This is a genomic window from Pedobacter sp. PACM 27299, assembly GCF_001412655.1.
GTDB lineage: Bacteria > Bacteroidota > Bacteroidia > Sphingobacteriales > Sphingobacteriaceae > Pedobacter.
In genome coordinates, this window is record NZ_CP012996.1 from 2,941,246 (window position 1) to 3,402,618 (window position 461,373).

408 protein-coding genes, 3 tRNA genes, 1 other RNA gene, 3 pseudogenes and 2 riboswitches (2 of these 417 cut by a window edge) are annotated in these 461,373 nt (G+C 39.7%); of the genes and pseudogenes, 229 read left to right on the plus strand and 186 right to left on the minus strand.

Annotation, left to right across the window (positions count from 1 at the left end):
* The 9 genes from AQ505_RS12310 to AQ505_RS12350 form a co-directional block, all read left to right on the plus strand.
* Positions 1-943, plus strand: partial view of a FecR family protein gene (locus AQ505_RS12310; protein WP_062548455.1) — the 3' portion only. Its footprint begins 182 nt before the window's first position; only the last 943 of its 1,125 coding nucleotides appear in the window; its start codon lies beyond the left edge, outside the window; it ends in the stop codon at positions 941-943.
* A 339-nt stretch (positions 944-1,282) separates the two neighbouring features.
* A complete protein-coding gene (locus tag AQ505_RS12315; RefSeq protein WP_082461810.1) occupies positions 1,283-4,552 on the plus strand; it encodes a SusC/RagA family TonB-linked outer membrane protein in 3,270 nt (1,089 codons plus the stop codon).
* 28 nt (positions 4,553-4,580) lie between these two features.
* Entirely contained in the window at positions 4,581-6,098 is a 1,518-nt protein-coding gene (locus AQ505_RS12320) for a RagB/SusD family nutrient uptake outer membrane protein (protein ID WP_062548456.1), read from the plus strand.
* Positions 6,099-6,130: 32 nt separating this feature from the next.
* Positions 6,131-7,000 carry a PKD domain-containing protein gene (locus AQ505_RS12325; protein WP_062548457.1) on the plus strand — a complete coding sequence of 290 codons (870 nt, stop codon included), beginning with the start codon at positions 6,131-6,133 and terminating at the stop codon, positions 6,998-7,000.
* Between the two features lie 19 nt (positions 7,001-7,019).
* A complete protein-coding gene (locus tag AQ505_RS12330) occupies positions 7,020-8,144 on the plus strand; it encodes an acyltransferase family protein (protein ID WP_062548458.1) in 1,125 nt (374 codons plus the stop codon).
* Positions 8,145-8,166: 22 nt separating this feature from the next.
* The gene (locus AQ505_RS12335; protein WP_062548459.1) at positions 8,167-9,717 is read left to right on the plus strand and encodes a DUF4832 domain-containing protein; all 1,551 of its coding nucleotides are present in this window, start codon (positions 8,167-8,169) and stop codon (positions 9,715-9,717) included.
* A gap of 36 nt (positions 9,718-9,753) precedes the next feature.
* The gene (locus tag AQ505_RS12340; RefSeq protein WP_062548460.1) at positions 9,754-11,364 is read left to right on the plus strand and encodes a glycoside hydrolase family 31 protein; all 1,611 of its coding nucleotides are present in this window, start codon (positions 9,754-9,756) and stop codon (positions 11,362-11,364) included.
* A 66-nt stretch (positions 11,365-11,430) separates the two neighbouring features.
* Positions 11,431-12,555: a phosphotransferase enzyme family protein gene (locus AQ505_RS12345; protein WP_062548461.1), complete on the plus strand. Its 1,125-nt coding sequence runs from the start codon at positions 11,431-11,433 to the stop codon at positions 12,553-12,555.
* A gap of 4 nt (positions 12,556-12,559) precedes the next feature.
* On the plus strand, positions 12,560-13,906 hold the full coding sequence (locus AQ505_RS12350) for a Gfo/Idh/MocA family protein (RefSeq protein ID WP_062548462.1): 1,347 nt from the start codon (positions 12,560-12,562) through the stop codon (positions 13,904-13,906).
* A gap of 119 nt (positions 13,907-14,025) precedes the next feature.
* Here the strand turns inward: AQ505_RS12350 and AQ505_RS12355 are convergent, their stop codons facing one another.
* Positions 14,026-14,985, minus strand: coding sequence for a hypothetical protein (locus AQ505_RS12355; protein WP_157262335.1), 960 nt, complete (start codon positions 14,983-14,985; stop codon positions 14,026-14,028).
* Positions 14,936-15,616 carry a hypothetical protein gene (locus AQ505_RS12360; protein ID WP_062548464.1) on the minus strand — a complete coding sequence of 227 codons (681 nt, stop codon included), beginning with the start codon at positions 15,614-15,616 and terminating at the stop codon, positions 14,936-14,938. Before AQ505_RS12360 ends, AQ505_RS12355 begins: the two co-directional genes overlap by 50 nt.
* Before the next feature lie 239 nt (positions 15,617-15,855).
* On the opposite strand from AQ505_RS12360, the gene AQ505_RS12365 reads away from it, so the two are divergent.
* Together AQ505_RS12365 and AQ505_RS26915 are read left to right on the plus strand one after the other, a co-directional pair.
* Positions 15,856-16,917 carry a helix-turn-helix domain-containing protein gene (locus tag AQ505_RS12365; RefSeq protein WP_062548465.1) on the plus strand — a complete coding sequence of 354 codons (1,062 nt, stop codon included), beginning with the start codon at positions 15,856-15,858 and terminating at the stop codon, positions 16,915-16,917.
* 932 nt (positions 16,918-17,849) lie between these two features.
* A pseudogene (locus tag AQ505_RS26915) lies at positions 17,850-19,432 on the plus strand (outer membrane beta-barrel family protein).
* A gap of 123 nt (positions 19,433-19,555) precedes the next feature.
* Here the strand turns inward: AQ505_RS26915 and AQ505_RS12375 are convergent.
* Both AQ505_RS12375 and AQ505_RS12380 read right to left on the minus strand, forming a co-directional pair.
* Positions 19,556-19,870: an HPF/RaiA family ribosome-associated protein gene (locus AQ505_RS12375; protein ID WP_062548466.1), complete on the minus strand. Its 315-nt coding sequence runs from the start codon at positions 19,868-19,870 to the stop codon at positions 19,556-19,558.
* 173 nt (positions 19,871-20,043) lie between these two features.
* Positions 20,044-20,517 carry a DinB family protein gene (locus tag AQ505_RS12380; protein ID WP_062548467.1) on the minus strand — a complete coding sequence of 158 codons (474 nt, stop codon included), beginning with the start codon at positions 20,515-20,517 and terminating at the stop codon, positions 20,044-20,046.
* A gap of 155 nt (positions 20,518-20,672) precedes the next feature.
* Here AQ505_RS12380 and AQ505_RS12385 point away from each other — a divergent pair, with 155 nt between their 5' ends.
* Positions 20,673-21,413: a CPBP family glutamic-type intramembrane protease gene (locus AQ505_RS12385; RefSeq protein WP_062548468.1), complete on the plus strand. Its 741-nt coding sequence runs from the start codon at positions 20,673-20,675 to the stop codon at positions 21,411-21,413.
* Positions 21,414-22,117: 704 nt separating this feature from the next.
* Here the strand turns inward: AQ505_RS12385 and AQ505_RS12390 are convergent.
* Positions 22,118-23,290 (minus strand): serine hydrolase domain-containing protein, encoded by a 1,173-nt coding sequence (locus AQ505_RS12390; protein ID WP_062548469.1) that lies wholly within the window; start codon positions 23,288-23,290, stop codon positions 22,118-22,120.
* Between the two features lie 61 nt (positions 23,291-23,351).
* Positions 23,352-23,726 carry an Arm DNA-binding domain-containing protein gene (locus AQ505_RS12395; RefSeq protein ID WP_062548470.1) on the minus strand — a complete coding sequence of 125 codons (375 nt, stop codon included), beginning with the start codon at positions 23,724-23,726 and terminating at the stop codon, positions 23,352-23,354.
* A 581-nt stretch (positions 23,727-24,307) separates the two neighbouring features.
* On the opposite strand from AQ505_RS12395, the gene AQ505_RS12400 reads away from it, so the two are divergent.
* The 8 genes from AQ505_RS12400 to AQ505_RS12445 all read left to right on the plus strand — a co-directional run bounded on the left by AQ505_RS12400 (position 24,308) and on the right by AQ505_RS12445 (position 34,441).
* Complete coding sequence (locus AQ505_RS12400) at positions 24,308-24,589, plus strand: helix-turn-helix domain-containing protein (protein WP_062548471.1); 282 nt, start codon at positions 24,308-24,310, stop codon at positions 24,587-24,589.
* A 1,583-nt stretch (positions 24,590-26,172) separates the two neighbouring features.
* A complete protein-coding gene (locus AQ505_RS12415; protein WP_062548474.1) occupies positions 26,173-26,886 on the plus strand; it encodes a hypothetical protein in 714 nt (237 codons plus the stop codon).
* A gap of 225 nt (positions 26,887-27,111) precedes the next feature.
* Entirely contained in the window at positions 27,112-28,749 is a 1,638-nt protein-coding gene (locus AQ505_RS12420) for an ATP-dependent nuclease (RefSeq protein ID WP_062548475.1), read from the plus strand.
* Positions 28,736-29,917 (plus strand): UvrD-helicase domain-containing protein, encoded by a 1,182-nt coding sequence (locus AQ505_RS12425; protein ID WP_062548476.1) that lies wholly within the window; start codon positions 28,736-28,738, stop codon positions 29,915-29,917. Before AQ505_RS12420 ends, AQ505_RS12425 begins: the two co-directional genes overlap by 14 nt.
* 364 nt (positions 29,918-30,281) lie before the next feature.
* Entirely contained in the window at positions 30,282-31,637 is a 1,356-nt protein-coding gene (gene darT / locus AQ505_RS12430) for a type II toxin-antitoxin system toxin DNA ADP-ribosyl transferase DarT (protein WP_062548477.1), read from the plus strand.
* Entirely contained in the window at positions 31,634-32,785 is a 1,152-nt protein-coding gene (locus AQ505_RS12435; RefSeq protein ID WP_062548478.1) for a macro domain-containing protein, read from the plus strand. Before darT ends, AQ505_RS12435 begins: the two co-directional genes overlap by 4 nt.
* A 326-nt stretch (positions 32,786-33,111) precedes the next feature.
* Complete coding sequence (locus AQ505_RS26920; RefSeq protein WP_062548479.1) at positions 33,112-33,477, plus strand: ISAon1 family transposase N-terminal region protein; 366 nt, start codon at positions 33,112-33,114, stop codon at positions 33,475-33,477.
* Positions 33,458-34,441, plus strand: a complete 984-nt coding sequence (locus AQ505_RS12445; protein ID WP_062548480.1) for an ISAon1 family transposase — start codon at positions 33,458-33,460, stop codon at positions 34,439-34,441. The genes AQ505_RS26920 and AQ505_RS12445 overlap by 20 nt, the downstream gene beginning before the upstream one ends.
* 34 nt (positions 34,442-34,475) lie before the next feature.
* On the opposite strand, the gene AQ505_RS12450 is transcribed toward AQ505_RS12445, so the two are convergent.
* Positions 34,476-34,784, minus strand: coding sequence for a hypothetical protein (locus AQ505_RS12450; protein WP_062548481.1), 309 nt, complete (start codon positions 34,782-34,784; stop codon positions 34,476-34,478).
* Between the two features lie 143 nt (positions 34,785-34,927).
* Between AQ505_RS12450 and AQ505_RS12455 the strand changes: the two genes are divergently transcribed.
* Both AQ505_RS12455 and AQ505_RS12460 read left to right on the plus strand, forming a co-directional pair.
* Positions 34,928-35,233: a hypothetical protein gene (locus AQ505_RS12455; protein ID WP_231635087.1), complete on the plus strand. Its 306-nt coding sequence runs from the start codon at positions 34,928-34,930 to the stop codon at positions 35,231-35,233.
* Between the two features lie 284 nt (positions 35,234-35,517).
* A complete protein-coding gene (locus tag AQ505_RS12460) occupies positions 35,518-37,029 on the plus strand; it encodes a sensor histidine kinase (RefSeq protein WP_062548482.1) in 1,512 nt (503 codons plus the stop codon).
* 232 nt (positions 37,030-37,261) lie between these two features.
* Here AQ505_RS12460 and AQ505_RS12465 read toward each other — a convergent pair whose 3' ends face one another.
* The 11 genes from AQ505_RS12465 to AQ505_RS12515 all read right to left on the minus strand — a co-directional run bounded on the left by AQ505_RS12465 (position 37,262) and on the right by AQ505_RS12515 (position 47,566).
* Positions 37,262-38,266 carry a chloride channel protein gene (locus AQ505_RS12465; RefSeq protein WP_197286371.1) on the minus strand — a complete coding sequence of 335 codons (1,005 nt, stop codon included), beginning with the start codon at positions 38,264-38,266 and terminating at the stop codon, positions 37,262-37,264.
* A gap of 30 nt (positions 38,267-38,296) precedes the next feature.
* Positions 38,297-38,362: riboswitch (Fluoride riboswitch) on the minus strand.
* Between the two features lie 72 nt (positions 38,363-38,434).
* Positions 38,435-40,951, minus strand: coding sequence for a cation-translocating P-type ATPase (locus tag AQ505_RS12470; protein ID WP_062548483.1), 2,517 nt, complete (start codon positions 40,949-40,951; stop codon positions 38,435-38,437).
* A gap of 114 nt (positions 40,952-41,065) precedes the next feature.
* Positions 41,066-41,755 (minus strand): VIT1/CCC1 transporter family protein, encoded by a 690-nt coding sequence (locus AQ505_RS12475; protein ID WP_062548484.1) that lies wholly within the window; start codon positions 41,753-41,755, stop codon positions 41,066-41,068.
* A gap of 25 nt (positions 41,756-41,780) precedes the next feature.
* Positions 41,781-42,230, minus strand: coding sequence for a heme-binding domain-containing protein (locus tag AQ505_RS12480; RefSeq protein WP_062548485.1), 450 nt, complete (start codon positions 42,228-42,230; stop codon positions 41,781-41,783).
* 30 nt (positions 42,231-42,260) lie between these two features.
* Positions 42,261-43,481 carry a DUF3570 domain-containing protein gene (locus AQ505_RS12485; protein WP_062548486.1) on the minus strand — a complete coding sequence of 407 codons (1,221 nt, stop codon included), beginning with the start codon at positions 43,479-43,481 and terminating at the stop codon, positions 42,261-42,263.
* An 8-nt stretch (positions 43,482-43,489) separates the two neighbouring features.
* A complete protein-coding gene (locus AQ505_RS12490) occupies positions 43,490-43,720 on the minus strand; it encodes a DUF4266 domain-containing protein (protein ID WP_062548487.1) in 231 nt (76 codons plus the stop codon).
* Position 43,721: 1 nt separating this feature from the next.
* Complete coding sequence (locus AQ505_RS12495) at positions 43,722-44,654, minus strand: FAD:protein FMN transferase (RefSeq protein WP_062548488.1); 933 nt, start codon at positions 44,652-44,654, stop codon at positions 43,722-43,724.
* Positions 44,655-44,658: 4 nt separating this feature from the next.
* A complete protein-coding gene (locus tag AQ505_RS12500; protein ID WP_062548489.1) occupies positions 44,659-45,096 on the minus strand; it encodes a thioredoxin family protein in 438 nt (145 codons plus the stop codon).
* A 4-nt stretch (positions 45,097-45,100) separates the two neighbouring features.
* Complete coding sequence (locus tag AQ505_RS12505; RefSeq protein WP_062548490.1) at positions 45,101-45,526, minus strand: QcrA and Rieske domain-containing protein; 426 nt, start codon at positions 45,524-45,526, stop codon at positions 45,101-45,103.
* An 88-nt stretch (positions 45,527-45,614) separates the two neighbouring features.
* Positions 45,615-46,892: a sensor histidine kinase gene (locus AQ505_RS12510; protein ID WP_231635088.1), complete on the minus strand. Its 1,278-nt coding sequence runs from the start codon at positions 46,890-46,892 to the stop codon at positions 45,615-45,617.
* Positions 46,889-47,566 (minus strand): response regulator transcription factor, encoded by a 678-nt coding sequence (locus AQ505_RS12515; protein ID WP_062548491.1) that lies wholly within the window; start codon positions 47,564-47,566, stop codon positions 46,889-46,891. Before AQ505_RS12515 ends, AQ505_RS12510 begins: the two co-directional genes overlap by 4 nt.
* Positions 47,567-47,670: 104 nt before the next feature.
* Here AQ505_RS12515 and AQ505_RS12520 point away from each other — a divergent pair, with 104 nt between their 5' ends.
* On the plus strand, positions 47,671-48,516 hold the full coding sequence (locus AQ505_RS12520; protein WP_062548492.1) for a DNA-formamidopyrimidine glycosylase family protein: 846 nt from the start codon (positions 47,671-47,673) through the stop codon (positions 48,514-48,516).
* A 60-nt stretch (positions 48,517-48,576) separates the two neighbouring features.
* Here the strand turns inward: AQ505_RS12520 and AQ505_RS12525 are convergent, their stop codons facing one another.
* Positions 48,577-49,137, minus strand: coding sequence for a helix-turn-helix domain-containing protein (locus AQ505_RS12525; RefSeq protein WP_062548493.1), 561 nt, complete (start codon positions 49,135-49,137; stop codon positions 48,577-48,579).
* A gap of 251 nt (positions 49,138-49,388) precedes the next feature.
* Between AQ505_RS12525 and AQ505_RS12530 the strand changes: the two genes are divergently transcribed.
* Complete coding sequence (locus AQ505_RS12530) at positions 49,389-50,060, plus strand: BON domain-containing protein (protein ID WP_062548494.1); 672 nt, start codon at positions 49,389-49,391, stop codon at positions 50,058-50,060.
* A gap of 39 nt (positions 50,061-50,099) precedes the next feature.
* On the plus strand, positions 50,100-50,846 hold the full coding sequence (locus tag AQ505_RS12535) for an SDR family NAD(P)-dependent oxidoreductase (RefSeq protein WP_062548495.1): 747 nt from the start codon (positions 50,100-50,102) through the stop codon (positions 50,844-50,846).
* On the opposite strand, the gene AQ505_RS12540 is transcribed toward AQ505_RS12535, so the two are convergent.
* Together AQ505_RS12540 and AQ505_RS12545 are read right to left on the minus strand one after the other, a co-directional pair.
* A complete protein-coding gene (locus tag AQ505_RS12540; RefSeq protein WP_062548496.1) occupies positions 50,847-51,899 on the minus strand; it encodes a response regulator in 1,053 nt (350 codons plus the stop codon).
* Positions 51,896-53,146 carry a PAS domain-containing sensor histidine kinase gene (locus AQ505_RS12545; protein ID WP_062548497.1) on the minus strand — a complete coding sequence of 417 codons (1,251 nt, stop codon included), beginning with the start codon at positions 53,144-53,146 and terminating at the stop codon, positions 51,896-51,898. Before AQ505_RS12545 ends, AQ505_RS12540 begins: the two co-directional genes overlap by 4 nt.
* Before the next feature lie 197 nt (positions 53,147-53,343).
* Here AQ505_RS12545 and AQ505_RS12550 point away from each other — a divergent pair, with 197 nt between their 5' ends.
* The 9 genes from AQ505_RS12550 (at position 53,344) to AQ505_RS12590 (ending at position 63,562) form a co-directional block, all read left to right on the plus strand.
* The gene (locus tag AQ505_RS12550; protein ID WP_062548498.1) at positions 53,344-54,537 is read left to right on the plus strand and encodes an acetate/propionate family kinase; all 1,194 of its coding nucleotides are present in this window, start codon (positions 53,344-53,346) and stop codon (positions 54,535-54,537) included.
* Positions 54,538-54,547: 10 nt separating this feature from the next.
* The gene (locus tag AQ505_RS12555; RefSeq protein WP_062548499.1) at positions 54,548-56,908 is read left to right on the plus strand and encodes a phosphoketolase family protein; all 2,361 of its coding nucleotides are present in this window, start codon (positions 54,548-54,550) and stop codon (positions 56,906-56,908) included.
* Entirely contained in the window at positions 56,893-59,592 is a 2,700-nt protein-coding gene (locus AQ505_RS12560; RefSeq protein ID WP_062548500.1) for a cation-translocating P-type ATPase, read from the plus strand. The genes AQ505_RS12555 and AQ505_RS12560 overlap by 16 nt, the downstream gene beginning before the upstream one ends.
* Before the next feature lie 110 nt (positions 59,593-59,702).
* Entirely contained in the window at positions 59,703-59,939 is a 237-nt protein-coding gene (locus AQ505_RS12565; protein ID WP_062548501.1) for a hypothetical protein, read from the plus strand.
* A 48-nt stretch (positions 59,940-59,987) separates the two neighbouring features.
* Positions 59,988-60,209, plus strand: coding sequence for an SHOCT domain-containing protein (locus tag AQ505_RS12570; RefSeq protein ID WP_197286372.1), 222 nt, complete (start codon positions 59,988-59,990; stop codon positions 60,207-60,209).
* A gap of 35 nt (positions 60,210-60,244) precedes the next feature.
* A complete protein-coding gene (locus AQ505_RS12575; protein ID WP_062548503.1) occupies positions 60,245-61,627 on the plus strand; it encodes an NAD-dependent succinate-semialdehyde dehydrogenase in 1,383 nt (460 codons plus the stop codon).
* A 12-nt stretch (positions 61,628-61,639) separates the two neighbouring features.
* Positions 61,640-62,374: a YoaK family protein gene (locus AQ505_RS12580; protein ID WP_062548504.1), complete on the plus strand. Its 735-nt coding sequence runs from the start codon at positions 61,640-61,642 to the stop codon at positions 62,372-62,374.
* Positions 62,375-62,492: 118 nt separating this feature from the next.
* Positions 62,493-62,915 carry an Hsp20/alpha crystallin family protein gene (locus AQ505_RS12585; protein ID WP_062548505.1) on the plus strand — a complete coding sequence of 141 codons (423 nt, stop codon included), beginning with the start codon at positions 62,493-62,495 and terminating at the stop codon, positions 62,913-62,915.
* A gap of 44 nt (positions 62,916-62,959) precedes the next feature.
* Positions 62,960-63,562, plus strand: a complete 603-nt coding sequence (locus tag AQ505_RS12590) for a 2,3-bisphosphoglycerate-dependent phosphoglycerate mutase (protein ID WP_062548506.1) — start codon at positions 62,960-62,962, stop codon at positions 63,560-63,562.
* 61 nt (positions 63,563-63,623) lie between these two features.
* On the opposite strand, the gene AQ505_RS12595 is transcribed toward AQ505_RS12590, so the two are convergent.
* A complete protein-coding gene (locus AQ505_RS12595) occupies positions 63,624-64,145 on the minus strand; it encodes a YciE/YciF ferroxidase family protein (RefSeq protein WP_157262337.1) in 522 nt (173 codons plus the stop codon).
* A gap of 36 nt (positions 64,146-64,181) precedes the next feature.
* Between AQ505_RS12595 and AQ505_RS12600 the strand changes: the two genes are divergently transcribed.
* The 4 genes from AQ505_RS12600 (at position 64,182) to AQ505_RS12615 (ending at position 71,526) form a co-directional block, all read left to right on the plus strand.
* A complete protein-coding gene (locus AQ505_RS12600) occupies positions 64,182-65,150 on the plus strand; it encodes a universal stress protein (RefSeq protein ID WP_157262339.1) in 969 nt (322 codons plus the stop codon).
* Between the two features lie 143 nt (positions 65,151-65,293).
* Positions 65,294-68,833, plus strand: coding sequence for a chemotaxis protein CheB (locus AQ505_RS12605; RefSeq protein ID WP_062548509.1), 3,540 nt, complete (start codon positions 65,294-65,296; stop codon positions 68,831-68,833).
* 25 nt (positions 68,834-68,858) lie between these two features.
* Positions 68,859-70,832 (plus strand): PAS domain-containing protein, encoded by a 1,974-nt coding sequence (locus tag AQ505_RS12610; RefSeq protein WP_062548510.1) that lies wholly within the window; start codon positions 68,859-68,861, stop codon positions 70,830-70,832.
* Positions 70,833-70,902: 70 nt separating this feature from the next.
* Positions 70,903-71,526, plus strand: coding sequence for an ATP-binding response regulator (locus tag AQ505_RS12615; protein WP_231635089.1), 624 nt, complete (start codon positions 70,903-70,905; stop codon positions 71,524-71,526).
* Between the two features lie 40 nt (positions 71,527-71,566).
* On the opposite strand, the gene AQ505_RS12620 is transcribed toward AQ505_RS12615, so the two are convergent.
* Genes AQ505_RS12620 through AQ505_RS12640 form a run of 5 tightly spaced genes read right to left on the minus strand, consistent with a single transcriptional unit; the run spans position 71,567 to position 75,636 of the window.
* Positions 71,567-72,598, minus strand: a complete 1,032-nt coding sequence (locus AQ505_RS12620) for a pesticidal protein Cry7Aa (protein ID WP_062548512.1) — start codon at positions 72,596-72,598, stop codon at positions 71,567-71,569.
* A 22-nt stretch (positions 72,599-72,620) separates the two neighbouring features.
* A complete protein-coding gene (locus AQ505_RS12625) occupies positions 72,621-73,052 on the minus strand; it encodes a universal stress protein (RefSeq protein WP_062548513.1) in 432 nt (143 codons plus the stop codon).
* 46 nt (positions 73,053-73,098) lie between these two features.
* Positions 73,099-74,109: an MlaD family protein gene (locus AQ505_RS12630; protein ID WP_062548514.1), complete on the minus strand. Its 1,011-nt coding sequence runs from the start codon at positions 74,107-74,109 to the stop codon at positions 73,099-73,101.
* Positions 74,110-74,115: 6 nt separating this feature from the next.
* A complete protein-coding gene (locus AQ505_RS12635) occupies positions 74,116-74,859 on the minus strand; it encodes an ABC transporter ATP-binding protein (protein ID WP_062548515.1) in 744 nt (247 codons plus the stop codon).
* A gap of 6 nt (positions 74,860-74,865) precedes the next feature.
* Entirely contained in the window at positions 74,866-75,636 is a 771-nt protein-coding gene (locus tag AQ505_RS12640; RefSeq protein ID WP_062548516.1) for an MlaE family ABC transporter permease, read from the minus strand.
* A gap of 169 nt (positions 75,637-75,805) precedes the next feature.
* Between AQ505_RS12640 and AQ505_RS12645 the strand changes: the two genes are divergently transcribed.
* The 5 genes from AQ505_RS12645 to AQ505_RS12665 all read left to right on the plus strand — a co-directional run bounded on the left by AQ505_RS12645 (position 75,806) and on the right by AQ505_RS12665 (position 79,852).
* Complete coding sequence (locus tag AQ505_RS12645; RefSeq protein WP_197286373.1) at positions 75,806-76,354, plus strand: DUF1003 domain-containing protein; 549 nt, start codon at positions 75,806-75,808, stop codon at positions 76,352-76,354.
* A gap of 43 nt (positions 76,355-76,397) precedes the next feature.
* Entirely contained in the window at positions 76,398-77,282 is an 885-nt protein-coding gene (locus tag AQ505_RS12650) for a hypothetical protein (RefSeq protein WP_062548518.1), read from the plus strand.
* Positions 77,279-78,136 carry a universal stress protein gene (locus tag AQ505_RS12655; protein WP_062548519.1) on the plus strand — a complete coding sequence of 286 codons (858 nt, stop codon included), beginning with the start codon at positions 77,279-77,281 and terminating at the stop codon, positions 78,134-78,136. Before AQ505_RS12650 ends, AQ505_RS12655 begins: the two co-directional genes overlap by 4 nt.
* 118 nt (positions 78,137-78,254) lie before the next feature.
* A complete protein-coding gene (locus AQ505_RS12660; RefSeq protein WP_231635090.1) occupies positions 78,255-78,899 on the plus strand; it encodes a TIGR00730 family Rossman fold protein in 645 nt (214 codons plus the stop codon).
* Positions 78,900-78,988: 89 nt separating this feature from the next.
* Positions 78,989-79,852, plus strand: coding sequence for a universal stress protein (locus AQ505_RS12665; RefSeq protein WP_062548521.1), 864 nt, complete (start codon positions 78,989-78,991; stop codon positions 79,850-79,852).
* A gap of 12 nt (positions 79,853-79,864) precedes the next feature.
* Here the strand turns inward: AQ505_RS12665 and AQ505_RS12670 are convergent, their stop codons facing one another.
* The 4 genes from AQ505_RS12670 to AQ505_RS12685 are packed head-to-tail and all read right to left on the minus strand — an operon-like array spanning position 79,865 to position 81,853.
* On the minus strand, positions 79,865-80,122 hold the full coding sequence (locus AQ505_RS12670; RefSeq protein WP_062548522.1) for a BON domain-containing protein: 258 nt from the start codon (positions 80,120-80,122) through the stop codon (positions 79,865-79,867).
* Positions 80,123-80,150: 28 nt separating this feature from the next.
* Positions 80,151-80,939, minus strand: a complete 789-nt coding sequence (locus AQ505_RS12675) for a DUF6920 family protein (RefSeq protein ID WP_062548523.1) — start codon at positions 80,937-80,939, stop codon at positions 80,151-80,153.
* Positions 80,940-80,962: 23 nt separating this feature from the next.
* The gene (locus AQ505_RS12680) at positions 80,963-81,439 is read right to left on the minus strand and encodes a universal stress protein (protein WP_062548524.1); all 477 of its coding nucleotides are present in this window, start codon (positions 81,437-81,439) and stop codon (positions 80,963-80,965) included.
* A 33-nt stretch (positions 81,440-81,472) separates the two neighbouring features.
* The gene (locus AQ505_RS12685; RefSeq protein ID WP_062548525.1) at positions 81,473-81,853 is read right to left on the minus strand and encodes a hypothetical protein; all 381 of its coding nucleotides are present in this window, start codon (positions 81,851-81,853) and stop codon (positions 81,473-81,475) included.
* Positions 81,854-82,206: 353 nt separating this feature from the next.
* On the opposite strand from AQ505_RS12685, the pseudogene AQ505_RS27365 reads away from it, so the two are divergent.
* The 6 genes and pseudogenes from AQ505_RS27365 to AQ505_RS12710 all read left to right on the plus strand — a co-directional run.
* Positions 82,207-82,251: pseudogene (locus AQ505_RS27365) on the plus strand (hypothetical protein); the annotation flags it as partial.
* 18 nt (positions 82,252-82,269) lie between these two features.
* Positions 82,270-83,490 carry a hypothetical protein gene (locus tag AQ505_RS12690; protein WP_062548526.1) on the plus strand — a complete coding sequence of 407 codons (1,221 nt, stop codon included), beginning with the start codon at positions 82,270-82,272 and terminating at the stop codon, positions 83,488-83,490.
* 174 nt (positions 83,491-83,664) lie between these two features.
* The gene (locus tag AQ505_RS12695) at positions 83,665-84,594 is read left to right on the plus strand and encodes a hypothetical protein (RefSeq protein ID WP_062548527.1); all 930 of its coding nucleotides are present in this window, start codon (positions 83,665-83,667) and stop codon (positions 84,592-84,594) included.
* A gap of 253 nt (positions 84,595-84,847) precedes the next feature.
* A complete protein-coding gene (gene istA / locus AQ505_RS12700) occupies positions 84,848-86,413 on the plus strand; it encodes an IS21 family transposase (RefSeq protein ID WP_062547713.1) in 1,566 nt (521 codons plus the stop codon).
* Positions 86,414-86,416: 3 nt separating this feature from the next.
* Positions 86,417-87,133 (plus strand): IS21-like element helper ATPase IstB, encoded by a 717-nt coding sequence (gene istB / locus AQ505_RS12705; RefSeq protein WP_062547714.1) that lies wholly within the window; start codon positions 86,417-86,419, stop codon positions 87,131-87,133.
* Between the two features lie 127 nt (positions 87,134-87,260).
* A complete protein-coding gene (locus tag AQ505_RS12710) occupies positions 87,261-87,542 on the plus strand; it encodes a hypothetical protein (protein WP_062548528.1) in 282 nt (93 codons plus the stop codon).
* Between the two features lie 19 nt (positions 87,543-87,561).
* On the opposite strand, the gene AQ505_RS12715 is transcribed toward AQ505_RS12710, so the two are convergent.
* Positions 87,562-87,906, minus strand: coding sequence for a hypothetical protein (locus tag AQ505_RS12715; protein ID WP_157262341.1), 345 nt, complete (start codon positions 87,904-87,906; stop codon positions 87,562-87,564).
* Between the two features lie 1,491 nt (positions 87,907-89,397).
* On the opposite strand from AQ505_RS12715, the gene AQ505_RS12725 reads away from it, so the two are divergent.
* The gene (locus AQ505_RS12725) at positions 89,398-90,834 is read left to right on the plus strand and encodes a hypothetical protein (protein ID WP_062548531.1); all 1,437 of its coding nucleotides are present in this window, start codon (positions 89,398-89,400) and stop codon (positions 90,832-90,834) included.
* 6 nt (positions 90,835-90,840) lie between these two features.
* On the opposite strand, the gene AQ505_RS12730 is transcribed toward AQ505_RS12725, so the two are convergent.
* Positions 90,841-91,698, minus strand: a complete 858-nt coding sequence (locus AQ505_RS12730) for a hypothetical protein (RefSeq protein ID WP_062548532.1) — start codon at positions 91,696-91,698, stop codon at positions 90,841-90,843.
* Complete coding sequence (locus AQ505_RS12735; protein WP_062548533.1) at positions 91,686-93,965, minus strand: Piwi domain-containing protein; 2,280 nt, start codon at positions 93,963-93,965, stop codon at positions 91,686-91,688. Before AQ505_RS12735 ends, AQ505_RS12730 begins: the two co-directional genes overlap by 13 nt.
* Positions 93,966-94,148: 183 nt before the next feature.
* On the opposite strand from AQ505_RS12735, the gene AQ505_RS12740 reads away from it, so the two are divergent.
* The 5 genes from AQ505_RS12740 (at position 94,149) to AQ505_RS12760 (ending at position 99,225) form a co-directional block, all read left to right on the plus strand.
* Positions 94,149-94,421 carry a helix-turn-helix domain-containing protein gene (locus AQ505_RS12740; RefSeq protein ID WP_062548534.1) on the plus strand — a complete coding sequence of 91 codons (273 nt, stop codon included), beginning with the start codon at positions 94,149-94,151 and terminating at the stop codon, positions 94,419-94,421.
* Positions 94,422-94,792: 371 nt separating this feature from the next.
* On the plus strand, positions 94,793-95,200 hold the full coding sequence (locus AQ505_RS12745) for a hypothetical protein (protein WP_062548535.1): 408 nt from the start codon (positions 94,793-94,795) through the stop codon (positions 95,198-95,200).
* A complete protein-coding gene (locus tag AQ505_RS12750; RefSeq protein ID WP_062548536.1) occupies positions 95,185-96,441 on the plus strand; it encodes a relaxase/mobilization nuclease domain-containing protein in 1,257 nt (418 codons plus the stop codon). Before AQ505_RS12745 ends, AQ505_RS12750 begins: the two co-directional genes overlap by 16 nt.
* A gap of 10 nt (positions 96,442-96,451) precedes the next feature.
* Positions 96,452-98,491, plus strand: a complete 2,040-nt coding sequence (gene mobC / locus AQ505_RS12755) for a conjugal transfer protein MobC (RefSeq protein WP_062548537.1) — start codon at positions 96,452-96,454, stop codon at positions 98,489-98,491.
* 77 nt (positions 98,492-98,568) lie between these two features.
* Positions 98,569-99,225 carry a TetR/AcrR family transcriptional regulator gene (locus AQ505_RS12760; RefSeq protein ID WP_062548538.1) on the plus strand — a complete coding sequence of 219 codons (657 nt, stop codon included), beginning with the start codon at positions 98,569-98,571 and terminating at the stop codon, positions 99,223-99,225.
* Between the two features lie 12 nt (positions 99,226-99,237).
* On the opposite strand, the gene AQ505_RS12765 is transcribed toward AQ505_RS12760, so the two are convergent.
* Positions 99,238-99,774: a hypothetical protein gene (locus tag AQ505_RS12765; RefSeq protein WP_062548539.1), complete on the minus strand. Its 537-nt coding sequence runs from the start codon at positions 99,772-99,774 to the stop codon at positions 99,238-99,240.
* A gap of 253 nt (positions 99,775-100,027) precedes the next feature.
* On the opposite strand from AQ505_RS12765, the gene AQ505_RS12770 reads away from it, so the two are divergent.
* Together AQ505_RS12770 and AQ505_RS12775 are read left to right on the plus strand one after the other, a co-directional pair.
* Entirely contained in the window at positions 100,028-100,810 is a 783-nt protein-coding gene (locus tag AQ505_RS12770) for a hypothetical protein (RefSeq protein ID WP_062548540.1), read from the plus strand.
* Positions 100,776-101,225 carry a hypothetical protein gene (locus AQ505_RS12775; protein ID WP_062548541.1) on the plus strand — a complete coding sequence of 150 codons (450 nt, stop codon included), beginning with the start codon at positions 100,776-100,778 and terminating at the stop codon, positions 101,223-101,225. The genes AQ505_RS12770 and AQ505_RS12775 overlap by 35 nt, the downstream gene beginning before the upstream one ends.
* A gap of 204 nt (positions 101,226-101,429) precedes the next feature.
* Here AQ505_RS12775 and AQ505_RS12780 read toward each other — a convergent pair whose 3' ends face one another.
* Positions 101,430-101,960 (minus strand): hypothetical protein, encoded by a 531-nt coding sequence (locus tag AQ505_RS12780; protein ID WP_062548542.1) that lies wholly within the window; start codon positions 101,958-101,960, stop codon positions 101,430-101,432.
* A 647-nt stretch (positions 101,961-102,607) separates the two neighbouring features.
* On the opposite strand from AQ505_RS12780, the gene AQ505_RS12785 reads away from it, so the two are divergent.
* The 6 genes from AQ505_RS12785 (at position 102,608) to AQ505_RS12810 (ending at position 110,376) form a co-directional block, all read left to right on the plus strand.
* Positions 102,608-102,907: a hypothetical protein gene (locus tag AQ505_RS12785; RefSeq protein ID WP_062548543.1), complete on the plus strand. Its 300-nt coding sequence runs from the start codon at positions 102,608-102,610 to the stop codon at positions 102,905-102,907.
* Between the two features lie 93 nt (positions 102,908-103,000).
* Complete coding sequence (locus AQ505_RS12790) at positions 103,001-103,363, plus strand: hypothetical protein (RefSeq protein WP_157262343.1); 363 nt, start codon at positions 103,001-103,003, stop codon at positions 103,361-103,363.
* On the plus strand, positions 103,360-103,854 hold the full coding sequence (locus AQ505_RS12795) for a hypothetical protein (RefSeq protein WP_062548545.1): 495 nt from the start codon (positions 103,360-103,362) through the stop codon (positions 103,852-103,854). The genes AQ505_RS12790 and AQ505_RS12795 overlap by 4 nt, the downstream gene beginning before the upstream one ends.
* 423 nt (positions 103,855-104,277) lie before the next feature.
* Positions 104,278-107,478 (plus strand): SusC/RagA family TonB-linked outer membrane protein, encoded by a 3,201-nt coding sequence (locus tag AQ505_RS12800; protein WP_062548546.1) that lies wholly within the window; start codon positions 104,278-104,280, stop codon positions 107,476-107,478.
* 24 nt (positions 107,479-107,502) lie between these two features.
* Positions 107,503-108,903 carry a RagB/SusD family nutrient uptake outer membrane protein gene (locus AQ505_RS12805; protein WP_062548547.1) on the plus strand — a complete coding sequence of 467 codons (1,401 nt, stop codon included), beginning with the start codon at positions 107,503-107,505 and terminating at the stop codon, positions 108,901-108,903.
* A gap of 18 nt (positions 108,904-108,921) precedes the next feature.
* Complete coding sequence (locus AQ505_RS12810; protein WP_062548548.1) at positions 108,922-110,376, plus strand: TlpA family protein disulfide reductase; 1,455 nt, start codon at positions 108,922-108,924, stop codon at positions 110,374-110,376.
* A 204-nt stretch (positions 110,377-110,580) separates the two neighbouring features.
* Here the strand turns inward: AQ505_RS12810 and AQ505_RS12815 are convergent, their stop codons facing one another.
* The 3 genes from AQ505_RS12815 to AQ505_RS12825 form a co-directional block, all read right to left on the minus strand.
* Positions 110,581-110,886 (minus strand): hypothetical protein, encoded by a 306-nt coding sequence (locus AQ505_RS12815; RefSeq protein WP_062548549.1) that lies wholly within the window; start codon positions 110,884-110,886, stop codon positions 110,581-110,583.
* Between the two features lie 12 nt (positions 110,887-110,898).
* The gene (locus AQ505_RS12820) at positions 110,899-111,357 is read right to left on the minus strand and encodes a MauE/DoxX family redox-associated membrane protein (protein ID WP_062548550.1); all 459 of its coding nucleotides are present in this window, start codon (positions 111,355-111,357) and stop codon (positions 110,899-110,901) included.
* A gap of 257 nt (positions 111,358-111,614) precedes the next feature.
* The gene (locus AQ505_RS12825; RefSeq protein ID WP_062548551.1) at positions 111,615-112,196 is read right to left on the minus strand and encodes a Crp/Fnr family transcriptional regulator; all 582 of its coding nucleotides are present in this window, start codon (positions 112,194-112,196) and stop codon (positions 111,615-111,617) included.
* 401 nt (positions 112,197-112,597) lie between these two features.
* Here AQ505_RS12825 and AQ505_RS12830 point away from each other — a divergent pair, with 401 nt between their 5' ends.
* From AQ505_RS12830 to AQ505_RS12960, 28 genes are all read left to right on the plus strand, one after another.
* The gene (locus tag AQ505_RS12830) at positions 112,598-113,851 is read left to right on the plus strand and encodes a hypothetical protein (RefSeq protein ID WP_157262345.1); all 1,254 of its coding nucleotides are present in this window, start codon (positions 112,598-112,600) and stop codon (positions 113,849-113,851) included.
* A gap of 267 nt (positions 113,852-114,118) precedes the next feature.
* Positions 114,119-114,976 (plus strand): RteC domain-containing protein, encoded by an 858-nt coding sequence (locus AQ505_RS12835; protein ID WP_062548553.1) that lies wholly within the window; start codon positions 114,119-114,121, stop codon positions 114,974-114,976.
* A gap of 132 nt (positions 114,977-115,108) precedes the next feature.
* Positions 115,109-115,627: a hypothetical protein gene (locus AQ505_RS12840; protein WP_062548554.1), complete on the plus strand. Its 519-nt coding sequence runs from the start codon at positions 115,109-115,111 to the stop codon at positions 115,625-115,627.
* 55 nt (positions 115,628-115,682) lie between these two features.
* The gene (locus tag AQ505_RS12845) at positions 115,683-116,015 is read left to right on the plus strand and encodes a DUF4134 domain-containing protein (protein ID WP_062548555.1); all 333 of its coding nucleotides are present in this window, start codon (positions 115,683-115,685) and stop codon (positions 116,013-116,015) included.
* Between the two features lie 2 nt (positions 116,016-116,017).
* Positions 116,018-116,338: a DUF4133 domain-containing protein gene (locus AQ505_RS12850; RefSeq protein WP_062548556.1), complete on the plus strand. Its 321-nt coding sequence runs from the start codon at positions 116,018-116,020 to the stop codon at positions 116,336-116,338.
* 1 nt (position 116,339) lies between these two features.
* Positions 116,340-118,808, plus strand: a complete 2,469-nt coding sequence (locus tag AQ505_RS12855) for a TraG family conjugative transposon ATPase (protein ID WP_062548557.1) — start codon at positions 116,340-116,342, stop codon at positions 118,806-118,808.
* Positions 118,809-118,892: 84 nt separating this feature from the next.
* The gene (locus tag AQ505_RS12860; RefSeq protein ID WP_062548558.1) at positions 118,893-119,594 is read left to right on the plus strand and encodes a hypothetical protein; all 702 of its coding nucleotides are present in this window, start codon (positions 118,893-118,895) and stop codon (positions 119,592-119,594) included.
* Entirely contained in the window at positions 119,578-120,231 is a 654-nt protein-coding gene (locus AQ505_RS12865; protein WP_082461524.1) for a hypothetical protein, read from the plus strand. Before AQ505_RS12860 ends, AQ505_RS12865 begins: the two co-directional genes overlap by 17 nt.
* On the plus strand, positions 120,218-120,853 hold the full coding sequence (locus tag AQ505_RS12870) for a hypothetical protein (RefSeq protein WP_062548559.1): 636 nt from the start codon (positions 120,218-120,220) through the stop codon (positions 120,851-120,853). Before AQ505_RS12865 ends, AQ505_RS12870 begins: the two co-directional genes overlap by 14 nt.
* Before the next feature lie 10 nt (positions 120,854-120,863).
* Complete coding sequence (traJ, locus tag AQ505_RS12875) at positions 120,864-122,054, plus strand: conjugative transposon protein TraJ (protein WP_062548560.1); 1,191 nt, start codon at positions 120,864-120,866, stop codon at positions 122,052-122,054.
* Positions 122,055-122,067: 13 nt separating this feature from the next.
* A complete protein-coding gene (gene traK, locus AQ505_RS12880; protein ID WP_062548561.1) occupies positions 122,068-122,685 on the plus strand; it encodes a conjugative transposon protein TraK in 618 nt (205 codons plus the stop codon).
* 245 nt (positions 122,686-122,930) lie between these two features.
* A complete protein-coding gene (gene traM / locus AQ505_RS12890; RefSeq protein ID WP_062548563.1) occupies positions 122,931-123,986 on the plus strand; it encodes a conjugative transposon protein TraM in 1,056 nt (351 codons plus the stop codon).
* On the plus strand, positions 123,987-125,042 hold the full coding sequence (locus AQ505_RS12895; protein WP_062548564.1) for a hypothetical protein: 1,056 nt from the start codon (positions 123,987-123,989) through the stop codon (positions 125,040-125,042).
* A 22-nt stretch (positions 125,043-125,064) separates the two neighbouring features.
* Complete coding sequence (locus AQ505_RS12900) at positions 125,065-126,054, plus strand: hypothetical protein (protein WP_062548565.1); 990 nt, start codon at positions 125,065-125,067, stop codon at positions 126,052-126,054.
* A 62-nt stretch (positions 126,055-126,116) separates the two neighbouring features.
* The gene (locus tag AQ505_RS12905; protein WP_062548566.1) at positions 126,117-126,293 is read left to right on the plus strand and encodes a hypothetical protein; all 177 of its coding nucleotides are present in this window, start codon (positions 126,117-126,119) and stop codon (positions 126,291-126,293) included.
* A gap of 553 nt (positions 126,294-126,846) precedes the next feature.
* A complete protein-coding gene (locus AQ505_RS12910) occupies positions 126,847-127,419 on the plus strand; it encodes a hypothetical protein (RefSeq protein WP_062548567.1) in 573 nt (190 codons plus the stop codon).
* Positions 127,420-127,478: 59 nt separating this feature from the next.
* Positions 127,479-127,652: a hypothetical protein gene (locus tag AQ505_RS26370; protein WP_157262347.1), complete on the plus strand. Its 174-nt coding sequence runs from the start codon at positions 127,479-127,481 to the stop codon at positions 127,650-127,652.
* A gap of 4 nt (positions 127,653-127,656) precedes the next feature.
* The gene (locus tag AQ505_RS12915; RefSeq protein WP_062548568.1) at positions 127,657-128,130 is read left to right on the plus strand and encodes a J domain-containing protein; all 474 of its coding nucleotides are present in this window, start codon (positions 127,657-127,659) and stop codon (positions 128,128-128,130) included.
* A gap of 40 nt (positions 128,131-128,170) precedes the next feature.
* Positions 128,171-128,650: a hypothetical protein gene (locus AQ505_RS12920; RefSeq protein WP_062548569.1), complete on the plus strand. Its 480-nt coding sequence runs from the start codon at positions 128,171-128,173 to the stop codon at positions 128,648-128,650.
* A 45-nt stretch (positions 128,651-128,695) separates the two neighbouring features.
* On the plus strand, positions 128,696-129,070 hold the full coding sequence (locus tag AQ505_RS12925; protein WP_062548570.1) for a hypothetical protein: 375 nt from the start codon (positions 128,696-128,698) through the stop codon (positions 129,068-129,070).
* 17 nt (positions 129,071-129,087) lie between these two features.
* Positions 129,088-129,282: a hypothetical protein gene (locus AQ505_RS12930; protein WP_062548571.1), complete on the plus strand. Its 195-nt coding sequence runs from the start codon at positions 129,088-129,090 to the stop codon at positions 129,280-129,282.
* A 239-nt stretch (positions 129,283-129,521) separates the two neighbouring features.
* Entirely contained in the window at positions 129,522-130,682 is a 1,161-nt protein-coding gene (gene dinB / locus AQ505_RS12935; protein WP_062548572.1) for a DNA polymerase IV, read from the plus strand.
* Positions 130,683-130,686: 4 nt separating this feature from the next.
* Complete coding sequence (locus tag AQ505_RS26925; RefSeq protein WP_231635091.1) at positions 130,687-131,268, plus strand: PHP domain-containing protein; 582 nt, start codon at positions 130,687-130,689, stop codon at positions 131,266-131,268.
* Positions 131,244-133,628 carry a DNA polymerase III subunit alpha gene (gene dnaE, locus AQ505_RS12940; protein ID WP_231635092.1) on the plus strand — a complete coding sequence of 795 codons (2,385 nt, stop codon included), beginning with the start codon at positions 131,244-131,246 and terminating at the stop codon, positions 133,626-133,628. Before AQ505_RS26925 ends, dnaE begins: the two co-directional genes overlap by 25 nt.
* A 114-nt stretch (positions 133,629-133,742) precedes the next feature.
* A complete protein-coding gene (locus AQ505_RS12945; protein WP_062548573.1) occupies positions 133,743-133,997 on the plus strand; it encodes a hypothetical protein in 255 nt (84 codons plus the stop codon).
* Between the two features lie 7 nt (positions 133,998-134,004).
* A complete protein-coding gene (locus AQ505_RS12950; RefSeq protein ID WP_062548574.1) occupies positions 134,005-134,679 on the plus strand; it encodes an SOS response-associated peptidase in 675 nt (224 codons plus the stop codon).
* Positions 134,680-134,783: 104 nt separating this feature from the next.
* Positions 134,784-135,068: a hypothetical protein gene (locus AQ505_RS12955; protein WP_062548575.1), complete on the plus strand. Its 285-nt coding sequence runs from the start codon at positions 134,784-134,786 to the stop codon at positions 135,066-135,068.
* Positions 135,069-135,159: 91 nt separating this feature from the next.
* Positions 135,160-135,342: a DUF3606 domain-containing protein gene (locus tag AQ505_RS12960; protein WP_062548576.1), complete on the plus strand. Its 183-nt coding sequence runs from the start codon at positions 135,160-135,162 to the stop codon at positions 135,340-135,342.
* A 107-nt stretch (positions 135,343-135,449) separates the two neighbouring features.
* Here AQ505_RS12960 and ligD read toward each other — a convergent pair whose 3' ends face one another.
* Positions 135,450-136,418 carry a non-homologous end-joining DNA ligase gene (gene ligD / locus AQ505_RS12965; protein ID WP_062548577.1) on the minus strand — a complete coding sequence of 323 codons (969 nt, stop codon included), beginning with the start codon at positions 136,416-136,418 and terminating at the stop codon, positions 135,450-135,452.
* 373 nt (positions 136,419-136,791) lie between these two features.
* The gene (locus tag AQ505_RS12970; protein WP_062548578.1) at positions 136,792-137,175 is read right to left on the minus strand and encodes a hypothetical protein; all 384 of its coding nucleotides are present in this window, start codon (positions 137,173-137,175) and stop codon (positions 136,792-136,794) included.
* Between the two features lie 508 nt (positions 137,176-137,683).
* Here AQ505_RS12970 and AQ505_RS12975 point away from each other — a divergent pair.
* The 4 genes from AQ505_RS12975 to AQ505_RS12990 all read left to right on the plus strand — a co-directional run bounded on the left by AQ505_RS12975 (position 137,684) and on the right by AQ505_RS12990 (position 140,704).
* Positions 137,684-138,097 (plus strand): hypothetical protein, encoded by a 414-nt coding sequence (locus AQ505_RS12975; protein WP_062548579.1) that lies wholly within the window; start codon positions 137,684-137,686, stop codon positions 138,095-138,097.
* 300 nt (positions 138,098-138,397) lie between these two features.
* A complete protein-coding gene (locus AQ505_RS12980) occupies positions 138,398-138,871 on the plus strand; it encodes a GNAT family N-acetyltransferase (protein WP_062548580.1) in 474 nt (157 codons plus the stop codon).
* 111 nt (positions 138,872-138,982) lie between these two features.
* Positions 138,983-140,152 carry a hypothetical protein gene (locus AQ505_RS12985; protein WP_062548581.1) on the plus strand — a complete coding sequence of 390 codons (1,170 nt, stop codon included), beginning with the start codon at positions 138,983-138,985 and terminating at the stop codon, positions 140,150-140,152.
* Positions 140,153-140,167: 15 nt separating this feature from the next.
* Positions 140,168-140,704, plus strand: a complete 537-nt coding sequence (locus tag AQ505_RS12990) for a hypothetical protein (RefSeq protein ID WP_062548582.1) — start codon at positions 140,168-140,170, stop codon at positions 140,702-140,704.
* Between the two features lie 379 nt (positions 140,705-141,083).
* Here the strand turns inward: AQ505_RS12990 and AQ505_RS12995 are convergent, their stop codons facing one another.
* Both AQ505_RS12995 and AQ505_RS13000 read right to left on the minus strand, forming a co-directional pair.
* Positions 141,084-142,400 carry a site-specific integrase gene (locus tag AQ505_RS12995; RefSeq protein ID WP_062548583.1) on the minus strand — a complete coding sequence of 439 codons (1,317 nt, stop codon included), beginning with the start codon at positions 142,398-142,400 and terminating at the stop codon, positions 141,084-141,086.
* Between the two features lie 245 nt (positions 142,401-142,645).
* Positions 142,646-142,718: transfer RNA gene (locus AQ505_RS13000), tRNA-Lys, on the minus strand.
* Positions 142,719-143,078: 360 nt separating this feature from the next.
* Between AQ505_RS13000 and map the strand changes: the two genes are divergently transcribed.
* The 8 genes from map (at position 143,079) to AQ505_RS13040 (ending at position 152,095) form a co-directional block, all read left to right on the plus strand.
* A complete protein-coding gene (gene map / locus AQ505_RS13005; protein ID WP_062548584.1) occupies positions 143,079-143,885 on the plus strand; it encodes a type I methionyl aminopeptidase in 807 nt (268 codons plus the stop codon).
* Positions 143,886-144,156: 271 nt separating this feature from the next.
* Entirely contained in the window at positions 144,157-144,624 is a 468-nt protein-coding gene (locus AQ505_RS13010) for a sigma-70 family RNA polymerase sigma factor (protein WP_157262349.1), read from the plus strand.
* 91 nt (positions 144,625-144,715) lie between these two features.
* Positions 144,716-145,384: a hypothetical protein gene (locus AQ505_RS13015; RefSeq protein WP_062548586.1), complete on the plus strand. Its 669-nt coding sequence runs from the start codon at positions 144,716-144,718 to the stop codon at positions 145,382-145,384.
* A complete protein-coding gene (locus tag AQ505_RS13020) occupies positions 145,368-146,585 on the plus strand; it encodes a hypothetical protein (RefSeq protein WP_062548587.1) in 1,218 nt (405 codons plus the stop codon). Before AQ505_RS13015 ends, AQ505_RS13020 begins: the two co-directional genes overlap by 17 nt.
* A gap of 81 nt (positions 146,586-146,666) precedes the next feature.
* Positions 146,667-149,054, plus strand: coding sequence for a TonB-dependent receptor (locus AQ505_RS13025; RefSeq protein WP_062548588.1), 2,388 nt, complete (start codon positions 146,667-146,669; stop codon positions 149,052-149,054).
* 44 nt (positions 149,055-149,098) lie between these two features.
* Positions 149,099-150,301, plus strand: coding sequence for a DUF4374 domain-containing protein (locus AQ505_RS13030; RefSeq protein WP_062548589.1), 1,203 nt, complete (start codon positions 149,099-149,101; stop codon positions 150,299-150,301).
* Between the two features lie 22 nt (positions 150,302-150,323).
* Positions 150,324-151,454 (plus strand): PepSY-associated TM helix domain-containing protein, encoded by a 1,131-nt coding sequence (locus AQ505_RS13035; RefSeq protein ID WP_062548590.1) that lies wholly within the window; start codon positions 150,324-150,326, stop codon positions 151,452-151,454.
* A gap of 419 nt (positions 151,455-151,873) precedes the next feature.
* Complete coding sequence (locus AQ505_RS13040; RefSeq protein WP_157262351.1) at positions 151,874-152,095, plus strand: hypothetical protein; 222 nt, start codon at positions 151,874-151,876, stop codon at positions 152,093-152,095.
* Positions 152,096-152,201: 106 nt separating this feature from the next.
* Here AQ505_RS13040 and AQ505_RS26655 read toward each other — a convergent pair whose 3' ends face one another.
* Entirely contained in the window at positions 152,202-153,527 is a 1,326-nt protein-coding gene (locus AQ505_RS26655; protein WP_197286173.1) for an alpha/beta fold hydrolase, read from the minus strand.
* A gap of 146 nt (positions 153,528-153,673) precedes the next feature.
* Here AQ505_RS26655 and AQ505_RS13050 point away from each other — a divergent pair, with 146 nt between their 5' ends.
* The gene (locus AQ505_RS13050) at positions 153,674-154,354 is read left to right on the plus strand and encodes an ArsR/SmtB family transcription factor (protein WP_062548592.1); all 681 of its coding nucleotides are present in this window, start codon (positions 153,674-153,676) and stop codon (positions 154,352-154,354) included.
* Between the two features lie 166 nt (positions 154,355-154,520).
* Here AQ505_RS13050 and AQ505_RS13055 read toward each other — a convergent pair whose 3' ends face one another.
* Positions 154,521-155,207, minus strand: coding sequence for an ABC transporter substrate-binding protein (locus AQ505_RS13055; protein WP_062548593.1), 687 nt, complete (start codon positions 155,205-155,207; stop codon positions 154,521-154,523).
* A gap of 44 nt (positions 155,208-155,251) precedes the next feature.
* Positions 155,252-155,404: a hypothetical protein gene (locus AQ505_RS26375; RefSeq protein WP_157262353.1), complete on the minus strand. Its 153-nt coding sequence runs from the start codon at positions 155,402-155,404 to the stop codon at positions 155,252-155,254.
* A 265-nt stretch (positions 155,405-155,669) separates the two neighbouring features.
* Here AQ505_RS26375 and AQ505_RS13060 point away from each other — a divergent pair, with 265 nt between their 5' ends.
* Positions 155,670-156,812 carry an acyltransferase gene (locus AQ505_RS13060; protein WP_062548594.1) on the plus strand — a complete coding sequence of 381 codons (1,143 nt, stop codon included), beginning with the start codon at positions 155,670-155,672 and terminating at the stop codon, positions 156,810-156,812.
* A 47-nt stretch (positions 156,813-156,859) separates the two neighbouring features.
* Here AQ505_RS13060 and AQ505_RS13065 read toward each other — a convergent pair whose 3' ends face one another.
* The 4 genes from AQ505_RS13065 to AQ505_RS13080 form a co-directional block, all read right to left on the minus strand.
* On the minus strand, positions 156,860-157,330 hold the full coding sequence (locus AQ505_RS13065) for a RidA family protein (protein ID WP_231634863.1): 471 nt from the start codon (positions 157,328-157,330) through the stop codon (positions 156,860-156,862).
* A gap of 89 nt (positions 157,331-157,419) precedes the next feature.
* Entirely contained in the window at positions 157,420-157,983 is a 564-nt protein-coding gene (locus AQ505_RS13070) for a Crp/Fnr family transcriptional regulator (protein WP_062548595.1), read from the minus strand.
* Between the two features lie 103 nt (positions 157,984-158,086).
* Complete coding sequence (bla, locus tag AQ505_RS13075) at positions 158,087-158,986, minus strand: class A beta-lactamase, subclass A2 (RefSeq protein ID WP_062548596.1); 900 nt, start codon at positions 158,984-158,986, stop codon at positions 158,087-158,089.
* A gap of 56 nt (positions 158,987-159,042) precedes the next feature.
* Complete coding sequence (locus AQ505_RS13080) at positions 159,043-159,408, minus strand: DoxX family protein (protein WP_062548597.1); 366 nt, start codon at positions 159,406-159,408, stop codon at positions 159,043-159,045.
* 249 nt (positions 159,409-159,657) lie between these two features.
* Between AQ505_RS13080 and AQ505_RS13085 the strand changes: the two genes are divergently transcribed.
* Entirely contained in the window at positions 159,658-160,209 is a 552-nt protein-coding gene (locus AQ505_RS13085; RefSeq protein ID WP_062548598.1) for a hypothetical protein, read from the plus strand.
* 34 nt (positions 160,210-160,243) lie between these two features.
* On the opposite strand, the gene AQ505_RS13090 is transcribed toward AQ505_RS13085, so the two are convergent.
* Positions 160,244-160,432, minus strand: coding sequence for a hypothetical protein (locus AQ505_RS13090; RefSeq protein WP_062548599.1), 189 nt, complete (start codon positions 160,430-160,432; stop codon positions 160,244-160,246).
* Between the two features lie 32 nt (positions 160,433-160,464).
* On the opposite strand from AQ505_RS13090, the gene AQ505_RS13095 reads away from it, so the two are divergent.
* Entirely contained in the window at positions 160,465-161,517 is a 1,053-nt protein-coding gene (locus AQ505_RS13095) for a saccharopine dehydrogenase NADP-binding domain-containing protein (protein WP_062548600.1), read from the plus strand.
* A 67-nt stretch (positions 161,518-161,584) separates the two neighbouring features.
* Here the strand turns inward: AQ505_RS13095 and AQ505_RS13100 are convergent, their stop codons facing one another.
* The 9 genes from AQ505_RS13100 to AQ505_RS13140 all read right to left on the minus strand — a co-directional run bounded on the left by AQ505_RS13100 (position 161,585) and on the right by AQ505_RS13140 (position 177,365).
* Positions 161,585-166,132, minus strand: a complete 4,548-nt coding sequence (locus AQ505_RS13100) for an efflux RND transporter permease subunit (RefSeq protein ID WP_062548601.1) — start codon at positions 166,130-166,132, stop codon at positions 161,585-161,587.
* A 26-nt stretch (positions 166,133-166,158) separates the two neighbouring features.
* Entirely contained in the window at positions 166,159-167,286 is a 1,128-nt protein-coding gene (locus AQ505_RS13105; protein ID WP_062551004.1) for an efflux RND transporter periplasmic adaptor subunit, read from the minus strand.
* Positions 167,287-167,527: 241 nt separating this feature from the next.
* On the minus strand, positions 167,528-167,890 hold the full coding sequence (locus AQ505_RS13110; protein ID WP_062548602.1) for a hypothetical protein: 363 nt from the start codon (positions 167,888-167,890) through the stop codon (positions 167,528-167,530).
* Positions 167,891-168,041: 151 nt separating this feature from the next.
* Positions 168,042-170,477, minus strand: coding sequence for an outer membrane beta-barrel family protein (locus tag AQ505_RS13115; protein WP_062548603.1), 2,436 nt, complete (start codon positions 170,475-170,477; stop codon positions 168,042-168,044).
* Positions 170,478-170,600: 123 nt separating this feature from the next.
* On the minus strand, positions 170,601-172,538 hold the full coding sequence (locus AQ505_RS26055; protein ID WP_082461527.1) for a DsbA family protein: 1,938 nt from the start codon (positions 172,536-172,538) through the stop codon (positions 170,601-170,603).
* The gene (locus AQ505_RS13125) at positions 172,535-173,704 is read right to left on the minus strand and encodes a pyridoxal phosphate-dependent aminotransferase (protein ID WP_062548604.1); all 1,170 of its coding nucleotides are present in this window, start codon (positions 173,702-173,704) and stop codon (positions 172,535-172,537) included. The genes AQ505_RS26055 and AQ505_RS13125 overlap by 4 nt, the downstream gene beginning before the upstream one ends.
* 60 nt (positions 173,705-173,764) lie before the next feature.
* The gene (locus AQ505_RS13130) at positions 173,765-174,166 is read right to left on the minus strand and encodes a response regulator (RefSeq protein WP_062548605.1); all 402 of its coding nucleotides are present in this window, start codon (positions 174,164-174,166) and stop codon (positions 173,765-173,767) included.
* Complete coding sequence (locus tag AQ505_RS13135; RefSeq protein ID WP_062548606.1) at positions 174,163-176,139, minus strand: PAS domain S-box protein; 1,977 nt, start codon at positions 176,137-176,139, stop codon at positions 174,163-174,165. The genes AQ505_RS13130 and AQ505_RS13135 overlap by 4 nt, the downstream gene beginning before the upstream one ends.
* Before the next feature lie 110 nt (positions 176,140-176,249).
* Positions 176,250-177,365, minus strand: coding sequence for a tetratricopeptide repeat protein (locus AQ505_RS13140; protein ID WP_062548607.1), 1,116 nt, complete (start codon positions 177,363-177,365; stop codon positions 176,250-176,252).
* Between the two features lie 223 nt (positions 177,366-177,588).
* Between AQ505_RS13140 and AQ505_RS13145 the strand changes: the two genes are divergently transcribed.
* Together AQ505_RS13145 and AQ505_RS13150 are read left to right on the plus strand one after the other, a co-directional pair.
* Complete coding sequence (locus AQ505_RS13145; RefSeq protein WP_062548608.1) at positions 177,589-178,110, plus strand: STM3941 family protein; 522 nt, start codon at positions 177,589-177,591, stop codon at positions 178,108-178,110.
* 20 nt (positions 178,111-178,130) lie between these two features.
* A complete protein-coding gene (locus AQ505_RS13150) occupies positions 178,131-178,403 on the plus strand; it encodes a hypothetical protein (RefSeq protein WP_062548609.1) in 273 nt (90 codons plus the stop codon).
* A gap of 101 nt (positions 178,404-178,504) precedes the next feature.
* On the opposite strand, the gene AQ505_RS13155 is transcribed toward AQ505_RS13150, so the two are convergent.
* Positions 178,505-179,581, minus strand: a complete 1,077-nt coding sequence (locus tag AQ505_RS13155; RefSeq protein ID WP_062548610.1) for an aminotransferase class V-fold PLP-dependent enzyme — start codon at positions 179,579-179,581, stop codon at positions 178,505-178,507.
* 148 nt (positions 179,582-179,729) lie between these two features.
* On the opposite strand from AQ505_RS13155, the gene AQ505_RS13160 reads away from it, so the two are divergent.
* Together AQ505_RS13160 and AQ505_RS13165 are read left to right on the plus strand one after the other, a co-directional pair.
* Entirely contained in the window at positions 179,730-182,057 is a 2,328-nt protein-coding gene (locus tag AQ505_RS13160) for a glycosyl hydrolase family 95 catalytic domain-containing protein (RefSeq protein ID WP_062548611.1), read from the plus strand.
* 99 nt (positions 182,058-182,156) lie between these two features.
* On the plus strand, positions 182,157-182,912 hold the full coding sequence (locus AQ505_RS13165) for a hypothetical protein (RefSeq protein ID WP_062548612.1): 756 nt from the start codon (positions 182,157-182,159) through the stop codon (positions 182,910-182,912).
* Positions 182,913-182,920: 8 nt separating this feature from the next.
* Here the strand turns inward: AQ505_RS13165 and AQ505_RS13170 are convergent, their stop codons facing one another.
* Positions 182,921-183,316 carry an iron chaperone gene (locus AQ505_RS13170; RefSeq protein ID WP_062548613.1) on the minus strand — a complete coding sequence of 132 codons (396 nt, stop codon included), beginning with the start codon at positions 183,314-183,316 and terminating at the stop codon, positions 182,921-182,923.
* Positions 183,317-183,934: 618 nt separating this feature from the next.
* Between AQ505_RS13170 and AQ505_RS13180 the strand changes: the two genes are divergently transcribed.
* Complete coding sequence (locus tag AQ505_RS13180; RefSeq protein ID WP_197286174.1) at positions 183,935-186,355, plus strand: family 20 glycosylhydrolase; 2,421 nt, start codon at positions 183,935-183,937, stop codon at positions 186,353-186,355.
* Positions 186,356-186,648: 293 nt separating this feature from the next.
* Here the strand turns inward: AQ505_RS13180 and AQ505_RS13185 are convergent, their stop codons facing one another.
* Together AQ505_RS13185 and AQ505_RS13190 are read right to left on the minus strand one after the other, a co-directional pair.
* The gene (locus tag AQ505_RS13185) at positions 186,649-189,084 is read right to left on the minus strand and encodes an outer membrane beta-barrel family protein (protein ID WP_062548616.1); all 2,436 of its coding nucleotides are present in this window, start codon (positions 189,082-189,084) and stop codon (positions 186,649-186,651) included.
* A 117-nt stretch (positions 189,085-189,201) separates the two neighbouring features.
* On the minus strand, positions 189,202-189,546 hold the full coding sequence (locus AQ505_RS13190) for a hypothetical protein (RefSeq protein ID WP_062548617.1): 345 nt from the start codon (positions 189,544-189,546) through the stop codon (positions 189,202-189,204).
* 146 nt (positions 189,547-189,692) lie between these two features.
* On the opposite strand from AQ505_RS13190, the gene AQ505_RS13195 reads away from it, so the two are divergent.
* The 4 genes from AQ505_RS13195 to AQ505_RS13210 all read left to right on the plus strand — a co-directional run bounded on the left by AQ505_RS13195 (position 189,693) and on the right by AQ505_RS13210 (position 195,065).
* The gene (locus AQ505_RS13195; protein WP_197286175.1) at positions 189,693-190,217 is read left to right on the plus strand and encodes an RNA polymerase sigma factor; all 525 of its coding nucleotides are present in this window, start codon (positions 189,693-189,695) and stop codon (positions 190,215-190,217) included.
* Entirely contained in the window at positions 190,214-190,630 is a 417-nt protein-coding gene (locus AQ505_RS13200; protein ID WP_062548619.1) for a hypothetical protein, read from the plus strand. Before AQ505_RS13195 ends, AQ505_RS13200 begins: the two co-directional genes overlap by 4 nt.
* A 62-nt stretch (positions 190,631-190,692) precedes the next feature.
* Positions 190,693-190,881, plus strand: a riboswitch (cobalamin riboswitch).
* Positions 190,882-190,974: 93 nt separating this feature from the next.
* Entirely contained in the window at positions 190,975-192,282 is a 1,308-nt protein-coding gene (locus AQ505_RS13205; protein WP_062548620.1) for a DUF5074 domain-containing protein, read from the plus strand.
* 254 nt (positions 192,283-192,536) lie between these two features.
* Positions 192,537-195,065, plus strand: a complete 2,529-nt coding sequence (locus tag AQ505_RS13210) for a heavy metal translocating P-type ATPase (RefSeq protein WP_062551006.1) — start codon at positions 192,537-192,539, stop codon at positions 195,063-195,065.
* Positions 195,066-195,069: 4 nt separating this feature from the next.
* Here AQ505_RS13210 and AQ505_RS13215 read toward each other — a convergent pair whose 3' ends face one another.
* Complete coding sequence (locus tag AQ505_RS13215; protein WP_062551007.1) at positions 195,070-196,476, minus strand: aminotransferase-like domain-containing protein; 1,407 nt, start codon at positions 196,474-196,476, stop codon at positions 195,070-195,072.
* A 101-nt stretch (positions 196,477-196,577) separates the two neighbouring features.
* Here AQ505_RS13215 and AQ505_RS13220 point away from each other — a divergent pair, with 101 nt between their 5' ends.
* From AQ505_RS13220 to AQ505_RS13245, 6 genes are all read left to right on the plus strand, one after another.
* Positions 196,578-197,141, plus strand: a complete 564-nt coding sequence (locus AQ505_RS13220; protein WP_062548621.1) for a GNAT family N-acetyltransferase — start codon at positions 196,578-196,580, stop codon at positions 197,139-197,141.
* A gap of 85 nt (positions 197,142-197,226) precedes the next feature.
* Positions 197,227-197,808 (plus strand): RNA polymerase sigma factor, encoded by a 582-nt coding sequence (locus tag AQ505_RS13225; RefSeq protein ID WP_062548622.1) that lies wholly within the window; start codon positions 197,227-197,229, stop codon positions 197,806-197,808.
* 89 nt (positions 197,809-197,897) lie between these two features.
* Positions 197,898-198,878, plus strand: coding sequence for a FecR family protein (locus AQ505_RS13230; RefSeq protein WP_062548623.1), 981 nt, complete (start codon positions 197,898-197,900; stop codon positions 198,876-198,878).
* Between the two features lie 175 nt (positions 198,879-199,053).
* A complete protein-coding gene (locus tag AQ505_RS13235; protein ID WP_062548624.1) occupies positions 199,054-201,816 on the plus strand; it encodes an outer membrane beta-barrel family protein in 2,763 nt (920 codons plus the stop codon).
* 202 nt (positions 201,817-202,018) lie between these two features.
* Positions 202,019-202,423: an acyltransferase family protein gene (locus AQ505_RS13240; protein WP_157262357.1), complete on the plus strand. Its 405-nt coding sequence runs from the start codon at positions 202,019-202,021 to the stop codon at positions 202,421-202,423.
* A gap of 51 nt (positions 202,424-202,474) precedes the next feature.
* Positions 202,475-202,759 (plus strand): hypothetical protein, encoded by a 285-nt coding sequence (locus AQ505_RS13245; protein WP_062548626.1) that lies wholly within the window; start codon positions 202,475-202,477, stop codon positions 202,757-202,759.
* Between the two features lie 209 nt (positions 202,760-202,968).
* On the opposite strand, the gene AQ505_RS13250 is transcribed toward AQ505_RS13245, so the two are convergent.
* Both AQ505_RS13250 and AQ505_RS13255 read right to left on the minus strand, forming a co-directional pair.
* On the minus strand, positions 202,969-203,358 hold the full coding sequence (locus AQ505_RS13250) for a cupin domain-containing protein (RefSeq protein ID WP_062548627.1): 390 nt from the start codon (positions 203,356-203,358) through the stop codon (positions 202,969-202,971).
* A 136-nt stretch (positions 203,359-203,494) separates the two neighbouring features.
* The gene (locus AQ505_RS13255; protein ID WP_062548628.1) at positions 203,495-204,478 is read right to left on the minus strand and encodes an aldo/keto reductase; all 984 of its coding nucleotides are present in this window, start codon (positions 204,476-204,478) and stop codon (positions 203,495-203,497) included.
* A 181-nt stretch (positions 204,479-204,659) separates the two neighbouring features.
* Between AQ505_RS13255 and AQ505_RS27235 the strand changes: the two genes are divergently transcribed.
* The 3 genes from AQ505_RS27235 to AQ505_RS13265 all read left to right on the plus strand — a co-directional run bounded on the left by AQ505_RS27235 (position 204,660) and on the right by AQ505_RS13265 (position 206,562).
* Positions 204,660-205,142 carry a hypothetical protein gene (locus tag AQ505_RS27235; protein ID WP_335337962.1) on the plus strand — a complete coding sequence of 161 codons (483 nt, stop codon included), beginning with the start codon at positions 204,660-204,662 and terminating at the stop codon, positions 205,140-205,142.
* Positions 205,143-205,252: 110 nt separating this feature from the next.
* Positions 205,253-205,558, plus strand: a complete 306-nt coding sequence (locus tag AQ505_RS27240) for a helix-turn-helix domain-containing protein (protein WP_335337963.1) — start codon at positions 205,253-205,255, stop codon at positions 205,556-205,558.
* Positions 205,559-205,560: 2 nt separating this feature from the next.
* Positions 205,561-206,562, plus strand: coding sequence for a helix-turn-helix transcriptional regulator (locus AQ505_RS13265; protein WP_062548629.1), 1,002 nt, complete (start codon positions 205,561-205,563; stop codon positions 206,560-206,562).
* A 103-nt stretch (positions 206,563-206,665) separates the two neighbouring features.
* Here AQ505_RS13265 and AQ505_RS13270 read toward each other — a convergent pair whose 3' ends face one another.
* Positions 206,666-207,145, minus strand: coding sequence for a DinB family protein (locus tag AQ505_RS13270; protein WP_062548630.1), 480 nt, complete (start codon positions 207,143-207,145; stop codon positions 206,666-206,668).
* 152 nt (positions 207,146-207,297) lie between these two features.
* Positions 207,298-208,689 carry a S41 family peptidase gene (locus AQ505_RS13275; protein ID WP_062548631.1) on the minus strand — a complete coding sequence of 464 codons (1,392 nt, stop codon included), beginning with the start codon at positions 208,687-208,689 and terminating at the stop codon, positions 207,298-207,300.
* Positions 208,690-208,878: 189 nt separating this feature from the next.
* On the opposite strand from AQ505_RS13275, the gene AQ505_RS13280 reads away from it, so the two are divergent.
* Both AQ505_RS13280 and AQ505_RS13285 read left to right on the plus strand, forming a co-directional pair.
* Positions 208,879-210,621 (plus strand): S41 family peptidase, encoded by a 1,743-nt coding sequence (locus tag AQ505_RS13280; RefSeq protein WP_062548632.1) that lies wholly within the window; start codon positions 208,879-208,881, stop codon positions 210,619-210,621.
* A gap of 43 nt (positions 210,622-210,664) precedes the next feature.
* Positions 210,665-211,198 carry a hypothetical protein gene (locus tag AQ505_RS13285; RefSeq protein ID WP_062548633.1) on the plus strand — a complete coding sequence of 178 codons (534 nt, stop codon included), beginning with the start codon at positions 210,665-210,667 and terminating at the stop codon, positions 211,196-211,198.
* 13 nt (positions 211,199-211,211) lie between these two features.
* Here the strand turns inward: AQ505_RS13285 and AQ505_RS13290 are convergent, their stop codons facing one another.
* Positions 211,212-212,081 (minus strand): helix-turn-helix domain-containing protein, encoded by an 870-nt coding sequence (locus AQ505_RS13290; RefSeq protein ID WP_062548634.1) that lies wholly within the window; start codon positions 212,079-212,081, stop codon positions 211,212-211,214.
* A 360-nt stretch (positions 212,082-212,441) separates the two neighbouring features.
* Between AQ505_RS13290 and AQ505_RS13295 the strand changes: the two genes are divergently transcribed.
* The 12 genes from AQ505_RS13295 to AQ505_RS13350 all read left to right on the plus strand — a co-directional run bounded on the left by AQ505_RS13295 (position 212,442) and on the right by AQ505_RS13350 (position 228,213).
* Positions 212,442-213,182: a DUF6266 family protein gene (locus tag AQ505_RS13295; protein ID WP_062548635.1), complete on the plus strand. Its 741-nt coding sequence runs from the start codon at positions 212,442-212,444 to the stop codon at positions 213,180-213,182.
* Between the two features lie 168 nt (positions 213,183-213,350).
* Complete coding sequence (locus AQ505_RS13300; protein WP_062548636.1) at positions 213,351-214,550, plus strand: acyltransferase family protein; 1,200 nt, start codon at positions 213,351-213,353, stop codon at positions 214,548-214,550.
* Between the two features lie 274 nt (positions 214,551-214,824).
* A complete protein-coding gene (locus tag AQ505_RS13305; RefSeq protein WP_062548637.1) occupies positions 214,825-215,391 on the plus strand; it encodes an RNA polymerase sigma-70 factor in 567 nt (188 codons plus the stop codon).
* A 157-nt stretch (positions 215,392-215,548) separates the two neighbouring features.
* Positions 215,549-216,688 (plus strand): FecR family protein, encoded by a 1,140-nt coding sequence (locus AQ505_RS13310; protein WP_062548638.1) that lies wholly within the window; start codon positions 215,549-215,551, stop codon positions 216,686-216,688.
* A 156-nt stretch (positions 216,689-216,844) separates the two neighbouring features.
* Positions 216,845-220,204, plus strand: a complete 3,360-nt coding sequence (locus AQ505_RS13315) for a SusC/RagA family TonB-linked outer membrane protein (RefSeq protein WP_062548639.1) — start codon at positions 216,845-216,847, stop codon at positions 220,202-220,204.
* 9 nt (positions 220,205-220,213) lie between these two features.
* Positions 220,214-221,635, plus strand: a complete 1,422-nt coding sequence (locus AQ505_RS13320) for a RagB/SusD family nutrient uptake outer membrane protein (protein WP_062548640.1) — start codon at positions 220,214-220,216, stop codon at positions 221,633-221,635.
* Between the two features lie 20 nt (positions 221,636-221,655).
* Positions 221,656-222,426: a DUF4843 domain-containing protein gene (locus AQ505_RS13325; RefSeq protein WP_197286177.1), complete on the plus strand. Its 771-nt coding sequence runs from the start codon at positions 221,656-221,658 to the stop codon at positions 222,424-222,426.
* Positions 222,427-222,454: 28 nt separating this feature from the next.
* Positions 222,455-223,978 (plus strand): PKD-like family lipoprotein, encoded by a 1,524-nt coding sequence (locus AQ505_RS13330; RefSeq protein ID WP_062548642.1) that lies wholly within the window; start codon positions 222,455-222,457, stop codon positions 223,976-223,978.
* 53 nt (positions 223,979-224,031) lie between these two features.
* On the plus strand, positions 224,032-225,414 hold the full coding sequence (locus tag AQ505_RS13335; RefSeq protein WP_157262359.1) for a TlpA family protein disulfide reductase: 1,383 nt from the start codon (positions 224,032-224,034) through the stop codon (positions 225,412-225,414).
* Between the two features lie 86 nt (positions 225,415-225,500).
* Positions 225,501-225,896 carry a hypothetical protein gene (locus AQ505_RS13340; RefSeq protein ID WP_157262361.1) on the plus strand — a complete coding sequence of 132 codons (396 nt, stop codon included), beginning with the start codon at positions 225,501-225,503 and terminating at the stop codon, positions 225,894-225,896.
* Positions 225,821-227,020: an aspartyl protease family protein gene (locus tag AQ505_RS13345; RefSeq protein WP_157262363.1), complete on the plus strand. Its 1,200-nt coding sequence runs from the start codon at positions 225,821-225,823 to the stop codon at positions 227,018-227,020. The genes AQ505_RS13340 and AQ505_RS13345 overlap by 76 nt, the downstream gene beginning before the upstream one ends.
* A gap of 26 nt (positions 227,021-227,046) precedes the next feature.
* Positions 227,047-228,213, plus strand: a complete 1,167-nt coding sequence (locus AQ505_RS13350) for a thioredoxin family protein (RefSeq protein WP_062548645.1) — start codon at positions 227,047-227,049, stop codon at positions 228,211-228,213.
* Positions 228,214-228,272: 59 nt separating this feature from the next.
* Here AQ505_RS13350 and AQ505_RS13355 read toward each other — a convergent pair whose 3' ends face one another.
* Positions 228,273-228,983, minus strand: a complete 711-nt coding sequence (locus AQ505_RS13355; RefSeq protein WP_062548646.1) for a cytidylyltransferase domain-containing protein — start codon at positions 228,981-228,983, stop codon at positions 228,273-228,275.
* Between the two features lie 153 nt (positions 228,984-229,136).
* Between AQ505_RS13355 and AQ505_RS13360 the strand changes: the two genes are divergently transcribed.
* Positions 229,137-229,784 (plus strand): hypothetical protein, encoded by a 648-nt coding sequence (locus AQ505_RS13360; protein ID WP_062551009.1) that lies wholly within the window; start codon positions 229,137-229,139, stop codon positions 229,782-229,784.
* Between the two features lie 17 nt (positions 229,785-229,801).
* On the plus strand, positions 229,802-230,440 hold the full coding sequence (locus tag AQ505_RS13365; RefSeq protein WP_062548647.1) for a DUF4142 domain-containing protein: 639 nt from the start codon (positions 229,802-229,804) through the stop codon (positions 230,438-230,440).
* Positions 230,441-230,490: 50 nt separating this feature from the next.
* Here AQ505_RS13365 and AQ505_RS13370 read toward each other — a convergent pair whose 3' ends face one another.
* Both AQ505_RS13370 and AQ505_RS13375 read right to left on the minus strand, forming a co-directional pair.
* Positions 230,491-231,096 (minus strand): alpha-ketoglutarate-dependent dioxygenase AlkB family protein, encoded by a 606-nt coding sequence (locus AQ505_RS13370; protein WP_062548648.1) that lies wholly within the window; start codon positions 231,094-231,096, stop codon positions 230,491-230,493.
* A 166-nt stretch (positions 231,097-231,262) separates the two neighbouring features.
* Entirely contained in the window at positions 231,263-232,291 is a 1,029-nt protein-coding gene (locus AQ505_RS13375) for a helix-turn-helix transcriptional regulator (protein ID WP_062548649.1), read from the minus strand.
* Between the two features lie 862 nt (positions 232,292-233,153).
* Between AQ505_RS13375 and AQ505_RS13380 the strand changes: the two genes are divergently transcribed.
* The 4 genes from AQ505_RS13380 to AQ505_RS13395 all read left to right on the plus strand — a co-directional run bounded on the left by AQ505_RS13380 (position 233,154) and on the right by AQ505_RS13395 (position 237,132).
* Positions 233,154-234,245, plus strand: coding sequence for a slipin family protein (locus AQ505_RS13380; RefSeq protein WP_062548650.1), 1,092 nt, complete (start codon positions 233,154-233,156; stop codon positions 234,243-234,245).
* A gap of 42 nt (positions 234,246-234,287) precedes the next feature.
* Positions 234,288-235,703, plus strand: coding sequence for an RtcB family protein (locus AQ505_RS13385; RefSeq protein WP_062548651.1), 1,416 nt, complete (start codon positions 234,288-234,290; stop codon positions 235,701-235,703).
* Positions 235,704-235,901: 198 nt separating this feature from the next.
* Positions 235,902-236,417: an endonuclease V gene (locus AQ505_RS13390; protein WP_062548652.1), complete on the plus strand. Its 516-nt coding sequence runs from the start codon at positions 235,902-235,904 to the stop codon at positions 236,415-236,417.
* A 10-nt stretch (positions 236,418-236,427) separates the two neighbouring features.
* Entirely contained in the window at positions 236,428-237,132 is a 705-nt protein-coding gene (locus tag AQ505_RS13395) for a hypothetical protein (RefSeq protein WP_062548653.1), read from the plus strand.
* Here AQ505_RS13395 and AQ505_RS13400 read toward each other — a convergent pair.
* The 3 genes from AQ505_RS13400 to AQ505_RS26930 all read right to left on the minus strand — a co-directional run bounded on the left by AQ505_RS13400 (position 237,129) and on the right by AQ505_RS26930 (position 238,620).
* Entirely contained in the window at positions 237,129-238,166 is a 1,038-nt protein-coding gene (locus tag AQ505_RS13400) for a hypothetical protein (RefSeq protein WP_062548654.1), read from the minus strand. The two genes, AQ505_RS13395 and AQ505_RS13400, sit on opposite strands and share 4 nt — an antisense overlap.
* 87 nt (positions 238,167-238,253) lie before the next feature.
* Positions 238,254-238,442, minus strand: a complete 189-nt coding sequence (locus tag AQ505_RS27245; protein ID WP_335338006.1) for a nuclear transport factor 2 family protein — start codon at positions 238,440-238,442, stop codon at positions 238,254-238,256.
* A gap of 13 nt (positions 238,443-238,455) precedes the next feature.
* Positions 238,456-238,620: a nuclear transport factor 2 family protein gene (locus AQ505_RS26930; RefSeq protein WP_231634864.1), complete on the minus strand. Its 165-nt coding sequence runs from the start codon at positions 238,618-238,620 to the stop codon at positions 238,456-238,458.
* 482 nt (positions 238,621-239,102) lie between these two features.
* Between AQ505_RS26930 and AQ505_RS26935 the strand changes: the two genes are divergently transcribed.
* Both AQ505_RS26935 and AQ505_RS26380 read left to right on the plus strand, forming a co-directional pair.
* Positions 239,103-239,321, plus strand: coding sequence for a hypothetical protein (locus tag AQ505_RS26935; RefSeq protein WP_231634865.1), 219 nt, complete (start codon positions 239,103-239,105; stop codon positions 239,319-239,321).
* On the plus strand, positions 239,252-239,752 hold the full coding sequence (locus AQ505_RS26380) for a DUF6596 domain-containing protein (RefSeq protein WP_062548655.1): 501 nt from the start codon (positions 239,252-239,254) through the stop codon (positions 239,750-239,752). Before AQ505_RS26935 ends, AQ505_RS26380 begins: the two co-directional genes overlap by 70 nt.
* Before the next feature lie 158 nt (positions 239,753-239,910).
* Here AQ505_RS26380 and istB (AQ505_RS13415) read toward each other — a convergent pair whose 3' ends face one another.
* The 4 genes from istB (AQ505_RS13415) to dndD form a co-directional block, all read right to left on the minus strand.
* The gene (gene istB, locus AQ505_RS13415; protein ID WP_062547708.1) at positions 239,911-240,648 is read right to left on the minus strand and encodes an IS21-like element helper ATPase IstB; all 738 of its coding nucleotides are present in this window, start codon (positions 240,646-240,648) and stop codon (positions 239,911-239,913) included.
* 21 nt (positions 240,649-240,669) lie between these two features.
* Positions 240,670-242,223 (minus strand): IS21 family transposase, encoded by a 1,554-nt coding sequence (gene istA, locus AQ505_RS13420; protein ID WP_062547707.1) that lies wholly within the window; start codon positions 242,221-242,223, stop codon positions 240,670-240,672.
* A 599-nt stretch (positions 242,224-242,822) separates the two neighbouring features.
* Positions 242,823-244,397 (minus strand): DndE family protein, encoded by a 1,575-nt coding sequence (locus AQ505_RS13425; RefSeq protein ID WP_062548656.1) that lies wholly within the window; start codon positions 244,395-244,397, stop codon positions 242,823-242,825.
* The gene (gene dndD, locus AQ505_RS13430) at positions 244,381-246,537 is read right to left on the minus strand and encodes a DNA sulfur modification protein DndD (protein WP_062548657.1); all 2,157 of its coding nucleotides are present in this window, start codon (positions 246,535-246,537) and stop codon (positions 244,381-244,383) included. Before dndD ends, AQ505_RS13425 begins: the two co-directional genes overlap by 17 nt.
* A gap of 164 nt (positions 246,538-246,701) precedes the next feature.
* Between dndD and istA (AQ505_RS13435) the strand changes: the two genes are divergently transcribed.
* Complete coding sequence (istA, locus tag AQ505_RS13435) at positions 246,702-248,267, plus strand: IS21 family transposase (protein WP_062547713.1); 1,566 nt, start codon at positions 246,702-246,704, stop codon at positions 248,265-248,267.
* A 3-nt stretch (positions 248,268-248,270) separates the two neighbouring features.
* Entirely contained in the window at positions 248,271-248,987 is a 717-nt protein-coding gene (gene istB, locus AQ505_RS13440; RefSeq protein ID WP_062547714.1) for an IS21-like element helper ATPase IstB, read from the plus strand.
* A gap of 101 nt (positions 248,988-249,088) precedes the next feature.
* On the opposite strand, the gene AQ505_RS13445 is transcribed toward istB (AQ505_RS13440), so the two are convergent.
* The 5 genes from AQ505_RS13445 to AQ505_RS13465 form a co-directional block, all read right to left on the minus strand.
* On the minus strand, positions 249,089-249,286 hold the full coding sequence (locus AQ505_RS13445; protein ID WP_062548658.1) for a DNA modification system-associated small protein: 198 nt from the start codon (positions 249,284-249,286) through the stop codon (positions 249,089-249,091).
* A gap of 116 nt (positions 249,287-249,402) precedes the next feature.
* The gene (locus tag AQ505_RS13450; protein WP_062548659.1) at positions 249,403-251,442 is read right to left on the minus strand and encodes a hypothetical protein; all 2,040 of its coding nucleotides are present in this window, start codon (positions 251,440-251,442) and stop codon (positions 249,403-249,405) included.
* A 268-nt stretch (positions 251,443-251,710) separates the two neighbouring features.
* Complete coding sequence (locus AQ505_RS13455) at positions 251,711-252,823, minus strand: PD-(D/E)XK nuclease family protein (RefSeq protein WP_062548660.1); 1,113 nt, start codon at positions 252,821-252,823, stop codon at positions 251,711-251,713.
* Between the two features lie 452 nt (positions 252,824-253,275).
* Entirely contained in the window at positions 253,276-253,548 is a 273-nt protein-coding gene (locus tag AQ505_RS13460; protein ID WP_062548661.1) for a hypothetical protein, read from the minus strand.
* Between the two features lie 36 nt (positions 253,549-253,584).
* Positions 253,585-254,187, minus strand: a complete 603-nt coding sequence (locus tag AQ505_RS13465) for a hypothetical protein (protein ID WP_062548662.1) — start codon at positions 254,185-254,187, stop codon at positions 253,585-253,587.
* 403 nt (positions 254,188-254,590) lie between these two features.
* On the opposite strand from AQ505_RS13465, the gene AQ505_RS13470 reads away from it, so the two are divergent.
* The gene (locus AQ505_RS13470; RefSeq protein WP_197286178.1) at positions 254,591-254,836 is read left to right on the plus strand and encodes a helix-turn-helix domain-containing protein; all 246 of its coding nucleotides are present in this window, start codon (positions 254,591-254,593) and stop codon (positions 254,834-254,836) included.
* Between the two features lie 401 nt (positions 254,837-255,237).
* Here the strand turns inward: AQ505_RS13470 and AQ505_RS27250 are convergent, their stop codons facing one another.
* The 10 genes from AQ505_RS27250 to AQ505_RS13515 all read right to left on the minus strand — a co-directional run bounded on the left by AQ505_RS27250 (position 255,238) and on the right by AQ505_RS13515 (position 263,877).
* Entirely contained in the window at positions 255,238-255,984 is a 747-nt protein-coding gene (locus AQ505_RS27250) for a site-specific integrase (protein WP_335337964.1), read from the minus strand.
* A gap of 5 nt (positions 255,985-255,989) precedes the next feature.
* Positions 255,990-256,451: an Arm DNA-binding domain-containing protein gene (locus AQ505_RS27255; protein WP_335337965.1), complete on the minus strand. Its 462-nt coding sequence runs from the start codon at positions 256,449-256,451 to the stop codon at positions 255,990-255,992.
* Positions 256,452-256,655: 204 nt separating this feature from the next.
* Positions 256,656-257,639, minus strand: coding sequence for an ISAon1 family transposase (locus tag AQ505_RS13480; RefSeq protein WP_062546817.1), 984 nt, complete (start codon positions 257,637-257,639; stop codon positions 256,656-256,658).
* Positions 257,620-257,985: an ISAon1 family transposase N-terminal region protein gene (locus AQ505_RS13485; RefSeq protein WP_062546818.1), complete on the minus strand. Its 366-nt coding sequence runs from the start codon at positions 257,983-257,985 to the stop codon at positions 257,620-257,622. Before AQ505_RS13485 ends, AQ505_RS13480 begins: the two co-directional genes overlap by 20 nt.
* A 51-nt stretch (positions 257,986-258,036) precedes the next feature.
* Positions 258,037-258,669 (minus strand): ISAon1 family transposase, encoded by a 633-nt coding sequence (locus AQ505_RS13490; RefSeq protein WP_231634866.1) that lies wholly within the window; start codon positions 258,667-258,669, stop codon positions 258,037-258,039.
* 331 nt (positions 258,670-259,000) lie between these two features.
* Complete coding sequence (locus AQ505_RS13495; RefSeq protein WP_062546819.1) at positions 259,001-259,366, minus strand: ISAon1 family transposase N-terminal region protein; 366 nt, start codon at positions 259,364-259,366, stop codon at positions 259,001-259,003.
* Positions 259,367-259,529: 163 nt separating this feature from the next.
* Positions 259,530-259,602 (minus strand) — tRNA-Lys (locus AQ505_RS13500).
* A 261-nt stretch (positions 259,603-259,863) separates the two neighbouring features.
* Complete coding sequence (locus AQ505_RS13505) at positions 259,864-261,447, minus strand: MFS transporter (RefSeq protein WP_062551011.1); 1,584 nt, start codon at positions 261,445-261,447, stop codon at positions 259,864-259,866.
* A gap of 1 nt (position 261,448) precedes the next feature.
* A complete protein-coding gene (locus tag AQ505_RS13510; RefSeq protein ID WP_062548663.1) occupies positions 261,449-262,501 on the minus strand; it encodes an HlyD family secretion protein in 1,053 nt (350 codons plus the stop codon).
* Between the two features lie 20 nt (positions 262,502-262,521).
* Positions 262,522-263,877, minus strand: coding sequence for a TolC family protein (locus tag AQ505_RS13515; protein ID WP_062548664.1), 1,356 nt, complete (start codon positions 263,875-263,877; stop codon positions 262,522-262,524).
* Positions 263,878-263,960: 83 nt separating this feature from the next.
* On the opposite strand from AQ505_RS13515, the gene AQ505_RS13520 reads away from it, so the two are divergent.
* Together AQ505_RS13520 and AQ505_RS13525 are read left to right on the plus strand one after the other, a co-directional pair.
* On the plus strand, positions 263,961-264,788 hold the full coding sequence (locus AQ505_RS13520) for an AraC family transcriptional regulator (protein WP_062548665.1): 828 nt from the start codon (positions 263,961-263,963) through the stop codon (positions 264,786-264,788).
* A 120-nt stretch (positions 264,789-264,908) separates the two neighbouring features.
* Positions 264,909-266,357 carry a succinate CoA transferase gene (locus AQ505_RS13525; protein WP_231634867.1) on the plus strand — a complete coding sequence of 483 codons (1,449 nt, stop codon included), beginning with the start codon at positions 264,909-264,911 and terminating at the stop codon, positions 266,355-266,357.
* Here the strand turns inward: AQ505_RS13525 and AQ505_RS13530 are convergent.
* Positions 266,354-268,258, minus strand: coding sequence for an AAA domain-containing protein (locus AQ505_RS13530; protein ID WP_062548667.1), 1,905 nt, complete (start codon positions 268,256-268,258; stop codon positions 266,354-266,356). The two genes, AQ505_RS13525 and AQ505_RS13530, sit on opposite strands and share 4 nt — an antisense overlap.
* 12 nt (positions 268,259-268,270) lie before the next feature.
* Positions 268,271-268,771: a GNAT family N-acetyltransferase gene (locus tag AQ505_RS13535; protein WP_062548668.1), complete on the minus strand. Its 501-nt coding sequence runs from the start codon at positions 268,769-268,771 to the stop codon at positions 268,271-268,273.
* Between the two features lie 205 nt (positions 268,772-268,976).
* On the opposite strand from AQ505_RS13535, the gene msrA reads away from it, so the two are divergent.
* On the plus strand, positions 268,977-269,468 hold the full coding sequence (msrA, locus tag AQ505_RS13540; protein WP_062548669.1) for a peptide-methionine (S)-S-oxide reductase MsrA: 492 nt from the start codon (positions 268,977-268,979) through the stop codon (positions 269,466-269,468).
* A 34-nt stretch (positions 269,469-269,502) separates the two neighbouring features.
* Here the strand turns inward: msrA and AQ505_RS13545 are convergent, their stop codons facing one another.
* Both AQ505_RS13545 and hmpA read right to left on the minus strand, forming a co-directional pair.
* A complete protein-coding gene (locus AQ505_RS13545) occupies positions 269,503-269,955 on the minus strand; it encodes an RrF2 family transcriptional regulator (protein ID WP_062548670.1) in 453 nt (150 codons plus the stop codon).
* Between the two features lie 11 nt (positions 269,956-269,966).
* Positions 269,967-271,193: an NO-inducible flavohemoprotein gene (gene hmpA, locus AQ505_RS13550; RefSeq protein ID WP_062548671.1), complete on the minus strand. Its 1,227-nt coding sequence runs from the start codon at positions 271,191-271,193 to the stop codon at positions 269,967-269,969.
* 244 nt (positions 271,194-271,437) lie between these two features.
* Between hmpA and AQ505_RS13555 the strand changes: the two genes are divergently transcribed.
* Together AQ505_RS13555 and AQ505_RS13560 are read left to right on the plus strand one after the other, a co-directional pair.
* The gene (locus AQ505_RS13555) at positions 271,438-271,866 is read left to right on the plus strand and encodes a VOC family protein (protein WP_062548672.1); all 429 of its coding nucleotides are present in this window, start codon (positions 271,438-271,440) and stop codon (positions 271,864-271,866) included.
* Between the two features lie 82 nt (positions 271,867-271,948).
* Positions 271,949-272,809, plus strand: a complete 861-nt coding sequence (locus tag AQ505_RS13560) for an NAD(P)-dependent oxidoreductase (RefSeq protein WP_062548673.1) — start codon at positions 271,949-271,951, stop codon at positions 272,807-272,809.
* Between the two features lie 111 nt (positions 272,810-272,920).
* On the opposite strand, the gene AQ505_RS13565 is transcribed toward AQ505_RS13560, so the two are convergent.
* The 3 genes from AQ505_RS13565 to AQ505_RS13575 form a co-directional block, all read right to left on the minus strand.
* Positions 272,921-273,415 carry a YMGG-like glycine zipper-containing protein gene (locus AQ505_RS13565; RefSeq protein WP_062548674.1) on the minus strand — a complete coding sequence of 165 codons (495 nt, stop codon included), beginning with the start codon at positions 273,413-273,415 and terminating at the stop codon, positions 272,921-272,923.
* Between the two features lie 249 nt (positions 273,416-273,664).
* Positions 273,665-275,263: a Na+/H+ antiporter gene (locus AQ505_RS13570; protein ID WP_062548675.1), complete on the minus strand. Its 1,599-nt coding sequence runs from the start codon at positions 275,261-275,263 to the stop codon at positions 273,665-273,667.
* A 19-nt stretch (positions 275,264-275,282) separates the two neighbouring features.
* A complete protein-coding gene (locus AQ505_RS13575; protein ID WP_062548676.1) occupies positions 275,283-277,025 on the minus strand; it encodes an ABC transporter ATP-binding protein in 1,743 nt (580 codons plus the stop codon).
* A 137-nt stretch (positions 277,026-277,162) separates the two neighbouring features.
* Here AQ505_RS13575 and AQ505_RS13580 point away from each other — a divergent pair, with 137 nt between their 5' ends.
* From AQ505_RS13580 to AQ505_RS13590, 3 genes are all read left to right on the plus strand, one after another.
* A complete protein-coding gene (locus AQ505_RS13580) occupies positions 277,163-278,017 on the plus strand; it encodes a DUF6515 family protein (protein WP_062548677.1) in 855 nt (284 codons plus the stop codon).
* Positions 278,018-278,284: 267 nt separating this feature from the next.
* A complete protein-coding gene (locus AQ505_RS13585; protein ID WP_062548678.1) occupies positions 278,285-279,517 on the plus strand; it encodes an MFS transporter in 1,233 nt (410 codons plus the stop codon).
* Positions 279,518-279,634: 117 nt separating this feature from the next.
* Entirely contained in the window at positions 279,635-281,524 is a 1,890-nt protein-coding gene (locus tag AQ505_RS13590; RefSeq protein WP_062548679.1) for a gamma-glutamyltransferase family protein, read from the plus strand.
* Positions 281,525-281,618: 94 nt separating this feature from the next.
* On the opposite strand, the gene AQ505_RS13595 is transcribed toward AQ505_RS13590, so the two are convergent.
* The 5 genes from AQ505_RS13595 to AQ505_RS13615 form a co-directional block, all read right to left on the minus strand.
* Positions 281,619-282,680, minus strand: a complete 1,062-nt coding sequence (locus tag AQ505_RS13595; RefSeq protein WP_062548680.1) for a PCMD domain-containing protein — start codon at positions 282,678-282,680, stop codon at positions 281,619-281,621.
* Between the two features lie 70 nt (positions 282,681-282,750).
* Positions 282,751-283,572 carry a hypothetical protein gene (locus AQ505_RS13600; protein ID WP_062548681.1) on the minus strand — a complete coding sequence of 274 codons (822 nt, stop codon included), beginning with the start codon at positions 283,570-283,572 and terminating at the stop codon, positions 282,751-282,753.
* 142 nt (positions 283,573-283,714) lie between these two features.
* The gene (locus AQ505_RS13605; protein WP_062548682.1) at positions 283,715-285,403 is read right to left on the minus strand and encodes a sodium/sugar symporter; all 1,689 of its coding nucleotides are present in this window, start codon (positions 285,401-285,403) and stop codon (positions 283,715-283,717) included.
* Between the two features lie 20 nt (positions 285,404-285,423).
* The gene (gene xylA / locus AQ505_RS13610) at positions 285,424-286,755 is read right to left on the minus strand and encodes a xylose isomerase (RefSeq protein WP_062548683.1); all 1,332 of its coding nucleotides are present in this window, start codon (positions 286,753-286,755) and stop codon (positions 285,424-285,426) included.
* 65 nt (positions 286,756-286,820) lie between these two features.
* Positions 286,821-288,299, minus strand: coding sequence for a xylulokinase (locus AQ505_RS13615; RefSeq protein ID WP_062548684.1), 1,479 nt, complete (start codon positions 288,297-288,299; stop codon positions 286,821-286,823).
* Positions 288,300-288,418: 119 nt separating this feature from the next.
* On the opposite strand from AQ505_RS13615, the gene AQ505_RS13620 reads away from it, so the two are divergent.
* From AQ505_RS13620 to AQ505_RS13650, 7 genes are all read left to right on the plus strand, one after another.
* Positions 288,419-289,444 (plus strand): LacI family DNA-binding transcriptional regulator, encoded by a 1,026-nt coding sequence (locus tag AQ505_RS13620; protein WP_062548685.1) that lies wholly within the window; start codon positions 288,419-288,421, stop codon positions 289,442-289,444.
* A 17-nt stretch (positions 289,445-289,461) separates the two neighbouring features.
* Entirely contained in the window at positions 289,462-293,730 is a 4,269-nt protein-coding gene (locus AQ505_RS13625) for a hybrid sensor histidine kinase/response regulator transcription factor (protein ID WP_062548686.1), read from the plus strand.
* 123 nt (positions 293,731-293,853) lie between these two features.
* Positions 293,854-296,757, plus strand: a complete 2,904-nt coding sequence (locus AQ505_RS13630; RefSeq protein WP_082461531.1) for a TIM-barrel domain-containing protein — start codon at positions 293,854-293,856, stop codon at positions 296,755-296,757.
* Positions 296,758-296,860: 103 nt separating this feature from the next.
* Entirely contained in the window at positions 296,861-299,971 is a 3,111-nt protein-coding gene (locus AQ505_RS13635; protein WP_231634868.1) for a SusC/RagA family TonB-linked outer membrane protein, read from the plus strand.
* 19 nt (positions 299,972-299,990) lie between these two features.
* On the plus strand, positions 299,991-301,589 hold the full coding sequence (locus AQ505_RS13640) for a RagB/SusD family nutrient uptake outer membrane protein (RefSeq protein WP_062548687.1): 1,599 nt from the start codon (positions 299,991-299,993) through the stop codon (positions 301,587-301,589).
* A 32-nt stretch (positions 301,590-301,621) separates the two neighbouring features.
* A complete protein-coding gene (locus AQ505_RS13645; RefSeq protein ID WP_082461820.1) occupies positions 301,622-303,031 on the plus strand; it encodes a hypothetical protein in 1,410 nt (469 codons plus the stop codon).
* Positions 303,032-303,110: 79 nt separating this feature from the next.
* The gene (locus AQ505_RS13650; RefSeq protein WP_231634869.1) at positions 303,111-305,621 is read left to right on the plus strand and encodes a sugar-binding domain-containing protein; all 2,511 of its coding nucleotides are present in this window, start codon (positions 303,111-303,113) and stop codon (positions 305,619-305,621) included.
* A 71-nt stretch (positions 305,622-305,692) separates the two neighbouring features.
* Here AQ505_RS13650 and AQ505_RS13655 read toward each other — a convergent pair whose 3' ends face one another.
* From AQ505_RS13655 to AQ505_RS13665, 3 genes are all read right to left on the minus strand, one after another.
* On the minus strand, positions 305,693-306,280 hold the full coding sequence (locus AQ505_RS13655) for a DUF4142 domain-containing protein (RefSeq protein WP_062548689.1): 588 nt from the start codon (positions 306,278-306,280) through the stop codon (positions 305,693-305,695).
* A gap of 159 nt (positions 306,281-306,439) precedes the next feature.
* A complete protein-coding gene (locus AQ505_RS13660; RefSeq protein WP_231634870.1) occupies positions 306,440-307,723 on the minus strand; it encodes a BamA/TamA family outer membrane protein in 1,284 nt (427 codons plus the stop codon).
* Between the two features lie 185 nt (positions 307,724-307,908).
* Positions 307,909-308,568 (minus strand): epimerase, encoded by a 660-nt coding sequence (locus AQ505_RS13665; protein WP_062548691.1) that lies wholly within the window; start codon positions 308,566-308,568, stop codon positions 307,909-307,911.
* A 104-nt stretch (positions 308,569-308,672) separates the two neighbouring features.
* Between AQ505_RS13665 and AQ505_RS13670 the strand changes: the two genes are divergently transcribed.
* Positions 308,673-309,065 (plus strand): DoxX family protein, encoded by a 393-nt coding sequence (locus tag AQ505_RS13670; protein WP_197286179.1) that lies wholly within the window; start codon positions 308,673-308,675, stop codon positions 309,063-309,065.
* 3 nt (positions 309,066-309,068) lie between these two features.
* Here AQ505_RS13670 and AQ505_RS13675 read toward each other — a convergent pair whose 3' ends face one another.
* Positions 309,069-310,007: a D-2-hydroxyacid dehydrogenase family protein gene (locus AQ505_RS13675; protein WP_062548692.1), complete on the minus strand. Its 939-nt coding sequence runs from the start codon at positions 310,005-310,007 to the stop codon at positions 309,069-309,071.
* Between the two features lie 192 nt (positions 310,008-310,199).
* Between AQ505_RS13675 and AQ505_RS13680 the strand changes: the two genes are divergently transcribed.
* From AQ505_RS13680 to AQ505_RS13690, 3 genes are all read left to right on the plus strand, one after another.
* A complete protein-coding gene (locus tag AQ505_RS13680; protein ID WP_062548693.1) occupies positions 310,200-310,538 on the plus strand; it encodes a PadR family transcriptional regulator in 339 nt (112 codons plus the stop codon).
* 121 nt (positions 310,539-310,659) lie between these two features.
* Entirely contained in the window at positions 310,660-311,346 is a 687-nt protein-coding gene (locus AQ505_RS13685; protein WP_062548694.1) for a hypothetical protein, read from the plus strand.
* A gap of 57 nt (positions 311,347-311,403) precedes the next feature.
* Positions 311,404-313,152, plus strand: a complete 1,749-nt coding sequence (locus tag AQ505_RS13690; RefSeq protein WP_082461534.1) for a serine hydrolase domain-containing protein — start codon at positions 311,404-311,406, stop codon at positions 313,150-313,152.
* 361 nt (positions 313,153-313,513) lie between these two features.
* Here AQ505_RS13690 and AQ505_RS13695 read toward each other — a convergent pair whose 3' ends face one another.
* The 4 genes from AQ505_RS13695 to AQ505_RS13710 all read right to left on the minus strand — a co-directional run bounded on the left by AQ505_RS13695 (position 313,514) and on the right by AQ505_RS13710 (position 319,154).
* Positions 313,514-316,213 (minus strand): outer membrane beta-barrel protein, encoded by a 2,700-nt coding sequence (locus AQ505_RS13695; RefSeq protein ID WP_197286180.1) that lies wholly within the window; start codon positions 316,211-316,213, stop codon positions 313,514-313,516.
* Positions 316,214-316,222: 9 nt separating this feature from the next.
* On the minus strand, positions 316,223-317,248 hold the full coding sequence (locus AQ505_RS13700) for a FecR family protein (protein ID WP_062548697.1): 1,026 nt from the start codon (positions 317,246-317,248) through the stop codon (positions 316,223-316,225).
* Positions 317,249-317,339: 91 nt separating this feature from the next.
* On the minus strand, positions 317,340-317,939 hold the full coding sequence (locus AQ505_RS13705; protein WP_062548698.1) for an RNA polymerase sigma factor: 600 nt from the start codon (positions 317,937-317,939) through the stop codon (positions 317,340-317,342).
* Positions 317,940-318,071: 132 nt separating this feature from the next.
* Positions 318,072-319,154 (minus strand): acyltransferase family protein, encoded by a 1,083-nt coding sequence (locus tag AQ505_RS13710; RefSeq protein ID WP_062548699.1) that lies wholly within the window; start codon positions 319,152-319,154, stop codon positions 318,072-318,074.
* A 280-nt stretch (positions 319,155-319,434) separates the two neighbouring features.
* Here AQ505_RS13710 and AQ505_RS13715 point away from each other — a divergent pair, with 280 nt between their 5' ends.
* Positions 319,435-320,034, plus strand: a complete 600-nt coding sequence (locus AQ505_RS13715; protein WP_062548700.1) for a hypothetical protein — start codon at positions 319,435-319,437, stop codon at positions 320,032-320,034.
* Here AQ505_RS13715 and AQ505_RS13720 read toward each other — a convergent pair.
* Positions 320,027-320,587 carry a DUF922 domain-containing protein gene (locus AQ505_RS13720; RefSeq protein ID WP_197286181.1) on the minus strand — a complete coding sequence of 187 codons (561 nt, stop codon included), beginning with the start codon at positions 320,585-320,587 and terminating at the stop codon, positions 320,027-320,029. The two genes, AQ505_RS13715 and AQ505_RS13720, sit on opposite strands and share 8 nt — an antisense overlap.
* Positions 320,588-320,661: 74 nt before the next feature.
* Between AQ505_RS13720 and AQ505_RS13725 the strand changes: the two genes are divergently transcribed.
* Positions 320,662-321,435, plus strand: a complete 774-nt coding sequence (locus AQ505_RS13725; RefSeq protein WP_062548702.1) for a 5'-nucleotidase C-terminal domain-containing protein — start codon at positions 320,662-320,664, stop codon at positions 321,433-321,435.
* Positions 321,413-322,357, plus strand: coding sequence for a bifunctional metallophosphatase/5'-nucleotidase (locus AQ505_RS13730; protein WP_062548703.1), 945 nt, complete (start codon positions 321,413-321,415; stop codon positions 322,355-322,357). Before AQ505_RS13725 ends, AQ505_RS13730 begins: the two co-directional genes overlap by 23 nt.
* Before the next feature lie 2 nt (positions 322,358-322,359).
* Here AQ505_RS13730 and mnmA read toward each other — a convergent pair whose 3' ends face one another.
* Positions 322,360-323,451, minus strand: a complete 1,092-nt coding sequence (gene mnmA, locus AQ505_RS13735) for a tRNA 2-thiouridine(34) synthase MnmA (protein ID WP_062548704.1) — start codon at positions 323,449-323,451, stop codon at positions 322,360-322,362.
* A 184-nt stretch (positions 323,452-323,635) separates the two neighbouring features.
* Between mnmA and AQ505_RS13740 the strand changes: the two genes are divergently transcribed.
* Entirely contained in the window at positions 323,636-325,930 is a 2,295-nt protein-coding gene (locus AQ505_RS13740) for a GH92 family glycosyl hydrolase (protein ID WP_062548705.1), read from the plus strand.
* Positions 325,931-326,164: 234 nt separating this feature from the next.
* Here the strand turns inward: AQ505_RS13740 and AQ505_RS13745 are convergent, their stop codons facing one another.
* Entirely contained in the window at positions 326,165-326,485 is a 321-nt protein-coding gene (locus AQ505_RS13745; protein WP_062548706.1) for a hypothetical protein, read from the minus strand.
* 99 nt (positions 326,486-326,584) lie between these two features.
* Positions 326,585-327,454, minus strand: a complete 870-nt coding sequence (locus AQ505_RS13750; RefSeq protein WP_062548707.1) for a nucleoside phosphorylase — start codon at positions 327,452-327,454, stop codon at positions 326,585-326,587.
* Positions 327,455-327,630: 176 nt separating this feature from the next.
* On the opposite strand from AQ505_RS13750, the gene AQ505_RS13755 reads away from it, so the two are divergent.
* From AQ505_RS13755 to AQ505_RS13785, 7 genes are all read left to right on the plus strand, one after another.
* A complete protein-coding gene (locus AQ505_RS13755) occupies positions 327,631-329,217 on the plus strand; it encodes an ABC-F family ATP-binding cassette domain-containing protein (RefSeq protein ID WP_062548708.1) in 1,587 nt (528 codons plus the stop codon).
* A gap of 165 nt (positions 329,218-329,382) precedes the next feature.
* The gene (locus AQ505_RS13760; RefSeq protein ID WP_062548709.1) at positions 329,383-329,766 is read left to right on the plus strand and encodes a hypothetical protein; all 384 of its coding nucleotides are present in this window, start codon (positions 329,383-329,385) and stop codon (positions 329,764-329,766) included.
* Positions 329,767-329,851: 85 nt separating this feature from the next.
* Positions 329,852-330,934 carry an efflux RND transporter periplasmic adaptor subunit gene (locus AQ505_RS13765; protein WP_062548710.1) on the plus strand — a complete coding sequence of 361 codons (1,083 nt, stop codon included), beginning with the start codon at positions 329,852-329,854 and terminating at the stop codon, positions 330,932-330,934.
* A gap of 44 nt (positions 330,935-330,978) precedes the next feature.
* Complete coding sequence (locus tag AQ505_RS13770; protein WP_062548711.1) at positions 330,979-334,146, plus strand: efflux RND transporter permease subunit; 3,168 nt, start codon at positions 330,979-330,981, stop codon at positions 334,144-334,146.
* On the plus strand, positions 334,139-335,572 hold the full coding sequence (locus AQ505_RS13775) for a TolC family protein (RefSeq protein WP_062548712.1): 1,434 nt from the start codon (positions 334,139-334,141) through the stop codon (positions 335,570-335,572). The genes AQ505_RS13770 and AQ505_RS13775 overlap by 8 nt, the downstream gene beginning before the upstream one ends.
* An 88-nt stretch (positions 335,573-335,660) precedes the next feature.
* Positions 335,661-336,467 (plus strand): helix-turn-helix domain-containing protein, encoded by an 807-nt coding sequence (locus AQ505_RS13780; RefSeq protein ID WP_062548713.1) that lies wholly within the window; start codon positions 335,661-335,663, stop codon positions 336,465-336,467.
* A gap of 82 nt (positions 336,468-336,549) precedes the next feature.
* Positions 336,550-337,497: a nitrilase family protein gene (locus tag AQ505_RS13785; protein ID WP_062548714.1), complete on the plus strand. Its 948-nt coding sequence runs from the start codon at positions 336,550-336,552 to the stop codon at positions 337,495-337,497.
* A gap of 68 nt (positions 337,498-337,565) precedes the next feature.
* Here AQ505_RS13785 and AQ505_RS13790 read toward each other — a convergent pair whose 3' ends face one another.
* The 4 genes from AQ505_RS13790 to AQ505_RS26385 all read right to left on the minus strand — a co-directional run bounded on the left by AQ505_RS13790 (position 337,566) and on the right by AQ505_RS26385 (position 341,071).
* Complete coding sequence (locus tag AQ505_RS13790) at positions 337,566-338,696, minus strand: DEAD/DEAH box helicase (protein WP_062548715.1); 1,131 nt, start codon at positions 338,694-338,696, stop codon at positions 337,566-337,568.
* A 236-nt stretch (positions 338,697-338,932) separates the two neighbouring features.
* Positions 338,933-339,589: a hypothetical protein gene (locus AQ505_RS13795; protein WP_231634871.1), complete on the minus strand. Its 657-nt coding sequence runs from the start codon at positions 339,587-339,589 to the stop codon at positions 338,933-338,935.
* Positions 339,590-339,731: 142 nt separating this feature from the next.
* Positions 339,732-340,856 carry a histidine-type phosphatase gene (locus AQ505_RS13800; protein ID WP_062548717.1) on the minus strand — a complete coding sequence of 375 codons (1,125 nt, stop codon included), beginning with the start codon at positions 340,854-340,856 and terminating at the stop codon, positions 339,732-339,734.
* Entirely contained in the window at positions 340,820-341,071 is a 252-nt protein-coding gene (locus AQ505_RS26385) for a hypothetical protein (RefSeq protein WP_157262367.1), read from the minus strand. The genes AQ505_RS13800 and AQ505_RS26385 overlap by 37 nt, the downstream gene beginning before the upstream one ends.
* A 263-nt stretch (positions 341,072-341,334) precedes the next feature.
* Between AQ505_RS26385 and AQ505_RS13810 the strand changes: the two genes are divergently transcribed.
* The 3 genes from AQ505_RS13810 to AQ505_RS13820 all read left to right on the plus strand — a co-directional run bounded on the left by AQ505_RS13810 (position 341,335) and on the right by AQ505_RS13820 (position 345,091).
* Positions 341,335-342,828 (plus strand): pectate lyase, encoded by a 1,494-nt coding sequence (locus AQ505_RS13810; protein WP_082461535.1) that lies wholly within the window; start codon positions 341,335-341,337, stop codon positions 342,826-342,828.
* Positions 342,825-343,838 carry a pectinesterase family protein gene (locus AQ505_RS13815; RefSeq protein WP_062548719.1) on the plus strand — a complete coding sequence of 338 codons (1,014 nt, stop codon included), beginning with the start codon at positions 342,825-342,827 and terminating at the stop codon, positions 343,836-343,838. Before AQ505_RS13810 ends, AQ505_RS13815 begins: the two co-directional genes overlap by 4 nt.
* A 71-nt stretch (positions 343,839-343,909) precedes the next feature.
* The gene (locus AQ505_RS13820) at positions 343,910-345,091 is read left to right on the plus strand and encodes an aldo/keto reductase (protein WP_231634872.1); all 1,182 of its coding nucleotides are present in this window, start codon (positions 343,910-343,912) and stop codon (positions 345,089-345,091) included.
* 156 nt (positions 345,092-345,247) lie between these two features.
* On the opposite strand, the gene AQ505_RS13825 is transcribed toward AQ505_RS13820, so the two are convergent.
* Positions 345,248-345,607 (minus strand): winged helix-turn-helix transcriptional regulator, encoded by a 360-nt coding sequence (locus tag AQ505_RS13825; protein ID WP_062548720.1) that lies wholly within the window; start codon positions 345,605-345,607, stop codon positions 345,248-345,250.
* Positions 345,608-345,706: 99 nt separating this feature from the next.
* Here AQ505_RS13825 and AQ505_RS13830 point away from each other — a divergent pair, with 99 nt between their 5' ends.
* Genes AQ505_RS13830 through AQ505_RS13835 form a run of 3 tightly spaced genes read left to right on the plus strand, consistent with a single transcriptional unit; the run spans position 345,707 to position 347,843 of the window.
* The gene (locus AQ505_RS13830) at positions 345,707-346,633 is read left to right on the plus strand and encodes an alpha/beta hydrolase (protein WP_062548721.1); all 927 of its coding nucleotides are present in this window, start codon (positions 345,707-345,709) and stop codon (positions 346,631-346,633) included.
* Positions 346,633-347,022 (plus strand): MFS transporter, encoded by a 390-nt coding sequence (locus AQ505_RS26660; protein ID WP_197286182.1) that lies wholly within the window; start codon positions 346,633-346,635, stop codon positions 347,020-347,022. The genes AQ505_RS13830 and AQ505_RS26660 overlap by 1 nt, the downstream gene beginning before the upstream one ends.
* Positions 346,920-347,843: an MFS transporter gene (locus AQ505_RS13835; RefSeq protein WP_197286183.1), complete on the plus strand. Its 924-nt coding sequence runs from the start codon at positions 346,920-346,922 to the stop codon at positions 347,841-347,843. The genes AQ505_RS26660 and AQ505_RS13835 overlap by 103 nt, the downstream gene beginning before the upstream one ends.
* A gap of 106 nt (positions 347,844-347,949) precedes the next feature.
* Here the strand turns inward: AQ505_RS13835 and AQ505_RS13840 are convergent, their stop codons facing one another.
* From AQ505_RS13840 to AQ505_RS27370, 4 genes are all read right to left on the minus strand, one after another.
* Complete coding sequence (locus AQ505_RS13840) at positions 347,950-348,204, minus strand: hypothetical protein (protein WP_062548722.1); 255 nt, start codon at positions 348,202-348,204, stop codon at positions 347,950-347,952.
* A gap of 44 nt (positions 348,205-348,248) precedes the next feature.
* Complete coding sequence (locus AQ505_RS13845) at positions 348,249-348,467, minus strand: hypothetical protein (RefSeq protein ID WP_062548723.1); 219 nt, start codon at positions 348,465-348,467, stop codon at positions 348,249-348,251.
* 176 nt (positions 348,468-348,643) lie between these two features.
* A complete protein-coding gene (locus tag AQ505_RS26940; RefSeq protein WP_062548724.1) occupies positions 348,644-348,880 on the minus strand; it encodes a DUF6766 family protein in 237 nt (78 codons plus the stop codon).
* 7 nt (positions 348,881-348,887) lie between these two features.
* On the minus strand, positions 348,888-349,052 hold the full coding sequence (locus AQ505_RS27370) for a DUF6766 family protein (RefSeq protein ID WP_442952120.1): 165 nt from the start codon (positions 349,050-349,052) through the stop codon (positions 348,888-348,890).
* 310 nt (positions 349,053-349,362) lie between these two features.
* Here AQ505_RS27370 and AQ505_RS13855 point away from each other — a divergent pair, with 310 nt between their 5' ends.
* The 5 genes from AQ505_RS13855 to AQ505_RS13875 all read left to right on the plus strand — a co-directional run bounded on the left by AQ505_RS13855 (position 349,363) and on the right by AQ505_RS13875 (position 353,072).
* A complete protein-coding gene (locus AQ505_RS13855; protein ID WP_062548725.1) occupies positions 349,363-350,085 on the plus strand; it encodes a DUF6266 family protein in 723 nt (240 codons plus the stop codon).
* Between the two features lie 398 nt (positions 350,086-350,483).
* Positions 350,484-350,717 (plus strand): hypothetical protein, encoded by a 234-nt coding sequence (locus AQ505_RS13860; RefSeq protein WP_062548726.1) that lies wholly within the window; start codon positions 350,484-350,486, stop codon positions 350,715-350,717.
* Between the two features lie 94 nt (positions 350,718-350,811).
* A complete protein-coding gene (locus tag AQ505_RS13865) occupies positions 350,812-351,720 on the plus strand; it encodes an NAD(P)/FAD-dependent oxidoreductase (RefSeq protein WP_062548727.1) in 909 nt (302 codons plus the stop codon).
* A 21-nt stretch (positions 351,721-351,741) separates the two neighbouring features.
* On the plus strand, positions 351,742-352,338 hold the full coding sequence (locus AQ505_RS13870) for a short chain dehydrogenase (RefSeq protein WP_062548728.1): 597 nt from the start codon (positions 351,742-351,744) through the stop codon (positions 352,336-352,338).
* A 131-nt stretch (positions 352,339-352,469) separates the two neighbouring features.
* Positions 352,470-353,072, plus strand: a complete 603-nt coding sequence (locus AQ505_RS13875) for a hypothetical protein (protein ID WP_062548729.1) — start codon at positions 352,470-352,472, stop codon at positions 353,070-353,072.
* 24 nt (positions 353,073-353,096) lie between these two features.
* Here AQ505_RS13875 and AQ505_RS13880 read toward each other — a convergent pair whose 3' ends face one another.
* The 3 genes from AQ505_RS13880 to AQ505_RS13890 form a co-directional block, all read right to left on the minus strand.
* Positions 353,097-353,453 carry a hypothetical protein gene (locus AQ505_RS13880; protein ID WP_157262369.1) on the minus strand — a complete coding sequence of 119 codons (357 nt, stop codon included), beginning with the start codon at positions 353,451-353,453 and terminating at the stop codon, positions 353,097-353,099.
* Between the two features lie 482 nt (positions 353,454-353,935).
* Positions 353,936-354,991, minus strand: coding sequence for a DUF262 domain-containing protein (locus AQ505_RS13885; RefSeq protein WP_062548731.1), 1,056 nt, complete (start codon positions 354,989-354,991; stop codon positions 353,936-353,938).
* A complete protein-coding gene (locus AQ505_RS13890; protein WP_062548732.1) occupies positions 354,988-355,722 on the minus strand; it encodes an FRG domain-containing protein in 735 nt (244 codons plus the stop codon). The genes AQ505_RS13885 and AQ505_RS13890 overlap by 4 nt, the downstream gene beginning before the upstream one ends.
* A 671-nt stretch (positions 355,723-356,393) precedes the next feature.
* Between AQ505_RS13890 and AQ505_RS13895 the strand changes: the two genes are divergently transcribed.
* Positions 356,394-357,083, plus strand: a complete 690-nt coding sequence (locus tag AQ505_RS13895; RefSeq protein ID WP_062548733.1) for a hypothetical protein — start codon at positions 356,394-356,396, stop codon at positions 357,081-357,083.
* Between the two features lie 267 nt (positions 357,084-357,350).
* On the opposite strand, the gene AQ505_RS13900 is transcribed toward AQ505_RS13895, so the two are convergent.
* Together AQ505_RS13900 and AQ505_RS13905 are read right to left on the minus strand one after the other, a co-directional pair.
* On the minus strand, positions 357,351-357,623 hold the full coding sequence (locus AQ505_RS13900; protein ID WP_062548734.1) for a hypothetical protein: 273 nt from the start codon (positions 357,621-357,623) through the stop codon (positions 357,351-357,353).
* A 37-nt stretch (positions 357,624-357,660) separates the two neighbouring features.
* Positions 357,661-358,263, minus strand: a complete 603-nt coding sequence (locus AQ505_RS13905; RefSeq protein WP_062548735.1) for a hypothetical protein — start codon at positions 358,261-358,263, stop codon at positions 357,661-357,663.
* A gap of 349 nt (positions 358,264-358,612) precedes the next feature.
* On the opposite strand from AQ505_RS13905, the gene AQ505_RS13910 reads away from it, so the two are divergent.
* The gene (locus AQ505_RS13910; RefSeq protein ID WP_197286184.1) at positions 358,613-358,912 is read left to right on the plus strand and encodes a helix-turn-helix domain-containing protein; all 300 of its coding nucleotides are present in this window, start codon (positions 358,613-358,615) and stop codon (positions 358,910-358,912) included.
* A 385-nt stretch (positions 358,913-359,297) separates the two neighbouring features.
* Here the strand turns inward: AQ505_RS13910 and AQ505_RS13915 are convergent, their stop codons facing one another.
* The 3 genes from AQ505_RS13915 to AQ505_RS13925 form a co-directional block, all read right to left on the minus strand.
* A complete protein-coding gene (locus tag AQ505_RS13915; protein WP_335337966.1) occupies positions 359,298-360,512 on the minus strand; it encodes a site-specific integrase in 1,215 nt (404 codons plus the stop codon).
* Between the two features lie 245 nt (positions 360,513-360,757).
* Positions 360,758-360,830, minus strand: a tRNA-Lys gene (locus tag AQ505_RS13920).
* A 267-nt stretch (positions 360,831-361,097) separates the two neighbouring features.
* Complete coding sequence (locus tag AQ505_RS13925; protein WP_062548737.1) at positions 361,098-361,931, minus strand: alpha/beta fold hydrolase; 834 nt, start codon at positions 361,929-361,931, stop codon at positions 361,098-361,100.
* A gap of 124 nt (positions 361,932-362,055) precedes the next feature.
* Here AQ505_RS13925 and AQ505_RS13930 point away from each other — a divergent pair, with 124 nt between their 5' ends.
* The gene (locus tag AQ505_RS13930) at positions 362,056-362,550 is read left to right on the plus strand and encodes a D-glycero-alpha-D-manno-heptose-1,7-bisphosphate 7-phosphatase (protein WP_062548738.1); all 495 of its coding nucleotides are present in this window, start codon (positions 362,056-362,058) and stop codon (positions 362,548-362,550) included.
* Between the two features lie 37 nt (positions 362,551-362,587).
* On the opposite strand, the gene fsa is transcribed toward AQ505_RS13930, so the two are convergent.
* The gene (gene fsa, locus AQ505_RS13935; RefSeq protein WP_062548739.1) at positions 362,588-363,253 is read right to left on the minus strand and encodes a fructose-6-phosphate aldolase; all 666 of its coding nucleotides are present in this window, start codon (positions 363,251-363,253) and stop codon (positions 362,588-362,590) included.
* A 99-nt stretch (positions 363,254-363,352) separates the two neighbouring features.
* An RNA gene (gene ffs / locus AQ505_RS13940) (signal recognition particle sRNA small type) lies at positions 363,353-363,452 on the minus strand.
* Between the two features lie 376 nt (positions 363,453-363,828).
* Between ffs and gltB the strand changes: the two genes are divergently transcribed.
* From gltB to AQ505_RS13960, 4 genes are all read left to right on the plus strand, one after another.
* Positions 363,829-368,334: a glutamate synthase large subunit gene (gene gltB / locus AQ505_RS13945; RefSeq protein ID WP_062548740.1), complete on the plus strand. Its 4,506-nt coding sequence runs from the start codon at positions 363,829-363,831 to the stop codon at positions 368,332-368,334.
* An 87-nt stretch (positions 368,335-368,421) separates the two neighbouring features.
* Positions 368,422-369,888: a glutamate synthase subunit beta gene (locus AQ505_RS13950; RefSeq protein ID WP_062548741.1), complete on the plus strand. Its 1,467-nt coding sequence runs from the start codon at positions 368,422-368,424 to the stop codon at positions 369,886-369,888.
* Positions 369,889-370,286: 398 nt separating this feature from the next.
* On the plus strand, positions 370,287-373,331 hold the full coding sequence (locus AQ505_RS13955) for a SusC/RagA family TonB-linked outer membrane protein (protein WP_062548742.1): 3,045 nt from the start codon (positions 370,287-370,289) through the stop codon (positions 373,329-373,331).
* A gap of 11 nt (positions 373,332-373,342) precedes the next feature.
* Positions 373,343-374,764 carry a SusD/RagB family nutrient-binding outer membrane lipoprotein gene (locus AQ505_RS13960; RefSeq protein ID WP_062548743.1) on the plus strand — a complete coding sequence of 474 codons (1,422 nt, stop codon included), beginning with the start codon at positions 373,343-373,345 and terminating at the stop codon, positions 374,762-374,764.
* Positions 374,765-374,826: 62 nt separating this feature from the next.
* On the opposite strand, the gene AQ505_RS13965 is transcribed toward AQ505_RS13960, so the two are convergent.
* Genes AQ505_RS13965 through AQ505_RS13975 form a run of 3 tightly spaced genes read right to left on the minus strand, consistent with a single transcriptional unit; the run spans position 374,827 to position 377,230 of the window.
* Positions 374,827-375,486 carry a YdeI/OmpD-associated family protein gene (locus AQ505_RS13965; RefSeq protein WP_062548744.1) on the minus strand — a complete coding sequence of 220 codons (660 nt, stop codon included), beginning with the start codon at positions 375,484-375,486 and terminating at the stop codon, positions 374,827-374,829.
* A gap of 22 nt (positions 375,487-375,508) precedes the next feature.
* Positions 375,509-376,039: an RNA methyltransferase gene (locus AQ505_RS13970; RefSeq protein WP_062548745.1), complete on the minus strand. Its 531-nt coding sequence runs from the start codon at positions 376,037-376,039 to the stop codon at positions 375,509-375,511.
* 39 nt (positions 376,040-376,078) lie between these two features.
* Positions 376,079-377,230 (minus strand): galactokinase, encoded by a 1,152-nt coding sequence (locus tag AQ505_RS13975; protein WP_062548746.1) that lies wholly within the window; start codon positions 377,228-377,230, stop codon positions 376,079-376,081.
* Positions 377,231-377,314: 84 nt separating this feature from the next.
* Here AQ505_RS13975 and AQ505_RS13980 point away from each other — a divergent pair, with 84 nt between their 5' ends.
* Together AQ505_RS13980 and AQ505_RS13985 are read left to right on the plus strand one after the other, a co-directional pair.
* On the plus strand, positions 377,315-378,352 hold the full coding sequence (locus AQ505_RS13980; protein ID WP_062548747.1) for an aldose epimerase family protein: 1,038 nt from the start codon (positions 377,315-377,317) through the stop codon (positions 378,350-378,352).
* A gap of 1 nt (position 378,353) precedes the next feature.
* On the plus strand, positions 378,354-378,989 hold the full coding sequence (locus AQ505_RS13985) for a DsbA family oxidoreductase (RefSeq protein WP_062548748.1): 636 nt from the start codon (positions 378,354-378,356) through the stop codon (positions 378,987-378,989).
* Between the two features lie 132 nt (positions 378,990-379,121).
* Here AQ505_RS13985 and AQ505_RS13990 read toward each other — a convergent pair whose 3' ends face one another.
* From AQ505_RS13990 to AQ505_RS14040, 11 genes and pseudogenes are all read right to left on the minus strand, one after another.
* Complete coding sequence (locus AQ505_RS13990) at positions 379,122-380,201, minus strand: histidine kinase (RefSeq protein ID WP_062548749.1); 1,080 nt, start codon at positions 380,199-380,201, stop codon at positions 379,122-379,124.
* Between the two features lie 2 nt (positions 380,202-380,203).
* Entirely contained in the window at positions 380,204-381,292 is a 1,089-nt protein-coding gene (locus tag AQ505_RS13995; RefSeq protein WP_062548750.1) for a sensor histidine kinase, read from the minus strand.
* A gap of 11 nt (positions 381,293-381,303) precedes the next feature.
* The gene (locus tag AQ505_RS14000; RefSeq protein ID WP_082461537.1) at positions 381,304-382,698 is read right to left on the minus strand and encodes a sensor histidine kinase; all 1,395 of its coding nucleotides are present in this window, start codon (positions 382,696-382,698) and stop codon (positions 381,304-381,306) included.
* Between the two features lie 173 nt (positions 382,699-382,871).
* A complete protein-coding gene (locus AQ505_RS14005) occupies positions 382,872-383,813 on the minus strand; it encodes a sulfite exporter TauE/SafE family protein (protein WP_062548752.1) in 942 nt (313 codons plus the stop codon).
* 367 nt (positions 383,814-384,180) lie between these two features.
* Entirely contained in the window at positions 384,181-384,591 is a 411-nt protein-coding gene (locus tag AQ505_RS14010) for an organic hydroperoxide resistance protein (protein WP_062548753.1), read from the minus strand.
* 51 nt (positions 384,592-384,642) lie between these two features.
* Positions 384,643-386,805, minus strand: coding sequence for an FUSC family protein (locus tag AQ505_RS14015; RefSeq protein WP_062548754.1), 2,163 nt, complete (start codon positions 386,803-386,805; stop codon positions 384,643-384,645).
* A gap of 684 nt (positions 386,806-387,489) precedes the next feature.
* The gene (locus AQ505_RS14020; protein WP_062548755.1) at positions 387,490-388,638 is read right to left on the minus strand and encodes a tetratricopeptide repeat protein; all 1,149 of its coding nucleotides are present in this window, start codon (positions 388,636-388,638) and stop codon (positions 387,490-387,492) included.
* An 87-nt stretch (positions 388,639-388,725) separates the two neighbouring features.
* On the minus strand, positions 388,726-389,811 hold the full coding sequence (locus tag AQ505_RS14025; RefSeq protein WP_062548756.1) for a tetratricopeptide repeat protein: 1,086 nt from the start codon (positions 389,809-389,811) through the stop codon (positions 388,726-388,728).
* Between the two features lie 24 nt (positions 389,812-389,835).
* Positions 389,836-392,460: a DNA gyrase subunit A gene (gene gyrA, locus AQ505_RS14030; protein ID WP_062548757.1), complete on the minus strand. Its 2,625-nt coding sequence runs from the start codon at positions 392,458-392,460 to the stop codon at positions 389,836-389,838.
* Between the two features lie 131 nt (positions 392,461-392,591).
* Positions 392,592-393,487: pseudogene (gene hemF / locus AQ505_RS14035) on the minus strand (oxygen-dependent coproporphyrinogen oxidase).
* A 103-nt stretch (positions 393,488-393,590) separates the two neighbouring features.
* Positions 393,591-393,902 carry a hypothetical protein gene (locus AQ505_RS14040; protein ID WP_062548758.1) on the minus strand — a complete coding sequence of 104 codons (312 nt, stop codon included), beginning with the start codon at positions 393,900-393,902 and terminating at the stop codon, positions 393,591-393,593.
* Between the two features lie 82 nt (positions 393,903-393,984).
* On the opposite strand from AQ505_RS14040, the gene AQ505_RS14045 reads away from it, so the two are divergent.
* Genes AQ505_RS14045 through AQ505_RS14055 form a run of 3 tightly spaced genes read left to right on the plus strand, consistent with a single transcriptional unit; the run spans position 393,985 to position 396,528 of the window.
* Entirely contained in the window at positions 393,985-394,470 is a 486-nt protein-coding gene (locus AQ505_RS14045; RefSeq protein WP_062548759.1) for a DUF4442 domain-containing protein, read from the plus strand.
* A gap of 3 nt (positions 394,471-394,473) precedes the next feature.
* Positions 394,474-395,118, plus strand: coding sequence for an AlbA family DNA-binding domain-containing protein (locus AQ505_RS14050; protein ID WP_062548760.1), 645 nt, complete (start codon positions 394,474-394,476; stop codon positions 395,116-395,118).
* 27 nt (positions 395,119-395,145) lie between these two features.
* Positions 395,146-396,528, plus strand: coding sequence for an MATE family efflux transporter (locus AQ505_RS14055; protein ID WP_231634873.1), 1,383 nt, complete (start codon positions 395,146-395,148; stop codon positions 396,526-396,528).
* 71 nt (positions 396,529-396,599) lie between these two features.
* On the opposite strand, the gene mgtE is transcribed toward AQ505_RS14055, so the two are convergent.
* The 3 genes from mgtE to AQ505_RS14070 are packed head-to-tail and all read right to left on the minus strand — an operon-like array spanning position 396,600 to position 399,703.
* A complete protein-coding gene (gene mgtE, locus AQ505_RS14060; RefSeq protein ID WP_062548762.1) occupies positions 396,600-397,949 on the minus strand; it encodes a magnesium transporter in 1,350 nt (449 codons plus the stop codon).
* Positions 397,950-397,976: 27 nt separating this feature from the next.
* The gene (gene corA, locus AQ505_RS14065; protein WP_062548763.1) at positions 397,977-399,095 is read right to left on the minus strand and encodes a magnesium/cobalt transporter CorA; all 1,119 of its coding nucleotides are present in this window, start codon (positions 399,093-399,095) and stop codon (positions 397,977-397,979) included.
* Positions 399,096-399,097: 2 nt separating this feature from the next.
* Complete coding sequence (locus AQ505_RS14070; protein WP_062548764.1) at positions 399,098-399,703, minus strand: WbqC family protein; 606 nt, start codon at positions 399,701-399,703, stop codon at positions 399,098-399,100.
* A 38-nt stretch (positions 399,704-399,741) separates the two neighbouring features.
* Here AQ505_RS14070 and AQ505_RS14075 point away from each other — a divergent pair, with 38 nt between their 5' ends.
* Entirely contained in the window at positions 399,742-400,623 is an 882-nt protein-coding gene (locus AQ505_RS14075) for a lysophospholipid acyltransferase family protein (RefSeq protein ID WP_062548765.1), read from the plus strand.
* A complete protein-coding gene (locus AQ505_RS14080; RefSeq protein ID WP_062551019.1) occupies positions 400,620-401,639 on the plus strand; it encodes a glycosyltransferase family 2 protein in 1,020 nt (339 codons plus the stop codon). The genes AQ505_RS14075 and AQ505_RS14080 overlap by 4 nt, the downstream gene beginning before the upstream one ends.
* A gap of 155 nt (positions 401,640-401,794) precedes the next feature.
* Here AQ505_RS14080 and AQ505_RS14085 read toward each other — a convergent pair whose 3' ends face one another.
* Together AQ505_RS14085 and aroQ are read right to left on the minus strand one after the other, a co-directional pair.
* Positions 401,795-402,754, minus strand: coding sequence for a M20/M25/M40 family metallo-hydrolase (locus AQ505_RS14085; RefSeq protein WP_062548766.1), 960 nt, complete (start codon positions 402,752-402,754; stop codon positions 401,795-401,797).
* 9 nt (positions 402,755-402,763) lie between these two features.
* Complete coding sequence (gene aroQ / locus AQ505_RS14090; RefSeq protein WP_062548767.1) at positions 402,764-403,183, minus strand: type II 3-dehydroquinate dehydratase; 420 nt, start codon at positions 403,181-403,183, stop codon at positions 402,764-402,766.
* Positions 403,184-403,227: 44 nt separating this feature from the next.
* Between aroQ and xerD the strand changes: the two genes are divergently transcribed.
* Positions 403,228-404,127: a site-specific tyrosine recombinase XerD gene (xerD, locus tag AQ505_RS14095; protein ID WP_062548768.1), complete on the plus strand. Its 900-nt coding sequence runs from the start codon at positions 403,228-403,230 to the stop codon at positions 404,125-404,127.
* A gap of 19 nt (positions 404,128-404,146) precedes the next feature.
* Here the strand turns inward: xerD and prmC are convergent, their stop codons facing one another.
* Positions 404,147-404,998, minus strand: coding sequence for a peptide chain release factor N(5)-glutamine methyltransferase (gene prmC, locus AQ505_RS14100; protein ID WP_062548769.1), 852 nt, complete (start codon positions 404,996-404,998; stop codon positions 404,147-404,149).
* A 48-nt stretch (positions 404,999-405,046) separates the two neighbouring features.
* Between prmC and ribD the strand changes: the two genes are divergently transcribed.
* The 3 genes from ribD to AQ505_RS14115 are packed head-to-tail and all read left to right on the plus strand — an operon-like array spanning position 405,047 to position 407,572.
* On the plus strand, positions 405,047-406,105 hold the full coding sequence (gene ribD / locus AQ505_RS14105) for a bifunctional diaminohydroxyphosphoribosylaminopyrimidine deaminase/5-amino-6-(5-phosphoribosylamino)uracil reductase RibD (RefSeq protein WP_062548770.1): 1,059 nt from the start codon (positions 405,047-405,049) through the stop codon (positions 406,103-406,105).
* Positions 406,102-406,968 carry a DMT family transporter gene (locus tag AQ505_RS14110; protein WP_062548771.1) on the plus strand — a complete coding sequence of 289 codons (867 nt, stop codon included), beginning with the start codon at positions 406,102-406,104 and terminating at the stop codon, positions 406,966-406,968. Before ribD ends, AQ505_RS14110 begins: the two co-directional genes overlap by 4 nt.
* A complete protein-coding gene (locus AQ505_RS14115; protein WP_062548772.1) occupies positions 406,958-407,572 on the plus strand; it encodes an IMPACT family protein in 615 nt (204 codons plus the stop codon). Before AQ505_RS14110 ends, AQ505_RS14115 begins: the two co-directional genes overlap by 11 nt.
* Positions 407,573-407,646: 74 nt before the next feature.
* Here AQ505_RS14115 and AQ505_RS14120 read toward each other — a convergent pair whose 3' ends face one another.
* From AQ505_RS14120 to corA (AQ505_RS14165), 10 genes are all read right to left on the minus strand, one after another.
* Positions 407,647-408,606 (minus strand): bifunctional helix-turn-helix transcriptional regulator/GNAT family N-acetyltransferase, encoded by a 960-nt coding sequence (locus AQ505_RS14120; protein ID WP_062548773.1) that lies wholly within the window; start codon positions 408,604-408,606, stop codon positions 407,647-407,649.
* Between the two features lie 82 nt (positions 408,607-408,688).
* Positions 408,689-409,933: a YdcF family protein gene (locus tag AQ505_RS14125; RefSeq protein ID WP_231634875.1), complete on the minus strand. Its 1,245-nt coding sequence runs from the start codon at positions 409,931-409,933 to the stop codon at positions 408,689-408,691.
* Between the two features lie 117 nt (positions 409,934-410,050).
* Complete coding sequence (locus AQ505_RS14130) at positions 410,051-411,415, minus strand: RagB/SusD family nutrient uptake outer membrane protein (protein WP_062548774.1); 1,365 nt, start codon at positions 411,413-411,415, stop codon at positions 410,051-410,053.
* Between the two features lie 10 nt (positions 411,416-411,425).
* Positions 411,426-414,719 carry a SusC/RagA family TonB-linked outer membrane protein gene (locus AQ505_RS14135; protein WP_062548775.1) on the minus strand — a complete coding sequence of 1,098 codons (3,294 nt, stop codon included), beginning with the start codon at positions 414,717-414,719 and terminating at the stop codon, positions 411,426-411,428.
* A 91-nt stretch (positions 414,720-414,810) separates the two neighbouring features.
* Positions 414,811-415,842, minus strand: coding sequence for a FecR family protein (locus AQ505_RS14140; RefSeq protein WP_062548776.1), 1,032 nt, complete (start codon positions 415,840-415,842; stop codon positions 414,811-414,813).
* 57 nt (positions 415,843-415,899) lie between these two features.
* On the minus strand, positions 415,900-416,448 hold the full coding sequence (locus AQ505_RS14145; protein WP_062548777.1) for an RNA polymerase sigma factor: 549 nt from the start codon (positions 416,446-416,448) through the stop codon (positions 415,900-415,902).
* 129 nt (positions 416,449-416,577) lie between these two features.
* On the minus strand, positions 416,578-417,144 hold the full coding sequence (locus tag AQ505_RS14150; protein WP_062548778.1) for a Crp/Fnr family transcriptional regulator: 567 nt from the start codon (positions 417,142-417,144) through the stop codon (positions 416,578-416,580).
* 113 nt (positions 417,145-417,257) lie between these two features.
* On the minus strand, positions 417,258-417,998 hold the full coding sequence (locus AQ505_RS14155) for an SDR family oxidoreductase (protein ID WP_062548779.1): 741 nt from the start codon (positions 417,996-417,998) through the stop codon (positions 417,258-417,260).
* A gap of 144 nt (positions 417,999-418,142) precedes the next feature.
* On the minus strand, positions 418,143-419,576 hold the full coding sequence (locus AQ505_RS26945) for a LuxR C-terminal-related transcriptional regulator (RefSeq protein ID WP_062548780.1): 1,434 nt from the start codon (positions 419,574-419,576) through the stop codon (positions 418,143-418,145).
* Positions 419,577-420,018: 442 nt separating this feature from the next.
* The gene (corA, locus tag AQ505_RS14165) at positions 420,019-420,909 is read right to left on the minus strand and encodes a magnesium/cobalt transporter CorA (RefSeq protein ID WP_062548781.1); all 891 of its coding nucleotides are present in this window, start codon (positions 420,907-420,909) and stop codon (positions 420,019-420,021) included.
* 131 nt (positions 420,910-421,040) lie between these two features.
* Here corA (AQ505_RS14165) and AQ505_RS26665 point away from each other — a divergent pair, with 131 nt between their 5' ends.
* The gene (locus tag AQ505_RS26665; protein ID WP_197286185.1) at positions 421,041-421,217 is read left to right on the plus strand and encodes a hypothetical protein; all 177 of its coding nucleotides are present in this window, start codon (positions 421,041-421,043) and stop codon (positions 421,215-421,217) included.
* A gap of 13 nt (positions 421,218-421,230) precedes the next feature.
* Here AQ505_RS26665 and AQ505_RS14170 read toward each other — a convergent pair whose 3' ends face one another.
* Complete coding sequence (locus tag AQ505_RS14170; RefSeq protein WP_062548782.1) at positions 421,231-421,512, minus strand: hypothetical protein; 282 nt, start codon at positions 421,510-421,512, stop codon at positions 421,231-421,233.
* 434 nt (positions 421,513-421,946) lie between these two features.
* Here AQ505_RS14170 and AQ505_RS27375 point away from each other — a divergent pair, with 434 nt between their 5' ends.
* Both AQ505_RS27375 and AQ505_RS14180 read left to right on the plus strand, forming a co-directional pair.
* Entirely contained in the window at positions 421,947-422,234 is a 288-nt protein-coding gene (locus AQ505_RS27375) for a DUF6266 family protein (protein WP_062548783.1), read from the plus strand.
* 244 nt (positions 422,235-422,478) lie between these two features.
* On the plus strand, positions 422,479-422,823 hold the full coding sequence (locus AQ505_RS14180; RefSeq protein WP_062548784.1) for a rhodanese-like domain-containing protein: 345 nt from the start codon (positions 422,479-422,481) through the stop codon (positions 422,821-422,823).
* Positions 422,824-422,828: 5 nt separating this feature from the next.
* Here AQ505_RS14180 and AQ505_RS14185 read toward each other — a convergent pair whose 3' ends face one another.
* From AQ505_RS14185 to AQ505_RS14195, 3 genes are all read right to left on the minus strand, one after another.
* Positions 422,829-423,293 (minus strand): MarR family winged helix-turn-helix transcriptional regulator, encoded by a 465-nt coding sequence (locus AQ505_RS14185; protein WP_062548785.1) that lies wholly within the window; start codon positions 423,291-423,293, stop codon positions 422,829-422,831.
* Positions 423,286-423,720 (minus strand): EVE domain-containing protein, encoded by a 435-nt coding sequence (locus AQ505_RS14190; RefSeq protein WP_062548786.1) that lies wholly within the window; start codon positions 423,718-423,720, stop codon positions 423,286-423,288. The genes AQ505_RS14185 and AQ505_RS14190 overlap by 8 nt, the downstream gene beginning before the upstream one ends.
* 122 nt (positions 423,721-423,842) lie before the next feature.
* Complete coding sequence (locus tag AQ505_RS14195) at positions 423,843-424,355, minus strand: glutathione peroxidase (protein WP_062548787.1); 513 nt, start codon at positions 424,353-424,355, stop codon at positions 423,843-423,845.
* 462 nt (positions 424,356-424,817) lie between these two features.
* Between AQ505_RS14195 and topA the strand changes: the two genes are divergently transcribed.
* The 4 genes from topA to pbpC all read left to right on the plus strand — a co-directional run bounded on the left by topA (position 424,818) and on the right by pbpC (position 435,857).
* Positions 424,818-427,400 (plus strand): type I DNA topoisomerase, encoded by a 2,583-nt coding sequence (topA, locus tag AQ505_RS14200; RefSeq protein WP_062548788.1) that lies wholly within the window; start codon positions 424,818-424,820, stop codon positions 427,398-427,400.
* Between the two features lie 28 nt (positions 427,401-427,428).
* Positions 427,429-427,833, plus strand: a complete 405-nt coding sequence (locus tag AQ505_RS14205) for a hypothetical protein (protein WP_062548789.1) — start codon at positions 427,429-427,431, stop codon at positions 427,831-427,833.
* A 70-nt stretch (positions 427,834-427,903) separates the two neighbouring features.
* Positions 427,904-433,462, plus strand: coding sequence for an alpha-2-macroglobulin family protein (locus tag AQ505_RS14210; RefSeq protein ID WP_062548790.1), 5,559 nt, complete (start codon positions 427,904-427,906; stop codon positions 433,460-433,462).
* Position 433,463: 1 nt separating this feature from the next.
* Entirely contained in the window at positions 433,464-435,857 is a 2,394-nt protein-coding gene (pbpC, locus tag AQ505_RS14215; protein WP_062548791.1) for a penicillin-binding protein 1C, read from the plus strand.
* On the opposite strand, the gene AQ505_RS14220 is transcribed toward pbpC, so the two are convergent.
* From AQ505_RS14220 to AQ505_RS14230, 3 genes are all read right to left on the minus strand, one after another.
* Positions 435,854-436,543, minus strand: coding sequence for a lysoplasmalogenase (locus tag AQ505_RS14220; protein ID WP_062548792.1), 690 nt, complete (start codon positions 436,541-436,543; stop codon positions 435,854-435,856). The genes pbpC and AQ505_RS14220 overlap by 4 nt on opposite strands.
* Positions 436,518-437,744, minus strand: a complete 1,227-nt coding sequence (locus tag AQ505_RS14225) for a sterol desaturase family protein (protein ID WP_062548793.1) — start codon at positions 437,742-437,744, stop codon at positions 436,518-436,520. The genes AQ505_RS14220 and AQ505_RS14225 overlap by 26 nt, the downstream gene beginning before the upstream one ends.
* A 211-nt stretch (positions 437,745-437,955) precedes the next feature.
* Complete coding sequence (locus tag AQ505_RS14230) at positions 437,956-438,264, minus strand: RNA recognition motif domain-containing protein (protein ID WP_062548794.1); 309 nt, start codon at positions 438,262-438,264, stop codon at positions 437,956-437,958.
* Between the two features lie 414 nt (positions 438,265-438,678).
* On the opposite strand from AQ505_RS14230, the gene AQ505_RS14235 reads away from it, so the two are divergent.
* A complete protein-coding gene (locus AQ505_RS14235) occupies positions 438,679-439,074 on the plus strand; it encodes a sensor histidine kinase (RefSeq protein ID WP_197286186.1) in 396 nt (131 codons plus the stop codon).
* Here the strand turns inward: AQ505_RS14235 and AQ505_RS14240 are convergent.
* Positions 439,066-439,917, minus strand: coding sequence for a dienelactone hydrolase family protein (locus tag AQ505_RS14240; protein WP_062548796.1), 852 nt, complete (start codon positions 439,915-439,917; stop codon positions 439,066-439,068). The two genes, AQ505_RS14235 and AQ505_RS14240, sit on opposite strands and share 9 nt — an antisense overlap.
* Positions 439,918-440,146: 229 nt before the next feature.
* Here AQ505_RS14240 and AQ505_RS14245 point away from each other — a divergent pair, with 229 nt between their 5' ends.
* Positions 440,147-440,797, plus strand: coding sequence for a hypothetical protein (locus AQ505_RS14245; protein WP_082461823.1), 651 nt, complete (start codon positions 440,147-440,149; stop codon positions 440,795-440,797).
* 59 nt (positions 440,798-440,856) lie between these two features.
* Here AQ505_RS14245 and AQ505_RS14250 read toward each other — a convergent pair whose 3' ends face one another.
* Positions 440,857-441,129 carry a hypothetical protein gene (locus AQ505_RS14250; RefSeq protein ID WP_062548798.1) on the minus strand — a complete coding sequence of 91 codons (273 nt, stop codon included), beginning with the start codon at positions 441,127-441,129 and terminating at the stop codon, positions 440,857-440,859.
* A 96-nt stretch (positions 441,130-441,225) separates the two neighbouring features.
* Positions 441,226-441,564, minus strand: coding sequence for a hypothetical protein (locus tag AQ505_RS14255; protein WP_157262371.1), 339 nt, complete (start codon positions 441,562-441,564; stop codon positions 441,226-441,228).
* 445 nt (positions 441,565-442,009) lie between these two features.
* Between AQ505_RS14255 and spt the strand changes: the two genes are divergently transcribed.
* Genes spt through AQ505_RS14275 form a run of 3 tightly spaced genes read left to right on the plus strand, consistent with a single transcriptional unit; the run spans position 442,010 to position 445,319 of the window.
* Positions 442,010-443,215: a serine palmitoyltransferase gene (gene spt / locus AQ505_RS14265; RefSeq protein ID WP_062548801.1), complete on the plus strand. Its 1,206-nt coding sequence runs from the start codon at positions 442,010-442,012 to the stop codon at positions 443,213-443,215.
* Positions 443,212-444,333, plus strand: a complete 1,122-nt coding sequence (locus AQ505_RS14270; RefSeq protein ID WP_062548802.1) for a hypothetical protein — start codon at positions 443,212-443,214, stop codon at positions 444,331-444,333. Before spt ends, AQ505_RS14270 begins: the two co-directional genes overlap by 4 nt.
* Positions 444,330-445,319, plus strand: coding sequence for an NAD-dependent epimerase/dehydratase family protein (locus AQ505_RS14275; RefSeq protein WP_062548803.1), 990 nt, complete (start codon positions 444,330-444,332; stop codon positions 445,317-445,319). The genes AQ505_RS14270 and AQ505_RS14275 overlap by 4 nt, the downstream gene beginning before the upstream one ends.
* Positions 445,320-445,341: 22 nt before the next feature.
* Here AQ505_RS14275 and AQ505_RS14280 read toward each other — a convergent pair whose 3' ends face one another.
* The 3 genes from AQ505_RS14280 to xseA are packed head-to-tail and all read right to left on the minus strand — an operon-like array spanning position 445,342 to position 447,857.
* Positions 445,342-446,262: a tetratricopeptide repeat protein gene (locus AQ505_RS14280; RefSeq protein ID WP_062548804.1), complete on the minus strand. Its 921-nt coding sequence runs from the start codon at positions 446,260-446,262 to the stop codon at positions 445,342-445,344.
* 40 nt (positions 446,263-446,302) lie between these two features.
* Positions 446,303-446,506 (minus strand): exodeoxyribonuclease VII small subunit, encoded by a 204-nt coding sequence (xseB, locus tag AQ505_RS14285; protein WP_062548805.1) that lies wholly within the window; start codon positions 446,504-446,506, stop codon positions 446,303-446,305.
* Positions 446,484-447,857, minus strand: a complete 1,374-nt coding sequence (gene xseA / locus AQ505_RS14290; protein WP_231634876.1) for an exodeoxyribonuclease VII large subunit — start codon at positions 447,855-447,857, stop codon at positions 446,484-446,486. The genes xseB and xseA overlap by 23 nt, the downstream gene beginning before the upstream one ends.
* Positions 447,858-447,959: 102 nt before the next feature.
* Between xseA and AQ505_RS14295 the strand changes: the two genes are divergently transcribed.
* Together AQ505_RS14295 and AQ505_RS14300 are read left to right on the plus strand one after the other, a co-directional pair.
* Positions 447,960-448,208, plus strand: a complete 249-nt coding sequence (locus AQ505_RS14295) for a hypothetical protein (protein WP_062548806.1) — start codon at positions 447,960-447,962, stop codon at positions 448,206-448,208.
* Positions 448,209-448,250: 42 nt separating this feature from the next.
* Positions 448,251-448,490, plus strand: a complete 240-nt coding sequence (locus AQ505_RS14300; RefSeq protein WP_062548807.1) for a hypothetical protein — start codon at positions 448,251-448,253, stop codon at positions 448,488-448,490.
* Here the strand turns inward: AQ505_RS14300 and AQ505_RS14305 are convergent.
* A complete protein-coding gene (locus AQ505_RS14305) occupies positions 448,487-449,512 on the minus strand; it encodes a S66 peptidase family protein (RefSeq protein ID WP_062548808.1) in 1,026 nt (341 codons plus the stop codon). The two genes, AQ505_RS14300 and AQ505_RS14305, sit on opposite strands and share 4 nt — an antisense overlap.
* 201 nt (positions 449,513-449,713) lie before the next feature.
* Between AQ505_RS14305 and AQ505_RS14310 the strand changes: the two genes are divergently transcribed.
* Genes AQ505_RS14310 through AQ505_RS14325 form a run of 4 tightly spaced genes read left to right on the plus strand, consistent with a single transcriptional unit; the run spans position 449,714 to position 454,750 of the window.
* The gene (locus tag AQ505_RS14310) at positions 449,714-450,754 is read left to right on the plus strand and encodes a PmoA family protein (protein ID WP_062548809.1); all 1,041 of its coding nucleotides are present in this window, start codon (positions 449,714-449,716) and stop codon (positions 450,752-450,754) included.
* Positions 450,755-450,799: 45 nt separating this feature from the next.
* A complete protein-coding gene (locus AQ505_RS14315) occupies positions 450,800-452,161 on the plus strand; it encodes a 3-keto-disaccharide hydrolase (RefSeq protein ID WP_062548810.1) in 1,362 nt (453 codons plus the stop codon).
* A 10-nt stretch (positions 452,162-452,171) separates the two neighbouring features.
* Positions 452,172-453,530: a Gfo/Idh/MocA family protein gene (locus AQ505_RS14320; RefSeq protein ID WP_062548811.1), complete on the plus strand. Its 1,359-nt coding sequence runs from the start codon at positions 452,172-452,174 to the stop codon at positions 453,528-453,530.
* A 2-nt stretch (positions 453,531-453,532) separates the two neighbouring features.
* Positions 453,533-454,750 (plus strand): Gfo/Idh/MocA family protein, encoded by a 1,218-nt coding sequence (locus AQ505_RS14325; protein ID WP_062548812.1) that lies wholly within the window; start codon positions 453,533-453,535, stop codon positions 454,748-454,750.
* 71 nt (positions 454,751-454,821) lie between these two features.
* Here AQ505_RS14325 and AQ505_RS14330 read toward each other — a convergent pair whose 3' ends face one another.
* The 3 genes from AQ505_RS14330 to AQ505_RS14340 all read right to left on the minus strand — a co-directional run bounded on the left by AQ505_RS14330 (position 454,822) and on the right by AQ505_RS14340 (position 459,113).
* Positions 454,822-455,835: a PorP/SprF family type IX secretion system membrane protein gene (locus AQ505_RS14330; protein ID WP_062548813.1), complete on the minus strand. Its 1,014-nt coding sequence runs from the start codon at positions 455,833-455,835 to the stop codon at positions 454,822-454,824.
* A gap of 293 nt (positions 455,836-456,128) precedes the next feature.
* Positions 456,129-457,814, minus strand: coding sequence for a sodium:solute symporter family transporter (locus AQ505_RS14335; protein WP_062548814.1), 1,686 nt, complete (start codon positions 457,812-457,814; stop codon positions 456,129-456,131).
* A gap of 108 nt (positions 457,815-457,922) precedes the next feature.
* Positions 457,923-459,113 carry an MFS transporter gene (locus AQ505_RS14340; RefSeq protein ID WP_062548815.1) on the minus strand — a complete coding sequence of 397 codons (1,191 nt, stop codon included), beginning with the start codon at positions 459,111-459,113 and terminating at the stop codon, positions 457,923-457,925.
* Positions 459,114-459,221: 108 nt separating this feature from the next.
* Between AQ505_RS14340 and AQ505_RS14345 the strand changes: the two genes are divergently transcribed.
* Positions 459,222-460,082 carry an SDR family oxidoreductase gene (locus AQ505_RS14345; RefSeq protein ID WP_062548816.1) on the plus strand — a complete coding sequence of 287 codons (861 nt, stop codon included), beginning with the start codon at positions 459,222-459,224 and terminating at the stop codon, positions 460,080-460,082.
* Positions 460,083-460,192: 110 nt separating this feature from the next.
* Positions 460,193-461,050 (plus strand): HD domain-containing protein, encoded by an 858-nt coding sequence (locus AQ505_RS14350; RefSeq protein ID WP_062548817.1) that lies wholly within the window; start codon positions 460,193-460,195, stop codon positions 461,048-461,050.
* 31 nt (positions 461,051-461,081) lie between these two features.
* Here AQ505_RS14350 and AQ505_RS14355 read toward each other — a convergent pair whose 3' ends face one another.
* Positions 461,082-461,373, minus strand: partial view of a hypothetical protein gene (locus tag AQ505_RS14355; RefSeq protein ID WP_231634877.1) — the end only. 368 nt of this gene lie beyond the right edge of the window; only the last 292 of its 660 coding nucleotides appear in the window; its start codon lies off the right edge, out of view; the stop codon is at positions 461,082-461,084.

Genomic DNA, 461,373 nt, shown 5'->3' on the forward strand with positions numbered 1-461,373 from the left:
ACAATCCTCGCCTAGAACCGGAAAGTTATGGCCTTATATTTCGGCTGCAGCGTCGCTGGTATTGGTGGCGGGTATGGCTTTATATTTTTATAAATACCAGTCATCTGCTCCTGTAAAGGCTCCTCAACAATATTCAAATGATGTACCCGCAGGGAGCAACAAAGCGTACCTCACCTTAACCAACGGAAAGAAAATTCTGCTGAGCACTGCGGCTAACGGAATGCTTGCAGAGGAGGGAGGGATAAAGATTACGAAAACTGCGGATGGGCAACTGGTGTATACCATTGCTGATGAGGGAAAGAAAACAACCGGAAAATACAACCGCATCGAAACACCCATTGGAGGTCAATATGAACTGCAATTGCCGGATGGCACCAGGGTCTGGCTAAATGCAGCCTCTTCCTTAAAATATCCGGCCTCCTTTTATGGACTAAGTCAGCGGAGCGTAGAATTGATTGGAGAAGCATACTTCGAAGTAGCAAAAGATAAAACGAAGCCATTCGTGGTGAAAAGTAAAGGTCAGGAAGTGGAAGTTTTGGGAACCCATTTCGATGTGAATGCCTATCCGGATGAGCAGAGCATCAAGACTACCCTGATAGAAGGCTCTGTGAAATTAAACGGTCAGCTTACTTTAAAACCTGGTGAGCAATCGGTGCTGAGGGATGGAAAATTCAATGTGAAAGAGGTGAATGCAGTTGATGCTGCCGACTGGAAAAATGGCGAATTTGTATTCACGAATGAATCTTTAACCAGTATTCTGAAGAAAGCTGCCCGCTGGTATGGTGTCGATATTGTCTATACAAACGACCTCATCATAGTACCTACATTTTCGGGTTCTGTTTCCCGTTCTGAAAATATTTCCAGTGTTTTAAATATGTTAGAAGAAACCAGTAATGTCCGCTTTTCCATAGCTGGAAAACAAATACGCGTAACTACCAAATAAGAATATATAACCAGGACCTAACCATTCCGATCGTTAAACAACCTAACCGTCAACAACTAACCAAATCACATGAAAAGAACCAAACACAAAGCAAGTTAATACTTCAGGAGGTTTTTAAGAAAAAAGCCATGAAAGTGTATCAGCACCTCCATGGCATTATCTGAGTTAACCCAAAAAACAAATTTGAGATCCGTTCACGTATTAACCCAATCCCACAAAAGTATGAAATTAAATGCTTTTAACCTAGGTATGCTATGCCGATGGCTACTGCCTACACTTTTATCAGCTATGAACTTTGTTGTTGCGAAAACGCTGACAACAAATAAAAGAAGACTACTAATGAGAGTTAATTTGATCATCGCCATCATTACAACCTGCTTATTACAAGTCAGTGCAGCAGGTTTTGCTCAAAAAGTCAATTATGTAAAACAGAATACCACACTTCATCAGGTTTTTCAGGAGATCAAAAAGCAAACCGGTTTCCGGGTTTTGTATTCAGATCAGAATTTAAATAGCCAGATGAAGATTAATGCCAATTTTAAAGATTCAGAATTGAGCCAGGTGATGGAAACGCTATTAAAAGACCAAAACCTGACTTACAAAATGGAACGCAGGAACATCCTGATTAAGATCCGGCCAATTGCCTTCCAGCAGCTCAATACTGCCCTCAAAGACATTAACATCAGTGGAAAGGTGCTCGACAAAGATAAAAAGCCCTTGCCCGGGGCATCTGTCAGTGTAAAAGGGACTAACAAAGTAGTCAGCACTGATGAAAATGGGAATTTTGCCTTGAAAAATATAGAGGAACAGGCCATATTGGTGGTTTCTTTTGTGGGCTATTTAAGAAAAGAGGTGCCGGTTAATGGTGCTAGTGTTGTAAACATTGTGCTCGATGAGGATGTCAGTCTGCTCGGCGATGTAGTGGTAGTCGGTTATGATACCAGAAAACAAAGCGAGTTGACCAGTGCGGTTTCCGTGGTTTCTTCCGAGAAGTTAAAGGATGTTACGGCCAATTCTATTGGTGCTATGCTTCAAGGTAAAGTGGCTGGTTTGCAGGTGGTGAACAGCTCTGGAGCGCCGGGTGCCAACGCGGAAATCAGGCTGCGCGGCGTTTCGTCGGTTAATGCAAATCAAAGCCCTCTTTTTGTGGTGGATGGAATTATTGGTGGTAATTACGATCCTAATGACGTAGAAAGTGTTACGATCTTAAAAGATGCGGGGGCGACTGCCATGTATGGCTCACAAGCAAACGCGGGGGTGATTATCGTAACTACAAAAAGGGCAAAACAGGCCGAAACCAGGTTTGAAGCTAAAGTTTCCACTGGTTTTCGAACTCCAGATTTTGGTAAAATGAAGCTGATGAACAGCAATGAGCTTTATGATTATCAAAAAGAATTTTACCGCGACTACGTGGTTGGTGCTCCCAATAACTCTTATAAGATTGACCTGGTGAAATTCTATTCTGAGCGCCCTTTGTCGCTGCGTGATCAGGATTATGACTGGTCTAAAGAGTCCTTTAAGACCGCTCCGATTTATAACTTCTACCTTTCTGCAAGTGGCAAAACGGAGAAGAACGATTATTATGTAGGCGCATCCTATTATAAAGAGAAGGGGACTTTTATCAATACTGATTTTCAAAGGGTTAATCTACGTGGAAATTCGACGTATCACTTCTCCAAAAAATTTGATTTGACCAATAATATCAACCTCAGTGCCTCACAGGGCAAGAGCTATGATTATATGGATGCCTATTATTCTTTCCTGAATATGCCTTGGGATAATCCTTATGATGCTAGCGGAAACCCAATTTATGTAGATGGTAATTCTACTTTTAAATGGTGGTCTAGGGATAAAATAAATCCGATTCATACGGTACAAAATTCAGAGCACCCTTATAAAGGTTTTAATGTAAATTATGATTTGGGCATCAACTACCGCCTGACCGACTGGCTTACATTTGCCAGTTCAAACCGGTTGTCGGCCTCCTTCGATAAAGGCACCAATTACGTATCCCCACTCGCTGCGGGTACCTATCGTGGGATGGGCTTTCTTGATGAGTTAAATACCCTGAACTACGGCCTCGTGAGTAACCAGTTGTTTAAATTCAATTTTAAATTGGGTGAGCACAGCATAAGTGGTTTTGCTGGCGGAGCTTTTGAAAGCAGTAAAATCGAAACTTCTGGTGCTTCGGGTAAAGGTTTGCCGGAAGGATTGAAAGTACCGGGAGTAATCTCCAGCAGTCAGGTGATCGTGGGCGCACACAATAAATACATCTTACAATCTTTGTTATCGCAGGTAAACTACAGCTATAAAAATAAATATTTCCTGTCAGGTTCATTCAGGTATGATGGTTCATCCAACTTCGCTCCAAGTAAGCAGTACGGTGGCTTCCCATCTATATCGGCAGCATGGGCGGTAAGCAATGAAGCTTTCCTGGCCGACAATCACATTTTAAGTAACCTGAAAGTACGCGCCAGTTACGGCATCACAGGTACACAGGATATTGGGGCATCCCGCTTCCTGGGCTTGTTTTCCCTCACTACTAAATATAATTCGTTGGTGGCTGCAGTGCCTTACCAATTGCCAAGTCCTAACTTAACCTGGGAGAGTAAACGCCAGCTCAATGCAGGTATGGATATTGGATTATTTAACAGGCTGAATTTGACCCTTGATGTTTACCGTAATGACACCAAAGACTTGTTGCTACAGGTATCGCAGCCCTTATCTGTTGGTTTTGAAACCAAATGGGAGAATGCGGGCTCAGTGATTAACAAAGGGATGGAGTTAGGCATTAATTCGACCAACATCAGAACCAAAGACTTCGAGTGGATCACTGATTTTACTTTTAACTATAACAACAACAAATTGGCAGGTTTTCCATCAGATATCGTGAAAACAGGGTCATGGAGCATCTCACAAATCTATCGCAATGGAGGAGATCTGTTCGAATTTTATATGCCAAAATGGTTAGGTGTTGATGCACAAACTGGTGCACCGCTTTGGGAGAAGCTCATCTACAATGAACAAGGTGAAGCTGTAGCGAAGGAAAGTACATCGGATTATTCACAGGCCACCAATCAGGAGGTAGGTTCGGCATTGCCTAAATACCAGGGCGGCTTTAACAACAGTTTCAGGTATAAAAACTTTAATTTAAGAGTGAGCACCTATTTTAATTATGGCAATAAGGTATTTAGTAATAACCTGAGGTTCATGATGAACGATGGTCATGAGCCTTATTACAATCAGATTAAATTACCGAAGGGGGCTAAAATATGGACGCAGCCAGGCGATACCGGAGCTACAGAGCCAAGTGCGCAAAACTCCGCTAATTCTACTGAAACCTCTACGCGTTACCTAAAAGATGGAAGTTATTTTACGATCAGGAACATTGCATTATCTTATACTTTGCCTTCATCCTGGGCGAAGAAGATGAGTATGAGCGATGTAACTGTTGGTATTACTGCGGATAATGTGGCCACCTTCTCGAACTTTTTAGGTCAGGATCCCCAAACTACCATCACACCAACCCGGTATGCAACGCCAGGGGTTTCGGATTTTAAATATCCTAACAATCGCCAGTATTTGTTAAACGTTAATTTCAGCTTTTAAGCAGGTTTCAACCTATTAAATTAAGTATATGAAAAATATAATATTCACCGTTTCCCTCTTTTTGATGGTTGCGGTAAGCAGCTGCAAAAAATTGAGTTCCCTCCCAAGCGATGCGATCAGTACGGAAACGCTGGTAAACACCAGTGAAGGCTTAACCAATGCGCTAAATGGAGCTTACGCTTTGTTTAAAGACCATATTGAATTTAACGGAAAGGTAGACATGAACAACATGTACCTGCGCCAGTTTTATCACTTAACAGACTTTGCCAGCGATGACATTGTTTGCGGACAGGTAACCACCGATCCATTTTACTATAGTTTTAGCCTGGACCATTCACCTGCCCAGGCCAACAGCCGTTACTACTGGTATATTTCCTATAAAATCATTACCGGCGTGAACACCGTTATCGATGCGGTGGAGAAATCAGGTAAAAATGATGCGGCTACCAACCAGTTATTGGGGGAGTGCTACTTTTTACGTGCTTTCTGTCACTTTAACTTAGTCCGGTTATTTGGTAAACCTTACCCGGTTGACCCTAATTCTCCGGGGATCATCCTGCGTACAAACTTGAGCGATCCTTCAAAAAAAGCAAGGTCAACCGTTAAAGAAGTTTACGATTCCGTACTTGCTGATGCCGAGAAAGCGGCGGGTTTAATGACCCGTTCGCGTGGCGTTCAATATGCCTCCCAGGAAGCCGCCTGGTCCTTACTGGCAAGGGTAAACCTTTACAAGGAAGACCAAGTAAAGGCAATCGAATATGCAGACAAAGTGATCAACTCAGGTAAGTTTAGCCTGGCCACTAAAGACACGTACCCAAAATTGTTTGCCAATGCAACCAGTGCCACTGAAACCATTTTTTGTATTGCCTTTACTGTCGTTGATGATTATGGCAAATTTGGCTCTATTGCTTCGATGATTTATTCGGATGGAAACTCTGGCTGGGGCGAGGAATATGCCTCGTCTTCCTTACGTGCGGCCATGTCTGCACATCCTGAGGATGTTCGCTGGTCTTATATTGTTCCCTCAAAAGACGGTGCCGGTGTAGTACAGAAAAAGAATGGGATCGAAATGTATTATATCAGCAAGTTCTCTTTTCAGGATAACCTGCCAAACTTAAGTTCACCCATTATGTTCAGGATTGCAGAAATGTACCTAATCCGTGCGGAAGCAAATGCCAAAGCAGGTGCCAATGCAGCGGCACTGGATGATGTGGATATGATCCGCAAAAACCGCGGCCTGGAAGCCTCGCTTTACAATAGAGTTGTACCTGCAGGTTCCACTGCTTTAGATGTAGTTTTGGCGGAGAAACGTATAGAGATGGCATTTGAAGGGCACCGCAGCTATGATGTGTTCCGTAATAAAAGAAGCCTGAATAAGGCGTATTGGGGATATCACCTGACCGGTTTAAAAGAGACTGATGTAGACCTTTCTAGGATACCAACAGGTTATCCTAACCTGACTGTGCCTTATACAAGTCCGCGTATCATTTACTATTTGCCGGTAGACGAGGTATTGAGCAATCCGCTGGCCACACAGAATCAATAATTTAACGATCACCTTGTAATATATAGAATGATATGAAAAATCTAAAAGCTTACGTGTTCCTGCTGTCGGCGCTGATCGCAGGTTCATTATTCAGCTCCTGTAAGAAGGATAAAACCGAGATAAAAACTGATTTATTATATGAAGTAACTGTGGATGGGGCGACAGCAACGTTCAGCATAAAAACCGAAGGCGTGACCGGTTACCAATGGGATTTTGGCGATGGCAAAACCTCAACCGAAGCCAATCCAAGCCATACTTATCCGGGTAAGGGTAAATATGTTCCAACACTAACGGCCTCGGTAAATGGCGAACCAGTGGAAGCATCAACAGTGCTGCAAATCGCCAAAGTATCCCCTGTAAAAATTAACGATAACTCTTTTGACGACTGGAGTACGGTCACCAAAAATGTGATCCCACTAGGTGCTAAAAAGGGTGTTTTTAATCTGGTAAAACTAGATTATGATGGGAACTATGTGTATTTGTATGGTGAGATGACCGGGAAAAAAGCAGACGCGGTTATTTTTGATTTCTTTATTGATTCGGATAACAATCCAGCTACGGGATGGCTTACCGGTACTTTTACCGATGGTGGTTACGACGTTTTAATGGAGGGTCAGCTGTTGACGGCTGGCGTAGATATTTTTTACCATACCGGTACTAACCAGAGTGACTTTTCCGGATTTAAACCACAGTCGATCGCTGAGGCTTATACCGTAGGCACGGTGAAAGACGAAGCTGGTCTTGTCAAATTTGAGCTGCGTATTGCACGTGGTAAACTGAAAGGTTTAACGGGTACTGGGATGCGGATCGGAATACAGGTCATTAAAAATGACTGGTCAGTAAACCTGGGTAATGCACCGGACGAAGGAACTTCAAGTTTCTTCCTGGATATGAACGAATAATTTTATACCAAAACGATTTATGGAAAAGATTTTAACTGCTGATCAGTCAGCTAAGGGGCGTTTAGTGTCTTTAGATGTGATGCGAGGGATGATTATGATCCTGCTTTGTGCAGAGAGTTGCAGAGTTTATGAAGCAATCATGCAAATTGATCCTGAACAGCCCATGGGTGGCTTGATCACCCAGTTTTTTCATCACCCATGGCATGGGCTGCGCTTTTGGGATTTGGTTCAACCGGCCTTTATGTTTATGGCAGGAGCCGCAATGTATATTTCTTACAGCCGTAAATTGGAAAAAGGACAAAGCTGGGGCGATAACCTGCCGCATATCCTGATTCGTAGCTTAAAGCTTTTTATCTGCGGGGTAGCCTTACATTGCATTTATGCAGATAAGCCCGTTTGGGAGCTTTGGAATGTGCTGACGCAATTGTCGTTCACGATGATCATTGCTTACCTGATCATCAACAGGTCTTCTACCTGGCAGTTGCTCTTTTCCATTTGCCTGCTGCTGCTTACTGAAGTTTTGTATCGCGGTTTGCTGATGCCTGGTTTCGACCAGCCTTTTGCGGAAGGGAAGAATTTTGGGTCTTATGCAGATACTTTGCTGATGGGTAAAATCAACAGTGATGGTTGGGTAGCGATCAATTGCATCCCAACTGCGGCGCATACCATTTGGGGGGTGCTGGCAGGTAAATTACTGATCTCCGGTAATACTGCCAGCTACAAAATAAAGACCCTGGTGATCATGGGAATCATTGCGCTGATTTTTGGCTTCAGTCTGGATCTGTCTGGGATTACACCGATCATCAAACGCATCAGCACCAGTTCGTTCGTGTTGGTTTCGGGAGGCTGGGTACTGTTGATTTTGGCTGCTGTATACTGGCTGGTGGATGTCAAAAACAATGTAAAATATGCCTGGATCTTTACGGTAGTCGGCATGAACGCCATATTTATCTACCTGTTCTTTGAAACGGTAGGTGTACAGTGGCTAAATGGCAAGGTGGCGATTTTTTCAGGCGATTTGTTACATCTGTTCTTAAATGTGCCCCTAAACGTAGCCGCAGTTGTATCGGCCCTAACAGTGCTGCTTGTCGAGTGGGTCCTGTGCTACTGGCTTTATCAGCGAAATATCTTTTTTAAACTATAGAAATCCTCATAAACAGAAGATCATGATCAAAAAAAATATATGGTATGCCCTCAGCATTTGTCTGGCGGTAATGGTGCTATTTGTTTCCTGTAAAAATCAGGAAGATAGCCTGGTTAATATTGAGAAGGTAAACTTAAGTTATGCGGAAAGTACGGAAGATTTCCCGAATCCGGAGCGTGGCTTCTACCGATATTCTGAAGTAAATTCCAGTAACTATGAAGTATTGTCGGCAGAAGAACTGAAAGGATACCGCTCCCCTCAATCTATCCAAAGTGCAAATTACAAGGTGTCCAGTACGCTGGTTTTCAGGTATTATATTCTGGATGATGTAGTCAGTACCGCCATATCAGCCTCCTTTATTTCCAATATTAAAAAGGATTTTGAGGCAGCAAGAACAGCGGGTGTTAAGCTGATCCCTCGTTTTGTCTATACTGCTACAGCTAAGCCTGGGAACTGTCCGGAAGGTTTCATCTGTCCATTATATGGTGATGCACCTAAAGCAATCATTCTGAATCATATCACACAGCTAAAACCAGTTCTGCGCGAAAATGCGGATGTAATTGCCTGTGTGCAGCTGGGTTTTATCGGAACCTGGGGGGAGCAATACTACAGCGATTTCTTCGGCGATGCCTCCAGCAATGGTGGACAGGGCAATAAACTGCTGGACAACAACTGGAGAGACCGGATTGAAGTGATCAAAGCCCTGCTTGACGCCGTACCTGCCGACAGGATGATCCAGCTACGTTACCCACAGATTAAGCAGCGTTATATTTATGGCATTAATTCTCTGATTACCTCAGCAGCGCTAACAGAGAGCAATGCTTTTAATCAAAGTGATATCGCGCGTTTGGGCTTCCATAACGATTGTTTTATGGCAAGTGTTAACGATTTTGGTACTTACGAAGATTACGGCAACAGTTCAACGCCACGCACATCCGATGGAACGGTCATCAACACTTTGAAGGATTACTTTAAAGCCGACAGCAAATTTGTAGTTGTGGGCGGGGAAACCTGTTCTGACGACTATAGCCCTGCTAACGATTGCGAGCCTGCTGGCAAAATACAGGCAGAATTGGCATCGCTGCATTACAGTTTTATTAATGCCCATTATAACAATGCCGTTAATAACGATTGGCAGGACGGGGGCTGTATGGATAATATTAAACGTAATCTGGGTTATCGCTTCGTATTGCAAACTGCTGCACTGCCCGATAATGCGGTAAAAGGAACGGTAATGAACATCACTCTGAACCTTAAGAATGTGGGTTATGCATCGCCATATAACAAACGTCCCTTGAAACTGGTACTGCGCAATACTGCAAGTGGCGAGGTTAAATCCTTCGGGCTCTCCGCAGATGTCAGGAAATGGTACTCTGGAGTGGTAACGGTTACTGAAGGTGTTCCGATTCCTGCTGATTTTCCGGCAGGTGATTATGAGATGCTGATTCAACTGCCAGATGCTTATGCCAGCATTGCGGCAAGGCCGGAGTTCAGTATCCGTCTGGCAAATGCGAATGTTTGGGAGGCCGCTACAGGTTACAATAAACTGAACCATACCGTAAAAATTAACTAAACCGTACCCGGAAAATCAACCCATAAATCCAAGTAAATGATCAAGGTCTTTAAAATATATTTGTTATTCAATTTTTTGTTTTGCGTATGGGCTTTGCCGCTTTATGCGCAAACCAGTCTGACGATTAAAGCCGGAGAGCAGTGGTTTGGCGGTGCGGTAAATGAAGCCCATCTGATGCCCTTTAAAGAGGGCTATAGTCTGGATATGTACGGCGATACCCGTGGAAATCAGGCGGTACCACTACTAGTGTCTACTAAAGGGAGGTTCATTTGGAGTGAAACACCATTTAAGTTCAGCTTCGAGAAAAACCAACTGCTGATCAGTCATACGAAAAGTATGGTCACTATTGATTCCGCAGGTAAAAATCTGAAAGAAGCATTTGGCAATGCCTCAAAGCGATTCTTTCCTGCGAAAAATAAACTGCCCGATACCTTGCTATTTAGCAAACCTCAATACAATACCTGGATAGAGCTGGTTTATAACCAAAACCAACAGGACATCTTAAATTATGCCAGGGCGATCATAGATAATGGTTTTCCGCCGGGTGTATTGATGATTGATGACAACTGGGCGGATTATTATGGCCGGTTCGATTTTAGGGCAGACCGGTTTACAGACGCAGCGGCGATGGTAGATACCCTGCACCAATTAGGTTTTAAAGTGATGCTTTGGATGAGCCCGTTTGTATCGCCGGATACGGAAGTTTTCAGGGAATTAATGGCCAAAAAACTACTGATTTTAGACAATGGGGGGGTGCCCGGTAACACCTGGGCTAAAGCAGAGAAAGCCGCGATCATTCCCTGGTGGAATGGCTATAGTTCGGTTCTTGATTTCAGCAATCCTGAAGCAAAGATATGGTTCCTCAGCCGACTGGAACATATGGTAAGTACCTATCACCTGGATGGCTTTAAGTTTGATGCCGGGGATGCTGAATTTTATCCGCCTAATGCTTTGGCCTTTAAAAGTGTAAGCCCAAATGAGCACAGCAGACTTTGGGGCGAAATCGGTTTGTCCTATCCGCTGAATGAGTACCGCGCGATGTGGAAGATGGGGGGCGAAGCCCTGGTACAACGCTTACGCGATAAAAAACACAATTGGGAAGACCTCCAAAAACTCATACCGCACCTTTTGACCGCTGGTTTATTAGGTTATCAGTTTACTTGTCCGGATATGATCGGGGGTGGAGAGTATGGTTCGTTCATAGGAAAAGATAAACTGGATGAACAACTCGTGGTGCGATCTGCACAGTGCTCGGCATTAATGCCAATGATGCAATTTTCTGCAGCGCCCTGGCGTGTGCTTTCAAAATCAAACCTGGCGGCAGTTAAAAAAGCGGTAGATATCAGGGCAAAGTACACACCATACCTGATGGAAGTGGCAAAGAATGCAGCTGCAACCGGCGAACCCATTACCCGCAGTATGGAGTATGAATTCCCTGATCAGGGTTTTGCTGAGGTAAAAGGACAATTCATGCTGGGCAGCAAGTACCTGGTGGCGCCGATGCTCGCTGCTGTTGGTAAAAAGGCTGTTTACCTGCCAAAAGGTAACTGGAAGGACGATCAGGGCAAAAAGCTAAAAGGCCCGTTAACCATGATCATGGAGGTAGCCCTGGATCGGCTGCCCATATTTGAACGTATTAACCACTGAAGAATTAGTTAAAGCTGATGAACCTACCTATTTATAATTAAACGATAAACCAAAAACCTTTTCATTTTGAACACTATACAAAATCTATTCGAAATTACTGCTAAGTTTAGATGTCATGTCGATATCTCTACGCTGAAATCTTATGGGACAGGACATATTAATGACACCTATCGTCTGAAAAATCTTGCGACAGAAGAGTATGATTACCTGCTTCAGAAGATCAACCATAATGTATTTAAAAATGTACCCAAACTCATAGAAAACATGTGCAGGGTGATTGCACATCTTAAAAAGGAAATGCTGATTTCAGGAGAGGGCGATCCTGAAAAAGAGGTGATGACGCTCGTTGCCACAAAAGAAGGCCCTTATTTTTATCAGGATAGCAATGGGGCATATTGGCGAATGTGCCATTTTCTAAAGGATACCAAGACCTACGATGTGGTAGAAACAGAGCAACAGGCTTATGAAGGTGGAAAAGCCTTCGGGAAATTCCAGTACATGCTTTGTGACCTCTCAGCTGACCTGATGTATGAGGTGATCCCTGATTTTCATCATATCGGGAAAAGGCTGGGACAGCTGGAGCAGGCAAGGGCTGAAGATCCGCTAGGCCGTGTTGCGCTCGTATCTGAGGAGCTGAAAACCATAGATGCCAGTTCTGGATCAATGTCGTATTTTCAACAGGAAGAGCAGCTGCTTACTTTGCCGAGACGTGTCATCCATTACGATACCAAATTCAATAATGTGCTGTTAAATTTAGAGGATAGGGCACAATGTGTGATCGATCTGGACACGGTAATGGCAGGCTATGTGGCTTACGACTTTGGCGACGCGATCCGCACGATCATCAATAGCACTACAGAGGATGAGGAGGAATTGTCCAACATCAAACTAAATATTCCATTGTTTAATGCCTATACCAAAGGGTATATGGAACAGGCCAGGCTATTCATTAACGAATGCGAACTGAGGTCTTTGATGAAAGGAGTGCTTCTGCTGCCTTACATGCAGGCCGTTCGGTTTCTGACGGATTATATCAATGGAGACCGTTATTACAAAATAGAATCCACACACCATAACCTTCAGCGGACCAGAGCACAGCTTAAATTACTGAAAGAGCTGTTTGAACATTCCGAATCTATGGAAGACAGCATTTACACAGAGGCCAGGAAACACCAGTTAATTAAAAATTAAAAAGATGAACAGAAGACATTTTTGTGCCAATGGATTAGTAGGATTGGCAGGGCTGACTTTGATGCCAGAGGCATTATTTGCAAATGCAAAAGACAAGATCCGCTTAGGTTATATTGGGGTGGGTTTAAGAGGTCGAAATCACATCAGTGAGGGGCTCCTTCGTTCTGATGTGGAGATCACCGCCATTTGCGACACTCAGGAAAGCTCCTTGAAATATTGTCGCGCGCAGTTTGTGAAAGCAGGGAAGAAATTGCCTGCTGAATATACCGGAGGGATTGATGCTTACAAGAAATTACTGGATCGTAAAGATATCGATGCAGTCATCATTGCGACACCATGGGAGTTCCATAAGGACCAGGCGATCAATGCCATGAGGGCTGGAAAATATGTGGGCTGTGAGGTAATTGCAGGCATTACCGTGGCAGACCATTGGGAAATCTTAAAGGCATATGAGGAAACAAATATCCCTTACATGACACTCGAAAACGTCTCTTATCGCAGGGATGTGCTTGCGGTATTAAATATGGTCAGGAACAATGTTTTCGGCGAACTGGTTCACCTGGAAGGCGGATATCAGCATGACCTGAGACCTGTTCTGTTTAATGATGGCGTAAATTTTAATGGCAAAGGCGGAGAATTTGGTCCTCATACTATTGGTGAGGCACAATGGCGGACACAATGGAATGCCGATCGGAACGGGGATATTTATCCTACCCATGGTGCTGGCCCAATTATGAATTACATCAATATCAACTGTGGCAATCAGTTTACAAACCTGGTTTCTTTTGCTTCAAAATCCAAGGGCTTGCACCGTTATATTGAGAAGGTATCTCCAGGAAATAAGAACCTCTCTGTGAACTTTAAAAATGGAGATTTGATTACGACCATGTTAAACTGTGCAAATGGAGAAACGGTGACCTTAACACATGACACGCATTTGCCAAGACCTTACTCCTTGGGATTCAGGGTGCAGGGAACTGAAGGTTTGTGGATGGATGTTGCGGATTCTATTTATGTAGAAGGGAAGTCCGGAACCTATGACGAATGGGATAAAGCGAAGACATGGCTGGATAAATACGACCATCCGCTATGGAAAAAGTACGAACATCTGGCCGAAGGTGCAGGTCATGGCGGAATGGACTGGTTTGTATTCAATGCTTTTGTGGAGTCGGTGAAACAGAAAAGACAAACCCCTATAGATATCTATGATTCCTTGACTATGAGTGTCATTACACCGCTATCCGAGCAATCTCTGAAAGAAGGGAATATGCCGCAGAAGTTTCCTGATTTTACCAAAGGAAAGTGGCAGGATGCCAAGCCAAAATTTGCACTAAATGACAGTGGTTTTTAGCCTGGACCTTTAATTATTTAACCCTTAAAACAGGAAAAGCCTCAGCGAATTGTGAGGCTTTTCCTGATCCTTATAATGGAGGATGGCGTCAGAATAAATATTGATCTTATTGACTGCGCTTATTGGATGGTATAACCAATGTAGACAAACACCGATGAATTCGACATCAGGCTTTTGTGAACTACATTGTTAAACTGCCAGCCAAAGCCACCTACTACATTTGTTGGTTCGTTATCCTTGGAGAAAAACACTCCTGTTCCCAGGTTGATCGGTGTTTTTGGCTCGTTGATGCCCGCGCGTGCGAAGGCATTTATTCCAAGAATATTTTTCCCGAACAGCCGAGGCAGTATTCCGTAATCGAGTCTCAAAGGAAAGCTGTGATAGGTCTGGTAGTCGCCCAATTTTCCAGCATCTTGTTTACCTACCGAATAGTTTGGTGCAGAGCCCAATAGTGTGGATCCGATTCCATCATCAAGATCTTCTGTATTATTGGTGACCCTATAGCCGAAGGAAATACCCGCAAGGCTATAAACCGGATTATCATTGGACGTTTTTGAGGTGTAGAACCAATTTTTGTTCAATGAGGCAAAGGGCTGAAGTTTCTTGAGTTCAGTCTTCGAATAGTTTAAAGTATCGAGCATAGCGTACTTGTCATAACTTAGTCCTGCTTTTAGATAGAAACTGCGTGGTCTGGTATAGATGGGTGTTTTGGTGTCATAGTTCTCTTTCTGTATACCCCAAATTAGTGCAGCGGAGATTCCTGTGTTGAGCTTTCCCTGTTTGTAAACATTGCCAATTCCATCCTTGACTTTAAGTTTGAGGTCAAAGCCCAACATTGATCTTCGGCTAATCATTTCAGTTGCCGAATTTTTTACTTGTCCATCTTTAAGGTTTCTCGTACCAATATAGGAGAGCGTAAAGGATTCCGAAGCGGTGTTGATCCTGATATTAAACCAGTCCTTAAGATCAGCATTCTTTATCAGAACAGATTCACCGCTAGCGTCTTCAAAGACTGTCTGAGCCTTGGTACTAAGGCTGAGGGCTGTTAGCAATAACAGGATCGTTATTTTTATCTTCACGGGTTTTAATGATTAATTGATCTGAAAATGGATCCGTTTTGAATGGTTCCTTGATTGTCTGTGTCTTTGTGAAACTGCCGATTTGCTCTTTTTTTCCGGTGGTCCTAAAAGCTTTGATGGCTAGTGTATACTCATAATCGCCCTGGCTGGAACGGACAACTGAATTAAGGTTGAGGATGGTTTGCGGCCGTTTGACTTTCGTATAGGCCGACATGGTCAACTTATCAGGAGAAATACAGGGCTTATATTCTTGGTCATTGATGTTCATCGTGAAAATCTTGAACTTGGTATTGTCAGGAGTGGTGTACTTGATCTCTAATTTGATGTAATCATCTTTTTCCTTTTCTGGAACTGCATCTATGTTTTCTAAGCATGCCGACGCTCCGCTCAGTGCCTCACTCAATCGCAAAAGATCATCGCTGCGCCCTTCTTGCAGTCCTGTAATTTCTACTTTTTGAAAGGTCTTTAAGTCGTTCTTATTTACTTTATAGGAGTTGAATTCTGGACCAGAAATATCTATGATTTTTGGACGGTTAAAAATACTTTTGACCTGTAGCCCGACAAGTACGATGATTACCGTCCACAGTGGCCAGGTTTGCCGCAGATAGCGGCCAATGTTTTGAGCGTTCATTTGAAGAGATTAATTTATAATTTAAAGATAATAACTAGTTATCAAAATTTCTATTGTTTTTTAAAATATTCAGGGGGAGATTCGTGTTTATTGCTTTGATTTACAGTTAGTAAAGAGATGCGGGAGTATGAGTGTCGGTGTCGGCTTTTGATTTACGGCGCCAAAAAACAATGGTCAGGTAATATGATCTCAGTCTAAAAAAACAGTACATTTGAGATACCACCACCTATAGCCCCTTTATGAACGTCGGTAAGGAACTCTTGTTTTTTTTTAGTGCGCTAGGAGCCTTCAACGGGCTTATTTTAAGCTTATACTTTTCTTTCTTCACCAGGAAAAAATACTTGAGCAGTTATTTTCTGGGCGCATTGTTGTTTGTGCTGAGTGTGCGGATTGGTAAGTCAGTGTTTGTATATTTTGATGGTAATCTGCCGAAGATCTATCTGCAGATTGGTCTTTCTGCCTGCTTTTTTATCGGCCCTTTCCTTTATTGCTTTCTGAAGTCCGCGGTTAAGGGATTGGAGGTAATTCCTGAATCCTGGAAATGGATGATGGCCTCATTATTCCTGGTGATACTGGTGACGGGTATATGCTATCCTTATGAAAATTATTCATGGCTCTGGAATCAATACTTTAGTAAGGTTATTTATTTGCAATGGTTTATCTATATCGTTATTTCAACCTTTGTGATCAAAGGAGTGCTGAAAAAAATGTTTAGCAAAGGGCAGCAATTGACTCCGGCTGAAACCTGGCTGCTGATGATATTTTTCGGGAATGTAGTGATTTTCATGACCTTCTTTCTAAGCTTGATCCGGGCGCCGTTTATGTCCTATATCAGTGGTTCAATTGGTTTTTCTCTGATCTTATACCTGATTATTTCAGTGCTTCTGTATAGAAAGAAGACCGACGACCTGTTTTTACTCAGTCCGACAAAATACCTGGGTAAAAAAGTGAATCAGGAAGAAGTAGTAATTTTGATGGAAAAACTGGAAAAAGCTATGTCAGAACAGGCGATATACAGAAATCCGGACCTGAAATTAGGTGATTTATCAAAGGGGGTAAATGTAAGCAGCCATCAATTGTCACAGTTCTTGAATGATCATCTGGGGAAAAACTTTACCACCTTTGTCAATGAATTCAGGATCAATGAAGCATGCAGGATCATCTCAACGGATCATCGCCTTACGTTGGAATCGATAGGTTATGAGGTCGGTTTTAACTCCAAGTCTACCTTCTTCGCTGCGTTTAAGAAACTAAAAGGGACTACACCCTTGAGCTATCAACAGCATACGTTAAAAAAGTAAACGTAGCCTGGTTCCCGTACTAATTTATAAATCCGTACTCCTGATTCCTATTTCCGGAACCTGCTGCAAGATTTTACTGTTGATTTTTGTGAAAAAGAAAAACCAAATCCAATTCGCAAATGAAAATCCTGCTGATCACATTTCTCAGTATCTCGACTTTATTCTTCCCGTCCCTAAAATTAAAAGCTCAAAATATCCAGAGCATTTCTGCCAGGGTAATTGATTCAAATCATGAACCCCTCATGGGTAATGTATTACTTTACATTGCTGCGGATCCTACTTTTAAAAAGGGGGTTAGTTTCCTAAACGGCAGCTTTGAGTTGTCAGCTATTCATCAGAAAGAAGTGACTTTGAAATTAAGTTCTCTGCTTTTTGCTGACACCTTGATCCAGGTGAAATATAGTGGTACAGCAGCTATTGATCTAGGAACTATCGTGATTAAAACTCGTAATGTGCAGTTGAATGAAGTTATGGTCAGTGCTCAGGTGCCATTGATGCGGTCTATGGCGAACGGTAACCTTGAGGTGAAGGTTGCCAATACCTTACTTGCGAATAGCAGTTCCTTAACTGAAATCCTCAGCAGGGCTCCAAATATCACCATCAATGATGGACAGATTACGGTGATAGGTAAAGGTGAAGCCACGATTTACCTTAATGGCAGAGTGATTACCGCTGAGCGGATGTCTTCTATTCCCACTTCGCAGATAGAGAAGATTGAGATCATTTCTAATCCCTCTTCAAAATATGATGCAGAAGGAAAAGCGGTCATTAACATCATTACTAAAACTAATACTGGAGAAGGTATACTCGCCTCTATCAGTCAGCAGGTTACGGCATCTGAATTTGCAGGACTGAGCACCAATACTATGTTTGACCTCAATTACAATAAAGAAAAACTTTCTGTAGTTGGTAATTATAGTCTTTTTAAAGGGATGTACCGGGAGCAGCTGTATACCACCAGAACGCGGCCTTCAGCAGCGGATTATTTGCGATCTGAGTTAACCACAAACTGGAATGGGAAACTTCATAACGTTTCCAATTATGGGCTCGGTGCTCAATATAATATCAATAAAGACAAAAGCCTTTCCTTGGGATATAGTGGGAATTTAGAAAAAGAAGGGGGGAGTCAAGATAGTAAGAACAACATTAGCACGAGTGAAGGAACGCGTTTTTATACCAGCGACATCAAGAAAAATGAACGCAGGCTAAATCATTCCTTTACCTTTAATTACAACCAGACTATAGATACGCTGGGCTCGGTATTTTTTATCGGTAGTCAGTATTCGAATTACGATTCAGACATCAATGACCTCATTGACGAGCAAAGTTTTATCAATGGAACAGGTGGCTTCAGGGTCCTGAAAAATGATGTTCAACATGAAATTATGATTTCCAGTACGCAATTAGATTATGCCAAAGTTTTCAATGCCAGAGAAAAGCTGGAGCTAGGGCTTAAATTCAGCTATGTGAATACCAATTCTGGTACCGGTTTCGACATTTCGGAGAATGGGGGAGATTTTAGACCGGATGAGCACTTATCAAGTGATTTTGGATATATAGAGAAAATACCGGCAGCTTATTTGAATTACAGCGGCCTGATAATGGGCAAGATTAACTTCGGACTGGGTCTTAGGGGAGAATGGACCAATTACCAATTAAATACGAGTGTTGGAGGGGGGCAAGCGCTCCGAGATCATTATTTTAATGTTTTTCCGAACTTAATGCTCAGCAGGATGATTTCTGATCGGCTTAAATTGAGTGCTTCTTACGTTTCGAGGATCACCAGACCCAGGTATCAGGCTTTAAATCCATTTGTGGTATATCAGGATCCTTTACAACGATAGAAGGAAACCCTAACCTTATTCCTGAGAAAGTTCATTCTTTCGAATTAGGCGCAAATTACCGAAAAATTGACTTGAGGGTTGGTTATAATTATGTGAAAGATCCTTATAGTGCTGCCGCTTTGAAGGGAAGTATACCAAATAGCTATGTCTTAAAAGGCCTCAATCTGGAAAAGAGTCATGCTTATTTCGCTGCACTTTCTGTCTCCACAGGTATCGAATTCTGGACGGCTATAAATACATTAAGCCTCACCTATACCAAAATGATAGATGATCAGTTTTCTTTTGTATCCCTGTCGCCAAGGCCACAATGGTATTTATATTCCAGCAATACATTTAAGGTGAAAGATCTGTTTAAGTTAGAGTTGTTAGCCTGGTATCTTGGCGAGCGGTCTACAGGAGTGTATCAATATCGAAGCAGATCTTTAGTGACAGTAGGGATTAATAAAGAATTTTTTAAGGATGCATTAAAGTTGAAGTTTTTGGCAAATGATATCTTTAATAAAACAAATAGTTCAGGAAATTATAGTGTTGGAGAAACCGACATTTTTTACGACAGGACATTTAATAACAACTATTTCCGGCTGATGGCCACTTATAGTTTCGGTAAACTGAAAAACAGCACTTATAAAAATAAGGCAACAGGGCAGTCAGAAAATGGCAGGGCAAATTAATTTTTATCAGCGGACCTTTTTTATAAACAAAATCCATTCAAGATTTGGTTAATACTTTAAACTGATAGAGAATTAATGGAAGGATAAAATTATTAGTCCCGATCTTTCGATCGGGACTAGACGTTAGTGTGCTTTAAGTTTGCCAGCTATGGTTTCAAGCTTGCTTTTTAACTTGGTAATCGCACCATGAAGGGCTAAATCATAATTATTTCCTAAGCTGGAAACAGCAAAAGGCTCTCTACCTGAAATTCTTGCCTCTAATAAACAACGTTTGTCATCTATGCCTTCTTTACTTCCATTTTCGTCTGATAAATGTACCTCCAGACGGCTAATTAAATCATCGAATATGCCAAGACCCTCATTGATCTGATTTTTAATTTTTTCTTCGTATTCCTGGTGTATTGTTAAGTTTTTGTCGGTGTTCAGTTGGATAGTCATAGTCTCTTAGTTAAAATGTTTCTATCTATTGAACAATAAAACCAGGTTTTGGTTTTATTGTTCAATAGAATTCTTTCCTGGATTTTCAAATTTATATTTGTCTGTTCGATAGACAGGCATGTCTTGTATACCCATGACGCGTTTGTTCAGTTTGGCTTACGATCAAGGGTAGTTCATTCTTTAACTAGCAGTTTCAAATACGTAAAAATCTTCCCGCTATGCTCTGCTTCGTGATAGTTAGCCGCTTGTAATGCCTGGACATGATTTTTTACTTGAATTCCGATGGGTAATTCAAAAGGGGTATAGTTGACAAATAAACTGGATTCAAGATCTGATTCGAGTTTATTAACTGTATCAATCAATAAATGTTTCAGCTCATTAACATCTGGAGTAACCTTCCAAGAACCGGGAGAGGATCCAATTTTGAAGGACTCCATGAATTCTTTAGATATATACATTGGTAATCCGCTGCGCATATACATATGCCTCTGTTGGGAAGTGATACAATGACCAATTTGCCAGATTATGTTATTGTTAAAGCCCTCTGGAATTTTTAATAATATTTCGTAACTGTTTGTTTCCATCAATTGCAATAGCCTAGTCCGGCTAGCTCTTAAAATTTCAAATTCGAAACGTTCATGACTCATTTAAGTTTGTTTAAGTCCTTAGTACTGAAAGGAGAACTGAGGTTTTCTAAAGTAACTTTTTCAAAGTAAAGTTCAAAATTGACAGCTCATTTTTCATAATAGGTGCCTAATTATGGGGCTGGCCATGTAATTAAGAAGTTTTAATAACTTGCAGCATGGAATTCACCCAGAAATATCATTGGAAAATTATACTCAGCTATTTCTTTTTAGCTACGGGTATATCTCTAATTTTCAGAGTTTATGAACCTGGGTATTTGGACTTTATTAAGTTGCCCTATGGATTCGGACTTAATCTAGTGGTGGGATTTGGCCCGCTTCTGGCTGCTTTCTTATGCCGAAAACTATTTAAAGATGTGGTTGTAGTTCGTAAATTACCTTTATTCGGCAGCTCAATGTGGCGAAGTATTGCTTTTGTTTTGGCTCCAGTTGTGGTGCTGTGCACGATAGGTATAAGAAATCAGGAAGGACTAGATATTCACCTACTGGGTTTAAAAACAGGTTTAATGTGGCTCATTTATATTTATGGAGAAGAGTATGGATGGAGGGGGTATTTGCAACAATTGTTACCGGAGAATACTTTCATGAAGGCGCTTACTATTGGTATATTATGGTATTTCTGGCATCTTTCTTTTTTATTTGATCATTATAATCTTTTAAAAGAGTTGATCTTTTTATTGGTGCTAACTGTGGGGAGTTATATTGCATTGCTAGTTACCAACCGAACCGATAGTCTGTTAACAGCATTAGGTTTTCATTTTTCTTTTAGTGTGATGACAAATATTCCGTTTACAGTAAATTATAAATACGGGGTTATCATCATGGTCGTTTTTTGGGCAATACTTCTGTGGAGTTGGAAGCAGAATTTCGGGTATAAAAAAGATAGAATTATCAATTGATTGAAGTAAACTTTTAGTGTCATCTTGTAAGAATTTATGGTAAGTAGCTCCCTATACTTTACTCACCAAATTGCTCAGCATTAATAGTGGAACTATGGTGAATTCTGATATTGCTGAAGAGATCATGAGATTCTATCGTTAAAATAGTATTAGGGGCGGTTTTGTAATTCGACTCTTTGAATTACTCACTATTTTTTTAATACGTTTTAGCTGCAATTGCTAATATGTAAAGATAGCTATTCTCTTCAAAAAGTAAAACGAATTTGCTATGTGGTTTGACCCCAGCGCGGGGTACTGACCGGAATCGAACACATCGATTCCGGTTTTTTTTATGCCCTTTATACCTTAAAATGTGCTTTAAACTGTGTTCAAAGTATTGCTACTGAATCTATTTTTTTTTAAACATCATGAGCGGGCATTTTTTTAACCAAATCATTGTATTTTTATTTGTCTCGATCGGCATAATACAAATTCCTCTGTATTATATATGTTTTGGGTATACCTTTTCAGACCCAATTTATTTATCATATACTCATTATCAAAAACTAAAGATGACGTTTAAATAATGAAATGAGTTCTTGATTAATTGTAGAGGATCAGGGTCTAAATTTTTTACTAGTAATCCTGTTTTATAAGTTGTATAGACAATATGAGTGTTTCTTTTTAGGAGATCAAATAAAACAGGGAATAATGAGAATCGGTTATCATTTCATTAGGGCAATTTTAATCTTGTTGCTTAAAACGGATACGTTATCTTGACTTAGGTTATCATTAACAAGTATCATGATTCCCACTTTGTCTTCGGGATAGGTCACACAAAGTGTGCTAAATCCAATACCTGTCCGGCCACTATGGTAAAGAAAGTGTTTCCCCTCATTATTGCCAATCATCCAACTTAAGCCAACACCAGTACTGTCTGTTTGTTGATAAGTTTCCTCGTGTGATAATCTTATCGCAGGGTCAGTTTCATCAACATTAGCTATTACATATTTAAGCATATCCGTCATGGTTGAATTCATACTCGGCCCCCCAGGGTAAAAAAGGTTAGTATTAATCTCATTTGTTTTTTTGTTTGTGAGATCATACCATTGTACGGGACGTAATGCATCTTTATATCCCTGAATAAAACGGTTTAACTGGTTAACAGGAATTTTCGTTCTTGTATCATAGAGACCAAGGTGGCTTTTAAGGTAATTTGTCACTAACAGCTCATACGGTTGATGATATATCCTTTCAAGTAAAAGAATAAGGATTGTCATGGCATTGCCGTTATATTCATACTTAGTACCGGGCAATGTATCAAGCTTGAATTTATGCATATCTTTCATTAAGGTATCCTGATTATACTTCGCAAAGAAATCAAGCTGTTTAGGCAGACTTATGTTCTTTATGCTATCGATGACTTTTGCCGGAAAATTTCTGGATGACTTCGGTAGACCAGACGTATGATTCGCTATGTCAATCAATCTTACGGGGCGAGCTTGATATTGCAAATTAGGATACTTTCCTGGGAGATATTTCCGGATGTCGTCTTGTAGGTTTGCTCTTTTATCTATAACAGCTTGTGCAAGCATAACTCCAATAAATGTTTTGGCTACGGAACCTAAATTAAATAACTGATTTGCTTTAATTAGTTGACCTGTTCCTTTTTTTGATTCACCATAGTTGTATATTGAACTGCGTCCATTTTGATAAATAGCGATTGAAAGACCAACCGTGCCTGGATTAGCCATGTAATCTGCTGCAGCTTCTTGTACAGCTATATCTAATTTGTCTATGAGGGGATTATCAGTAAGCAATTTTTCTGTTTGTGAACAGCACTGAATAGAAATTAAACTAAGTATTATAGTTGTAAATATAAAAAAGCATTTTTTCATAATAAAATTTACACTATGATGCATAGCATAGTACCTTGTTACATAGGAAAATCTTATATTGTTATGGCACTTTAATTTTTATCAAAAAAGGTGATATAATCTCCTGTAAGGTGTGCGAGCCATCCATTTTACCTAGATACCTGCATTTAATGGCTTCGGAAGTTATTCCGATACCGAAATTTACCAACTCCTGATGTGCTTGATAAACTGAACTTTGCAGTTGATCCAAATAGGAATTAAGCATCTTCACATCTTCTTTCGTTCCGATCAATCGGCTGGATCTCTTACTCCAACGGCTGGGGTTACAATCCCTGCTGGTCGCGATTTCTGCACGTTTACCATCAACCGTAATTCTCATGTAGATAGGGGTGTTGCCCCTGATGTAGTTCTTTTGCTTTTTCAGATAAAAAAGCAGGCTGAAGTTCGTTTTCATCATTTAATGATTAAGGGTGAAACAAAAATAGCTTTGCAGTTTAACGCTTACAAGATGTTCAGTTTGTAACTACCTGTTCATTAGTTGAATATGTGCAATTCGGTGAGTAGGGTAAATTTTCCAAATGACTCACCGAATCGCTCAATTTTTTATGAGAATTGGTGCGAGTTTTGCCACCCCGGTAAAAGTAAAAAGGCCGTTAGTCATGCGATTAACAGCCTTTTGTACGTTTTGATTTTGAATCTTGTGATCCCGCTGGGATAATAACCTAATATTCCAAGTGGTACTAAATGAGCAAGATATAAATAATATTTGATCATCATTTCAATGAGGGCACCGAAAAGGGCACCAGTTATTTTGATTCGATTTGACCAATTTTAAAGAACAAGTGTTTTCTCTAATGTAGTAAATACTCTTTTGAATTGCAATTTTTTATATTAATTACTGCCTTTTCAATCAACGTTTTATTAATCTAGTTTGTCTAAATTGTTTGAGTTTTTAATTTTCGCCACTACCCAAGGACTTGTCAAAACTAATAGTCTCTCATCTTCAATTTCGTTTTATTAATTTAAAAGGGAAAAATTATGGCAACATTGGAATTACTTACTAAAGAAGATCTTGAAATGTTCAAATTAGAACTATTTGCTGAACTTAGACGACCAGGACAAAAGTTACATAAACAAAGTGAGCAAAAAGAATGGCTGAAAAGCTATGAAGTTCGAAAACTGTTAAGTATATCACCTGGAACGTTACAGAGTCTTAGAAATACTGGTACATTAAAATTTAATAAAATTGGAGGACTCATGTATTACAAATATGAAGATGTCGCCACATTAGTTGAAGGTAAAAGTAGGGAAGGTAGGTGATATGAATGTTAAATAAATACTTCAAAATGTTTAATTTTTGGAATGGTTCTGCTAAAAATCAAATAGACCGTATTTAAATTTAGCAACAAAAACACATTTACAATAAATCCGTTCTGATTTTGAGCGGGGGAGAGGGAATTCTAATAGAACACCTTTAAGGAATTTTTACTGTTTTAAAGCAAATTTTTGGTAAATAGTGAGATTTCCCTCTTATCTTTTTTCGATGGTAGGGAGTTATAAATTTTCAACGTTTATGATAAATCATTTGTTCTTGAAAAGTATTTTCAATTCAGGCTCCAACTCTAGGGCAAGATAGAGGTAAGTAATTAGCTTAATGGCGTTGGTCTTAGTACCGAAGTTATGATTAGCTCCATGCAGAATGCCATGCCGATTTAATGTGTTAGCGGTGTGCTTTTCAGTGCGATAGTAGGCATAATAATGACTTGAAAAATGCAAAAAGTGGCTGAGTGCGATGCCAGCTAAACCTAGTTCATAGTCATGTTGGAGCTCATTTTGAAGTGCCTTTTTTAAAATCAAATGCCCAAATTAGACAACAAAGAGTAACATAAAATTATTCGTTTTCCTTAACTGCATTGTGGAACATATAAGGTGCTTCAAATAGGATGTGAGCCAAAAGAAAGTTATTTTTAAACAAAAGCAATGCACAGAAATTCATACCCTATGAACCAACAAAATCCTGGAAAATTAGCCCATCACAATTCTATAAACAATTAAGACCCGAAAATTTTTCGGATTTGGAAGAAATTACCGAATTCAAATTACCCAAGGAAGTATTAGCATTTGAGCTCGATAAGTTATCTGGTTATGAGTCAGGATTTGCGGTTTTGCAAAAGATCCATGTACCCCATACTTGGCTAGTAAAATTGGTTTGCATAGGTCTAAATGGCCACTTTGGCCCGAAAATAGATGGTCAGTTTGTAGGTTCTTAGTCACTTTTGGTGAAGAATTTAATCGTTCAGTATTAAATAGCTATTCTGATTCGTCAAAAGGCCGCTTAAAAACTAGCCTACTGACCCCAATGATATTTAAATTATAGTTTTCACCAAAAGTGACGAAGAACCAGTTTGTAGTGGAATAGAACGTCAGTTTAAAACCGGAATAGGTGATCACTTTTGTCGGATTACTCAGCTGAGGATAAAAATGACGAAACTGATGAGTTAGAAAGAGGTGTTTCTCGATGATTATTCAGGACACTTTTTTTATGTATTTTTATCCGAGAAAAAGTGATACTGCCAATATCCCATTTCGGGTGATCTAATAATTAAGGGAATGACTTTGTAAGAGTTGTCTCAACAGCTCCAATGTATGATTTTGGCATAGAGACTGGGCTAAACTCAGTTATTTATTGGGATTCCGTGAAATTCCTTTGGTTATCGATTTAAAAGATGTTCAGCCTATCAGCAAATTCATGAATTTGGAAAAGATCTCAATTTAATCATGGTAAGTTACATGAGGATATTTTCTTTTTGTAACTGTTTCCGATAGAAATCTGTTTAAATTTTTAAATGCTTAATTTTTATTTAGCCTTTAAAAAATCTCTTTGCTGATGTATTATTGCTTGTATGGAAAAAGAGATTGATAAAACTACTTATTTACACGGGATTTATCTTACAGATAAGCTTAAATGTGAAAACATTCGGGAAACAGAAACCCTTTGCTCGTTGATGTATGCCTCTTTGTTTGTGCGTGGAAGCAGATCGGATTATTACACTATACCATTTGACCAACTTAAAAACAAAGCTGATGAAATATTTACAGGGTTAATCAACTCACGGGCTGCCTTGCTAGTTCAAGCAGGATTAATCAGGAAAGGAATTGAACTAAAGAATAACCAAAATAGTATGCCAATGTCCGAAGAGGAGATGAACATGATTTTGAAAAAGGCTGACATCGAGCTAGAATTTGAAAGGTACAGGCGTGATTTGGCTCCAGAGATACCATCGAGGTTAACATGTTTGTATCTTGCTGAGGACGATGAAGATTATAATGGTAGGTTAAATATTCAAAATATGCTAACACAATTGGAGTGGAGACCATTTGTTTTTCAGGTTGAGATTAAAGACAATTTTGGTCTCCATAAAGCAGATAACAGGTGGTATGATTCTTATTTTTATGACCCTAAGCCTGAGTATATTGCTAATTATTGGAGCAGCATGCCTTTAGATGTCGTTTCAACCTGGGAGTTTTTGCTTGAAGGATCAATTAGGTTCGTTTCTCAGGACGAAATTGAAATGATAAAGACTCAAGGTTCTTTTAAGTTTCCTGCAAGTAGGTAGCAGATATTGAATAGGGTGATGAACTTATCTTTGCTGATTTTGAACCGGTTTTCGTTGGCGGATCGGGTTCATATTATTTTTTCTTTAATCAATAGATAAAGAAAAAATAAATGACTCCGTTTTTACTCAAACTCATTCCAGTAGGTTTTTGGAAAAAAAATGTGCAATTTGGTTATTCAAGAATTCGCGAAATGGGACAAGAATTCCGAGAAAAATTAATTTGTCATGCACATTGAAAAAGTTGTAATAACGAACTTCAAGTCTTTTCGTCAGAAATTTACACTTGAGCTTAAAAATGGATTGAATATACTGGTGGGGGATAACGAGGCTGGTAAGTCAACCATCCTCGAAGCTATACACCTCACTCTATCTGGTTTGTCCAACGGTAGATATTTCAAAAATGACCTGTCCGAACACTATTTCAATGCCTCAGCGGTAGCTGAGTATTTAGATAGTTTAAATTCTGGTCATCCCATCCAACCTCCAAAAATTACTGTAGAACTATTTTTCGGTGGCGAGTTTCCTTTATTTCAGGGCGATGGAAACAGCATACGGCGTAGTGCATCTGGGGTATGCATGTCTATAGCGCTTTCAGAAAGATATCAGGAGGAATATAACGATTATGTTTCCGAAGGTACAGTTAATGCGCTACCAATAGAATTTTATGAAATTAATTGGGATACTTTTGCCCGGGAACCGGTTACACCTAGGAAGATTCCCATAAAGTCTGCCCTTATTGATTCAAGTAGCAGCCGGTATAATAATGGATCAGATGTCTATATGGCCCATATCATTAAAAATCATCTGGATCAACGTCAAAAGAATGAACTCACTCATGCACACAGGAGATTGCAAGGTGAATTTCTACTAGACGACTCTGTGAGAAGGGTGAATCAAAGCATTGGGGAAATTACGAGGAAGACTCAATATGATAAGCATGTAGCATTGACCGTGGATCTATCTTCTACAAATGCCTGGGAATCTGGTTTCTTAGCATGTGTTAATGAAATACCTTTCCATCACATTGGCAAAGGCGAGCAGGCCGTTATTAAAACCAAGCTTGCTTTAGAGCATAAAAAATCAAAAGAAGCCAATATCATACTTTTGGAAGAGCCTGAAAATCACCTTTCTCATGCTAAGTTGAACCAGCTCATCAAAGATATTCATGATAAGTGCTCGGAAAAGCAAATTTTGATATCTACTCACAGTAGTTTCGTTGCCAATAAGCTAGGTCTGGATAGCCTGATTCTGATAGACAATAAGTTACAGGTTCGACTTGATGACTTATCCACAGATACTCAACGCTTTTTTGAAAAAATACCGGGTTATGATACCCTCCGCATGATTCTCTGTAAAAAGGCAATTCTTGTGGAAGGAGATTGTGACGAACTGCTGGTACAGCGGGCCTACATGGACCGCAACAGGGGGAGACTGCCAATTCAAGATGGAATTGATGTGATTTCTGTTGGGACTAGTTTTCTTCGTTTTCTACAAATAGCAGAAAAAATCAAAAAGCCGGTTCGTATTGTAACAGACAATGATGGAAGGATAGAGGAACTTAGAAAGAAATACGAACGATACCTTGGGGACAATAAAAGGCCGAATATTGAGATTTGTTTTGACGAAACTGTTGATCAGGGAGCATTGAAAATCAATGGTTCGTCTTTTAATTACAACACCTTGGAACCAAAGTTTGTCAAGGCGAATTCCGTTGAGTTGCTCAACAAAATTTTAGAACTAAACAAAACTGAGCATGATCTTCACATTTATATGAAGAGCAATAAGACGGAATGTGCTTTAAAGATTTTCGATACTAGGGAAAAAATTAATTTCCCGCTATACATCCTCAATGCCATCGCATAATAATAGGCTGATCATATCGGTGGCAGGATCAGGTAAGACAACTTACCTTGTCAATCAGGCGATGAAGGTCAGGAATGGACAGGTATTGATTACAACATATACAGAAGCCAATGAACAGGAAATTAAGAATAAGTTTATGCAGCTTCATAAATGTATTCCTGCTCATGTCACCATTCAAACTTGGTTTTCGCTGCTAATCCAGCATGGAGTTAAGCCCTTCCAAGGCCAGCTATTTCCAGAAAAAATCAATGGTATGATATTGGTCAGTGGACAATCTGGTGTCAAATACACTACCAAAGCCGGTATAAATGTCATATTTAGCGAGGAAACAGATTTTAAGAATCACTACATGACCTCTGGTAACAAATTGTATTCCGATAAGCTTTCAAAATTTGTAGTCAGAGCAAACCAAAAATCCGAAGGAAGCGTAATTAATAGATTTTCGAACATTTTCACGGATATTTTTATTGATGAGGTTCAGGACCTAGCAGGAAATGACTTGGAGTTTATCAAACTATTGCTTAAAAGCAAATCAAGAGTGCTTATGGTTGGGGATCCGCGTCAGGTCACTTACCTTACCCACAATGAGAAGAAGAATAGTCAGTTCAAAGATGGCAATATCAAGGATTTTATTTTGGAAAAATGCAAAAGTCGTTGTTGCGTTGATGAAGAAACATTGACATTTTCCCATAGAAATAACTTACCCATCTGTGAATTTTCTTCCAGGCTTTACCCGGCATTTCAAGTAAGCAAGCCTTGTTCATGCGAAGATTGCCGTATTGAAGCAAACGATCACTTGGGAGTTTTTTTGGTCAATTCTAAAGACTTGGAAAATTATACCCTGAAATTCCGTCCTACTGTATTGCGCTATCAATTATCAGGCGAGAACGAATGGAACTTTGGTGCTTGTAAAGGGCTGGGGTTTGACAGGGTGTTAATATATCCTACAGCAGGTATGCTAAAATATCTGCGGGATGGTTTGTTGGAACATACTTTTCAGCAGAAAAAAAAGAAGGCTTTTGACATTGCCAAGCTTTATGTAGCAGTTACCCGTGCAAGATATAGCGTCGCATTTTTATGTGAAGATACTTCGGGAAATTTTATAGATGGAATTTCAAAGTGGTCGTTTTTAACTAATAGAAACCCTACACTTTTTGAGAGCGATTAGTTTTTTTAATACTTATGGGGTTGACGGTTTTAATTAACGCCGTGAGGATATCAATTATTAAAAAAATGTCTGTTTGGGAGTATGTCTATGGTCGTTGAAATATGGTTATTGATTGAAATTATGACTCAGGTTGTATATTTCGGTAAAAGTGGGGAAGAACCAGTTTGTAGCGGAATGAGTGACCATTTTCCCTGAAATATCCACCTAAGACTTAATAGGCTCATTCGAAAGGCTACCGGTAAATAAATCACAAAATCAGTTCGTTAAACTTTGTTAAAAATTCTCTGGAAATTGTTTAACTTTTAGCGGGATTCGCTGCAATTCAGCGAGTAAACATTTAACGATTCTTAACCAAACCAAACTAATGAGTAAAATACCAGCTAAGTATGCGTACAGATACATGTACCACTTTACACACATCGACAATTTGCCAGCTATTCTTGAACACGGACTTTTATGTACAAACGAGAAAGTCGCGCGGGGTCTGCTTCACTTTAATGTCGCAGCGGAAGGTATCCAGGAGCGTCGCCACACCATGACAGTCACCTGCGGCCCCGGTGGGGTGGTACATGATTACGTTCCTTTTTATCTGGGAGCAATTAATCCAATGTTTGTTAGTATCATTAACAGCAAGAATGTAGACCAGCACGAAATGATTTTCTTTGCTGTTCCTATTAAAATACTAGAAGAGAAAGGTACAGTATTTACCGATGCATCTGCTAATACAGCCATGCCGCCTAATTTTTATGCAGATCCAGAATCTCTTGACAAACTAAACTGGGCTGCTATCGATGAGAAGAAATGGGGCCGTGGCACTGACGATCACCGCCATCAACGGATGGCCGAAGTTCTCGTTTGGAATAACTTGCCCATCGATAGAATTGAAACCATTATCGTCTGGAATGACCATATAAAAGATAAAATTATAAAGATGTATAAAGATGCAGGCCTCGAGCCTCCGGCTTTTAGTTATTCAGAATTTAGGGGAAAAAGATTTTTCCTCTTCAAATTTATGGTGAAGGGGCAGGAGAATTATTCCCTCATTACAGGACCTAGAATTTTAAAGTCAACGGTTAAAAAGGCAATCAAAGAAGTCTGCAAAGACATAAATAGCAGAACGGGGAAGACATTTAAATTTAAAGATATATACGAAGCGTTAAAGAAAATTCAGGAAGATTTTTGTGCGGTTAAAGAATTGGCTGGCATATACAATTTAAAAACTGACAATGTAATACATCGTGAAACGGTTAGTGACCATACTCAACGTGTTGTTAAAAATGTGTTGAAGAGCGACTTTTACAAAAATTCGAGCCCGGAAAATCAATGCATCTTGGAACTTTCTGCATATTTGCATGACATTGGGAAGGGGCCGGCAAGTAAATGGAAGGATGGTATTCAGACTGCTTACCCTGATCATCCGGCAGACGGAGTAGAAATGGTCGCCAGGTTCCTGTATGAAGATGTAGAGGAGCTGACAGAGTATCAAGTCAGAATGATTATATTACTGGTATCATACCATGACTTGATTGGGGAAATTTTAGCACCTGGGAGGGATGAGCAGCAATTGAAAGATATCATTCAAACCAGGCTTGAACTTGAAATGTTGTCGGTCTTAAACCGGGCAGACGTAGCTGCGCTTAACATTGAATGGCAATGGAATTTTGATGGTAAAATAAGAAGATTTATCGAAAGTATAGTAGAAGAAACAGGAATAGAATGATTGAATTTGTAACTGGAAATTTTTTTGATTACGATGCGGAAGTCCGCGTCAACACTGTAAACTGCGTTGGCGTGATGGGTGCTGGAGCTGCTTTGCAGTTTAAAAACAAGTTTCCCAAAATGTTCGATGAATATGTGCGGGAATGTAAGCTTGGAAGGGTGAAAATCGGTAGACCCCACGTTTGGAAAGACCAGGAATTTTTCAATCATTCTCCAATCATCATCAACTTTCCAACCAAAGATCATTGGAAAAAACCTTCGGAATACGAATATGTAGAAAAAGGGCTGGTCTGGTTGCGTGAATATCTTCAGGAAACCAAACCTGCATCGATCACTGTCCCAGCGTTGGGATGTGGTCATGGGGGACTTGACTGGGGACAAGTTCGGCCAATGATAGAAAACCAGCTGGCTAATTTAAGTATGCGAATCATCGTGTTTGAACCAGAGAGTTCTACTAAAGTTGAAAGTTCTCCCGAACTGGAAGCAGAATTAAAGGCTAAAAATATCAATACATTGATCCCCAGTGATCTCAGTTATCCAAGACAACTTACCGGGAAATCTGCTGCAGAGATTTACGTTAAGGGAAATACTAAACTCCTAGAAAATAAATCCATCTTGTCCATACTAGTTAACTCAAAGGCGGCAGAGCGGGACAGGGCTGCCGCCATGCAACTTATAGAAACCCTTCCCTCAGAAAGCAACGTAGTTTGCCTGATGAATTATAATTCAAGTTTTGAAATCGACCTCATTGGCAAATTGCTGGATAAAAAAATCAAAGTCATTCTGATGGCACCCTATGGAATACTTAACCTGAAACTTCGTAAAGACATTCTTGGGCAGTGGAACGAGGAAAGGATGCTGGTGATTTCTTTGAGCAAACCTAAGCAGTCTTGGTCTGCGATCGAGGGGATCAAAGGCCTGAAATTTAGGCTCGCGATGGCGAAATCTGTACTGATTTCCAGTGAAGACCTTTCCTTCTTTGAGAAATATGAGAAAGAATTTGTCGAACAGCAAAAGCCATATTTCTATCTCAACTTCTGGAACATCAAACCAACCTTCCTGGAGACACTCAATGCAGTTAAGCTCGGCAGGGACAAGGTGTCATCTATACTCAATCTTTCCGGAATGCTATCAAGCCTTTCCAATTGATCAAACTCTGCTTAAGACTAGGTAAGAAGCAAATCTTAAAGCGGAGCGAGAAACAACAAAGCCCTACCGACGCAGTCGGGATGAGGCTTAAGGTTTGATTCACCCCCTCCAACGGGATCACTGGAGCGCAGCGGAGGTAATCCTGCCACCCCGACAACATAGATGTCAAATTCTATCAAAAACCCTCTAAATGTCACAGTTTAGAGGGTTTTTTCGTTTTAGTCATATCAAAGAAAAGCAAAGAATATCAAGGTTTTTATGGATCATGTTCAAAAGTTGTGGACTCGATGAATAAATAGGATATTTGTTTCATAATATTTTATCCCGTGCACGAATCCTTTAAAGCCCTGCTTCCATTGATCATCCCCGTTGGTGTATCTGATTATTTCGAACTTTCCAGTCATAAAAAAGACGATAGCGGTATCCATTTCTATCTTGAAGAGCTGAACTCGATTCCCATGGAATACCAGTCCAATAAGCTCCTTTCAAAAGGTTTCTTTGATGAAGTGATATTGCAGGACTTCCCCATTCGTGGACAAGAGGTCTATCTTCATATTAAACGCCGTCGATGGTTGAACCAGGATACCGGTAAGGTGGTTTACCGGAACTGGGAACTGGTGGCAAAAGGGACGCGTATCACAAGTGATTTCGCGGCTTTTTTAAAAGCTATCAGTGGATACCCAAGCCCATAGCATCCATACGATCAGCTCTTTTTACGGGGTAAAAGCCAGTAGATTAAGAAGATATTATAGGGACAAGCTAAGTGGTTTTCAGCATTGGAAACATAGGAATGATGCCACCGCTGGACTGGTCTTCCCCGAAAATATCAGTGGCCATCTTTCCATAGACGAGACTTGCCTGTCCCATGGAGAACTTTATACCGTAGTCACCAACAAATGCGCCCGCGGTAAAAAGGGTACTATTGTAGCGATATTAAACGGTACAAAATCCGACAACATCATTCCCGTACTACAGAAGGTCCCTTCCAGGATACGCAATAAAGTACGTGAAATAACCTTGGACCTGGCCGGAAACATGGGGCTTATCGCCAAGAAATGCTTTCCCAATGCCGTTCAGGTAATCGACAGGTTCCATGTACAGCAACTGGCTACTGAAGCGCTCCAGGAGATCAGGATAAAATACCGCTGGCTGGCAATAGATGATGAAAACCTACAGATAGAACTCGCCAAAAAAGACAAAAAACCGTACAATCCAGAGATACTTGAAAATGGGGATACGGTTAAGCAACTGTTGGCAAGAAGCCGATATCTGTTGTATAAGAATGAAAATAGATGGTCTAACGATCAGCAACAAAGAGCGAAACTGCTATTTGAAAGATATCCTGATATTGAAAAAGCGTACAGGCTCAGCCAAGAACTCTCATGGATATTCAGTACAACAACAGATAAGATCTATGCTTTTGCCAGGCTAGCCAAGTGGAACGAAAAAGTAGAGCAATCTGGCTTTAAGGCTTTCAATACCGTATCCAGAACGGTAATACTCCATCACAAAAAGATACTGAACTACTTCGACAACAGAAGTACAAATGCATCCGCCGAATCTTTCAATGCTAAAATAAAGGGGTTCAGAAGCCAGTTCAGAGGAGTAGGAGATATAAACTTTTTCCTGTTTAGGCTAACAAAATTATTTGCCTAGTCCACAACTTTTGAACATGATCCGTTTTTATGCCCTATTCTACACCCTCTTTTTTTCTTGTAACATTGTCCTGATAGAAAATATAAAAATCACTGTTTGAATTTTTTATTTCACCACTTGTTTGGCCATCAAATTTTGCCTCTGATTTTAACAAAAAAACGAAGGAGGGCATAAAAGCACTTTGATGAAGGACGCCAAGTGTTTTGTTGTCACGAGTCACGCGGTAGTTCCGTTCATGTTTTGGGTCAGGGGCCGGATAGTAGGTAGTGATGGTGAATGTTAAGGGTTCAAGCCCGATGTTGATCGCTACCGATACGTTAAATATTTCTTCTTCTTGCTGCATTGCCTGTTGTGGTTTAGAGAGTAAACACCTGCCAGCCGAAATAGTTAGTCTAAATCGTACACTTTTTGAAAGCTGCCGTTCATTATCTGCCTTTGGCAGCTGGTTGATGGTTTATGATTTCGGGGCACCATTATTGGAAGCTTATGGAAAAACCTATGATAGCAATTGACAATGTACAACCTTTAAGCCCTGAAAGTTTATTTGAGCTTTTAAAAATGGAATTTCCTGCTTACGTGAATGAGCAGCTTGGTAGCAACCTGGCTGTGGAATTTGCTCGCGTTGCTGATATTGTGAATATTAGTTTCCCGGAAATTATTGACGGAAACGCTTACACGATTACAGTCGGGGACAATAGTCTCGAACTTACTGACCACACTACAGATGGTACCTACAATACCGAGTTGCTGGAACAACATCTCATGGAGTTTTTGACTTTAAAGGCAGGTTAATCTAACTGCTTTTTTCGGTTTATCCAGGTCGAGCTTTGCCGGTCGGGCCGCAGATTACTACAAACGACAGTAATGCAGATTTGTTTAGCGCCAGGAAAAATTAGTTTATTTTTCTGGCTGCTTTTTTAAAATAGGGGGGACAGTTGGGCTAGGGATTGCTCAAGCCTACTTAAAATAGCTGCCGGATCGCTTTATTTCATTTTTTTTGAAACTATATTTGCATATGTGTGTTGGCCCTATACCTAATTTCATTGTCAGTTTTTGCTTATTTAATTTGAAAGCTTATGCCGAATGTTGATGACCGCGTCTTGCTGTCATATGCCGAAAACGAACAGGTACTTAATCTGCTACCGATTCCGATTGCTGTATTGAAGGGCGATTTATCTATTATCAATTTTGCCAATGATGCGATGTTTGAGCTCTGGAAGCGTGACCGGTCTGTCGCAACGATTGGATTGCCATTAACCACGGCTTTTCCTGAGACCAATGATTCTTTTTTAGCGCAGATTCATCAGGTTTTTAAGACAGGGGATAGTTATAAGGATGAGGAGGTTTTACTGACCTTGAATGACAGCTCTGGCAAGTCTTATTCGATATTCATAGATTATACCTATAAGGCCATCTTTGCGGAAAATGGGGTGATCATCGGGATTCTGGTTACTGCACAGGACGTGACCCATAGGGTATCTGCCAAGCAATTGCTACAGGATACCACCCAGCGGTTGAAAGATTCAAATCACGCCCTGGCCTCCAGTAATGAGGAATGCCTGATGGCCATTGAAACTGCTAAACTGGGCACCTGGAAGTTATCAGCAGACCGCAGTGCGCTGAGTTTTTCAGAGAGAGGTGTAGAAATTTATGGTTTGGCTGAAGCGCAGGTTTCGCTGAGTTCGGCGCTTGACTTGGTTAGGGAAGATTACCGAGAGTCCGTAGACCAGAGTTTAAAGGAAGTCATGGATTCTGGGGAAATGTTTGAGCTGGAGTATCCCATAAGGTCTTTAAAATCCGATGAAGATCGTTGGATCCGTTTAACAGGAAGGGTGATGATGGATATACAAGGACATTCCACAATACTTAAAGGAACGCTGATGGACATCACGGGGCAGAAAATGGAGCTGATCCGTAAAAATGAGTTTATTGCTATGGCCAGTCATGAACTTAAAACACCGCTTACTTCACTCAATGGGCTGCTGCAACTGCTGAGCAGGAGACCTGAACTTAAAGCGGATACAAGTCTAGCAGAAATGATGGGGATGGCATTGTCTCAAATCAGGAAAATGACGAGTATGATCAATAGTTTTGTCAATATATCACGTTTGGAAGCTAGTAAGTTTGATTTGGATTTGACAGATTTTGATCTGGGGGAACTGGTGACTGAGCACTTGAATGAAGTTCGGGTTACCGCGCCGCGGCTCCAGTTTGTTCAGCAGGGGTGTAAGACGCTTAAGGTTAGGGCAGACCGGGTTAAAATTGGGGTTTTGCTGGCTAATCTGGTTGCGAATGCGGTCAAGTTTACTCCTCTTGGCAAATCCATTACAGTGAGCTGTTTTCAAAAGCCTGGTTATGTGGAAGTGAGTGTGATGGATCAGGGTTGTGGGATTGCTGAAAAAGACAGACATAAGGTATTTGAGCGCTTTAGCCAGATCGAGAATCCGCATGTCAAAAATTCGGCAGGTTTCGGTATTGGTCTGTTTTTATGTTCCGAGATCATTAGGCGTCATCATGGGGAAATCTGGCTAGAAGATAGTAAAGGTACTGGTTGTGATTTTCATTTTCGGCTGCCTGCTATCGATTAATCATGTATAGTTCATTAACAGAAAGCCTGTAACTCTCAACAAATGCTTATTTGTTGAAATTGAGTAGTCCGGGAAATCCGTATCCTCACGCATTAGGTTTAATAGAGGATGGCGCATGTGCTGACTTACCCATTGTAGGTGGGAACCCAATTTGATGATATTAAATTGATTGAAAAGCCAATTAGCTATTATAGGTCAAGTCAGTTTCTACTATTTGGTTTTGTTCATCATTTTATAGCTCGTTTATTTTTTTGCCCTGGTAATTTGTAAATCTGCTATGTTTGGGTTCGCCAACCAGTTGCTTTCCGTAAATGCTGTTGTGTCCGGAAAATAAATAGGCAACTACACAGGCTATGGCAATATATACACCACATTCACTACCAAATAATTCCATTGCCATAACCATGCAAGCCAATGGGGTATTGGTGGCGCCCGCAAAGACTGCAACAAACCCCATACCGGCCAAGAGTCCAGTGGGAAGCGGAATAAAGTAAGATAATGCATTACCTAATGCTGCGCCAATAAAAAACAAGGACGTTACTTCGCCTCCTTTAAAACCTGCTGCTAAAGTGATAACGGTGAATGCCATTTTTACGGCAAAGTCGTACGGAGGTAATTGCTGGTCAAAGGATGCAACGATTGTAGGGATCCCCACTCCAATGTACTTTGTAGTGCCAATGGCCCAAACAGCAAGTGCGATGATAATACCACCAACTAAAGGACGTAGAGGAGGAAATGTAATTTTTGATTTGAAGATGGAGTTGGTAAAATGGATTATTTTACTGAAAGAAGCGGCGCAGATACCGAATGATATTCCTGCTATAATTGCATAAATGATATGTAGCACAGAAATATCAGGAACAAGGTTGATGTGATAGTGTGTATGATGCGTATTCCAAAGTTTCGTTACCAGATCTGCAATGATTGCAGACGCAAACGCGGGAAAAATGGCGTTGTTGCCGGGCTCTATGTCCTTGCCCAGGTAATAATAGAGCAACCCTATAGCTAACCCACCAAAGGGTAGCATGGTAATGAGCCATAGATGGTTTTCACGGTAACTGGTAACCCAATCCAATGATTGTAGGAAACCTGCCGAGGCTGAACCAATACAAACACCAATTATTGAGCTAAGACACAGCCATCTCACTATATAGGGCATTGCTGGATAACTCCTGAAAAATGCACGAACTTGAATATTGATTTTAGTGCCGGATGATTTTTGTTGTTTTGTTGACATACTTTTCCTGATTAAATGTGTTGAACATTAAATTAACCAGGCGCCATCAGCTTTTTAGGGCGGTTCAATCAGGAAGACACCATTTCCTTTTCTGTGACAAATATAGTGATTACATCATATCAAATGATATCAAAGAAACGCATAATGTATACTTCTCAAAGCGAAAATTTAAGATACTGAATGTGCTGCCGTTTGATACCTTTTTTTCCATTTAACAAACTCATACCAGATTACGGAGAGAAATCCAATGCAGACGCTTATAGACAAGTGTATCAAGTCTGGTTGCTTGAATTCAAAGAATTTGGTTAATGGGCTGATGTAAAGTATAGCGCCTGAAATTAGTATAGTTGCAACAACAATCAGGTATACCAGGTTGTTGTTATACTTTATGGTTGTGAATAGTGAATAATAGAAAGATCTGTTGACCAGCGTGAGCAGTATATTTGCAGCTATTAAACAGGTAAATACCATGGCCCTTGTGAGTTGTTCACTATAACCATGTTGAACAGCAAGTTGATAAGTTATCAATGCTCCTGCGGTGATTATTAATCCCTGGATAATGCTTGTGGTTAATTCTTTCCTGTTGAAAAATGTTGTAGAAAAAGGACGCGGTTTTTGAAGCATGGTGTTTTTTTCTATCGGTTCATTTTCATAAATGATAGAACAGGTTGGGCCCATCACAAGTTCAAGAAAAATAATGTGAATAGGAGAGAAGATGTTCGGATAAATCCAACCCAATGCTAATGGAACGAAAACAGTTAATATGATAGGGATGTGAATAGAGATAATATATTGAATTGCTTTCTTCAGATTGGCATATATTCTTCTTCCCATTGCTATAGCATCTACCATTCTGGCGAGGTCGTCATCCAATAAAATCAATGAAGCTGCTTGTTTTGCTATTTCTGTTCCTCTTTTCCCCATAGCAATTCCTATGTGGGCTGCCTTTAATGCAGGACCATCGTTAACGCCATCACCGGTCATTGCAACGATTTCGTTCCTTGATTTTAATGCATTAATGATTTTCAACTTCGCGTCCGGGAACATCCTGGAAAATATATTGGTTTCCAATACAGCTTGCTGAAGTTCCTTATCAGACATTTTCATGAGCTGCTCACCAGTTATGCTTTTTTCAAATCCCCTGAATCCAATTTGCTTCGCAATGGCAATGGTAGTTGCTGCGTTATCACCTGTTACGATTTTAACGGTAATACCAGCCTGGTAGAAATCATTTAGTACTTTCTCAATATGTTGCTTAGGCGGATCGTAAAAAGCTACAATGCCAATAAATTTAAACTTGAATTTTTGCTGCTGATCTGGGAATTCTGATCCTTTAAAATCAGAGTTGCCCACAGCGAGGAGGCGATATCCTTCTGATGCAAGTAGGTTAACGGCTTCGGCGATCTTTTCTTTTTCTAAATTGTCAAGTTCCGATACTGCAATTAAGGCCTCCGGAGCACCCTTTGCTGCAATGATACGTAGGCCATCTTTATCTTCAAATAAATGGGTCATCATGGGAGGCTTTCCTCCCAAAGGATACTCATGAATCATTTTATACTGCTGCCGTTCATCATGAAAGGTGGTATTAGTATAACAATCGTGTAAGGCGACTTCCATTGGATCGAACGGAATAGGCTCACTGGCCCACATTCCAATTCGAACCAGGGCTTTTGCTGCATCTTCAAGATCGTGATCAGGAGCTATTATTTTATCGGAAGACAAGAGGTAAAGTTTAGCAAGACTCATCTTGTTTTCTGTAATTGTTCCGGTTTTGTCAGTACAAATCACAGTTGCGCTTCCGAGTGTTTCTACCGTTTTCATCTGTTTAACAACCACGCCCATTTGCATCATCCGCCATGCGCCCAAAGCCATAAAAGTGGTAAAAGCAACAGGTATTTCTTCAGGTAAAATACTCATTGCAAGGGTTAGTGCTTTTAAAAGACTATCTAGTAAATTGAAGGAATTGAAGTAATTAATGCCCCATACTATGCAGAAAATGACTGCACCAGCAATCACCATTTTTTTTATGAAATTGTTAATCTGTAACTCGAGTGGAGTTTTTTCTTCTTTGATATCTTCCAGGCTCTTACCAATTCTCCCTAATTTCGTGTCATTGCCAACAGCTGTAATCGTTGCAATAGCCAACCCACTTGCTACTGTTGTGCCTTGGAAAATCAGATGATCTTCAGTGTCCTTGTCTTTATATACAGTAAGGGATTCCCCCGTCAGTATAGACTCATCAACCGAAAAGTCATTGGAATGAATGATGCTGCCGTCAGCGGTGATGGAAGTGCCTTCTTCAACTATTAAACGATCACCAATGACTATTTCTTCGCTTTTAATTTCCTCAACCTTACCATCTCTGATGACTTTACAATTTGGTTGACTGTAAGTTTTTAACTTTTCAAGTGCATTCCGGCTTCTGGAGTCTTGATAAAGTGAGATAGCTGATACTAAAACGACAGCAGATGCCAGAAAAATGGCATCGCCAGATTTACCACTAATGATGTAGATAACTGCGGCGACCATTAGCAAGATGACCATAGGTTCTTTAGCCAGGTTTTTAATGGCATCTAAAAGACTATTTTCTTTTTTGTAGGTTAAACGGTTGTAGCCATTTTTTGATCTTGATGCAATGACCTCCTGTTTTGATAATCCCTGAATATTAAAGTTGCTTAAAGACATGTGTTTAGGATTGATACCTTAAAAATCGTGTATCTATCTGAACAAAAGCATGATGAACATCATCGTTTTAGATGATGAAGATTATAAGTAGAAAAAAAGGACAGAATAGAAATTCTACGCTGTTTTAACACCAAAAAAATAGCCCACAGCAGCAGTCATTAACATGGCTGCTGTTCCCCAGAAGCAGATTCTGACAACAGCTTTGCCTATATTTGATCCGCCGGCTTTTGCAGCTACAATCGCGGATATGGCTAAAAATATAATCGAAAAACCATATTGGTAAATGACCATTAAGTTTAGGGGGGCAAAGATGGAAACCAGCATTGGAAGCATACCTCCTGTGATAAATGAGGCCGCTGAGGCCAGAGCAGCTTGCATTGGTTTTGCCTGTGTGATTTCGTTGATACCCAATTCATCCTTGGCATGTGTACCCAGGGCATCATGGGCAGTGAGCTGTTCAGCAACCTGCATAGCCAGGTTTTTTTCGAGGCCTCTTTGCTGGTAAAGTTTAGCCAGCTCCCTCAGCTCAATTTCAGGCATATTTTCCAATTCCTGTTTTTCTCTTGTCAGATCGGCAATTTCAATGTCAGATTGTGAGCTTACGGAAACATATTCCCCAGCAGCCATAGACAGCGCACCTGCTACCAGTCCGGCCAGGGCAGCAAGAACTATTGGTTCACGCGTGGTACTGGCTGCTGCAATGCCAATGGCTAAACTGGTTGTAGACAGAATGCCATCATTTGCGCCTAAAACTGCAGCCCTCAGCCAACCGCTTCTGGTGGTGTAATGTTCCTCTAGCTTCATATGATATTTTGTTTCCCTAATGACATTAATTAATAGCGTTCTTCAGTGCTTTTGCCCAAGCAATGATTTTGTCTTTATCCTGAGTGGAAAGCACGGCTTTCCTGTGGACTAATGTGTAGGAACTTAAGGGCATTTCATCCTTTTCAATCACTTCAACTACTTCATCCAGCTTGTGCTTTTTCTTTTTAATATTATAAGTGTTGAACTGATCAAAGTTCAGTTCTTTTTTGCCATCATTGACATGGCTTTGCAGCCACCATGAAAACGGTTGGATCTGACTATACCAGGGATAGACCGTATTATTGGAATGGCAATCGTAACAGCTCGTTCGAAGCAGCAGCCCAATTTCTTTTGGAACCTGATAGTTTGCTTCAATTGCATTTGGCGATGCTGAGGCAGAGCTATTTCTTCCCCGTCTGAAGAGCTGGATCAAGAGCATCAGTACCGCAAAAATCAGTAATACTTTCCTGACCATGTCTTTATTGGTTAATGTTAACGATTTCCATTATTTTACTTTTAAATTTAAGGTAATGATGTTAGAAACCAAACCTGTTGACCTGCTATAATGTCCATATCTCAGTTCTAACATATTTAAGTGCTGCCAGCCAAATACACCATGTGGCGGTGCAAGCCGGATGCCGGCGCCATAAAAATCACTATTCAATGTAGATAGATCATAATCGCTGGTGAAATATTGAGATGATGGATCATGCTGTCCATAAGGTGCAAAATATTTGGTTCCCGTTTGTTTATTGTAGCGATAAAAAGGACTGAGAGAGATAAATGATGTCAGTTTAACCGGAACTTCTATTTCCGCTGTGTGTGCCCTGATGCCCCAGTTATCCATGAAATACCGGTAATATGTCCGGACAATCACCTGATCTGTAGCAAAATAGTTTAGTCTCGCAGCGATAGGCAATTTGTAACGTTGATCAGGCAGGTTTTCTGCTCTTAAAGAGCCATCTGTAAAATAATTACGTTGATATTTGGTGGCCAGCAAACCTTTTTGATAAGCAGGTTCAATGATAAGTTGCGCTTGTAGTTTTTGATTAATCACTTGTGAAAGGGCAAATGATGCACTGAACGAGTTTCTTGGACTGGATCCTTCACTTCTGGATTCGTGACCATTACCCAGACTTGCTGCGGATCTCAGTTCAATAGGTAAAATCACTTTCCAGGTATCTAAAAAAGCCTGTAGTTTAAAATCAAACTGGGTATTTTTATCTTTTGATAACCGGGTAAGGTTAAAGCCCGCACCTAATGACTGATAGTCATACTCAGTTGAAAAGGAGCCCGTAAATCCGAAAGCATTACCTGTTTTTTCATTACTATGTGTCCAGTTTAAAGATGGATAAATACGTGTATCAGCCATGGATGCAGAAGAAATCGTACTCGGATCTATCTTATCAGATGAAGCAGAGGTGTAATGATCTACGCCAAGTTCAAACAAGAAAGTATTCTTGTTACCTGCTTTGTTGTATTTAGACAATTGCAGATCAATGGTATTGGCAAAATCTGATAGTTTCTCTGTTCCAATACCACCGGTAACAGCCGAATTGTTGCCAGTTTGATGGTAATAGGCCGATACCAGGTTGATCTCGTCAATTTTAAGCTTTCTGCTTTGGTAATTACTGGTATCGGAAGGATTGGTTTTAATTTTAATTTGTCCATGGGCGCCTAAAACGCCGAGGAACAGCATGAGTACATGCAGATAAATCTTTCTCATGATTTCAGTTAGTTACAGCCACAACCACCACCGCTTTTGCCACCATTGGCCCCTGAACCTCCCTCCCTGTATAGTTGGAAACTCTGTTCAAATTTCTGGGCCGTTCGGGATGATAAAGCCATTTCAGCATCGTTAAGCTTGCTTTTTTGATAGGGTTTAACTGTTGCGCATGCGCTAAGCAGGCTAAGGATAAAAAATCCTGCGCCCAGTAGTACTGATATTGGAATGGAAGTTTTCATATCATTGTTTTACATTAATATTATTGGAGGTATACAAGCGGTCATGATCATCTATGATGATGCAGGCTACTTGTCGCAGTTGGTTGATCATGTCAAGGCCTACCTGTGTGCCCATAACGATTACGGGGGTAGCCAGGGCATCGGCCAGTTCGGCACTTGGGCAAATGATGCTTACACTTTTTATTCCACTAACCGGTAAACCAGTCTTTGGATCAATGGTGTGGGAATACCTGCGACCATTAATTGTAGCGTATTTTTCATAGTTGCCGGATGTCGCAATGGCCATATTGCTAATGTTGAGTGCTGAGAATGGACGGTCGCTTTGATCGGGGTCAGCAATACCAATAGTCCAGGGCTTGCCGGCCGATTGGTTTCCCCAGGTAACCAGATCTCCCGCAGCATTTACAATTCCATGTTCGATTCCCATACCTTGCAATACTTGTTTGGCCTTATCCGCAGCATAACCTTTTCCGATACCACCGAATCCGATGCGCATACCTTTATGTTTTAGCATTACATTAGATTTTTCAGGATCTGTCATTACATTCTGATAGTTGATGAGGCTTACGGATTGCAGCGCTGTTTCAAAATCGGGAAGGGAGGTCATATTCACATCAAAATTCCAGAGGCTTTTGTCGATAGAGCCATAGGTAATGTCAAATGCGCCCTGGGTAATGTCTGATATTTTTGATGCACGCTGGATCAGTGCAATCACCTCCTCATCGACCTCGACTGCCGCAATACCAGCATATTTATTGATCAGGCTGGTCTGACTGCTTTCTTTGAAGGTACTGAGTAAGTCTTCAATCCTTTTAACCTCTGTTACCGCTGCGTCAATTGCTTTTTCGCCTATAGATTCATTCTCCGCAATGACGGTGAACTCGAAACGGTTACCCATGAGTTTCAATACCCGGTTATAAGCTGAGTTTGGCATATCGTTAATTATTTGCCCGATTCATACTGGCGATTTGCTGAACAAATTTTTCAGGACTTTCATTCGGGTAGCCGTCCCATGACTTCAGAACTTTCCCGTTTTCATCTACCAGCAGGGTATAGGGAAATTTGCCATCCGGGTTATATTTTTCTGCCAGTGCCTCATTTAGTTTAACCTGGGCAGCGGAAAGCTGATTTTTCTTTTGACGCGGGAAATCTGCACGTAAAAGTATCAAATGATCTTTGGCGTATGTTTCAAATGTTTCTGATTCGAGGATTTCTTTTCTAAGACGAATGCAAGGGCCACACCAATCTGATCCTGAGAAATTAATTAAAATCAGTTGGTGACTGGTCTTGGCTTTTTGTTGTGCTTCGGTAAAGCTGCTTGTCCAGATCAATGAGCCTGGAAGCAAGGAAAATAATGTGATGAGCAGTAGTTTCATGGTATTAGCTATAAATTCTTAATGATGTTCCGGTTAACTGTGTGTGGTAAGTATTGAGAGGCTTTGATGCAGGTCCGTTGGTTACGGTACCACTTTCAGAAAAAGTAGCGCCATGATTGGCACAATAAAACCTGTTAGCGCTACCCTGATAAACCAAGCCATAGCTTTCATGCGTACAGGATCTTTGAACAGCAATATACGTCCCGGAAGAAGTCCGGGCTACAATAATGCCATTAGAGACCAGGTATCCCCCGTTTGTGTTTAAAACGGAATTAGCGGATAAGGATAGATCGAGTGTAAAGTCAATACCTGTTGGTCCAGAGGTATCAGTGGACGGTGAGTTGGAATTTTTAGAACAACCTGCGCAATTGATTAGAGCAAAGGTGGCTGCTGATAATCCGATACTGGCTAAAAAATCTTTTCTGTCCATGATCTTTGTTCATTAAATATTGAATCTAAGATCAAGGCGAATTCTGAAGACATTATGAAGTTACCTGTTAAAAAATGTTAAAGGATTGTCATCTGATTTCATTTTCAGGATTGTCAAAGCTGATCTTAAATTCGTGGTAGTCCTGCTCATAACCGTAACTCAGTTTATAGTTTTGTCTGAGGCATACCTGTTTTAAAATGGCCAGTCCCAGTCCGGTGCCTTCGGATGCATTGTCTTTATAAAAACGTTCGAATATCTTTGCGGGATGCAGCTCGCTTTGTGAGCTGGTATTGGAAAATAAAAGGCTATTTCGGGTTAAAGTAACCTGAATTGAGCCACCCTCATAATTGTGTCTGATCGCATTACTGAGCAGGTTATTAATCAATATTTCCATTAAGGAACGGTTTGCAAAGATGGAAAAGGGACTCATGTTGGTTTGGACTCGCAGATTTCTTTTTTGGATGAATTCCTGGAAATAAATTAGCTTCTCCTCAATTAATGCCTTTAGGTCGATATCTTCTTTGTCCTGAAGTTGGTTGTTATCAATCTTCACCAGAAGCAGGAGTGATTGATTTAATTTGGTCAGTTTTGAGGTGGCTTTATAAAGATCGGCCAGAATTTCGCTTTCTTCTTTACCAAGGGTATTGGATTGCAGCATGGTGTCGAGTTTTGAGTTGATGACCGCAAGTGGTGTCATCATCTCATGGGATGCATTTTCGGTAAATAGTTTGATCTCCCTGTAATCTGATTTGACCTTTAACGATACATCCAGAACAGCTTTGTTCAATTCCTTGAATTCTTCAATATTGGTTTGAATTGGCTCGAAGACTTTTTCCTGGTTAATGTTGAATGCTTTGATGTTGGTTAGCAATTGGCGAAACGGTAACCACATCCTTTTGATGAGTATTCTATTGACCAGCCACAAGATCAATAATAAAATAATTACCGGTAGTAAAATGATGAGGATAATGCTTTTAATTTGTTCCTGCCTTTCAAATTTCGAAGCAATGATCATGACCTGGTAGGGCTGTCCGTTTAAGTTGAGTTCTGTTTTCAGGTATCTTGCAGATTCCGTATGTTTCTTTTTAGGGTTATAGAAATTGGTGTCTGCAAATAACCTGCGTTTATTCGTTACCTGGTGTATTTTTTTATATTCAACAATGACATCATCAAAACCGTCTGGAGATGGAAGAATATTTTTAACGTGCGTAAAGTCCTCTACTTCGAGGAGTTCCTCGAAAAGATGGTCATCAATTTGTTTGTTGAGGTATTGTCCGAGCGTTTGATAAAAAAGAAATCCTATTACCAGTAATCCTGTGAGTGTAATGATAGACAAGATCCTGTTATAGCTGCTGAATAACTTCATACATCTGCAAATTTATAACCTACTCCGTAAACCGATTGGAAATAGTCTTTACAGCCGGAATCTGTTAGTTTTTTTCTTACATTTTTAATATGGGTATAAATGAAATCGAAACTGTCGGCCATATCTGCATCGTCGCCCCAAATGTGCTCTACTGCTGCTGCTTTTGAAATTACTTTGTTTTTGTTGGCGATGAAGTATAACAGGAGATCAAATTCTTTTCTGGTCAGGTATACCGTTTTTTCATTTACCTTAGTTTCCTTTGCGGTGGTGTCAATTTCTATTTCATTGAAATGGATGATGCTGTTTCCGTTGAAATGTCGGCGTCTTACGATAGATTGTATCCTTGCATAAAGCTCAGACAGGTGGAATGGTTTTATCAGGTAATCATCCGCACCGAGGCTCAGGCCTTCAATTTTCTGATCCAATGAATTGCGTGCGGAAATGATCAGCACACCATCTGTTTTATTAATTTTTTTAAGATACTTTAATAGCTGAAGCCCTTCTCCATCGGGTAGGGTCAAGTCCAGCAATATGCAGTCATAATCATAAATTGATAACTTTTGATAACCTTGCTCATAAGTAGCAGCATGATCACAAATGTTCCCTTCAGCCGTCAGATATTGATCAATACTTTTTCTTAAGCTTTCTTCGTCTTCAACAATTAGAAACTTCATGATATAAATATGGTGTTAAAATCTGAAGACTCTTTGAAGTTCTCTATAAGTTATAATAGGTACTGACTTAAAATTGATTTAGATCAATACTGAATTGTTTAAAGATGGAACAGAATCCTTCGGGTCACAGTACCTTTATGTTCAATGTCCATCAAGTACTTCATCATATTATGTTCGATTTACCCTATTTAGAAGTTTGTGCCGAAATGTTTGAGCGTAAGTTCAAAAATAGAGTGCTGCTAAGGCTGGATATTCCGCATAAGAAATATATAAACGTTTCGATTACGGAGCTGACTGATAGTTTGATTGGAAATGATTTAAAAAAAGTATGGCGTGAAGGTCTTTCTCTGTGCTTTCAATTTAGGAATCATGCTGTTCTGGAAATGTGTTTATCGGCTTCTGCAGAATTGTTTGTGGTTACGTTAGATCAGGAAGATAAAGCTGGTTTAATGGATTTGTATTTTAGCGGGGGGCAAATTCTATCTGTTAAAGATACTCAGCATTTGTGTAAGTTTCGTTTGAACCCTATACATACGGCTGTTCCGGATGTTTTGAGTAAGGAAATTACTGTGGAATACTTAGTCGATCTATTTGCTAATCGTGCGGAAGAAATTAAATGCGTATTGGTGGATCAAAAGTTGATTAGGGGAATCGGAGAGGCTTATGCTGATGAAATTCTTTGGTATGCAGAAATCTCTCCTTTTTCTATAGCAGGTAAAATCCCCTTAGATAGTATAAAAGTACTCCATAAAACAATTAAATATGTTTTATTGGATGCCATCAAAGAAGCAAGAAAGATAACCTCTTTGAAATTTAGTAAAGTAGGGGCTGATTTGTTGATAATTCACAATCCGGGTAAAAAAAATAGTCCAACCGGTTGGACTATTAAATTGAAAGTTATATCGGGTATAAAGACATATTATACGGATGAACAGCACCTATATATGTAGTGTTTTATGATTGTTTTTAGATGTACTTAAAATAAGGTTTTGAGATAGAATGGATTTTGTTTAGATATTCTCCAGTGCAATCCTTTGGCAGGTTGCTGTATTCTTAAAATAGGAAACAGTAAGCCCCGTTACTTTTTTAAACTGGCGGGAGAGGTGAGCAACACTACTGTAATTTAACAGATGGGAGATTTCGGTAAGATTAAGTTCTTTATAAAGGATAAGTTCTTTTACCCGTTCAATTTTATGTTTAATGATATAATGCTCGATTGTTAACCCTGTTTGCTGTGAAAATACATTGGCCAGGTAAGTATAATCATGATGAATTTTCTCGCTGATGTAATTAGAGTTTTTGATTTTTGGCATTTCAATATTATGATGAACCATATCAATAATTGTGTTTTTTATTTTCTCTATTAACATTTCTTTCTTATCAGATATCAATTCGAAACCTAATTCGAGCAAGGCACATCTTAACATTTCGAATTGTCGCTGAGTTGGATTTTCTTTGGTCTCCACTTCTCCAAGATCTATATGGCTGTAACCTAAACCAACCTTGTCCAGTTCTAGTTTCACCGCCATTACACAACGATTACTAACCATGTTTTTAATATGTAATACCATTCTGATTTTTTATGGAATCATTGTGAATCTCAATTTGCAACTAAAGCTATTTTAACAAAACTCAGGATTTAATCGGATATCCGAAATGATAGCCGTCTTGATTATCATGATGGTCATCATGATTACAGGTGATGCAGATAGTCCACTTTAGTGTGAATTGTGCAACTGTTCTCCATAAATGTATAATGATGTTGGTGTGAAATAGGGCAACCTTTGAGGTGTGAAATATTTCACACGAAAAGGCATTTATCATGAAAAACAACGAAACATTGCAAAAAGATGTTCAGGATGCAATAAAATGGGAACCATTATTACATGCGGCTGAAATTGGTGTTACCACTAATGATGGTGTAGTTACCTTAACCGGGATAGTGGACAGTTATGCTAAGAAATCTGAAGCAGAGGATGCGACAAAAAAGGTTGCAGGTGTAAAAGCGGTAGTAGAGAGAATAGAGGTGAAGTATCTTGGTTCAATCCATAAAGAAGATGAGGAGCTTGCTAAAGAAGTTTTGAATGCTTTAAAATGGAACTGGAAGGTTCCCGGAGAAAAAATTACAGTTAAGGTTGAAAATGGTTGGATAACACTCACTGGAACGATTAACTGGAACTATCAAAAAGAGGCCGCAAAAAACGCGATCAAAAACCTGTTAGGAGTGAAGGGGGTGACCAATAACATTACAATTGAGTCTGAAATTCATGATGCAGTGGAGAAAAAAGAAATTGAAAATGCAATTGACAGGAACTGGTCGATAAATAACAAAGATATACAAGTTAAAGTTTCTGGTAACCATGTAACATTGACAGGAACTGTGAATTCTATTTATCAAAAGGACGAGGCCCAGCGAATGGCTTGGAATGCACCTGGTGTCTGGTTTGTAGACAATGAAATTGAAATTGAATACGATTATTCATTAGTTGACTAAATATAGAGCGGGAGTTTAAGCTCCCGTTTTTTTGAAAATATGGGAAAATTAGAAAATAAGGTGGTCTTCATCACCGGAGGAAATTCAGGTATTGGAAAAGCCGCAGCGCTTGAAGCCGCAAGAGAGGGCGCGACTGTTGTTGTGGCTGATCTTGAAGGTAAGGATCATCTTGAAACGCTTACTGAAATAAAAGCACTGGGAGCCAAATGTATGTTTGTCCCAATTGATGTGTCAGACGTCGAAAGCGTTAAACTGGCTATTCTTACTACGGTCGCAGAATTTGATAGATTGGATGTCGCTTTTAATAATGCAGGCATTGGGGGTACTTATTCGGGGATACATGATATGCCGGAGGCCACTTGGGATAGGTTGATCGCTGTGAATTTAACCGGGCAGTTTTATTGCGTCAAGTATGAACTGCAACAGTTTTTGAAACAGGGTGGGGGCGTGATAGTAAATATGTCTTCTCTTGGCGGACTGAAAGCAGAACATGGTTTAGTCCCTTATACTGCGGCCAAACATGGTGTGTTGGGCATTACCAAAAATATAGCTGTTCAATATGCCGCGCAACACATCAGGGCCAATGCACTTTGTCCTTATTATGTGGAAACTCCTTTATTGGCTTCTGCTCCTGAAGCAACTCATCAGGCATGGATTGATGGAACCCCATCTAAGCGTCTTTGTACACCTGAAGAGGTGGCTAAAGCATTTATTTATTTGGCCAGTGATGATTCCAGTTATTGTAACGGAACACAAATTATCCTGGATGGGGGAGTGATGGCTTAATCAGTTCTTCATTTTTGCAAGCCGTTCCAGATCCAATACCGTAATGGTTGTCCCATCCCGTTCAATTAGTTTTTCATCACGGAAATCTGACAGGGTTCTGCTCACAGTCTCAGTAGCCATGCAAGCCATGGCTGCTAAATCTTCACGCGTAATGCTGAAAAAGTCGTTTTTTATAATCTGTTGATGATATAACCGGAGAATGGCTCCGGCCATTTTTTTTCTAACTGAATCATAAGCTAATTGGAGGAGCTGTTCTTCTTTTTCCCGGTTATCATCGGATAAAAGATGAATGAATTTTCTTGCTACTTCAGGGTAAAGGTCAATGACTTTATCCAGTTCTTCAAGAGGGATCAAACAAAGTGTACTGTCGTCCACCGCGGTAGCAGTGTCAGTATAAGTGCTTTTATTTAACATCGCATTGATGCCGAGGTATCCTCCGGTTGCATACATACCTGTCATTAATTCACGACCGTCTGTCGAAAGTTTGATGGTTTTGATCTTGCCATGAATGATCAGATAAAGACCTTTGCTGTGATCGGCCTCATAATAAACGATTTGATTTTTTTTGAATTCACGGCTTTTATGGCCTGCTATGATCTTGGCAAATTCTGCCAAACCATCTATTTTGGCTACCAGTACTTTGAATTCATCAGTCGTGTTTTGGTTCTGGAGTTGCAGATGGGCTTTTTTTCTTAGCCTGACTTCTATGGCATTGAGCAGTTCAATGTCATCAAATGGTTTGGTTAGATAATCATCAGCACCCATCTCCATTCCCTTACGCAGGTCATTGTGATCCGCTTTGGCCGTCAGAAAAATGAAAGGAATAGTGGAGGTCTCTGTATACTTATTGAGCATATACAATACCCCGTACCCATCTAGTTCAGGCATCATGATATCACAGAGAATGATGTCAGGAATATGTTTTAAAGCCATCTCCACGCCAATTTTGCCATTGTCAGCCTCAAAAACAGTGTATTTGGCCATTTCCAGGATCTCAACTATGTTTCCCCTTATGGCGTCGTGATCTTCAATGATCAGTATTTTTTTGTTCATGATTGTGGAAATGTGAGGGTGAAAAGCGTACCCCGGTTAATTCTGCTTTTGAAATCGAATTTACCGTTCATCAGATCGGTATATCTGGAAAGTATACTTAATCCAAGTCCGTTACCAGAGATCTTTCCGGTATTGTGTGCCCGGAAAAATGGCTCACAAAGATGTTTCTGGTCTTCGACTGGGATTCCAATGCCATTATCACAGATCCTGATCGTACAGTTATTCTCATTGATTTTGGTGTAGAATTGTATGGAACTTTCTTCTCCAGAATATTTTATAGCGTTGTCAATAAGTATAACGATGCAGTTTTTTAACAAGGTCTGGTCTAGGGTAATCATCAATTCCGAGCCCCTGTGTACGTGTACTATTTTTTGACTACCCTTTAAAACGATTTGCATCTCTTCAGTAATTTCTGTCGCAAATTCAGCCAGATTGAAATGATTGAATTTAGGCTGTACTTTCCCGGTATCTAATTTTTCAAGGGATAGGAAATCATTTAGGATTGCAGTAACATTCAGAACGGCATCTTTTATTTTGTCTACGTGTTTGATGATATGAGGGTTGTCAAAAGGAAGCGCATGCCTTTCAATAAGGGATGCGGAAAGCTGTACCATACTCAAAGGTGTCCGGAATTCATGTGATGCAATAGAAACAAACCTGCTTTTCAGCTTACCTAATTCCTGTTCTTTTGCCAGTGAGAGGCTCAGCTCACGTTGAGTTTGTTCCAGGGCAGAAACAGTATGGTGTAAGTTTTCAAGAGATAGATTCAATTCAGTCTTGGTTTGCTCTAAGGCTTCAACCGTTTCCCGAAGAGAAAGCGTTCTCTCCTGTACCTGATCTTCCAATAAAGCTGCATAATCCTGGAGTTGCGATTCGGCTTCTTTTTCCCGGCTCAAGTCATGAATAAAACCAGCATAAATGATCCTTCCTGAGTACTTAACTTCACTTACACCCAAACGAAAAGGAAACGTACTCCCATTTTTTTTCAAACCTGTCAATTCTCTACCAACACCAATAATGCTGGCTTCACCGGTTTTTTTATAGCGAAAGAGGTACCCATCATGGTGTCCCCGGTCTGGTTGCGGCATTAGTTCAGATACGTTCTTTTTAACTATTTCCTGTTCCGTGTAACCAAAAAGTTTGCAGGCTGAGGGATTAATGGACTCAATTATCCCCTGGTCATCTATGGTAATCAGACCGTCTATCGCATTGTCGATGATCGCTTTCAGCAGAACGGTGTTTTCCATAAAATTGTGGTTAAAATTAACATTAACCTCTTCTATATCTACAATCTGAAGGCCATTTTGTTTTGATTACTTCCTGGCTGATGATCTTCGTCACGAGTTGTCTGGTGTTTGATCATGTTGTAGAAATATCTCAATGACTAGATTTGAATCCAAACGATTTGTAGATCAACTCAGGTTCACAATAGTGTGATATAAAAATGGAAGAGTCAAATACTGCAGGTAGTTTTATTCTGGTGCTCAATTCGGGGTCTTCCAGTCTGAAATTTAGTCTGTATCATCAATACAGTCTTGAATTGGAGTGGTCAGGATCCATAAATGGAATTGGTGATAAACAAGCTAAATTGGAGATACATGATGCGGGAGCTGAACTTTTGCTAAGTGAAGAGACCTCATGTCTTAATCTGGAAATTGCCGCTGCCAAGTTGATCAACAGGTTGGATTCCTTATCCGGCAAATATTCAATCCAGAGCATCGGTTATCGCTTGGTACAGGGCGGCCCTGCACATAGAATGCCTGAGATCATCAATGACGATTTGATCAATGTCCTTGAAACTTACACTTATCTTGCACCTAATCATCTGCCTACTGAAATACAGCTGATTCGTATTTTTCGGCAAACTTTCAAAAATGCCATTCATATAGCCTGTTTTGATACATTTTTTCATCAGAATATGCCCTCTGCTGCTAAGTTCTATGCTTTGCCAAGAGTGTATCGGGATCAAGGCTTGATGCGTTACGGATTTCACGGACTTTCTTATGAATACATCTTACAGAAGCTCCAGAATGAAAATGATAGCATTGAGAAAAAGAAAATAATTATTGCGCATTTAGGGAGCGGAGCGAGTATGGCTGCAGTTTCTGGTGGTATCAGCCAGGAAACAACAATGGGGATGAGCCCGATAGGAGGACTGGTCATGAGCACACGATCAGGTGATCTGGATCCTGGGGTTATCTTGTTCCTGTTAAGGAAATACCAGATGACACCTGTGCAGCTGGACGAACTGTTTAGTCAGGAATCTGGGTTGAAAGCAATCGCAGGTACAGGAAATATGCAGCAGTTAATCGAGGATAGGTCTTTGAATCCTCGGGCTCAGGAAGCAATTGAGGTATTCTGTTATCAGGCGAAAAGGCAAATTGCTGCATTGGCAGCAGGTTTAGGCGGATTGGATATGTTGATCTTTTCTGGAGGTATCGGAGAAAATGCTCCCCTTATCCGTGAACAGATCTGCAAGGACATGGGGTTTATGGGTATCAGCTTACACCCGGCGCTTAATCAGAACGGAGAACATATCATTTCTACTTTGGATAGTAGCGTTAGCATTCAGGTAATCAAAACAAATGAGGCCTGGATGATTGCAAAACATACTGGCTATATCACGAACACTAACTAAAAATTATCTTATGAATACGCTATCAGAGCAGCATATTGAAAGAATACATTCCTATTGGCAGGCCGTTAATTACCTCTCCGCCGGACAGATCTATTTACAGTCTAACCCATTGTTGAAAAAAACACTGACCGCTGAAGATATCAAACCACGGCTATTGGGCCATTGGGGAACTTCTCCAGGTTTAAATCTGATATATGTTCATTTGAACAGGCTGATTAAACAGACCAATGCCGACGTGCTTTATGTTTGCGGACCTGGTCATGGTGCACCGGCAGTGGTAGCACATACTTATCTGGAAGGAACTTATTCCGAGGTTTTCCCCTCTGTTAGTCAGGATGAAGCGGGAATGCTGAAGTTATTCAGGCAATTTTCTACGCCCGGTGGGATACCAAGCCATGTAAGTGCCCATACTCCGGGCTCCATCCATGAAGGAGGGGAATTGGGATATTCTCTGATGCATGCTTTTGGGGCTGTGTATGATTATCCAAATTTACTGGCAGTATGCGTAGTTGGTGATGGTGAGGCAGAGACGGGGCCATTGGCTGCGAGCTGGAATTCAAAGGCTTTCCTTAATCCAGTTAGAGATGGTGCAGTTTTGCCCATTTTACACTTGAATGGTTATAAAATATCAGGGCCCACTGTACTTGCCCGTATGAATCATCAATCTTTAAAAGAATTGTTTAGTGGATATGGATATGAAGTGTACTTTGTAGAAGGAGATGATCCAATGAAGGTACATCGCCAGATGGCATCAACGCTTGATGTAGCCTACCAGAAAATTAAGATCATACAGACGAATGCCCGAGAACGTGGAATCATCCATGACTTTAAATGGCCAATGATCATCTTAAGGACGCCAAAAGGTTGGACAGGTCCCAAATCATGGAAAGGGGTTCCTATTGAAGGTACATTCAGGGCACATCAGGTTCCCTTGGCAGGAGTGAAAGAGGATCCGGAAAAATTAAAGATGCTGGAAGACTGGATGCTTAGTTATGAACCTGAAAAGTTATTTACGGCTGAGGGAAACCTGATTCCTGAACTGGCGGAACTGGCCCCTGTAGGCCATAAACGAATGAGCGCATCACGATACGCAAATGGTGGATTGTTGCTTCAGGAACTAATATTGCCGGATTTTAAAGATTATGCTGTTGTTTTAAAAGCACCCGCCGAATTTGAGGCAGAAAGTACGCGTAATTTGGGCAAGTACCTTCGTGATGTCATCAAGCTAAATGATAAGCATAACAACTTCCGTTTGTTCTGCCCGGACGAAACCAGCTCAAATCGTTTGGAAGCTGTATTTGAGGCCACCAGCCGATGTTTTATGGAGAAGACAATCCCGATTGATGATAAACTTGCTCCGGATGGGCGTGTAATGGAAGTTTTAAGTGAACACTTATGTGAAGGATGGCTTGAAGGATATATCCTGACCGGCAGACATGGACTCTTTCCGTGTTACGAGGCATTTGTCACAATAGTTGACTCCATGGTCAGCCAGCATGCCAAATGGCTGAAAACTGCTGCTGAACTTTCGTGGCGAAAACCTATAGCTTCCTTAAATTATTTACTGACTTCCCACGTTTGGAGACAAGACAATAATGGCTACAGTCATCAGGGGCCCGGTTTTATTGATACCGTTGCTAATAAAAAGAGCACGGTTATCAGAATCTATTTTCCACCTGATGCAAATACGTTGCTTTCTGTCATGGATCACTGCCTGCGTAGCAAGAACTACGTAAATGTAGTCATTGCCGGTAAACAGCCAGAACTTCAGTGGTTAAGTATGGATGAGGCAATTGAACACTGTGCTCAGGGTGCATCCAACTGGGAATGGGCCGGTAATGAAAAAGGTAATTTTCCTGATGTCATCTTGGGCTGCGCGGGTGACGTTCCAACCCTTGAGGCGATCGCGGCAGTTTCCATCTTAAATGAACATTTGCCAGAACTTAAAGTACGTTTGGTGAATGTGGTAGATTTAATGGCCTTGTCGCCAGTGGCCTATCATACACATGGGATGAGTAAGGAACAGTTTAAACTACTTTTTACAGATAGTGCACCGGTTATATTTGCTTTTCATGGTTATGTACGCATTATCCATGATCTTGTTCACGGCAGACCAGATCCTGCACGGTTTCATGTGCGGGGATTTATGGAAGAGGGCACAACAACAACTCCTTTTGACATGGTCGTATTGAACCAGATGAGTCGCTATCATTTGGCGATGGAAGCAGTGAGGAGAGTACCTGCAATGCAGGACAAAGTAAATGCTTTCGTTCGCTTCTGTGAAGCAAAGCTGGCCGAACATAGCGCATACATCTGTAAGTATTTAGATGACATGCCTGAAATCAAAAACTGGAAATGGAAAATGAAATAACCTATCCCCTGGAAAGAAGTTATTCGCTAAGTGTCGCTGAGGTGTGCAAAGCGCTAAACACCGATGAGACATCAGGGATTACACATGCAGAAGCCGAAAAACGAGCTTTGAAATTTGGGTTAAATATTTATCAAAGCCAAAAAAAGAAAAGCATCTGGATGATGCTTATCGGACAGTTTAGCAGCCCAATTGTGTATTTGTTATTTGTCGCTGCCTTCGCATCTATGTATTTTGGAAATGCGATAGAAGCTATTTCTATCCTGGTGGTTATTTTTCTGAATGCGCTCATTGGTTTTTTTATGGAGTTGCAGGCCCGGACGTCGATGCGTGCATTAAAAAAAATGGATCAGGTCTTTTCCAAAGTGATCCGGCATGGGAAGACCAAAGAGTTACCAGCAGAACAAATCCTTCCAGGAGATCTGATGGTGCTGGAAGCGGGGGATATGATCCCGGCCGATGGGCGGATCGTTCAGTTCAATCAATTACAATGTGATGAATCTCCGCTTACTGGTGAATCTTTTCCTGCACTGAAGCAACTTGAAGCGATAAATGGAGCAGTTGAACTGGCAGATAGGGTCAACATGGTATTTAAGGGGACCGCTGTAATGAATGGCAATGCTAAAGTGGTCGTTACCGGCACTGGAGAAAATACCGAGTTAGGAAAAATTACCTCGATGGTGGATCGCCCACAGGTGACCACTACACCACTGGATTTGAAAATTAATAAGTTAACTAAAAAGTTGATATGGATTACTTTGGTGATGACGGGGCTATTTTCTCTTTCGGCGGTGCTGGAAGGAAAGTCCTGGTTATTGATTCTTGAAACTTCAATTGCCCTGGCGGTAGCCGCTTTTCCTGAAGGACTACCTATCGTTGCCACCGTTGCTTTGGCCTATGGGATGTTGCTCATGGCCAGAAAAAATGCGATTGTTAAGAAATTGTCTGCAGTGGAGACGCTTGGTGGGGTAAATGTGATCTTCACGGATAAAACAGGCACTTTGACAGAAAATAAGATTTACGTGGAACTACTTGGCTTTCCGGATGAAGTTTTGCAGGTAGCTATTGAAAAAGGAGTGTTGAAATATTTGAGCGGTTCAAGGCAAAGCGGCGGGGAGAATTTTGAAAAGCTTATCCTGATCGGAACTTTATGCAACGATGCATCGTTGGAAGATAAAGACAGTGGGAAAAAGGCGGTCGGAGACCCGGTGGAGGTGGCCTTGCTTCATTTGACGCAAGCTTCAGGTGTCTCTCCAGCGCAACTGACCACTGCATATCCCAGACTTGCTGAAACGCCTTTTAGTGCCGAAACTAAAATGATGGCGACATTAAATCAGCATGAAGGTTTGGATTTTGTTGCTGCTAAAGGTGCGGTTGAAAGCATACTCGATAAATGCACGCAGATTCAAGTCGGTAAGGAGAATCTACCGTTAACCAAGGCTCAACGAACAAGCATCATTTCAGCCGCTGAAAAGATTTCGGCTGATGGGCTGCGTGTATTGGCTTTTGGATATAGAGAGGCTCCAAAAATCTCAAAGGAGGATTATTTGGAGGATTTGATATATGTAGGTATGGTCGGGTTTTTGGATCCACCAAGGTTAGCTGTTAAGGGTGCTATTGCGACCTGCCGGACAGCTGGAATTAAAACGGTGATGATTACGGGAGATCATCCCATGACTGCATTGAATATTGCGATGAAAACCGGTATCGCCTCTAAGGATGATCAGGAAGTCATTAAGGGAAGTGAATTGCCAGATATGAAATCACTTAGCAAACAATGGCACAAGAGAATTCTTTCCGCAGTGGTTTTTGCCAGAACTACGCCCAGGCAAAAACTGGAAATCGTAGAAGTGTATCAAAAAGCGGGGTATCTGGTTGCGATGACTGGAGATGGGGTAAATGATGCGCCCGCACTTAAACAAGCGGATATTGGAATTGCGATGGGATTAAGGGGCACTCAGGTTGCGAAGGAAACGGCGAGCATTGTGTTGAAAGATGATTCTTTTGTTTCCATAGCAAGGGCGGTTGCCCATGGCAGGGAGATATTTCAGAACATACAACGCTTTGTAATTTATCTCGTTTCCTGTAACCTGAGTGAGATTTTTATTGTTACACTTTTAGGTTTTCTGGCACCTCAAACCATATTACTTCCATTACAGATTCTTTTTTTGAATATGGTCACTGATGTCTTTCCTGCACTTGCGTTAGGTCTTGGAAAGGGAGATCCGACAGTGATGGAGAAATCACCAAGAGATCCAAAACTAGATATCATCTCGAATAAAAACTGGCTGATGATCGTGCTGTATGCAACGCTGATCACTGGATCGGTAGTCTTGGCGGTATTCTATTGCCGTGCATTTGTATCCAATGATCCTAAGGTGCTTAACAATATTGCTTTTATTACGCTGGCCTTTGCTCAGCTCTTTCACGTTTTTAATATGTCTTCTAATCACTCTGGAATATGGTCGAACGAGGTTACTAAAAACAGGTTTGTATGGCTGGCACTGTTGTTATGCTTCTTCCTGGTGTTTTTGGTTTACTTGTTTCCACAGACGCGTGTTGCACTCGATTTATCTATATTTCCTATTGATGCATGGATGGTAGCCATTCTGGCCAGTTTGCTCCCTTTGGTTGTAGTTCAGATTTATAAGATCATTTGGGGAAAGAGAAAAAGTACTTCCCGTTAAGGATGGACTGATCTGATGACGAGTGTCTTATGTGGAGATGATTCACATCATTTCCGATGCCCCCAATTACATAGACCTTTAGACTTTATCTATCTAAAATAGCTATCAATATGAATGACTTCAGTGAAAATCAAAACGCTTTGTTCGAGAATTTCGGAATAGCTCCTTATGAAGAACAGATGCTACGGTCTGATGAAAAGTTTAGTATATGGAAAAGTAAAACTTTCTCTGAAAGACAATCTATTTTTAAAAAGGTGAGTACGCTTAGCCGGTATTCTGAAGATCTATTGTCTAATTGGGTTAGTGAGCAGATGGATATTTTATTGGCCAAAAGTGTAATGGGCTGAATGAAGTCTTCGCTTTGGGCTGTGGTGAAATAACAATTAAATAAAATTATGTTTTATACGAATCATTTTTTTGGAATGGACATCATATGGTGGTTCATTTGGTTAGTCATGCTGGTCTGGATATTTCTTGTGCCATATGATATTCCGGGCCAACGGAATAAAAAAGAGCTGCCACTGGATATTTTGCAGAAAAGATTTGCAAGAGGCGCAATTGATCTTAAGGAGTATCAGCGAAATAAAGCTGTTCTGGAAAATGATGCTACTCACTAGCAATAGTTATACAATTAAAATAAATAATCCACATTATGGCTATACAAACCATTAATCCTTTTAATAATGAACTTATTAAAAGTTTTCAGGAAATGTCTCCGGAATTGGTGGCAGTGGAAATTTCTATCGCTGATGAAACATTCCAAAGCTGGCGTAAAACCAGTTATGCACAGCGGGCAGAACTTTTACATGGTGTCGCAAAATTGATGCGTGAACAAAAAGACCAGCTATCTAAATTGATCACATTGGAGATGGGTAAGTTACTTGCTCAAAGCTATGGGGAGATTGAACTCAGCGCTGATATTATAGATTATTACGCTACAAATGGGGAAGCTTTTCTAAGTGACCAAAAGTTGGAAACTGAATTTGGTGAAGCTTATATTAAGAGTACTCCAATTGGAGTACTGCTTGGCGTTGAACCCTGGAATTTTCCTTTTTATCAGGTCGCTCGTTTTGCTGCACCTAACATTATGGCAGGTAATGTCGTGTTAGTTAAGCATGCTTCGAATGTTCCTCAATGCGCATTGGCAATTCAGGAGTTGTTTGCACAGGCTGGGGCACCCAAGGGTTTATATACCAATTTATTTGTCAGTGGAAGCCGTATAGATGACGTGGTGGCAGATCCCCGGATCAAAGGTGTTGCCCTTACCGGAAGTGAAATTGCTGGCGCAAGTATAGCCGCTGCTGCTGGGAAATTTCTAAAGAAGTCGGTGCTTGAACTCGGTGGCAGCGACGCTTTTATTGTTTTGGAAGACGCTGATCTGGATAAGGCCGTTGACTGGGCTGTTGTTGGACGGATGAATAATACCGGCCAATGCTGTGTGGCATCTAAGCGGATTATTGTTCTGGAAGCAGTTGCTGATGAGTTTTTGGATAAATTCAAGGCCAAACTGGGTGGCCTGAAAGTTGGAGATCCAATGGATGAAGAAACAGAACTGGGACCGTTAAGCTCAGAAGGAGCCGTTATACAGTTAATAGAACAAGTACAGCGAAGTGTCAGGGCTGGTGCAAAGGTATTGCTGGGTGGTAAACTAATTAATCGAAAAGGTGCATTTATTGAGGCTACCATTTTAGGTGATGTTAAACCTGGAATGGCAGCATATCATGAGGAATTATTCGGTCCAGTTGCTTCGTTTTACAGGGTGAACAATGAGCAGGAGGCGATTGATCTGGCCAATGACTCGCCTTTTGGATTGGGTGGGAGTATCTTTACCAATGATATAGAACGGGGAAAGCGTTTGGCCGAACAGATTGACACCGGTATGGTATTTATCAACCATCCAACCTGGACTCAGCCTGACTTGCCTTTTGGTGGGACTAAAGGGTCAGGATATGGAAGGGAGTTGTCTAGTCTTGGTATACAGGAATTTGTTAATAAGAAGTTGATTCGGGTCAGCAAATTAACAGACCCTTTTTAGTCGTCCGCTGAGATGCTTAGACATTTTGGGACTAAAAGAACTTATAAGCATAACCTTTGGGTAGCTGTTTTATTAAGTTTTGTGGCCGGATTTGTGAATGCAGCTGGATTTTTAGGATTCTTTGCCTTAACTACAAACGTAACCGGTCATGCGGCATTATTTGCTGAACAGATCGCATCGCGAGATTGGAACAATGCAGGAACGATTGCTATCTGGATGTTATTGTTTCTTATCGGGGCATGGTGTTCAAGTTTGATTGTTACCAGGATTGGTCATCATGAACGGTTTTCTTTTGCAATTCCTATTTTTATAGAATTGGTCATTTTGATATTTTGTGCCATTTATGGGAGCAGTAATGATTTGTTTTTTCCTAAAAATTTTTTCGTTGGCTGCCTTCTTTTTGCTATGGGTTTGCAAAACGCTTTGGTTTCTGTGATCTCCGGATCAGTGGTACGTACAACTCATTTAACCGGAACTTTTACTGATCTTGGAATTGAGTTAGCCCAATTAAAATTGGGTAATCCAGAAGGACAACAGGAGCTGGTTTCTAAAATCAAATTACGTTTGTCAATCATACTTTTCTTTATGATTGGAGCACTGTCAGGTGCTTATTTGTTTCGTTACCTAAACTTCATGGCTTTTTTACTTCCATGCTTTGTTTTGTGTTTTACTTTGTTTTTTGATATTTTTCGTTTGCGTGTTAAGCGGTATTATACTAACCTAATACATCATATAAAGGAAAAATAATAACCCCTCTAAACTAAACGTCTCATTGAAATTGATGAGCATCATGCGAATCACGTATACAAATCATCTGTAATTGTTTAAGGGAATCCGACCTTTAAGGTACATAAACTCTAATGATATGACCAACTTAAAAAAAAGTGAAACGTTATCGAAAGTAGCTTTGATGACCGATAATTTCTGGTATACCGAGACTTTTGCCAGTTCTGATGAGCCTAAATATGCTGTAAACATACAGGATAATATTGGAAGGTATAAGCTTGAGGTTTCAGCTCCCGGCTTTAAAAAGAATGACTTCAAGATTACTACTGATAATGGGATGTTGACAGTTACTGCAGAGTCAAGCAGGGCAGAAAAGGAGAGTGACGAAAACTATATCCGCAAGGAGTTCTCCCATTCCTCATTTACAGGATCCTTTCGCCTCCCTGAAAATGTTCTTGAAGATCATATTTCTGCGAAATACCACAATGGGCTATTTACAATTAATTTAAAAAAATCAGATAAGGGTGTACTGCTTAAAAAAAGACAGATTAAAATACATTAGCTATTTAGTTAAAGTATTTAGGCCGTCAAGATTTTAACTAAGCTATGTCTAAACTTATTTTATTGCGTCATGGTCAGTCGCTATGGAACCTGGAGAACAGATTTACCGGCGAAATGGATATTGACTTAACAGATCAAGGGGAACAGGAGGCAGCAAGTGCAGGAATCCTATTGAAGGATTTCTGCATTAATGTTGCTTTCACTTCGGTACTTAAAAGGGCAATCCATACGCTTGAAATTGTTCTTAAAGAAATTGAAGGTGCGGTTCCAGTTGTAAGGTCATCGGCACTGAATGAAAGAAACTATGGGGACCTGCAAGGACTTAACAAGTCAGATGTCACAAAAATATACGGTATTGCAAAAGTGCTCTTGTGGAGAAGAAGCTTTAGGACAAGACCCCCTGGGGGTGAAAGTCTGAAGGATACTTTTGAGCGTGTTGTGCCCTTTTATCAGAAGGAGATTTTGCCATTGTTAAAGCAGGGTAAAACTATTCTGATCGTTGCGCATGGCAATAGTCTGAGAGCATTGACGATGTACCTGGAGAATCTGAGTGAACCGGAAGTTTCAATGCTGAACATCGCCACAGGAATTCCTCGTGTTTATGATTTCTCGGTTGATATGCATCTGACGGGGACAGTTTACCTCTAAACCTAAGAAAATAAAAAAACACCTTTGGATTTTTCTCAAAGGTGTTTTTTAAAATAAATGCTTATTGTGTCAGGTTCAAAGGAGTCATTGCATTAGTGTTGATTTCATAACTGGCAAGTTGCGTTAGCTCGTCATCTATGTGTTTTTCGTTGACTTCAGATTCATAAAAGACATTAGCGAATTCCGAAAGCCCTATTAGTTTAGCAAATGCTGCCGCTGTTCCATAACTGCTGATCTTAAAATGGCATATGGATTGGATCCCGGCAAGTATGCAGGCATCCTTGATTTCAGGATTTTTGCAGGCTTCCAGTTTCTCGTCGATAGACTTGATGAAAGCCAACATGATCGTGTTTGTCCTGGTGACCGAAAGAATCTTTTCCTGTTCAAGAAAAGTATCCATCCTTTGTAGGTGCTGACTGGTAAAACTGATGTATTTTTTTAAGATCATCTTAAGTTGCATGGAACTGGCAATGTTTGCCCATTCGAGGAGTTTTCTTTTCAATTCAATTTCTGCACTTGAAAAATGTGAGGTGTTCAGATCGAGTAGATCCTGAAGATTATTGATACTTAGTTTTGCTTCCATTTCTTGTTTTTTTAAGATAGCTAAAGCTAAGTCGATTTGTTCTTCTCGATGATGATGATGGTCATCAGAACTGATGTTCCTGCGCAAGGATATACCAATTCCTATTGCTCAACTTTACAAAACAATGAAGAGGATATGAAACACCTATTGGTACTTACTGATTTTTCCAAGCCCGCAAAACATGCGGCAGCTTATGCTTATAGCCTGGCTAAGCAAATACAAGCGAACATCATACTATGTAATGTGGTTATCGTTCCGGCAGAGGTTCCTCAGGCGGGGCTTATAGTTTGGCCTCTGGAAGAATCTGATGTGCTTTTAAAGGAAAGTGAAGTAGAATTAAAGAAGCTAAAGATGCAATTGGAAAAAATGGGCGATGACCAGATTCCCAATTCTGAGATCAGCTTGAGAAGTGATCCGGGAATTCTACTGGATGTGGTAAGGGACATATCTGCCCAAGCCAAGATCGATTTTGTAATTATGGCTACACATGGTGCAGGTTTTAGTGGACTGCTAATGGGAAATCATAGCAGAAGTTTGATTGATGATATTGGTGCGCCACTCTTTATTATTCCAGCAATGGCTAAAATTTCCCCAATCCGAAAGATTGCTTTTGCCACTGATTTTGAAGATCCCGATAACGAAATGAGATTTATCCAGGAGCTGATTGTATTCGCCTCTTTACTCAAAGCGGAGATATTTATTACGCATGTATATAAAGAGAATGAGGCTAGTCCAGAATTTTATAAGTCTGTTCAGCAAATTATGCTGAATATTTCCTGTGAAAATGATTATCCAAAAATTTATTATAAGGCTATTAAAAATGTGAATAAAAAACAAGGATTGGATTGGTTAATGGTTCATGGTGACATGGATCTGCTAGTTATGGTTCACCATGCTCAAGGTTTCTTAGATAGAATGATTCGGGGAAGTCTGACTCAACAACTGGCAGGGGTACTGACAATTCCGTTACTCGTGTTCAAGACTCCAGCGCCTGAGTTAATTTAAAAATTAACCCTACCTTTAAGTAGATATATCTTTCTGAAGCATTTTCTTCTTTTGACCGTCAGTTATTCCGCTGAGGTTTTTGAATAAACATCACAAATATCCTAATCCATGAAAAAAATAATGTTTTCTAACCTTGTGAGGTTATGAATGAACCTGAATATATTATTGCGATTGGCGCTTCTGCCGGTGGTCTGGAAGAGATCAATTCTTTCTTTGATCATACGCCATTAGATGGAGTGTCCTATATTGTTGTTCAACATCTTTCAGCTTCTTTTAAAAGCAGAATGGTTGAAGTCCTGGCCAAACACAGTAAACTGGTTGTAGAAGAAGCTACTGAAGGGAAGCTTGTGGAATGCAACCAGGTTTACCTTATTCCACACGATAAATACATGACCATTGAAAATAACAGGTTGTATTTGAGAGGTAAGGAGGAGATAAGAGGCTCACACCTGACCATAAATATATTTTTTAAGTCTTTAGCTGCTGATTGCGGTAAAAAGGCAATTGGCATTATTCTTTCCGGTTTAGGAAGCGATGGATCTGAGGGGCTTGTTGCAATAAAAAATGCGGGTGGAATGGTTATGGCCCGAAATCCGGAAACTTCTAGCTTTCCCAGTATGCCTTCTAAGGCCATCGCTACCGGGATGGTCGATTTTGTACTGGAACCTGCAGCAATGCCAGGTGCAATTGAAGATTATGTAAAACACGAGGGATTTTTACAAACCGAGAGTGATAATGACGAAGTAAGTCTTAAGGAGATCGTAGAACTGATCAGGCAGCAAACTCCACTTGATTTCTCCGACTATAAATCCTCTACCATATTAAGGCGTACCAAAAGGAGAGCAGCCTATCATGATTTTAATAGCCTGGTAAAATACCTGGCATTTTTAAAGTCCTCCCCGGAAGAAATTGAAGCATTATCAAAAGACTTTTTGATTAGTGTGACTTCTTTTTTTAGGGATAAGGAAGCTTTTGAGTACATACGGCACAATATCCTACCGGGTATACTGAAAAATCTAAAACCTAAAGAGGAACTGAAAATTTGGGTAGCAGGTTGTGCAACTGGAGAGGAGGTGTATTCACTGGCCATTATTATTGCCGAACAAATGACCGGGGAGTTAGCGCACATCGCAGTAAAGATATTTGCTACTGATATTGATGGTGCTGCATTGGTTCATGCTGGGAAGGGTGTTTATCCTCACGATATTGTTAAGGATGTATCAGCTGAACGATTAAAAAAATACTTTCTGAAGGAGGATAATCACTACAGGATCAAGCCAAACCTGCGTAAGATGGCGATTTTTGCGCAACATGATCTGGTTAAAAATCCACCATATTGTAACATGCACTTTATCAGTTGCCGTAATCTGTTGATTTATATGGCACCAGTACTGCAAAAGAAGATATTCAGCATGTTGCTGTTTGGCCTAAAGATGGACGGTTATTTGTTTCTGGGATCAAGTGAAAATCCGATGCCAATCATCCAGAATCTTGAAGTAGTAAATAAACAATATAAGCTGTACAGGAATATCAAGTCAAAAAGGATCGTGAGTTTTGATGCTTTTTCAATGCCAGATTCCATGGACCTGAGAAGCAAATCTACTTATGCCGTTAATGAGGAAGTTATTAATGATCCGCTACAGTCGATTACGGAAATGATGCACGCCAAACTTGCTGATCAGCAGGATTACCTGGTCGTATGTGTAGATGAAAATAAAGAAGTGATTAAGTGTTATGGAGATACAAGCAAATATTTGCTTCCAAAACTTTTTACGTCCAATCTGGAGGAACTATTGCCCAAGAAATTGGGAATGGTGTTCAATACGCTAAGTAGTATTGTGTTAAAAACAAATGAAATGGCCCATTTAAACAGTATAAAGATAAAAATCGCCAATTCACTTGTAAATGTGAATCTGGTGGTGAGTCCGCTGCTGGGCAAAAGAAAGGACCAGCGGCTTTTAATGGTCACTTTTACAGGTAAAGTGGTTAAAACTTCGAAAAAGGAAATTCTGGATTTTGATGAGGCAGTCTTCCATGATCAGTATACGCTTAATCTGGAACAGGAATTAAATGAAGTAAAGGAGAAACTAAGTGCTGCTTACGAGCAACTGGATGCTTCCAATGAAAATATGCAGTCCTTTAATGAAGAAATGATTTCTGCTAATGAAGAAATGCAAAGTACCAATGAAGAGATGCAGTCTGTAAACGAAGAATTGGATACGATCAATTCGGAGTACCAGCTGAAAAACAAGGAATTGCTGGAAATTAACGATGATCTGAATAATTATTTCAGAAGCAATATCAATGGGCAGTTATTTATAAATAACGATCTGCTTTTAATGAAATTTTCTCCAGGTACAGTGAAACAGATCAATTTGCTGGAAACTGATATCGGCAGGCCGCTGAGCAATATTACTACCAATATCAAGTTTGAAACGCTGATTGAAGACATTAAGCAGGTTTTGAGCAATGGAGTTGTCATCACTAAAGAAATTGAAACCAATAATGGGAAATGGTACCAGGTAATGACCATGCCTTATGTGCGTCAATCGGACCAAAAAAATAGTGGTGCGATCATCACTTTCAACGATATTACTGAATTGAAGAAGGCACAGTTGGAATTGGATATCAGCGGCAAAATGCTTGGAATGAGTATAGACGCTGCTGAATTGGGCACTTTTTCCATTGATGCCGGAACATGGGCATTTCAGACATCTGTGCATTTTAAAGAAATTTTTGGCGTCTATTCAGATCAGGAGCTAAGTTATGAGGCCGCTGTTGCAAGGATTGAGATGGAATACCGGGATAAATTCACCAATGCTATTGAAAATAGCATCAAAAGCGGTGACAAATGCTATTTGGAGTTTCCATTGCGGAATTTTCATGATAACAAGTTGCACTGGGTTAGAATAATAGGAAATCTTTCGCATAGCAATGAGAAGAATCCGACGTACTTTACCGGTGTATTGAAAGACATTACAGTACACAAGCAGGATGAACTTCGAAAAAATGATTTTATTGCAATGGTTAGTCACGACTTAAGGTCACCGCTTACTTCCATCCAGGCTTATATGCAATTGATCACCTTAAAAGTTAAGAACGTGGAAGATACATTTATTCATTCTTCGCTGGCAAGGGTAAATGCATCAATTAAAAAAATGAACAGGATGATCAACGGGTTTCTAACCGTCTCTGGTTCAGAAGAAGGGCAGATTCATTTAGAGCTTGAGACTTTTGAGATGAATAATTTGATAAACGAAATTGTAGAGGAATCACGTTTTATAAATTCAGGAGTTGAGATTGTCTTTACAGCCGGACCAGAACTGAATCTGAAAGCAGACCGCGATAAAATTGGTCAGGTGATTAGTAATCTACTTAACAATGCAATTAAATACTCAATTGATGAAAAGCTTATTGAAGTATCATCACTGGAAATTAATGATGAAGCTCAGGTTTGTGTGAAAGATAGGGGCATAGGCATCAAGTTACGGGACCAGGAGAAATTATTTGATCGTTATTATCGTGTAAAGCGTTTGGATGCTAAATCTATACCTGGATTTGGCTTGGGGCTTTATTTAACGGCTGAAATTATTAAAAGACATGGCGGTAGGGTATGGGTAGAGAGTGAAATTAATCGTGGTTCATCTTTTTTCTTTAATCTGCCTGTTTTGCCCCAAGCTTGAGTCTGAAAGTTTAAACTAAGAATGCATGGCAATTCCAATAGATAATTTTGATCTTTCTACTTTTTTCAAGGAAATACCTTGTGTTGTTTTTAGAATTCATGAATATGAAGGTCGTTTTTCTTTCTTATTTGCCAGCGCTGCAATTGAAAAGGAATTGGAATTGAATCCAATTTTATTGATTAATGATATTGAAATATTGCTGAACCTCTTATCAAAACAGCATAGGGAATCATTTCTAAGTTCATTGGAAAACTCAGTGCGTCAGTCAGTCGCCTGGAATTGGGAAGGTTATTTTAATTTACCTTCAGGTAAAAAGAAGTGGATACAGGGTTTGGGCGAAGTAAGCGGTTCAAGTAAAACTACCATTGATTGTCTTTTTAAGGATATCACGAAAGAAAAGCACACATTTGATATGTTTACTGAAACAGGTAAACTCACTAAAACGGGATCCTGGGAGCTGGATTTACTTACTAATCATCTTTTCTGGTCTGATGAGGTATATATAATTCACGAAATCGAACCGGAAACAGTGCCGGAATTAGATAATGCACTTGGTTTCTACTCTACTGAAGGCAGGGAGATGATCATCAATTTAATCGAAAAGGCGGTAAAAAGTGGAGCGTCCTGGGATGTAGAAGTTTCCTTTGTTACAGCCAGAGGCAATGACAGGTGGGTCAGGACATCAGGGAAAGCTGTGTTCGAAAATGGGATCGCAATTAAACTTTATGGGATCATTCAGGATGTCACAGAAAAGCGTTTGTCTGAAGAAATCCTCAGCGTGATCTTTAAATATTCAACTGATGCTCATTTTTTGTTTGGAACAAAAGGGGTAATTGACTGTAATGATATGGCTATTGGCATGTTGAACTGTAGCAGTAAAGCGGAAGTGCTTGCTAGTCATCCGGCAGACTTTTCTCCTAAGTATCAGCCAGATGGTCGGCTTTCAGCTGAAAAGTCTTTGGAAATGAACAACCTGGCCTACAAAAATGGCTATCATCAATTTGAATGGCTGCATAAGCGTACCAACGGAGAGACTTTTACAGTCTTGGTGACACTAAACCCTGTGAAGATAAATGGTGAAACTGTACTGTTAGCTGTATGGCACGATATTACAGAACAGAAACATCAGACAGAATTAATTAAACTCAACCAGACATTACTTTCCGATACCCAGGAATTGACACATAGTGGAAGTTGGGAGGCTGATCTGGTTACGGGCAAGAACTATTGGTCTGATGAAGCGTTCCGTATTTTCGGATTGATTCCGGAAAAGGAGGGTCCAAATACCTTAAGTTTTGGAAGAATGATCCATCCTGACGATAAGGAAACTTATAAGAGGATAGTTCAACATACAATTGACAATCGGGTTACCTCTGATTTTAATTTGCGTATCATTTTATCTGACGGGCAAGTTAGATATATCCATGCCATAGGTAAGCCTTTTATTAATGAATCTGGAAAAGTGACCAAACTTTACGGTGCCATAATGGACATCACAGCCCAAAAAAATGCGGAGAAGGAGTTGATTTTGGCCAAAGATTTTGCTGAACAAGCTGCTTCTGCGAAATCCCAATTTCTTTCTACCATGAGCCATGAAATCAGAACTCCTATGAATGCGGTAATTGGCTTTACAAATTTACTTTTGCTGAAAGACCCCAATCCTGAGCAATTGGAGTACCTGAAAGTATTAAAATTTTCAGGCGATAATTTATTGGTATTAATCAACGACATTCTTGATTTTAGCAAAATGGAAGAAGGGAGAATAACCTTCGAGCTTATTGATTTCAGTATACCTGAATTGCTGAAAAATATCCGCTTCTCATTATTGGAAAAAGCCAGGGAAAAAGGACTGGAATTAGAGCTGTCCTTAGACGAGCAGTTATCAGAGCCCGTTATGGGTGACCCTGTTCGTCTGGGGCAAATCTTAACCAATCTGATCAACAACGCTATTAAATTCACATCTAAAGGCAAGGTCAGCATCTCTGCTTTTTTTTGTTAGCAGAAACGAGGTTCAAACCATCATTGATTTTGAGGTGACTGATACTGGTATCGGTATACCGAAGGATAAAATGGAATTCATTTTTGAAAGATTTACCCAGGCAAATGCAGATACCAACAGGAAGTATGGTGGAACCGGCCTTGGACTGGCTATTACAAAGAGACTTATTGAACTAATGGGAGGGAGTATAGAGGTAGAAAGTACCCCTGAGATTGGTTCCAGTTTTAAATTCGGTTTGAGCTTTAGAAATGGCAGTAACGAGCCAATTTTAGAACGGAAGACAGTTCCGTTAAAAGCTTTGAAAAATTTAAAGGGAATTAAAGTACTCATGGCCGAGGATAATGAAATTAACGTAATTTTAGTAAAACAGTTCATGAAGCTCTGGCAGGTAGAATGTGATGTTGTAGGAAATGGCTTGCTTGCCTTACAACAGGTACAACTAAAGGACTATGATATGGTCTTTATGGATCTGCAGATGCCACTTATGGATGGATACCAATCTGCAACAGCAATCAGAGCCTTGCCCGGGGACAAATTTAAGAAATTACCAATAATAGCGCTGACTGCTTCCGCTATGTTGGATGTTCAATACAAAGCATTTGATTCTGGTATGAATGATTACATCAGCAAGCCATTCAAGCCAGATGAACTTTACCACAAAATTGAAATTTACGGCTACGTACCGAATGACTAACATCTTAATATTGCTCATTTAATTGACTATAGGGCGAAAACTACTTGAGTCTGAAAGTTAAAAGCGTTGCAATCAGTGCACTTAAACTAACAGAGGCACAGGCTATCTGTTCATCTGCTGCTCCATAATAGATATAGAGTGTATCTCCAAAGATGGCGGTGCCTGAGGGAAAACAGACACTATCCACTTCACCAGTTAATTCCCATTCTGTTTCAGGCTTAAACAGCGGATACGGTAAACGTGCAATCTCTTTACCTGGGTTTTCCAGATCCAGCATGGCAGCACATGCAGTATACACATATCCTTTTGCGGTGTCATGTACGCCGTGGTAAATCACCAGCCAGCCTTCTGTTGTTTCTATTGGTGGACAACCACCTCCGATGTAGCTGATTTCATGTTCATATTTTGGAGTCAAAACGATATGGTTGTTAAAGTTTAACAGGTAATTTTTCCAGAACAACTCATTCAGGTCTGAAAGCTCATTTATACAGACGATTTGTATATCGGGTTTGATGCGGTGAAGAAAATAAAACTGATTGTTTATTCTTCTGGGGAAAAAAACCACATCCTTATCCCAAACCAGAAGTTTTGTGTTCATGGTAATTATGGTCTTGTCATGAGCAAATCTGGAATACTTTTCATTAAGCTTACCCGTATTTTCTGCAAGTGCTTTCAATTCAGGAAACGAAATCACAGGTACAATAATACCCTGTCTTTCAAATGTTTTTAAATCCACTGAGGTTGCGAGTGCACCTAACGCATTGAATCCGTCGAAGGCAGTATACGTTAGATAGTAGCATTCATCGATTTTTACGATCCTTGGGTCTTCAATTCCTCTGGATTCACTGTCATCTATAGGGCTAATAACCGGAAAATCATATCTCTGACTCAGTTCTAATGGCCCATTCAGCTCGCAAAAGCCAATGGTTGAATAATTATTTTTAGCCACTGCCCTGTAAAACATATAAACCCGCTCACCTTCTTTTATGATTGCGGGATTAAGTACGCCCTGGCTTTCAAAGTCCAGGCCGGTTTTTCTTAAAATAACACCTTCTTTTTTTATTAATATCAAAATGCTTGGATTTAATGGGCTGTTAATTACGCACGGGAATTACAATCATAGTTTTTCTGGAGTGCCTGATCACATCTTCGGCTACACTACCTAGCAGTAAATGGGGTAATCCTTTCCTACCATGTGTACCCATAACGATGATATCGGCACCCCATTTATCGGCTGTTTCTAAAATAACTTTATAAGGAATTCCTTTTTCCACAAAGCTTTTGATTGGAAAGCCTTTGAATACTTTTTCAATTACATTGAGCTGGCTGCGGTTTAAATTGCGCTCCATCATGTCCTCCAGCTCCCTGGTTGTGGGAGGATCGTTATCCGATATGCCGTCTGGATCTATAATACTGATCAGGGCGATTTCTGATTTGAACTGTTTAGCCAGTTGTAGCCCACTGAGTGCAACGTGCTCAGCACTTGGATTGCTGTCAATAGCGATTAGGATTTTATGAAATTCCATTTGATCTGATTTTCTTAATATGATGTATGCTGTAAAATCGGGGATATTATTTTTGCTGAGCAGCTTTTAGCAATTCTGCCTGTTGTTCTTTCTTTTGGCGTTCAAGTTTTCTAAAATATCCCCTGAACAGAAAGTTATGTTTTAGCGCTTCCATGTTCTGATTGAATCCGTCTGTACCTTTCTGAAGATTTTCCATAGTAAGGCTTATATTTTTGGCCATTAACGAGTCCTTCAATAGGGTGTTAACGGGCCCTTTTCCATTGGTTAGGTCATGATTCAAGTCTTCTACCATCGTGTTCAGTTGCATGGTCATGCTGTTGGCATTGACACTGGCAGCCCTGATTTGTACAATGGCATCCTTAAGTGTACCGGCCATTAAAGTATCGGTCAATAAAAGACCGGCAGTTCCCCTGCCTTTTCTGATGTCGTTTACCAGATGGTTTAATCCTATTGTCATTTTATTGGCGTTTGAGGTCATTTTGTAGATGTTTTCCAGAGATGACTTCAAACTGATACCAATGGATTCATCGTTGATCAATTTTAAAATAGCACTGCTGTCTATTCGCAGAACCGTGCCTTTTAAAACTTCTGAAATACTGGCAACATTGTTATTGGTCTGCGCTAATTTTTCAATAATTTCATCCATGTTAGCCGTATTTTTTGCCTGTAGCAAATCACCTTCAGCTACCTTTTGACTCATTCCCTTCACTGGGCTGATATTCACGACTTTATTGCCCATCAAACCTTCCGTTCCCACAGCTGCTACCGCATTCTTATTAATAAATGATTTTACTTTGCTATTGATCTGCATAATGACCTCAATGGTACTGTCGTTAATTAGTTCAATTTCTTTAACAGTCCCGGCTTGCAAGCCGGAGAAGAGTACATTGTTGCCTTTTGTTAATCCATTTAAATTGGAGAACCGGACCTTCAGTTTGAAGTCATTCCCAAATATATTGTTGTTCTTTCCAATGATAAAAAACGCGAATATCATCAGTACTAATCCTGACAATACAAATGCACCGAGTTTGATATTATTTACTTTTTGATTTCCCATGCTGTTTTATTCGAAAAATTGTTTAATGTTTTCATCAGTCGATTGCTTCAATTCCTCAAATGTTCCTTTGATGTAACATTTACCTTCCAGTAAGAGTACAACTAGATCTGCTGTGTTTTTTACGCAGTTCATATCGTGCGAAATGATGATGGAAGAGGTATGGTTCTTCTTTTGGAGTTTAAGGATCAGATTTTCTATTTCCCTTGATGTGACTGGATCCAGGCCTGTTGTGGGCTCATCATAAAGAATGACTTCTGGTCTTAATATCATCGTTCTAGCCAGGGCAACACGCTTGAGCATTCCTCCTGATAACTCCGATGGCATCATATCCAGGGTATGCAACAAATCTACATTTTCCAGTGCCTCGTTCACCAGTCTTTCGACTTCTTCTTTAGTGATATCAACCCAGTGCCTAAGTAAGGGGAATTCCAAATTTTCGCGGATAGTCATCGAGTCATAAAGGGCATTGCTTTGAAACAGAAACCCGATTTTGGACCTGGCCTGATCCAGTTCATCTTCAGTCATCTGAGATATATTTTCCTTAAAGACATGGATACTCCCACTATCAGATTGTAATAAGCCAATGATGCATTTGATCAGTACAGATTTACCTGAGCCCGATTTTCCCAATATCACCACATTACTGCCTTTTTCTACCGTCAGATTAAATCCATCTAATATTTTTTTGTCTCCAAAAGCCTTAACGAGATCTTTAATGACGATTACCTGTTCTTTCGTTGCTGCTTCCATGATTGATTAATTAAGCCCTAATAATTCGGTGATTTGAACAGCTAGTAAGTCAATGATAAAAATCATTACAGAGGATAAAACTACCGCTGAATTAGCTGAGATTCCAACTCCTTGTGTACCCTTAGTTGAATTGAAACCTTTATAACAGCCGACAATACCTACTGCAAAACCAAAAAATAAAGTTTTAATAATAGCTGGTAACACATCACTGAAATCCAGGCTTTTAAAAACCTGTAGAAAGAACAGATCAAAACTGGTTACCGATCTAATATTTACACCCAGATATGCACCGAATAAAGAAATGGCATCCCCAAGAATGGTCAGCAGTGGCAGCATTAATGTGGTGGCTAAGACCCGTGTAGCAACCAGGTATTTAAAAGGTTTAATCCCACTAACCGTCATGGCGTCAATCTGCTCAGTCACTTTCATCGAACCAAGCTCAGCTCCAATACTACTACCGATTTTTCCAGCAAAAATCAAAGCCGTAATTACCGGCCCGATTTCCCTGACAATTGCTAACCCAACCATAACTGGCAACTGTGATTCAACTCCATAATCCACCAGGGATGGCCTTAATTGCATCGTAAGTACCAGCCCCATAATAAAGGCAGTAAGCCCAACTAAGGGTAATGAACGGTAGCCAATGGTATAACATTGATTAAAAAACTCCTTATTCTCATATCTGGGTTTTATTCCCACCGAAAAGAACCGTCCTGTGAAACGTGCTATATTCCCGGTTTCATCCAGAAAGTTTTTGAAGCGAATGACTAATGACATATTTATAAAGGTAAAGGATGTGGAAATGTCCAGCCATGACGGCAATCCGTAACCAAATGATCTTCATCATCCTGCCTGTTGACAGAGGTCATTTAGCAACCAGAATCTACTATACACTTTTGTATGATTAGCTTGTATGGCCTGTTCAATAAATAGTGGTTAAATGAAAATGAAATTAAATGATCAGGTGTCATCGGATGAAAATGAGTTTTTGAATAAGCTTCATAAAATTGTAGCTGAAACCATTAAAGAAGAAGATCTTATCCTGAATAATCTACTGCATCCGGCAAAAGATGTGCTTTCAGGAGGTCAAAAGCTTTCCGATCAGGTAGCTCGATTTGGCGGTAGCTGGAGGTTCATTATTTTTTTCGGAATTATCTTGACCCTTTGGATTATTTATAATGTTACCGCTATGGGTATTAAAGCTTTTGACCCTTATCCGTTTATCCTCATGAATCTGATTCTTTCTTGCATTGCTGCCTTACAGGCTCCAATCATTATGATGAGTCAAAACCGTAAGGAAGAGAAAGACCGGATGAGAAGTGAGAACGACTATCTGATTAATCTTAAAGCTGAAATGGGTATTCGCAGTTTACACCAAAAAATGGATTTATTACTTGGCGAGCAGATTAAACGATTGTATGATCTGCAGGCCATCCAAATCAAAAAGTTGGATGAAGTAGCGAAAAAGTTAGATGTAAATCAACGGCTTCAATGATAGTGGTCATTGTCGAACTGACAGATAATCAGAACATTTGGATATGAAAATTGTAGCTGCTATTTTATGCTGGATGACCATGTTAATTGGTGTGCCTTGTTTCGTTTACGGCCAGGGAAATTCCATTTCAGTGGAATTGTCTGCACAATTAAAGAATCAGACCAGACAGTCAAAACTTTACTATCCTAAATCTGTGGATCGTTATTATCATCAAAATGGTTTTCAGTTAATGTGGATTAAAAGTAAAGATAAAGCCAAACAAACCTGGGAAGCGATGATGCTATTGGATTGTGTACTCCAGTTCGGTTTGTCTCATGCTGATTACCATCCTAAAGAGTTGGTATATGACGACTTGCGCACCATGATCAATAGTCCAGAAAAAGTAACTGTTGGGGCGCAAGCACGTTTTGATGTGCTGTTAACTGACGCCATAATTACCTTAATAAATCATCTTCATTACGGCAAGTTAAATCCTGACTTCTCGGCAAAAAAAATAGATGGTATAACTAAAGCCACGGGGTTTAATTCAGTTCTTGAACTCACAAAAGCTCGTCTGGAACCTGATTTTATAACTGCAATATTAACTGCTCAACCAAGATCTAAAGCTTATGTGAGCCTGCAAAGTTACATGAGGCTCATTAAAGGTCAATATGTGGGGGATTGTTATGAAATACCTGAATCAGCGGTGAGGAAAGTGGCCATCAATATGGAACGTTTGCGCTGGGAGGAATCTTATACCAAGCAAAGCGAATATAAAAGAGTGCCTTACCTAACGTGTGAGATAAAAGACGGGTTACCGGTTTTTTACGAAGATGTCCGTCATCTCGATGAATCTCTGGAGGCTGCGATGTATCAGACAAAGAAACATCAGCCATTAAAAAGAAGCGTACCAGCGCTTCCGGATATACATTTTAAAAAGGAAAGATGAAAACAATATTAGTAACTACCGATTTTTCTGCACCATCGCAAACTGCAGCTAATTACGCTATGTATCTGGCAAATGCGATGAAAGCACATCTCATTTTGTGCCACGCAGTTCAAATTCCGTCTATGGCTACTGTTGCCTCACAAGTCTCAGACCCCTTGAATAATTATTCTGTTATTCATGATGAAGCGGTTGAACAAATTGAATTTCAAGCGCTGGGTTTAAGGGAGCAGAATGAAGACGATGGCCTAATCACCCCCGTTGACTGCCTTGTCACTCGTGGTTCGGTAACTGACGTGGTAAATGATGTAGTCAAAAAAAGAGAGATCAGCTTAGTGGTGATGGGGATGTTTGGTGCAGGAGCTATCAACAGATTTCTTCTGGGGAGTAATAGCCAGAATTTGATTGATAATAAGGCTGGGTTTCCAGTTTTGCTGGTTCCTTTTACAAAGTTTCCGGAAACAGTAAACAAGATTGCATTCGCAAGTGACTTAAGTGATGGCGATATTCCACTGATACAATCACTGGTCAGCTTTGCACGTCCATTTGATGCGGAAATCCTAATCGTTCATATTAGCGGAGCTAAAGTTGACCAATATCAAATTGGTAAATTTTTAAGTGAAGTGACAGGTAAGGTGAATTATCATAAAATATACTACCGTCATGTTGAGGATAAGGATATCAATAGGGGGCTAAGCTGGATTGCCAAAAATGGATTTATTGATGTATTCGCCATGGTCCATCGTAAGAAAAGCTTTCCTGATAACTTATTTAGCAGCAGTCAAACACAAAAGCTCTCCAGGAGCATCGACATTCCTCTACTTGTTTTTTCTGAAAATGAGCGTCCGGTATTTTAGTTAAACAGAGAGGTGTTCGATCAAGTTATAAACAAAATTATAAATGGATAAATCTGAAATAGTTTTCCTTAGTGGCCCACATTCGCGTTGGACTGAGCTTAAGTTTATATTTAGAATTATGATGGAAATGATTAAGGGATTCCGTGCACTTCATTTCATCGGCCCCTGCGTCACAGTATTTGGTTCTGCCCGCTTTAAAGAAGATCATCCCTACTATGAACTTACCAGAAAGGCCGGTGCAGCATTTGCGCATTTGGGGTTTACCATTCTTACCGGTGGTGGCCCAGGATTAATGGAAGCAGCTAATCGTGGGGCCAAAGAGGCTGGCGGCCGTTCTGTTGGCTGTAACATACAATTGCCTGTAGAACAAAACCCTAACCCATATCTTGATAAATGGATTTATCTGAAACACTTTTTTGTACGCAAAATTTTGTTGGTGAAATACTCTTTTGCATTTGTCGTGATGCCTGGAGGGTACGGAACACTAGATGAATTTTTTGAAGCCTTAACTTTGATACAAACCCATACCATAAAGAATTTTCCGATTATTATTTTCGGAAAACAATATCATCAGGAGCTGATTGCCCATATTGAGCGAATGAAAGCCAATGCTACTATTGGTGCAAATGATCCACATTTATTTCTGGTTACAGATAGTATAGAGGAGGCTGTTGCTTTGATTGTCGAAAAAAGCATTAAACAATATGGGCTTCGTCCGGAAAACAAAGTGAAACCTTTCAAATGGCTTTTAGAACGTAAGTGACGAGCGTCTCTTCCATTGATGATGTCTATCATCTCTTTCCGACACATTATTCAGGAGATTTGCTAATAATAAACCATATTCCAGGAACTATGAAGACACTACTTTTATTAACCGATTTTTCAACCGATGGAAACCATGCGGCTGAATACGGTTATCACCTTGCAAAGGTTTTAAATGCCGATGTGGTTATATGCAATGCCGTTACCATTCCCGCCCAGCTTGCTGAGGTCGGAGACATAGACTGGCCATTAAATGGATATGATGGCGTTATTGACGATAGTGATGAGGAACTAAAAAAGCTAAAGAAACATTTTGAACATACTGATCACAGCTCAGGTTTTCACCCGCAGATCAGCACTATGAATCAAGCGGGTAGACTCGCTGACGTGGTGGAGAATGTAATGAATAGTTGTAATGCAGACATGATGGTAATGGGTACCCACCGAAAAGGAATCTCTCATTTTTTGTTAGATAATAATTGTAGAAATATGATTAATTCAACAACCTGTCCGCTGCTCCTGATTCCTCCTCATACACCTTTCCGGGATTTCGGCAAAATAGCTTTTGCTACAAATTTTGAATATCCACAGCAAGATATATTAGATATTTGTAATCTAATATCGCTGGCAAGTGTATTTGGTTCAGATATTTTGATGACCCGTGTCCATCTTGCGCTTCCTCAAAGTGTAGATCATCAACTTATGGCAAACGAATTGCTCACTGGCGTAATCCACAAAGCCAATTATCCAAATATTTTCTATAGATCTGTTGAAAATGAAGATACCAGAACGGGCCTCGATTTGTTCTGTGAAGATGAGCAAATTGGTTTATTGGTTATGGTACATCGTCCGCACGATTTTATAGATGTTATTTTGAGAGGTAGTCATACGCAGAAAATGGCAGCAAGAATTACTATTCCATTACTTGTTCTACCAGATGGCAACAAGTCATAGCTGTAAAGTAAGTTAGAAAAATCTTTTTATATCATCTCCTTTGTTAACGTTTAGGGCCGGAAGAACAATGATCTCTAGTTCAACTGCCCGGACACTTTGAATACCAGCAGCTATTCGCCATGCGGAAAATTTTTTTGATGAAGAATTTACAGTGCCCATCATAGTTACAATGCCGTCCTTAACCACAACATTTAGCTCAGTTTGATTTAGAATAGGTTCGCCTTGTATGGCGAGTATTACCTCCTTTCTAATTTCTTCATCAGTTTTCATGGTTATGGTGATTTAGTTAGGATTATTTTTAAATGCAGGAAAGTTCAGTTTTATTAAACTCAATAGATTTGATACTACCTTTAAAGTATTCGTAGTCGCCATTGTCGGTATGCCAGGTTGCGTTAAATTGAGTAGGAAATCTGATACCATCTTTTAGTTTATAATCATTGGCAGTTGCCGTCCAGAAGGTTTTTTGGTATTTATTGTTTTTTTTGGTGAAGTATCTGTCTTGCGTGACAAACCGCGTACATTCACCGTTCTGATTGAAATGAAAAATCCCGCTTACTGAAATACCGTTGTAATTGATTGTTCCTTTTATACTTGATGCATCAATAACTTCCCATGTAATGTATTTTTGCAGAGCATAGTGTGGGATAAAAATGGTTTCAGCAAGGATTGTGACTAGTTCTGATGCATCAATTTCTTTTCCTGTAGCGTTACTGATGGGGATTATTTTCATTAGTTTTATTGACATACTTCCATGTGCGTCTTTGTAAAGATCAAGAGCTTCCAGTGGAAGTAATCCAAAAATGCTGATCTTCATATAAACTAATCTTACAGGTTGCGACAGAAATTTCACCTGGTAGCAACGCATAGGACTCCATTTTGCTTTAGGGCTAAGTTTAAGCATGGTGTCGTTCCATTTAATATGAGCACATTCGATCTTTTCAAATCCAGTATAGCCACATAGATGGATAAATTTTTGAAGCAATTCTGGTAAATTATTAAAATCGTTTAGAAGGGAAGGGGGCGCATATGCAGATTGCTGACCTACTAAATTGATTGCTTTTAAAAAGGTGCGTCTTAGGCTTTCCATTGCTAAACGATTGTTTTTAGTATTTACACCCTGAGAAATTCTACTTCCGGTACGATAACCACAGGACATCTGGCCTTGCTTACCACTGCGGTGATTTCTGTTCCAAAAAGGATATCATCGTTGTGTGCTTTAAATCCACTCATTATAAGCATTAGAATGTTTTTTCTTTCATCTATAATACTGCAAACATTGTCTGTAAGACCTCCACCTTCACTCAAGTAATCAATTTTAGGTTTGAAATTACTTCCAGATGCTTTTAAGGAGATGTTTAGACGATTCATCTCTTTTTCCAGATTTGATTTGCTGGTTTCGGCCAATAGTCCATAATTTGTGATTTGCAAACATTCGGATTCAGTGGCTGGAATGTAGTACGAGTGATATAATAATATGTTTGTCTTTAATTGGCTGGCTAGAAACAAGGCGTAATCTGCAGCATTTAAAGCACTATTTGTAAAATCGGTGAGTACAAGTATAGTTTTTGTTTGATCGGCGGTTTCCATGATACTTTGGTTAGTTTTAAGTTGAATCGGATATTAGTCGTGTGCGATGTGTTCCAGCAATTCATTTTTAGTTTCATGAAAAGTCAACAATATGTTTTCCATTTCGCGCTTCAGAAGCTGATGTTCTTCGATTAAACTTAATTTGATGTTCTTTATGGGGCCATAGGTTAATGGCTCTAGTCTTTTTTGCAAATGAATAACTTTGAGCTTTAACTTTGATAGTTGTTGTTCCTGTGCATTGAATTTGACAAGGTATTTCTTAATAACTTCAGATTGCAGAGCTTTATGACTTAGGTTTTTGATAATATCTGAATCATCATGGACGAATTGCAGATCCGCTGACCATTGTTTTGTGATCAGGTAAAGTTCTTGTAGTTCTGTATTTAATGCTTCTTCTTCTATTGTAGGAGTCACGATTTTAGGATTATATACAAAGGTTCAGCTAATAAGTTACAATAGCCATGATGGCTATCAGCCAATTCGATGATAGGTGTCATCAGGAACTGTGTTTAGATGCCGAACAGGAAACAAAATGTCCCAAGTTCATCCCTGTCTAAAACAATAAGAACTGTGCTTAGCTCTTTAGTTGCTACACAGTATATGATTTGTATCTGCAAAAAACATCCTCATCAGTTTCGAAATTCTACAGGATCCTTCGTCAGATAAATAAATTAGATTGAAAGATATGATGCGTTTGTACCTTCTTTAAGTTTGTATATTTAGATGTAATTAACGCATTATCTCCAACTGAAACCCAAAGTTGACCATTGAAAACGAAACGAAATGAATTATGCCAGTGCGGAAGCGGGCTTAAATATAAAAAATGCTGTATGAATAAGCCAGTAGATGATGGGCATACTACCTTTTCCATTGCTACAATATGTGGTTTTTTAAAAACGGGACTGGAACATTTAGATACTTTTCAGGATAACGTGAAAAATGTTAACGTGAAACAAATTACGTTAATGAACGAAGATACATTTTTATGTGAATTTTATCCGTTCGGTCTACATTCTCTTGAAATTAAGCAAGAAATGGCTGTCATTATGAGTTTCTTATCGACTTTTTTTAAAGACGACCCTTACGAAGGAATACATTTCAGGTATTTCGCAGCAAGGGCTTTTGATCAGCATGAGGACGAATTGATGTATGCAGTATCATCGAGAGCGTCTGCGGCTACGATCTCCAATGGAAACTCCATTGACTGGTTGCGTACGACTTTGTTCCAGGAAAACACCTATGATTACAGATTTTCCAGGGCTAAAACCATCATTTCTGATATGGAGAATGCGTTAAGGACAGTGATCAAGGAGATTTTATTTAAAAAGTTTGGTTCGGACTGGTGGAACCTGGGGATTGATAAAGCTTTCGGAGATCCTGTGAAACGAATTTATGCTAACCAGTTTGGTGATTCAATAGAAGATGGGGAGGTGCTGATCAATTATACTTTTACGCTGGATCTGAAAAAGATAATCAGTGCTGATTGGGGGCGTTTCAAACATTTGTTTGATAAAAAAACAGCATTTGAAGATGCAATGGTAGAACTGAATGTGATTAGGAGAGAGGAGGCGCATAATAGACCTATTAGCCGCCAACATCTGCATGATCTGGATCGGCTTTATAAAGAGTTACTTTTTGAAATTGAAGCTCATTATCCCGATACGGTTTTGTCTTATCTGGCGGAAAACTGGAAAACAAAGATCGCCGCGATTTTTACAGTGCAGCCGAAAATAACCTATACATTGGAAGAGTTTTCTGTTTTGGATGATGAGGGAAAACGACTGCTGATCATTAAAGACTGCAGGCAGCAAATAGAATACCTGGAGAATCAGCTTACAAAACTCAATTCTCTAATTGTACCCGTTTCAAAAAGTGTGAAGCATAAAGAAATGACCGATTTACTAGTGGGGTATAAAATATTACAAGAGCAAAAACTAAATTGTGCTTTAAACCGAATCTGGGAAGAGGTTTCGACTATATTGGCTAATATTGAGTTGCAAGGACAGAAGATGAACGTGTTTTCGAAGCAACTTCTTTTGGAAGAAAGTTAATCGGAATCAGCCGTTTTTATGCGCAAGGTGCGCATTGATTTTTTGCTGTACATGTGCTTCGTTTAGTGAGTCGGTATAGGCAATTTCAACAAGAGTAATATTTATCACAAGATTCAATAGCCACTTTAGGCGTGCTTAACTATTTAAACGTACAGTATTTATGTATATTAGGGTATGAATAACGCCTTTTCTCCTTATGATTTATGTCCGTGTGATAGTGGATTGAAGGCTAAATTTTGTTGCTTAGAAGGGAATCATTGGAATAAGAAACCTGTAAGATTAGTTGGAGACGAGCCAATTACTGGATATTCTCACAAAGGCTGTTACGCAAATAAAACAAATGATTGCAGTACTAAAATCTCTAAAGAACATTTAATCTCAAATTACATTTTAGCTAATTTAGGTAATGCCAAAGTCGTAAAAATACAAGGACCACCATATGGCAAGCCTGGAGAAGTAAAAATCATGCCTAAGGCAGGTTTAGTTGCTAATGTTCTATGTGTTCGTCACAATTCCTTATTATCACCTTTTGATACTGAAATTGGTAAATTCCACAAAACTTTTAATAAGTATGAGAAGGGATTAAATATTGAAAAACCAGTCAATGATATTTCTATTTTTTGTGGTGAAAACTTAGAAAAATGGATGCTGAAAACAGCATGTTCATATATTGCCTCTAAACAAATCTATAGCGGCGATAAAAAGATTGAATGTGAGATGAAAGATATCTATGTAGATATCCTTTATAATGACGAACCTTTTCCAGAGGGTTGGGGATTATATGTTGATGCAGCGGAGGGAACAATTCAAACTCACAACTATATTGCTCCCAGTTTCATAATTAGAGATAGCACCTTAATGGTGGTTAAGATGATAATCAATAGCTTAGTTTTTTACTTAACGTTGGATAATCCTCAAACTATAAGAAAAGGTTTGATTTATCGTCCAAGAGGCATAGAGATCAAAAAGGGCAATGTAAAGAAGGTAATAGAGATTTGTTGGCAGGATAAAAAATATAACCAAGGGGTATTTTTAACACATACTAGAAATATTAGTAGAACTCCTGAAGAATGGGATGAATGGGTCTTTAATAAAGATCATTAGGGTATGGATATTCCGGAGCATGTTGACCCCCCAGTATTGTTTTTATAACCGCATGATATCGTAACGCCATTTATTTGGTTTACTGACATTCCGGCACATGCTGACCCCACCTGGCTTGTTAAAGATTTTGTAACGGAGCATGTTGACCCCTGCTGATTACGTTTAAACCGTATTCTGCTTGAGCATGCTGACCCCCTTCTTTAATTTGATTTGGCTTACTTAGGTGAATACACCCCACCTAACCAGAACGCTGATGGCCGGAAAAGCAAAAGCAATGAGTCAGATCAAACAACTTCTTCGCCTGCACGAGCAAGGCAATTCCATCAAGAGCATTGCCCGAAACCTGGGCATCAGCAAGAATACCGTTAAAGCCTACCTAGCCAAACTGTCTGTAGGGAAACTCGCAGTATCAGAGCTCCTGGATATGGATGATCCTATTCTTAAAGGCAATTTCCATGCTGGTAATCCTGCCTATAAGGACCCCAGGTTCGAACACATGAGCAAGAACCTCGAATATTATTCCAATGAACTTAAAGAAGTCGGCGTAAGCCGAACCCTCCTTTATGAAGAATATATTTCCGGCTACAAAGAAGGATACAGCTATTCCCAGTTCTGTTTCCACCTGCGACAGCAACTTATTGCACGCAGGCCCGGAATGAGACTGGAACATCTCGCCGGCGATAAGTTATTTATAGATTTTGCGGGTAAGCCCATGCATTATATAGATCGTGGTACGGGTGAACTTATCCCATGCCAGATCTTTGTAGCGACACTTCCTTTCTCTGATTACTGTTTTGCCATGGCTGTTCGGAGCCAACGCGTGGATGATTTTTTATATGCACTTGAATGTTGCCTCCGTGAGATCGGTGGTGCTCCAGCGGTGTTAGTTCCCGATAATCTGAAATCAGCAGTGGTAAAAACTGATCGTTTTGAACCTGAGATCAACCGGGCGCTAGAAGACTTTGCAAACTATTACAGCATTACCGTAATCCCCGCCAGGCCGAGAAAGCCAAAGGATAAGGCTTTGGTTGAAAACCAGGTCAAACTCGTCTATAACCGGGTTTATGCCCGTTTGCGTAACCGTCAGTTCTTTGATATTGAATCGCTGAACATCGCCATAAGGGAAAAGGTAAAAGCCCATAACCAGACCCGGATGCAGCAAAAGCCTTATTGCAGAGAGGAACGTTTTCTGGCAGCCGAAAAGCATCTGCTGAAATCGCTGCCTTCTGAGGGCTTTGAGGTAAAGTACTATGCTGAGCCCAAGGTGGCTAATAATAACCACATTTACCTTGGAAAGGATAAGCATTATTATAGCGTTCCGTTTGCATTTGTTGGAACAAAAGTCCAGGTAATATATACCAGGAGTATGGTCAGGATCTATGCACGTGGCAAACAAATCGCCTTGCACATTAGAAATATGCACAGGGCTGGGTATTCAACACAGAAGGAGCATTTGAGTTCACACCACAGGCATTACTTGGAAAGAAGCCCGGAGTATTATATAGCAAGAGCAAAGGAAAAGTCACCAGAGCTCTATATGCTTACCCAGCTCATTTTTGGCCAACCGAGCCATCCTGAGCAGCTTTACAGAACCTGTGATGGTCTACTCAGACTACAGAAGACTGCTTTGCCCGATGCATTTGCAGCAGCATGTGAACTGGCAATCGAGTACCGGAACTTTTCCTACAGGTTTGTGGAACGGATACTTAAGAACAATATGACAAACCATCAGGATCTGGTAAAACCAGACCAATCTCTGCCCGAGCATCAGAACATTAGGGGAAGCGAATATTATTCACAATCAACACTTAAATTCTAAAGAATGAACATTGAAACACAGCTTAAACAGCTTCGTCTGCACGGAATGAACCGGAGCTGGCAGGCCTTAACAGAAACAAGAAAGCTCCATGAGCTTACCTTTAGCGAAGGAATGGAAGTTCTTCTGCAGGCCGAAAGCGATGACCGGGACGGCAAACGCTTTGAAAGACTACAGGCTAATGCCAACTTTCGCTACAGGGCATCAATAGAGGAACTGAATATGGAGACCGCAAGGGGGCTAGATAGGTCGCTTATTGCAAATTTTGCGACAGGCGAATACATTCCTAAAGGGGAAGCAATATTGGTATGCGGTTCTACTGGTACTGGAAAAAGTTTCCTGGCGTCAGCGCTGGGACATCAGGCATGTACTCAGGGATACAGAGTGGCTTATTTTAATGTCCAAAAATTATTGCTGAAAACTAAAATGAGCCGTATTGATGGTACTGTATATAAGTTCTTCGAGAAAATATCAAAGGCCGAGTTGCTTATCCTTGATGATTTCGGACTGACCCATCTCGAACAGCAGCAGCGGATGGACATGATGGAGATTATAGAGGATCGCCATGCATCAAGGGCTACCATAATTGCCAGCCAGTTACCAGTGGCGAAGTGGTATGATATCATCGGAGAAAATACAATTGCCGATGCACTTTTAGATCGTATGGTGCATACTTCATACAGAATTGAACTAAAAGGAGAAAGTCTAAGAAAAAAAAGGTAAAATTGTCATGCCATCAGATTCTGATGAGCCAAATCCCAGACGGGGTCAGTATGATGCATTACTGGGGTCAACATCACCATAATATCCACTTTTAAAACTTAATCCGCAATTTTCTATAAATGATGAAATGGATGCGTACCTAAAACAGCGAAACTTGTTAGTCCATGGCTTTTGGGCTAATTATTTAAATGGAAAATCAGAAACCCAAAGTAAAATGGCGGCAGGTTTTTGTAATACATTTGGAAAGCTATCAAATAAACTTGAAAGTTTTTTTAAGGGGTTTATATATTTTTTAGCACTTAGGCACGTAAAAGATCGTGATCATCTCGATGTGGGTTTCAAAGGTTGGGACAATGATTTTGAGTTCTTTATATCCCAAGTTAAACAAAACAAATCTGCCAACACTTAATTATGGATGATATAGTAGACTATCCAAGTGTAGATTTGAATAGATATTTAACATTTTCGAAGGGCGATACAGAGCCTATTATTCCAACCGAAATTGGAATCCAAGCTTTGTGTTTGTCTATAATTACACAAAATTCAATTGCGTTGTGTTTTAAAAAGCCTCTCTTTGCAATTTTCTTTCCAATAGGTTTCAGATTATAGGAACTGTAATCATTATAGCCGCCACCTATACAAAAATAATTCAGAATGCTCTTATTAATTAGAGAATCAAGAGTTTTCTTCAATTCGTCTTTACTAAAATCACTAAAGGATTTAGACAGGTTTTTGGGTTCTATAGAATCGACAGTATCGAATGCTTTTATCATTTTCCATTCTGAGAGATTAACAAACATTTTAATTGTGTATTATTAAGTAAGTAAAAATTATTGTAACAACGATGGTTGTTACAATTGTCAACAATGAATATGTGTTTGACTTTTGGACTAGGTTGCCGAGGCGGTTTCTCTCTATATCACTTATGGACTTTATGCTGCTTTCTAATCTGCTTTTTTCCATCATTTGCCAGTCCACAAAAAGCAATATGAAAAAGTTTACGATTGGAATTAATATTAACCAAGAAGAAGTATTAGGCCTAATTACTATTAAAGCAAAATATCCAGCTATAATCATGTTGTTCAACTGAAAAAGTTTGTCGTTAATTCTATCGAAATATTTAACTAAATCTGAGAGTCCAACTATTTGTATAGCATCAAGCCGTTGATCCAGTTGTTGCCGCTCTGTGTCAGTCATAATACCGAGTTCTCTGCATTGTTCATCCGTCATAACCAAATATAGGAAATAGCATCTATTACGGGTATTAAAAAGACTGTTTTCAATTTGAATTGGCAATCTTAGGAATTCTCTCTTTTACGAGCGGATATGCTATGCAATTTTTTGCCAATCAGATTTAATGTAAATCAGACAGGAAATGATTCGAGAGCGCCCAGTTGGGTCCAGGGAGACGAGCTTTTATTAAAAAATGAAATCGAACTGTTAGATATAAAAGCACTTAGCAAATCATAACATTTTTATTATAATTTTATTTTGCTGGATGACATCAAAAACCTATCTTTGAGCCATCAAATAAGCAGTTATTTATACTTTACTATCGGACGATAGTTGATAAAATGGTTTAAGCTGATTTGATTTGAAATGATTTATGCCCTAATCTACACCCGGATGTTTCAGGAGGATGTAAGTGGTTGAAAATAAGATATTTAAAACGTCGGTACGGCATCCTGCCACCCCGACAACATATATGTCAAATTCTATTAAAAACCCTCTAAATGTCACAGTTTAGAGGGTTTTTTCGTTTTAGTCATATCAAAGAAAAGTAAAGAATATCAAAGTTTTTATGCCCTATTCTACACCCTCTTTTTTTCTTGTATCATTGTCCTGATAGAAAATGTAAAAGTCACTGTTTGAATATTTATTTCACCAACTGTTTGGTCGTCAAATTTTGCCGCTGATTTTAACAAAAAAACTAAGGAGGGCATAAAAGGGCATAAATGGGTTTAAAACAGTTTAAAGCATCAAAAGTACACACACCTTCAGTGTTTCTTTTTTCTTAAAAAAGGACAAAGCTAAAAATGGGAAGGCTCCACTATTTGCAAGGATATATGACCAAATTGTTTGAGGTAAATTTGAGATACTCTATGTTGGTTTTGGTTTTCAGGATGCATTTTTAAGAATACTAATTGATCTTTTGTTTTCCTGCGTTCCAAGTTAGATGATGTCCAGCTTCCTAAATAGTCTATTATTACAGATTTAATATTATCTTTATTTCAAACCAAATCTAACTCAATAATGTCTTTTCAATGGTACCTTTTAATCAGTTAACGCTTGCCGAGCAGGCTACTTATTCAACCATTGTATCTTGGCAAGTTTATATAGATGCTGCTATAACCGATTTTAAAAGGGTACATCCAACTAAAGATATTGCGTCAGCAGAGATTAAAATTGAATATAAAATCTTCATCAATGGAGCCGATATTAAAGGTGACATCCCCTTTACTATCGTTTTTGAGCATTGTTATTTTAATGCGGATCTAAATTTTCTAGAACTAAATTGTGCTGGAAAGATTTCAGTAATGAGATGCTTTTGTAGTGGCGAAATTTACACATTCGAATCGGCTAATTTTGAAAATGAATTTAACCTAATTGAAGTTACAGCGAGGCAAGTTTACATGAAGGGTGGCAAATTTGATCTTTGCCAATGGAACATTAATGAATTAGGTACCATTAAGATTGCAGGTGGAGACTTTAAGGAGTTGAATATTGGCTATTGGGGTGGTTGTAATCTAAAGGAACTGACAATCGATCTAAATCCCAAGATGTCTGGATTAATTAGGGTTACAGGGGAAAAAAGTAAGATTATTAATTTTAGTATTTTTAAATCTACATCAGATGTCTCCATCTCGATTGAAGATATTTCCGTCAATCATTTAAGCATCTACCGCTATAGGAATGACAAAAATTTCAGGATCACTAACTTGAAGAGTATTGACGGTGAGCATGATTCAGAGGTTTCTATTGTTGAGTCCTACATGGGAAAGGCCGAGTTTTATAATATTGATTTTAGAAAATTCCAGTTAATTAATATACATAATTCTCATATATCTGATTCGTCATTTGTCAGTGTTAAATGGAAGGCAAAGATAACTTCATTTAAGGGACGGGGTATTGGACTGACTGAAGAGGAAAAGCAATTGCCAGAAAAAATAAAACAATTTGAATCTGAGCTGGATAAGGATGATTATAGGCAAGATCACAGCATTGTTGAATACTTAAACGTCAATAGGGAAGCTTACAGACAACTAAAATATGTATATAGCAAACAAGGTGATGTTATCAATGAACAATTTTTTCATTCTCTTGAAATGAGAGTATTCGAAAATACCCTAGGTTATGAAGATGACTTTTGGACAAAAGCAACTCTTAGGTTCAGCCACGTCTTCAGCAATTTTGGTCAAAGTATAGGAAGACCACTGCGGGCATTATTCATTGGTCATTTTATTCTTTTTGTTTTATTGATTTGGACAGGTGGAATTACTGATTTAAGTTTTAATATTCCCCGACCAACTTGGATAGGTTTTGAGATAGGGGTAGAGAAATTCTTTAAATATATCAACCCTCTGAGAAAATATGATGAAGATTTTCAAGGATATTTTATTGTTTTTGATATTTCAATGCGGATTTGGTCGTCTTTCATGTTGTACAATATCATTCGTGCATCAAGGCGTTTCATTAAATAAAGTTAGTTAATGAAGATTAGGATAGCCCAATAATTTTTGAATCATTTTTTCAAATGATGTCCTTATCCAAGTGATAAAATTGGTAACAGTAAGCCCAATTAACCCGATTATGGTTACGGTATCTGCAAATTCTTGTTTGATCTGCGGATAGTGATTGAGAGTTTTATAAATTCCATATATCACCATAATGAGGAGGAGGTTATAAAGAACTCCAGAAATCACCTTGGTTCTCTTAATGAATGTACTTTCAAAGTTTAAGAGGAAATTATGGTGTTTTGTGTCAATAATTTCTCTGGAGACTATGATTGAATCGTACGTATTTAAAAAGCACAATGCTATAAAGTCATTACTTTCATCAAAAATTGCGATACTTTGTGTGATTTCTGAATAAGCATCATCTTGTAGTTCTTTGGAAATCGCTTTTTTATTAATGATGTTGAGAAATGTGATTACAATTGCGGGGTTATTGCTTTTACTGTAATAGTTTTCACTAACTATATTCTCAAAAGTAATTGTAGTGCTATTTCTCGTCCTTATTTGGATAATTTGTCGTATCCAGTTCTTGTCATATTTGAATTTACTTATCCCCGTAATTATCGCAAAAATTAAATAATCATTATGTACAAATGGGGAAATTGAATCTTTAGTAGGAGTTCTTCTACTAATTGATCTATAGTGAATGTCAAAATTGACAACAGAGTCTGTTAAAATTGCCTCAATAATACCATAGTAAATTGTGTCTATCTCATTTAATTCACTTGGACGAATAATTTCCTTGTGCCATAGCAAGTTCTTAAAGGCCATTAATACACCATTGCTTTCAATTGTTTGCAGATATATAGATCTATTTTCTAAAGAAACCATTTTTTTCTTTTTAAGCTATAATTTAAATGATCTGCATCCCATCCACTTACGTTTCTCATTTTACTCAGTAATTTGGATATCAAATTAGAATAGAGCATCGTCGCAGGCTGTTCCCCTGGCAAGAAGCTTCTCCACGACAAGTAAGTAAAGGAGAAGATTTGTTGAACTATGTAAGCTAAGTCATAATACAATAGTTCGTCTAATTCATTATTATCATAATTACCTTGTGGTGTTCTAATTCTTATTTGAATAGGGGTGCTAATACCTTGTCTAGCCGTTTTAAGTTCTTTAGGCCCAAACATCTGTACAATACATGTTTCGGAATCTAAAAAGAAATTACTAGCTCTATTGGGAATATAAGCTCCTTTACCTGAAATGCCTGGTTGGTTAGGTTCGAACAACAGATGTGGATGTGATTTGCTGATGGTAATGAAAGCAAATTTAATTTTGTACTTGGTATTGTTTTTAATGAACTGACTGATAACATCGAACTCAGTATTTTTGATCGGCTTGAAGATGTGAAATATTAACCTAACAGTATCACCTTCAATCCATCCTTGATCTTTCTCAAGCCGATTGAAGGATTGAGTTAAACTCCCCAATAATTCTGAAAAATAATTCTCAAAAGGAACATCTTTTACCTTATCCCCTAAGAGATATTGACCATCACTAGATAGAAAGGTAGTTATGCCAACCACCTTTGATTGCTCTGCACCTTTGTACTGATTCTGTCTCATCCAACTATGACCAATGCCTATAATGATTTCACGATCAACAGATTTTTGGGACGGAAGTACCCATGGAGTACCACCCAACTTTGCATAAATCTGTAATGCTAATGAATTCATTATATATTCGTTGTATGATTTTACCTTTTCTGTTGATATATACTGAACTGGGATCTCTAAAGAAAGCAACTTGGCTTTTAGTTTATAATAAGGGTTATCATTGTCAGGAAGTCTTTTAAATTCAGACGGAATTTCAATTATAGCTAAATCCGGTTTGACATCATCCCATTCTCTTATAATTCTAAAGTATTCTGTAAGATCGAAAGAACTCAGTTGGTTAATATTATAGGTTAATTCTTGAAGTTCATATTTCTTTACAAGTCCTTTTTTAAAAAAGTTAGAATTACTGATTCCATCTTTAAGACTTCCCAAAAAATCTGAAAAATATCCTCTATTTTCTCGATGACAAATGCATAGTACAGAGGGTGATTTTGTGTCGAAATTAATGCTGTCATAAGGACCAAAATTTGTTAATCCCATATCTGGGCTGGTACTATTAGTCTTCGTGCCAGCTGGGTCAAAAATGAATGTTGGTGTTTTTAATTCAAAGGTATTTGTTATAACTAGTGGTGTATCTTGAACAGTAAAACAGAAACCATCACTATTCTCAAAAAGTACTTTTGAACCACCTAACCTACTTGTGAATAAATGTTTTGCTGTTCCATTTATTTCATTGTATAGGTTTTTTGTATTGTATATCTCGCTTCTTTTGCTCTCAATTCTATTGAGGATTTGAATGGCTTTATCTGGCGTAGTTGCAAAATCCAAATACCTTGCAATGTTAAACTTGGTCTTCTTTATGAATAATTCAGTTAGAGGAAAGTTTACGTTGCCATCATTAGTCTGAACCGTTGCCGTTTCTCCATTGATTTCTAATATAGCACCGATAAACTCTTCATTTGGGGCTAAAATATTATTTAATCCAGGCATCACCTCGCAGTGCAGAACTTCAACTCCTTTTAAATCATATCCTTCTAAATGTAGAGTAGCGCAACTTTTATCGAAAATCCAATTTCTTTTGATATTAATAACAAATCCAAATTGTTTATGTCCATTTATGTTGGTTAACCTCAATTGTACTTCAATCAGTTTCTTATAAGCAATTCTTCCCTGAAGATGACTAGGTAAAAGATCATAGATCAAATCATCTGTATCCTTACTAGAAAAGAAGCGAAATGGATAGAAATCAACAGGGGTGAAGTTGACAAATCTTTGTTTAAAAGTTCGAAAGAATATATGTTTAATCAGCGAAGATGTAATCACATGATCAACTAGGACATTTTTAGTTGTGTTAATCCCAATCTGTAAACTGCTGTCCGCATCAGAATTAGAAATGTAAATGTCGTCACCATTTCTAAAAAAAGAATGTGTTCTATTGTGGTCTTTTCTTAATTCTTGTAACGTCTCATCTGAATAAGTTGTTTTGGAGATTTGAAACTCTTCAAAGTCTATAGTAATCGGGAAAAAATTGAGTTGCATCGTTAATCTGATATTTGGTTAATCAAAAATACTTGATTTTAAGCCGTTTCCCAAAAATCTTTATGCACACATAATATATTAATGTAATTGCATAAAAAGAATATTTTTGGGTACTCCCCAAGTGGTCACCAATTTTAGAGTCGCCATTTTTCAAATTTTGCTTCATACCTTAAAATTACTGTTATGGCAGCATTCGATTTAATCACGAAAGACGATCTGGAAAAATTTAAAGTTGACCTTTTCGCAGAATTACGAAGACCCAGTTATAAGTTGAATAAAAAAGAAGAGCAAAAGGAATGGATCAAAAGCTATGAAGTTCGTGCGCTCCTAAATATTTCAGCGGGGACATTGGCTACTCTTCGGAGAAACGGGACGTTGCACTTTTCAAAAATTGGTGGACTCCTTTATTACAAGCATGATGATATAGTTAAACTGCTAGAGGGAGCATCATCATGAAACATTCCAGTAAAAAAGCCCCATTCAAAACCGCAGATTTCTTAGGATCATTTCAACCAAAGCTTAAGCGATCAAGAGCGCACAACCACGGACAAGGATTAAACGACTTTTTAGAGAAGCCCTATTCTTTCAAGACAAAGAAATTATGGATAACATTTCCAAGAATTCCCCCACCTGAGAAATTCCTGGTCGTTTAAAATCAATTCTATTGTTAACCGAAACTAATGGTCACAGTCCCCTTCGGGTGATCTGCTTTGAAGTCCGCGTGGACTTAGCAAAGATGTATTTTCGTATACGAAAATCTCTTTGCTGTCCTTAAGGACAGGGGATCACTCGGAACTCGTGATCCTGAAGTCAAAATATGTGTATCTATGTCAAGGAGAAAATCAAGAGATCAAGATAAGATTTTAAGCCATCCTATTATTATCCGATTAACAGAAAGTCAATATAAGAAGCTTGCAGATTTGTGGATAGAGAGTGACAGTAAGTCAATTGGTGATGTGGTTAGAAAGATCATTTCTAACCGTCCTATAAAAATTTTGCATAAGGACATTTCTATGAATGCCCCAATGGAAGAAATGGCACTAATCCGAAAAGAGATTAAAAGTATTGGTGTAAATATTAATCAACAAACCCATAGTTTTCATATTAGCCAAAACCCAATGGAGCGAAATTTTTATTCGATTAAAACGGCAGAGACCTACAAAACAATCGAGCCTAAGATTGAAAGACTCATTTTCCTAATTTCTAAACTATCTGAAAAATGGTTGCAAAAATAAAAATCGGAAAAAGCATTGGTGGGATTCTCCATTATAACGAGAATAAAGTGATAGAAGGCGTTGCTAAATTAATATTGGCAAGTGGTTTTGCCGGAGAAGTTGAAAACATGGATTTTGAGCATAAATTGAAAAGATTTGAGCATTTAACCACGCTTAAACCCAGTATTAAAACCAATGCACTGCATATCTCCCTTAATTTTCATTCAAGCGAAAATATCGATGATACCAAGATGCAGGACATTGCAATTGCTTATATGGAGTCAATTGGGTTTGGTGACCAGCCTTTTTTGGTTTATAGACATAATGATGCGGCGCATCCGCATATACATATAGCTACAACAAGTATTCAACGCAACGGTGAACCCATTAAAACCCATAATATAGGTAGGTTGGTTTCAGAGCCAGCTAGAAAGAAAATTGAAAAAGATTTCGACTTGGTTATTGCAGAGAATAAAATGTTCAGCCCTGAGCCGAGTATTAAACCGATAGACCAGAGTATCATTACCTATGGTCGTTTACCTACAAAGAAGTCCATTAATAATGTTCTCAGTACAGTAATTGGCTCATATAAATATACCTCACTTGCAGAATTGAATGCTGTATTAAAGCAGTTTAATGTTGTTGCAGATAGAGGAGGGGAAGAAACCGAAATGTATAAAAAGAAAGGTTTGATCTATTCAATCATTGATGAACACGGGAAAAAGATAGGTATACCAATTAAATCAAGTTCTTTTTATAGTAAACCTACATTACAAAATCTGGAGAAGAGGTACGAGAAAAATTCAGAATTGCGAAAGCCTTTAAAACATGATCTATTAAAACGGATTAACAAAGTTCTCGAATCTTATCAGAGCATAACTAAGAATACCCTTATCATAGAACTGAAGAAAGTTGGTGTCAACCTTATATTGAGAACAAACGAACAAGGCCGAATCTACGGGACAACTTTTGTTGATCACATTAATAAGACTGTTTTCAATGGAAGTGACTTAGGTAAGCTCTATAGCGCTAATATCCTTTCACAACTGATAAGTACTAATGATACCATTAAGACTTATCTAGTGCCTCTAAATAGGCAGAATGGTTATTTAAAAAGCAATACAGACCAGCAATTTAAAGCTCGTCTATTTCCAATTCAAACAACTACAATATCTATTGGTGACATTTTCGGTAAGCCGGAGATAGATTATAACCCAATGCCAAATAAAAGGAAAAAAAGAAAAAGGGGATTAACCAGATAATCATGAATTTATGAATACAGGAGAAGACATTCAAAGCTTAAGAAAAATTATAGATTTTACGAGGCTTATCAGTATTTTCATAATTAGCATACATTTTTATTTGTGCTGTTATTTAGCTTTTAAGCAATGGGGATGGTCGGCAGAAATTACGGATCGAATTATTCTTAATATATCTAAAACAGGACTATTTAATGGAATTTTAAGACCGAAACTTGCCGCTTTACTATTTCTGGTAATCTCCCTATTTGGAGTAAAAGGCAAGAAGGATGAGGATATCCGAATTAAATCAATTGCAATTTATTTAATCGTCGGATTCTTATTATACTTCCTCAGTGTCGCTTGGTTTTGCTTACGTTCAGAACTATCAATTATCGCCGTTGCATATATAGGAACAACATCTTTAGGTTATTTATTTATTCTCATGGGTGGCGGTCTTGTGTCCCGGCTTATTATAGATAAACTTAAAAAGGATATTTTTAATACAGAAAATGAAACATTTCCCCAGGAAGAGAGGCTATTAGAAAATGAATATTCGATTAATCTACCAGCAAAATACAAATTGAAGGATAAGATACGTGATAGCTGGATCAATATTATTAATCCGTTTAGGGGATTATTAATTGCAGGAACCCCAGGATCTGGAAAAACTTATTTTGTGATACGTCACATTATTAACCAACATCTTAAAAAGGGGTTTTCGATGTTTATATACGATTTTAAATTTGATGACCTTTCAAAAATAGCATATAATGGTCTTTTAAAATACCAGGGCAATTATGAAATCAAGCCAAAATTTTATGTGATTAACTTTGATGATCTGAATCGTACCCACAGATGTAATCCGCTTGATCCGCAGAGTATGGACGACATCACTGATGCAACAGAGGCGAGCCGTACAATTATGATGGGGTTAAATAGGGATTGGATCAAAAAGCAAGGTGATTTTTTTGTAGAAAGCCCAATTAATTTTCTGACTGCCATCATCTGGTATTTGAGAAAATATCAAAATGGTAAATACTGTACATTACCTCATGTTATAGAGTTGATGCAGGCGGAGTATGATCCCTTATTTGCTGTGTTGCAGGAAGAAGAAGAAATAAAGGTACTTATCAATCCCTTTATTTCTGCATTACAGAATAAAGCAAAGGAACAATTGGAGGGGCAAATTGCATCTGCAAAAATTGGCCTTGCCAGACTTTCTTCTCCGCAATTATATTATGTTTTAAGTGGAAATGACTTTACGCTTGATGTCAATAACCCAAAAGAACCAAAAATTATCTGTATGGGTAATAATCCTCAAAAATTGCAGATATATGGTGCAGTTCTTTCACTTTATATTTCAAGGATGCTGAAGCTGGTTAACCGTAAAGGACAGAAAAAAGTAAGCTTAGTATTCGATGAGTTTGCGACTATCTATGTCGGTGGCTCGCCCGGAATTGAGGGTACGATTGCGACAGCAAGAAGTAATGAAGTGGCTACAACATTAGCTGTACAAGATTTTAGTCAACTTAAGAAAGATTATGGAGTAGATCAGGCAGATGTAATAGTTGGCTTAATTGGTAATGTCATAAGTAGCCAGGTCATAGGTGACACTGCTAAAAAAATGTCAGAGACATTCGGCAAAATCGTACAGGATAAAGAGAGTAAGAGTATTAGCAGTTCTGATATATCTATTACTAAATCCACTCAAATGGATTATGCAATTCCTGCCTCTAAGATTGCACGTCTGTCTTCTGGAGAATTTGTTGGTATTGTTTCTGACAATCCTGATTGTAAAATAAAATTAAAAGTATTTCATAGTGAAATTCAAAATGATCATGTAGCTATGAAAAAAGATGAAGATAATTTTAAGCCAATTCCAATCATTGAGAAGGTAAGCTATGGAGATATTATTGAGAATTATACCCGGATTAAAAGGGATATTGATCAATTATTTGAATGTGAGCTTCAAAAAATTTTAGCTCGGAATCCTTTACCTGCTGAGGCTCCCATACCTACAACAGATAGTATCGAATCAAAAGGACAAGCCCCGACTAGTGTGTCACGATAATCAAAAAGAATAATTGAATGTCATAGATTTGTTATGTCCACCTAGAATAGCTATTTTCATTAATAAGAAATAACGTTATGGCCAGAAAATATGGTGGCGCACTCAGGAATAAAGAAAGAACCAAACTTAAATTATTAGATGCAGTAGGACAAATCATAAGGAGTGAAGGTTATTCAGGACTTAAGCTTGTGAAAATCGAAGGTGTAGCCGGGGTTAATAGAAAATTAATCTATGATTACTTTGGGACGGTTAATAACCTAATTGAGACTTATGTTAGAACAAAAGACTATTGGGTGATGTTTGCCGCTGAAGCAGATAGACTAGTTCGTGAAAGAAGCGGTGATTTCGGAAAAAAAGATTCTCAAAACCAATTATTAGACTATCTCGATTACTTTAATGCGAATGTTGATATGCAACAGTTTGTACTGTGGCAGGTTAGTGAAAACAGTGCTGTAATTTCTGAGGTGTGTGAGGAGCGTGAAAAAATTGGTAGCAAACTATTTAATTTAGCGGACTACAATTTCAAAGATACAGACGTGGATTTACGGGCTACAGTAGCTTTATTAATCGGAGGGATTTATTTCCTAATATTACATGCGAAGAAAGCGAACAGCCTTTTTTGCGAAATAGATGTTAATTCCCCGGAGGGAATGGCACGTATTAAGAATGTCATTTCAAGAGTCATTGATGATACGTATAACCACGCTGAAAAGCAGAAAAAACCAAAAGAATGAATATAGAATACCTTACATAAATTCCGAACTTGGTTTATTTTCAATTCTCCATCCATCATCAAATAATGAAAAATATGCCTTAATAGTATCTGTTTGACTAAACTTTCCTGGAATTAATTCAACGAATGGTGTTATGTTTTTATACTTTATAGTATATTCAGCAACGGCACTTTTGTTTTCATTTAACATTTTAACACCTGTTACCTCTCCTAAAACTATATCTGAAATTTTAACTTTTTGAACCTGGTGTTCCACGTCACTTTTTTGGGTTTCGAGAAAAAAAGGCTTAGCTTTTGCAGTAAATTCGATATAAGGTCTATCATCAAGAAAAGTTCGTTTACGGTTAAAGGTTATGTAACCTAGCTTTTCTAAGTTAGTCTTGCTTGCCTTTTCCGCATGTTCGGGGTCACCTGCAAAAATATCTTTATCATATACCTGAGGGTATTTCTTACTTTGAACTATTAATTCAAAAGCCTTATCTCTACTTAACTCTTTTGAAGAGCAACCTACAAATACAATACAGACTACGATTAGCAAAAGATTTTTCATAAATGGAAAATTAGAAATTATTAATATCTACACGAATTGCAGATCCATATAGTTATATCATTGTGGGATCTAGATGTTGTTCGATTAACAGCAAAGGTACCTTACGTTAAATTTAGTAAAATTCATTCAAACCTTGTATATAAATTCCATCTGATTGAAAATGAATTTTTTACAAGGGTAATATTAGTGTACCTTCAAGATATTAATTTTTGAAAATAGGCATCGGGGAATAATTATTGTTACTAAACTTCTTATGAAATTAACAGAACTCTCATCTATCATTTCTTTTGCCCAACAAAAAAAACTATCTGGTGGGATTACTTGTAATCACCTTAAAATCCAAGATAATGGGAGCCGGATGCTAACTGTGTCAGGTGATGTAACTATAACCCTGAAAGTCTTTGATTTAACCACCAAAGGTGCCAATCAGTTGCACCGTTTAATGAATTCGACTAGATCAATCATTTCTGAAAAATTAAACGGTGGTAGTGGACTGACCGGGAGCGTATTTCTGCATAAATTTGATCCTAATAAGAAGAAGTTTACTAACGATAGTGATATATATACAGTAGCATACAATCTTAACTACATAGTAAAGTTGGAACAGATAACTATGCTAAGTCAATTATCTGGAAATGATTTTGTATTAGCTGTTGTAGATGCTATATCATATAAAACGGATGGTGCCGTGAGTGGTGGACTAACAGTTTTTGGAGGCGGCCCATCATCCATTTCTTACGATACCTGGAGAAGGTATCCTTATCTTGGAGCACATGAATTTTTTCATGCGTTGAAGTTAAGTGACCTTAAAGGTAAAACAGCAACCAAAAACCTAATGTATGAGTATGCTGGAACAGGCCATATGGAGGTGACAAATGACCAAAGGCTTATAATGAATAGATACATAATCAGAAATTTAGATGAAATGTATTCATCACCATATTCAAACCCTAATTTAAATACAGTAGCGAATCTCCGCATTTTCTTAAACAAGATTAAAAATGGTATTAAATATAATAAAAGTAAGTTTAGGTAGTTTCCTTGCGTTAATATTCTTTTCATGTACAAATGGAGGACATGAGCAAACAGTTGCAAACAACATATCTAAAGTAGCTCAGGATACCTGTCAATTGGATCTTGGAAAAGCACAAAGTATTGAATTGCATGTTGGATGTATTAATTGCCACACTTATGACGAGAAGAGGCAATTTGCCCAAGTGCCCACTTTTAAGGAAATTTCTAATATTGACAGTTTAAAACTGAGTAACTTCATTTTTAAAACTAGACATAATGGTTATTTTTTGAAAGACACAATTTTACTAAACCACAATAATAAGGCGCTAGATACATTAGACGAATGTGAGAAGAGGAATTTAATATACTTTATAAAGAGTAATAACAGACATATACCACAGGTTTTGAAAGTGCCGGAAAGCGGAGAAGATAGGTAAATGCTAAGAAATTAAACTCTTTTAAACTACAAAATTAAGAATCTGGACAATTTAAATTGATACTCAAAAGTGACCTAATCTTTGTTGTTAAGTGTGTTATTGGGCACATTATTCAGATTTTGAAATTTCCAGGAATGATTCAATAAATTAGTGATCCAATGCAAAGCATTTTTAACCATGCAGGGTTAATTATGTTATTTTATATTATCTATTTCTTTCTTCAATTTTCAGCTTCTCTTGCATTTTGCTGCTATTGAGTTGAAGTCCAGAGAAGAGCCTTTCAAAATAAGATCCAACCTTGGCTTCAGTCGCCAGCTCAATCAAGTATAGTTCATGTGCTAAGATAACTGCTGATTCTTTTTTAATAAGGTCTTTTAATCTCGGTAATTTGATTCCAGTTTTAAAGGAGATAGAATTTAAACTGTTTACCTCATTATGTACTGATATTAACAACGATCCTAACTTAGTGAATTTTTCTTTTGATTTTTGTTGACTGGTGCGGTTACTAACTAGATTTAAATTAGGGTAAATGATTTCAACTATCTTACCAATTGGCTCTTCAGAAACCAAAGAAATTAAATATAACTTGTTGGCGGGAATCGAACTTATTTTACCGCTTCTTAAGCGACTAAGGTCTGAAGTTGGAATACTCGTTTTAGCATAAATTTCGATATTACCGATCTTTCTATTAGTTAAATAGATGCCTAACGAATTTTCTGGTGCTTTCTCTTTCAATTTCCTTCCAACTTTCTTTAAAAGTAGGCATGCATGGTTGAAACAGCAATTATTCGTGTGTTACTTGCGTTTATTCAAAAATATTTTGAATATGTCAATACTTTTTATATCTTTGGTTATGAGTAATTTAAACTAAACCATTATATATATAAAGCTTCTTTCTATAAAAGGAAGGCATTTTTTTTAAGAGTCTCGTCGCAAAAAGTTTGACAGCCAAGAACGCGAGGTAGTAAGATAAAATGCCCATATCACCTTAAAGTGCATATATTTGCCTTTAAGATAGGTATGGGCCTTGCTATAAATCCACGTTCTTGGCTGTCAACTAAGATGCGGTGGTATGTAAGGCCCTGCCTATTTTATCACCATCGAGGCTCGTAGACTTACGAGCTATGAGAAAACATAAATTATTACAATCTAAGTGTTCTGATATTCATCCGATAATGGTGGATGGTAATGATATGATTTTGACAACAGTCATTGGTATCACTCCATCCAGTAAAATGTTTCCTCTTAAACCTAAGAATCCCATTTAATTTTCCAGTATAACAAAGCAGGCGGTTTCGTTTTTCATAGTAACGAGAGCCCGCCTTGCTTTGTCTTTTCTTTTTTAAATCACTTTTTGGAAACTATCGAATAAAAGAATTAAGATGGAAGATTATAATAAAATTTTGAACTATCAACCTCATAACATACCGGAACAATTTGTTATTGATCCAGATTCTGGGATTAATATATTTTTTAGTTTTCATCCTATACCGGAGACTAGAGAGAAAATCAAATTGTTATTTCGAGCATGGTTACGATTATTAAATGTCTATGCAGAGCCCTCTGATATTTCTGCCATGTTACTATTCCAAGAGCAACTAATTGAGTTCGTAGAAGTTTCCTATATAAAAGGTGTGAAAGAGGGCTATTTGCCCAAACCAGTAAACCAACCAATAGATTAATATATGTTATACAAAGCGGGCGACCTACTGAACAGACGGTTCTGGTAGCGTCGTCCAGCTTTGTTTCTGTTAACCGAATTTAATTGCCTGAAAATGACTATGTATAATTCCCTGTCAGATGATGAACTTTTGACCTTAATTAAAGAAAGTGATAACATGGCTTTTGACGAATCGATAAATAGGTACCATAGGATTTTGTACAAAACTTCTAAAAGGATGCTTATCCATGATAAAGAGCAAGTAGATGAACCTATTTGTTATGCCTACAATGAATTATGGTTAACAAGGTATACTATAAGTTCTGAAACTGATTTATTTCAATATCTCAAATCGATGTTTACAAAAAAAGCAATTAAGATACTGATGGGAAGTAAACATGTAGATCGCTACTTGGAAATCTTGAGTGATTTTTTAGATACGATGACTGATAATTCTACTTCACATGCTTCATTATGAAAAAGCCAAATACATCTTTAACTGAAAAAGTTTTGCTCGAAGCTCTATTATCTAAAAATGACATTGCTTTCGAAATATTGTACAATAACTATGCGCATTATTTATTTGGAATAATATCCATGATTTTAATTGACGAGGAAACAAAAATTAATGTGCTCCAAAAAGTAATAATTAAAATATGGTTTTCAATAGATCAATACAACCCTGATAGAAGTAAGTTATTTATTTGGATGATTAATCTTGCACATAAATGTGCGATCGAGGAATTAAAATTTAGAAATCGAATTTCTAACTATTTAGAACCCACTAGAGCAGGATTTTTGAAAGCTCTTAAACCAGATGAATTTAGCGTTTTTAAAAGTATCTATTTAGAAGGTAATAAAGTAGAAGAGACTGCGGTAAAAATGTTCCTTCATTCCGATGAAGTTAAAAAAGTTCTTAGAAGGGCAATTGCTATTTTATGTCTCAATCCTAAGATTTCACAGAATTAACAAACCACCACAAACTAAACGAAATGATGAAGATTAAAAATCAACCACCTTGAACAATTACAAACAATAACCATCCTTAAATTTAAGGTCACACTTTAACCATGCACCGTCCCTGCCAAGAATGTGAATGCACGGAAAGAGTGAAGACCATGCCCTGACATGGGTGTGGTGCTTCCTCGCTAATTCAACCCGGCAGGGACGGTGGCGAGATTGGAGCCCATGCCCAATTCAGGGTATTCCCAATTCCGTTACATAATAATTTTGAAAATTAATTATTAACGGCAATGCTAAAGATCAGATTCCTCTACAGGAAAAAATACCGGTTTCAACATATACTATTTGAAACCATCGTTAAACCACCAGTTTAGTGGTAAAATAGCTTAAATGCTTTTTAAAACTTTCTTAATCAACTAAACTATAAACATGAAAAAATTAACGATATACATCGTAGTGGCCACGCTTTGCCTAAATTTTAGCTCAATTGCGCAGGTCAAAACCCTAAATCTAAAAGGGAAAATAATAGATGAAAATGGAGTGCCAGTTGCCGGGATTAACCTTTCTATCAATGATACCAAAATCCACACGGTTACTAATAAGGATGGGATATTTGATCTTTTAAATGTTCAGTCAGGTTCAACTCTGAAAATTTCTGGAACAGGTTATAAAACTAAGCAATTACCAAATATCCAAAATTGGGATTTACACCTTATGGTTGTACAAACAGACAATACTTATTTAAAAGAAGTTGAAATTGTTAGTACAGGTTATCAAAGTGTTCCGAAGGATCGGGCAACAGGCTCCTTCTCACAAGTTGATAATACATTAATTAATAGGTCAGTATCAACTAATATTTTGGATCGTTTGGATGGTGTTGCCAGTGGCGTAATATTTAATAAAAATAGACCTACAGATCTTCCTAATAACTCACTTATTACAATAAGAGGAAGAAGTACAATATTTGGAAATGCAAGCCCGCTAATCGTTATTGATAATTTTCCATACGATGGGGATATTAATAATATAAACCCTAGTGATATAGAAACAATGACAATCTTAAAAGATGCGTCGGCGGCATCTGCATGGGGGGCAAGAAGTGGCAATGGAGTGATCGTTATTACCACCAAACAAGGAAGATTGAATACTGCTCCAATTATTAGTTTTAACGTAAGTAGCACAATTGGCGAAAAACCAAATCTTTATTACTCACCTCAGATTAGCTCAGTACAGTTCATAGATGCAGAGCAATTTCTTTTTAATAAAGGTGCTTTTGATTCTTATTTTGTTGACGGTTTTTCTGCGGTTTCACCCGCAGTATCGATATTTAGGTCAAAGAAAAATTTCGAGATAAATCAGGTAGATTCATTAAGTGCAATTAGCGCCTTAAAAGGTAATGATTATAGAAAGCAACTTTCTAAATATTTTTATAGAAATAGCATAAATCAGCAGTACCAAGCAAGTATAACTGGTGGCAGCGATAGCCAGAAATATTTTGTATCCGCAGGATTTGACCAAAACAAGTCAAGCCTAGTTGACAATGATTATAATAGAATCACCTTAAATGCGAGCAATACTTATTATTTCCTTCAAAAGAGATTAGAGTTTTTTTCCAATATAATTTATACTGGAAGTCAAACTAAAACAACCAATACATATGTTTCACCAACGCCATACAATTTGCTTGCTGACAATAATGGAACTTCGCTTCCTGTAGCTAATATTATCAGCATCCCCTATGCAAATACTGCTGGAAATGGTAAACTATTGGATTGGTTATACAAACCTCTGGACGAGCTTAATAATCACTATAGTACACCCAAAACCAATTCAACCGATTATAGAATTAATCTTTCCCTTTCATATAATATAAAAAAAGGACTGAAAACATCAGTATTGTATGGTTATGAAAAGGCCATAACTGACAGCAGAACATTAAATGAAGCCAATTCATATTATGCCAGGAATTTAATAAACACTTATTCGCGTATTGATCCAGCAACTGACGAATTAACTTACCCTGTCCCATTAGGGTCAATACTAGATCAGGCATCATCACATCTTGAGTCTCACAATGGCAGAGTTCAGATTGGATATGACAATAATTGGGATAATCACACTTTAAGTGTGATAGCTGGAGCTGAAATCAGAAGTTTGAAGACAGACAATATTTTTACTCGGTTTTATGGCTATAATCCTCAAACTTTAACGAATCAAAATTCCGCAATCGACTTTACTGCTTTAAACCCCTTTTTTTATGGCTCAAACAGTGATCGTATTGGTATCGGAAGCGGAGCAAGTAACAGCATAAACAATAATTTGTCTTATTATTTTAACGGCTCATATACTTTATTAAAAAAGTACATTATATCATTGAGCGCCAGAAAAGATGAATCCAATATATTTGGTGTTTCAACAAACCAGAAAGGTGTTCCACTCTGGAGTGCAGGCTTGGCTTGGGCTATAGATAAAGAGCATTTTTATCGTGTAAGCTGGTTGCAGGGTTTGAAGTTAAGATCAACATTTGGATATACTGGAAATGTAAGTAATAATCTCTCAGCATATTTAACCGCTCAATCTATTGGTTCTGTCAATTCTTACAATTCGCCTTATTCATCAATTATAAATCCCCCAAACCCATCCCTAAGATGGGAAAAAATAAGGAATATCAATTTTGGCTTAGATTTCAGAGCTTTAGATAATAGACTAACAGGAAGCTTCGATTATTGGCAGAAAAAAGGAATTGATCTTATTGGCAATAGTCCAATTGCTCCTCAAACTGGAATTGTATTATATACAGGTAATTCGGCCAATACTTTTACAAAGGGTGTCGATGTTCAAATTAATAGCATAAACATTAACAAAGCTGTTAAATGGTATACTACCCTTATATATAATTATACAAGTAGTAAAGTAACTGATTATAAAGTCTCAAATGGGACTAATTTAGATATTGTATCTGCTAATTACAATAATCCGCTAAAAGGATATCCTTATTATTCGATTTTCAGTTTTAGGTATGGAGGATTGGATAGCCAGGGCAATCCAATAGGTTATCTAAACGGCAATCCGAGTAATAATTATAGTAAAATTTCTAATTCTTCCAACCGGGAGGAGCTTGTTTATAATGGCTCAGCTACCCCGACAAGTTTTGGAAGTTTACGGAATACCTTCCTTTTTAGAAATTTTGACTTTTCTTTCGTTTTATCTTATAGGCTCGGATATTACTTTCGACGTTATTCGCTAGATAATGGAGCCTTGTATTCTACTGTATATGGAGGAGGATATGAATCAAATACTGATTATGACCTAAGATGGCAGAAGAGTGGTGATGAATTAAAAACTAATGTTCCATCATTAATTTTTCCGGCAGATAATTCAAGAGACAACTTATATAAATACTCAGAGGTTTTAGTGGAAAAGGCTGATAATATTCGCTTGCAGGATGTTAGATTAGGATATACTTTTTCTAAACGCAATAATCTGCCTTTAAAAAACCTGAACATATTCCTTTATCTAAATAACGCTGGTATTATATGGCGTGCTAATAGATTTCATTTAGACCCTGATTATCCAGCAGGTATACCAGCTGTCAAAACAATCGCCATCGGCTTGAAAACAGACCTATAGTTTTTACATTAAATATTTAGACGGATGAAAAATCTTAAAAATTGGATTCTACTTGTTTCCATAATTATTTTATCAAGTGGTTGTAAGAAAACAGATTTTCTTGATAAAAAACCAAGCTCAGATATATTACAACCTACAACCTTAAAAGAGTTTGAGCAACTTTTAGATAATAACGCCTTTGTAATGAACTTTACCGGGGCTTTATCTCAAATGGGTGCCGACGACTATTATATAAGTAATGCTGATTGGCAAACTGCTTCATCAACTGAACGCAATTCATACATATGGGCAAAAGATATATATAATGGGGACGTAGCAATACCAGATTGGAATAAATTGTACAGCCAGGTATTTTATTGTAATGTTGTTTTAGAAGGGCTAGCAAAAAACAACTTATTAAATACAGCAGATGGACAATTTTTAAAAGGATGGGCACTTTTTGCACGTGCTTTTGCATTTTATGATCTAGCTCGAACCTTTTGTAAATCATATGACCGGAATACAGCGTCTTCTGATTTAGGCTTGCCATTACGTTTAAATTCAGGGATTGACTATCTGGAAAAGCGATCTACATTACAAAAAACAATAGACCAGATTTTTACTGATCTAAATACATGCTTGAACATACTCCCGTCCGGCAGACCTAGTACAAACCTGAACCGACCATCTAAAATAGCTGTTTATGCGCTTTTTGCTAGAATTAACCTTGATCTACGGGACTATGTTCAAGCTGAAGGTAATGCAACTAAGGCTTTGAATTTATACGGTACATTAATGGATTATAATAATTTAAACATTAATGCTTCCATACCATTCTCAAAGTATAATGAAGAGCTGATTTATTACTCAACTCAGGTTAACAACTACAGCTCATTAACTATAACATCTGCATCAACCAAGGCTAAGGTTTTACCAGAATTAATTAATCTCTACTCGCCAAATGATCTACGTAAGGCATTATACTTTCGGTTGCTATCTGATGGTAGTTATGGAAAAAAAATAGGATATAACGGTTATGGAAATTATCACTTTACAGGACTTGCTACGGACGAACTTTTTTTGATAAAGGCAGAATGTATGGCGAGGCGTGGAGATATACAAAGTTCAATGGATTTTTTAAATCAGTTAATTGTTAAAAGATGGAAGCCAAACGCGACTGTTCCAGCAGTTCCGTATCTCCCTATCACAGCTGCAAATGGTAAAGATGCTTTAGACAAAATTCTTTTAGAAAGGAGAAAGGAGCTGGTTTGGCGTGGGCTAAGATGGCAAGATTTGAAACGTCTCAATAAAGAAGGTGCAAATATAACCCTAAAACGCTCTATGAACGGCGTGGATTATATACTACCCCCCAATGATCCCCGCTATGTTTTCCCAATTCCAGACGATGAAATTGCGTTAAGTGGCTTAGAACAAAATATCCGTTAATCCCTCATTAAAAATATTATGAAAAATATAATTATAGTAATCGGCTTCCTTTTCATTTCCAATTCTATTGCATTTGCCAATAAATGCAACAAAAATTACACATTAATAACTATCTCAGGGTACATTTCAGACCAAAATATCAAATCCTTCGATAAACTACCTGAAATTTGGTATTATGATCATTTCAATATTAATCAAGCCAATAGCGGACAGATCTTACCTGTGATTATAAAGAATAATAAATTTACAATTCGTATAAAGCCAAATGGAGAAGTTGGCTATTTTAAATTTAGAGGGAAGTATATTAATTCAATTTGTCTTGATTTATTCTTAGTTCAACCTGGTGATAGTATTTACATAAGCATGAATAGTAATGGGAATATCCACTTTACTGGAAAGGGGATAGAAAAAATTCAATTCCAGCAATATGTAGGTACATTAAAAAATAATGCTCGTTCAAAAAACTTTATGGATAACGACGCTGAAAGTATCCCATATTATGTTGCAACAGCGCGAGAAAACCTAAAATTAGCTATGGATTCTCTCAAAGCACTTTCTCATTTATTGCCCAATAATGTATATAATGTTTTGAAGTACAATACAGCAAGCGAAATCAATTCAAATCTTTTAGTTAACCTTTCTGGAATTTATGGAGGTATGGATTCCAATAAAAAGGTGTTAATTTTAGATGAACTAGCCTTAATAAATAGAGTTCAGACAGCTTTTGCAACTACAGATTACTTTGTAATCGACAATTCCTTTGTATATACTCAGTATCTTTTCGATTTTCAAAAACGATATTATAAATTATTAAGTGGAGATATTTTCAATTCTATACCTTGTGAAACTGTTTATAATGTTATAAAAAAGAATTTTGATGACCTTCTACGAGACAAATTAATTGAATTGACTTTCCTAAATTATGCCCAACAGCCAGGAGTTAATGAATTAATATCTAATGCACTCTCAGTTGTAAAAGATTCTGCTTGTTTAAACACAATTAAACAATTCAAGAACGCAAGAATGGAAGGTGAAAAGGCTTTCAATTTTTCATTTGAAGATTCAAAGGGTAAAAAAATCACTTTAAATGATTTAAAAGGGAAAGTTGTGATCTTAGATACTTGGTTCAATGGTTGTTTAGGATGCGTTGGACTCGCAAGGAGGATGGAGCCAATTATTGATAAATACAAAAACAATCCTGATATTATTTTTTTAGGTGTTAATGTGGATCAAGATAGAAAAAGGTTCATTGATGGAATGAACAGTGGATTATATGGAGCAAAACAAACAGTTTATGCCTTTACTTCGGGTAAAGGTCAACATGATCCATTTTTATTATATTATCAATACTCAAGTTTTCCTAATTTGTTACTTATAGATAAACAAGGATATGTAATATCCTCAAATCCTGTCCGCCCAATTGATAACAAAACTACACAAGAATTTATGAACCTAATTGATAAAAACCTTTAACTCGTTTGATTTTTAGCTTAAAGTTATTACTAATAAACTATAAGATTCGTTACCCCTATGAAAATACGAACAATTAGCTATTTATGATTTATCAAGTATTGACAGCCTGCATCTGCAGGCCGTCAAAAATTAGGCATCTGTATACTTGCATTATTAAACACATATAGAAAAGGCTCTTGCAGTTAAATGCAAGAGCCTTTTCTATTAAGGTTGTACCCATAATCCCAAACCATCAGATTGATAGCTTGGTGTTGCTGGTAAGGAATTAGGATTCAACGTTGGTCCCCTGTCTGAAGTAAAGCCAATAACGCATTTATGGTTTGCTATATCTTGACAACCTGCTTCCGCAGGCTGTCCTGAACCTGTATATTTGGTGTAAGTACTAGCGTTACTTAACACATAATAAATAGTGGCAAATTTTGTGTTTGCCGAAGTACTTTTAAATGCACTAAACCCAATATCTGAAACACCTACCATAAGTGCAACAGCGATTTTTTGATAATTTTTCATTGCTTTTGGTTGTTAAGATTTAACATTTTTTTTGCTAATCCTGAGTGCAAATGCGGCTATCCCCATAAAGGCGAGATTAAACCAGATATGTTGTCCCCAGGTGAACGAATTGATAATTAAATTGCAATGACAGGGAAGTTTTTCAGCCCACAATAGCATGCTAGAAATATATATAGTAAATACAGACATAACTCCTATAAAACCTAAAAGCCCAATTTTAATTGTTTTTGGAACAATTAATAATATAGAAACTGTGATTTCTACCAAAGGAACGAGCAAGCCAATAAGCCCCGCATATGATCCAATGAGAGATACCCTCATTAAGCCTTTAACAAAAGTATTATAATCAGCTAATTTGCTATAAGCAGAAGATAAAAACAAAAAAATGCACGCCAGACAAATACAAAATATTACTATCTCTTTGGTGTTTTCTTGAAATTTGGATGCTTCTTTTACTAATTTAGTTCCCATAACTCAGTAGCAATTGATCTATCAATGTGTAATTTGGGTTAACCCCTCAGCAGGTGCGTAACCTGCTTTTTCTAAGAATACTCTTTGTCACGGCTTTCCTTTCTTTTTTAAATGAAAATTTGAACGAACTGTAAATTAAAGTTCGGTTGTAAATGAAAAAAAACACCAGACATTTGGGGTAAAAAAATCGGGCTTTTGTGTTAGAAAAAGGGGATAAATGTCCGATTAAGAATATTATTGGCAGATTTTAATAACTCTCATTTCTTACGTAGCCTGCTCAAAGTTTTTACGTTTATTTTAAGATATTGGGCTATATGTTGGATTTCTAACCTTTTATATATGTCGGGATACAATTTCTCCAGTTTTTTTACCCTTTCATATGCTGGATATCTAAAGTCTGCCAAATATTGCAACCGAAGCTTATCATAATGGCTCCTAATATTCTCAGTTAGTAATTCAACATCAGGAAATTCATTTTTCAGCATCGTAAAATCTGCAAAAGGTATCCCAACGAAGTGAGTATCTTCTAAAAGCATGATATAACTTTGCGATGGTTCCCTGCTGAATAAGCCAGGAGTGGTGTATGGAAAATCTCTTTCAAACCAAAAATTTGTGGTAGTCTCTTCAAGTGTAAGTGGATCAACAAACAGTTCAATAGCAGACCCATGATATATAAACAATCCAGATTCCTGGATCTGCTTGTAACTTAATACTCTTGTACCCTTTTTATAGGTGACTTCATATAATTTCTCCTGGACTTTTATTTTAAATCCAGAGGAGATTTGAGGGTAGTACCTTTCAAATTCCTCGAATAACATTTTATATGCTGGATTAGTCATCTGCTCTTATGCCGTTTACCGAAAGTAAAAAGTCAATTGTTAATCATACCGGTTTATAAATTCATAGTAGTCACTTTTTTCTTGAAAAAACTTGCATCCTGTTAACTGCTTAATAAAGTTCATTTTGTTCAAGAAATTTCATTAACAACGGCAATAAACAAATTTTTAATCATCAATTTGCATGACACTTTACTTTGCAAAATCTGTAACATTGCCCTAAAATGAGGCTCAAATGGGCTTTAAACGTTGATTTTAGGTGACAAAAATAAATTACTTATTTTATCACTTTATTGTGATATTTACTATAGTTGTTGCACGCTGCTGAAAATCAGATACTTGATGGCCTTTTGTGAGACTATCAGCAATATGCAATTGGTTAGGAACGAGAAAGGAAAACACAAGTGATTGCTGGATTTATTCAAGTAGATGCCTTTATGGAGGCTGTCTCTGTGCTGAAAGAAAATTGTTGCCTGAATGATTCTTCAGGGCGCAATGGGAAAACTGTGTTATTTAGCATTTGGTCTGAACTCACCTGTGATTTAGAAACTAGAATAAATGAACAGGATGATAAACTAGCCATGTTCATTAAAATGGCACAAAATACATTAACTGAATTTTCAAATAATTTATATCACCTTCATCAGCAATTTGAGCCTTGTAATGATAATTGTCGGTCAGACATTCAAGCTTGTCTCAAAGAAATAGGATTGCAGTCGGTGAAGAAATTAGAGGAATTATTTGATAACTATCCTGATCACTTTGACGTAAATGGCAATATTCCGTTTTGGCTAGTCTATAATAATAAGCAGGCTATACCGCTACATAAAACAATAATCCATAAAATGCAGGTTAAACATATTGAACCTGACCTCATATTAATCTTGGATAGCTATCTAATCGGTCTTCATCACCCCGAAAATAATGCGATCAAATCCTGGAGGCAGTACCTTTACATGCAAAATTTGGTTGATGTACTAGTTGTTTATCTTGACCAGGCAGAGGTTGGAGAGACAATGAAATTGATCAAGCTCCTAATTGGTCAGAACTTTAATCCATTGCCTTTTTATGAATTTTTCCTTGAATACGCTGTTACAATAGTAAGTCCAGATATGCCATATGAGGATCAAGAGATGGAATGGCTGGTATTATTGAAAATCATTGATAATATTAGACCAGAAATTAAAGATGGTTACAATACCGAGGTACCGACAATTTTGGAGTCAATTTCCAGTTATGTTCACCGGGAACTGGATATTATTTCAAAAATGAAAGCGGTTATTGCTCCATTTCCAACTGATGGTAAAGGGAAACGAGGCTCCAACTATTATTTTTCTGTTAGTACTACTATTGAAGAGCTATTTTTTCTTTTACGGGTAATGCTCGAAGTCCACTTTATTAAAACCAGGTATAAAGCTAACCTTTATAGTTTCGTTGCCAATCACATTAAAACAGATCGGTCTAACAATCCCTCTGCACAATATATGAGGAATGTTTTTAGTATGAATAAGGTTGTTCCAATAAGGATTGTGAAAAAAATACGGTTTTGGCTTGTTGCGATGATCACCTATATTGATACTCATTACACAGATTGTTTGAAATTATGGTTTCTTGGAATATTAACCATGCCTTACCTATTGGAATTTTTCGATCTATAACTTATAATGTTTCTAGTCCGGTTATTTGGTTACATACCCTCTTAAGTTTAAGTGTGATTTTTTCTTTTACAGAGAAGGTCACGCTTTTTTTTGGGGTACGTAAATAAAAATGAAAGACTAAAAGTGTAATGTAAAAATGCAGTTATCAATAGTTTTACAACGGATTAAGTTCCAATGTGACACTTTTGGGGTGTCATCTGTGTCACTTTCCAACTAGGTTAATTCTTTCCACTTTGGTTTTCTTTTTTAAATGTAAACTTATTAATTATGATCAAAGAAATTGCAGAAGACCTCTACAAAATGCAACGCATTGCACTGGATGAAATTGATAATTCGTCAGATCATTCGATCACAAGTCAACGAAAATTGCGTGTGCAAACAGCATCTACCTTTCTATCCCTATTGAAAGAAAAGGTGCTTGATTATTCATTTACTTCCCAGGAAGAAGAAATTAACTTTTTTAAAGTGATTAAGCCCAAATTCAGCAGCCTATTAATTTTCTATAGCAACGTTGAACGTTTAGAATTTGATAAACCAGAGGGTGGTTTGCTTCATTTAAAGGGTTATTATGAAAGTGAACTCAAAACCATTAAACGCTTTTTTGAAGGTAACAGGCAAATTTACGCCTATTACCGTTCTGAAGATTATTACCTAGACAGCCAATTATTTCTTCGTGGAGTTTCTGATACGCCACGGTGGTTATGTAAAGTTAGGGTAGATCAGGACGAAAGGTTCTCTACCGCTGGTGACTATATTTATGCCCGGATTATAGCAACCGAACAGATTGCCCGGTATCTTGAAGCAGCAATTGCAGGTGTTGATTTTCATCCTTTTTCAGGTGATGATATTGAAACAAAATGGACTGGTGAAAGTATTAATCTATTAGAAATGGCCTATGGAATTTATCAAACTGCCCAGGTTAATAATGGGAAAATAGGTCTTGCTGAGTTAGTGCGCAAGTTTGAAAAGGTTTTTAATGTAAATATAGGAAGGCCATATCGTAGGTTTTCGGAAATAAAACAGCGAAAACGGCTCAGTAGAACAAAGTATCTGGATGAAATGGTCAAATCAATTAATAAAAAGATAGACGACGACGATGCCTTTCGCCCGAATTTGAAAGGTTAAGTCCTGCTTGATTCATCCATATAACAGATTTATTTATGGTGACTACCTAAGTGGTTGTCAAGGAAGAATCTGTCACATGACAAAATTTGCTTTAAATCCTGGTAATGGTACTTCGGATTTAAAGCGAAAATTATGTTACAACAATTTACATGGCAACAATTTCTTGTTGCAACCCTGGTACTGACAATCGTCTGGTATATCGGTGTTATCCTGATCTATTATCCTAAACAATTAAAAGCTCTCCTGAATAGGAAGTCTACACCCGATGAAGAAGATCATCCACTTGATCACAAATGGGACAAAAACGTAGATGTACTTAGTGACGATGATGAACCTGAGCTTATGGGTAAATCCAAACTACCTGAAGGAATGTCCAAAGTGAGTATTGATGAGGTTTCTTTCCTCAGTGATGATGAGAAAGAGGAAAGGCTCGGTGTTGTTAGTGATGTTTTGGAAGAGATCAAAATCATATTCGGCATCCTTGCTAAGGAAGATGGTAATAAACACGATTTTTTAAACCTCATTTCTGCTATTCGGGAAAATTACCCAGGAATAGCTTCCAATCCCAATCTGCACCGCATTAACGAATTTATCATTGATCACGCGTCCTTTCATATCACTACAAAGGAGCTTGAAGATATCTGGTATTAATGCCTTCCGGATTTATTCCTTTAATCAATTCCAACATTAGCAAATGTAAAATCATATGGTCAATTCAAAAAAACAATATTTCGCAAAAACTCTGTTATTGGGCTTTACTCTCTGTATTTATAACTTATTGTATGCTTTTACCGTATCAGCCCAGAGCGGGAAAGCAGGTATACAAAAGGCCGCTGAAGAAGTAAAAGGATATTTTGATACTGGAGGTACATTAATGTACGCAATCGGAGCTGTGATGGGCATCATTGGTGCTGTCAAGGTTTTTAACAAATGGAACGCTGGAGAACCGGATACCAGCAAGGTGGCAGCCGCATGGTTTGGTTCATGTATTTTTCTTGTCATTGTCATCACGGTATTGAAATCCTTTTTCGGAGTCTGATCATGGCAAGCGTGTATCAAATTAACAAAGGCGTTTCCAAGCCGATCATGTTCAAAGGACTAAAGGCACAGTACATTGCATATTTAGCCATTGGCCTGGTATTATTACTGCTTGGCTTTGCTATCGGTTATATTCTAAAGGTTGGGTTGTTTATCCTTATGCCAGTAGTTGGCATATTAGGATCAGCACTTTTTTTCGCTGTTTTCCGTCTCAGCCACCGTTTCGGAGAACATGGCTTAATGAAGTTTCTTGCTAAAAGAAATTTACCTACCCACATCCAATTCCGATCCCGCAGACTTTTCACCCAACTTAAACAGCATTAATATGGTAGAAGCATCAAACATATTTCCGATCTGGAAAGTGGAAAATAACTGTATTCTTTCCATGCACGGCGACATCACTATTGTGTATAAAGCATCTTTGCCAGAGATTTTTACCCTTTCTGAACGGGATTATGAAACCTATCATCAGGCATTAACTAGGGCTATTAAACTCCTTCCGCAGCATAGCATTTTTCATAAACAAGATTGGTTTATAGCATCAAATTATAAGGCGGATTTTCAGAAGGACGATCAAAGTTTTCTAACCAAATCCAGCGAGAAATTCTTTAATGAAAGACCATTTCTGGAGCATGAGTGCTTTATCTATTTAACGAAGAAACCAGCAGGAAGAAAACTTTCCAGCTCTGTTTACAATAATATCTTGCGCAAGACCATAGTGCCTGTTCAAACCATTGATCCTGTTTTGATTGGGGATTTTTTGGATGCAGCAGGCCAGTTCGAAAGTGTTTTAAAAGATAGCGGGTTTGTGTCCCTACAAAGGCTTAATGACGATGAGCTTGCGGGTACAGCTAATAAAGCGGGCATCATCGAACGTTACTGTTTTTTATTGGCCAAGGAACAAATGCCAGTAATTCGTGATGTGCATATCAAAGATGGCATTCATGTGGGTGACAAAAAAGTAGAAGTCTATTCTCTTTCAGACACCGAAGACCTGCCTGCCTTATGTGGAAGTCGTATAAATTATGATAAGTATTCTACTGATCGTACCAAATTTAGTATCGGTTTTGCCAGTCCATTGGGGGCGCTATTAAACTGTAATCACATCCTTAATCAATATGTGTTTATCGAAGATGCGCAGAAAACTATTAAACGATTGGAGTCAAAAAAACTAAGACTTCAATCCTTATCAGCCTATTCGCGGGAAAATTCGATCAACCGTAACGCTACCAATGACTTTTTAAATGAAGCTATTGCTTCGGGCAGATTGCCTGTAAAAGCTCATTTTAATGTGATGGCTTGGTCTGACAATCAGGCAAAGGCAAAGGATTTAAAAAATCTTGTCTCTTCAGCAATGGCTCAAATGGATGCAGTTGCAAAACAGGAAACCGACGGACAACCACAAATATGGTTTGCAGGATTGCCAGGAAATGAAGCAGATTTTCCCATGAACGACACATTCGACACGTTTTTAGAACAATCTACCTGCTTCTTTAATCTGGAAACCAACTACAGATCATCAGTTAGTCAATATGGTATTCGGTTTGGTGATCGCCTTACCGGAAATCCTATAAACGTTGATATCAGTAATGAGCCGTTCGATCTTGGTTGGATTAATAACCGATCAAAATTTTGCTTGGGTGCAAGCGGTTCGGGAAAGAGTTTTCTACTCAATCATATGCTTAGAAGCTATTATGAACAAGGTTCTCACGTGGTAGTGATGGACATTGGACACAGCTACAGGGGGCTATGTGAATTAGTAGGAGGATATTATTTTACGTATACAGAGGAAGATCCGATAAAATTTAACCCTTTCTATTTAGCAGACGGGGAGGTGATGGATACCGAGAAACGGGAGAGCATTAAAACACTTCTCTTGGCACTTTGGAAAAAAGATGATGAACCTTATCGCCGTTCTGAATATGTCGCCATATCCAATGCCTTAACTCTTTATCTAGCTCATTTAGAAAAGAACCCAGATATATTCCCCTGCTTCAATAGCTTCTATGAGTACTTAATGTTCGAGTATATGCAGGTGCTAGAGAACGGAAAAGTTAAAGAGAAAGATTTTGACATTGGTAATTTCCTGTATGTTCTCAATCCCTACTATAAAGGTGGTGAATTTGATTACCTGCTCAATGCAACCGAGAACCTGGATATGCTTCACGAAAGATTCATTGTCTTTGAACTGGACAATTTGAAGGAGCATCCCATTTTATTTGGCGTGACCGTTATGGTCATCATGGAGCTTGTGATCTCCAAGATGCGTAAGCTTAAAGGTATCCGCAAAATAATGCTCATTGAGGAATGTTGGAAAGCGATCATAAAACCCGGAACTGCTGAATATATCCGCTATTTATTCAAAACCATGCGGAAGTTCTATGGGGAGCCAATTGTGGTGACTCAGGAGATTGAAGATATCATCAGCTCGCCAATTGTGAAAAACGCAATCATTAATAATAGTGATTGTAAAATCTTATTGGATCAAAGTAAATACGAGAACAAATTTGAGATTATCCAAGAGTTACTTGGCTTAACCGACAAGGAAAAGGCACAGGTATTATCACTCAATAAAGCAAATGATCCTGCCAGGAAGTATAAGGAGGTTTTTATCTCGTTGGGTAATGGCCATTCAAAAGTCTACCGCACTGAAGTCTCTATTGAAGAATATCTAGCCTACAGTACCGAAGAAAGAGAAAAACTATTGGTACATGAATATGCTGCAAAGTATGGGGGCATTCTTAAAGGAATAGGGATTCTAGCACAGGAGATTAGGGATGGAAAACGTATTTGATTTCTAAAATCAGATTTATCAGATCTTAATGAACAGGTGTTGGCTTGTCTGTCAGCATACATATAAAAAACAAAATTGATAACCATGAAAATTATAAAACTTATGAAGAAGTATATGGTCATCCTACCTATCAGTACAATGACATTATTTGTTGCTTTGCCGCAAAATGCAGATGCTCAAATAGCGGTTGTTGAAGTGATTAAGGCTGGAGTAAAAAAAGTAATTAAAGCAGTTGATCTTAAAATTCAGCGCTTGCAGAATCAAACTATTTGGCTTCAAAATGCCCAAAAGGTGTTAGAAAATCAACTTTCCAAATTAAAACTAACTGAGATCGCTGACTGGACGACAAAACAGAAAAACCTTTACAGTGAGTATTACGATGAGCTTTGGAAAATTAAATCTTCTATTGCTTATTACAAAAGAATCAAAGACCTCACTCAAAAACAGGTTGCGATTGTGGACGAGTATAAGTGGGCGTGGAACCTATTCCGACAGGATAAGCATTTTAATGCTGAGGAATTAAATCATATGGAAAAGGTGTATTCCGGCATACTGGATGAAAGTATCAAAAACCTAGATCAAATATTGATGGTAATCAGCTCATTCAAAACACAAATGTCTGATGCTGAAAGACTCGAAGTCATCAATAGGGCAGCCGATCAGATGGACGATAATTACAACGACCTCAAACAGTTTAATACTGGAAATATAACCTTAAGTATTCAGCGTGCTACCTCGTTGGACGAAACCGCTCAATTAAAAGAAATATATGGAATTGAAAAATAACCTCTGGAAAATCTCAGTTTCAGTTGCCCTGATCATGCTGATTACTGTTCAATTAAGCCAAGGCCAGACCTTTGGTGAGTTTTTTAACCAGAAAAAGACACAAAAGAGATATCTACTGGAACAGATAGCCGCATTACAAGTTTATATAGGATACGCTAAAAAAGGATATGATATTGCGAGTTCGGGACTCCAGACGGTCAGGGACATTACCAGCGGTGAGTTTAATCTGCATTCGGGTTTCATTAACTCTCTTAAATTGGTCAGCCCTGCGGTTCGTAAAAATTACAAAGTCATTGAAATTATTGACTATCAAATCCGTATCAGCAAAGCCTTTGCGTCGGTAAAATATAATGATCTGCTCTCTCTGCCTAATCAATCTTATGTTGGGGATGTTCAATCTCAGGTTATTTTGGATTGTGGAAATGATCTGGAAGAATTGCTTTTAATTATTACTTCCGGTAAGATAAAAATGAGGGATGAAGAAAGATTAAAGCGGCTGGATAAATTATATGATTCTATGATTGACAAATATGCCTTTACAATGGATTTTATTGGACAGGTAAACACCCTTATAAGGCAATCAGAGCAACAACAATTATGGATCAATCAGCTTAGGAGGAATTATGAAATTAATTAAATCCAATCTCAAAATATTGCTTTTGCTGATCTTTTGCCTGATAGGATCACAAAGCCGTGCACAATCTACTGAAGTACAACAGCTCCTTTTGAACGTAGAGAAATTAAGCCAGCTAAAAAATATCCTCAGTGATATGAAAAAGGGATATTCTATTGTTTCAGGTGGTTATAATGCCATTAGAAATATTTCTCAGGGCAACTTCTCTTTACACGAGGTTTTTCTTGACGGACTGATGCTGGTAAGCCCCGAAGTAAAAAAATACCGTAGAGTAGTCGATATTATAACCTATCAAAAGCGTATCCTTTCAGAATATAAGAGTGCTTTCACGCAGTTCAAAAGCACCAATAATTTCAACCCCTTGGAAATTGAGTATTTAGGTAGGGTTTACAAGCAACTATTTGATCAGAGTATGGAAAACCTTGATCAACTGACAATGATCATCACCTCTTCAAAATTAAGAATGAGTGATGATGAACGTCTGCGAGCAATCGATAAAATATTTTTAGAAACAGAAGATAAGCTCATTTTCTTGCGAAATTTCAATAGCCAGGCACTTTCACTTTCGCTTCAGCGCGAATCTCAAAGAAAAGACATTGCCGGGACTCTGGATTTATACCCTTAAACCTAACATTATGAAAAACACAATAGTATTTACCGTTGTGATCGTATCACTTTTATTGCCTTTTAGCTCAATGGCTCAGGGAGTAGGTGAGTATGTAGGCGGTTTACAAAAAGTCTTAGATGGGGTTTATTATGAAATGATCCCACTATGTTCTGATCTTACCTCTATGGCCAGGGGGATAGCTGGATTTGGTGCCATCTTTTATATTGGTAATCGTGTGTGGCGCAACATTGCGAACGCCGAGGCAATAGACTTTTATCCTTTAATGCGTCCTTTCGCTCTTGGTCTTGCTATTCTTCTTTATCCGTCTGTTCTCGGTGTAATGAATGGGATACTTAATCCTACAATCTCAGCCACAGCTTCTATGGTAGAAAAGAGCGATGTTACTATAAAAGCTCTCTTAAAGCGAAAAGAACTCGAATTGAAAAAAACCGATAAATGGAAGTTTCTTGTAGGGGAAGATGGATTTGGAGATCGGAAAGAATGGTACAAGTATACCCATCCCGATGACAAGAAGGGCGACAAAGAGGGGTGGTTAGCTTCTATTGGGAATAATATGCGGTTTTGGCTTGATAAGCAAGATTACAAAATGCGACAAGGATTTAAGACTTTTTTAAGTGAGGTTTTACAAGTGGTTTATTATGCTGCCTCGCTTTGCCTCAACACAATCAGGACTTTTATGCTCATTGTTCTTGCCATTCTTGGCCCGTTTGTATTGGGGTTTTCAGTTTTTGACGGCCTCAACCATACGTTATCTGTTTGGATCGCCAGATACATTAATATTTTCTTATGGCTTCCTATAGCTAACATCTTTGGGGCAATCTTAGGTAAAATACAGCAAAATATGATCAAGCTGGATATTGCTGAAGTACAAAAATCTGGAGATACTTCATTTAGTAGTGCGGATACAGCATACCTGGTATTTTTGATCATTGGGATAGCCGGATATCTATGTGTTCCAACTGTAGCCAACTTTATTATACATGCAGGAGGTGGAAATTCAATTTTAACAAAAGTTAATTCCATTGCTGGTACATCTATAAATATGGGGCAGAGTGTCGGTGCAAGAAGTTTAGCTGGAGCCAGTGCAGGAGCAGGAATGATCGTTGACCGTTTTGACGATGCAAGGAGAAATCTTGCTAATGGAATGGCCGAAGCATCAGGGCAGGATTACTTTAAAGACAAACTTTCAGGCAAATAACTAAATCCAAATTATGTTCAGCCAATTCAGGAATATCGACACTGCTTTCAAACACATTAAAAGATTCAGTATCTTTTTAATAATTGCAAATGCAATTACTATCTGCTTTACCATCTATAACAATAACCGAATTATTGATAAAGCATATCAAAAGATATTTGTATTGTATAATGGTAAAGTACTCGAAGCAGTAGCTTCAGATAGAAAGAGCAATCTACCAGTAGAGCTGCGGGATCACGTCAAGACATTTCATCATTATTTTTTTGATCTAAGTCCCGACGATAAAGCAATTCGGGCATCAATCAATAAATCCCTTTACCTAGCCGATGAATCAGCTAAAAAGCAGTATGACAATTTGCGGGAATCTGGTTATTATAATAATCTCATTTCTGCTAACATTAGCCAGGAAATTACACCGGATAGCATCAAACTGGATGTAAACGTATATCCCTATCAATTTACTTGTTATGCTACCCAAAAGTTAAGGAGGTCTAGCGGTACGACGCTTCGTAAGCTATTAACCCAAGGTTTTATTGACGATATCAAAAATCAGACAGATGATAATCCACACGGCTTTCTAATCCGAAATTGGGAGATTCTGGAAAACAGGGACTTACCCCCTAAACTTTAAATTATGAAATTTTTTAAAAGAACTAAACGGCCTGTACAACAGAAGCTACTCAGTGAACAAATTTCTAGCAAGGTAATTGGTAAACAGCGACAATGGGCTAATTTTTTAAACAGCAAAACCAGTATGTTAAATAGTAAGACCCTGTTATTTGCTTTAATCATATTCATAGCAACCTTCGGTTCATACTGCCTTTACCTCATTGTTAGTGCTTTTCATAAATAAATTCTTAACCATAAATAGACTATATGGAAACTAAAAAACGAATGACCACAGGAAAAATATTACTATTTCTCCCGGTTTTGATTATCCTTTTACTTGCTTTTACATTTTCCTACTTAGGCGGTGGTAAAAGTGCTGCCGGCCTTAACCAGCAAAAAGTTAAAGCTGGAATGAATACCAATTTACCTGATGCAAATATTAACAAGGACGAACCCAAGGACAAATTAGGCTTCTACGACTTGGCTGATAACGATTCTTCTGGTCATAATAAATCTGGTAGTATTCAGGACGTTGGAGGACGCTTGGGATTTACCGCTGAATCAACCCAGCCGCAGACTAAAGAAATTAATGCAAAACTCGAAGCATTGAACAAAGAAATTAATAAGCCTGTAGAAACTGGTTACAAATCGAGTTCATTTCAGCAAGGTGTACAGGGATCATCGATTAAAAATGATGTTGATCGGTTGGAAAACCTAATGAAGACCATGCAGAACAATAAAACCGAAGATCCTGAAATGACCCAGCTTAATGGACTAATGCAAAATATACTGGATATTCAGCATCCTGAGCGTGTTCAGCAGAAATACAAAAATCAGCCTGTTTTTACTGACAGTATTTTTAAAGCTATTCCAGCGACAATTGCTGACAATAAAAAAGCTGTACAAGGAGCTACCGTTAGAGTCATCCTGCAAGATACGATGAGTATAAACGGTATGGTAATCCCAAAAGGTCATGCACTTTTTGGAGCTTGTCAGATTGTTAATCAGCGTTTATTACTGGATATCAAGCTAATTCGGTTGGGTACTTCTATTATCCCAGTAAACCTTTCGGTATATAGCTTGGATGGGATGATTGGTATTGATGCCCCTGAAGCTATGTTTGGCGATGCACTTAACGGTGGGGCTGATAATGCGATTCGGGGAATAGGATTTGGTTTTGACCAAACGCTGGTAACGCAAGTTGCAGGAGCTGGAATAGAAGCTGCAAAAGGTTTGATGAACAAGAAATTGCGAAATGTCAAGGTAAAGCTCCATGCAGGCAAAGCTATCCTCTTACGTAATAACGATTTAAAAGTACGTTAAATGGCCAGCCAGATTAACCGGGCTGAGCAGCTCTGGAAAAATTGGGAAGAACACCAACAAGCAATTTCCGAACTCACTGGAATAACTGACAATAAAGATACCCTAAGATTTAAGTATGATTTTCTCACAAAAGGTGCATACCGGATAAGCGTTAATCCTTCCGATAAAGAAAAGTTGTTTTTGAAGGTCATTAAAACCGTGACCCATAATCTTCAAAAAAAGCTATACCCAAATTTAATCGTTAGACTCTTTATTCGTGCCAAGTCTTTATTAATTGATAAGCCAGGCCACTTAAGAATGTTCGAAAAAACTAGTACTGAAAATCTGGAGTCATTACAAGCGGAATTGAAAAAGGCCGAACTCAGTTCATTCACGGGTAAACTAGATAACAAACTAGATTTTGAAAGCCCTAAAATTGATGTCGAATCCTTAAACAAATTAAATGACAACAGTAAGTTAAAGGTTAACATCCATTTAGAAAAAGACAGATTTGGTAGTTATCACTACAATGGCTTTACAGCAACTTTGATACCTGAAAATGGGGAATCCATCACCTGCAAGTTTCCAATTGAAAATAACATTAGTGTAATTGAAGCAGTTAATCTATTGCAGGGCAGACCTGTTTACAAGGATTATGAAAACTCGGATGGTACTATAAGTCAGCGTTGGGTTCAAGTTGATACTAAAGAGAAAACATTTAATGGTGAAAGTCAATTGATTAGCTATTCTCCTTTATATGATTTTGATCTGAAAAAAGAAATCATCGCGCATGCGGATAAGCTCAATTGTTTTGGGTTAACCAAGGAAAGCATCCGCAAGGGTTTAGAACAGGGGAGTACAATAGCATTTGAAATTCCAGATAAAGGTAAATTTTATCTGAATGCTGATCCTGCTCATAAAACTTTGAATTTCTTTGACCAGGATAAAAAACCAATCAGCTTTACTTCAATAGTCGAGAAAATTAAAGAGCCAGAAAAACAAGCTCAAAACAAATTTAAGCTACTCATCAAATTACAGGACATCTCATCAAGGCAAAGCCTTGCGATGATCCGTTAAATCAATTTTAACATAAAAAGATATGAATTTAAACAATTTGGAAAACCTCAAAGAGGAGTTAAGAAAGTTAGGTTTCAGTGAAATGCTAGTGTCTGACATGGAAGAAAAAATGAAAACTGGTGTACCGGAATTTAAGTTGAAGGAAGGTATCCATATTACCGAAAAAGGGTATGTGACCTTTGACCTTCCCTTTAAACAATCTAGCCAGTCCGATTATTACTTTTTGAATAAATATGATATTTCCTTTCACAAAGGTCAACCGCTGGAGGAGGGTAAGAGTTTCTTTGTGACATTGCCGGAAAAGGATGGAAAGCAACAATTCAAAAAGGTAGGCGATCGGGCAGATGCTATAGCCCTTTTTAAAGAACAAGAAGGGAATAGTAAATTATCAGTGGGCGAAACTTTTCAAAAAAGCGGGTTACTTGCCAGTATGGAAAAAGGTAAAATTAATTTTATTGATAGGACATTCGCTACCGCTTTTCGTACCCCGCCTATTACCGAGACTATCCGTTTAGACAGGGGCAAAGGTTTCACAAAAGAACAATCTGCTAATTTAATTCAGGGAAGAACCATTTATCGGGATGATATGCTTGATGCCAGTCGAGGTGAAACGTATAAAGCATGGATCAAATTTGATATGGAATCCGGGAAAAAAAATGGGCACTATCAATTTTCTGCATGGCGAGATCCTAATTATGGTTTTGATCTCAGTAAAAAACTCGATGAGTTTAATATTAAAGAACTTGAAAAACCAGAAAACAGGAAAGAGCTGGAAGATTCTTTGAAACAAGGAAACCGGGTTTTGGTGACCGTAGAAAAAGAAGGTAAAGCCATCAAAGTCTTTATTGAGCCTGTACCCAGGTTTTATAATCTAAACTTCTTCTCAGAATCAGGTATGTATGAAAAACGGGAACAGTTCCTGAAAGAGCCCGTAAATCTTAAAGCAGATTTAACAGCTAAAAATCTATCTAAGAATAAGGAGCAGGATAAGGCGATGAGCATCGGCCGTTAAAGTTGGAGTCGATCTGATTAAACGAAATTGTTATAATTATTGATCCATTTAAATTTACAAGCATGGAAAATTTCAAAGCATTAAAAGAATTGATATTATCCTTAGAAAAGGATGCTAACGCTTTCTTTACAAAAGGTAATAAGACCGCAGGAACCAGGTTACGTATTGCTTTACAAAAGAGTAAATCTTTGGCACAGGACATTAGAAATGAAGTTTCTGCAAAAAAGAACTCCAAATAAGCAACACTTACCATTTATGGCCTGACTGGAAGCAGTCAGGCTTTTTTATTTACCGCTCATTCTCCTTCCCCTTTTTTCATTTCACAAATTTCAATCATGCTTATTCCTCCACAGTTTGCAATGAAGTTGATCTTGCAACATAGCGTGTTTCCATTGCGCTGTTTTCTTTTCCCGGTTAATTAAGCTCGTCTTAAGCGCCTTAAGTCAGGGAAAAATTTCCCCCAACCTTTTGAGATACAAAGGTCTGAACAATACCCCATTTCTAAAAGACTGAACCCTTCGGGTTTGCAAAAAAAAATCTTCCTCTCCTTCGGAGAGCGTATTTTTTTCTGACAAAGTCTTGTAGAAATGGGGTATTGATTAAGGCGCGGGTGATAACAAAAGGCCAGGAGGCTACCGCCGACTGATTTTTCTAACCCGTAGTACCATGAATACAAAAAAAGGCAGAAGCCCCCCACAGAAAAACACCGAGCTGATACAGCTCTCGCAAATTTTACCGCCTTAACCGGGCAAAGCAATCATTTTTTTATCAATCATTTTTAAAAATATTATCATGAAAACTACAGCAAAAAACACCGCAACAACAGGAAAAGTAAACAATGATGCCGTTACCGAAAAAACAGCCATTCGCCCTTCCTTGTCATCGAAAGAAAGTGCAATTGTACCTAACAAAGATTTTGACAATGTGGAGACCCCTCAAAATCCACTGATGGTTATAGTTGAAGAACAGCCAAAAAAACAAGATGACCAGGTAGCGTATAATACCGAAGTTCCTAAAGAAACATCTAAAGTAGAGATCAAAGAGGATATGCAGGAAAATAAACCCGCACGTAATTTAGATTCTACTGTAGAACTTGTTTTAATTCTAAACCGCCGGATCGGTCAACGGGGCAAACTGATAGAAACCATTGATAACCTAAAAGCCTTTGAAATTATACAACAGGATGATGCCGAGGAAACAGGAACTAATCATTTTCAAGGTTGCGAACTAACAATTAGAGACGATGAAGGCCGGAAATTTACAACAAAAAACTCCTTTATAATTCGTGCTGTAGCAACAACTGTTTACGATTTGTGCACTGAAAAATTGGGTGAAATTGAAAGCGAAATCTTTATTCCCGCTTAGTTATTTACCGCCCTTGCAGGGTGCAGGGGCGTTACTTCATTCATTTAAATTTCCTGATTATGAAAAAGTACACTTTGTTTTTAGTTGTTCGCGTTGAAGTCGAAACCACGGCAGATAACCTGTTTAAAGCTATTACAGAACTGGAAAGCCAAACGAGCTATAAAATTGGAAGTACTGAAAATGTAAAGGTTTTGGAAACTCAGATTCTTGAAACGGTAATCCCTAATTCTTAAAGTTATGAAATGGTTTAACGAATGTAAGACACTGGACGAGGTCAAAGCAACTTATAAAAAGTTAGCTAAACAGCACCACCCTGATTTAGGAGGTGATACAGTAACCATGCAGGAGATCAACAAAGAATATGCTTTTGCGTGTGCGAAGGTAATTAAGGGCGCTAATTTTTCGGATGAAAAAACGGAACAGGAAATCAAATTTTCTGAGGAATACCGTGTGGCCCTTGAAAAGGTCATTCATTTGGAGGATGTCAATATTGAATTGGTAGGCTTTTGGATTTGGGTTACTGGAAATACGTATCCTGTGAAAGCTATACTAAAAGATGCGGGTTTTTTCTTTGCTTCCAAAAAATTAGCGTGGTACTTCCGTACTGGAGAATATCAGGTTTCTAGCCGTGGCGAGAAATCTCTTGATGAAATCCGATCAAAATATGGCTCTGAGGTCTTAAAAGCTGATAAACGTCGAAAAATAGCTTAATGTTTAACCGGGGGAGCAATCCCCCATAAAATCTATTATTATGAGATTTATATCCGAAAGCCCTGAATCTAGATATAGCATTATAAGCTATAACGGGTTAAATATATTCTTAGATACGAATGATTTTTCTAGTGAATCAATTCAAAAAGCTCAGAGCTTTTGCGCTCTCCATAGTTATGCTAAGACAAGGACAAACGCTGTTTATTTTTTGCGAGGCACAACAAAACAGGTTGATTATGATAAAATTCTAGTTGGAATCTTAGAAGCTGAAACCTTACCAATTCAATTAAATGAGATTGTTCATTGCCTAACATTTTGGAATCAAGAAGGGGAGGACTGTTTTCAAATAAATGGTAAGGATGGTCAAACTTACTCTGAATTTATACTAAAATGTATACTGTCAGATTGCCAGGTATTTGTTGAGCCTTATTCCGAGCTATTTATAACAGGTAGAGGTGGGGATCATGTTTGGGTGAGTCATAAAGATTGTGACCAGCTAATTATGATCATTCACTTTTAATCCATTAATACGCAACCGGGGAGCATCCCCATAAACCCTATTATTATGAAAGCACTAAATGAATATACCAATACAGATAAAGCAAAATTGTTGCATGGATTTTTTCCGCAAGAAATCCCGAAACTACTAAACGCCATCGAAGCGTTTTGTGTTGATTTCAGAGAGAACAAAGAAGCCCATAGAGAAGCTTGGAAGAACGGTTTTTTAGCGTTCGATTTTTGGTTTAGCCTTTCTGAAGAAACTGCAAATTTGATCAAACAGTATCGTGTTGACATGCTCAAAAGCAGTAGCGTATTCGCTAATCAGCTTTGCTATAGCTACACTTGCCTTTTTTTGAATGACCGTATTATAAAGTATGCGGACAAGATTAGCCATAACGAAAAGTTCAAAATTGCCGTAGAATTATTGTATAAGCTTTAACCTTAAAAATTAAGATTATGACACTCATTATAAATGATATGTATGATAACTTAATCCAAATAACCGATTTGGATCAAGCCATAGAACAAGTAAAAGGATATAGGATCTTTCTGGAAAATGATGTAAATGACCCTCAAAAAGAGGTCGATTTGGACTGTATAGCCTATTGGGATGATATTTATAAAAAATTAACTCAAATAGCTACTTTGTAAAATTTAACATCAAGAATTGCTCCTTATATCTAAATGATAGATATAAGGGGCTTTTGCGCATTCGCCTTAAGAGCTTATAATTGAATCATCGATAGGAGGTAACAAATACCTTAGATATTTCTTTAGAAAATATTATTCCTACTACTGGTAATAAAATCCTTTTAGTTACTAAAAATCTGAGAAAATATTTGATAATGCTAAAAATATTAGCATAACTTTGTTGTTCTAAATCTTACATTATGGACAACAATAGACACAATATCATCCATATGGATCAGGATGCTTTTTTTGTTTCTGTAGAAGTCCGTAAAGACCCAACGTTAGCTGGAAAGCCCGTTATAATTGGTGGGACTTCTGATAGAGGAGTTGTCGCCTCATGCAGTTATGAAGCAAGAAAATATGGGGTACATTCGGCTATGCCATCAAAAATGGCCAAACAATTATGCCCACACGCCATTTTTGTAAAAGGCAACATGGATGCGTATTCTAAGGCTTCTCTTGAAATCACAGATATCATACGTGAAATGGTGCCGCTGTTTGAAAAGGCTAGTATAGATGAGCATTATATAGATATGACAGGAATGGATCGGTTTTATGGATGCATGCAATATGCCCATGAAATACGTGAGAAGATCATCAAGGAGCTTCATTTGCCGATTTCTTTTGGTCTTTCTGTCAATAAAACTGTAGCTAAAATGGCTACAAATGAGTGTAAGCCAGCAGGTGAAAAAAATGTTATTCAGGCTGATGTGCAACCCTTTCTTAACCCGTTGTCTATTCGCAAAATTCCAGGATTAGGTGAAAAGACCTTTATCAAGTTGAGTGACATGGGCATAAAGAAAATATATACACTTTCGCAAGTCCATCCGGAACAAATGCAAAAGCTACTTGGTAAAAATGGTTTATCTCTGCTTGAAAAGTCAAAAGGAATTGACAATTCCCCAGTTATTCCCTATGTAGAACAAAAATCTATCGGCACACAATGTACATTCAAAGCTGATACCATCGACGTTAACCTACTCAATAATCTGCTTACTTCTATGGTTATTGACATAGCATATCAACTGCGTGAGAAAAAAAAATTAACCGCCTGCATAACCGTTACAATAAGGTATTCCAATTTTGAGGATGTAACCAAGCAGGCAACTATCCCTTATACTTCGCTAGATAGCGTCTTAATAGAAAAAGCTAAAGACCTGTTTCGGCAGGTTTATCAAAAAAGAATGTTATTACGTCTGATTGGTGTACGTTTTTCTAACCTGGTTACAGGGTTTGAGCAAATTGATTTATATAGCGAGTCAAATGAGCAATATGATTTAGTCCAGGCATTGGATAAAATCAAACGCAGATTTGGTCAAAAAGCAGTAACCAGAGCTTCAATAATGGACTTAGATATTTAAAATTATGTACCTGAACATCCATTCTCAGTATAGTCTTCGATATGGCACAATGTCAATCGGAAAATTGGTGGACGAGGCCATAGCGCGTGGAATCAATCAAATGGTACTCACTGATATCAATAACTCCACGGGAATAATGCAGTTTATTCGTAAATGCCGTGAAAAGGGAGTTAAACCAATAGGAGGGATAGAATTTCGCAAGGATAACAGATTACTTTATATCGGGATAGCCAGGAGTAAGGAAGGAATGCGGCAGCTCAACGAATTTCTTTCTTATCATAATCTGGAACAAAAGGAATTACCCGATGAAGCTCCTTATCTATCTGAAGCCTATTTTGTTTATCCTTTTGGGTATAAAGTTGAATTAAAAAAGAATCATTTTTGGGGCATTCGGTATGATCAATTGCATACGCTTTATGGCCAGGATTTAAAAGAACTTAGACCAAAATTATTGGCTTTACAACCCGTTGTGTTTGCCGAGCGCATAGAATACAGGTTACATGAGTATCTCAGGGGGATTGACCTAAATTCCTTATTAACAATGGTTGCTCCCGAAGACAAGTGCCGGAAACCGATCATTTCTTAAAACCGGGCGAACTGGAAGAGAAGTTTTCTAAGTATAGTTTTATACTGGATAATACCCGCAACCTGATGAATCAGTGTGAAATGGACTATCCAGCGGGTAAGATGAAATTAAACCGCAAGACTTTTACTGGTAATAAAAAAGATGATCAGGAGCTGCTGACTAAGTTGGCATTAGAGGGAATGGTGTACCGTTATGGAAACAACAATAAAAAGGCACTGAAGAAAGTAAAGGATGAACTCAAAGTAATCTTTGATTTAGATTTTTGCGCTTATTTTCTGATTACTTGGGATATTATCCGGTATTCAATGGCGCAAGGCTATTACCATGTTGGCAGGGGATCGGGTGCTAATAGTACAGTAGCTTATTGTCTACGGATTACTGATGTTGATCCCATTGAGCTTAGTTTGTATTTTGAACGGTTCCTAAATGCGCAACGTACGAGTCCCCCGGATTTTGATATTGATTATTCGTGGGATCAGCGGGAAGACGTACAGGACTATATATTTAAGAGATATGGCAGAGAAAACACTGCCTTATTAGGTACAATGTCTACTTTTAAGGATAGATCAATTATCCGTGAAATTGGAAAAGTAATGGGACTGCCTAAATCAGAAATTGATGGCTTCACTGATCCAACTAAAGCTTTAGAGAATAGAGATAATCCCACCTTTAAAAAGATCATGGCTATTTATAGCCTTATGGCTGATATGCCCAACCAAAGAAGTATTCATGCGGGCGGGGTTCTGGTATCGGAAGAACCGATTACTTATTATACTGCTCTTGATTTACCACCTAAAGGAATGGCTACAGTACAGTGGGATATGTACGAAGCTGAACTAATTGGTTATGATAAATACGATATTTTAAGCCAGCGTGGTATCGGTCATATCAAAGAAGCCGTCAAACTGGTAGAAGAAAATCAAAAGGTAAGGCTGGATATACACCAGGTCAAAGACTTTATGAAAGACGATAGGTTAAATGATCAGCTTAAATCAGGTGATACGATTGGATGCTTTTACATTGAATCTCCTGCGATGCGTCAATTGCTTACAAAACTAAAGTGTGATAATTATTTAACGTTGGTCGCCGCCAGTTCTATTATCCGCCCCGGTGTAGCGCAATCGGGTATGATGAAGACCTACATTCAGAATTATCATAGTCCTGACACAGTAAAGTACCTTCATCCGGTCATGGAAGAACAACTTAAAGAAACCTATGGGGTTATGGTTTACCAAGAAGACGTGATTAAAGTTTGTATTCATTATGGGGGAATGGACGGTACAGATGCAGATGTTTTAAGGCGTGGAATGAGTGGTAAATATCGATCCCGCGCAGAATTTGATAAACTGGTGCAAAAGTTTCATGAGGGTGCTGCATCATTGGGCAGACCGGTAGAGGTTACAAATGAAGTGTGGCGGCAGGTTTCTTCATTTGCAGGTTATAGTTTCTCAAAAGCACATTCGGCAAGTTTTGCGGTAGAGAGTTATCAGAGCCTTTATTTGAAGACTTATTACCCCATAGAGTTTATGGTTGGCGTATTGAATAATTATGGCGGTTTTTATACAAGATGGTTGTATATCCATGAACTCCGTAAAGCTGGTGCCCATGTTAATTTGCCCTGTGTAAATAAAAGTTCGGCTGTAGTGTCAATTTCTGGAACTGATGCCTATCTAGGTTTAATAGGGGTACAGGGCTTAGAAAACAAATTTATTGAGTTTATACCTATTGAACGTATACAGAATGGTGATTTTCTAGATTTAGAAGATTTTGTAAAAAGAACGGCTATTGGACTAGAGCAAGCGATAATTTTAATCCGGGTGGGTGCTCTTAGATTCACAGGGAAAAGCAAAAAGGCATTATTGTGGGATATACATATGTTGCTCGGTGGCAAAGTAAAACCCCGGAATGATTCAGAACTCTTTATTTTAGAGCCCAAAAATTACACTTTGCCTGAATTGGTGAATACAAGTTTTGAAGATGCTTACCATGAATTGGAGCTTTTAGGTTTCCCTATCACTTTATCTATGTTTGACTTGCTGAAAACACAATACAGAGGGGATTTGAGGACGAATGATTTGATACAATATCTTGGCCAGACTGTTAAAATGGTAGGTTTATATGTATGTGAAAAAACTGTACATACAAAGAATAATAAAAAGATGTGGTTTGGAACATTCTTAGACGCTGATGGGAACTTTTTTGATACCACGCATTTTCCAAATTCGACTCCAACATATCCATTTAGGGGGACGGGCTGTTATTTAATTCTTGGTAAAGTAGTCCAGGAATTTGGATTTCCTAGCGTTGAGGTCATCAAGTTTGCAAAACTTCCTATCATTGGAAACCCGGTAATGGACTAGTTTTTTTACATGGTGGTACTCAAACCATTGATTTTTAGGGTTTGAGTTCTGTTTTTTTGTAAAAAGGCTTAATTCTTGTTATATTAAGATAGTTGAAAATTGATTCAAACGGCTATGAAAGAGAAAGAAGATTCATTTACCATAGAGGTAGACTTATTGGAAGGAGCAGAAAGCTTGAAATTACTTGTCATTCCAACATTAAGTGAAGAAGATACATACCCCACGACTAGTTATTTAACAGTTTTAGATGGTGTAACCTTTGCAATAGTCGAGCACGTAGAGGATACAAAATGGCGAATGGTTGAAGGAGCCATTGATCAGCAGGCTATCGATAAAATTGGACGGGCAATAGACGAACATACTTTATAATAAAATTATGTGTGGAAGAACAGTATTTGCTGGAAGTGAGGAAATTGTAAAAGAACTAGGGGTTGTTTATAAGGGTGATCCCGTTCCAGACAATTTAAATGCCCCGCCAGGTGCTTTAGTGCCGATAATTTCAAGTCAAAACCCTAATGAACTACAATATTTTTTATGGAGCTTATTAGCGAAATATAACACTACAGGTAAGCCCGATTATAAGTACCACACATTCAACGCTAGATTTGATAAATTATATACATCCAAGATGTGGAGTAAACTAATTGAAACACAGACATGTGTATTTATTACAACTGGTTTTTACGAATGGCAAAAGCTTGACAAAGATGATCCAAAAACAAAAAAGCAGATTCATTTCATCAAAGAGAAAGGCCAAAATTTAACCTTTATGGCAGGGTTGTATGATGTTTGGAAAAACCGCTTAACAGGAGAGCTTGTCCCAAATTGTGCTATGATCACCCATGATGCTAATGAATATATGCTAGACATACATGATCGGATGCCAGCTTTTATTGAGCGAGAGAAGGTTAATCATTGGTTGGACATTTCAATATCGCCAACAGAAAGATTAAAGCTTATAGATCCAGTTAATAACGATTTTTTAGAATCATTTAAAATGGAAAAAGTTGGTAATGTGGAAGAGTTTCAGAAGATTAGTCTTTTCTGTTAATGATTAAAAGAGATAGGAGTTTTTTGTGTGTCAATCATTTGATTATTAGTGAGGTAGGATGTGTATGCATACCTAAAAGGCATAAAATTTGTTGTGGATAAAATATGACTATAGATGTAAATTTACTTGATGACGAAGCAAAAAATGACATTGCTTGCGACTGGTACTTTTTGAACCTTCAGCTCAATAGTTATTGGGGATCATATGCAGGAGACTTAAGTAATGAGGTGATTGAGTCAGGCTTAAAATTAAAAGCTATTCTGGAGGCGGGAAATTACTCCAAAAGGGAACCAATGAACGTGTATGTCGATAGTGATAAATTTTTTGATGTGTGGCTGGACGATGAAAATCAAATACAAACCAAAGATCTATATACCGAGGATATGTAATTTTTCCAGGATGTCTCTTTCATGAAAAGTCACAAAATGAAAACCTAGTCTAATTTCCATTGTTTAATAGATTTACCTTAAACTTAGACACATGGCAACAAAAGGATCAAAAGTTGAACGGACATCCGTTAATTCTTCACAACCGTATGAATTGAAATACTTAGCAGATAAGCTAGGAGTAAGTATTCAGGCAATCACAGGAGCTAAAAGAGCAACAGGTTCAAATGATAGAAGTGATATAGAAAAGTATATTAAAGGGAAAAAAGCAAAATAGTATAATGAATCTCCTGATAATAATCGCATTACTACAGCGTTTAATATTCGAGAGCGTTAATTTAGATAGGCGGTGAAGAGTCGGAGGACTGTTCACCGCTTTCTTTTTTATTTACCATTTGTATCTTTAGGTATCTCTCTGACAACATCTTTTGGTTTCTTGTCGTATCTAAAACCTAAAAAGGTTGCTGGTTTCCGTATTCGTCCTGATTTTGTCCAGGTGGCAAATTCGAAATTTGCTACAAGCTGCGGTTTAACCCAATGGGTAAGGGCACCTTTTGTATCGAGTACCTCATTTACAAAAGGAGATTTGTCTGTTTCTATAGCCTTTAATTTTTCCAAAATGCCAGGCATATCTTTTAGTTTGTAACCCCCACCTGACCTGCCGATCCATGTGAATTTTCCATCTTCATAAGCTCCAAAAAGTAACGATTTGAAGGATCGGGTCTTATCTGAATCTGCCCAACCACCTATCACAAATTCTTGTCTTTTGCGGGTTGGAATTTTTAACCATGCTGATCCTCTACCGCCAGGCATATAAGAGCTATCCTTTTCTTTGGCTATAATCCCTTCTAAATCCAAATTGAGCGTCTTTTGATACAGTTCTTTACCGTCATCATAGCTTTCACTAAATTTTAGCACAGGATTTTTAGCTATAAGGGATTTCAATAAATCTTTTCTCTTTATCAAAGGCATATCTAATAAATCATGCCCATCTAACCATAATAAGTCAAAGACACAATATTGGATAGGGGATTTGTGCCCATTGTATAATTGTATTGCATCAAAATCGGGTTTACCTTCACTAGTAAATATAACTACTTCACCGTCGATAATAATGTCATGTTCTAATAATTTTAGAGCCTTTTCAATAGGTGGGTATCTTTTTGTGTAATCTAACCCACTTCGCGAGTTCATTCTCACTTTGCCATTATCAACTTTAGAAATAACTCGGTAACCATCCCATTTTAACTCAAATAGGTAATTAGAATCAATTGGAGGGGCTTGAACTAGCGTACACAGCATTGGAGAAATATGCTCCGGCATTTCAACCTTATTGTTTTTTCTTTTTAGCATGATAGTTGTCGATAAAAGTCGTAGATTATGGTATTAACAATCTCCTTTAAAGGTTGTTTTATACTCCTTTATATTATCTAGATTGAAATAACAGGTTTATTACTGAAGGCTATATAACTAATATAAAATACGAGTTTAAAAGACTATTTATAAAACATGACTTCAGCTATGATTTGAACAAAAATTGTATATTTGAACAAAACAGAAAAGGCGACCTTTTGGAAGGGTCGCCCTAATACCTTTTGGAAGGGTGTTAATTGGAAGCTAAAACTCTACTATACATTCAGTTTTGGAGGCTGAATTTTCCTCAGTAGGATAGTTCATTCAACGTTCTGTGGTAACTAAACCATAAAGCCTGTTCGCCCAGGCTTTTTCATTTTAAAAGGGAATATAAATTATCCTTTCCAATTTTATGTTCATTCAAGACCTTATTGTCTACTAGTTTTTTAATTGTTTCATTAATTGATATTTTAAGTTGCTTTTGTGGAAGATGTTCACCTAATATTATTAGATATTTTATAATATTATCAACAGTTGCACTTCCAAGATGTCCTAACGCAAAACTCACTTTCTCGGACATTATTGCATTAATAGGGTAATCATAAACTCCCAATGTCATATTGTTTACAAGCTTGTTTAGAAGCGTTATGTCCTTTGGCATAGCTAATTCTATAGCCAAATCAAGCTTCTCGATCTCTTTCAGAAGTGATGCTTTTATCTGTAGGAGGTGTAAAAAGAGTTTTGCTTCCGTTTCCATCGATACAAATGTAACATAATCATTACATATAATAAAATTATTTGTTTCATTTTGCTGAATATTTTCGAAAAATAGCGTCTAATTGTGTTTAAAGACGGTTTTAATGTAATATTGTTGTTATTTTTTTTGTTTATTGTATTTTTATAAGACAAAAGTTAAATGATTCAAAGAAAAAAAATGTTACATTAAGTAAAATGAGAAGGCAAATCCTTAGGAATCAATAATTAATCTAATGGAAAAACAGAAATACCAAATTGGTTAAGAAAATGTGATGCTGAGGGAAGTTGGTGGAAAACGATTACCTCTCTTTGAAATCGAAATAATTGGGTTTGAATTAAATAATGATAAGCCTATAGAATTAGGTATCAAAAAGAAGGAAATGCCACGTTCTGGATTGATGACGTAGAAGAAATTCGTTTGATTTCTATGCTAGAGATTGCTAATCAGGTTAATTCGATATAATTTAAATGAGTTTACTTATCGTATCATTGTTTAACAAGAAAAAAATATGGAAAGATTAGAAAAATTGAAGGAACTAAAATCTGAGTTTAAGAAATTGAAGGAAGATTCAATGGTGACCAGGTTCAAAGGATTCAACCAAACATTAACAGTTGACGAAGACTTCAGTTTAAATGAAGCCATTAAGCAATTATCAAATTTGTCAATCAAAATCGAGAATTTGTCGGGTAAATATGCAGTTGAATATATAGGCGAACTATATGATTGGAAAACAAACACATTTTATGCCAGCCAACCGGCCACTGATTGCCTAATTCTGGATACCATATGTATTATTGATACACAGAATGAAGTGGGTACAGATATCAGCGGAGATAAACTTATTTTACGTAAAGAAATAGAAGACTATCTGTGCCTTACCAAGTATTCAAATTTCAAAATCCTTAGTATTAAGAATATCTAGTAGGTTAAATTTCTAATTAGAAATACGGTAAAAAGCTATATTCTTGAACTATGATATCAACTACAATATCTTTGGACTAATGGAAAAAAGCAATAGCCATCATTTTGACTTAAAACTCACTATTTTTGCATTATGACTTAACTTAACGTAGTTATAGATTCTAATCAACTTAAAAAGGATTTAGCCTTAAATTAAACTAGACTTGATTTTTCTTAAATTGATTAGACCAATTTATTATTAAAAGAGACTGTAAATTGAACTGCCAGCTCTTGACTGAGTATATTAAAAAAATATCAATTCATGATTAATCCCTTAAAAGCATTGCAGTCTTTTCAACTCGAACTTTCGCGTGGAAATTTAAAATTACAACCTGGAATAATTTTTCCGGATCTTTTCCTGCATAGTGATATGTTAGGTAATAACAATTTTCGATTAACATACGTCCAACTTGAAAATTCAATTGTGACATCATTTGTAAATTTTGTGACTTGTCCACCAATTGAAAATACTGCATGTTTACAAATGGGATACGCTGTTCCTGTTGAATACCGTAATCAAGGTAGGGCTAAGAAAGCCATTGAAATGGCTTTAACAGAAATGAAGTTTGGTTATCAAAAAGCTGGTGTTGTAGCATTTTATGTTGAGGCTATTGTTGAACAAGGGAACAAGCCATCGATACGTGTTGCAGAACAAACTATTTCTAAAACTCCACTCTTGATCATCGATCAGTTCTCAAATAAACGTTCCTTACAATATCTACGAAAAATGAAATAAAAAGTCCTTTTTGCTCTAATGGTGTGTCCCTATATTGATTTTTAACACAGATATGCTGTTCATTTAAATTTAACGATTAGAAATTCAACAACCTCATAGTCGCTCACATTTATGATTAATACAGTTTTTTACTCTTGGCAGTCCGATTTGCCAAATAATACAAATAGAGGTTTTTTGGAATCTTGTTTAAAAAAGGCAATATCTAATCTCAAAGAAGTAGGAGATTTCTCTATTGAACTTGCTATAGATCGGGATACTAAGGATGAACCTGGAATGCCAGATATTATTGATACAGTTTTTAAGAAAATTAATAGAGCAAAAATATTTATTGCAGATATTTCTATCATAAATTCTGGTTCTTCCGATAGGAAAACCCCCAATCCAAATGTTTTGATTGAATTAGGATATGCTGCAAAAAGTATCGGATGGGATAAAGTAATTTGTATTTATAATAAAGACTATGGATCGATAGAGGATTTGCCATTTGATATTAGACAAAGGCGTCCAATAATATATAGCCTCAAAGAAGGGAATAAAGATGACGCTAAAGAATATATTTCTAAATCTATTGCTTCAACTATAAAATCTCTTAATGCAAATGGTTCTTTATTTGATATAATAAATGATTTTCACAAGGTGCAAGTAGATACGGAGATCCTCACTATTATAAACCACCTCAGAAAAATTATTTTTGGATATAATCAAGAGCTTTCATTTGAGCTTATTTCAGAATTTTTAAATATTGAGGATATTGCAATTGTGGAAGTCCTTACTGCAAATAGATTTATAGGATTCCAGGTTTTTAAGCGATGGGAAGTAAATGAAAAAAAATTACAAGACATAGTAAATAAGGTTATTTCCTATCATTCTCATGGGAAGGAAACTGCAACTATTATCATTCAATTAATGCAATGGACGGTTGCGTTTGACAGTTTCAATCAATTAAGGAAAAACCCGGATTTGTTCTTACAGATCGAAAATTCTCCGTCTCATTTTTATGCAGTTGAAGGCAAAGCATTTAACGAACGAAATAGTGAGTTTCCAGATCGCTTTATATTGTTGAAAAGACTCAACAATGAAAAAAGCCAAGTTAGTGATTTTGGCGATTTCATAGAAACTCAAAAAATTGAAGGGCTAATATTTTCTTATAAACTAAATCCAAAATATATTGAAAATTATTGTAAGCATATTAGAGCATTCATTTCTATCACCGAAAAGTGGTTGGATCACACAAATGGAGAGTTTATTATAGATAATGCTAAAATGTTTGAAATAAAATAAATAAAGTAATTGCTCATGGAACCAGAAGAATTAATTGAACGCCTTAATATTGCTCTAGGTGAATTTTGCCGAGAAGAACCAGATTTGTTTTTACAGGATGCGCACGAAGAAGCGATTTCTACAGCATTTATTAAGTATCTCACTAACATTTTTGAACATTTAAATTTAAATATTGATGGGCAGTGGGATAAACGAATGATTGATAATGTAGTACAAAAAAAACAAACTGATTTTCTGATTACACAACTTCCAATATCAAAACGTAACTCAGGCGAAATTATTGATGATGAGACAATCAGAAAGGAAGTCCTCCCAGATATTATATTACATCGTAGGCAGGACTGCAATCACAATTTTTTGGCTATTGAAATCAAAAAGAGTACAAATTTAAAGACCGCGTCTAAATCGTATGATCATTTAAAACTTTCAGTTTATACTAATAGTGACTTAAATTATAACTACGGAGCATATATTGAATTTTGTACAGGAAAAGATTATAAAAATGAAGATCCTTTTAGCTTAATTATTTTTCAAAATGGTGTTGAATTGTAAGGGTTACATTAGTCGGTAAATGCAATGAAAAATTAGTAAAAAACAAAATTATTTTGATCCTTTATTATAATTTTTAAGAAAACACAATCTTATAATACATTTAGAACTTGTTTTATTAAGTACTTCATTAGCAGTAAACTTAGTTATTCTTCGCAAAAATTATCTTTATAATATCATCTGGGTCAATATTCTCTTCACCTATAGAAGCTTGCTTTACATATAGGCGAATTCTAACGGTATTGATGCCATTCTGATTAAAACTTGCTCAAAGTGGTTCGACCTTAGCACGGCTGGGGGTACCAAAAAAAATTATAAAGGGGAGATAATTTTGTCCATTATATCCCCTATACAAATGTCAATACATCTGTTGTTTTAGAGATTATATTTTAATAAATGATCCTACTTTCATTTTTCCTCTCAGTAGGCCGTTAGAATCAAACAGAATTTCTTTAGCTGCATGCATTTTCTTCGCTATTCTACTTTTTTTGACTCTTGCGTACCTTTGGGTTGTTCTGACATTCTTATGTCCTAACATTTTACTTACATCCTCTAATGGGAAATCTAGAATGTTTAGCATGATGTCGGCGAAAGTATGCCTTGCCAAATGACTATTTAATTCTCTTGATAAGCCGCAAATATCAGATAGCTCTTTAAGATAGCAATTGTAGCGATAGTTGCTATTTACAGGGATCAAACGGTTGTTGATTTTACAGTAGGGGTCGGTACTGTATTTTTTAATGATCTGTTCAACGATGGGCAGAATAGGCACCATTTCTGTAACTTTCGTTTTCCCACGCTCTTTAATGAGCCATTTATCATGTGCGGTGCCAACGGTCACAATATGCAGCGGAGATAAATTATATATGTCCTGATAAGCAAATCCGGTAAAACATTGAAATATAAATGCATCTCTCACTTTATCAAGCCTTTCAATCGTAAGTTTATGATGCCAAATATTTTCAACTTCTGATATTTCCAATGGTCGAATTTCAGGTTCATCAGCACCACACCTGAATTTTTCAATTGGGTTCTTAGATATCCAGCCATTTGTTTCAGCAAGTTTAAGTAGCTGTTTGGTACTCTTGATTTGCTTAATCGCAGCAGCCTCCCCAAGTACTGGACTTCTCTTAACAGTCAGGAAGGTTAAAAAATCCTGTGCAAAGCAATAGTTAATATCAATAAGTTCCATATCATTAATTTTATACTGGTATAAAAGAAATTCTGCAATCTTGTTTTTTGTTGCTTTCCATTGTTTTAATGTTTCGGATGATCTCAGCTTTTTCTTTACCAAATCAGAAAACTCTTTAATCTGAAGATCAGCAAGTTCCAATAGACTTATCTTTTTCTTAGTGGTATTTGCGGTTTGCCCTTTTCTATGGTCATGTGGCAGGTTCCTATAGACATTTTTTAGTTTTAATGGAGAGACAACATCAAAGTTAGATTGTAGTACAGTAAAATACCTTTCTAAATCAACTTGCATACGATTGATTAAGGAATTAGTCATTTTAGCGTGCTGCCCTGATATTACTCTTTTGGTTGCGTTATCCCAGTTGTCAACATGTGCTTTCCTACCAGTGGATAATTCTTCTTCCATTCCATCAATTGATATCCTGCAAATAATAGGGGCAAGGCCGTTAGCATCTTTCTTTGATTTACGGTGCCAGAATAAAATGGTTAATGTTTGGTTGCTTTTCATTTTTCAATCTGTTAAGTAAAACATTTAGTTAAGCCTGGATAAATCCAGTAAACAAATTGTTGCTTTAAGGATGGCACAAATTGAGGCTAGGATAACTGGTGCCCAAATTTACCAAATACAATTGGGCACCAGATAGGGCACCAATCAGATTGATTTTGTTTGCTATGAAATGACTTATTATTTTTCTTAAAACGCCTTTTAAAATACATTTTAAACAGAAAAGGCGCAATTTCTTGCGCCTTTCGTGATCCCGCTGGGATTCGAACCCAGGACCACTACATTAAAAGTGTAATGCTCTACCAGCTGAGCTACGGAATCAATTATTATTTTGTTGTTTGGTATTGCAAAGATATTAATTTTTATGTAAAATCGGCCTTAATGATACTAAAAAAACGTTTTTCTGTTGTAAACTGCTGTATTTTAGTTGAATAATTTTACGGTTATTTTTCTTAGATCATAATTTCCTCAACTTTCGGGTAAAGTGCTTTACAACGCTCTATAAGCATCATTTTAAATAAATCAATTGATGTTTAGTACTTTATCTCAATTTTCTTGAAATTACACCGATATGAATAATATTTCCATAGAAATATCATACTTCCCATATATTTGTAGTTCTAAACATAAAGAAACAAATCTTCTGAACAGACAGCATGTTGTTCAGAGTTAAATAACGAAATGAGTATGTATAAGACGGATGAGGAAGTTGAGATTCAACGTGAAAGTTGTTTATTGGTAAGTGCTACAATTACAGAGGTGGCTAAGATTCTTAAACCCGGGATCACTACGTTGTCGCTTGATGTAATGGCAGAGCAGTTTATCAGAGACAATGGTGGAAATCCAACCTGTAAAGGTTATCACGGTTTCCCTTACAGCCTTTGTATTTCTATAAATGAGCAGGTTGTTCATGGTTTTCCGAGTGAATATATTATAAAAGAAGGTGACGTAGTTTCTATTGATACTGTGGTGGATAAGAATGGTTTTCATGGTGACCATGCCTATACTTTTATTATGGGTGAAGTAGCGCAAGAAGTGCTTGACTTGGTGAGAATTACCAAAGAATCACTGTATGTTGGGATAAAACAAGCAGTAGCGGGCAACCGTACTGGTGATATCGGTTATGCTATTGAGCAGTATACAAATGGAAAACATGGTTATGGCGTAGTACGCGAGATGGTAGGCCATGGGGTAGGCAGAGAAATGCATGAAGATCCTCAGGTGCCAAATTACGGCAGAAAAGGAAGCGGTAAAAAGCTAATTGAAAACATGGTATTGGCAATTGAGCCGATGATTACTATGGGAAGTCGTCAAATCTTTACAGAAGAGGACGGCTGGACGATTTCTACGGAGGATGGTTTACCAGCAGTTCATTTCGAACACAATGTGTGTGTGAAAAAGGGTACTCCAATTATCCTTTCCAACTATGCCCCAATTGAAGCTGCAGAAAAAGCAAATACAAATCTAAATAGCAGCTATTACAACTAGCGCTCATTTTTTATATACCTATTGAACACACAGGCTAATCCAATTACAGGGTTGGCCTGTGTTGTTTATAATGTGATTCGTGTTTTTAGCCATTTGTGATGATCAGTTAAACTCCATTTAAATATTTCACAAAGCCTTTGTTTGTAATTAATCTAAATAGTATATATTTGCGGCACAGTCTTTAGAACCAATTTTGGCAGAAACCACAAACATACACGCAACTGATACCCTTACGCGTATCAACCGACAAACTTTTGAAACTATATACAATATGTATTGGGACAAGGTTTACGCCGTATGTTACAATAACATCAGAGAGATTGAACCGGCAAAAGAAATGGTTCAGGATATATTTAAATCACTGTGGGAGAGAAGAGCGGAGCTCGAACTCGAAAATGTCAGCAATTATCTGATTCGCTCTGCAAAATTCAAAACCTTTGAATACATCCGAAACAAAGTGAGCCGTGAAAAGCACATCTGTATCAAATACCAGGATTGTACGCATTCCACGAATTGCACAGAAGAGCACATCAACTACAACAACCTTAAGGAAAGCGTCAATCTTCTCGTCGATACCCTCCCTTGTCAATGTAAAAAAGTATACCGGATGAGCAGGGAGCAAGGGATGAGTAACAAGGAAATTGCCATTGCCTTATTCATCAGCGAACGGGCTGTAGAATACCACATTACCAAAAGTTTGACTGTCCTCAGACAACGTCTTTCCAATTATTCTGAATAAAAATAGCTGGGGCATTACGGAAAACGAGTTATTATGCTACTTATATTTTATATAAGTTTGTATTCCGATAAAAGCAGGCTTTAACACGAAAATGAACATTAGCAAAGACCTCATAGAAAAATACCATCGCAATCAATGCAGCACCGAAGAGCGTGATGCAGTGGAAGAATGGTTATTTTCCAGTCATACTGATGAAGGTCTTCAATTGCCATTGGGCGAGTCTAAAGCAGTTCATAAAGCAGACATCTGGAAGGGAATCGCTGATATTCTTCCAGAAGAAGCACCTGCTGAAACAAAAACAAAACCTTTAGCCGAAAAACCAATCCGTAAGTATTCATTTTGGATCGCTACAGTAGCGGCCACTATAGTGGTAGGCATGTCGGGCTTAGGTGTGGTTCAACTGCAGCGAAACAAGCAGCAAACAGATCCTGAACTCGTATCAATTAATAATACCTCTACTGTTAAGGTACATCATCTGGAAGTAAAAGGCTATGCCTTGTCGGTTGGGACCAGTACCTCTGCTAAAATCGACAACCTAACCGGAGTAGTAGACCTATCCGGAAGCATACTTATTTCCCCTAAAAAAGACATTACACTCCAATTTGAAGGTAGTCCTGAAAAGATCACTTTTAAAAAAGGTCAAACTTATATCATACTTAAAAGCAAAGAAGGAACAAATCAGATCATTGTCAGTGAGAAAAACCTAATGGATCTGCCTCCGATTCTTCAAAAGCAAATTATCAATGAATTCAACATCTAATCGTTCTCTATCTTTTCTTTTACTGCTGATCAGCCTTTTTGGGTGTACAGACAGCGCTTTAACTACTAAAAATGAAGGTGCTCACAAATACAGTATTTACATCCTGGCTAAGGATGGAAACGAGTATATGGTAGAAACTGATCAGCTGGATGAAGGTGTGATCCTGCCTGAAAAAGAGGGTGCTGAGCTGAACACCAGGGAAATGGACCGTAGCGTGATCGTCAAAAATGGCTACTATTATCACCTCAACAGGAAAAAAGCGGCACTGGTAAAGTACGAGTTAAAAGACAAACAGCTAAGAGAAGTTCAATCTATGCCTTTAGCAAAGTTCTCCATTGAAAATTTCCATTGGCTGGGCAGAGATACTTTGTTGCTCACAGGTTTAAATACGCCAGACTTTACGCAAGTGAAGTATAGCATGCTCAATGTGGCAGCAATGAAGTCTATTAGCGAGGGAAATATGGAAATCCCGGTTCCTTCTGGAAAGTTCGATAATATGTCGGTGGGTTTTGTGAAAAAACAAGGCTTAAAGCTGCTGGTTGGCTATACTTACCATCAGGAACTTGGACTGCTCAATTATACCACCAGCGATACCACCTATGTGACCGAACTGAATTACCCGCAAATGACCGCAGTAAAAACAGCAAAAGATACGCGTTCTACCTATCCAGGTGGTGTAAATACCGTTCAAACCTCTTCTTTTGAGGATGCACAAGGTAATTTTTACTTCATGGACTGTCCAGGGATTGCTTTAGGTAATCGTCCGGAACTCGCTACAGGAATCCTGCGCATCAATAAAAATGAAACCGCCCCAGACCCTCGTTACTTTTTCAATATCTCCACTCGAATCGGCAATCATGCCTATGGAATGTGGCCTATCGGAGGCGATAAAGCCATCATCAGAGCAGAGCGAAAAGATCTGTTTAAAGGACTTTGGGATCATTACAGTACGCCACATTTTGAATTCTACCTGGTAGATGTGAAAAATAATAAAGTGATCAATAAGCTGGCGCTTCCTTTGGATAAAGGAACAAGAAGGGAATGTGTGCTGTTAAAGGATAACATCGCCTACATTTCCATAAGCTCCTCAGCAGAAGGTAATTTTATATGGAGGTATGACCTTAAAACCTGTGCGCTAAGTAAAGGACTGGAGCTTGCTGGAAATACAGATTTCATCCTTAGAATTGATCAGCTGAGGTAATTCTTCATTTTTTTTCTGGTTGCACCTTCGGGAATATTGTGCTTATGCTACTAACAGGTATAAATGCACAATATTAAAATAATGACCTACGGAAAAATTCTACTACTCATTCTCCTCAGCACCTTTTCATTTGCTGCACATTCACAAACTACTTCTACCATTTCAGGATATGTCAAAGACGGCAGCGAACTGATTACAGGGGCATCCATCTTTTTAAAAGGCACTAAACAAGGGGTAGTGTCAAATGCTCAGGGTTATTATGAACTGAAAAATCTTGTGCCTGGAACTTACACCGTCACCATTTCCTTTCTTGGTTACGAAAAGGACAGTAAGCAGGTAATGTTAAAACCAGGTCAGACTATAAACCTAACCTTCTCCTTAAAAAAGGACCAGCAGCAGCTTCATGATGTAAACATCAATGGGAAAACGAAAACCCAGCAGGTAAAAGAATCTGGTTTCTCCGTAAATGCTATTGAAACGAAGAAATACGCCAATACAACTGCTGATCTAAACCAGATCTTAAATAGAAGTACTGGGGTCAGGATTCGAGAACAAGGCGGATTAGGTTCTGATTTTAAGTTCTCTATCAACGGTTTATCTGGAAAGCAGGTCAAGTTTTTCATTGATGGCATTCCAATGGATGTGATGGGCAGCGCGATGTCTTTAAACAACATCCCGGTAAACATGGCCGAGCGATTGGAAGTTTACAAAGGAGTGGTACCTGTACAATTGGGTGCCGATGCGATGGGCGGCGCGGTAAACGTGGTGACCAATCAAAAAGTAAGCAATTACCTGGATCTAAGCCATAGCTATGGCTCCTTTCAAACTAACAGGTCCTCCTTAACAGGGCAATATGTTGACCAAAAAACCGGTCTGATTATTAAAGGGAGCGGATTTTTCAACTCCTCGGAAAACAGCTACAAGATGAAAAACGTAGATCTTGTAAGCGGTGGACTGAGAGATGGCAACTTCATATACGATGTAAACGGTGCAGAATATTATAAAGGCGATGCCAGACGTTTCCACGACAATTACCTGTCTGCCCTCGGACAAGTAGAAGTGGGGATCACCAATAAAAGCTGGGCAGATGTCTTGTTTATTGGCGGAGGTTATAATGAAGGTCATCAGGACCTGCAAACTGGTTTTGATCAGCAGACTGTTTATGGTAAAGTAAGACGTACCAATTTCGCTAAAAGCGCCACTTTACGCTATAAAAAGAACAATTTGTTTACAGAAGGACTAAACTTAAGCGTATTCGCAGCCCGATCAAAAGATACTTATAAGACTACTGATACCGCTTTCCGCAATTACAACTGGGATGGCACTTATTTTACCAAAGGATATACCGAAATGGGAAATAGTGTCAAATCGATTAGTAACATCGTCAGACCCCGCACTTATGCGATGGCCAACCTGAGTTATGTGATCAACAATGAGCACTCTTTGAACTTGAATTATACGATCGATCATTTGAAAAATAAGAACTTCAATCAACTGCAAACAGATCACGATAGTGTACCAGGACTAATTAATAAACAGATTCTAGGCTTTGCCTATCAGCAAAACCTGTTAGACAATAGGTTATCCAATACCATCTTTGGTAAGTATTACCACCTGGATTTAGAAAGGTCAAAATCTATAGCTGGCCGCTATGTTACTCAGGATACCACTTTCTCTAACTTTGGTTATGGGATCGCTTCCAGGTATAAAGTGACAGAAGGGATAGGTGTAAAGGCTTCATATGAGCACTCTTACAGGCTGCAGGAAACAGAAGAAGTGTTTGGAGATGGATTAAATGTACTGGGGAATCCTAATTTAAAGCCAGAAAGCAGTCACAATTTAAACCTTGGCGCCTATTATGGTTTCCAGGTCAATAAAAATAGCTTCTTCTTCGAAGCTTCTGGATTTTATCGCAATGCCAAAGATTTTATCTTTCCGGTACCTGATGTTCGCTCCAAATTGATCAAAAATGAAAACCAAAGTAGTGTCCGCATTACAGGTTTTGAATCCGAAGCCAGGTATAGTTATGCTCAATTGCTGTCCCTGACGCTGAATCTGACCTATCAAAATGCGATCAATACCACAAAGGAGGGACAGACGGAATCTTATAATGTTCCCGATACTTACCTGAATAAAATTCCTAATCAGCCTTGGTTGTTTGGAAATGCAGACTTTACCATTGGACAGGATAACCTGTTAGGAAAGGATACCCGACTGCAGTTCAACTGGTTCACACAGTATGTAAACTGGTTCTACCTGACCTGGGAAAGTAAAGGAAACCCAATTGATAAGTCGGATATTCCAACTCAATTCGTCCACAGTGCATCACTAAGTTACTCCCTGCAAAAAGGCAAATACAACATCTCTGCAGAATGTAGAAACTTAACTGATCAGCTGACTTACGATAATTTTAAACTGCAGAAGCCAGGAAGATCATTCTCCCTGAAATTCAGATATTTCATTCAGTAATTATAAAATAAAAAATAGACTATCAACATATTATCATTATATATATGAACACATTATTTAAATATACGGCTAAGCTGTTAATGCTCGTCATGTTAGTGCTCAGCATCAGTGGCTGTGAAAAAAGAAAAGAAGGACATATCGAAGAAGGTACAAACTACGCAGCAATTCTTTGTGTAGGGAGCTGGCCAAATACTGCTTATTATATCTCCAGTATTCCTTCATTAACCACTGGAACCATCAGTCTGAAAGGTAATGGTGCGGAGATGACCGGTAAGGTTTATGCACAGGATGTGATTCAAAGAGAGGGTTTCTACTACCACATGAATTCTACCAGCGGACGTTTCGGGAAGTATCATGTGGAAAACGGATCATTGCTCATCGATAAAGAGATTCCTTTCGCCTACCTGAGCTGGAGTTCTTATGCATGGGCAGATAACAATACACTGGTAATTTTTGGTGATGGTAATGGCGAAGCTCGTTATGCGGTGGTTAAAGTAGACAAAATGACCATTAAAACTGGTAAACTTGATCTTGGTAAAATCCCTGCAGGTTTCCAGCAATACAGTTTCGGATTTGCTCAGTATAGAGATAGTAAGCTGTTTCTTGGTTATGGTTTTGCTTCCAATGATTGGAGCGTATTTCCAAATATGCCGGTTTATCCAAAATCGTATGTTGCAGTAATTGATTATCATACAATGGCTGTTGAAAAGTCACTGGAAGAAACCCGTACCACTGGATTAGGCAGTTTGAACATTTATGCGCCTTCTTCTTTTGTAGACGAAAACAATGATTTATACTTTATCAGTGATCCAGTAACGGGTTATGATTACAAATCTCCATCCATCATGTACCGCATTAAAAGTGGATCAACAGTGATCGATCCGGACTATTTCTTTAATTACTCCGCTGCATCGAATAATGAAAAAGGAGCGGCAATGTGGTACATTGGAAATGGGAAAGCAATTGTCCGATCCAGAATTAGTGGGGATAATATAGATTTGGAGCATTATTACAGATTGATTGACGTAAAATCTGGTACGATGATCAAGAAATTGGACCTTCCTGCAGATAAAGGTGAGCGCATGGTGAATGCAGTGATTGTGGAAGACGGCAAGGCCTTTATCGCTGTAAATGCAGTCGACAGAGATTACATCTGGCAATACAATCCTGCAACTGATCAATTGACAAAAGGAGTGGAATTTATAGGCGGTATCGACTATATTCTTCGCATAGAGAAACTGAAATAATTGAAAATTCTATATTGCTTAAATGAGCTTTAAAAAAATAAATGCCTGGGTTCATCTCTGGTTCGGAATTGCTTCCGGAGTCGTAGTGGTGATTCTGGGCATCACGGGTTGCATCCTTGTTTTTGAACAGGAAATCAGAAATGTTTCTTCTCCATGGCTCCATGCAGCGTCAAAAGGAAAAGCGTTGTTGCCTCCATCTAAAATTCAGGAGGGCGTGCTTAAAGTGTTGCCTAATAAAGAAGTAAATTCCATCTGGTATTATGGTGAAAACCGTACAGCACAGGTTACAGTAAATTCAGATTCTACAGTATTCGTAGATCCCTATACTGCCAAAGTAGTAGCCATGGTAGATCACGAAGATTTCTTTCATATCGTAGAAGAAGGCCATTTTTACCTTTGGCTGCCGAAAGAAATAGGTAGTGTAATCGTAGGATGGGGAACCTTCATCTTTTTCATTTTACTGCTTAGCGGCCTGGTTTTATGGTGGCCAAAAAGATGGAATAAGAAAGGCCGGGATCAAAGCTTTAAAATCAAATGGAAAGCCAGGTTTAAGCGCCTGAACTATGATTTACACAATGTTTTGGGTTTCTACTCCATCATTGTTGCGCTTTTATTTGCGATCACTGGATTAATGATGAGCTTTCAATGGTTCAATAAAGGGATATTCTGGATAGCAGGAGGAAGGGATAAACCCAGAATTGAAGCAGTTTCCGATACTTTAAGCAATCCTCAGACAAAAATGCTGGCACAGGTAGATAAGGCCTGGTATAAAGGAATGAACGAACTCGCAGCGCACAATCCAAAAGAAATCATTGTAAGCTTCCCTGAGAAGGCCTCTGAGGCTATTTATGTCTGCACAGATATGTTTAATGGTACCTGGCGGGATGTTTACCTGGATCAGCATACCTTAGAGATCCTGCCAGCCTCTAGTAAGAAATTGATGGATGAAAACTTTGCCGATTTGATTCGCAGGGTAAATTATGGCGTCCATATTGGTGCAATTGGTGAGTTGCCGACAAAAATTCTCTTTTTCATCGTCAGTCTGATTTGTGCTTCATTACCAATTACAGGTTTTGTGATTTGGTGGGGCAAAAAGAAAAAATCAGGCAAAAAGAAGAGAAGAATTTTTATGAATCTCTCTCCAAGCGTATAATCGCATATTAGTTTTCTTTTGAAAAGCCGTTTGATCAAGTCGAACGGCTTTTTTTACTTTAAAAGCATGGAAAGGCAGAGCTGCCGAAGCGTTTGGTTTAGCGCTTCAGACACCTTTCAGTTAGTGGGATGTGCTCGGGAAGAGACCTGATGACCTTTAGCCGCAGGAAGGGCTTCGGTTAGGGTTTGGATAGCAGAGACTAAGGCAACCCTAGGCGAACCCTACACGAACCCTACGCAGTACCTATTATAAGGCCGATCTCTTCCCGAACACTTCCCGATCAGTAACAGGTAAAAATTCCAATATTGAATATTTCTATTGTTTTTCTTTGAAACAAGCTGCTAGTCTGAATGTTATTTGAGTAGTAAGTGTTTAGTTAACGCTCCTTGTGATTCTTATTTTATTAAATTAAAATGACCATGGAAACTAAAAACCTAAATGATCAGGCTTGGGAACAAAGGCTGATCGATGAAAATATAGAAAGCGACCCAAAAAGACCTCCAATACCGGAAGATGCTGAGGATGACGACGATGATTTTTCTGAAGATGACGATGATCTGGGTACAGGTAATTCAGGAAATGATGAAGAATATGGTGAAGACGAATTTGACGACGGTGATGAGGATTTAGAGTGGAAATAGGGTTGAACTTTATAAACACTATTACTTTATTTTGTTGGTATCGCAAAACGAGATACCAACAAAATAAGTAGAAGTCAGGTAATTATTCCTGACACACCTAAAAAAATCAACTTTTTCCATCATCATCATGCTGATGAAAATACCGGCTATCCCCAGGCGCTTCTTTCCTGTCAAACATCCCATAGTCCCTGATCACCCGGGCGATTCGTAAATGGTAATCCTTAAATACAAACTGTCTGCCTTTTGACTGTGCTTCGCGATGCAGCTCCAGGTTCCGCCATTCCCTTATGGCCTTTTCATCACTCCAAAATGACAAGGACAATATCTTCTCAGGGTGTGTCAGACTCTGGAAACGCTCAATGGAAATGAAGCCTGATATTTTTTCAAGTTCTGGTTTGAGCTGCTGTGCAATAGTTAAATAATCTTCTTTTCGGCCATCATCCGGAATAACCTCAAATATGACTGCTATAGCTGTTGTATCACTGACAGATACAGTTGTATTTCCTCGTTTGAGGAAATGAAACACTTCTTCATAAAGCTGAAAGCGGCTATTCTCCAAATGCATCACATGTGTACCCTTGCCAATAACAGCATACTTTTTCAAAGGCACATTGTCCAGCGACTTAAAAAGACGCTCATAATCATTATTGTCGGGGTATTCATCCCATTCACCACGTATCAATAAAGTAGGGGCTGCAATTGAAGCAGGATTATAATAAGGGGCATTGTGCATCATATCTTCAACATCCCGATCAGGGCCGGATGGAAAACGGATATATTGACTATTGAATTTTCCCGCAAGTGGGTCCGAATCCAACCAGGCCTTGCCCCAGTCCTGGAATAATTCAGGTGCCAGCTGACATTGCTGTTCATCAGGAGTAGGGGTTTTCATGGCTGTGACTCTTTGTTCCGGCGTCATTGTCTGATAACTATGCTCAATCTCCACTCGAGTACCTGTATCATCTCGTTTCGTTAATGCTGCAAATAAAACAAGCTTTTCAATTTTATCGGGAAACTTTGTCGCGTATAAAGCGGCAACCGTACCACCCCAGGAATGGGCAATCAGATAAACCTTTGATTTTCCGGTTCTTTTGATGATCAACTCTACTGCTTTATCGATGTCCTGATAGCAATCCATAGCTCTTCCTGTGGGCATAGCTAAAGTTGGACTGACCTCCATTTCAGGATACCTGTCGGAATGGCCATAACCTAAAAAGTCAAGCGCATACACATGATATCCCTGTTCAGCTAAATGGTCCATCCAGGAATAATTATTCATTTTGAAGCCAAATGAAAGTTCAGAGGAGAAGGAGGAGCCATGGATAAAAAGTACGGCATAATCATTAGCAAATACCAAAGGAGCCTTGTAGTGAAGAGCGATCTGGAGGCCTTTAAGACGGCTTGCTGTTTTTATGATTTCATAATTGTTCATCGTGTTGAATATTAAAATGCTTGAGAAGGATAATGGCTATAAAATGGGGAAAAGTATCTTTTTCATATTATGTACCTTTGACAAAGGCAAACCTAAAGAAACAAGGATTGTAACACTTCAGTATTTAATTAACTATCAATGTTTGCATGGAAAAAGAACTTGGAAATATAACTTCGATCATTGGTGATCCTGTTCGCACCAATGTTTTATGGACATTACTTGATGGCAGAGCTTATACAGCCTCCGAATTGGCCATTTGCGCAAATACTTCTCCGCAGAATATGAGCATGCACCTCAGTAAATTACTGAAAGCCGATTTGTTAACCGTAGAAAGACAGGGCAGACATAAATATTATAAATTCTCCAGACATGAAGTAGCAGATGCCATAGAAGCTTTAAGTAGCCTGATTCCTCCCGTAAAGCTGAAAGTGATCAGTGAAAATACCGATAATGTTAAAATTAAATATTGTAGGACATGCTATGATCACTTAGCAGGAAAAGTAGGTGTAATGATCATGGATGCATTGGTTGAGCAGGAAATTTTTGAAATCGATGGACTCATTTATCAAATCACCGCGGAAGGGAAAAGATTCTTTTCAGAGATGGACATTGATGTCGATCATCTGCAAACGCAAAGAAGAGCCTTCATCAGACCTTGCCTTGATTGGACTGAAAGACGGCATCACCTTGCCGGCTCATTAGGAGCAGCGCTGCTCGATAAAATGCTTTCCATCGATTGGCTCCGTAAAACAAAGGATTCAAGGGCAATCTCGCTTACAGCGAAAGGACAAAAGGGACTTTATGAGAAATTGAAGCTCATGGTATGATATGAACCCAACCCAAATTAACCATTGAAGATTTAAATTAAGGGGGCTAGTGCCTTGCCTTTTTCTCCATATAGCTTTAACATGATCAGTTCCACTTGATGTTTTACATCCACATCCGGACTTGGGTAAACCCAATTATGGATACTCATAGCAGTGCTGAGCGACTTTAAGGTATGCGGGTTATAGAAAACATAGGCAGCAGGTTGTAAATTTGTTTATTCTTGATTGCGGAAACTTCTCCCAGTTCTTTTCTCTTGTAAAACTCATTCGGACTATCGTTCCACATGATGATCAAATCTGGATTCCAGCCCAGCAAAGTTTCGGGATTGATATTGGGTTGATCCAGCTCAAAAGGACAGGCATTTTCTACACCAGCAATCTCCAGACAGAAGTTCATCATGCTATTTCTGCCGGCAGTGGAGAATATTCGACCATGTGCCCAGGAGAAATAAGCTTTTTTCCTGGTCTGTATAGTGCTCGATCTGGTCTTCATGGCCGCATATTTTTGTTCTACGTAAACCATCAATTCATGAGCTCTTTCGGAAGTTCCAGTCAGCACCGCCAGGTCACGCATGGTTTGAAACACTTCATTATACTTTTCAACAATGGCGGTATAAACCTTTACACCAACTGATCGTAAAGCAGCTGCAAGCTCTTCCTGAGCCGCCTGCAGGATTACAATATCAGGGTTTAACATCATGATGCTTTCTATGTTCCCATCACCATTGTTTCCTGGAACTGCGAGTTGCTTTTGCTGGATTCTATCGTCTAATTTCGCGTAATACGGGTGTAAATCGTCACTCGTATAAATGCCGTTAAAAATACCAACGATTTTCGCCTCTGCTTTTAACATATATAAAGCATCCAAGGCCGGTTCATATAAGCACACGATTCTTTCTACAGGTCTATCGAGATGGATTTCTTCTTTCCATCATCAGCGCTGCTGCGATGAGTACAGCCGGAAAGTATCAAAGTGCCTGAAATGGAAAGTATAGCGATCAATAAAACCATTGTATTTTTTTTACTGATCATATTCTTGCTGTGTTTCATAAAGTATTCATTTACCTGTTATTATATATTACAAATAAAGAAGAAAGAGATTAAGACAGGATAAGAAGGGGATGAACCCTTGATGAGAATACTGAACTATTTGGTTAAATATTTTCGTTATTGTTCATTTGTGTTGGAACTTTTGGCTACTTTGCATTAACATTCAAACTAACCGACACCATTTTACCATTTTATACGATTTCGTAGAGGAAGGATAGCGTCTTTTTGGGATGGATCTCTTTTAGAAATTTAATAAATATATCATATGGAAAAAAAAGTGCAGGGAGAGATGGGATGGGTGAATCTATTGCGAATTATTGCTTGTTTTTTAGTGGTGTTATCCCACAGTTGTGACCCTTTTGTATCGCAGTTTGATACCAATCGGCAGTCCTTTCTCACCGGCGTATTTACCGGAAGTTTTGTCCGGGCCTGTGTCCCTTTATTTGTGATGATGTCTGGCGTTTTACTCCTGCCCATCAATATGAGTTTAGCCGATTTCTATAAAAAACGAATTGTCAGAATTCTGATTCCCCTTGTTTTCTGGTCGATTGTCTTACCTATATTATTCTATGTTTACCTGAATTTTGTGAATCCAGGTACTCAAAATAAAGCGCTAAACCTGGCTAATCATACTTTTGATGCCACTTTCGGTAAGTTATACACGTTCATTTTCAACTTTAGCTTCGCCACCATTCCATTGTGGTATATGTATATGCTGGTTGGTCTTTACCTGATTATGCCAGTTTTTAGTGGCTGGTTAAAACAAGCAACTAAAAAAGATATCGAGGTTTTCCTGGGAGTATGGGGAATCGCTTTGCTATTGCCATATATCAAAATGGCGGCACCATTATTAGGATACAATGGAAATTACGGCAATATGGGCCTTTTTGGGGTGTGCGACTGGAATGATTACGGTACTTTTTATTATATCTCGGGATTTACTGGTTATCTGGTTCTTGCTTATTATTTAGTGAAGTATCCTCTGGATTGGAGCTGGAATAAAATGCTGAGCATTACCATTCCTATGTTTTTGGTAGGTTACCTAATTACCTCATTTGGATTCATTGAGACTCAAAAACACTTCCCTGGTAATTATGCCAACCTGGAAATTGTATGGTATTTTGCCGGTATCAACGTCTTTATGATGACTTTCCCTGTATTTGTCATCGTTCAGAAAATGAATATTGCCTCTTCTGCGGCACTATCGAAACTGGCTTCCCTGACTTTTGGAATTTACCTTTGTCACTTTGTCTTCGTAGAACTGAGCTATGATGTGGTGGAGGCCATTGCTGCACCGCTGCATCCATTGGTTAAAATTATCAGTATTGCCTGTTTCACTTTTGCCATCAGCGCTGTGTTGGTATTGGTGATGAGGTCCTTTAAATTGACCCGTCGTTTCGTGATGTAAATTACAACTCTTCATGAGCTTAAGGGCTCATGAAGAGTGAATAGGGGCTATTTCACTACGGTAGCTTCTAATTCAACGGTTAAAGTTTCAAAAAGACTTTTCACTTCTAGTAAGGTCAGGGATTGCTTAATGCCATTTTTAGTGATCCAATCTTGTAGGATACCGAAATGCGGCCAAAGATCTGCGGTTGAAGTGGTATAAATGTTCAAACGGACAATGCCTTTGCATTCATATCCAGCCTTACCGATCACCTGCTCCAGATTCTGTATAGCCAGCTTAAGCTGAGATTCCATGTCTCCAGTACTCGAAATTCCTTCTGCAGTAATGGCTGCCTGCCCGGACACATAAAGTGTGCTTTCTACGTTTTTTACTTCAACAGCTTGCACATAACTGCGCTGATTCTGCCATTCCCAAGGGTTAATGATTCTTTTTTCCATTTTATTAAAGTGTTTTTGCTGCGCCCATGCTGGCACTGTACCAATGATTAGGAAGCTGAACAGTGTGGCTATTCTTTTCATGATTGCTTTTAATTTCAATTACAAAGTTGAGCATAGCACCAGGAATCGAGGTTGATCTACCTCACAATTATAAAGTGAGGTAGATCACACTAATGAGATAAACGGCTTAAAGTTTCGCGGGAAACACCTAGGTAGGCGGCAAGAAGGCTTTTGGGTACACGCTGAATAAGAGCGGGGTACTGTTTGAGCAGCTGCTCATAACGTTCTTTAGAATTAGACGTCATCATGGATATAATGCGGCGCTGTGAACTGAGAAAGCCAAAATTCGCTTTTTGAAGGAAGAAGCGTTCCATCTTTTGCAGTCCATTACATAGATTTTTATAGCCCTCCAATGTCAGACACAAAACTTCCGTATTTTCGATGCATTCGAGCGACATCGTAGCTGGACTTTGCGTATAATAAGCGTAGAAATCGCCTTCCCACCAATCTTCCATCGCAAAAGAAACAATGTGCTGCTTTCCGGTATCATCGGTATGAACAAGCTTTAGTAATCCGGACAAGACGAAATAATTATACTTTACGGCTTCACCTTCCTGAATCAGAAACTGGTGTTTTTTGAACTTTTTTAGGGTAAAATGACTGCATACAAAAGCAAACTCTTCCTCCCCAAGGGGTACTACTTTTTCGATATGTTCCCTTAGTTTCTGATACATGCTTCGTGTTTTAAGGAGGGATACAAAGCTAAGGTATTCCCGGATGACATCAAAAAACCTGGTTAAAGCTTTAAAATTACCCAGGTCTTTTTAGCCGCTGCAACTATTTGGATTTATGGGTATAGTAATCCCAAACCAGTTTCGAAATGTCCGAAATGATCTTGTCATTGGTTGCCTCATTTTCCTTTGTATTGCAAACAAAAACAGCGATGGCATAATGTTTTCCATTAGGCAAACGAACAATTCCCATGTCGTTAATTGCCGCGGTGATACCTGCTTTATTAGTGTCAGAAGTTCCTGTTTTATGGCCAACAATGGTTCCTTTTGGAAGCTTCCCCTTGATTCTATTCACACCTGTAGACGTTTCTACCATAGTAGTCCATAGGAAGTTGAAACTCTCTTTTGACAACAGGTTTTCCGTGTAGAATTTAACCAGCAGTTGGGTAATGGCTTTTGGTGTGCTCCAATTGGAGAACTGAACGTTCCATTCCTTATGCATTTCTTCTTCATTTGCCTGTATAGCTACATCTTTAACGCCAAGGCTGTGGATATAGTCGTTAATCGGCTTAGGGCCGCCAAGAAGCCTCATCAGGATATCGCAGCCGTTATTGTCGCTTTTTGCAACGGTATATTTGATGATCTCAGAGAGCGGCAAATCTACTTCGCCATTAGGATGCGCCTCGCGGATAGGGCTCCAGGTATCAGGTAAAAGATCGCTTTTCTTGATGTGGATTTTCTGCGATAAACTAAACTTGCCTTTATCCACCTGATTTAAAACCGCCATCGCAATGTGAAATTTGAAAACACTCTGCATCGGGTAATGTCGGTCGCCATTCACACTAAGCGTATCCTTGCTTTCAATGCCATAAACGGAAACACCTACATCTGCTTTTTTATGGGCGATTACTTGCTTGATCTGGTTCCTTAACTGGTTCTTCTGCGCCACACTATGGAAGCAAACAGATAATAAGATCAGGCAGGACAGGTATATTCTTTTATTCATATGATGATTTTTTATTTAACGTCACAAAGATCAGAAAAGTTATACTCATCAGCAGGTTATTTTACCTTTGGAATGATGAACCAGGCCCAATAAATGAAAACAAATTGAATTGGTAGTCGGATGTAAGCTAATAAATGGGAACCTATTGCCGGATTTGCCTTAAAAACATCAGCGAGGTGGAAAGGAAGGAAGAAGATCATCAGCAGCAAATTGGCAATGGCCGCAATTCTTCTGAACTTTGGCAGGAGTAAACCCAGGCCAATAGCAGCCTCAAAACATCCAACAAGGTAATTCACAGCCAGAGCAGGCATCCATTCTGGAATAAATGGGTTGTAAAATGCCGGTTTGATGAGATGATTGATGCCGGCACCCAGCATAAAAAGGCCAAACAACCAGGTCAATAATAGCTTCAGTTTACTCATGATTTATACTCTTTTTACGATCAGCCTGCTTTCAAAAAGAAAACAGGAATTGCCTATTCTTTACAAGATACAAGTAATGAGGGAGATTCATTGACCAGTATTTCTGAATTTCCAGGACAAAGGAAATTATATCGGTAATTTAAGTCCACAGGTTATGAGTAGGATAGCTTTTTATCCCATTTTTTAAGTAGATATGGCCTGGTCTTTGATCAGGATCAACAGATAATCTTTCTATTCCAATTGAACTTCATGAATATTTTTTCCCTAAAAGCACTTTCTAAGTTAGTAATGGTGACTGCAGCCACCGCTTTCTTTTTTGTTTCCTGTAACTTGAACACTTCACCTGATAAGTTTTTTGGCGTAGCAGTACTGAACACCAATACCATTAATGATTTTGGAACCGATAGACTCGCAAATCATATCCAATTGCAGACTAAGGAGTATCCAGACAGGCCTTCGACAAAGAAAAAAGGGGATGAGGCGGTAACTTATGTAAATAACAATGTATTGTACATGGAAAAGGTATTGAAAGACATCAAAGAACTTCCAGAAAATGAGGATACCAAAGAAATTAAAGATTTGTCTTTGAGTATTTATGAATATGTAATTCCCGTTTATAAAAATGAATACACTGCTTATGCGAAACTTTGTGATACTAAAGGTCCAGAAGATCAAAAACAGCAAATTATTCAGAATATAGAAAAGAAATATGTTCCTGCCTTCGAAGAGAAATTTGCCTTATTACTGGAAAAAGGAAAAGCTTATGCTCAAAAACATGATTTAAATGTGAAATGGGACTAAAGAAATAACAGTTGCTTTCTTGAAGGATGCTGTCTTATGCTGCAAATGAACCTGCTTTTCCAGGCCATTCATTTGCAGTTTTTTTATGCCCTGGATTTTCATTTACAAGTAATAGTTGTTGATCAGTTTTAGTGCTGCTGACGATTATTGAAAAACTACGCTTCGTATATCTTGCGCTGGAAGCTTTTAGGACATTTGTCTGCTGGAAGCCTGGTCTTTTCAAACAACTTTGCGATATAAATTTATCATTTAAATATGCAAAGCGTAAAGAATAATATCCTCGTAGTAGGTGGAAAAGGGCTGGTTGGAAGCAAAATTGTGGAACTGATCAAAGAAAGAAATCCAGCAGCACAGCTCTTCATAGGAAGCCGTAACCTCAGCGCTTCCTTGCCAAATGCCCTGCAATTAGATGTCAATAATCCTCAAACCTTTTCCTCCATTAAAGAAAAGAACATCCATTTTGTCGTATTGTGTGCTAACGACCAATCTAACCATATCTTACAATACTGCATGGACAATGGGATAGATTATATCGACATCACAAAGCCTACTCCCGACCTGGAAAAGGCCTTGTTGTCGACAAAAAACAAAGCAATGAATAGTCAGATTGTTTTCAGCTCCGGTTGGATGGGCGGCTTGGTGAGCAGCCTGGCTTTTCTCGCTGTGCCGGATAAAAAAAGTATCAAATCTATCAAACTGTTTGTTTATTATTCTGTGAATGACCTGGCTGGTGTCAGTTCAGCGCATTTCATGGCAGAGCATGTAGCAACCCCCTTTAAAGGATATGTGCAAAATAAGCTGGTCTGGCTCAAGCACTTTCTGAATGCTGAAAAGTATCATTATTCATTTGGAATAGGAAAGAGACAGGCATATAATTTTGATACACCCGACTTATACATCCTTCATAAAGTAGAAGGAGTGCCTACAGTGCAGGTAAAAATGACGTACAATTCTAAATTTATTACCTGGTTGCTGGGTGCTTTTCAAAGAGTCAAATTGTTCGATGTACTTTCGTTATCCATGAGGAGGCTGATTTTTAGTGCCAATGGAAAAGGAGATCAAACGTTATTTGAGGTAGTGGTAGACGATGGAAAGGTAATCCGGAAAATCGCCCTGCAGGATACACAGGGACAAGCACACCTCACCGCCTTCAGCACGGTGTTACACCTGGAAACGATGATGAAATCAACTCCAAAGAAAGGGGTTTTCTTTAGTCACCAGTTGCATGAACCCCTAAAATTTCTGGAACTGATCAGGTCGTCTGATACCATAAAACTGAAAATAGATGAGCTGAATCAGCTCAATTGAACAAGTTGAGCAATCAGCAAAAAAGAAACAAGCCCTGATTTATAAGATCAGGGCTTGTTGATCAGATTTATTTCCAACCGCCACCCAGGGCTCTGTAAATAGAAATCCGGTTCAATACTTCTTGTTTCTTCGCAAGAACTTCATTGATTTCTGCCTCCAAAACATTTCTTTGTGTGGTAATGATGTCCAGATAGGTCACCCTTCCTGCTAAAAACAACGCATTCGCTGCTTTTACGGAAGCATATAACGCTTTCACTTCTTCAGAGAGGTATTCTCTTTTTGCTTTAATGAAAGCCTGTGATTTCACTGCATCCTGCACTTCATTATAAGCCTTCAGGACGATTTTCTCATAATTCTGGAATGCTATCCCATAAGTTGCTTTATAGCTCTCATATTCTGCTCTTATCCGGTGCTGATTGAAAATAGGTGCAGTTATTCCACCCATTAATCCATAGGCCAGTGCAGTTTGTGGTTGAAACAACTTACCCAGGTCAAAAGACTGCAATCCGATCTGAGGAGCGAGTACAATTGCAGGTAAGAATGCTGCGCTTGCGGCCTTGATTTCTTTCTGCGATGCAATCAATTCCAGTCCCGCTTGTCTGATGTCGGGCCTCAAAGCAATCATTTGTAAGGGTGTGCCTTCTGCTAAAGTGCTGCTGGAATTGAATTCTTCTAAACCATTCTTTTTTAGTATAATATTTGATTCAAATTTGCCCGTTAGGAAGTTTAAATGATTTTGCATCAGACGCTGCTGCTGCAAAACTTCCTGTTCCTTGGCTTTGGAATTGGCAAGCACCGCTTTGAATTGCTGTACGCCTAATTCGGTAGCTACACCCGCTTCTTTTTGAACCTGGATCAGTTTCAATCCGTTCTGCTGCAGCTGGATATTTCTGCTTAAAATCTCCAGCTCTTCTTCCAGGGCCAGCAATTCAAAATAGGCCGCGGATACATTGCTGATGAGTTCTGTCTGTACCAGTTTTTGCCCTTCGTAAGAAGCTAGGAACTTGTGAACAGCTGCCTGCTTTTTGTTTTTCAGTTTACCCCATAAATCCAACTCCCAGGAGGTTTTGAACCCTATGAAATAGTCGGGAAGCGGGTTGGGTACCTGCTCTCCAGGTTTCAGATTAGGGGAGAAATTGGTGTCGTAATTGCCAATCCCATCAGCAGTGTGGAAACCATATTTCCTTAATCCTCCTTCAATTGCAAGGTCTATATTAGGCAATGATGCACCTTTTCGCATTCTTAAGTTTGCTTTCGCCAGTTCAATATGGTGCAAGGTCTGCTTCATATCTGTATTGTTGGCCAATGCAATTTCCAGGATTGCAATGAGCTGCTCATCTTTAAAGAATTCCTTCCAGCCGGTATTGGCCACGGTAGTCGTGTCTTTACTGGTTTGAAAGCTTTCCGGCAATGTACGGTGTTCGTATACTGGGATGTCTTTTTTCATCGAGCAGCTGCTGATCAACATCACTGTCGCAATGGCGACTACCACTTTAGCACTCTTTCCAGCTTTCTTTTTCATCAAAGAGGAGAAGAGCACATACAGTCCCGGGATCACGATCACACCAACCACAGTACCGATGATCATCCCGCCCACAGCGGCTGTTCCGATAGAGCGGTTGCCTAATGCACCGGCACCAGTAGCAATCATTAAAGGAACCAACCCTGCTGCAAAAGCAAAAGAGGTCATCAAAATAGGGCGCAAACGGGCTACAGAGCCTTCTATTGCCGCATCTAAGAAAGTCATACCTTGTTCTTGTTTAATAATGGCGTACTCGACGATTAGGATCGCATTTTTTCCGAGTAAACCGATGAGCATCACCAGCGCAACCTGCGCATAAATATTGTTTTCCAATCCGAACATCCATAAGAACAGGAAGGCACCAAAAATACCTGCCGGCAAAGAAAGCAATACTGGCAATGGCAGCAGGAAGCTTTCATATTGTGCAGCAAGGATCAGGTAAACAAACAATAAACACAGTGCGAAGATGTATAAAGCCTGATTTCCGGAAAGAATCTGTTCCCTTGTCATCCCTGACCATTCAATCTCATAACCAGCAGGAAGCTTGTCTGCCACTGCCTCTACAGCATCAATCGCCTGCCCGCTGCTGAAACCAGCAGCTGCATCGCCATTCAGCATTGCCGAAGAGAACATATTGTAACGCGTAATTTGCTCTGGGCCATAAACGCGTTCCATTGTAATAAAAGTAGAGAAAGGCATGGTTTCTCCCTGGTCATTCTTGATGAAAAGGTTTAAGACATCTTCTGGTTTTTCCCGGTAATTAGGCCCGGCTTGCACCATCACCTTGTACATTTGTCCGTAGCGGATAAAGTTGGTGGCATAATAACTCCCCATTAAGGTTTGAAGGGTGTTCATGGCATTCTCCACACTAATGCCTTTTTTAGCGGCTAAATCATGGTCTACTTTAATCAGGTACTGAGGGAAACTGACGTCGAAAGTGGTAAATACATTTCCGATTTCAGGGGTCGCCTTCAAGTCCTCAATGAACTTTTTCATCACTTCGGAAGTCCTGTTCAGGTCGTCCGCACCGGTTTTATCCAGCAGTCGCAGTTCAAAGCCTGAAGAGTTTCCAAAGCCAGGTACTGTAGGCGGAGGGAAGAACTCAATATCCGCATCCATGATGTGTGAAGTCGCCTTTTTAAGGTTTTCAATCATGTCAGTTACGGATTCTTTACGGTCTTTCCAGGCCACAAGGTTGATCATACCCATGCCATAAGAAGCACCGGAAACCTCATTCACCAGGCTATATCCTGCAAGGGTGGACACGGTTTCTACGGCCTGCATCTTTCTGCTGATGGCATCAATTTCATTCAGCACCCTTTCCGTTCTGTCTACCGTTGCTCCCGGAGGGGTGGTTACATTCACGTAGATCATGCCCTGATCCTCTGTTGGGATAAATCCGGAAGGCAAAATGCTGCTCATGCCCCAAGTGGTGACAAAGAACGCAATCAGCAAGCCAAAAGTCAGGATTCTCCGACCTGCAATTTTGGTCAGTAAACCTTTGTAACACCCCGCCATTCTGTTGTAAGCCCTGTTAAAGCCCGCAAAGAACCTCGCCATCCAGCCTTTAGCAGCTGGTTTATCATGGGGAGAACGCAAAATGATCGCACATAGTGCAGGGGTTAAGGTCAAGGCATTGATTCCGGAAATGATAATGGCAGAAGCCAGTGTTAAGGAGAATTGTCGGTAAAAAATACCTACCGGACCGGAAAGAAAAGCGACCGGGATAAATACCGCCGACATCACCAGAGTGATCGCGACTACCGGTTTACCCACTTCTTTCATCGCCGCAATAGTGGCTTCCATCGGCTGCAGGTGTTCTTCTTCCATTTTGGAATACACGGCTTCCACCACTACAATGGCGTTATCTACCACAATACCAATCGCCAGGACGAGTGCAAACAGGGTCAGTAAGTTGATGGAGAAGCCCAGCATTTGCATGAAAAACAAGGCTCCAATCAGACAAACAGGAACCGCCAGTGCCGGAATTAAAGTGGAACGGAAATCCTGTAAGAAGATAAATACCACAATGAATACCAGGATGAATGCTTCAAGTAAGGTGATCAATACGCTTGATATTGAGGCATCAAGGAATCTGGAGACGTCGTAACCCATGGTGTATTTCATCCCTGGAGGGAAAGAGTTTTCCTGTAAAGCAGCCATTCGCTCTTTTACATTTTTGATGACTTCCTGTGCGTTTGATCCCGGCAATTGTTTGAGCATGATAGAAGCAGAAGGCCTGCCATCCGTCTTAGAGACCATCTCATAGTCGAGTGAACCAAACTCAACATCTGCGACGTCTTTAATCCGGATGATAGAACCATCTGCGTTTGCCCTGATTGGAATGTTTTTGTATTCTTCAGCTTCCGAAAACTTACCCGGATAACGCAATACATATTGCTGCATATTGATGGATTTATCTGAACCAATTCCCGTTTGACCCGGAGCTGCTTCCACATTTTGCTTTCTTAAAGCGGCAATGACATCATCAGAAGAGATGTTGTAAGCCGCAAGACGATCTGGTTTTAGCCATACACGCATGGCATAATCCCTTAAGCCCATGATCTGCGCAAAACCAACACCTTCTATTCGTTTCAATTCTTTTAAGATATTGATATCAGTAAAGTTGTAGATAAAGCGCTCATCTGCAGTTTTATCGTCGCTGTATATGTTTAAATACATCAGCATGCTGTTCACTTCCTTTTCAGTCGTTACTCCGGCTTTGATTACCTCTTCAGGCAATTCATCGAGCACAGTAGTCACCCTGTTCTGCACGTTAACCGCGGCAATGTCAGGGTCGGTGCCCACTTTAAAGAAAACCTGGATCAGGGTAGTTCCGTTATTGGTAGACACAGAACTCATGTAGGTCATTCCGGCTACACCATTGATGGCGCGCTCCAAAGGAATCGCAACAGCATTGGTACTTACTTCGGCATTTGCACCGGTATAATTGGCCGTCACCACTACGGAGGGCGGAACGATGTCCGGGAATTGGGTAACCGGCAGGGTAAATAGCGCCAGTAAACCCAACAGGGTGATAAATAGAGAAATAACCAGCGATAATACCGGTCGTTTTATAAATTGTTCAAACATGATCTGTTATGATTTATGCGCAGGATTTAGTTTTTAGCGATAGGGTTTGTTTTGATGTCCATTGGTTTAACCGTCAGACCATCGCGCAGGCTTTGAGTACCTTCATAGACTATCTTGTCTGATTTTTTTAGCCCGGAGTTCACCATATAATAATGTCCAATACGCTGTCCAGCTTCAAATGGTGTCATTTTTATGGTGTTATTCGCATTCAGCACATAAACATAAGTCCGGTCCTGAATCTCAAACACAGACTTTTGGTGAACCGCCAATATTTCTCCTGTTTCTACCGGGACACTGATTTTACCGGAAGCACCATGTTTTAACAGTCCCTCTGCATTTGGAAAGCTCGCTTTCAGCGATAAAGAGCCAGTCTGACTCGCAAATTCACTTTCGGCAAATCTTGCCATCCCTTCAAAAGGATAAACGACGCCATTCGCTAAGGTCAGCTTAACCTGCTTTTTGAAGTTGTTTTTTGAGTAAGCAATGTCGCTGGCAATATTCAGGTATTCCTTCTCTGTGATCGAAAAATACACGTTTACCGTGCTTAAATCAGATACAGAGGTCAGGAGGGAACCTTCCTCCAATAAACTTCCTGCTTTTAAAGGCATTCTGTCAATCCTTCCTGTGAAAGGAGATTTGATCAGGGTATGAGAAAGTCTTGATTTTGCGTAACGCAATACGGATCTGGCTTCGGCCACACGTGATTCTGCAGCTTTCAGCTTAGCAGCGCCTAAATCAAGTTCTGTTTTGGAAACAATATTACTCTGCACCAAAACCTTAGTTCTTTCTTGTTCTAAATCTACAGTTTTTGCATCTGCGATGGCATTGTTCAATACCGCTTCGGCTTTACTCAAATCCGCTTTGTATTCCTCATCATTGATTTTGAAGAGGATTTGTCCGGCTTTAACCGCTGAACCTTCTTCTACATAGATCTTTTCCAGGAATCCAGATAATCTGGACCTTACCTCTACGTTCTTTGCAGCCTGGATATCGGCAATGTATTCTTTAAAAATCAGGGTGTCTAATACGCTGACAGCAGCGACAGGGACGGTTTTGGCCTGGTCTGCAGCAAGAGGCTCCTGGCTCTTTGAAGTACAGCCGGAAATGGTAACGGCAGCTAAAATTGGGAAATAAGCTAAATACTTAACTTTCATGGTCATAATGATTTTTAAGGACGCGTCAATGTGCCCCGTGATATGAGTGGTTAAAAAAAATAGAAATGCAGGTAAATAATTGATTTTAAGGCTGCATGGCGCTTAAAACCCTTGCCAGAAAGGCATTAGTATTTTTTAATGGATTGGACGCAGACAAAAAGAGGACAAGGCCCAGACTTTAGGTCGGACAATGGCATCAACGGTCTGATTTTCAATTAGAAATACTAAATGTGGATTTTGCTTAGAATGGCTTTAATCTAAAAAGATGGGTGTAATAACTTGGTAAACAGGTACTTTTCGTTTTGTAGAAAGGGTGGGTAATCTTGATGATTTTTCCAGTCTGCTTAAAGAGAAAGAAAGAAAAAAGGATCAGGATGGCTGGAAGGATGTAAATCCCGGTTTGGAAAAGACGGTAGTTCTCATTTGGAATTTCAATGCCATCTTCATAATTGTGCATTGGAATGTCCAGGAGATCGTCAAGTACAATTTCAAGTAAAGAGTCGCCAGCAAAGGAATATTGCTTAACAGAAGCATCTCCTGCTTCATAAGCAATAATGTTCAGGTAGGCGAACAGCGATAAGAAATGAAACAGTTTGATGAACATACGGTGCCAAATATAGAATTTTAGCGTCCTGATTTCCTTACAGAATACCGTCTTTACAATTTTATGATAAACTTCTTTGCCTATATCATAAATTCAGTTCCCTTTATGATAAGCCCATTTCCAGCTTTTTCAGTAGAAATGGGCGCTGTATTTAGATTCTTCTTTTCACTTCATCAGATCCGGTATCTCTGTCTCTTTTATCTTTTACCGTCATTTTGCCGAAGTTGTAACTCAGTGATACCGCCAGGCTCTGTGTATCATAATAGTTTTCATCTATGATCTTCAATTCATTGACCTGTACTTTGTAACGGTCTTTGTTGCTCCTGAAAAAGTCCTGGCCGGATAAGGTAATATTCCATGCACCCATAGATTTTCTTAACCTCAGCTCCGTTTCCAATCTGTTGCCTATTTCTGTGTTTACAATGGTGACAGGAAAAGTGTTATTTGCAATTACCGTACAAGAAAGGCCATTTTTCTTGGAAATATTAAAGGTCTGATTGGTGGAAAGACTAAGCAGGAATGTTTTGTTATCGATCAATATTTGATCTGCATAATTGCCTTTAGAAAGCACATAGCCGGTTAATCCGGTACCTGAAAATCTCCACCAGGGTAAAATCTGCTGATAATAGGTGACCGTACTGCTATAGCTGTATTTGTTGCCATAATTGACTTTCTTATTGGCGATGATATTTGCACTAGGATTACTAGGAAGAGCATAGATCTCATCCAGCGACTGACTAGCAGCGAGTTGGAAAGTAAAGGTGCCCGATTTGCCAGTTACGGTATGGTTCAATTCCTCTCTATAGTACTTAGAAGGCATTAAGAATGGGTTTCCTTCATAATAAGTCTGGTCTGTGGTGTAGGTTCTGAATGGGTTTACATCCCAGAAACCTGGTCTGTTGATTCTACTGGAAACCGCCAGTACATAAGATTTTTCCTTACTACTCGTATATTTTAGAAAGGCAGTCGGGAATAGATTGGTATAATTTCTATTTACTACGCTAAGGCCCTCCAGCCATCCTTTTGCGATGGTGTTTTCTACACGTAGGCCCAATTGATAAGACCAGCTGGCATTAACTTTCCCATTCACAATGCCATAAAGGGAATTGATATGTTCTTTATATTGGAAGAAGTTACTTCTTTTTTCGTCTTTTATCCAGCTTTCGGCATCGCGTGTGTCCTCAAAAACCAGGTTGTTGTCGATCTTGGAAAGCGCAGTTTTAATGCCAAAATCTATGGACAGGTTTTTATCCACCGGCCATTCGAAATCAGCTTTGACAGATTGGTTACTGATCTTTTGCGGTGCTGAACTTCTAAACCAGTCATTTACAAATAACGTTTGCTGATTGCCTAGGTCTAAGACCTCTGTTTTGCTGATAGATTTGTTTTTTGAATGGTACTCCAGGGCATCCATATCTATGCTTAAAGTCTTGCCTTTACGGTCTAGTTTCCCCTGATAATTCAGGTTCAGAGCGTAGGTATTGGTACTTAAATCATCTCTGTTGCTGGTTAAACGCAGGGAGTCATTGATGGCAGTATAACGGTCTCTTGTAAAGGCATTGCGGTTTTCCCTATGTTTTTCTCCCGAATAATCAAACAGTAGGCCTACGATATGGTTGGCGTTGATTTCGCGGTCTATTCCGAAATTGCCTCCTGGTGATAAGATCTGAAAATCATTGGCAGATTGTACGCTTCTATGCAGCAAATCATCAGGGCTGCCGGCGGGAAAGTAGATGTCCTTTTTGAACACTGGTTTCCGATTTCTGTTGCTCATGTTAAGATTCGCATAGGTATTCCATTTACCGGAACGATTATTTCCATAAATGCTTCCAGCCTGAGAGTTCACAGCGGTTTGTCTACCGCTTAATCCTGCATTCCCTACAAATCCTTCTTCTTTGTTCTTTCTGGTAATGATATTGATGATACCTGCGCCACCTTCTGCATCGTACTTGCTGGAAGGGGTAGTCATCACTTCAATGGCCTCCAGGTTTTCAGCAGGAATACTGCTCAGGTAGTTCTTCAAAGCATTTCCACTGAGTACTTTTCTTTTATTATTCAGGTAAACCACGGCACCAGTAGTCCCGCTAATCTGAATTCCGCCATCCGCCGAAACACTAACCAATGGGGTTTTCTCCACCACTTCCCAGATATTGCTCCCAAAAACCAAGTCCGTTTCCCCAACATTAAAGCGAAGGCGATCTATTTGTCGCTGAAAAATGGGTTTTTTAGCGCTGATGGCCACTTCATTTAAAGCATGGGTATGCTGGTACTGCAGATGGACAAAATGATCACCATTAATCGCCCTTGTTAAAGTCGTGTCTTTATAGGCCACATATTTAAACAAGAGCTGGTAATCTCCTCTACTGATATTTTTAAATTGGTAATTTCCTTTAGGGTCGGTAATGGCATTGCCGATAAGTTTTGTACCCTGCTTCAGGCTCACGACCACAAGACTTAATGGGAGCTGTTTTTCATCGGTTACTTTACCCGAAAGCTGCTGTTTCTGAGCTGGATCTAAGGATTGTGAAAAGCTGTCGGTTGAGTTCAAGAGGTTGATCAGCAGTAGGTATAGCGCTATTTTTTTCATAACCTAAGATGGTTATTATTCCTTAAAAAAAAGCGGCTACCTTTAAAAAGATAGCCGCACAAAGTTTATGGAATCAAAAATGAGGTATTGAGCCTTGATTCCTCTTCAAACGGAGGTGTTTTTTTAGATCAGTTCGTAGTAATTACTTTTCCAGAGCGTTCCATTCTTACTTTCCATCTTTTTGATGAAACCCTGGTCATATAGATCTTCCAATTGTGTTGCCGCTGCCTCCATGGAGATATTGCTCAAATAAGCAAATTCTTTATCCGCCATAGTGGGGAAGTGGCTGAACAAAGTTTTCGGATCGGTATCTATTTCCGCTTTTTTAGCATGTGGAATACGTTTTAAAATGATGTCCACGAAATGGTCATAGGTTTGATGGCCTTTGATAGTCACATGCTCATTGTGCTGATCTGAAAAGATAAGAGTAGGAAAACTCGTTACCCCATGGTTTTTTCCAGTGTTCAGGTCTTCTGTAAACAGTTCCTTCGCACGACCTTCGAAATCTCTTAATAATCTCGCGGAATCCAATCCTACTTCTAAAGCGGCTTTCTCCAGAAACTCCCATTTAATAATGTTCTTCTTCTCTACAAAAACCATCTCATTGATACGCCTTAAGAAAAGCGGTGCCAGGTCATTATCTTGCATCTGTGCGGCTTTAAATGCAATAGAAGGTGGATAGGAAGAATTCATTGGATCTTCAATCCATAAATCACCATCTATAGGCATCTCATGAATGGCGCAAACTTCATCCCAGTGTTTAGCTACCTCTCCAGGGTTGTTTACTTTTCCTTTAGGATATTCTCCCCAGGAAGGAAGCATGCCACCCATACAATATTTAATGTTCAGGTAACTACCGTATTCCAGTTTAAGTTTTCTGAGTAATGGCTGTATGGTCCAGCAGGTAGAGCAAATTGGGTCTGTAAAATAAAGCACATCAATCTGCATACTCGCAGCGACTTCATCCTGTTCTTCCTTGCTCACGATTAGTGGCAGAGGCATATCATCATCATGTTGGTCTGTAGGATTTAGGAAGATGTGTTTAAGTTCTCTGCCCAGCAGAATGTGTTTTTCTATTTGCGGTGCTCGGGTGGCGTAATAGTGCTCAAAAGCTTTTTCCAGGTTTTCATGAAGCATCAGTTCATCAGCCAGTGTTCTCGCATCCACAATAGCATTGGTGGTCCCTGCACTGGTAAAAGGTAGGGAGAGGTGCGCTGCATCGCCGATTAGCACGACATTTTCGTGATGAAATTTAGGCAATAGGTCAAAATCACGTGTATTCCAGATGTAACTGCTGGTAAAATCATTGGTCGACAATAATTCGTTGACTTCTGTAGGGAAATCCTTTAAAAGATGGCTGCAAAATGCTTTGATACCCTCCGGACTCTGATGCTTAACATCATTTGCATTGGCATCATACTGTATAAACCAAACAAATTCGTTCTGATCCGTAGGAATCATTCCGAAAGCTAAACCTTTGGTATTGTCCTGAAACTTGGTAAAGTTCTGTCCATGTGTTTTTCCTAGCTTTTCATTATAAGAAACGCCTACGACTTCCTTCACGGCCACAGGGCTAAAGGTCACTTCGCCCATGATTTGCTGTCTTACTTTTGAATTTCCACCATCAGCGCCCACAAAAACATCCCCGTATTCCAGTTCTCCATTGCTAAAAGCAGCGGCAGTAATCTTGCCGTTTTCATAGATGAAATGTGAAAATTCCCTTCCTTCCTTCACCAGATTGCAAGGATAGGAGTGTTTCAGAAAACGAATCAGGTCGCCGCGTTTGATACATTTCCAGGAATCGAGGTGCAAATGCTTGATTTCCTTTCCTGATGGTCTCTTTAAGATAAAATCATGGACCATTTTGCCGGGAACAGTCGTTTGGTCGTCCGGACTAAGCTCTTTTAATTTGCTGAGGCCATCGCTATGCATTAAAAAAGCATGTCCACGTTCTGGCATATTGACCAGTCTTTCGTTGATGACAACCGCTATATTATTTTTTCGTAAAAATATACCAAGGGTGAGTCCGGCAATGCCCCCTCCAATTATGACAACTTTCATAGTAGTTTTATAGTGTGCTTGATACGAGAGAGCGCATCGGTAAGTATTTCTTCAGAAGTGGCAAAACTAAGGCGGATATAACCTTCTGCACCTTCGCCAAACCATTGTTTTAATCCAGGTACGACCGAAACTTTTGCCTCATTAAAAAGCAAATCCCGAATTTCTAAACTGCTTTTCTTCGTCCCTGTAATGTCTGTAAAGGCCACATAACAACCTTCCGGTGCGATGCAATGGAAGCCCTCGATGCTATTCAGTTCCGTTACAATTAATTCCCGCATCTGATGCAGGTGGTTCTTGAAAGCATCCAGATAATATCCACACTCATCCAATGCAGCTGTTGCCGCAATTTGCGATAACACATTGGCCCCATGAATGGTAGATCCATGTAGCGAAGCTTCAAAGAGCTGACTATAATGGGTCGGATTTGAAGCCATTACTGTACCGATTCTTAGGCCGGCCAATCCATAAGATTTACTGAAACCTGTGATGGTGATGGTTCTGTTCCGAATTTCTTCATCCAGGGAAGCCATACTGGTAAATACATGCGGCGCATAAATAATATCGCTCCAGATCTCGTCGGATAAAATGATCAGGTCGTATTTACAGGCAATTTCCCCAAAACGAATCAGTTCTTCTTTAGTAAAAACTTTTCCTGTTGGATTTAATGGATTGCAAAGGCAAAGCATTTTTGTTCGCTTGCTGATGAGCCTTTCCAATCTGTCAAAATCTACAGGGATCTCTCCCGCAGGAATAGAAAAAGGAATGGCTGTAGCGCCTACTGCTTCTATAGAATACCTGAAAAGGAAGTCTACCGGGTCAAAAATAATTGCCTCATCGGCGGTCGTTAGGAATGCTTTACAGGTTAGCCAAATACCAAAAGCAGCACTATCTACCGGAAAAAGCAGCGCTGGATCTGCAGGAATATTTCGTTTTTCCTGAAAGAATCCGGCCATACTTTCTTTGAACTCTGATAAGCCTTCCGGCGGACCATAAGATAGGTACCTGTCTTTAGTAAATCTGATAATTGCGTCGGCGATTTCCGGGGCACATGGGAAATCTGGATCTGCTGCCGTTAAAGGAATGACACCGTTAGGAACGGTCGCCCACCTTAAATTAAAAGCCCTTTTTTTTAGAACGTCAAGGTCAACTGTTGGAGAGGAAAACATGTTTTGGGATTATTAGATCGCGTATATTGTTTTTAAATGCAATAAATAGACATAAATGCACTAAGATAATTCGCCCATAATCTGGATAAATCTTTCTTTGTTTAATGGTTTAATAATGAAATCGGATACCACACTGAAATTTCTAGACCTTTCAATGTCATGAGGGGAAATGGAAGAGGATACGATGTACAAAATGATTCTCTTTCTTATCCTTGGTTCCACAACCGTATACTCCTCTAAAAACTCCCAGCCATCCATAATGGGCATACTGAGGTCCAGAAATATCACATCAGGCAATATTTCATGATTGTTTTGATTGGCTTTGAAGAATGTAAGGGCTTGAAGGCCATCATTAAATTCATCAATGTGAGTGGCGATATTTGCAGCTTTAATCATGCGTTTTGTTAAAAAAACAAAGGTGCTATCGTCATCTATAAGGGCTATTTTTTTTAACGAATTCATGCTCTTTGATTTATAAATTCAATAAAAAAGGTAGAACCAACATCAATTTGGCTTTCTACCCATATTTTACCTTTCATCGCTTCAACTTGAGTTTTGGTCATGTATAAGCCAAATCCTTTTGAATTAGGATGATGATGGAATACTTTTCCAATTTTAAAGCAGTTGTCTTTATGTTTCTCCATATCAATTCCTAATCCATTGTCTGTAAATGACAGCAATACTTTTCCATCCAATTTTTGACTTTTAAGCTGGATGACTAGTTTTCTTTTTGGACTCTGGTATTTTAGGCAGTTACTAAAGAGGTTATGAAAAATACTATATAGATATTTTGCTGGAAAATAAACGGAAGGGGCCTCTTCAAAATCAGTTTCTATAATGGCTTCTGATTTGTTAATCTCCGACTGTAATCCTTCAAAAGTCCGGCGGATACAGTCTGTCAATAAGATGTCCTCTGATTTAATTTCCAGATCCTGTTTAATTTGGATAGATTCTACCAGTTCATTAAAAGTGGTGTGCAGGTTATCAATAACCGGCTTTAGTTTGGAAATTAGTGTTTTTTGTTCTTCAGGATTGTTCGTATCTTCTATAAATTCGACCAACATAGACATATTGACCAGTGGTGCCCTCAGGTTATGGGAAACGATATTACAGAAATCAATCAACTGCGTGTTTTGGGAGGACAATTGCTGCACCAATGCGGCTTGTTTTTCTTCCATTATCTTCCGGTCTGTAATGTCTATGCCGAAGCCAATTACCATGGATAGTGCACCATTTTCATCATAAACGGGATACATACGCCGTAAATGGGTAATGGTATTGCCCTCAGGGTCTTTCAGGCTATCTTCCCAGCGGATTTCCTTACCACGGTTCTTTACTTCCAGAAATTGAGCCCTTCTTAAATCTGCGGTAGCTGCATCTCTGTTGCGATAGGCCGCGTATTGATAGTCGTCTTTTCCCACAATAAAGTCACGGTATTCTTTAATACTAATCGCTCCCGGGTTTACAAACAGGTATTTATGATCAGGATCAAAAACTGCAATATCTGTAGGGAGTTTATTTAAGATGTTCTCATAAAACTTTTGCTGTTTATCCAGTTCCTGAGCAATTTGATTGCGATTAGTAATGTCCCTCACAAAACAGATGTAAAAATGCCTTCCCTGAATCGTTGCCGGAGAAATGCTCAGCGCAATATCAAAAACACTCTGGTCCTTTCTAATGGCCGAAATTTCTACGGTAGAATTGGCATAGTTTTCTGCTGTATCATATTTAAAATGTGCCATGAGTTGGATATACTGCTCATGATAGGAGCTAGGAAGGATGACTTCCTGAAAAGATTGCCCAATAACTTCAGCTTTTGGCCATCCAAAGATAACCTCAGCCTTTGGATTCCATTGAGATATGGCACCATTATCATCCACAACAATCACTGCATCTATCGCATTGTGAAAAATAGTGTCTATTTCCTGAGTTGCAGTAATACTGTCATCTGCCAGTTTTTTAAGGTCCTGGTGATCCAGCTTAAGTCGGATACTTTCAGCAGCTTGATTTGCGAGGTGTCCAAGCCCTTTAATCTGCTTGCTATTCAGTTCACGAGGGCATTTGTCCATCACACACAGATAAGCCAAAAGAACGTTTTTAGCGTCTAATATTGGGAAACTGGCATAAAAACAAATGCCTGATTTTAATAAATGGTGGTTAGAAAAACGATCATCAAGTCTGATATCTGGGATAACTAAAAGGGAAGGAGCACTGAATGGAAGTGTCCATGACTGCGCTGTATCAAGGGATATGGTACTGGTTTTTAGTAAGGTCTGGTCTTCATTCTCAATTGCAATAAAGGCAATCGGTACTTCGCACAGCAGTTCAGCTAATGAAATAATACTGTTAAAACTACCTTTGTTTTCTTCATCGAATAGATGCTGCAACTGGATGAAGCCTACTTTTTCAATCCCCGGATAGGAGTCTAATCTCATACTTTGTTTTAAAATTAGAATGGTATTAAGATTAAAGTTATAAATTATTACTTGAAATCTTTCGCTAGACTTCTAACACTGTAATATTAATTAAAATTATTGATTGGTTACTAATGTGTACGAATATTTTTGGAGGCTAATTTTTTTGAGATCTGTTCCCGCATGTCCAGATAACTGCCTTTAGGAAAATCGGCTGAATCTGGTGCCAATGCTATTGCAATATTGATCTCGCTGAGTGCGTCTTCATCAGCACCGGTATACATTTTACATTCGGCAATATGGTAATGAAGTTCTGCAAGAAAGGTCTTTGCAATTTCGGTTTCAGTTTTTGAAACGGATGGCTTGGCGCCTGTAGAAAACCTTGGATTAGTTTTGATGGCTTGTACCAGACTTTGCTTGTTTTTTAAAGCAAGCTGATAGGATGATAATGCTTTATGGTATTGTTTCAGTGCCAGATAGGTGTTCCCTCTGAAGTTTAGGGTCATGCCATCAGCAGGGAATTTTTTCAGCCCCTGCTCATAAATTCCTAGTGCAGACTGGTATTGCTTTAAGTTATAATAGGCGATGCCCCTTTGATAAAAATAACTAGGCTTTGCAGGATTACAAATATCCTGTATTGCACTTTCAATCTGGCTAGCCAGCAAAGTATCTATAACCTTTTGCTGGTCGTTTAATTTTTTAACAGTTTGGTAATCCTGACAGGCGCCGTCCAGGTTTTCCATTTTATATTGAAGTGAGCCTCGCTGTAAATACGGGATTAAATCCTTAGGTAATAGGGCAATGGCCTTACTAAAGTCGGCCAAAGCACCAGCTTGATCGCCCTGATGCTCTTTTAACCTGGCGCTCCATAAAACCAAATCGCCGTCTTTGGGATCACTGATTACCGCTAGGTTAAAGTATTCCAATGCTTTTTTGAAATCATCACGCATCGCATAAGTCCTCCCGATGTGCATATAGCATTTCGCACATCGCGGGTTAACCAGCAAGGCTTCGCGATAATATTGTTCTCCAACATCAAGGTTTTTATCCTCAATATGATAGGCGCCCAGCATCCTCAGTAAAATTTCTTCTTTCGGTTTTGCTTTTAACTCCTGCTCCAGATAAGGAATGATCTTTTCTCGTTGTCCGATGTTGTTCAGCGAATCAGCAGTCATTTCATACTTGCTGGATTGCCCAAATGAGATACCAGATAGAAAGAGGAGTGCAAAACCAAGGAATATCTTCATGAATAACCAATGCTCATTTTTCAGGCCAACATTAAAAAATGATGGGAAATAGATATAAAAAGATGTTTCAGGTATTCAGTAGGATAGGTTCTAATTTGGTAATTTCCTTTTGTGTGGCTTGATTTTTGAAACTTTGGCCGAAAATTAAGATACATAAAAGCCTTTCTAAATACTAATCCTTAATCTTCTCAGTGTAAATATGGAAGGTTAATTAACAATTATCATGGAATTCTACAGAAATCAAAAAAAATCAAACCAACTCGTTTTTATTTATGTCGGTATCATCGCTGTACTTTTAGTAATCTTATTCTATAGTACAGGCCTTATTTCAGATAGATATTTGCCTAAACCAGCAGTCATTTCCGGAATTGGGGTGTTAATTTTCACCTTCTGTCTGATTAAATCATTAATCGCTGCCAAAGACCCTTCGCCAATGATCTCTTTAAAACCAGAAGGCATTACCTCCAGGGTTACTCCTGCAAGTAAGGCTGCCGGGCTGATCAGCTGGAAAGATATTGAAGAACTTAGCCTGACAAAAATGGGTGCCGACGTATTAGTAACGCTTCATTTGAGTAATGTAGATCATTACAAAACAATGATCAGTAAGAAATTGTCAAAAATGGCCGTTAGCGATAACACGGACGAAAATGGACACTTTTTGGTCTACCTGACTGCCTCACATATTGATTTTAATGCAGAAGAGTTACTGGAAAAGATCAATGTTTACGGACCAAAAAATAAATAGAACCATTTATTCAAATCATTATGCTTTTATACAGAGGATGGGGCTTCCTTGCCTTATTTATTCCAGCGATCACGATGCTGATCGGAATTTACTTTTTTGGTGTATCGGGAAATATATCTTATGATATCATGCTTTACAGTATTCTAGCTGCAGCACCCATCACATTTGCTCTAGGGCTTTGGCTCAACAAGAAAAAAGTACATAACCTTTATTTCATCAAATTACAATATTGGGGATTAATCTGGGGAGTGGTGGCGATAGGGATGATCGTTTTTAAATATTTAAAGCCTTAATCATTTTTAAATGAGCATTGCTCTTGGTATAAATGCAGATAAAGCCGAATTCTCTTTAGGGAATTCGGCCTTTTTACTGAAATATCATGAGCCTACAACTGTTAATTCTTATCCAGGACGCTTAATAGTTTTTCAAGATCCTCTTCAGTATTGTAGAAATGAAAGCAGAGTCTTAATCCTTCGCCACGCGGAGTAACAATAATATTGGCCTCTTGTAGTCGCTGCGTCAACTCAGGATGAGTAGAAATATTAAAGATGGTACTATGCAATTCCCTTGCTGCAACTGTGTTAGACAGCAGCCCGCGATCCGTTAATGCCTTTTTTGCCAGTCTGCCTATAGATTGTAGTCTTTGCTGAATGACATCCATACCAATAGATTCAAAGTTTAAAATCGCCTGTTTCAGCGTGCCAAAATTAAAGGTATCCAGATGGCCTGGTTCAAAACAAAGCGATAACATGCTTCTGTCTTTTAAAAAGATCTCTGTTGGGAGTGAATAATTAATTCTTTTCTGATACAACAGGCGGCAAGCCTGATCTTTGAGGAGCACAAAGCCATTCCCATATCCGGAAAGCATCCATTTATAGCCACTGCTGATGAGTACATCTAATCCCGAGGTTTCGAAATTAAAACTACCTATACCACAAAATTGGGTCCCATCACCTACAATCAGCAAATCTGGGTAGTCCTCCTTCAATGTTTTGATAAAATTGAGGTCAACCTGAATACCATTGGCATATTGAACCAAACTGATGGCTAATATTGTGGGCTTAAATGTTTTGACTTTATCCAGAATGTGCTGTTCAAGAGATTCATCTGCAAGGGCATACTCACAATTAAACCCTCTGCTTTCTACCGGATAGTTTACTGAAGGATAATCACTGGTAACCAGCAAAAATTTATGATCAGTAGCCAATCCATCCAGAAAGGTGTTAAAACCGAGAGACATGTTCTGTACAAGAAATGTATTTTCTACCTTGCTATGGAAGAATCCGGCAACATGTTCCCTCACATCCTGCAAAAAACTACGTTGCTCCAGACGGAAGTCACTACCGTGATGGAAAAAATCTTCATCATGTGACTTTCTCCATTCCAGAATAGAGGTAGATAGTATACCCGAACTGGCAGTGTTTAGATAGGTACAATTTGAGAGTAGAGGAAATTGTGCGTTGAAACTCATGGCACAAATATACAGATTACCTAAAAAACTGGCATGGCTTCATCAGATAATCCATTAAAATAGTTACTTAATCTATTCGCCAGCTAAGTTGTGGCATTTATCTTTGCTAGTAACCACAAATGTAAAACAACCAAAAATCTAAACCCTCATGTTTAAACCTAAACTCTTTAAAACCAGTTTCCTGATCTTAAATGTCTGCATAGGCCTGTCGGCGAATGCCCAGCAGGCGGCCTTGCCTGAGCCGGCTTACAATCTCGTGCTAAAAGCACCTGTCAGAACCTGGGATGAAGCATTGCCACTTGGCAATGGGTTGATGGGCGGTTTGTTATGGGGAGAAAAGAACAACATCAAACTGTCTTTGGATAGAGGTGATTTATGGGATGAGCGTACCCATGGAGAAAAGGAATGGTGGAAAAAGTATACGTATCATAAAGGAGCAGCCCTCATCGCTCAGCAGGAATATGATACTGTAAATTCCTGGTGGGACGAAGCTTACAATGGGGTGAGTCCAACTAAATTACCTGCTGGAAGGATTGAATTTAAATTCCCTGAAGGAGAAGTCCTGAAGAATTTTGAACTACTGGAAGCGACAGCAGAAGGCCTGGTAAGGTTCAATTCCAGAGTAGAAATGCATGCTTTTTACAGTGCCAAAGATCCGGTAGCGATGCTGTCTATTAAAGGAGTCGTACCGGATGCGATCCAGTTGTTTAGTCCGATGGAGGTCTATCGCAAAACCGTAAAGGGCGACGGCGGGCCAAGCAGCGGCGGATCTGTGAGTAAACTGGGCTATCCTGAGGCCATAAAAGGGAAGTCAGCCAATGCCGAATGGTACATCCAGGAAGCTGCCGAGGGCCTGAAATATTGCGTATACATTGAGAGAAAGAAAAGTAATAAAGAAACGCTGATCGCTTTGAGCATCACTTCTACAGCCGATAGCAAGGATCCTTTGGCATTGGCCCGTCAGCGATGTGCCCTTGCTTTAAATAAAGGATATCAGGCGATGCGGAAGCCTCATGTAAAGTGGTGGACAGACTTTTGGAAGAAATCAAGTGTGCAGGTTCCGGATACAGCGGTTCAAAAACAATACAACCTGGTGCAATATTTTTACGGCGCAGCATCCCGTTTAAATGCACCGCCTATGCCGCTTCAAGGAGTCTGGACCGCAGATAACGGTACTTTACCACCATGGAAAGGCGATTACCATAATGACCTCAATACGCAGATGACTTATATGGCTTACCAGCAATCCGGAAGGTATGACGAGGGCGCATCGTACCTGAATTTTCTTTGGGATCGCCGTGATTTCTTCAGGGATTTTGCGAGAGATTTTTATGGGACAAAAGGGCTGGCTTGTCCAGGTGTCATGTCGTATTCCGGTCAGCCATTGGGCGGATGGGGACAATATAGTATGTCGCCAACCATGAGCGCATGGAGCGCACACCTGTTTTATTTGCATTGGCTCTATACTGCTGACGATAATTTCCTGAAGGAAAAAGCTTATCCATGGAGTTCCGAAGTTGGAGAATGTATGCTGGGTTTATTGCAAAAAGACAGCAATTGCCTGTTGAAACTTCCGCTTTCTTCTTCTCCGGAAATTTTCGATAACAGTCCGAAAGCATGGTTGGAACCCAATAGTAATTATGACCTGATGAGCTTAAAAATGCTCTTCCTCTCTTTAAAAGAAATGGCTGCACAAATGGGAAAAACAGCAGAAGCGAAGAAATGGGGAGCCGCAGCAATCGCTTTAGGTGATTTTCATACGAAAGGTGATGGTACATTGCTTTTAGATGCAAAACATGAATTGACTCAAAGTCATAGACATTTATCTAATATTATCGGAATCTATCCTTTTAATCTGATCAACAATGAAAGGGGCAAAGCAGATGAAAAAGTAATTGAAGCTAGCTTGAAAAACTGGGATAAATTAGGCAGCCGATCTTGGGTAGGTTATACTTTCTCTTGGATGAGCTGTCTGAAAGCAAGAGTTGGTGATGGAGAAGGAGCCGTTAAAAACCTGGATATTTTTGTTAAAGCTTTTATCCTGCGCAATGGTTTTCATGTAAATGGCGATCAAACTAAGAGCGGTTATTCCGGTTTTACATATCGCCCCTTTACGCTGGAAGGTAATTTCCTGGCTGCCCAGGCACTGCATGAAATGTTAATGCAAAGCTGGAGCGCTACGCCTGGAGATCCTCATACAGGCCTGATCCGTATTTTTGCTGCGATGCCTAAAAAATGGGCAGATGCTTCTTTTACAGATCTCAGGGCAGAAGGTGGTCACCTGGTTTCAGCGATTCGTAAAAATAACAAAACAATAAGTTTCCGCATTACTGCAGGCAGGACAGGTCAGCTTCGGATTAAGGATAATTTTAATGGGATTGAACCGGTATGGAATGTTAAATCGGTAGCTAAAGTAGGGGAAGCTTATGAGGTGACTTTGAATAAGGGCCAGACCTTGAAAGCGACGCTCAACTAATCCATAGGTATTTTAGCTGATATTCCAAGATGGTTACGTTATTTTAGGGCCAGCGTTCTCCCGGATTTTTAGTTTGAAGCGCTTAATAATAGTTGATTTATGAAAAAACACCTGATAATATTATTGCTCTGTACTGTTTCTTGCATCGAGGTTAGGGCTGCTGCTCATGAGCTAGATAGCCTGTTGATTAGTCAGGTGCTTAAGGGTTTGAGAATTCCGCTTGCCAAAACTAAAGAAGAGTTTATCCGCACGAAACCAATGCCAAATGACCCTGGTAAAACGATCGTCAGTATTCCTGTATTGGTCAGCGAAGAAGATGGGGGAAGTTCCTATACAATGGATGCTTATTTTCTAGTAGTGGAGTCGGGAACAGGTAAGATCTTACAGCAGTATTATGAGGAAGGATATTGGGAATCCGATGCGATTCGTATGGAGGATACAGGAATAGATACAGCGCCTTATCGGTTAAATCCACAGACCAGGGCTTTTGGGATCACCACACAATTTGTAGGAAGCTCCAGCCCCAATCCTTATAGCCAGACGACGATCTCTTTGTTTGTTCCACAGGGAAACACCTTAGTTAAAGTAGTCGATAAACTGGTTTTAGAGCAGTACAATGGAGAATGGGATATGCATTGTGCTGGAGTTTTCGAAAACAAAATGACTAAGATTGAAGTATCCAGCAGCAAAACCAATGGTTACGCCGATCTGCTCATCAATAGTAAAATTACCAATACCGAATCGTTTAAGAAAGGGGAAGAATGCGAAGCAAAAGTTGTGAAAAACAAGCTGAATAAAAGCGTATTGAAATTTAATAAAGGTAGTTATCATATCAGCCCGGCTAAAAATAAATAAGCAATAAGCTATCGTTTAACTGGTTTTCGTTTTTTTTCTTTGCTCAAATTTTCCTGTCTTCTGAAAGCAACAATCCTGCTAATCAGCTCAAGGGGAAGGGGCTGGTCAATTGGGAATTGCACAGAACCTTTTGCCATTTGATAGCCCGATAATTCTAACTGAAAAGCCTGAATTCCAGAAGGCGCCGGATAAAAGCCGATGTGTTTTTTATAGGCTGCAAAATGAATCAGATTGCCGTTTAAAGTAAAAGTAGGGATGCCATAATTAATGGTTTCCTCCGCTTCAAGTGCGGTTTCCCTAATGGTTTTCCTAAAATTCTCCAGCATCACCTGTATCTGAGCTGGAAAATTAGAGATATAATCTGAAATGTTTTCTGGATTAGGGGTACTTGACGTGTTTTTCATTTGAATGAGTTTTAATGGAGGTACAAACCCGCTTTTCCTCAGTATTATTCGGGATTGAAGGATCTGTATTGAGGAACCCAGCAATGATTAGCCCGATGGAACTGATGAATAATAAAGTTAAACTGATATTGCGTTTAACTTTTCTTATCTGGATACGCAGACCGGCTAATAAATAGATATAACTTAATGCCCATATTATAAATACGACGATCCTCACCCATTCATTCCATCCGATTGAATCGCCGTTCAGCCCAAACCAGGAAGGGTCAAATACAGATTTTGTAAATTGTAATAAGGTCATCCTGATACAAATATATTCTATAAGAGATAGGAAGGTACTGTGATAACATGACATATTAAGGGGGGAAATGCGACAATTTGAATGATCATAATCTTAATTAAGCAAGGCAATTCTTCATTTAAAAATAGGGATAATACCACAGCGCAAACGTTTGTGCGATTTCAGTGGCTTCATTTGTCGTTCTATTGCTCGATCTTTTATTAGCATTGTGTAAGCGACACGATACTGAACCCTTAAGAAGCTCGATACTTCTATAAAGTATAATCGCTGGAAAGGCCTAGAGATACGCTGTTTTCAATAAAACCTAAAATATGAATATGAAAAAACTATACGCGATGATATCCTGCGCTTTTTTATTTGGCGGACAGGTATTTGCCCAGCAGACAGATAGTGTCTTGTTTGGAGAAATTGGAAAACAGGTGGCTTTTTCCACCGCTCTGAAATCTGGAGATACTGCAATCCCTAAACTTAATGTGCCTAAGGGATTTTCTGCCATTTTAAAAGGAACCGATCGCTTAACAGTCATTAATGCTGATGGAAAGATTTTTATACCACTCGAAAATGTGGACGTTTCTTTGTTCTATCAGCTGAAAAGAGAAAGTGATCAGCTGATTATGGATATGCAAACGATCACTTTAAAAGTGCCAGGTCAGTTCAATGACCAAGGAAAAGCAATCAATGCTAAACCTTTTGTGATTCCAGCCTTAAGAGAATGGCATGGGGCAACAGGTAGTTTTCAATTGAAAAAGAAAAGCCGCATTGTCCTGGCAAAACATGATCCTGTTTTACAAGGAATTGCTGATTTATTGCAAAAGGACCTGAAGGCCATGAATCTTCCTTTGGAAATCATAATTGGAAAACCTGCCGGCGGCGATATCGTACTGTCGCTGAATACTCCCGATAAAGGATTAGGTGAGGAGGGTTATGAATTGATCATTGGAGATTACCTTCAGATCAATGCTTTGCATAAAAAAGGGGCAATCTGGGGTACAAGAACATTGCTGCAATTGCTGGAACAGGATCCTTTAAATCACTATATCGTAAAAGGACAAAGTAGAGATTATCCTAAATATGCGGTCAGAGGATTAGTACTGGATGTAGGCAGAAAGTTCTTTACCATAGATTTCCTGAGAGACTATGTGAAAATGATGTCGTACTATAAAATGAGCGAATTCCATATTCACTTAAATGATAACGGTTTTCCCATCTATTTTAAGAATAAATGGGAAGATGTGTATGCCGCATTCCGTCTGGAAAGTACAACTTATCCAGTGCTAACGGCTAAAGATGGACATTATACAAAGAAAGAATTTATTGCACTTCAGGAAATGGCCGATGATTATGGCGTAGTGATTATTCCTGAAATTGATGTGCCCGCGCACTCCTTAGCCATCACCCGAATTCTCCCTGAAATTGGCAGTAAGAAATATGGTATGGATCACCTGGATTTGTATCATCCTAAAACTTACGAGATTGTAAGCAATATATTTAAGGAATACCTGGAGGGCCCAAATCCGGTTTTTAAAGGAAAGGTAGTGCACATTGGTACTGATGAATACGCAAAAGAAGAAGCGGAAAAATTCAGGTATTTCACGGATTATTTTATCAAATATGCACAGGGATTTGGAAAAGATGTGCGTGTTTGGGGGGCCTTAACTCATGCCAAAGGGAAAACTCCTGTGACCGTTAAAGGAGTGGCCATGAATGCCTGGTACAATGGTTACGGTGAGCCCAGAGCGATGAAAAAACTAGGTTATCCGCAAATCAGTACTCCTGACGGCTGGTTATATATCGTTCCGGCAGCAGGCTATTACTATGATTACCTGAACTTAAAGAATTTGTACAGAAAATGGGAGCCCGTAAATATTGGCGATGTGACTTTCCAGGCCGGGGATCCTGCCGTTATCGGAGGGATGTTTGCCGTGTGGAATGATAAATCACCTGGAGGAAACGGAATTACAGAGAAAGATGTTCATGATCGCGTTTTCCCGGCATTACAAGTTTTATCTCAAAAGATGTGGGCCGGAACAGACAGCATTCCTTTTAAAGATTTCCTGGTTAAAGGAAAAGGAGTTAAAGAAGGACCTGGCGTTAATGTAGCTGGTTATGTTTTAGGGAAGGACTCATTGGTGCTGAATTATACTTTTGAGGATTCAAAACTTAAAGATCAATCCAGCTATAAACGTGGAGCGGCGGCAAAAAATAAGGTAAACTTTGCCAAAGGGATCAACGGTAATGCCCTGGTTTTATCAGGCGAGAATAGCTTCCTGCAATTGCCGCTTAAAGAAATTGGCTATGGTTATACCGTTTCTATGTGGTTAAAACCGGATCAAAAGTCGGTAGGAGAGCGGATCTTATTTAGCTCAGCGAATGGGGTAGTTAAATCCTCTACTAAATCTCAAAAACTGGGTTTCTCCAGAGAAGGAATGGATTATGAATTTAATTACCAATTGCCATCAAATGAATGGACACAGGTAGTGATCACTGGTGACCATAAAGGAACTTCATTGTTCATCAATGGAAAACTTCAGGAGAAGATGATGGGTAAGGAAATCTTATTCCCGGATACCAAAGCAAAAATGTTAAAAGTAGAAACTTTGGTGTTTCCATTGCAGACTTTGGGCAGTGCGAAAAATGGTTTCTTGGGTGCGGTAGATGATTTGAAAGTGTTTAATAAAATGCTTTCTGATGAAGAGATTAGTAAAGCTTATTTAAATAAAGGGCTGGTTTCAAAATAAAGAAACGTACCAGGATTATAATATTGGGGGAGCGTCCGGGTCATTATGACTTGGGCGCTTTATTATTTAAGGAAATTTGGATTTGAGTTTGATCTCTGATTAAAGGATAAGCAACATCCGCCTGTATTTTCAGATCAGGCGATTGACTGCCTTAAAGTATGCAGCTAAGTATTGGAAAGCAGGCAGCTAAGCTTCAGATGGCGTTTATGGACACCAGAATTTGGAAAATGAAACTCCTAAGTAGCGCTGCGACAATCCAATAGGATCACTGCGGAGGCATCCCAGCAGTGATATTAGTTCGACAAATCATCATTTCTGATTTCGTTTTTACTCTTTTTCAATCCGTTCTTTAGACCACCAAAATTATAATTCAGACTGATCCGGAAGCTGCGGAAATACTCCTGACTACTGCTGAATTGCTGGAAATTATAGCCAAACCATTCATTACTGGAATTACGGTATTTTGTAAATGGATTCTTGAGACCTATCGCAAAACCCAGTTTGTCTTTAAGGATTTCCTTGTTTAGTCCGATCTCAGTACTGATTAGCCCATTTGAACTGCCTTGTAAACCATTGGGATTGCGGCTGATGATATTTAAGTTTGCATTTACGCGCCATCCACTGATCATATTCAACGCATTAGATAAGGATAGGAAATAGGTGTAGCGATCGTTATTCACGATAACCCCATCACTTGGTCCTGATAACCACAGGTACATCACCTGACCGTTTATACCCAAATGATACCACTTGGTAATAGGGTATGCAAAGTTGAAATTCATACCCAAACTTTTAGCTTTACCCACATTGGCGAAAGTCGTACTGGTGACCTGATTTTCGGGATCATAACTGCTGATTTTAAGGTCCAGGTTGTTCATGAACGAATAGTCCAGCGCAAGATTTACTGATAATTTTTTGTTGCTGCTAAAACCAGTCTGTAAACTATTCATCAATACCGGTCGAAGATTCGGATTGCCTGTGGATTCTATATTTGGATTTGATCTGTCGGTGTAAGGATTAAGCCTGTTTATTCCTGGTCGCCTGATCCTTTGAGACCATCCGAAATTGAGGCTGCTGCCATTCTTAAAGTTTTTACCAATGGCTATAGCAGGGAGTAGCTGGTTGTAGCTCTGATTTGCAATGGCTCCTGAAGATAGGAAGCTGGCCCGCATTATGGTATGCTCCAATCGAAGGCCCAGGCTAAAATTCCATTGGTCTAAGGCCAGTTGATAGGCATTGTATACACTAAAAACGTTTTGTGTATGCTGATACTGATCCGAAAGGGAGGGAACTGGTTCAAACTGCCCTGATCGTTCGGCTAATGAATCGTATTCAAAATCACTTCCGCTTTTTCTAAAAATGGCTTTTAAACCCGTTTCAATATTGATTCTTTTCATCCGGCTTGTAAAATCTAGTTGAGCGGTCTGCTCTTTAAATTGCTGCTGTCCATTTTGCTGGTAGTCGGCCGTGTTGTGGTTCAGCTGATTCGAAAAGTCAACTTTCGTATACTGATCTCCTGGATTGTCGATATATCTGTAAGAAAGGGTAAGGAATTGGTTTTTGGTGGATTTGAAACCTAACTGATAATTAATTGCGGCATCCGTCCCATAGGAATGATCAATATGCTGATTTGCAAAATTATAGCGCTGTACGGCCATGTTTTCCCTTGCTAAAAAAGCAGTGGTGTATTGATTTCCTTTTGTACGGTTGCCATTGCTGTTAAATTGACCTGAAATTAATTGCAGAGAATCAATTTCATAGCTGAGCTCCGTTCCAAAATAGCCGTTACGCTGATCTGAGGTACTGAATCCATGTTGCTGAAGACTGGATAAACTTTGATCTGAACTTGTTCTGTTGTTTTGGAAACTGGTTGCTGGACTGTGAGAAATACCTGCTCCTGCAAAGGCGGAGATTCCAAATCGCCCCAATTTAGCCGTAAATGAGCCACCGGCGCCTGGCCCGCCAACTGGTCCGCTGCCATTCAAATTCAAACTGCCTTTGTAGCCATCACTTAGTTTTTTATTGGTGATGATGTTGATGATGCCTGCAAGACCTTCTGCATCATATTTTGAAGGAGGAGTAGTGATCACTTCGATTTTTTGAATGGTAGCGGCAGGCATACTACTGAGTATGGCGCTGAGGTTGCCATTTACGATACTGGAAGGTTTGCCATTGATCAGTACCTGATAGCTCGAGTTTCCCTTCAATAAGACCCGGTCGCTGCCATCTAAGGAGAGGAAAGGGATTTTATGGATCATGCCAAGGACGCTGCTGCCTTTGCTTTCCGGATCAGCCTGCAAATCATAAATAATGCGGTCTGGCTGATGCTGTATGATCGGCCTCTCCGAAATAATAGCCACATCTTTTAAAGAATTGACCTGCGGTTGCAACAAGATGGTACCCAGTTGACTTCCCTTGTTTAAAACGGCGATATGAAGGATTTTTTGCTGATAACCAATTGCGGTAATGCTGATCCAGTAAGACTTTTCTTGTAATGCTGGAAAGGTAAATGTCCCGCTATCTTTTGTAACCAATGCCTTTAGTTGTTCATTTTTATCATTCTTCAACCTGATGGTGATCAACGACAGTGGCTGCCGACTAATCGAATCTACTATTTTGCCAGAAAGCGGGTAAGTATTGGGGCTGTTTTGAGCAACTGCAGTTTTATGCACCATTAAAAGTATGCCGATGAGGAGAATTGTAAAGACTGGCTGGAGTTTGGTTTTCATGGTGGTAGGTAGATTTGTATGGTTTCTAAAGGTGAAAATTAGGGCATGCCAATCCCTTATCGTGCTGATACACAATTCAGGAGGTAGTTGAAAAAATTTGAATGGTTGGGCTAGGCCTTAAGGCTGCTTTCTGTTTTTTGCCTGTATGATTAAATAATAGGTCAAAAAGCCAATCGCAATAAAGATGCTGAGCACCCCATAAGGCAATGGAGAATCTACCGCACTAAAAGGTAAATATTCCAGAACAATAAGGCCAAACCCAGTAAAAAACAGAATCAATCCCCATTTTAAAGCTGCTGTACTATAATTGCCCAGTGCTGATAAGATTTTGACAGTAGATTCATTGATCGGCCCTGCTTCAAGGATTCTCTTTTTTAGCCTGTAATTCAGCACGGCAATGATTAGAACTGCAATAATGATAAAAAACAGAATGACGATTATAAATGGAAGTAGCTGTTTCATGATAATGTTTTGATAGTGATTTGATACAGTAGTCAATAAAAGAGATGATGTGGTTGCAAGTATTTTTTATTAATTTTTGCAACCGTATACTACAAACGGCTGACTACTGTCATATGCTCGACGATAAGGAAATTGTATCCAGGATAATGAAGGAAGATTTCCATGCTTTTGAGCAACTGGTCAAAGCGCATAAAAAACTGGTATTCTTTGTGATTAATCGCCTTGTATATGGCCTACAGGACAAAGAAGATATTTGTCAGGAAGTTTTTATTAAGGTATATAAAAGTCTGCCGCATTTTAAATTTGAATCTAAACTATCTACCTGGATTGCTCGTATCGCCTATTTAACCGCCGTCAACTATATTAAGAAGTATAAAAAAGGGTTCGAATCGGAATATCCTGATCATATTGACCAGTACCATTTTACAGAAGAAACTCCGGAACTGGTCTTCAGTAAAAAGAATATCTCGGAGTACATCAACCAGCTGATTGCTCAAATGCCTTTACCATACCGAACTGCTATCACTTTATATCATCTGAATGAATTCAGCTGTAAGGAGATTGAACAGATTACCGGTACGCCTGAAGGAACCGTAAAAAGCAATTTGTTCCGGGCAAGAAAACTGCTGAAAGAAAAAATAGAGAAAGATTTTAAAAACGAACCATTATGAAAGAACTGAATGAGGAGGAGATACAACGCTTACTAGAAGAAAATCTCCATTTTCCTGTGGAATTATCCGGCGATGAAGAAAATAAAAATCTGGAAAAATATCGTTTTCTGTTTGAGCAATTGAAAGAGGAACCGAAAGAGGGCTTACCTTTTGGTTTCGCTGTAAGCGTCAAAAAACGCTTACAGGCACAACTGAATCGTAAAAAAGACGCTAAGTTTTACCTGGCTACTTTTGTGGCGCTCAGCCTCAGCTTTGCTTTGTTTTACACTTTACTGCAAATTATTAATGGAAATGCTGCCGATCAATTCATTGCAGTGCTACTGAAATTTAAGTGGGCAATTGTAATGGGCACGCTGGTGTTTTTAAGCATTCTATATTTAGACCAGAAATTAGTCAAAGAACGCATGGAGTAGTTGTTTTGGACGCTGTTTTGGCCGCATAAAGATTCAGCTGCTAGATTATTCAGTTAGATTTATATCTTTGCGGCGCTTTTGGTTTCCGGAATACACCCGGAATTAAAAGGGAATCTGGTGTAAATCCAGAACTGTCCCGCAGCTGTAAGCTCCTTAACCGAGGTACGATTTAAAGTCACTGTTATTCACGTAATGGGAAGACCATACTTAGGGGAGCAAGTCAGAAGACCTGCCTTTAGCATTTATGATTCATAGCTTTCGGGGATTGAAGCTGGAATGAGGATACTCTATTTTTAGGGTACCCATGTTCTTTTTATTCCGTTTGCTGTGGTTTAAAGCAGAAGATGAATATAAAACAAACCATAGTAGCAATGTTTTGCCTGGGAATACTTGCCGTATCCTGCAAAAAAGAAGAAACAGAAATCGCCAGATTAACCTATCAGGCGGAGAGCGACAGTCTGATGACCGTTAAGGCAGGGAAGGAGTTGATCCTTGCACCTCAAATCATAGGTAAAACCAGCCGATATCAATGGGTAGAGAATGGAAAGGATGTCGCGAGTACCGCAACTTATACCTTTAAAAAAGCTGAACCAGGAATTTACAATATCGAGTTTACGGTAGAGAATGATAAAGGTAAAACTTCCCTTAATTATCGTGTAAAAGTGCTTGGTCCTTACGGCGATGGAGTTTTACTGTTAAGTTATACCGATGAAACTGGCTTTGGGAATTCTAGTTTATCACACATCGATGAAGATGGAACCATTCAGCTGAACATTTTTTCAAAGGCTAACCCTGGTGCTGCTTTATCCCCGGAAGCAAACAGCTTATATTACTTCAATAATCAATACTACATCACCTCTTCTTCAGGACCAAATTTCCTGAGCGTTGTAGATGCACAAACTATGAAGTTAAACTATGTAGTTAATAAATCTGCTGCGAGCGAAGTGACTTATTTTGCCACAACAGACGGAAAAACAGGTTATGTAAATGTAACCAATCGTAGGAAATCAGGTCTGTACACAGTTGATCTCACCAATAAAAGTATTAGCTCAACGATTCTGGAAGGAAGCAAGGAAGTATCGCTGGTACCCATCAATACAGTGAATCAGACCATTGTTACTGGAGCCGGTAAACAGCTGATAAAAGTAGAAGGCGGCAAAGTTGTGGTATTGAATAGCTATAAAGAAAATGTGGCTGGAGTAGTCAGAAGTGGCGATAACAGCTATTGGGTAGGCGTTCAGGGAAGTACGGCTAACAAAGCCAAATTCGTCAAGCTAGACAAAAGCAATAAAGGAGTAGACTCCGTGGAACTGTCCGCTAATTTCAAAGTTCCTGCAAATGGCATCCTGACCTCAGGTGGAAAAGACGAATATTTGTACTGGCAGGAAACCTCCAGAGGTGTAATCTGCAGATTTAATACGCGTACTAAAACAGCAGAGGAATTTGTAGATCATGCAAATGCTGGGATCATATTTGCCACGAGCTGGAAAGTCAACCCTAAAAATGGAGAACTTTATGTCGCTGATAGCCCGGAGATATTCTCTGGAGGTGAACCATTCAGTAATCTTTTCATTTTTGATAAAACCGGAAAGCTTAGGAAAGAAGTGAAGAAAGCAGGGTATCAGATTACCGATATTGTTTTCCCACAATAGCTATAGATAATAATTAAATAGAATAGCCCTAGCTTATACGCTGGGGCTTTTTTTTTATAAATAATTACAGGAAGAGATCAGCATTAGGAAATACTGATTATATAAAAAAAGAGCCGAATTATATAAATTTAAATGACGTGTTTGGGCTAGGTTTGTCTCTTCATGAAATCTAAACTGCTTCTGTTTTAGTGCTGAAAAACATATTAACAAGCATTTTGTTGATCTTCTAATATTAATCTTATGATCCTATAATGATGAAGCATACTTACCAAATCACTGGAATGACCTGCGATGGTTGTCGAACGAAAGTTGAAAACGCCTTAAATGGAATTGATGGGGTATCAGCAACAGTAACTCTGGAGCCCGCAGCAGCAGTCATAACGATGGATACGCATATTCCAACTGAAAAGTTGCAGGATGCATTATCGGCTACAGGAAATTATAAGATTGAAATGGCAGTGCATCATTGGCCTGCTCGTAAGGAACATGTACATCAGGAGCATGAACATCAGGCAGCTCATGTATCCTTGGCGCATAAAGTTAATCAGGCAGGTGGCGTATATTATTGCCCGATGCATTGTGAAGGAGAGAAGACTTATGACCAACCTGGCAGTTGTCCGGTCTGTGGAATGGATCTTTTAAAACAGCCAATCGTACAAAAGGCCTCGCAATTTACCTGTCCAATGCATCCGGAAATCATTCGGGATCAACCTGGGGCATGCCCAATATGCGGGATGGACCTGGTGCCAACTGGATTGGATGTTGAAGCAGAAGACCATACTTACGAAGACTTATTACGTAAATTTAAGATAGCTGCGATATTCACCGTTCCCATTTTCATCATCGCCATGACTGAAATGGTGCCTAATAACCCATTATTTAAACTAATGGACCTTAAATATTGGAACTGGGTTCAATTCGCGTTTTCTTTACCAGTGGTATTCTATACCGCCTGGATGTTCTTTGAACGCGCCTGGAGATCAATTGTGAGCTGGAAGCTAAATATGTTTACCCTGATTGGAATTGGGGCAGGAGTGGCATGGGGCTTTAGTATCGTCGCCATGCTTTTCCCGGATATCTTTCCAGACCAGTTTAAAACCCATCATGGAACAGTTTACGTCTATTTTGAAGCGGCCACAGTAATCCTGACTTTAGTATTGCTAGGGCAGCTTCTGGAAGCTAGAGCACACGGAAAAACGAATACAGCCATCAAAGAACTTTTAAAATTGGCGCCCAACACGGCGACAAAAATTGTGGATGGAAAAGAGCTGATGGTATCCATTGATGACATTCAAAAAGGAGATCTGCTGCGTGTGAAACCTGGAGAAAAGATTCCTGTTGATGGCAGTATCAAAACCGGCGAAGTGACTATTGATGAATCCATGATCACCGGTGAACCTGTACCGGTAGAGAAAAGTCCTGGCGACAAAGTGAGTTCAGGAACGATCAATGGCAATAAGACCTTTGTGATGCTGGCCGAAAAAGTAGGCTCTGAAACATTGCTTTCTCAAATCATAGAAATGGTCAATTCTGCGAGTCGCTCGAAAGCACCCATCCAAAAGTTAGCCGATGAAATCTCTGGTTATTTTGTGCCGGTTGTAGTATTGATTGCGATCGCAACATTCGTGGTCTGGGCTATTTATGGGCCTGATCCCGCCTATGTATACGCTTTCGTAAATGCGATTGCCGTGCTGATTATCGCTTGTCCATGTGCCCTCGGCTTGGCTACGCCGATGTCTGTAATGGTGGGAGTAGGAAAGGGTGCCCAGTCTGGTATCCTCATTAAGAATGCAGAGTCTTTGGAGAAAATGAATAAGATTGATGTAGTCATCATTGATAAAACAGGAACAGTAACGGAAGGAAAACCATCTGTTGAAAAAGTAAGCAGCGTCCAGCCCGATTTCAGCGAAAAAGATATTTTAGAAAGAATAGTTGCATTGAATAGCAGCAGTGAGCATCCACTGGCGGCAGCAACACTTCGTTATGGCGAAGAAAAGAAAGTCGCCGTACAGTCTATATCAGATTTTGAAGCCGTAACAGGTAAAGGAGTTATTGGGAAACTCGGAACTGAGGATCTTGCCTTAGGCAATCAGAAGTTAATGGAGCATGTAGGTGCTGAAATCTCTGCAGAGATTAATGAACACGTGAAGTCTGCCCAAAAACTGGGCAAAACAGTTTCCTACTTATCGGTAGGGAAGTTTGCGGTAGGTTTCGTTGTCATTTCTGATAAGATCAAAGAAACCAGTGCAGCCGCAATCCGTAAATTACAGGAGGAGGGATTGCAGGTTTTAATGTTTACCGGAGATAACGAAGATACTGCAAAAGCAGTAAGTCAGACCTTAAATCTGGATGGTTTTAAAGCGCAGATGCTGCCAGAAGACAAGTTAAATGAAATCAAGAAACTACAAGCTGCGGGTAAAATGGTAGCCATGGCTGGCGACGGGATTAATGATGCGCCTGCATTATCGCAGGCTGATATCGGGATTGCAATGGGTACAGGAACAGATGTAGCGATTCAGAGCGCCGCAATTACCTTAGTAAAGGGCGATTTGAATGGAATTGCCAAAGCCAGATTACTGAGTCATAAAGTAATGGGAAATATTAAAGGAAATCTATTCTTTGCCTTGGGCTACAATGTACTGGGAATTCCGGTAGCAGCAGGCCTTCTATACCCGTTTTTTGGAATCTTACTTTCTCCAATGATCGCAGCATTGGCCATGAGCTTTAGCTCTGTTTCCGTGATTCTAAACTCATTAAGGCTCAGGAATGCTAAAATTGATTAGTTAATTATAGTAAAGCGCCTATCGTCTTAATGGCCTGATGGGCGCTTTCATTCCAGGGTAATCCATAGCTTAATCTCATGCAATTGTTGAACTGATTTTGTAAGGTAAACATCCTTCCTGGTGCAATGCTGATGTTCAGTTTAATCGCTTTATCATATAAATCAGCGGTATTGATCTGCTTTGCAAGTTCGATCCATAGCATAAATCCACCGTCTGGTCTGCTGACTTTTACATCATCTGGAAAGTACTTTTCAATAGCCTCTACATAACGCAGACTATTAAAATGCAAAGTTCTTCTCAATGTTTTTAAATGCTGTTCATAACGCCCTTTCTCTAAGAATGAAGCTACAACTTCCTGCGTCAGTCTGCTGGAAGATATGGTATTTGAAAACTTAACCCTACTGATTTTTTCTGCAAACTTCCCTGGTGTCAGCCAGCCCACGCGATAACCTGGCGCCAGGGTTTTAGAGACAGAACTGCAGAGCAGCACCAAGCCACTCTCATCAAAAACTTTGCAGTTAACCGGTCTCTCCTGACCGAAATACAGGTCGCTATACATGTCATTTTCTACCAGAGGAATATCATAATGTTCCATCAACCGGACCACCTCCTTTTTATGTTCAACAGGCATAGTTCCTCCCATTGGATTGCTGAAATTAGGAACCAATAAACACAGTTTTACTTTATTGGTCTGCAGGGATTTTGTTAAAGCTTCCAGGTCTATTCCTGTTTGCGGATGACTGGGCAATTCCAATATGTTTAAACCCAGTGATTTTGCCAATTGAAGAATGCCAAAATAGATGGGGCTTTCTACCACTATGGTGTCACCTTTTTCCGTTAAAGCCATAAAACAATGAGCCATAGCAGCGGTGCAGCCGGCTGTTGGTAAGATTTCATCTTCCCTGAGCTGTCCTCCCCATTGATAAGATATCCTGGCGATCTGTCTGCGTAGATTTGTACTGCCATTCAGATTTTCATAACCTGAGGCATGATCTTCCAATTGCCAGACGGTCTTACAGACTAGCTTGTTTAGTTTAGCAAGTGGTAGATAGGCTTTGGAGGGGACACCTAAAGAAAACATCACCTTACCTGAATTGACTGCCTTGTATACCTTACTCACCAGCGCAGATGGATCTTCGTTTCCCATATTGGGAGATGGAACACTTACATTTGGTAATGCCGGCAGTTTCCGGACAGGGTTTACAAAATATCCAGACTGAGGTTTGCTATGTATCAAACCCTGACTTTCCAAGATATGATATGCTTTCAAAGCAGTGCTCATACTCACCTGATAACTGCTGCAAATACTTCTGATAGAAGGCAGCTGATCATTAGCCAAAAGCAATCCATTGATCATCTGCCGACTAAAGTCTGCCGCAATTTTCTCATACAAAAAGGTCACTGTCTTCATTTGAGCCATTATTTTACCAAACTGTTATGGTCGTTTTTATTAAAATTGTATCTGTTATGCTATTCGTAAAGCTAATAAATTTGATCAGACAATGAGTAATTATGGAATTTACATTTAAGACCGCTTCAACGAAGCAGGATTTCGAACAGATATTAGCACTTCAACGAGAAAATTTATATACGCTGATCAGTAAAGAAGATCAGGAAAAGCAAGGATTTGTATTCGCAGAGCATACCTTGGAACTATTGGAAACGCTGGCAGTGGAGTTACCACAGATTGTTGCAGTTCACCAAGGCAAAGTGGTCGGCTATAATTTAGCGATGACCGCTTCGATGAAAACTGTGCTGCCATCAATCACACCCATGTTTAATGCTTTCGAAACCTGCATTTTTAATCAAAAACCATTGACAGATTATCAGTATTTAGTAGGCGGACAGGTTTGTGTAGCTAAAGATTTTAGAGGTCATGGTTTATTAAAAAGGCTTTACTGTGAAACAAAAAATCAGGTCTCCAATGATTATGAGGCCTGCGTTACTGAAATTTCTATTAGAAATCCAAGGTCACTAAAGGTGCATCAAAAGATGGGCTTTGAGGTCATCGGCACTTACCATGATGGCGTAGAACACTGGAATATTGTAGCCTGGGATTTTAAGCGTAGTTCTTGATTTTAAGCGGGATGAAGGTAGGTTCTTTACAGGGGGAAACGGCTATTTACTGTAACTTAGCCCTAAGTATCTACTCTAAACTCAAATGGCCTTAAATCAAACCATAAGCGATCTTCAATTGATCCATCTTTTAAAAGAAGATGATCAAGGCGCTTTTACAGAGATTTATAGTCGTTATGCAGAAAAATTAACCGGTTTTGCCAGCGCTAAACTTTATAGCTTAGAAGATTCCCGTGATGTGATCCATGATGTTTTTGTGAAATTATGGGAGGAGCGGAAGCAATTACAAATAGATCGAAACCTTGAAGCTTATTTGTTTACCCTAATTCGTTACCGGATTGTTGATAAAATCAGGAAGAACATCACACGTGAAGATTATGCTGGAATCGTACAGGCTTTACGCGTTAATTATGAATCAGAAACAGAAAAATTAATCGCTGCAAAGGAGATTAAAAAAGGAATTGAGCAGGCACTTCATAAATTATCTCCCAGAGTGAAGGAAATTTATCTGTTAAGTCGCGAGGAACAGCTCAGTATCCCAGAAATAGCAGTAAAATTGCAGCTTTCTGAACAGACCGTAAAAAATCAGCTGACTTTTGCGCTGAAGCATTTACGGGAATCTCTTGCTTATTTATCTGTCACTGCATTGATCCTTTGGTGTCATTAATTCAAGAAATACGCCAGCTTTAAAAATATATTTCATTTTCTTATAGTACCAAACTCTGATTCAAACGGCTATTGTCAAATTCCGCGAAAATGAATCAAGATCATATTGAAGATTTACTGGACCGTTACCTAAAAAAGGAAACTTCCACCGAAGAAAATCAACTCGTTGAAAAATGGCTGACAGAGCAGGGAAATCCAGGTGCTGAATGGCAGGCATTGGATGGTTCTGGTAAAGATCAGTGGCTTACCAGTGTGTTTAAAGATATTAAAGATAGCATTCATGTGAATGAACCTATCGTAGTTAAGATGAAGCCACAAAAGAAGCTAGGTTATAAAATTGCTGCTGCTGCGGCTATACTGTTTATTTCTCTTGGTATTTACTTTGCCTGGCCGCTTCTGGAAAAAGGAAGGTTGTTCTCCGACTTAAATGCCGTTACGGTTCCTGATCATCAAAAGAAACAGATCACATTGCCTGATGGGAGCAAAGTCTGGTTAAATGAAGGCTCCAAACTATCGTATCCCAAAGCCTTTAATGGCAAATCAAGGGCCGTTTATCTCTCCGGCGAAGCTTATTTTGATATTCAGCATGACAGTAGTAAACCATTTCTGATCCATACCGGCAAGTTGCTGACGACCGTTCTTGGGACTGCTTTTAATATCAAAGCTGATGCGCAAACGCTTGTCGTAACAGTCACACGTGGGAAGGTGAAAGTAGAGGACGATGGGAAACTGTTAAGTATTCTTACACCAAATAAGCAGGTCAGCGTCAATTTATCAAATAGCACTTTTACTGAAAAAACGGTGGATGCTAAAGCGGTCATCACCTGGCAAGATGCTGACCTGCTGTTTGATGACATCACTTTTGCCGATGCAGCCTTACAACTTCAACAACATTTCCAGGTCAGGATTGCCTTTAATAATGACCAGCTAAAGAATTGTCGATTTAGTGGCAGCGCGCTGAATGGAGATCACCTGGAAAAGATCTTGAAAGTGATTTGTGCTTTTAATCATGCAACATGGGAGACTAAGCCAGATGGAAGCATCATCATTGATGGTCCAGGCTGCAATTAACTTTAATCAAAATAATATAAACAATGGATATCAGCTAAGCTTCTTCAAGCTGCTACAATATGCTCCAGGAAGCATTTGCAGCTATAATAACCTGTAAGCCGACGGCTATCGGCCTACAGGGATCCCGGAATTCCGGGGTTTTAAACAATTGGACTCATTTAAAACATTTAAAACTATGAAAAATTCTGCACTTGTGTGGAGGAAAGGGAGGCTTTATGTACCTTTTACTATAGCAATATCATTAAATAAACAATTTATCATCTGGCTGATGCGTGTAAGCTTTATCATTTCCTTATTTCTTTTATGTTCTTTTCAATTGCTGCTCGCTACACCAGCAAATGGACAGGGGATGAGTGATGCTAAAGTCACGCTGAAACTTGATAATGAAGGGCTATTATCGGGCATCAAAAAGATAGAGGCCCAAACTACCTTCCGTTTTTACTATCGCAAAGCAGATGTGAAAGAAGTCAAAGGACTCCAGCTCAGCTTGAATACCAGAACCCTGGAAAAAACCTTAATAGAACTGCTAAAAAACACTGACTTCTCATTTCGTCAGATGGACAACAATATCTTATTGGAAAAGCGACAGCAGCAAATTTCTTATACGATAAAGGGCAGGGTAATTGGTAGCAACCAAAAAGCCATTGAATTTGCAACGATCCGAATCTTCAAATCATCCAATCAAAAGATCGTCGCTACAGCACTCGCAGATATGATCGGCAAGTTTAATCTGACCGTTTATGAGAAAGGAGATTATCTGATAAAAATATCTTCGATAGGCGCAGATAGCCTGACTCAAAAGGTGACAGTAGATGATATGACATCAATTCAATTACCGGATATCATACTCAATTCTTCGAGTAAACAACTAAGTAATGTCACGATTACCAGTCTTAGGCCACTCATCAGTCAGGAAGCAGATCGCATCATCTATAACCTGCAGGAAGATCCACAAAGCAAGGTCAGCAGTTTACTGGACATGATGCGAAAAGTCCCTTTTTTGTCGGTAGATGGACAAGAAAATGTGTTGCTGAAAGGTAGTTCCGGATATCGTATTTTTATCAATGGAAAGCCATCGGCGATGATCGAAAGAAACCCAAAAGATGTACTGCGTAGTATTCCTGCCTCCACCATTAAGAGTATTGAGGTGATTACCACACCACCTTCTAAATATGATGCAGAAGGCTTAGCTGGGATTATCAATATCATTACCCGCAAAGAGCTGGCTAATGGTTATCAGGGAACGGTTAATGTGAGCGAAAAGGGGCCCGTAGGTGGGCCTGGAGGTGCTGGATCCTTCGCCTTTAAAGAAGGAAAGTTTGGTTTGTCTTCATTTGCAGGAATCAGCAGAAATAATGCTCCTGAGACCATAGGAGAAATGATTCGGACAACCAGAGGCAGCGCGCCCACGCATTTAGTGCAGCAGAATACGAATCAGACCAATAGTCAGACCAGTTATGCTGGTCTGGAAGCCAGTTGCGAGCTGGATTCCCTGCAGCTGCTTTCCAGCCAATTCAATTGGAGTAAGACCAATACTACAGGCTGGGCTACACAAAATTCTGTATTGACCGGAGCAAATCAGCAGCAATACCGTTTGTCAAATGATCAGCGTAATAAGGGAGATGGACTGGATGCGGCCATTAATTATCAGTTAGGTTTTAAAGCAAATAAAGACCAGCTACTGACGATTTCTTACCGCTATATGAAAAATAACAGTTCGCTGTTTAATGTGATAGATCTATTCGATCAGGTCAATTATGATCAGTCTGATTATCGTCAATCTAATGCTGCAAGCATGGATGAACATACCGTACAGGCAGATTATGTCCAGCCAATCGGAAAAGTAAGGATGGAGACTGGCATAAAAGGGATTTTCAGAACAAATAAGAGTGATTTTCAATATCAGAACCTGAATCTGCTGACTGGACAATATGAGATAGATGGTACCCGTTCCAATGTTTTCAATAACAATCAGGATGTGCTCGCCCTTTACAACAGCTATGCTTACCAGACATTAAACTGGCAGTTCAAGGGAGGATTGAGAGCGGAAGAGACCATCATTAATGGTGATTATATAGTGGGCAGTACTAAACTGCAGCAGAAATACTTGAATGTGGTGCCAGCTATTGTTGCCAATAGAGAGTTTAAAGACCAGAGTAGTGTGAGTGCCTCTTTTTCCAAGAGGATACAGCGACCGGCTATTGCGCAGTTAAATCCATTTGTAGACCGCTCCAATCCAAATTTTGAGACCAGCGGAAACCCGGATCTGAAGCCGATTACCTCTAATGCTTTTCAACTCAGTTACCTGAAGGCCACAAAAGGTGTGGTCAGTATTTCTTTGGGCTATCTTTACTTTAATAGTGTCATTAATGCATTTTCTTCCTATAACCCTTCAACCAATGTAACCCTTACACGCTATGAAAATTATGGTAAAGGCCGCGTTTTTAAAACCAATATCTACCTTAGTTATCCCTTCACGAACCGTTGGGATGCCAGCTTTAATAGTGACTTAAGACATGTTGCGTTCTATGGCAAGGTAGATCAGGTGGAAGTTAAGAATTCAAGTTTTGAAGCATACGTGTATATTTCTACTGGATACCGTTTTGAAAAAGGATGGCGAGCCAATGCAGATTTCACTTTAAAGTCTGGCGGAGTATTATTGCCACTAGGGAAAACCAATGGATTTAAATCTTCCACTTTTAGTGTAAACAAAGATTTTATTCAAAATAAACTAACGCTTTCAGGAGCAGTGAGTAATCCATTTACGAAATACAGACTTGTGAATGAAGAGACCATGGGTCCTGATTTTCTGCAAACCAGTAATTACCAGGCTTATTTCCGACGGTTTACAGTCAGTCTGAACTACCGCTTTGGTAAGCTGAAAGACGAGATTAAAAAGAATAAGCGTGGCATCAAGAACGACGATTTGTCGAATTAAATTCATCATTACCTATTGACCATCAAAATGCTGGAATATTGGAACTGCCTACTTATTCCAGCATTTAAAAAACAAGGGCTGAAACCCCTGATGACACTTGCGCTTTAGCCTGAATTTTCATCTTGTCAATAATATCCTGCATCTTGTCAATCTGATTTCTTTTGAATCAAAAACAGGAATAGTTTTAGGGAAAATTAAGACAATGAAAGACTTTAATTCCCGTGTAATTTACCTCGATTGGCTCCGGATATTTGCCATTATAGGCGTGCTCTTATTCCATTCCGCAAGGCCATTTCAACCAGAAGATCCCTGGCAGGTCAAGAATGCCGTTAAATCTGAAATACTAGGGGAATTCAGCTATTGGCTGAGTCGTTTCAGAATGCCTTTATTGCTTTTCATTTCAGGAGCAGTCTCCTGGTTTATGATCAAAGGAAAAACAATTGGCGGATTTATCATTTTAAGGCTTTGCAGATTGTTTATTCCATTGCTCTTTGGTATGCTCATCATTGTTTCTTCTAAGGTTTATCTGGAGCGTGTAAATCAGGGCTACAGCGGAACGACCTTTACAAATGAAACATACGAGTATGGTTTGGGAGCCGGAGTTTGAAAAGAACTTTTCCTACGCCTATTACAAAGATGGTAAGAAATATGGCTCTGAATGAAAGGAAGTTCGCGTGCAGCAGGGTCAATGACGACTACAGCAGCTGATTATGCGAAGTTTGTAGCCAACCTGATGAATCAGAAAGGTTTATCGAAAAAGGGATATGAACAGCTGTTGTCGCCTCAGATTCTTGTAAAAAGTAAACGTGGTTTTGGCCCTTTAAAAGATATATTGACGACAGATAATGACCACATTCAATTGGCCTGGGGATTGGGAATTGGCCTGTTCAAAAGCACCGATAGCCCGGCATTCTTTCATAATTGCAGTGGTGTTACTCAGTAACAGTGAAAATTATGAAAAGATATATGGCGCTGTCCTGGAGGCCTGTATTGGCGATAAAAACTCTCCTTTAGCCTGGTTGGGCCATCCAAAACCATGATTTATGATCCATATTATCTAGCCAAAAATGCCACACAATCACCTGAATTATGTGGCATTTTTCTAAAGCAGAAGTTTAGTACTTCGGTGTGTTTCCGCTATAATGACTCTTTTTATTGGTCGTATTCTTCTTCGGTTACGGCCTCCATCCAGTTCACGATGCCTTTGTCTGTATTGATATTAATGGCAATGTGAAACATCGGCTCAGATGGGGATGCGCCATGCCAATGTTTTACGCCAGGAAGAATATTGATCACAGCACCTGGATTTACTTTTTGCAGGTCTTTACCTTCTTCCTGATAGTAACAGATGCCTTCCTTGACCATCAATATTTGGTTTGACGGATGTGTATGCCAATTATTGCGGCTACCTGCATCAAAGGCAACCTCACTAATGTTACAGTTGGTCACTGCATCTGCGGCAACTAAAATTTTCACAAATGCCTTGCCAGTAAAGTACTCCGAAGGTGCAGGTTTGAAGCTTCCATTTTCTAGACGATTCATGTTTTGTACTGTTTTGAATTTAATTGTTTTAATTCTTAGGGTTTAAATATGGACGGAGAGGAGGATGTAGCAGGCCATTACTATATTTTTTAGGTGTGGATTTGTTTGATCTTCCACTGGAAATACTGAACTTTTGTTATAGACATGTTCTTTTCTCTAATTCTTCAGGATAGCGCTCACCAGCCACCTTTATTTCTGCCAAAGCAGATTCGATATTAGCCAAATCTCCAGCGTCCAGGAAAACATCTTCAGCACCCATGTTTTCTGTCAGCCTGCTCGGTTTAGTGGTGCCGGGAATGGGAACAATCCAGGGTTTTTGTGCGAGCAGCCAGGCAAGAGCGAGCTGTGCTGTACTCGCTTCTTTCTGAACTGCGATCTTGTTCAGCAAATCTATCAGCACCTGATTTGCAGCTATATTTTCAGCAGTAAATCTAGGTACAATGTTCCTGAAATCATTTTTCTCAAACTGAGTGTCTTTAGAAATGGTTCCAGTCAAGAAACCTTTGCCTAAAGGGCTAAAAGGTACCAATCCAATCCCTAGCTCTTCCAAAACAGGAATTAACTCATCTTCTGGTTTTCTCCACCAAAGTGAATATTCGCTCTGAACTGCAGTTACAGGTTGAACCGCATGGGCCCGCTGAATGGTTTGCACACCTGCTTCCGAAAGTCCCCAATGTTTAATTTTACCCTCTTTGATCAAAACCTGAATGGTTTTCGCCACGGCTTCAATAGGCGTATTTGGATCCACCCTGTGCTGATAGTACAGGTCTATATAGTCAGTTTGCAGCCTTTTTAACGAGCCTTCCACGGATTTACGAATATGAGCAGGGCTGCTGTCCTGTACCTGTTTACCAGCCTCGGACTTGATCCCAAATTTAGTCGCAATCACCACATCCCTTCTGAATGGCTTTAAAGCCTCTGCCACCAATTCTTCATTGTTAAAAGGACCATAAAACTCTGCTGTATCAAAAAATGTAATTCCTTTCTCAAATGCAGCGCGTAATAGTGAGACTGCCTGATTTTTATCTATGGTTTGTGCATAGCCATAATTTAAACCCATACAACCAAAACCGAGGGCAGAAACTTCCAGTCCGCTATTTCCTAATGTTCTCTTTTTCATATCTCGTAACTTTAATAATCTATGTTGAACCTGTTTTAAGTTGACAACAAATTTGAGGATATAAATTGTTTGCTTTGTTATACAGATTACTGCTTCTCTTACCAATGTTACTGATTAGCCTCAGCGCTATTCCTCCCTATTTTTGGAATGTGTAAATTCGTATCAGCAAAACGATTGGGTTATGGAAGAAATAGTAAAACTGGAAAGCGTAAATACGTATAATAAAATGCTTGGTGTAGAAACGCTGCATCCTTTGGTAACGGTGATCGACTTATCAAAAGCGAAGCCGATGACTGCACAAACTTTGAATTTTGGACTGTACGCGATTTATCTTAAGGAATTAAAATGTGGTGAATTGAGGTATGGGCGTAATAATTACGATTATCAGGAAGGAACCCTTGTATTTATTGCTCCAGGTCAGGTCGTTGGTGTTCAACCTAGTGTAGAAACAATCGAACCCAAAGGCTGGGGACTGGTTTTTGATCCGGAGCTGATTAAAGGGACGCATTTAGGAAAACACATTGCCGATTATTCCTTCTTTTCTTATGATGTGAATGAAGCCCTGCACCTTTCTGAAAAAGAGAGACAACTAGTGATGGATTGCCTGGGGAAAATTGAATACGAATTACAGCAATCTATTGATACAAACATAGTAAAACCCTGATCACTTCTAATATAGAGCTGTTTTTAAATTACTGCATCCGCTTTTACGACCGCCAGTTCATTACCAGAGACAATACCCACAAAGGGGTTTTACAACGATTTGAGGAATTGTTGAACAATTACTTCTCTGCTGAGCGATCAAAAACACTCGGATTGCCTTCCGTTGCTTATTGTGCTTCGGAATTGAACCTTTCTCCTAATTATTTCGGAGATTTGATGAAGAAAGAAACCGGGAAGTCAGCACAGGAATACATCCAGGCGAAAGTGATCGATGTGGCCAAAGACAAGATTTTTGATAGAGAGAAATCCATTAGCGAAGTTGCTTATGAACTCGGCTTCAAATACCCGCAGCACTTTACCCGGGTATTTAAACAAAGAACAGGTATGTCGCCAAATGACTACCGCAATTTAAATTAAAGATGATTGACGAAAGTCCAAAACGTTTTGATAGAATCGTAGCCATCCTGATCCAGCTGCAGTCCAGCCGTGTAGTAAAAGCACAGGAATTGGCGGATCGTTTTCAGGTCAGCCTGCGCACCATATACAGGGATATTCGCAGCCTGGAAAGCTCTGGAGTGCCCATCCTGTCGGAAACTGGAACGGGTTATTCGATCATGGAAGGTTACCGTCTGCCTCCAGTGATGTTTACAAGGGAAGAAGCAGGGAGTTTTGTAGCAGCCGAAAAACTCATGCAGCAAATGACCGACAAAACCCTGGGTGCCTATTTCTGCTCGGCCATGTTCAAAGTGAAATCTGTGCTGCGAAACAAGGATAAAGATTGGATTACTGCTTTAGAATCGCAAATTCTTGTTAAACCTTATCAGGAACTTTTCAATAAGAACATACCGGATGCGCTGGAAATCATTATGGAAGGGATTGCCTCGCAAAAACAGGTATCTTTGTTGTACCAGGCATTCACAGCTGATGAGCCGGGGCAAAGGACGATCGAACCTGTAGGGTTGTTCCATGAGCATAACTACTGGTACGTCTTAGGATTTTGTCACCTACGACAAGATTATAGGCAATTCCGTACCGACCGTATTGTTCAGATTCGACGTACAGAACTACCTTACCTTAAAGAACACGATTCCCTGGAGCAGCTGCGGAGCAAAGAATATGTTCCGGAGGGGAAAATTCTGGTTAGAATACTAGTAGATAAAAAGATAGGAAAATATATAAAAAGCAGCAAAAGCTATTATGGTTTCCTGGGAGAAGAGGATAGGGGCAGTCAGATGGAGATGTCTTTTATGACTTCATGTACTGATGAAGGTTTTGCTCGCTGGTATATGATGTTTGGTGATTATGCTGAAATCCTGGAACCAGAATCACTGAAAGTACAGGTACAGCAGCTGGCGATGAAAGTAATTGCGAGCTTAGGGATTCTTGAGCCGGTATTGGAATCGGAAACGTTGACTGGCTAAGAAAAGCGATCAGTTGAGGAGTATTGCCGAATAAAGCAATCCAGTCATTTATAGAAATGGGTTTGTCTTGCCGGCTTAACCGAAACAAGACAAACCCAAATGGCTATCTTTCATAAAAGAAAGGCGGTTGAATGCCCAAACTGCGCAGATAAACATAACCTTCTCCACGGTGGTGGATTTCATTGTCAATAAAGTAAAAAATAGAAGACCATACCGTTCCCTGGTATCTGCCGAAGATGGTAATCTGTTCTCCGAATCTTTCTTCAGGAATCTGTGCCCAATAGGTATTGATTTTTTCCGTTGCCTCATCCCATAATTTTAGCAATTGTTCTTTTTGGTTGATGCCTTCGAAATGCTCATTCAGTTCGCCGATCTGCTCCGTGGCAATTTCCTCTATTCCTGATGCCCCAATGCCTAAAAGTTCCATGATCATTCCGGAGAAAGTACGCATACCTCCAATAGAATGTTCGAAAAGATCCTTTTCCGGAAAGGCCTCAATAGTTCTTCGGGTTAAATTTCGGTGTCCTTGCCAATGTGCTAATAATTCTGTTGGGCTGATGACTTGTGTGGTGCTTGTATTCATGGTTTATTTTTTTAGATGGTGATCAATTAATAAGTCAAATCTAAAATGGTGGGATGACAACAGTATGTCAGGAGCTTTTACACGCCATAAAATAAAAGCAAAAACCCCGCTTATTTCTAGGATAAGTGGGGTTTTGTAAGTTTTGAGGCGAACTATTTCGTTTTGGAGATGCGGTCTATTGCGGCATCGCTAAACTGGTCGCCATTGTAAAAAGTATGGTAGAAATCAAACCGGTTTCTAGGGTAATTAAGTTCTATATGGACTGGAACACCTGTTCCTTCATAAGTTTTTCCACTCCTATCCATATAAATCTCATTTGATAAGCTAAACTCCCATCCAATAGGTAATTCTTTCCATAAGATCTCAGAGAAAATACCGTTTGTTCTCGTGCCTATACTCGTAATATTCGGATAACTGCGTGCTGATAAGGCGAAAATTTCTGCCGCACTTGCTGTATTTGGACCTGTCAGCAGGAATACTTTACCCTTATAATTGGCTTTCGAGGATTGCTGAACATAAGTTTGCTTTTTGGTGTTCCCTTGAGCGGTTTTAGCAGTGACTGTAATTACAGGCTTACTTTCTCCAACAAAATAACTCAGCAGTCTTAATGCTACTGTTTCCAGTCCACCACCATTGAAACGAAGGTCGATCGCCATGGAATCCGTCTTTGCAAGGTCAGCAAAAACCTTTTTCATAATGGTGTCAACTCCTTTAATTTCGTCATCAAACTGCTCCATTGCCGGCTTCAAATCTTTGATCTCCTCGTATTTTTTCAAGAATGTCGGCAAAGCTTGTTCTTCCGGAGACAAATAATTCGCAAAGTTATTCATGTCATTGATGATGATATATCCGGTATTCGAACCTTTTATTTTCCCCCAACTGATCACCCCGTGGTTATAAACATGCACGTTTTCCAAGTATTTATTCTTGATACCCTGAATGACATCATTTGTTTTTCGCTTGACTCCAGTACTTGTTGCCGGAGTTTTTGTCTGTAGAGAATCTGGAATTTCCAACCTGATATGACCGTCGCCTAACTGCTTCACTAATGCTGTTAGGATCTCCGATAGTTCTTTTGGAGAATGGGCTTGCTTTGCCTTTGGCAGGTATTCTTTATAAACTTGTTGCCAATCTACATTTCGCTCCTTAAAAAACGCGTAATTGTCGTTGAAGGTTTCCCAAAAAATCTTGAAATTATCCTCATAAGAGGCAGTAGAGGGAGGAGTACTGCCGCAATTGCCTGGCAAAGCAGGTACCTTTTTGAAAACATAGTTCACTATTCCACCTGGGTTAAGTACCAGTTCATTCTTACTTAAAGAAATAATTTTGAACCTACCATTCAATTTGCCTTCTGCCAGCGACTTACAATTTAGACGGTCTAGGTTATAATAGGTAAATGTGGAATCTACAATTTTTAAACCTCTTCCGTAACCTTCCTGAATCCAGTTGGTATTTTTTAATAGTTTTTCTTGTTTTTGCTGAGCTTGAGCAGCAAAGCTGATCAAAAGAATAAAAATGAATAGAGCGGGTTTAAGGTTCTTCATGTTTGTTTGGGCTGCTTAAAAATTTTAGCGTTTAAGTATAGGACACCATATAAAATGTTTTGTTGCAGTTAGCGGGGTAATAATTGAAACTATTGCTAAAACAATAAGTGCCAATAGGTTTTTTAACATAAGTTAACATTATTTTAGTGCTGAGCTTGCTATATTTATCAAAAACTAAATCTCTCCTCTATGTTGAAAGGAAAATATCTGTTCATCTTTCTATTTGCTCTATCCTTAAATGTACAAGCTCAATTGACGGATTCCACGGATCGGTATAAAAAAGCGAATCTGGACAAAGAATTTCTAACAGGCTCCAAAATCGTTTTCGATCAACCAAGCAATTTTCAAATCAGCAGTCTGGAATTACTGGCTAAAGTATGGGGCTTTTTAAAGTACCACCATCCGGCAATTGCAAAAGGGGATTACAACTGGGATTTTGAACTTTTTAGAATGACACCTAAACTGTTAGTCGTTAAAACCCTTAAAGAGAGAAATGAATTACTTTCTAAGTGGATTTATGCTTTAGGTCCATTTGAAAATGGGAAAACCATCAGACCAGCTAAAGCGCAGATAAAATACGAATTGAATTTCGACTGGTTTAAGTCCAGCAAGTTCAGCCCCGAACTGATCAGCCAGCTAAATGCAGTTAAAAATGCAGATCGTACAGCAGGAAGTTATTATGTGAAAATGTATGATGCAGAAACACCGGTCGCTATTTTTAAAAACGAAGGTGATTACAGCAGTTTTAAATATCCGGATGCCGGTTACCGTTTACTGGGCCTATTCAAATTCTGGAACAGTTACGAATACTTTTCTCCTTATCGAAACCTACTGGATAAACCATGGTCGGGGATACTCAAGGAGTATATTCCTAAGTTGATTGCCGCCAAGAACGAGCTGGATTATAAACTCACCATGGCTGCGCTGATCGCTGAAACACAAGATTCACATTCCGACATTTCTCCTTACGATATAGCTTTCAGAGGTTTTTACGGTACATTTACACCGAAAATGACCATTGCTTTTGTAGACGACCAAGCTGTCGTGACAAACAGTACGGAGGATGGGAGTTTGAATGCCTTAAAAAAAGGAGATGTGATTCAAAGCATCAACAATGTTCCAATCTCGAAACTAATGAAAGAAAAGCTGCCGTATGTCAGCGCTTCTAACTACGCTACCCAATTGAGAAAGCTAACGACCATTTTGTTGAGGACCAATGATACATTGATGCAGGTCAGCTTTATCCGTGACGACAAATCTGAACAGCTCAGCTTGAAATGTTATCCATTCAACCGTCGGGAAAAGCGTGCAGCACCTGTAGATTCCGGCTTTAAAATGATCAATAAAGACATCGCTTATATTCATGCCAGCAGGATAGAAACAAGACTGAAATCGGTGATGCCAATGGCGATGCAGGCAAAAGCCATGATTCTAGACCTGAGAACCTATCCTAAGCCCACCAGTTTTGCCTGGGATCTGGCGAAATACATTTTCGATGCACCGAAAGAAGTAGCCAGATATACTGCTGGAAGTACAGAAATACCTGGACTGTTCAGCTATATGCCTGATGATTATATGGCCCAGGTGAGGATCGGAGTAGCGAATGTAAATCCTTATCTGGGGAAAATCATTGTTTTGGTCAATGAAGAAACGCAGAGTCTGGGGGAGTTGTCTGCCATGGCTTTGCGCGCCGGTCCAAATACGATCATTGTTGGCAGTCAAACTGCCGGAGCAGATGGTTCAGTAGGGATGCCGGTGACTTTCCCTGGGGGAATTGTTACAGGATTTACCCAGATCGGCGTTTATTATCCAGATGGAAAAGAGACACAAAGGATAGGTATTATACCCGATGTGAAGGTTAAACCTAGCGTCAAAGGCATTAAAGAAGGTCGTGATGAAATGTTGGAGAAAGCCATTTCTTTACTGAATTAGCTGAGCACTGAGATTGATATGGAAACAATAAAATACTGTTGTGATGAGGAAATACATTTTGATTCTTTTGGCGTTCATTCTGATGAGCAGTTGCTTTTCAAGCAGAAATCAATATAAAGCGCTCAGAATACCACTCTGGCGCTTTTCTGTAAAGCCAAGTGTATCTTCCGAGATCTATTCATTAATTGATACCACTGCGCTGTATTTTAATGTAAGGGTAAATGGAGAAGATAGTCTAGATCATGGCAGAGGGAAGCTTGTAGCAGTAACTGAAAGCCAGAACTCCTTAAAATTTTACGCCAATGGTAGGGTAGCGCAGTTTTGGGCGGTAGATTTTCAAAAACCACAATCTTTAAATCCTGCACGCGGGAAAATGGGAATGTATGGAACCTCGGGGAAAAAAGAAGGTTTTTATGTCGAGGATGTTTCTCAATCCCCACAAGCCGGAGTCTTCCTGCTGAAAGATAAGATCACTTCAAAAGGGGATACCTTGTATCTAGACAATGGTCAATATAATTATATGTACATCAAACGTAAAATACCAGTAGAGTTACTGATTTTTAAACCAGACTGGTAGATCACACGACAGGTTATTCTTGAAGCTGACTGGTGACGTATCCTGAGGTATCATACCGCCAAACCAGCTGCTGCTGTTCCAGTGATATTTTGTGGATCAACCGTCCTGGTGTTTCACCAGACAAGCTATTAAATTCTTTGATGAAATGTGCTTGGTCGTAAAACTGATGCTGATAGGCTATGGCCGTTAAATCTACCTTTTTTGAGTATTTCATCGCATCTAAGGCTTTGCGGAACCGAAGCGTTTGCAAATATTTTTTCGGGCTTTGCCCGACCTCAGCCATGAATATCCGGTACAGGGTGGAAACATTGATGTTCATCTCTTTAGCGAGTTGTTCCACATGTAGTTCTTGGGCTAATGGACTGTGGATATGCTGCAGTAATTTACCCAATCTCATCTCATTTCTTTGCCAGATGATGCTTTTAACCAGGAGTTCTTCCAGGATAACCACTCTTTTGGCCTGATCGTCGGCTGCAAATAATTCTGCTAAAACCGATGAATCTTCTTTGAAAATCCTTTCAAAAGGATGATCATCATCCAGTAATGCGGCATAACGTTCTTTTGTAAATGCAGTTAAGGCCCCAGGATGAAAAATGATACATATTTGATCTACCTCCGCATGAATGTCTACCTGGAAAGGTTGCTGATGGAAGGCGTAAATGCGGCTGCTAAATTTTCCAACTCCTTTATTCAGGATACACCTGTTTTCTGTGGCGTTTTTGAGGTAACTGATTTGGTTATTCTGATATAGCGCAAGGCATAAGTTGGTATTGGGGAAAGTAGTATAATGGATGGGGTAACCATGAGTATGGTTAAAAAAGATGTAGCACTGAATTAATTCTTTTAAGATAGGATTATAACTATTGCGGATGACAGTTTGCATCTTATTTAATTTAGAAAGGGCTAATTTATGTTTTTTTGGAAATTAAACAACATTAACTGTAAATGAGATAGAGATGCCCTCAATTACTATTTTAGTATCCATGAGGAATCTTATGGTGACTATCAGAACCCATGGGTACGTTTCGTATGCGGCTGTAGGTTTGTGAGTTTTTCAGTGTATTAACGGTAGGTTGCTAGGGCCTCTTCAGGTTAAATTACCCTTCCAACTTCTTTTGATCTTTCTTTTAACGCATTGAAAGTATATTATTTATTCTAGTTTTAATACTGGTGATGTGTTGATTATCTATTTGTTTAATAGTATATTGGTATGAATTAATTACAGCCTATTAACCGCTCCACTATGGCAATATGTTATGCAGGCCCGCATGGGCACCCTTCCGGCAAAATAGGAAAGCTGTTTTTTTACACTTTAAATGGGCAGCCAGTTTGCCGTTTGATCGGCAGACCTGGAAAACCGAGTATAAATCAACTGGGTAACCGCCAAGCCATGTCGGTGACGATGAGCCTATTTAAGCCGATGGCCGATTTTATCAATGTCAGCTTTAAGCTGGAAGCGGAAGGGACGGTTAAAAACCCACACAATCTGGCGACTTCCTATAATAAGAAATATGCTTTAACAGGCCAGTATCCCAATATTAAAGTGGATTACAGCAAAGTAATCCTCAGTAAAGGAAGCCTGGAAATGGCCGAAGATTTAAAGCTCAGTAAGGGAGAGGAAGGCATTAATTTAAGCTGGAATACTGCTGGCTTTGAAAATGGTCGTTACGACGATATCCTGATGGTGATGGTGAGTCACCCGGATCGGGAACATGCAAGCAGTTTTCTAAATGCAGCAAAAAGAGAGGATGGAAGCTGTTTTATCCCAGTTCATTCGGAATGGATGAGGAATGGACAAATGGAAGTTTATGTCTGTTTTAAATCTGCGAGTGGGCAGTTGATTTCCGACAGTGCTTATGCGGGCAACTTGAATGGCTTGGCAGAAAGTCAGAAAGAACAGGAAGAAAAAAACATTATAGTCTATTTAAAGTCCGTTTTCATTAGTTTGAAGCCAGTTAGTAGGATTAAAATCATTGGCTGTTGAAGTATTGTTTTCCTTTTTAAGATTTTGATTTTGGGAAACCGGTATAAAATGTAACAATAATGTTCAAAACTTTTACGACCATACTGTGCGATGAAACATACTGAGCGATGAAAAAGCAGCACCTAACCAATTGCAGCTTATTAATATTTGTAAATCATTAATCACAAAATGAATCAATCCCTAAACTATGCGACTTCCGCCGAAGAACCAACGGCAGTAAGTGCTAAAACTTTTAAAATCACAGCACATAAAGTGGAGTACCTTTCTTCATTAACTGCTTTACGTGGTATTGCAGCATTACTTGTGGCCGTATTCCATTTTGAAATGGCAGTTGCCCGCTTTGTTCCTGCTGCTCAATCTATGTTTTTTGAAAAGTGCTACCTGATGGTGGATCTGTTTTTTATCATGAGTGGTTTTATTATGATGCATGTATACAGCAATGACTTTAAGCAAAAAATACAGGCAGATACCCTAAAAAAGTTCCTTGTTGCGCGTTTCGCGAGGGTTTATCCACTGCATATATTTTCACTCCTGCTGCTGGTCGTAATTGTACGCTGGCTTACAAATTGGGGCAATCCACCAATCATCCTTGAACAGCCAGCAGATATTTTACCGAATATCTTTCTACTGCATTCCTTTGGCCTTACCCATATCTATTCCTGGAATATTCCATCCTGGAGCATCAGTGCTGAATTTGCAGCTTACCTTTTGTTTCCAGTAATTGCACTATTCATCAATAAAAAAAAAGCAGTTGCGGTACTGATATTTACAGTGTTGATCGTAACAGCCTATTATGCGATTATGTACCTACTTCCGCGGGTAAATCCAATTAATCCGGCGATACCCGTTCCTCATAACCTAAATACGACATTCGACTATGGTTACATCCGGGGAATAGCTGGTTTCACCACGGGTGTGCTCGTATACCTGCTCTACGAATCACGAGCAATTAGAAAAGCATTTTCCTCTGATACTGCATCCTTGCTGATCATTGCTGGGATAATCCTGTCATTGCATTTTGCACTGAATGATGGCATTACAGTTTTTCTATTCGCTATCCTTGTGCTTAGTTTTACGGCAAACACGGGTAAGATCGCAGATTTCTGCAACCGGAAATTCATGCAGTTTCTAGGGAATATTTCTTATTCCGTTTACCTCATGCAAATCTTTCTGCAAGAGCCATTTTCACATGGTGCATATTTGCCGGGGACTACAGGAATAGGGAGAGGCAAACAGAATATTGATTTTTTTCTTGGCCTGGGCTATTGTGTGGTTTACCTGATCTTACTCATTCTGATCTCTTATGTCACTTATCGGTGGGTAGAAGGGCCTAGTCGGAGGTTTATAAATCGGATTTTGGGGAAATAATTATTTAATAATTTTTATATGAATGAAAAAGCGGTGGATTATAAATTTTCTGTAGATGCTAATGGATTTGTAACTGGATTTACCGATGTGAATGGTAGAAATTTGAAAAGGTCATTTAGGATTTGATTTTTATCTATTTAATATTACTTTTGGTCTCCACAGAACTTTATTTGGAATAACACCAGAAGCGATTGTCTTACAGGGCAATGAATAGTTTGTTTCTGTGCTATGGTGATATTTGTTTTATAGTTCTAATTATAGCTGGGGGGCGATAGTGTTGACTCAAACTTTACTTTCTGATTTAGAATTAATCGCTCTCTTAAAAGAAGGAAATGCTGCCGCGTATACGATGATTTACAACCGCTATTTTGATGAGTTGTACATTCATGCTTATCAACGATTGAAGGATAGGGAAGAAGCTCAGGATGTAGTCCATGAGCTATTTGCGGGCATTTGGAACAAAAGAGATGAACTGCTGGTTAAAAGCAGTCTCGCTGCTTACCTGTATACCGCCGTTCGAAACCGCATTCTCGATGTCATTGCACATCAGCAGGTGGAAAATAGGTATGTAAACTCCTTACAAAATTTCATGGAACAAGGCTATTGTGTGACCGACCATCAGGTTCGGGAACGACAAATGGCTGAATTGATTGAAAGGGGCATTTCTGAGTTGCCTCCCAAGATGCGTGAGGTATTTGAGCTCAGCAGAAAACAGGGAATGACACATAAGGAGATTGCTGCACAATTGAATCTTTCAGATCAGACGGTCAGAAAGCAAATCAATAATGCGCTGAGAATCTTGCGTATGAAGCTTGGAATGATGCTTTTCCTAAGTTTGTAAAATTATTATAAAATAAATATTAATTCTTTCTACCCCATCACCCCATGTCTTCCCGTCTATTCTTAAAAGGACCATAATTCTTTTTGCAGGACTGTTTTTTAACAGCAGTCATAAATGAGGAGAAATACCTGAATAAAGAAGATTTTAAGCTGATTAAATGTCAATAGAGAACAAGGACGCCATCGCGCTGCTAAAAAAATATAAAGAAGGGAATTGTAGCCCGGAGGAACTCGCCATGCTGGAAACCTGGTACCTTAATTATGAAGAAGAAACTTCTGATTTAGATCTAGCAGGACTGAAGGCGGCAAAATCTGCGGTATGGGCGAGATTGCCAATTCATACCCCACAACCAAAAAAACTGAAGGTATGGCCAGCGATAGCCGCAGCAGCTTCTATTGTACTGGTGCTCGGCTTAGGCGTACTGTTTATTAAAAATCAGCGCGCATCGAATGCTATTGCCAGATTAAAGCAGGAAGAAGCGAGTATTCGGCCAGGTGGCCCAAAAGCAATGTTAACGCTGGCTGACGGCTCAAAAATCAGCCTGGATGAAGCGGCAAATGGAAAACTAGCCAGTCAGGCTGGCATCACCATCACCAAAACCAAAGACGGACAACTGGTTTATACGATGAGTCCTTCAAATGCAGCGACATCTACCGTTCGGACTTACAACACGATCAGCACCCCAAAAGGCGGACAGTACCAGATCAACCTTCCTGATGGAACTAAGGTATGGCTGAACGCCGCCTCCAGTTTAAAATATCCTATTGCTTTTGGGGATCAGGAACGTAAAGTGGAGCTGACAGGAGAAGGTTATTTTGAAGTCAGCCCGGATAAGGAACGACCTTTTAAAGTGAACACTGCCCGACAAATGGTGTCGGTATTGGGAACACATTTTAACATCAGCTCTTATGAGGAGGATGGCTTTGTGAAAACAACCCTGCTGGAAGGTAAGGTGAAAGTGCAGCTGAATGATCTGGACGTTTCAGCGGTGCTGAGTCCCGGAGAGCAATCGGTATTAAAAGAAAGAACTTTTAACGTTCAAAAAGTAGATGTGGAGGAAGCCATTGCCTGGAAGAACAACACTTTTGTATTCCACAATGAAGAACTCGGGGACATTATGAGGGAAATTTCCCGCTGGTATGATGTCGAAGTAATTTGTCCGGACGAGATGGCAAAGGTCACTTTCTCTGGAACCATATCCAGAAGTAAAAATATTAAGCAGACGCTCCGCACCATGGTATTAACAGGAACAGTTCACTTTAAGTTTGAGGGAAGGAGGATCACCGTTATGCCTTAAACTTCTACTTTCCATGCTACATCCCGATCAATAATTAGAGCCAGAGGCGGTTGCAACGCCCCTGGTCTATGTACTCTTTATGGAGTAATTGTTCGGGCCGGCTGTCAATAAATCGAATTACAAACATTGGAACCTAAACCCAAACTAAACAAATGTATGAAATTTCACAGGAGATTTAAACATGGTGAATTCTGCCATGTTTATGCCAGGATATTATTAAAATTGAAACTGACATTAGTATTTTTAACTGCTGTAGTTCTGCAGGTTAGCGCAACCGGCTATGCCCAGATTACACTAAAGGAAAATGCTGCTCCGCTAGAGCAGATCATTCAGAAAATCAGAAAACAAAGTGGCTATGACTTCTTTTACAATGCCGGGATGATGGCTAAGGCCAAACCCGTTACGGTAAATGTAAAGAATGCTTCTGTAGAAGAAGTATTAGGATTATGTTTTGAAGATCAACCCTTAACCTTTAAAATAGAAGAGAAGACTATCGTATTGCAATATGTGAGCCCTCAGGTGCTGGCAAAAAGAGCCATCTGGGTGATTGGAAAGGTGCTGGATGAAACTGGAAAACCTATTCCAAGTGCTTCGATTCGCATCAAAGGCATCTCTGATCAGCGTGCAGGAGCCATGACCAACACAAATGGAGAATTCCGGATTTCTGTGCCTTCTGAGAATGCCATCTTATTGGTCTCTTACGTGGGCTATGAAAGTCAGGAACTGAAAGTGAAAGGCAGTCAGAATCCGCTGATCGTCAATATGCAGGTTGCCGAAAACAACATGAAAGATGTGGTGATCACTGGTATGGGGATTACCAGGAATAAAAATAGCTTTACCGGTGCTACAGCCACCTTTAGCGGGGAGCAACTGAAAGCCATTGGAAATCAGAATGTGATCCAGAGCTTACGTGCCCTCGATCCGTCCTTTATTCAATTGGAAAACAATAAATTTGGATCCAATCCCAATGTACTGCCCAATATTGAGATCCGTGGTAAAACCAGTATCTCTTCCACTTTACAGGATCAGTTCGCCTCAGATCCCAACCAGCCTTTGTTTATTTTGGATGGTTTTGAAACCTCTCTTCGTACCATTGTTGATTTGAACATGAACAGGATTGCATCGGTGACCATCCTAAAGGATGCAGCTTCCACAGCGATGTATGGTTCTAAAGCCTCAAACGGGGTCGTGGTTATTGAAACCCTTAAGCCAAGACCAGGAGAGATGCGCCTGAATTTCAGCAGCGACTTTTCTGTGGAGATTCCTGATTTGTCTGGCTATAACATGATGAATTCAGAAGAAAAGCTGCGCTTCGAAAAGTTGTCTGGTGCTTATACAGTAGACCAGAACAGATTAGGGCCAAATCCGACCCAGCAAATATTCCTGGACTCTCTTTATGCAATCAGATTGGGAAATGCCAAACGCGGTGTAGATACGTACTGGTTAAATGAACCGGTACAAACCGGCTTCTCACAAAGGTATTCTATTTATGCGGATGGAGGAGATCAATCGCTTCGTTATGGTGTTGGATTAACTTATAAAAAGAATGCTGGTGCCATGAAAGGATCTGGAAGAGAAGATTGGGCCGGAAATGTGGACTTAAACTATCGCAAAGGTAAATTTAACCTTTCCAATCAGATTTACATCAATGGTTATACCGGTAAAGAATCCCCTTATGGTTCCTTTGCCAATTTTGTAAATGCCAATCCTTATTATAGGAAAGATTTAACCAGTCGTTACCTGGAAAATTCCAAGGACAATGTCGGTTCATTTTACAAGGTGACAAACCCTATGTACAATGCCAGGCTAAACAGCTTGAGCAGCACGAAGAACTTCGCCATTCAGAACAACCTTCAAATGAATGTAGACCTGACTGATGGACTGCGTTTACAAAGTGCAATTCAGGTTCAAAAAGGAATCACCACAGGGATTGATTTTCTTTCTCCGCTGCATACTTCATTTGATGATACCAGTATTTTTGAGAAGGGCTCTTATAAAAATAGCCGCACCGATAACTTTAGCTATAATGGCTACCTGATGATGACTTACGGTAAGGTGATTGCTGAAAAACATTCCTTAAATGCAAATATCCGCGCAGACATCAGAGAAAATAATAATGAAAATGTGCTGTTTCGAGCAGTGGGTTTTCCGGCTTCCAGCAATGGAAACCCAAGTTTTGCCTATAGCTATAAACCGGATTCCAGACCTGAAGCACAAATTGGAAAAACACGTACGAATTCAATACTGTTTTCGGCCAACTATGCTTACGAAGGTCGCTACCTGGCCGATGTGTCCTTTAGATACGATGGCTCTACTGCTTTCGGTGCAAACAAGAAATATGCGCCATATTACAGTGGAGGTTTAGGCTGGAATATCCATCAGGAAGAATTTATGAAATCAGTGAGCTGGATCAATACGTTCAGATTGATTGCCAATGTCGGGATCACTGGAAATCAGAACTTTGCTTCCGTTTCTTCCATCTCCACCTATGGATACGATTCATATATTAATTTGTACGGGCAAGGGGTTTCGCTGAACTCGCTGGGTAATCCTAACCTGAAATGGCAAAATTCAGTGCAAACGAATCTGGGAACAGACATCGTTATGTTTCGCAATAAACTGAGTCTGAATGTAAATGCTTATAGAAAGAAAACGGATCCATTGGTCGTAGCCATAGACCTTCCTTCTTCTACAGGGATCAAATCTTTTCCGATTAATGCCGGCTTGCTGGACACTAAAGGCTTTGAAGCCAACCTGAAATTTTCTCCGATTTACAGACCTGAAGACCGCGTGTTGTGGACCATAGGTCTTACCGGTTCCATTTACAAAAGTAAATATGCAGGGTTCAATAACCAGCTGGCTTCTTTAAACACCAAGGCACAGAGCTCAAATTCATTGACCCGTTACAAAGATGGCTTCAGCCCTGACGACATCTGGGCAGTTCCATCGATGGGCATTGATCCAGCCACAGGAAGGGAGATCTTCCTGAAGAAAAATGGTCAGTATACTTTTATTTATGATCCAGGAGATATTGTGAGCGTAGGAAATGGCCAGCCGACTGTAGAAGGTGTATTCAGCCATGTAGTAACCTATAAAGGTTTTAGTTTTGGCGCCAGCATCCGCTACATCCTGGGTCGGGAAATTTTCAATACGGCACTTTACAATAAGGTGGAAAACATCTCATCTCAGGAGTTAATGAACAACCAGGACAAAAGAGCTTTATACGATCGCTGGCAAAATCCAGGCGACCTGGCCACCTTCAAGTCTATCAGCTTAACCGATAAGACAGAGATGAGTTCCCGCTTTGTACAGAAAGAAGATATGATCAGTGGAGAGTCGATCAGTTTTGGTTATAATTTCCTGCAAAATAAATGGTTGAAACAAATGGGGCTTTCTTCTCTGCGTCTGAATGGATATATGAACGACATCTTTCGTATTTCTACCATTCAAAGAGAAAGAGGAATCGATTATCCATTTGCCAAATCATTGTCCTTTAGTTTAAACGCAAGCTTTTAGCCTATACTCATGAACAGAATAACTAAAAACCTATATTCAATACTGGCCATCTGCCTGCTGATGGCCATGATGTCCTGTAAAAAATGGCTGGACATTCAGCCCGAAGATAAATTTACAGAGAAACAGATTTTTTCAAGTGTGGAAGGGATTTCCGATGCCATCAATAGCGTATACATTGACATGGGAAAAACGAAACTCTATGGGGCAAATTTAACCAGTACAACCCTGGAAATACTGGCGCAGCGATACAATGTGAGTGGTGTGCACAGCCTTACAAAATACCAGTCCTATGATTATGAGAATAAAGACGTGAAGGCAGAGCTGGATGTGATCTGGACTAAAAGTTACATCAATGTAGTGAACCTGAACAAATTCATTGCCAACCTAGATGTGTATTCAGGGGTGCTGGATGGTAAAACCGATTCTCTTTTCAGAGGTGAGGCTTATGGCTTAAGGGCCTTCCTCCAGTTTGATTTGCTCAGGATGTATGGACCAAATTATAACACTGCGGATTCTACCAAAACTTCAATTCCTTACTATACCAAGGCTGGTACTGAGATCGGCGACCTGCTTCCTGCCAATGTGGTAATACAGAAAATTATTGCAGATCTGCAGACCGCTGAGGCAATGCTGGGTAATGATCCGGTAAGGAGATCAGGAATTACCAATGTTTCAGAGCAGGGTTTTCTGAACCTGCGCAATTATAGAATGAATTATTTCGCTATAAAAGGCCTGCAGGCAAGGGTGAATATGTACCGTGGTGATCGCGTAACCGCATCCGCCGCCGCTAAGGTGGTGATCAATAATGCCTCAAAATTCCCATGGATTACGCCTGAGAAAATATTGACCGATAAGCTGGATCCTGACCGTGTGTTTTCTACGGAGATCCTGTTTGGTTTACAAAGTCTGGATCTTTATGACAATTACAGGGCTTATTTTGCCCCTGATGTGGAAGATAGAAATGTGCTGGCTCCTTTAGATGCGCGATTGAAAACCGTTTTTGAAAACAATGAAAACGATTATCGTTACAACCCGAACTGGATTCTGACAGGCATCGCCGGAAAGTCATATAAGACCTTTTTTAAATATGCGGATATCTCCAACAAAAAGCTGATCTATCGCTTTACAGTGCCATTGCTCAGGTTGAGTGAAATGTACCTGATTGCGGCAGAGGCTGACCAGAATGTCAGTTATCTGAATACAGTCAGAAACAAAAGAGGGCTACTGGATTTACCAGGAACTGCGGTATTGCTGACCGAATTACAGAAGGAATACCAGAAAGAGTTTTTTGGAGAAGGGCAATTGTGGTTTTACTATAAAAGACGCAACATCACTTCAGTACCAAATCCATTGGTGGCGAGTGGAAATCTGACCGTCAATCTTTCCAGGTATGTTTTTCCATTGCCTTTGTCTGAATTAAATCCACGATGATCAATATAAAAGATTACAAAATGAAAAAAAATCATATCATCATCGCTGTTTTGCTGCTTTCTGTCGCATTTACAGCCTGTAAAAAAGGATTGAATACCTATGCCGGCACAGCGGGGATTTACTTCCGCCTGGCCACACTTCAATTTTCCAATAACCCGGGAAGGGACAGTACCGCGATTTCTTTTTCCTATGTAAAAGCTTCGGTAAAAGATTCGCTGATTGCCATTCCAGTCCAGATTTCAGGTGCACCGAGCCCTGTAGAAAGGGAGTTTAAATTGACCCTCGATCCAAAAACCACGGCCATTTCAGGAACTCATTATCAGATCTTAAATCAAAAGTTTGTGATCCCCGCCAATGGCACAGAGCAATATATTTTTATCAACCTGCATAGAACTGCCGATATGCTCAGCAATAATTTTCTACTGGTGCTCAACCTGGAGGAGAACGAGCATTTTGGAATACCAATGAAGGATCGCCTGGTCAATGCTACGACGGGGAAAAGACTCAGCTTTATCAAACATACCATCTGGATGAATGATATTCTGAAAAAACCTGCGGCCTGGTTAGATGCCTATCTGGGAGCTTTCAGCAGGAAGAAGCTGTTCCTGCTGGCAGAAGTAGCAGAGATCCCAAATATAGGGGATCTGGATAATACTAGCTTGACGTCTATCGGTAAAGTGCAGTACTACGGTACGTTTTTGCAGCGCTACCTGAACGATATGAAGGCTTCAGGTAAAACAGTGTATGAGGATGATGGTAGAGAAATGGTGATGGGTCCAAGCGTTCAATAGTCTCTTTAGAAAATTAATAAGATATTTTATGACTTATAAATATATTAAAACAGCATTATCAATAGGTTTGCTGTTCCTAGTCTGCTCTTGTGGCAAAGACATCGGGAACTACGACTACCAGGAAATCAATAAAGTCAAGTTTGCAGGAATTGATTCTGCCTACTTTGGTTTATTGGGAGAGCGTTTTCAAATTAACCCAAAACTGGATTTCACCCTGGATCCAGCTGGAAATGAAGCGGATTACAGCTATGAATGGATTGCCCTGAATATGGGCTCAAGTGTATTGCCGAAGGATCAGAAAAATGATCTTGCCAAAACAAGAAACCTGGATATCGTCCTTAAAGTACCGCCAGGGCCTTATAAGGTCTATTATACCGTGACGGATAATAAGACCGGCGTTGCCTATACCCGCATGTTCCGCTTGAATGTGGAGACCAGTATTTACGAAGGCTGGATGGTGTTAAATGATGTGAATGGTGCAGCGAGATTGGATATGATCTCTAAAATCAAAGATGTTTATTTGCCTGTAGCAGATATATTGGGGACTACCGGATCTGAGCTGGTTTTACAGGGCAAACCTGTGGATGTCTATTGCTATCCTTATAGTCGTACCGTTTATGGCATCTATGTGTCTACCGATCAGCGAACCGATCGCGTAGATCCTGAAACCTTCAAATGGAAAAATACCTTTAATATCAAATATGAGATGGTGGCGAATGTTTCTGATAACTTCCACGCAGATTTTATTTCAGGAATCATTGAGGAAAATGCCAATTCTTATATGTTAGCCAATGGGAATGTGTATTACAATTACGCCACCTACCAGATTAGTTATGGCACGCCCATCAATTTGCTGAAAGGAGAGACCGCGCCTTTCAAAGCCGCGCCTTTTGTACCCGCAGCAAGAGATCCAAAAACCCTGAATGCAACGGCAGTGCTATTTGATACAGTAAAGAAAAGGTTCGTAAAGCATTCTAATAATGAATCTAACTGTAATCCGATGCTGAAACAAGACAATGCCTTTTTCGATTATAACAACGTGGGCATGGATCTGGTGTATATGGATTATTCTGTTTTTGGGGGCGGTGATGTCTTTGCCGTATTAAAAGACCCTTCCGGAAAAATTTACCTGACTAAGTTCAATATGTTCAGTGGTATTCAGAATTATTTCTCGGAAATGACGGGTCCAGATATCGCGAGTGCAGATAAGTTTGCCATCAGCCCGGTGTATGGTTACCTATTTTACAGTGCCGGAGGAAAAGTTTACGAGTTTGATACTTCTTTGAAAACCACCAAACTGATGCTGGATAAAGGTGCGGAGCAGATCAGCCTGATGAAATTCCAGCCATTCCGCAATACAGGAAACTCAAGACCATACTACCAGAGCAGAAGAAACCAATTGCTGATCGGTAGTTATAACCCGGCTTTACCTGCAGGTAAAAATGGTAAAATGGAACTTTATGTAGTACCGGGCTTGAATGCCGCGCTGACTTTAGGAGAAAGCTATGAAGGATTTGGAAAAATTGTCAGTGTCAGTTACCGCGAACGCTAAATAAAATAGACCGGGCTTAAGCCCGGTCAAATCATCTTAAATAAACTAAACAAATGAACCTGAAAAAACTATGTACGCTGGCAGCCCTTTCATTGGCCGCATCCAGCGGATTTGCACAATTGCCTGTAGAAATCACCGGGCTATTAAAAAAGGAAAAGATTGCTCCGGTAAGGCTTTTTAAAGTATCCGAAGGGAAAGTAGTAGAGATGGCCAGTGCCATGCCTTCTGAAAAAGGAAACTTTGGCCTGCTGTTTTATCCTGAATATGAAGGCTTATATGTAGTAGGAATCGGCAATGCTACAAGTCCGAGCGACAATTATAAATTCTATTTTAAAGGAGGCGAAAAATTGTCTTTGTCTATCCTTGACTCCAGCTATGTATTGAATGGGAAGCTGAATTCCAAAGAAAATGTGATCCTTACCCAATGGCATGACCTGGTGAATCCTTTGGAACAGAAGTCCATCAACTTCATGAAAAACAACAGTACTTTCGTGGATTTCTTTCCTAAGCTGGAAGAGATCTCTGTAAAGACGAAAACCTTTTTAAATGGAAAGGTAAGCGGCAATCCTAAGTTTGATAAAAAGATGAAGGAGTACATGAACTGGGATATGGCTTCTTTTGCCAGTAATTTCCTGAATACGCCGCGTTCTGCGCATCCTTCAATTGAGGAATGGAGTCCTTTTTACAGTACCTTGAAGCCGGAGGATTTCGCAAAAAACACCGCTATGGTTTACACGAACCCTTGGGGAGCAAGAACTTTAAACGGCTTAGTGAGCGTGGCAATGAGACAGCGCAATGTAAAATACAGAAAAGGCGTAGAAGGGGTAAATGATCTGTTTGTCTTTTTACCAAATGATACATTAAAGGGGGATATGGTATTGGATCGCGCTGCAGGAATGAGCAATTATGCAGACTATAAAGAGCTGATGGATGCCCATGGCAAATATGTGCTGACTAAAAGTCAAAAGAAAAGAAATATGGATATTCTTGCGCCTTTAGCCTTATTGAAAGCCGGTGATGTAGCCTTCAATTTCTCTTATCCTGATAAAACCGGGAAAATAGTGAAGATGTCGGATTTGAAAGGTAAAGTAGTTTTGGTGGATGTATGGGCAACCTGGTGTGGTCCTTGTAAAGCAGAAATCCCATTCCTGAAAAAACTGGAAGAAGAAATGAAGGGGACGGATGTGCAGGTAGTGAGTATTTCTGTAGATGAGGCTCCTGATAAAGATAAATGGTTGAAAATGATAAAAGATGAAAATCTTGGCGGTTTGCAATTGTTTGCTTCCGGTTGGGGAGATTTAGCACAGTATTATAAAATTAAAGGTATTCCTCGTTTTATGGTATTTGATAAAGAAGGAAAAATTGTAACGGTAGATTCACCTAGACCATCCAGTCCGGCATTGAAAGCTTTATTGGAAAAAACACTGGCAAAATAATCATATAGGCCATTCTGGCAAAATATTCTTCAGGATGCAGCGATACCGCTGCATCCTGATCTATCCAAAAACATCTTGCTATTCCAATGAAGAGAATTTATAAAATAAGTACCCTGGTGCTAGGACTTGCTATGGCCTTTACCCAGCCGGTTTGTGCGCAGGAAGATCCGCAGAAAACCTTAATTCAGGGCCTGGATTCGATGTTTGCTGGCGCATCCGAAGGCCCATTGCTGAAAAGTCTTGCAGCTGATTTTTCCGTTGGCGCCTATAGCCACCAAACGGCTGTCAACTGCCTAAAAACAATAGCTTCCCGATATTCATGTGACTCCATCCGTCTGAAAGGGGTACAGGAAATCGGGGGAAGCAGCAGCTTCGCTTACAGCTCTATCCAAAAGGAAAAGCGCCGGTGGAGACCGCCGCGTATGCCGATAAGGAGTTTAAATTATTGTATCTGGATCTTTTTGATCAGCTGTATGGGATGAACAGGTATCAGGCCTCGAAGTTAGTCGCCAAAATCCCATTTGAAACAGAACATGGTTCCATCATTCTGAAGGTAAAAATTAATGGCAGTCGGCAGCCTTTAAGGTTGTTATTTGATACGGGAGCGGATGGTATTGCGCTTAAATCTTCACTTGCAGACAGCATAGGTATAAAGCACAGTGCTGAGCAGAATGCATCGGTAGTAGGTGGTCAGATGAAAATCAAGATCTCAGAAGGAAATGTGCTGCATTTCGGTGATTTTGAATGGAAAGACCAGCGGATCGCCCTATTTGAAGAGATGAGTAAAGGTACGGATGGCATCATCGGAAATGGACTGGCCAAAAGATACATCACTAAGGTAGATTTCGACTTGAAGGAAATTTCTTTATATGATTTTGGTGATTACAAATATCCACAAGCGGGTGTTGCCGTGCCGGTGAGCGTACCATCAGGATTGTTTATCATCCCTGGTGTATTGGGAATCGTCCCTGGACAAAGTTTTCCAGGCAGCTTTGTTTTTGATAGTGGTGCAGCTTACCAGCTGATTTGCTTTCGCCCTTTTGTGAAGCAAAACCGGTTATTGGTAGGCGGATTTAAACCGGAATACCATAGCAGTACGACGAGCATGGGCATCAGTACGCCTACCTTTAGTGGTAAAGCCGCGACTTTTGCCTTTTCTAAAATGCCGGAAATTAAGAACATGCCCATTTCCTTAATGGCTGGCGGCGGACAAAGTGAAGACTGGAAGCCTGGCTTTGATGGATCGATAGGTATCAGGCTGATCAGCAGGTATAATTTTACGATTAACCTGCAGCGTAAAGAAATCTATTTCAGCCCTAATAAGAGTTACGCCTTTCCCTATGATTTCTCCATTGGCGGCTACCTGTTTGGCTTTGATCTGGACGGGAGTTTATGGGTACAAGGACTGGTGGCTCCGGAAAATCCACAGATCAGTTTAAAAGCTGGAATGAAGGTGAGCAGCATTAACGGTTTATCAGCCGATAAGCTATTGAAAGATCCTAAGCTGCTCCCTAAAATGCTGGAACAGGCAGAAGGAACAAAATACACAGTTGAAAGTCAGCAGGAAGGGAAGCTTATCAAAGATACCCTGATTAAAACCTATTAAGAAACCGATAAAACCAACATACATTCATGAAAACAATTAAATATTATGGCTTATTGCTGCTGCTATTCTGCAGCAGTGCCGTTGCTCAGGCCCAGCAGAAGGCTGATGGTCAGTTTGTAAAAGTAAACAGCTGGCAGGCCTTACTGGATCTGGCTAAAAAAGAACATAAAATGATCTTTATTGACAGCTATTTTGTGGGCTGTCATCCTTGTAAGCAAATGGATGATGAGGTATTCCCATTGTCTGATGTGACACGTCTGATGAAAGATAATTTTGTCAGCGTAAAGATCGACTTTATGGTAGAAGAGCTGGGTAAAGCACTCCAGGTAAAATATGCAGTCACTGGTTTCCCAACTTTTCTGATTCTAAATGAAGATGGACAGCTGGTCTCCAGATTTTCTGGTTACCAGGAAGCAGATGTATTTCAAAAAAGATTAGCAGAAGCAAAGGTAAAAGCCAAAAATGGAGTTGTAATGGCTGGTTTTAGTGCGAATCTGGGAGTTGCTCATCCGGACTTTTATACCCAGATGTTCAGCGCTAGAAAACCAATGGTTGCTCAGGATATGATCAACTATTTAGCTAAAAACAAAGATGTTTTAAAGGAGGAGCAGGCGGTGCCTTTTCTAATGATGAAAAATATCGATCCGGACTGGAATACTTACTTCCTGGAGCATTATGCGGAGTTTGAAAGCAAATACGGCCAGGATCTGGCTTCTGGGAAACGTGCAGCCATCATCAATTCGAAATTAAAAGGGATTGGAGAAGGAGTCAATACAGAGGCTTTTGAAAAGTTTTTGAAAACAGTCAGACCGTATTATTCAGATGACAGCTGGACTTATGCTAAACTGGATATCGCGGAAGGCTATTATTACAACCTGCATAGAGACCACAAAGCATTCTTCAAATATGCAGCGGCCAACTTTAATGATGATACCAATAAAATCAGGTATATGGCGATGTACTTGAATCAGCCAAAGATAGATGAAGAAGAAAAGCAGTTGTTTGCAGACTGGATGAAATTGGTGATCACAGCAGATGCGCCTTATGAGGTATTGAGTACTGCCAGCAGAATAATGATGACGCAAAAGGATGTGCAGCAGGCCAAAATCTATGCAGGATGGGGAGTAAAAAAAGCAGGGGTACTTAAAAAAAGCGACAGTTACTTTAAGGAGATCCTGGCGCAATCAAAATAAAATGAGCGCAAAGCCCTTGTTGTCAGTAGGTAGCAAGGGTTTTTTGCTTTTTTTGAGGGTTAGAAAAATTCATTGAATCTGCTGAAAACACCAGGGAAGCGATAGCGGTGCTCATCAATAAGCACGGCGAGTCTGTAGTTGTCTTCTGAATCGATAGCCAAATTCTCTATATCATCGATACCATAAGAAAACGGGCTTTTGCCCACTTTTCTATTTCCGTTAGCGAGGAAAGTACGGCGGTTGAAAATATGGAGGATTCCATCTTCAACAAAGGTATTGGGGCGATCTTCGCGCATTATATTCTTGTCGCTGTCATAAAGTCTACGATTCAGTGTTTTGATGGTAAAAAGAGAATCATAACGGCTATCCTCTGGGTCAAGGACATATTTGTCATAAGTTTCGATCGCAGCCTGGATCGTTTGCTGTCTTAGGAAAGGGAAGATCGGCCCAAGCTGAAGGATATGTTCCGTTTCCACATGTTCAAGTATGGCAGCAGTGGCTTTGTCGGAGGTCAGCTCCAATTCAATTTCCTGAAGTTCTGGCCGATAAACATCTATCACTTTGATTTTACTATAGCGGGAGTAATGGTCTTTAATTCTTCCGGCATCCGTGTTGATGACAATCTTTCCAATCTGTGGAATTGCTTCGAGCTTATCAACCATCAGGCTATAGAGCATATTCCTTGAAATATGTTCGAAATGTCTGTTAGGAAAAAAATATCCGGCCACTTCGGGGATAAAGATGATTGCTGTTAATGAATAGTTACTCATCGTTTGACTGGTTTGTAGGTTTATAAACTCAATGTTACATATAAATAGGGAATTTGTTTCTGTAGTTTTTAATTATTTTTTGTTTGAAACATTCTGTTATGCAGTGTGTTAAAGTTGGAAGTGATCGAAGAGATGCTTAAATCAAGAGATGTCATGGAAAAAAAACAAAAGGTTAATGATCCTGGAGCTTCACATGTACCCGCTCAGGACATAGGGTCGAAAATGGATGCTGTGGAAAAGATAGAGTTGAGTTCGGAAGCAGAAGCTATTTATTTTTTTAAAATTGTCAGGGAGCGTCTGTTGGATGTGAATCGCTGGGCTAAATTTGCTGGTGGTGCTTCTTCTGATTTTTATCTTACTGACGCTAATGGTATTCCTGTTCATCGTAAGGCTACAGAAGGAGACCGAATTAAAATTGATATTCCAGGGCCGGGAACGAAAGCTGGAAATGGATACGATTGGGTGACTATTGAGGAAATTAAATCGGCGGTTATAGGGGAGACTGAAGTCTTAAGTATGACTGCCAGGCCCTCCGATAATCCACTAAATCAGGATCAGAATACGGCACATTTTCTGACTGATCAAGCTACTTCTACATTTCAGGTGAGGCGTATTGGCCGAACCATTTATGCGGAAGAACATGGTAGAAATGAAGTTCCTAATACTGACACGGATCACCCTTTGGATAATGTCCGTAATACTTTTGTTGGCTGGGGCGCCAAAATTGGATTTTCTTATCCACAATGGAAAGCCTTAGTTAAAGGGCTGCTGAATCAGGATAGCCCTGATCAGTCCAGTTAATTTAAAATTATTCACTTATGGAAAAGTATTGGAGAAATGTGTTGCCTGTTTGTCTGCTGATCGGAATGCAGGCCTGTACTCAAGCGGATAGAAATGGCCGAGATGCAGCTGCGACAGGAGTAGTAGATTCCTTGAGCGATTCGACTCAAAGGGCAAAGGCCATAACTGCAGATGTGGACGTAAATGGTAATGGTAAAATGTTCGTCTTAAACGCCTCAGCAGGGGAGCTTTTTGAGATCGAAGCTGCAAATCTGGCGATGAATAAAAGTAAAGATAAACAAGTAAAGGTTTTTGCGGCGAAGATGTTAAAAGACCATCAGAAGGCTAATACTGAACTTCATCGGATTGCTGGCGCAAAAGGAATTCAATTGGCACAAGCCCTATCTGGGAAAGCAGAAGGAGACCTGAAAGTGCTGAATACACTGGCTAATCGGGAATTTGAGGTACAATATATACGTATGATGATCGATCAGCATCAGAAAACGATGCAGCTTTTTACAGATGGTACAGGTTTAACTGATCCGGAACTAAAAGCATTTGCCGTTAAAAAACGGCCATTAATTGAACAGCATTATAAAAAGGCATTGGAGATTGGTAAACACTTAAATATAAGTAATGCAAACAATGGAGATGATTTATTGGGAATAAGCCCCTGAAAAAGTTGAGGTCTTTGCTAATGAATGAAATTACCCTCTGGAAAACCTGGTTATTTGCAAGATTCAGAAATTCGAAAAGTTAGGTTGATTCTCGGGCCAATATCTCTGGAAGTTTTTGGGATATGGTGCTCATAGTGCTGTTGCATAGTTTCTCCCATGAGCAGCAAACTTCCGTGGCTGAGTGGGATATCAAGTGGCTGAATGTTTAGCGTTGATTTAGGACGTACCTTAAAAATCCTGGTGTCACCAAAGGTAACTGAAGCAATGTGATGATGTTTGCCATCTGCAGGAAGGTGGTCACTATGCCAGGAGACGGAATCTTTACCGTTTCTATACAGGTTTAAAAGCACACGGTCAAAACTGATCTCTGTGACTTTTTCTACTGAGGCTTTAATTTCCAGCAATGCTGGCGTCCATTGATGTCCATTTTCTCCTCCATAATAGGCAGTTAGCCGAGGATCTAAGACCATTTTATCGTACATTTTTCGCATGCGCTGCTGCCAGGGCACTTCGCTAAAAAGCATTTTAAAATAGCGGTCAGCTTCAGTTTTACAGAAAAAATGCTGCCAAAGCTGTAATTCTGTATCAGGCAAGTCGAAGTCAATATACTTTTTAATACCTCCGTCAAATAGTGCGGTCTCTCCAAAAAGGTTCATGATACAAATTTATGAAAACTTAGAAGAAAACTAAAAATATTAGCAAATAACATGGAGTAAACAACTGCTTCTATTGGATTATGCCAAAATAAAGGATATGATTCCTTTGTTTTTATATTTGCTATTAATTTTAATGACCTCTGCTGTGTATCTGTCTATAGCAATTTTAAATAGCTGATTCCTCTGTGTCGTATTGTCCAGCGGATTGAATAAGCCTTTTTTTAATTCTGGAAACCAGGTTTCGGGGCGCCAATACTTTCATGCATTCTCCAAAGCCAAGAATTTCCCTTTCCAATTCAAAGTTTAGTACCACATCAATTCTAAAGGTCAAACCATCATGATCTTCTTTCAACACCTGCTGACTATGATGCAATGGCTTAGTTAATATATATGGTGCATTTTGTTTATTTATTTTTAAGATGACTTTATGCGGCCGATCCCTTTCGGATTTGGTGACGCCAAGCAGGTCTTCAAAATAACGGTCAAAATCTACCCCTTTATACTCAACGTATGGTTCATTAGGAAGTTCCTGAAATTCAATGATCCGATCAAGCGCGAGCGTTAGCAATTGCGTGCCTTTTTTTGCCTTGACCATAACAAACCATCTGTTTTTGTATTCTTTTAGAAGATAAGGGAAATAAATCTCCTGGCTGGCTTGCAATGCCTTAAAAGACCGGTAAACGATCAATAATGACTTTTGCTGAAGGATAGCCTGGTAAAGTGGGTTGATGTATTCCAATCCTCTTAGTCGCTGATTATTTTCAAATTGAATGAAGTTTTTACTGGGGTTGGTCGATTTATAAAGGTTATTTTCCAGCTTGGCAATCATATCGCTCATCTCATCAAAATAATTAAAACCATTAAACTGCTTGAGCACACCAACGATTTCTTTCATTTTCTCTACATCACCAGAATTGATGGGAACCTTGGTAATGCTGTAAGCTAAATCACTATAACTATAGAATTTTCTGTCAGTAACCACAATTGGTGCATTGTATCCCAGTTTATCACTGCGCATCAATTGAATGTCGGCCTGAATCGTACGCTTACTTACGCCGGAAGTGATCCCTTCATATTCATATAGTTTGGAAGCCACCTTTTCTATGATGTCATCCAGTGTCCATTTCCTAAATCTGTTTTTCAGGCATTCATCAATGGTTTTATATCGAATTAGGGCAAGTTTATTTACTGACATAATACAGCTTAGGGGTTAAAAAATCAAAATTAGCCACAGGTAAAGATAGGAAATGGAATCTACTGCGCAGTATATCTGCGCAATTGAAATGATAATTTGTTAAAAATAGATTTTTGTTAAATTAATGTGTCTGAATTACAGTATTATACTTAAAATATTGATTTATATTTTTATTGCGCAAATGCACTGCGCAGTACCGCCTGCATCTTTGTATGGTCAACAATAAGACAGGTTCTTTGAAAAAACAAAACGTACGAAAGTACAATAAGATATTCCCGAAAGGGGGTGGCAATCGAAAGGATAAACATCCACAGTTGTGAGTTTCTAATGGCTCCATAGTATTGCGCTGATCAGCGGCAATATTCTGATGTTTAAAATGGCTGATTGTCAAATTTGTGTGTCGCAGGTTCGAATCCTGCTCCTGGTCAACCAGGATAACTCAGCGGTAGAGTAACAAACCAATTGCAGGTTCGAATCCTGCCTCCAGAGTATGGAGTAGCAAAATGGTAATGCAGCGGATTTAGGTCCACAAAAAGAAGGAATACTTTTCAAATGTTCCATTGGAAAAGCACCGGGAAAGGCATTCCGCTTTATGGAAAATAACGCTCCATACCATAAAGCAATTTGATTTATGCTTTGCAGGTACTACATAGAAAGGCAGATTTTGCTGTAGCTATCTGTTCTTTAGAGGTATCAAACAGCGCATTAAGTGCTCAAAAAGATGTTTTAAAGAATAAGATAAATACTTTAAAAAGAAACCGAGTATCATTTATACCTCCGCATGAAACAGACGAATGTCTTTCGAACGTGCTTTATTAAAAAGAATAAGAAATAATTATAGCAACCCACAAAAAACTAAAATATGAAAAGAGTAATGATCAATACCAACACTGTAGGGTTGGTTTACAGAAAAAATGAATTTAAACGTGTATTGACTGCCGGAAACCATTGGTTGGGATTTGGAGAATCAGTCAGCACTTACGATATGGCAAAAACATTCTTTGCCTCAGAACTGGACGTTTTGTTATTAAACAAAGATTTTGAAGAATTGGTGACTACCATAGAGGTGGCAGACCATGAATTGGTATTGGTTTATCAAAATAAGAATTTCAAACAAGTATTGACTGCAGGGAAATATGCGTTCTGGAAAGGTTTAAACAAATATTCATTTGTGACAGCCAATTTGGATAACTATGAAATTGCAGCGGAGATCGATAAAAACACCATAGAAAAGCCACAGCTATCAGCTTTCATCAGGGTTTTCAAAGTTGAAAATTATGAAACTGGATTGTTAATGGTGGAGGGGAATTTTGAAAAAGTAATGAAACCAGGCAATTACATTTTCTGGAAGAACAGCACTGTGATCCAGGTTTTAAAAACAGACATGCGTCAATTGAATATGGAAATCATCGGACAGGAGATCCTGACTAAGGACAAGGCGCAGCTGCGCATCAACTTCAATGCGCAATATAAGGTTGCGGATCTGATGAAAGCTTTATTGGAAAATAAAGAGTTTGACAAGCAATTGTACGTCAGCATTCAATTGGGTTTAAGGGAAACCGTCGGAAAGCTGACTTTTGATGAACTGATGGAAAGCAAGGATAAGATCTCTGAAAGCATCTTGAAAATTTGTGCAGCTAAAGCGGAAGGTTTAGGGGTGAAATTGATAGACTGCGGGGTCAAAGACATCGTTTTACCAGGGGATATCAAGGAAATTATGAACCAGGTTTTAATTGCCGAGAAAAGAGCACAAGCCAATTTAATCACACGTAGAGAGGAAACGGCCTCTACCAGAAGTTTGTTAAATACGGCAAAGTTGATGGAAGACAATGCGATGCTCTACAAATTGAAAGAAATGGAATATGTAGAAAAGATCGCAGAAAAGATCAACACCATCAGCTTGTCCGGCAGCGGGCAGATCGTTGATCAGTTGAAACAAATATTTGTAAAATAGGTAAGGTCCTATCATTAAAATAAAGATTTTTATTAAGAAACAATGACAACAAAAATAAACGGAAATGACTTGTTAGAAGCAGGTTATACACCAGGGAAAATACTTGGTATTGCGCTGGCTATTGCGACACATTTACCAGACCTATCAATTCAGGAGGTCAAAACACTACTTAGGACAGTAAAAGATCAGCCAGCTGATTTCCTAAATGATCCAATTATGAAAACGCTGGCTGCTGAAATTATTGAAGAAAACAAGATCGAGCCTGAGATCTCCTTAATGGAAAACGCCCTGCCTTATACTTTATATGGAGCTGAGCATATTGAAGAGGGTGCAAGAAAACAAATGAACATTGCCATGCGCCTGCCAGTAACTGCTGCAGGGGCCTTAATGCCTGATGCCCACCAAGGTTATGGCTTGCCGATTGGCGGCGTTTTGGCCACACGAAATGCGATTATTCCTTATGGCGTGGGTGTTGATATCGGTTGTCGAATGGCACTTTCCATATTTGAGATCTCCGCTGCTCACTTTCATGAAAATGAAGCGAAATTTAAAAGAGAACTGATTGCTCATACCAAATTTGGTGCTGGACATGGATTTCAAGGGCAATATAAATCAGATCATGAGGTATTAAGCAGGGAGGAGTTTAATTTAACACCTTTTATCAAGAACCTTCATGATAAAGCCTACTCACAATTGGGAAGCTCCGGAGGTGGAAACCATTTTGTGGAATGGGGTATTATTGAGTTTGAAAAGAGAGACGAGGTTTTGAATATTGAAAAAGGTAGCTATCTGGCGCTGTTAACTCATTCCGGATCTCGCGGTTTTGGGGCAACTGTAGCCGGTTATTATACGAAGCTTGCTAAAGAAAACTGCAAGTTACCTGCTGAAGCGGCTAACCTGGCCTATCTGGACATCAACTCGGAAGCTGGTCTGGAATATTGGTTGGCAATGAATTTAGCCGGTGATTATGCCTCCGCCTGTCATGAAGTGATTCATCACAAACTGACTAAGGCGATAGGGGCAGAAGTCCTCGCAAAGGTCGAAAACCACCATAACTTTGCCTGGAAGGAAAACTGGAATGGTGAGGAAGTGATTGTCCATAGAAAAGGTGCTACACCAGCAGGAAAAGGAGTCATGGGAATTATTCCGGGATCAATGACCGCACCAGGATTCCTGGTCAGAGGTAAAGGTATAGCTGATGCGATTAACTCAGCCTCTCATGGTGCCGGCAGACAAATGAGTCGCTCAAAGGCCTTCAAAAGCATCAGTAAAGAGGAAATGCGGACGGTATTGAAAAACAACAACGTCACACTAATCGGTGCAGGATTAGATGAAGCGCCAATGGCTTATAAAGACATCAACCTGGTGATGGAAGCTCAAAAAGAGCTGATAGATGTGGTTGCCAAATTCACACCTAAAATGGTACGAATGGCAGATGATGGGAGCCGGGAAGATTAAATCAATAGGAGTAAAGCGCCGTATCAGCATAAAAAGCCCTACATTTTCCGTGGGGCTTTTTGTGATTCCCTGGATTCGAGAGGAGGCTAATATCGACCACATTTGCGGAAGGCGGGTTAAATTTGCTAGATTTAAGCAGAAGTGTTGGTGCAATCGTATTGATGGAAGATTTTTATCAATAGAAATTAAATAAAGTCAATGAAATTAATTATAGATGTAGCTTATCAAAATAATGAAGCGAAGGTAGTTGGAGGTTTTTTTGAAGATTGGTCCGATGATGTTGTGTTCAAACAATCCTCAAAGATTGTTGAAAATGTACAGGATTATGTCTCTGGAGAATTTTACAAAAGAGAGCTACCCTGTATTTTAGAATTCCTGAAGGATGTTCCACTGGACGAAATAGAACTCCTGATTATCGACGGTTTTATTTATTTAGATGACGAAAGAAAATATGGTTTAGGGGCATACTTATATGATAGTTTAGATAAAAAAATCCCTATAATTGGCGCAGCCAAATCGCGATTCTACAGCAATACCAAGTATGTAGAAGAAGTTTTTAGAGGAGAGAGCAAAAAACCTTTATATGTATCTGCAATAGGAATTGAGCTGCCGGAAGCAGCATTGTTGATAGCGAATATGTATGGGAAGTACCGTTTGCCTAACCTCATTAAAGAAGTGGATACAGAGACAAAAAACACGTGGATTATTCAATAATTGAGATTTAATGAAGAGAATATTTGAAAAAAATCCTGTTTTGATCTTTGTTATTCCGCTTGTCATTTTCTTTTTAATAGGATGTGTGTTGCTTTATTTCGCAGTTCTTAAAGTTGAACTGATTCCATTTTATGGCTGGATTCTTATTGGAGCTTTTATTATGATCCCAATTCTCTTGATATATGGGTTCGTATTTGGGTTTGGCCCTGGTAAAGCTGTATCGTCCAATAGAAACCAATTGGCTTTCAGTCCGGATGGTATTCATTTCGAAATGGTATTATTTGATTGTTCTTGTTTCATTAAATGGAATAGCATTGATACCGTTATTTACTCCGACTCCAGAAATGAAGATTACGCTGAGTACATCATTTTTGTCAACGAATTACCAATATGTATTCAAAAGGAAAACCCATGGTGGCCAAATAGGTTATTCCCTTACCAGCAAAAACACCATAAAATAAGGATAAAAAGTGATGCTGTAAGCTTTAACTCGCTGCCTGATCAGCTGGAAAAATACTTACGATCTAAAGTTAGTTTTGAATTTAAAGACAGCAGAAAAGGGACTTTAATAGATTCTAAAACATTTACTGAAGGAAATACACAGACCACCACAGAACACTGGAAGCCAGCACGTAATTATGAGCCTTTTGAAATGATATACGACAAGTATAACCGAACAGTTCATGATATTGAAAAACGGGACGGTGCGATTTAGTTAGGAATTTTCCCGTCTTCTTCCTCATATTTTTCGAAGCCATTATAATGATAAGACTGCTCAGCACCCTCATCACAGCTGCTGAAGAAGATGCTTTTATTGGCTAAGTTGCCCTCGATAAATTTGTCTTTGGAGGAGGGTTGGAGCTTTAAATATTTACGCAGATGTCTGGCGTCATTATATTGGTTTTGCTTATAATATGCATCGTTTCCCTGATCGGAATGATCCGAATATAGATTGGATTTTGCGTCATACCTGTACTTGGCCGTATCTATTTCTGGATAGGTATGGTAATGTTTATTGGCATACAGAGCGTTTTTCTTCAGGTCTTTTGATTGGTCATATTGGTTTTTCCATTCCAGGATCTCCTGCCACTGTTTCTTCTCCTCTGGACCGTGTTTCTGATAACCTTCATTTCCTCCGTAATTGGAAAGTTTGATGACCTCAGCATTTTTACTGGAACTGATCATGGCAGAGAAATGTTCATATTCGCGCTTGGGCGTGTTGTGGACTAAAATAAAATCATTGGAGCCGGATTCATTGGAATAATGCCAGGAACTTTTATCCTCCCCATTTGGTTTTGAAGAAGCTTCAGATAAAATGGATAAGATGAGATTTTTGATTCGACCTTGTTTCTGGTATACAAAGGGCGCATCAAAACAATTGGAGTCCTCATTGAATACCTGTTGTGTGCTGTCCTGATCAAATTTAACGAAGGTCTTACTGCCTCTTTCAAAGCCTACGAAGTTTATTCTTGTGCTGTCCCCTAAAGCAGGGTTTTTATGAGCAAAGACTTCAAATAGTTCCTGCTTGTCCGGGTAGAACAGGAGGTAGTCTTTTTCAAAAAAATATCTGCCAAATACTCCTGTAGCATAACCGTACAGTAGAAAGGTGCCATCCTCAAAAAGGCTGATTCCTGTATTACTGCCATACAGACCGGCATGTTTTTTATAGCGTGAATTCATGGCTTGATGTTGTGCGGAACTGTTGTTGATGAGGGCCATACAGAAAAGGAGCGTGATTAAAGACTTCATACGATAAAGATACTCATTATTGCGATTTCATTACTTTGCCTTTTTTCCGAAAGTTTTACATCATTAATTCACAGTACACCTTAATGGTTAAATCGAAATACCGCTTCCTCCCACAATTTTTATCCCATCGGAGAAATTTTTCCAAAAGCGGATATATCTATATTGGGCTTCAAAGGGTTGATTGTTGTAGCTTCCTTTTAAGTTCATTTTCAGGGTAATAACAGCTAGATCATCTATAATATTTAGCTGTTCAATATTTGGACTAAGCTCAGCTATTTTTAGATTTCCATTACGATAGGATTTCTAAATCCATTTCTTTCGTAATCGTTTCACCACTCGGGACGATGAAAAGCAAATCATTGTGCAGCAGTTTGTCGAGCATTTCTACGTTACTACTTTTCATAGCGTCGTAAAGCTGGTTTTCAAGATTTAGAATGTCGTTTTTTGTTATCATTTTTTTAATTTATTGAGACGTTTTTTTTTAATCAGGTAATATCAATTCTCAAATGATCAGAACGACATTTTGTAGGTCTGTAAAGGTTGTTTTCTTAATTTCTAAAATACATAAAAATCAATCTTAATCACATTGACCCTTATTGATTGCTTTATTACAAAGGAATCTATACTCAAAAACAGGTAGTACTGATTATTACTATCAATTTAAACTTATCAATCTCATAATCAGTAGTATAAGATGGTATTGGAATTTGTTTTACTTGTGGTTGTCCAATTTTGATAAGCTCATGCATTATTATGGTGTAAATAAAACAATAATCACATAGAACAGAAAATTAATGCCTTTGAAAAAGGCCAAAATGCGATGAGAGCAATTTATGGCGTAGGTGCTTAACTGGCAAAATGTACAATTGAACAAGAGCTTTACACTTAATCTATTACCGGGTATCACAAATCAATGGCTGTGCCTATTGTCTGGATATGCACTCGAAAGACTTGATCGCCATAGGGAAGAATCCACAACGAATTTTTCTGCTGGATGCCTGGAGCGAAGCACCGCTTTATAGCGACCGGGAATTGATGAAATCGCCGAAGCATTCCTCTCGAACAAGGAAACGATTAACAAGAGGTTGTTCAGGGCGAAAGAAAAGCTCCGCACAGAGAAGATTCAACTCGGTTTTCCTACCGAAAATGACCTAGTTAAACGGCTGGATAATGTACTCCATATTATTTATCTGCTCTTTAGTGAAGGATACTATTCCCGGACACAGAACCAGATCTTAAGAAAAGATTTCTGTATTGAGGCCTTGCGACTGGGTGTATTGCTTACCGAATATGAAAAGACAAATAGACCCAAAACAAATGCCTTAATTGCCTTAATGTTTTTTCATTCGTCCCGGTTTAATGCCCGGCAAAATGAAGAAGGAGAGTTGATTTTATATGAACAGCAAGATGAAGATGCCTGGGATAGTGAATTGATTCATAAAGGTGTTTATTTCTTAAGCCTTTCTGTTACTGGAGAAGAGCTCATTACTTATCATCTGGAAGCCAGAATCGCTTATTGCCATTGTACAAAGAAAGATTCTGTAGAGAATGGGAAGAGATTTTACAACTTTATAACCAGTTGTTAATGGTTTAGCTACTCGCCTGGAGCTGCACTCAATAGGACGTTTGCGCTGTATAAGGCGAAAGGAGCTGAGGTAGCTGGGTATTTCGGAGTGATGGTGCCAGTGATTTCGGTCAAACCGTGCCACTTAAAAGATCATACAATTATATAAAAAAGCTGGGATTATTCCTTTTTCAATATTCCTTTTCTCATGGATTCACCTTTCAGGTCAATGCGGTGAGAGGAGTTTACAATCCGATCCAAGATGGCGTCTGCAATAGTTCCTTCACCACCAATGATTTCGTACCAGGCCGATACCGGTATTTGGGAGGAGATTATAGTTGATCTTTTACCGTGCCGATCGTCTATAATATCCATCAGCGTTTCCCTGTCCTGATTATCGAAAGCTTGCAAGCCAAAGTCATCCAGTATTAGCAGATCCATTCTAGTTAGTTTTTCCAGCTCCTTGAGGTAGGTTCCGTCAACTTTGCTCAATTTCAGCTTTTTGATCAGTCTGGCAGTTACTGTATAGAGTGTTTTTACTCCAGTAAGACATCCCTGATGCCCAAGAGCCTGTGATAGATAGCTTTTGCCTGTGCCGGAAGCACCACATATAATGATGTTTTCCTTTCTCATTGTAAAGTCCAGTGTACCAAGTCGTGCGAACATGTTCTTGTCCAGATTTCTTTCACTGGAATAGTTTATATCGGCAAGACTGGCGTTCTGCCTAAAGTTTGCCAGTTTCAGTAACCGATCAATTTTGTTGTTCTCGCGGTCTTCCCACTGATGGTCGGTCAGTAGTGCCAGGTATTCGTCGCATGTGATGCCTTCGAACCTGTTTTCCTTTACATACTGTTGGTGTAATTGAGCCATCGCCCCAAGGCGCATGTTACGTAGTTTTTCAACTGTCTGATTATTCATTGTTGTGATTTTTGATTGTCTTTATTGGTAAGCGGAAGCACCGCGTATGTTGCTGTGAAGAGGGATATGTGGTTTTATGGATTCGGGCTGTTCATCAATAGCGGGCAGTCTGTCCATATTATTTTTCAGGATGTTCTTTACACGCAGATAAGAGCAACTATCTGTAGCCAGAGCCCTTTTACAGGCATTATTGAGCCGCTCAGAGCCATAGGAACGGTTCAGATGAATAATGCCCAAAGAGCGCTTATAGCTTATTTCCGGGTAATCCTGCGAGGCCAGTACCTTTTCTATGCATGCCAAAACATATTCACCATGCGGCAATGCTTTTTTCCTGAAGAACTCAGGGCTCCAATCCGAGTAGAACTTATGTGTGCTGCTCAGATGATCTGTGATGGTGATATAGCTGCCCTTGTTCAGGTTGCGCTGATGCAGCGCAATCCTTTCATGGTTATAATAGATCTCAACACGGCTCCTGGTATAATGGATCATGGTCTCCTTGCCGATATACCGGTATGGAACACTATAGTAACACTTATCGGGAGAAAAATATGCGTAGCCCATCTTCTGCACCTTGGCCCTTTTATAGTCTTTCATTTCATAGGTACTGGACGGTAGCTCTTTGAGATACTGACGTTCAATACTCTGGAAGAGTTCAATACGGCTAGATTCTTTTCGTTTGAACAAAAGCTTGTTGTAACACTCCAATAAGACAGCAATTTCCCTGTTAAGATCTTCCAGAGAAAAGAAGGTCATTTCCCGTAAAGGATAATAAATACGCTGGTAGACCAAATGCACCGCATTCTCAACCAGCGCCTTGTCCTGGGGAGCGTAACTGCGGGTGGGGTTGATGACACAATTATAATGGCGGGCAAAGTCTTTAAAGCTACGGTTGATATCGGCTTCGTATTTACTCGATCTGTTAACTGCGGACTTTAGGTTATCCGATACAATCGCTTTAGGCGATCCGCCATAGAAACGTAAGGCATCAGCACAACACGACAGCATGTCCTCGCGTTTCTGACTCATACATGCCTGAACGTAAGTGTACTGGCTGCAGGGAAGTATGGCTACAAATACTTCCACGGGAACAATCTCTCCGGTCTGCTTATCGATGATCTGCAGCTTTTTACCGGCAAAGTCTATGAACATTTCTTCGCCAGCAAAGTGCTGAAGTTTCATTGACCCTTTTTCTTTAGGGTACTTGCGGCGGAAATGCTCAAGGAACTGTGTGTAACTATAAGGTTCTGCCGCCAGCTCAACATATTGCTGATAATGATACAAAAAGGTAAAACCCGGATGGTTCCGGGCCTTGTTTACACCCTCAAAATAAAGCATGAGCTCATTATGGCGAATGGTGTCCAGGGTCGTATGTGATGAGAACAGTTCGGATAAAGCAACTGTATCAAACCCCAGAAGCTCCTGACATGAATAGTCGCTACCAGCAAACAGTTGCATATAGGTATTGACAGTGTTACGGGAAATACCGAGAACAGAACCTATTTTACGGTTACTGTAACCCTCCAGATGTAATGTGAGTATTTGTTTTAAGTCCATCGGATCAAGTTTGTTGGCCATATCGCTGTATTTAAAAGCGATAAGGTAATTCTTTCTTGATCTTTTTAAAGTGGCACAATTCGAACCGTAAAACGGATAGATGGATAAAAACTAAACCACTAAAGTGGCATCATTTAAACCGTAATCGCTGGCACTAACAGACCGAAATAGCTGGCACTATTCGAACCGTAATATCCAGTAGCGCTGCCTGAAGCGGAGAAGTTAATGCTGGAGACCAACCATTTTTATTATATCCTGCTCGGAGAGCTCAGCAAAAATATAGATAAGATTAAGGCGAAGCACTATTTTGAACGGGCAAAAGCATAGGCAAAAATACCGGTAGAGCAGGAGCTTATTCAGGGCAAAATAAAACTTTTATAGGAAAAAAAATTAAACAGAAAAGCCTCACATTTATGTGAGGCTTTCGTGATCCCGCTGGGATTCACACCTAGTGTGAAAATCAACATTTATTCATTATCTGGGAGGTTTTGAAATTGGTACTAACCGAATCGCTCACCTTTTATTTGTACGTTTTTACTGCAAATGCTATAACAAAAGTAATAAAATAATTTATTTTTAGATCACTGTTATTTCGATGATTCTCATTTATTTAGACGGGGTTATTCGTTTTCAATAGTTTTCCAAAATTGCCTTATTTTTATTGTTTTTGGCTCATCTAAATGAATTAATCCAAATCCAGATTCTAATTTATGAATTTCGCTAGCCAATTTATGTTCACTTCTAGGAGTACCGATAAATGTTTTAATTATCTTGGGATCTTTATTTTGTACATTTAAACAAATAGGAAGCTTAACTTGTGATGCAAAATCAAAGTCTTTTGTTTTATAATCTTCGACACCTTGTGAGAGCATTACTACTATTACCCCTTTAGATCGTAAAAGTCTTAGTAAATCTTCAAGAGCTTTTCTTGCATTTTTATTTTTGAGATATATATGTGCTTCATCAATAACAATTACATAACGTAATGGCATTATATCATCAATTGGAAGAGCGTCATTAGCAGAACTGAAATAAAAGTTAAAATATCTAAGTAAAAGAAATACACATAACTGCCTTAACGTATCTGAGAGGGTCGGGGGTAGATTAAGATAAATACTTTTGTCAACTATACTTTCCGAAATTTCATTTGAAAATATACCACTTGATAAATCTTTAATGGCTGAAAATAATGTATCGGGCTTTGTTTTTGTAAATGTGTAATAAGAGTCTATGGCGTCAAATAATTCCGCCATATTAGGGTATGCGTTAGATTTACTTTCTAACAAGTCACTTACTACCGTTTGAAGGATGTTTTTTTGAGAAACCCCCATGTTTGGAACAAAGGTTGCAATTGTATCTACAAAAGCCTTTACACTAAATGTTTTTTGTCTATCCCCATCATGTAGATTTATTGAGGTCATAGGATTAAAATTGAAACCATCATTTAGTATATCTACAAATTCACAATCAGTTTTTTCTAGGAATTGTTTCAATTGCGATGCATCTCCTTCACCTTTATAGTCAAAAAATATGTATTTAAGTTGGTTACCAGAATTCTTAGAAATTTGGTAGATTATATCTTTAATTAGTTGTGTTTTTCCTGAGCCTGCCATCCCAGCAATAGCAATATTTCTATTGTCAAACTTTCTTAGATCATTTATGTTTATTTCAACGTCTTCACCGTCTTCTGTTTTTCCAATAAAAAATGAAATAGGATCTTTATATTCCTTAATCTGAATAGTTTTCTTGAAAATATTTGATACTGAAACTGTCCCAGATTGCAAATCGAATCCGTTTTTTACAAGTCTCATTAAAAAACTTGTATGATCTCCAGAAGTGAGATCTAAATTTTTTAATTTTTCATCTATAAGGTTAAGCCCATCATTAATATGTAATTTGAATAATTTACTAAATTCTTCCTCAAATAAGGACGCATTGTAATGCTTTTCCAGAATTGCTTTAAAAATTGGATAGTTTGATCTACCTTCGACTATTGTTCCAAATAAACCTTTGTCATCTCTAAAGTCTCTGCCGTCTGAACTAGGGATTGTATCCGTTGATAGATCAAATTTCTTGTTTAATTGTAAGCTGTATGCAAAAGCCATACGAGGAACAACTCCTTCAGAAGAGAATTTATAAATTGATTTTATCCTATTTATTGATTCGTCATTTTGCTTGCTAATTCTGATTCTCATAACTTTGGAAATAACCTTGTTTAAAATTTGATTTTTTATTCTCGTTTACTATTAAATATGATTTAGCAACTTTTGAGTGTATTGTATTATACCTTCGAGGTGTAATTTCATTATTTGTTGCTAGCAGAATTACTTGAGTAGATAGATCAGGATAATAATTTTTTAATATATTTTCTATATGCTCATGATCTAATCTCCCAAGTGGAGTATCTATAAAAATTGGGAAACTTTGAATTGACTCTTTTAATATGGCCTTAATAAGACAGGATATATATATTTGTTTCTCACCTGTAGAGAAGCTTTCTTTTGGAATCTCTCTACCTTGGGAATCTAGAATTGAAATTCTTAGGCCTTTTCCATCGGGAAGAATATCAATTCGTGATTCTTGAATAAATTCATTATTGTCATTTTGCATTTTATGCATTAGTTTTTTCAGTTCAGCTAGTAGGTTTTTTGCCAAAGCCTCCTTTTTACTAATTTTTTGATTGTCAATGAAAATCTGTAACGCCTCAATGTATTTATTTGCTTCTGATATTTTGTTTTTTATTAATTGATTTCCACTGCTTTTTTGAAGTAAATGATTATAGTGTTGGTTTAATCTAATGTTATCCGTTAGCAATTTATGTTTTTGATTCTCCAGAGCTCCATTTTCTGCGATTATCTTTTCTACTTTTCTTTCAGTATCGTCCTTTTGAGTGATGATTTCTAATATAGTCTCATCCTCTAGATCCGAATCAATTACCTTTATTTGTTTTTCCTTTTCAAAAACGGCTAATTGTACTGAGTTGAATTCCGAAATGGTTATTTCAAATAGATCTTTTGATTGCTGTTTAAGTATTTGTGATGTAGATAATACTAATTCTCTATCTGCATTGCTTAGATCTATCTCAAATTGTAAATCTGTTTTTTCATCAGGAACATCAAAAAGCTCATTCAACAAGACTTGGGCTTTATCAGAGTAAAATACTTTATTTTTAAAGGTCATTAATCCATCTTCTGGCTCTGGTGGTTTGTTGAATAACTTTTCAATAAAGTTGTCTAATCTTCTCTTTAGTAGTTCATTATTTTCGTTGGCTGCTTGTGCTTGGCCTTGGCAGGCTAGTTGTTCCACTACCTCTTCAACTTTGCCTGCAAGCATTGCTAATGGAGCCAGTTCACTTAATTCATTGAAACTTTTCTCTAATTCTTCTTTACGAAGTTTAAGCTGTATAAGTTCATTAAAAATGTCATCCCGATTAAATAAGGTTGTCTCTTTCCTGCTATTTTGATTTAAATAAGATTGATATTCTTTGATTCTATCTTTCATATTCTTCACCTCATTTTCATTTTGAGCTGATTTCATATCTATCTCTTCAATCTTACTTTTGTTAAGCTCTATGGACCTTTCAGAGTTTATAATTTGCTCTTTGAGATTAGTAACAGCACCTTCTTTTCTTAAATTGTTAGAATAGGAGGTTAGATCTTCTTTTAAACTTTCAAAATGATCTAAACCTAAAAGCTTTCCAAGGGCATCATTTAGTACATTACCTTCTTCCTTTGTTGATAATTCAGCCCATGATGCGATTTTTTCGGCATCAAAAAAAACAAACTTGGCAGCTTCAAGAGGAATAATAAAGTCGTTTATGAAACTAATTTTATCTTCATTTCCTTGAAAAATTTCCAGACCTTCAATGTTTAGTAAACTTAAAGATTCTTCAGTTTTTTGGGAATTAAATATTCTTTTTATTGAGACTTTATTCTCGGGTATGTTTAAATTGTTTGGTACATCAATGTCTTCTAAGAAAACCTCCACTGAGAATTCTAAATTACCTTCGTCTTTTGATAACCAATTGAGCGACTGCTTTAAGAATCTTTGATAATTCTGATCTTTTTGGACTTCACGATTAAAATTATCATCAATTTGTGTTATTTTCTCACCGTACAAACACCAAACAATTGACAGTAAAAAATTCGTCTTTCCATAGCCATTTTTCCCTCCTATGACTATTATGTTTTTTGTGTCAAATGTTTGTAAATCTAATGTTACCTGTCCGTAATACTGGCGGAAATTACTTATGGATATTCCGGAGCATGTTGACCCCCCAGTATTGTTTTTATAACCGCATGATATCGTAACGCCATTTATTTGGTTTACTGACATTCCGGCACATGCTGACCCCACCTGGCTTGTTAAAGATTTTGTAACGGAGCATGTTGACCCCTGCTGATTACGTTTAAACCGTATTCTGCTTGAGCATGCTGACCCCCTTCTTTAATTTGATTTGGCTTACTTAGGTGAATACACCCCACCTAACCAGAACGCTGATGGCCGGAAAAGCAAAAGCAATGAGTCAGATCAAACAACTTCTTCGCCTGCACGAGCAAGGCAATTCCATCAAGAGCATTGCCCGAAACCTGGGCATCAGCAAGAATACCGTTAAAGCCTACCTAGCCAAACTGTCTGTAGGGAAACTCGCAGTATCAGAGCTCCTGGATATGGATGATCCTATTCTTAAAGGCAATTTCCATGCTGGTAATCCTGCCTATAAGGACCCCAGGTTCGAACACATGAGCAAGAACCTCGAATATTATTCCAATGAACTTAAAGAAGTCGGCGTAAGCCGAACCCTCCTTTATGAAGAATATATTTCCGGCTACAAAGAAGGATACAGCTATTCCCAGTTCTGTTTCCACCTGCGACAGCAACTTATTGCACGCAGGCCCGGAATGAGACTGGAACATCTCGCCGGCGATAAGTTATTTATAGATTTTGCGGGTAAGCCCATGCATTATATAGATCGTGGTACGGGTGAACTTATCCCATGCCAGATCTTTGTAGCGACACTTCCTTTCTCTGATTACTGTTTTGCCATGGCTGTTCGGAGCCAACGCGTGGATGATTTTTTATATGCACTTGAATGTTGCCTCCGTGAGATCGGTGGTGCTCCAGCGGTGTTAGTTCCCGATAATCTGAAATCAGCAGTGGTAAAAACTGATCGTTTTGAACCTGAGATCAACCGGGCGCTAGAAGACTTTGCAAACTATTACAGCATTACCGTAATCCCCGCCAGGCCGAGAAAGCCAAAGGATAAGGCTTTGGTTGAAAACCAGGTCAAACTCGTCTATAACCGGGTTTATGCCCGTTTGCGTAACCGTCAGTTCTTTGATATTGAATCGCTGAACATCGCCATAAGGGAAAAGGTAAAAGCCCATAACCAGACCCGGATGCAGCAAAAGCCTTATTGCAGAGAGGAACGTTTTCTGGCAGCCGAAAAGCATCTGCTGAAATCGCTGCCTTCTGAGGGCTTTGAGGTAAAGTACTATGCTGAGCCCAAGGTGGCTAATAATAACCACATTTACCTTGGAAAGGATAAGCATTATTATAGCGTTCCGTTTGCATTTGTTGGAACAAAAGTCCAGGTAATATATACCAGGAGTATGGTCAGGATCTATGCACGTGGCAAACAAATCGCCTTGCACATTAGAAATATGCACAGGGCTGGGTATTCAACACAGAAGGAGCATTTGAGTTCACACCACAGGCATTACTTGGAAAGAAGCCCGGAGTATTATATAGCAAGAGCAAAGGAAAAGTCACCAGAGCTCTATATGCTTACCCAGCTCATTTTTGGCCAACCGAGCCATCCTGAGCAGCTTTACAGAACCTGTGATGGTCTACTCAGACTACAGAAGACTGCTTTGCCCGATGCATTTGCAGCAGCATGTGAACTGGCAATCGAGTACCGGAACTTTTCCTACAGGTTTGTGGAACGGATACTTAAGAACAATATGACAAACCATCAGGATCTGGTAAAACCAGACCAATCTCTGCCCGAGCATCAGAACATTAGGGGAAGCGAATATTATTCACAATCAACACTTAAATTCTAAAGAATGAACATTGAAACACAGCTTAAACAGCTTCGTCTGCACGGAATGAACCGGAGCTGGCAGGCCTTAACAGAAACAAGAAAGCTCCATGAGCTTACCTTTAGCGAAGGAATGGAAGTTCTTCTGCAGGCCGAAAGCGATGACCGGGACGGCAAACGCTTTGAAAGACTACAGGCTAATGCCAACTTTCGCTACAGGGCATCAATAGAGGAACTGAATATGGAGACCGCAAGGGGGCTAGATAGGTCGCTTATTGCAAATTTTGCGACAGGCGAATACATTCCTAAAGGGGAAGCAATATTGGTATGCGGTTCTACTGGTACTGGAAAAAGTTTCCTGGCGTCAGCGCTGGGACATCAGGCATGTACTCAGGGATACAGAGTGGCTTATTTTAATGTCCAAAAATTATTGCTGAAAACTAAAATGAGCCGTATTGATGGTACTGTATATAAGTTCTTCGAGAAAATATCAAAGGCCGAGTTGCTTATCCTTGATGATTTCGGACTGACCCATCTCGAACAGCAGCAGCGGATGGACATGATGGAGATTATAGAGGATCGCCATGCATCAAGGGCTACCATAATTGCCAGCCAGTTACCAGTGGCGAAGTGGTATGATATCATCGGAGAAAATACAATTGCCGATGCACTTTTAGATCGTATGGTGCATACTTCATACAGAATTGAACTAAAAGGAGAAAGTCTAAGAAAAAAAAGGTAAAATTGTCATGCCATCAGATTCTGATGAGCCAAATCCCAGACGGGGTCAGTATGATGCATTACTGGGGTCAACATCACCATAATATCCAACTTATAGCTATTTTACTTATTTTCATTGTCTAAGGATTTTTCTATTTCAGCACCTATGTTTTGTTGAATATAATGATTGCGTTTTTGAAGTTTTTTTATCCTTGTGGCCTTCAATAAGGCGTCAATTGAGCTATATTCTATTCCTATTGATTTACAGATGACTTTTAGATCATCAATCTGTTTTTCTTTTATTGAGGTCATGTTGTTCATAAGAATGATAATTTTAAAAATTTATTGGTCTATTTAAGGTTTAATTTATGTTAAATAACAAAAACATTTTTTTCTTTCAGTCATTATTTTTAATTGAAATATTTTCAGTGAGGAGTTTATGACATTATTGTTTTTTTATACCTAGCGCTAAGACCTTTATATAAATCCATTAGATTATTAAATTCTTCTTTTTTACTTTCTTCCATTTTGTTATCTCGGATCTTAATTGATTGTATATTCATAAAACGATACAATCGCTCTTCACTGTTATTTTTAGATGAAAAAGGAAATCTATTATTTTTCTCTAAAAATTGCTTTAGTTCTGAAAACCTTTCATCCCAAGCCTGTCTTAACATTGGAGCCTGGTCTAATCTCACAAAGTTGTTCGTGTCATACTGCTTGTTTCTTAGGCCAATTGTTAAACCAGTGAAAAATGTAAACCTATTATTTCCCTCCATTTGCAGATTTGAATATATACTTTTGGCGTTTGTATCTCTGAATTGATTAACATACTCGGTTATTTCATTGATGTGTTGAGGTGAGGACTGAGATGATAAAAATTCTTCTGTAATATCTCGTATAGTTCCACCACGAATATTTTTTTCAGATTCCCAGATCTTTAATCCGTATATGCTTGATCTGCCAATAGGTACAAATCCTGTTTTCCTTGTCATTGATGCTCTTAGACTGTTTTCATCAGTTTTGTAATCAGGATATAAGCTGATAACCTTTTCATAGATTTCAAAAACTTTAGACGGGCACCCTAATTTGTCAAGGGCTTCATAGGCGTATTCATAAACCTGTTTCATTGAGTTTCTCTTAAAGAGAATGCGTTCGTTTGTATCTAATATTATCTCAAATTCGTTGAATAAAATATATTCTGCACACCTAATGATTTCTTCTGAATGTTCAGACAAACCGTCTTTTGCAAACTCTAATAGGTACGCCTCAAATTCAAAATAATAATCATTGTCATTTTTTCCTTGAGAACGGTTTGCAATATCATCGATACAAGCTGCAAAATCAAAAATGTTAGTTAAATCGGTACGGATTAAATATGTTGTCTTCCAATTATGCCCTATTCTTGTGGTTTTATTAAGTACTATATTTTCTTCATTCCCAATTAGTGAAAAACTATGACTCAGTAGAATTGAAAAGATTTTATTTATAAAAAGCGAATTGAAGTCGTTCGATTCCTTTTCATTTATATCATTAACAATAGCATTGTCAATAATAATTATTCCTGATGAGAGATCAAGGCCATAAAGATTTAAGGCATGAAATTCTAGGTTTTTAATAAATGAAAACCGATCAAATAAAGTATCGTAAATTTCTTTTCTAATTTGTCGCGCGCGTTCTTTGGTTATATCTAACTTATATGCTATTTCAACTAAATTCTCAATGGGAGAATCAGAGATGTAGTTAAGACCATTTTTGAAAACATTTTTATCTCTAGCATCAAATATTATCTCATTATCAATTAGTACTTGAAGCGTTTTAAAGAGAGGTAAACCTTTTGAAAACTTATTCATATTATGTATCTCTGAGATGACGTCAGTTGGAATGTCAAATCTCTGAGTTAAGTATGAATTAAACAATTCCTTGGTTAACAGGTCCTCATCTTCAAAATTAGCAATAATGGTTATTTGGGACTTAATTTTTGAGATAAATGTTTTTAACTCTAATTCAGACTTCTCTCCAATGTTTGGCAATGAAATTATGTCAAAATTTGTATCTGATAACAACTCCATTAAGCCTGTTATGCTTACATTCGAGCCCAAATAGTGATTTAAAGCGTTTGAACTTCTTACTGTTAGCTGTCTGTATTGAGAATCAATTATGTTGTTAAGAATATTTCTTTGTCTTATTGTAAGGCTTTGGATTTTTTCTGGTATTGAGTTTTCAATATAGGTTTCGCATATTGTTATATCTAAATTAATGATGGGCTTGTATTTTTTGCTCAGCTCAATCAGTTCTTTATTTGACTTTTGTCCACAGTTTCTAATGCTACAAAAGTTGCCATGTTCTAAGAAAAAAAATACAATGGCAGAAGCATCCCTCAAGTCTGCTTGGATACAGGCATTATATGATCTGACACTCATGTCTTCGTAAAGACATAGTTCTTTTAAGCTCAGGTTGTGAATAACTTCGTTCATAAGATAATTAGCTTTAGAGTAATAATTTTATAGATCATTAAACTGAAAACTATAGTGTTTTGCTGATTTTAATTAAAATTACTGGTTCTTGTTAACTTTTTTTTGCTGCTTTCAGTAATTAAGGAAAATTATTTTCGAAGTCTAATATAAGAGTTTTATTTCAGGAAGTGTTTAGTATGTTTTTTGTAAATATTTAATGTTGTTTGTTCGAGTTGTATGTTCCTGTGTTTCTTTATTAGGCTGTAATTAGTTATAAATGCCTCTTTTGTTAACTTTCTGTCTCATTAACTATTTTACTTAACAAGCAGTAGTAGTAGTCAAGCTTTTCAATGATCAGTGTCTGATCGTCATCCTCTATCACCTCCATGTGCAGGTACACACGGCCATCCGTGGTCTTATCGAGATAATTGTTGGGGAAGAGTTCTGTCAGACGGTCCTCATAGGGTGCAAAATCCTTAATTTTCCAAGTCGTGATATATATCTTAAAGCGGCTTAGTGGATTGTTGTTTAATATCTCATAAGAGGCTTCTATGCCAATTCGTTTCTTTTCTGAACCATTGTTGAAGGCATCATATCCCAGATCCCAACCTTCCCATATCCACCATCTGTCATCGTTGGTCTGGAATTTTATGAGCTTTATCAGTTCAGAAATTCTGTTTTGTTGGACCTTAAGTACGCGCTCATTATACTTTGTATAAAGTGCGATAAGATTGTCAATCTTTTCAGCATTACTTGAGAAAAAATGTGAAAGCTTATTGTTTTCATAGGTTTCTCCGGTCATATTTTCGATGGTTTTAATAAAGTCATACATAAATAACAAATACTTTTGGTTGCCTTGAAAGATGTAATCTCCGATGTTTTGTTTAATCTGATTGAATAAATCGGTATAGGTTACGATCAGAAAATTGTTTTTATAGATGAAATCCCTCTCGTATTTATTGGTAATGCTCCTTACTGTCAATATAAGCTTAAAGACATTCTTTTTTCCGTAAAGCGCAATCTGGTTAGAATAGATTTCCAGAGGATTGTATACAGAGGCATTGATTTTATTTTCAATACCAATCACCATATCGGGGCTTTTGATCAGTATATCCAGTCTTTTTCCTTCAGAGTTCAGCTCATTGATCACCTGTATTTGATCATTTTTATATAATATTTTATTATTAGGCGCAATGATCTGTAATAAGGAGTCTATGAACAGGTTCTGAAAATTGTGCTCATTGGTCGGGTCAAAATAAAAACACAATAATCGGGAGCAGATTTCTTCAAACCGACTAGATGGATACCTGCATAGTTCAAGGTAAGTAGATTCAAGTACAATCTTGGGTTGCTTGTCAAATTCGTTTAATAGTTCTTCATAGAATTCGATGTTTTCAGTCATTGTGGGTTGTTGTAAAAATCAGATCACTTAGGACCGTCTAATTTGGTTGTGCGGTGTGTACTCAGTATTGACTATCATGGTCGTTTAAGAAAATAATTTATAACTCCTAAAGTGTATTGTAAAAGTAAAAAATATAGGACATTATTAAATACGGTTTCCCGTATTTAATAATGTCTGTTTAGATGTTTTTAGATTAATTTTTATTTTTGAAATCTTTTCAAGAGCCTGCCTAAGAAGAGTTGAGTGATATGGTTTTTTATTTAAATAATTGTCCAATTATAGCTTTCTTGACTTCTAAGAAGGATAAAAAAGGGGATATGGTAGACTGTTTTTGCAGGAGGGTTTCCTTGCGCATCTGTGGCTTGCAAAAACATCTTAGACCATGGCCCCACCGCACGGTTTTTGCGAGGGTGTTTATGGATTAGGCCATGGTTTTGAATAAAGGCAATAGTTCAATCATCGATCAGCATACTTTTTAGACTATCAATTTCCGGAAGCTGATAGGCTAGTGTGCCCTGCTGAAAGTCAAACAGTTTTTCCATCAGAATGACTTTTTCATACGGGATATCTTGTGTGCTTTCCGGAAGTATTCTCCGGTAATTGTGGAAAGTGTTTAATGAAATGCTTAAAAGGTCTGGCAGAATTTGCATCGCTTTACGGTATTGCCATACATTGAGATTGAATAAATATTCATCGATCTTGTATTTTCTAATTTGCTTTTCCATGACGTCATGTATTAAGTTCGGTTATCATTTATGGGTTTAGTTTACTGTTGTGGTAGTATTATTGATGCAGAAAACGGTCTGGCTACTGTCAATCAGATAGATTACTTCAATTAGTTTTTCTATGTACTCCTTGACAACCACCATTGCACTTCCATCTTCCAAAACCTCATCTATAGTGGGCTCCCTGTAGGCATATTCCACTATCCGACTAAATATTAACCTCCATTCGTTTAAGCTCATGAAGCTGAAAAAGTCTTTAAAAAAGCACTGGGTGTTTTTGATTTCCTTATCCGAAAGGGTTTTAAAGTGGGTGGTAATAAGTGTGCTGTAATACCTGTTAAGGTCTATTTCGCATGGCGTAAGTGTGCATGGATCACAATGCAAAGAGAACTTTGTATCCCTGCAAAAGAAGATGTGACCTGCTTCCAGTAATTTCAGCAAGCACCTGTAATTGTAGAAGTATTCTTCACTTTTTCCATACTGTTGGTTGGTACATGCTGATTTGATCAGCAGTAGAATTTCAGTGCGGAAGGCTTCAATGTCTATTTCATATCTGCAAAAATCTGAAATGAATACGTGTGGGTTTAAGATCTGCTTATCTGTAAGCTGATTGTACCGGAGTTTGTTTCTATTACTCATAATTTTGAATTTAATGAGCCTTGTAGAAGCTAGATCCCCCTAGAGGGGGCTGGACACCTGCATTCTACATTTGCAACCGAGGCACTGGTAAGCCCGCCTTAACTTCAAAATAAATTGAAACATCAGCTTTACCATTTCTTTCAAAATGGTTATCGTACAAAAATATAAGCAAGCGCCAGCCCCACCTAAGCGGCACAGGACTACGAATGTAGGGATTTGGCGCCATACTTACACTCGCACGATAAATTACCAGTTTTTCGGTCGCGAGGCTCGTTGGGTTAAATAATTGAACTATTGTAGTTTATATCATATTTTGATAAATTGGTTGGATAGTAAATATAGAATAAAAATGTCATACATGTATGTCTTTTGTTTTGTTATTTTTCTATCCCTTTACAATACGATGAATGAGCCTATAAACATATCCCCGATAGAACAATATGTGATTGATTACGTAATCAAGCTAAGGAAAGAAAAGCAGCTTAAACAGGAAGATATCGCGACTATTTTAAATGTGAAGCGCACATTTGTGACCAACGTAGAAAGCGCAAAAAACAGAGCAAAGTATAACCTTGTGCATATTGCAAAATTGGCCGATCATTTTGGGCTTTCTCCAAAAGACTTTTTACCTAAAGAGGTTAGTTTGTAATTTATTTAGTGTCAACCTAGCGTTATGTCGCCTAGTGCATAAGTAATAAGCTGGATAAATAGCCAATTAACTCAGTGTTTAGTTACCTAAGTGTAATGTCGATTAGGTAACAAAGTGATAGGCTGACTAAGTAGACTCGTTGCGTAGTTTTGTCCAGACGACATACAAAAATTCGCTTCCAAAGTTCATCTTCCAATTACAAAATTTGTTTGTTTTGTAATCGGCAAGTTGTGTTTTTGGGTACCCAAAAACTCCCTTGACTTTATTTATTCTAGCCCGAAAAGTCTAGAATAAATAAAGGAGAGAAAACCCCTGCGCAACTTGGGGTTTCTAAAAGCCCCTCAAAAAAACTAAAAAATACAGGAAGGCGGTTTGGGCGGATCAGCCAGTTCAACGAATTGTTATTGGTATTTCTCTCTTAATAAAGCCATATCTGCACCGACCTTAATGTCTAATATCTTAGCATAGTGCTGTGTCGTTCTGATATTGGTATGCCCAAGCATCTTCGATACGCTTTCAATTGGCACCCCATTTAAAAGTGTTACAGTGGTAGCAAAAGTATGGCGGGCAATATGGGAGGTTAGTTTCTTGTCAATTCCGCAGAGATCCGCGATCTCTTTCAAGTACTCGTTTAACTTTTGGTTGCTGGGAACAGGAAGTAGATTCCCTTTATTTACGCAAACCTTGTTTGTTGCATAACGATCCATAATTTTAACTGCTGTAGGCAGTAGGGGAATTGCAGATCTGGTTTTTGTCTTTTGCCTGTTGGTGAAAATCCATCGCTCTCCGTCATTTCCTTTTTGGATGTGCTCTTGTTTCAGTTTAAATACATCCACGTAAGCTAATCCGGTAAAACAGCAAAAGACAAAGACGTCACGCACCTGCCTTAATCTTTCAGATAGAAACTCTTTTCCAGCGATCTGTTCCAGTTCCTCCTGATTGAGATAATAGCGGTCAACATTCTTAGTTTTGCCTTTGTACCCTAGAAAATGATCCTTTTCCACCCAGCCGTTTTCCAAACCAATGCGCAGTATCTTTCCTAAATTCTTGACGTTCTTAACCACATAGTTATTCTCGCAGTCTTTATCCGACCTTAAATAGTAGTCGAAATCATTCAGGAAGGCTTGATCTACTCTTTTAATGTCCATATCAGTCAGTCCGTATTTGTAAAGGATGAAAGCTGATAAATGTTTTCTAAGACCTTATAACGGTTCAATGTGCCCTGTACGTAACCTTTACCCACTAAAGACTGCATCTTTTCATTATGATCTTTAACAGCCTCCAGTAAGGTATGTGAGCCATCCATTTTACCCAGATACCTGCATTTAATGGCTTCCGAAGTTATTCCGATACCAAAACTGACCAACTCCTGATGTGCCTGATAAATGGAACTTTGCAGTTGATCCAAATAGGAATTAAGCATTTTAACATCTTCTTTAGTTCCGATTAGTCGGTTTGAACGCTTACTCCAACGGCTTGGGTTACAATCCCTGCTGGTCGCAATTTCTGCGCGTTTACCATCAACCGTAATTCTCATGTAGATAGGGGTGTTGCCGCTGATGTAGTTCTTTTGCTTTTTCAGATAAAAAAGCAGGCTGAAGTTCGTTTTCATCATTTAATGATTAAGGGTGAAACAAAAATAGCTTTGCAGTTTAACGCTTACAAGATGTTCAGTGTGTAACTACCTGTTCAGTAGTTAAATATGTGGCATTCGGTGAGTAGGGTGAATTTTCCAAATGACTCACCGAATCGCTCACTTTTTATATGAGAATTGGGGATCAATGCCAAAAGTTGTGGAGCAGTGGTTTGAATTTCGCTGTTAAGCATACAATTGTGTAAGTCTGAAAAGGAAGAATTCAATATTTTTGACGCCTCTAAACTGAGCTCTAAAAGCTTTGATTTTGGCGTTGAAAGATTCGGCAGAAGCGTTTGTAGATCTGCGATCAAAGTAGTTTAATATGGTCTGATAATGATTCTGTATCGATCTTGCAATGGTGTTGAAAGCCTTGAAGCCAGTTTGCCTGACTCTTTCGTGCCATTTAGCCAGCTTGGCCAGTGCAAAGACCTTATTCTTTGTGTTTTCAAATAGCTGACTAAGCCCCATACTCAGCCCATATGCTGTTTTAAGATCAGGAAATCTTTCAAATAGAAGCTCAGCACGATCCTTTTGGCTTTGGGTCCAATCGGCAGGCTTTTTATACAATACGTATCTTCCCCTGGCGAGTAATTGCTTGACCGTATCCCCGTTATGGAGTACTTCCGGATGAAAAGGGTGGCCTGTTTTCTTTGATTGCTCAATGGCTTCATTTTCGATATCCATCGCTTCCCATCTATGTTTAATCCGCATTTCCTGTAGCGCTTCGGTAGCCAGTTTCTGCACATGGAAACGGTCAGTGACTCTGATAGCTCCTGGAAAACAACGTTTGCAGATTAGTTCCATATTACCTGCCATATCCAGGGTAATCTCGGTCACCTTTTTTCTCAGCCGTTCAGGAATTTGTTGCAATACAGAAATCACCGTTTCGGCTTTAGTTCCCGCTACAATAGCCACGATAGCCCCTTTTTTACCTTTAGCAGCTTTATTGGTGATAATAGTATAAAGTTCACCATGGGACAGACTGGTTTCATCAATGGAGAGCTGTTCACCAAGATTCTCCGGGTATAATAGCCATTGTTTTGCATGTGCTTTTTGATCCCAGCTTTTAAAGTCGCTGAGGTAATCACGGTACTGACGAAGCAGGTTTTTGACCTTTACACCATAAAATGAACTGATCGTATCAACGCTACTCGGGGCTGTATCGATTGATTTCTTTTAAAAAAGCCGCGAAATCTCCTGTCATTCGCGTTCCTTTCTCAACTAAAGTCCAATCCCGGTAGATCACTTTGCCGCTTTCCAAATTGATCCAGCGCCGGCGTTTGATATGATAGAAGACCTTATGTCCACGAATGGGGAAATCCTGAACCACGATCTGCGGGAAAAAACCTTTTGACTGCACCTTGAGCGAGCCCCATTCTGTAGGCAGTTGATTGAGTTCTTCCAACTGAATATGAAAAGTGTCAGGGTCTTCAATGGCATTGGTAAATTCAAAATTCTCTATGATAAATTCCGGTAAAAACAGACGAAGTAAAGTGGTGCTCGCAGAAGGCATAAATAAAAGGATCAATCCCAAATGTTGTGGAGCAAAACTGATTTTCTGTTGTTAAGCATACAATTGAGTTAGTCTGTACAGGAAGAATTCTATGTTTTTCACGCCTCTAAACAGATTTCTGAAAGCCTTTATTTTTGCATTAAAAGATTCTGCGGAAGCATTAGTAGATCTGTTGTCAAAGTAATTTAATATAGTCTGATAATGGTTCTGTATAGATCTTGCAACTGTATTGAAGGCTTTAAATCCTGTTTGCCTTACTTTTTTATGCCATTTGGCCAGTCTGGCCAATGCAAAGATTTTGTCCGTTGTATTTTCAAAGATTTGACTAAGCCCAAAACTGAGGCCATAGGCTGTTTTAAGATCGGGAAACCTCTCGAATAAGAGCTCTGCACGGTCCTTTTGACTTTCTATCCAGGCAGAAGGCTTTTTATACAATACATATCTGCTACGGGCAAGCAACTGCTTGATGGTATCTCCATTATAGAGTACTTCCGCTTGAAATGGCCTACCTGTCTTTTTTGATCTTTCTATAGCTTCATTTTCCTGATCCATAGCTTCCCATCTGTATTTGATCCGCATTTCCTGTAGTGCCTCGATAGCCAGTTTCTGTACATGAAACCGATCGGTCACTCTGGTTGCTTGCGGAAAACAACGTTTGCAGATCAATTCCATGTTACCAGCCATATCCAAGGTGACTTCAGTGACCTTTTTTCTTCCCCTTTACGGCATTCTTTTCAACACGGAAATAACGGTTTCCGCTTTCGTGCCTGCTACAATGGCAACGATAGCCCCTTTCTTACCTTTTGCGGCTTTGTTGGTAAGGATGGTATAAAGTTCACCATGGGATAGACTGGTCTCGTCTATAGAAAGCTGTTCACCAAGATTTTCCGGATATAACAGCCACTTTTTTGCATGCGATTTTTGATCCCAGCTTTTAAAGTCACTGAGGTAATCACGATATTGACGAAGTAGATTCTTAGCTTTTACACCATAGAATGAACTGATGGCATCAACGCTACTCGGCGCTGTATCGATTGATTTCTTTTAAAAAAGCCGCGAAATCTCCAGTCATTCGCGTTCCCTTTTCTACTAAAGTCCAATTCCGATAAATCACCTTGGACGTTTCTGTATTGAGCCATCGGCGTCTGCGGATATGAAAAAACACTTTATGCCCACGGATAGGAAAGTCTTGAATTACAATCTGAGGGAAAAAGCCTTTGGACAAAACTTTGATCCCATCCCACTCTGAGGGAGGATTATTCAATTCTTCAAGTTCGATGTGGAAGGTTTCACTATCCTCAATAAGCCCTTTGAATTCAAAATTCTCTAGTATAAAATCTGGCAGAAATAATCTGAGAAAGGATGCAGTACCTGATGGCATAAATATAAAACTGTATGGAAATGCAAATCTATATTTTTATCGCATGCTCCACAACATTTGGGATTGATCCAGAATTGGTGCAAGTTTTGGTACCCCCGTAAAAGTAAAAAGGCCGTTAATCATGCGATTAACAGCCTTTTGTACGTTTTGATTTTGAATCTTGTGATCCCGCTGGGATTCGAACCCAGGACCACTACATTAAAAGTGTAATGCTCTACCAGCTGAGCTACGGAATCATTTATGTTCCCTTGTTTCGGGAGTGCAAAGGTAGATAAATAATATTAAGTTGCTAATTAATTTGAAAAATAATTGTGTTAATTCTGAGCTGACTCCTGTTTAATGAAGCTTTATATTGCTTATTTGTTTAATAATCAATTGTTTCTGATCTCTGATAAATCAGTAATTTTTTTTACTTTTTTTTAGGGGTACATCATCAAAAGCAGCGATTTATTATCCTGCCAGGTAGTTTATCGTAATAAATTCTTTAAAAACACATTTTAACTTCCCCAAATCCTGTTTTTAAAGATATCGAAGGTTTGTCTGAGGTGGCGATTGAAAATCAATAAGACTACTAAAACAATCAATCCAAAGCCAATAGCGGTAAAGATCTCCATATTGGAGAGTAAAACACCTTGTTTTTTCAAGCCAGCAGTAATCTGCTGCATTGCTAATGTACTGGCTTCATCCAGGCTAAAACCTTTCCCTTGGAACTTTTGGGTGTACCTGCTGATTTGTTCCTGAATTTCCGGACGTTCAGGAATAATAGTCTCCCTGAACTTGCTGTAATGTTTTTGCTCCAAAAAAACCTGTGCATTTTGCATCACACAAAAGCCAATAGTGCTGCCCCAGAACCTTCCAGTCACACCTACAGTGCCAGAAAAAGGGGCAAGGTATGCTGGAACAGAAGAAACGGTAAACAGTACCAGGGGAACAAACAAAATCCCTACAGCAACGCCTTGCAGAATATACGGTAAGACAATATCTGCTAAGGATACATCGGGGACAAATAGGAAGGTAAACCATAAATGATAAACTGCCATCAGGCTAAATCCAAGAATGAAAATATACCTCGTTGCCACTGCTTTGGAAAGCAATATCGCGGCAATAAAGATCCCTATCAGGTCTCCCAGGGCATTTAAGTATTGAATATTGGCTACGCGTACCGGCTCCCAATTCCAGACTTTGCTCATCGTTGTGTGACAAATGTTCAAGCTCGCTCTTGAAATGTAAAAGAGAACAAATAAAACCAGTCCGGTTCGCAGATTTGCGTAGTGGAAAACCTTTAAATCAAAACATGGGCGCTTCACTAACAGCTGTCTTACAAGGAACAAACCAGAACTAACTGCCGTAATCGCTGTTGCGAGGGTGATCTGTGAAGATTGGAACCAGTATTTCTTTTCTCCATAAATCAATACAAAAGCGCCGCAAATAATTGCCGTATGGACCAAGACATAACTTGCCCAATCTACCTGATAAAGTGGTGTTTTTTTATGAAAACGATGTCCGTTGAAAGTGATCAGCACCAAGGCCACGCATATCAACTGAAAAAATGCCGACCCATACGCCATGTATTTCCAGTCGTAATTTTCCAGCAGCCACACTACGATGTTCATGATAAAAGGAGAGGCGATCAGCAAAGTTCCATACGTCAGGGAGAATACGATGATGATGGCATTTTTAGATTTGAATCTGCTGAGCAACAGCAATCTCAAGGGGATCCATGGCAGGGCCATTAATACACCTTCTACCATCCTCAAGATAATAAACAATACATAATCATGCGTATATGCCGAAATGATAAAGCTAACTGCCGCCAAGAAATAGATGGCCATGAAATAATTGCGTGTTGGAAAGTACTTAAATAAGCGGCTTTCAATCAATATAGTTGCTAAAAAAGTACCATAAGTGAGGCTCATTGCATACTGTAAATCCTCGACTTCTACATCCAGAAAACTTGCAGAATAGGTCGTATTAGAGGTATACAATCCTAATAATACCATGGAATGCAGCATACAAAAGATCAATACTCCTTTTACTGCCCAATCGGGCATCCAAGGCTTAAATACAGTCTGATTGGCCATGTTATTTCTGATGGTTAGCAACAACTATCACATTCATCCCTGCTCTTAAAAACTCAGTTTCCTTTACAGGGTCGGTCAGTTTTATGCGTATTGGAATTCGCTGTTCGATTTTCACAAAATTTCCAGTGGCATTGTCGGGAGGAAGCATTGAAAACCTTGCACCACTTGCCGGAGAGAACGATTCTACAATCCCATTAAATACCTGATTGCCGCTGGCATCTGCTTTAAAAGTGACCTTTTGGCCAATCGTAATCCTTCCTACCTGTGTTTCTTTATAATTTGCTGTAATCCACTTCTCCTGGCTCACTACCGAAACCAGCGTTTGTCCTTCTTTGACCAGCTGTCCGGGTTGAATGGTTTTTTTGCCCACCCATCCATCGTAAGGAGCCGTTAATATGGTGTAGGAGAGGTATAGCGCGGCGTTATCTACTGCTGCTTTCTTCCCGCCGATGACAGTTTTTGCTACTGGTACTTTCGACGAAGCTTCGGAAGTACTCAATGCGGTAGACTGCAGTGCGTGCAAAATTTCTTCGTAATGAGCCTTTGCTGAATCGTAATTTGATTTCATGGTTTCCACCTGTTGCTGGGTCGCTGCATCTTCTTTCAACAGCGCATTGTAGCGTTTATATTCTTCTTCCGCCTTCCATACCTGAGATTTTGCCGCATCCAGCTGAGATTGCTGAACCGCAGTATTACTTCTTGTAGTGGCTACGTTTCTTTGCAGTACGCCAATACTCTCTTTCGCGTTTTCAATTTCCGACAAAGCCAGGTCTAAATGTGATTGATATTCTCTGTTGTCGATGACGATTAAAGTATCACCCTTGTGTACAAATTGATTTTCTACGTATTTTACTTCCTGCACATAACCGGTAATACGCGTCACTACTGGAGTCACATATTGATCAATCTGCGCATCATTTGTCTCCTCATTGTTATTGTAAAAGATGAAAAACCAGATGCCCATGATCAGGCCTCCTGCAGCGATTATGCTCGCAATAATGGTAAAAAAAGTGTGGAATGGGCCATGCGGTGCAGGCGCTTTTGCTGTGTTCATTGTAGACTAAGAGGGTTGATTTATAATTGTCCTGCTGCATAACGCAGCTCGTAATGTTTCATTAAAGCGTCGATTCTGGTAGATACGACATTGTATTTTGCCTGAAGCAAGGCATTATCGGCATCCAGAATATCGGTTACCAATGCCAGTTGATTCAAATACTTCAACTTGATGATTCTATAGTTTTCAGTAGCTTGTCTTTTTGCTTTCTCCGTAACTGGAAGCTGATCCATGATTTCCTGATACCTGGTGTATTGTTTAAAAACCTCATCACGGATTTGGTTGCCAAGAAGGTCCGTGTTAACTTTTTCTTCCTCCATTCTTTGCGCTGCCAGCTTCATTTTAGTCTTATTTTTATACAAATTAGAAAGGCTGAAATTGAGCTCTATTCCAATCTTTCCCAAAGTATAGCCGTTGTCTCTTGGCGGAAAGAACATATAATTGGGGTAGTTATAGCCATAAGAACCAAACAAATTGAGTTTAGGATAATAATTGCTTTTCGCAAGGCGCTGTTCCGTCTGACGGATGGCTTCCTGCTGTTTAGCAATCCCCATTTCTTCCTTTTGAAAAACAGAAGCCAGATAATCCTGGTAATTATAAAGCGTTAACTTATTACCGAGTAGTCCATTAGTATCTAATGATAACTTTCCTTCTTCAGGTAATTCCAGCAGGGTTTGTAAATCATGGAGACCAATAGCAATGTTTCTTTGGTTGGATAAAAGACGCAATTGCATATCTGAAAGCTGTAATTCTGCCCTCAATACTTCATTGCCCGTTACTGTTCCGTGTGCTTTAAAGGCTCTGACTTCTTTTAAACGATCTTCTTCCTCCTTGATGTTTTCCAAAATCAGTTTCTGCAGTTCCATCAGCTTAAATACCCCTAGATAGGTCGCTACCACCTCAATTTGTATATCATTTACCGTTTTCTGAACGTTTAGCCTACTGATTTCCTGTTGTTGCTTAGCTTTCCTGATGCTGTATTTGATTTGTCCGCCAGCATAAATAGGCATTCTCGCGGAAGAGGTTACGTCAGCCATTTCTGGGATGGTGGCAGTCACCATTTTGCCGCTTAATCCGCTTTTGTACTCCGTTAAATCTGTGATTCTGGCATAAGATGCATGGAAATCCACTTCTGGAATCCTCATTTCTTCTTTTTCTTTCTTTTCTTCCTCCGTAATGTGCTGCTGGATCCTGGATTTCTGTACGGTTTTGTTGTGTTCGGCGGCCAGACTGAGGGCTTGTGACAGTGTTAAAACTTGTTGTGCTTGAACAGGGAAGGTCATGATCCCGGTTAATAATAGTGTACCGAACAGTCTTCTAGGCGGACTGCTCAAGGCATTTAATGATTCCCTTGCGATAAGGGGGAGCTTTTTCATTGTGTAGATTTTTCATTACAAAGTTGCAACCATTCCAGTTGGCTTGATTATCTTTGTTGGTCAAATGTTTATTCATTTCAGCCATGGCTAATATTCATAAAGATTACTATTTAACAGAGGTAGATAAACTCCCTCATACGATCTATTGTATGCATGATCTGATGGGCGAGCAGGACATTTCTGCGCACCAGCATGAGAAAGGACAGTTTCTATACACTGAGGGCGGCGTGGTTCATGTGAGTACGGAGCAAAAGACCTATTTCTTGCCTGCCAGACATTATATGTGGATTCCACCCGGCGTGATCCATAGCATCCATCCCAGTTCGGCAGATGTGACGATGAGAAATCTTTATTTCCCTGAAGAAGCAGATGAACACCCTTTTTATAAACAAAAAGGGATTTATCCAGTCAACGATTTACTGCTGCAAATGATCATTTTCAGCAACAGATGGAGCGGAGACATTGACGAGACAGCACTGAGTTCTTATCGCTTTGCATTGGCATTAAAGGCGATATTGCCAGAGGTGAGCCTGTACAAATTGCCATTGGCCTTGCCTTATGCAAAGGATAAACGCCTGACTGCTGTCATTCATTATATGGGAGAAAACTTATCCGAGGCCATAGTATTCCCTGCATTAGCCAGTAAATTCGGACTGAGTGAAAGAAGCCTCTCGCGTCTTTTTCAAGGGGATGTGGGGATGTCATTCATTCAATACCTGAGCATTCAGAGAATGATGCTGGCGGTTCAGCTGCTGCTCGAAGATAAAATGTCGGTAAAAGAAGTCGCATCCATGGTCGGCTATAACAGTATTCCTACTTTCAGTACTACTTTTTATAAAACACTGGGCGTTAGACCCTCGGAATATGTGAAGATGAAAGGGGTTTTAGGCTTGGATACTATGCTGGCATAATAAGATATGTAATTGACCGGAAAGGATACCTTTTGCCTGATTAATGCGGATAGATTTGTGTTTTAAACCAAATGTATGTACGCAGATAGAATACTGAGGGAGGAATTAATTTCCAAAATAATGACCTCAGAAGAAGCCGCACAACTCTTTAAAGACAAGATGGTGGTGGCTTCCAGTGGATTTACCAAGGCCGGCGACAGTAAAGCTGTATTGGCCGCAGTTGCGGAACGCGCAAAGTGCGAGCCGCTTAAAATCACACTCATGACAGGTGCTTCTCTTGGCCATGGCACAGATGGTGCTTTAGCCGATGCCGACGCACTGTCTTTACGTCTTCCTTTCCAGGTAGACCCCGTTTTGCGAAAGGCAATTAACAACGGTGAAGTCCTGTTTATCGACCAGCATTTGGGAGAAACCGTTACACTTTTGAAATCAAACCATTTCCCTAAAATAGATATTGCAGTACTGGAAGCGTGTAGAATTGAAGCGGATGGTAGTATCATACCGACCACATCTGTAGGTAATTCGGCATCTTTTGCTGCATTGGCAAATCAGGTGATTATTGAGGTTAATACCGCTGTTCCTTTTTCTGTTTGCGGCTTGCACGATATCTTTTCTGCAGGAGACTACCCGAACCGATGTGAGATCCCAATCGTAACTGCTGCTGATCGTGTGGGGCGTTCTTCGATTTACATCGATCCTAAAAAGATCATAGGAGTGGTGATCACTAATAAAACGGATAGTCCGGCAGAAATTGCGCCGCCGGATGAGGCCACTAAAGCAATAGCAAAACACCTGGTCAGTTTCTTTTCAGCAGAAGTAAAGAAAGGTCATCTGACTAAATCATTACTTCCATTGCAAGCTGGTATTGGTAAGGTAGCCAATGCAGTACTGCTTGGTTTTATGGAAGGCGACTTTGAAAACCTGACCATGTATTCCGAGGTTTTACAAGACAGTACATTCGATTTACTGGACGCTGGAAAAATGACTTTTGCTTCCGGATCATCGATCACCGTTTCCGAAGCATACTATCAAAAGATATTCAACAATTTCGAACAATATAAAGATAAGATCGTCCTGCGCCCACAAGAAATCAGCAATGCTGCAGAAGTGATTCGCAGGCTGGGAATCATCACGATAAACACGGCGCTGGAATGTGATATATATGGCAATGTAAACTCTACGCATGTGGCCGGAACAAACATGATGAACGGCATCGGAGGCTCCGGGGATTTCGCCCGTAATGCATATTTGAGTGTGTTTGTCACACAATCAGCAGCAAAATCAAACACGATTTCACGGATTGTTCCTATGGTTTCCCATGTTGACCATACGGAGCATGACGTGGATGTCATTGTCACAGAGCAAGGACTGGCAGATTTACGCGGTTTGGCGCCCAGACAGCGTGCTAAAGTAGTGATTGAGCACTGTGCACATCCTGATTATAAGGCTGAACTGCTGGACTATTTTGAAAGAGCTTGTCTGCGCGGTGGACAAACGCCTCATCTTTTAGAGGAAGCGTTTGCCTGCTATGGCCGACTGCGCGAAAACGGTACTATGAAAAAAGATTAAAGATCTGCAAATTCCCAAGCGCTTTGATAAGCGTTTACGGATTCCGCATAGCTGATGAAATCTGAGTAAAATGGAAGGCGGGATAGGGTAGCACTGTCGCCAATAACCACGAGTTTTTTCCTGGCTCTGGTCATGGCTACATTCATCCTTCGGATGTCCGAAAGGAAACCTATACTGCCTTCATTATTACTCCTGGTCATGCTGATATAAACCAGATCACGTTCCTGACCCTGGAAACTATCAATGGTATTTACCGTGATTTTATCGGCATAAACCATTAATTCCGGCGAATGCAGCATCAATTCCTTCATCAGTAGGATCTGCTGTTTATAAGGCGAGATCACTGCGATGGTAGGAAAATTTTCCTGGCTATAATGGCTGCCAAGCATTGCCACCAGCTGTGTCAGGTGTTTAAACAAGAACGCAGCTTCCTCTGGATTGGTCGTACTTGTGCCTTCAGATTTCTCTTCAAAGCCACAGCCTGCCGTATCGACGAAAGCCAATGGTGCTTCTTCCGAAAACAGTACGTGTTTCGCTACTGTATCATGAGCCTTCAATTTGTTCTCATAAAATACCTGAGAGGAATAACTCATAATGGTTTCATTCATACGGTATTGCTCTTCCAAGAGCGTAACTGCTTCCGGGTGCAGCGCAGTCGTCTTCTCTAATAAAGTAGTACTTAAGCCTGCTTTTGCCGCTTCATTCGACTTTATCGTTGGAGAAAGCTGGCAATGGTCACCAGCAAAGATCACTTTCTGTGCTTTCAGGATCGGAATCCAGCAGGCAGGCTCTAAAGCTTGCCCGGCTTCGTCAATCACTACCGTATGAAATTTTAGTCCGCGGACCGTATAATGGTTGGCGCCAACGAGCGTAGCGGTCACTACCTGCGCTTTACTGAGCAAATCATCGATCATGTACTGCTCGGTATTGCCCACTTCTTTCATGATCTTATGTGCCTCATCAAAGAGTGCCTGGCGCTGTTCCTTTTCCGCACGGCCGAAATTCCGCTTGTACTTATGGGCCATGTTTTTATACTCATTGGCCTGTTTCTTTAATGCTCTGATTTGTTTCATGCTGTCGTGTTCCGACAACCTGCCATCGAGTGTTAAAGACTGCAGTCTTTCTGATACCCTGGCTGGATTTCCAATGCGCAGTACGTTTAAATCTTCCTCATCCAATTTCTCAGTGAGGAGGTCCACCGCAGTATTACTCGGCGCAACAACGAGAATTTGCTGGTGATCCTGTTTGATCAATGCCTTTATTGCCTGTACCAAAGTAGTCGTTTTTCCTGTTCCCGGAGGCCCATGAACAATGGCCAGTTCCTGAGCAGAAAGGATTTTATCAACTGCCTGCTGCTGTACCGGGTTTAATTTTGGAATGGTATAATGCGGAGTCTGATTAGAAAAAGTCGGACTGGCCTGACCGGTCAGTATCTTGATCAGGCGACTGTCGTCAGATTTATCTAATGCCGAAGAAGCTTGTTTCAAGGCATTTCGCATCTCATCATAGCTGTTGTTGTCGAACAATACATCGATGCCGAGTTTGCCATCACGCGTCCAGTCTGGCAATTCATCCGTCTTTAAAGTAATCTTTAAGCGGTTGCCGCTTTGGTGGGTAATGGTGCCCTCCACACGATCTTTAGGATCATGATTAGAGAACAATACCGCCGAAGCGCCAAAACGAAGCTGATGCGCAAGCTCTTGATGTGTGGTCCGTTCAACTTCTACCGTTAAATAGTCGCCACGACTCATTTCTGAGCCCCTGATGGCGATAGGATACCAGGACAATCCGTTTGCTCTACGGGTAGCTACGGAAGAAGATGCAGTCAATTGGAGGTAAGACCTTAAGTCTTCCTCGCGTTCAATCTTTAATAACTCAAGGAGTTTTTTGAAATATTCCAACAGGGATAGGGGTTATGCTAATTGTTTTTCCATGATATAATCTTCCATTAAGAAGCCATCGCCAATGTCGATATTCTCTTCTCCGACTTGTTCAAAGCCCACGTTTTTGTAAAACTGGAAGGCAGAATTGTCGCGGTTTACATTCAGCGATAAGGCAGTATTCTGGTTGTCTTTTGCAATTGCTGTGATGGTTTTCATCAGTAATTTCCCAACACCTTTACCCTGAGCTTCTGGAAGTAAATAGATTTTGTGGATCTTTGTTTTTGATAAGCCTTTATAATTCAGTTCATAAGAGGCATATCCTAAGTCATTCGTCTCGTCTTTGACCAATAAAAAATGATGTCCTTTTTTTGTCACCTGCTCCGTTAAAGCTGCTGTGCTGTACATCATTTCCAGCATATAGCTGATTTGTTCTGGAGATAAGATGGCCCCAAATGTTGCTGGCCAGGTCTTGTTGGCGATCTTTTGAATCACCGGAAAATCATTCGTTGTGGCGGTGTAAATGTTTAGCATAGGTCTGAATAAGCGGCTCTTTAAACGAAGCCTGGGCGTTAAAAATTTGGAAAGCTTATAAATGTATTTAGAAAGAATTATCTTAACAACTAATCGTTCAAAAATGATAGTAGATTAACAATAAATAGCCGAAGATTTCAGTCCTTTACAACTGAATCAGGTATTTGAAAATTTGATACCTTTAGCTTATTAAAAGAAAAACGATATGAATACTGAAAAAGCCATTCTAGCAGGCGGTTGCTTTTGGGGAGTAGAAGAACTATTTCGCCACCATCCAGGTGTGATTTCGACAGTTGTAGGCTATACCGGAGGAGATGTTCCGAATGCTACCTACCGCAATCATGGAACACATGCCGAAGGAATAGAGATTGTATTTGATCCTGTAGTGCTCAGTTATCGCGGTCTTCTGGAGTATTTCTTTCAGATTCACGACCCGACCACAAAAAATAGACAAGGAAATGATATTGGCACCTCTTATCGCTCTGCGATCTTTTATGTGGATGAGCAGCAGCAGGAAACTGCCAAATCTTTAATCGCAGAACTGGAAGCCTCTGGTAAATGGCCAGGTAAATTTGTGACGGAAATTGTACCTGAAACTGATTTCTGGAATGCTGAAGAGGACCATCAGAACTATTTACAAAAGGTTCCGTATGGCTATACCTGCCATTTTGAACGTCCAGACTGGAAGTTAAGTTAAATAATAGTCGCATTATCTATTCCTGGCCAATGAATTAGACTTCCTGGCCGGGAGGATGACTAAATAAGCGTTGAAGCGCTGTGCTAACGGCAGGCTTGCTGATATCATCAAGTGTATATTGGTCAAGGTATTGATAAAGTGCATCTTGTGCGCCGTTTAATATGTTTTTTAAACCGCAGTCTCCGGCAAGGATACAGCGCGGACTCTCACAGTTGATCAATTCTTCATCTTGTTCCAGCAGGCGCACCAGCTTTCCAATCCGATAGGTTTCCGAAGAATCGAACAGGCGTAAACCACCGCCTCTGCCTCGCTGTGCAGCTATAATGTTTTGATTAGAAAGAAACTGAACCACTTTAACCAAGTGGTTTCTGGAGATTCCGAACTGATCAGCCAGTTCAGTAATGGTCGTTGCCGGCAATTCCGCTGGCTTGCGACTCATATACATCAGGATTCTCAATCCATAATCTGTAAATTGGTTCAGTTTCATTGATTTATCAATTAATTCATTTGAATGGTTTGCGGGCCAAATTCTTCAAAGAAGAACTTTTTAGCATCCACGCCTAAGGCAGACAGATCTTTCATTGTTTTTTCAATAAATGGCTTGGGTCCGCAAAGATAGTATTCTGCATCAGGTATCAGGAGCATTTCACTGATTTCAGCAACATCCAATCTTCCTGTGCGGCTGTCGTTTGATGAGTGCTGATCTTTAGAAACTTTTTCTGAATTCTCATAAAAGACAATATGTTCAAACCAATCGTGTTTCGCCTGCCATGCATTCACTTGTTCGCGGAAGGCATGAACGCTTTCCGAACGACAGGCGTGTGCCCATTTTACCTGGCGCTGCTGCGCTGATTGCGTCAGGAAGTCCATCATAGAAATAAATGGCGTTTGGCCTACACCACCGCTTAAAAGCACTAATGGAGTACGCTGCGCTGTGTTGACCACAAAATCGCCTGCAGGTGTAGTGGCTTCGATCAATTGACCTTCCTGTAATTGATCGTGCAGGAAGTTGGATACCGTTCCGTTTTCTTTGTTTTCATCTCCAGGCGCTCTTTTTACTGAAATTCTATAGTAATCAGCGTTTGGAGCGGAAGAGATGCTGTACTGACGTGGCTGGTAGATCCCTAAAGCCGGGATGAAAACTTTGATGCTTAAATATTGACCTGGCTGGTGTTTAGCAACCTCTAGTCCATCTTCCGGACGCAAATAAAAAGAGGTGATTTCCGATGATTCCTGTACCTTTTTATCAAGGATGAACTTTCTCCAGCCAGTCCAGGCGCCATCTGCAGCTGCCTTTTGTAAGTAGATCGACTTTTCAAGATTGATCATTAAGTCGGCCAGCTGTGCGTAAGCTTTCGCCCAGGCTGTAATCAACTCCGCTGTAGCTGCCTCGCCAAGAACTTCTCCGATAGAAGCCAGCAAGTGATTGCCCACAATGTCATATTGCTCTGCAGTAATCTGTAAACTGGTGTGCTTATCGCCAATTCTTTGCAATACGGGTAGGAGTACACCAGGGGTTTCAATGTTTTCCGCATAAGCAAGAACGGCAAGTGCCAATGCGGTTTGCTGTGTGCCATTTTGTTGATTTCCCATGTTAAAGGTGTTCCTCAATTCCGGGTTGTGCTGGAACATTCTTTTATAAAAATGTTGGGTCAGCAATAAACCGTGTTCTCTTAAAATTGGGACTGTGGCTTTGATTAAGCCTATTTCTGTAGTACTAAGCATATGAATTATTAAAGTTGCATCAAAAATACAACTTTAAAATTGAAGCCCTAACTTTTAACAGATTTTCTCCCAAAATTACATTTTACAGATAATGGGAGGGACCAGGGCTTTGTCGTGATTACCCCCTGTTATTGTCTTGTCCAGCCATCTTTAGCCGGCCTTAAAACCGCTAGATTTGAATTGTACAATTAACTGAATATATTTATGTGCTGAACAAAATCAGTGCAACCCTAAAAACATAACCATGGCAACTATTAATCCTTATTTGAATTTCCTGGGCACTACTGAAGAGGCCTTTAACTTTTATAAATCTGTATTTGGCGGAGAATTTTCTGTCTTGCAGCGTTTTAAAGACGTACCACATGGTGATAACATGTCTGCGGAAGACAAAGAGAAAATTATGCATGTTTCTTTGTCGATCGGAAAAGGCAATACGATAATGGGGACTGATGTCCTTGAATCAATGGGGCAGAAGCTGAATGTTGGTGATAACTTTTCAATTAGTATCAATGCGGACAGTGAAGCAGAAGCTGAACAACTTTTTAATGCACTTTCTCCAGGTGCCAATATCGTGATGCCGCTGGAAAAAGCATTCTGGGGTGCATATTTCGGAATGCTGACTGATCAATTTGGCATTCAGTGGATGGTGAATTTCGATTACAACCAAGAGTAATTTAAGCTATCTTACCTTCCAAGGTTAAACCAAACCATTGAATTTCTTAATTTAGGCCATTTAATGATAACGAGCATACCTCATGAGTAGATTAAAATTAGGCTGGATAGGTCTTGGAAATATGGGAACCCCAATGGTAAAGAACTTACTAAAGGCTGGGTTTGAAGTGGTTGTTTTCAACCGTACGAAACAAAAAGAAGCAGAATTGATCGCTAATGGTGCCAGTACTGCTACAGATCCGCAAACATTATTGGAGAATTGTGATGTTGTATTTACGATGCTGTCCAATGACGAAGCAGTTAAAACGGTATTTGAAGGAGAAAAAGGCTTGCTGACAAATCCTGGAACTGGTAAAATGATCATTGATATGAGTACTGTTTCACCTGATACCTCCAGATATTTATCGGAACTTTGCAAAAAGAACCATATTGATTTTCTGGAGGCACCAGTATCTGGCAGTGTTAAACCTGCACAGGATGGTACGCTGATTATCTTAGTAGGCGGAGAAACGTCAGCCTATGAAAAAGCGAAGCCTGCTTTTGAAGCTTTGGGCAAACTTTCTGTACATGTTGGGGGAGCAGGAGTGGGCAGCTCTGCAAAACTGGCGGTCAATTACCTGTTGGGTTTGAACTTGCAGGGATTAGCAGAAACCGTACTTTTTGCGGAAAAGAATGGCGTTAGTAAAACCGATATGCTGACGATAATCAATGAAGGAGCCTGCGGAAACGGCATCACAAAGCTTAAAACATCTTCGATTTTAAATGAAGATTATCCAGCTGCTTTCGCATTGAAACATTTAGTGAAGGATCTGGGCCTGGCTAAAGATGCTGGATTAGATGCCCCTTTAATTGATCCTTTGTACCACACTTTCCAGCAGGCACAGCAGGAGGGCCTGGGAGAAGAAGATGTAATGGCTGTGATTAAATCACTGGCAAAAAGATAAAGTTAGTGATAGATGGAATACAAAAAAGGAAGGACGCTATTAAACGTCCTTCCTTTTTGCAACTTACTAATGGATCACACGAATAAGTCTTATACCTGTATAGCTGAAATATTAGTTTTTAGGTTGTACTCTACCAGATTTTCTATCCTGACCTCTACCGATCACATAACCCGTTCCGGCACCAACAACACCACCGATAATAGCACCTCTGGCATTGTTCTTATCTACCAAAATACCACCAATTGCTCCGGCACCTGCACCAATTGCAGCACCTTTAGCCGCCTGACTCCAACCTTTTTTCTTAGCAGGGGTAGCTACTGTGTTTGATGATGACGAAGAAGAAGATCTTCTTTCTGCCGCATCATTACGCTCTGCTAATAGCAGCGTTCTTTTTTCTTCTCTTATGCGGTCTTTTTGAATCTCTTCATCTTTTAATTTAGCAAGTTTCTCTTTTTCAAGAGCGTCTGCTTTTTTGAAACTATCCAATCTCAGACTATCTTTTACAGCAACAATCGCTTGTTGTTTGATTATCGCTTCCTCTTTGGCATTATTTGAACATGCTGATAATAAAATCGCCAATGCCGCTACTGAAAATATCTTTTTCATAATTTTGAATATTGTTTACACCTGGTAACCTGTAAAAATGATGCCAAACTCTTTAATCACTTCATGAAAACAAACATAAAGTAGCTTAAATGTTACCAAAAAACATTGGTTTTATTCTGCTTTTTATTATAAAATATTGATTGTCAAACTTGAAACCTAGTATTTAAAAAGCGCAGAATTTTCTGAACAATTTGTGCATCATCGATGTTTCTGTTAGCATAAATAGACCTAAATATAGGGCTATCGCTCTCATTGCTTATATAAACGCGCTTCTTCCAAATCCAGACTACTTTCCAGATCGCGGATCACCTCATCATCATATTGCTTAGTTGCGCGCAATTTATTGAGTTCCATTCTTCTCATGGCAATCAAATCAAGCATGATTTTCCCATATAATTTTCTAACAGAGGCCACTTGTTCTTTTTGCTCGCTTAAAGTCTGTTCCGTTGCCTGGATACTACGTTCCAGCTGCTCTTTGATTCTCGCAATAGTTTCATATTCCTTCATCTCCTGGTGGTACTTGCTGTTTAGGAAAGTCACGGATTCTTTAGCCAGCTGTAACCTGATGGCTTCTTTTTGCTGATCAAAAGGGACATGGTCATCGGTTTCTTCTATTTTAAGCAAACGTAGGAAAATGGGAAGGGTTAGCCCTTGAAATACCAGGGTCACCAGGATCACAATAAAAGTGATGAATAAGATCAGGTTTCTATGAGGAAAAGCATCTCCATTGGCTAAAGTTAAAGGTATGGCTAATGCAGAAGCCAATGAAACCACCCCACGCATTCCTGCCCAGCCAATAATAAATGGAAGCTTTAAGCCAGGGCTTGATTCCGATGCACGGATTTTCGGGCTCAAGAACCTGGGTAGGAAGGCAACCACATAAACCAGAATAATTCTTGCAATGATCACGATTGCGCTAATGATCAATCCGTAATGAATCGCTTCTTTAATTGAATAACCGTCTAAGGCGGCTACAATTACAGGTAATTCCAATCCGATCAGGATAAAAACAAAACCATTCAAAAGGAAACCTACGGTTGCCCATACTTCTTTTGTCTGTATTCTAGTGTGGTAATTTAAGAAATCGTTGGAGCGGAAAGAGAGAAACAGACCGCCGCTAACCACAGCTAAAACACCTGACCAATGGAATTCCTCTGCTACAATATACATCAGATAAGGAGCGATTAAGGTAATTGGTGTAGTAATGCTGGATGATTTGGCCCAATATCTCAATACAAGATATAGTATATGTGCGATTACCAGACCAACAAATACACCCATTACGGCCAATACTATAAAGTCTGTTGCTGCTTTCTGGAAAACAAATTGACCAGTTAGGATAGAGGCCAATGCGAATCTGAATACGGTTAAAGAGGCCGCGTCGTTCACCAGACTTTCGCCTTCTAACATTGTTAAACCACGTCTTGGCATGTTTACACCCTTTAATACAGAGGTCGCCGCTACCGCATCCGGTGGGGAGATGATACCTCCCAGTAAAAAGCCTAAGGCCAATGTAAAGCCAGGAATGATGCTTACTGAAAAGTACGCAATCGCCAGCGAAGTGATCAATACCAATCCAAAACCCAATAGCATGATGGACCTTTTCCATTTCCAGAAGTCGTTCCAGGAGGTATACCAGGCTGCTTCAAAAAGTAATGGCGGTAAAAAGATAAGGAAAACAATATCTGGATTGATGCTAATTGCAGGTATACCGGGTATAAAACTGATGCCTAATCCTCCGATTACAAGAAAAATAGGATAGGAGATTTTCCAGCGTTGGCTCAACAAATAAAGAAGTGCCATTGCAAAAAACAAGGCGAGGATCAGCAGTAAATTAGCGTGTATCATGGACAAAAATATAAAAATATCACTTTCTTTCGCCAACTTGTTGTCGCCACATGGCATAATATAGTCCTTTTTGTTCCAGCAGTTCTGCATGAGAACCAGCTTCGGAGATCTTACCTTTTTCTAAAACGTAGATCACATCGGCATGCATAATGGTCGACAATCGGTGGGCAATCACTACCGTGATCCGTTCTCTGCTCATAGAAAGATCGCGGATGGTAGAGGTAATTTCTTCTTCAGTTAAGGAATCCAATGCGGATGTCGCTTCATCGAAAATAAGTAATCTCGGGTTTCTCAATAAGGCACGTGCAATGGAGATCCTCTGTTTTTCACCTCCTGACAGTTTGAGTCCGCCTTCCCCCAATAAGGTATCCATTCCTTTTTCAGATTTTGCCAGAAGATTGGTGCAGGAAGCCTTATCCAATGCCAGCAGCAGCTCTTCCTCTGTAGCGTCTCCTTTAACAAATAACAGATTTTCTTTTATGGTGCCTGCGAAAAGCTGCGTGTCCTGAGTCACAAAGCCGATTTGTCGCCGAAGTTCATTGTATCGGATCTCCGTGGAAGGAATGCCGTTGAATAAAATCGCTCCGGAAACCGGCCGGTACAAACCAACCAGCAGTTTCACCAGCGTTGATTTCCCAGAGCCAGATGGCCCAACAAAAGCGATCGTTTCTCCGGTATTGACATGAAAAGAAATGTCATCGATGGCATTCGTCTGAGCCGTTTTATGACGAAAGACGACCTGATCAAAAGAAAGGTTTTGCAAAGGGCCTGTTTGTTTTGGAGATTCCGGCTTGCGCTCTACCGGCTTATGCATCAATTGATCAAAACTATGTACCGAAGCTTCTACCTCCCGATAACTGAGGATGATGTTTCCAAGATCCTGTAATGGCCCGAAGATAGAGGTAGAGATAAATTGCATGGTGATCAGCTCCCCTGTACTCAGCTTATTGCGGAAAATCAGCCAGAGCAAAATGAATAGAATAGACTGTTTGAGCACATTTAGCGTGGTTCCTTGTAGAAAAGAAAGCGTTCTTACCCGCCTGGTCTTGGTCATCTCCAGGTCGTAGATTTTCTGCGTCTGGATTTTTAACCTGCGAATTTCAGGGAAGGTGAGTCCAAGGCTTTTGACCAGCTCTATATTTCTGAGGGACTCCGTAATTACACCCGCCATCTTATTGGTTTCCCTATTGATAGAACGCTGTACTATTTTTATCTTTTTACTCAATAAGCCGGTAAGAGAACCTAGTACTAATATTCCGATGAGGAAGACGGGTACCAGCATCCAGTTCTTGGTAATGGAATACCATACTAGAAAACCCATTCCCACAACAGAAGAAAAGAGAATGTTGATAAAGGAATTGACAAAACGCTCCGTATCGGTTTTTACCTTTTGAAGGATGGAAAGGGTTTCGCCACTATGACTCTCTTCAAATTCCTGAAAAGAGAGTCGCAGAGTTTGCCGGATGCCATCATTGAAAATCTGCATGCCAAATTGCTGTACCGCCAATCGCGTATAGTATTCCTGAAAAGCCTTTGCGATTCTTGCTGCTATAGCCACTGCTATCGCGATACTTAGCCAGTATAATACACCATTGACTAGCTCAGACTGAGTTTTGTTGCCCGGATTAGTCGCATATTCATCTATTATTTTTCCAAAAATAATCGGGTCAGTCAGGCTCAGCAATTGCGCAATTGCTGCCAGGAAAAGCGCCAGCAGCACCCACCATTTTTGTTCTTTAAAATATTTCCAAAGGATCGGCATAGGGAAAAGATTCAAGTTTCATCAAAATACTAAAAATAAAGCAGTTTTATCATCTGTAGGTCAGCTTTTTAATATCTTTGTACATGGAATAATCCTTTTCATGATGATGAAGTCATACTACTAAAAATTGAAAAGATATGAAAAGTGTATGGTTTAAATCGTTCGTCATTGCAGGAGTCGTTTTATTAACAAGCGGAATCACTACAACTGATGTTCTTGCCCAAAGAGGCGAGAGGCCATCAGGTGGTGGAGGCGGTGCATCCAGACCATCAGTTGGCCGTCCTTCATCAGGAGGCAGCAGGCCTTCTATAAGCAGACCTTCAGCTGGTAATAGGCCTTCAGGAGGGAACAGGCCGTCAATTGGCGACAGGCCATACAGACCTGGTTACCGCCCTGGAAGCGTATATAGGCCAAATTACCGCCCGAATTACAGGCCTCATTATAGACCATATTACAGACCTCACTATAGTTATTACAACTATTACAGGCCATATCTTGGTTTAAGTATTAATATCCTGCCTTTCGGTTATTACCCATTTTACTATGGTTCTGACCGCTTTTATTTCTCTGATGGCTTGTTTTATAAACAATACGACAATGAGTATAAAGTGGTAGTTCCTCCGGTAGGTGCAGAAGTTCCTACACTTCCAACTGATGCAAAAGAAGTGGTGATTAATGGACAAACTTATTACGAGAGTAAAGGCGTTTACTATTCATCTACCCAGAATGCAGATGGAAAACAGGTATTTGTGGTTGCGGGTAAAGATGGCGTATTGAATACAGATGGGAAAGAGGTTTCTGTAAACCCTATGCCTCAAATTGGAGATATAGTAGTTCAACTGCCTCAGGATTCCAGAGAAGTACTGATCAAAGGAGCAACTTACTATGTAAGTCCGGATGGTGTTTATTATGAAAAACTAGTAGATGGCAGCAATGTCAGCTATAAAGTGATCGGATTAGACAATGAGCCTGTTGACATTGACAAGCAATAGAAACGGCACAGTGTAAATAAAAGCACTGTAAAGTATTCCCGATATAATTTGAAAACCTCCTGATTGCTTCAGGAGGTTTTCTTTTTTGTAATCAGAGCTCTGCAGTCAAGGCGGTGCCCTCAATTGAAACAGCGCTGTTCCTTAAACCAAATGGTTGTTGTTTTTTGAATAACAAATGGATGACTAACTGTTTTTTGGCTCAATTTCTGTACGGAATTTAGCCTTGTCCGATTAGACCATTTCCGATCCGCCGGCTGCTCCGAAATTATGAACATTAGCACCTTTAACGCTTTTAAAAGCCGTAATTATAGATTGTATTTTACTGGGCAGTCCGTCTCCCTTATTGGAACATGGATGCAGAAGACAGCTGTAAGCTGGGTGATTTACGAGAAAACGCATTCTAATTTTATGTTAGGACTAACGCTTTTCGCCAGTCTGTTTCCTTCTTTTATCTTTTCTTTTATTGGCGGCGTCGCTGCCGATCGTTACAACAGGTATAAGCTGTTACTTGTCACGCAGGTTGCCTCTATGATCCAGGCGGTACTCATGACTTTGCTGATTTTTTTTAAAGATTATTCTGTTTGGGAAATCATCGCTTTGAGCGCATTACTAGGCTTAATCAACGCATTCGATGTGCCAGCAAGGCAATCATTAGTCTATGAAATGGTAGACGATAAAGCAGATTTGCCCAATGCCCTGGCTTTAAACTCCTCTATGGTGAACCTTTCCAGATTGATTGGTCCCGGTATCGCCGGACTGGCACTAGAGAAGTTCGGGGAAGACATTTGTTTTGGAATGAATGCCATCAGTTTCATTGCCGTGATCGGTTCTCTACTGATGATGAAACTGCCTAAATTCGTCGTTACACCTTCCACAAAAAACGTATTTGGAGAACTAAAGGAAGGTTTTCAATATATCAAAAGAACACCTTCCATTTCATTAGTGCTGGTCATGCTCGCACTCATGAGTCTATTGGTGCTGCCCTTTAGCACATTGATTCCCGTTTATGCAAAGGACATTTTTAAAGGAACGGCATCCACATTTGGGGTAATTGATAGTGTGATAGGACTAGGCGCATTTACTGGGGCGATCTTTCTGGCTTCCTTAAAACCCGGAAGAAACTTAAGGAAAATCCTGGCCGCAAATACGCTTGTGTTTGGTGCCGGGCTGATCTTATTCTCTCATACTACCTATTATCCAATTGCCTTAGTCTTTGCCACCATCTCCGGTTTTGGGATGATGTCGCAGATTACCATCAGCAATACGCTCATCCAAACCACTGTAGATCCAGCCATGAGGGGTAGAGTTATCAGTTTTTACGCCATGGCTTTCTTTGGAATGCAGCCCTTAGGCGGTTTGCTTATCGGTTATCTTTCTCAAATGATTGGTACTCCCGATACGGTAATGATACAAGGATTTATCGCTTTCGGGATTGGCTTGCTGCTTTTTCGCTTTTTGAGGAAAGCAAAGAAAGAAAACTACAAGCGCCTCAAGAAATAATTCCTGATGCAAACGCATCGGCTGTATAGGCTGGTAGCCACATTGTGACACCTATATCGATATTCTCCTTTGAGTAGCTTTTGAAAATAGGTAATTTTAAAACCTGATCCCATTGATATGAAACACTTATTTTCTATACTCTGCATTTCTGCAGCGGCTGTTATGCCAGCAGCTGCTCAGCAAACTCAAAAACCAGTATTGCATGGCCGCAACTGGCTGGCAATTACAGGTAAACCTTTAGCAGCAACAGCAGGTGCAATGACTTTTCAAAAAGGAGGAAATGCAGTGGATGCAGCTTGTGCGATGCTGGCCGCCACCTGTACCATGTGGGATACACTGAGCTGGGGAGGCGAAACGCAAGTCCTCATCTATAATCCCAATACGAAAAAAGTAATGGCAATTAATGCGATGGGTGTGGCTCCAACAGGCGCTACCGTGGAGTTTTTCAAAGGTAAAGGCTATAATTTTCCACCCGAATACGGCCCTTTAGCGGCAACGACACCTGGAACTCCTGGTGGTTTAATTTATATGTTAGTCAATTATGGCAAACTCAGCTTAAAGGAAGTGTTAGCGCCAGCTATGGAAATGGCCGCCGGTTACCCAATCGAAGCGCAGGCAGCAAATAGCATCGAAAGAGGAAAAGAGCACATCAATAAATGGCCATATAGTAAAAAGGTATTCCTAACGCATCCCGGGGAGAAAAGAGAAGCTCCGGAAGCAGGGGAGATCTTCGTGCAAAAAGACTTGCTGGCTACATTAACGAAAATGGTAGCTGCCGAAAGTGAAGCTTTGAAGCAAGGAAAAACCAGAAAGCAAGCATTGATGGCTGCCTACGACCGTTTTTATAAAGGCGATATCGCAAAAGAATTTGTGCGTGGCGCTCAGGAACAAGGCGGATTGATCACCATGGAGGATCTTGCGAATTGGAAACCATTAGAAGAAGAGCCATTGCAAGTGAATTATAAGGGCATAGACGTCTACAAATTACAGCAATGGACGCAAGGTCCAGTGCTGTTGCAGGCCCTAAATATTCTAGAAAATTTTGACCTGAAAGGTATGGGCTATAATAGCCCTAAATACATTCACACCCTATATCAGGCGATGAACCTCTCTTTTGCTGACCGTGATTTTTATTATGGAGATCCTGCCACCTTGCCTAAAGGGCCTATTAAAGGCCTGTTGAATAAGGATTATGCAAAATCACGTGCTAAACTGATTCAATACGATAAAAACAACCCGAACATTGGGCCTGGTAATCCATATCCTTTTGAAGGTAAAACCAATCCTTACTTAGACCTTTTAGAAAAAAGAGGTTATGAAATGGACACAACACGAAGGAATTTTGCGCCGAAACATGACCTTGGGAAGCTCAATACTTCTCCGGATGAGCTGTATCAGGAAAGACTGCATTTAGGCACGACTTCTATTGAAGCCGCAGATAAAGAGGGTTGGGTAGTGTCGGTTACGCCAAGCGGCGGATGGCTGCCAGCCTGTATTGCGGGAGAAACAGGGATCGGTATGAGTCAGCGGATGCAAAGCTTTGTCTTAGACAGCGCGCTGAATCCATTTAATGTGGTAGCACCTGGTAAAAGACCAAGAGTAACGTTATCGCCATCATTGGCACTAAAAGATGGAAAGCCATTTCTTGCTTCTGCGGTACAGGGTGGCGATACTCAGGATCAGAACTTGCTGCAATTTTTCTTAAATGTGGCAGAGTTTGGAATGAATGTGCAGCAAGCTTCAGAAGCAGCAAATTTCAATACCAATCAATTGTGGCTTTCCTTAGGAGGGACTAAAACAGAAGACCGTATGCCTAAACCTGGTCAGATCCTGCTCAATAGCAATACTGCACCTGCGACAAGAGAAGCCCTTCAAAAAATGGGTTATATCATGAGCTTCGGAGACCGAACCAGTGGACCGATCAATGCCATTTATTTTGATTGGAAACATGGTAGTCTATGGGGAGGATCCAGTAATCATGGCGAAGATTACGGAATTGGCTGGTAAGGAACTAATAAATCACTGATCATTAGGTTAAATACTGAGCTTTATTGTTAAAAAGGCGCCAATCACTTAACTTGATTAGCGCCTTTTTTATGAATTAATAATTCAACACCAGATCATTTACCACTAGCGTACTATTTACACCTCCTTCATAACTCGCGCCCGCCGCACTGGAAGAAAAAACAATACTGATGTGTGTGATTGCTTCATTATCGGCTGCAAACATCCCATTTGCAGGAAGTTGATAGGTAGGGCTGCCTGCCGGCAACCTGCCATACACCAATGGAATGGTGATCTTTTTAAAGTCATTTACCATTTCCCCTGACCTGAACCAGGCAGTAGCGGCTCTCTTAACCAATGTTCCGCTTCTGTTTTCCAGTAACAGGTAAATATCACAGCTGTCTAATTTATTCAATGTCTGACCAGATCCGTTTTTATAAGGCGTTCCCGCCTGATATTTATAGCTTAGGGTAAAGCTTTTCGGTCTGGAAGTATAGGCGATTCCAAATTTTGCAGAGTTTAGCGGATTGCCGATGTCCAGCTTAAATGTACCGGTGAATAAGGTTCCTGCACCCATTCGCTGACCGGTGAGCTGTGCAAGCAGCCCAAGATCCTTGGTCACCATTTTAGCGGCAAGGTCAGCCGAGGCAATTTCAACGGGCGTGGTATTGGCAGTAGAAAGGCTGACTACACCGTCGTTTCCAGTGGCCCATTCTGTGCTGGCATCGAAACCAGGTTGTTTATAGTTTTTCCCAGCTGGTGTATACCAATCGTTGAAATTAGAATTACTGATCTGCGGATTTGCAGCTTGCTTGCTCACTATCACCGTATACACTGCCTGACTGCCGTCTTCTGCAGTGACAATATAAGGGACTGGCTTGCTAAAATCTTGAGAAACACGAACACCAGGGCTCAGCTGTGCATAGGTGGAAAGCTGTACTGAATCCGGAAATAATTTTGTCAAATCAGCATTAGCATCTACATTTAACCGGATGATTAAACTGTCCTGGTGAATAGAAGTGCTCCCTGATTCATTGGAAAGGGTGAAATAAAGGATTTTCTTAAACGTTGATTTTCCAAAATACGTTTCTTTAACGCAGCCTGAACACAAGAGCAAAGCTCCAGCAAATACAAAAAGGAAGGACTTATAATTTAGCATGTTTGAATAAGTAAAAGTTGATAAAATGACCTTAATGCTGAGAGATCATTTAGAAAACATGAATTAACAATTAGAAATAAGTTGAAAAGCCAAAACCAATTTTCAGAATATTGATTTTAAAGTTCATATCAGTCGTCGTTACCCTTGTATCCGGCTGTCCAGTAGTACGTCCTGTTTCTACTGAAGTATTGATCCCGAAAATATCAACCGTTGTCTCAAATGCAAAGTTTTTCACAATAAAGATCATCAATCCCGGTCTTAGTCCAACACCGTAAGTATCTTTTGAGGTATATGTTCTTGTTAAAATTTCATTTACTGTACTTTCCTTAATAGAGCGGTCAAATAGCAACTGTATCTCCGTCTGGTTCACAATATAAAACCTGTTTTTACGGTCCAGCGGGATGAAGTTTTTAATAAATGGTCTGACTCCGTAATTGTTAGAAAAGCTTCGGTTGCTGGTTAAAGCGCCATCTGCAGCTTTAATCAGGTTGTTCTCTTTTGATTGCCCGTAGGATAGTCCTAAACCAGCACCCAGGTTCTTCCTTAGGATATAACCTCCATCTGCACGTACAGCCCAGCTGCTTTTCTTTTGATCCAGGTAGTTGACGAAAAAATTGTTGTCATTCACCGCATTTCTGCTGCTCAATGAAAAGGTAAGTATAGAAAACTTCATTCCTTTTTCAATGACCAGTCCTTCGGGCTGCTCTTCTTTTGAAACAAATGATTTTTCATTGCCTTTAATCGATTGTTGATCCTGAGCAAAGAGAACTGAATTGCTGCAGCATAAAAAGAAAAATAAAACTACGGCAGCCGGTCTTAATTTTAAGGGGGAGGCAGTAGATTTTAAGCAGTATAAGCTTGAAAATGGTTTCAAGGTAGGTAGATAGTTCATTCAGTAGATTTATTTCAAAATAAGGATATTTTTTGAAAAGAAACGAATGATGGAGGCTAAGCAGTGTTTTCAAGGGAGCAATAAAAAAGGGATATCCTATAAGCAAACCTATAGCAATATCCCTTTTAAGGAGTTCAGAGGACTACCAGAAGATACTATAAAGCGCGATAATGATCCCAACAATGATTAAGGCACCTGCGGCAAAACCGGCATTGGTCTTAAACATTCCACGATCCACATCTAATCCTTTAGGATTGACACCTTTTCTGTTTTCAAATAAACTGATGATGACCATCGCTGCTACGCAGATGATGAAAACAAAGCCCATTCTGTCGAGGAAGGGAACTTCATAGAGCATACTGCCATCTTTTTGTACAGCCAGTTTAGAGAATCCAAATTTGCTCAATGCTTCCAGATTGCAAAAGTTTGGCAGGGCTTTAAAACCAACAGAAAGTAAGAAACCGCCAATTGTAGCGAATAAAGCTGCATTGGAAGTCGTTCTTTTCCAGAAGAAACCAAGCAGGAACATGGCAAAAATACCTGGAGAAACAAATCCGGTGTATTCCTGAATGAATTGGAAACCTCCTTTTTTGTCGATGCCAAGCTGCGGAGCGATCACAATGGCCAATAACATGGCCACAATTACCGTGATTCTTCCAACCACCACCTGTTTATGCTCATCTGCATCTTTGCTGATCACTTTCTTGTAAATGTCCAGGGTAAAAATAGTGGCAATGCTATTCGCTTTTCCAGCCAGGGAAGCTACAATTGCTGCGGTTAAAGCGGCAAAAGAAAGTCCTTTTAGTCCGGCGGGAAGCAGGTTTAGCAAGACAGGATAAGCAGAATCCGCATTCAGTTCACCGTTTTTCATCATGGCAGTCTTAAAATCGCCATAGCCTTCCTTGTATAAGACGTACGCGGCTATCCCTGGCAATACCACAATAATTGGCATCAGCAGTTTCAGGAAAGCGGCAAATAGCAAACCAGATCGCGCAGTTTTCAAATCAGCACCCAGCGCCCTTTGCGTGATGTACTGGTTGCATCCCCAATAGTTTAAGTTTACAATCCACATTCCGCCAATCAGCACTGTTAAACCTGGAAGGTCCATGTAATGCGGATTTTCCTGCTTAAAAATCATGTGAAAATGATCAGTTGCCTTTTCTTTCACCATCGCCAGTCCATTTAATACACCGGAACTGCCAAAATGAGTGGCTACCAATTCCAGTGCGAGGTAGGTAGTCGCTAATCCACCGAGAATTAAAAAGAACACCTGGATCACATCCGTGTAGCCGATTACCTTCATTCCACCGAGGGTGATGATGATGGCAAATACGGCAAGCACATACATACAAGCGGTGGTATTGATGCCAGAAATGCTATTGATGGCCAATGCACCCAGGTAAAGGATAGAGGTCAGGTTCACTACCACGTACAATAGCAGCCAGAATACCGCCATAATCATGGCTACTGTACTGTTGTACCGTTGCCCAAGAAATTGTGGCATGGTGTAAATCTTGTTTTTCAGATACACCGGAATGAAAAAGATAGCAACAATGATGAGGGTTGCAGCAGCCATCCATTCGTAGGTAGCGATTGCAAGCCCCATAGTGAAACCTGAACCGCTCATGCCTATAAATTGCTCGGCCGAGATGTTTGAAGCGATTAGAGAGGCTCCAATTGCCCACCAGGTGAGTGAGTCTTTCGCAAGAAAGAAGTCTTTGGAGTTCTCTTTATGAGCTTGTTTTTTCTTATAAACTGACCATCCGTATACAGAAACAATCAGAAAATAAACGAGGAAAACGACGTAGTCGTATGTACTCAATGAGTTCATATAAATGTGTTTATTTACTTTTAAATGAATCTGTTAATGATATTCTCTAATAGTTCCTGCTGACCGCTGATCGACTTCGGTTCTCCTTTTTCAACCGCGTAATTGCGCAGTGCTTCGAGGTTCAGTTTACCTTCCTCAAAATCTTTTCCGGCACCCTGATCAAATGAAGCATAGCGTTCGGTTCTGATTTTTTTATAATCGGAATGCTGAAGCACTTCATCTGCAGTTACTAATGCCCTGGCGAAAGTATCCATGCCACCTATATGAGCATAGAATAAGTCTGCAGGATCGGTTGAATTTCTTCTGATCTTCGCATCAAAGTTGATTCCTCCGCCTTGCAATCCATTGGCTTCCAATACGATCAGCATGGCCTCCGTCAGTTCATTGATGTTGTTTGGGAATTGGTCGGTATCCCAGCCGTTTTGATAATCACCTCTGTTGGCATCCATAGAGCCTAGTAATCCGGCATCTGCAGCCACTTGTAATTCATGCTGGAAAGTATGCCCCGCAAGCGTGGCATGGTTCACTTCAATATTCAATTTAAAGTCTTCCAGTAAGCCATACTCACGAAGGAAGTTGCTGACCGTTGCTGAATCATAATCATACTGATGTTTAGAGGGTTCACAAGGTTTAGGTTCAATGAAAAACGTGCCTTTAAAGCCTTGTTTCCTGGCGTAATCTTTAGCCGAATGCAGGAATTTAGCTAGGTGTTCCTGTTCCCGTTTCATGTTGGTGTTCAGCAAACTCATATAGCCTTCACGACCTCCCCAGAATACATAATTCTCTCCATCAAGTGCTATCGTCGCATCTAAAGCGGATTTCACCTGTGCTGCGCCATGTGCCAGTACATGGAAATCAGGATTGGTGGCAGCGCCATTCATATACCTGCGGTGGGAGAAAAGGTTGGCCGTTCCCCAAAGCAGTTTAACGCCGCTTGCAGCTTGTTTTTGCTTTGCATAATCTACAACGGCTTGTAAACGTCTTTCATTTTCAACGATATCGTTGGTATAGTCTACCAGGTCTACATCATGGAAGCAATAATAAGGGAGATTCATTTTGGTGATGAATTCAAAAGCAGCGTCCATTTTATCTTTTGCACGTGCTACGGCATCAGACTTTTCATTCCATGGGTGGATGATCGTAGGCTCTCCAAAAGGATCTCCGCCTGTCGCTACAAAGGAATGCCAGTAGGCGCAGGCAAAGCGCAGATGATCTTTCATCGTCTTGCCTGCAATGATTCTATTTTCGTCATACCAGCGAAATGCCAGTGGGTTATCTGAGTCTAATCCCTCGAATTTTACCTGTCCGATTCCTTTAAAAAATTCCTTTTCTCCTGTCGTTACTGTTGTCATTGTGGTTCTATATTTTGGTTTAAATAATATTGATATATGGTTGATATGTAGTGTATTAATAGTTTTTACTTAATCTTATCTGATAGGTTTTGAAGCCAGTCCTGATACACAGGTTCATAGCGTAAGTTTGAATCTGGTTCTACGAGCTGCAAAGGTTTGATATTGCTGAAAGCGGCGGCAGCATCGGGGTAGGTTCCAGCCCCAATACCTGCGCCTAAAGCGGCACCTACACTGCCATCATTTTCATAAAGTTCAACAGGAACTCCGGTGCTGTTTACGAAAGCTTCGAGGAATAATTCGCTCAAAAACAGGTTGGCTTTTCCGGCCCTGATCACCTTTGGTTGAAGCCCATTGCTCCGCATTATGTCAAGTCCGTAGCGGAAAGCAAAAGCAATTCCTTCCTGTACCGCCCTGAAAATATGAGGGGTACTGTGGAGGTTAAAATCGATATTCTGGAGATGAGCACCTACCATGTTGTTGTTGAGCATCCTTTCTGCACCATTACCAAAGGGCAATATCCGCAGTCCATCGGCGCCAATGGCAATTTTCCGGGCTGCCGTATTGAGGTCCTGGTAAGCGATTCCTGGTGCCAGCAGGCTTTTTGCCCAGCGGTTCATACTTCCAGTTCCGTTGATACAAAGCAGGATGCCCAATCTTTTCTTTTCTTCGGTATAATTGACATGGGCAAAGGTGTTTACCCTGGATTGCGGATCGTACGCCAATTGGTCGCTGACGCCATAGATTACCCCTGAAGTACCTGCGGTGGCGGCTACTTCTCCGGGTTCCAACACATTTAAGGAAAGGGCATTATTGGGTTGATCTCCTGATTTATAACTGACTGGAATTCCTGCTTTTATACCTAGCAGGTTTGCAGATGCGGAACTTACCTGTCCATGTTCTGAGAATACCGGCTTGATTTCAGGAATCAGGCTGCGGTCAAAGCCATAGTGCTCCATTAAGGCTTCAGATAGGGTATCTGATTGGAAATCCCAGAAAACGCCTTCTGAAAGCGCAGAAATACTGGTGGTAATGCTGGAGCAGAGCTTCATGGCAATAAAATCACCAGGCAGCATCACTTTGTCAATTTTAGCATAACATTCCGGTTCGTTTTGTTTCACCCAGGCCAGTTTGGAAGCGGTGAAATTGCCAGGGGAGTTGAGCAGGTGACTCAGGCAGTAATCATGCCCCAACTCGTCGTAAGCCTCGTTTCCAAGGGCTACGGCTCTGCTGTCGCACCAGATAATACTATTTCTAAGCAGCTGCTGATCTTTGTCTACCAACACCAAACCATGCATCTGATAGGCGATTCCTATGGCAGAAATGTCCATCGACTGGAAGTTGGCTTTCTTTTTACAAATCTCGAAAGCCTGTTGGGTATGTGCCCACCAAAGCTCCGGATCTTGTTCTGCCCATCCGGGATGGGGGGCATGAATGGTCGCTTCTTCCTCCGGATATTGCGCTGCTGCAATGGTTTTTTGTGTTTGCGCGTCTACGATGGCCACCTTTATGGAAGAAGTGCCAATGTCTATTCCCAGTAATAACATATCGTGTTGTTCTAATGGATTTTATAGTATGAATATTTGGTTATCAGGAAACGAATTTAGGAGAAAGTTTTATAATTGCAATCGATTGCCTAAAATATTTTTGTATTTTTACTTTAATTATGAAGCGCCAAAAAAGAACAACTATATACGATATTGCTGAAAAGCTCAATTTAGCGGCCTCTTCCGTGTCCAGAGCACTGAGCAATAGTGATAAAATTAATGCGGAGACGAAAGCATTGGTACTTAAAACCGCTGCTGAAATGAACTATCAGCAAAATGCGATGGCCTCTAACCTGCGAAAAGGCAGTAATCCGACGATAGGCGTAGTCGTTCCTCGAATCAACCAGTATTTCTTTTCCAACATTATTGCTGGTTTGGAAGAAGTGACTTTTAACAAGGGCTACAACCTCGTGATTTGCCAGTCTAATGAGTCCCATGAGCGCGAAGTAGAGGTGGTGAACACCCTGATCAATCAGAATGTGAGTGGAATTGTGATCTCAATTGCCGCAGAAACAGGCAGTTCAGATCATCTGCAGCAGGTTGTAGACCGTAACATTCAGCTGATTCAGTTTGACCGTGTGGTGGAAGACCTGGAAACATTTAAAGTGCTGAACGACAATCATAAGGCTTCTTACGATGCCGTAATCCACCTGATTGAGCAAGGCTACCGCAGGATTGCCTTATTGGAAGGTCCCCAGGAGCTCCATATTTTCAGGGAAAGAAAGGAAGGGTATATCGCAGCCTTGAAAGCAAGTGGCTTCCCGATACTGGAAGAACTGATGTATGCCAATGCCTGGACGAAAGAGCTTGGTGCTCAGGCTACTGCTGAATTGCTGGAAATGGCCAGTCCACCAGATGCGATATTCGCCTCTACATCCGATTTTGCGGCTTTAGGGGTGTTAGAAGCCGCTACAGGAAAGGGAATCCGTATTCCTGAAGAGCTGGGCATCTGTGGATATTCCAATGAGCCTTTTACAGAGATTACCAGTCCATCCATCACCACTATTGATCAGTTTAGCATAGAAATGGGAAAAACTATAGGAAATCTTCATTTTCAGGAGCTGGTAAATTCAGGAATGGTGATCAAAAAGACGGTCAATATCATGCCAAAGCTGATTGTTAGAAAGTCTAGTCAGCGGGTTTAACTGTAAATGTAAAATCCATGTTTCCAGGAAGAACACTAGTTTTATTACTCTTTTTATTGATTTTTTCGGAGGTGTCTGCGCAGCCAGGACAGATTCAGTTCTCCAGGATGGATTTATCAGAGGGACTGTCTCACAACCAGGTGAATGCTGTTTTAAAGGATTCAAAAGGCTTTATCTGGTTTGCAACACTTTCCGGCCTCAACCGTTACGACGGACAGGTGATTAAGGTTTTTAAACACAATCCGCGGGATACCAGCTCTATTGTCGATGATTTTATCACCAATATCTATGAACTTCCGGGGCATAAGCTCTATCTGGAAACGCGCAGCGGTCCTAATATTTACGATCCTGAAACAGAAAGCTTTATCCGCAATACGCCAGCCTGGTTCAAAAGTATTGGAATCGATTCCAAAGGCATTCGAGAAGTGCTGAAAGATAAGGCCGGTGATTTCTGGTTTAATGCTCAGGGAAATGGTATTTATAAATACGAAGTTTCCAGTGCTTCAACAAAACATTTAAAACTTCAAAAGAATAACGATAAGTTTTTGTCTGAAAGTCCGGTCTCTGCGATTCAAAGCGATCCTGCCGGAGCAATCTGGATCATTCACCGCGACAAGACCATAGCGCGGCTCGATCGGAAAACTGCAAAGCTGAAACAGCGAATTCTAACTTTCAAAACTGCTAATCCTTCAGAAATGCAGGATTTTAAGCTGTTTGCGGATGATGATGGCGACCTCTGGATTTATACCTTGAACAACCAGCGGGGGATCACTTATTTTAATCCAAAAACCGGACAGCATCGCCAGATAGATAAGGCTCCAGGCGCTTTAAACAGTAATTTGATCAGCGGAATGCTGCAGGATCCACATGGTCAGATTTGGATCGGTACGGATCATGGTGGGGTCAATGTGCTGAATAAAAAGACTTTTAAAGTGAGTTATCTGCTTCATAAAGAGGATGATCCTAAAAGTATAGGTCAAAATAGCATTACGTATTTATATAAAGATATCTCAGGGATTATATGGGTGGGTACTTTTAAGAAAGGCCTGAGCTTTTACCATGAGAAAATTCTCAAATTCCCCTTGTTCAGGCACCAGGGCACAAATCCGGATGGATTGGGTTATGATGATGTGAACCGATTTGCAGAAGACGATCAGGGGAACCTTTGGATTGGTACAAATGGTGGTGGATTGTTCTATTTCAACCGGAAAACCAAACAATTTAAACGATACCAGCATCAGCATAACCATCCGAATAGTTTAAGTAACGACATCATTGTGAGTTTGTTTGTAGATAAGCGCAAGCTCCTATGGATTGGTACTTATTTCGGCGGACTGGATTCTTTTGATGGAAAGACCTTTAAGCATTATCGCCATGAACCCGGAAATCCAAATAGTTTATCTGACGACCGGGTATGGGACATTCTGGAAGATCATAAGGGAAACCTATGGGTTGCCACCTTAAGTGGTGGCCTGAACCTCCTTGATCGAAATACCGGAAAATTCAGTCAGTTTCGTGCAGGGGCTAAGAATAGTATTCATTCTGACTTTCTTTCTTGCTTGATTGAAGACAAAAAAGGCAACCTTTGGATCGGAAGTTCTGATGGGATTGATCAGCTAACATCGGATGGAAAGTTTATTCATTATAAACATGAAGATAATCATGCAAACAGTCTGATTAATAATATTGTATATGACCTGATGGAGGACGGTTACGGCTTCATTTGGGCAGCTACCAGGGATGGTTTGAGCCGATTCGATCCAGCCAAAAAAGAGTTTAGAAACTTCGATACGAAGGACGGACTCGTGGAAAAGGCCACCTTGAAGATCGTAGAAGATAACCAGCGGAATCTATGGGTAAGCACTGCAAACGGCTTATTCAATGTGATCGTAAAGCCTATTGCCAATGGTGATTTCTCTTATGCTTTTCATAAGTATGATGAACATGACGGTTTACAAGGGAGTGCATTTAATGCGAATGCCGGTTATAAAACCAGTACTGGCGACCTGGCTTTTGGGGGTGCAAATGGCTTCAATTTATTCCAGCCGGAAAGGATTAAAAACGACCTGAATAAGCCTGTAATTGTCTTTACAGACTTACAGCTGGAGAACAAAAGTGTAGGCATCGGAGAACCTGTAGATGGGCGTGTTTTACTGAATAAATCACTTGCTTTTACCGAAGGTATCACTCTGAAGCACAATCAGAACGGCTTCGCAATTGAATTTGCAGCACTCAACTATTTTAACCCGCATAAAATCAGGTATCGTTATAAGCTGGAGGGCTTTGATGAACATTGGCAAGAGCCTCAGGGAAACAGTCGCCGCGCAACCTATACGAATATAGATCCTGGGACTTATACCTTCAAAGTGATGTCTACGGATGCCTCCGGAAATTGGGTGAGTAATGAAGCCGATTTAAAGATTGTGATACGTCCTCCGTTCTGGAGTACCTGGATCGCATACCTGTTATATGCACTGGCGATTGGGGGCGGACTTTTATGGATCAGACACCGTGGAATAACGCGTTTGAACAGGGAATTCTTATTGAAACAGGAGCGTCAGCAGGCGAGCAGGATGCATGAACTGGACTTAATGAAGATCAAGTTTCTTACTAATGTAAGTCATGAGTTCAGAACTCCATTATCTCTGATTATCACTCCTTTAGAAAAACTAATCGGACAGAATGTCATACCTAAAAAACAAGAGCTTCAACTCATGCACCGCAATGGAAAGCGTCTGTTGAACCTGGTGAACCAGCTTTTGGATTTCCGTAAAATGGAGGTTCAGGAATTGAGGCTGCACCCTAAATCAGGAGAAGTCATTTCCTTTATCAAGGACCTTTGTCTTTCCTTTAATGACCTGGCGGAACAGCAACACATTAATTTCAGTTTTCATACGGAAGCACAGACTTTAATGGTTGCTTTTGATCATGACAAAGTGGAAAGGATCATATTTAACCTGTTGTCAAACGCATTTAAGTTTACGCCGGAGGGCGGAAAGGTCTGGGTGACGCTGGAAATTGGCGAGCAGAAAGGAAGCCATACCACGATTTTGCTGAAGGTTTCGGACACAGGAATCGGTATGGAAGGAGATAAAACAGCGCGCATATTTGAACGGTTCTTTCAGAACGATATGCCGGATTCTATCGTTAATCAAGGCACAGGTATTGGCCTTTCTATTACTAAAGAGTTTGTGAAATTACATAATGGTAATGTTCATGTTAACAGTGTTTTAAATAAAGGTTCTGAATTTTGTGTTTCACTAAATTTGGCTCATGAATTGAGGAATTCAGCTGAAGAAAAAGGCGCGGGTTTTTATGAAACAAACTCAACTGCTGATGCTGCTGAAAGTCCAAAAAGTAATCCCCAGGATTCTCATGCTATGCCTGAATATCAATATGGTGGTCTTGGGAATTCAAACGATGAACCTGAAGGTAAGTGGACGGTTTCGATAGACACTAAAGTTGTGTTGAACACATCTGATGTTCCTACTGAAAGTTTTAGCTGGAAAAGTAAAAAACAGGTCTTAATGCTCGTGGAAGACAATGAGGATTTCCGCTTTTATCTGAAAGACAACCTCAGTGAATTTTACCAGATTGTGGAGGCTTCAAATGGGAAAGAAGGCTGGCAAAAGATTTTGTCCAGTCACCCGGACCTGATTGTGAGCGATGTGACCATGCCTGAAATGAATGGTACTGAGCTTTGTAAGAAGATCAAATCTGATAAACGTACTGCGCATCTACCGGTCATTCTACTCACGGCGGTCAGCAATGAAGATCAACAGCTATTGGGATTAGAAACCGGTGCCAATGATTACATGACCAAGCCTTTTAACTTTGAAATCCTCTTGTCTAAAATCAGAAACATCCTGAAACAGCAGGCCCTGGCTAAGAAAACCTATCAGAAACAGGTAGAGTTTAAGCCTGCGGAATCAGAAGTAGAATCTTTAGATGATAAGTTTATGAGACAACTGGGATTACATTTGGAAAAGAACTTGTCAAATTCTGCTTATTCTGTGGATCAGTTGAGTTCTGACCTGAACATGAGCAGGGTAGGTCTGTACAAGAAAATTCTGCCGCTGACCGGGAAATCCCCAATCGAATATATCCGCTCGTATCGATTGCATAAATCGAAAGCGCTACTGTTAAAATCACAGCTCAGTATTGCCGAAATTGCTTACGAAGTAGGCTTCAGTAACCCCAAGCATTTTAGCCGTTATTTTAAACAGGAATTTGATATTCTTCCATCGGCATACGCCAATCAAAAAAAGGAGGAAACCTCTTTTTAAGCCTCATGAGGGTGTTCTGTTAACATTTGGATACCCATTTGTTATCATTTGAATGCCCTCTGCTGAATTCTTTCCTGATACATTTAATCCTAATCAACCAAGTATAAATTGTAAATCTTACCAATGCGTAAAATTAGGGTCATCGCCGTAATTTTTATCGGCAGTGTATTGCTGCAGGTAAAAGTGAAGGGCCAGGAAAAATCAACTGTACATCAACAAGAAAAGGCAAGGGTAAACCGGCAAGAAAAAGCAAGCTACATCCAAACGGCTTCAGGAATTGAAGTCAGCATTCCAAATTCATTAACAGGCATCAGGAAAATCAGGTTAACACCGGTAACGGATCAGGTGATCCACGTGACTGGTACTTTAACTGAAGATTTCGCGCCGCAGAACAGCCTGATGGTGGTTGGTACGGCAAATAACGCTGCAGTCCCTTTTACTATTGATACAGAAAACGGGGCTATTGTGTTAAAAACAAAAGCTTTGCGCGTCGAAATTGCAGCGCAAAGTGGATTGCTTACTTACCGTGATGCGGCTGGAAAACGTTTATTGCAGCAAACAGAGCTGGCTACGCAAGCTTTAGTACCTCAAGTATTTAATGGTTCAGCTTCCTATCAGGTGGTTCAGGTGTTTGATGCCCAGGATCAGGAAGCTTATTATGGTTTAGGGCAGCATCAGCAGGGATTGATGAATTACAGGGGCCGCAGGGTAGACCTGGTTCAGTACAATACTGAAATTGGAGTACCGTTTTTCATCTCGAACAAAGGATATGGGATTCTTTGGGACAATTACTCTATCACCCGAGCCGGAGATATCCGCGATTATCAGCCTCTATCCGCATTGAAACTGATTTCTAAACAAGGAACTGAAGGTTGGATTACGGCTAGTTTTGCGAAAAGACCTTCACCTGAAAATATATTATTTACCAAACCTGTGTCAGAGCTTTCCATAAATTGGCTTACAGACCAACATAAGTTCCCTGACAGTATAAAAATGCAAGATGCGGTAGTCAGTTATGAAGGAAGCCTGGAAAGTGGCTTAGCGGGCTTATATCAGCTTCAGTTAAAGTATGCAGGTTACGTAAAAGTATGGCTTGACGGTAAGCTGGTGGCTGATTATTGGCGCCAGGCCTGGAATCCAGGTGCTGCGATCCTGGATTTGGACTTAGAGAAAAACAAAAAAGTAAAGTTTAAAATGGAGTGGATTCCAGATGGTGGGGAGTCTTATCTAGGTTTAACCTGTTTGCCACCAGTTCCGGAAGCACTTAAAAATACCTTCGCCCTGCAATCTGAATCAGGTGCCGGGCTGGATTATTACTTTATTGGCGGTGAAAACGCGGATCAGGTAATCTCTGGTTATCGACAAGTAAGCGGTAAAGCGGTGCTGATGCCGAAATGGGCAATGGGTTTTTGGCAAAGCAGGGAGCGTTACAAAACACAGGACGACATCCTTTCCACTGTAAAAGCTTTCCGCGGCCGTAAAATTCCATTGGATAACATCGTGCTGGACTGGTCGTACTGGAAAGAACCAGAATGGGGTAGTCAGCAGTTTGATCCTGCACGTTTCGCTAGTCCAGAGGAAATGATCAAATCTTTGCACGATCAACATGTAAACCTGATGATTTCGGTATGGCCGAAGTTTAATAAAGGCTTCGATATCTACCATGATTTTGATAAAAACGGCTTCCTATATAAACGTAACATCGAAGATGGCCGCAGAGATTGGATCGGAAAAGGCTATTCTAATACTTTTTACGATGCTTTTAATCCTGAAGCGAGAACCGCATTCTGGAATCTGGTGAACAAAAGGCTGTACAGCAAAGGAATTGATGCCTGGTGGATGGACGCGACAGAGCCGGATATGCACTCCAATCTGCCTGTAGAGATCCGGAAAGAACTGATGAATCCTACTTTCGCAGGCTCTTCTACCACTTATTTCAATGCATTTCCATTGGTGAACGCTAAAGGAATCTACGAAGGACAGCGTAAAGAAAACAATACCGACAGGGTGTTTATCCTGACTCGCTCCGCTTTTGCAGGTTTACAGCGTTATGCAGCGGCTGCCTGGAGTGGTGATATCGCTTCCCGATGGGAAGATATGAAGAGTCAGATCAGTGCAGGTGTCAACTTCTCTTTGTCGGGAATGCCATACTGGACTATGGATATCGGTGGTTTTTCTGTGGAAAAACGTTATGAAGCGGCTAAAGGGGCAGATCTGGAAGAATGGAGGGAACTGAATACGCGTTGGTTCCAATTCGGTGCATTTGTGCCTTTATTCCGCGTACACGGACAATATCCCTTCCGTGAAATCTATAACATCGCGCCGGAAAGCCATCCCGCTTATAAAAGCATGCTGTATTATAACCAGCTCAGGTACCGCCTGATGCCTTATATCTATGCGCTTGCCGGACAAAGTTTTCAGCAGGACTACACGATCATGCGTGGCCTAATGATGGACTTTCCAAAGGATTTAAAAGCTTCCAACCTGAACGATGCTTACCTGTTTGGACCAGCGTTACTGATCAATCCGATCTATGAATACCAAGCGAAAACTAAAGAAGTGTACCTGCCGGAAGGACAGGGATGGTATGATCTCTATACTGGGAAATATTTTAAAGGTGGACAAAACCTAAAAGTGGAAACCAGCTATGAAAGGATGCCTGTTTACGTAAAAGAAGGTTCAATACTGCCTACAGGGCCTGCCTTACAGTATACGGATGAAAAACCAGCAGATACGATTACGCTATTTGTGTACACAGGAAAAGATGGTTCTTTTTCGCTGTATGAAGATGAAGGCCGCAATTATAATTATGAAAAAGGTGCTTTTTCCAACATCGACATCCAATATAAAGAAAGCACAAAAGAACTGCTGCTATCCGAAAGAAAAGGAAGTTTCGCAGGTATGCTGCCGAACAGGAATTTTAGAATCATTGTGATCAGTCCGAAGAAAGGAAAAGGATTGGACTTTAATCAAAAAGCAGATTACAGTCTGAACTATAGTGGAAAACAAATGAAAATTCAATTGTAAATAAATACAGGCTGTACCTGGTAAAACAGTGTACAGCCTAAAAAAAACGAGCAAAACCTAATATAACCAAATATAATATGAATCAATTATTTACTAAATCGTAATGAACGGCATGGAAAAGAAATTCAATTCGAAAAGAACGAACATCTTTTTGCTGATGTTGTTCTCGCTGCTGATTTTTGGCCAGCAAGTGCTGGCACAGGAGCGTAAGCTCAGCGGGAAAGTTACCGGGGCCAATGGGCTGCCGATTCCTGGCGCTGTTGTTAAAATAAAAGGAAAGGCCGGAGGCTTAAGCAGCAATCAAGACGGGGCTTTTGTCATCAATGCGCAGACTGGCGATGTTTTACAAGTCAGCTCTATCGGTTTTATCAGCAAAGAAATTACCGTACCAGCCACAAATGTGGTCAATGTGACCCTGGCTGAAGACCAGCAAAATCTCTCCGAGGTAGTCGTAGTTGGTTACGGCGTGCAGCAGAAAAAGCTGATTACCGGGGCAACAGTGCAGGTAAAAGGCGATGCTATCCAGAAACAAAGTACGACTAATGCTTTGCAGGGACTCCAAGGTCAGGCGCCTGGGGTGCAGATTGCTTCCACTTCAGGGCAACCTGGAGAAGGCATGCGTGTCACCATTCGTGGACTCGGCACCATTGGTAATTCCGGACCGCTTTACGTAGTAGACGGCGTATTGACCGGTGATATTTCTTACCTGAATCCTGCAGATATTGAATCTATAGATGTGTTAAAAGATGCGGCATCCGCAGCGATTTATGGTTCACAGGCTGCCAATGGGGTGATTCTTGTCACCACAAAACAGGGAAAACGCGGACAAGCGGCTCAGATCACCTTTGATGCATATGCAGGCGTACAAAATGTAGCGAAAAAGGCAGAAATGCTCAATTCCTCTCAATATGCTTCCATGATGAATGAGGCCGCTATTAATGGAGGCAAACAACCGCTTTTCAGCAATGCACAGTTAGATGCTTTAGGAAAAGGAACCGATTGGATCGACGAAATGTTCGTTTCCAATGCATTGACACAGAATTATTCCGTTGGCGCTTCCGGTGCTTCTGAAAATTCTGTCTATTCCCTTGGCTTGTCTTATACTGGTCAGGAAGGTGTAGTAGGTGGTAAAAGCCTATCCAACTATGAACGCTACGGTTTTAGAATCAATACCGAGCACAATTTCTTTAATGAGCTCCTTAAAATCGGTCAGCACCTTACTTATTCAGACATTAAAAACAATGGAATTGGCGTAGGTAATCAGTACAATAATACCTTGCGCGCCGCTTTTAACACCAGTCCATTTGTTCCGGTATACGATGATCAGGGTAACTTCTTTGACAATAGTAAATCTACCTGGAACAACGGGGAGGCAAATCCTTACGCATTAATGGTATTGAATAACCAAAACAAGAGAAATAACCAACGTGTGCTGGGAGATATCTATTTAATAGTAGAGCCGATCAAGAATCTGAAATTCAGAACAAGTCTTGGAATGGATTACAATGCTTCTGAAAGTCGTTCATTCAGTCCACTGTACAACCTTTCTATCTATGCTTATAATACGGAAACGAAGGTAAGTCAGTCGATGAATAAAGGGAAATCCCTGATCTGGGACAACTTATTGAGCTATAAGTTTGACCTTCAAAAAGACCATGTTTTTGAAGTGATGGCAGGAAGTTCTGCTTACCAGGCGGATGGTTCCGGAATTTATGGTACCAATAGCAACCTGATCTTTGATGACCTGGATCATGCCTGGCTCAGCAATGCACTCAATAAAAAGAGCAACGGCATCACTATTGGCGGAAGACCTGATGATGCGGATCGCCGCATGTCTTACTTTGGTCGCGTAAACTACAATTACAAAGAGAAATACCTGATCAATGCCACATTCAGAGCAGATGGGTCTTCTAGATTTGCAGCACAAAACCGCTGGGGATATTTCCCTTCTGTTTCTGCAGGGTGGATTGTGACCAACGAAAGTTTCCTTAAAGGACAGGAAAATTGGCTGGATTTCTTGAAAATCAGAGCCAGCTGGGGACAGGTGGGCAATCAGAATATTGCCTCATTTCAATACCTGACTCCTATAAAATTAGACAACACCAATTATACATTTGGTGATAAAGAAGGTGTACTTACTCCTGGAGCCTACCCAAGCAGACTCAGCAATCCAAATGTGAAATGGGAAACCTCTGAGCAAACGGACATCGGTTTTGATGCAACTTTGTTAAAAGGAAAGCTCTCTGTGAATTTCGATTGGTACAATAAATTGACCAAAGATTGGTTGATTTCAGCACCTATTCTGGCTACTGCAGGTGCAGATGCCCCTTTTATCAATGGTGGTAATGTAACCAACAGTGGGATAGAACTGGCCTTTACCTACAAAAATAATGTTGGCGATTTCAACTATTCGATCGGCCTGAACGGTGCTTACAACAAGAATAAAGTAGGTAAAATCCCTACAGCAGATGGAATTGTACATGGTTTGACCAATCAGTTATACGACAATTCCCTGGAGTTTTACCGCGCAGAGAACGGCTTTCCAATTGGTTATTTCTGGGGTTTAAAAACAGCAGGGATTTTCCAGACGGAAGCTGAGGTCCTGGCTTACCAATCTGCCGCAGGAAAGGTGATTCAGCCTACTGCAGCGCCTGGGGATGTCAGGTATGTAGATGCGAATGGTGATGGCGTAATTGACAACCTGGATCGCGGGATGATCGGTAAACCTAATCCTGACTATACTTTTGGAATCAGTCTTTCTGCCGATTATAAAGGTTTCGACTTCTCTATTCTGGCTTCCGGAGTAGCAGGGAATGAAATTGTACAATCTTACCGCAATCAGGCCAATCCTTTTGGCAATTATACTACCCGCATTTTAGACCGCTGGCATGGTGAAGGAAGCTCTAATACAATGCCAAGAGTAACCGAAGACAACAGGAACTGGACCAATTTCTCTGACCTATACCTTCAAAAAGGAGATTACCTGAGAATCAGCAATGTGACCATCGGTTATGATTTCGGTAAAGTGCTTAAAAAGAGTTACCTGAAACAGCTGAGGTTATACGCCGCTGCTTTAAACCTCTACACTTTTACCAAATATGATGGCATGGACCCGGAGATTGGCTATGGTACGGAAGGTTTTGCCTCGGGTATCGACCTTGGCTATTACCCAAGACCAAGAACGTTTATGTTCGGTGCTAACTTTAGATTTTAACCTCCCTGAACTTAAAAATATGAAAGCTATAAATATAAAAATAGGCCTAACTGCAATGCTCTTTTTGACTTTAGGAGCCTGCAAGAAAAGTTTTCTGGATACAGAAGCGATTACTACGGTGACGGAGGAAAACTTCTACAGAACCCCAAAAGATGCTTTTTCGGCATTGGTAGGCTGTTATGATGGACTGCAAGTGGTTTGGGCTGATGGTGTTGCCTTGCCTGTGGCAGCTGAAGTCTTGTCTGACAATACCTTTGGTGGTACTGGAAATGCAGATGGGTTCAGTTATCAGATGTTAGATGAATTTGATAAAACCCGCTCTCCTTCAGATCAGAATCTATTCGGTCCGAACTGGACTTCGTACTACAAAGCATTGTACCGCTGTAATATGCTCATCAACAAAATGGATCAGATTCAATGGGGAAATGATACACAATTGAGAAAGACTTATGAGTCGGAAGCACGTTACCTGCGCGCTTATCTGCTTTTTGACATGGTGCGTTTATGGGGTAATATTCCATTGTTAACGAAACCTTCGGCAGAGAATATTCCTCAGTCAAATCCGGATGAGGTGTATAAAGTGATTGCAGAGGACTTGCTTTTTGCTTCGGCCAATATGCTGCCCGTAGCTTATCCCGCTCAGGCAGTTGCCGATCACGGAAGAGTGACCAAATATGCCGCAGAAGCACTGTTAGGTAGGGTTTTCCTTTTCTATACCGGGTATTATACCAAAACGGACCTGGTTGGACTCGTTACAAAAGCGAAAGCATTGGAAAACCTGGAAGATGTGATTAGCAATGGCGGTTATGGTTTAGTAGCTGATTTTGCCAACTTATGGCCAGCTGCATCTTTAGCTGCTTATGCCGGAGAAGACAATAAAGAAACTGTTTTCGCCATCAAATATACCTATACCAGTGATTACAATGGCAATACCGACGGAAACCACTGGATGGTATTTGGAGGGATTCGTGATCAATCCTTCTTCCCTTATGGCAGTGGCTGGGGTGCAGAAACTGTAAATCCTAAATTGTGGAACGCTTATGCTGCTGGCGATACACGAAAAACAGGCTCTATCATTTCCATCGTAGATGAAAAGCTGGCCTTTGTAAGTCAGAGTAAACAACGGGAATACACAGGGTATTACATTAAAAAATACAGTCCGATGATCGGAGAGGATGGAAAACCATTGCCTAATGCGAATGGGAATCCAAACTTTAGCATTGGTCAGTTTCAGGATTATGTGTCGATCCGCTACGCAGATGTATTGTTGATGGCTGCAGAATTGGGAAGCCCAAATGCGCAGACTTATTTCAATCAGGTGAGACAGCGTGCGCTGCAAGGCACTTTTACGCCACTAGTGATCAGTCAGGAAAACATCATGAAAGAACGCCGACTGGAGTTTGCATTTGAAGGAATTCGTTATTACGATTTACTTCGTCAGGGAATCACTAAAGCAGCACAGGAGATTGCAGAAACGACAACGGTATTGAACGGCGGACAAACCGCACAGAAGGTCATTTCGGCCAACAATATCATTGCTACAAAAGGTTTGCAGCAGATTCCTTACACTCAAATCAACCTTTCTAATGGTACTTTAAAACAGAATCCAGGATGGTAGGGGCTTCATTTAACGATTATAAAAGAGACAAAATGAAACGATATAAACAATTATTGGTGATGTGCATGCTGCCTGTGCTGCTGCTGCTCGCCTGCAAAAAAAACGAACACAGTATAGGAGAGGTGCTGGACAGATCGGAGATTAAATTCGAGGTGGTTCAGGACTTGAAAGCCGATGCAGGCGGGAATACGGTAATCCTTAAAAACATGACGCCAGGGACACTGCCGATGTGGGATTTCGGAATCGGTACCTCTACTAAAATGATCGATACGGTGAAGTTTGCCTTCGCCGGGGATTATGTGGTACGCTTTTCGGTAGCGACCGGTGGAAGGGTCGTAAAGATGGATTCTGTCCTGGTTAAAGTGACGCAAGACAACCTGAATTATGTAAATGACCCGCTATGGACCGCCATTTCGGGTGGTGTAGGCCAGGAAAAACAATGGGTTTTAGATACGGAAGGTAAATTCTTCAATAGCCCTTTATATTTCTACGGGGTAAATAATGGCTGGCTTAAAGAAGGAAGCCCGTTTGGCAACTTTAATACCGGTTGCTATGGTGGTGACTGCTGGATTTGGGAAGCAGGTGTAGGCGACGTCTATCCTAATATCATGACCAAAGGCGACTATGGCTCGATGACTTTCAGTCTAAAAGGCTTGGCTACATTTAAAGCAGTAAAACCTATGGAGGAAGGAAAAACTCAGACCGGAACTTACATCTTAAATATAGGTTCTAAAACGCTGACCATTAATAATGCAAGCATTCTTAGAGGCTATAAACCTGCAAAAAATGGGATCACTGGAATCAGCAACTGGACCAATTATAAGATTCTTTCCCTGGATGCCAATACCATGCAGCTAGGGGTGATTCGTGATAAAGATGTGGATGGCGAAGGCCCTGCGATGATCGTTTACAACTTCCTTTCCAAGACTTTTTCTGATAATTATGTACCGCCTGTAACAGGGCCTGATGCAGGTTTCGACCCTACCTTTAAGACAGGTGAGCTGTTAACGATGCTCACAGGAACGGCTTCCGGCAGGTTATGGAAAATTGATGCTGCAGGAAATCCGATCGACTGGATTGGTAAAGGGAAAGGCTGGACGAAATCCCATGCAGACAGCAGAGATTGGGGCTGGAATGACTCCTGGGATGCTGTAGCTAAAGATTCCTGGATTTTATTTAACCGCGTTGGTGGTCTGAAATATACCAGAAGTCAGAATGGTGTCGTTAGCTCAGGTACTTTTACCATCAATGAAGCGACCAATGAAGTGACTTTGAATGGTGATTTATTGATCCAAAATCCGGGCAGCTTTATGAGTCCATTGAAAAACACTTTTAAGGTAGTGAAGGCCTTCCCAGGAAAAGTCGAAAGTCTGGGTATCTGGTTTGGCACAGATTATAATGTCGAAAAGGACGAATGGTTCGCCTTCCACTATATTTTATAACGTTCTTAATGTCCCCTTGGAGCCTTTTCAATCTTGAAAAGGCTCCTTTTTTTATCCAATAATCAGCTATAATTTCAATATGATGTTCCGAATTCCTTTCCTTTTGATCATTTTATTCTTTGCTCCCGCAGAAACTTTGCTAGCCAAAGAACTAGTCAGATTGCCAGTTAAAACACTTAAAAAGCGATCCACCCCAGCATCCTCCAGACAGATTCTTGATTTTAATGAGGGATGGAGATTTTTTCTTGGTGATGATCCTAAAGCAGCTCAAGAAGCTTATCCAGATCAATCCTGGCGGCAATTAGACCTGCCCCATGATTTTAGTATTGAAGGGAGTTTTAGTAAATCTCATCCGGCAGGGTTTGGTGCAGGGGCTTTACCCGGGGGTATTGGATGGTATCGCAAAACCTTTGTGATCCCGGCAAGTTCAAAAGGGAAATACCTGGCAATCAATTTTGATGGGGTTTACCGTGATGCAGAAGTATGGATCAATGGACATTTTCTTGGGAAAAGACCGAATGGCTACATCGCTTTTCAATATGAGTTGTCTCCTTATTTGAATTATGGGGCTAAAAATACCATCGCTGTGCGTGCCGACAATAGTAAACAGCCTAATTCCCGCTGGTACAGCGGTTCAGGTATTTACCGGGAGGTGAAATTGATCAGTTCAGGGGCTTTAAGAATTGCCCAATGGGGACGGTTTATCACTACGCCATCTGTAAAAGCAACGCAAGCGGTGGTAAAAGTAGAAAGCAGGATCGTTAATAACTTGAAAGCGGTTCCTGAAGGTGAATTGAGGACTTTTATCTATGATCAGCAAGACAGATTAGTAGCCAGTCAGCGGCAGAAATTCAATCCTAAAATGATATCGATAGGTCATCATAAGGGACTTACTGATCAGCATGAGCTAAAAATGACCACTGAATTAAGGGTATCACAACCCAGGCTTTGGTCAGATACAGATCCTTACTTATACCGCATTCAAACCCAGATTTGGGTGGCAGGAAAAGAAACAGATCGGGAGGAAAGTGCTTTAGGAATTCGCAGTTTCAGCTTTGACGCAGATCGTGGATTTATACTGAATGGAAAAGAATTGAAAATTAGAGGGGTGTGTAACCACCATGATCTAGGCGCATTGGGGGCCGCTTTTAATGAGCGCGCGGCCATGCGACAATTGGAGATGTTGAAAAAAATGGGTTGTAATGGCATCAGAACCTCACACAATGCCCCGGCTTCGGCATTATTGGATTTATGTGACCGCATGGGTTTTATCGTGATGGATGAGGCTTTCGATATGTGGGCAAAGAAAAAGACAGATTTTGACGGACACCTGAATTGGACAGAATGGCATAAAAGAGACCTGGAAGATTTAGTGTTAAGAGATAGAAACCATCCTTCCGTTTTCATCTGGAGCACCGGAAATGAGATTCAGGAACAATGGGGAACTGGTACTGACACTACTGGCCGCGTGATCGCCAGATCTTTAACTGCGATTGTCAAAAATCTGGACCCCACAAGACCGGTAACTACGGCCAATAACGACGTAAATACTTATAACAACCTGATCCAGTCTGGCGCTATGGACTTAATTGGCTATAATTACAACCATGATAAATGGAAAGATTTTCATAAAACCTATCCGGGGAAAAAACTCATCGCTACAGAAACCACTTCCGCTTTGCAGACACGGGGTCATTATGACTTACCGTCAGATAGCATCAGAATCTGGCCAACAGCCTGGGATAAACCATTGCTGACCGGCAACGCTGATTTAAGCTGTTCAGCTTACGACAATTGCCGGACACCATGGGGATCTACGCATGAGGAAACTTTGCAGGCATTTGAAAACAATCCGATGGTTTCCGGGATGTTTGTCTGGACAGGTTTTGATTATCTAGGGGAACCAACGCCTTATGAATGGCCGGCAAGGAGCTCTTATTTCGGAATCATTGATCTGGCGGGTTTTCCAAAAGATGTTTATTATTTGTACCAAAGTGCCTGGACAAACACTCCAGTGCTTCATGTTTTTCCGCATTGGAATTGGAGCGCCGGACAGCCGGTCGATGTATGGGCGTATTATAGTCAGGCATATGAAGTGGAGCTTTTTCTGAATGGCAAATCTCTGGGTATTAAGAGAAAAGAAGGGCAGGAGATGAAGGTTTTCTGGAAGGTAAAGTATGAAAAGGGCACCTTGAAAGCGGTTTCCAGAAAAGATGGAAAGGTGGTTTTGGAGCGAAACATCTCCACTGCCGGTCGACCGGCAAAACTAGTGCTTACCGCCGATCGTGCGGAGATCAATGCAGATGGAAAAGATTTGTCTTACATCACTGTCAAGGTATTGGATCAGGAAGGGAACTTAATTCCTGATGCCGCACATCAGATTACGTTTAGTCTTGAAGGGCCGGCAAGCATTGCCGGGATCGATAATGGGAGTCCAACGAGTCATGAATCATTCCAGGCAAATCCTCATCAAGCTTTTAATGGGCAGGTCATGGTGATCCTGAAAGCTAAAAAAGAACCTTCAAAGCTTCGGTTGATGGCAAGTTCCCCAGGATTGCAGAGCGGATCTGTAGCGGTTCTTGTTAAATAAGTACAAGATATTTTTAACATTAAAGCCCCAAAGTTGGAAAAAACTTTGGGGCTTTAATGTTGATGTGCAGGTTATTTCATCCTGTCGTGGATGGCATTGATCATGTCCAGGTGAGCTTTCACCACCAGTTCAGTTTTAGTTGCAAAAGACTTAAGGTCATTGTCTGTACCGTCTTTAGCTTCTTTTTTCATCAGGTCAAGGGTAGATTTATGACCTTCTACCATCGCATCTGTATAGGCTTTGTCAAAGTCTTTGCCTGTTTTCTGGGTCAGCTCGGTCAGTTTTTTCTGATGTGCTTCGTCAAGTCCATTAGGCAGGGTAATGTTTTTCATTTTAGCAATGGCAATTAATTCTTCGTTGGCTTTACCATGGTCGGTCACCATCATCGTTGCAAACTCTTTAAGCTGGGGGTCAGTAGTTTTTGTGAGTGCAAGTTTAGCAAATTCTACTTCGGCCATGCCGCCAACAGCAGCTTTAGTTGCAAACTCTGAATCAGAAGGTTCTACAGCGATTCCACCAGTCATTTTTTCATTTGAGGTGGTATCTTTCACCATGTTTAAACTATCCGCAGTTTGTCGGGCATCTTTTGTACTACTATTACATCCTTGAAATGCAAATGCAGTAGCAGAAATTGCACATAAATAGATCATTTTTTTCATAACGTAAGATTTTGTTTCCCCTATAACAACCGCTATTAATTTATTGTTTTCCAGCGCATTTGTAGAGGGTGTTCAAGAGGATTCAGAAATCACTATTGGAAAGATTCAGAAGTTACTTTCCAAGGATTCAGCGTTGCTTTAAAGGGCATTGCCTGAGGCTTAAAATACCTCATTTAATCCCAGAAATAAGCCTTTTGCACCATAGTTACCAAAAGCATAATCCACGCACAGATTGGTTCTTGTGGCTTTATTGAACAATATCCTTAAGCCGGCGCCACCTGCAGGCTGCCATTTCTGGAATATTTTAGTTCCTAAGTTGTCATTGGCAGTTTGTACGTTAACGAAGGTAACTCCGCTTAAAAACTTGTTTGCAGTAATAGGGAAACGGTATTCCAGTTCCGAATAGAAATAATCGGTTCCTTTAAAATACCCAACTGTATATCCTCTTCCGCTTCTGTAATTTGCATCTTTACCCGTACCCGGAAGTTCGAGGTAAGGCAGTGTCCCGCTGACTAAATAAGAACCCCAATTCCAGAAAGCAAGTACATGCTCTGGGTTTTTACTGGAAAGACTCCAGTATTTTCTAAAATCCGTGGTGACCTGAACTGCGTTTTTGGTGCTGCCGATCCAGCTTTGGTTGACCCTCAAACCTGCATCTGCATAGATTCCTTTGTGCGCACGATTCTGATTGTCGCGGGTGGTATACTGGAGGTTAAACAGGAAGCCATTGGCGAGATAATGGTCTGTTTTAAACCCTTTTTCTTTACTGTAAATGTGATAAGGGGTAAGGCCGTCTGGATTACTTTTATCTTCCAGGGCCCTTCTGATATCAATGGAAACTCCTGCGCCAACAAAAAGGTGATCCATCACTTGTTTGTATACCTTTTCCCGGAAATTGTAATATTGGCCATGAATCACATAACCTTTCCGATCCGGATTGGCCAGTATGACTTCTTCGGGACTGCCTCCTGTTACTTTTGCACCAATTCCAAATCCGAAATCAGGAACCACAGTTTTTGCAGCTACCAGACTTCCCTGAAAATTCCAGCGGTTTCCCGGAGTATATACATTGTGGGCCAGGTAAAAATAAATAATCCCTTTCGTTGTAATGGAAGCCGATGTGGCGGCAATAGACATCAGGGTGTTGGGTTCATGACCAAGTACTCTTCCTGCCACCGCTTTTAATCCAATTTGCGCACCAATACTTGGATTGTAGGCAATACTAGGCATCGGAGTAATGCCTGATTTTTTCTGTGCAGGCTTTTGTGGTTTACCAGGACGGAAGATCTGATGGATTAAATCAGCGATATCGTAAGTGCTTTTCACACTATCCTTATGTAAAGAATCTTGTTGTTTTATGGCTTGGCCATAGCTATATCCTTCTCCAAATGCCATCAGAGCCAATAGAACTACACTTATTTTGGAGAATTGCTTAATCTTCAATTTATTTAAAATATATAATGTTGAGTATTTCTGGTTTATTTCAGCCGGTAGAGTAAAACTGAGCTGCCATGTTCAGCAAAGCTAGTGTTTGATTTGATAAACTAGGCGCAATTACTGTTCCAATAAAATAATCATTTAATTACTGTGATAAATGTGGCCATTCTACGCTTTTTATGAGGTTTATCCTATTCTTTTGATAAGGCCACTATATCCTTTACTTCCAGGATACGTTTTGGGTATCCCTTTTTTACGGAATTGATCATCGCCAGTCCTACTTCTTCCAGCGTGCAAAATCCAGCAGGGAATAACTTTCTGCCGATAGGATAGATCCAGGAGAAAAATTTGTATAAGCTTTTTAGGTTTTTCTGACCTGGCAATGCTTTCATGAAACCAGGTCGGAACATATAGGCGTTTTTAAAAATACGCATCAGCGCATTTTCTGTTTTACCTTTTACACGTGCCCAGGCAACATTTCCCTGTTCTGTGCTGTCGGTACTGGCACCTGAAACATAGCAAAAGGTAAGTTCAGGTCTAATTTTCGCGAGATGCTGGCCAACAGTAAGGGTAAGATCGTAGGTGGTATGCTCGTATGCTTCCTTGCTAATTCCGACCGAGGAAATGCCCAGACAAAAGAAGCAAGCGTTGTAATCTGCAAGCTGAGGGTCCAATTCCTCCAGATGGAAAAAGTCTTTATGGATAATTTCCTGGAGCTTAGGGTGGCTGATGCCTCCAGGTTTTCTATTGATGACCAATACCTTTTCTACGTCTGGATGCTTTAAGCAGGTTAGTAATACACCTTCTCCAACCATGCCTGTTGCTCCTGTGATGATTGCTTTTATTTTCATGATTCAATAGAATTGTAATGTTAAATTGATAAATGACCGCTTATTCTTAATCGCGTCAGGTTAGGTAAATTTGTTACTGCGCGGGTAAACATATATATTTATTTATGAAAACAATTAACCGCATTAATCCACTATTCCTGATTCGTTTAGCTATTGCCACTATTTTTTTATCTCATAGTTTACATGGAGTGCTAAACCACACGGTAAACGATTTTGGCGAAGGGTATTTGAATAAGGTTGGCTTTGCACCTTTCGGGGTTTATGTGGCCTGGGCTTTAATGGTTTTTGAAATCATCGGTTCTATATTAATTCTGTTTGGAAAATTATTGAAATATGTGGTGCCCGGCTTTATATTGATCTTGATTACTGGAATTATACTGGTTCACTATCCTGATGGCTGGTTTGTAGTAGGCCCAGGAAGAAACGGAATGGAGTTTAGTTTTGTCCTGATTCTTTCCTTAATCGCCATCTGTATCCCGGTGAAGAGACGCAGGTAAAGCTCATTCTTTCAGCCATTCGGCAATCCTATTCCTGATATCCTCATAAAATGTCTGGTAGGTGTTTTCAGTCACATAGCCGATATGTGGCGTGGCCAATACATTCGCCAAGATACGAAAAGGGTGCTGAAGCGGTAAAGGCTCAGTTTCATATACATCCAAGGCCGCAGCGGCGATCTTTTTCTGCGTTAATATGCTAATTAAAGCAGATTCGTTTACTAATGGTCCTCTGGAAGTATTGATCAGGAAGGCAGTTGGCTTCATGAGGTTCAATTCTTTTTCGCCGATGATGCCTCTGCTTCTTGAACTTAGCACTAGATGTACAGATACAAAATCAGCATCTTTGAATAACTCTTCTTTGCTGACAAGTTTTGCCCCTTGAGCAGCAGCTTTTTCTTCAGTAAGGTTTTCGCTCCAGGCGATGACCTCCATTTCAAATGCTTTTGCATAGCGGGCGATGGTGCTGCCAATACGACCAAGGCCAACAATCCCGATGGTTTTTCCTTTCAAATCTATGCCGATCTCTGTTTGCCAGCCATTTTTACGTACCTGATTAGTTTCCGGAACGATATGTTTTGCTAAAGCAAGGACCAATGCCCAAGTCAGTTCTGGTGCGCCATTGGATTGATATCTGGTGGGAGAAATGGCAATTCCAAATTCTTCCGCAGCCTTTATGTCTATGGAAGCATTCCGCTCGCCAGTAGAAATAATGAGCTTTAGATTGGGCAATTGCGACAGAATTTCACGTGTTAAGGGGGTGCGTTCCCGCATCACCGCGATGACCTGGAAAGGTTGTAAGCGCTTAATGACTTCTTCTTTTGCAGACAAATGGTCATTAAAGACGGTGATTTCGGCGAGTTTATTTATAGCTGACCAATCTCCGTAGGTTAAAGCTACATTTTGATAATCATCTAATATCGCAATCTGTGGTCGTGTAATCATTATTTATTCATTTTATATGAAACGGTAATTGCCAATAATAGTTTTTATTGAGCTTAAATTTAACGTATAGCATTGACTAAGGTTGAATAAGACGTTCTGCTGACCTTAAATCTGAAGCGAATTAGCTAGAACGCCTTAAAAATTATATACATAAGATTCTTATGTATATGTTTAATCTGTTATATTTGAAATATGGCAGTCAATAATGAATTATTCAAAGGAACCTTACAAACCATTATTCTCAACCTTTTGGCGGAGAATGAACGAATGTATGGATATGAAATCACGCAGAAAGTAAAGTCAATTACGCAAGGAGAACTATTATTAAAAGAAGGCGCTTTGTATCCTGCATTACACAAGTTAGAGGCGGAAGGTTTGCTGGAAACCACTACAGAAGTAGTAGAAAATAGGGTCAGAAAGTACTATTCTTTATCACAGGATGGCGAAAAAGCGGTAGTCAATAAATTGCAGGAAGCGAAGGATTTCATTCTTAATTTACAACTGCTGCTCAATCTTAGGCCTTCATCCTGATCTATGCCAACAAAAAAATATTAAGATTCCTTTTGTGCCATTATTCCTTCATCAATATTGGTATTCATGAATCCCTGTACCTCATCAAGAACAGTTCCTCATCATTTTTAACGTTTAAACTATGCAGCTCAGTCAGCAACAATTAGAAGAAATCCAGCAATTTGTGTTAAGTAAAGGCTTTGTCTATCTGGATGTTCAAATGGAAATTATCGACCATGTGGCATCCGCATTGGAAGAACGGATGGAGGCTGATTCGAAGCTTGATTTCAACAAAGCGCTGCAGGAAACGTATAACAGCTTTGGCGCATTGGGCTTTTCGACGATAGCAGATGCGGTAGCAAGCGGGCTCCACAAAAAGTACAATAGATTTTTCTGGAAAACCTTTCGATCTTTTTTCGGCTATAAGTATGCCTTTTTACTGGTTCTGGGTGGATTGCTTGCTTATCAAGCCCAATTGCTTTTGATAGACAAAGGATGGTGGTTAGCAGTATTCACTGCGACAATGCTGCTGGAGGTTGTAGTCACTTTCTTAAGAAAGTTTTCCAGGGAAAAGCTGGGACAATATCTGTCTTTTAGACTGTCAGGAGGATATTTTGCCTTACAAGGGACGTTCTTATTTGCTGTGTTATTATCTAAACCGTATATAGAAGTCGTTGATCCGTTCTTTGGATTGTACCCGGCTATGGCCATTCTTTCTATATTTCTAGTATTGTATGTCGTCTATTTGCTTGCTGCTTACAAGACAATGAATTTCGGGATAGCAGAAAGCAGGGAGCTCATGAAAAAACACCAGTACTTGAACTCGTAATATTTACTATATTCATGTCTAAATAAGAGAGTTATCAGTTTAACTTTCGCCAAAGATATGGTACTTCAAAAAGCTCGCTACTCAGTCTCACTTCTTCTTCTCATTTCAATAGGTTCGTTTTCTTTAACACTAAAGGCGCAGGATCACCCTTCTATTCCCGTCTTGAAAGAGGCTGATGGATATTATCAGCATCCGCAGGTGAAGGAATTGTACCTGAAAATAGGGGTATCCGGCAGCAAGCTGCACCAGGTTAGGGATTGGGATGGCAGGGAACTTTGGTTAGAACAGCAATCTGCTACTCATTTTACCAATGCTGAGGACAGTTATGGACTCAACTTTTTAATTGATGGTAGCCAGCATATTGATGGTATCAAAATAGGGCAGGAGGTATGGAAAAAGGTGCCTACCTATGTGCCGGAGAAAATAACGGACCTCAATCAGCAACAAGCCAGAGCAATTCTGGATGGGCAAGCCGAGAAATTTGTGAGGGCCATGAACGCCAATTCAGCTGCAGTTATGGCGGATTACATTGAAGACAACTTTTCTCCGGCGCTCAAATCCAGTTCAAAAAATGAGCTGCTTTCTCGTTTTCAGGGCATATACCGTTCCACAGGAGGTGTTAAACTGCTTAAAAACCTTTACTTTAATACTAATGCATTTTTCGGAGAATACCAATACCTGAGTAAGGATTTGAATAATGTGTATGAGTTTAGTATCAAGCTAGATAACAGCCATAAAGTGAAGCTTTACAATGGCAGGGTATTTTTCAATCCGGAGCTGATCCGAAAACCCAGGACTGAACAAGCCTTCCTCACAGATCTCGACCAGACTTTAAAGCGATTGGCTCAAAAAGATGTTTTTTCCGGCGCGCTGCTTTTGGCTAAGGGAGATGAGCTTCTATATCAATATACCTGTGGATCAGCGATAAAGCATCCTGATCTGAAAAACACGACTACTACAAGATTCAATATTGGCTCTATGAACAAGATGTTTACGGCAATAGGGGTGATGCAATTGATGGAGAAAGGCAAGCTTAATTTAAATGATCCGGTATCCAAATTTTTAGACAGCACCTGGCTGCCATTGGAACTGTCCGGTAAAATACAAATCCGACACTTATTAAACCACAGTTCGGGTCTTGGCGACTTCTTCAGCAAGGCCATGCAGGAAGATACTACTGTGGCAAATTTCCAGACTTTGGAAGGCTATAAGAAATACCTGAAGCAGTCGAAGCTTAATTTTGAACCTGGAACTTCCTGGTCCTACAGTAACTCAGGAATGCTGCTATTGGGGGGCATCATTGAAAAAGTATCTGGTCAGAATTACTTCGATTACATAGATAAAAACATCCATGCGCTGGCAGACATGACCAATTCCAATCCTAAGTTGGAAAAAGGAATGTCAGGAAATCAGGCACTGGGATATATCCCAAAGCAAGATGGCAGTTATGAATCTAATTTAAATTCTGCATTTACCAGACCATCACCTGCAGGAGGCGGTTATTCTACTACTACCGATCTACATAAGTTTGGAAGGGCATTGTTATCAGGTAAGCTATTGACCGATTCCTCCAGGCAAAAAATGTTTAAGGACGAGCTTGGCATGCATTACGGATATGGTTTTCAAATATGGGATACTCCAGGGAAACAAGTGGTAGGACATTCTGGTGGAGCGCCTGGAGTCAGTGCGGTCGCTTATTTCTTTCCAGAAACAGGTTACATGGTTATTATCCTTTCAAATTATGATAGAGGTTCCGCTGATCTGGGCGAATATCTCTTAAATCAGGTGAGATTTTTAGGGAAATAATTTTCTGCGCAAACGTTTGTGTAAATTTCTTTTAATGAGTAAATCTATTTAAATTATTAAAGCTGTTTTTATAGCCGTAAATCTATGCTGTGGTTCTCTTATTGAGAAAATTTTAGCTTTACTGTAGATTTTCTGTTTTTTTTTAAGGATGAAGCTGGAATATTTAACTAAACAATATAAAACTTCATCTCACACTGCAAATTTTAGATAAACAGAACAAACATTTGTAGATGGGCGTTGCAAACACCCGTGAAACGAGGCTTCAGGATCAACGATCTCTCTAGCGGCAATCATATTCTTGCTGAAAACAAAAAAGCCATCAGGACTGATCTGATGGCTTTAAATACAGGTAGGTTTATTTTTATATTCGTTTCATCGCATCTTCATTGCCAAGTTTCGAATCTGGTTTGGCAATACGGGATTTTCCGAACTTACAAGTAAAGCCAACAAATACACGTCTGCTATCGGTATGTATTCGTTCTGCGGAACGGAAAGTTCCGTAATCACGCTTCAGCAAATAATCATTTCTTCTGAAAACCAATTCATTTCCCGCCAGTCTAAGCTGCCCATTGCCATTCCATAGGTTTATTAAAAAAGAGGCATCAATGTTTTTATTCCCTTGATAACTGCCAAGATCCTGTGTGTACTTTGTCCAGAAATAAGCGTCAATCTGTAGCTTTAAATCCTTAGTGATCTTGAAAATCTGTGCAGTTCTAAAATCAGAATAGAAAGCGTCAAGCTTATGGTTTGTACCTAGAACTACTCCTTCGGCACTGTTACGGCCAATTGGTGTGCCACTGTTCATCGTTTCCCACCAATCGTTAATTTGATATGGGTAGAATAGATACAAGGCAACGGTGGATGCTTTTTTCAGATTCTGGCGTTTGTAATAGGTCACTTTTGTGAGGTAATCCTGTTGCGATGGAAACAAGCCTATCATTCCATCAATAGCGGTATAGCTGAGCGAGACATTTAATTTCTGAATGTTTGCAGTTAAGGTATAGGTATGGTCAAATTGTGGTACCATTTCAGGATTTCCCTGCTCAATGCTATATTGATTTAAGAACACGCTGTAAGGAACCAGATCCGTATAGACTGGCCTTCTGATGGTTTTTTTATAAGACGCAGATAAGTTGAAGTCCTTATTTATCGTGTGCTGATACAGTAATGTTGGGAAAAAGTTGTACTTACGCTGTTTAAAATTTCCTTCAAAATCTACGTTTGATACCTCTGCTCTAAACCCCAGCTGTAGTTTGTCATTTTTCCAGTCCTTAGTTAAGGTTCCATAGACTCCTGTTATGGATTCCTTTAAACTGTTGTCATTAGAAAAGTTGGGATCCAGCTGCAGCTGACCAGTTTTATAGTCCTCATAGTTTACGATGGTTCTGGAATTGGTATGCTGGAATTTCAGACCGGTTTCAAATGCCCATTGTTTTTTAAACTGATGCGCATAATCTGCCTGCACAATAAAAACACCAATATCTCCTTTGTTTTGCATCTGATAAAGTGGCGGATATTTGATCACTTGGGCATTGCCATCATAAAGGGTAGATGGAAAGGACTGCCTTAAGTCTCTCTGCCATGGCGTGAAGGTACCCAGAACAGTCAGCTCATTTTTACCTGAGTCGGATAAGAAGTGGTAATTGATATTATAGGTTTGAGAATTGCCCTTTTGGTTAAAGGAAGCATCTGTATACAACACTGAATCGAGTTTTCCATTTTTGCGGCCAAAGCCATTGGTGGTTGTCCATGGGCCTTTAAACTCCACATCACTCAGGTCAATAAATAGTCCGACCGTTTGGTTTTTTCCTAATTGTAATTCCATATTGGTCTGGAAAGTATAGATCTTATTGTGGGATAACCGCGTCCAATTGTTTGTTAGGTAATAAGATGGATCTGTAGGATCCTGAAACCTTTCGGATTCAATGCTGAAATAATTATCACCTTTATTTAAACCGCCATTGGCATAGATGGTGAAGTTTTTGTGTTTATAGGTTGCGCCTGCATTGACACTGCCATTCGCATAATTACCAGCAGAGCCATCTGCTCTTAAATTACCGGTAAGGCCTTCAACCTGGCTTTTTTTCGTAATGATATTGATCACTGCCCCATAGGAAGCATCATATTTGGCAGAAGGCTGTGTAATCAGTTCAATCTTTTCGATGTTTCCAGCGGGCATGGTCAGCAGGATATTTTCTAATGCGACCTCTGGTACGGGTTTATTATCGATGAGCACCAATGTTTTTTTACCTTGAAGACTCAGTGAGTTTTCAGCAGAAACCCTTACAAATGGTGCAGACCTCAGGAGCTGCAGGGAATTACCTACTGCCATTGCACTGTTCTCCACATTGAAAATAAACCGATCGCTTTTAGTTTCTACGATTGCCTTGCGGGCTACGACCTGTACTTCTTTTAAGGTTTTATTGGCGACTTTCATGGCAATTGGAGGGATGTCCATTTTTGTCGTTCCAGCAGCCACTTTAAACGCCTTACTCAGATAAGCCTGATGACCCAGTGAGGAAATTTTGAGCATATAAGTACCAGTTCTGACAGATGGGAAAGAGAAAATACCCTCTAAATCTGTTAATGAATGGACTACAAATGATGAATCTACCGCCTGTAAAAGGGTCACAGTGGTATACTCCAAGGGTTTTTCATTTTCATCCAAAACTGATCCGCTTACTTTTTCGACTTTTGAAGAATCGCGGATTCCGGCTTTCATTTCTATACCTGTAACAGGGCTGTTCTGCTTTTTAGGCGTAATAAATAAGGAGTAGTTTTTTGCATCCACTTTGAACCAGGATAGGTTCAAAGGCAAAAGCAGCTTATTTAGTACCTCATCAATGGGCTTTCCTTTGTCGGCCGCCGCATGATAAGTAACCACCTTTTGTTTAATACTGGTCTCCTCGTATAGGAAATTGATGTGGTGCTGAATAGCTAATTCAGTCAATACTTTATTTAATGCTTGCTTTTCTACCGGTTTGATTTGTCTTGCGAATGTGAACTGGTGCAGCATTAGGGTATAGGTAAAACCTATCAGGCATGTTTTTAAATTTCTCATCTTCATGCCTTATTTAGTGGTAATCATTAATTCCCTTGTCTGTTTATTCGGCGTGATATTGAGGTTTAACGTCATTCCAAACGCTTTAAACAAGACCTGCTCATTTTGCGTATTTAAGGAGCCCGACACTCTTTTCTTCAGGATTTCCGGATCATCGACCACTACCTTATACCCATAAATATCTTCGAAGTAATTGAAGATTTTAGCTACAGGTACATCTTTGAAATATAACCTCCCATCTTTCCAGGATGCATACTCTGCTACATTGATCGGTTTTTTAATCAGCTTGCCTTTTTCAAATTCTGCAATATCTCCGGGGGCCAGGACCAGCGGTTTACCCGGAGTTCCATTTAAGCCTAAACTGATTTTTCCTTCTAATAGCGCCACTTCAGTGCGCCCTCGTCTGTCATTTACATTAAAAGAGGTGCCTAGTACTTCTACATTAACCTCGCCGGTATGGACTACAAAACGTTCATGCTTTGCTATCTTTCCCGAAGTATTTAAATGCTTCACCTTTAAAAAAGCTTCTCCTTCAATCCATACCTCCCTGATTTCATTTTTACTCCAGTTTCTATCATATTTTATAGTAGAATTGGCGTTTAGCGTCACTAAAGAGCCGTCTGGTAAGGTGATGGTTTTTAACTGACCGTAAGGTGTATTGATGGACACCGGTTGAGTCATCTGGTAGAAAACTCCCACAGTCAATAAGATTCCTGCGATCATAGCGGCTGCCGCATAACGGTACCATAAAGGCATTCTTTTTCCGGATTTCTTCAGCAGGGTAGTTTTAGCCTGAATGGCTTCCCACAATTCCGATTGTTCATGTTCCTTTAAATTGTCTCTTTCGAAACGCATAGATTGAACGATTGCTTTGGCCTGGGTGATGGTCTCTCTCAGTTGAGGAAAAGTATCCTGGATATTTTGCCAATGGAGATTAGATATTTCATCAGGATGGAGCACCCATAATAAAAAGTCTTCGTCATTGATCAGCTCTTCCAGGTTATAGGAGGCATACCCGCTCATTTGTTTCTTCATATTGCTGCTTTTGATCCTATTAGCTGGTCTTGCCGCAGATTACCCCATGAAAAGGAATAAAAAATAGAAATAATTGATATTAAGCTGATTGTCAGTTTAATAGTTTTAAGTGTAACAATAGAGAAAGCAGCATTAAATCGTCTTTAGACAAGTTCTCTTTCAGGAAACCCAATGCTCTGGCCATTATTTTGTAGCTGGCTTTTACAGAAATGTCCATCACTTCAGCAATTTCCTCATAACTCAATTGTTCATAAAACCTTAGAAAGACCGCTTCCCTTTGTCTGGGGGTCAGTTTAGCCATCGCCAGATTTAATTGCGCAGATACGTTGATTCGATGTTCTCCATCAATCATCGCTTCTTCCACATTTAAGCTGACCTGGAAAGCGTAGTTATCATGAGCCTCATCATAACTCTCAAAGTTTTGCAGCTGGAAAGCCTTTTTGAAAATTAGGTGCCGGAAGGATTTGTAAAGATAGTTTTTAAGGTGCACAGGATTTCCAAGGGTATCCCTTCTCGTCCAGATTCCTACAAAAAGATCCTGAATACACTCTTTGATCAGCTCTTTATCATGACTGAATTTTGATCCATAATTGTATAGCCCTGATGAATAATTTCGGTATAAGTACTCAAAAGCGTCTGCATTGCCGGCTTTAAAAGATTGCCAGTAAATTGATTCAGTGGGTTCAGGCATAGGAAGAATTTCATGCTAAGATATAGATCTGATTGATTAAAAAAAACGTCCTTTTGCCTAATCAGGGCTAAAGGACGTTTCTTTTGCAGTGTTTATGAAAGATATACGGGGTGTGGTGATGGATAACGGAGGTTATCCTTTCTTAAGTTTATTCATCAGGTATCTTCTAACAGGGATGTCATAAATGACCATTACCAGATAGGCGAAACCAACCAGTAGCATAGTTCCAGCTGAGATGATAAAAAACAATTGGGTGGCATCTGGTTTATAAGTAGTGTAATAGTCAGCAAAAAGCCAAAGCACCATATAATGTGTCATGTATAGCGGATAGGAGATGTTTCCAGAGAAAATGCATAGTTTTTTTACGCCTTCCTGAAGTTTAGCTCCAGCGCCCAAACAGATCAATAATGGGAAATAAATCAATACTACTAATGGTTCTGTGATCCAGTTCCATTGACTATCCGGCATAAGGAAAGCGAGTAAAAGTAATATGCTTAATCCTACAAAGCCCAGGTTTGATTTGATGATCCATTTAGAACGGAAGATCAGTAATCCTGCTAAAAACGAATAGGAGATACGGGCAGCACCATGCCAAAAGGTTTCTCCACTCCAGCCACCAAGAAGGTTTCCGCTGGAATAGCCGATATAGCAGATGGCACCAGCAGCCAAAATCGTTAAGATCAATAAGAGGTTACGCGTCGCTTTGTAGAGTGCCAGGGCATAAACCATATTGGCTACATATTCCCAAAACAGGGACCAGGCAGGTGCATTGAGACTGAATAGATTGAAATATCTTTCTGATACTACAGGAAAAGGAATTAATAAAACAGAACTTAAAAAGATGAGTGCCATTCTTCCGGCACTATACACTTCATTATGCAAACCAAAAGGGTCAAATAGAAAAGCGAGCAGACCCAATACTGAACCCATAACCACTAAAGGATGTAACCGGATCAGTCTGGTTTTTAAAAAGGTTAAGATTCCCATTTTTCCGATCCTGTCGTCATACGCATAGCCAATGACAAATCCGGATAAACAAAAGAAAAAGTCTACGGCAAGGAAACCATGACCGATGAAATTTTTTGAAGGAATAAAGACTACTTCCATGAAATGGAAAATGACAATGGCTACTGCGGCTACTCCGCGTAACCCATCGAGGATGTGAAAATGTTCTTTGGTTTTTAAAATGTCTGGACTTAACGTTTTAGCGTTCATCTAATTTTGGTTCTTTTAGAATTAATAATTTGGTTTCTTTTGTGTTGTTGTGTAGGGTCAAGAATACTGATTAAATACGATGATATCAAGTTTTGGGGCCTACAGACAGGTTAATTTCTCTATTTTGTTAAAAAAGAAATCGTGTAGGAGAGAAATCGGGTTCATAAAGAAAGGGAAACTAGAAATGATAGCTGCTGCTTATTGAAATGGTCAGGTATGATTTCTTAAAAACGTTAAAAATCTGCATCTTCAAGTAAATTACGCCTCAAAATCCTATCTCATGAAAATTAAGCGCTTCCTGTTTTTGTCCATGATGCTGTTGCTGCTGAATAACAGCTATGCGCAAAATGTTCAGCAAGAAAAAGAATTTCTAAACTGGTTTTTTAGGAAGCATCAAAAAATGAATGGAAAGGTGTTTTATCTGGCTGGAATAGATACTGACAAGTGGAACTACTTAAGATCCGCAGTGCATCCCGATACACTTTATGCGGAGATAGCTCCAGGGGACAGTATTCAGAATTATAGAAAGGATACACTGGTTTTTTCTGAAATAGAGCGGGCTTTGCTTCAAAAGGAAATAGGAGGCTTAAAATCCCAAAATTTGCCCGACCAGTTCTTTGATGGAGGCAAAATGCTGAGTTCAGACTCCTTAGAGTTATATGCTAAAGGTAATCTGGATTACTGGGGGAATTTAGCTAAAAACAAGGTTTACCGTTATTTCATGTTTTCAAGACCTATTTTTCTGAGAGCGAATACGATTTGTGTTTTTAATTACAGTCAATATTGCGGATTTAAATGTGCTTCTGGAAAAACGGCCATATATGAAAAGCAGCATGGGCGCTGGAAACGGCTAATGGTACTCAGCAGCTGGATTAGCTAGCTTTTAGTTCTTTTTTGAAATACAGATCCCATTTAGCCTGTGGCGCTTGTTCTTCACCATGTAAAGTTTCCATATCATATCGGGCATGTATTTCTGCAAGTTCTTTTAAGGTATCATCATAAATCTTTTTCACTTCATTCTGATAATTCTTTACGGAATATACTTTTTTAGTTAGAGATTTATATAGAACTCTGCCATAGATGACCGCCAGATCTGAATGACCCTGTTCATGATTCAACAAATTCTTTTTACCTTCTTCACCCAGTGTAGCCAATCTGCGCAGATCAACAGTAGATTGCTGTCCGTCCAATGAAACACCTACCTTGAATACTAAAGAAAACTGACTTCCTTTTTGAGTGGCACGATATTGATGTAAGGTTCGGTGTGCAGTATAAGCAATATATGGAAGATTAGAATTGTTCAGCTTTTTGTACATGCTCCAATTTAAATTGATCCTGTCAATTTGGTTTTTCTGACTGAAAGCAGGTCTAGCACTTAAAACGATCAGAAATAAAGAGAATAATCCCAGCATCGCAGCTGGTTTGAGTAGCATTTTCATATTCGGTAAAGAAGCAAAAAAAAACAATATAAGCCTAGGGTTTTTTACCTTTGTGCTTTCAAATCGATATGAAACACATTCATTCAATCAAAAAATACCTGCTCTTAGGAACTATCCCAATGCTGCTTTCCTGTAGTTCACATTATATGGTGGTTAAAAGTAACTGGGCTGAGTACAAAATGAACAAAGATCAGCCAGTAGACAGTGCGGTGATCAAAACCTATCTGCCTTATAAAATTAAGATGGATCAGGAGATGAATACCGTAATTGGACACTCCGAAGTACTGATGGAAAAGCTGGATAGAAAAGACGATCAGCCTGTTGCTGAAAATTTGCTAAGAAACTTCTTCTCTGATGCTTTGCTTCATGAAGCCCTCAAATATGATCCGACTATAGATTTCGCAATGCCATCCACCAATGGTGGAATTCGGGTGGCACTTCCCAAAGGAGATATCAAACTATCCAATGTTTTTGAAGTCATGCCTTTTGAGAATGAAATGATGGTCTTTACTTTGAGTCCGGCCGCCGTCCAAAACCTGTTGAATTACATTGCGGAGAAAGGCGGACAGCCTGTTGCCGGTTTGAGAATGAAAATTGTGAATGACAAACCAAGGGAGGTCATGATCAATGGAAAGCCTTTGGATCCAAATAAAAACTATCGCGTGTTAACTTCCGACTATGTAGCGGATGGAGGCGACAACGTTCAAAGCTTTAAAAACCCAATTGAGAAAAAGATTTTAGGGGTGAGAATGCGCGATGCACTGATCACTTATATTAAAGAAAACCAGGCTGCTGGAAAAACAATAAATCCAAAATTAGATGGAAGAATTACAAAAAATTAATCGCAGAAACTTCCTGAAAACAGGAGGGGTGCTGGCTGCTGCAGCATTAAACCTAAATGCTTTTGATGCCATAGCTGCCGGAGATGTGGTAAAACTGACCATTTTGCATACCAATGATGTGCACAGCCGAATAGAACCTTTCCCAATGGATGGTTCGAAATATGAAGGATTAGGGGGAACTGCCAGACGTTCGGCATTGATCAAATCTATTCGTGCACAAGAAAATAACGTATTGCTTTTTGATGCAGGAGATATTTTTCAGGGTACTCCTTATTTCAACAAATATGGAGGAGAGCTGGAGATTAAACTGATGTCGGAAATGAATTATGATGCCGCAACAATGGGGAACCATGATTTCGACAACGGTTTAGCAGGTTTCTACAAACAATTGCCGCATGCCAACTTTCCAATTTTATGCAGTAATTACGATTTCTCCAATACCTTATTAAACAAATCAACTTTACCTTATCAGATTTTCAAAAAGCAGGGCATCAAGATCGGGGTATTTGGGATAGGAATTAAATTAGCAGGATTGGTGGGGGAAGTCAACTATGGGGACACCGTGTTTTTAGATCCGGTTAAAACAGCAAATCAAACCGCCAGCCTTTTGAAAAATGAGTTGAAATGTGACCTGGTGATCTGTTTATCACACTTAGGTTATAAATATGAAAGTGATAGAGTTTCTGATCAGGTATTGGCTAAAAACACCAGAAATTTAGATTTAATTATCGGCGGTCATACCCATACTTTTATGGATCAGCCGGAAGATGTATTGAATCTGGATGGAAAAATCACCACTATAAATCAGGTAGGATTTGCTGGGATTAATCTGGGAAGATTGGATTATTATTTTGAAAGATATAAGGGCAAGCGTATTAAAACTGCTGCACCTTATACCATTTCAGATCGATTAGATAGCTAAGCTTAGCAAAGGAAACCGCCACCAAGAAGGTCGTTTCCTTCATAGAACACTGCGGACTGACCCGGTGCTATTGCAGATACAGCATGATCAAATACTACTTTCATTTTATCATTCTCCTGTACAATAGTACTTAGGGTTCCTGCATCCTTATATCTGATTTTAGTCACCACATCAGTCATGGGTGCTAAAATGTTTTCATACTTAATCAGGTTCACATTTCTAACCATGGCTTCATGACGTTCCAGCTCATCGGCTCTGCCTAACATTACCGTATTACTTTCCGGAAGGATTTGCGTCACAAACATCGGTTCACCAAAAGCAATTCCTAAACCTTTACGCTGTCCGATCGTGTAAAAAGGATAACCTTTATGCTGTCCAACCACCATACCATCACTGGTAATGAAATTTCCACCAGCTACGCGGTCTTCTAAATCACCTACTTTATGTCTTAAGAAAGCACGGTAATCATTATCCGGTACAAAGCAGATTTCATAGCTTTCGCTTTTCTTAGCCAGTTCTTCCTGCCCCATATCTAAAGCCATTTGTCTGATATCCGCCTTTGCGAACGATCCTAATGGGAATTTAGTACGTGCAAGGTTTTCCTGAGAAACACCCCAAAGTACATAAGATTGATCTTTATTTTCATCCAGACCTTTAGAGATCACATGACGACCATTGTCGTGCTCTCTAACGTTAGCATAGTGACCAGTTGCAATAAATTCACAATCCAGTTTGTTTGCACGTTTCAATAGCGCTTCCCATTTGATATGGGTGTTACATAAAACACAAGGGTTAGGGGTACGGCCTGCAAGATATTCATCAACGAAGTTATCAATTACATAATCACCGAACTCATCCCTGATGTCCAATATATAGTGTGGAAATCCGTAATTAACCGCCAATGTACGAGCATCATTGATGCTGTCCAGACTGCAACATCCGGTTTCCTTACTGCTGGTACCTGAGGTCGCATAATCCCATGTCTTCATGGTTAATCCGATTACTTCATATCCTTGTTCGTGCAGCATCACTGCTGCCACTGAACTATCTACTCCGCCACTCATGGCTACCAATATTCTACCGAGTTTACTCATTATAATTTATTCTGGGGGCAAAAATAGCGGTTTTTACCCATACATTCTCATATCAGGCGTCAGTTGCTTGTAAAAAGGAGAAAAGTATTAATATTAGATTAAACGTTATAGCAACTTAATTAGAGTGGATTTTTACCAATTATTTATACCTTAGAGCATTGTAAAAAAACCTCAACTTAAACAAATGAAAAAAGCATTATTGTTTTGTATACTGCTTCCAGCCCTTTCTGCGCAGGCACAAAAGGAATTGGTAAAGTATGTAAAACCGATCATTGGGACCCAGAAAATGGGCCATACCTATCCAGGAGCCACTGTTCCTTTTGGTTCAGTGCAGCTGAGTCCGGATACAGATACCCTTTCTTATGAACTAAACGGCAAGTACAATGGAGACGTGTATAAGTACTGTGCAGGATATAAATATGAGGATAAATCGATTGTTGGATTTAGTCATACGCACTTTAGCGGTACTGGTCATTCGGATCTGGGTGATTTTCTGGTGATGCCAACTCAAGGCGTTTTAAAAATGAACCCGGGTACTGCGGATGTGCCGGGAAGTGGATTCCGCTCTGCGTATTCTCATGCTAATGAAACTGCGGAAGCGGGATACTACAAAGTGAAACTGGATGACCACCAGATTCAGGCAGAATTAACAGCCAGCAAACGAGTAGGGATGCACCGTTATACCTTTCCAAAATCTGACCAGTCGCACATTATTCTGGATTTAATGTCAGGGATTTATAATTATGACGACAAAACAGTATGGACTTACGTACGCGTGGTGAATGACACCTTAGTGACCGGCTACCGTCAAACCAACGGATGGGCGAGAACAAGAACTGTATATTTTGCTATGACGTTCTCGAAGCCTTTTAAAAGCTATGGACAGAAGAATTTTGATAAAAAACAGGCCTATCAGGGATTCTGGAGAAAGTTCGACCAAAATCATAACTTCCCGGAGATTGCCGGAAAGAGAATCCGGATGCATTTCGACTTCGATACTGACACGCAGGAGCAGGTAAAAGTGAAGTTTGCGTTGTCACCCGTGAGTCAGACCAATGCGCTGGAAAATATGAAGACCGAGGTTCCAGGATGGGATTTCGACCGTGTAAAAGCAGCGGCACAAGCCGATTGGAACAAGGAGCTCAACAAGATTAACATTGCCGCTTCTGAAGATGATAAGGTGAATTTCTACACCGCGATGTATCATGCATTTATCAATCCTACTACTTATGGCGATGTAAATGGGCAGTACAAAGGTTTAGACCAGAACGTGCACCAGGCAGACGGTTTTACCAATTATACCACCTTCTCTTTATGGGATACTTACCGGGCTTTACATCCATTTTTCAACCTGATCCAACCTTCGCGTAACAATGATATGGTCAAGTCTATGATGGCCCATTATGACCAGAGTGCTTTAAAAATGCTGCCGGTTTGGTCGCACTATGCGAACGATAATTGGTGTATGAGTGGCTACCATAGCGTTTCTGTAGTCGCTGATGCCATCATTAAAGGTGTGTACAGTGGAGATGCCAAAAAAGCATTAGAGGCTTGTATTACGACCGCTAATCACCGCAGTTATGAAGGAATAGGAAAATATATTGATATGGGTTACATTCCTGCAGAAGATAGCGGAACCTCTGTTTCGAACACTTTAGAATATGCTTATGACGATTGGTGTATTGCACAAATCGCTAAAAAATTAAATAACCAGCCAGTATATGAAGAATTCATGAAACGTTCTGGAAACTGGAAAAACGTGTATGATAAAACCATTGGTTTTATGCGTCCAAAATTAGCAGACGGTTCTTTCAAAAAGGAATTTGATGTATTGAGTACCCACGGACAGGGTTTCATCGAGGGCAATACCTGGAATTACAGCTTCTTTGTTCCTCAGGATCCGGAATCCTTAATGAATATCATGGGAGGGAAGCAGAAATTTGGCGCAAGGATCGACAGTTTGTTCAATATGCACCTTCCTGATGAGTTTTTTGCAGATACAGAAGACATTACCCGTGAAGGGATTATTGGCGGATATGTACATGGAAATGAACCAGCACATCATGTTGCTTATTTATACAATTGGGCAGGACAACCTTGGAAAACTCAGGCCAGGGTGCGGAACATTCTAAAAATGCAGTATAGACCCACTCCTGATGGTTTGGGTGGTAATGACGATTGTGGTCAGATGAGTGCCTGGTATATGTTTTCATCATTAGGATTTTATCCAGTGGCACCAGGCTCAGATGAATATTCTTTAGGCAGTCCGGCAGTTAAATCTGCGACGCTAAACCTGGAAGGTGGAAATACATTTACTGTAGAAGCGATCAACCAGAGTGACAAGAATGTTTACGTGCAAAAAGTACTGCTAAATGGCATTGTTATTAGCAATAATTTGATCAAACATTCAGATATTTTGAAAGGTGGAAAATTAACTTTCTATATGACTTCAAAACCAGTAAAAACAGCAAAAATTTAACAAAAGAATTAGTTGTGCTTTACTTCTATTAGTTGAGTGTCAGAGTGCTTGGCTATTATATTGACAGATCTGCTAAATATATTTAAATAATTTAGCAGATCTGTTTTTTTTATAAAATATGATTCTGAAATTCACACCAGACTAAGACAATAAGCTAAGTTCGGTTCAGGTCAGAAAGCTGATGTCGTCTACAATTTAGGTGATACGGCCGGGGCCTCCGGCCGATCAAATAATTTAAACAAAGGCAGGTACTGCCGATCTTGGGTCATTTCCCTGAATCTGGTTTTTTCTGATGTCAGAAAGCTCTCTAGGTTTTTTTACGATCTTTTTATGGATACCTACCGTACCATTATATAACAATATACCTCCAAGTACCGCTTCCTGAATCCCTATGATGGGATGTTTCGAAATGGTTCTGATTCCTTTTTGAAAGATATATGCGCCAGCAAGGATGGCAACAAATCTTTTTCCTGCATCTAATTCTTCTGTATCGTAGGTACTTAACAATGATGTTGCAGCTATAATTCGGACTTTATTTTTTATTAATTCAAACATAACTATTCGTTCTATATCTATCAATGGAACACAGTAAAGCCTGTTTTGTTTGGAAATCTTTAAAATCCTTTTAACATAAATCAGGGTTAACGGCCAGGGTTAACCTAGCTTATCCAATACCATTCGGATCGCCTGATCGACTACTTTATTTGGGGTTGTACTAAATTCAAAATTCACTCTGCTGGCGAGTATCGCATTTACAGAAAGCGCTTTATGGCCTAATACTTTTGCCAGTGCATAGATTCCTGCTGTTTCCATTTCCAGGTTTGTAATCCGGTATTTGCCATGCTGAAAGGTGTTGAGTAAAGCAATAAAATTAGGTATGGAATTTTTAGCGCGAACTTGTCGGCCCTGAGGTGCATAAAAACCTGGTGCAGTAACCGTGATTCCTTGCTCCATATCCGCCCCAATTGTTTGCAATAAGGTTTCATCGGCAGCGGTTAAATAAGGATGAATCCCTTTAATATGTGCACAATGGGTATGGAACGCTTCTAAAATCGGCCGTTCATCTACAGAAAGTTCATGGATATAGTACTGCATCAAGGCATCTAAACCTAAGCCAAACGAAGAAGCTAGAATGGTCCCCATCGGCAGATCTGGTTGAATAGCTCCTGAAGTACCGATACGGATAATATCAAGTGAGGTCAGGTCTTTTTTGACCATTCTGCTTTCGAAATCAATATTGACCAGGGCGTCTAATTCATTAAATACAATGTCAATATTATCTGTTCCGATTCCGGTTGAAATCACGGTAATCCTTCTTTGCCCTAAATAACCAGTATGGGTGATAAACTCACGCTTTCCTTTTTTAAGTTCTATGCGGTCAAAATGCTTAGAGATTTCTGAAACGCGATCCGGATCTCCTACGGTGATCACAGTTTGGGCGAGGTCTTCAGGTAATAAATTCAAATGGTAAATACTGCCATCCGGATTGATAATTAAGTCTGCTGCTGATATTTTGTTTTCCATAATTACTGCGATTGATCCTGCAAACCTATGAAACCTGAAGGAGTAAATTAAAATTATTATATTTGCATTTCTAAACTAATTGATAAAAACAGCATGTAGGATCCAATTCTTTCCGAAAATAAAGGGCAGCCAGAAATCTGGTTACCTCATTTTTTTAAATAAAAAGAAAGGATTTTATGCTTCATCTTCATAGTCTTACCTACCAGCATCCCAATCGGGATCATCTATTTTTATCCTTAAATTTCAGTGTGAATCCACAGGAGAAGATTGCCTTAATTGGTAATAATGGCCTTGGAAAGTCAAGCTTGCTAAAAATCATGGCTGGAAAATTACTGCCAGTAAGTGGATCGGTTAAAGCCGCATCCCAGCCTTATTATGTTCCTCAGCTTTTGGAGGAATATAATGACTGGAGCATTGCGGAAGTCCTGCAATTGGAGGCTAAGCTAAAAGCGATGCAGGAAATTTTAGCCGGGCAAATGACGGAGGAAAACCTCGGCGTATTAAATGACGATTGGGATTTTGAATCCCGCTGTCAGCAGAGCTTTGCCTACTGGAAGCTGGATGGCCTCGATCTTCATCAGAAAATGAAAACTTTAAGCGGTGGACAAAAATCAAAGGTGTTCCTTGCGGGAATTCGAATCCATCAGCCGGAGATCATTTTGATGGATGAACCCAGCAACCACCTGGATAGGCAAAGCAGAATGCTGCTTTATGAAGAGATTAAGCTGAGTAGAAAAACTTTAGTGATTGTTAGCCATGACCGGGAATTGCTGAACCTTTTACAGGTGGTAGTTTTGCTGCAGCCTGATGGAATCAGTAGGTATGGTGGCAATTATGAGTTTTATACCGCACAGCGTGCCATAGAAAAGGAGGCTTTTGATCAGACGTTAAGAAGTAAAGAAAAGGCCTTCCGAAAAGCGAAAGAAGTAGAGCGCAGCGCATTAGAAAGACAGCAGAAACTGGATTCCAGAGGAAAGCGAAAGCAGGAGAACGCAGGCATTCCGACAATTATGATGAACACACTAAGGAATAACGCGGAGAAAAGCACTTCACGTCTGAAAGGTGTGCATGCCGAAAAACTAGATGCCATCTCGCAGGAGCTGAGTTTATTGCGCAAAGATTTACCCCAGGCAGATCGGATGAAAATGAATCTCGATTCTTCTGTACTGCATACCGGTAAAATATTGATGACGGCAAAAGACCTCAATTTTGGTTATGACGGGCAGTTACTTTGGAGGGAAAGTTTGAATTTTCAGATCAGGTCAGGGGATCGTTTAGTCATCCATGGCGAAAACGGAGCTGGGAAGAGTACCTTGGTTCAGCTAATTTTAGGGGTACTAAAACCACAATCGGGCAGTATAGAACGGACAGGGTTTACCGCGGTATATGTAGATCAGGAATATTCCATCATTGATGCTAAACTCAATGTGTACGAACAAGCTCAACAGTTCAATTCAGGAGCATTGCAGGAACACGAAATCAAGCTCCGCTTAAATCGGTTTTTATTTGCGAAGGAACAATGGGGGAAGCCTTGCTCTGCGCTGAGTGGAGGAGAGCAGATGAGGTTGATTCTTTGCGGTTTAACTATCGGCAACCAAAGTCCGGATTTAATTGTACTGGACGAGCCTACCAATAACCTGGATATGCAAAATATAGAGATTTTAACCGATGCAATTCAAGAGTATAAAGGTACGCTGCTGGTGATTTCACACGACAAATACTTTCTGGATCAGGTTGACGTACTTCAGGAAATTAACTTATAAGTATCAGGGATTTATTCCTTCATCACACAGTCCAGGAATGCCCTGATCAAAACTGCTAAAATGAATTCGAATTGATTTTAGCAGTTTTGATCAAATATCACGCGATTTTCAATTTCTGGATATTCATTTTTTTCTTTCAATACTTTGATTACTTTTGCGACCAAAATGAGAGTAGTCGTATTTTTCGTGGCTTTGTTTACCTTCCTACTATGCGGAGGGCACTATCTTCATGCGGATACGCCTCATCATGCTAAACATTGTCCATCCAATCAGAGACTTGCAAAAACTGAGCGACCAAAATTATGGGGTGCTGGCCAGGATATTAATATCATCGAAGAGGCTGATTTAGATCTGGATGAGGAACACCTGAGCAACGAAGAACTTCCTGCTAAGAACTTACATCAGGATTATTACTTCCTGGACAGGTGGTACCTGACTTTTTATTCGATTTTAATCGCTGATGCTGATCATCAGCATTATCAACCCTTTGAGCCGTTTTCCGGCAATTCTTCACCAATCTACATCAGGCAACGAGTACTGAGAATTTGAGCAATACGTAACCTTCGTTTAGAACCCTTACGCTGGAATTCTATGAATTCCAGGAATTTATTCGCTTAATTTCCATTAATTACTCATGAAGAAAATACTCGTGTTGACAGGCGCTGTTGCCTTGTTGAACTTTACAAGCTGTACCACAAAAAAAGAAGAGAAAAAAGAAGAAAGTCAGTTTTCCATTACCAATCCTTTAAAAACTGATACTTCGTTTACTAAAGAATATGTATCTCAAATCCGTTCAGTACGGAATATTGAGATCCGCGCTCAGGAAAAGGGCTACCTTCAAAACATCTACGTTGATGAAGGACAGTCTGTTAAGGCTGGACAGTTGTTATTTCGCATCATGCCGAAACTTTATGAAGCGGAGCTGCTAAAGGCTCAGGCGGAAGTAAAAGAAGCACAAATAGAGCTACAAAATGTGAAACTGCTGGCCGATAAAAATGTAGTTTCCAGAAATGAACAGGCAGTAGCACAGGCTAAACTGGATGCCGCTAAAGCAGAAGTCTCCCTGGCGAAACTCCATTTATCATTTACGGAGATCAAGGCTCCATTTGATGGAACTATTGACCGGATTCCACTGAAATTAGGAAGTCTGATTGATGAAGGCGCATTGCTGACCAGTCTTTCTGACAACAGTCAGGTATTCGCTTATTTCAATGTTTCAGAGCCTGAATATTTATCCTACCAGATGAATGTAAAAGACCGTGGCGATAAAAAAGTGAGTCTGCTGCTGGCCAATAACCAGGTGTTGCCAGAAAAGGGGAATGTAGAGGTGATTGAAAGTGAATTCAATGGAGAAACGGGCAACATTGCTTTCAGGGCACGTTTTCCAAATGCCAACAAGCTGTTGAAAAACGGTGAAACCGGTAAAATACAAATGGTGGTTCCATTACGTGGGGCACTGATTATTCCGCAGAAAGCAACTTATGAGATCCAGGATAAAATGTATGTATTTGTAGTTGGAAAGGACGATGTGATCCATTCCAGAAACATTACCATTGCAAGTGAAATGCCTGACCTATACGTGGTAGCAAGCGGTCTTTCTGAAACCGACAAGATCCTTTTGGAAGGTGTTCAGAAAGTTAAAGATGATGAAAAGATCAGGTATAAATTCCAGGATCCGAAAACAGTCATCTCTCATTTGAGATTAAAAGCGGAATAATTACGAGTCTTTTCAGTTTGATCCTATCATTTAAAACTAAGTAAATGTTTAATAAGTTTATACAAAGGCCAGTCCTTTCTATAGTAATATCCCTCATTATTGTGTTTCTGGGTGCTTTGGCTTTGAGCCACTTACCAGTTACGCAATTCCCTTCGATTTCGCCGCCAAAGGTGAACATCACCGCCGAATACCCAGGAGCTAACGGCGAACTGATGATTAAATCAGTTATTATTCCTTTAGAAAGAGCCATTAATGGTGTTCCAGGAATGAAATATATGGCTTCTGATGCAGGTAATGATGGTGAAGCATCGATTCAAGTCGTGTTTAACCTGGGAACAGATCCCAATCAGGCTTCTGTGAACATTCAAAACCGTGTCGCTTCTGTGATCAACAAATTACCGCCATTAGTGGTGCGTGAAGGGGTAAAGATCACCCGTGAAGAATCAAACATGCTGATGTACATTAACTTGTACAGCAAGGACCCGAAGATGGATCAGAAATTCCTGTTCAACTTTGCAGACATTAACGTGCTTTCAGAACTGAAACGGGTAGATGGTGTTGGTGTGGCAGATATCCTGGGTAACAGGGAATATGCGATGCGGATCTGGCTAAAACCAGACCGGATGCTGGCCTATAAAATCTCTGCAGATGAGGTTTTGGAAGCATTGAACCAGCAAAGTTTAGAAGCTTCGCCAGGAAAAACCGGGGAAAGTTCCGGAAAAAGATCACAATCATTTGAGTATGTGTTAAAATATCCAGGACGTTTCACTACTCAGGAAGCTTACGGAAATATCATTTTAAGGTCTACACCGCAAGGGGAGATTTTGAGACTAAAAGACGTGGCCAATATAGAGTTCGGAAGTTCGATGTATGACATTTATTCGAACCTGAACGGAAGACCTTCGGCGGCAATCACGGTGAAGCAGTCTTATGGCAGTAATGCGAGTCAGGTAATCAAAGACATCAAGGCTAAAATGGAAGAGATCAAGAAATCTTCCTTTCCTAAAGGTGTAGATTATGAGATCAGTTATGACGTGTCAAAATTCCTGGACGCTTCCATTGAAAAAGTGATTCACACACTTGTAGAAGCATTTATCCTGGTTGGATTGGTGGTATTCCTATTCTTAGGCGACTGGCGTTCGACCTTGATTCCGGCTATTGCCGTTCCCGTATCACTGATTGGAACTTTTATGTTCATGCAGTTTTTCGGGATTACGATCAATCTTGTGACCTTATTTGCCCTGGTACTGGCCATTGGAGTCGTCGTCGATGATGCTATTGTGGTGATCGAAGCGGTCCATGCCAAGATGCAGGAACTCCATATCTCTGCAAGAAAAGCGACAAAAAAGGTGATGCACGAGATCAGTGGTGCCATTATCGCGATTACCTTTTTGATGGCTGCCGTATTTATACCGGTTGCTTTTATGTCTGGCCCAGTGGGAATTTTCTACAGACAGTTCTCTATTACAATGGCTACAGCGATTATCATTTCTGGTATCGTTGCCCTAACGTTAACGCCGGCACTTTGTGCTATTTTACTGAAAAATCACCATGGTAAAGTAAAGAAAAAGAATGCTTTAGATAAGTTCTTGGATGGCTTTAACGCAGGTTTTGATAAGCTTTCCGGTAAATACCAAAAGCTGCTTGGGCTGATTGTAAACCGTAAGGTGATCACTTTTGGCGTGCTGCTGGCATTTTGTGCTGGAACGTTCTTCCTGAATAACAGTCTGCCATCAGGGTTTATTCCGAATGAGGATCAGGGGATGTTCTATGCGATTATTCAAACGCCTCCCGGTTCCTCTTTAGAAAGAACCAATGAAATTGCAGAAAGACTGCAGAAAATCGCTGAAGGTGTAGAAGGGGTGCAATCTGTTTCTGCATTGGCTGGTTATGAAATTCTGACAGAAGGAACGAGTGCCAACTCAGGTACCTGTTTGGTGAATTTGAAAAGCTGGGAAGACCGGAAAAACGGTGTGGAAGAAATTATGAAGGAACTGGAAGAAAAATCCAAAGGGATTTCCGGGGCTACTATTGAATTCTTTCAGCCGCCTGCTGTTCCCGGATATGGTGCTGCTGGTGGTTTTGAGCTGCGTTTACTAGACAAGGCTGGATCTGGCGACTTCAAAAAGATGGAGACGGTGAGTAAGGATTTTGTGAAGGAATTGAGTAAACGTCCGGAACTATCATCGGTATTTACCTTTTATAGTGCGGCATTCCCTCAATATATGCTGCGCGTAGACAACGACATTGCACAGCAGAAAGGCGTAACGATTGAAAATGCCATGAATACACTTTCCACACTGGTCGGTAGTAATTATGAAACTAACTTCATCAAATACGACCGTCAGTATAAGGTGATGGTACAGGCTTTACCACAGTACAGGGCATTGCCAGAGGACATCCTTAAGTTATATGTTAAAAATAACCGGGATGAAATGGTGCCATTTTCGGCCTTTATGAGGATGGAAAAGGTGTATGGTCTGTCTGAAATTACGCGACACAATATGTACAATGCTGCAGAGATCAGCGGTTCTTCGGCACCGGGTTACAGTAGCGGTGCGGCGATTAATGCCATCAATGAGGTGGCTGAAAAAACCTTGCCGAGAGGTTTCAGTATTGACTGGGCGGGTATTTCCAAAGATGAGGTCTCTCGTGGAAACGAGGCAATTTATATTTTCCTGATCTGTTTAGGCTTTGTATACCTGATTCTTGCCGCACAGTATGAAAGTTTTATTTTGCCGTTAACGGTGATCCTTTCCCTACCATGCGGGATTTTTGGGGCATTCCTGCTCTTGAAAATCTGTGGATTAGAAAATAACATTTATGCACAGGTGGCCTTTGTGATGCTCATTGGATTGCTGGGTAAGAACGCGGTACTTATTGTGGAGTTTGCCGTGCAGAAGCACAGGGCAGGAGCTACCGTGTTACAGGCAGCAATGGAAGGGGCAGCAGTCCGTTTCCGTCCGATTTTAATGACTTCATTTGCCTTCATCGCAGGCTTGATTCCATTGGTATTGGCGAATGGGCCAGGTAAAATTGGGAACCGGACGATTGGTTCTGCAGCCGCTGGCGGCATGCTCGTAGGTACCATTTGCGGAGTATTGATCATCCCAGGCCTGTATTATGTATTCGCCAGAATTGCTGAAAAACATAAACTAGTTAAAAACGAAGAAGAAAATCCATTAACTGAAGAAATCGATCACAATGTATAAATTTAAGTTACAAGGCTCCATGCTGGCACTGAGCGCTGCCATAGCAGTAGCAGGATGTAAAGTGCCTTCGGTTGCCGTACAAACCCCAAATGCCGCTATTCCTGAGATTTACACGACTAGTAAGGACAGTACCAATATCGCAGCGATGCCATGGCGTAGTTTTTTTAAGGATCAAAACCTGGTTAATCTGATTGATACAGCCTTGAAAAACAACCAGGAGCTAAAAATCACCATGCAGGAAATTGAAATCGCCAGAAACGAAATCAAGATCAAAAAAGGAGAATTACTGCCAACAGTAGGCTTAGGAGGAGGTATTGGCGTAGAAAAAGTAGGCCGTTACACCAGTCAGGGGGCAGGTGATGCCGGAACTGAAATCGCTCCGGGTAAAGCTGTTCCAGACGCTTTGATGGACTACAATTTATCCGCTTATGCGCATTGGGAAGTAGACATCTGGAAGAAATTAAGAAGCGCTAAGAAAGCTGCTGTGAGCAGATATTTGTCTTCTGTAGAAGGTAAGAATTTTGCATTAACCAATCTGATTGCTGAAGTAGCCGACGCTTATTATGAGTTGCTGGCGCTGGACAGTCAGCTGGAAATTGTCAAACAAAATATCGACTTGCAAAAGAATGCATTAGCGATTGTCAAAGTTCAGAAAGAAGCAGCGAGAGCGACAGAATTAGGCGTTCAAAAATTTCAGGCGGAAGTATTGGCTTCCAAAAATTTAGAATTTGATCTAATGCAAAGGACTAAAGAGACGGAGAACAGAATTAATTTTCTGCTGGGTCAATATCCTCAGGAGATCAAAAGAGAACGAGGCAACTTTTTAGGTTTACTACCTGCAGCTGTTCAGGCTGGTGTGCCTTCGCAATTGCTAGCCAATCGCCCGGATATTAAACAGGCGGAACTGGAACTTGCGGCTGCAAAACTCGATGTTAAGGTAGCCAGGGCTGCATTTTATCCTTCCCTGGACATTTCCGCAGCGGTAGGATTACAGGCCTTTAAGCCGAGTTATTTCTTGAAATTCCCGGAGTCGGTATTGTATTCACTGGCTGGTGATGTTGCTGGTCCTCTGATCAATAGAAATGCGATTAAAGCGGAATTCAACACGGCTAATGCCCGTCAGCTTCAGGCGATGTACAACTATGAACGCAGTATTTTAAATGCGTATCTGGAGGTTTCTAACCAGCTTTCCAAGATCGGCAACCTGGAAAAAAGCTATGATTTGAAATCACAGCAGGTAGATGCGCTGAACAAGTCAATCGTAGTTTCAAATGATCTGTTTAAGTCGGCCAGAGTGAATTATTTTGAAGTCTTAATGACACAAAGAGATGCCCTGGAATCTAAATTAGAACTGATAGAAACTAAAAAGGAACAACTGAATGCGGTAGTCCACTTTTATAGGGATTTAGGCGGAGGCTGGAAATAATGATGAATTAATTCAAGGTTTTTAAAGCAGCAGAACGGCTCCGGATGATGTACATTCGGGGCCGTTTTTGTTTACCTTTACACCCGATATGCAATTGCCTCCTCATATTTCTGTTCAGGGTTTGGTAAAACACTACCTGGTATTAAGTCGGCAGACTTCTACACAGCAGTTATACCGGATGTTTTCTGACGGGAATCCAGGCATGGTTTTTCATTTGAAAGATCAGCTGCTGCAATGGGATGAAGTCCATCTGAATCCTCAATTACAGCCCCGGAGTTTTGTTTACGGGCAGCTCAGCCATTACAATACGATTGCTTCCAGCGGAAACTTAAGCATGATTGTAGTCGTTTTACAGCCCCAGGTATTGTTTACTCATTTCCACATTCCAGCTGAGGAGTTAAAAGACCATACCCTTCCCCTGGTCGATTTATTTGGGCAGGAAGCCCAGGATCTGGAAGAGCAGGTCATTTCTGCAGCTTCAATAGAGCTGGCCATCGGTCACATTGAAAAGCTGCTCAGGAAAAGAATGATGGAGTCCAGTGATCTGAATACCGACATCAGCATGGCCATGAAGGTAATTTATCAGCATCATGGCATCATCAGCATTGATCAGTTACTGCAAATCCTGCCAGTAACGGAAAAGCAATTGGAACGTAAATTCAGGGAGCATATTGGGATCAGCCCTAAAAGATTTGCAGACACGATTAAGTTTCAGCATTTCCTGAAACTCCTGCAAAAGCAATCCGGCAAAGGCAAAATCTCGGAACTGATTTATGCCTCTGGATATTACGATCAGGCGCACCTGAATAATAACTTCAAAAAGATGACAGGCCTCAGTCCCAGACAGTACAAGCATAGCCAGCAGCTCCTGGCCATCAACCTCATGGCCGTTTAAATATTAATTTGTCGGTTTTATACAAATTTTTATCCACAAGTGTACCTAGTTTTGGGCTTCTTCCTTAATTAAATACTGAGATATGATAAACATAAAAATAGCTTCAGCACAATTTGAAAACAGCAGCGCTGATAAAGATTATAACCTCGGTGTAATCGCAGAAATGGCTAAAAACGCGGCAGCAGAAGGCGCAGATGCAATAGCCTTCCATGAATGTTCCATCACCGGTTATACTTTTGCAAGACCGCTTTCCAAAGCAGAAATGCTGAACCTGGCGGAATTCATCCCAGAGGGGCCCAGCATCCTTAAATTAATAGAATTGGCTAAAAAGTATAAAATTGCGATCCTGGCAGGCCTTTTTGAAAAGGACAAAGACGATAACTTATTCAAGGCGTATGTTTGCGTAGATCAAAGCGGTTTGATTGCCAAACACCGTAAGTTACATCCATTTATTAACCCTCATCTGACGCCAGGCAATGAATATACCGTTTTTGACTTATACGGCTGGAAATGTGGCATACTTATTTGTTACGATAATAACATCATTGAAAATGTGAGGGCCACCACCTTATTAGGTGCTCAGGTGATCTTTATGCCTCATGTGACTATGTGTACACCATCTACCAGGCCGGGTGCAGGTTTTGTGGATGCTGCACTCTGGAACGACAAGACTGCCAATCAGGATGTATTACGTGCAGAATTTGACGGTTTAAAAGGACGTCAATGGCTGATGAAATGGCTGCCTGCGCGTGCTTATGACAATGCGATATACGTGGTGTTTGCTAATCCAATTGGCATGGATGATGATCAGCTTAAAAATGGATGCGCTATGATTATTGATCCATTTGGAGAGGTAATGACCGAGTGCAGGTCATTAGATGATGAATTTGTGATCGCAGAGCTGAGTCCAGAGCCCCTTCATTTAGCTGGGGGATTTCGCTATCTGGAGGCCAGAAGACCGGAGCTTTATAAAGATATTATTGGTGCAGATCATGAAAGCAAACAGCAGGTTTCCTGGCTAAAAAAATAAGACAAAGCCCTGCTATTGAGCTGCCCCAAGATGGTCTAAATTTTGGGGCAGTTCTCTCTCTTTTATAATTAAATGATATTTTCGCCATCAATTAAGTTTACAGTCTTGCCCATCTTTTTCTGGATCACTTCAAAGTGGTGTAAATCATTTTTACTGACTAAGGAAATGGCATCTCCTGCGGCTTCTGCACGGCCGGTTCTTCCAATCCGGTGTACATAATCTTTAGGTGATCTTGGCAACTCATAATTGATCACATAAGGAAGGAAGTTAATGTCAATCCCTCTGGCCATTAAATCTGTGGCCACCAGTACCCTGAGCTTTCCGGATTTGAAGAGCAGCAAAGATTCCGTTCTGGAACCCTGACTTTTCTTGCTATGGATCGCCCTGGCATCAACATTATTCTTTTTAAGCTTGTTAACCACCGCATCTGCCTGATGTGTGGAGGAAGTAAATACCAATACCTGCTGCATGTCATGGTGCTGGATCAGGTAGCGTAAAAATGGTCCTTTCTTTTCTTCTGAAACAATATAAGCCAGCTGATTGATCGTGTCCAATGTGTCTTCTTCTGCTTCCAGTTTAATCACTACTGCATCCTTCAGCACAATTTGGTTGATGTTTTCAATATCAGGGCTAAGCGTAGCAGAAAACAATAAATTCTGACGTTTCTTAGGTAATAAAGCAAGGATTTTGTTAAGTTCTTCTTTAAAACCTAAGTTGAGCATTTTATCAGCCTCATCTAATACTAAGGTTTCAATATCCGATAAGTGCACCGCATTATTGTCTACCAATTCTAATAAGCGGCCTGGTGTAGCCACCAAGACGTTTACGCCTTGCATGCCCATCATTTGTGGGTTAATGGAAACGCCGCCATATACAGCTAAGGTTTTCACTGGCTTGGTTAATGCCGGACTAAAGGTCTTGAATACTTCTTTTACTTGTTCTGCCAATTCACGCGTAGGCACGAGGACCAATACATTCGCATGGCGATTTTTCACGCCAATAGTTTGCTGCAAATTCATTAAAATCGGTAAAACGTAACTGGCTGTTTTTCCGGAACCGGTTTTAGCAATACCTAAAACGTCTTTTTTATTTAATATAGCTGGGATAGCGGTTTGTTGAATGGGAGTGGGCGCTGTGAAATTTTGATCTGCAAGTGCTTTCAATAAAGCAGGTGACAAACCTAAGGCTGTAAAAGGCATAATTACTCAATTTTTTGTGTAAAAGTAAGCAAAAATCGCTGTTTGCTGTGGTTTAAATTCCCTCAATCGACCAGCAGATCAAATTCAAGGGAAATGACACAAAAAGAAAATCATGAAAAACTTAGCTGATCGCAAAATGAATCAGTCAGCTATAGCGTGTTTATTCTATAATTTTGGGATAAACGGTAGCAGCACACCTGGCGATTTCCCGGGAAGGAGCCAGGTGTGTGAATGTTTTAAAACTTGATCAATAATTTTTCAGTTACCAGTTTATTGTTCTGATAATATTCAAAGAACCATTCAGCATTTCTTTTGAAGGCGATGCCTTGAGCACTAGCATTATTAGCGATAAAGTAATCAGGCACGGTAGTAATAAGTAGCGTCAGTACAACTTTTGGAGCAGTGTTGATCAATTGAAAACCGTTCGCAATTGGCTGTGCGTATAAAGTACCGGCAGCAGGAACGACTTCGGAGGCCGTAGCTGGAGCATAAGTAACTACAGTGCTTTGCTGAGGAACTGCTGCCATTGGCATTGGTGTCATCGGCGCAGCTGAAGCCACATAGTTTAAGCTGTCCATGGAGCTAAAAGCATCTCTAAGCGCAAAATTATAAGAGGTTTTATATTCTTTCTCCCTGCTTTTTCCTTCCTTACTTTTAAAGAGGATATTGCCCTGGCAATCTTTTAATATGATGGTCAGGTTAGTCGTAAACATGGTTTTACGCTCTATTAAGTCCAGGTTCAATGCGCTGCATTTGTTATTTGCAATCTCTGCCGGCAGTTCTGAATTGTCGAAATAGGCAGTAAATCCCTTTTGCTCGACAAGGAATTTAGCCAGGTCATTTAATCCATAAAGATTATTGGTTTTTAAGAAGCTGAATTTTTCTGGAACCACTACATATTTGTAATTGTTCAGGCTTTGCTGCGCGTATCCTGAAAAGAGAAAAATAAAAAGAGTATAAAAAAGTATCTTTTCATAATGTTTTTTGTTAAAACGGTTAGTTATATGGAATCAAATATAGAAATCTGTTTGTGTTTTATTTAGCATTGTTCAGGTATTCTTCCATATTGCTATTTAAGCCCAGGCCAAGATCCTTTAGTTTTTTTAAATAAAATGCACGAACGTCTTTATAGAGATAATAAGGAGCGATTTTTGTACCCAGGCCTTTAATCTTTGTTTCCTTTTCATTGAGGAAAAATTTGACCAGGTAGCTGTTGTTCCAGGGATTTTTGTAAAGGAGCATTTGAATGTTTGCACTAAAAGGAATGATATTTTTTGCTTTCCAAAGCTGGTCAAAAGTCTGTATGTTTTTTGTGGCAGTGGAAGCACCCTCTAAATTCAGAATGGCTGCAAAAGGAGCAATGGTTTCTGCATGGGCAAAACGGAGCACCGCGCTGTATGGTTTGGATTGGATAAAGGCATCTGTGGTACGGATGAAATCGGCTAGCAAAGGGGCTGCAATGCGCACCTGGATCCCATTTTCATCTGTTCCAGGGCCTTTTTTCAGAAAGTTATCTGCATCACTCAGCTGACACAATACAGCCAATTCCGCTGCTGTAAAAAACTGGTTTAAATTGAGGTCTTTGTCGCTGATGCCATATTTCAGGACCTCCTGTTGAATGGCAGGCAGGATGCTGTAAAAACCATACAAGTCATCTGCAAAACGAATTTTCTCTTTGGCATTGATGCGTTTTGCATAGTCTGCCTGGAAAAAAGTATTGAAAATACGCGCAGAGATGGCCTCCTGTTTAAGGTTTTTTGCCAGTTGATCATAACTGGAATGCCATGGACCTAAAGCTTTAAAGGATAAATAGGGTTTGGATAAATCAAAAAACCTAAGGTTTACATCATCTTTCTCATTCCATTTGATGCTGGCCATTTTCCCTCTTGATGCTGTTGAAACACCTTCTAAAAAGGCCATCGCACTTTGTTTTGTACGCTCTTTGCTCGTAGTATTAATTAATATGAGCTGGTTTGGGGCAAAAAAAGCGGGCTCCACACGATAGGCGCGGATGGCAATTCCCCTGAGTTCCTCCTTTCCGATTTCAGAAATAGATTCCAGGTTTTTAAGTTCTACTTTTTGCAGATGCACTAGTGCTGCTTTTAGTTGCTTTCCGCGTTGATTTAAAGCTTTAGCACTATCCGCTTTAAAGATGAACATCCAGGCAGTTGATTTGCCACATCTTTGGTCAGGTTTCTTGCGCCATGGCGGCCAAGATGATTCAAAAATACAGGTTGATAATCCGTCGGAACTTTGGCGTATTTTTCATGAAGCGGCTTGTAAAGCGTTTTTGAACCCAGATATTGCTGCGATTGCGCAGGAGCATAGTTCAGCAGCTGAGCAGCAACCAGGATAAAGGGAAGTAGATGTTTCATCTTGTTGATTTAAAAGATTGACTAAATGTAACGGATTCCTGTGATCGATAACGAATAGTTTGACCCTTATTCTTTGAGCTGCTAAAAGAAATCAGACCGGCAACGATTGCATAGTTTTTTATGCAAACAATCTTTCTTTTAGTTAAAAAACTAAGTACCATTGTTTTAACCAAATATATAACGCTGGAATTTTTGCAACCCAATTAGGCAATCGATTGCCTTCTCTGGTGTATAGAATTCGGCATAACTAAACCAGTTAAACGATGAAAATGACGCTCTATGCTACACTAGCAGCGACCAGCATTTTTATGGGCATGACGTCCTGTAAAAAGTCGCAGCTCCTTGGCCAGCCAATTGAAACGGCTCCAATTCCCATCCTAAACCTTCCAAAAGAAGAAAGCGCAATTGCCTTTCCCGGGGCAGAAGGTTTCGGAAAAATTACGACCGGTGGCAGAGGAGGAAAGGTCATTAAAGTGACCAATCTGAACGACGCAGGTGCAGGCAGTTTAAGAGCCGCTATAGACACCAAGGGTGCCCGGATTATTGTGTTTGAAATTTCTGGGACCATTACCCTCAATTCGGCATTAAACTTAAGCAATGGCGATGTGTATATCGCTGGTCAGACTGCACCTGGCGATGGCATCACCATTAGGAAATACCCTTTAAATGTAAAAAGTAACAATGTCATTATCCGCTATATGCGTTTTAGAATGGGGGATGAAGCGAAAATGGAGGCGGATGCGATGGGTGGCTACGAATGGAAGAATATCATTGTAGACCATTGTTCAATGAGCTGGTCTACAGATGAATGTGTTTCCTTTTACAACAATGATAATCTGACTTTACAATGGTCTATCATTTCTGAAAGTCTGCGGGAATCTGCCCATGATAAAGGTCCGCATGGCTATGGAGGAGTATGGGGAGGTAAAAATGCTTCTTTCCACCATAATTTACTTGCGCATCATGACAGTAGAAATCCCAGATTTGGGGAGCGTGCAGGGAGTGCTTATGCACTGACAGACCTCGTAGATTTTAGAAATAATGTGATCTATAACTGGGGCAGCAACAGCGCTTATGGCGGAGAAGCGATGAATATCAACCTCATCAACAATTATTACAAACCCGGACCAGCTACAAAAAACAGTGACCGCATATTTTCAATTGACAAGAATAAGATTGCCGGAACAGAAGTATATGACATCTGGGGTAAGTTTTTTATTGAAGGCAATTATGTTTTTGGCCGCAGCAATCCGACCAATGACAACTGGACTTATGGAGTCTACAATCAGTACAGCAGTGGTTATGGCACAGTATCCGCAGCAGATAAAGCAGCAATGAAACTTTCTGCAGCTTTGCCAACGGCTCAGAATGTGACCACTCATACCGCAGAAGCTGCTTATCTAAAAGTACTGGATTATGGCGGTGCTTCTTTAAAAAGAGATGCCGTAGACCTTCGTGTTTTAGACAATGTAAAAAATGGAACCTTTACCGCGAATGGCTCCAGTGGTGCTGCTCAAAGTAAAAACGGAATTATTGACAATGCCAATGATGTAGGTGGATGGCCAACTTTAATGACGCTGAGTCCTTTGCTGGACACAGATGGCGATGGAATGCCAGATAGCTGGGAAATTGCACAGGGTCTGGATCCACTCGTAGCAAATGCCAACGGAAGAAACCTGAGTACTGGCTATGATAATATTGAAGTATACCTGAACAGTCTTGTAAATACCATCACCCTAAATCAAGTAAAACCATGATCAAATCTCATAAAATCGCCCTATTGATATTTACTTTCTGTTTAAGCCTGACCTCCTGTAAAAAAGGTCATGACGAAACGATAGAAGATACGACACCATTTACCGAAGAAACTGTCCAGGTTAAACCTGATAAAATAGTTGCCAAGGATGGCACCGGTGATTATACCACTGTGCAGGCAGCAGTGGATGCAGCACCCGTAAATGCTACAAAACCTTATGTTATTGCCATTAAAAATGGGATTTATAAAGAAGTGATTACCGTGCCGAAACTAAAGAATTTCCTGCATTTTCAGGGGGAAGATATAGATAAAACCGTACTTACTTTTGATAACTATGCGAAAAGACTGGATGGAAATGGAGTCGAGTTTGGCACCTCCGGTTCTGCTTCGGTTTTTATCAAAGCCACTAACTTTAAAGCGAGCAACCTGACCATTCAGAATACTGCTGGAATTGATGCCGGACAAGCATTGGCCATTAATATTGGCGGCGATCTTGCTGCTTTTAGTCGGTGTAAATTTCTGGGCTTTCAGGATACTTATTATGCGGCTGATCAAACCACACAGTATCTTAAAGACTGTTATATCGCCGGAACAGTAGATTACATGTTTGGTGGTTCCACCGCCTTATTTGACAATTGTACGATTCATAGTCTGCGGGATGGTTATGTGACAGCTGCCTCTACGCCTGCAGGTAAAAAGTATGGCTATGTGTACCTAAATTGCAAGCTAACTGGTGTTTCCGGTACAGCAACGGTTTATTTGGGGCGACCATGGCGTCCAAATGCGAATGTCGTATTTGTGAATTGTACGATGGCCGCGCACATCCGCCCGGAAGGATGGAACAACTGGGGGAATACAGCCAATGAAGCGACTGCCTTTTACGCAGAATACAAGAGCACCGGCCCTGGATATCAGGCAGGAAAAAGAGTCGCTTGGTCTAAGCAATTGACCGACACTGAACTGAAAGAATATACTGTGGAGAAGATATTGGGTACCTGGAAACCATTCTAGTAAAATCCCGAATAATTCTTTGGTCAAGGAATTATTCGGGATTGTTTGTTTTATGTCGTTTATTCCAATTTATGAACAAAATTCTGAAAATAGTGTTTTCCTTTGGCAGGTGCTGGCAGGTGCTGGCAGGTGCTGGCAGGTGCTGGCAGGTGCTGGCAGGTGCTGGCAGGTGCTGGCAGGTGCAATACACATTAATCATATTTAGCAGAAAAGAAATGGAATATAGAAAATTAGGCGCATCAGGATTACAAGTTCCTGTGCTCAGTTTTGGTACTGCCACTTTTGGCGGCAGTGGTGATTTTTTTAAAGCCTGGGGCAGCACTCAAGGGGCAGAAGCGAGCAGATTGGTAGACATTTGCCTGGATGCAGGGGTCAATTTATTTGATACCGCAGACATTTATTCTGATGGTCTTGCGGAAGAAGTATTAGGTGAGGCAATCGCAGGTAAAAGAGATCGGTTGATGATCTCTACTAAAGCGACATTCCCTTTCGGTGAAGCGCCCAATAACCAGGGTTCTTCTCGTTTTCATTTATTGAAACAAGTGGAAGGGAGTTTGAAAAGATTAAAAACTGATTATATCGACATTTACCACATGCACGGTTTTGACGGAAATACGCCGGTAGAAGAAACTTTACGTACGCTGGACGACCTGATTCAGAGTGGTAAGATTCGTTATATTGCCGCTTCTAATTTCTCTGGATGGCATCTCATGAAATCACTTGGAATTTCCGATAGGGCACACTGGAATCGTTATATCGCACATCAGGTCTATTATTCACTGGCCAACAGAGAGTACGAATGGGAGCTGATGCCTTTAGGATTGGATCAGAATGTTGGTGCAATGATCTGGTCGCCACTGGCTGCAGGCCGATTAGGAGGTAAGTATGGCAGAAATAAGCCCTTGCCTAAAACCGGGCGCATCGCAGAAGGCGGCAGTCCGGTACCAGAAGCGGTAGTCAATGAGGAAGTGTTTTATAACACATTAGATGCGTTGGACGAGGTAGCAGCAGAAACCGGTAAATCTGTTGCACAGGTTTCTTTAAACTGGCTTTTACAGCGACCAACAGTGTCCAGCATTATTGTAGGTGCCAGAAATGAAGAGCAGCTGATCCAGAATCTGGAAGCCGTAGGCTGGAACTTAAGCACTGAACAAATTAAAAAATTAGATCAGGCCAGTGAAGTACCTACCATTTATCCATACTGGCACCAGCGTCAGAATTTAAGCTTAAATCCAATACCGAAATTTCATTAAGATATCGGGATTATATTAAGATATACAGGGTTTTATTGAGATATACTGGAGCTTTTAGGGGATGCCAGCCTTGATCAAAAATCATCAAATGAAAAGCCCCGGATGTGCTGTAAAAACAAGTGCATCCGAGGCTTTTTCTATTGTTTATTTTCGCTGTTATTTCATCATTTCTCTATGTTTTGTTCCCCATTTGCTCAATTGCGACCAAATTGGAATAAGCTCCTGTGCCACATCAGTCAATTCATAGTCTACCCTTGGCGGAACTTCCGCATAAACCGTACGCTTGACCAATCCATCCTTTTCCAATTCCCGCAGCTGCAGGGTCAGCATACGCTCCGTCACACCTGGGATCAGTTTTCTTATTTCCCCAAACCTTAACTTTCCTTCTTCCAGCTTGCATAGGATTAACAACTTCCAGCGGCCGCCGACTTTACACACCGCATAAGTTAAATCACATCCTTCTGTGATACATTTTTCGTTCAGCATATTAGTTGAACCTTCTTTTCTTGTGGCCATTACTTACAAAATTGTTAGTACCATACAAATCGTTGTATGCTGTGCAAAAGTAAAGCTAGAAAATAACTTTGCTGCATAATATTAAAAACAATTTGGTGTATGCAATTATCAGAACAAGTAAAAAAAGCACTCGATTATATCCAATCCATTGAGGTACCGGCGATTGAAAATAAAATAGCCGCCGGCAGGAGTTTCTATGAAAAATTTATCCCAATGGCAGGAACGGAGGAAGCTATTTTTAAAGTAGAACAGCGTGAAATATTAGCTTTTGATCAAAAGATAAATCTTCGCATCTATCGGCCTTCAGCTGAAGAAGAATTACCCGTAATTATTTACCTTCATGGGGGCTGGTTTAATGCAGGAAGTTTAGCAACCCACGATCGACCATTAAGAAAATTATCTAACTTATCAAGGGCCATTATTGTGGCTGTAGATTATCGGCTGGCACCGGAATTCCCTTTTCCTACGGGATTAAATGATGGTTACAATGCCTTAGAGTGGGTTGTTGAAAATGCGAAAACATTAGGGGCTGACCTGAACCGCCTGGCTATTGCCGGCGACAGCGCCGGGGCTGCATTGGCCACAGCAATCACTGTTCGAGCTTTAAAAAACAACCTAAATAAAATCGTTTGTCAGGCATTAATCTATCCGGTTACGGATGCTGCGCTTCAAACCCCATCCTGGCAAGAATTCAAAGATGGCCCAGTCCTCAATTATGAGGGAGCAGTAGAGGCCTGGGATTTATATTTGCCTTTAACGGAGAGAGAAAACCCTGCTGCTTCACCTTTACGTGAAACCGCGCTTTCCAGTATGCCTGCCACTTTAATCATTCTAGCGGAATATGATCCCTTGAGAGATGAAGGAGCGTTGTATGCAGAAAAACTAAAAAAATCGGGTGTTCAGGTTCAGCAATCTTTGTATAAAGGGATGGTTCATGGCTTTTTTCAGATGGGAGGAATCATAGAGGAAGGCAATCTTGCTATTGAAGAAACTGCTCATTTTTTAACTCAAAATTTCAATAAATAATGAATACTAAAAAGTTTGCCTACATCGGTTGCCTTGGTTTTGTGGGAGTGATTACTACAGAATTTGGCGTCATCGGAATTTTGCCTCAGATCGCTTCACATTATGAAATCACCATTGATAAAGCCGGTGTTTTATTGAGTGCTTTCGCCCTAATTATTGCTGTAACAGGTCCTTTCATGACCTTACTCACCTCAGGATTTGACCGTAAGAAAGTCATGCTTACCGCCATTTCAATTTTTCTAATTACTGGAATTGTCTCTTCATTTTCGCCGCCTTTTGGCTGCTCATGCTGGTTCGGGTGTTGCCTGCTTTTCTACAGCCTGTTTATATTGCCACGGCTTTATCTGTTGCCGTTGCACAGGGTGATCAAAAGAACAAAAATGAACTGATGAGTATTGTTTTCAGTGGTGTAGCGATTGCGATGGTGACCACAGTTCCATTTGCTACTTATTTAGCAAGTCAGTTTTCCTGGGAGTACTCGTTTATGGTGCAGGCACTGGTGAGTGCAATAGCGATGGCCGGAATCTATTTCTTGTTGCCTTCTATGCCGGTCAGGGAGAAAAAATCTTATGGCAGTCAGCTAAAAATTTTAAAGCAACCCATATTTTTAATCAGTACGGCAATGAATTTCTTTATGATTTCTGGCTGGTTTTCGACTTATAGTTATTTCGCAGATTATCTGAATAAAGCTAAATATATGGACAATGTGATGGTGAGCTACATGTTATTTTTATTTGGCCTTATCGGTGTTTTTGCCAATTGGATAGCAGGAAAAATGCTGAATAAGAACGTCACAAAAACGACGGCATTTTTCCTTTCCGGGACTATCATCATTCCTGTGCTGCTTCATTTTTCAGGAGGAAATACGATTGCAACCATTATAGTGATCCTGCTCTGGGGATTTTTATATGCGCCAAGTTTTCTGAATGCTTCTACTTATATGATTTCTTCCGCACCGAAATCTTTGGAATTTGCAAATAGTCTGGCTACATCATTTGGGAATTTGGGGGTTACTTTAGGAACTACTGTAGGTGGCTGGATCATCGCAACAAGCGGAGTCAGTGATACCCCATGGTCTACTGTGGTATTTGGACTTATTGCTTTTCTGATGATTGGTTGGAGGAGTTATTTAGAAAGGAGAGATAAAACCGCAGACACAGGGCTGGTTTTTGAATCAGAAAGTCCTAATCCAGCATGTGTCCTTAAATAGATAGTTTAACTAGTAATTTCTTTAACCTTCAAAAGCGTCAAAATAATACTTTTGGCGCTTTTGAGGTTTCTCAAAGGATGGAGGAGGAAAGATAAAAAGTCTTTTATTAGGGTGTAATGATTTTTTCACGCTGCTTTTCATTCCCTTTCTCTTTGTTGCCTAGATTAGTTTTTGGAAGATCTTTTTCTTCTGTTTTCTCTTTAGCATTGTTTTGAGGTTGGTCATTTAGATTTTCTGTCGCCGGTAACTCTTCGCTATTTCTACGATCGGTACTGCTATGGTATTTGGGACTGGTTAAGTCCTCGGTTTTTTCGACATCATATGTGGTAGAGCCAGGTTTTGATGTTTTATTGTTTTTCATCTGTCTATTATTTTAATGATTTACATTTTGTTTCTGCTAGAGGCTTAGAGGTCGCTGCCAGGTGTTGTTCCGGGCTCATGGCTTGATCCCAGTGGTTTGTGTTTGCGTTCCGGTCTGGAAATCAAGTCTGTTCTTCCCAAATCTGCTACAGAAGATGTCTCTCCATTATCGGGTTTGTTTTCATTGATACGTTCTTCTGTTTCTTTGTAAACAGTTTTTTTAGGCGCATTATCTTTTCTTTCGATGTTTTCTTGCTTTGCCATAATTTGAGGTTTTAATGAGTATTAGAGATTACTTAAAAAACAAGCTGAGCCGCTTTTATGTTTCATCAAGCCATATTAGTTTTTCTATTGCCATATATTAGGAACCATTTGTTCATGATATTTTACAGTTAAACGGCCAGGATTATCCGGTGATACTTTGCAGCAGCAGGAACAGATTATTTTCCTGTTTCCCAATGTGCAGCGTCAACAGGTTTGGATTCAGGAGATCCTTTTTGCCGCAGGTATATCGTCAAAACCACGATGGATGCAACAGAAAGAAATTCGCTTTGCCAGTTTTGAAAGGTTTCAAACCAGAATTCTGGCTGCGCAAGGTAGGTCATGACTGAAACTTTACTTAAATGCTTTCCTGCTTGTGTGACATTATAGTTTTGCCAGCTGCCATAGAGGTGCATCGCCCAGCTAAAAAAGAATAGGAGAGCGAAACAGATGGAGAGGGAGTTCCTGGTTATGTTGTTTCCAGCCAGTGAGGGCTTGTGCAGCTAGGGTAACGATAAATAAACTTAAGAAAACAATGCTGAGGCCATTCCTGTGAAAATAACTGTGTTTTTTAGGGGTTCGGTTCATAAAAAATGATTTCAAATATTAAACACCGGTATCATTCTAATTAATTGTTGGCTATAACCCACAAGCTGTAATTTTTGTTTTTAGGCACTGCAGTGATAGTCCTTTCTGATTTTTAATTTTTCATAAAACAATAGGAGGGGCTTGCTAGGGCTCTTCTTCTCAGATTTGCTTTCAAACCCTGTTTAAAGGCCGTTTTTAAATACATTTTAATTACTAATAATGTTAGTAAGATTCAAGGTGAAACACTATTTGTTCTATTGTTTATTAGTACCTTGGTGTTTTATAATGCTAACCAATAAACCCTTTTATCATGGCAATATTTACAGTAGGCCCTTTTGGGCGCCCTTCCGGGAAAATAGGAAACCTAGTCTTTTATCAATTAAACGGACAATTAGTGGGTCGCAGGATTGGAAAGCCAGGGAAACCAAGCTTAAAACAAAAGGCCAATCGTCAGGCCATGTCAGCGACAATGGAATTTTTGAAACCAATGACAGATTTTATCAATGTCAGCTTTAAATCGGAAGCCGAAGGCAGTTTGAAAAATCCACATAACCTGGCCACTTCCTATAATAAGAAGCACGCTTTAACAGGTGAATATCCAAATATTAGGGTTGATTATGCCGAAGTGATCCTCAGTAAAGGACTGCTGGAATCGGCAAATGAGTTACAGATCAGCAAAGGAGAAAATGGCCTTCATTTGAGCTGGAATTCTGGCATTAATGAAAACGGGGCTGATGATGACCAACTGATGGTGATGGTCAGTCATCCGGGTAGAAAGCGGGCGAGCGGTTATTTGAATGCAGCCAGAAGGGGCGAAGGGAGCTGTTTTCTGCCGCTTTCCAAAGATTGGATGATGGAGGAACAGATGGAAATTTATGTCTGTTTTAAATCAGCGAATGGCAAATTGATTTCAGATAGTGCTTATGCAGGCAATTTGAATGGCGCTCCGGCATCTCCAGAGGAACAGGCAAAAGAAACGCTATACCAGGCGACTAAAGCCCGTTTTGTTCCAGGTGACTGTAGATTATCATAAAAAAAGACTGGATTTTCCTGAGGGTGTCCCCGAGACTAAAGCTTTCAGGCATTTGGAGACAGAGTATTTTGCATTGATCAATAAAATGGCCCACTTGGAGCAAAAATCTCCCTAAAATTCTGACGGATTATGGGTTTAAAAACTAGTTTTTTTTAAAGCTAATGGGATTTTTATGCTAATTTTTTTGGGACAATTATAGCCAGTTGCTGAGCATAGCAACCGGCCATAAATAATGATATACAAGGGTTTGAACGGTATTCCCTGCATTCACAAAGAAGGAATCCGGAGCAGGCGGATAGAACTTCCTATTAATCCCATTGAACTCTATTTTCGTGCTATTCGCTGATTGGGAACCTTCCTAAATTTGTTGAACTAAATGATTCAATAAAGAAAAGAGTATGAATACTAAAATGAAATTGATTACCTCACTGAAGATTTGGGTTGTCATTTATCCTTCGATTACCGCTGCGCTATATCTATTGAGCAAATCAACAATTGAATTGCCGTTATACCTGAAAACACTTGTGCTCACGCTGCTCCTGGTACCCTGGATCATATTTGCCGGGCTTCCCTTTGTAAACTACCTGATCAAAGTACTTCAGCCAAATAAAAGTGAAAACACCCCAAATTAAAGGTCGGGTATCAAGGCGAAGTTTTCTTCAACAAGGCGGACTGCTTTTAGCGACGTTCCATCTACCCTCTAATAGGACAATAGCAAATACAACAATGGAAAATTTAAAACAATACGACGTCATCATTATAGGCGGAAGTTATGCAGGTCTGGCAGCGGCAATGTCGCTCGGCCGGGCATTAAAGCATACCCTGGTGATTGATAGTGGAAAGCCTTGCAATCGCCAGACCCCATACTCGCACAACTTTCTCGGTCAGGATGGAAAAACACCCAAAGAAATTGCAAGCCTGGCCAGGCAGCAGGTCGCAGCCTATCCAAGTATTCGGTTTTTAGAAGGCATTGCCAGGTCAGGAAAAAAAACGAACAACGGGTTTGAAATTACAATTGGAACCGGTGAAACATTTTTCGCTAAAAAGCTCATTTTTTCGACTGGGATTATTGATGAGGCTGCAAAAATTGAGGGATTTGAAGCCTGCTGGGGAATCTCCGTATTGCATTGCCCTTATTGCCACGGGTATGAGGTCAGAAAGGAAAAGACCGGGATTTTGGGCAATGGAAAAAATGCCTACGAACTTGCGGTATTGATCTCGAACTGGACCGATCAGCTAACCTTATTTACCAATGGAAAGCACAGTTTTACAGCAGAGCAACTGCTGCAGCTAAAAAAACACAAGATAGGTATTCAGGAAAAAATAATGGAAAGGTTGAACCATACTGTCGGACAGTTAGATCGGGTAGTTTTTACTGATGGGACCTCTGTTAAAGTTAAGGCGATCTACTCCAGACATTCCTTTTTCCAGCAATGCCAAATCCCGCAGATATTAGGCTGTGAGCCCACAGAGGAGGGCTATATTAAAGTTGACCAAAATCAGGAAACCAGCATTAAAGGAATTTACGCTTGCGGCGATTGTACTACCAAGGTCCGCACAGTGGCAAACTCAGTGGCTAGCGGAACAACAGCAGGTATGATGTCCAGCAAACAACTGATCATAGAAGAATTTTAAATCAAATAAATATAAAAAAACATGAAAATCATCATCGTCGGTGCCACTGGCACCATGGGTAAACATTTGTCCAGCGCATTTGAAAAAGAACACGATATCATAAGAGCAAGTTCTAAAGGAGGAGACATTCGGGTAGATATTACCAATCTGGAATCAGTGGAAGAAATGTACAAAACTGTCGGCCCTTTTGACGCATTGATTTGTACCGCAGGCCCTTCACACATTGGTCCCTGGAGCAAAATGAGTCCCTTGGATTTCAAGAATGGTTTGGAGGGAAAACTGATTGGACAAGTCAATCTGGTGCTTATCGGACAGCACTATATCAATCCAAAAGGATCCTTTACTCTGATTACGGGGGCGCTTTCTCATGAACCAGTTCCTATGTTTGCTAATGCTTCCGCTGCCAATGGGGGCGTAGAATCTTTCGTTAGGGCGGCAGCTATTGAACTGGAAAAGGGGATCCGTATCAATGCGGTCAGCCCAACGGTCATCGAAGCATCACCACAATACTTTGCGTACTTCCAGGGGGATATTCCTGTCACCATGCAGCAATTGGAATACGGATTTCGCAAAAGTGTATTTGGCGCAAACACCGGACAAATTATTAAACCTTACTAAAGAGATATAGCAAGGTTCAATACTTCAAACTTGCTTAGAATTTACATTGCTTTTTAATTTAGTGTTAAAATTTATTAGTTTAGTTTCATCATTAATAATCACTATAAACCAAAATTAATAGCTCTTAAAACATGTACATTCTATTCAATTTTATCAACAGAAGCAATAGTTCTGATGCTTCTGTTGTTTTCTTTCAAAAAAATGATGCTGTCGGTTCTGATGGTACTGCTATCGCATTTAAGGTAATCAAGAATCCTATACCGGGAGTACCTATTCCTTATAGTTTTCCATTGCTTATGCAAATCGGAGCAACTGATAATTCTGGGCATTATACTGTGACGATGGATGCAGCCGGCGGGGATACTTTCTTGCTGCAGCGGGCATCCACAGATCCAAACAGCTTCGTAAAAACCTATGGTAAAGGCGATCTGAATCAAATCAAGATGTATAATCTTTTATCGAACACTCCGGCAAACGCGTATCTATATAGAGACAGCAAGGTATTCGCTCGTTTGATGGCAGTTAGATATCTGGATAGCGGAATATTTGAGGTCAAACCGGTTTTATGGGTTGGCGTTTTAGATCAGGTGGCTGAGGGAGCTGTGATCAGCGCAGCAAGCTTATCCAGCATTAAAAGTAATTTACCATTGTCGGGTGTTAAAAGTGCCGATATCATCATGACTGGTGATATCGGCGCCTTTAACTTTACACTGGAAAATGTAGTGATGGGCTAGGGCCATGCCACAAGCTATCCATTTTTAATCTGATAATTTTTTGCTATCTGTTAATTTAGGGATATATACTAATAAGTCGTATCCCTTTATAATTCTTAATAGGCCAGTATCTTCTATTTTCAATTTATTTTTAATGATTGCTTTCCTCAAAGGTCTTAAGTCAAAGCAAAACCAGTCTTTATTGTTCAATTCTTTAAGAAAAGATTTTGGCAAATCATCTTCATCGCCTTCTCCTTCACTTTTTCCAACGACCATAATGTGTAAGGATTTTTTGAAGTCAGCTTCTTCCAGGTTATACAGGAGACTGCTGATATCATAAATGTCATAGCTGGCTAATAAAGTCTTGGAATTGCTACATTTGAGTGGACAGTAAGTTATCAAATTCACTTAACTTACTGTCCACTCAAATGTAGCAATTCCAGTGAAACAAAAATAGCTTTGCAGTTTAACGCTTACAAGATGTTCACTGTGTAACTACTTGTTCAGTAGCTGAATATGCGATATTCGGTGAGTAGGTCGAATTTTCCAAATGACTCACCTAATCGCTCAATTTTATATGAGAATTGGTGCAAGTTTTGGTACCACCGTAAAAGTAAAAAGGCCGTTAATCATGGGATTAACAGCCTTTTGTACGTTTTGATTTTGAATCTTGTGATCCCGCTGGGATTCACACCTAGGGTGAAAATCAACGTTTATTCATTATCTGGGAGGTTTTGGAATCGGTACTAACCGAATCGCTCACCTTTATTTTGTACGTTTTAGCTGCAAATGCTATGATTGAATTTAAAGAAAAATATCTTGTTTTTCAAATGTTATTACAACCCACTGTTCTAAAACCAATGTTGGTATAGTTGTATACATTTCTACCGTTCCAAATTCTCTTGTAATATTTTCAATCGCTCTCTAATATTGGATACATCGTTAGTTCCGTGTTGAGAGAGGCGATCATACTCAAGTAAATCATAATCAGCGGCTTCGTAATTGCTCTCTGCAATTGTTCTATTGGTTTTTACCCTGTCAGCGAAATCTAATAAAGATGACCTTGAAATTTCGAGATTTTCCAATTCAGCCCATTTGAATAGTAGATAGAAAACTACAATATTTCCTTGGGATCTTAAAAGAATGTCACTAAGTGCAAAGCACTTATTCATGTTTTGTAAATGATGATAAACGATCTTTCCAACCTTCTCAACAATATCTTTATGGCCTGATTTATATTTTTTCGCCATTGAGTCTAAATAAACTTTTTTGGTGTCAATTAGTTTACCATTCTCTTCGTGTGATATTTCAACAAGTAGAAGCCTTGCAACGACTTCGTAATGTTGGTATCTATTGTTCGCAAATCGAACCTTGTTAGCAAAAAGGGGGTGTTTTGAGAGGCGTCTAATTTCATTTACCATATCCCCGCCAAAGGCGTTTCTCTTTTCGGCTGAATTTAAGGGGACTGCTTCATTTAGCCTTGAAAACATATCTTCAATTAAATCGAGATCATCAGTCTGAACTCCGATTATTGGTAGAACAAATGAGTCGAATTTTATTTTGATCTTTGGGAACTCTTTCGAAAGATCATCATAACTCAATCCTGCCAATTTCAATAGGGGATCATCTTGATATTCGAAATCATCCGAGAGGCAAAATTTCCCATCTATGAATGCCCAAATAGTTTCAATACGTTGCTTGCCATCTATGATAGCATAAGATTTTCCTGTCTCTTGCTTTTCTTTTCGGTCGAATTGATGAAAATAAATTTTAGGAATGTCATAATTATTTAGAATCGAGTCAATAAGCAATTGCTTTTTTTCGGGCGTCCAAACTCCTCCATTTCTTTGATATTCTGGATCGGTTATAATTTCGTCTTTTTCTGAATAAACACGAAGAATGGTTGCGTGTTGAACTGGATTTGTTTCTATATAACTCATATGTACGTTCCTTTTAATATTTCGCCTATACTCGATAATTCTGGGAATAAGGTGAACTTGCTTATGCCAAGCAATTTTAGTTCCTTTCTAATTCCTTCCTTACAGTTTTGGGGGATTATGTATTTAACTACTTCAGTTCCAGAGCAAAATTCTTCAAGGGGTCTGTTATCAAGGTGATGTATTGTGAATACGCCTAATTGTGCTTGTATTCTAGAATTGTTTCTTGTGGCTATGGTAGCTAAAGGGGTTAACTTATTTCTTGGATTTTGTCCTAAAACCTCTACCGAGTAATTTTTTAACTCGATGTCATCAAAACATAAAATGAAATTTTTCTCCTCTACATTTATGCCGGCAATCTTATTAAGTTCAGTTGGTTTCAATGACCATAGTGCAGCATCATTGTTCTCAGTTGTCATGTCTGAGACAGCAAAATACAGAGCCGTTAATGGGCTTTCTGTCCAGTCTAATAGACGAGTAGGAACACCATAGTGCTGCATTAAGAATAGCCAATCAAAATCATCTTTTGGATGCCTATCCAAAAGCATCCCAGCCGATTGTTTAAATCGTGTTAAAAAACTACCCTCAGATGTTGCACCTGCTAGCCTAATAAGACCAGGCGATAATGTCCACGTAAATTCTCCTTGTCCTCTATACCATAAATCCCCTGAATAGTTTTCGTTGTCTACTTTTAGTGTTTCAATAAGATCACTTACGGATTTAACTTCTTTCATATAATAGCGTTGTAATCAACCATAAGCATGGAGAATTAATATTAGTTATAAGATTATAACAGTCAAGTAAACATAGGAAAAAAAATCAATCCCATTACAATTGTTTAATTTCTATTTTCTACCATTTAAATCTTCATATTTAATGTTTGTGTGGAACTAAGAAAGCTTATGTTAATTATTATCCTTGTAATCAGATTCATCTGCTAGATATGAGAAATATTTGAATTTGGGGTCGGTTCTTTTCCTTTTTTCAAGAAAAATATTTTGTCCTAAAATGGGCTTACACTAAAACAAGGCAAGAAAATGGAAGAAAAAGTTCTATCAAAAAGAAAACCTGGTCAGTACTTCAGTACAAAGCAGAAGCACACAATGATATAGGCGTACCTAGAAAGTGGTAAATCTAAACAGGCGATTTGGAAGGAGTTTACAGGCGATCACCGAGAACGAGGTAAGCTCTTAAAGTTTATTAGACAATCGGGTTACATTGAGGATAGTATTAAGAAAAAATCCATATCATTCTATATGAAAGATAAACCCGTTACTTGTGTAGTTATTCGGTTTCTCGTACTCTCTGCATGATTTGTTGGTAACTTCCGAGATTGTTATGGACATTATCTTTATTTATTTTGCTACATTAAGCTTTTGATTTACTGATTATTAAATCGTTATATATGCAAAAAATCACAGTACAGGAGCTGGTAGAGTATACCCGTAAAACGTCTGAAAAAACCAAGAGTAATTTCGCCCATAAGATTAAAACGCGCGTTCCCAAGGAAAAGCAAGAAACCGATGATGATGGTAGTGGTGGAGATTATTGGATCACCAGTACAAGCTGCATTTATAACGTAATTAAAAATAACAGTGGTAGTTTTTATGAAGGTAAAATCGATGATCTCCTGAAAAAGATTGAGGCTACGGAATTAAAGAAAATCAAGTCAATGCATAGTCGTAATATTGAAATCTTGTCGAGCTTTAAGGATTTCAACCATGAGGATATCAGACCTGTGAAGGTTTTGAAGTTTGAGAAGGTACAAAAGGTGCACAAAATTTATCCTATCGATAATTTCCCATTGTATCTCAATCCCAATTTGGTTTTTACATTTGAGGAAAATGGTAAGATGCAGATTGGTGCCATATGGTTGGTGGCCAAGATTGATGGCTTCAGAAAGACCGAGTTGGGTATGTTCTGCGAACTGTTGTACAGGTTCTTGGTTAAGAACTATTCCGATAATTATCAGATATCAGAGAAATTTTGTACAGCAGTCGATACCTTTGGCGCTCAAAGTATTACTTACGCTGAAATGTTAGCGGTTAACATGCCGTTTTTGATTAAAAAAACAATTGATGATATTAAAGCCTAACCACATGTGTTGTAAAACTAAGATGTGGTTTCACCGAGCATTCTTTAGCCAATAGTAAGGTATTAGAGCGGTGAGTTTAATGTTCTGACAAGAGTACTATCTGTCTATATGGTTAATTTAAGGAGGGATATAAAGTAAAGTGTTTTTGCAGGAGAGTTCCCCCGTGCGCATTAGCGGCTTGCAAAAACACCTTACTCAATGGCCACCGTGCAGTTTTTACGGAGGTGTTTGCGAAAAAGACCAAGGTTTTGAATAAAGGGCAATGGTTTAGTCATTTATCAGCATGCTTTTTAAACTTTCTATTTCTGGATACTGGTAGGCTAGTGTTCCCATCTGTAACTCAAATAATTTTTCCATGAGGATCACTTTTTCGTAAGGAATATCCTGTGAGCTCTCCATGGGTATCCTCCGGTAGTTGTGGAAGGTATTTAGTGAAATGCTTAACAGGTCTGGCAAAATTTGCATCGCTTTACGATATTGCCATACATTGAGATTGAATAAATACTCATCTATCTTGTATTTTCTAATTTGCTTTTCCATGACGTCATGTATTAAGTGCAGTTATCATTTTTTTGATTTAGTTTACGGTTGTGGTGGTGTTATTGATGCAAAAAACGGTCTGGCTGCTATCAATCAGATAGATGACCTCAATTAGTTTTTCTATGTATTCCTTGACAATCACCATTGCACTTCCATCCTCCAAAACCTCATCAATAGTGGGCTGCCTATAGGCATATTCCACTATCCGGCTAAATATTAACCGCCATTCATTTAAGTTCATGAAGCTGAAAAAGTCTTTAAAAAAGTACTGGGTGTTTTTGATTTCCTTATCCGAAAGGGTTTTAAAGTGGGTGGTAATAAGTGTGCTGTAATACCTGTTAAGGTCTATTTCGCATGGAGTAAGTGTGCATGGATCACAGTGCAAAGAGAACTTTGTATCCCTGCAAAAGAAGATGTGACCTGCTTCCAGTAATTTTAGCAGGCACCTGTAATTGTAGAAGTATTCTTCACTTTTTCCATACTGCTGGTTGGTACATGCTGATTTGATCAGCAGTAGAATTTCAGCGCGAAAGGCTTCAATGTCTATTTCATATCTGCAAAAATCTGAAATGAATACGTGTGGGTTTAGGATCTGCTTATCTGTAAGCTGATTGTACCGAAGTTTGTTTCTATTACTCATAATTTTGAAATTAATGAGCCTTGTAGAAGTTAGATCCCCCTAGAGGGGGCTGGACACCTGCATTCTACATTTGCAACCGAGGCACTGGTAAGCCCGCCTTAACTTCAAAATAAATTGAAACATCAGCTTTACCATTTCTTTCAAAATGGTTATCGTACAAAAATATAAGCAAGCGCCAGCCCCACCTAAGCGGCACAGGACTACGAATGTAGGGATTTGGCGCCATACTTACACTCGCACGATAAATTACCAGTTTTTCGGTCGCGAGGCTTGTTGGGTTAAATAATTGAACTATTGTAGTTTACATCATATTTTGATAAATTGATTGTAGAGTAAATATAGAATAAAAATGTCATACATGTATGTCTTTTCTTTTATTATTTTTCTATCCCTTTACAATACGATGAATGAGCCGATAAACATATCCCCGATAGAACAATATGTGATTGATTATGTAATCAAGCTAAGGAAAGAAAAGCACCTTAAACAGGAAGATATTGCAACTATTCTAAATGTGAAGCGCACATTTGTGACCAATGTAGAAAGCGCAAAAAACCGTGCTAAGTATAACCTTGTGCATATCGCAAAACTGGCTGATCATTTTGGGCTTTCTCCAAAAGACTTTCTACCTAAAGAGGTTAGTTTATAATATATCCAGTGTTAATCAAGAGGTATGCCGCCTAGCGCATAAGTAATCAGCTGAATAAGTAGCAAAGTAACTCAGTGTTTTGTTGATTAGGTAACTAAGTGATAGGCTGTCCAATTGGACTGGTAACTTTTTTCTGTCCAGACGATGAACAAAAATCTGCTTTCAGACCTCATTTTCCGATTACAAAATCTGTTTGTTTTGTAATCGGCAAGTTGTGTTTTTGGGTACCCAAAAACTCCCTTGCCTTTATTTATCCTAGCGCCAAAGGGCTAGAATAAATAAAGGAGAGAAAAACCCTGCGCAACTTGGGTTTTCTAAAAGCCACTTAAAAAAACTAAAAAAGACAGGAAGGCAGTTTGGGCGGATCAGCCAGTTTAACGAATTGTTAGTGGTATTTCTCTCTTAATAACGCCATATCAGCACCAACCTTAATGTCTAATATCTTAGCATAGTGCTGAGTCGTTCTGATATTTGTATGCCCAAGCATCTTCGATACACTTTCAATCGGTACGCCATTTAAAAGCGTTACGGTAGTCGCAAAAGTATGACGGGCAATGTGGGAGGTCAGTTTCTTGTCAATCCCGCAGAGATCTGCTATTTCTTTCAGATACTCGTTTACCTTTTGGTTGCTGGGAACAGGAAGTAGATTCCCTTTATTTACGCAAACCTTGTTTGTTGCATAACGATCCATAATTTTAACTGCTGTAGGCAGTAGGGGAATTGCAGATCTGGTTTTTGTCTTTTGCCTGTTGGTGAATATCCAGCGCTCCCCGTCACTTCCTTTTTGGATATGCTCCTGTTTCAATTTAAATACATCTACGTAAGCCAGTCCGGTAAAACAGCAAAAGACAAAAACATCACGAACCTGCCTTAATCTTTCAGATAGGAACTCTTTTTCGGCGATCTGCTGTAGTTCCTCTTGATTGAGATAATAGCGGTCAACATTCTTGATTTTGCCTTTATAGCCAAGAAAATGGTCCTTTTCTACCCAACCATTTTCCAACCCAATGCGCAGAATCTTTCCTAAATTCTTGACGTTTTTAACCACATAGTTATTCTCGCAGTTTTTATCAGACCTTAAATAGTAGTCAAAATCATTCAGGAAAGCTTGATCTACTCTTTTAATGTCCATATCCGTCAGCCCATATTTTGAAAGCATAAAGGCTGATAGGTGTTTTTCTAAGACCTTATAACGGTTCAATGTGCCCTGTACATAACCTTTACCGACCAGAGCCTGCATCTTTTCATTATGATCTTTGACGGCCTCTAGTAAAGTATGCGAGCCATCCATTTTGCCCAGATACCTGCATTTAATGGCTTCCGAAGTTATCCCGATGCCAAAACTAACCAACTCCTGATGTGCCTGATAAATGGAACTTTGCAGTTGATCCAAATAGGAATTAAGCATCTTCACATCTTCTTTAGTTCCGATCAACCGGCTGGATCTCTTACTCCAACGGCTTGGGTTACAATCCCTACTGGTCGCAATTTCTGCACGTTTACCGTCTACCGTGATTCTCATGTAAATAGGTGTGTTGCCACTGATGTAGTTTTTTTGCTTTTTCAGATAAAAAAGCAGGCTGAAGTTCGTTTTCATCATTCAATGATTAAGGGTGAAACAAAAATAGCTTTGCAGTTTAACGATTACAAGATGTTCAGTTTGTAACTGCCTGTTCAGTAGCTGGATAGGTGCCATTCGGTGAGTAGGTCGAATTTTCCAAATGACTCACCGAATCGCTCACTTTTTTTATGAGAATTGGTGCAAGTTTTGGTACCCCCGTAAAAGTAAAAAGGCCGTTAATCATGCGATTAACAGCCTTTTGTACGTTTTGATTTTGAATCTTGTGATCCCGCTGGGATTCGAACCCAGGACCACTACATTAAAAGTGTAATGCTCTACCAGCTGAGCTACGGAATCAAAGCTTTTTTTTTAGCTTTACTTTAAGCGTTTCCGTTTAAAGTGATGCAAATATAGGATTAGGTTATATGAAGTGCAAATTAAAAAATCATAAAATCTATACTGTACTGATTTTAAGCTAGATTATTTATTTTGCTTCCTATTTATCGGCACTTTTTGGTACTAAAATCAACTATTAGGAGTCTAAAACTCATAAAAAAGGAGGAATTTGATCATGAAATGAGGGGCTCATTCCAATATTTCTTCTCAAATTCCTCTCGTTTTTAATTATCTTTTTAGAAAATTAACCAATAACTGATTTAGTTCATCCTTATGAGTGATAAATAATCCGTGTGATGCACCTTCCATTACATAATAATCAGCATTAGGAAGTAACATTGCGGTAATTGCACTGGTGGCTTTAATAGGTACAACCTGATCATCATCACCATGTACGATCATTACAGGAATAGTAATGGTGCTAAGATCTGTTCTAAAATCAGTTTCAGAGAAGGATCTTACACAATCTACAGTTGCTTTCGGGCTTGCTACAATAGCCAGCTGATGCATCCAATTCTGTATGTCCTGACTCACAGGTTTATTTAAAATCCCTTCACCGAAGAATTGTTTACCAAAACCTGTTAAGAATGCAGGACGATCCTGATGGATATTGGCAATAATTTCATCAAAAACATCTTTAGGGACACCTTCTTCATGGTCGTCTGTTTTCAGCATTAAAGGAACTACTGTACTGATCAATACTGCCTTTTCGATTTTAGAACTGCCGTATTTGCCTAAATAACGTACCACTTCTCCGCCACCCATCGAGAATCCAACCAGGGTCACTTCAGATAAATCAAGGGCAAGAATCAATTCATTCAGGTCGGAAGCAAGGGTATCGTAGTCGTAACCACTCCAAGGCTTATCCGACTGACCAAAGCCGCGTCTGTCGTACGCGATACAGCGATATCCACTGTATACAATAGAGGAGACCTGGTATTCCCACATTTCGTGTGATACTGGCCAGCCATGAATTAAGATTACTGGTTTTCCTGAACCAAGATCTTCATAAAATATATTGACAGATTTACTGTTCTCGGGGTTTCTTTTGATATATGGCATATTATAATTTTTAAAGGTTCAACGTTTAATAACACCATATATCGTGATTATGTTTAATAAAACCATTATTTGAAGGGAATAAACAATTATAATATTGCCATATTTGGCAAAAAAGAATAATTAAATGAATAAAGCAATATTTCTAGATCGTGATGGAGTTTTGAATCACGAAATCTATGATTACATCTGTAAAGTAGAAGATTTCGAAGTCTTAGAATACCAGATTCCACCATTAAAGAAGCTATATGACGAGGGTTATATGTTGATTATCATTACCAATCAAGGTGGAATTGCCTTAAAACGTTATACAGAAGAAACGCTGGCGGAGATGCACCGTATTTTGGGCGAAAAGTTTGAGGCACAGGGTGCGAAAATCACGCATGCCTACTATTGTCCACATCACCCCACAGTTTCTGAGCCTTGTAATTGCAGAAAACCTTTGTCGGGAATGGTATTAGAAGCGATTGCAACTTATGATATTGATCCAGCCTTATCTGTGATGATTGGAGATAAACCAAGAGACGTAGAAGCGGCCAATGGAGCAGGAGTGAAGGGTATCCTGATCGAGCCTGACGAACAAATCAGTTATGAAGCCATAAAAAAAGTCCTGTCGAATTAATTCAACAGGACTTTTTTTTATGATATGCTATTTAAACCTATTTAGCTGCTGCTGCTGCTTTAGCATGATCAGCTAAGAACTGAGCAAGACCGCTATCGGTTAATGGGTGTTTCATTAATGCAAGGATCGCAGAAAGTGGGCCAGTCATTACGTCAGCACCTAATTTAGCGCAGTTAACGATGTGCATTGGTCCTCTTACTGAAGCTGCAAGAATTTCAGTTTCGTATTGGTAGTTATCAAAAATCAATCTGATGTCTTCGATCAATTGAAAACCATCTGTAGAGATGTCATCTAAACGACCTAAGAATGGAGATACATAAGATGCACCTGCTTTTGCAGCGATTAAAGCTTGTCCGGCAGAGAAAATCAACGTACAGTTTGTTCTGATTCCTTTAGAGGAAAGGTATTTAATGGCTTTAACACCATCTTTAATCATAGGAACTTTAACGACGATTTTTGGATCTAGTTTAGCCAATGCTTCACCTTCTTTGATCATGCTCTCATAATCAGTCGAGATCACTTCTGCACTTACATTCGCATCAACGATGTCACAGATTGCTTTGTAGTGGTTAATTACATTTTGTTCGCCAGTGATACCTTCTTTAGCCATTAAGCTAGGATTGGTAGTTACGCCGTCTAGAACGCCAAGGTCTTGAGCTGCTCTGATTTCATCAAGATTAGCTGTGTCTATGAAAAATTTCATAAGATATATAGTTTAAGAAAATATATGGTTTTATTTAACTCGAGTTGGTTGTTAGAAAGAAGAGGATGCAGTTGAAGCATATCAATCTAAAAAAATAAAAATGGGCAAGCACTTTACATCGCATCGCTACAACTTTCTACCCTTGCTTCGTTCCCGCCCTGGGGGAGTTCAAAAGGAGCTGATCGTGTAATACTTGCCCGTCACAAAAGTAGGAAAAGATCTGAATCTACCAAAGTATAAAATGCTTTTATTTTACTTTTTAAGCGGGTTTTCTGTTAATTGGTTGAAATTAAAGGATTTGAAGATGAAAATAATTTTAAACTTTTTTTTGGGGTTCAGAGGGGCTTGCAGCGGATAAGAGGTTGTTTTGATGCTAACTCCCTTATATATGGGATTCTTCATTGCCAATATTGCATTTTACATCGATTGCAGGTATCAATATTATAATATATAGACTTTATATTTTAAATGTTCTGCATTTTTCCTAAAAAAGATGCCGATATTATAATTACTTGATTTTTTTTCGTAACTTAGTGTTCGAATCACACTATACCAACCAACAATAAATTAAACTTATGGAACAAACACAAGATCAGCAAGGGTTATACGACCAGCGTTTTGAACATGACGCATGTGGCATTGGTTTCGTTGCTCATATCAAGGGGAGAAAATCGCAACAAATCATTTCCGACGCAATAACCATTCTTGAAAATCTTGATCACCGCGGAGCTTGCGGCGCTGAAATTAACACCGGAGATGGTGCAGGTATCATGATACAGATACCGCATGAATTTCTTTATGACGAATGTCTTAAAATAGGATTCAGTCTGAATGAATCCGGAGACTATGGGGTAGGGATGTTGTTTTTACCGAAAGACGTTAAGGCGAGAGAAGAGTGCAGAGAAATCATTTATCGTGCAGGAGAGAAGTTAGGACTGGAAGTCCTGGGTTTTAGAAAAGTGCAAACCAATACAGAAGGCATTGGAGACATGGCCTTATCTGTAGAACCAGAAATGGAGCAGGTATTTATAGCCCGCCCGTATGCAATCGCTGCTGGTGCAGACTTTGAACGTAAGCTTTACGTTTTCAAGAACTACCTGTCAAAGACAATTAACAATACAGTGAAGGGGATTAATGGCGAGTTTTATATTGCCTCTTTTTCTTCAAGAACTATAGTATATAAAGGACAGCTGACCTCATTGCAGGTGAGATCCTATTTTACTGAGCTCAGCGATAAGCGCGTTGTTTCCGCTTTCGGCCTAATTCATAGTCGCTTTGCAACAAATACTTTCCCTTCCTGGAAATTGGCGCAGCCTTTTAGGTACATCGCCCATAATGGAGAGATTAATACCCTTCAGGGTAACCTGAACTGGTTTAGAGCAAGCGTGAAGTCACTGGCTTCTTCGCACTTTACACCTGAAGAATTGAATATTTTACTTCCTGTAATTGATGAATCCAATTCCGATTCAGGTTGTTTAGATAATATAGTAGAGCTTTTAGTGCATGCAGGTCGTTCTCTTCCACATGTTTTGATGATGTTAATTCCTGAAGCATGGGACGGTAATGAGGATATGGACGAGCTTAAACAAGCATTCTATAAATTTCATGCGACTTTAATGGAGCCTTGGGATGGACCAGCAGCTGTTTCCTTTACAGATGGTAACCTGATTGGAGCAACATTGGATAGAAATGGATTGCGTCCTCAAAGATATGCCATTACGGAAGATGACCATGTGATTATGGCGTCCGAAGCTGGTGCATTGGCTTTAGATCAAAGCAAAATTATTGAAAAGGGTAGGTTGACCCCTGGAAAGATGTTTGTCGTAGATATGGAGCAGGGAAGAATCATTTCTGATACAGAAATTAAACAACAGGTATGCAGCCGCAGGCCATATGCCGATTGGTTAAATCAATACCAAATCAGACTAGAAGAGCTTTCTGACCCAAGAGTAGTCTTTAGCGGTCTTTCAGAAGAATCTATTTTTAAATATCAGCAGGTATTTGGATATAGCCGTGAAGACATCGATTTAATCCTGAAACCAATGGCTAAGGATGGGAAAGAGCCAATCGGATCTATGGGTACAGATATTCCTTTGGCGATTTTATCTCAGAAACCACAACACCTTTCTTCTTATTTCAAACAGTTGTTTGCCCAGGTAACCAATCCACCAATCGACCCAATCAGGGAAAAAGTGGTGATGAGTCTTGCAGGATTCATGGGGAATAACGGAAATATTCTGGAAGAAAATGCGTTGCAATGTCACTGTGTAGGCATCAAACATCCGATATTAACAAATTTAGAGTTAGAGAAACTTAGAAGTATTGATACCGGAGTATTCCAATCTAAAACTTTACAAACGTATTTCAGAGCTACAGGAAAACCTGGCGCAATGGCTAAAGCACTGGACAGATTGTGTCGTTATGCAGTAGATGCTGTAGAAGACGGATTCCAGGTGATTATTTTATCAGATCGTGCTTTAGACTCTGAACATGCTGCCATTCCTTCTTTATTGGCTGTTTCTACAGTTCACCATCATTTGATCCGCAAAGGTTACAGAGGTGACGTAGGATTAGTAGTAGAAGCCGGTGATGTTTGGGAAGTTCACCATTTTGCCTGTTTAATCGGCTTCGGTGCAACTGCAGTAAATCCTTACTTAGCAGAAGAAACGATTACTGGTTTTGAAACAGAATTGGAAGTTAAACCAGCGAAACTAATACAGAACTATATATATGCTGTAAATAATGGATTGTTGAAGATCTTCTCTAAAATGGGGATTTCTACACTACAATCTTATCATGGTGCGCAGATCTTTGAAATTCTTGGTTTGAACAAACAGGTGGTCGACAATTACTTTACCGGTGCGGTTTCCAGAATCGGTGGTTTAGGATTGGACGAGATTGCCAGAGAAACGCTGATCAAACACAACAGGATTTTTGGTTCGGCTACACGCCCGGATATGATCTTGCCAACAGGTGGTAATTACAAATGGAAACGTAAAGGTGAGCAGCATTTGTTCAATCCTCAAACGATTCATTTGTTACAAAATGCAACCAGAAAGAATGATTATAACGTATACAAACAATATTCTAAGCTTGTAAATGAGCAAACGCATCAAGCATTTACCATCCGCGGACTGTTTGAATTTAACTATAAACGTCCTGCAGTAGCGCTATCAGAAGTAGAACCAGTTGAGCAGATTCTGAAGCGTTTTGCAACGGGGGCAATGTCCTTCGGTTCGATCTCCCATGAAGCACACTCTACTTTGGCGATTGCCATGAACCGCATCGGTGGAAAGAGTAATACCGGAGAAGGTGGTGAAGATGAATTGCGCTATGAGACTTTACCTAACGGTGATTCTATGCGTTCTGCGATCAAGCAAATTGCTTCTGCACGTTTCGGTGTAACTAGTTATTACCTGAGCAATGCAGATGAGTTACAAATAAAAATGGCACAAGGTGCAAAACCTGGTGAAGGTGGACAATTACCTGGGGATAAAGTAGATGAGTGGATTGCAAAAGTTCGTCATGCTACGCCAGGTGTAGGTTTAATTTCACCGCCACCTCACCATGATATTTATTCTATTGAAGATTTAGCACAGCTGATCTTTGACTTGAAAAATGCCAACCGTGAAGCTAGAATCAATGTAAAACTGGTTTCTAAAGCTGGTGTAGGTACAATTGCAGCAGGTGTAGCGAAAGCTCATGCTGATGTGATCCTGGTTTCTGGATTTGACGGTGGTACCGGTGCATCTCCTTTAACATCTATCCAGCACGCTGGTTTACCTTGGGAACTTGGTTTAGCAGAAGCACACCAGACCCTGGTTAAAAACCGCCTGCGCAGCAGAGTAGTATTACAAACAGATGGTCAATTGAAAACAGGTAAAGACATCGCCATCGCAGCCCTTTTAGGTGCTGAAGAATGGGGTGTGGCTACCGCTGCTTTAGTGACTTCTGGTTGTATCATGATGAGAAAATGTCATCTAAATACTTGTCCGGTGGGTGTGGCAACACAGGATCCTAACTTGAGAAAGTTGTTTACCGGTGAAGCAGATCACGTAGTGAACCTGTTCCATTTCTTAGCGGAAGAGTTGAGAGAAACGATGGCTGAACTTGGTTTCAGAACTGTAGAAGAAATGGTAGGTCAGGCAGATGCCTTAAGCTTACGTGCAATTGATCCTAGCGACTGGAAATTAAAAGACCTGGATCTTTCTGCCATTTTATATAAAGCACCAGACAATGGCTTGAGCTTGTATCAGACAGAAACTCAGGACCATGGATTGGCAGATATTTTAGACCATCAATTGATCAAAGCTGCAGCTCCTGCATTGTTGAATAAAGAGCCGATTTACAGAGAGTTTGAGGTGAAGAACACCAACCGTGCTTTAGGTACAATGCTTTCAAATGAGGTTTCTAAAATCTATAAATCACAAGGATTACCAGCAGATACGATCAACTTCAAATTCAAAGGTTCTGCCGGACAAAGTTTCGGTGCTTTCGCAGCCAAAGGGATCTCCCTGCAACTGGAAGGTGAAGCAAATGACTATGTAGGTAAAGGCCTTTCCGGAGCTAGATTATCCATCTATCCCTTCAGTACCATCAGCTATGTGCCAGAACAAAATATCATCATTGGTAACGTTGCCTTATATGGTGCAACTTCTGGTGAGTTATATGTAAGAGGTCAGGCTGGTGAAAGGTTTGCCGTAAGAAACTCTGGTGCTACAGCTGTAGTAGAAGGTTTAGGTGATCATGGTTGTGAATACATGACTGGCGGTGAGGTATTAGTGATCGGTGATACTGGCAGCAACTTCGCTGCAGGTATGAGCGGTGGTGTAGCCTGGATCTACGATGTGAAACAAGAATTTACCAATAAATGTAATAAGGAAATGGTAGACCTTGATCCACTGGACGAACAGGATGAGTTACGCATCAATGTGTTGCTAAAGAAACACATTCAACTTACAGATAGCAGTTTAGCTAAGTTTATCTTAAGTGATTGGGCGACTCAATCTGCACACTTTATCAAGGTATTCCCTAAAGAATACAAAGCAGTAATGATGAAAAGAGCGGCTGTAAATGTTTAATCATTTTCAGCACCGCAGAAGCAAAAGCCACCACAGTAAATTGAAACACAAAATGACGAGAACCACTAAACTAAATATAGCTTAACTATGGGAAAAGTAACCGGATTTTTAGAGTATGAGAGAACTGCTCCTATAAAAGAAGATGCTAAAGAACGTTTAAAGCATTATAATGAATTTGTAGAGAATTTTGAACTAGAGCAGGTAAACCGTGAAGCCGCAAGGTGTATGGATTGCGGCGTTCCATTTTGCCAGTCGGGCTGCCCGCTTGGAAATGTAATTCCGGAATTTAACGACGCGGTATATAAAGGAGATTGGCAACTGGCCTCAACTATATTATTGAGCACCAATAACTTTCCTGAATTTACCGGAAGGATTTGTCCGGCACCATGCGAATCTGCATGCGTATTAGGAATCAACAAATCTCCAGTATCTATTGAAGAGATCGAGAAACATATTATTGAAATCGCTTTCAATAAAGGGTATATCAAAGCGGAAGAGCCATTGATCCGCACCGGTAAAAAGGTTGCAGTGATTGGATCAGGCCCTGCAGGACTTGCCGCAGCAGCACAGCTGAACAGAGCCGGCCATGAGGTAGTGGTTTACGAACGCGATGATGCGCCAGGAGGTTTGTTAAATTATGGTATTCCTGATTTTAAACTTCAGAAAGATGTAGTGACAAGACGCATCAAGCTAATGGAAAAGGAAGGCATTGTGTTCAAATGCAACTCCAATGTTGGGGTAAATGTAGAGTTGAACACTTTACTCAGAGAGTTCCAAAGTATTGTTTTGGCAGGTGGTTCTACCATCCCAAGAGATTTGACGATTACTGGTCGCGAGGCTAAAGGTGTTCATTTTGCTATGGACTTCTTAAAGCAACAGAATAAGCGTGTTCAAAAGATCAGCTTTGAGCAAGAGGCAATTTTGGCTACTGGTAAGGATGTGATTGTAATTGGTGGTGGTGATACGGGATCTGATTGTATCGGTACTTCAAACCGCCAGGGGGCGAAATCTGTAATGCAGTTTGAAATCATGCCAATGCCTTCATCGCAAAGAACTTCAAACATGCCTTGGCCAACCTTCCCGATGTTGCTAAAAGTGACTTCTTCGCATGAAGAAGGCTGCGAAAGAGCATGGGGTGTAAATACTAAAGAGTTTATCAAAGATGAAAACGGCAACCTTAAAGCCTTAAAAGTAGTAGACGTAGAATGGGAAATCGATCCTGCAGGCAGACCTTTGAACTTCAAAGAGAAACCAGGTACAGAAAGAGATTTACCTTGTCAGCTGGTTTTATTAGCAATGGGTTTCTTACATCCTCAAAAAGAAGGTCTGATTGAAAAACTAGGAGTTGAGCTGGACAATAGAGGGAATGTGAAAGCCGAAGAAGGTAAATATCAAACCAATATTGCAAAAATCTTTGCAGCAGGAGATATGCGCCGTGGGCAATCACTAGTGGTTTGGGCCATTTCAGAAGGTAGAGAAGCCGCCCGTAAGGTGGATGAATACTTAATGGGCCATAGCAGACTTGCGTCCAAAGATGGTATCCCTTACGCCTAATTAGTAAAAAATAAACCTGGTGGAAATTACCCCACCATTTAAACATAAGCAGCTATTGTCTCCTGGATGATAGCTGCTTTTTTTTTGCGCCATTTATCTATAGGGAAATAATTTGCCGGCGGTTTCATCCTGAGATTTCAAAAAAAGATTCTTAACATAAAAAAATGTTCGCTGATTTATAAATCCGCTGTAGAATTCTCTTTTTATTTTTATGAAGTCGTTAAAACTTGATTTATTCAGCTTATAATTAGCTTAATAAGGGCAGTTTTTTTGAGAAAAACGCCCAATATACTGGTTAAATCCATAATTATTCAAATCGTAACAAAAAAGAGACGATTTGATTCGGATAGCGCTGTTTGATGCTTAAATTTAAGTAACAAACTAATTCTAACTGACCTATGAAAAAATCATTACCATTTTTAATGCTGCTATTGCTATTTAGCATAGCCGCGTGGGCACAAACCCGTACGATTACGGGAACTGTGACAGCCGAAAGTGACCAAAATCCCCTTCCTGGAGTATCCATAAGGGTGGTTGGACAGAAAACTGGTACCTTAACCAATGCTGCAGGTAAGTATAGTATTCAAGTGACAGGTACTAACCTGAGTCTGGAGTTTTCTTACCTGGGTTTTAAAACTCAGACGAAAATAATAGGAAACAGTAATGAAGTCAATGTTTCTTTATCCGATGACCAAACTAGTTTAAATGAAATTGTGGTGACCGCACTCGGCATCAAGCGAGACAAACGTACCTTAACCTATTCCACACAGGAAGTTGGGGGTAATGCTTTAGTCGCTGCAAAAGAAAACAACATAGTGAATGCGTTGGCTGGTAAGGTAGCAGGGGTCCAGATTACGAATTCCAGTGGGGCCGCAGGTAGTTCCTCTAAAATTGTAATCCGTGGTAACACCTCATTGACAGGAGAAAACGGCGCTCTTTTCGTTGTGGATGGTGTACCTATTAATAACTCCGAAGCAGGAAATCCTGACGGCGCATTAAGTGCAGGTGGAACTGCCAACAGGGCTATTGACATTGATCCAAATATTATAGAAAGTGTAACCATACTCAAAGGTGCTGCTGCCAGTGCATTGTACGGTTCGGCTGCAGCAAGGGGAGTCGTCATTATTACTACAAAGACCGGTAAGGGTAAACCTTCTGTTTCTGTTTCTTCAGGACTTACTGTCGACCATCCGATATTCCCTGAGTTTCAAGACAAGTATGCTCAAGGTAACAATGGGGAATATGTTGATGGAAATAATGGCGAATTAGGCTCTGGTTCCTGGGGCCCCCTTATTGATGGCCTCGTGGTAAATGGCAATCCAGTGCAAAAACATGATCCGAGAAAGGAGTTTTTCAGAACCGGATACACCACCGACAATACGGTTGCCGTAAGCGGTGCAAGTGATAAATCCACCTATTTGGTATCCTATTCCTATTTAAAAACCAAAGGAACGATGCCAGGTACCGATTTTGGCCGTCACTCTTTCTTTACCAAGTTTTCTAATAACATAACGGATAAGATAAACGTCATCGGACAGCTGAATTATGTCAATACTTCCAATGATCGTTTACCAGAAGGAAACAGTCTTGCAAGCCCATTTTGGACAGTTTATGCGGCACCTATATCCTGGGATCCATTGCCTACCACTTATCCGGATGGAACACAGCGAGTGTTCCGTGCTGCAAGAAATAACCCTTACTGGTTAGTAGATAACGTAAAGTTCAGCTCCCTGGTTAACAGATTTTTACCGGTTTTTACCGTTACTTACAACCCAACTCCCTGGCTAACCATTACCGAGCGTTTAGGGGCTGATATCTTTAATGATGATACACATTACCATGAAGCTCCTGGAATTGTCGGTGGAGAATCCGATAATGGTAAGATGTACAATAGAGAGATAAATTTCAGACAGTATAATCATGATTTGATTATAGAGGCGAAAAAGAACTTCAGCGATGATTTCTTTGGCAGTATTTTAATCGGTAATAATATCCTGGCTTCTGATCAGAAAACAGTTTTTGACAAGGGGATAGGTTTATCCGCTAAGGATTTCTATAATATTAGCAATGCATCTACCCAGATCTCCACAATTACAGAAAGTAATTATAGAAAAGTTGGTATATATGCACAATTGACTGGAGAATATAAGAAAATGTTATCATTATCATTAACAGGAAGATATGACGGGACTTCTGTACTGAATAGTGATAAGCAATTTTACCCTTATGGTTCAGCATCTGGCGCTTTTATCTTTACGGAAGCATTAGGAATGAATAATAATCCAATTATGAATTTTGGTAAATTCCGTATTTCTTATTCTTATGTAGGAAACGATAATGTTGCTCCTTATAGCATTGGTACTCCTTATGTTAAACCAATTATTGGAAATATAGAATTCCCGTACGACGGTCTGAATGGATTCTTATTGACCAATACTTACGGGGATAAGAACCTGAAGAACGAAGGGCTGAAGGAATTTGAAACTGGTTTTGAATTCAAATTCCTTAAAAGCAGGTTGAATTTTGAAGCTACTTATTTTAATAAAGTAAGTAAGGATCTGATCAGTACCACACCAATAACCCCTTCAAGTGGATTTAATGCAGCTGTTATCAATGCGGCAAGTATGTACAACAGGGGTGTTGAGTTTGTATTAGGTGGTACGCCAATTAAAACAAAAAATATCACCTGGGACATTGCTTTGAATTTCACTAAAATCAACAATAAAGTAACTGAGATTGGACAAGGTCTTGATAACATTCAGTTTGCAGGTTTTGTCAGCCCTGGTGTATTTGCTTATAAAGACCAGCCTTATGCCGTTATTTTTGGGTCGCGATACCTTAGGAATGATGCTGGAAGGTTAGTAATAGATGAGGATGGTTATCCTATTATTGATGAACAACTTGGTCCAATAGGCAATACGGTACCAAAATGGAATGCAGGCCTAACGACTACGCTGAACTATAAAGGCATTAGCTTGTCTGCAGTGCTTGATATGAAAAAAGGAGGCGATGTATATAATCTTGATAATTTTTACCTTAATTTTTATGGGGTGACCAAAGTTACCGAAGATAGAACTGCTACTAAAGTCTTTGACGGGGTAACAGAAGATGGTTCAGAGAATACAAAACAAGTTACATTGGATCAAAAATATTATCAGGAGAATTTTTCAGCAGTAGACGAAAATGGAGTAGAGGATGGGACCTACATCAAGCTAAGACAAGTAACTCTGGCTTATACTTTTCCGGCGGAGCTATTAAGGAAAACTCCATTTAAAGGACTAAGTGTATCTGCTACAGGTAGAAACCTATGGTTCTATACCCCGCATTACACAGGCTCAGATCCTGAAGTGAGCTTATATGGAACTGGTAATGGTGGAGGCTTTACCAATTTTGTAACGCCATCTAACAAAAGCTTCAATTTTGCTGTAAAAGTTACTTTTTAAACAGATCAATCATGAAAAAGATATATTATTTATTCGTAGCATTTTTAATGCTGATTTCTGCATCTGGATGTAAGAAATTTTTAGACATCAATAAAGATCCAAACAACCCTTCTGATGTTCAGGAAGCGCTGATCCTCACACCTGTTCAGCTTTATACGACGACCAATATTCTTGGCGGATTTCCAGGCTCTGTTGCTGCCTATTGGACACAGCAACTGTCTTTAAATCAACCCTCACCAGAAATTGACAGCTATAGAATCACCCCAAGCGACGTCAATAATACCTGGAGTTTTGACCTTTACCCTGCAATTTTTAACAATCTAAGAATTATGATCGGTAAAGCACAAGCGGGAGGAAATAATGGTTATGCAGCTATCGGAAAAGTAATGCTGGCTTACAATTTGGCGATTTGCACAGACCTGTTTGGAGATATCCCATACTCGGAAGCCTTTGGAGCACTTGATGGATTAAAGCCAAAATATGACCGTCAGGAAGATATTTATAAGGTCATTCAACAGAATTTAGATGAAGCTATTGTCATCTTGAATACGCAACCCACTGGCATCAACGTAAAAGCAGATGACCTGATTTATGGAGGGGATTTTCCTTCCTGGAAGAAGTTTGCCTATACGCTAAAAGCCAGATATTACCTGCGCTTAAGTAAAGCAGCAGGGTATACCGCTTCAGCGCAAGCTGACCTCGCACTCGCAGCTTTACAAAATGGCTTCACTGACAATAAAGACAATGCTAAAATAACCTATAGTGGCGGTGATAAGTCACAAAACCCATGGTATCGCGGCACCTTACCTGGAGCAGGTGGAGTGGTATTAAACAAAACTTTTGTCGATTTATTACTTGCAAATAATGACCCAAGGTTGCCTATCTTAGGACTTGCCGGTTCTGGTGGTGATTTTTTAGGAAGAGAAAGCGGTACAGCTCCGAATCCAAACCCCAAAATTTACGCCACTGTAGGGACTAAAGTTGGTGGATATTTACTTTTAGATCAGGTAGGGCCCTCAGCACCAGTTTTCCTGGCAACATATGCTGAAGTTTTATTCATTAAAGCGGAAGCTACATTAATTAAGTCTGGTGCTGGCACTGCTCAACCTATATTCGTAGAGGCCATCAGACAAAACATGCTTGCTTTAGGTGTTGGTACCAATGATATCAACACCTACATTACTGCGCATGGAACACTGAATCCCACTACACCTTTAAAAAGCTTAATTGGTGAAAAGTATGTATCCAATTTCTTATCACTCGAAGCTTATAATGACTGGCGTAGAACAGGATTTCCAACGCTTAATGTTGTTGTTAATGCATTTCGTCCTTATATCCCACAACGTTTTCCTTATCCTTCTCAAGAGATTACATCAAACCCTCAGCCACAGCAGTCAATATCGACCTCTGAGCCGGTATGGTGGGCAAAATAGAACCTGTATATACAAGTATTGAAATTAAAAGAGCTGCTAACTTAAGGTTAGCAGCTCTTTTGTTATTGCTCACTTGGATTTTTTTTCTTCCTGAGCAGCATACTGATGGTTTTCTCAATTCTGCCAATCCTGGTTTTATCCTGTTTTGCAGTTAAGATCCACAACACATATTCTTTTTTATGAGAGTAAGCCAGAGAGAGGAAATACTCCAGCGCTTGAGGTTGTTGTTTCAAAGCAAATTCCAGGTCTTCAGGTATTTTCACCTGTTTATTCACCACATCAATATAGTTAGAGAAATCATTTTTTTGAATGTTCTCATTTCTAACAGGAGAGGCCTTAACCAAGGATATTTGCTTCAATCGAAGCCCGGTCCATACCTCAGAAATTGAGGCAGAAGCGCAAGGAGTCAATTGATAAGTTTTCAATTCGTCCCAGGGACCCATCATGTTTAAATCAGTCCTAATTCCAGAACTTTTTTTAGGATAGGCGATCCATAAAAGGGTGTCTGGCTCTAGTCTTTTATGTAAACGGGCCAGATATTCTTCCAGTTCATAACCATTAGTTACAAATAAAATGACCGCATCAAAGACCTTTTCCGCATTAAAGCTAAGCTGGATGGCATCGTAATCACCCAGAAATCCTACTAAATTATCCGGAGCATTCTCAATGAGCACGCTGTATCCGGGTTTAATATGCAATTTTTTAAGTAATGTATTTTCCATCAGCGAGCTTTAAAAACAATGTTTACAATCTCAATTTGGCAAAAAAGTCCCATAGTACAATTCCTGCGGAGATCACAATATTGAAAGAATGCTTCGTTCCAAATTGTGGAATCTCAATACATTCGTCAATTTGTGTCATCACCTCATCACTCACACCATTCACCTCATTTCCAAAGATCAAGGCATATTTTTTCTGGACATCTGGCTGAAAGGTATTCAGCATAGTGCTCCCCGAAGCCTGTTCAATAGCGATGATCTCATATCCATCCTTACGTAAACTGGCAAGTGCATCTAAAGTGGTTTCAAAGTGTGCCCAGGCTACCGACTGCGTTGCGCCCAGTGCTGTTTTTTCTATTTCCCGGTGTGGTGGCTGCGCAGTAATGCCACAGAGGTATAATTTCTCTATGGCAAAACCATCCGCTGTTCTAAATACAGAGCCTATATTGTGCATGCTTCGCACATTATCCAGCACCACTATAACCGGTAATTTTTCCTGTTCTTTAAACTCTTCTACACCTACGCGGTTTAATTCGTCTGTTTTTAATTTCTTCATTAAGGACTATTATTCTATTCTATGCGGCAAAAATAGGATTTAAATTGCAGAAGCACCATTGCCGATGTCACTGATATAGATAGAAGCTGGATATCCGATGCGTTCTACATAAAAATCTGTCAGTTGTTTAGAAAAATCTTCTTCCTGACCTTTTTTAAGCAGGGCGATCGCACATCCACCAAAACCAGCGCCAGTCATCCTCGCACCAATTACATGCTCATAGTCGCTGCAGAAATCAACAACCGCATCTAATTCTTGACCAGTAACCTCATAAAGATCTTTTAATGACTGATGAGAGGCATACATTAAACGACCAAATTCTTTCAAATCCCCTTCATTTAGTGCCTTTGCAGCAAGGTGAACACGATCGTTTTCTCTGATCACGTGAGTGGCTCTTTTCAATACTGTTTCATCTTTGATCAGCTGACTATGTAAAGCAAATTTCTCTGCATTCAATTCGCATAGGTTATTGAGCTTAATTTCCTGGTTAAGGTCTGCCAAAGCCGTCTGACATTCAGTTACCCTTTCATTATATTTAGATTCTGCCAGCTTTCTTGGTTTATTAGTGTTGATAATAGCCAAAACGTAATCACCCAGGTTACAGTCTACCGATTTGTATTTTAAAGTATCACAATTCAGTACTAACGCTTTATTTTCTTCTCCAAATGCAACGGCAAATTGGTCCATAATGCCACAGTTGACCCCTATAAATTCGTTTTCTACTTTCTGTGCCAATAAAGGAATCTCGATTTTTTCATATCCTAAACCAAAGAAATCATTCAATGCATAAGCCATTGCGACTTCAATTGAGGCAGAAGAAGAGAGTCCTGATCCGATCGGAATATTGCCATAAAACAACAAATCCAGTCCGGTAGGGATTTTATGTTTTTTAAGGATTTCATGGAAAACTCCCAAAGGGTAATTGTACCATTCCGGGCCAGTTTTAGTATACGCATCTTGCAGTGGGATCTCCTGTTCTTCAGGGAAATTAAGGCTTTTAAAGCGGATCACCTGATCATTGTTAGGCGCAATGCTCAACCAGGTGCCTAAAGTAACTGCACATGGCATTACTAATCCACCGTTGTAATCAATATGCTCGCCAATCAGGTTTACACGGCCAGGGGTAAAATAATTCGCCTTTGGTTCTTGTCCGTATAGCGCTGAGAATTTTTCGGTCAATTCCGCTTTCATTGTAATTTTTTAAATTAATGTTTTTGTTTTAAGTAAAGTATTGATAGTATTGTTATAAATAACAACCGCCCTAATATACAATTTATGGAAACAAAGCTAATCAAGACCGGGAAATTTATTGATGATAAAGAAGTCTTCGGAATTGAGTTAACAAATACACATGGTACTTATGTGAAAATATACAACTATGGTGCAATCATCAATAAATTCATCGTGACGAATAAACATGGTGAAAAACAGGATATTGTATTGGGGTTTGATGATTTTGAAGGATACATCAGTGAAGACTACCTGGCAGACTATCCGTATCTGGGCGCAGTAATCGGCCGTTATGCCAACCGTATTAAAAATGGTAGATTCAGCATTGATGGAACCGTGTATCAGTTGTCGCAAGCAAAAGGCGGAGATTGCCTGCATGGTGGTGACATTGGCTTTGACAGAAAAGTATGGACGATTTTACCAACCATTGATCCAAGTTTGACTTTACAATATATTTCTCCTGCCGGAGAAGAGAATTTCCCTGGAAACCTAACTGTGCAGCTTACCTTCAAGCTTACGGATGATAATGAATTGAGACTGGATTATAAAGCAATTACAGACGAAGCGACTGCCATTAACTTAACGCATCACAGTTACTTCAATTTGTCTCCGGATCTAGGGATAATAGATCAGCACTTCCATAGAATGCCTGCAAGCAATTATCTGGAGCAGGATGATAACTATGTCGTAACCGGTAAGTTAATCCCTGTAGAAGGCACGAATCACGACTTCATTGGCGGAAAAACCTTTGCTCATGACTGGAACCCAGCAGAAGGCTATGATCAGACCTATGTTTTAGATAAACCTTATGGCGAATTCACCCTGGCTTCTGAAACTTATGAAGAGAAAAGTGGCCTGACATTATCTGTATATACTACGGAGCCGGTTGCACACCTTTATACTGCCAAATACTTGTCAGTAGTAGGTGGAAAAGGAGGAGCGAATTACCATGCCTCTGAAGCCTTTTGTGTAGAAACACAGCACCATCCAAATGGGATCAATATCCCTGCTTTCCCAAGTACAGTTTTGAGACCTGGAGAGACTTACACACAAACTACAGTTTATAAAATAGAACATAATTAATATGAAAGTCGATATCTGGTCGGACGTAAGATGTCCGTTTTGCTATATAGGAAAGAGAAAGTTTGAAGCTGCCCTGGCAGACTTTGATCATAAGGGAGAAATAGAAGTGGAATGGCATAGTTTTGAGCTGGATCCAAATGCGGTGACTATACTTGACAAAACTTCTGAAGAATATTTAGCAGAACGTTATGGAAAATCAAAAGAATGGGCAGCAGAAACTCATAAAAACGTGGCCAACGCAGCGGCTGAAGTTGGACTAACTTTCAATTTTGATCAGGCAGTGGTCGCTAATTCTTTCAATGCTCACCGGTTAATTCAACTTGCAAAAACAAAAGGACTTGGTGATGCGATAGAAGAAGCCATGTTTAAAGCTCATTTTACTGAGGGAAAAAATATTGATGACCATGAGGCCTTACAGGAAATTGGTGTTTCAGTGGGTTTAGATGCATTGGAAATCAAAGAAATGTTAAACAGCGATCGTTTTACCGATGAAGTAAGATATGATGAGAAAACGGCGGAAACAATTGGTGTTCGTGGTGTACCATTCTTTGTATTCAATGAGAAACTAGCGGTTTCTGGTGCGCAGCCTCCGGAAACATTTCTAGGTGCACTAAACCAAGCCTGGGAATCCCGTTAATCAAAGCTCCATAAAAAAACACTCCAGCTAATAAGTGGAGTGTTTTTGTTGAAGATCTTATAAAAAAGCTCAAATATTATGTAAAATATTTGAGCTTTTTTATGGTAAACTTAGATTAAGTACCTAGACCTGTCATGCGATCTGCTTTTCTACTAAAGGCAAGCTCAACCGCACAAAAAATGAATTTCCAGTTTCTTCTCCCTCATAATGGAGTTTGATGAGATCTCCATAAAGCTGACTATAATTGTCCCGGTATGTTTCTAAATCCGCTAAAAGCTGCGAGGTCGCGTTCGCTTCATACTGCATTTCTAAGTGTAATTCATCCGATTCAATCAGTATGATAATATTCAAAGCTACAGCCTGATGGTGTACGATCTTACAGAAAGGCTCTAGAAGATTAACAATAGATAATGCTGCGATACATTGACCAGTATCTTCTCCCTGAACATCTAGTTTGATATACAGCTGATGATGCAAACGATCCAGGCCAATAAAATGTAAGAAGGAGTTCAAAGCAGAAAGTTCTTCTTTTAGCGGACTGTACAGTTGCCGGCCCCTGTAAAGCCTGTATCTTAGCAAATCTGAAAAAGTCAGGATCGCCTCTGGTGTCGTTTCTTCAGGTATTTTAGCAGACTCCTTTATTTGATGTAATGACCTCATCAGGAAATCTGGATTGATGTTACTTTTTAACAGGTCTAGCTTTACCTGTTCAATTTCTTTCTTTTCTTTTTCCAACTCCAATAGCGTATTGTTTTCTTCATTTTTCTCCATGAAAAAGAGCATAATGGAGAAGAATAGAAAATTTAAAAGATAGCCTGTCAACTTAGCGATATAAGTTTTTAAAAAGGTGGTATCGGTGGCCATAGGAACAGGATCTGTCAGATGAACAAAGGCTCTTCCAAAGAAAACATCAATAGCCGAAATCCCCAGCAAGGAGACCAGCATCAATAGCCAAAACTGTAGATTTTTATTTCTTTTGAAAAAATAAGGAATAAAATATAAGCAGTAGAGGTAGAAAAATGTTGCAATCATTACATTCGAGAGCACGAAATGATTAAGGACCAAAGAAGGGGTAATTGGCCCTTTTGCACGCATAATCGTACTTACAATCAACACCCAAAGCCAATAAGCGGCATGGGCTACCCAACGGTATTTATTAAAATAAACCCACCTGTTACGTTCGTTAATCTCTAGTTGTGCGAAATTACTCATGATTAAAAAATAAGGATTAGGTAGATTTCAAAATGATCTGGAGCGTTATTGATCGTTAATTTATGGCGCTTTGGATACAGTATCTCCAGCCTGCGTTTTACGTTTTTCAGACCAATACCTCCTTGATATTCAGAAAAGGTTTGGAGGATAGGCACTTCAGGCTTACTGTTTTGGAGCTTAAAATGCAATTCCTTTTTTAACACTTCAATTTCCATATTGATCCAGGACTTTCCAAAACTGGTTTTGGTCCCATGTTTAAACGCATTTTCAAGGAAGTTTATCAATAGTAAAGGCGCAATTTTACGTCCGGCAGTGACTCCTTTAATAGTAGTCGTTATGGTACATTGATCTTCCTTATGTCGCAGCTTTTCGAGCGAAATATAACTATTGGTAAATGTAAATTCATCGTCCAGCGCAACTAGATCTTCCTTGCACTCGTATAGCATATAATGCAGTAAAGATTCTAGCCTTTCAATAATAATCGGAGTTCTTTCAGATTTCTTCAAGCTGAGGGCATAAATATTATTGAGTGTATTGAAAAGAAAGTGGGGATTAACCTGCGATTTTAAAAATCGGCTTTCCAATTCGATCTTTTCAGATTTGAACTGTCCCAGTTTCAAAATTTCCTTCTGTCGGTCATAAATATCAATGAAATAGTAAAAAGCAATAAATATGGAGGAAGTAAATAAATACACCAGCAAATGATTCTTTAAAAGTGGCCATAAACTGAGTTCAGGTCTGATATTCATGATAGGAATCGTACGAATCACCATACTAATAATGGATACGTTGATCAGAAACCACAATAGAAATAGCAGGGTAAGGCACAACCAAAATACGTACTTCTTTTTCTGCTTATGCATCGGAATGACACCAAGAAGAAAAATATAGGATTGTAAAAATATGACCAGACAAAATGTGGTCATAAAGACCTGAGGAAATGGATCTGGGAATTTTGGATTGTTAAACAGTCCTCCCTTCAAAGATGCAAAGTAGAATAATCCTATGAAAATCACCCAAAATATAAAATGCAGCAGCCAACGGTAATTTGAGAAAGTTTGTGAAAAGTGTTGCTTAAAAGCGGGAGTCATTAAATAGGTTTTTAAGTTCTTCCCGGTAAAGTTATAATAAATTTACTTCCTTCATTCTCCTTACTTTCAACAACTATACTTCCTTCATGTTTCTCAATAAAATCTTTACATAATACCAGACCTAAACCAGTTCCACTTTCATTGTTAGTGCCTCTGCCAGGCATTTTCTTTTCAATACGAAATAGATTGCTCAGCGTTTTACTATTCATACCGACACCAAAGTCAATCACCGATATCCGAACCGCTTTATTTAATAATTCAGCATGGATTTCGACACTGCCAAAGTTAGGGGTGAATTTAATCGCATTTGACAATAGGTTTCTAAAAACAGTGTGAATCATATCCACATCAGCAGAAATCAACAACTGGCCAGGTACCTTATTGATGATTTCGATGTTCTTTTGTGCGGCAACAATCTTTAGTACTTCTATGCTGGACTGTAATGTTTCCTGTACATCAAGGATCTGGGGTTTAAAGTTCAATATTCCCGCTTGATTAGTAGACCATAAAAGTACATTTTCCAATAATTTAGCACTATTACTAAGGCTATTCTGTAATAGGTTGTAAGTTTTATTTCGTTCATCTGTATTCTCCTCAAATACACCTTCTTCTAAAAATGTGGTGAGGGCAAGGGCCGAATTTAGCGGGCCACGAAGATCATGTGCCAATATCGAGAAAAATTGATCTTTACTTGCATTTGTATCTTCCAGGTCCTGGTTGGCAATAGATAATTTCTCGTATTGATATTCCAATATCTGCTTCTGTGATTGTATGAGCCGATCTTGCTTAAAACGGGTCATATTGTTGTTCCAGAGCACCCAGGAGATGACAAAAGCAACAGCTACCACGCAAAGCCCATCTATGGCATTGAACAACACCGTATTTTGATTCGGCTGAGTCAGTGTGACCCCATAAATAAAAAAACAGTAAATCAATATAAAATAAATAGCTGCATATAAAGGCCGGATTAAAATCGTCGCTGCATTTAACACACAGGCCAGCATAAAGGTGATAATTGCATTGTCTAAAGATTGTCCAAAGATAGAGCAGAGTGCGCCACAAGCAGCAAACACAAAGAAAACAAGGTGAGGCAAAAGCTTACTGAGCAAAGAATACTCTCTCCTTGTAAATTTTAACAAGAACCCAATTAAACTCAAGAATAAGCATACAGGCCCCATGATTATGTTTATAAAGAAAAGATCATTTAGCCAGGAAATTTCCTGAGGGCCAACTTTAAAATTTCCATACCTGAAATAGAGGTGGATGATTAAGGTAATTGGTACAAATAAACTGGTTATAGTGATGCATCTGCTGAGGTTAGTAGAACTAACTTCATCTTCCATGATCATTTTGTCCAGGGGCGGTCTTTTAAAGTACCTTAGAAATAGATTGAGAGCGTTTGCCATTTTGATAATAGAACAAATCTATTCTTTTATTTTACAAATTGCTAATCTTTTGAAAATGAAGTAGTCATGTACTTTTTATTTCCAGTGCTATAGGGTATATATTTAGTATTTAAATAAAAGAAATTGCCTTTAAGCATAAATGTTAAGTGTAATTTCTTCTTAAGTCTGTTGGTTTACAGCATTTTGTCAACAGCATTCCATATAATTCTCAGACTAGAAAGTATAACAATTACAGCCACTCCAATAAACATCTTCTTAATGGGCAGTTTTCCGACGAGTTTTGCTGCAATTGGCGCTGCAATTACCCCGCCGATCAGTAGTCCTAAAATAGATTGCCAATGACTGACACCTAGTATAAAGAAAAACGTAACTGCACTGGCCATGGTCACAAAGAATTCCGTTAAGCTCACAGAACCAATCACATACTTGGGCGTACGTCCCTTTGAGATCAGCGTAGAAGTGACTAATGGGCCCCATCCACCGCCACCAAAAGAATCCAGAAATCCACCTGCACCAGCCAACCAGCCTGCTCTTTTCACTTTCTGAAGTTTAGGTTTTTCCTTGAATGCATTGGTCAGGATCTTTATCCCTAATGCTAAGGTATATACAGAAATCACAGGTCTGATGTATTCAGAAAACTTTTCTCCTGCATATCCCAGTAAAAGTGCCCCTGCAATCGCTCCTAATACGCCAGGAATCAATAAGGTTTTAAAGAGTTTTTTATTGACATTTCCGAATCTATAGTGACTGAAGCCCGAAGCGCCACTCGAAAACATTTCTGCAGTATGAATACTCCCTGAAATTACAGCCGGATTTAATCCTCCAGATAACAATAAGGTAGTAGAAATCACGCCATAGCCCATTCCCAAGGCTCCATCAACCATTTGTGCCAAAAAACCAACCATCAGCATCCATAGAAATTTGTCGTCAATCTGAAGATAAACTTCTTTTCCAAAAGCAACAACGGATTCGTAATTCAAGTAGGAAACGCTGGCATAACCGATAAAAAGGGCAGCTAAAATCAATAAACATAGGTAAGCTATGCGCTTCCATTTCTTTTCCTGCGATGGATTTGGCTTAAGGCTTAAAGTGATTTCTTTTTCTTCTAAACTCATTATTGTACTGTGCTAAAAATGTTATTGGTTCATCATCTTGAAAGGAGCTGGCCTAATCAATGAACCAGATAAAGTCTATTGATTTAGTAGACAATAATATGCTAACTTTTCGAATAAACAAAATAATTGTACTCTTTTAATTGGATTAGTAAATTTTAAGGATACGACAGGCCGTCGAAATGTTGGATTTTTATCGATTAAGCTTAGTATTGAGACAAATAAATATGTAAAAAAGGAGAGGGGGAACTTTTCGAAGAGATACATGATGGAAATGTAATCTATCCATACAGTTATTAAAACAAAAGGTCCTGAAAATATTTTCAGGACCTTTTGTTTTTAAACAGATATAATTTTAAGAGGTTATCATTTAAATCGCGGTTACGCGGGTTTCTATATTTCCTCTTGTAGCTTTTGAATAAGGACAAGCACGATGCGCTTTGTCTGCTAATTTTTGAGCTTCTTCTGTCGTGATACCAGGAATGTGTACATCCAGATCAGCTGATAATATAAAAGAGTTGTCATCTTTGTTAAAAGACACATGTACTTCTACAGTAGCTTCCGAAACATCCACACCGTCGTGTGCAGCTACGGAACCTAAGGCTCCTAAATAACATGGACCCCATGCCGCTGCAAATAACTGCTCAGGATTTGTGGCGCCACCTTGTCCGCCCATTTCTCTTGGTTTTCTTAAGTCAAATTCTATTGTTCCATCGCTTGATTTGATATGTCCGTCACGGCCACCTTTTGCTGTAACGGAAGCGGTATATATTTTTTCCATAATTTCATTTAAATTTAATACCACTACAACAGTTCTGAACCAGCTAAAGTTTTAGATTTTAATTTTTTCACATAGCTTAAAGATATCATAAGCTACTTTTTGGATCAAATCAAACTGCTCATGTATAATAGCATCATTGCTATTTTGATATTGATTTTCGCTCTTTACCGGCTGCCTGATCAAAGGGACATTACTCAAAGAACTACTATGACTATTTAATACTTCAATGGATAAATTCATCAAATAAGTAGTATTATTTACCACAGGCTTAAGGTCTTCGTAATTTGAAATCTTAAAGGAATGTTCCTTGTTATATAAGGAAAGTGTGGCTACATAAGACGATAACAGGTGATTTAAAGCTGTAAACTGGTGCAGTTCCTTCATTCGCAGCTGCTTGCTTTTGGGTTCTGAAAACATGCGTTGAAATAGGGAGGCTAAATTGGCCGTCGTTACATACACTTCTTTCCTGGCTACCTTATAATTAGTGAGGTTATGCGCTTCATCTGTATACAAAAAGGTAACTTGTTCAAAATAATTCATGTTCGCTTTTAGCGTATCCAACATGGCTTCTTTTAGTTTTTGGTGTTCCCAGTTCGGGAATAAAGAATAACTTGCTAAAAGGGCGATTCCTGAGCCAATCAGGGTATCATAAATACGTTCACGCGCCACAGATAATCCACCCATACCAAGAAAGTCGAAAAGAACCAAAATATATGGGGTCATAAATAAAACGCTCACCACATAGTTTTTACGCTGGAAGCTATAACAGCCGATCATGCAGAAAAGGAGAATAACAAATAAAGTATGTTTATCCTGTACATAAACCAATATTCCCATTCCAATAAATGCGCCGATCACCGTACCAATTAATCGCTCATAGTTTCGCTTTTTTGTCAGGCTAAAACCAGGTTTGGAGATCACGAGAATGGTTAGTAAAATCCAGTAACTATGAGAAAAATTCAATAGCCTGGCCACTACAAATCCGATCAACATAACGATTGCTACCCTTAAAGAATGTCGGAATGTAGAGGAGGTAAAGGTTAAATTTTCAAACAGCAATTTTAAATCAATAGACTGTCTCGTGATAAAACGCTCTACATCAATCTCTCTGGGCTTTAGGTTTTTCTTTTCTTTTTTATTAAAATAACCATTGATCGTTTTTACTCTGGAGAGTATATTCTCAATATTTACCTCTATATTTTTAAGTGCAATAATTCCTAAAGTATTGTATTTTCCTTCAGTATTATTACTTTCAAGGGCGGTAATTTCATTTCTAAGTCGCTCTACATCTTCAATTAATGAGGTTGGAAGCTTAGGGACACCGCCACTTTTTAAAGCAAATGCGATCTCATCTAATTCATCGGCGATCTTGATAATCACAGATTCATAATTTGCTAAAATACCTGATTCGTCGAATTGCTCATGGAGCTGCTCATAATTATAATAAGTAGACATGACCTGTTCAAAAAGATCCACCATATCAACAAATACCAATAAGAGAAAGCGTCCTTCCGGAGTGGATTCTCTAATGATCTCCCTCGTTTTAAACAATACTTCACGAACTGCATCCTGTTTTTCATGAACCAGCACCTGCAGCTGTAAAAGCTTTGCATAATTTGCATCGTAGTCTGTATTCTGGTGATAAAATCTGGCTTTAGCTCTTAAAAATTCAGAAATTTCATGGATGGAATCGCTTAAAGTTTGCTGAACCAAGCGAAAAGGCCTAATTCTGTACACAAAATAGCTCAATAAAGTGTACCAAATACTACCTATAAAAATGAGCAATGCGAATACCAGTACTTCTTTCCATGGCCTCACATCATCAATGCTCAATACCATAATGAGTAGGGCAGCGGTACCAATCGCAGCAGACCTTAATCCATAAAGAAAAAGCATAGAAAAGATGAAACTGCAGATAAAAAGCAGAGCCCCAATGAAATAGACATTACTGTTGGTTAAACCTACAACAATTGAAATGAGCGTGATCAAACCAGTCGTGATCAGCATGGCATTTCTTCGGTGAACAATTGGACCTGGAGTATCTACAACACTCACGCACAAAGCACCTAAGGATAAGGTCATTCCGTATTGCAGCAGACCAAATTGAGCAAGAATAAGTGAAGGACAAAGTACCCCGATAGTAATTCTGAGGCCATCAGCGAAATAGGTGCTTAATAAAAAATCCTGAATGCTTCTGATTGGACGATTGAACATAGCGTAAAAATAGATTTACAATCATCAATTGTGCCATTAACAACTGCTTTATGCAAAATAACAAAATCATACCACAGTATTAACATATATTGCCTCATATCTAATATTAATTTTATTTCTGATAATATTACTTTAAGAAATGTAAACGTTTTTATCTATTTTAGTTTTTCAAAAGGATTTTCTTTCATAAAACGGCCATAATAGCCATTAGAAGGCCAAATTTTTGTCACCTGGAATTTGAGTCAGGAACGAGGCTAAAATGACGCGTGTAGTATAGGTTGAATGCGCCTTAAAATGCTTTAAATCAGCTAAATAATGTTATTTTTTCTATTCTTTTTTTATAACCAAAAATGCGATATGGCGCTCATAATCAAGCTAATATTTGCCAAGTAAAACTGATTCTAATGATTGCGCTCAAATGGAGTTCATCACATTGATTAAGATATAAAACGGCGATGTGAATCAATTTTTGGATCGCTGAGAATCGCGTATAATTAAATTCCTGGACAGAACACCGGAATATTCAAATCTAGGACGCTCAATTATCCCAAACCGCTCTCTTATTTATTCTTTTAATATGTCTGATAATTAATATTATGTTAAGTAGTGTTTTACAACAGCCTATTCTCTAGGCTGTATGTATAAATAATAAAGATGGATCTGGAATAATAAACATGATCGGTTTTAAAACTCTTCGAGCTTCCCTTTCAGCTCTTGAACCTTATCAAGTCTATTTTTTCTGGTATAAATATCAATCAGTAATTGAACAGTAGATTTGTCATTCTGATTGATTTCATGAGCTTGTAATAAAGCAATTTCAGCACGATTGATTAAAGAGGTAAACGACGGTCCGTTATCATTCTTTTTTGCTTTCAGAGATTCGTTTGCAGCGTTAACATAAGCGATTCCTAATTGATGCAGCGCGTCAAAATAATTCTCATCGATACTCAAAGCTTTGTTATAAGCCAATATCGCAGTGTTGTTATTTGATTTAGTTTGGTGTAAATATCCGTAAAGAAAATACAGCAGTTTATTTTTACTCTCTACTTTTAACGTAGCTTCAATAACGCGAATTGCATCGTCATATTTTTCTGTATCCAACAACAGATTGATGTAATCATTGGTCAGGTAAATATTATAGGGATTCATTTTTATGCCATCCTCTAATGATTTCAATGCCAATTCATTTTCGAATTTCGAAGAATATATGCCGCTTAGCTTTTGATATACGATAGGATTTTTAATTCCGTTATCTTTAGCTCTTTTATAATAGACCAATGCTTTGTCTAAAGACTGCATATTTTGTGCGGCTAAGGCCGTATTAATTGCTAAAGTAGTATCTTTTGGAAAGAAATCACTTACTTCTTTTAGCAGTTCATACGCTGTGCTAAAATCATTACTGGCAAAAGCAGTATTTCCTTTATCTTGTTTTTTTATATTCACATTGTAGACTGCTGCAGAAATCAGCTGTGTATTTGCCTGGAATTTATCCAATCTTTTGGCTGAGTCAATTGCTTCCACAGCTAAGGTATAATAGCGATCAGAATTGTTGACATCCGTATCAATAATAGACACGTACGCGCTCAAATAAGCTTTAATTGCCCAGGTTTCCGGCCATTTTTTCGTCTTCTTATCATTCTGTGCAGCTTCAGCTGCTTTGATCCCCTCTCCTAGTATACTCAGCTGTTTTTTTTCATCCTGCTTACCAGCAATTGCCAGTTGAAGTTTTCCGACGCTATTTCTCGCAATTTGTAATTGGCTTTTTTGCGAAAAAGCATGGTTAGCACTCAATAAAACCAGGATAGCAGCATTAAATAAATAGATCTTTTTCATACTAGGGTGTGTTCTAGCTACAAACTTATAAAAAAAAAGGAGGGATAAAAATTACCCCTCCTTTTTAATATGATTATTACGTGCTAATTAAGGCTGTGTAGCTCTTAAAGCGTCTAATTTTTTCTTAGTCGCTTCATAGTTCACCTTGTCATCTTTAAATAAATAAATGATTTTCAAGTTCTCTAATGCATTTTCATTTTTAGGATCCAACTCTAATGCTGCTTTGTAGTAAGGAGTTGACTGATCAATAAACGTGATCATCTTTGCACTGATGGCATTGAATTCTTTCGTTTTTTTAGGATCAATTTTATTTCTCTCTGTTTGTAAAGCTAAAGCTTGTTTATAATAAGTATCACCTAATAAATATTGATAAATTGCATTTTTTGGATCTTTTGCAATTAATTTAGTCAACATCTCTTGAGATTTAGCAATATTACCAGATTTGATATAAAGATCAGTTTCTAGACCGATGAAATAAGAATCATCAGGGAATTTGCTGCCAGCTTCTTTTAATAAAGCTAAGCCTGCAACGCTGTCTTTCAATTTATCGAAAGTAATATTTACGATTTCAGAATAAAGAACTTTTGAGTCTTTATAACCTAAATCAATTGCTTTCTTGAAATTTCTAACTACCTCAGGATAGTTTTCTATTGATTTCGCGGTTACACCAGCGTTCACATACATAGAAGTATCTGTTGGGTTTTTAGTAGTTACTTCATTAAAGGCTGCTAATGCACTTGCGAAATCTTTTTTGTTATAAGCAAAAATCGCACGATTTCTCAAAGCATTATCCACATTGATTTCTGCTTGTTGGATATTGTCTTTCTCTGCATTTTTAGTGTCTAAAGCTTTTGCCTTAACGATTGCTTCTTCTGCAATCTTTTGGTTTGCTTTAGCATTGTTAAGATCCAAAGAATCTACCAACGCAATCCTAGATGCAAATAAGGCTCTATAAGACCATGCTTCTGGCATGTCTTTAGATTTCTCATGAACAATCGCTTTATCAGTATGGGCTAAACCTTCATTTAAGGTTTTCAAATTGTCTGCTAAAGTTGATGTTTTTGCAATAGCCAACAATGTCCATGCTTTTTTGGCTTCGTTTACTTCACTTTTTTGCGCATTTGCATAGGTGGCAGCACCTACTAATAGCATACTAAAAAGTACTTTTTTCATCTTGTTAATTTATGGGTCTAAAATTTAATTTTCTTCTTCTTCTGTATCCTCTTCATCCTCTTCATCATCCTCTTCTGTTTCTTCTTCCTCTTCGATGATTTCTTCTGATTGTGATCCTGCAATTTCGTCAGTAACGATCGCATCATTTACCACAACTGCACCTTCTTCTCCCTCTTCCAATTCAACTTCTTCGTCTTCATGTTCGATTTTAGCAACAGATGCAATTTCGTCATTTCCTTTCAGGTTGATTAAGCGCACCCCTTGAGTTGCTCTTCCCATTACCCTTAATTGACTAACTACAATTCGGATCACGATACCTGATTTGTTAATGATCATTAAATCATCCGCATCAGTTACGTTTTTAATGGCTACCAATGCACCGGTTTTTTCCGTTACACTAATGGTTTTAACACCTTTACCACCTCTATTTGTAACGCGGTAATCTTCAATATCAGTACGTTTACCGTAACCTTTTTCTGAAACTACCAAAATAGTTACACCCGGATCATCAACAGCAATCATGCCAACTACCTCATCCTGGTCGTGTGCAAGCGTTACACCTCTTACTCCGGTTGCAGTTCTACCCATTGGTCTCACCTTCTCCTCATTGAAACGAATTGCTCTTCCAGAACGTAAAGCCATGACAATTTCGCTCTTTCCAGTGGTTAAGCTTGCTTCTAATAGTTGATCACCTTCGTTAATGTTAATCGCATTGATACCATTTACACGTGGTCTTGAATAAGCTTCTAAAGAGGTCTTTTTGATCGTTCCCTTTTTAGTACACATGATAATGTAATTGTTTTCCAGGTATTCCTGGTCCTTCAAATTCTTTACCTTAATGTATGCTTTAATTTTTTCCTCTTTAGGAATATTGATGATGTTCTGAATTGCTCTACCTTTACTTAGTCTCGATCCTTCAGGAATTTCATAAACTCTCAACCAGAAACAACGTCCTGATTCTGTAAAGAACAACATGTAATTGTGGTTTGAAGCTACTAATAGGTGCTCAATGAAATCTTCATTTCTTGAATCACTACCTTTAGATCCTTTACCACCTCTACCTTGAGTGCGGTATTCAGTTGCAGGTGTACGCTTGATATAACCTTCATGTGAAATCGTGATCACTACGTCTTCATCTTCGATGAAATCTTCCATGCTCATGTCTTCTGCAGAATGTACGATCTGAGTTCTACGCTCATCACCATATTTCTCCATCATTTCAGTCAACTCATCCTTAATGATTATCATACGTAAATCTTCTGAATCCAGAATAGATTGTAAGTACTCAATAGTTTTCATTAATTCTTCGAATTCTTCTTTGATTTTATCGCGTTCCAGACCTGTTAACCTACGTAAGGTCATGTCAAGAATTGCTCTGGCTTGAATATCACTCAAACCAAATTTCTCCATTAATCCTACTCTAGCTTCCTCAGGCGTATTCGAAGCACGAATTAATTTAATTACTTCTTCAATATGATCCAAAGCAATTAATAACCCTTCCAGAATATGCGCTCTTTTCTTAGCTTCTGCCAGTTCAAATTTCGTTCTTCTCACCACTACATCATGTCTGTGGTCAACGAAATGACGAATCAAATCTTTCACGTTCAGCATTTGCGGTCTGCCATTAACAAGCGCAATATTGTTGACACTGAATGAAGTTTGTAAAGCAGTCTGTTTGAATAGGTTATTTAAAACAATTGAAGCATTCGCATCACGTTTAATTTCATAAACGATACGGATACCATCCTTGTTAGATTCATCTTTAATATTGGAAATACCTTCGATTTTTTTCTCACCTACCAGTTCAGCGGTACGCTCAATCATCATCGCTTTATTTACCTGATAAGGAATTTCTGTAACGATAATCGTTTCACGATCTTTATGCGTTTCAATCTCTGCTTTGGCACGCATGACAATACGGCCTCTACCGGTTTCGAAAGCTTCCTGAACACCTGTATAGCCATAAATAATTGCTCCTGTAGGAAAATCAGGTGCCTTTATGTGCTTCATTAATTCAGCTATGGTGATTTCTTTGTTTTCGATATAGGCAATCGTACCGTTGATCACCTCCGTAATGTTGTGTGGTGGCATATTTGTCGCCATACCCACCGCAATACCGGAAGAACCATTGATCAGTAAGTTTGGAACTTTAGCTGGAAGAACCGTTGGCTCTTGCAGGGAATCATCAAAGTTAAGCTGGAAATCTACGGTATCTTTATTGATATCGGCAAGCATGTCTTCTGCGATCTTTTGGAAACGGGCCTCTGTATAACGCATCGCTGCAGGAGAGTCACCATCAATAGATCCAAAGTTACCTTGTCCTTCTACCATCAGGTATCTCAAGCTCCATTCCTGAGCCATCCTTACCATCGTATTATAAACTGAGGCATCACCATGTGGGTGATACTTACCTAAAACCTCCCCTACGATACGGGCAGATTTTTTATAAGGTTTGTTGTTTGCAAGTCCCAGATCCAGCATTCCGTATAAAACACGGCGGTGAACTGGTTTTAATCCATCACGAACATCAGGTAAAGCCCTTGATACAATAACCGACATCGAATAATCGATGTAAGCGGATTTCATCTGCTCGTCAATATTGATTTTTATTATTTTGTCGTTTTCTTGATTTTCTAAATCTTCTGCCATAAATAGTAATGTTCCCTAAGAACGATTTAAACGTGGTATTCTTATAACCTTGCGAATTTAATAAAAAATGCGCCATAAAGGCGCATTGTGGAAAAAATTTATCGTATATATTTTAGGGCTAAAAAGGGGAATTAAGCCCACTCAATGCCTTTTTTCAGCTTACTTAAAGTATCTGCTTCCGGGCTGTCTGGGATTGGCTGATAATTATACACCCATTTGGCCATTGGTGGTAAGCTCATTAGGATAGATTCGATTCTCCCATTGGTCTCCAGGCCGAATTTAGTTCCTGCATCATACACTAAATTGAACTCTGCATAACGCGATCTTCTTAAGTACTGCCATTCTTGTTCTTCTGCACTAAAATCAGCGTCGCGATTTCTATCAATCAACTCTGTATAGGCAGGAAGGAACGTATTTCCTACAGCTTCAGAAAAACTCAACAAACGGTCGAAGTCCAATCCAGTATTCTCTGGTTTTAGTTTATCATAAAAAATACCGCCAACACCTCGGGTTTCTTCTCTATGCTTGATGAAAAAATAATCATCTGCATGCGCTTTAAATTTAGGATAAAAAGAAGCGTCAAATTCATCACAAGTCTGTTTTAACAAATGATGAAAAAAGCGAACATCCGTATCAATTACATAATGAGGCGTGAGGTCTATCCCCCACCAAACCAACGGGTCTGGTCATCCATCTCAAAATAACGAATATTCATGTGTATAATAGGCACGAAAGGATTATTAGGGTGCATCACAATAGAAACCCCGGTTGCAAAGAATTCATCGCTATCCAGCTTAAAAGACTTCTTTATTGCGTCCGGCAATTTACCATGTACCGCGGAGAAGTTTACGCCCCCCTTTTCGATTACATTTCCATTTTGCAGAATTCTTGTTCTGCCGCCACCGCCACCTTCACGGCTCCATATTTCTTCTTCAAATTTTCCTTTACCATCAGATTGTTCTAAACCCTGGCAAATGGAGTCCTGAATTTTCTGGAAAGCTGCGACTACTTTATCTTTAAATACCATTTCTCTTAAACTTATCCTCAAAGTTAACTTTATAAAAATTGCCTTTGAGCTTTAAGTTGAGATAGTACATTTTTTTGACATAATGGGCAGGAAACAGCTGTTTTTAGGAATCATGGTGCATTTTCAACCTATCCAGGAGCTCAGGGGAAATGTTTTCAGCATAGACCCCATAAGCATCAATTAATACACCTTTCAGGTTTCCTACTGGAGAAGAAATCGCATAAATCACGGCACTGTCGCCAGGATCATTCATCCCTTCAAAACGGTAAAATTCATCAATTTCAAATTCTTCAGGCATCAGCTGCAAATCGATCGCTTTACATTCAATGCAATCTGGTGCCAGGATGAAATCATGCTCATAACCTCTCTTCTCAAGATCAGCAACAGCAGCAGTAAGGGTGTCATAAATATACATAGCTCTAATTTAATTAAAAATAATTGTAGTATGTGCCTTTTTAAATTTCATAGTTCAATAAACTTTCTGATATTTAAGCATCATGGTTGTATCAGAAAAAACGCTAAAATGGGGACTTTGTTTGTATCCACCTTTATTATTCCAGCGTATTTGGGTAAAAAGATTCCATAAAGGTTTTCGTGGTGTAGATGTAAAAATCAACAAAAGCCTGTTCAATAAGAATTACAATGGATCCATATTCGGAGGGACGATTTATGCCGCTACAGATCCGTTCTATGCCTTATTATTTGATCAGCTGCTGAGGCGCGAAGGCTTTAAAGTCAGAGTCTGGCTGAAAAGTGCTTCCATACAATACCTGAAGCCTGGGCACGGAGATTTGTTTTTCACCATCACTGTGACAGATGATATGCTGAATGAAGCCATAGCGGCGATGAATACTACGGGTAAATTTGTCAAAGCTTATCCGATGGAAATCACTAATGCAGCAGGCGAATTGTGTGCTACAGTCATGAATGAAATCTATGTACGCAACTTACACCAGGGAGAAACACCACGTATTGCTTATTAAATTATGAATGTCAAGAAACTTATCCTGCAGGGTGAAGGAACTACCCTTGATTTCAAGAAGACCATTAACAATCATGAAAAGATTGCCCGTAGTATTGTCGCTTTTGCCAACCATAAAGGTGGCCAACTGCTGATTGGCGTAGCCGATGATGGTACGATTAAGGGCGTAAAATCTGAAGATGAAGAAAGATACATGCTGCTCAAATCCGCACAGCAGTTTTGCCGACCAGCTGTAGATTTAACTTTCGAAGAAGTATACGTCGAGGATAAACTCGTGCTTATAGCCAATATCAGCACCAGTGAAACCAAGCCACATTACGCCCTTGATGAAAATAAAAAATGGTGGGTTTATTTCAGGATCCAGGACAAAACACTGCTGGCAAGTAAAATTCTGGTAGATGTCATTAAAAAAAGCACGGAGCATCAAATCACTCCAATTCCTCATGGAAAAGAGGAAAACATGCTATTTGAATACCTGAGCCAGGAAGGACGCATCACTTTAAAGGAATACAGTAAAATCATCAAATCTTCCTATAAAAAAGCACAAAAGATATTAGTGGCCCAAATTCTTGGGGGTGCTATTCGCCCCCATAGCTCGGAAAAGGAAGAATATTTTACATCAATTCCACAACAACTTCAGGTTAAATAATCTCTACCTCAAAAAATCAGGATAGAAATGCCGACTTTTGTAGCAATGCTACAAACACTTTATTCAAAATATAAACCCTATTATTCCGATAACCTGCGATTGGCTATGCCGATTGTAGTGTCACAATTGGGACATACCCTTGTTCATTTAGCCGACAGTGTAATTGTTGGCCATTTCGCCGGTACAATTCAGCTCGCGGCTGTTTCTCTCGTAAATAGTCTTTTTATGCTCATCCTAGTGATTGGAATGGGGATCTCCTATGGATTAACCCCGCTGATGGCACAGGAGAATGGTCGTAAAAACTATGATGAATGCGGTAAATTACTATCCAACAGTTTAATCATTAACATCATTACCTCTATTTTACTCTATGGTTTTGTTCACCTTGGAACTTTACTTGTCATCGACCACCTCGGACAATCACCGGAAGTAGTGGCCTATGCAAAGCCATATTTAGGTTATCTGGCGATTTCGATAGTTCCTTTGATGATCTTTCAAACCTTTAAACAGTTTGCCGAAGGCCTTGGTTTCACCAAACAGGCGATGTTTGTATCCATCTGGGGAAACCTGCTGAATATTATTTTAGGGATCATCCTGGTCAAAGGAATGTTTGGAATCACGCCTATGGGCGTTAAAGGTGTCGGAATCAGCACACTTGTAGACCGAACTTTAATGGCCATAGTGATGTCTGTTTATGTATTGAAATCTAAATATTTCAAAGACTACATCAAAAGCTTTAAAGTCACTTTCTTCGATAAAGTAAGGGCGCTAAAAATCATTAAAATTGGTGCTCCTGTTGCTTTGCAGTATTCCTTTGAAATCAGCGCATTCAGTGGTGCTGCCATTCTAATTGGCACCATTGGGGCGGTAGAACAAGCAGCACACCAAGTGGCCATTAACCTGGCTTCGGTTACCTATATGATGGCCAGTGGTATTGCCTCTGCGGCGACCATTAAAACCGGAAATAATTTTGGGAAAAAGAACTTTATGGACCTCAGACAATCAGCGATTGCCAGTTATCATGTCATTATATTGTTCATGAGCATTACTGCGATCCTGTTTATCGTGGCTAACAACTTACTTCCTTACATCTATACCGAAGACAAAGCCGTGATCACTATTGCTGCTCAACTATTGATCATCGCAGGATTTTTCCAACTTTTTGATGGTACTCAAGTGGTCGGATTAGGCGTATTAAGAGGAATTGGCGATGTTAATATCCCAACCTTCATCACCTTTGTGGCCTATTGGGTAATTGGAATCCCACTAGGATATTTTCTGGGAATTCAATTGGGCTTAGGCGTAAACGGAATATGGTATGGCTTAACATTTGGTTTACTGACGGCCTCAGTATTACTTTTCCTTAGGTTTCAAAATAAAACCAGGGCACTGAATATTAAAGCCACATAGTGATCAATAAGACGAAATTATCCATCAGGTAGTTAATACATGAGCTCGATATTGCATCGGGCTCATTTTTTTTAAAGCAAAAGCTTGCTGGCCAATCCTAAGAGCAGTAAGAATCCGAACACATCTGTAAATGTGGTAATGATGATAGAAGAAGCAATAGCCGGATCAATTCCAACTCTTTTTAGAATCAAAGGAATCCCGGCACCAGTCACGCCCGCGATCAGTAAATTCCCTGTCATTGCCAGAAAAATAACCACGCCAAGCAATGGGTTACTGTCAAAGAATATAGCGAACATAAAGACAATTAAACCCGTAACCGCACCATTAATCAATCCTACAGTAAACTCTTTCAGTACGGTTCGATAGGCTTGATTATCGGTTAGGTCGTATAAGGAAATCCTCCTTACGGTAACTGCCAGCGCTTGTGTAGCAGCATTCCCACCCATCCCCGCGATAATGGTCATGTAAGCAGAAAGTACAGCGATCTTCTCAATGGTAGAACCAAAATGCCGCACTACGGCAGATGCTAAAAATGCGGTTCCTAAGTTTAAAATCAACCAGGGCAAACGGGATTTTACCGCCTCTACCCAGTTACCACTCAGTTCTTCATCCTCAGATACCCCGGAAATTTTCAGGATATCTTCCGTATTTTCATCTTCCAGCACGTCAATAACGTCATCGAAAGTAACCCTTCCCAGCAGCTTCATGTCATTATCCACAACTGGAATACTGGTAATGTTATATTGAGAAATCAACCTGGCCACTTCCTCTTGATCGGTATCGGGTGTTACCCAGGCCACTTCCGCTTTCACTAGCTCAGTAATGTGTACATTTCCTTTTGCCTTAATGATGTCTTTCAAAGAAACGATTCCCTGGAATACATTGTCGTCATCAATTACAAAGATGGTATAGAATTCCTCGATCTCTTCACTCTGACGAATGATCTCGTCAATAGCATCCTTTTTAGTAAGGTTAAGATTGACGCGAATAAACTCGGTGTTCATTAAACCACCTGCGGTCTTTTCATCGTAGCTCAATAAATTCCGGATATTGGAAGCATCATCTTCACTTAAATCTTCTAGAATCTCCTTTTGCTCATGCTCTTCCAGCTGAGAAATAATATCAGTAGCATCATCATAATCCAGCTCTTCTACGATTTCCGTACGTTTATCCGGATGCAGCTGCAGTAGTAATTCTTCCGGGTGAGATTCTTCATGCATCTCCGAAATCACCTCTGACGCGATCTCTACTGGCAAAAGATTAATGATTCGTTCCTGATCTTCTTTGTTGATGCTTTCGAAAAGTATGGCTATTTCTGAGGCATGATATTCCGAAAGAATAACTTTAAGTTGTTCATCATCGCTATTTAAGGCGTTTTTTAGTTTAGAAACGTCTGTTTTGTCCAGGTCGAATGATTGCATGTGCTGTCAAAGTTACAATAATCAGGGTTATTTAAACCATCCCTTACGCCAGAAATATATGACCTGCAGTACTGCAATAGCAGCCATCACGAGCATCGTATATAAGTAACCATTTGCCTGATAAAGCTCCGGCATGTTCTGAGGCAGTAGTTTACCGCTGATTGGATCAACGTTTGCAAAGTTCATTCCGTAAATTCCGGCAATGAAAGTTAAAGGAATAAAAATCGAAGAAATGATGGTCAGCACCTTCATGATCTCATTCATCCGATTGCTGATGATCGACAAATACATGTCAATGTTGCTCGCCGAAATCTCTTTAAGCGATTCTACAATATCTATAATCTGAATGCAATGATCGTAAGCATCACGGATATACATTTTCGTCTGATCAGAAATCAAATGAGAATCACTGCGCAGAATATCATTTAATTTATCCCTTTCCGGCCAAGCCACTCTTCTGATATTGATCAGGTTTCTTTTGATCAATTGCGTATCAAACATGACCGATTTATCTGGTTTATCAAATAAACGATCTTCAATGTTGTCTAATTCATCACCCCAGGCTCCAAGTATTTCAAAATAAGTATCTATAATGATGTCCATAAGGGCATACATCAAATAGCTGCTCCCGCCTATCCGGATATTGCCCTTCCCTATTTTTAGTCGGGAACGCACCGGCGCCAGACAGTCCTCGTATTTTTCCTGAAAAGTAAACAGCGCATTATCCGTCAGCAGAAAAGAGTATTGCTGGTTTTCCAGGTTTTGAGCCTCATCGAATTGCAGCATTCTACTCACCGCAAAAACATGATGCTCATACTCTTCCTGTTTTGGCCGTTGATAAGTTCTGGTGATGTCTTCAAGAATTAACTTGTTGACATCGAAATCCCTGCTTAATGTTTCAAACAAAGCCAAAGAATTAAAGCCTTTAATCTCTACCCAAAATGTATGCGTTTTATCCTGCAACAGGGGTTTTAGCATACTGATGTCATTCAATTCCCTCAGTTCATAAATGTCTGCATTATACTTATACAGCTTAATGATGGGTTTTAAAGCATTAGGATCAATATAAACCATCCCCGGACTAGATCCGGCATGAGGCAGCGCTAAATGCTGGCGTTTCTTTTTGTGCTTTGCTGGTTTAGCCATTTTTAAAAATAGGATTTCGCTTGAGGCCCCTGGTTAAACAACAAGTCCACAATACTTAAGTTTGGCTTAAATCCTTCTCTGTCGTCAAAGACCTGGAAATAAGGTTTAAATTCTCCCGCTGGTTTTTTAAAGACTGGTCCAGAACGCAAATCAAGCGCTGCCGGAACATCATCTAAATATTCTTCCGTCAATTCAAATTTCGGTGTAATTTTCAATTGCTTGAACAGCCAATCCATGATTTCCTGATTGTAATCAAAAAGAGAATCGAATTTTTCGTGGTAAAATCTGGCAAATTCATCCTCGTAATATTCAAAATAAGCGGAATTGCGGTAGCAGCTCTCTAAACTCTTCCAATGCAGGCGTTGCCAATTGAAATCATTACTAATTTTTACATCCTTCATTTTGGTGTGTAATTTCTTGCCGCGGATCACAGGAACAATTAAATCCAAACTCCCATTAGGTGAGTAAATTGAAGCTCGATTTCTAAAGGTTTGTTTCGGAAAATGTTCCTCTTTTTCCAGCACAAACTCATTTCCAAAATGTTTCAATTCTTTGAAATAACTTACTGGGGGAAGATAAAAAAGGGGGAATATAGCTAAACTTTGCATCTGTTATTTTATGTTTGCACTCTTAATCCGCCAAAATAATGATAAAAAAAAGCTTTTCTTATATAGGAGTAGTTTTTTTAAACTTTTTATCTCTTCTACCAATGCAGTTGCTATATTTTATTTCAGCAATCTGTTACTATATCCTATATTATGTTATAGGATACAGAAAAACGGTAGTGCGTGAAAACTTAGTTAATTCTTTTCCGGAAAAAAGCATTTCAGAAATCATTCGTATAGAAAAAAAGTTCTTTAAATACTTTGCAGATTTAACTGTTGAAGTGATTAAAATGCGGTCCATTTCTAAAAAGGAAGTACAAAAACGGGTCAAATTCACCAATCTTCATTTGGTAGAAGCCTATTTTAGCAAAGGAGAAAGCGTGCTGGCCTGTACCGGGCATTATGGCAATTGGGAATGGGGAATGCTGGCATTAGGCGCACAGCTTTCCAAAAAAGCGTATGTGATCTACAAACCGCTTAACAATACTATTTTTGACGATTGGTTTCTCAAAATGAGAAGTAAGTTCGGTAATGTTGGCGTACCTATGCGACAAACTTTACGCAGCCTTGCGAGCACCAGAAACGAAGCCACTATGTTCTGCTTTGCAAGTGATCAAAGTCCGGTTCGAGGAGAAGCACATTATTGGTTAAATTTCCTGCATCAGGATACCGCTGCTTTGTTAGGCCTGGAAAAAATAGCATTACAAACAAATAGACCCATCTTTTACTTTAAATTGAAATACCTTAAAAGAGGTTATTATGAAGTAGATTGCGTACCCATTTGTCCAATACCAAAAGAGACAAAAGAACACGAAATTACCGATACACATTTCAGTTTTCTGGAACAAATTATTAACGAAGAACCTTCATATTGGCTTTGGAGCCATAGGCGATGGAAAACAAAACGAGAATACGCATCATGACAGCAGCAAGTGTAGCAGTAGTAATTTTAAATTGGAACGGAAAAACACTTCTGGAAAAATTTTTACCGGGTGTAATGCGCTCTTCCTATCCCAATTTACAGATTATAGTGGGCGACAATGCTTCTACGGATGATTCTGTTGCATTCCTGCGTAAACATTACCCGGAGATTCGTTTAATTGAAAATGATGGCAATTACGGCTTTGCAGAGGGCTATCGCAGATTATTGGATCAGGTTGACGCAGAATATTATGTGTTACTAAATTCTGATGTCGAGGTTCCTGAAAATTGGATTCATCCAGTGATCGACCTGATGGAAACAGATGATAAAATTGCGGCTGCACAACCAAAGATCAAATGGCAACAAGACAAGACGAAATTTGAATATGCCGGTGCCGCAGGTGGATACCTGGATTTACACTGTTTTCCATTCTGCAGAGGGCGCTTGTTTGATACAGTTGAGGATGATCATGGTCAATACAATGATGCAAAAGAGATTTTCTGGGCAAGTGGTGCTGCATTATTCATTAGAAGTAAATGCTGGAAAGAATCTGGTGGTTTAGACGCCGACTTCTTCGCACACATGGAAGAAATCGATCTTTGCTGGCGCTTAAAAAATATGGGATACAAAATTATGTATTGCCCGGATGCCGAAATATACCATGTTGGCGGAGGTACATTAAATGCCAATAATCCTTATAAAACCTATCTGAATTTTAGAAATAACCTGATCATCATGCAGAAAAACCTGCCTTTATCAGATGCTTATTTCAGGATCTTCATTCGCTTTTTTATAGATTTCGTAGCGCTGGTTCACTTCCTGGCACAAGGCAAATTAGATTTTGCAATGGCAGTCAGCAAGGCACATTTTCATTTCTTCCAGATGATATTTTCCAATGGAAAGAAAAGAACAAAACAGCAGATTGCTTACCATAAACATACCGGGCATTATTCTTCCAGCATTGTGTATGCTTATTTTATCAAAAAAATCAGGTTCTTTAGCGGATTAGGTATTTAAATCTAAAATTAGCATAGATTTTATGAAGTTGATCCTGCGAAGATCCGATGTAGTTGCGAAAGCTTCAGTTGGCCTTTAGAAATTCCCTTCCAAACCTATGATCATACATAGAATTCAGTAAGGGAATTTTTAAAGCTTATGATAAACTTCAAGAATTATTTCTTTTCAGGGACAAAGATAATTGGTCCGGGTCTGTTGGCAACTGTCGTTAAAGCCTTATAAATATAATCACAAACCAGTTTCTCTCCTGCTACATTAATCAGCCTTCTGTCGTCTTCTGGAGTATGGTATTGAGGATGACCGCCGGTATGAAAACCTAATACTGGGATGTCTTTCTTGTAAAATGATACATGATCAGAACCGCCTACATCGTAATGGTTTACAAATGGACGTACACCGATCTCCGGTCCGAGTTTCGTTAACAGCTCCACGCCCCCATCAAATGTAGCTGCACCACCCATGTATAGGTGTTTTTCTGCATTCATCCTACCCACCATGTCCATATTGATCATCAGCTTAATCTGCGACAAAGGTACCAATGGATGTTCTGTGAAGTATTTAGAGCCTAGTAAACCTTGTTCTTCTGCACCAAAAGCAATCACCATCACACTACGTTTCAATGTAGCTTTATTGGCAGCCAGCTTTTCTGCGATTTCCAGCAGCGCGGCAGTACCACTCGCATTGTCATCAGCGCCTAAATGAATGCCTACTGTATCTGGTTTTTTGGAAGACGCCCCTCCCATTCCAAGGTGGTCATAATGCGCACCAATCACAATAAATTCATGCTTTAAAACAGGGTCTGAACCTTCAATGTAACCGATTATATTCTGAGTTTTCACATAAGGCGTATCCTGTACCCCTTTTTTTACTCTCATTTTTGCAGTAAATTCCTGGATATAACTCCCATTATAAGCCGCAATTCCTGATTTCTTGAACTGCTTCACCAAATAACGCACTGTCTTTTTGTTTTCTGCAGTTCCAGGAAAACGTCCTTTCATTTGCGGTGATGCTAAGGTCCAGATGTGGTCCTTAATTTCCTTTTCAGTAATATCTGCCTGCGCGAATGCAGATGCGCTGATCGCAACGCATACTGCTGATAATAAAATCTTTCTCATTTGCTGATTTTAGCTTTTCAAAAGACTTTCTATTGCTAAACGGTAACCATCCAGGCCAAATCCTGTCAGCACACCTTTACAGTTTTTTCCGGTTAATGAAACATGCCTATATTCCTCCCTGGCGTAAATATTAGATACATGAACCTCTATTACAGGTGTATTTATAGCGGCAATCGCATCTGCTAATGCCACAGAAGTATGTGTATATCCTCCTGCGTTGATCACAATACCATCATATTCAAAACCAACTTCATGCAATTTATTGATCAGCTCGCCCTCTACATTACTCTGATAGTAATCGATTTGGAGGATGCTGTACATGGTTCTCAATTGTGCTATATATTCATCAAAACCTAAATTTCCATAGATTCCTGGTTCGCGAACGCCTAAAAGGTTTAAATTTGGGCCGTTAATAATTTGTATCTTCATTAGCTCAAACTTAAAGCTAAAAACTTACAGTAGAAAATTTTTGTGTGATTAATAACCCTTATATACCGGCTTTTAAAGCCTATTTGAAACTGGAGCGCTCGCTTTCAGGAAACTCCATCGCGGCCTATATCAATGATGTTCAGAAACTATCCCAGTATTTTGAATCCCTGGATCAGCGCCCTTCAGTGAAAGAAATTACCAGTGCTGATTTAAAAAGATTCATCAGCTGGATCAATGAGCTGGGGATGTTACCAAGCACTCAAGCGAGAGTGATCTCGGGGCTGAAATCGTTTTTCAGCTTCCTGATTTTGGAGCAAATTATTGTAGAAGATCCTTCAGCTTTGTTGGAAACTCCAAGATTAGGCAAAAAACTACCTGATGTTTTGAATATTGAAGAAATCAACGGACTAATTGAGGCTATTGATGCTTCAAAACCGGAAGGCATGAGAAACAAGGCGATTATTGAGCTTTTGTATGGCTGTGGGCTGAGGGTTTCAGAACTCACTAACATCAGAATATCCAATATTTTTGCCGACAGCGAATTTGTAAAGATCGTTGGAAAAGGAAATAAAGAAAGGATTATCCCAATTGGGGCTACCGCATTAAAATATATAAAGATTTACCTGGACTCCAGCCGTGTTCATATTCCTGTCAAAAAAGGCTATGAAGATTATATCTTCTTAAACCGAAGAGGAACAGGTTTATCCAGAATATCAGTGTTTACCATCATCAAAGATCTGGCTATAGCCTCAGGCTTAAAGAAAAGCATTAGCCCCCATACCTTCCGCCATTCTTTTGCTACTCATCTCATTGAAGGTGGTGCAGACCTGCGTGCGGTTCAAGAAATGCTGGGGCATTCCAGCATTACCACCACTGAAATTTATACGCATCTCGATAGAGATTATTTAAGGGGCGTCATTACCGGTTTTCATCCCAGAAGTTAAACGGTTTGCGGTGGATCAGCTAATGAACAACTGGGCCTCTTGTCGCAAGTATCATCCTTGGCTTTCCTTGCATATCTTTCCTTAATTCAATGAATTCAAAATCTTTACCCTTTAACATCTCCACAGTTTCTTCTGATAAGTATTCATTGATTTCAAAGAATAGCTTCCCTTTTTCCTTTAGATGCGAAACCGCAAAATCAGCAATCGCTTCATAAAATAACAAAGGTCTTTCATCCGGAACAAACAATGCCAGATGAGGTTCATGCGCCAATACATTTTGATGCATTTCGGCCATTTCTTTCCCGGTGATATAAGGAGGATTGCTCACGATGATATCGAATTGATGATCAATATCAAAACTTAAAATATCTGCATGGATAAAGTGAACAGGACTTTCCAAAAGTAAAGCATTTTCCGAAGCCAGTTTCAAGGCGTCCTCAGATATATCTACCGCAGTTACGTCTAAAGCTTTGCCATGTTTCTTCAGGCTGATCGCAATACAGCCGCTTCCCGTGCCAAAATCTATTACCGATTTATTCAGCAGGCTATCCTCTAAAATCCAGTCGACCAATTCTTCAGTTTCAGGTCTAGGAATTAATACCGCTTCATTCACTTTAAAAAAAGCCCCATAAAAATAGGCTTCTCCTAACAAGTATTGAATAGGCTGATGTGCTTTTAGCCCAGCAGCAACAGCAAAAAACTGCTCCTGCTCTTCGTTGCTCAGTTCTTTGTCATAATTCATCATCAACTTGCTCCTGCTGAGCTTTAACAAATGTTCAACGGCGACAGAGAAAATAGACTTAACTTCCTCTTCCTCATAAACATCTTTCAATTCTGTCTTAAAATGCGCTAATAACTGGCTTAAATTCATGCCCTGCAAAAGTAATTAAATCGAACAATATACCTTACTTTTGCCTCAATGGCCGACGAATTATATATTAAAAGATGTTTGGAGCTCGCTATTCTTGGCGCTGGAAACGTAAGTCCGAATCCAATGGTAGGTTGTGTGATCGTTACTGATGGAATCATTATTGGAGAAGGGTATCATCAGAAAATCGGCGAAGCCCATGCTGAAGTAAATGCCATAAATGCTGTATTTGCCAAATACGGAGAAACAGAAGGCGCATTATTGCTAAAAGAAGCAACTGCTTATGTTAGTCTGGAGCCTTGTGCGCATTTTGGAAAAACACCTCCATGTGCAGACCTCCTGATCAGACATGAGGTTAAAAGAGTCGTTATTGGCAATAAAGATCCCTTCGATGCGGTAGATGGAAAAGGGATCACAAAATTGAAAAATGCAGGAATAGCTGTAGTTTCTGGTATCCTCGATAAAGAATGTGCGCATTTAAACCGTCGTTTTTTTACCAGGATTCGTCAGCAGAGGCCATATATTATCTTAAAATGGGCAAGTACTGCCAACGGCTATTTTGCACCAATCGATGAGCGTCAAAAATGGATATCCGGCCCGCTGGCTAAACGTCTCGTGCATAAATGGAGAACAGAAGAAGATGCTGTCATTGTAGGTAAAAGAACGGCAATGGTCGACAACCCACAGCTGAACTCCCGGGAATGGCCAGGTAGAAATCCTATAAGAATCATCATAGATAGAAATCTGGATATCCCACCTACACATCATGTTTACAATGACGATGCTAAAACCATAATATTCAACGAAATAAAGACAGATATAGTTGAAAATATACACTTCATCCAAATGGAGGATATGTCTTTTTATCTCCCGCAAAAAATTGCTTTTCAATTGTACTTAATGGATATACAATCCGTTATTATAGACGGTGGCGCACAGCTGTTGAACCAATTTATTGAAGCTGGATTATGGGACGAAGCCCGTGTATTTACTTCAAAAAACTCCTGGACAGATGGGATCTCCGCACCAAAAATTAATAAAATTATTACTGCTCAACATCGCATTGGAAATGATCATCTCAGCATTTATACAAATCACCAGGAAGTATGATCTATTTAATCATTAGCATTTTTTGCAGCGTTACCGTAGCCGTTTTATTAAAAATGGCACGCCGGTACAAAATCAATATTTTACAAGCCATTACCTGGAACTACCTGTTTGCGATTGCCCTGAGTATGTTCTTTTTCAAGCCTTCAATCACATCGTTGACAACGGCAAAAATATCACCTGTATATTTGGGGCTTGGTGTATTACTGCCTGTGGTGTTTTGGTTTCTTGGTGCATCCATTAGAAGTATTGGTATCGCAAAGACAGACATTGCGCAAAGATTATCTTTGTTTATTTCTATTCTGGCAGCCTACTTCCTATTTGGAGATCAGTTTAACACCTTAAAAGTCTGCGGATTATTTTTCGGCTTTGCGGCGATTATTTTCACACTTTACCGTAAATCCAATGCGCCTGCCTCTGGTGGCAGCTGGATGTATCCCCTCCTGGTTTTCCTAGGTTTTGGCTTTATTGACATCTTATTTAAGCAGATCGCCCAGATTAAAGACCTTGCCTATACCAGTTCCTTAATCCTGACTTTTGCAATTGCTTTCATTTTGTCTCTCCTAGGGATCATTTACCTCTCTGTATTTAAAAAGCAAAAACTAGAACTGGTGAATTTCGCCTGCGGAGCCATATTAGGACTTTTCAATTTCGGAAATATCCTTTTTTACCTGAAAGCACACCGGGCAATGGCCGAAAACCCATCTACAGTATTTGCGGCAATGAACATTGGGGTTATTATTCTAGGTACGCTGGTTGGCATATTCCTATTTAAAGAAAAGCTGAACAAGCTAAATTATGTAGGACTGGCGTTGGCTTTAATCGCGATCATCTTCATTACCTTATCACAGTTTCATGCTATTTGACGATACTTATAAAACCATAACTGCTCCTGCTGAAGGGCTATTTAAAGACCGTGGCAGTAAATTTATTGCCTTTGCTTATCCAATCAGGTCTGAAGAAGAAGTAAAACCGATATTGGCGCAATTGCGTTCAGAACATGGAAAAGCAAGACATTTTTGCTGGGCGTTGCGCTTAAGTCCTGATCGTGCCGTTTTCAGAATCCAGGATGATGGAGAACCATCTGGAACTGCAGGAAGACCCATCCTGAACGCGCTGCTTTCTGCCGATATCACCAATATTCTGATCGTGGTAGTACGTTATTTCGGAGGAACATTATTGGGCGTCCCAGGCTTAATCAATGCCTATAAATCAGCAGCAATTGAAGCGATTCAGGCCGCAGAAATCGTAGAGAAAACGGTAAACGATGTTTATGAGCTGACTTTCGATTACCTAAGTATGAACGATGTGATGCGCTTATTTAAAGAGGAACAGCTGCAAATTCTTTCGCAGGAGTTCGATAATTCCTGCAGCATTAAATTTGAAGTCAGAAAGGCACAGCTCAATCAGGTTTTAGGAAAAATCGAAAAGATTGATGGGGTAAAGCTCAGCTACCTCCATACCGTTTAATCTGTGTGATTTTAATTGCGACCAGATGGCTTGCCTATCTATACTTCGGTGTAATTGGTTTTTAAATAACTGAATTAAAGACTATTTAAATCCAGTTCCATTTGAATATTACAGCGTTCATAAGGCGTAGACCTGCCTACTACTTTCTTGAACCCTAATTTCTGATAAAGATTGATTGCTGGTTTTAAGGAAGTATTGCTTTCCAGGTAAATTTTGGAAGCACCTAGTTCCTTGGCAGCATTAACGATAGCCTGTCCAAGCAACCAGCCAATACTTTTTCCCTGAATCTTCGGTGAAACCGCCATTTTTGCCAACTCATAATCGTAATCCGGATCATTCATCTTGATCAATGCGCATACCCCTACCGGTTCATCCTGATATAGTGCCACAAATATCTTCCCGCTTTTATCCAAAATATAAGCTTTTGGATCATCTAAAGCCTTATAATCTGCTGCTTCCATTTTGAAGTAGGTGGAAATCCATTCTTCATTCAAAGCCCTAAATGCGGACTGATATTTATCCTCATAAGGCACAATCTGCACGTCCTTACTTTCTCTTCTTTTTTTCTGCTCCTGCACCCTTCTACACAAAGATTTTTGATCGAGAAGGAACTCCCATTCTTCAATGGCTTCCCAAAGATTGTGTCTTGCTTCCAAAATTACACTGTCTATCGCAGCGTCTACATCCGCACATTGCACTTTAAGCTCCTTCGCAAATTCAATTCCTTTAGGAGTTAATTCCACTAAATTTCGTCGTTTATCAACGCATTCGCGGTTTTCCTGAACCAATCCCGCCAGTGTCATTTCCTGAATGATCTTGCTTACTGAAGGCTGAGAATGGCCTATCTCCCCAGCGATTTCTGTGATGGTCTTTTCTCCATCTTCTGCAAGCACAAAAAATGCAGGGAACCATTTTGGGGCAAACTCCATCTGGTATAACTCATATATTCGGGCAGCGTCATCAGTCACCTTGGAGGTCAGTAACCTCAACCTGCTTCCCAAAGCCATTTTCCCTGTTTTCTTGAATAATTCCATAGATATAATCAATTACATAACTAGTTATGCAAATATAACTAACATCTGATATTTTCCAAAAATAAAAGAAATAAAACGTTCATTAGGGATCCATCGGTTCATCAAAATCCAGCTGTAAAGACATAACATTGGGATAAAATTCAACTGCAAAATCTGATAAACGTTTGCCAAGTTTATAAGGTTCATAGCCTAATTCCTGCACGCATCTGCCCAATAAAGCACCACTGATGTACATACTCTGGGATTTAGCGGTCACTGTCAGCGCCACTTTATCCGTCGGCATGCCATACCTATAGATGATCCTGGCAGCATTGCGCATATTGGTGGTAGTATGTCGGGCGTGAGGCTCCATAATGATCGCATTTTCGGGAATTTGCAAGGTTCTCATTAAGTATTTTTTCATCTCATCAGCCTCGCTATATTTCGTTTTAAAGGGATGCACTCTCCCACCAGAAACCATAATAAATGGCGCCAGTCCTTTATGAAATTCTACTGCTGCGAGTCGGCAACGCAGCATTCCTCCAGCGCTTAATGCCACATCACGTTCTTCAGGTCCTTCGCCGGGAACCAAAATTAAACTGTATGGATAGTCAGCAAAGTTTGTTTTTGCTATCGCCTCCATACTTGCTCTATTTACGGTACTGCGCATAGGCTCAAAATCTCCGGCTTCATCACGCTCATTAATGTCCAGTGCAATCCCTGCAAAAGTAATAGAGGGCTCAAAAAACATGGAGTTACGAGGGCCAGAACTCAGTATCGCATTCATGCGCAGCAGTTCAGGGTAGCTTTTATCTTTCAGGTTAAAACTTATAGAATCTATCTTTGGGTAGTTTGGTTTTGCCCCCTCTACATATACACCTATCGTAAAATTAACAGCTTTCGCATCCTGTTCCCAAGCTTTAACCAGTAATTCTACCGGCTTTAGGTTCCCATATTTCAGGTAGCAGCCAGAAGGGATAAGTTCATTTTCTACCAATTTATTTAAGGCATTATCCTTTTTAAAGAGCAGGCTTAATCGCTTGCCTGCCTCCACAATTTCCAGCTCAGTAAACTTAAAAGTCTTGCTGAGACAAGTGATGTCATTGTCGCAAGTCTGAACAGCCTCGGCTATTTTCTGAGTTTTATTTTTAAACAAAGTACTGAGGCCAGGATCCTCCTGAATCAATTTCCTGACTGCTGAATCTCGCTGTAATAGTGTCAGCAGGTAATAATTCTTATACAAGACAGGGTTTAATCCTTCCGGGAAGGTGTATTTAGGGCTTTGTGCAAGGACATTTAAGCTGCACAGTCCTCCAAAGAGCAAAAAGAAAAAGAATCTCATTTTCATATCCTATCGATGTTTAAAATAAAAACCCGGTAGCCTGAACTTAGATTGTTTCCCATAATTTAGATAATTCTGGAGGCAATCTAGGTTTAAACTACCGGGTCAAGTTAATAAAGCAAATTAGTTATAGCCATCATTTTGATAGCCGCCTTTATTATTAATGTTGTCAATCTCTACTTGAGGCACTGGATACAGGCTTCTAAATGCCGGAATTCCTGGGAAAATAGCTGCCATTTGATTGGTTCTCACAATATCAAACCAACGATCAGCTTCTAAGGCCAGTTCCAACCTTCTTTCTAAATATACTGCTGTTCTAAATTCTGCCTGTGAAGTTAACAATACCGCTGTTTTCAAAGATGCATTTGCATTTTTGCGAACTACATTCAGCGCTTTAAACGCTTCCGTATTTCCGTAAGCGGTTTCATTAAGTGCTTCTGCATACATCAACAGTACATCCGTAGTACGCAGTACCGGGAAATCACCGCTGGTTTCATTGTTCAGCTGGGGCGAATTGAACTTGCCTGGTCTGCCGCCAGTTCCTGTGATCGCCACTAATGGCCTGCGGTTATCCCCGCTTTCAAAAAGTGACTGGGGAATATTGATGATGTTCGTATTGTTGTTGTTTCTATAACGATTGTCCTGGTGAACAAACTCTTTTACCCCACCCAATAGATACTGGACCGCAAATATAATGTCCTTACTTGTTTTCAGGTTATTAGGGAAAGTTCTGTTCTGTGGCACGGTATCCAATAGGTTTCTATCATAAATAGCGGTCACCACAGGTTGTAATGTGCTCGCTACCAAGTCAAATTTCTTTTGATAAAGGTACACCTTACCTAATAAACTGGTCGCTGCAAAGCTGGTTGCCTTACCACGCTGCCCATCTGGCCAAGAGGCAGGTAATTTAGTGCCTGCATCTTTTAAATCGTCAATGATCTGCTGATACACCTGTTCTGATGCAGCCCGTGTATTTTGCCTGGCTTCAGCTGTTGTTTGAACGGTAAGTACCAATGGGACCTTGCCCCAAATCCGCGTCAAATTAAAATAACTCAGGGCCCTGATAAATTTCGCCTGACCGATGATCTGCCCCTTAATCGTTTCATTCATGGTAATTGCAGGTGCACGATCCAGAATAATATTACATCTGTAGATCGCCTTGTAATGGCCCATCCAAGTGGCAGAAAGAATACTATTGGCAGAAGTTTCAGCAAATACTTCAATTTGGTTACGTACCCCGGCTCCTGATCCAGGATCATTATCAATCAGGTTGTCCCCACGAAGTTCGCCCAGTGTCAATAAATTGTTTCCATAAAGACTATCGCTTTGCAGCGCGTCATAGCAGGTTACAAGACCGCCTTGTAATCCCTTTTCATCCAAATAAAAAGTTTTTTCGGTATAAGAATCCAATGGTTTCAAGTCTAAGAATTTCTTGCAAGAAGTGGCTGTGATCATCAGACCACAAAGGAGTATGATATATTTTTTCATCTTTCTATGATTATAAAGTGATGTTAATGCCTATTGATGTTGTTTTTGCAGTTGGATAAACCCCATAATCCTCGCCATTTGTGGTGGCATCGCTGCGGTTGGTTACCTCTGGATTGTAACCCGTGTATTTGGTGAAAGTGAATGGGTTCTGCATGGCTACATATATCCTAACCTTATTTAAAGTCAGTTTCTTCGCCAGGCTTTCCGGTAAAGTATAACCTAAAGCAATATTACGGATACGTAAGTAAGATCCGTTTTCAATATGCCAGGTAGAAGTAGTTCCATTGCTTCCTTTCGCAGCGCGATTTGCCCTTACATCCTGACCACTTCCTGGGTCACTTTCTGACTTCCAACGATCTAAAGAACTGATCATATTGTTCATATTTCCCTCTTTATTGGCAAAATATCTACGAGAAAGATTTAGGATCTGATTGCCATAAACACCTTGCATGGCTACACCTAAATCTATTCCTTTGTATTCAAATGAAGTCGCAAATCCGTAGGTGAATTTAGGCAGGTAATTTCCAACAATCTCCCTGTCTTTGGTGAGGTCAATCACTCCGTCGCCATCTACATCTTTAAACTTAAAATCACCAGGTTTAGAAGTATTCACATCATAATTTCCCTGAGTATCCAGGTAATGAGGATAAGCATTTACCTCTGCCTGATTTTTAAACACACCTAAAACTACCGGCAAATAATAAGAACCAATAGGCTCACCTACTCTAGTGATAAAATAAGCATTGGCAACTGAACCAGTTTTGATAATGTCTGCATTTCCAGGACCCAGCTCCACTACCTTGTTGATGTTTTTGGAGAAGTTCCCACTTGCAGTCCATTTGACCGCCCCAAATTGCTGCTGCGTGCCTAAATTGATGTCAATCCCTTTATTGTTCACTTTACCAATGTTTTTCAGTTCTGTAGCAAAACCGGTTGAAATAGGCACTGGTACATCCAATAACAGGTTATTCGTATTACTATTGTATACATCTACTGATAAAGTCAGCTGATTGTTGAAAAATGCAGCGTCGAAACCTACGTTTAATTGTGCTGTCTTTTCCCATTGTAAGTCGTCATTAGGCTTTGCAATTGGTGCAGCCCCATTAATTACGCCTGGAGTGGAACCACCAAAGACATAACCAAAATTATTCATTGAGCCTTGAGCCGCATAATTAGGAATATTGAAGTTACCAGTTAGTCCATAACTCGCCCTTAATTTCAGGTCAGAAATAGTTTCCGAGTTTTTCAGGAAATCTTCTTCAGATAACCTCCATCCCAGGGAGGCAGAAGGGAAATATCCCCATTTGTTGTTCTTTCCGAATTTCGAAGAACCATCGGCTCTGATCGATCCAGTAAATAAATACTTTCCTTTATAGCCATATTGCAACCTCGCAATACCTGAAGCCAATGCCCATTGTGTTCTGGTTGCTGTACCATTAGTGACCAGACCAGCTTTGATAAACTCTACCTGATCGCTGATGAACCCTTTGGAAGCAAATGCGTAATTACCGCTTAAATCGTCTTTTTGAGTAGACCAGCCAACTAAAGCATTGATGTTATGGTCCCCTATCGTTTTTGCATAATTCAAGGTTTGCTCTAACAGCCAATTGGTTTCTTTTATCGTACGTGAAGAGCCTGTAGCCTCCGAAATTGGGTTTCCAGCGGTGTTAGACTGTGGAAATGTAGAAGGTCTAAAGGTATCTTCAGAACTGTTAAATAAATCCACACCCAGCTGCACTCTATATTTTAAATCTTTTGACAATTCTGCTTCTAAAAAGGCACTTCCAGTCATCCTGGTAGTGGCTACATCGTCTTTTTGAAGCATCGCTAAAGCCACAGGATTCCAGGCTTGTGTGCCCCCATTTCCATCTGCAGTTCTGTTGTCAGGTAAGGTAGTTTTTGTACCTGCACTCCATGAATTTTGGTCAAAATTATAACTGCCATCGGGGTTATACACCGAGAAAATTGGCGCATAATGCAAGGCTGAGGCTACAATACCACCTCCATTAGCATTGTAAGCACCATTGGCATTTACTCTCTTTTCATTGGTGACCGAAGGACTAAAGTTAATGCCATATTTGACCACTCCTTTTTTACCTTCCAGGTTTACCCTACCGCTATAACGCTTGAAACCGCTATTCAAAATAATCCCGTCCTGATCAAAATATTCCAGGGAACCATAGTATTTCATCGACTCTGAGCCACCCGCTGCCGAAATCGAATGGTCTTGAATTGGTGCTGTTCTAAAAATCTGATCCTGCCAATCCGTATTTGTTAAACCTTGCTGACCTTGCAAATAAGGTAAAACCTCTAATGGCAACACCGTATTGGTATTGTTTCCAGTATTAAACAAGCGTAGGCCATTATTATCATTCACACTATAATTAACCAGTGGCTTTCCTGTGGCCAGGTACTTTCTGTTATTGGCTTCCATCACATCTACATAAGAGTTATTTCTGGATTCCAATACCATTTGAGCATACTGATACGCATCCATCATTTTGATCTTATGCGCCAGAGATTGCCAGCCGGTATAACTGTTGACATTAATCGTGGTTACCCCATTCTTGCCTTGTTTTGTGGTGATCAAGACCACACCATTAGAACCTCTTGATCCATAAATTGCAGCAGAGGAAGCATCTTTTAAAACCTCAATGGAAGCAATATCATTGGTATTTAAAGTGTTGATGTTGTCATTTGAGATCGGTACACCGTCAATCACATACAGCGGATTTGAACCTGCAGTGATGGTCCCAACCCCTCTTACTTTAATAGAAAGTGCGCCGCCTGGTGCGCCAGAACCTTGTGAAACCTGCACTCCGGCCATCTTTCCAACCATGGCTTCTGCCGCATTACTAATCGGCTGATTCTCCAGATCTGAAGCTTTGATACTCGCAATAGCGGTGGTCACATCCTTCTTCTTCTGACTGCCATACCCTACTACGACCACATCAGAAAGATTGTTCGAGCTTGGATTTAACTGGATCAGCAGCGTGGCCTGTTCACCAGGTTTCAGTATGTAATTGCTGATGGTTTTAGTTTCATAACCAATATAAGAGGCGCTGATGTTATAGGGAACATTCGCAGAAAGTCCTTTTATCGAAAACTGACCCTCAGAATTGACCATGATTCCTTTCTTTTCATTGGTTTTTGTGTTCAGTAAAAGGACGGAAGCGCCGAGTAAGGGCCGCCCGGTTTCATCTTTTACAATCCCGGTAATCTCAGAAGTCTGAGCCCAGGTCTTTGCCGACACTGACATCATCAGCAGGCAAAAGAACAAGTGTGTAGTAAATTTTTTTAGCATAGTCTAATTTGTTTGATTGTTGTTTTTTGGCAAAAAGATCCCCTTCCCGCCTTTTTTAGCAGGTTAATTTGTTTTAATATGGTCCTTTGATTTACTTTCTGATCAGGAACCCTTCGGCAGTTTTAATTTGGTTAAGTTTGTTTAGTTCAGCGATTTCTTCCAGTATGGTGTCTATAGATTGTGTAGATTTTATAATTCCTGTAAATGACATTTCCACCAAATCAGCACGGTCGTATATAATTTTAACTTTATAGTGTTTTTCCAATTGATCAAACACATCCACCAGAGAAGCCTGCTGGAAGTTGAGATCCCGACTGCTGTTCTTATCTTTCGCCAGTAAAGTCTTGTGGTCCGATACGCTGATCCTATTCAGCATACTATTGTAAACCAGCTCTTTTCCAGGAAGCAGCACTTCGCTGAATGCTGAAATATTCAGAACGGTATCTATATTTTTAACTAAAACCTTTCCCGTATGGAGTTCAACTTTGATGAACTTGCTTTTTTCCAAAGCGGTGATGGTGAATGAGGTACCCAAAGCCGTGGTGGCAATGCCTTTCGCATACACTACAAAAGGATGGTTTGTATCTTTTGAAATCTCAAAAAAGCTTTTCCCATTTAAGAATACTTCTCTTTTATTTTTCACAAAAGGAATCGCGTACCTTAATTCTGCTCCAGGAAATATTTTAACGGTAGAACCATCAGGAAGGATTACCAATTGCTGATGGTCTGTATAATTGACAACTGATTTCCAATTGATCGGGTTTGTTTTTTCAGGGGTTGACACCTTATTGCTGGCCAGCGTTATTTTTGAATCTCTCTGGCTCCAATTCAAATTGAAAAGTCCAATTGAAAGTACAGCCAGTAAAATAGCAGCTGCAGAAACTATCTTGATCCATTTTAAGAGATAAACTTTAGCAATGGTCTCTTTTTTTACTGCGCTAAACATCTCCACACTTTTCAGCTCATCCAGCTGTGCATCATTAGTTTCCTCCCATTCAGTTTGGCTCAATAAATGGTCCGGCAAGTCGTCAATAGCATTCAAATAGTTCAGTACCTGAAGTTTTTCCTCCGGGCTGCACTGTCCTTTAAAATATTTATCTAATAATGCTTCAGACACACTCATACTACCAATACGATTGGATTGGAGGGAAACCCGTAACGAAATAAAAATATATTTAAATTAGTCAAGAATTTTTGTCAGCAGCACCAGGACTGGGACTAAAGCATAGCCATCCAGCTGTTTAACAGCTAATGAAATGTGCTTTTCAACCGTTCTCGGAGAAATACACAGCTGCTCGGAGATTTCTTTATAAGAATAACCTTGCAGTCGACTTAAAATGAAAACCTTTTTCCGGGTTGGTGGAAGCACACTCAGTGCAACTTCCAACTGTTGATTGATTTCAAACTTTTGATGCTGGTCTGTGGCTTCTTCGGAAATGTGAGTATAATATAATTTCAGATTCCTTTCGTCATTACTTTCCTTTTTGAAATAGTCGAGTAAGGTCGTTCTTGCAATCCGGAACAGCTGAACATCCATTTCGTGCTCTTCCGATAAGGTATGCCGAAAGTTCCATAATTTGATAAAAGCGAGCTGAGTTAAGTCCTGGGCCTTATCTTCATCGTTTGTTTTCTTAAAAAAATAGGCATATACCTTTTTATGAGATAGTCTGAAGACCATTTCAAAAGACTCGTGATTGCCTGATTTTAAATTATGGATATAGCTTAACATTGCTGCACAAAACTATTAGATACATATTAGCCAAAACTAAATATAGTGTTAATTCTGATTAAAGTAATAGTTGCAATTTCCTTAACTATCCATGTAATTCGGGGTTATTACGCTTTACTGCTGGTATATTTAGCGGATGTTTGTTCTGATACGGCTCAATGAAGTAGCTGTAACGCCCAGATAAGAGGCTAGATATTTAAGAGGAATGCGATTTGCTAAGCCAGGAAAATTCTTTAAAAAATCCAAATAACGGGTGGTTGCATCTTGAGAAATTATAGGTGCTTTTCTATACTTTTGAAAGATACAGAGTTGAATCATTCTGTTTGTTACATTATCCCATCCGAAAATAGTCCGCAAAAGTTCCTCCCAATTTTGTTTGGAAAACACAATGAGCTTACAATTTGTACATGCCTGCAAATATTCAGATGAGGCGGTTTCCGCGTCAAAATTGATGTAGTCAAAGGTCAAGTTATTTTCATTGATAAAAAAGCGGGTGATTTCTTCCCCCTTGTTGTTGTAATAGCAGCCGCGCATCACGCCTTCCACTATAAAGCCGACTTGTTTTGGCACTTTTCCTGCTTCAGAAAAATATTCATCTTTACCAAGTGACAATAGCTCCGCTTTTTTTGAAATCAATGCGATTTGCTGCTGGTTCAGCGAACAAAATTGTAATACATATTCTAAAAACTCTTTCATTTTGCAAATTTAGTCAAGACGTTTTTTAACCACATGGGACTTGGTAACAATTTGGTTTATAATCATGAAAGCACCATAAAAATAAAAAGCAAATAGTGCTTTCATGAATTTCATTACCAGGGAATTTCAGCTGTTAGCGGATTGGCTTCCTCACTGAAAAATTTACCAGTTGGTCCATTATGATCAATCAAAGCATATTTTACAATGCGTTTACCAGCTTCTTCGACTGTGCCAGTTCCAAGATGGTTTGTAAAATCGGTTTTGGTATAACCGGGGCAAACTGCATTTATTTTAAATTTTGTATCACGCAATTCGTAAGCCAAATGCACCGTATACATATTCATTGCTGATTTTGAAGAAGCATACGCTGCAAGTACTTTATAATGATAAGCAGCATAGTTTGAATCGCTTTGAAAGGTAAGGGATCCCATGTTAGAGCTTACATTTACAATGCGAGGTTCATTAGATTTCTTCAATAAGTCAATAAATACTTGTGTAGTCCGTATTACTCCATAAAGGTTGGTTTCGTATACTTCCTTGAAATTATCTATACTAGCTGCTGAAGGATTTTGAGGAATGCCGCTGATGCCTGCATTATTGATAAGCACATCTAAAATATCCGTCTTTTTACCTATTTCTGCTCTTGCACTTTTCAGGGAATCATTATCAGTTACGTCAAATTGAATAACTTCAACATTGGTCAATCCCTGGGCTTTTAAATGTTCCAGGGCTTCCAGTCCTTTTTCTAAATTCCGGCTTCCGAGGTAAACATAAAACCCTTTTTGTACCAATTGCTTTGCTATTTCAAGTCCTATCCCTTTATTTGCCCCTGTAATTAAAGCTGATTTTTTCATTTCTTTAAATTTTTTAGTGGTGCAAAATTGAACGATTAAAACTGAAAACGACTTGTCATATGGCAAGAAGTGATTAGTTCAAGTTAACACTATTCCAACTAATATACTACAATACGGTATGGAACAATTTCTGATATACGATTCTTATACATTGACCTTATCTTTGATCCTTAGCGCCTGTGTCCTGCTCTTTACATCCAGCTTCACATATAAATTACTGATGTGATATTTCACCGTATTTGGAGAAATAAACAGTTTATTCGCCAGTTCCTGATTGGTTAGACCTTCCCAAATCCCTTGCAGCACCTCTGTTTCGCGCTCAGTCAGCAGGAAATCCTTTTGTAAAATCATCAGGGTATCCTCCTCATTACTCAGCGGAAGGTTGGAAATCCCAGGTACTACTAAAGCACTTTCTTTGAATTCCACCAGGTATTTGTTGATTTCAGTACGGTAATGCTCCTTCTCTTCCTGTAGGGCTCTAACTTTAAAGGTGATGGCAAAGCCGATAGAGATAATTTCAAAAGCACTGACCATTCTCAAGGCATCCATATCAAATGCAGCTAACCAAGGCAGGTTAAAATTCATGTTGAGCACATAGCCAGCTCCAAAAATGACGATGATACCAAAAGTTAAGACTAAAAACCGGGCATAGACATCTTTCTTAAACCTGGAAATGGCAATACTGATAGGGATTATGGCGCTTAAAAAACTGAGCAAATCTACAATCGGAAGGAAGGCCTCCCATTTGAAAATGGTAAATAAAACCAAGGTCAATAATGCCAGGGCGATCACCGGGCCCACATAACGCCAGTAGTTCTTATGCGTATCTTTCAAATCCAGGAAATAGTAAGAAAAAACACAGGCAAAAGCAGCGGTAAATGGCACGGTATAAACCAATAGGTTATTCATCACTAATTCTCCGGAGGACAAGTAATAAAACATTCCGTCTTCATAGAAAAACTCCACAAAAACACCAATCTGTAAAAAGCAGTAGGCAATAAACCGCTTGTCTTTGAAGATCAGGAAGAATACAAAATTGAATATAATGGACATCAATCCAAGTCCGTAATAAAAACCAATTCTGAGCAACCTCTTCCCCTCTTTTTCCTGGAAGGACTGCGCATCCATCAGCACTAAAGGCAATTGTTTCAACAGTGCATCTGAACTTTTCAAATAGTAGACATTACTATCTGTTTGAAAGTTAAACTGATCATATCTGGCTAGATTTTCCTGTTCCTTTATTTCAATGAACTGCCCATTTTTATAACTATAAAGTGAGGTATGGTGAAGGTGCGAAGAAGAAATCTGTAAAGATAAAGGCTGATTCAGCTGATGCGTATCCAGTTTACCTTTTAACCAGTAGGCAGTCTGCTCTTTCTTTGGGCCTGGTTGTTCTGCAAAACTAAAAGAAGGTGCTTTTTTGAGGGGTTTGAAAATCAAACCTGAGATCTCTTTTTCTAAACTGCTGCTGCGATCAGCAGTTTGTCCATTCACAAAAACACCCGGTAATAACAGCAGTATCAGAATGATGATTCGGGGATAAAAAGTTCGGTATTGAGTAGGTTGAAAACAGTTCATTTATACAAGAAACGGCTAAAATAGAACTCAAAACTAATCTTTTTCTGCTGAGCTCATTGTAATAACCTTGTATAATTTGAGTTTTCTTCTCTTCCTGAAACTTAGATACTGATTGCCAAAAACAACAATACAGCCGCAATCCATTGCATTTCAACTCAATATAAAGTGTGTTTCATCAACCTACCCGAATGGGTAGGTTGATTTTAATCTCTTAAATTATGAAACCCACCCATTCGGGTGGGAAATAATGTTTTCTGGCCTTGTATGTTTGTCCCAAGTATTTAATGAATCTCTTCCCTTCTTTAATACATGAAAAATTTCCGAAGGTTAAATTATAGCGACAATAAAGGCAGTAAAACTGCCAAATCTGTAGCCTCTCTCCGCCGGTAGTCTAAGCACTGCCGGCATTCATATCAACTCATAAAAAAATAAGATTAGGTGATTAAAGCCAACCTTTTCTTTTGAACCAAAAGTAAATAGCTACCGTCACCACCACCATTAATCCCATCACTCCCGGGTATCCCATTCTCCAATGCACTTCCGGCATAAACTCGAAGTTCATTCCATAGATTCCAACAATGAACGTTAAGGGCATAAAGAATACCGAAAAGATGGTCAGCACCCGCATGATTTCATTTGTTTTCTGAGAAGATGCCGAGAAATAAATGGCTAACAGCTGATGTATGTTTTCAGCAAGTGAGTCCAGCATGCTCTGATGTTTCACATATAAATCCCTGGTATCCCTAGTATTCACATTTCCTTCCTGCGCATCCAAGGCATCAATAATGTCATAAGAAAGAATCAGCATTCTTTTCAATAAATCAATCTTCCGTTTTAAATAGTACAGCCCTTTCAGCAATGGTGCTTTTTTGGGTCTTAAAAAAACAATCTCTTCATAATAATCCACGGATTTAGCCAGTTTATTTAATGGTTCGGTATAAGTGTTTAAACAGGCACTGATCAACAGATTCAATAAATCAAGGGTGTTGCTACATTTTTCATTTTTGATCAACTTCGCTATTGGCGCAATCAAATCATGTGTCCTGCGATGAACAGTGATCAGGAATTTATCGGAGTAAAAGAACGCAATTTTATGGGTAAGCTCCTGGACAGTGTCCGCCTCTGCGACATTCTTTTGTGTATGTATTCTAAATATAATGAAAGCATAGTCCTCCATCCTTTCATATTTTGGCAAATGATCTGGCTGAAGACAGTCATTAACGAGGGCGGGATGCAAGTTGTATTTTTTAGCGATGCTAGAAAGCTCCTCTGTTGTCGGGGCAGTAAGGTCAATCCATTCGAATGCTTGGTTTTCAGCAAGATTTTTAGTCATAAATTTCTTTAATAAAGGATACTACTCCTGTTAACACACATTTTAGGCCATTGTTCTATTTGATTTAAACCTAATGATACTCACAAGTGTTATGTTTGTGTTCAAACCTTTTATCTTAAATAATTAAACCTATGAATAACTTTTTTAGAACCATTATTGCTGGTTGGGGAGCAAAAAAATTAGGCGGCGGCTGTTTGTCTACAATTATCATATTTGCTTTAATTTATATGATGTTAGGTAAATGTAACAATGGCACACGTGCCGCAGAGCCAAAATTCAAATCTGAAAAACCTTTGGTCCTTAAGTAGTTTCAACAATTGCTTAGTCGATGATGTGCTCAATTTCCTTTCCAATAGCACGTGCTGTACGCTCATCAAATACAATTTCTAGTCGCTCCCCTTTTAATTCTGGGGTATATATTGGAAGATCTCCGGCTGGAATTTCTGTCGTTTTCATCAACACCCATTCGTTTCTGTCATGACGAACAGCGCCCATAATACCCCCAAAATAGATCACCTTATAATAATCCTTCTCTTTAAGGATCGTCAAGGTGACTTCCTTTTTGCCGTAACCGACCCGAATGTTAAAAGCTTCCTTCTCCATGCTATTTTACACTTAAATTGAAAATGTTAGTAGTAAATGAATACCCAAGATCTAACAATGACCATAAACTAGCTGAAGCAGGAAATTGTTTTACGCTTTCGTGAAAAAGCATTAATTCATCAAACTATTCCAATATAGGTTCAACATCTCTTTCCCTTAACCATCTAAATTTGAACTTGAAATAAGTAGAAATTTAACAGGTCTTTATTCAATCGTTAATGGTTGATTAATCCATGATTGATCTAAATGATGTTTTAACTATGACATAAGTAGTAAATAATGTCTTATTTAGATTTAATTATAACCGAATTTAATTTGACCATTCATTAATTTCATCAAAAACATTGTAGATCAGTAACTTAAAATAAATAACTATTATTGGAAGTTTAAAAAATGAACTATTTGGTGGATTTCATGGCCGTGTAGGCAATTTAGTGGGTTATGTATTGAACGGAAAATCGATTATCAGAACAATTGGTAAAAGCAATAAACCCCTCAGCCCTGCCAGAATGATCAATTGCAACCGCATAACGATCGTCAATAAGTTTCTAAAACCCATTCATCAATTTATTAAATTAGGCTTTCAGCTTAAGGTTGTTAATTCCGACAGGAATTACTACAACAAGGCGGTTTCTTACCATAAAAAACACGCAATAACCGGTGAAGCCTATATAGGGAGGATGGTTCCGAAATTTCAGATAGTGTTTATGTGGGCAGCATAGAGAAAACTGATTTGAAAAGTAAAGAAATTAAGCGCATTAAAAAACAAGAACCTATTGCGTTTAATAGACCAGAACATAACAAGAAGTCAACCAGAGCTATTAGCAAAAGCAGACTTAGCACAAAGTTAAAATTACAACTGCAGCCGCATCCAAAGCGAAAGCTCCCCGATAAACCTAATTAGGATTGGCCATGTGATTTACAAAAAACCTCGACAAAGCCACATTTTAACGGTAAATTTGCAAAATGGAAATCGAACGCCACAATTCTACTCAAATCATGCAAGCTTACACTGAAATAGACATTACAAAATTGACTGCGCTTCAAAAAGAAGCATCTATCTTGCTTATAGACGTCAGAGAACGCCATGAAGTACCCGTCCTTGATAGCGAAATCTTCAAAAAAGTGCCCATGTCTGAGCTCGCTGAATTTCTGAATACTGCTGTTGAAGAAAAAAACATTGTTTTTATTTGTCAGCATGGAATCCGGAGTGTTGCGGCGGCAGAGGCCTTGCATGATAAACAGGGCTCAGGCAAGCAGATCTACAGTCTAAAAGGTGGCATTGCAAAATGGAGAAATTACTTTTTGTAAAGGCTTTACACTTCTTTAGTATGCTGTTTAATTAATGCTGCCATCTTTGAATTAAAGCTGGTCAGGTCTGTTCCTAACTCCTTAAAAAAATATAGATCGGCAGTTTCTACACATATAATGGCTTTTTGTAAGACCTTTTCTCCATCTGGAGTCAACATGATGGTTTTAGCCCTGGTATCTGTTGGATGTTCATGACGGGTAATAAAATTCTTATCTTCCAGCGTCCTCAATACCTTTGACACCATCATTTTATCCGTATTGCTTTGATTGGCGACGTCAACCTGTGTAACTTTATCACTTTCTCTGGATAACCAGGCTAGTGCACAGAGCAGCGCGAACTGGGTATGCGTCAAGTCTAAAGGATCTAAAACACGCTTTAGTTTCCTCTGCCATAGCATTGTTAACTGCCCTAGAAGATAACCGGGACTGTCTTCGGGCTTTTTAAAATAAAATTCAATTTTATTAGACATGGTCTTTATGTAGCATTTTTAAAGAAATCAATTCAAAATCATGCTGATTGATCTCGAAGAAACCAAAACGGAACGGATAGCCCCAGCTTTTCTTGTTGGGGATAAAATCCAGTTCGGGAATTAAGGGCAAAATGGAAACATCCAGGCTCGGCAAAAATTCAATATTACGTCTTGAGGGACAAAAGTCTTCAGACACTTGAACCTGATATATTTCGTCATCCATCACCTTTCCTATAGCGGTAAATTCCTGACAGGCCTCAGGTCTTCCCATAGTTTGTTTTCCTGAATAATAGATAATGAAATCATCCTTACGCATCTTTTTCAAAGGCGAGATTTTTCCATGACAGGCTTGTGCAATCCCCTCTGCCAGCCCGGTTTTAACATGATCTTTCGATGCCACAATGATCCAGTATGCTAATTTTCTCATCTGATGTACTTTTGTTGTCACAAATATAATATACACGACAACTACATCCAGATATTTTCACTTAATTCCATAAAAAAACCTGTCTCAAAAGAAACAGGTTCAACTAGTTTTTTAGTTAACTACTAAAGGTTCTTAGTCAGCTCTTCGCTTAAAGGTTTCACTTTAGAGCGGAAACGGTGTACCAATTCTCCTTTTTCATTGATTAAGAACTTCTCGAAATTCCAGTTGATGTCACCAGTGAAATCTGGGTTTGCTGCAGTTGTCAGATATTTGAACAATGGGTTAATGTCATCACCTTTAACACTCACTTTTTCACTTAATAAAAAGGTAACCCCAAAATTCTTTTTACAGAAGTCCTGAATTTCAGAATTAGTCGCTAATTCTTGTCCGCCGAAATTACCAGCTGGGAATCCGATCAACACCACCTCTTTACCATATTGCTTACTCAATTTCTCCAGGTCTTCATATTGAGGCGTATACCCACATTTCGACGCGGTGTTCACAATCAGGATTTTCTTTCCTTTGAATTGCGACATTTTCATCACTTTACCATCGATGGTTCTAAAGTTGAAATCATAAATACTTTTTGCCGGCGGGGTAAAGATCAGGCTCAGTAATATTAATAATGTATTCATAGTTTGATATTTTTAAATGTATAAACGAAGTTAAGCACAAAAAGATTGTTTGAACCTAAAAGAAGCTTGGAAATAGTAAAAAAACTTCATTTATTACCTAGAAATGTCCGGCGGCTTAAACATTCCGATACCGCTATATTGAAATAGGCGATTTTGAAAAAGACAATCCCTCCTATTTATAAAGTATTAAAGAAATATTTGCTCGCTATAAAGGTAGAATCGAAGTTATTCCTGCATAATTAGGCGAATTACTTGAAATACATTACGGCTTTAAACCTATTTAGCATATCCCCATTTTTTTATCAAAAAAACACATTACCCCGGATAAGCCCCATAAATCAGCTATAATCACCACTTTATAGCTAATAAAATGAGGCTTTTTCAAATTTATTTACTATAAAAATCATATCGGATTTTGAAATTAGCCTTATTTATAGCTTTATTTGCAGAAAAACGTTCTGAATGGCGAAGAATTTATTAATAGTTGAGTCACCTGCAAAAGCTAAAACCATCGAAGGGTATTTAGGAAAAGATTTCCTTGTTAAATCAAGTTACGGACACATCCGGGATTTGGTTAAGGGGGATATGGGCATCGATGTAGCCAATAATTTCGCCCAGACCTATGAGGTCCCTGCCGATAAAAAGCATGTAGTAGCCGAGCTTAAGAAGTTAGCCAAGGAAGCCGAAATGGTATGGCTAGCGTCCGATGAGGACCGTGAAGGGGAAGCAATTTCCTGGCACTTATATGAGACATTAGGACTAAAAGAAAATAAAACTAAACGTATAGTATTTCACGAGATCACTAAGCCTGCCATCTTAAAGGCGATAGAGAATCCACGTACCATCGATTATAACCTGGTCAACGCCCAGCAGGCACGCCGTGTATTGGATAGATTGGTAGGTTTTGAACTTTCTCCGGTATTGTGGAAAAAAATCAAACCATCTTTATCTGCAGGTAGAGTGCAGTCGGTAGCCGTACGTTTAATTGTAGATAGAGAGCGAGAAGTCAATAAATTTAATGCAACCGCTGCATTTAAGGTATCTGCACAATTCGGTACTGGAAAAGGTAAAGAAGTGGTGAAAGCAGAATTGCCACAGCGTTTTGAAAAAGAAGCAGATGCAGAGAAATTCTTAAATGACAGTATCCAGGCAGGATTCAGCGTGGCCAGTTTAGAGACCAGACCTGCAAAAAGAAACCCAGCGCCTCCATTTACAACTTCGACTTTACAGCAGGAAGCTTCCCGTAAACTGGGATATTCGGTGTCGAGGACGATGCAGATCGCTCAGCGACTGTATGAAAGTGGACGTATCACGTATATGCGTACCGATTCCGTGAATTTATCGGAAACTGCATTACAGGCAGCATCAGCGGAAATTAATTCTGCATGGGGCGAGAAATACCATCACCAAAGAACTTATAAAACGAAATCTGCAGGCGCACAGGAAGCTCACGAGGCCATCCGCCCTACTTATTTCAATCACCATACCGTGACCGGCGACAGTTCAGAACAGCGTTTGTATGAATTGATCTGGAAGCGTGCCATCGCTTCTCAGATGTCTGAGGCGCAGTTTGAAAAAACAACTGCACAGATTGCCATCAGTACCCGAAAAGAGCATTTAGTTGCAGAAGGTGAAGTATTGAAATTTGATGGTTTCCTAAAAGTATACCTGGAATCCAGCGATGACGATGAAGCAGAAGATTCTGAAGACAACAACATGCTGCCTCCATTGGCTAAAGGCCAGGAATTGAGCTTAAGAGAAATGAATGCAACAGAGCGTTTCTCTCGTCCGCCGGCAAGATATACAGAGGCCAGTATGATTAAGAAACTGGAAGAACTGGGTATCGGTCGTCCTTCTACTTATGCACCAACGATCTCTACGATTCAAAACCGTGGTTATGTGGTGAAAGAAGACCGTGATGGTCGTCAGCGTTCCTTTACCTCGATTGTATTGGCGAATGGTGAAGTTAAAAAACAAATTAAAACAGAAATTACGGGTGCAGAGAAATCAAAACTCTTCCCAACAGATATAGGTGAAGTAGTGAACGACTTCCTGGTAGAACACTTTAAAGGAATTGTCGATTTCAACTTTACAGCGAATGTAGAGAAGGAATTTGATGAGATCGCACAAGGTTTACAGGAATGGACGAAAATGCTCCACTCCTTCTACACCCCTTTCCATCAGGAAGTAGAAACTACATTAGAAAACGCGGAACGTGCAAACGGAGAACGTTTACTAGGTGTGGATCCAGTTTCTGGAAAGAACGTATATGCTAAAGTAGGTAAATTTGGTCCATTGGTGCAAATTGGTCAGAATGATGATGAAGAAAAACCGCGTTATGCGAGTTTGGCAAAATCTCAGTCGGTGGCCACAGTGACACTTGAAGACGCTTTAGAGCAGTTTAAACTGCCTTTCCAATTGGAAGACTATGAAGGTAAAGAAGTTTCTGTAGGTGTAGGCCGCTTTGGCCCTTACGTGAAATGGGGAGATGCTTACATCTCCATTCCTAAAAACGAAGAGCCTTTATCAGTAGATAGAGACCGTGCGATAGAAATTATTCAGGAGAAAATCACTGCTGATGCTCCTGTTGCACATTACGAAGGTTTGCCGGTGACAAAAGGAAAAGGCCGTTTCGGTCCTTTCATCAAATGGAACGACTTGTTCATCAACGTACCAAAAGCATATAACTTTGAAGAACTTTCGGCCGCAGATATCAATGAATTGATTGGCAAAAAGGTGGAAAAAGAAGCCAACAGATTCATCCAGCAGTGGAATGAGGAGAAAATTGCGATTGAAAACGGCAGATGGGGACCTTTCATCCGCTTCGGTAAAGACATGCTGAAACTGGGTAAAAACCCGGCTACAGGTGAAAAATACACACCTGAGGATCTGGCATCCGTTTCTTTGGAGGAAGTGAAAAAACTAATCGTTGAGCAGGTTCCAAATGCATTTGAGCCTAAAGCAACGAAGAAAAAAGCAGCAGCTAAAACCACTGCTAAAGCGGCAAAAGCACCAGCAAAAAAGAAAACAGTAGCGAAAAAATAGAAGGCAGGTAACCCCTGCAAGCGTAATTATGAAAAAGGATCTCCCAGAAAACATAGTAGAAGATATCGCCGTTGCGGTGGTATTGACCAGCGAAAGTCCGGAGTTTAAAAACTGGACAGTATATCTGATTAACCTGAAAAATGAGGTTTTGGAAAATGTCATGATCAGTTCAAAGGGATATGGAGAAAAAGACGGTAGAAAAGTGCAGACTTCTGTGCTGCGCCACTCTTTGGGAAATGTAATGCCACAATCTTTTGCCGGTGTAGAAGCGATTGCTCCAGAAGTACTGGGCTTAACAAACGAATACTGGTTGAGCTATTATATAAATAATGTGATCTATGATAAAAAGTTTATTTTTCTCCCTGAAAGCATTGTAGATGAGAACCTAATCCGAATTCCACTGGTGAACAAGCCAGGAGTAATGATAAAATAATTTCGGTTTAATTCCCGATCTCAATCCTTTTTGTTAATTTCCATGATCTTTACCTATAAGAACAGATTTCATGAAAATTACGCAAAAAGGATTTTTTATTGGCGGAGCTTTGCTCGTCCTTATCGGCCTTACTACCTTCTTCCTCCTAAAAAAGAAGCCCACTAAAGACAATCAGGCCTATGCTAAATACATAGAAGCTTATACCTCTGGTACCGTATCCAAAAAAAGCAATATTAGAATCAGATTGGCCAGTCAGGTGAAAACCATGGGCGATATTGGTGTAGCTGATCAAAGGGACCTATTTAGCAGCTCCCCTTCCATTAAGGGAAAAACTTATTGGATTGATGCGCAAACCTTAGAATTTCGCCCGGATGAAGCGTTGAAGTCCGGCGAAACGTATGATGTGACTTTCCACCTCGATGAAGTGACAGAAACAGAGAAAGGTTTGGGAGATTTTGATTTCGACTTTAAGGTCATCAATCCGGGGCTGGATTTAACGCAGGAAGGTCTGGTTTCTCAGAACAACACTTCGCTGGATTACATGAAGCTCAAAGGAGAAATCAACACCGCCGATCAGGAAGATCCTAAATTGATTGAACAATGTTTAAAGGTTGATTTCCCAAGCGCTTTAAAAGTAAAATGGCAGCACACACCAGCAAAAAACACTTCCAGCTTTACCATAGACAGTATTCCTAAGGGGAAATCCGAAACTCCGTTGAATTTAGCCTGGGATGGCGATCCAATTAAAGCAGGAAGAAGAGGACAGGAAGAATTGGTCGTTCCTGCTAAAGGAATATTTAAGATCATGAACATGAAAGCTGTGCAGGATATGGAAGATTTTGCATTGGTGCAATTTTCTGAACCGGTTAATGTAGGTCAGGATCTCAATGGACTGATCAGCTTGTCGCAATTGTCAAACCTGCGGTTTACCATTGATGCCAGTCAGGTGAAGGTATATAGCCCTGATAAACTGGAAGGTAATTACCAGTTTACCGTAAATGAAGGCGTAGAGAATATCAATAACAAAACACTAACTGCGGCAAAAGCAGCCAATATTATCTTTGAGAACAAACTTCCATCGGTAGAGATTTCCGGAAAAGGAACGATCCTTCCCAATTCAGGGAAATTGGTATTGCCTTTTGATGCGGTGAATTTGAAAGCGGTGGATGTGACTATCATCAAGATTTATGAGAACAATATCCCTCAGTTTTTCCAGACCAATGGATTTGATGGCAATCAGGAACTGCGACGTGTAGGTAAACCGATTGTTCAGAAAACGATTCGTTTGGATGAGGATAAATCACTCAACCTACATAAGAAAAACCGCTTTACTTTAGACCTAGACAAGATCATTCGTACTGAACCTGGTGCCATGTACCGTGTGACCATTGGCTTTAGAAGCGCTTATAATCTTTTCAAATGTGCAGAAGGGTCTTCAAAAGAAGGTGATTCCAGTGAGGATGAATTTGAAAATTACAGCAGGGAGAAGCTGGATGAATTCGATGATTTCTGGCTGAGGTATGATAATTATTATCCTAGTGGCTATAGCTGGGAAGATAGAGACAACCCTTGTACCCCATCCTATTACAGAACTGATAGATTTGCCAGTCGAAATTTGATTGCCTCCAACATTGGTTTAATTGCCAAAGGCGGTAATGATGGCAGTATGCTGATCATCGCCACAGATTTATTAACCGCCAAGCCCCTAAGTGGTGTATCGATAGAATTACAGGATTACCAGCGACAGGTTATTGAAACGGTTAAAACCGATGGCGATGGTATGGTGACCATTGACAACAAAAGAAAGCCATTTTTATTGGTGGCCAAAATGGGCGACGAACGTGGATACCTGAAGGTTAATGATGAAAATGCATTGCCACTGAGCAGATTTGACGTCGCTGGTGATCAGGTACAACATGGCTTAAAAGGCTTTATTTATGGAGAACGCGGTGTTTGGCGTCCAGGAGATTCTTTGTTTTTATCTTTCATTCTGGAAGACAAGCTTAAAAGACTACCTGGTGCTTATCCGGTTACTTTCGAATTATACAATCCTAAAGGACAGCTGGTTAAAAGAGCGGTAAATGGTAAACCTTTAAATGGTTTCTACGCTTTTAGAACAGCTACAGAGAGTACTGCCCCTACGGGCAACTGGCTGGCAAAAGTAAAAGCCGGCGGCGCTGTATTCTCCAAAACGATTAAAATTGAGACGGTGATGCCAAACAGGCTTAAAATCAGTTTCAATTATGGTAATCGCCCTTACTTAGGTTCTGGCGGACCATCTACAGCGGTATTATCCGCAAACTGGTTGTTTGGTGCACCAGGCAAGCATTTAAAAGCAAAAGTAGATGTCAGTCTGAATACGATGAAGACGACGTTTAAAGGATATGAAGATTATAGCTTCGACAACCCTACAGTGGTTTTCGAATCGCAGTTGAAAACCATTTTTGAAGGAACATTAAATGAAAATGGAACGGCTACTGTAAATACCAATCTGAATGAGAATAATACAGCACCTGGGATGCTGAAAGCCAATTTCTCGATTAAAGTATTCGAAGCTGGCGGTAATTTCAGTATTGACAATTTTAGCATTCCCTACCATGTGTATTCGGATTATTATGGGATAAAAACTCCTGCTGGCGACAAATTAACTGGGATGCTGCTCACAGGTAAAGACCATCAGATTGACATTATCAATGTAAACAGAGATGGAAAATTACTGGCAGGCAGCAAGGACGTAGATGTGGAGCTATATAAAGTGCAATGGCGCTGGTGGTGGGAACGCGAACAGGAAGACGCTTATGCGAATTTCACTCAAAACTCCTACAATAAGCTGGTGATTAAAGAAACGGTAGCCTTGAATAATGGTAAAGGCAAATGGATCTTACGCATTGATGAACCGGAATGGGGTCGTTACCTGCTATTGGTTAGAGATCGTAAAAGTGGTCACGTGACTGGAAAATCAGTTTATATTGACTGGCCAGGATGGGCACAGCGCGAACAAGGTAATAACCCTACCGAAGCAGCTATGCTATCCTTTACCGCCAATAAAACCAAATTTAAAGTGGGAGAAGAAATCGTCCTGACGATTCCTTCCGGTCAGGATGGCAAAGCCCTGATCTCTATTGAAAACGGCAGTAGAGTTATAAAAACCTTTTGGACGGATACAAAAGCCGGACAAACGCAGTTTAAATTCAAAGCAGAAAAAGGCATGACACCAAATGTGTTTGCCAATATCACGCTTTTACAGCCCCATGCACAAACCGTAAATGATTTGCCTATTCGTATGTATGGCGTTATTCCTTTGCTGATTGAAGACCCTGAAACCATACTGAAACCGCAGATCAAAATGGCGGATAAGCTGAAACCTGAAACGGAAAGCACCATCACTGTTTCTGAGCAGAATGGAAAAGCAATGACTTATACCGTTGCCATTGTTGATGAAGGTTTACTTGACTTAACACGATTTAAAACTCCTGACCCCCATCCTGTTTTCTATGCCAGAGAAGGTCTGGGTGTAAAAACATGGGATCTGTTTGATTATGTCCTGGGTGCCTGGGGCGGAAATCTTGAAAGGATCCTCAGCATCGGTGGTGATGGCAGCATCAACAAAAACCTAAACCCTGCTAAAGCGAATCGCTTTGTGCCAGTGGTCAAATATATGGGCCCTTTCAGCCTTTCTAAAGGTGGCAGTAATACCCATAAGTTCAAACTGCCGCAATACATTGGTGCCGTGAGGGCAATGGTAGTTGCTGGTCAGGATGGTGCTTATGGTGCTGCTGAAAAAAGCGTGTTGGTGAAAAAGCCATTGATGTTATTGGCCACGCTTCCAAGGGTGATTGGCCCGGGGGAAAGCTTTACCCTGCCTGCTACCGTATTCGCGACAGAGCCAAACCTGAAAAACGTAACCTTACAATTGCAAGCCAGTAATCTGGATGTTATCGGTAGCAAAACCCAGCAACTGGCATTTAAACAGCCGGGTGAACAAATGGCTTATTTTGAAATTAAGGCTCCTGAAATGACTGGAATTGCGAAAGTTAAACTGATCGCTCAAAGTGGCAATGAGAAAATTGCTTACGATGTGGAGCTGGATATTCGTAATCCTAACCCTTATGTGAGTAATGTAGTTTCGGCAATGATAGAACCTGGAAAAAACTGGGGAATGAATTATGCGCCGATTGGCATGGCAGGAAGTAATTCCGGAAGTCTGGAATTGTCGGCTATCCCTCCGATTGACCTTAAAAAAAGATTGGGTTATTTAATGCAATACCCACATGGTTGTGTAGAGCAAACTACATCTGGAGTGTTCCCACAGCTGTTTTTGAATAAATTAACGCCACTGAGCGAGCAGCAAAAGACCACGACAGAAAGAAATATTAAAGTTGGGATCAATAAATTACGTGCCTTCCAGACTGGTGATGGTGGCCTTGGTTACTGGCCAGGTGCAACCAGCGCTGATGAATGGGGCAGTATTTATGGCGCGCACTTCCTGATTGAATCACAAAATGCAGGTTATAGTCTGCCGGTCGGTTTATTAGAGGAGCTTTTGCGTTACCTGAAAGGTAAAGCTTCAAATTGGGCGCCTAACAGCAGCAATTTCTACGGATCTGATCTTACTCAAGCTTACCGGTTATATGTCCTTGCGCTAGCTAAAAAGCCTGAAATGGCGGCAATGAATAGACTGAAGGCATTCCAATACTTGTCGGTAGCGGCAAAATGGCGTTTGGCAGCAGGTTATCAGCTCGCCGGACAAGCCGTAGCAGCAAATGGTTTGATTAAAGGCCTGGCGATTGAAGTACAGCCTTATCAGCAGCTCGGCGGAACTTATGGTTCTGATTTAAGAGATGAAGCTATGATTTTGGAAACGCTGACTTTATTAGGCCGCAAAGCTGAAGCAGCGAAGTTATTGCAGCCAGTAGCTGCTAAACTGGGGACTAATGAATGGTATAGCACACAAACTACGGCCTATAGCTTATTGGCAATTGCCAAATTCTGTGGTGCCAATACCAGTTCCAATAACCTTAAATATAGCTACCTGATTGATGGAAGAAAAGGAAGCAAGGATTCGAAAGACTTCCTCAACGCTATTCCTTTGACTTTTAAAAACCCTACAGTATCGGTCACGAATACAGGAAACCGGGTATTGTTTGCACGTCTGATCTTACAAGGTCAGCCTGCAGCTGATCAGAACACCTTCCTGCCAAACAATCCGGAAGCATTGGAAATGAACATCAGCTACAAATTGTTAAATGGCAAACCCATAGATCCAGCTGTCCTGAAACAAAGCACAGATTTTTATGCGGAAGTAACGGTGAAGAATCCTGGAAAAATGGGCTACTATGAGCAGATGGCATTGACGCAAATCTTCCCTTCAGGATGGGAAATTATCAATACCCGAATCAGTGATACGGAAAGTGCGATTGCTTCCTCTCCGTATATTTACAGAGACATCAGGGACGACCGTGTCTTTACGTATTTCAACCTGAGGGAAAATGAAACGGTGACTTACAAAGTATTGCTGAATGCGGCTTATATTGGCCGATATTATTTATCTGCAGTGCAGTGTGAAGCGATGTACAACAACAACATAAGTTCTACAGCAGCAGGGAAATGGGTGCAGGTAATTAAATAAAATGTTTAAAAAATTAGTTTACGAACCAAAACTATTCATCAGCGACTTGCTTTGCTTGTTTCTGCTGCTCTGGTTTTGGTTCCTTTTGCCTTCAAAATTATTTTTAAGTCCCACTTCTTATGTGGTTGAAGCCTCCAATGGCGAGTTGTTAAGTGCGGCTATTGCAAAGGATGGCCAATGGCGATTTCCGGTTGCAGACACCATTCCTGTAAAATTTCAGCAGTGTATTGTCGCTTTTGAAGACCAGCGGTTTTATCAGCATCCCGGTGTGGATATTCTGGCGATGGCCAGAGCCATGCAGCAGAATTTTAAAGCCAAAGCAGTGCTGAGCGGTGGCAGCACCTTAACGATGCAGGTGATCCGTTTGTCCAGAAGAGAAAGCAGAACGGTATGGCAGAAAATAGTGGAAGTGGTCATGGCTGCCCGACTGGAATTCAGCAACTCAAAAGAAGATATTTTAAAACTTTATGCCGCCAATGCTCCTTTTGGAAGCAATGTGGTTGGATTGGATGCGGCGGCCTGGCGTTATTTTGCCCGAAGTCCGGAAAGTTTATCCTGGGGAGAAATGGCTACCCTGGCCGTGCTTCCAAATAGTCCTTCTTTAGTTCATCCAGGTAAAAACTCCGTTAAACTCATCAAAAAGAGAAATGACCTGCTGGATAAACTGGCAGCATTAAAAATCATTGATCAGGAGACCGCCAATCTTTCAAAATTAGAACCTATTCCTGGAAAACCATTGGCATTACCGCAAAATGCACCCCATCTTTTGCAGCGATTTAAAGTAGAAAGAGCCCAGCTGGAAATCCCAGTCACACGGATCACTTCCACGCTGGATTACAACCTGCAATTGAAAGTCAGCAACCTGCTCAAACGCTATCAAAACAAGTATCAGGCCAACGACATCCATAATATTGCAGCACTGGTCCTGAACGTAAAGACAGGTACAGTTCAAAGTTATGTAGGCAATATCTATCAGCCGGAGCATAAAGAACTGCAAAGCCATGTAGACATGATTAAAGCGCCTAGAAGTCCGGGCAGTACGCTGAAACCTTTACTTTATGCAAGTATGCTGAACGACGGCTTTATTTTACCGCGTACCTTAATTCCTGATATTCCTACGCAGATCAATGGCTACTCACCTCAAAATTATGATTTGGGCTATGATGGTGCCATTCCAGCAGATCGGGCCCTGAGTCGGTCCTTAAATATCCCGGCAGTTAAAATGCTGCAAAACTACAAGTATCAGCGCTTTTATGACCAGCTGAAAAAGCTCGGTATAAAAACGTTGAATAAACCCGCAGACCATTACGGCCTGTCTATCATCCTTGGCGGAAGTGAGGTCACGATGTGGGATCTTGCTAAAACCTATATGGGCATGGCCAGGACTTTAAATCATTTTAATGAGTACCAGGGGCGCTATAACCCACAAGACTACGACGCACCAGTATATATTAAGCAAACGGCAGCAAAGCCCCGTTTGGCCCAGGAAGATGCTCAAATCAATGGAATATTAGATTATGCTTCGATCTGGAATACTTTTAATGCCATGGAGGAGCTGATGAGACCTGGGGAAGAAGGACTTTGGGAGCAGTTTTCTTCTTCGCAAAGAGTAGCCTGGAAAACGGGCACCAGCGTTGGTTCCAGAGATGCCTGGGCCGTTGGCCTGACCCCTGGTTATGTGGTTTGCGTCTGGGTAGGTAATGCCGATGGTGAAGGCAGACCTGGTTTAACTGGTGTAGATATTGCGGCGCCGGTTTTATTCGATATTTTCAGGGAACTTCCCAATGAGAAATGGTTTACCACGCCTAAACATCAACTGCGTAAAATGCGGGTTTGTAAACAAAGTGGTTATAAGGCCGGAGAATATTGCAGGGAGGTCATAGAAGAATTGGTGCCGCCGGCAGCGGAAAAGACCAGCATTTGTCCTTACCATAAGCTAATCCATCTGGACAGAACGGGTGCTTACCGCGTTACAGATGAGTGTGAGTCGACGGCCATGATGCAGCATCAGCCTTGGTTTATCCTTCCTCCTGCCATGGAATACTACTACAAGGTGAAACACAGTGATTACAAACTACTGCCTGCCTTTATGCCTGGATGTGGAGATGCGGGAAGTAATTTTGTGATGGAAATGATTTATCCTAAGCCAAATGCGCAGATTTACATTCCCCTGGAGTTAGATGGTACCAGAGGTAAGGTGGTGTTCAACGTTTCTCACCGCAGTACCAACGCAAAAATTTACTGGCACATTGATGAGGAGTATGTGGGTACAACGAAGAATTTTCACCAGCTGGCATTGAATCCGGCGCCAGGGAAACACACCCTGACGCTTGTTGACGAAGCTGGGGAAAGACTGGTACAGTCCTTTACGATCCTCAGCAAAGAAAAAGATTAATCGTGCTGGCGTAGTTTTCTTTCGATACCACCCATGGTAATCAGGTACTGCGCGATCATATAAGTGGCCATAATTAAAACCCCTGCAAAGTCAAAGCCTTTCACAAACTTATTGTAAGCAAGACTGGCATCAGAGATCAGGAAAAACAAGGCTCCGAAAAGGATCAGGTTAAAACTAATGATGTTCACTCTTTGATTTCTGAAAGCGGCCATCATCATCATTAAACTAATCACAAAGGTATACACCATGACTGGCAGCTTCATGCTGCCTAAATGTGGTCTTAAATAGAAATAGAAAGCAATACTAAAAGTTGCGCATAAGATAATAGCCAGCCTCGCTCCTTTTTTATCCAGCTCCTGTGCAGAGCGGAAGTCGAGGTAGAATGCGCTGATATAAAAGATATGACCTAATAAAAAAGCGATTAAACCATAGATGAAATAGTTTGGACTTTGCCAGGCAAACATCAGTAAAACATCTCCTGCCAAAGCGAAAAAAAGACCGGTAAACAGGCGTTTGTGGAAACGGCCCTGCAAATTGGTACTCAGATACAGCATCACCATTAGGGAAATGACGATACACGGTTTAATTAAATACCTTAATGCGGTAATTTGTTGGAATTCTGCGATGAGCTGTAAAATAAAGATCAGCGCAAATAAGAGGTTAAATTTCAGGTATTTCTTCAGCATTATTGTTCTTTTTTTCAAGGTTAAAAAACCAGACTGCCGAGCAGATATTCAGACCAGCAAGGATGACCTGATATCCGATAGGGAAATCTTGAAGCAAAACTATCAAAATCCCCATTACCAGACGAGCATATTCGAATTTTACCTGCCATTTCTTTTCTTCGAGCAAGGCGGTGCAGCTGAGTAAGGTTAAGATGACGTAAATGACGCCGGTTCCCACTGCGATGGCGGGCAATTTATGATATAAAAATAGAATAGGTATGGCCGCGATCAGGCCTATTATAAATTGGAAAAGCACATAAGGCACCAGTCTTTTCTGATACAGCGGATTGTATTTCTGATAGCGAACAGGGTCTATTTCCGGTGCGCCTTTAAAGCCTCCCAGATGCGCCGGGAACCAGCCAGGAGGTTTGATAAATACATTGATCTTATCGACCCATCTCGGGCTTTTGCTGGCCGTATTCCAGAGTTCATCCCAATAATGAACATTTGCCCATAAAGGGTTCCAGCTGGCAAGTGGAGTGGTAATCCCATAATACACCTCCTCTTCTTCTTTTTGAAAAGTCCCAAACAGCCGATCCCAGATGATCAGGGTACCTGCATGATTCTTATCGATATATTTAGGATTAGAGCCATGATGTACCCGGTGGTGTGATGGCGTATTCAGAATATATTCCAATGGCCCCATATTTTTAATGAGTCTGGTATGAATCCAGAATTGATACAGCGTATTAAAAGCACTTAGTGTCAGGAACATTAAAGGTTCAAAACCCAGGAATGCCAAAGGCAAGTAGAATACCCAGGAAAACCATCCCTGAAACCAGGATTGTCTCAGTGCAACCGTTAAATTATACTCTTCTGATTGATGATGAACGATATGTGCTGCCCATAATGCATTCACCTGATGACTCATCCGGTGGAACCAATAATAAAAGAAATCCACTCCGATAAATAAAAGAATCCAAACCCAGATGGTTTGCGGCAGATCAAACATGCGCCAATGCTCATAGATATACATGTAGCCAAAAAACAGGGCCGTTTTCATAAAGATCCCGGTGAGCTGCTGCCCTATCCCCTGGCTCAGATTAGAAATGGAATCATTGAGGCGGTAATAGTCCAGCTTTTTATAAAACGACCAGGCGAGTTCAATTCCAATCAGAATGAAAAACGCAGGGACAGACAATGCTATATAATCTACTTTCATATACCTAATTTAATAAAATAGACGATAAAAGCTTTACTGTTAAGGCAATACTGAGCAACTAATTATAAACCGAGCGTTTATTTTGGTTAAGAAGGGAATGGATGATTTTAGTTTGGGAAAAAAACAGGGAATATAATTTGCATTATATTCCCTGTCCTAATATGGATACCTCTAAAAATAGAGTTTATAAACTATAAAAAGAAAAAAGCTATTAATAGCTTTTCTCTGTACGGTTATTGCGTTTAAAGCCACCACCGCCTCCAGCGCCACCAGTACCTGGTTTCTCTTGAGCTTCAGCAACTTTAATTCTATTACCATTATAATCGCCACCGTTCATGCGTTTGATTGCTTCTTTTGCCTCTTCTTCTACTGGCATTTCCACAAAACCAAACCCACGACTCTGACCAGTTTCGCGATCTTTGATAATTCTAAGTGATTTTACTTGACCGAAATCACCAAAAACGGCTGTTAATTCATCTTCCCCTACTTCTAACGGAAGGCCTGTAATAAATATCTTCATTAATGTTTAAAAATTTGCACAAAGTTAAGCATTTTTAGCTTAAATTCCAATGCTAGTGTCAGTTATAAGTATAATTATCTAATTACTTTTCAAACAGCTAATCCTTATTTTTTGTTTTAAACGGCCTTCTGATTTTAGAAAAATAACTGGATTTATAGCGTTCATGACACTGAAATGAAGATTCTGAAAAGTCAACCTACTCATAATGTGTGTAGAAGAAGATTTTTTCCAAACCAAAAAAAATGCATTTAATTTTTGAATGTTAAATACTTTAGTTAATCTTAGCCCTCAAATTGAAGCTGATTTCTTTTCAATCATATGCAATTTTGCAGGCCTCCGCTCCTTGGTTTTTGCTTAATTATAGGCATTTTCCTCGCTTATCTCTCTGCTCATGCCCAGATTTCTGCTCAAAAAATGACTATTTATACCCTGCAGCAGCCGACTCTCTATCAGATCAATATTTCTGAGAAAACTGCACTGGAATATGTAGTCATTGGTTTTGAATCCAGCAGAGATTATCCGCTTGCACTGCTCAACAACCTCTACCGGATCATTCAGGAATTACTGAACAACATCATAAAACATGCTGGAGCATCCAATGCTTACCTTGAGTTGGTTGCAGAGCAGGGTCAGCTGCGCATTATTGTAGATGACAACGGAAAGGGATTTGACAGCAGTTTAGCGATGCGCTCCTCTGGTATTGGCCTGGAGAATATCCGGGCCAAACTTTCGCTGTATAATGGGGAAATGGAAATCACAAGAAAACCTGAACATGGCACCCTTGTAGTTATCCGGATCCCTTTATCCTAAATCTTTCTTAAACAGTCCTATTGTTCTCTCCCAGGCCAGCTTTGCTGCGGCCTCATTATACCTTGTTGGGGAAGTATCGTTGTTAAAAGCATGATTCACGCCTTCATATATGAACAATTGATAATGGATGTGGTTTTCTTTCAGTGCCGCTTCAAATTCAGGAATCCCAGCATTGATTCTTTCATCTAAGCCTGCGTAATGCAGCATGAGGTCTGCTTTGATCATTGGAACATCAGCAGTCTTTGCCTGGGTACCATAATAAGCAACAGCGGCTTGAAGCGTTGGGTCGTTTACGGCTAATTTATTGGCCATCCCTCCACCCCAGCAAAAGCCAACACAGCCAACTTTTCCATTTCCATCCGGGTGTTTTCTTAAATAATCCAAGCCATAAAGGTAATTTTGAAGGTTATCTTCCGGGTTGAGCTGCCCGATCAGGTCTCTGGCTTTATCTTCGTCCGCAGGAGTGCCCCCAAAAGGAGACAATGCGTCTACTCCTAGTGCTAAAAAACCTTCAGCAGCGACTCTTTTAGTGACCGCTATGGTGTGTGGATTAAGGCCGCGGTTTTCATGAATCACCAGTACCGCTCCTAAGTTCTTTTTACCTCTTGGTTGCGCTAAAAAGCCCTTCATATCGCCCTTAACACCCTTGTAAGTGATATTTTCTGTGCTCAGGTTATCCTCGTTGACCATTGCAGCAGCGGCATAGTTGTTTTCCAGCAGAGGAAGAACGCTCAGTGCAAGGGCCGTACTCCCTGTTAAAAGTGCTAGTTTTTTTAGAAAATCTTTCCTGTTGATGCCGCTATGTGTGTATTGATCGTAAAGGTTGATAATTCTTTGATCCATGGTGATTTATTTTATGTAAGTAAAACTAAATCCAATATAGGTTTTTTCTTGGTTTAAAAACGTTATTTAAAGCGTAAAAATGGCATTATTACACTGGTCCTTAGAAAATTAATGAAAATATCCTATGCTTTTCGTAGAACTTGTCTGTATAAATATTTAAATTGGTTTAATGTTTGTATCTCCCTGTAGATCAATCTTAATTATTAACCTCGTATCAAAAAAAGAAACCATGAAAAAAGTACTTTCACTATTAACCATGCTGAGCTTCTGTGTAAGTTTAAGTATGGCTCAAACTGCAGTTCCTGCCACAACTGCTAAACAAAAAGCTAAAAAAGAAGTAAGTTCTACTGCCGCTGAATCAAAAGCAGCAGCGGCGGCGGCGAAGAAAGAAGCAGCAGCAGCTAAAAAAGCAGCTAAAGCGGATGCGGCAACAGCAGCAGCTGCTGGAACTAAAATGAAAAAAGACGGCACCCCTGATAAGCGTTATTCAGCAGCGGCAAAAACAACTGCAGCAGAAACAAAAGCGGCAGCAGTGACTAAAAAAGATGCTGCGGTAAAAACAGTAACTGCAAGCACACCAGGACTGAAAAAAGACGGTACTCCCGATAAACGTTATAAAGCAGCAGCAACGACCGCTGCAGCAGCTCCGGCAACGGCAGCAGCGACTACTAAAGCAGCACAGGCTAAAGCGGCCACTGCGGTAAAAGATTACAAGCCTACCGTAGACAGAAGCCTTAAAGGACCAAATGGAGAAGAAATTTTAACAGGTCCAAGAGGTGGGAAATACTATATCAACAAAAACGGAAATAAAACCTATGTAAAAAAGAAGGTTAATCCGAAGGGTTTATTGCTAAACCCAAAATCAGAAGCGATCGTGTAAAAAATCATCTTTTACGCGATCGCTTTTTTATTGCAGAGCAGCAGTTTTCAGCTCGCCTGTTAACCAGGAGTTAACCGGGCTTTGTATCGTTTTTCTATTGAATTTCCATTGATCTGCTTTTGCTGTTGTTTTGCTTCAGATAAAACCATAGCAAGTAAAAGGCAAAACAGGAGCAAAACAATAGCAAAACAGATAGGCTTGAAAAGCCGTTCAGTATTCGCTGTATTCCCAGCTGAAATCAGGATTATTTTTAGACGAACTGAAAGGCTTACAAATGAGGTGATGGGATTTTCTGTTTTTAGAACAGCTGATGGCGAAATAATTATTTCCACCTAAGATTTTATATTTCCCGCTTAAAATGGAGACACAAAAAAGGCTGTCATCATGTTTATGATACAGCCTGTCTTTTTGCTTGTAATCGGGTGGAATTAACCTACGCGGTAAACGTTGAATTTATCATTTCTAACGGGTTGCCCTTTAATGTGTAAGGATTCCCCTTTATCATTTCTGGTGGCTTTGATTACAAAGGGCTCTTCTGATTGCTGTGCGGCTTCATAAGCCAGTTTTAATCTATCGATATAAGTATCGGCATCTACTCTCCATTTTTCATCTTTATACATGAAGTAGGCAAAGACGTTCCTGGTTTTTCCTTTTAATTTCCCATCTAGTCTAATGTGGGCAATATTAGCTTGCTTTAAAGGCTCAACAGCCTGCTTATAAAAATCAGTGAAATTTTCGAACGTTGGTATAACATTAATAGTGCTCATGTAATCTTTTTTTCCAAAAATACATAAAATCTTTTGATCAGGTAGAAACCCGGTCATTTATACGGGATATTATTCGATCCAAACGCTTAAATTAGGTTTTTATGATGTTTAGCCCTAACTAAGTTTTGTTTTTTGGTATCAATATTGTATCCTTGCTTGCAAATCATAAAGCAGCAGACAGTTTATTCGTGGCCCAAAATCACATAATTTATAAGAAAATTGTAATTTTTGTTTTAAAAAGTAATATATTCAAACTTGTAGGACCTCAAGTTTTGTTTTCTGTGTTTATGATCTTAGCTTTGGGAAGTTTTTCATTATTTGACAAATTTGTCAAATTGAACAGACGACTTTACGGGAGAAATTATTAAATACAGAGCTAATGATTTTTCGAACAAACCGACAAACATCAACAAAAAGCTCCGTGATCTAAACATACAGTACTAGCATGCGCAAAAAATTACACGATAGGATAGCCGCTTTTAAAGACGCTACAGCAATCAAGGAAAGAGGCTTATACCCTTATTTCCGAGCCATTGAATCAGGACAAGATACAGAAGTGGTTATTGATGGAAAAAAGGTGTTGATGTTTGGCTCCAACTCCTATCTGGGACTAACTAATCACCCAAAAATTAAAGAAGCTTCAAAAGCTGCAATTGATAAATATGGAACTGGCTGTGCTGGTTCAAGATTCCTGAACGGTACATTAGATATTCACATTGAACTGGAAAGACGACTTGCTGCTTATGTGGGTAAGGAAGCTGCCGTACTTTTTAGTACTGGATTCCAGGTAAACCTTGGGGTCATCTCTTGCCTGCTGGACAGGAATGATTACCTGATTTTGGATGAGTATGACCACGCTTCTATCATTGATGGCAGCCGTCTTTCTTTTTCAAGATCTATTAAATACGCCCATAATGACATGGACGATCTTCGTAAGAAATTAAGCCGCTTACCAGAAGATGCCGCAAAACTTATTGTTGCTGACGGTATTTTCAGTATGGAAGGTGACTTAGTAAAATTACCGGAAATCGTTAAAATTGCCGAAGAATTTGGTGCAAATATCATGATGGATGATGCACACAGTTTAGGTGTAATTGGTGTTAATGGTTCAGGAACTGCTTCACATTTCGGCTTAACTGATCAGGTAGACCTGATTATGGGTACTTTCAGTAAATCATTAGCTTCTCTTGGTGGTTTCATCGCCGGTACAGAAGAAACGATTGAATATGTGAAACACAGAGCACGTTCACTGATGTTCAGCGCAAGTATGCCTCCTTCGGCAGTAGCGAGTGTCATCGCAGCTTTAGATATTATTGAAGCCGAACCTGAGCGTATTGACCAATTGTGGGCAAATACGAACTATGCTAAAAAACTATTACTAGAAGCTGGATTTGACATCGGTCATACCGATAGTCCAATCATTCCGGTATACATCAGAGATAACGACAAAACTTTCATGATCACCAATATTCTAAGCAATAACGGAATTTTTGTGAACCCTGTAGTTTCTCCTGCTGTACCTTCAGATGCTTCATTGATTAGGTTCTCATTGATGGCGACACATACTTTTGCTCAGATTGAAGAAGCGGTAGAGAAAATCGCCCTTGCAGCTAAAGAAGTGCAACTCACCCCATCTCAAGTAGCTATATGAAAAACATCGTTGCTGTAAACGACAAGAAACAACTGGCATCTTTTATTGATTTTCCGCACGACTTGTATAAAAATGACTCGAACTATGTTCCTGAACTTTTTATCGCACAACAGGATATGCTTACCCCAGGTAAGCATCCTTTTCATGAGCATTCTACTTTACAGCTTTTTCTGGCTTATGAGGGGGATACAATCGTTGGAAGAATTGCCGCTATTCAAAATAACAACCACAATAATATCAATAAAACAACCGAAGGTCATTTTGGCTTTTTCGATTGCATAAATGACCAGGAGACTGCTCAGCTATTGGTAGATGCCGCTGCGAAATGGCTTAAAGAAAGAAATATGACCAGCATGATTGGTCCGGTTAATTTCTCTACCAATGACATTTGTGCTTTGTTAATTGAAGGTTTTGATGGCCCTCCAGTGGCCATGATGCCTTATAATGCCCCCTATTATCAGCAATTGCTGGAAAATACGGGTTTAGCAAAAAAGGTAGACTTAAGGGCTTATAAATTCATTGCCGGTGATTATAATGACCGTTCGTTAAAACTGACCGAAGCGATTCGTGAGCGCTTGAAACGCAATAACATCATCATCAGAAAAATCAATATGAACGATTTTTGGAATGAGGTGGTGAAAGTACGCGAGGTATATAATGGGGCATGGGATCACAATACCGGTTTCGTTCCGGCCACAGATAAGGAATTTCATTATCTGGCAAAGGATTTGAAAATGATTGTAGATCCAGATTTTATCTATGTTGCAGAACAGGAAGGTAAAATGGTGGGAATTTCTTTATCTATTCCGGACATTAACCAGGCGTTGATTAAAATCAAAAGAGGCCGTTTACTGCCATTTGGTATTTTCAAATTGTTATGGTACAAACGCAAAATTAAAGGATTGCGGATCATGGCTTTAGGCGTGTTAGATGGTTACCGTAAAATGGGCATCGAAGCTTGTCTTTACGGATTGACCATTAAAACCTTCCAGGAAAAGAAATTTGACTATGCAGAAGCTTCCTGGACCCTAGAGCACAACACCATGGTCAACAGTGCGATTGAGCAAATCAATGGTAAGCTTTACAGAAAATACAGGATTTTCGAAAAATCAATATGATAAAAAAGGTATTAATTACCGGTGCAACAGGATTCGTGGGCTATCATTTGATAGAAAAAGCATTAGGAGCCGGACTGGAAGTGCATGCAGCAGTCCGTCCGAGTACTGATAAATCTCATTTGAAAGATTTTGACATCCAATACACTACTTTGGATTATACTTCCGTAGATCGACTTAAAATCGCTTTAGAAGCGCAGCAATACCACTACATCATTCATGCTGCGGGAATTACCAAAGCAAAGACCCGGGAAGCTTACAATAAAGTGAATGCAGAATTTTCCAGAAACCTGGCAATTGCAGCAAGTACTGCGAATATTGACCTGCATAAGTTTGTATTTGTGAGCAGTTTGGCGGCAATAGGTCCTTTAACAGACTTATCAGCCGAAATCCAAGACCATTCTCCCGGTCAGCCGGTGACTAATTATGGTGCCAGCAAGCTACTGGCAGAACAGTATTTGTCGGAGATCTCCAACCTCCCTTTGCTGGTGATTCGTCCAACAGCAGTCTACGGACCAAGGGAAAAAGACCTGTTCATCTTGTTTAATACGATTAACAAGGGCTTAGAGCCACATATTGGAAGTTTTAAGCAGCAGCTGAGCTTCATTTATGTAAAAGACCTGGCCTCGGTGATTGTCAAGGCGCTTTCTTCTCCACTGATTGGAAAAAGCTATAATGTTTCTGACGGCCATATATATGATCGCTATGCTTTGGCAGAGGTGATAAAAAAAGTCTTGAACAAGAAAACGTTAAAATTTCATTTGCCGGTTGCTGTTGTAGCTTTTATGGCGAATATGATGGATATTTTCTATGCGGGGAGCAAAAACACCCCAACTTTAAACAAAGAGAAAATGGCCGAGCTTACTGCCATTAACTGGGCATGTAATATCGGCCATTTAAAAGCTGATTTGGGGTTTGAACCCATCTATAACCTTGAAAAAGGAATAATAGAAACCGTCAGCTGGTATAAAAATAATAACTGGTTATAGTTTTATACAGTGGTACATGAATTTAAAGTGCCACTTTAGATGCTAAAAATTTAAGGTATTTCTTATCATCTTCAAATAACTCTTTACCTTCTAACCTATAAGCATGGTGCAGGTAATCTGTAGCATGCTTTTCTTCCTTCAGCTCCAGGTAACTTTGTCCCATACGCAGCAATACAAATGAATTCGGATCTTCTTCACCGTAAATCTGATAGGCACGGTGCAAATGGTCTAATGCTTCTTTATACTTCTGCTCAGAGAAGTAAGCATCACCAATAGAAGCTGAAATCCATGCCGTAGCTTCCCATTCGTCCTTTGGTGCTGGCAATACTTCTAATGCTTTGGTAAAAGCAGCAATTGCGCCTGCATAGTTTTCCTTGTCCATCTCTGCGTTTCCTTCTTCACAGTACTTGTCCAGCAGCTCATTTTCCTCTTCCGTTAGTTCCAATTGCTCTTCGTCTTCATTAGGAACGAAAGTTTCCTTAAAAGCGACGAATTCCGGATCATCCATTAAAGCGATCTTCAGGTAGTCAGAATTTTCATCAATAAAAATCTTACTGCCATCTTTCTCATAAGCAATTAAAAAGTTTGCTCTGGCATTGTCCAGATCTTTTAAAGCATAGTAAATTGCTCCGGTAGTCAGGAAATGACGTGTGGAATGGATTTTTTCATGGGCCATCTTTTCTTTCAGGTACTCGGTCTCTTCAAGGAAGAAAGGCAAGGCCTTTTCTAAAGTTCCCGTTTGCTCATAAAAAGAATAAATGCTGTCGAGCACTACTCCTCCTACACTACTGTTTTCCTTAGGTCCTCTAATAGAACCATTGATCTCCATTAACAATTGTTCCGCGGCATCAAAGTTTGAAGCCTCCGTTAAATCATAAACCTGGTCAATCTTATTGAAAAACTCTTCCTCTTGTTCGGCGTTAAAATTCCCTTGTGTAGACATATTGTTTAAACTTAAATGGTTTACGAATGTGACTAAGATACTATTTTTGTTGTTCCATTTGTTTAATGATCTTATTTACTTCTGTCTCCGTTGCACGCAACTTGTTCTGGCAGAATTCAATGAGTTCTGATGCTCTTTTCACCTTTTCTGCTAAAACATCCACAGAAACGGATTCAGTTTCTATTTCCTGTGCAATTTCTGCCAGTTCTTTATAAGCTAACTCATAAGTTAAATTCGTTTTCATCGTATGCTGATTTTGATTTTACTGTTGTTTTGATTTCTGAATCGGCCAATCGAATGGTCAATTCCTCTCCTACGCTGATCAGATCAGCATTACTGGTAATTTTCCCATTTACCTTTAAGATTGCAAAACCTTTGTTCAGGATATTTTGCGGGCTCATGATTCTCATGACAGACTGGAAATGGGCAATGTTGCCTGTTTTGTTCAAAAAATACATCCTGCTATAGGATTGCATATTTTGACTCAGGTTGGTCAGGTCTTTTCTTTTATTTGAAATCAGGATCCTGGGGTTGGTCAGGATCAGTCCAGACAATTGCAGGATGTGGTTATGGTGTCCATGTATGAGCTGGCGACTGGTGTTAATGGTGGATTGGTTCAGTTGCACCAGTCGGTCTTTATGATGGTTGATCATTTGATAAGTCTTGATCAGGATCATCTTTTGAATATCAGTTAAGCGGTCTTCAAAATTGCGGTTGTGCGAGATGATGAACTCTGCAGCTTTAGTAGGCGTCTTTGTGGAAGTGTGGGCCATTAAATCAGCAATCGTCTCATTTTTTTGATGTCCGATTCCGGTGATGACTGGTATCGGGAATTTAGCGATCGCACGGTTCAATTCGTAATTGTCGTACAGCAGGAAATCGGTCTGTGAACCGCCACCTCTAATGATAATTAAGGCGTCGTAAGGTTTTTTAGATTCATAAACGGCGATAATCTGAGCCAGGAATTGTTTGGCATTGCCATCGCCCTGCACCAAGGCAAAATAATCGTCGATTTCAAATTTATAGCCGAAGGGATTGTGCTCCAGACTATGTCTGAAGTCCTGAAATCCTGCGGAAGTATCAGAAGAGATCACTGCAATCCGCTGGATGACCGGCCTGAACGTTAAACTGTTGTTTCGGGTGAGGTATCGGTCTCCTGCTTTCTGGATGAAACCGGGGTTATCCCGAAGCAGGCGCTCGAGTGTTTCTTTACGCTGCTGCTCGAATAAGCCGAGTGTGAAATTCGTATCGATGTCCAGCAGGTTGAGCTGTAATCCAAATGCGGGATTGTATTGAACAGATACCTGTACCAATACATTGATGTCGTTCTTGAATTTCTGCCCTGTCGCTTTTTCAAAATTGGTAATATTCAGCGAAGCATTCCCCCAGGCTCTTCCGGCAACTTTTGCCAGGATCCTTGCTGCATTCTTGTCTTTTTCTACCAGCTCAAAATAGTGGTAATTGCTTTGTGGCTTATACGTATAATTGGTGATATCGGCGATGATCCAAAAAGTCTGCTGTCCAAAAACACCATCAATTGCCTGTTGAATCTGGCGGGTTAGTTCGGACAGTTTTATGGAAGGGATGGTGCTCAAGTGTTCTATTATATGTGTGATTATCGCCTAAAGTTAGGAAATCTAAAACCAAATCAACTCTTTGATAGTTTATAATGGAGCAACGAAGCTTTAAATAAGGACATGAATCAAGACACGAAAATACTACTAGGCATATTTGCAGGATTGGCAGCTGGTGCTGCACTGGGCTTATTATTAGCCCCTAAAGAGGAAAATGAAAATTTGAATGGCCATGCTAATGCTGCGGCAGATCGCGGACATCAAACTGAGGATTTCAGCGCAAAACAAATCCAGCATCTGGATCAAATTAAAAAGCGTTTGATGAATACTTTTGAAAAGGACGACTTTAATGATCATGTGGAGCATGTTTAACAGGACAATTAAAAAGGAAATAGATAGAAAAAGAGGGATTCGATGGGAAAAAACTACAATTACAAAGACATTAACAATCTAAAAGATCTTAAAAATAAGAAAGCCGAATTATTGTTGGATGGTGATCGATACCAGGAAACCATCAAACGGGATTTAAAAACTTATATCCATCAGTTTAGCCCAGGATATCTTGTCCATAAGTATACGGAGAAGCCAAAAGAAAAAGTCAGTTCTTTATTTAATAGAGTAAAATCATGGTTTAAGAAAAAGCCAAAAGCTTAACTTAAAGCCGCCAGACGGCTTCCATTAGGCCCTACTTCCAGGCTATGTTTTACGCCGCATTTCAGGGCGAAATTGTTTTTTTGATGTCCTACAGGAAAATCGAAAGCTACTGGATATCCATAGGATTTTACTTTCTCCAATACGATGTCGTAGATCGTCTTTCCGAATTCTTCCCTTGGATCATCGGGCTTTACTTTGAAGCCTCCGATCATCAAACCGGCCAGCTGATCTAATTTACCGGTTCTTTTGAGGTTCCAGAACATGCGGTCCAGTCGGTATAGGTATTCTCCTGTATCTTCTACAAATAGAATTTTACCGGCAGTCTGGAGGTCCGATTTCGTGCCGGCCATCGTTTCAATGATGCTGAGGTTTCCACCAACAAGCTCAGCGGAAGCCTTGCCGGGTTTATTGATCTCCAGGAATGGACCTTGATATTGGAGATTTTCACCTTTAAGGACTTTTCTGATCGATGAAATGGTTTCCAGCTGTACAGCATCTGCCAGCGCTGGATCTGTAGGGAAAGAGTTACACATTTTTGAATGTATGGAAGCTACTCCGTACTGGCGGTTTAAATGGCAGTGTAAAACGGTTACATCACTAAAGCCAATGATCCATTTTGGCTTTTGCCGAAAGCGATCAAAATTCAGCAGGTCAATGATTCTAACCAGGCCATAGCCCCCTCTCGCACACATAATGGCCTTAATTTCTGGATTGTCCATCATTTCCTGAAGGTCAGCAGCCCGCTCCTGATCTGTCCCTCCCATCGTAAAATCCCTTTTATCTATTGTTTTCCCAATTTTCACTTTAAAGCCCCAGCTTTCTATCATTGCAATAGCCGGTAAAATTTCTGGAGTGGTTATAAATCCGGCCGGACTGGTGATGCCAATGGTATCTCCTGTTTTCAAGTAAGCTGGCTGTATTACCGCATCATTTAGAAATTCAGCACCGGATCCAAAAGCAGCCTGAACAGGAATGGTTAATCCTGCAGTCAACATGGAAGAGAGAAAATGTTTCCTATTCATAACCTGTATTGCCCATTCCTAGATTGGCGTACTGCAATGATAAGTCAAATTGGGGAAATACTTTCTATCTACTCCATCGTTTTCGTAATTTTTATATGTGATTAAGTCTTTCTTTAAAGCGGTTTTGCAGGAAGAAAAGTATATTAGCTTATCACGACTTCCCTGTTTTACAGTTTAGCCGGATAAAAAACCTAACCAAGTATGAATAAATATCTGATTCTTGCCTTTTGTGGGTTTAGCCTGCAATTAAATGCGCAGACCAAACGCGTGAGTTTCCAACCGCAAAAGAAAGGAAAACAGGTAGATATAATGGTGGATGGAAAGTTCTTCAGCAGTTTTATGTACCCTGATAGTTTAGAAAAACCTATCCTATACCCAATTAATACGGCCAGTGGGCTTACTTTGACCCGTGGTTTTCCACTAAACACCAGAGATCAGGAACGTACAGATCATCCACATCATGTGGGATTATGGCTCAACTATGAAAGTGTAAATGGCCTTGATTTTTGGAACAATTCCTATAATATCCCAAAAGAAAAGAAAAACAAATATGGCTGGATCAGAAGCGTAAAAGTTACGGCTTTAAAACCGGGTCCTCAAAAGGGAGAGTTGAGCTATACTGCAAATTGGGAAAGACAGGATCGTCAGGTTTTACTAAAGGAACAAACTTCTTTTATTTTTTCCGGCACAGATCATACCCGGACTATAGACCGCATCACTACGCTTACAGCAGTTAAAGACACCGTAAAATTTAAAGATGTTAAGGACGGCATGATTGCAGTTCGGGTCACCAAAGAATTGGAGATGCCCTCGAATCAAACTACAGAATTCATTGACAGCTATGGAAACCGGACCAAGGTTTCAGCATCCGGCAATGGGGCAAATGGAAATTACCTGACCAGTGCTGGAAAAAAGGGAAATGATGCCTGGGGTACAAGAGCCAATTGGTGCCTGCTGGAAGGCGTTAAAGAGCAGCAGAAAGTTGCTATTGCCATTATTGATCATCCTAAAAACCCAGGATATCCCACCTATTGGCATGCGCGGGACTATGGTTTATTCGCTGCGAATCCCATGGGCCAGCAAGTATTTAGCAATGGCAAGGAAAGCCTGAACCTGAGTCTAGCCCCTGGTGAGTCTATTACTTTTCGCTATCGTGTACTTGTCAGTTCCGATGAAACACCAGGTGCAGATGTTTTAAACGATCAGGCATCCGCATTCAGCAAAAATTTTAACCAAAAATAATTTCATCGATAAACTACTCTTTAAAACCTAATAAGAACCACACAAATGAAAACCAAACCCGTACTACTTTTAGCTGCCTTGCTATGGGCAGGGAGCCCTGTTGGACTACAGGCACAGACTCAAAAATGGCAAAGCTTATTTAATGGCAAAGACCTCCAGGGCTGGAAACAGCTCAATGGACAAGCAAAATATGAGGTTGTAAATGGAGAGATCGTAGGTACAACTGTACCTGATCAGCCCAATTCTTTCCTGACTACCGAAAAGAATTATGGTGATTTTATCTTGGAACTTGAACTGTTAGTAGATGATTCCATGAATTCTGGTGTACAAATCCGAAGCGAAAGCAAAGCAGATTACCTAAATGGCAGAGTCCATGGTTATCAGGTGGAGATTGACCCATCCGACAGGAAATTCAGCGGAGGAATTTATGATGAGTCCAGAAGAGGATGGTTATACCCAATGGACATCAATCTAAAAGGAAAAATGGCCTTTAAAAATCAGCAATGGAATAAATATAGGGTGGAATGTATAGGAAACTCTATTCGCACCTGGGTGAATGGGGTTCCGGCAGCCAATGTGGTTGATGCGATGACTCCTTCAGGCTTCATTGCTTTACAGGTTCATGCCATTGGAAAAAATGATGTGCCTGGAAAACAAATCCGCTGGCGTAATATCCGCATTCAGACGGAAAATCTAAAGCCTTCAAAAACTGACCAGATCTTTGTAGTGAATATGGTGCCAAACGATCTGTCTGCACAGGAAAAGGCAGAAGGATATTCGTTGTTATGGGATGGAAAAACGAGTAAAGGATGGAAAGGTGCTTATAAACCGGGTTTCCCGGAGAGTGGCTGGTTGATCAATAACGGCGAGCTGAGTGTACAGAAATCGAATGGTGCCGAGTCTACCAATGGTGGTGATATTGTAACTGAAAAACAGTATGGTGCTTTTGAGCTTAAGTTTGATTTTAAACTTACAGAAGGTGCAAACAGCGGTGTAAAATATTTTGTGACTTTAACGGAAGGAAATAAAGGATCTGCAATTGGACCAGAATATCAAATCCTGGACGATGCTAGACATCCGGATGCAAAACTTGGAAAAGATGGGAATCGTACTTTGGGTTCTTTGTATGACCTGATGACCAGCAAAAAGATTCCAAATGCGCAGCGAAAAATCGGAGATTGGAACAGAGGTCTGATCCGTGTTTATCCAGACAATAAGATCGAGTATTGGTTAAATGGCTATAAAATCCTGGAATATACGAGAGGTTCAGCAGCATTCCTTGCTTTGGTGGCGGACAGTAAATATAAAAACTGGAAGGATTTCGGAATGGCAGCCAAAGGTCATATCCTGTTGCAGGATCATGGCGATCAGGTATTTTTTAGAAGTCTTAAATTGAAAGCACTTTAATCCCTTCCCTATGTTATCTTCAAGAAGAAAATTCATTAAACAATCGGCGATTGCTGCCGCAGGAACCTATATGGGAACAATGGGTCTATCCGCAAAAAGTTATGGAAATATTATTGGCGCCAACGACCGTGTACGGGTTGGTGTGGTTGGATTCTCGGATCGTTTTGCCGGCTCCCTCCTGCCAAGTTTCCTAAATCATCACAAAGAACTCAATTTTGACATTGCAGCGGTGTCAGATTTATGGAATCACCGGCGAGGTTTAGGTCAGGATCTATTAAAATCAAAATTAGGTCATGACATTACCGCTTGTCGCAATAATGAAGAATTATACAATTTAAAAGATATTGATGCCGTAATTGTAAGTACAGCCGATTTCCAACATGCTGTACATACGATAGAGGCCATTAAAGCAAAATGCGATGTGTATTGCGAGAAACCTTTCGCAGAAACAATGGAGGATGCCAGAGCAGCTTTAAAAGCTGTAAAGGGATCACAGCAGATTGTTCAGATTGGTTCTCAAAGGAGAAGTGGCGGAAATTATAAGGCGGCTTCAAAGTTTATTCAGGATGGCAAGTTCGGCGACATCACCATGGTAGAGCTGAGCTGGAATGTAAATCAACCTGGAAGATGGCGCAGGCCTGAACTGGTCGCTAAACTCAAACAGGAAGATACCGATTGGAAACGCTTTCTGATCAACCGCCCTTTTGAAGCATGGGATCCTAGAAAATACCTGGAGTACCGATTGTTCTGGCCTTATTCTTCTGGAATGCCTGGGCAGTGGATGTCACACCAGATTGATACAGTTCACTGGTTTACGGGCTTAAAACACCCTAGAAGTGTGGTGGCCAATGGAGGCATCTACCAATGGAAGGACGGCCGCAGGAACTGGGACACTACCACCGCAGTATTTGACTATGGTCCGGAAAACAATCAGGAAAAAGGATTTCAGGTGGTGTTCACATCCCGCATGCACAACGGTGATGAAAATCCGGCAGAAATCTATTATTCAAATGGTGGGGAGCTCAACCTGAACACCAATTCTGTTTCCCCAAGAGGCGGTTTAAAAGCTGGCGCAGCGAGTGCCATGAACATGCAGCCTAATTTGTTACCAGAATTGAAACTGACGGATATGGTAGAGAAAGTGGCGGCTTCTGCCAATACCGGGGGTGATAAGCTGACTTCTGCCCACATGCGAAACTGGATGGAATGTGTGCGCAGCAGACAACAGACTAATGCCCCTGTTGAAGCTGGTTACTACCACTCCATCGCCAATATTATGACCAATGCGGCGGCAAGAACGGGTAAAAAAGCAGTATTTGATGAATTGAAGCAAGAAGTAATGGTAGATGGTAAGCCTTTCAAATATTAATCATGTTCAGAAGGAAATTTATACAAAACAGCAGCATTCTTGCTGGAGGCTTATTATTGCCTGCAACTGGGTTTGCTGCTGATCAACTGTCTGGCTTTGACCTTTCGGCCCCTGAAAACAAGATTAAAATAGGTGTGATTGGTTGCGGAGACCGTGGAAAAGGATTAATCCATATCGCGCAGCAATTGCCCGAAGAATTTGAGTTGAGGGGTATTGCGGATATGCTGGATTTTAGAATTAAGGAGACTTTGCAGCAGCCAGGTGCTGCCGGCGTAAAATCGTATGCAGATTATCGGGATTTACTCAATGATCCGCAAATTACAGCAGTGTTTATCTCTACGCCATTGAACATGCACTTTCCCATTGCAAGTGATGCCTTAAAAGCTGGAAAGCATGTTTATCTGGAAAAAACCATGACTTACGATATTCCTGAGGCTTTTGCATTGGTAGAATTGATGAAGAAACACCCCAAACAAACCCTTCAGGTAGGACATCAATACCGTTATGCCCCAATTTATTATAAGGTTAAAGAAATGATCGATAATGGGTATTTGGGTAAGGTCAGCCAGATTGAAAGTCGCTGGGATAGAAATAACAACTGGAGACGCCCCATCGCCAATCCATCTTTAGAAAGAAAAGTAAATTGGCGAATGTATAAAGAATATTCAGGCGGATTGATGGCCGAATTATTATCACATCAGATAGATTTTATCAATTGGGCATTTAAAACGCATCCTCAGGAAATCATGGCCACAGGTGGAATAGACACTTATAAAGATGGCCGGGAAACCTACGACAATGTTCAGGTGATGTTCCGTTATAAAGATATGATTGGTAATTTAGGAACGACCTTAGGAAATGAAAGAGATGGTTACCTTTTTAAACTGAAAGGCACAAAAGGAACGATTTCATTATTGGTCAATGAAGCTATTTTTTATCCAGAAAAAACGCATAAGAAGGAGTTGGAAACGGTAGATGGTGTTACTGGGGCAACTAAAATTGTTTGGGATAAAAATGGTGGAATTCCGATTAAAACAGATTTACCAGCCAAAGACGGCACTTATTACGCATTAAAGGATTTTCACACTTCTATTCTGGAAAAGAAACAACCGGATTCTAATGTGATTACCGGTGCCACTACAGCAATTTGTGTGCACCTGGCTAATAAAGCGATGTATGGACAGCAAATAGAACGTTGGGAGCCGAAATACAACTTATAAATTAAGCGCCTGAATTCAGGTGGTTTTTAAACCCTCTTAGTCACTATGGAAATACTAAGAGGGTTTTTTACCTACCATTTTCTCTGCGGGCAGGAGACTTTATACCTGTTGTTGAGTAAAATACCCAGTACGATCTCATGGCTTCCATTGCTGACTTTTCCAAGTTCGGAAGTCGTAAAATCATAGGAATATCCCAATACAAATAGCGCATTGATATTAAAGCCAGCTATGATCGCTGCTGCATCGTTAGTCCGGTAACTTCCCCCTAACCAAAACTTATCTTTGAAAGCGAATTTCAAATTAATATCCGTAGATAAAGGTGTAGGTGACACATATTTAAACATCACAGAGGGAACTGCGGCAATATCTTCGGTAAGGAAATACTTGTAGCCACCAGTCACAAAAATGTGCGGCACCTGCTTTCCTGTGTTGTATCCAGCTTCTTCAGTAAAAGTAATGGGTCTGTTGAGTAATTGCTGGGCAGAAACCCCGGCAAAGAAGTCAGGCCCGTAGAGCCATAAACCTGCGCCCAGATCTGGCTGCGTCCTATTGTTGGCATTTGCGGAAATTGCCGGATCCAGACTGTTCTCTAAGGTGATTTTAGAAATATCGAGCATGAGCCTTGATATACCTGCTGCTACGCCCAGACTCAGGTTAATTTTGGGGCTTAGACCGAGGTGATAAGCATAGGTCAGCTTAAAATCTGAACTGGTAATGGGCCCGGTACGGTCTAGTACACCAAACATCCCTAATCCATGATGTGGCTCTGAGGCCATGTAGGTATGTACCAGACTACGTTTCATGGGATTCTCTCCATTTTCTGAAAAGGAATTAGAATTACCGGTCAGGTAGTTCTTCCCTAAGGGGAAATGTACCGAAAAATAAGCTGTAATTGGGGACTGATCAATCCCATTCCATTGGTTTCTATAGCCAAATCTTACATCTGTATAATTTTCGATTCCAGAAATGGCGGGGTTCAGAATGTAATTGTTAAAAACATACTGAGTATACTGAGGCCTTTGCTGCGCATCACACAGCAAAGTGAAACTCAGTAACACGTTTACTAAAACCAATCCTTTCCTCATGGAATCCCTATTGTATTTTCAGAAGTCTATCGAATAAAAGACCTGAGTACTAAGCTAACCAGTAAGCGCCATTTAAACAAGCTTACAACGAACAAATATTTTGTACATCAACAATTATTATATAAATGTATACATATTACAGAATTTATCATCAATTAAATTACAATTAGAGATAATGGTTGTCGGATTAATAAACCTTAAAGGAGTATAAATTGGAAGAAATAATAGAGTGTAAACAAAAAAAAGCGGCTTCTTTATACAAAGAAGCCGCTTTAAATATATATTTGAATGGCCTACCAGAAGGCGGAGTATAAAGCTACCAACATGGCGAAAATGATTAAGGCACCTATGGCAAATGAAGTAGAAACTTTAAACATTTTGGCGTCGATTTCCAATCCATTGGTCACCACACCTTTTTTACCTTCGTAAATACTGATGATGTACATTCCTAAAATACAAACTGCGAAAACGATGAGCATTCTGTCCATAAATGGAATCTCAAATACACCGCTTGAATTGGCAATCGCCCATCCATATTCATGTAAAGAAGATAAATCAACCCATCCAGGTAGGAATTTAAGGAGTACTGAGACAATAAAACCACCTACAGTAGCAAACATAGCTGCATTTGAAGTCGTTTTCTTCCAGAAGAATCCAAGGATAAACATGGCAAAGATACCTGGCGATACGAATCCGGTATATTCCTGAATGTATTGGAAACCTTGTTTTCCTTCTCCCATCAGGGCATCACCCACAATCAGAGAAAGCACTACTGCCATTAACATAGAGACCACAACTGTGATTTTACCTACATTCACCATGGTACGTTCTGCTGCACCTGGATTAAATGCTTTTTTATAAATATCCAGGGTAAAGATGGTGGCGATACTATTGGCCTTTCCAGCAAGAGAGGCTACAATTGCTGCGGTTAAAGCGGCAAAAGAAAGTCCTTTTAAGCCGATAGGCAACAGACCTAATAAGGCAGGGTATGCTTTATTTGGATCTTCTACACCAGAGGCAGTCAATAAATCACTGGCTTTGATCCCGCCCATGTTTTCTTTAACAATAAAATATACTGCAATACCTGGAATCACAACGATCACTGGCATGAGCATTTTAAGGAATGCTGCGAATAAAAGTCCCGCTCTTGCTACTGGTAAAGAAGCGCCCAATGCTCTTTGCGTGATGTATTGGTTACATCCCCAGTAACTTAAGTTGGCGATCCACATCCCACCGATCAATACACTTAAACCTGGAAGGTCCATGTAATTCGGGTTGTCTTTTTTGAAGATCAGATGGAAATGTTCCGAAGCGCCTGATTTTAGAATACCGAAACCTTTGATGATCCCATCTCCTCCTGAAATCAGGTTTAAGGCAAGATAAGTAGCCACTAATCCTCCAAGAATTAAGAAGAACACCTGAATCACATCTGTATATCCAATTACTTTCATCCCACCAAGGGTGATGAAAATTGCGAAAATAGCCAATGCTAAAATACAGGCCGTCAGGTCTAGTCCGGATATACCGCTGATGGCCAGGGCCCCAAGGTAAAGAATAGACATCAGGTTCACTACGATGTATAACATCAACCAGAATACCGCCATGATCATCGCTACTTTTTCATTGTAGCGCTGACTTAGAAACTGGGGCATGGTAAAGATTTTATTCTTTAGATAGACTGGCATAAAGAACACTGCTACAATAATTAATGTTGCAGAAGCCATCCATTCATAAGCGGAAATGGCCAATCCAAGTTTAAAACCTGAACCACTCATTCCAATCATTTGCTCGGCTGAGATGTTAGAAGCAATAAGTGAGGCCCCAATGGCCCACCAGGTTAGAGAACCCTCTGCTAAAAAATAATCTTTGGAATCTGCTGCTGCAGTTTTCTTTTTGTAGTAAATCCAGAAACCGTAAGAAGATACGATAATGAAGTAAATAAAAAATACGATGTAGTCGTATTTGTGAAGTCCGCTCATTGTGGTTTAAATGTTGATTAGCTGGCTAAAATATAAATTTATTTGTCATAACTTTTCACAAAATACCAGAAAAAGCAAATTAATTTAAGTTGAGGCCAAATGCGCCTATTATTTCATATGCGGTGCGGTATCTAATGCTGCTGGCTTATAGATAAATTGCAGATAAAGCAAGGCCAGCAGGGTAATTCCTGTGCAGGCATAAAAAGTAACGGGGATCATCGCCAGATCATCGATAAATAACCAGCCGGCTAACAAGGCACCCAGTCCAATTCCGGCTTCTAAGGCGATGTACATGGTGGCCATAGCCTTTCCGCGATGATGTGGATCACTCAGGTCCACTGTCCAGGCAGTTGCTGTTGGCGATAGCATCCCTGTAGCGACACCATAAAGTGCTGAAGCTGACATCAACATCACTGAACTATCTGCAACTGCAATCCAAAAAGTGGACAATGCCAGCAGTGCCAAAGAAATTTTTAAGATCACTGGTCTGCCGTATTTATCGGAAGCCTTTCCTGCTACAAATCTGATCAAAAGAGAAGTTAAAGTGAATACCATAAAGAACATCCCTTTATTGCTAGTTCCCAAGGCTTTACTCCAGTCGGAAATCACCGTAAGGATAGCACCATAGCTGATATACGTCATGAAAATGATAATTACCGAAGGGATCACGCGCCATTCGATAATGTCTTTTCTATTGATCTTTAAATGCTTAAACTTGAATTTCTCTTTATTTGGCAGCGTTTCTTTCATGTTTGCCAGAATCACGATAGACAATAAAGCAAATAATGAGGAGCAGTAAAATAGGATATTGATGTCAAAATGATCGGTAATTAAGCTTCCAATTGCGGGGCCAATTGCCAGTCCGGTACTAAAACAGACACCATGTACGCCCATGGCCTCTCCCCATCTGTTAACAGGCACAAGATCTGCCACATAAGCTGCCGTAGCTGTAGGTTTAAACCCGGTAGAAAAGCCATGAATCAGTCTTAAGAATAGAAAGCCTGCAACGGTAGTCAGCATCGGGTATAAAAACCCGCATAAAAAGCAGACTATAGACCCTACAGCCATTACTGGAACTCTTCCGATGGTATCTGTTAGTTTCCCGCTAAAGGGCCTGGATATGCCCGCAGTAAGTGTAAATAGCGCGATGATGAACCCTTTATACTCTGCGCCACCCATTGCTGTTAGATAAGCAGGCAGTTCAGGAATGAGCATGTTAAAACTGGCAGAAAATAGAAAAGAGCTTAAACAGACTAAACCAAATTGAAAAGTATAAATAGAACCGGAAGATTGCTGCATGGACAAATGATGAATGAAGCGCCAAAGGTAATAGAAAAACTGTTTTAGTCGCCAACTTGTTTTTAAGCTGTAATACAAGAAGCCTTATCATTTTCTAAAGACCCTACGATGAAGAAAGCAAAAGAAAAAGCCATTCGACCTAAACAGCATCAAAAGAAACAGCCTGGATCTGAAAAGCTGATGCGTCCAGCGCCAGCGTTTGAACCACTGATTTCTACAAAAAAACTGGCTGGAAAAGTGGCCTTGATTACCGGTGGTGATAGCGGCATAGGACGGGCTGTGGCGGTGGCATTTGCAGCAGCTGGTGCAGATGTAGTTTTAAGTTATTTAAATGAGCATAAAGATGCAAAAGTCACTGCGGCGGCGGTTGCAGCTCATGGCAGGAAGGCCATATTGCTGCCGGGTGACATCTCTAGTGAAAAACATTGTCAGCTTTTAGTCCGTAAAACGATTAAAGAATTCGGGCAATTAGATATCCTCGTGAACAATGCAGCGGTACAGTATCCACAAAAAAGTCTGGAAAAAATCAGTGCTGCACAGTTGGAAAAGACTTTTCGTGTCAATGTTTTCCCGCATTTCTATCTGAGCAAAGCTGCGTTAAAGCACCTTAAAGCAGGAAGCAGCATCATTTGCACGACTTCAGTTACTGCTTATCGAGGCAGCGACCATCTGATTGATTATGCTTCCACTAAAAGCGCGATTGTGGGTTTTATCCGCTCGCTTTCCACTGCGCTTGCCGACAAAAAGATAAGAGTCAATGGCGTCGCTCCCGGTCCTATCTGGACACCATTAATTCCCTCCACTTTTACTGCGGCGGAAGTTGCCGTCTTTGGATCTGATGTTCCTTTAAAAAGAGCTACTGAGCCTAATGAAGTCGCTCCATGTTATGTTTTCCTGGCTTCTGAAGAAGCAAGTTATATCACAGGACAGGTATTGCATCCCAATGGTGGTGAAATTATCAACGGATAATCTATTTATATTAGTAAATGTCATGATAAAACTAAAATAATTAGTATAATTGTACACTCAACAACACTTTGTTGGTGGTAATTTTAAATATACTCTAATTTAGAAAAGACATGATCACTGTAAATGATTTGCTATACGGAAATGTGGAACTACCTGCGGTTTTTGATGATTTATTGGCCAGCCCGGCTTTAAAAAGGCTGGGTGGTGTTCACCAAAGCGGTGCCATCTTCCTGGTTAACCCAGAGCTTTGTCATACCCGATTAGAACATTCTATTGGTGTAATGCTATTGATCAGGAAGCTTGGAGGCTCAGAATTGGAACAGATCGCTGGCCTGCTCCACGATGCCTCCCATACTGCCTTTTCACATGTTGGTGATTATGTCTTTAAAAATAAGGAGGAGAATTATCATGAGGAAATGTTTGCAGAGATACTGATGAATTCAGATATCCCGGCAGTGCTGCAGAAACATGGCTATCAACTGGATCAGATCCTCGATGGAACGTTTCCGCTGCTGGAGCAGCCATTACCAGATCTCTGTGCAGATAGGTTAGATTACACCCTTAGAGATGCCCTCCATGCAGGATTGATCAACAGGCCAGCTGCTAAGTTGTTCCTGGAGCACATCAGGATACAAGAAGGTCGGATTGTGGTGACCAATGAAGAACAGGTAAATTGGATTAATGAAGTATATGAACGGCTAAAAAAAGAGGTATTTGAGCTTCCACTGCACCTTTATGCCAACCAACAGATGGCAGTCCTCATCAGGGATTTTCTTAGAAACGGTTTTCTTCAGGAAGCGGATCTATTTAAAGACGATACTTTTCTCCTGAATAAGATCAGAAGCTTCGCTTTAGGCTATGAAGCAGTGAAGTCTATAAAAACCTTAAAAGGTTACCCTACCTTTTTAAAAAACGGCAGCAGTTTAACGACCAAGCTTAGAAATTTAAAAGCGATGCTATCTATTTAATAATTGCTTATTTTAATGAATCGTTCCTATTTTATTTTGAACCTGGTTTCTTCCCGCCTAAATTAACGACTGCACCGATGGTAAAAATGGAATTTCCAGCCGTCATAAACTTTCTGTCTTTTAGTCCAAAATTACCGCTGGAAGTATACTGGAGCTGTACGGCATCACTCAGCCTCATGCGCGTAAAGAATACCGGCTCAATGAACATATTGTCTTCTTTAGGCTGCCCAATATTGTTAATCAGAAAAGTATTCATCCCTACATGACTAATGCGAATTGCGGTACCATAATTTAAGGCGTAGCTATTTCCAAACAGTTTCAGG

What these genes read in the sequence shown, in the direction of transcription:
- AQ505_RS13290 (WP_062548634.1), bottom strand. Translation starts at nt 212,081, where the DNA reads ATGCAAACTGTCATCCGCAATAGTTATAATCCTATCTTAAAAGAATTA.
- AQ505_RS13030 (WP_062548589.1), top strand. Translation starts at nt 149,099, where the DNA reads ATGAACACATTATTTAAATATACGGCTAAGCTGTTAATGCTCGTCATG.
- AQ505_RS13050 (WP_062548592.1), top strand. Translation starts at nt 153,674, where the DNA reads ATGGAAAAAGAACTTGGAAATATAACTTCGATCATTGGTGATCCTGTT.
- AQ505_RS13390 (WP_062548652.1), top strand. Translation starts at nt 235,902, where the DNA reads ATGAAATTAATTATAGATGTAGCTTATCAAAATAATGAAGCGAAGGTA.
- AQ505_RS13635 (WP_231634868.1), top strand. Translation starts at nt 296,861, where the DNA reads ATGAACGGCATGGAAAAGAAATTCAATTCGAAAAGAACGAACATCTTT.
- dinB (WP_062548572.1), top strand. Translation starts at nt 129,522, where the DNA reads ATGGACAACAATAGACACAATATCATCCATATGGATCAGGATGCTTTT.
- AQ505_RS12915 (WP_062548568.1), top strand. Translation starts at nt 127,657, where the DNA reads ATGAAATGGTTTAACGAATGTAAGACACTGGACGAGGTCAAAGCAACT.
- AQ505_RS12865 (WP_082461524.1), top strand. Translation starts at nt 119,578, where the DNA reads ATGGAATTGAAAAATAACCTCTGGAAAATCTCAGTTTCAGTTGCCCTG.
- AQ505_RS13165 (WP_062548612.1), top strand. Translation starts at nt 182,157, where the DNA reads ATGAAAAAACACCTGATAATATTATTGCTCTGTACTGTTTCTTGCATC.
- darT (WP_062548477.1), top strand. Translation starts at nt 30,282, where the DNA reads ATGAGTAAAATACCAGCTAAGTATGCGTACAGATACATGTACCACTTT.
- AQ505_RS13455 (WP_062548660.1), bottom strand. Translation starts at nt 252,823, where the DNA reads ATGACTGAAAACATCGAATTCTATGAAGAACTATTAAACGAATTTGAC.
- AQ505_RS12985 (WP_062548581.1), top strand. Translation starts at nt 138,983, where the DNA reads ATGATTAATACAGTTTTTTACTCTTGGCAGTCCGATTTGCCAAATAAT.
- AQ505_RS13630 (WP_082461531.1), top strand. Translation starts at nt 293,854, where the DNA reads ATGCGTAAAATTAGGGTCATCGCCGTAATTTTTATCGGCAGTGTATTG.
- AQ505_RS14245 (WP_082461823.1), top strand. Translation starts at nt 440,147, where the DNA reads ATGAAAAAAGTACTTTCACTATTAACCATGCTGAGCTTCTGTGTAAGT.
- AQ505_RS12315 (WP_082461810.1), top strand. Translation starts at nt 1,283, where the DNA reads ATGAGAGTTAATTTGATCATCGCCATCATTACAACCTGCTTATTACAA.
- AQ505_RS13770 (WP_062548711.1), top strand. Translation starts at nt 330,979, where the DNA reads ATGTTTAATAAGTTTATACAAAGGCCAGTCCTTTCTATAGTAATATCC.
- AQ505_RS12920 (WP_062548569.1), top strand. Translation starts at nt 128,171, where the DNA reads ATGAGATTTATATCCGAAAGCCCTGAATCTAGATATAGCATTATAAGC.
- AQ505_RS13775 (WP_062548712.1), top strand. Translation starts at nt 334,139, where the DNA reads ATGTATAAATTTAAGTTACAAGGCTCCATGCTGGCACTGAGCGCTGCC.
- AQ505_RS12435 (WP_062548478.1), top strand. Translation starts at nt 31,634, where the DNA reads ATGATTGAATTTGTAACTGGAAATTTTTTTGATTACGATGCGGAAGTC.
- AQ505_RS13985 (WP_062548748.1), top strand. Translation starts at nt 378,354, where the DNA reads ATGAAAGTCGATATCTGGTCGGACGTAAGATGTCCGTTTTGCTATATA.
- AQ505_RS12590 (WP_062548506.1), top strand. Translation starts at nt 62,960, where the DNA reads ATGTCTAAACTTATTTTATTGCGTCATGGTCAGTCGCTATGGAACCTG.
- AQ505_RS14230 (WP_062548794.1), bottom strand. Translation starts at nt 438,264, where the DNA reads ATGAAGATATTTATTACAGGCCTTCCGTTAGAAGTAGGGGAAGATGAA.
- AQ505_RS14225 (WP_062548793.1), bottom strand. Translation starts at nt 437,744, where the DNA reads ATGAAAGTAGATTATATAGCATTGTCTGTCCCTGCGTTTTTCATTCTG.
- AQ505_RS12585 (WP_062548505.1), top strand. Translation starts at nt 62,493, where the DNA reads ATGACCAACTTAAAAAAAAGTGAAACGTTATCGAAAGTAGCTTTGATG.
- pbpC (WP_062548791.1), top strand. Translation starts at nt 433,464, where the DNA reads ATGTTTAAAAAATTAGTTTACGAACCAAAACTATTCATCAGCGACTTG.
- AQ505_RS12360 (WP_062548464.1), bottom strand. Translation starts at nt 15,616, where the DNA reads ATGAACGCTCAAAACATTGGCCGCTATCTGCGGCAAACCTGGCCACTG.
- AQ505_RS26660 (WP_197286182.1), top strand. Translation starts at nt 346,633, where the DNA reads ATGAATACTAAAAAGTTTGCCTACATCGGTTGCCTTGGTTTTGTGGGA.
- AQ505_RS12775 (WP_062548541.1), top strand. Translation starts at nt 100,776, where the DNA reads ATGGTATTAAATATAATAAAAGTAAGTTTAGGTAGTTTCCTTGCGTTA.
- AQ505_RS12730 (WP_062548532.1), bottom strand. Translation starts at nt 91,698, where the DNA reads ATGGTTTCTTTAGAAAATAGATCTATATATCTGCAAACAATTGAAAGC.
- AQ505_RS13600 (WP_062548681.1), bottom strand. Translation starts at nt 283,572, where the DNA reads ATGAACTATCTACCTACCTTGAAACCATTTTCAAGCTTATACTGCTTA.
- AQ505_RS12710 (WP_062548528.1), top strand. Translation starts at nt 87,261, where the DNA reads ATGGATGCGTACCTAAAACAGCGAAACTTGTTAGTCCATGGCTTTTGG.
- AQ505_RS13300 (WP_062548636.1), top strand. Translation starts at nt 213,351, where the DNA reads ATGAATCAATCCCTAAACTATGCGACTTCCGCCGAAGAACCAACGGCA.
- AQ505_RS13725 (WP_062548702.1), top strand. Translation starts at nt 320,662, where the DNA reads ATGAAACACATTCATTCAATCAAAAAATACCTGCTCTTAGGAACTATC.
- AQ505_RS12970 (WP_062548578.1), bottom strand. Translation starts at nt 137,175, where the DNA reads ATGGAAACGGAAGCAAAACTCTTTTTACACCTCCTACAGATAAAAGCA.
- AQ505_RS12320 (WP_062548456.1), top strand. Translation starts at nt 4,581, where the DNA reads ATGAAAAATATAATATTCACCGTTTCCCTCTTTTTGATGGTTGCGGTA.
- AQ505_RS12485 (WP_062548486.1), bottom strand. Translation starts at nt 43,481, where the DNA reads ATGAGAAAGATTTATCTGCATGTACTCATGCTGTTCCTCGGCGTTTTA.
- AQ505_RS13965 (WP_062548744.1), bottom strand. Translation starts at nt 375,486, where the DNA reads ATGGAAAATACATTACTTAAAAAATTGCATATTAAACCCGGATACAGC.
- AQ505_RS12950 (WP_062548574.1), top strand. Translation starts at nt 134,005, where the DNA reads ATGTGTGGAAGAACAGTATTTGCTGGAAGTGAGGAAATTGTAAAAGAA.
- AQ505_RS12515 (WP_062548491.1), bottom strand. Translation starts at nt 47,566, where the DNA reads ATGAAGTTTCTAATTGTTGAAGACGAAGAAAGCTTAAGAAAAAGTATT.
- AQ505_RS12535 (WP_062548495.1), top strand. Translation starts at nt 50,100, where the DNA reads ATGGGAAAATTAGAAAATAAGGTGGTCTTCATCACCGGAGGAAATTCA.
- AQ505_RS13905 (WP_062548735.1), bottom strand. Translation starts at nt 358,263, where the DNA reads ATGAGTAATAGAAACAAACTTCGGTACAATCAGCTTACAGATAAGCAG.
- AQ505_RS13875 (WP_062548729.1), top strand. Translation starts at nt 352,470, where the DNA reads ATGTACATTCTATTCAATTTTATCAACAGAAGCAATAGTTCTGATGCT.
- AQ505_RS12675 (WP_062548523.1), bottom strand. Translation starts at nt 80,939, where the DNA reads ATGGAAAGCCTAAGACGCACCTTTTTAAAAGCAATCAATTTAGTAGGT.
- AQ505_RS13930 (WP_062548738.1), top strand. Translation starts at nt 362,056, where the DNA reads ATGAATAAAGCAATATTTCTAGATCGTGATGGAGTTTTGAATCACGAA.
- AQ505_RS12645 (WP_197286373.1), top strand. Translation starts at nt 75,806, where the DNA reads ATGAAATTAAATGATCAGGTGTCATCGGATGAAAATGAGTTTTTGAAT.
- gltB (WP_062548740.1), top strand. Translation starts at nt 363,829, where the DNA reads ATGGAACAAACACAAGATCAGCAAGGGTTATACGACCAGCGTTTTGAA.
- AQ505_RS13785 (WP_062548714.1), top strand. Translation starts at nt 336,550, where the DNA reads ATGATAAACATAAAAATAGCTTCAGCACAATTTGAAAACAGCAGCGCT.
- AQ505_RS12575 (WP_062548503.1), top strand. Translation starts at nt 60,245, where the DNA reads ATGGCTATACAAACCATTAATCCTTTTAATAATGAACTTATTAAAAGT.
- AQ505_RS13710 (WP_062548699.1), bottom strand. Translation starts at nt 319,154, where the DNA reads ATGAACGCTAAAACGTTAAGTCCAGACATTTTAAAAACCAAAGAACAT.
- AQ505_RS13360 (WP_062551009.1), top strand. Translation starts at nt 229,137, where the DNA reads ATGGAAAAAAAACAAAAGGTTAATGATCCTGGAGCTTCACATGTACCC.
- AQ505_RS14180 (WP_062548784.1), top strand. Translation starts at nt 422,479, where the DNA reads ATGGAAATCGAACGCCACAATTCTACTCAAATCATGCAAGCTTACACT.
- AQ505_RS13640 (WP_062548687.1), top strand. Translation starts at nt 299,991, where the DNA reads ATGAAAGCTATAAATATAAAAATAGGCCTAACTGCAATGCTCTTTTTG.
- AQ505_RS14085 (WP_062548766.1), bottom strand. Translation starts at nt 402,754, where the DNA reads ATGAGAAAGATTTTATTATCAGCAGTATGCGTTGCGATCAGCGCATCT.
- AQ505_RS12990 (WP_062548582.1), top strand. Translation starts at nt 140,168, where the DNA reads ATGGAACCAGAAGAATTAATTGAACGCCTTAATATTGCTCTAGGTGAA.
- AQ505_RS13010 (WP_157262349.1), top strand. Translation starts at nt 144,157, where the DNA reads ATGTATTGGGACAAGGTTTACGCCGTATGTTACAATAACATCAGAGAG.
- AQ505_RS13070 (WP_062548595.1), bottom strand. Translation starts at nt 157,983, where the DNA reads ATGTATCAGAAACTAAGGGAACATATCGAAAAAGTAGTACCCCTTGGG.
- AQ505_RS13240 (WP_157262357.1), top strand. Translation starts at nt 202,019, where the DNA reads ATGAAAGACTTTAATTCCCGTGTAATTTACCTCGATTGGCTCCGGATA.
- AQ505_RS13760 (WP_062548709.1), top strand. Translation starts at nt 329,383, where the DNA reads ATGAGAGTAGTCGTATTTTTCGTGGCTTTGTTTACCTTCCTACTATGC.
- AQ505_RS12995 (WP_062548583.1), bottom strand. Translation starts at nt 142,400, where the DNA reads ATGAAAAGCAACCAAACATTAACCATTTTATTCTGGCACCGTAAATCA.
- AQ505_RS12615 (WP_231635089.1), top strand. Translation starts at nt 70,903, where the DNA reads ATGGAATTCATTTTTGAAAGATTTACCCAGGCAAATGCAGATACCAAC.
- AQ505_RS13970 (WP_062548745.1), bottom strand. Translation starts at nt 376,039, where the DNA reads ATGAAGAAATTAAAAACAGACGAATTAAACCGCGTAGGTGTAGAAGAG.
- AQ505_RS12850 (WP_062548556.1), top strand. Translation starts at nt 116,018, where the DNA reads ATGGCAAGCGTGTATCAAATTAACAAAGGCGTTTCCAAGCCGATCATG.
- AQ505_RS12745 (WP_062548535.1), top strand. Translation starts at nt 94,793, where the DNA reads ATGTCAAGGAGAAAATCAAGAGATCAAGATAAGATTTTAAGCCATCCT.
- AQ505_RS12640 (WP_062548516.1), bottom strand. Translation starts at nt 75,636, where the DNA reads ATGTCATTAGTCATTCGCTTCAAAAACTTTCTGGATGAAACCGGGAAT.
- AQ505_RS12340 (WP_062548460.1), top strand. Translation starts at nt 9,754, where the DNA reads ATGATCAAGGTCTTTAAAATATATTTGTTATTCAATTTTTTGTTTTGC.
- AQ505_RS13335 (WP_157262359.1), top strand. Translation starts at nt 224,032, where the DNA reads ATGAACCTGAAAAAACTATGTACGCTGGCAGCCCTTTCATTGGCCGCA.
- AQ505_RS13015 (WP_062548586.1), top strand. Translation starts at nt 144,716, where the DNA reads ATGAACATTAGCAAAGACCTCATAGAAAAATACCATCGCAATCAATGC.
- AQ505_RS13555 (WP_062548672.1), top strand. Translation starts at nt 271,438, where the DNA reads ATGGCAACTATTAATCCTTATTTGAATTTCCTGGGCACTACTGAAGAG.
- AQ505_RS13595 (WP_062548680.1), bottom strand. Translation starts at nt 282,680, where the DNA reads ATGCTAAATTATAAGTCCTTCCTTTTTGTATTTGCTGGAGCTTTGCTC.
- AQ505_RS13855 (WP_062548725.1), top strand. Translation starts at nt 349,363, where the DNA reads ATGGCAATATTTACAGTAGGCCCTTTTGGGCGCCCTTCCGGGAAAATA.
- AQ505_RS12785 (WP_062548543.1), top strand. Translation starts at nt 102,608, where the DNA reads ATGGAAGATTATAATAAAATTTTGAACTATCAACCTCATAACATACCG.
- AQ505_RS13695 (WP_197286180.1), bottom strand. Translation starts at nt 316,213, where the DNA reads ATGAGAAATTTAAAAACATGCCTGATAGGTTTTACCTATACCCTAATG.
- AQ505_RS12605 (WP_062548509.1), top strand. Translation starts at nt 65,294, where the DNA reads ATGAATGAACCTGAATATATTATTGCGATTGGCGCTTCTGCCGGTGGT.
- AQ505_RS12725 (WP_062548531.1), top strand. Translation starts at nt 89,398, where the DNA reads ATGGTACCTTTTAATCAGTTAACGCTTGCCGAGCAGGCTACTTATTCA.
- AQ505_RS12795 (WP_062548545.1), top strand. Translation starts at nt 103,360, where the DNA reads ATGAAAAAGCCAAATACATCTTTAACTGAAAAAGTTTTGCTCGAAGCT.
- AQ505_RS13350 (WP_062548645.1), top strand. Translation starts at nt 227,047, where the DNA reads ATGAAAACAATTAAATATTATGGCTTATTGCTGCTGCTATTCTGCAGC.
- AQ505_RS14015 (WP_062548754.1), bottom strand. Translation starts at nt 386,805, where the DNA reads ATGTTCAATCGTCCAATCAGAAGCATTCAGGATTTTTTATTAAGCACC.
- AQ505_RS13995 (WP_062548750.1), bottom strand. Translation starts at nt 381,292, where the DNA reads ATGACTCCCGCTTTTAAGCAACACTTTTCACAAACTTTCTCAAATTAC.
- AQ505_RS13700 (WP_062548697.1), bottom strand. Translation starts at nt 317,248, where the DNA reads ATGAAGAAACAAATGAGCGGGTATGCCTCCTATAACCTGGAAGAGCTG.
- AQ505_RS12550 (WP_062548498.1), top strand. Translation starts at nt 53,344, where the DNA reads ATGGAAGAGTCAAATACTGCAGGTAGTTTTATTCTGGTGCTCAATTCG.
- AQ505_RS12510 (WP_231635088.1), bottom strand. Translation starts at nt 46,892, where the DNA reads ATGAAGTTATTCAGCAGCTATAACAGGATCTTGTCTATCATTACACTC.
- AQ505_RS14280 (WP_062548804.1), bottom strand. Translation starts at nt 446,262, where the DNA reads ATGTCTACACAAGGGAATTTTAACGCCGAACAAGAGGAAGAGTTTTTC.
- AQ505_RS13150 (WP_062548609.1), top strand. Translation starts at nt 178,131, where the DNA reads ATGCTTTTATACAGAGGATGGGGCTTCCTTGCCTTATTTATTCCAGCG.
- AQ505_RS14195 (WP_062548787.1), bottom strand. Translation starts at nt 424,355, where the DNA reads ATGAATACATTATTAATATTACTGAGCCTGATCTTTACCCCGCCGGCA.
- AQ505_RS12975 (WP_062548579.1), top strand. Translation starts at nt 137,684, where the DNA reads ATGGAAAGATTAGAAAAATTGAAGGAACTAAAATCTGAGTTTAAGAAA.
- AQ505_RS14115 (WP_062548772.1), top strand. Translation starts at nt 406,958, where the DNA reads ATGCTATTTGACGATACTTATAAAACCATAACTGCTCCTGCTGAAGGG.
- AQ505_RS12385 (WP_062548468.1), top strand. Translation starts at nt 20,673, where the DNA reads ATGGAATTCACCCAGAAATATCATTGGAAAATTATACTCAGCTATTTC.
- AQ505_RS12715 (WP_157262341.1), bottom strand. Translation starts at nt 87,906, where the DNA reads ATGATAAAAGCATTCGATACTGTCGATTCTATAGAACCCAAAAACCTG.
- AQ505_RS14005 (WP_062548752.1), bottom strand. Translation starts at nt 383,813, where the DNA reads ATGAGTTTAGAAGAAAAAGAAATCACTTTAAGCCTTAAGCCAAATCCA.
- xseB (WP_062548805.1), bottom strand. Translation starts at nt 446,506, where the DNA reads ATGAAAACGAATTTAACTTATGAGTTAGCTTATAAAGAACTGGCAGAA.
- AQ505_RS14125 (WP_231634875.1), bottom strand. Translation starts at nt 409,933, where the DNA reads ATGAAAATGAGATTCTTTTTCTTTTTGCTCTTTGGAGGACTGTGCAGC.
- AQ505_RS12925 (WP_062548570.1), top strand. Translation starts at nt 128,696, where the DNA reads ATGAAAGCACTAAATGAATATACCAATACAGATAAAGCAAAATTGTTG.
- istA (WP_062547707.1), bottom strand. Translation starts at nt 242,223, where the DNA reads ATGGCCAACAAACTTGATCCGATGGACTTAAAACAAATACTCACATTA.
- AQ505_RS12390 (WP_062548469.1), bottom strand. Translation starts at nt 23,290, where the DNA reads ATGAAAAAATGCTTTTTTATATTTACAACTATAATACTTAGTTTAATT.
- AQ505_RS13810 (WP_082461535.1), top strand. Translation starts at nt 341,335, where the DNA reads ATGAAAATGACGCTCTATGCTACACTAGCAGCGACCAGCATTTTTATG.
- AQ505_RS13370 (WP_062548648.1), bottom strand. Translation starts at nt 231,096, where the DNA reads ATGAACCTTTTTGGAGAGACCGCACTATTTGACGGAGGTATTAAAAAG.
- AQ505_RS12540 (WP_062548496.1), bottom strand. Translation starts at nt 51,899, where the DNA reads ATGAACAAAAAAATACTGATCATTGAAGATCACGACGCCATAAGGGGA.
- AQ505_RS12525 (WP_062548493.1), bottom strand. Translation starts at nt 49,137, where the DNA reads ATGGTATTACATATTAAAAACATGGTTAGTAATCGTTGTGTAATGGCG.
- AQ505_RS12475 (WP_062548484.1), bottom strand. Translation starts at nt 41,755, where the DNA reads ATGAAGCTAGAGGAACATTACACCACCAGAAGCGGTTGGCTGAGGGCT.
- AQ505_RS12455 (WP_231635087.1), top strand. Translation starts at nt 34,928, where the DNA reads ATGGAAAAACCTATGATAGCAATTGACAATGTACAACCTTTAAGCCCT.
- AQ505_RS12425 (WP_062548476.1), top strand. Translation starts at nt 28,736, where the DNA reads ATGCCATCGCATAATAATAGGCTGATCATATCGGTGGCAGGATCAGGT.
- AQ505_RS12655 (WP_062548519.1), top strand. Translation starts at nt 77,279, where the DNA reads ATGAAAACAATATTAGTAACTACCGATTTTTCTGCACCATCGCAAACT.
- mgtE (WP_062548762.1), bottom strand. Translation starts at nt 397,949, where the DNA reads ATGCAATCATTCGACCTGGACAAAACAGACGTTTCTAAACTAAAAAAC.
- AQ505_RS13125 (WP_062548604.1), bottom strand. Translation starts at nt 173,704, where the DNA reads ATGTTTTCCTCTCCAACAGTTGACCTTGACGTTCTAAAAAAAAGGGCT.
- AQ505_RS12490 (WP_062548487.1), bottom strand. Translation starts at nt 43,720, where the DNA reads ATGAAAACTTCCATTCCAATATCAGTACTACTGGGCGCAGGATTTTTT.
- AQ505_RS14275 (WP_062548803.1), top strand. Translation starts at nt 444,330, where the DNA reads ATGATAAAAAAGGTATTAATTACCGGTGCAACAGGATTCGTGGGCTAT.
- AQ505_RS13680 (WP_062548693.1), top strand. Translation starts at nt 310,200, where the DNA reads ATGGCAGTCAATAATGAATTATTCAAAGGAACCTTACAAACCATTATT.
- AQ505_RS13820 (WP_231634872.1), top strand. Translation starts at nt 343,910, where the DNA reads ATGAACAAAATTCTGAAAATAGTGTTTTCCTTTGGCAGGTGCTGGCAG.
- AQ505_RS13280 (WP_062548632.1), top strand. Translation starts at nt 208,879, where the DNA reads ATGTTGAAAGGAAAATATCTGTTCATCTTTCTATTTGCTCTATCCTTA.
- AQ505_RS13885 (WP_062548731.1), bottom strand. Translation starts at nt 354,991, where the DNA reads ATGAGTTATATAGAAACAAATCCAGTTCAACACGCAACCATTCTTCGT.
- AQ505_RS12960 (WP_062548576.1), top strand. Translation starts at nt 135,160, where the DNA reads ATGGCAACAAAAGGATCAAAAGTTGAACGGACATCCGTTAATTCTTCA.
- AQ505_RS12760 (WP_062548538.1), top strand. Translation starts at nt 98,569, where the DNA reads ATGGCCAGAAAATATGGTGGCGCACTCAGGAATAAAGAAAGAACCAAA.
- AQ505_RS14340 (WP_062548815.1), bottom strand. Translation starts at nt 459,113, where the DNA reads ATGCAGCAATCTTCCGGTTCTATTTATACTTTTCAATTTGGTTTAGTC.
- AQ505_RS12630 (WP_062548514.1), bottom strand. Translation starts at nt 74,109, where the DNA reads ATGGGAAATCAAAAAGTAAATAATATCAAACTCGGTGCATTTGTATTG.
- AQ505_RS13060 (WP_062548594.1), top strand. Translation starts at nt 155,670, where the DNA reads ATGGAAAAAAAAGTGCAGGGAGAGATGGGATGGGTGAATCTATTGCGA.
- AQ505_RS13615 (WP_062548684.1), bottom strand. Translation starts at nt 288,299, where the DNA reads ATGTTATTACTGGGAATAGACATTGGCACTTCTTCCATAAAGGTGGCC.
- AQ505_RS13580 (WP_062548677.1), top strand. Translation starts at nt 277,163, where the DNA reads ATGAAAAGTGTATGGTTTAAATCGTTCGTCATTGCAGGAGTCGTTTTA.
- AQ505_RS13755 (WP_062548708.1), top strand. Translation starts at nt 327,631, where the DNA reads ATGCTTCATCTTCATAGTCTTACCTACCAGCATCCCAATCGGGATCAT.
- AQ505_RS26655 (WP_197286173.1), bottom strand. Translation starts at nt 153,527, where the DNA reads ATGAACAATTATGAAATCATAAAAACAGCAAGCCGTCTTAAAGGCCTC.
- AQ505_RS13255 (WP_062548628.1), bottom strand. Translation starts at nt 204,478, where the DNA reads ATGAAAAAGAGAACATTAGGAAATAGCGGACTGGAAGTTTCTGCCCTC.
- AQ505_RS13960 (WP_062548743.1), top strand. Translation starts at nt 373,343, where the DNA reads ATGAAAAAGATATATTATTTATTCGTAGCATTTTTAATGCTGATTTCT.
- AQ505_RS13765 (WP_062548710.1), top strand. Translation starts at nt 329,852, where the DNA reads ATGAAGAAAATACTCGTGTTGACAGGCGCTGTTGCCTTGTTGAACTTT.
- AQ505_RS12635 (WP_062548515.1), bottom strand. Translation starts at nt 74,859, where the DNA reads ATGGAAGCAGCAACGAAAGAACAGGTAATCGTCATTAAAGATCTCGTT.
- AQ505_RS13840 (WP_062548722.1), bottom strand. Translation starts at nt 348,204, where the DNA reads ATGAAAAACAATAAAACATCAAAACCTGGCTCTACCACATATGATGTC.
- AQ505_RS13730 (WP_062548703.1), top strand. Translation starts at nt 321,413, where the DNA reads ATGGAAGAATTACAAAAAATTAATCGCAGAAACTTCCTGAAAACAGGA.
- AQ505_RS12350 (WP_062548462.1), top strand. Translation starts at nt 12,560, where the DNA reads ATGAACAGAAGACATTTTTGTGCCAATGGATTAGTAGGATTGGCAGGG.
- AQ505_RS13250 (WP_062548627.1), bottom strand. Translation starts at nt 203,358, where the DNA reads ATGAATCGTCTAGAAAATGGAAGCTTCAAACCTGCACCTTCGGAGTAC.
- AQ505_RS13605 (WP_062548682.1), bottom strand. Translation starts at nt 285,403, where the DNA reads ATGAACTCATTGAGTACATACGACTACGTCGTTTTCCTCGTTTATTTT.
- AQ505_RS12505 (WP_062548490.1), bottom strand. Translation starts at nt 45,526, where the DNA reads ATGGACAGAAAAGATTTTTTAGCCAGTATCGGATTATCAGCAGCCACC.
- AQ505_RS14345 (WP_062548816.1), top strand. Translation starts at nt 459,222, where the DNA reads ATGAAGAAAGCAAAAGAAAAAGCCATTCGACCTAAACAGCATCAAAAG.
- AQ505_RS13990 (WP_062548749.1), bottom strand. Translation starts at nt 380,201, where the DNA reads ATGAGTAATTTCGCACAACTAGAGATTAACGAACGTAACAGGTGGGTT.
- AQ505_RS12895 (WP_062548564.1), top strand. Translation starts at nt 123,987, where the DNA reads ATGGCCAGCCAGATTAACCGGGCTGAGCAGCTCTGGAAAAATTGGGAA.
- AQ505_RS14315 (WP_062548810.1), top strand. Translation starts at nt 450,800, where the DNA reads ATGAAAACCAAACCCGTACTACTTTTAGCTGCCTTGCTATGGGCAGGG.
- AQ505_RS13900 (WP_062548734.1), bottom strand. Translation starts at nt 357,623, where the DNA reads ATGGAAAAGCAAATTAGAAAATACAAGATAGATGAGTATTTATTCAAT.
- AQ505_RS13355 (WP_062548646.1), bottom strand. Translation starts at nt 228,983, where the DNA reads ATGAGTAACTATTCATTAACAGCAATCATCTTTATCCCCGAAGTGGCC.
- AQ505_RS13155 (WP_062548610.1), bottom strand. Translation starts at nt 179,581, where the DNA reads ATGAGTTTCAACGCACAATTTCCTCTACTCTCAAATTGTACCTATCTA.
- AQ505_RS13275 (WP_062548631.1), bottom strand. Translation starts at nt 208,689, where the DNA reads ATGAAGAACCTTAAACCCGCTCTATTCATTTTTATTCTTTTGATCAGC.
- AQ505_RS13545 (WP_062548670.1), bottom strand. Translation starts at nt 269,955, where the DNA reads ATGAAACTGAACCAATTTACAGATTATGGATTGAGAATCCTGATGTAT.
- AQ505_RS13830 (WP_062548721.1), top strand. Translation starts at nt 345,707, where the DNA reads ATGCAATTATCAGAACAAGTAAAAAAAGCACTCGATTATATCCAATCC.
- AQ505_RS14300 (WP_062548807.1), top strand. Translation starts at nt 448,251, where the DNA reads ATGGGAAAAAACTACAATTACAAAGACATTAACAATCTAAAAGATCTT.
- AQ505_RS12680 (WP_062548524.1), bottom strand. Translation starts at nt 81,439, where the DNA reads ATGGAAACCGCCGATCAAACAAAAACTATACTTGTACTCACCGATTTT.
- AQ505_RS12545 (WP_062548497.1), bottom strand. Translation starts at nt 53,146, where the DNA reads ATGGAAAACACCGTTCTGCTGAAAGCGATCATCGACAATGCGATAGAC.
- AQ505_RS13080 (WP_062548597.1), bottom strand. Translation starts at nt 159,408, where the DNA reads ATGAGTAAACTGAAGCTATTATTGACCTGGTTGTTTGGCCTTTTTATG.
- AQ505_RS13510 (WP_062548663.1), bottom strand. Translation starts at nt 262,501, where the DNA reads ATGAACACAGCAAAAGCGCCTGCACCGCATGGCCCATTCCACACTTTT.
- AQ505_RS12690 (WP_062548526.1), top strand. Translation starts at nt 82,270, where the DNA reads ATGAATAAGCCAGTAGATGATGGGCATACTACCTTTTCCATTGCTACA.
- AQ505_RS13295 (WP_062548635.1), top strand. Translation starts at nt 212,442, where the DNA reads ATGGCAATATGTTATGCAGGCCCGCATGGGCACCCTTCCGGCAAAATA.
- AQ505_RS26375 (WP_157262353.1), bottom strand. Translation starts at nt 155,404, where the DNA reads ATGAAACACAGCAAGAATATGATCAGTAAAAAAAATACAATGGTTTTA.
- AQ505_RS13200 (WP_062548619.1), top strand. Translation starts at nt 190,214, where the DNA reads ATGAAAGAACTGAATGAGGAGGAGATACAACGCTTACTAGAAGAAAAT.
- AQ505_RS14040 (WP_062548758.1), bottom strand. Translation starts at nt 393,902, where the DNA reads ATGTATATTTATGACACCCTTACTGCTGCTGTTGCTGATCTTGAGAAG.
- AQ505_RS26055 (WP_082461527.1), bottom strand. Translation starts at nt 172,538, where the DNA reads ATGAAAGTTGTCATAATTGGAGGGGGCATTGCCGGACTCACCCTTGGT.
- msrA (WP_062548669.1), top strand. Translation starts at nt 268,977, where the DNA reads ATGAATACTGAAAAAGCCATTCTAGCAGGCGGTTGCTTTTGGGGAGTA.
- AQ505_RS13265 (WP_062548629.1), top strand. Translation starts at nt 205,561, where the DNA reads ATGATTGACGAAAGTCCAAAACGTTTTGATAGAATCGTAGCCATCCTG.
- AQ505_RS13950 (WP_062548741.1), top strand. Translation starts at nt 368,422, where the DNA reads ATGGGAAAAGTAACCGGATTTTTAGAGTATGAGAGAACTGCTCCTATA.
- AQ505_RS14240 (WP_062548796.1), bottom strand. Translation starts at nt 439,917, where the DNA reads ATGGATCAAAGAATTATCAACCTTTACGATCAATACACACATAGCGGC.
- AQ505_RS14205 (WP_062548789.1), top strand. Translation starts at nt 427,429, where the DNA reads ATGAAAAAGGATCTCCCAGAAAACATAGTAGAAGATATCGCCGTTGCG.
- AQ505_RS13385 (WP_062548651.1), top strand. Translation starts at nt 234,288, where the DNA reads ATGACAACAAAAATAAACGGAAATGACTTGTTAGAAGCAGGTTATACA.
- traJ (WP_062548560.1), top strand. Translation starts at nt 120,864, where the DNA reads ATGAAAAACACAATAGTATTTACCGTTGTGATCGTATCACTTTTATTG.
- AQ505_RS13035 (WP_062548590.1), top strand. Translation starts at nt 150,324, where the DNA reads ATGAGCTTTAAAAAAATAAATGCCTGGGTTCATCTCTGGTTCGGAATT.
- AQ505_RS13655 (WP_062548689.1), bottom strand. Translation starts at nt 306,280, where the DNA reads ATGAAAAAAATGATCTATTTATGTGCAATTTCTGCTACTGCATTTGCA.
- AQ505_RS12665 (WP_062548521.1), top strand. Translation starts at nt 78,989, where the DNA reads ATGAAGACACTACTTTTATTAACCGATTTTTCAACCGATGGAAACCAT.
- AQ505_RS13865 (WP_062548727.1), top strand. Translation starts at nt 350,812, where the DNA reads ATGGAAAATTTAAAACAATACGACGTCATCATTATAGGCGGAAGTTAT.
- AQ505_RS13220 (WP_062548621.1), top strand. Translation starts at nt 196,578, where the DNA reads ATGGAATTTACATTTAAGACCGCTTCAACGAAGCAGGATTTCGAACAG.
- AQ505_RS13625 (WP_062548686.1), top strand. Translation starts at nt 289,462, where the DNA reads ATGTTTCCAGGAAGAACACTAGTTTTATTACTCTTTTTATTGATTTTT.
- AQ505_RS13485 (WP_062546818.1), bottom strand. Translation starts at nt 257,985, where the DNA reads ATGCCTTCTGCGAGCACCACTTTACTTCGTCTGTTTTTACCGGAATTT.
- AQ505_RS13245 (WP_062548626.1), top strand. Translation starts at nt 202,475, where the DNA reads ATGAAAGGAAGTTCGCGTGCAGCAGGGTCAATGACGACTACAGCAGCT.
- AQ505_RS12595 (WP_157262337.1), bottom strand. Translation starts at nt 64,145, where the DNA reads ATGGAAGCAAAACTAAGTATCAATAATCTTCAGGATCTACTCGATCTG.
- AQ505_RS12800 (WP_062548546.1), top strand. Translation starts at nt 104,278, where the DNA reads ATGAAAAAATTAACGATATACATCGTAGTGGCCACGCTTTGCCTAAAT.
- AQ505_RS13205 (WP_062548620.1), top strand. Translation starts at nt 190,975, where the DNA reads ATGAATATAAAACAAACCATAGTAGCAATGTTTTGCCTGGGAATACTT.
- AQ505_RS14135 (WP_062548775.1), bottom strand. Translation starts at nt 414,719, where the DNA reads ATGCTAAAAAAATTTACTACACACTTGTTCTTTTGCCTGCTGATGATG.
- AQ505_RS13860 (WP_062548726.1), top strand. Translation starts at nt 350,484, where the DNA reads ATGAATACTAAAATGAAATTGATTACCTCACTGAAGATTTGGGTTGTC.
- AQ505_RS13210 (WP_062551006.1), top strand. Translation starts at nt 192,537, where the DNA reads ATGAAGCATACTTACCAAATCACTGGAATGACCTGCGATGGTTGTCGA.
- AQ505_RS13140 (WP_062548607.1), bottom strand. Translation starts at nt 177,365, where the DNA reads ATGAAGATATTCCTTGGTTTTGCACTCCTCTTTCTATCTGGTATCTCA.
- AQ505_RS13740 (WP_062548705.1), top strand. Translation starts at nt 323,636, where the DNA reads ATGAAAAAAGCATTATTGTTTTGTATACTGCTTCCAGCCCTTTCTGCG.
- AQ505_RS14050 (WP_062548760.1), top strand. Translation starts at nt 394,474, where the DNA reads ATGAATGTCAAGAAACTTATCCTGCAGGGTGAAGGAACTACCCTTGAT.
- AQ505_RS14185 (WP_062548785.1), bottom strand. Translation starts at nt 423,293, where the DNA reads ATGTCTAATAAAATTGAATTTTATTTTAAAAAGCCCGAAGACAGTCCC.
- AQ505_RS12900 (WP_062548565.1), top strand. Translation starts at nt 125,065, where the DNA reads ATGAATTTAAACAATTTGGAAAACCTCAAAGAGGAGTTAAGAAAGTTA.
- AQ505_RS13425 (WP_062548656.1), bottom strand. Translation starts at nt 244,397, where the DNA reads ATGAGAATCAGAATTAGCAAGCAAAATGACGAATCAATAAATAGGATA.
- AQ505_RS12555 (WP_062548499.1), top strand. Translation starts at nt 54,548, where the DNA reads ATGAATACGCTATCAGAGCAGCATATTGAAAGAATACATTCCTATTGG.
- AQ505_RS13235 (WP_062548624.1), top strand. Translation starts at nt 199,054, where the DNA reads ATGAAAAATTCTGCACTTGTGTGGAGGAAAGGGAGGCTTTATGTACCT.
- AQ505_RS12820 (WP_062548550.1), bottom strand. Translation starts at nt 111,357, where the DNA reads ATGGGAACTAAATTAGTAAAAGAAGCATCCAAATTTCAAGAAAACACC.
- AQ505_RS12365 (WP_062548465.1), top strand. Translation starts at nt 15,856, where the DNA reads ATGAACGTCGGTAAGGAACTCTTGTTTTTTTTTAGTGCGCTAGGAGCC.
- hmpA (WP_062548671.1), bottom strand. Translation starts at nt 271,193, where the DNA reads ATGCTTAGTACTACAGAAATAGGCTTAATCAAAGCCACAGTCCCAATT.
- AQ505_RS14190 (WP_062548786.1), bottom strand. Translation starts at nt 423,720, where the DNA reads ATGAGAAAATTAGCATACTGGATCATTGTGGCATCGAAAGATCATGTT.
- aroQ (WP_062548767.1), bottom strand. Translation starts at nt 403,183, where the DNA reads ATGAAGATACAAATTATTAACGGCCCAAATTTAAACCTTTTAGGCGTT.
- AQ505_RS14295 (WP_062548806.1), top strand. Translation starts at nt 447,960, where the DNA reads ATGAATCAAGACACGAAAATACTACTAGGCATATTTGCAGGATTGGCA.
- AQ505_RS12625 (WP_062548513.1), bottom strand. Translation starts at nt 73,052, where the DNA reads ATGGAATTTCATAAAATCCTAATCGCTATTGACAGCAATCCAAGTGCT.
- mobC (WP_062548537.1), top strand. Translation starts at nt 96,452, where the DNA reads ATGAATACAGGAGAAGACATTCAAAGCTTAAGAAAAATTATAGATTTT.
- AQ505_RS12565 (WP_062548501.1), top strand. Translation starts at nt 59,703, where the DNA reads ATGAATGACTTCAGTGAAAATCAAAACGCTTTGTTCGAGAATTTCGGA.
- AQ505_RS12945 (WP_062548573.1), top strand. Translation starts at nt 133,743, where the DNA reads ATGAAAGAGAAAGAAGATTCATTTACCATAGAGGTAGACTTATTGGAA.
- AQ505_RS13395 (WP_062548653.1), top strand. Translation starts at nt 236,428, where the DNA reads ATGAAGAGAATATTTGAAAAAAATCCTGTTTTGATCTTTGTTATTCCG.
- AQ505_RS12845 (WP_062548555.1), top strand. Translation starts at nt 115,683, where the DNA reads ATGGTCAATTCAAAAAAACAATATTTCGCAAAAACTCTGTTATTGGGC.
- AQ505_RS12470 (WP_062548483.1), bottom strand. Translation starts at nt 40,951, where the DNA reads ATGTCTTTAAGCAACTTTAATATTCAGGGATTATCAAAACAGGAGGTC.
- AQ505_RS12560 (WP_062548500.1), top strand. Translation starts at nt 56,893, where the DNA reads ATGGAAAATGAAATAACCTATCCCCTGGAAAGAAGTTATTCGCTAAGT.
- AQ505_RS13715 (WP_062548700.1), top strand. Translation starts at nt 319,435, where the DNA reads ATGAAAATTAAGCGCTTCCTGTTTTTGTCCATGATGCTGTTGCTGCTG.
- AQ505_RS13450 (WP_062548659.1), bottom strand. Translation starts at nt 251,442, where the DNA reads ATGAACGAAGTTATTCACAACCTGAGCTTAAAAGAACTATGTCTTTAC.
- AQ505_RS13465 (WP_062548662.1), bottom strand. Translation starts at nt 254,187, where the DNA reads ATGAGTAATAGAAACAAACTCCGGTACAATCAGCTTACAGATAAGCAG.
- AQ505_RS14255 (WP_157262371.1), bottom strand. Translation starts at nt 441,564, where the DNA reads ATGAGCACTATTAATGTTATACCAACGTTCGAAAATTTCACTGATTTT.
- AQ505_RS14025 (WP_062548756.1), bottom strand. Translation starts at nt 389,811, where the DNA reads ATGAAAAAAGTACTTTTTAGTATGCTATTAGTAGGTGCTGCCACCTAT.
- AQ505_RS13110 (WP_062548602.1), bottom strand. Translation starts at nt 167,890, where the DNA reads ATGTTCATCAAACTGTTTCATTTCTTATCGCTGTTCGCCTACCTGAAC.
- AQ505_RS12395 (WP_062548470.1), bottom strand. Translation starts at nt 23,726, where the DNA reads ATGATGAAAACGAACTTCAGCCTGCTTTTTTATCTGAAAAAGCAAAAG.
- AQ505_RS14150 (WP_062548778.1), bottom strand. Translation starts at nt 417,144, where the DNA reads ATGAAAGAGTTTTTAGAATATGTATTACAATTTTGTTCGCTGAACCAG.
- AQ505_RS12325 (WP_062548457.1), top strand. Translation starts at nt 6,131, where the DNA reads ATGAAAAATCTAAAAGCTTACGTGTTCCTGCTGTCGGCGCTGATCGCA.
- AQ505_RS14120 (WP_062548773.1), bottom strand. Translation starts at nt 408,606, where the DNA reads ATGGAATTATTCAAGAAAACAGGGAAAATGGCTTTGGGAAGCAGGTTG.
- AQ505_RS14080 (WP_062551019.1), top strand. Translation starts at nt 400,620, where the DNA reads ATGACAGCAGCAAGTGTAGCAGTAGTAATTTTAAATTGGAACGGAAAA.
- AQ505_RS12465 (WP_197286371.1), bottom strand. Translation starts at nt 38,266, where the DNA reads ATGTCAACAAAACAACAAAAATCATCCGGCACTAAAATCAATATTCAA.
- AQ505_RS14210 (WP_062548790.1), top strand. Translation starts at nt 427,904, where the DNA reads ATGAAAATTACGCAAAAAGGATTTTTTATTGGCGGAGCTTTGCTCGTC.
- AQ505_RS13910 (WP_197286184.1), top strand. Translation starts at nt 358,613, where the DNA reads ATGTCATACATGTATGTCTTTTCTTTTATTATTTTTCTATCCCTTTAC.
- AQ505_RS13975 (WP_062548746.1), bottom strand. Translation starts at nt 377,230, where the DNA reads ATGAAAGCGGAATTGACCGAAAAATTCTCAGCGCTATACGGACAAGAA.
- AQ505_RS13780 (WP_062548713.1), top strand. Translation starts at nt 335,661, where the DNA reads ATGCAATTGCCTCCTCATATTTCTGTTCAGGGTTTGGTAAAACACTAC.
- AQ505_RS13870 (WP_062548728.1), top strand. Translation starts at nt 351,742, where the DNA reads ATGAAAATCATCATCGTCGGTGCCACTGGCACCATGGGTAAACATTTG.
- AQ505_RS13520 (WP_062548665.1), top strand. Translation starts at nt 263,961, where the DNA reads ATGGCTAATATTCATAAAGATTACTATTTAACAGAGGTAGATAAACTC.
- AQ505_RS27250 (WP_335337964.1), bottom strand. Translation starts at nt 255,984, where the DNA reads ATGGACATTAAAAGAGTAGATCAAGCCTTCCTGAATGATTTCGACTAC.
- AQ505_RS12840 (WP_062548554.1), top strand. Translation starts at nt 115,109, where the DNA reads ATGTTACAACAATTTACATGGCAACAATTTCTTGTTGCAACCCTGGTA.
- xylA (WP_062548683.1), bottom strand. Translation starts at nt 286,755, where the DNA reads ATGACAACAGTAACGACAGGAGAAAAGGAATTTTTTAAAGGAATCGGA.
- AQ505_RS13145 (WP_062548608.1), top strand. Translation starts at nt 177,589, where the DNA reads ATGGAATTCTACAGAAATCAAAAAAAATCAAACCAACTCGTTTTTATT.
- AQ505_RS26940 (WP_062548724.1), bottom strand. Translation starts at nt 348,880, where the DNA reads ATGCACCTCTATGGCAGCTGGCAAAACTATAATGTCACACAAGCAGGA.
- AQ505_RS13460 (WP_062548661.1), bottom strand. Translation starts at nt 253,548, where the DNA reads ATGGAAAAGCAAATTAGAAAATACAAGATCGATGAATATTTATTCAAT.
- AQ505_RS13690 (WP_082461534.1), top strand. Translation starts at nt 311,404, where the DNA reads ATGGTACTTCAAAAAGCTCGCTACTCAGTCTCACTTCTTCTTCTCATT.
- AQ505_RS12610 (WP_062548510.1), top strand. Translation starts at nt 68,859, where the DNA reads ATGGCAATTCCAATAGATAATTTTGATCTTTCTACTTTTTTCAAGGAA.
- AQ505_RS13720 (WP_197286181.1), bottom strand. Translation starts at nt 320,587, where the DNA reads ATGCTACTCAAACCAGCTGCGATGCTGGGATTATTCTCTTTATTTCTG.
- AQ505_RS13925 (WP_062548737.1), bottom strand. Translation starts at nt 361,931, where the DNA reads ATGCCATATATCAAAAGAAACCCCGAGAACAGTAAATCTGTCAATATA.
- AQ505_RS12860 (WP_062548558.1), top strand. Translation starts at nt 118,893, where the DNA reads ATGAAAATTATAAAACTTATGAAGAAGTATATGGTCATCCTACCTATC.
- AQ505_RS14270 (WP_062548802.1), top strand. Translation starts at nt 443,212, where the DNA reads ATGAAAAACATCGTTGCTGTAAACGACAAGAAACAACTGGCATCTTTT.
- AQ505_RS13230 (WP_062548623.1), top strand. Translation starts at nt 197,898, where the DNA reads ATGAATCAAGATCATATTGAAGATTTACTGGACCGTTACCTAAAAAAG.
- AQ505_RS14055 (WP_231634873.1), top strand. Translation starts at nt 395,146, where the DNA reads ATGCCGACTTTTGTAGCAATGCTACAAACACTTTATTCAAAATATAAA.
- AQ505_RS13745 (WP_062548706.1), bottom strand. Translation starts at nt 326,485, where the DNA reads ATGTTTGAATTAATAAAAAATAAAGTCCGAATTATAGCTGCAACATCA.
- AQ505_RS13915 (WP_335337966.1), bottom strand. Translation starts at nt 360,512, where the DNA reads ATGATGAAAACGAACTTCAGCCTGCTTTTTTATCTGAAAAAGCAAAAA.
- corA (WP_062548763.1), bottom strand. Translation starts at nt 399,095, where the DNA reads ATGGCTAAACCAGCAAAGCACAAAAAGAAACGCCAGCATTTAGCGCTG.
- AQ505_RS14075 (WP_062548765.1), top strand. Translation starts at nt 399,742, where the DNA reads ATGATAAAAAAAAGCTTTTCTTATATAGGAGTAGTTTTTTTAAACTTT.
- AQ505_RS14140 (WP_062548776.1), bottom strand. Translation starts at nt 415,842, where the DNA reads ATGAGTGTGTCTGAAGCATTATTAGATAAATATTTTAAAGGACAGTGC.
- AQ505_RS13980 (WP_062548747.1), top strand. Translation starts at nt 377,315, where the DNA reads ATGGAAACAAAGCTAATCAAGACCGGGAAATTTATTGATGATAAAGAA.
- AQ505_RS12955 (WP_062548575.1), top strand. Translation starts at nt 134,784, where the DNA reads ATGACTATAGATGTAAATTTACTTGATGACGAAGCAAAAAATGACATT.
- AQ505_RS13575 (WP_062548676.1), bottom strand. Translation starts at nt 277,025, where the DNA reads ATGCCGATCCTTTGGAAATATTTTAAAGAACAAAAATGGTGGGTGCTG.
- dndD (WP_062548657.1), bottom strand. Translation starts at nt 246,537, where the DNA reads ATGTCAGTAAACCAAATAAATGGCGTTACGATATCATGCGGTTATAAA.
- AQ505_RS13115 (WP_062548603.1), bottom strand. Translation starts at nt 170,477, where the DNA reads ATGAAAAAAATAGCGCTATACCTACTGCTGATCAACCTCTTGAACTCA.
- AQ505_RS14235 (WP_197286186.1), top strand. Translation starts at nt 438,679, where the DNA reads ATGACTATTTATACCCTGCAGCAGCCGACTCTCTATCAGATCAATATT.
- AQ505_RS13665 (WP_062548691.1), bottom strand. Translation starts at nt 308,568, where the DNA reads ATGAAAATAAAAGCAATCATCACAGGAGCAACAGGCATGGTTGGAGAA.
- AQ505_RS26925 (WP_231635091.1), top strand. Translation starts at nt 130,687, where the DNA reads ATGTACCTGAACATCCATTCTCAGTATAGTCTTCGATATGGCACAATG.
- AQ505_RS12905 (WP_062548566.1), top strand. Translation starts at nt 126,117, where the DNA reads ATGGAAAATTTCAAAGCATTAAAAGAATTGATATTATCCTTAGAAAAG.
- AQ505_RS14310 (WP_062548809.1), top strand. Translation starts at nt 449,714, where the DNA reads ATGAATAAATATCTGATTCTTGCCTTTTGTGGGTTTAGCCTGCAATTA.
- AQ505_RS13670 (WP_197286179.1), top strand. Translation starts at nt 308,673, where the DNA reads ATGAAAACAATTAACCGCATTAATCCACTATTCCTGATTCGTTTAGCT.
- AQ505_RS12520 (WP_062548492.1), top strand. Translation starts at nt 47,671, where the DNA reads ATGGAACAGAATCCTTCGGGTCACAGTACCTTTATGTTCAATGTCCAT.
- bla (WP_062548596.1), bottom strand. Translation starts at nt 158,986, where the DNA reads ATGAATAAAAGAATATACCTGTCCTGCCTGATCTTATTATCTGTTTGC.
- traK (WP_062548561.1), top strand. Translation starts at nt 122,068, where the DNA reads ATGTTCAGCCAATTCAGGAATATCGACACTGCTTTCAAACACATTAAA.
- AQ505_RS12495 (WP_062548488.1), bottom strand. Translation starts at nt 44,654, where the DNA reads ATGCCAAACTCAGCTTATAACCGGGTATTGAAACTCATGGGTAACCGT.
- AQ505_RS12330 (WP_062548458.1), top strand. Translation starts at nt 7,020, where the DNA reads ATGGAAAAGATTTTAACTGCTGATCAGTCAGCTAAGGGGCGTTTAGTG.
- AQ505_RS13650 (WP_231634869.1), top strand. Translation starts at nt 303,111, where the DNA reads ATGATGTTCCGAATTCCTTTCCTTTTGATCATTTTATTCTTTGCTCCC.
- AQ505_RS14330 (WP_062548813.1), bottom strand. Translation starts at nt 455,835, where the DNA reads ATGAGGAAAGGATTGGTTTTAGTAAACGTGTTACTGAGTTTCACTTTG.
- map (WP_062548584.1), top strand. Translation starts at nt 143,079, where the DNA reads ATGAGTATGTATAAGACGGATGAGGAAGTTGAGATTCAACGTGAAAGT.
- AQ505_RS26945 (WP_062548780.1), bottom strand. Translation starts at nt 419,576, where the DNA reads ATGAACTGTTTTCAACCTACTCAATACCGAACTTTTTATCCCCGAATC.
- istB (WP_062547714.1), top strand. Translation starts at nt 248,271, where the DNA reads ATGAACATTGAAACACAGCTTAAACAGCTTCGTCTGCACGGAATGAAC.
- AQ505_RS13190 (WP_062548617.1), bottom strand. Translation starts at nt 189,546, where the DNA reads ATGAAACAGCTACTTCCATTTATAATCGTCATTCTGTTTTTTATCATT.
- AQ505_RS13495 (WP_062546819.1), bottom strand. Translation starts at nt 259,366, where the DNA reads ATGCCATCAGGTACTGCATCCTTTCTCAGATTATTTCTGCCAGATTTT.
- traM (WP_062548563.1), top strand. Translation starts at nt 122,931, where the DNA reads ATGGAAACTAAAAAACGAATGACCACAGGAAAAATATTACTATTTCTC.
- AQ505_RS12980 (WP_062548580.1), top strand. Translation starts at nt 138,398, where the DNA reads ATGATTAATCCCTTAAAAGCATTGCAGTCTTTTCAACTCGAACTTTCG.
- AQ505_RS14335 (WP_062548814.1), bottom strand. Translation starts at nt 457,814, where the DNA reads ATGAGCGGACTTCACAAATACGACTACATCGTATTTTTTATTTACTTC.
- AQ505_RS13325 (WP_197286177.1), top strand. Translation starts at nt 221,656, where the DNA reads ATGAAAAAAAATCATATCATCATCGCTGTTTTGCTGCTTTCTGTCGCA.
- AQ505_RS12530 (WP_062548494.1), top strand. Translation starts at nt 49,389, where the DNA reads ATGAAAAACAACGAAACATTGCAAAAAGATGTTCAGGATGCAATAAAA.
- AQ505_RS12450 (WP_062548481.1), bottom strand. Translation starts at nt 34,784, where the DNA reads ATGCAGCAAGAAGAAGAAATATTTAACGTATCGGTAGCGATCAACATC.
- AQ505_RS12580 (WP_062548504.1), top strand. Translation starts at nt 61,640, where the DNA reads ATGCTTAGACATTTTGGGACTAAAAGAACTTATAAGCATAACCTTTGG.
- AQ505_RS13055 (WP_062548593.1), bottom strand. Translation starts at nt 155,207, where the DNA reads ATGTTAAAAGCAGAGGCGAAAATCGTTGGTATTTTTAACGGCATTTAT.
- AQ505_RS26385 (WP_157262367.1), bottom strand. Translation starts at nt 341,071, where the DNA reads ATGAAACATCTACTTCCCTTTATCCTGGTTGCTGCTCAGCTGCTGAAC.
- AQ505_RS13085 (WP_062548598.1), top strand. Translation starts at nt 159,658, where the DNA reads ATGAATATTTTTTCCCTAAAAGCACTTTCTAAGTTAGTAATGGTGACT.
- AQ505_RS13320 (WP_062548640.1), top strand. Translation starts at nt 220,214, where the DNA reads ATGAACAGAATAACTAAAAACCTATATTCAATACTGGCCATCTGCCTG.
- AQ505_RS27255 (WP_335337965.1), bottom strand. Translation starts at nt 256,451, where the DNA reads ATGATGAAAACGAACTTCAGCCTGCTTTTTTATCTGAAAAAGCAAAAG.
- AQ505_RS14130 (WP_062548774.1), bottom strand. Translation starts at nt 411,415, where the DNA reads ATGAAAAAATATATCATACTCCTTTGTGGTCTGATGATCACAGCCACT.
- AQ505_RS13515 (WP_062548664.1), bottom strand. Translation starts at nt 263,877, where the DNA reads ATGAAAAAGCTCCCCCTTATCGCAAGGGAATCATTAAATGCCTTGAGC.
- AQ505_RS12660 (WP_231635090.1), top strand. Translation starts at nt 78,255, where the DNA reads ATGATGGAAATGATTAAGGGATTCCGTGCACTTCATTTCATCGGCCCC.
- AQ505_RS13130 (WP_062548605.1), bottom strand. Translation starts at nt 174,166, where the DNA reads ATGAATTCGTTAAAAAAAATAGCCCTTATAGATGACGATAGCACCTTT.
- AQ505_RS12930 (WP_062548571.1), top strand. Translation starts at nt 129,088, where the DNA reads ATGACACTCATTATAAATGATATGTATGATAACTTAATCCAAATAACC.
- AQ505_RS13285 (WP_062548633.1), top strand. Translation starts at nt 210,665, where the DNA reads ATGAGGAAATACATTTTGATTCTTTTGGCGTTCATTCTGATGAGCAGT.
- AQ505_RS13705 (WP_062548698.1), bottom strand. Translation starts at nt 317,939, where the DNA reads ATGCCTGAACCCACTGAATCAATTTACTGGCAATCTTTTAAAGCCGGC.
- AQ505_RS26370 (WP_157262347.1), top strand. Translation starts at nt 127,479, where the DNA reads ATGAAAAAGTACACTTTGTTTTTAGTTGTTCGCGTTGAAGTCGAAACC.
- AQ505_RS12375 (WP_062548466.1), bottom strand. Translation starts at nt 19,870, where the DNA reads ATGACTATCCAACTGAACACCGACAAAAACTTAACAATACACCAGGAA.
- AQ505_RS12695 (WP_062548527.1), top strand. Translation starts at nt 83,665, where the DNA reads ATGAATAACGCCTTTTCTCCTTATGATTTATGTCCGTGTGATAGTGGA.
- AQ505_RS13025 (WP_062548588.1), top strand. Translation starts at nt 146,667, where the DNA reads ATGACCTACGGAAAAATTCTACTACTCATTCTCCTCAGCACCTTTTCA.
- AQ505_RS13195 (WP_197286175.1), top strand. Translation starts at nt 189,693, where the DNA reads ATGAAGGAAGATTTCCATGCTTTTGAGCAACTGGTCAAAGCGCATAAA.
- AQ505_RS13225 (WP_062548622.1), top strand. Translation starts at nt 197,227, where the DNA reads ATGGCCTTAAATCAAACCATAAGCGATCTTCAATTGATCCATCTTTTA.
- AQ505_RS14045 (WP_062548759.1), top strand. Translation starts at nt 393,985, where the DNA reads ATGGTTGTATCAGAAAAAACGCTAAAATGGGGACTTTGTTTGTATCCA.
- istB (WP_062547708.1), bottom strand. Translation starts at nt 240,648, where the DNA reads ATGAATAATCAGACAGTTGAAAAACTACGTAACATGCGCCTTGGGGCG.
- AQ505_RS13800 (WP_062548717.1), bottom strand. Translation starts at nt 340,856, where the DNA reads ATGTTCATCTTTAAAGCGGATAGTGCTAAAGCTTTAAATCAACGCGGA.
- AQ505_RS12750 (WP_062548536.1), top strand. Translation starts at nt 95,185, where the DNA reads ATGGTTGCAAAAATAAAAATCGGAAAAAGCATTGGTGGGATTCTCCAT.
- AQ505_RS12810 (WP_062548548.1), top strand. Translation starts at nt 108,922, where the DNA reads ATGAAAAATATAATTATAGTAATCGGCTTCCTTTTCATTTCCAATTCT.
- AQ505_RS12570 (WP_197286372.1), top strand. Translation starts at nt 59,988, where the DNA reads ATGTTTTATACGAATCATTTTTTTGGAATGGACATCATATGGTGGTTC.
- AQ505_RS13590 (WP_062548679.1), top strand. Translation starts at nt 279,635, where the DNA reads ATGAAACACTTATTTTCTATACTCTGCATTTCTGCAGCGGCTGTTATG.
- AQ505_RS14170 (WP_062548782.1), bottom strand. Translation starts at nt 421,512, where the DNA reads ATGGAGAAGGAAGCTTTTAACATTCGGGTCGGTTACGGCAAAAAGGAA.
- AQ505_RS14155 (WP_062548779.1), bottom strand. Translation starts at nt 417,998, where the DNA reads ATGAAAAAATCAGCTTTAATTACAGGGGCAAATAAAGGGATAGGACTT.
- AQ505_RS13375 (WP_062548649.1), bottom strand. Translation starts at nt 232,291, where the DNA reads ATGTCAGTAAATAAACTTGCCCTAATTCGATATAAAACCATTGATGAA.
- AQ505_RS13065 (WP_231634863.1), bottom strand. Translation starts at nt 157,330, where the DNA reads ATGAAAAGAATAGCCACACTGTTCAGCTTCCTAATCATTGGTACAGTG.
- ribD (WP_062548770.1), top strand. Translation starts at nt 405,047, where the DNA reads ATGGCCGACGAATTATATATTAAAAGATGTTTGGAGCTCGCTATTCTT.
- AQ505_RS13845 (WP_062548723.1), bottom strand. Translation starts at nt 348,467, where the DNA reads ATGGCAAAGCAAGAAAACATCGAAAGAAAAGATAATGCGCCTAAAAAA.
- AQ505_RS12670 (WP_062548522.1), bottom strand. Translation starts at nt 80,122, where the DNA reads ATGAAAACTGATGAAGAAATTAGAAAGGAGGTAATACTCGCCATACAA.
- AQ505_RS13815 (WP_062548719.1), top strand. Translation starts at nt 342,825, where the DNA reads ATGATCAAATCTCATAAAATCGCCCTATTGATATTTACTTTCTGTTTA.
- AQ505_RS14000 (WP_082461537.1), bottom strand. Translation starts at nt 382,698, where the DNA reads ATGGCAAACGCTCTCAATCTATTTCTAAGGTACTTTAAAAGACCGCCC.
- AQ505_RS13470 (WP_197286178.1), top strand. Translation starts at nt 254,591, where the DNA reads ATGAATGAGCCTATAAACATATCCCCGATAGAACAATATGTGATTGAT.
- AQ505_RS14305 (WP_062548808.1), bottom strand. Translation starts at nt 449,512, where the DNA reads ATGAATAGGAAACATTTTCTCTCTTCCATGTTGACTGCAGGATTAACC.
- AQ505_RS13105 (WP_062551004.1), bottom strand. Translation starts at nt 167,286, where the DNA reads ATGAAAGTTAAGTATTTAGCTTATTTCCCAATTTTAGCTGCCGTTACC.
- AQ505_RS13955 (WP_062548742.1), top strand. Translation starts at nt 370,287, where the DNA reads ATGAAAAAATCATTACCATTTTTAATGCTGCTATTGCTATTTAGCATA.
- AQ505_RS13565 (WP_062548674.1), bottom strand. Translation starts at nt 273,415, where the DNA reads ATGAAAAAGATATTTTCAGTAGCGGCATTGGCGATTTTATTATCAGCA.
- AQ505_RS13380 (WP_062548650.1), top strand. Translation starts at nt 233,154, where the DNA reads ATGAAAAGAGTAATGATCAATACCAACACTGTAGGGTTGGTTTACAGA.
- AQ505_RS13040 (WP_157262351.1), top strand. Translation starts at nt 151,874, where the DNA reads ATGGAAACTAAAAACCTAAATGATCAGGCTTGGGAACAAAGGCTGATC.
- AQ505_RS12815 (WP_062548549.1), bottom strand. Translation starts at nt 110,886, where the DNA reads ATGAAAAATTATCAAAAAATCGCTGTTGCACTTATGGTAGGTGTTTCA.
- AQ505_RS13445 (WP_062548658.1), bottom strand. Translation starts at nt 249,286, where the DNA reads ATGAACAACATGACCTCAATAAAAGAAAAACAGATTGATGATCTAAAA.
- AQ505_RS13835 (WP_197286183.1), top strand. Translation starts at nt 346,920, where the DNA reads ATGCTGGTTCGGGTGTTGCCTGCTTTTCTACAGCCTGTTTATATTGCC.
- AQ505_RS13750 (WP_062548707.1), bottom strand. Translation starts at nt 327,454, where the DNA reads ATGGAAAACAAAATATCAGCAGCAGACTTAATTATCAATCCGGATGGC.
- AQ505_RS13535 (WP_062548668.1), bottom strand. Translation starts at nt 268,771, where the DNA reads ATGCTAAACATTTACACCGCCACAACGAATGATTTTCCGGTGATTCAA.
- AQ505_RS12460 (WP_062548482.1), top strand. Translation starts at nt 35,518, where the DNA reads ATGCCGAATGTTGATGACCGCGTCTTGCTGTCATATGCCGAAAACGAA.
- AQ505_RS12910 (WP_062548567.1), top strand. Translation starts at nt 126,847, where the DNA reads ATGAAAACTACAGCAAAAAACACCGCAACAACAGGAAAAGTAAACAAT.
- topA (WP_062548788.1), top strand. Translation starts at nt 424,818, where the DNA reads ATGGCGAAGAATTTATTAATAGTTGAGTCACCTGCAAAAGCTAAAACC.
- AQ505_RS13315 (WP_062548639.1), top strand. Translation starts at nt 216,845, where the DNA reads ATGAAATTTCACAGGAGATTTAAACATGGTGAATTCTGCCATGTTTAT.
- istB (WP_062547714.1), top strand. Translation starts at nt 86,417, where the DNA reads ATGAACATTGAAACACAGCTTAAACAGCTTCGTCTGCACGGAATGAAC.
- AQ505_RS12740 (WP_062548534.1), top strand. Translation starts at nt 94,149, where the DNA reads ATGGCAGCATTCGATTTAATCACGAAAGACGATCTGGAAAAATTTAAA.
- AQ505_RS13560 (WP_062548673.1), top strand. Translation starts at nt 271,949, where the DNA reads ATGAGTAGATTAAAATTAGGCTGGATAGGTCTTGGAAATATGGGAACC.
- AQ505_RS12420 (WP_062548475.1), top strand. Translation starts at nt 27,112, where the DNA reads ATGCACATTGAAAAAGTTGTAATAACGAACTTCAAGTCTTTTCGTCAG.
- AQ505_RS12855 (WP_062548557.1), top strand. Translation starts at nt 116,340, where the DNA reads ATGGTAGAAGCATCAAACATATTTCCGATCTGGAAAGTGGAAAATAAC.
- AQ505_RS12400 (WP_062548471.1), top strand. Translation starts at nt 24,308, where the DNA reads ATGGCAACATTGGAATTACTTACTAAAGAAGATCTTGAAATGTTCAAA.
- AQ505_RS13185 (WP_062548616.1), bottom strand. Translation starts at nt 189,084, where the DNA reads ATGAAAACCAAACTCCAGCCAGTCTTTACAATTCTCCTCATCGGCATA.
- AQ505_RS12415 (WP_062548474.1), top strand. Translation starts at nt 26,173, where the DNA reads ATGGAAAAAGAGATTGATAAAACTACTTATTTACACGGGATTTATCTT.
- AQ505_RS12480 (WP_062548485.1), bottom strand. Translation starts at nt 42,230, where the DNA reads ATGGTCAGGAAAGTATTACTGATTTTTGCGGTACTGATGCTCTTGATC.
- AQ505_RS26930 (WP_231634864.1), bottom strand. Translation starts at nt 238,620, where the DNA reads ATGATAACAAAAAACGACATTCTAAATCTTGAAAACCAGCTTTACGAC.
- AQ505_RS13135 (WP_062548606.1), bottom strand. Translation starts at nt 176,139, where the DNA reads ATGAGATTAGACTCCTATCCGGGGATTGAAAAAGTAGGCTTCATCCAG.
- istA (WP_062547713.1), top strand. Translation starts at nt 246,702, where the DNA reads ATGGCCGGAAAAGCAAAAGCAATGAGTCAGATCAAACAACTTCTTCGC.
- AQ505_RS14320 (WP_062548811.1), top strand. Translation starts at nt 452,172, where the DNA reads ATGTTATCTTCAAGAAGAAAATTCATTAAACAATCGGCGATTGCTGCC.
- AQ505_RS13570 (WP_062548675.1), bottom strand. Translation starts at nt 275,263, where the DNA reads ATGATACACGCTAATTTACTGCTGATCCTCGCCTTGTTTTTTGCAATG.
- AQ505_RS13620 (WP_062548685.1), top strand. Translation starts at nt 288,419, where the DNA reads ATGAAGCGCCAAAAAAGAACAACTATATACGATATTGCTGAAAAGCTC.
- corA (WP_062548781.1), bottom strand. Translation starts at nt 420,909, where the DNA reads ATGACTAAAAATCTTGCTGAAAACCAAGCATTCGAATGGATTGACCTT.
- AQ505_RS27235 (WP_335337962.1), top strand. Translation starts at nt 204,660, where the DNA reads ATGGAAGAAATAGTAAAACTGGAAAGCGTAAATACGTATAATAAAATG.
- istA (WP_062547713.1), top strand. Translation starts at nt 84,848, where the DNA reads ATGGCCGGAAAAGCAAAAGCAATGAGTCAGATCAAACAACTTCTTCGC.
- AQ505_RS13330 (WP_062548642.1), top strand. Translation starts at nt 222,455, where the DNA reads ATGACTTATAAATATATTAAAACAGCATTATCAATAGGTTTGCTGTTC.
- AQ505_RS13100 (WP_062548601.1), bottom strand. Translation starts at nt 166,132, where the DNA reads ATGTTTGAACAATTTATAAAACGACCGGTATTATCGCTGGTTATTTCT.
- AQ505_RS13365 (WP_062548647.1), top strand. Translation starts at nt 229,802, where the DNA reads ATGGAAAAGTATTGGAGAAATGTGTTGCCTGTTTGTCTGCTGATCGGA.
- AQ505_RS12735 (WP_062548533.1), bottom strand. Translation starts at nt 93,965, where the DNA reads ATGCAACTCAATTTTTTCCCGATTACTATAGACTTTGAAGAGTTTCAA.
- AQ505_RS27370 (WP_442952120.1), bottom strand. Translation starts at nt 349,052, where the DNA reads ATGAACCGAACCCCTAAAAAACACAGTTATTTTCACAGGAATGGCCTC.
- AQ505_RS13645 (WP_082461820.1), top strand. Translation starts at nt 301,622, where the DNA reads ATGAAACGATATAAACAATTATTGGTGATGTGCATGCTGCCTGTGCTG.
- AQ505_RS14350 (WP_062548817.1), top strand. Translation starts at nt 460,193, where the DNA reads ATGATCACTGTAAATGATTTGCTATACGGAAATGTGGAACTACCTGCG.
- AQ505_RS13020 (WP_062548587.1), top strand. Translation starts at nt 145,368, where the DNA reads ATGAATTCAACATCTAATCGTTCTCTATCTTTTCTTTTACTGCTGATC.
- AQ505_RS13310 (WP_062548638.1), top strand. Translation starts at nt 215,549, where the DNA reads ATGTCAATAGAGAACAAGGACGCCATCGCGCTGCTAAAAAAATATAAA.
- AQ505_RS13585 (WP_062548678.1), top strand. Translation starts at nt 278,285, where the DNA reads ATGAACATTAGCACCTTTAACGCTTTTAAAAGCCGTAATTATAGATTG.
- AQ505_RS13180 (WP_197286174.1), top strand. Translation starts at nt 183,935, where the DNA reads ATGAAAAAACTATACGCGATGATATCCTGCGCTTTTTTATTTGGCGGA.
- AQ505_RS13895 (WP_062548733.1), top strand. Translation starts at nt 356,394, where the DNA reads ATGCAAAAAATCACAGTACAGGAGCTGGTAGAGTATACCCGTAAAACG.
- AQ505_RS12650 (WP_062548518.1), top strand. Translation starts at nt 76,398, where the DNA reads ATGAAAATTGTAGCTGCTATTTTATGCTGGATGACCATGTTAATTGGT.
- ligD (WP_062548577.1), bottom strand. Translation starts at nt 136,418, where the DNA reads ATGCTAAAAAGAAAAAACAATAAGGTTGAAATGCCGGAGCATATTTCT.
- AQ505_RS12825 (WP_062548551.1), bottom strand. Translation starts at nt 112,196, where the DNA reads ATGACTAATCCAGCATATAAAATGTTATTCGAGGAATTTGAAAGGTAC.
- AQ505_RS13490 (WP_231634866.1), bottom strand. Translation starts at nt 258,669, where the DNA reads ATGGCTGGTAACATGGAATTGATCTGCAAACGTTGTTTTCCGCAAGCA.
- AQ505_RS13790 (WP_062548715.1), bottom strand. Translation starts at nt 338,696, where the DNA reads ATGCCTTTTACAGCCTTAGGTTTGTCACCTGCTTTATTGAAAGCACTT.
- AQ505_RS13170 (WP_062548613.1), bottom strand. Translation starts at nt 183,316, where the DNA reads ATGAAAAACACGTCAAGTACCCCTAATCCAGAAAACATTTCAGATTAT.
- AQ505_RS13685 (WP_062548694.1), top strand. Translation starts at nt 310,660, where the DNA reads ATGCAGCTCAGTCAGCAACAATTAGAAGAAATCCAGCAATTTGTGTTA.
- AQ505_RS13675 (WP_062548692.1), bottom strand. Translation starts at nt 310,007, where the DNA reads ATGATTACACGACCACAGATTGCGATATTAGATGATTATCAAAATGTA.
- AQ505_RS12335 (WP_062548459.1), top strand. Translation starts at nt 8,167, where the DNA reads ATGATCAAAAAAAATATATGGTATGCCCTCAGCATTTGTCTGGCGGTA.
- AQ505_RS14145 (WP_062548777.1), bottom strand. Translation starts at nt 416,448, where the DNA reads ATGTTAAGCTATATCCATAATTTAAAATCAGGCAATCACGAGTCTTTT.
- AQ505_RS13095 (WP_062548600.1), top strand. Translation starts at nt 160,465, where the DNA reads ATGCAAAGCGTAAAGAATAATATCCTCGTAGTAGGTGGAAAAGGGCTG.
- AQ505_RS13400 (WP_062548654.1), bottom strand. Translation starts at nt 238,166, where the DNA reads ATGAAGTCTTTAATCACGCTCCTTTTCTGTATGGCCCTCATCAACAAC.
- AQ505_RS12835 (WP_062548553.1), top strand. Translation starts at nt 114,119, where the DNA reads ATGATCAAAGAAATTGCAGAAGACCTCTACAAAATGCAACGCATTGCA.
- AQ505_RS13270 (WP_062548630.1), bottom strand. Translation starts at nt 207,145, where the DNA reads ATGAATACAAGCACCACACAAGTCATCAGCCCAACAGAATTATTAGCA.
- AQ505_RS12770 (WP_062548540.1), top strand. Translation starts at nt 100,028, where the DNA reads ATGAAATTAACAGAACTCTCATCTATCATTTCTTTTGCCCAACAAAAA.
- AQ505_RS14220 (WP_062548792.1), bottom strand. Translation starts at nt 436,543, where the DNA reads ATGCTGAAGAAATACCTGAAATTTAACCTCTTATTTGCGCTGATCTTT.
- AQ505_RS13525 (WP_231634867.1), top strand. Translation starts at nt 264,909, where the DNA reads ATGACCTCAGAAGAAGCCGCACAACTCTTTAAAGACAAGATGGTGGTG.
- AQ505_RS13340 (WP_157262361.1), top strand. Translation starts at nt 225,501, where the DNA reads ATGAAGAGAATTTATAAAATAAGTACCCTGGTGCTAGGACTTGCTATG.
- AQ505_RS14325 (WP_062548812.1), top strand. Translation starts at nt 453,533, where the DNA reads ATGTTCAGAAGGAAATTTATACAAAACAGCAGCATTCTTGCTGGAGGC.
- prmC (WP_062548769.1), bottom strand. Translation starts at nt 404,998, where the DNA reads ATGAATTTAAGCCAGTTATTAGCGCATTTTAAGACAGAATTGAAAGAT.
- AQ505_RS13215 (WP_062551007.1), bottom strand. Translation starts at nt 196,476, where the DNA reads ATGAAGACAGTGACCTTTTTGTATGAGAAAATTGCGGCAGACTTTAGT.
- AQ505_RS26665 (WP_197286185.1), top strand. Translation starts at nt 421,041, where the DNA reads ATGAATAACTTTTTTAGAACCATTATTGCTGGTTGGGGAGCAAAAAAA.
- AQ505_RS26935 (WP_231634865.1), top strand. Translation starts at nt 239,103, where the DNA reads ATGCACTCGAAAGACTTGATCGCCATAGGGAAGAATCCACAACGAATT.
- AQ505_RS14020 (WP_062548755.1), bottom strand. Translation starts at nt 388,638, where the DNA reads ATGAAAAAGATCTATTTATTTAATGCTGCTATCCTGGTTTTATTGAGT.
- spt (WP_062548801.1), top strand. Translation starts at nt 442,010, where the DNA reads ATGCGCAAAAAATTACACGATAGGATAGCCGCTTTTAAAGACGCTACA.
- gyrA (WP_062548757.1), bottom strand. Translation starts at nt 392,460, where the DNA reads ATGGCAGAAGATTTAGAAAATCAAGAAAACGACAAAATAATAAAAATC.
- AQ505_RS13160 (WP_062548611.1), top strand. Translation starts at nt 179,730, where the DNA reads ATGTTTAAACCTAAACTCTTTAAAACCAGTTTCCTGATCTTAAATGTC.
- AQ505_RS13890 (WP_062548732.1), bottom strand. Translation starts at nt 355,722, where the DNA reads ATGAAAGAAGTTAAATCCGTAAGTGATCTTATTGAAACACTAAAAGTA.
- AQ505_RS12500 (WP_062548489.1), bottom strand. Translation starts at nt 45,096, where the DNA reads ATGAAACTACTGCTCATCACATTATTTTCCTTGCTTCCAGGCTCATTG.
- mnmA (WP_062548704.1), bottom strand. Translation starts at nt 323,451, where the DNA reads ATGAGTAAACTCGGTAGAATATTGGTAGCCATGAGTGGCGGAGTAGAT.
- AQ505_RS13825 (WP_062548720.1), bottom strand. Translation starts at nt 345,607, where the DNA reads ATGGCCACAAGAAAAGAAGGTTCAACTAATATGCTGAACGAAAAATGT.
- AQ505_RS14110 (WP_062548771.1), top strand. Translation starts at nt 406,102, where the DNA reads ATGATCTATTTAATCATTAGCATTTTTTGCAGCGTTACCGTAGCCGTT.
- AQ505_RS12870 (WP_062548559.1), top strand. Translation starts at nt 120,218, where the DNA reads ATGAAATTAATTAAATCCAATCTCAAAATATTGCTTTTGCTGATCTTT.
- AQ505_RS12765 (WP_062548539.1), bottom strand. Translation starts at nt 99,774, where the DNA reads ATGAAAAATCTTTTGCTAATCGTAGTCTGTATTGTATTTGTAGGTTGC.
- AQ505_RS14070 (WP_062548764.1), bottom strand. Translation starts at nt 399,703, where the DNA reads ATGCAAAGTTTAGCTATATTCCCCCTTTTTTATCTTCCCCCAGTAAGT.
- fsa (WP_062548739.1), bottom strand. Translation starts at nt 363,253, where the DNA reads ATGAAATTTTTCATAGACACAGCTAATCTTGATGAAATCAGAGCAGCT.
- AQ505_RS12380 (WP_062548467.1), bottom strand. Translation starts at nt 20,517, where the DNA reads ATGAGTCATGAACGTTTCGAATTTGAAATTTTAAGAGCTAGCCGGACT.
- AQ505_RS13505 (WP_062551011.1), bottom strand. Translation starts at nt 261,447, where the DNA reads ATGGCCAATCAGACTGTATTTAAGCCTTGGATGCCCGATTGGGCAGTA.
- AQ505_RS12805 (WP_062548547.1), top strand. Translation starts at nt 107,503, where the DNA reads ATGAAAAATCTTAAAAATTGGATTCTACTTGTTTCCATAATTATTTTA.
- AQ505_RS12790 (WP_157262343.1), top strand. Translation starts at nt 103,001, where the DNA reads ATGACTATGTATAATTCCCTGTCAGATGATGAACTTTTGACCTTAATT.
- AQ505_RS14010 (WP_062548753.1), bottom strand. Translation starts at nt 384,591, where the DNA reads ATGGAAAAAATATATACCGCTTCCGTTACAGCAAAAGGTGGCCGTGAC.